A 412,263-nucleotide genomic window follows, 5' to 3' on the forward strand; every position below is an offset into this window, starting at 1 on the left:
TGGAATCCAGATCAAGGATGAGCGAGTCAGGTAGCGCCGGCGCAATGATATCTACATTCAAGTTTCGGAGTGCTGGGGCCAGTTGATCGTGTGCCGCACCAAGCCGAAGCAACTCTTTGTTTAACAACGAGTGATGAGGCAACCGGCCGCCTAGGGCATGCTTCACTAAAGCATCGCCTTGAAGTGATCGAAAGTGAAAGATACGTTCGCAGCCCAGGAGCCAGCCGATGATAAGGTACTGGATGATGTGGTGAGTGGGGAAAACTGCGTTTGCGGCTTTGGCTAAGCCAAGCGGCTGTAATGCTTGATTCAAACGGATCGTTTCAAGGAATGCGAGAATGACCTTGGCACCTGCAAAATTTGTGGCATTTCTCATAGAAAATTCCGTTTTCAAATTNATTAACGCTGCTGTTTACTTTAGCATTAGTTGTAATTGCTGTAAAACAGTATTACATAACAGTAGAGCAAACTGAAATTGCAAATAAACAAACTAAAATTGCAGATAAACAGTCTGAAATTGCATCAGATGCGAATAAATTGGCACAATATGAGTACAGGTTTAAGTTTTATAATGAATTAGAAACTCTGTTAGAACAGAATTCTATCATTGAGAAAGAACCTCAATTAGAGGATGATGAATATATTGAAATGAATTTAGAAATTTTGTCTCTCATAAGAGAATCAAGGCTTCTATTCGACGGTCAAATGTCTCAAATGCTTAATGATGTTTTAGAAAAACACCTGTTCTTCTTAATTGAGATGCACGAAGATGGGATGTTATATGATGAGTACAAAGAAAGAAAAAGATCACTTTTACAACAGTATGCTGAAGTTCTTTCTAGTACTGAGTTGGCTGAATACTTAGATATTAATAAAATCAATTAAAATGTTTGATATTTCGATGGGATATTGAATTGTTTTTCAAGTGCGTTAAATCCTTGCTACGTCTGCAAAAGGATTTTCAGAGGCGCTCATATGATACTGACAATCGTAAGCTGGACGGGTTGTTTTATATGCTCTTTGACGAAGTAAGTCAACTAGTCTGGGCCATCACATCGTCATGGCATACCTGTCGAAATTAAGCCGCGTAAGTTGAGTATATAATAAAGCAAAGCCGATACCGTCGCTCATAAAAAGCGGCAAGTATCGGCTTATTGAAGTTGTTAGGAAGCGTTCACTACAGGGTCAGTCGGTTCTACGTCCGTAGGCTTATCCTTGTCTTCTACAGCTTCCGGCAGAACCGGCGTATACTCGGAACCAATGTATGTCGTTACGCTAACCTCTGTAATGACTTGCGGATACATCCCATCAGGATCAGGAAGGATCGGCGCGAGTTCGATATGCGCTTCATCGCCTTGGAACGAGATGGATGCTACGCGAAGCCCATAGCCGGGATGCGGCATTTCTGCCGTAATCGTAACCTGATTAACGTTATCATTGACCGGGGTTACGTCCATGTCCAATTTGTATGCGGGCCACTCGGATACAGGCTTGGAATCGATCGGAGTCATTGTTTCTACGAACTCGATACCGTCATACAGCCATGCTGCAGCTGTTCCGCGGGTAATAGGCTGTTGTGGATGGAAGTTGTTCTCATCGTCCAAGACGGCAATTTTGCTGATCAGCAGCTTCTGTATGCTGTTCATGTATGCCGGGTTGACGTCGGCTTCATCGTTGATCATCATGAAGATTTCGATGAAGGCGAAGTCGCCTTTCGTCATCATGGCATTGAACAGATGATGCGCGAATTGTTCCTTCGTCATTTTGTCGCTGGCCTCTACGTCCTTCGGAATATCCAATCCGTTATGGAAGGCGATGATGAAGTCATCCGCATACCATGCGTTGTCGTTCAGCTCAGGAAAGTAATCCGTCGCTTTCGGTTCTTTCATGAAACGCAAGTTGTCAATATTGAGGTCAAGACCTTTGACAATCATGGATACACCTGCCGCATAGCTCATCTTGCCATTGGGTTTGAACGTGTTGTCCGAATACCCGCTAATAATGCCTTTTTCCTTCAGCGCGATAATCTTCTTCTCTTCGGCCGATCCTGCCGTATCAGAGAATGCGGATACGGATTGTGACAGGATGAAAATCAGCATGGCCGTCAATGTGACAATCAATAACGGTTTCTTCTTCATTTTCTTTCACCTCGTCTACTCAATATGTGCAGCTGCTATTGTCATTGACGGAAACAATATCCAAGATGTTGCACGTTGGGTTTAACCTGTACGATTGAATTTCAATGTTGGCTGCTGCGCAGGCTTTCCCTGCGATAGCGATTCGGTGACAGCAAGAAGTGACTCTTGAATGCCCGCGAAAAGTTATAGGCGCTGTCATAGCCCACCTTTTCGGCGATTTCATGAATACGTATAGTGGGATCGCCAAGCAGTTTTTTCGCTTCGTTCATCCGAATTTTCATCAAATAGGAGGTGAAGGTCATGCCAGTCTCTTTTTTAAATAAAGTGCTAAAGTAAGAATAATTCATAGAGAATTCATTGGCCACTTTAGACAGTGTAAGTGGGCGTTGGAAATGTTGCTGAATATAGGTTTTGGAAAGATCTATGATCGAGCCCCTTTCAGTTTCGTCATCCGCCGCTTCGCTTCTTCTCAAGTCCACAAACTTAAAGGCGGCTTGCAATTGCTTCTGAAGATCGGTAAAGCTGACCGGCTTTAGCAGATAGTCGGCGGCGCCGTATTTGAAGGCTTCTCTTACATAGTTGTAATCGCCGTAGCCGCTTAAGAAAATAAAAGTCACTGTTCGATACTTCGCGGAGGTCGTTTTCATTAGAGAGATGCCGTCCATATCGGGCATTTTAATATCGCATAATATAAGATCCGGCACTTTGGAAGCGATCTGTTCCTGGGCATGCATTCCGTTGTATGCCATTCTTATACTGCTAATATCAATGAGGTCCATGCGCAGAAGCTTGGATTTAATCCCTTCGCAGATGAGCGGCTCATCATCAACAATCAATACTGAGTACATCGGCTTTACCACTCCTTTTCCCGCCAGGGGATCTTGATCGAAGTTACTGTACCTGTGCCAAGCTTGCTTTCCATCGTCAAATGGTAGTGATCCCCATAAAATAACTTTAGTCGCTCGTTAATATTGCGCAACCCGATGCCGACGGATTGTTCCGGCGCCTTCTGTCTATTCGACGGACCTATAAATAAGGTGTTGAGCGCATCCACTTGTTCGTGACGCATGCCATTGCCGTTATCCGATATGGTGATTTGAATGTTGCGACGTTCGATCAACTTCGCTTCAATTACTACCTCCAGCTTGTCTCTATCCCCGAATCCGTGCTTGATGCTATTCTCGACAAGTGGTTGAAGAATAAATGTGATCATGCAAGCGCTCAGCAACTCATCGGGTATATCTACGAGTACGCGAAGACGATCGCCGTATTTCATCTTTTGCAAGTTGGCATACCGAGATAAATGATCGATTTCGCACTCGAGCGTCGTATACATGGTGGGGTCGTCGATGGTATAGCGTAAAATTTTCCCAAAATCCGAAAAGGCTTCTGAAACGTCATATTGCCCTGCAAGCTCCATTTTTGCGCTGAAAATATCGATAGTATTATAAATAAAATGCGGATTGATTTGATATTGCAGTGCCTTTAGCTGCGTATCCTTGTGGAGAAGTTCCTTTTGCACCATTTCCCTCATTAAATGTTGTATTTTGAGCAGGAGAGTGTTGAATTTATCGGCAATGACCCCGAATTCGTCCTTGCGATCTAACGGCAGTTGAAGCGGCAATCCTGTGTCGATCGCATGGTCCATAGCGGAAATACTTTTTTTGAACAATGTGAATAGCATCTTGATCACTTTGTAAAAAAGAAGAATGGAGATGATGCACACTCCGATAATGGCAAGTGTAGCCGCGAACAGCTTGAAACTGGCGCCATATGCGCTCTCTACCATTATACCGAGCAACACATCCAACGCCGGCAAATCACTATATACGACGATACTATCCTCATAACGGAAGCTGCCCTGCAAAGACTGTGTCATCTCGGCTTGTCTCTTATCGGAATGCCAACGGAAGATGTCGCTGCGCTGCTGCATGAATGCGCCACGGGAAGGGTCCAGGACGAAGGTGTACGCCTCTTCTGAAGCACCGGTCAGGAAAGAGAATAAATCCTTCTGCAATATATCGACAGCCACGATTCCGAGAAATTCCCCATCCATGGAGTGAATTTTATGCGCGTACGTATAAATCGCTCCCACGATGCCGGAATGATCGATTGGAACGCCTTCATGACTCCACCATTGCGTCGTCATATCGGATTGCATGAACTTCTGATACCATTCTTGACTCCTTAACGCCGAGATATGCCAGACGACGCCATAGCCTTCCGGTATAGTGACGTTCGAAACATATAAGGCAATGTTATGAATATTGAATTGATTGAAGTAAGTACCATATTTGAGCAGCGGCACGATCTTCTCCCGATACATATCCATGGAGTCGCCGTTCACAATGAATTCTTCGCTCAGGAAGTTGCGAAGCGTATCGTTGAATGCGATATGATCGCTGGCACTCGTCACGATATTCATTTTGTTGACGACGTTGGCTTTCGCTTGCGAGAGGGCGATGCTGGAATTGCTTACAATTTGCGATTGGATATACTGGTTTGTCTGGTAGTAAAAATAACTGCATAGCACGGTGATCGGCAGCAGGACCAGCGCGGCAAAAGCGATCATGATTTTTCTTTTAATGCTTCCATTCATCAGTTGTGCTTTCATCGACGCATTTCCCTTCGTTGATTTTCTTTATTATACAAGCAAATGAAAGCGTTTTAAATAAGCTCCAAAATAATGACAACAGAAACAAAATGACGATATGTTTTTCAGCGAGGAGGATCATTACAATAAAGAAAACGCTCACATCAGGAGGTTGTACATGCAAAAAAAATGGAGAAGTCAGCTCGATATTCAAAGCATGGTTTGGCCGGGGCTGATCTTTTTATTCGTCTTTTCTTACATCCCGATGTACGGAATTGTTATTGCGTTCCAAGATTACGATTTGTTTGCCGGTGTACTGGATTCCCCATGGGTCGGACTCAAGCATTTTCAAGAGTTCTTCAATGATCCCAACTTCGGACAAGTGATTCAGAATACGCTGGCAATCAATGTATTGGGATTGTTAATCGGATTTCCGGCGCCAATTCTGTTCGCTCTCTTATTGAACGAGATTGCGAGTATGCGGTTCAAGCGTTTCATACAGACCGTATCCTATTTGCCGCATTTTGTCTCGTGGGTCGTATTCGGCGGTCTCATCATCAATGTGCTGTCACCCGCCAACGGAATTATTAATGCCATACTGGTTCAAACGGGAGTTCTGGCGGAACCCGTCAACTTTATGGGAAATGCGGACTACTTCTGGTATATTCTCGTGCTCGGTGAAATGCTGAAAGGATTGGGCTGGGGAGCGATTATTTACATTGCCGCAATCGCAGGAGTCGATCCCGAAATGTACGAAGCGGCCACGATCGACGGAGCGAACCGATTTCAGAAAATCTGGCATATTACGCTGCCAAGTATTATGGGAACAATCGTCATTATGTTGATTTTTGCCATTAGCGCTTTGTTGAATACGGGCTTCGAGCAAATTCTGGTGCTGCAAAATCCGCTTAATTTGGAAACGAGCGAAACGATTGACACTTACGTCTACAAGCTTGGCTTGCGCAACATGAGGTATTCTTATTCCACTGCAGTAGGGCTGACCAAATCTGTTATTGCCTTGTTCCTTCTGCTGTCAGCGAACTATGTATCCAAAAAAATATCCGGCAAAGGCTTGTTCTAAGGGGGGATCGCATTGAAAGCAATAAGCAAAGGCTCGCTTCTGTTCAATATTTGCAACGGCCTAATTATGCTTGGCATTATAGTCGTTACATTTGCGCCGTTCTGGTTCACAATCGTCGGTTCGCTGAACGATGGCATCGATTATATGCGCGGAGGTGTCAATTTGTGGCCACGGGAGTTGACGTTCGCGAATTACAAGGCCGTCTTCTCTGATGATACGATCTATGAAGCCTATTTTGTTACAGCGGCACGGGCCATTATCGGCACGATAGTGCATGTGCTGTTCACCGCATTGGTTGCGTACGGTCTGTCAAAGACGCATCTTATCGGCAGAAATGTGTATTTGATCTATATTATGATCACGATGTTTTTCAGCGGTGGCTTAATTCCGACTTATCTGTTGTACAGGGATATCGGCTTGCTGGACAATTTCCTGGTTTACATTATTCCGAATATGTTCAACGTATGGGACTTAATTATCATTATGTCGTTCATGCGCACGATACCGGAAAGTATTTTGGAATCGGCGAGGATGGATGGAGCCGGCGAATACAAGCTGTTTGCCCGCTTTATTCTCCCCCTGTCCAAACCGGTACTGGCGGCAATTACACTATTTAATGGTGTGTTTCATTGGAATTCCTATTTCGATTCTATGATGTTCACAATGTCGAGCTCTCTTCAGACCGTTCAACTGTTCTTAATGAAGATGGTTACTGATGCTTCATTCGCTCAAGGCGTCGGATCGGTTGCAGCCGCGAATGTTCCGCGGGAGGCGATGAGTATAAGTCCTGAAACGTTGAAGCTGGCAATGATGATCGCCATTACGCTTCCGATTGTTGCAATTTATCCTTTCTTGCAGAAGTATTTTGTAAAAGGGATCATGATCGGTTCGGTGAAAGGTTAACTCATTTGCGCCTCCCGGTACAATTGAGTTCATCATATAATAATAAAATGAGGGGGAAAGATGCATGAAGAAGAAATCATGGTTGATGTTGCTGTTCATCTTTGTACTGGCAGTAGGGACGGTATTGGCCGGATGCGCGAAGGATGATCCGAAGTCGGCTGGCTCGGATACCGAAAGTGGTAAGGAAGCGACAGGTGAGAGTGAAGGCAATGCAGAAGATATTCAAACGCCTGTCATTACCCTTGATTGGTTCGTAGCAGAGGAATGGTTCCAGAGAAATTGGGATCCCGACAATAATCTGATGGACAAGAAAATGTTGGAGGACATCGGAGTTGAATTGAATTTCACGTCCGGGAGTTTGGAGAAGCTGTCCGCCATGATCGCTTCGGGAGATATTCCTGATCTCGTCACCTTGAACAATCAAGCGGCTCAGCGGGGCGTGCTGGAGCGGTCTGGCTACGTCATTCCATTGGACGAGTTGCTGCCAGAGCATGCGCCGGAGATGGTCGTTCCGCAATCCATACAGGACTGGTTCAGAGCAGAGGACGGACATTACTACGGACTGCCTAATTACTTCTACGCACCAGAGGATATGACGGACAAACACTTCTATCCAACACACAATACGATGCGTGTGCGGCAGGATCTTATGAACCAGCTCGGCATTGAGGCGAGCGCATTCGATACGAAGGAAGGCACGATAGAAGCGCTTCGCAAGGTGAAGGATGCGAAGCTGGAGTATGACGGGTTTGAAATCGTGCCGGCATATTTCTTTTACGATAATCTGATCCAGTTTTTCGGAGCCGACCGGGAGGACGAACAGGGGAATTACGTCGATATGTTCCGGGAGCCTGAATCGTTGGAGGTTTATAAGTTTCTGAATCAGCTATACACGGAAAGACTGCTACCGGAAGATAGTCTGACCTTAACGGAAGCACAGGTGCAAGAGAAGGTTAATGCGGGAAGCGTATTCGCCTACACGAACTGGCGCATCAAGTGGAATGGCCTGTTCAAGTCGGATGAAGAAGCGGTATTCGTGCCTGCAGGTCCAATTAAAGGAGATGAAGGCAATCCGTTTCACTTCAAACCAAGCTCGCTGGGGGGCTGGACGATTACGATGGTCGGCAAAAAAACGGAGCATGAAGCTCGTGTGGCAAAGCTGCTGGAATACTTGTCCCAGGATCAAATGTCACTGGAATCGCTGTTCGGTCCTAAAGGAATCGGATGGGATTATGATGATGGACATGTCAAGTTTACGGAGCAATATTTGCAGGATTATGCGAAGGACCCTACCGCTGCCGACATGAAGTATAAGGGTGTGGAATGGCTGGTCAATTGGCTAGACGTACAGCCGGCGTTCCCACTGCCGACGAATGAGAATGAAAGATTGGAATCCGTTACGGAAGCTCACTTCTCGCAGTATAGCTTCAATACGCTGCCGTTCGAAGCTGTAACGCCGACGGGCGGTATGGAGGAGGCGGCGATCAACACCAAGATCGAAGAATATCGGGAAAGCATGGGGGCCAAGATGGTGTTGGCCAAATCGGAAGAAGAGGTGGAGCAGTTGTTCAACAGTATGCCGTCGCAAGAAGAGAAGCTTGGTTACGACAAGCTGTATGAACACTGGAACACCCAATTCAAGATAACGAAACAGAAGCTCGGAATGGATTTCGCTTGGCCGGAAAATCAATAACATATAAGATCTTGCAATGGGGATAAGGATCGTTATATCAGAACGGCAGCGGAAGATGAAAACCTTGACTTAATCTTGTTATTCCAAGGGAGCCTAATGGGCTCTCTTTTTGTTACGAAGTGATTTATATGAGCGATAGCGAACAATTCCCACTTCTTTTTCGAGTCTATGTGATTATTTTGAGCAAATGTCCTTACTTACTTTAGTATCTAACTTGACTTGTCTCCTGGTTTCGAGGAATGGACAGGACTTCAAGACTCATTTTGTGAGATTCTTGTGAGGTCATTTCGATATGATATGTTTTATACATATTTAGAGGGGAGTAGAAGTTCCATGATGTACACCGGTTTGTTAAAAAAAGGATGTGCTTCAATTCTAATCGTTTGTTTGTTATTAACATTATGGCCAGCACCATGGGGATCTAAAGTGGAGGCCTCAAATAGCGATTTGGAGGTGTTTTTAGGTGGTGCGCGATTGGGGAATGCGTCATACAGTGCTCAAAATGCAGTCGTTAATTTCCAGATGGACACGTCTGGATTCACTTCCAGTAAAGACGGCGATGTAACGGCTGATTTCGGCAACGGGGACGTTTATTTGTTTGCTGGTGACAGCATGACATTGACGATTCGTGTGAACGACAACCCGTTATTGAAGGAGCTGGCGAGCAGCGGTCACGCTAGAGTGGACTTTGGCTGGAGCAAGCTGGTTACCGTTGAGGAGGGCGGAAGCTGGGGCGGAATTGAAAAAAATCATCAGAAAACGCGAGCCGACCTTAAAATTAATGGAAATACGCGGATCTCAGATTCCTCTACGACGAGCAGTGCCGGAAGTAAGAGTGGCTCTTCCTCTCTTCAAGTTGGGGATGTAATTACGATTTCCATTGAGGGATTTGCTGAATCGACGGATGGCCCAAGTGGCGTCCGAGGATTGTATGTGCGCTTTAGCGACGCGACCAGACCTGTATTGAGCGGCTATTCCTTCACAGGAGATGGCGCCGAGCGCATGAACGCCAATACTGGTCAAATGGAGTTATATGTGAAAGAAAATGAATACATAGACTTAACCTATAAATTTAGCGAACCTATTAGGCCGAGCACGCTTGTTCCGACTTTCAGCGATCATTTTCTTCGTCATCCCTTGTTTGTAAATCCTGACGGGACGGGGCTGCCGGCAGCGGGACAACAGCAATACATGATGAATATGACTTACACGTCATCGACATTGAAAGATATGAAAAATAAAATTTCTTATCGTTATTCCGGTGTGAAATATCATAATAGCGGCAATTTGCCGCTTGCCCCTAAAATGATGGGAACATCTGGCGCGATTAATCCCATCGATCTGACGTTGGAGGAAAAGCTGAAGCAAGCCCAACTGGCTGATGCAGCGGGAAATGTCGCATTCATCGATCTCACCCATACGGCAGATAACACTAGTAACGCATATTTGCGTGGAAATGCAGTAAATCCATTCGATTACGATAACAGCGGCTACCGTATCATCGTGGACGCAGTAGCGCCGAAATATACGAAAACGGGAAATGGCATTCAGCCTGAAATTTTGACGGGCGTCGTATTGAATAAGAATGACAGCATTACATTTACACTGCAATTTACAGAAGAAGTCGTCGTGAAGCGAGGCTGGAACCTGGCACAAACTTACTTGCTTTTTAGCAATGGCATGAAGGCTTATTACGAGCAAGGAGAGGGCACAAAAACCTGGACGTTTACGATCGGGCTGAATGAGGCGAAAAGCTTGGAGACGCCATTGCTCAAGGCGATTGCCCTCACACATGACAATAAAGGAACTGATACGAACGTACTGCAGGATTATGCCGGCAACATGTTGATTCAACCGGCAAACCATGATGGCGTTCATCAAGACGGAGATGAATCGCTGCTCAATTCAAAGATAGACTGGGCAGATCTGTCTATTGATCAAACCCCGCCTGATATTGCTTTTCGCTTCGAGCAAGGAGGAGCGACTGCGTCACAATACGAGAAGAACGGGCGTGTTACGATTGATGCGACGGATCCCAATCTGCTAGTACCGCCGCTTGACCCGGTAAATACCGGCATGCTTCGACCAAGTAAAGGGGTATATCGTCCTTCCAACATGACGGGAGATCAATCTCCTGCTGTAGGACTTGTATACTACTATTGGAGTCAAGATGGTAATGAACCATTTGCCGGTAAGGTAGGGGATCGCTTCGCGGCGATTAAGCGGTATGCATTGGCAGCCAAGCAGCCAAGGGAGGAGCTTTATCCCGGTGAGTTCAATCTTTTGAATTTGTCTGTTGTCAATAACAAAACGAATTTGTTGTCGCCGCCTGATGAGGCGCGACTGCCTGAAAATAGCGGTCCCTGGTATTTGCATGCCTGGACAGCAGATATGTCTTGGGACTCGGCGCGAGAGCTGATGCAATACGAAAAGATGAAGTCATTTGTCCAAGAAAATCCTGCCCAATATGCGGCTTGGAAGGCTGAGCTGCCTAATGAGGCTTCCGAGCAGGATCGGGAGTTCCATGCAGAAACAAAAGCGCTCGCTGCAGTCGGTCAATATGGCGATTTGTCGCTGTGGGGATTGAATGACTTTAAACAGGATGACTCTAACTGGTCGTATAACGTTACACCATTCTTGCTTGATAATGAGAAGCCCAATGTTGTGTTCGTAGGGGCGCAAAACGACGGGACAAAAGAGGTGCTGGTTTCCGTTGCGTTAACGGACGCACACGCCGGCGTGGATACAGCCTACTATCAGTTTGCAGCGCAAGGAGAAGAGTTATATGAGGAAGATTGGAAGGCGATAAACCTAACAAACGGCAGAGCTGTCGTATCTACATTAGGAAATGTATTTGAAGACGGAGTCTATACCCTTCATGTGAAGGCATCTGATTATGCTGGCAACAACGTAATAACAGAGATGGCAGGAAAGGTGACAGTGGATTCCACCTCCCTGGTTACGACCAGCTTCTATCCGGATGCAGATGCGGGTTATGCAAAAGGTCATGATATAACATTCCAAATTAACGGAACGACATTGAAAAACAATGAAATGGCTTATGCGATAACCGCAAGTAGCGTAAGACCTGCGAATGAGGAAGCTTATACGAAGCTGACCGGGACGACGGTTGCGGGCGGCGGTATGCAATTCGTTATTCCTAAGGATACGTCCAAGAATGGGATCCAGTATGTTCATATCGTCGCGGAACCGCAGGATGAAAGTCGTCTGTATACGTATGTAAAAGCGTACTACTTCGACAACGCAGCACCTGAAATTACGTTTAATCGAAATGGCTCCTCATATCCAGGCGAGTCTCAGGAAGTGACGGCATCGATTAACGAGCCGTATAGCGCCAATGGATTGATGAGCAAGTATCAATGGGTACGCGATGGTGAGGCGGTGCCTGAGGCAAGCTCCGGCAGCTGGCTGCCATGGCCGCAGGACGGAAAAGTATCGATCACGAACGAATGGCTTGCAGATGGAGAAACAGCGGACTATCGCTTGTATGTGTATGCAGTAGATGGCGCGGGCAACGAAACGATGGCTGCGACGGATACTTTCCGTGTATCGAAATCGGATACGCCAGGGCCTCCATCATCAGGCGAGTCCAACTTGCTTTATGTTTATAACAGTGGGGGAGGCAGCTTCACAGCGATTATCAAGCTGGACTTGGATACGGTTGATAAACGAGGGTACGATTATTCCTTATCGCCAGATGGCGGGACAAGCTGGTCACGGTGGCGTTCCTATGCGAATTTTGTCTCACTTGAGGTGCCAAGTGATGATCCTCAATTGCTGAATATGATGGTGAAGTTCCGCAAGTCTGGAGGAGTAGCGAGCGCTCCGATTGCGCTACAAACCGATGAGGTGTCAAGCAGCGAGCCGGTATACGCACTGTCTTCATTTCACACAACAAAAGATGTGCAGTCGGCAACAGGGGTTGACTTGCAAATTACGCCTGGTCTGGCAGTACGAGTGATACCGGGGGATGAGAATCCTGTCATTCCGGAGCGCATAGGAAATTCCAATACGTTCAAAATTCGTGAAAATGGGTACTACTCATTTCTATTAACGGATATGACAGATGAAACGAGAACGGACACGCTTTATGTCGTAGTGAGCAACATTGATGATACGCCTCCGACAGGGGAAGCTGTTCTGCTTCATACACAACCGACGAACCAAAGCGTATCAGCGAAGTTGATAAATACTAGCGAACCTGTACGAATTCTAAATAATGAAGGTCGCAATACGTATACATTCGAGGAGAATGGACAATTCACCTTTGAATTTGCTGATGAAGCCGGCAATATTGGAACGGCGACAGCAACTGTGTCGACCATTGACAAGGAAGCGCCAGATGTGCGTATCGTCAGGTCTTACCAGTATGGCGAAGACGCTGATGCTGTATTCGGCACGATTCGCAATCATTCAGGCGAAGTTGTTGCTGCTTCCGGCGTGGTCTTGCGGGTAGAGAAGGCTTCTCCGGATGCGAAGGATTTCTTTACTATAACAGGCGAGGAATCAGCTGTGCTGCGTGAGAATGGTGAAGTCTCTTTCGTCGTTAGCGATGCCTTTGGCAATACGACGAAGGTATCGGAAGTCGTTTCGCATATTTCCAGTGCGCCGCCGCAACCAGAAATGATAACTTATACATTTGTCGATGATGAAGGCAATCCGATATCGGAAATTGAACGGGTGACGATTAATGGACAGACGTATGCGAAAGGAAAGCTGCAAGTCACGTTAAGCGGTCAAACGACCCCTGGAAATGCGGTGTTCCAAGGTATGATGCCTGTGGAGCAGCAGGGAGGCGGTTACGAGAATCAAATTAGCGACAACGACGGGAACTATCAGCTTACGCGCACATTTGATCGCAACGGTTCGTTCAGAATCGCTTTGACAGATTTATTGGGCAATCGTACGAGGCTGCCAATCAAGGTGGAAGGACTAGACAATACAGCACCGGAACTGTACTTGAATCGAAGCGTAACGGCTATCCCGAAAGGGAAAGCAGATTTTGACTTCCGAAGAGACCTTGGCGGTTATCGCGTGCTTGATAACGTATCAAGCCCGGAAAACATTGAGGTGGAAATCGCTGGATTGAATTTGAACGTGACGGGCAGACAACAGGTAACTTATATCATGACTGATGAAGTTGGCAATCAGGCATCTGTTACTCAAGAAGTGCTTGTCTTAGATCATGACGGGATGCTCGTGTTTGCCAATGGTCAGTTCATCTCTTCTGCGTTAGGAGAATCGGGCTTATTTAATACGAATCACCTTACATTTGAAATTGATGGCTATAACAGCATGGTGATTGATGGTGTGCAGCGAACGAACGAAGCTGGCACTTACGATATTCTCTATTATTCAGGCTTATTCCGTGAAGGTCAGATGAAGTATATTGCACATGAGCTTACGTACGAGGAGCTAGTAAACGGGAACTTTACGGTGATCTTCCCACAAGCGGGATGGTATACGATTATCGTGCGCAATCAAGAGCGGGAACGTGAATACTCTACTCTGTTTATTACGAAGACGGAGTAGCTTGGAGCGAGCTTATAGACATTTGGAGGTGCCAGAGTGAGAGTGGTTAAAAGAACGATGATAGCTTGCCTTGCGTTTTTCGTCTTTTTTATGGGGCAGGGGGGTATCATTTCATATGCTGCTGAGGAACTGACAGGACCGGAAGTAACGGTTCTGAAAAATGATTTAATTAAAATAACAGTGGATAATGCGACGGGGCGTTTTGGTATTCGTACCATTAGCGGACAACCTATTCGCAAAAACGATCAGCATGTTAACATGCTGTTTCAAGGAGATAATCCCGAAACGTCGTTCACGACGTTTCGGATCAACGGCAATGATTATATTTTCGGAAATCCTTACAAATTTGCAGTCGACTTTTTCTCCGAAATTACAAAGCCTAGAATTGTAGAAAATACAAATGGCACGAAGCAAATTGAGACGATATGGAGCATAGAAGGTGTAGATATTAAGCAAGTCTTGATGCTCTATATGGATGTAAATGATCGGAAAAATGCGGGGAATGTGAATGTACGTTATGAAGTAAAGAACAAAAGCGGTGCAGAGGTGCAAATCGGCTCACGTATTCTGCTGGATACGATGGTTGCCGGTAAGGATGGTCCCGAATTCCAAATCGGGACCACTTATCGATCGCCATTGACGGTTGAACGGAAGCTTGTGCATGATCCCGAGGCGATTGGTATACCTGCAGAGGATGTGGCTTATTATAAGCTTCCTCCTTATTGGGTCATGCGTGACAACCTTGATCTGACGAATCCGCTTGCTACGAATGTAATGGCTTATGGATTCAATAATATTGCGGAGAATGGCATCAATATCGTTGATGAAATGATTGTTGGACATTGGAATGGTTTGGCGAATACGAAGTGGGATTACGAAGTGAATCCTAACCTTGACTTTACAAGGGACACGAATGATTACGGGACGGCTGACTCGGCTGTAGCGTTATATTGGTGGCCGAACAGTGTAGGCGCCAATCAATCCATTTCATTTGAAACGGTGTACGGTCTAGGCGAGGTGATCGATCCGAACAAAGTGTTCTCGATCCGCTATCTTGATCCTGTTCAGCAGTTGGCGGCATTGCCGGACAATAGCGGTTATGAGGATGAAGGCATCTTCGATATCCATGCGGAGATCGAGAATTTGCCCGCTTTTAAGATGGAGCATTCTCAAATTCAATTGGATATGACGTTGGAAGGCGGATTGTCTTTTGTCAAGCTGGACGAAATGGGAGAAATCGTGCGCGATGGGGATGGCAATGCGCTGACTGAGCCGTTCCGATCGAAGGAACTGATCTTTAAGAAGCCTGCTACACCGGAACAAGCGGAGCAGGGGATTATTCCTAAGTATGAGCCGGGAGATACGATTACAGCGAGCTTTAAAGTCATGGGCGATGGTCGTGCCTGGCCATCGACAAGACAATATCTATTGACAGCTCGCAGCCCGCAAACCGTGGAAAAACTGGCTGCCTTGCCGGATTCAATAGATGAAGGGGTGCGAGCTGAATTCGAATCATCTAAGGCAGGCTTTATCCTGCTGCCCGCCATTGGCGATGCCGCGGCAACGTACGCGTATGAAGTATCGCCGAACGAATTGTATAGCAGTGATGTGAAGTATGTAACCGTCAATCTAACCAATATCGAGGCGTACAATACAGGGGACGAAAATACCGAGCCAAACTTTGATTTATATTTCAGAGAAACGGTGACAGGCAAAAGATATAAAGTGCCTGTGGAGGAGTCTGTGCTGCTCCAGCCGACAGACAGTGGGTTAACGGGTGATATGCGTATCACTTATCGCAATGGCGCATTAGTCAATGATGCCGGTGAGGTATTGGCGTCGGATCTTGGACCGAAGCTGCCGCTAGGTGAATATCAAGTTGAGATAGATTATAAGGGCGATGCAGGTGGAGATCCCGAATTGGCGGCTCTATTCGATATAACAACATCTCAATCGTTTGTCGTAACTGACAATAATATCGCACGTATCAGGGAAGCAGGTCTACTTGCTGTTTATAAGCAGACGTTTGATTTTGATTTAGTGCCTTTAAATGCAGATAAGGAAGATTTGAAGGAAATTAATGAAATTTTTTATCACAAGCCATTCCAGCCTGGAACAGCGCTAGCAGGGGCCAAGCAGAATCTGGTTGAGGCAAGAACGCTGCTTGCGATAGAAAGTCGTCTAATCGACCCGAACTTGGAAGTAGATAGCTTGTTCGATGCTGAAGCACTTAAAGAATTACCTATGTATAACTATAAGACGTTTGAAAGTGAAGAAGATCTAGAGGCCTTTTTTGAAGACCGCGATGATCGGGCGCAACTTGTCACGATAGAGGGCATGATTAGAGAAGTAGGCACTGGCAAGGATGCGACTGCTGTTATCGATACGACAACTGAACCGGCGATCATTAATGGCGCGGTTGCATATTCAGGTAAAGATTTAGTATTTGTACGAGGGCAACTTGAAGTGTTTGGACAATCCTTCGATGAGACCCCTCTTTTAGACACGTTATTTGTGAAAGGAGATGGCGTACTCAGTGTAGCGGGCAGCGGATTTGTTTTTCATCGCGGCGAGTGGACAATTGACTTCTTCAACAGCTTCGATAAAGACCTGGAGGCTGAAGTGGAGCGTCCAGGTGGGGATGATGGAAGCGAAGAGGACGAAGAAGGGAACGATAATCCTGAAGACGACTCCTTGAATGGAGGTCTAGCGTGGGCAATGGGGGAACTGGGCAGTCGATTAAACCCCGTTCGTCAGATTATGATCCCACAAGTTTACTTCAATGCGCAGACGATTTTTAGCATTCCGGGTCTTGTCGTTGGCGGTTTCGGATTTCAGTTTAATGAAACAACACTTCGACCGGGCGGTGTTTCGTTTGGTGGCTTTATCTCCTTTAAAGTCGTTGCAGGTGAAATTAAAAATGTCGTATTTAACGACAAAGGCTTTGTCGGTGTCGATGCGGCGCTCATGTTCGAGCTGGAGGAAGATCTGGGCCTGTTCAAAGGGAAAGCGGGAGATACAAGCGGGGAGCTTTCGGTTGTACACTACGAGCAAGCAGTCGAGGGCGTTTCTAACTCGTATGGTCTTCAGTTCGAAACGGAGCTTGCGAACATTGGCGTAATCGGAGTGGAGCTGGCATTTAAGCAGGTTGATGATGGACGTATTTTGCCGGATGTTGTTGGTTTTAAAAAGGGTTTTCCACAGCCGGGTATTTTGATTACAGGGGCAACTTATCTGACTGAAATTCGCGGCGCTCTGCGTGAACTTGCGGATACGATTGCCGGTGGAACGTCAGAGGAGCCGTTTCCATTGACGCTTGAAGCAGGAGCTTCGCTTCGTTTTGGCGTAGCGCCCGCCTATCATTTTGGCGATATTGACATGACGCTGAAACGAACTGGTATAAAAATAGAAGGCGCGTTAGCATTTTCGACAGAACAGGATCCGTCTGATGACGATCTAATTCCATTACTTACAGAGGCTTTGCTTGAAGCACAGTGGGTGACACCTTGGTTTGTACGTCTAGGTGCCGAGGTGGATGTGATGGGATGGAATATTATTGTTGGGAACGCGAGTATTTTTGTAGGGCAAAATTTGGAGAAAAATCGCGTTGATTTTGAAGGGTTTATCGGTGCAAAGGTTATCGTGCCAGAAGATGTTCCAATCGTTGGTGGGATACCTTTAAACAGTGTGTTCCTCGGTGTGAATAATGAGAAGGTGTGGGGTAAGATTGGTGTTCTGCTAATTAGCCTTGGCATTACGTATTATTGGGGGGGCGGAATCGAATTCTCCACTTCCGATGAACAGCTGCCAGAGGGTCTGATTCATATGGTAATCGAGGATCCGGAGGATGGTCCTAAACTATTCGTTATCGGTCACGGCATCGAGACGGTAGCAACATCATGGCACAATCCGGAAGCAGAGACGCAAGGTATCGTATATCGCGAGGTGGCTGAAGGCGTCAAAGTCATTGAGCAAGGTTCAATGAATGTCGGCATGGGAGGCATCGTTGTGTCCAACGGCGGACGCTTGCATAAAATTCCGATGAATCAAGTGCCTGGCAACGCATTAATTGAGGTCACTTATGACAGCGAAGAGCTGCCAGAGCTTACATTAAAAAAAGCTTCCGGCGAAGTATATCCGATCGTCATGGACAATACAAACAGCAACCCTGAGGCTAACGCATTTACACAGTTCATTCCGGCAGCCAGCTCATCAGATGGCACGGATTCACGCAAAGCCTATATTATCGTTCCACAAGATGAGCTTGAGGGCGGCGGTGAATGGTCACTTGTTTCCACTGCGGCTGTAGAGACAAAGCTGTTGAGCGTACCCGTAAATCCGACGTTGTCTGATGTCGCGCTTACCAATAACATGCAAAACAGCAATCAGTTTACTGCATCGTGGAAAGTGAATCATGCTCAGCCTAATGATACCGTCAGCTTATATTTGGCTGAAGACCCGGTAGCTGTACATTCTACAATGAGCATAGATGGCGAAGATGTTCTGAAAGCCGGGGATGCAGGCTTGTTGCTTGCAAAGGATTTGCCTGTTGATATTGGCGGCGGTACCGCTAACGATGTGACAAGCGGCAGCTTTCCTATTGATGTGACACAGATTCAACTGCTCGGTGAGCATGAGGATATTCGAGGGCTGCTGCGTCAAGGGAATTATTATTTGCGGGCAGAATTGAAGTCAGCAATTGGCTATGAGACACAGACTTCAAAGGAGAAATTTGAACTGATAGATCCGCTAGCACCGGGTGATGTGCAAAATGTTGAAATTGATCCAGCCGGCAATGGCATGTTTGCACTCTCCTTTAAACCTGCTGACATAAAGCCTGGACATGAGCAATTCCAGCATAGCTATGTTGTTGAAGCGCTAGTACAATCTGAAGGAGAGTACGTTTCGTATCGAAATTTCTCAGAGCTGATGTTCACACATGAGGAGCTGGAGCGTTACTGGAATCCGGTTAGTGGGGAATATGAAGACATTCCAATTGGCGGTTGGACGAAAGTGGCGTTGCCTGATGGCGACAATGATGTAAGTGCAAGCCCCGAAGAGCGATATATAGGGTTGGAGACGGGACGTCAGTACGTCATTGGTGTGTCAGCAGTGACTCAACCAACGGAAGCAGCGGACAAAAATGAAAACTTCCATTTCGCCAACAGAGTAGATAGTTCATCCACTCTGCTGCCAATCCCTTCCTATCCGCAGCTGCGGGCTGCTGGTGACGCGAGCTTCGGTGCCAAGATCGAGATGCTGACCAATAAGACAGCGCAATCGCTGTCCATTGTGTCCGATCAAGCCAATATAGAGGTAGAAGCGTTTTATAACGGTGAGTCGCTAGGTGTGACGCAGCTTCAAAATGAGGGCGGCTATAGTAAGGGTGAAATCACTTTTGATGCATTTGTTACAGATGGAACGTATGGCATTGAATTAATGGCACGCAATACGAATACGAAGGATCGTAAAATAACGATGCTTTATCTTAAAGTAGATACGCTGGCCCCTATTCTTTATCTGGACAAGCCTGTAACAGGTGACCGGACACAAAACGGGAAGATAAGGGTGCAAGGCCAGACGACGAATGACGCCAACTTGACGGTGAACGGCACAAAAATAGCAATTGATCGCACCGGCAATGGCGAATTCTCAGCCGACATCCCGGTGGCATCAAGTGAACCGAAGATATTGCTGAATATCGTTGCACGCGACGATGCCGGTAACGAGAATCGTGCATTAGTAGAAATAACGAATGATGCTTATCAGGCTCCCGTAGGACTGGTGCTTCGTCCTGTGAAGCTGACGACGGATGAGTCGCATAAGCTGGAGGCTTCACTTAAGCTGCCGGATGGACGGGATTCGGAAGGTGAAGCGCAATATAAGCTCGTTCCGATTCCGGACAGCGACTACGAACAATTACTTACCTTCAATGTGTATACGGGTGATGCTGTAAGTGTGAAGGCTGATGGGGTATTAACGGCCGAGGAGGTCGGCGCCAGCCTGGTTCATGTGGAATATCGTGTTTCTGAAGAGGTGAAGCTGCAAGCTGATCTGCCAGTTGTCGTTGCCTTGCCAGAGCCAGATGGTCTTGCAGATTTGAATGCTTATACAACAGCTGTGCCTAATAAGCAAGATCAGACACATGTTTCCGTGACTAACGCAGGCGATTTAATTGGCCATCAACTGGTTTATCGTGTGATTGCGGCGAATGAAGCGGGTGAAAAACCGCAGTTCAAAGAAGATCTGAGTGAATGGACACTGCTCCCGGCTAACGGAGTGGTGAATGTTGCGGCAGGAAGCAAACTGATCGTAGCAAAACGGACAGCTCTGACGAAAGAAGCCGTTGCAGCAACGGGCATTATCGTACCCAACCGGTATGTGCCTGGCAGCGGAAGTGGCGGCGGCGGTGGTATTATGATTCCTCCAACTACTGGCGGAAATCAATCACAAGAGCTGTACTTGAATGGAACACCGATTAAGAGTGAGTGGGAAGGAAATGTCCTTGTCGCGAAGGTGGATGAGAAGGATATAACAGCGCTTGAAGACGATGGAGAACGGCAATTCGTCATCTCTTCTACAGACGCTTCAACAAAAAATATCTTGATTTCATTTAGTAAAAATGCTATTGAAAAGCTGGCGGCATCTGGAAAGCAAGTAGTTATTGATTTGCCAAACGCAAAGCTAACGTTACATCCAGAGAAGTTGCAGGCATTGGACGGTGAGCTTGAGATCCGTATACAGCCCAATCATGACGCTGCTCAGCAATCGGCCGAGCAAGTGGCGAGATCGTTGGGGGCTTCCCTGCTAGGGAAGGGAGAAGGTGTTACGGTGTCTGTTAATGTTCCGATATCTGTTGAGAATGGCGGGATTCATGCTGTGAAGGTAGCCATCCCTGATAATATTCGTGTTCAGGACATTACAGCGGTTGTGCTCCAAGGACCTGACGGAGCGTGGACGCCAGTGCCTTGGCAGCTTGAAATGCAGGACAACCGTGCGTATGCGAGCCTCATGTTGACTGGAGAGGGCAGCGTAGTCTTCCTTCAAAACAAGAAGGCGTTTGTCGATGTTAACGCCGATTTCTGGGGTAAATCCGCAATCGACGAAGCTGCTTCCAAGCTATTGATGCTCGGTAAAGGTGGAAATGCATTCGACCCGCATAGCGGTGTTACGCGAGCCGAGTTCCCAACGTTGCTGCTTAGAGCTTCTGGTCTGATGAATCAGGAAGCGGTTGGCCGCTTCACTGATGTAAGCGAAGGGGATTGGTTCAAGCAGAGTGTTAACATTGCGGCGAAGCTTGGCATCGTTACAGGTACTGAGAATGGACGCTATGAACCGGGGAAAAGCATTAACCGAATGGAAGGTATGACGATGGCCGGTCGTCTGCTTCAAGCAGTTGGTGCGGGCAGTGAGCTTACGCATTCGGAAATTGAAAATATTCTGGCCGCGTTCGAAGACGGGGCTAGCATTCCGGATTGGGCAAGAAAACCTGTTGCACTTGCGATCCATCATGGCATCATTCAAGGATCCAATCTTCGCATTGACCCCGAAGGAAGATTGTCTCGGGCACAGGCGGCAATCATTGTTGTACGTATTGCTCAATTATTGAGTGATCTAGTGTAAAGTTTCATCAGCAGTGTACCCGCACACATCTCTAAAGATGGGTGCGGGTTTCGTTGAGTAATAGGAAGAGGAATGAGAGGGGAGAACATCATGGCTAAATTGAATACGACTTCAGCAAGGATCATTATCGTGTTACTTGGTGTTATCGTTATTGCTGGATTTGGAGTAAGTGTTCTTAACGCCGGCACGAACGATTGGACGAATTATGCGGAGATGGACTGGTATCGAGATCAGCCCGTTGATCCTGGATTTACCATTCGTACTGCAGAAGAGCTTGCTGGTATTGCAGTGCTCGTCAATAGTGGGGAAGCGAACGGATTTAAAGACAAAACCATTATGATTGATAATGACATCAATCTATCGGCACATAACTGGGTGCCGATTGGAACAGAAGAGCATCCCTTCCGCGGCACTCTATTCGCCAATGGGGGCAATATTCGGCTTGATGGATTGAATTTGTACGGACAATACCGCCATGCGGGATTCGTCGGCAAGGCGGTGGATGCCTCGATCGGCGGACTGACCATCGGAAATACGGGTGGATATCATATTAGTGGAACGGTGGACGTATATGCCGGATCGATAGTAGGCGAGATGGAAGGTACGACCGAAGTTTACAATGTGACGAATGAAATGAATATGAAAGTAGAAACAGGAAGTAGCCGAGCGTTCGTCGGCGGTATTGCCGGACTTGGCGAATATAAACTAAGCAATTCCGTCAACAAAGGGAACGTTGAAGTCAATGGGCTTGCTTATGCAGGCGGTATCATCGGTATTAGCAGCGTCGAAGGTCTTCGATTAAAAAAAGTGGAAAATGATGGTGTCATTCAAGCTGATGGGCAAAATGGCTCCAACGCACATGCTGGTGGAATTATCGGTGCTGTGCAAGGAACGCTTGACATGCAAGAAGAGCATACGTCAATTGTGAATCGGGGAGATGTTATTGTAAAAGATGGACAGTCCAGTTTTGCTGGCGGTGTACTGGGGATACTGGAGAGCAGCAATATTGCATATTCCGTCAACACGTCGAATGAAGGAGCGGTTCAAATTAATGCGAGCTATGGCATAGCATCAAGCGCAGGCGGCCTGGTGGGAGCCATTACAGTTCCGCAAATAAATACGGTGGATATTAGCTTTGTGAATAAAGGCAACATAACGAATCGTGGCGGACATCAAGTTCATACAGGCGGTATTGCAGGCTTGGTGCAAAGCGAATGGACTTGGAGTAATAGCATGTCTAACGATGCTAACATAAGTGCAATCGGAATAGAAGGTATCTATACGGGTGGATTAATTGGCAAGACGATTGAGGATATGATCTTCAACGGAACAGCTCAAAACACTGTGAATGGCTCAATATCCGTTGCTCCAGTCGCAGAAGCATATACGGGTGGACTCATCGGTTATACAAATAAGCGAGTTATGTTAGAGGATACAACGCCAAATGCTTATAGGAATGAAGCGAGCATTACGGTGACGGGAGGAGGAACCAGACTTTATACGGGAGGTATTATTGCCAATCGCACTTATTCCAGTACGACAGGTGTGCCTGCAAATGTAAATAGTGTTGGCGCCATTTCAGTGTCGGGTCATGCTCAGCTTTATACGGGCGGCTATGTGGGTATGTTATCGAGCGAAGCTGTAGATCAAGCGATGGAGGGTGTGACATTCCCGAGTGCGATTACTGTAACGGCAGCTTATTCTGATCCACATGCCATGGTAGCTACAGGAGGTATTATTGGCTACTATGAAAGCAATAACGTCCCGTCCAGCCTGGATCGTCTTGCGTTTGCAGGCATACTGGATGTGTCTGGCGGTGAGCATGTCTATACGGGCGGCATAGTGGGTTATGCAACTGATGTGAAGATGACTGAAGCGAAAGTCGGCAATACATCGGCTGCGTATGCTTCCATTGCATCTGACGGTCATGCCGGTGGAATTGCGGGTTATGTATCTGGCACTATAGCTGACTCAGTCGTGTCACATCTGGAGCTGAACGTGACTACACAGAATGGGTACGCGGGCGGGATTGCCGCTAAGGCACAGGGCGTTATTACAAGCTCAACGGTAGGTGACGCCTCAGGCAATGTGATGGACAGTGTCCGGTTCGCAGGCGATGTGACCCATGCGCCGCAAGGAGAGAATAGCGTTGTTATCGGTGGTATTGTCGGTGAGAATGATGGGGCGCTGCACATTCAGCATCCCTCCCGTGTGAACAATATTGTACTGCTGTCAGAAGCGGCGCGATCGAAGTATACATTTGGCGGTGTAGCCGGTGTGCTTACAGCGGACGCAAAGGTCGGCGCAGATCAAGCGCCGGTAAATGTGAGCAATATTCAATTTCCAGTAAATGCGAACAGCAGTGCAATTGGCGGGGCAATCGGAAGCAATGATTCCACTGAGCTTTATGTGACATCGGATACCATTGAAATGGAAGCAATCGGTAATGATCTGCAGGTCGGCGGTATCATCGGTTTGAATAAGGCTAGTTTGCATATGAATTCGTCGAAGCTGGAGGCTGTGCGAACAACTTTGACCGCTAGTGGAGATGCCGCTCGGATTGGCGCAATCGCTGGCGAAAACAAGGGGACTATTCTCAATAGCACAGTAGAGGATGGAACGATTACAGCAGCAGGTACAAGTAATGCTGCAGGTGGAGTAGTTGGGATAAACAGGGGTACGCTGCAGCGTATTGATGCCATTAATATGACAATTCAAGCACAAGCGGCAGGAGCGTCAACAGGCGGCATAGCAGGTCGCTCGGAGCCGGAGGAAGGCACGAGTACCAAGCCGTTAATCGAAGATGTTCAAGTGGAGCAGCGTGACAGACTATTGATGACGGTGTCTCAAGAGAATGTTCATGCCGGAGGCATCGTAGGTTATGCCCTGGATACGACAATCGCACAACCGGTCGTCAGCGCTTCTACCCCGCAATATGTCATCATGAATACAGCCGCAGCTTCAACTCGCATCGGCGGCATTGCAGGGACGATGGAGAATGGAGTCATTCGTGGAGATGGTGTGAACACGAATGTAGCCAACCTGCTGGTGACGACGCAAGCCGCAGCCGCAGGCGCTTATGCTGGTGGTGTTGTCGGCTACAGCAATGAGACGGCTCTGGACAAGCTTGCTTTGAAAACGGCGATTCTCACACTATCTGGAACCAATAACATAGCTGGCGGCGCCGCAGGCTATCATCTAGGCTCAGAGGATGCCGTCATTTCGAATGTATATCTGGATACCGTTAGTATGAGAGTAATGCCGAATGCGGAGGGAGCAACGGTCGGCGGCGTTGTGGGACTCAATGCACAACGTACAGGAATAGATCCGGTGACGAATCTGAAGACAGCAAAGAGTACGCTGCATAACAATCGAATTATCGGAAATCTAGCCAATCCGGACTCTCCTGTTATTGACATTAAAGCGCCTGCAGCGACAGCGGGCGGACTTGTTGGCCAAAACAACGCATTCATCGCAAACAATAGTGTTAGTGATCGGATTGCCATAGCTGTTACTAGCAACAATAGCGTCATTGGCGGACATACAGGTGTCAATGGAGCAACGGGAACGTTATATTACACGTATGCCAATGCGAATATGACGATCGGTGGAGAAGGTACAGTGGCGGGCGGATTGGTTGGAAGCAATGCAGGCCGCATATACGATTCTTACGTTGACACGGATCTGACGGGAGCAGCGTATGGTACAGTTAACGCTTTGACGCCTCTAGGCGGATTGGCAGGCATAAATGATGGTGTTATTCATGCGTCATACAGCGCTTCAAAGGTAACTTCCAACGGTGCATATACGATCGTTGGCGGATTAGTAGGTGCACATCGTGCAGGTAGCATTACCAATTCTTATGCCGGCAAAGATGTTAAAGCGAATGCGACAAATTCCTATGCGGGCGGCTTTGCGGGAAGGATTGTCAACGGTACGATCGCAACGAGTTATTCTGCTGCGAATGTGACGGCTATAGAGGGATCATATGGGGGCGGATTCGCTGGCCGATACGATAATGAGAGCAAAGCTCTCTTGACCAAGAACTATTACTTGAAAGATGAAGCAGTGGGTCTTAATAAGGATTTGCCAGATTTTGCAGAGGGCAACCATAGATGGCTTAACGTGCCGGCGCGATTAAGTACGTTGCTTGCCAGCACGTTGCGTGACCGAGATGCATTCCCCACTTTGTCTGGATGGGATTTTGCCAATGTGTGGCGTTACGGCTCTTTGCAAGCAGCATACTTATATCCGGAGCTGATTCGTACGCCCAATAGCGGCGGAGATGATGGTGGCGGATCAGTGAATGCGGATGTGGCATGGTATACGCATGATCCGTTGAAAATGATCTATGAAATCAGTACCGAGGCGGAGTTGTCCGGATTAGCGGAAATTGTGAACGGAACTGTGCTCGGTGTGGAGCGTTTTGATTTTGCCGGACGTGAAATCCGTGTAACAAACCCTATTCATATTCAATCTGCGGAGTGGACGCCAATCGGTATTCGTGAGACTGCAGCTTTTAAAGGGACATTTAACGGAAATGGACATCTCATTGATGGGTACTCCATCAGCGCACAGGCTACTCAGGTATTTGCCGGGTTGTTCGGTGTCATTGCTGCGGAGGGACATGTGAAAAATGTCAAGGCAGAGCCTTTGTCCATTGTCGGAACGGATACGGCTGGTGCACTGGCGGCCGTTAATCGCGGAAAAGTGACGGGCAGTGAGGTCCATCTTGCAGATGACACTACAATTAGCGGTAAAAAGGTTGGCGGCGTGCTCGGTGTTAACAGGGGTGCGCTTACAGGAATTAAGCTGACATCGGGGTCTGAGGCTGCTATAGAGGTAACTGTTGATGAAGGCGTTGCTGGCGGTATCGTCGGTGACAATGAAAGGGATATAACCGCACAAAGCATGATTGATTTTAGTTATCAAGGAAAAGTGACCAGTCTCGTACCAAACGCGACGTTAGGCGGATTCATTGGCAAGCAGGTCGGTAACGTAACGGGTATAAATCTGGTCGCGCAAATGAAGGTTGTATCAGATGGTGAGCATGTCATTGCTGGCGGTGTCATCGGCCAATATACAAGCGGTGATATGGAGAATGTACAAATTATGCTGCCAGGTGCTGTTGTATTGCGAGGACAGTCCTCTATAGCAGGTGGCGTAATCGGTGTATCTTCCACTAATCATATAATGAAAAGTGTCTCCCTCGCTTCGACTATATCCCAGGCTGCTGTAACAGGCAATGGCACAGTGGGTGGGATGATTGGGGTGAAGATCGGAGCGGGACAGAATAAATTCGATCTTGATAACGTAGAGGCGACAAATATAGCAATCGGTTCGTTTGCCGAAAGCACACATACGATTGTTGGCGGGATTGCAGGCACATTTACGAACGGCGTTTTGCATGACGCTCATTTCAAGGGGAAGCTGAGCCCGCAAGGAGAGCGAGTGACAATAGGCGGAATTGCCGGTGTCGTTAGTGATAGTCTGTTGTATGGGGCAGAAGCAGAACCTGAGATGGTATTTACTGCACGAGCGGGTGAGTCCGTGCTGGGTGGTATCGTCGGTACAATGTCAGCGGCAGATACCAATCAGGCCTTTACCTTTGGAAGCATGATTCCACTGTATGTCGGCATGTACAATGCCAAGGCGCATACAGCAACGATAGATGCATCTTATGCAGGAACAGAAGCTGATGTTGTAGTTGGCGGCTTAGCCGGTAAAAACGATGGCGCATCGCTTTATTTTTCAGAGTCTTCGATAGGATTGCGAGCAAGTGGATTCCGTTCTGCGACGGTAGGCGGCTTAGTTGGAGAGAGCTCAGGCATGATCATACAATCGAAGGCAAGTGGGTCCATTGCTACTGGGCAAAACACCTCAAGTGCAGTTGGAGGTGCGGTAGGCAAGGCTGAAGGCGGTGAGATCCATTATACGCATGTTACTTCTGCATCAGGAGAACCAATTGCAGTGCATGGCACTGTAACCAGATTGCCTGTGCTGCCGGAGGTGTTTGCGGGCGGTTTTGCCGGAGTGTTAAATGGCGTGAAGATAACACATGCAACTTCTGATGTTCATGTTAAAGTGATAAGTGATAATCAAGAGGATTCCTTGTATGCGGGCGGTTTTGCCGGTGTTATGGGGGATAACGCGATTGTACCACATGGTGCAGTTGATTGGGCTTACGCAAAGGGTACTGTTCAAATAGATGGTGTGACTAGCGCATTTGCTGGCGGTTTTGCAGGATCTATTGACCGTTATAGCATTACGAATGCTTATGCGGAAGGGGATGTTGCAAATGTGGGCTTCGATACGCGAAGCGGTGGCTTTGCAGCAGAACTGGAGCGAGGAGCAATGATTCAACATGCATACGCCCTCCAAGCTCGTATTTCTGCTAAAGGTGTAAATGGCGCGACGCGGGCTTATGCTTCGGGATTTACTGCATACAGTGAAGGTCGCATGGAGAACGTGTACGCAGGCGAAAGTCAGATCGATCTGGATGTGACGGGTGCAAGTGCATATCGTGGCGCCCTCGTCGCTTACTTGTTCCGTGACGGTGTCGTCAAAGATTCAGCTTATGCAGCCAATATAAAGGCAATAGGTCATGAACTTGGAACGACGACGGGGGTTGTACAAGAGAATCGAAGAGACAAGCTTGGTGTGGAGACTTGGTATCTCATGGACGATGCATCGTTCTTGATGCGAGCAGGTACGGACATAGTTGTCACCAATGCGGGGCAATTATTTGCAAGCGTGCAGCTCACGAATGAAAGCACAGGGCTTGCTTATCTCCAATTGTTTAAACGTTCAGCTGTGGATAAGCTTGATACGCCAACGCTATTAGGCGGAAATATCGATTTGTCGGGACTTCATTGGAGACCTTATGAGACATTTGCCAACGTTTTTGATGGACAGAATCATGTCATAACCGGATTGATGTTGAAGGATACGCAGGCTGCAAATGTAGGTTTTATGAAGGAACTGAACGGTACGATTAAAAATGTAATATTCACACAAGCGGATATATTGGCCGTTGAAGGTGCTTACGCAGGTATCATCGCAGGCAAAAATAAAGGAGTTATAGCGGGAATTAAAGCAGACGGAAAGGTAAGTGGAGGTGTGAACACAGGCGGCATCGCGGGCCTGAATGGGACAGGAGCAACCATTGACAACAGTGAAGCAAGCGCTGAAGTAACGGGAGCGGAAGCTGTTGGCGGTATTGCCGGTACGAATGATGGTGTAATCACACAGACGAAGGCAGAAGGCAAGGCAAGTGGAGGTGTGAACACAGGCGGCATCGCGGGCCTGAATGGGACAGGAGCAACCATTGACAACAGTGAAGCAAGCGCTGAAGTAACGGGAGCGGAAGCTGTTGGCGGTATTGCCGGTACGAATGATGGTGTAATCACACAGACGAAGGCAGAAGGCAAGGCAAGTGGAGGTGTGAACACAGGCGGCATCGCGGGCCTGAATGGGACAGGAGCAACCATTGACAACAGTATAGCAGGCGCCGAAGTGACGGGAGCAGAAGCTGTTGGCGGTATTGCAGGCACCAATGAGGGTGACATTCGCAGATCGTATGCATCAAGCATCGTTAAAGGCATGAATGCCGGTGGTATTGCAGGTGATCATAAAGCAACGGCTGCGATTGAAACCGTCTTTGCTTATGGCAATGTTACAGCAACTGGTACAGAAGCGAATGCAGGAGGGATCGCTGGCGTCACAAGTGGTCGCATTGAAAACAGCTACGCGTCCGGCACAATAAAAGCGCGTGGTGATCAGCTTGCTCGCGCAGGCGGTATTGCCGGCTATGCTGAAGCAGGCGCGATTATGCTTGTTATGGGCTACGGCGAAGCGCATGCCACAATTGATGGGAAGGTATCAAAGGGCAAATCGTTCTTCGGTGGTATTGCTGGCCAAAAGCTAGAAGCCGTTACGTTGACAGCAGGTATCTTTAATCAGCAAATGCTGCGCGGAAATGTAGCGTATTATGATCATGCGGGCAGCCAAAAGGCCGGGAACGCTGCCAACGCTTTAGGTCAGACGGCTGAAGTGCTAACGGCAGGTGTGCTTCCTGACGAATTTGACAATCAAATATGGAGCCAGGAGCAAGGATTTTTACCGCAGTTGCAATATTTTAACGGAAACCCTGCTGCAAAGCTTAGCACAGCAACTATATGGCTTGCGGCAGATGAGCGTATTTATGAGATGAGCGAGACATTCCAGGCCACCCTTCATAATGCGGTTCAGTGGAATGCTGAAGCTGCGGCATTTACGATTGGAGCTCATGCTGTTCAAGGGGTAATTACGGGTGAAAGTGCAGTCGATCTCACGGTGAGTTCAGGAGGTTTATCTCGTACCTTTACGATTAATCATCCACGTCCTCCATATGAAAGGAAAGCGCAGGTTCCATCTTTTGTACAAGAGCCAAAAACATTTACCGAAAAGGTTGAAATTGAGCTTGTAACAGAAGAACCGGATGGCGTAATTTACTATACGCTGGATGGTACGGCGCCCGGGGTGAATGCTTCCATCTACACCGGACCAATAGAAGTGAGCAAGACAACGACTGTAAAAGCAATTACTATAGCTGTAGATTTGGAGAAAAGTGAAGTGGTAACGGGAACATGGAGCAAGTATACTTCAGGCCCCAATATTGGTTTCCCGGTCATGCCTACGCCACCAACAAACAAGCCTGTCGCTGTATACGTCGGTGATAAAGAGTTGCCGCTTGAAAGTAATGAGCCAGTTGAAATTGTGCGAAATAGCAAGCTGACACTAACAGTGCCGGAGGGTGTAACGGTATATTATACGACAGATGGCAGCACACCGACGAAGGAGAGCAAGGTGTACAAGGGTGACTTGCTTATTCGAGAAGATATGACGCTTCAATTCATGACGGATAAGGATGACACGGTTATATCACTCGACTATAAAGTGAAGCCAATTTCTTTCGATATGAAGGATGGAGCGGCTCAAATGCAGTATATGTCCAGTTATGAGGACGGCAGCTTTGCGCCGGATCAGGCTATTACACGATATGAGTTTATTGCGAGTATGTCGCGCTTGCTAGATATTGAAGATGTACCGTTAGGCACACTTCTCCATGACGTGCCCCTTCATCAAGAAGAGCTTGTCGCCAGATTTGAATCAGCGGGGCTTGTTACGGGGTACCCTGACGGGACGTTTGGCGGAACCAAAGGGCTTAAGCGTTCGGAGATGATTGTTATTCTTACTAAAATGTTAAAGCTTCGTGCAGGTGAAGCAAACGAAGCCGCATTCGTAGATTTGGAAGGTCATTGGTCTAATCAATACGTTAGCGCCTTTAAAGAAGCAGGTTACATTCAAGGTTATCTTGACGGCACATTCCGACCCGAACGAGAAATTTCACGTGCAGAGACGGCTGTGTTAATAAACAAATTACTAGGGAAGAAAGTGTCTAAAAATGATGATAAAGTATCAGCTTTCCCTGACCTCTCGCCAGATCATTGGGCATATGATGACATTATGGCCGCCGTGCAATAATACAAAAAAGGAGATTGGAAGCACATGAATAAAAAGCTCACAGCATCAATTCTCCTTGTCGTTATAGTAGCCAGCTTCTTTGCAATGATTGAAACGGAAGCAGAGCAACCAAAACGGTACGAAGCGGATAACATTTTTCATAAGTCAAATGCGTCTCTATTTTATCTGCGAAACATTGGGGAGTATGAGACGGTTCGCTCGGTAGGGACAGGTGTGATAATTTCTGATGAAGGATTGGCATTGACGGCCTATCACGTCGTAAAACATGCGGTCGAGCTTGAAGCTGTATTACAGGATGGACGCAACGTATCGGGTGTTAAAGTTGAAGCGTATGATGAGGGAAATGACGTAGCTTTGTTACGGTTTCCCAAAGTCGAAGAGGTTGAGGCATTCTCTGCCTTGCCTCTACGTCCGGGTGGGGTCAGTCATGGTGAGACAGTATTTGCAATAGGGTTTCCATTAAAGGAAACCCCAATTATTACTCAAGGTATTGTGAATTCTCCTGAAGCGAAAATTAATGGACGTTCGAGAGTATTAACCTCTGCTGGGATTGTTAGCGGTATGTCGGGAGGGCCTTTGCTGGATCAAGAAGGTCATGTGGTGGGCATTATATCGGGATCACTGCGTACAATGCCAGGAATCCATTTGGTTGTTAGTATAGAAGAGGTAGCAGAACTAGTGGAGGATTTTCAATAGACTGGGCTAATGTAATCATGAAGGTACCCTGTTGTTTGTGTGGGGTACCTTTTTGTGGTTCTTTCACTACCGGTGCAATGAGCTTAGAATAAGCCGGCGAAATCGGACAAGGGAATTGGTTCGAGTGCAAGCGATGCATTGTTCTTCCCGAAGTCACTGTCCGAAAAAAGAAAAACCGCAAACCCATTAATAGCAAGGGCTTGCGGATTTCCATAAGTATGATCTGTAGTGGGCTCGAACCACTGACCCCCACCCTGTCAAGATGGTGCTCTCCCAGCTGAGCTAACAGATCCAATCAATTAATGACAAAATATAATTTATCATATTTCTCTGGTACCGTCAATAGATTTATTCTACATTATTTTTATTATTCAGTACAATGGAGTGACTGAAGGCGTCCCGTGATTTCTCACCTGGATGAAAACCCGCCAATGGCGGGTTTTTTTGTAGGATAGAGAACTTAAACGCGAATGTCGAGGTTTTTTCCGACATCGGGATTAAGACTGGCATTCATCATTTGAACAAGATTCTGGCCTTGCTGTTCCGCTTGGCCTTTCGCCATATGCATGACCTTCAGGCTGGCAGCTTGCGACAGGGCAGCCTGATTCATAGCGACGGATAGTGCAGCGATATCCACCATAACACCTCCCTACTTTCCATATCGGCAACCTATACAATAATTATAAATCAATCTGTTGTACGTGATACACTAGGGGACTTAGCACGGGTCATGTAATGGTTCTACTTAGATAGATCAGTCATATTTTGGTATACTGGGGTAGTGGTTCGGTGTATTTGCCCAAGAGAACGTGGATCAATCTTTTATCGGGAGGTGATCTGAATGGCCGTGAAAATATGCGGCAACTGCGGCGAGGCGAATAGGGAAAACGCCCTTCTATGCACGGTGTGCAATGATTCGCTCAAGGATGCCAAGCTGGAGGGAATTAGCAACGAAGACAAAGGAAGACTGTTCGGAACAGGGAAGCCTCGTAACACAATCTGCTCGCATTGTAGTGAAAAGATAGACGCGCAATCGTTGAAATGCAAATATTGCGGCAATGTGAATGTAAAGCCGACTAATTATGCTTATTATCCAGTTGAAAGCAATACGGGCTGTGGCTGTTCTGTGGTTTTGCTCTTTATTGCGACTTTTTTGATACCGCTAGTAGGACTAATCGTAGGAGGGATATTTGCATTTAGCGACGACCCGGATAAGCAGGATTTAGGTAAAATGCTGCTTATATTTGGTATCGCAATGATCGTGATTGGCATTATTGTGGGCATTATTGTTATTTAGCTATTCTCTGGAGTAAAATGTGGATGCGTGTGAATAACCTTGAAAGGGTGTGAAGCGATGTATAAGACGATTATTTTCGATGTCGACGGGACGTTGATCGATACGGAAAGGGCTGTGCTGGGATCATTGCGACGGATGCTGAAGCAGGAATACGGTCTGTCTTACGAACAGGACGATCTCGCCTTCGTGTTAGGCGTGCCGGGTGCGAGCGTCCTGCAGAGACTTGGCGCGCCTGATGTGGCAGCGGCTAACGAGCGCTGGAATGAACATATGAAGGACTTCAAGCACACCATGTCAATATTCGAGGGCGTTACGGAGTTGCTAGGCGAGCTGTACCGGCGTAATGTGCGGATGGGCATCGTAACGTCCAAGACGAAGTCGGAGCTGAGAGACGACTTTATTCCGTTCGGATTGATGGAATACTTGTCCGTTGCCGTATGCGCCAGCGATACATCACTTCACAAGCCTCATCCGGAGCCCTTACAGAAGTTTCTGGAGCTGTCTGGAGCCGATCCTTGTACATCCATTTATATAGGCGATACAATCTATGATTACGAGTGCGCACGAAGCGCGGGGATTGCCTTCGGGCTTGCGTTATGGGGCGCTAAGAGCAGAGAGGGCATTCATGAACAACATGCTCTGGTAAGTCCTTCAGATGTGTTGACGCTTATTGACGATTCATTGTGATTTTTATCATTTACTTTTAACTATTTTTGTTTTAGAATGATTACTATAAAGTTGCCTCGACGCAAGAGTTAGGACAATTGAATAGGGCGAGTCCAGTCTCGCATGACATGCTGCTTCCGGAGACGGAAGCAGCATGTGTTATTTTCGGGGCAATAAAAGTGTGAATCATTATCAATGGATGAGGAGTGGGACATCGTGACAGCAGCGCGTATCAGCAAGCTGATGAAGAGGAATATGGAAGGTGTCGCTGCATTGGCGAGCGGAGTACTCATTGTACTTGCATGGGGAATGGAAGTAAGTATGCAGAAGTTATCGGTTGTACTGTATCTGCTGGCGTTCTTAATCGGAGGCTTCTATAAGGCCAGGGAAGGGATGCGCACCTTGTTGCAGGAGCGGGATCTTGATGTGAATATGCTTATGCTCGTAGCCGCTGTGGGAGCGGCAAGCATCGGTTATTGGATGGAAGGGGCCATATTGATCTTTATATTCTCATTGAGTGGAGCGCTGGAAAGTTACACGTTGGACCGGAGTCGTCGCGATATATCTCGTCTGATGGCACTGAAGCCAGAATCTGCCGTGCGCTATTCGGAAGGCCAAGAACAGATTGTGCCGATTGAACAGCTTGTGGAAGGGGATATTATCGTTATCAAACCCGGCGAGCGTATAGCTGCAGACGGCACCATCATGCAAGGAAGCTCCTCAGTCAATGAAGCGACCATTACAGGCGAGTCGATACCAGTGGACAAAGAGGTCGGAGACGGTGTGTTCGCGGGCACGATGAACGGACAAGGCGCTCTGTTCGTAAAAGTATCGCGGTCAAGCGAGTCAACGCTGTTCGCCAAGATCATAGCGCTCGTACAAGAGGCACAGAGCGAGAAGCCTGCCTCTCAGCGGTTCATGGAACGATTCGAGCGAATTTATGCCAGAAGCATTATGATGGTTACTGCTCTTATTATTGTCGTTCCTCCCGGGCTGCTGGACTGGACATGGCAGGACTCGTTGTATAAAGGCATGGTATTTCTCGTCGTCGCTTCGCCTTGCGCCCTCGTGGCATCCATCATGCCGGCGATGTTGTCTGCCATTGCAAGAAGCGCGAGGCAAGGGGTACTATTCAAGGGAGGAGCCCATCTGGAGCATCTCGCAGATGTCAAGCTGGTCGCCTTCGACAAGACAGGAACATTGACGCAAGGCAGACCAGCCGTTACAGATATTATTGGCTATGGCGGCTACGGAGAGATGGAAGTTCTGCATGCCGCCGCATCCATCGAGAGTCTGTCAGAGCATCCATTGGCGAAGGCGATCGTGCGCGGCGCGTACGATCGAGGTATCCAGCCTGACCGCGCACAGTCTCTTCAAGCAGTAACGGGATGGGGTGTACAGGCGCAATGGCAAGGCTGCCTCTGGCGAATTGGCAAGCCAAGCCTTGTTGACAGGAACAGCCTGACAGAGGAGCAGGTAGCGGTCATTCATCGATTGGGGCAAGAAGGAAAGACGGTTATCGTCATCGCTCGAGAAGAAACGATCATCGGGATCATTGCGCTCCAGGATACAATTCGCGCCGAAGCGAAAGGTACGATAGCCGCCCTTCGGGAACTGGGCATAAAGGCGGTCATGCTGACCGGTGACCAGCAACGGACTGCAGATGCGATTGCAAGTGAAGCTGGTATTGATATGGTCTTCGCGGAACTGTTGCCAGAACACAAGCTACAGCAGATCAAACAGTTGGAGGAGCGTTATGGGCCTGTTGCGATGGTCGGTGACGGAGTGAATGATACGCCCGCGCTTGCGACAGCAACAGTGGGGATTGCGATGGGCGGTGCGGGAAGCGATGCCGCACTCGAGACGGCCGATTTGGTGCTCATGAACGACGGCATTGACAAAATCGCGTATGCGATCCAACTAAGCAAGCGAGCGCGCCGTATTATTAGGCAGAATATGATTTTCTCAGCGGCCGTAATAGCGCTATTAATCATAACCAACTTCACATCTGGCATCTCACTTCCACTTGGTGTGATCGGACATGAAGGCAGTACCTTATTAGTTATATTGAACGGACTGCGCTTGTTGAAACGGTAGTCGCAGTTGAATCCTATACAAAAAAAGGGAGGCTGACAACGATGAAAGCACTAATTGTCATCGATTACACCAATGATTTCGTAACGGGCAAGCTACCTTGCGGAGATCCGGCGATTGCCATAGAGAAGCCCATTATACGACTTGTAGAACAATTCCTGTCAAGTGGGGATGAAGTCGTGATGGCTGTTGATCTACACCGAGAGAATGATCTCTGTCACCCTGAGACGAAGCTGTTCCCTCCTCATAACATCGAGGGGACGGACGGGAGAAAGTTGTACGGGGCGTTACAGTACCTTTATGAGAAAAGTGAACAATTCATGTATTGGATGGACAAAACGAGATACAGCGCATTTTGCGGTACGGATCTTGATATTCGGCTCAGAGCAAGAGGGATAACGGAGCTTCATCTTGTCGGCGTATGCACCGATATTTGCGTACTGCATACTGCGGTTGACGGTTATAACAAAGGGTACTCGCTTCATATTCATGAAGATGCGGTGGCAAGCTTTAATCAAGCGGGGCATGAATGGGCGCTTGGACATTTTCAGCATACGCTGGGAGCTGCTTTATGGCACGATGGATGCATGCGGCGAACAGAATAGAGGACAGACTTCAAGGAGTGAACACAATGACCTATGACAATCTGACGCTACATACTGATAAGTACCAGATTAATATGATGTATGCGCACTGGAAGCAAGGGACCGGCGACCATCGTTCCGTATTCGATGTCTACTTCCGCAAGCTGCCATTCGGCAACGGATTCGCGGTATGCGCAGGCCTGGAGAGGGTCGTCCGTTATATACAAGGCTTGTCCTTCGGCGAGGAGGAACTGGTTTTCTTGGCCGAACAAGAGGAAGCTTACGATCCTGCTTTTCTGGAGGAGCTGAGAGCTTTCCGGTTCAGCGGCGACTTGTACGCGATGCCGGAAGGAACGCTTGTCTTTCCGGGTGAACCTATTATGCGAATTGAAGCGCGCGTGTTCGAAGCGCATCTGATCGAGACGGCTATACTTAACTTTGTGAATTATCAGACGTTGATCGCTACGAAAGCAGCTCGCATAAGAGGTGTGGCGGGGGAAGACTCGTTGTTGGAATTCGGAACGAGACGGGCGCAAGAGGGGGATGCGGCGATATGGGGAGCTCGCGCTGCATATGTGGCCGGATTCGACGCTACATCCAATGTTAGAGCGGGCATGCTGTTCGGTATTCCGGTCAAGGGCACACATGCGCACGCCTGGGTACAATTCCACGACGACGAACAGGAGGCGTTCGATCGTTATGCCGACAGTCTGCCAGACGGCGTCACCTTACTGGTGGACACCTACGACACATTAAGGAAGGGCATACCGCATGCCATAGCCACCGGGTTGGCGCTTCGGGGTCGCGGCAAGGCCATGAAGGGCATTCGGCTCGATAGCGGGGATCTTGCCTACCTGTCCAAGCAGGCACGCAGAATGTTGGATGAAGCGGGGCTGCATGATGTGAAGATCGTGGCGTCCAATGACTTGGACGAGCATATCATTTTCAATCTGAAGGCGCAAGGCGCGGCCATCGATATTTGGGGTGTGGGAACTCAGCTTATTACGGCTGCGGATCATCCGGCTCTTGGCGGCGTGTATAAGCTGGTCGCAAGGGAGAGGAATGGAACGTATGATCCCGTCATCAAGATTTCTTCCAATCCGGAGAAGGTGACGACCCCGGGCATTAAAGATGTATATCGCATTATGAATGCAAGCACAGGAAAAGCGGAAGCTGATTATATTATGTTGAAGGATGAGGGGGCGATTGATGGAACTCCCCTTAGACTATTCGATCCCGTACATCCTTATTTGCGGAAAATTGTGGACAATTATATCGCTTTCCCATTGCTGCAGCCCGTCTTCCACGACGGTGAGCTTACGTACAGGCTCCCATCACTGGCTGAGATCCGCACATACCATCGCGAGCAGTTAGAGCAGTTCTGGCCGGAATATTTGCGTAAGCTGAATCCAGAGAGATATCCCGTGGACTTAAGCGAGGAAGTGTGGCAGTTGAAGCAGAGCCTGCTGCAGAAGCATCGGGCATGAGCGGAAAGCAGAGGTCATTTCGCCCATACCATATCCGCGGATGCGCATAGACTATTATCATATCTAATGGATGGGCAGGTTGCATGGGAGATGTCCAAAAATAATACTGACAAGGAAGGATTGACGGCGGATGATTTGGCGCTGATCGCAGCGATCTTGGTTGTCATAGGCGACATTGTCGCACTTTGGGCCGTCATCGCTGCCAGGAATGAAAATGTAGATGTGGCGCCGGTAGCAGCCTCCATCAGCCGTCATAAGAAGAAGCCGCGAAAAAGGGCGTAATCTGCCCCAGTCCGCGGCTTTTGCAATAGCGTTGCTTATGACTCCTTAGGGATGTCACATTTGTTCTGAATGAAGCGGATCTGGTTGTTCAGATGATTGATTTCGTCTTGTGTATTCTGATGATGCTCGCCGCTTGCCTGCAGCAGTTCCAGCCGAGCCATTAATTGCGGTAAATCCGTCGAGGCGTTGGCACAATCATAGCTGCTGTCCAATGATTGGTTCATCTTTCCTTCCTCCTTATCGAAATATGGATATTGGGAACTGTCCTATTTTTGTTTAATCACAACGATTATATGCCTGTTGAGCCATACTAATTTTACACCTTTGCGCATACGTTGGTACAAAGCGTAGAGGAGGCGTTGCTTATGGGAGCCTATTATGCCGAGCTGGCCATCTGGTTAACCGGTCTATTCGGATTGACCGGTCTATTGATCGTATCGATATACGCATTCATTAAGAGTGATTCCTGGAATTACGACGAGCAGAATGTGTGGCTGCATAAAGGAAGGAATAACAGATCGTAAACAGTGGGCATGCTATTCAAGATGATTCACATCTTATTCATGAGGAGGAAGCTGAATAATGGATACGACGAATGGCATGCAGGATATGAGAGAGCAGTTCGTAGCGGTGCAAAAAAACGGCGATGGCGACTTGACAGCATTCAAGACTTCGTCCGGCAGGGTATTGGATTACCAGTCCGCTCTACAAGAGGTGCAAGCCGGACAAATTGCGGGAGTGAACGCTTTTAAAGGTAGAGACGGCGAAACGTATATACGCGGTGACGCTGATGGCGACCCCACGAACAACTTGGATCAGCTGCCGTTTTTTTAATTATCTAGTTGTCACAATGTACAAGCACACGAAAAATAAGGCCGCCGCGAACTCCTGTAATGGAGCTTGAAGGCGGCCTTATCCTATTCAAGTAATTCCAAGTAGTGAGTGGCTTATACGGAATAAGCCACTCCCTGCTCCACTATGCGCATGAGTCCGGTACGTCCGCGATAATCGTCCATCGCATCGCCGTAATGCATGAGCCACACTTTCTTCTGAACATCTTCGGGGAGAGTTAGAAGCTCATCAAGCGTAGCATGCACCATACCTGGCTGCTCCAATTGACAATCATGGTAGACGGTTGTCACGCCATTCTCGATAAGCTGCATCACCAGCTCACCGTCGAACTTCATATCGGCAGAATAGAAGAAACTGTCGTTGAACAGGAAGGAATAGCTGTCTTTGTTCGGAATGTGCTTGGTCTGTATGAGCTTCACCTTCAAGTCTGGAGCAAGCGTATAATACTGTCCAGGCACAAGAGGCTTGACCACGAAGAAATCTTCAAGTGAGGTAAGATCGCCTTGTGTCAGCCCACCTCTCAGCGTCTGCTCCCACAGCGGCTCAACTAACGTATCGGCAATATAGAGAAGGGGCTTGCGGCCGTACTTGAATAGCATCTGAAAAGCATATTCCTCCAAACCGCCAACATGATCACCGTGCATATGGCTGATAAGCACCCCGTCCAAGGCATCGAATTGCAAACCCTTCTTGTGCAGGGCTGTGGGCAGTGTGATACCGCAATCGACAAGCAGTCGGCAGCCGTCCGTCTCGACCAATGCATTGTTGTTATAATACTTTTTGGCGAATGCGCTGCCTGTTCCTAACATCGTTATTTGCATAATAAGTGTTCCCCCTAATGCTTAGTTTCTCCCTTCACTTTATCAAATTACACGGCGCTTTACCAAGGCCTGAGGAAAATTTACAATACTCTAATTTCCCGGGCAAGCGCAAAAAGCTACAGAGTTTGACAAGCTTGGCGCAATCCGAGCCAATCATTCATTCCATGAATAAATTATCGCAACTTTCGGCTTGAAAGGGAGTATAACCATACATCTGATCAATAGCGGAAGGGGGGGCTCAAGGGGATGAAATTACGCAAGGTTGCCATCTGGCTCGTGATTCTCACTCTTTGGGGAGGAACGATGCTTGCGGCTGAGGCTGCCTCGCAGAAGGTAACGGTATTCATGAATGGCATCAAGCAAGGCGAAGGCGGAGTTCTGATGGATGGCAAGACGTATTTGCCTCTACGGCAGCTTGCGACGGCAATGAACGCAATCGTCGAATGGGACGGCGGCAGGAGTGAAGCTTCACTGCACAAACCTAATGTGCATATGTTTGTTTACCATATTAACAAAGAAGGCGACAAGCCGTTCGGAGCAGTTAACAAAGGATTTCCCGGCAATATTAAAGTATTCGCTCAGGTTGATAACTTGCAGACGGAGATTAATGCCATTAAAGTGGCGATCAAAGATCCGGCAGGTCAGGAGAAGCTGCTACAAATCCAGGATGACAAGTCGTTCAATGACAACTTCTGGTTTGTAACAGAGGAGAGCGAATACAAGTTCGATCAGGCCGGCAACTATACGATTCAATTCCAGATGAGAACGGCAAGCGACGACAAGTGGCATGTCGTCTCGGAGAAGAGAATACATTCGAAGTAACACCACTTGCCAGCTCCGTTTGACCGCCCGCATGACGACATGGTAACATGTGTGAGTGTGATTAAAACAGCGAAATGGGGTAAGATTTCATGAGCGAGCATCAGCATGGAGCGGATTGCGGCTGCGGGCATGACCATGAACATGAACAAGAGGAGCATGTGTTCATCGTAACCAACGACGAAGGCGAAGAACGTGAGATGGTTATGGTGTATACATTTGAATCGGAAGGTAACGTATACGCAGTGCTATTGGATCGTCAAGATCCGGAGCAAGACGGCGTTATTTTCCGTATTGAAGAAGAGAACGACGAAGCATTCCTTGTTGGCATCGACGATGATGCGGAATGGGATCGTGTAACGGCGATCTACGAGGAGATTGCGCGTACGGAGAACGAACAATAAGTAAGATTAAAAAGGCTGCATGCCGTCAAGGGAATTTTGGCGGGGCAGCCTTTTCATTTTTTTATGCTATTCCATCACTATTTCCTGGGGTAGTAATAGACGGTTCTGCCGTTGAACATCGTTAGCTCCGCCTTCCACGATTTGGCCAAATACTTGCTTAGTTCATTGCCCTTAGCCTTGTCCCCGTGCGTTGCTCCGTCAGGCAGAACGATCTGAATGCATGGCACGATATCTCCCGCTACTCTTGCGCTTTCGCCAAGACCAATGATGATATGTCTGTAATGTGAGTTGATGCCTTGAAGGTAAAACCAGCGTTCATCGCCAGAAGACTTCACTTCGTAGGGAAATGCCGCTTCTGAATAACTCCAGCCTAGCTGCTTCCCCGTTAGTGCCGTCTGCTGCCGGTATTGCTCCAACTGTTTCTCTACTTCATCCAGTGTCAGTTGTTCGGCTGTCGAATCCGGTACGAGCTTGATATAAGCGCTTTGACCCATCTCCCATCACCTCATCCTCATCTTAGCATGAGTTTCCAGGTGAGACAATAAAGGGTTCTCTCTCGGTTCTCCTCTCCTTCTAGAAGATCGCCGTCTCCTCCACAATGACTTTCACGAATGCAATGCTGCGATCCTCAGGTCCCTTCACCGGCAGTCCAACCTCGACATGGTCGACGATATAATCGATATTCGTTTGCGAGATCACCTCGCCGGGCAGCAGAATCGGGATGCCAGGCGGGTAGACGTAGATGAATTCAGCAATGATACGTCCTGCAGACTCCTTGAAAGGAATCACTTCCGTCTCTGCGTAGAAGGCATCTCGCGGCGTTAATGACAGTTGGGGAATGTCCGGAATTTTCACAACCAGTTCCTTCGATTCCGCACCCGTATAATACCGTTCCGATAGAGCTTTGAGCGCTTCGACCAATTTTTCCGTTGTATCCGATGTATCTCCCGGGGTTACTAAGCAAAGAATGTTATACATGTCACTTAGTTCGATTTCCAGATTATAGTTATCACGCAGCCAATTCTCGGTCTCATAGCCTGTTATGCCAAGATGACGGACATGTACCGTAATTTTGGTTGGATCGTAGTCGAACGTGGCTTCTCCACCTAGAATATCTTCACCAAAGCAATATAACCCGGGAATGCAATTGACTTGCTCGCGCACTTGCTGCGCCAGCCTGATCGTCTCTTCCGCAAGTGCATATCCGTTCATGGCCAGATTGCGTCTGGACGTGTCTAGCGATGCCAGCAGGATGTATGAGGTGGAAGTCGTCGTCAGCATGCTAATAATCGTCTGTACGCGCTGAGGATTGATTCTGCCCTTGCGAATGTTCAGCACGGAGCTTTGTGTCATGGAGCCGCCCAGCTTGTGTACACTCGTCGCCGCCATATCGGCCCCGGCTTGCATAGCCGACATCGGAAGCTTGTCGTGGAAGTGGATGAGCACGCCGTGCGCCTCATCGACCAGCACGGGAATATCGTAGCTGTGAACGAGATCCACAATTTCCTTCAAGTTCGCGCAGATGCCGTAATAAGTCGGATTAATGACGAGAACGGCTTTGGCGTCGGGGTGCCGCTCCAATGCTGTTCGTACGGAGCGGGTCGTAATGCCGTGGTCGATCCCCAGGTTGCTGTCTCGCGCTGGCGAGATGAATACAGGCCGAGCTCCTGCGAATATGATGGCGGACATGACAGATTTATGCACGTTGCGAGGCACGATGATCTTCTCGCCCGGGGAGCAGACCGACATGACCATCGTCATGATCGCCCCGCTTGTCCCTTGGACGGAGAAGTAAGTGAAGTCGGCGCCGAACGCATCGGCGGCGAGCTTCTGGGCCTCTTCGATGACGCCAGTAGGTTGATGGAGGTCGTCCAGCGGCGCTATATTAATGAGATCGATGGACAGCGCATTGTCTCCAATGAATTCGCGGAATTCGGAGTCGCTGCCCTTGCCTTTTTTATGTCCAGGAATATGGAATTGTAAGGGATTTTGTTCCGCGTGCTCGCGAAGTGCCGTGAACAGCGGAGTATTGTTATGGTCCATCTTCTGTCATCCCTGCCCTTCTTCAGATATGCAAACAAAATAGAGTATAACAAAAACGTGAGGGAATGCAAGAAACTTTTTGACGCATGGAAGGAAGCGCGTCACAGGCTTTATTTTGGTAACTAATTTGTTCTATAATTGTTCATACATCGCATGTCCGTCAATATGATACGATAGGTTGCGTGGAGGGGTTGCAGCATGAAAGATAACCGTATGGCAATTGTAATGGCCATATTAATGATTACGTTTATAGGCTTCGGAATTATCATCCCGGTCATGCCGGAAATTATCCATGCATTGGACCCAGATGGGGCGGAAATACATACAGGCTTAATGCTGGCTATCTATTCGGCAGTCGGCTTTATTCTGTCTCCCGTATGGGGGAGATGGTCCGACCGCATCGGTCGCAGACCGATCTTGCTTGTCGGGCTGGTAGGCTTCTCCATCAGCTTCCTTCTCTTCGGATTGGCGGGGGAGAGCCTGCTGCTCATGTACTTGTCCAGAGCGCTGGGCGGACTGTTCTCGGGAGCTGTCACCTCGGTCATCGTCGCGTATGTAGCGGATATAACGCCTCCGGAGAAGCGGACGAAGGGCATGGGGCTTGTCGGGATGTCGATCGGGCTTGGCTTCACATTCGGTCCGGGCTTCGGCGGCTTGCTCAGTGATGTGTCCAATGAGATGCCGTTCTTTACGGCCGCAGCGCTGTCGTTCATTACGTTCCTGTTCGCTGCGGGCAAGTTGAAGGAATCACTTGAGCCTCACCAGCGCAAGAAGGCGACGGGGAAGAAGGTATCCCGATGGACGGCTTTCCAGGGACCGCTCAAGTATTTGTACGTATTGGCATTTTTTGTGACATTTACGCTTGCAGGCATGGAAGCGACTTTGCAATTTTTCGGCATGAATCGCTTTGACGTAACGCCCAAGGAAGTGGGCTTGCTGTTCTTCATTGTAGGCATTGTAGGCGCGCTTGTACAAGGGGGCTTCGTGCGACGCAACATTAAGAAGGGAGAAGAGCCTCGCTACATTGCGCTAGGCTTGCTCTTGTCCGCTGGCGGATTCTTCTTGCTGTTGTTCGCTCATTCTCTCTCGTGGACCATTTTGTCGCTCGTCGTATTCGGAATTGGCAATGCGCTCATTCGCCCTTGTGTCACTTCGCTTATCACGCAGAAGACGCAAGTTGGACAAGGCACCGCATCCGGATTGAGCTCCGCTATGGACAGCTTGGGAAGAGTTGCCGGTCCGCTGCTTGGTTCCATGCTGTTCACGGTTGAGATGGGCTTGCCTTACTTGCTTGGCGGCATTCTATGTATGCTCGCGCTGCTATTGGTCATGCGATTCCGCCAACTGGACAGACTTCATTCGAATGAGCAGGAGTTGGCTGCAAGACAATAGTTATGAGATGAGTCGGAACCGGCGCTGCACTTGCAGCGCCGGTCTTTTTTTTAATACGCAAATCAGCCTTCTCCGTCCTTAGACCCCCTCTCTGCTCGGCCTAATGAAGGGGGTAAATAACCGACCTCAGCCGATTATAGACTTCCTGCATCTCCCTTAAGATGAATAGTGTTGAGTGAAACCAATAGATGGATATCAGGGAGAGAGAACGAATGAGAAAAATTACGGAATGGTCATTTCGAAACAAGGCCGCGCTAAGTCTGATGATCGTCATGGCTCTGGCCATGGGAATGATGAGCTACTTAAGAATGCCGATGGAATTCATGCCGCCGGCCGACAATCCGCAGGTCATGATTACGACAATTGGCCCCGGCAGCAGCGCGAAGATGATGGAGCAGCAAGTGACACAGCGGGTGGAACAGGCTGTCATGTATATGCCGGGTAAAACGTCGATGCTGTCCGCGTCAGGTGACGGCTATTCGCAAGTTACCGTCAACTTCGGTTCCGGAACGAATATGAAGGAAGCGACACATGAAATTGAACAGTCGATATCTGGCATCGTGCTGCCCCAGCAAGTCATGGAGCCATTCGTCTTGCAGTTGAATACGACCATGATTCCAATCTCATGGATTACGCTGGCGTTCGACTCGGACTTGAACGAAGGTGAGCGGTCATCATGGACGGAACGGGTTGTCGATGAGTTGAAGAAGGTGGATGGAGCAGGAGAGATTCAGGTAACCGGCGCTGTCAAACCTATCGTCTCCATCATTCCGGATACGTCCATGCTCGCCGAGAAGGGGGTTCCTCTCCAGTTGCTACTCGGCGTATTGCAAGGAAGAGGCGTGTCGGCCTCGTTGGGTGAGAGGGATATCAATGGACAGACGGTTCACTTCAAGCTCACGGATCAATTGTCAAGTCTGGAGACGATACAGAATCTGCCTCTTGCCATGGGGGTGAAGCTGTCAGATGTGGCCGCGGTGGAGTGGTCTAACGGGCAGGAAGGCATCAGCAGAATGAACGGGAAGGATGCAGTACTGCTGACTGTCGCCAAGACAGCAGAAGCGAATGCCGTCGCGGTAGGAGACCAGATTGAGAAGGTCGTTCGACAGCTTCAGAGCGAACGGTCTGATGTGGACGTCGTTGAACTGATCAGCACAGCTGAGTCCATAACAGGGTCGGTTAACAGCATGTTGCGCGAGGTGCTGCTGGGTGCGTTGTTCGCGACTGTAGTCATCTTAGTTTTTATGCGCAATTTGAAGGCTACATTCATTACGATCCTCTCTATTCCGTTGTCGCTTGGCATCACATTATATCTGCTGCAGCTATCCGGCATCTCTTTGAACGTGATAACGCTTGGCGGTGTTGCCGTTGCGGTCGGACGGCTCGTCGACGATAGCATCGTCGTAATTGAGAATATATACCGAAGGCTGCAGCGGGAAGCGTTCTCAATCAGGCTCGTGACAGATGCGACGAAGGAAGTGGCATCCGCGATTACTTCTTCCACAATTGTAACAGTGGCCGTATTTTTGCCGATGGGTCTGCTAAGAGGCTCGCTGCAGAATTTCCTGCTGCCGTTCGCGCTGACAGTGTCTTATTCTCTGCTAGCTTCGCTCATCGTAGCTTTGACTGTCGTGCCGGTGCTCAGTGCATGGTTGCTTAAGGGAACGAAGGAACGTGAACATGCGGGGCCTGCCGTATTCGCGTCGTTCGTCAGATGGAATCTGGAGCGGAAGTGGCTGCCACTGACGTTGTCCATTGTTCTGCTAGCCGCTTCCGTAGGGGCTTATATCGCCATGCCAAAAGGCGCAATGGATGCCAGCAGCGCGCATCATGTCAACGTCACCTTGCAATACCCGAGTGACATGCCGCTGGAGCGCGTAAGGGAGGGCGGCGAAGATCTGGAGCGCTATATGCTTGGCGACGATAGAGTAGAGTGGGCTCTGCTGACTATGGGCAACAGCTCCGATATGGCGCGATACGGCTCAGTTACTTCTCCGACGCTTGTCACCATATTGGTTGATCTGAAGGAGGACGTGGATGCGGAGACGTTCATGAGGGATTTGAAGGCGAATCGGGAGGAGTACGACAGAGCGGAATTGCAAGCAAGCGCGATTGACATTATGATGGGCGGCAGCGGAACGAGTGTGATGGTAGATGTAACCGGGGACGATCCGGCGCTACTGGCGAATACAGCCTCTACGCTGACCGTGCAGATTGGTAAGCTGAATGCCATCCGAACCGTCGAAAGCAATCAGCAATCGATGAAGCCGGTCTATGCCTTCAAGCTCAATCCCGAAAAGACAAGGGGGGATGAAGCGGTAATGCAGTTGAATAGCTTATTGAACCCTATTCCGATAGGATCAGTAACGCTGGACGGTGCAGACGTACCGGTTATCATACAGCCAAGCGCGAACCCGATATCCGAGCAGGAGTTGAAAGGATTGTCTATTATGACCGCAGAAGGTCCAACTACACTGTCCCGACTGGGCGAGTTCGTCCGCACAGAGGAACCAAGTCTGTTCTACCACAAGGAGGGCAAGCCCTATATTCGGATTACGGCAACGGCCGATCCGGAGCAATTGTCCGTGGCAGGAGAGGAAATAGGGAAGCTGGTTGATGAGCTGACACTGCCTGAAGGGGTTCATGTGATAGTAGGCGGCGCTTCAGCTGAGTTGAGTGAAGATTTCGCAGATTTGGGATTGACCGCTTTGATTTCTATCGCGCTTGTCTATCTGATTATGGTGCTCACTTTCAAGACGCTGCGCGCGCCACTAGCCATCATGGTGACCTTGCCGCTGGCGGCGATCGGGGCAGTCACAGGCTTGCTTGCTACAGGTGTGACGCCCGACTTCACGGCGATGTTCGGCGCGTTGATGCTGATCGGCATCGTCGTGACGAATGCGATCGTGCTCATCGACCGGGTGAAGCAGAACGAAGAGTACATGCCGATACGCGAAGCGCTGGTGGAAGCGGCCACAACGCGCATGCGTCCTATCATGATGACCGCATTGGCGACAATATGCGCGATGCTACCGCTTGTATTCGGCGAGCATGCCTCCACCAATATCGTATCCCAAAGTCTAGCGATTGTCGTCATCGGTGGCTTGGCCGTAGCGACGCTGCTTACGCTGGTCATTGTGCCCTGCACGTATGAGCTGCTCTTCTTCTGCAAAGCGCGTAGACAGCGCAGAACTGCCGGGTAGTCATACGATACAGAGTCTGGAGTCTCCTCTCCCTTCAATAGCGGGAAAGGAGACTCTTGCCGTTATTGCGCATCTGTTGCGATATGATACAGAGGCAGGAGCGTCTCGTAGGTCGAGAGCGCGAACGCTGCCAATTCATCTTCGTCTCGCAGCAATTCGTCATCGGCTGCCAGATGTCTTCCTATAAGAAGCTCCGCTTTCCCGACATCCCTGAAGCGGATAAGCGCTGTCCGCCAGTCCGCTTCGCTCATCACTGCCGCCGCGACGGCTTCCTTCTTCATGTGATCCTGAGAGACGACAAAGCTGTCAGGCACGGCCTCGATGACATCCTCCAGCCTGTTCAAGTAAGCGGATGCGATGTTCTGCTTGTTCGGTACTTCATAGATCAGCGCCAGCCACAGGAACAGATGGTCGTCGAACAAGCCGAGCTGGAAGTGAGGATGCGCTTTGTAACCGCGTTTGTTGCTGCATATGGACAGCCATGTGTCTTTGGGCGGATTGACCTTTCGCCGGGCATGTCTGGCAATATGCAAGTGCATCTCCCGTCCGCTCAGTATGAAAAGTTCCTCTGTTAGCCTCTTGCCAATGCTGCGGAATTTCGGTTGAATCTGATTCTGAATCGCTGCCATTCGTTCCTCCAGTCCAGGCAGCTGGAAGACGGCGAAATCATCGGAAGTGAATCCGGTATAGGAAGTAATTGTGGAAGTGGACATGTTAACAATCTCCTTTGCGTGTATAAGCATGTATGATTGAAGATTATAGCACAGTAAAAATAGTCAATAAACCAAGTTGCCAGAACATAAGATGAAGTATAAGATAATAGTACGATTAAATTATCAGAACATTTCGTCAATAACCAGAAGTAAGGAGGGATTGCCGTGAACAGAAGCTATGAGGTGGAATACTGCAATCTGGAGCTGCGATTCGAACGCCGGCAAATCCAAAATCTCATCCGTGATCTTATTCAGGAAGGGTACTCCTTGTATTGGAGCGAGACAGAGGGCCAGTTTGTCGTATCCATCCGAACAGGCCGCAAACTTGTCAAGCTGCAATTTCAACGCATGCACCACCGATACAAGATCGTCGGCGATTACGTGATCAAAGATGAAAAGCTGTCGGAACTGCTGGAAAAGCTGATTAACGATACCCGTGGTCATGCTGTGGTAAAGCGAATCAAGGACCGTCAAATCGTCATTGAGAGCATTATGTTCGGTGAGATTATACGACTTGTGGAGGTGTCTGGCATGGAACATCGCATTATTTATCAGAAGAAGCCATTCGTCACAATAGAGGAAATGATGAAAGCTTTTCAATCGAAGCGGGCGGAAGAAAGAGCTGTTGTGCTTCGCTATGAGTTGGACTATGAGTTATCCGTTTTGCATGAAGCGTTAGAGGCGAAAGATAAGGAAGCGATTACAAATTCAAAAGAAAAGCTTGGCTTGCTTCGAGCGGAAATGTTGCAACTGGAGCTTTAGCATGAATAATTATGTCACGTTCAGCCATTAAACGATCAAATATTCAGTGGGAGCACTGTTTATTTGATTGTTTTTGATTTTGTCGGAAACGAGGTTTTTGTACACAAACGGTTTTCATCTTCGCACAAAAAGAGTAGAATATAGCTATTGTGATTCAAAATAGAGGGAAAAGGGTGGAGACACGGGATGTCAAAACAACAAATTGGCGTTATCGGAATGGCAGTAATGGGCAGAAATCTGGCCCTTAATATTGAAAGCAAAGGATTCACTGTGTCGGTGTACAATCGTTCACGCGAAAAGACGGACGACCTGATGAAAGAGGCGGAGGGGAAAAATCTGATGCCGACTTATTCGGTAGAGGAGTTCGTGCAATCCCTTGAAGTGCCGCGGAGAATTCTCATTATGGTGCAGGCTGGCGCAGGAACGGATGCTACAATCGAGTCTCTGCTGCCCCACCTGGATCAAGGCGACATCATTATCGACGGAGGCAATGCATACTTCCCTGATACACAGCGCCGCAGCAAGGAACTGGAGGCGAAGGGCTTCCGCTTCATCGGCACAGGCGTATCCGGCGGCGAGGAAGGCGCATTGAAGGGCCCGTCCATTATGCCAGGAGGACAGAAATCAGCTTATGAGTTGGTCGAACCGATTTTAACAGCTATCTCTGCGAAGGTAGGAGACGACGCTTGCTGTACCTATATCGGTCCTGACGGCGCAGGCCATTATGTGAAGATGGTGCATAACGGCATCGAATACGGCGACATGCAGCTGATCTGCGAAGCTTACGATCTATTGAAGAACGTTCTAGGTGTAACAACTGAGGAACTACACGAGATTTTCGCGGAATGGAACAAAGGCGAGCTGGACAGTTATCTGATCGAAATCACACGCGATATCTTCTCCAAATACGATCCGGAGACAGGCAAGCCAATGGTGGATGTTATTCTGGATTCCGCCGGTCAGAAAGGTACGGGCAAGTGGACAAGCCAAAGCTCCCTGGATCTTGGCGTACCGCTGTCCATCATTACGGAATCCGTCTTCACTCGCTTCTTGTCGGCCATGAAGGAAGAGCGCGTAGCGGCGAGCAAAGTGCTTAGCGGACCGCAAGCAGCTCCGTTCCAGGGAGACAAGGCGGCGTTTATCGAATCCGTCCGCAAGGCACTGTTCGCCAGCAAAATTTGCTCCTATGCCCAAGGATTTGTCCAAATGCGCGCGGCGTCTGAAGAATACAATTGGGATCTGCGTTACGGCGATATTGCGATGATCTTCCGCGGTGGCTGCATCATTCGAGCACGCTTCCTGCAGAACATTAAAGATGCGTACGATCGTGATCCTGCGCTCCGCAATCTTCTGCTTGACGAGTACTTCAAAGGTATCGTGGAGTCTTACCAAGGCGCTTGGCGCGAAGTGGTCTCCACAGCAGTGGCTTATGGCGTGCCTGTACCGGCATTCTCCAGCGCACTTGCATACTTTGACAGCTATCGTACAGAGCGACTGCCGGCCAATCTGCTGCAAGCGCAGCGCGATTACTTCGGTGCGCATACGTTCAAGCGGCTGGACAAGGAAGGCACGTTCCACTTCAACTGGCTGCAATCATAAAGGTGAAGAAGCTTTTCCGATAAGGCCGAATGCCGCTTCACTTAGCCAGTGACGAATACGATCCGTTTCCTGATCGCAATAATGACTGCGTTGCAGAAGCGCCATCGCCGCTTCGGCGAACGATAGGAAATTATGCATTAGACGTGGCTGCGAGAGATCTGCTAGTAGCGGATCTCCGTCAGCCACCTTTTTTTTAATATAACCGAGCATCCAGATGACATCATCACGGCAGAGAGGATGGGCGGGATCTAAAATTTTTTGAATTCGCATTTCCGAGGAATGCGCAACCGGTAAATGGAGATGGCACATCATTGCGGTTCACTCCTTTATAGGTATTTCGGCATTATTATCAACTCTACGGCATATACCGCTTTTTTATACCCCTGTCCAATAAAAAAATGATATGATAGGTTGGATAACATAAGGCAAAGGATGGAACAAGTCATGCAGCTTCGGCATCAGAACAAATTAATTCTTGTCGGCTTCATGGGAACGGGCAAATCCAGTGTCGGCAGCAGGCTGGCAGAGTGGCTGGGCTGGCCTCTTATCGATTCCGATGCGGCGATTGTAAGGGACCAAAATCGGGATATATCCTCGATATTCGCAACAGACGGGGAAACCGCATTCAGAGAAATTGAATCACGTGTACTGGCTTCCCTGCTTCAGACGCCGGATCGTGCCGTCGTCTCAACGGGCGGCGGAGCTGTCCTAAAGGAAGAGAACCGCAAGCTAATGCGGAAGACGGGGATCGTTGTTGCATTGAAGGCAAGTCCCGACAGGATTGTCTCTCGCGTCCTTCAAGACGAGACCCGGCCATTGCTTGATGGCGATGTGCAAGGAAGAGTATACCGGTTGTTGGAGGAGCGGAAGCATGCTTACGATTTCGCTCATTTTACGCTGGATACGACTGAGATGAGCGTGGACGACGTAGCGGCAGCAATAATATCAATGACTAATCATGTGGCGAAGGAGAATACTTAGAATGGATGTACTCGTAACACCAACAGCTACACTGCAGGGCGAGCTTGGCGCACTTTCCTCCAAAAACTATACAACGCGTTATTTGCTGGTAGCGGCGCTTGCCGAAGGCACCAGCACGATCTATTATCCCGCCCATAGCGAGGACAGCGACGCGATGAGGCGTTGCATCCGCGATCTGGGAGCGATCGTAGAGGAAGACGAGGAGAAGATCGTCATTACCGGATTCGGTCGTCATCCGAAGCCGGTCGATAAACTGGACGTTGGGAACGCAGGTGCGGTGCTTCGCTTCCTGATGGCGATTGCTTCGCTCTGTCCTGATGTGACATTCATTAATCGATACCCGGATTCCCTGGGCAAGCGTCCGCATCTGGATCTCATCCATTCCTTGACTTCCATGGGAGTGGACATCTCTCATCAGGAAGGGAAGTTGCCAATTACAATTAAGGGTGGCCAGCCAAAGGGCGGTCATATTCAGGTGTCGGGCAACATCAGCTCCCAGTTTCTAAGCGCACTTCTCTTCCTCACACCGCTTCTGGAAGAAGATAGCGAGATTGAAGTATTGCACGACCTCAAATCGAAAGTCGTCGTCGGCCAGACGCTGGAAGTGCTGCAGCAAGCCGGTATCGTCATTCATGCGGATGAAGATTACATGCGCTTCCGAGTCCCAGGACGTCAGCAATACCAATCAAAAACGTACACTGTTCAAGGCGACTATCCGGGATCAGCAGCCGTTCTGGCGGCCGCAGCGGTCACCCAATCAAATGTGAAGCTACACCGGCTGCCGGTGCACAGCAAGCAAGGCGAGCGGGCTGTCGTCGATGTGCTGCGCATGATGGAATGTCCGCTGACTCATGACAACGATATTGTGCATGTGCAAGGCAATGGAAAGCTGAAGGCGGTAGAATTCGATGGTGATCATGCCACGGATGCCGTGCTGGCTATGGTAGCCGCCGCCGTGTTCGCGGAAGGAACTTCCCGCTTTTATAACGTAGAGAATTTACGATACAAGGAATGCGATCGGATTACCGATTATTTGAACGAGCTTCGCAAGGCGGGCGCCAAGGTGGAAGAGCGTCAAAGCGAAATTATCGTTCACGGACGTCCAGAAGGCGTTGAAGGTGGAGTAGAGATCAATGCCCATTATGACCACCGCGTCATTATGGCGCTCACCATTGTCGGTCTTCGTGCTGCTAAGCCTCTCGTCATCAAGGACGCTCATCATGTAGCCAAGTCGTACCCCACCTATTTCGACCATTTAAAGGCGCTCGGCGCCAAGGTAGAATGGATAGAAGGCGTGTAAAACTAGCTGGAGTGAGGTGATTAGGATGGCATATATTCATCCATCCCGAGACGAGATCAAGAGCATCCTGCAGAAGAGCATGACGGTTGCGGTAGTTGGCTTGTCCGACAATAAAGACCGTGTCTCGTATATGGTGTCGGAGGCTATGCAGGCCAAAGGTTACAAGATTATTCCCGTCAATCCCAACAGCGAGTCGATCCTGGGCGAGAAGTGTTATGCCAGCCTCGCAGATATTCCCGTTCCTGTCGATATTGTCAATGTGTTCCGCCGAAGTGAGTTCACTCCGCCGATTGCGCAAGAAGCCGTCGCCATAGGAGCAGGAGCGCTGTGGCTGCAGCTGGGGATTACCAACGAAGAGACAGCTCGGATCGCCATAGCAGGCGGATTAACTTACATCGAGGACCGTTGCATCAAGGTGGAGGATTCCATCCTGCTACCGGAAGGGAAGTCGTCCGCTCCCAAAACATGACGGTTATAATTCAAAGCGTTACACTCCACAATAAGAAAGGCTTCCGCGAGCAAACACAGCTTGCATGAAGACTTAAGCTTACATTCCAAGGAGGGCGTAACGTGAATTATATGTCTCAGCAACCATCAGGTTATGGAGCTCAAAGCTATCAAAGCAGCAATCAAGGACAACAATATAAGCCGAGCGGCTTCGTCCAATCCCATTATCAAGGACAACTGAGTCAGCCTACTTTCGGACGATCACAAGGACAGGTCGGCATGTCATCGTTCCAAGCAGGGAACATGAACAATCAGAGTGCGAATTATGGAGCAATGGGCCAGCAGCAGCATGCAGCGTCGTATCAATCCCATGCTCCCGTTCCAAGCTATGCCAGTTCGCCAGCAACTGCATTCGGCAACGTAGGACCAGTCATCGCACACACCGGTTATCAAGCTGGCGGACAACAGCAAGCTCAACAACCACAGCAATCGCAATCGTTATATCAACCCCAATATCAATCCATGCAGCATCAAGCGGCCTCGCATGCGCAAGGCATGCAAGCTCAAGGCATGCAAGCTCAAGGCTCGCAGGGCATGCAAGCAGGTTCGCAAGCAGCTTCCCAGTACGGGATGAGCTTTACCCAGTCGCAAACGGGTCAAAACCCCGTATATCAAGCGACGAACGCCTACCAGCAGGCTGGTCCGGTCATCTCGAAGCTTGGCTGGCAAGCCGGTCAGCAGACTCAGCACGGCACAAATATGCATTAAGCTGCCGACTGGCAATAGGAAGGGAAAGGAATCATCAACAGGGCGGGCCTTTAATAGGTCCGCTTATTCATTTTGACAAATTGGCTTCTTGGGCGTAACATCGTATAAGATGATGACAGTCAGGTTGTATTAGGAGGAGAAATATGACATTTATAGGAAGCTTGCAGCAGCTGGGACGAGCTTTAATGCTGCCTATGATTGCGCTTCCGGGAGCTGCCGTATTTTTAAGCTTGAGCCAGTTGCCATGGTCATATATCGGATTACCAGCGATGCCTGAGCATTTGCGCGCAGCCAGCGAGATTATATTTCATTATTTGCCTCATTTGTTTGCGATTGGCGTAGCATTGGGGCTGACAGGCAATGCGTTGGCGGCAGGAGTCGCTTCGCTCGCCGGTATTTTCATCTATTCTGGCATTACGGAGTCCGCCAATCCCGCCATCCATCCGACGATTTTTATCGGCGTTTTGATCGGACTGACCGCAGGGAAGAGCTATGAACGGTTTAAAGATCTTCGACTTCCGGAATACATACAGTTTTTTGGAGGACCCCGTTTTGTTCCATTGTTCGTGAGTTTCTTGGCGCTCTTATTTTCAATCGGAATGGTCAATATTGCTCCCTTCCTGCAGGATCAACTTGTTCAGCTAGGCGATATCGTTGCGTCAGCTGGCGGCTTCGGTGTTTTCTTATACGGTTTTGTACACCGCATACTCGTCGTATTCGGTCTGCATCATCTCGTTAGTCACGTGTTCTGGTTCCAGATTGGCGGATATGAGAATGAATACGGCAATATGGTATATGGCGATTTGCCTCGCTTCTTTGCAGGCGATCCTACTGCCGGGGCATTTATGGCGGGGCTGTATCCCACGATGATGTTCGCGTTACCGGCGATCGCATTTGCAATTATCCATGAAGCGCGCGAGGATCTGAAGCCCAAAATTCGCAAAACGTTTCTATCTGCCGCACTTGCCTCGTTTTTGACGGGTGTGACAGAACCTGTAGAATTTGCTTTTCTCTTTGTCGCTCCTTACCTGTATGTTGTGCATGCGGTATTGTCGGGCATTATTATGTGGATCACATACGAGCTCGGTGTAAGGCATGGATTCTCGTTCTCCGCAGGCGCGATCGACTTTGCAATCAACGAGCATCTGGCAACGAAAGGCTGGCTGATCATACCGATCGGTATTGTCGTCGGAATCGTGTATTACTTTCTGTTCCGCTGGGCAATTAGGAGGTTCCGTATTCCAACTCCCGGACGTGAAGAGGGCTCGCCTCTGGATGAATGGGCCGGCGACATTCCATACCGCGCTCCTCTCATTCTGCAGGCGATCGGCGGCAAAGAGAATATCGTACAGATGGAGTCCTGCATTACGCGGCTTCGACTAAAGCTGGCCAGCGAGAAGGAACTGGATATCAATGCGCTTCGCAGCTTAGGGGCTGCAGGCGTTATCAGGCTTGGCGGAGGGCATGTACAGGTCGTATTCGGCACATATTCCGAGTTGATACGGGAAGAAATGCTCAAGGCGATTCAGCGCGATCAGGATCAGGTGCTATTTCATTCGCCGATGCAAGGTAAGATGATTTCGCTGGACGAAGTGCCGGACCCTATTTTCGCTGGCAGGCTGGTAGGCGACGGCGTCGCATTCTTGCCGGATCGGGGAGAGCTGGTGTCGCCGGTGAAGGGGACTGTGATTCATATTTATCCGACGATGCATGCGATAGGAATACGCACTGCCGAAGATTTGGAAGTGCTTATGCATATCGGCATCGATACGTCGGGCCTGGCCGGGAAATCGTACTTTCAAGCGGTTGTGAAGGAAGGGGACGAGGTGCTGCCGGGCGATCTGCTAATCCGTTTCAATCTGCAGCGTGTGCGCAAGGAGAGTAAATCGCTGGCTACGCCGATGGTCATAACCAACGTGGAAGCGGTACGTTCCTGGCGATTTGCGCCATTCAAACAAGTGAAGAAGGGGCAATCCTCAGTGATGTCAGTCGTACTCAATGAGAGCAATGGTGGAGGGGAAACACAATGATTCATGGGATAGGTGCTTCAGCGGGCATTGCCATAGGAAAGGCTTTTGTGCTGCCTAATTGGGAGTGGGAAGTTCCCGATCAAAAAATAGATGTGGCTGATTTCGCCAGGGAGTTCGAAAGGGTCTATGAGGGCATACGCACTTCCAAGTATGAGATCGAACAAATAAAAGTTGAGCTTCAGGAAGTCGTAGGTACGGAGCAGACGCAAATATTTGATGCCCATCTGGCCATCCTGGATGACCCTGTATTTATGAACGAGATCCAGGGCATTATTCAGCGTCAATATACTGCGGCAGAAGTGGCGGTGAAAGAAGCTATCGACCACTTCGTGACGATGTTCGACTTGCTGGATGACGATTATATGAAGGAACGCGCGCTTGATATCAAGGATGTAGGCAATCGGCTGCTCAAGCATCTACTCGGCGCTCCGGAGATTACGCTGCCTTCCGATACGCAGCCTTTCATTCTCGTTGCGAAGGAACTCTCACCATCCCAGTTGGCGAATTTGAACCCCGACCATGTGCTTGGCATTGTTACGCTGGCGGGAAGTACGACTTCGCACTCCGCCATTATGGCGCGTGCGCTCGGCATCCCTCTGGTTGTCGGCATTGAGCAGAAGCTGGGCGAGCCGATTATTACGGGACAATTCATCATCATCGACGGTAGTGAAGGCACCGTCTATATCGATCCCTCGCATGAGGAGGTCGAAATTTATCGGCAGATGCAGCATCGGATGGACGAGGAGAAGGAGAAGCTCCATCGCATTGCTTCCCATCAATCCATCACGCCCGACGGGAAGTCAGTCCAGCTCGCAGCCAATATCAGCTCCTTCAAGGAGCTGGAGATTGCGCTGACCAGCGGGGCAACGGGCGTAGGGTTGTTCCGAACGGAATTTTTATACATGGACAGGAATCGTTTCCCGAAGGAAGAAGAGCAATACGAGGTATATGCGAGCGTCGCGGAGCGTCTAGGAAGTGAGTCGCTCGTCATTCGCACGTTGGATATCGGCGGGGACAAGCAACTTGATTATTTCGAGCTGCCGGAAGAAGACAATCCATTCTTGGGATACAGAGCGATTCGTATATCGCTGGTGCAGAAGGAGCTGTTCAAGACGCAGCTGAGAGCGATATTGCGTGCCGGCATGCATGGAAACATCAAGCTGCTGTATCCACTTATTACGTCCGTTGAAGAAGTGCGAGCGGCAAATGCAATATTGGAGGAGGCGAAGCAGGAGCTTCGCTCTGAAGGCGTACCGTTCGCGTCCAACATGCCAATTGGAGTGATGATCGAAGTGCCCGCAGCCGTCATGATTGCGGATTTGTTAGCACAAGAGGTGGATTTCTTCAGTATAGGAACGAATGACTTGTTGCAATTCACGCTTGCGGTCGATCGGATGAACGAGGAGATATCTCATCTGTACGAACCCTTCCATCCCGCTCTGCTTCGTATGCTGCAATCTACAGTGGATGCGGCCAAGCGGCATGGCATTAAAGTCGGGGTGTGCGGGGAGATGGCTGGGGACTTGCGGGCATTGCCTATCTGGCTTAGCCTGGGCGTAGAAGAACTCAGCATGTCGGCTCATTCCATACTGCCGCTGAAGGAGCGTCTGCTTAAGACGCGACAGCAAGAGAGTCTGGCGATCTTCAGGCAGCTGCAATATTGCCGGACGAGCAAGGAAATTATCGCGCATCTGGAATCGTTCCTGGAGAAGCAAGAAGAGAAAGCAGCGAATGGTTAACCCATTCGCTGCTCAAGCGCGTCTACGAAGGCTTTGGCGTACGGCGGCAAATCAGGAGGTCTTCTGGCGGAGATCAAATTACTATCAACGACGACGGCTTCATCGAACCATTGAGCGCCTGCGTTTTCCATGTCGTCTCTTATGCCTGGTGTAGACGTTACTTTGCGTCCCTCCAATATTTTGGCGGAAATGAGCACCCAACCTGCGTGGCAGATCTGGCCGATAGGTTTATCCTGTTCATTCAGCTCTTGCACGAGGCGCAGCACTTCAGGATAACGTCTTAGCTTGTCCGGCGCCCATCCTCCCGGGACAAGCATACCAATAATATCATGGCTGCTGACTTCCTGGAACGATACGTCGGCAACGGCGGGAACACCATACTTTCCGATATGCGTCCTACCCTTCTCCGGTCCGGCGAATAATACCGTTGCTCCGGCCTCACGGGCACGATATACGGGATACCATAACTCCAAATCCTCGAACTCATCGTCAAGCAAGCAGATCACAGTTCTGTTCTGCAAGGACATGCCAATACCCTCCAATACGTACAAGTATGATTTCATTCCTATTGTATCGAAGGAGTAAGGATGAAGCAAATGAAGAACCAATCACAAGCTATTTACAAAAAAATAATAAGATTTGTACCGGCGTTTTGCTGGATGGCCGTCATCTTTATCCTGTCTTCGCGCACGGGTGACGAGATGAACAAAGTATTGCCGTTTTTCCAGAAGTGGTTTCCCTTCATGAACGATTTCAACTGGGGACACTTCGTCGCTTACTTTCTGTTGGCGGCCGCGTTTGATTACGGTCTCGGTAGACATTCGGAGCGTCTCTCTATGAAGCTGCTGATTGTTACGCTATGTGTACTTTACGGCGTGACGGATGAATATCATCAATCATTCGTTGGCGGCCGGATGATGGATACGATGGATCTTCGGAATGATGGGATCGGTGCAACACTCTGGGTATTGCTCGTATCCATTCCCGCCGTTCGCAAAATTTGGCGAAGAATAGCCGGGACGAACAAGGTAGAGCCACCTGCTTAATATAGCAGAATTGGTTGATGTAGTTAAAAATTGCATGGTGGGCGGAAGCAGGATTTTTGGCAAAAAAGGTCGAATGGGTAAGCAACTGATCTTATGTGCGAAATGACTGGATTCAAAGTCGCGCTTAGAGGGGAGCTGACCATCTTGCAGAAGCCATGCCAATGCGGCGATATGATGACAATGAAGTTAAGAACGGTTATATACTCGGGCAAAGTTGAAATCGACAACGTACCTATTTTCAGCTGTAATAGCTGTAGTAAAAGCGAAGTAATCCCAGAAGTGAAATCGGACTTGACGGGACTGATTTCTCAGCTTGGCTCCCAGCCCAATAAACAGACGTTCCTGTTTAACGAGTGCAATGAATGGGCAGATTTACTAGTAGAGGCTAATGGGACGAAGCAGCTTCCTAGCGATGTCGCAATGGAGGAGCTTATGAAAGGGAGAATCAATGCGCTGCTTGACATGTATTTGCTTGCCCAGTCCTTGGACGACAAGGATTGGCTTGAAGATGTGAAGAAACGGTTGGAGCAATTGAGCAGACGGCCACTGCTTACATAGTTGGGTCAACATTGCGAAAAGTAATATTTTGTCGTATCATTACGTTAATATGCGGAGTACGTATGAATGAAGTATGATAGAATCAAAAATTTGAACAAATGGAGAGAGAATCCGTGACGGTAACCATTTATGATGTAGCAAGAGAAGCAGGCGTATCCATGGCTACAGTATCGCGAGTTGTCAATAACAACCCGAATGTAAAGCCAGCTACGCGAAAGAAAGTATATGAAGCGATTGAGAGATTAGGCTATCGGCCGAACGCTGTTGCAAGAGGATTGGCAAGCAAGCGGACGACGACTGTTGGCGTCGTCATTCCCGACATCTCCAATTCCATCTTTGCAGAAGTAGCACGCGGGATCGAGGATATTGCGAACATGTACCACTACAATATTATTCTGTGTAATGCCGACAAGAAGAAGGACAAGGAAATTCGTGTCGTCAATACGCTGCTGGAGAAGCAAGTAGACGGGCTTCTCTTCATGGGCGGAGCGGTGACGGAAGATCACTTGCAAGCGTTCAAGACTACGAATGTTCCGGTCGTACTGTGCGCGACATCCGATGAGAACGAACAGATCCCTTCCGTTGACATCAATCACGAAGAAGCGGCTTATGACGCTGTCATGAAGCTTATTCAGAACGGACATAAGCGGATTGCAATGATTAGCGGCACACTTCAAGACCCTGCCAACGGCTATGCCAGATTCCAAGGGTACAAGCGAGCGCTACAAGAGAACGGCTTATCCTATGACGAGTCTTTGGTTCGTATCGGTAATTATCGTTATGAATCCGGGGTCGAGGCGATGAAGTACTTCATCGCGCTGGATGAACGGCCTACAGCCGTATTCTCCGCTACCGACGAGATGGCAATCGGAGCTATTCACTGCATTCAGGATTCCGATCTGCAAGTGCCGGGCGATATATCGGTCATCAGCGTAGACAACAGTCGCATGGCATCTATGGTAAGGCCGCAGCTGACAGCGGTAGCACAGCCCATGTACGATATTGGGGCGGTATCGATGAGGCTTCTGACGAAGCTAATGAAGAAGGAGCATGTGGAGCAGTACAAAGTGACGCTTCCTCATGAGATCGTTATGCGTCAATCGGTGGGGGGAGCATAACGTTCATGTCCTGGAATACAATCGGAATTATCGGCGCCATGGATGAAGAGATTAAGCAGCTTCATGAACACGTAGAAGTGGCGTCACAATATACTCAAGCAGGCATTACTTATTACAAGGGAACGCTCCATGGGCGATCCGTCATTTATTGCAAGTCGGGTGTGGGTAAAGTGAACGCCGCGGTGTGTACGCAACTGCTCATCGGGGCAGGTGTAGATTGTATTCTCTTCACCGGGGTTGCGGGGGCGCTTGATCCGAGGCTCCAGATCGGGGATATCGTCGTCTCCACAACCTGTATCCAGCATGATATGGATTGTACACCGCTTGGCTTCCCGCAGGGCGTTATCCCTTATCAGGAAGTATCCGAGTTCGTCGCCGATCCGGAATTGGTGAAGCTGGCCACCGGAGTGAGCGAGCTTCTCTTCCCAGGGCGAAGCGTGGCTGGCAAAGTGCTCTCCGGGGATCAGTTCATCGCGAGCCGCGATAAAGTGAACGAGTTGTATGAAGGGCTGCGTGGCGCTTGTGCCGAGATGGAAGGCGCCGCTGTAGCGCAGGTATGTCAGATGAATGGAACTCCGTTCGTCATTATTCGCTCTATGTCAGACAAGGCCGACGGCTCGGCTCATGTTAACTTTGAAGAATTCACTGTGAAGGCTTCCGACCATTCCATGCGCATGATCGATGAGATGCTAAAGCGCATGCCATAATTGACTTTATTGCTCATGGCAGTCGTTCCACTAAGTTGGAACGACTGCTTTTCACTTTTGGGTCGACTTGTCAGTTACAAGTCTTGAATCACGATATCCTGCACATGCCGGTTCTGTGTCTGAATGTGATCTCGGCGAGGCATAGCGGGAAAGGCGGACGCGTCGTCTAACCAGCGGCGTGGCAGTAGGAACGGACTACTGTCTTGCCACCGGTGTATCCACGTCTCCGGCAACGCAGTTCCGTCCAATGACTGCAGTAAGGGATGATCGGTCATCTCCAGCCATACAAGCGACCATGCGCGAGGAACGACACGCCACAAGTCGTATCCTCCCCCGCCAAGCGCGATCCATCTGCCCTCTGTAAAGCTGTGCGCCAGTTCATGGATGATCGCAGGCATCTCCTTATAAATACGCATCGAGCAGTGAATATGAGAAAGGGGGTCGTAAGCGTGCGCATCACAGCCGTGCTGGCTCACAATGACATCCGGCTTGAAGTGCTGGATAACCTTCCTTATCGTTGTATTAAAGCACTCCAACCAGGAATCATCCTCGGTATAAGGCTCCATCGGCACGTTGAAGCAGGCGCCAAAGCCCTTGTCTAGTCCTTTCTCATAAGCAAACCCCGTCCCGGGAAACAGGAACTTGCCCGTCTCATGAATGGAGTATGTGCAGATATCCGGGTTTTCGTAGAAGCTCCATTGGACTCCGTCGCCATGATGCACGTCCGTATCGATGTATAGAACGCGAGCGCCATACATATCGCGAATCCGCTGAATGGCGATCGCAGCGTCATTGTATACACAGAAGCCCGCAGCGCGGTCTGGAAAGGCATGGTGCAGACCGCCTGCCATATGATAGGCATGAAGAGTCCGCCCGCTCATAACAGCATCTGCTGCTGCGACAGATCCGGATACGATCGCGGCTGCGGCTTCATGAATGCCTTCGAAGTAGGGGGTGTCTTCGGTGTGCATGCCATATTGATTGGCTAGCGCTTCATCGCTGGTCCAATTGGCAGCGTTGCTTAACTGTTTAACCGCTTTCACATAATCGGGGCGATGGACGAGTTGCAGTAACTGATCCGTCACCTCAATCACAGGCGTCTCGATATCTTCGTCCTTCAGCGCGCTGGCATCCTTGAGCAGATCAAGCGTCAACTGATAACGGATGGGGTCGAAGGGATGATCATCGTAAAATTTATATCGGGCTGCTTGCGGGTGATGAAAGAACAATGCATTAGACGACATGTTCGGGCTCATATCCTTTCTGCCGAGATCGGCATATTAATACATGAATCTTCCTCGGAACCTTACGCGGTCGAATTGCTCCACGGAACTGAGCGGCACTTCCTTGCCGATCCGTACCATCAAGCAGTTCGCCGGATGCGAGCAGATCTCAGGATCGTCCGTCGCATACCAAACCATATCAACAGATTTCATCAAATTCTCCATCATATTGCGATAGTCACATACGTTGAGCTTGGTGCTCTCCAAATCCCAGTGCCAATAATACTCCGTCGTATATACGATTGCATTCTCCAGCTGCTCCTCGGCAAAAGAAAGTTGGATCAATTTCTTCCCTAGGCCGTAGCCTCGATAATCGTTGGCTACTTCAATGGCGCCAAGTTCGATCAAGTCGGACATGCCGCCTTCGGACCAACGTTCCAATTCGTCGGGATAGTGGAAGGTGACATAGCCGACGATTACCCCATCATCTACTGCCGCAATAATTCGTCCTTCCTCCAGTCCGGCAATGTCCACCAGCGCCTCATGTTGCTCTAGCGGGCGGCGGAAGGCATCTAATTGAGGGTGCATGGTATAATCGGTAAGCCGATGGGGGGGAAGCGGACCTTCGAGGATGAGCTCTCGTTCGTTATCAACAGTTATCTTCTCGGTTTGGAACCGTTTTCGATGCTCCATGGACTCAAGCTCCCTTGTATGTAGTCAATAAGATGTTTTACATGATGCCTCTATATGGTTATAACAAACAATCAATCAAATGAAAAGCATAGTCGGAAATAAACTTTGTGTGCTATAATAACAGAGTATGTTTGAAAGCGCCTTCTCATTATGGAGGTATATAGATCTGATGGGAGAGTGATAGGATGGTCAACTTGCATCAAGAGCGCGTACCGGCAACAGCGAGTAATCCGAATCTGAGAAACTACGAAGAAGCGGCAGCTTCTTTCAACTGGGAAGAAGTAGAGAAACAATTCAGCTGGCATACGACTGGTAAGGTCAACATGGCTTATGAAGCGATTGATCGCCATCTGGAGCGCGGTCTGGGAGATAAGACTGCCCTTTATTATAGCGACAGCGTTCGCGATGAATCCTATACGTACCGCCAACTTAGTGAGCAATCCAACCGGTTCGCCAACGTGCTTCGCGGTCTCGGCATAGGCAGAGGCGAGCGCGTATTCATCTTCATGCCTCGCACGCCTGAGCTTTACTTCAGCGTTCTTGGCGCCGTGAAGATCGGCGCGGTCGTTGGGCCGTTATTCGAAGCATTCATGGAGACAGCGGTGAAAGACCGGCTGCAGGACAGCGAAGCGATTGCAATCGTGACGACGCCTTCATTGTTGCCTCGCATTAAGCGCGACGAACTGCCGAATCTCAAGCATATTATTGTATATGGCGATGACATTCCGCAAGAGGAAGGCATTATTGATTATCAGGCTGAGATGGACAAGGCCTCCGATCAGGCTGAGATCGAATGGTTGGGACGCGAAGACGGACTGATTCTCCATTATACTTCCGGTTCCACAGGCAGGCCTAAGGGCATACTCCATGTGCAGAATGCAATGATTCAGCATATGTATACTGGTAGAGTGGTGCTGGACCTGAAGGAAGACGATATTTACTGGTGTACAGCAGACCCTGGCTGGGTTACGGGCACTTCTTACGGCATCTTCGCGCCTTGGCTGAATGGCGCATCGAATGTTGTGCGAGGCGGACGCTTTAGTCCCAGCGATTGGTACAGTGTCATTCAGAAATACGGCGTAACGGTATGGTACAGCGCGCCTACTGCATTTCGAATGCTAATGGGAGCGGGTGACGACCTCTCGAAGCAATTCGACTTGTCTAGCCTTCGCCATGTGTTGAGCGTCGGTGAACCGCTTAACCCGGAAGTTGTCCGCTGGGGGATGAAAGTGTACGGCCAACGCATTCATGATACATGGTGGATGACGGAGACCGGGGGCCAGCTCATATGCAACTATCCAAGCATGGACATCAAGCCGGGTTCTATGGGCAAACCGCTGCCAGGCGTTCAAGCAGCCATTATCGACGACAACGGCAATGAAGTTCCTCCGTATCGGATGGGTAATCTGGCCATACGTACACCATGGCCGTCGATGATGAGGAAAGTATGGAACAATCCGGCCAAGTACGAGGAGTATTTCCGTCTGGAAGGCTGGTATGTCTCAGGTGACTCTGCCTATATGGATGAAGACGGTTACTTCTGGTTCCAGGGCAGAATTGACGATGTGATTAACACGGCGGGCGAGCGTGTAGGCCCGTTCGAAGTGGAAAGCAAGCTGGTCGAGCATCCTGCGGTTGCAGAGGCCGGTGTAATCGGAAAGCCAGATCCGATGCGCGGGGAGATCATTAAAGCATTTATCGCTCTACGCGAGGGCTATGAGCCGTCGGAGGAGCTGAAGAAGGATATTTCCCAATTCGTGAAGGTGGGGCTGTCCGCGCATGCGGCGCCGAGAGAGATCGAGTTCAAGGATAAGCTGCCGAAGACGCGCAGTGGCAAAATTATGAGGCGTGTGCTGAAAGCTTGGGAACTCAATTTGCCGACGGGCGATTTGTCAACCATTGAAGACTGACCTGTGGATTGGAAGCCTGACTATTCATCATCCCTAGGTGAGTAGTCAGACTTTCATTGCTTCATCAGGACATGCAACAATGCTTACCACGCTAGCTGCATACATAACAAAGGACACCCGTTCTGGGTGTCCTTTGTGCTTCCCGCTATTCGGTTAGCCAGTCATTCGTATAGATTTTATTGGATGCTGACTGTAGCGGAACGTTCGGAGACACCTTCATCATTTTCTGCAGTGATGTAATAGGTACCTGCGGTTAAAGGTGCTACATGCTCAAAGCTGGTTTGAGAGGTGAAAGCGATTCGGGAATATTTACTCCCACCTTCTTCTTTGAAGTAGACGTTATACTGTACCACCTGATCCGATACGGAATTGGCCGACCAGCTGATGGTGACGCTCAGGTCCGATCGGACAGCTGTAACGCCTGTGGGGGCTGAAGGGACAGGAGTACTTCCAGACTGGTTATTATCCCCGCCATTACTGCTGTCGCCGTTGCTGTTGCCCCCACCGTTATTGCCGTTGTCGTTACCCGTTTCCCCGCCGTTGCCGTTGCCGTTGTCCCCGCCATTATTGCCGCTGTCGTTACCATTGTCTTCGCCGCTTCCATCAGGACTTTCCGGAATGACAGGCAATGAGCCGAATTGCAGTATGACGCTTGGCTCGGATTCCTTGCCTACGACATCGACAGCAGTTACATAATATTTGGTTAGTGCATCCAGCTTCGCCATTGTCGGCATGTTATAATTGTCGCCGAGATGGAAGGATTCGCCCAATTTTTTGAACTCCTCGTCATTGAAGGCGCGGTACACACGATATCCCACGACATCCTTAGAAGGACTGTCAGTGAACGTGATTTTGACCTCGCCGTTATCAGCTGCATCCATCTTGACATTTTGAGGCGGAGTAGGCGGTGCCCCATCGTCTTCGCGAGGGTCCGTCTTCGACGGCGCGTTGTTCTCCGCATCAGCAGGCAAGTATCGCTCCAGCGGCAGCCTTTTACTTCCGGGGAGCTTCGCTTGCGCCGCTTTGATCTCATCCATTAATTCATCCAGCGGCTTCTTCCGTTTAATGACAACTTTTTGCTTCAAGAACTCTGAAGGTGTCTTCTCATTCGGTACATAGTTGATGCCTTCGTAAGTGATATACTTCATCTCTACAAGAGATTCGTCCTTTTTCTTCGGAATATGCTTCTTGTCGAACCAATCCGTTACCAGCATACCAGCGGATCTGGTTAATGCGGTTGGCAGTAGCCCGCTTGCGCTGGATACCGTTGCTTTTGTCACGCCATCCGGTCTGTCGAATTGTTCCGTTTTGAACATCTCCGGCTTCGCGTCCGATACTTCGTTTAATATTTTGGCCCAGATTTTCCGTGCGCGCCATCTGCCCTCATACGTAAGCGAGTTGGCTTGCTTCTCATAGCCTGCCCATACGCCCAGCGTCACATCCGGCGAGAAGCCCATGAACCATACGTCGCCGTACCCTTGCGTTGATCCAGTCTTTCCGGCTATCGGAATTTTACCGTACTTGTCGAATTCTCTTGTGAGATTGTAGCCGCTGCCTGAAGGGCTGGATATAACGGTTCTAAGCATATCTGTCATTAGAAAAGCCGTTTGTTCCGAGAATAGTGTTTTCGGCTTGGCTTCGTGGTCATACACGGTTTTGCCATTGGAATCCGTTATCTTTTCTATCAGATAAGCGTCGTTGAATACGCCGTTGTTCGCAATTGAACCGTAGGCATTCGTCAATTCCTCTACTGTCGTGCCGTATTGCAGCCCACCGATGACACCCGTCTGGGAATACTCGTCAGCAGGGTCCAGCGTGGTAATACCTAGCTCCCGCACGAACTCCAACGCAACCGGAATCGTAACCTGTTCGTTGTAAATTTTGAGCGCGGGCAAATTCAGAGAGCGGTTGAGCGCGTCTCTGGCAGTGACCAGTCCCCGGAACTTCCGCGTCACATTCATCGGTATATGGAAGCCTTTCTGGCCGTCCTTCATGACCATAGGAGCATCGTCGATGATGCTGGCGGGCTGTACAATTCCAAGGTGAATGCCGGGAAGATAGGCTGCGATTGTCTTCATGGTCGAACCCGGCTGACGGACCATTTGCGTCGCAAAGTTCATTTGCTCCTCATAGAAGTCCCGTCCTTCCAGCATACCGAGAATCGCGCCGGTGCGATGATCGATCATCATGCCCGCAATCTGCTCCAGACCTTTCGTTTCGCTGTAGGGGGTGAAGTTGTTCTCATCGCTGCCGATATCTCTCATAATTTGATAAATTTCTTTGTCAATTGTCGTATGGATATGATAACCTGCCCGCAGCAGATGCTGCCGGGCTTCTTCGATGCGATCCGCATTCTCCGGCTTGCGCAGTTCTTCTGTCGTCAAGCTGGGATCTTCCTTCATCAGCAGAACTTCTGCGGCTTTACGCTCTGCTTCCAGCATTAAGTAAGGATAAGTCGTATAGCCTTTCTCGCTTGTCGGTGCGATAGTTGCGCGAATGTCGAATTTGACAGCATCATCGTACACTTCCTGCGTAATTCTGCCCGTCTCCAGCATGCGCTTCAGTACGAATTGCTGGCGCTTCATCGCCCTCTCGAAGCCGGTTTCATTGAACTTGCCGGCGCCGGTGAATGCAGAGTAGCGTGAAGGCAATTGTGGTAAGCCTGCCAGATAAGCGGCCTGTGCGATATGGAGATCATTCAGATCCTTTACGCCGAAGATGCCTTTAGCGGCGGCTTTAATGCCGTGTACCTGGTAACCGTTGGAGCCGTTGCCGAACGGCATCTTGTTCAAGTAAGCAGTCAGAATTTCTTTCTTGGTCAGATAGCGCTCCATGCGCATGGACAGGAAGATTTCTTTCGCTTTACGGCCGTCTGTTTGATCCAGACTGAGGAAGACGTGACGGGCAAGCTGCTGGGTAATGGTGCTTCCGCCTGTTTGAACGTCTTCGTTGAACAGCCTTTCCTTTACGGCGCGGCCGAGTCCGGTAATATCGATGCCGATGTGCTCCATGAAATTGTTGTCTTCCGTTGCTAGCAAAGCATCCTTGACGCTTTCTGGAATCTCTTCATAGCTGACCACAATGCGGTCTTCGTCTGTACGCAACTGGCCGACCAATGTCCCGTCATTGAAGTACACGTAACCCGTCATGGCATATTCATCCACTTTGTTCTCGATAACGGTCCTTGGACGTACTTCATCTTCCTTTACAAGTGCGGCCACGTAGCCGGTCACAGCACCTCCGGCAAGCAGACCAATGAATATACCGAAGTAAACAAGCCATTTTACCGTCATAAAGCTTACTAATCCGAACAAACGCCATTTGCTATATCTTGGTTTGCCACGCGATTGCTGTTGTTCTTCCTGCATGAGTTACCTTCCTCCTCCAAAATAACATTACTATTATAGCAAATAATCTTCACCAGGTACACGACTGACTAAGTCAGCAAAGGAACAATTCTATGTCATACCAATAAATGAGAAACGTATGTCGGTTTTCGGCGTATTAAAAGACGGCAATGATTACAGGTTATGGATGAAGAAAGAGGGTGATGAACTTGGAAACCTTGTATATGGCTTGCCTGATTGGCGGAATTCTGTTCGCGCTCGTTAGCCTTGTATTCGGAGATTGGCTCGGTCAGGCGCTGGATGGCATGTTAGACTTTCTGTCTGCGGACGGATTGCCCTTCCTGCAGCCGATGACGCTAATTGGAGGCATCACCGTATTCGCAGGCGCAGGCATATTGCTGGAACGCTACAGCTCGCTTGGCGCATTCGTGATCGCACTTCTTGCCGTGCTGATTGCCATTGTAGCAGGAGCGCTCGTTTTCTTCCTCTATGTGCGGCCAATGGAGAACAGTGAGAATTCCATTGCATTTTCTGTGAACGCATTAAGCGGAGCGTTGGCTGAAGTGATCACGCCGGTACCGGCGAAGGGGTACGGCGAGGTGCTGGTGAAGGTTGGAGCCGGCATAACCAACCAGATTGCCGCCAGCTTTGAAGGGAAACCGATTGCATCGGGCACGACGGTCGTAGTCGTCGAGGTGAAGGATGACACCCTCTATGTCTCTGAAGTAGACCTGCATCTTAATTCCTGAGAGGAGATGTTCAAGTGCAAGAAGCCATGCTTATTCCAATTATCGTTGTAGGTGTGTTGGTTGTTCTCGGTCTGGCATTCTGGGCGCGTTACAAGACGGTCAGCCCTGACGAGGCGATGCTTGTAACCGGTTCATTCCTCGGCAATCGCAATACGCTTGTCGACGAATCCGGCCGGAAGGTGAAGATAATACGAGGCGGGGGAGCGTTCATTCTTCCTATCTTCCAGAACGCCGAATTCCTCTCGCTTCTCTCGCACAAGCTGGATGTATCCACCCCTGAGGTGTATACGGAGCAAGGGGTGCCCGTACTGGCGGAAGGAGTGGCGATTATTAAAATCGGCGGATCGGTGGAAGATGTCGCTACAGCGGCAGAGCAATTCCTGGGCAAACCTACAGAAGCGTTGAAAGGCGAGGCACAAGAGGTGCTGGAAGGTCATCTAAGAGCGATATTGGGCACGATGACCGTGGAAGAGGTGTATCGCAACAGAGACAAATTCGCCCAGGAAGTACAAGGTGTGGCGGCGAAGGACTTGAAGAAGATGGGCTTGCAGATCGTCTCCTTCACAATTAAGGATGTGCGCGATAAACATGGCTATCTGGATGCGCTCGGCAAGCCACGTATTGCGGCAGTGAAGCGCGACGCGGAGATTGCCGAAGCGGAAGCGGTAAGGGATGCGCGCGTACAGAAAGCGCTTGCGGAGGAGACTGGACAGAAGGCAGAATTGCTTCGTGATACGAATGTTGCGGAGGCGGAGCGCGATAAAGAGATGAAGGTCGCTTCCTTCAAGCGCGATCAGGATACGGCGAAGGCGGAAGCCGACCAGGCTTACTCCATTCAGGAAGCGCGCGCCAAGCAAAGCGTGGTGGAGGAGCAGATGAAAGTCGAGCTCGTGCGCAAAGAACGTGAGATCGATCTGGAAGCGAAGGAAATTCTGCGCCGCGAGAAGCAGTATGACGCGGAAGTGAAGAAGAAAGCGGACGCCGATCGTTATGCCGTAGAGCAGTCGGCAGAAGCGGATAAGGCGAAACGTATGCGTGAAGCCGATGCGCATCAATACCGGATAGAAGCGGAAGCCAAGGCGGAAGCGAACAAGAAGCGGCTTGACGGGCTTGCCGTGGCGGAAGCGGAGAAAGCGAAAGGGACTGCGGAAGCAGACGTGATCCGGTTGCGGGGTCTTGCGGAAGCCGAGGCGAAGGAGAAGCTGGCGGAGGCGTTCGAGAAGTTCGGAGAAGCGGCCGTATTGGATATCATTGTAAAAATGCTACCTGAGCTGGCAGGCAAGGTTGCTCAGCCGATTAGTTCCATCGATAAGCTGACAGTTGTCGATACGGGCAAGGGGGAGGGCGCTGCTCGCGTTAGTAACTATGTGACAGAGCTGATGTCCACAGCACCGGAAATGCTCAAGAGCGTGTCAGGAATAGATGTGAACCAATTGATTCGCGGCTTTACTTCCAAAGCGGTCGGCGGAACGGTCGAGAAGCGCGATGGATTGGGCGAAGCGCTGCAGACATTAACGAAGAATGCAGATACGAAGCGTTCCGAAGTTGAAAGGCCGGAAATCATTGATATGAAAAATCCGGAGTAGGACGCATATAGGACGTTTGAACCAAAAAAAGGGCTTTCCCGCCTGCAGTCTCTGGCTGCTGTGGGAAAGCCCTGTTCCTGTTATTAACGGCTGTAGAATTCGACGATTTGCTTCTCGTCGATTTCTTGTGACAGCTCAGAGCGGTCAGGCAGACGAACATACTTGCCTTCCAGTGCTTGCTCGTTGAATTCGAGGTAGTTTGGCAGGTGATGACGTCCTTCCAAAGCCTCTTTAATGGATTTCATGCTGCGGCTACGCTCGCGAATGCTGATAACGTCGCCGATCGATACTGTGTAGGAAGCAATGTCTACCTTCTTACCGTTCACAGTAATATGACCGTGAGCAACCAGCTGACGAGCGCCTGCACGGGAATTAGCGAAAGCCAGACGGTAAACCAGGTTGTCCAGACGGCTCTCTAGAAGAGCCATGAAGTTTTCACCGGCAATACCTTTCATTTTTGTCGCTTTGGTGTACAGGTTGTGGAATTGTTTCTCGTTCAAGCCGTACATATGGCGCAGCTTCTGCTTCTCCATCAATTGTAGGCCGTAACCGCTGATTTTTCTACGTTGGTTAGGTCCATGCTGGCCTGGAGGGAATGGTCTTTTCAGATCTTTGCCTGTTCCGCTCAAGGAAATGCCGAGGCGACGGCTTAGTTTAAATTTAGGTCCTGTATAACGTGCCATGTGTCAAATTAACTCCTTCATCAAATAAAATTTTGTGAATGGGGTTGTGTTTCGCGGACATATCCCGATTGTTGCTGGCAAGATGCGCCAGCTCTGCCCGACAGTTCAGCCGCTGGTCCGGCAGTCGGTACATATCCTGAGGGTGACACAAAACCCTACGCCCATATTTTCATTACTATATTCTATACGAGATGTGATCTCAAAGTCAAGAACTAGCTTGATCAAAATGAAGAAAGACTAACGTGTGAAAAAGAGGCGAAAGTCCTATAAAAATTAGCAAGGATAGTGCAAAATCCTTAAAAATAAAGTATGATTGAGAGATGATAGCTCATTTACCTGCAAGATGGGAAAGGGATTAGTGATAGATTATGGAAAGAGAAAACCATATAGAGGAATGCGATCTCTGGTTCTCCACTGCGGATATCACTGATGCGGATGAGCCCTATCTTGCTTCTCTACTGGTGGAAAGTTTAAAGGTGTGGTCGGATGAGGCGGAAATGCGCCCTTTCTTGCAATCGGCCCAAGTTCGCATATACGGCAGGGGAAGAGGTCTGCTATGTCAGGCTGGCTCGGTTCCGTCTGCAGATACGGACAGTGAAGCAGAGCAAGCCGCAGAGCGGACTGTTCAAGTCGGATTCCAGACTGTGGATCCGGTCAGCAGCGAAGCGGGTACACTCTTGGCAATTGGCGTCCCGATGAAGAGGAGAAGCGATGGAGCTGTATTTGTTCATATGGTTTATATAATGGAAATGACCGAAGCGCGCAGCGAAGCTGAGCTTCAGGCGCGCACGTTGCATTTTAGAAGTTGCTTTTACCGGTTGTTCGAAGGAATGTTTGTGAAAGATATGGTGCGGCAGCAGAGAATGAGAAGGAAAGAGGCGGAACATCGGGACAAGCTTTTTTTGGCAGTCAAGCGGTTGTACAACGGGATAGAAGCCACCTCCGTATTGACGGAGATGCTTGCCAGCCTGGAGGAGGTGTATCCGGGGGCGGAGGTTCATTTGTATCTTTCCCAGGACTATGTGGATGGCGACGATCGCGTACGTCCCCTCCTGTTCAAGAATACGACTCATGATATTGTCGCTCAGGCGTTCCTGGAGGGTAAGTTGACGAAGGAGACCGAACGAGACGGAAAGATTCGGCTAGCGGTCCCTCTGGCGGGCAAGCAAGCGGCGTACGGCGTGCTGTGTATGAGCGTGATTAGCGAGGAGTGGGACGAGTCGGAGTTGCCGATTTTTCTGTTGCTGGCTGACACGGCGGGGAGCGCCTTCGAGAACGCCAAGCTATACGAGCAGTCCAATCTGCTTATCAACGAGTTACGGCTCATTAACGAGATGACGAAGAGGCTTAACCAGTCTCTGCAGCTGTCAGAGATATTCAAGTTCGCCACGCGTGAACTGCTCAACATTTTCGAAGCCGATTATTGTTGTATACTGGAACTGAACGACAACAAGGAATTCATCGTGAAGTCCAGTAATATTCCTATCCTGACAAGCGAGAAGTTTACGCCTGATTATGGCTTCTGCGGTATTGTCAATCGAACAAGAGAGCCACTCATCATATCGGATTACTGGAATTCCCGTGTCGTTACCTCCAAGCTGATGGACAATACTGGTTCACGCTCGCTCATCGCAGCGCCGATTATCGTTAAGACTGAAGTTGTCGGTGTCATACTGGTGACACATAAGCTTCCTAATTTCTTCTCTTACGACAATTACAAGCTGCTTCAGGTCATGAGTACGCACATCGGGCTTGCGGTCTCGAACGCGTCGCTACATGCCGAGATGCGCAGACTGGTCATAACCGATAACCTGACGGGCTTACATGCCAGACACTACTTGAACGAACAGATACAACGCAGGCAGCGCAAGGACGAATTCGGTTCCCTCATTCTTGTCGATATTGACTATTTCAAGCAGGTCAACGACACGTACGGTCATCAGACAGGAGACCGCATACTCGTGCAAGTAAGCAATGTCATTCATTCCTCCATTCGGGCGGGCGACATCGCAGCCAGATGGGGAGGAGAGGAGCTTGCCGTCTATTTGCCGAACGTGCGGGCGGAGCAAGCCGTTCGGATTGCAGAGCGTATCCGGACTCATGTGGCGCTGGAGACGGATCCGCAAGTGACCGTGTCATGCGGCATATCGGAGTGGTCGCTGGATAACGACAAGATAAGCGTGGAATCTTTGTTCTATTGTGCGGATATGGCGCTTTACGAAGCGAAGAATAAGGGAAGGAATTGTATTATTGTAGGTGGAACGGCATAATCCACATTGTTCGTTTTTGTCTGCGAGACGCCTTGTGGCGTCTTTTTTTCTTTTTTTGCATTCCGCATGGAAGAGCGGGCAAGACTATCCATGATAAGCGCGAGAATGAATAATGGAGGCGTCCAGTTGAGATATAGGCGATTAATTAGAATAACGACGGCCGCAGTAAGTCTGGCATTTCTCTTCTTCGCAAGCGGATGTTCAGCGTTTGGCGGAAAGCGTACGGCTGATCAGTGGCTATCTCTTGCTTATTCGGGCCTGGCTGCTACCGATCAATATCATTTTACCGGCTCCTTGAGTATGGAAGTGGCAAGCGGCGTTATGCTAGAGCCCCATACATTCCATGGGAAAGTGGAAAATCATCGAAATATGACTATTCAATCAGACCAAGCGGCGGGAATGACTTATGATTGGGAGCCGCTTCAGATAATGAAGCGGTTGAACGAGTCTAATCCGTCCGTGCAATTCGCACCAGAGCGGGAAGGGCATACACAAGATAACGCTACGGTTACTCTGTTGGTGGAAGAAGTGCCGTCTGATACGAAAGCGAGATGGGAGCAGCACTTGAAAGGGGAGATGGAGCAGTTAGCGGAGAAAGGGGGCAGCGCTGCAGGGACAATGGGAGAGCAGCAGCGGCTATGGGAGGAGGAATGGGAACGATCCTGGGACGAGCTGGAAGGGATGCTGTCGTCATTGCAAGCAAAGGCTGAATACCTGCTTGTCATTGACAAGAGGAGCATGCTTCCCTTAAAAATGGAGGAGGTTACGACGTTCTCTTACGAACATCATGGCAAGCCCACTGTGGAATCACGGCATACCTCGGTTCGCTTGGATGCATTCGACGGAACGTATCGGCAGACGGTGCAATAAACCCCATTTCGTGGTAGGATGGGTAGTGAATGAAGTTGAGGGAGTGAATGGCAAGTGAGAGATCCGAGATTGCAGAAGCTAGCGCAAAATCTTGTGCAATATTCTATTGATGTGCAGCCAGGGGAAAATGTATTAATCGATATGATTGGGTCAGAGCGGGAACTGGCCAACTGTCTGATTGAGGAAGTGGCGAAGCGTGGTGGAAGGCCTTTCGTCGAAACGAGCGACCGTTCAGTGCTGCGCACCTTGCTGCAAAACACGACAAAGGAAGGTATACAAATCTGGTCCGAGCTAGACCTGGAACGAATGAAGCGGATGCAGGGATATATTGCGATCCGCTCCGGAGATAACGTCAATGAATTATCCGATGTACCGGAGGCGAATATGCGGCTCTATGAGCAGTTGTATCGTAATCCCGTACATACCGAACAGCGTGTGAAGGGGACAAAGTGGGTTGTGCTTCGCTATCCGAATGCATCCATGGCGCAACTGGCCAACATGAGTACGGAAGCGTTCGAGAACTTTTATTTCGATGTATGCAACTTGGATTATGCCAAGATGGAACGGGCGATGCAGCCATTGGAAGATCTGATGAACCGAACAGACAAGGTCCGCATCGTATCGCCAGGCACGGATCTGACCTTTTCCATTAAGGGAATCGGCGCCAAAAAATGCGCCGGTCATCGCAATATTCCAGATGGGGAAGTGTTCACGGCTCCTGTAAAGCATTCTGTCAACGGGATAATTACATACAATGCACCAAGCGTGTACGCAGGTGTTACATTCCAGGATATTTCGTTCACGTTCCAAGATGGGAAAATCGTGCATGCAGATAGCAACAACCCCTCAAGACTGAATGAAATATTGGATATGGATGAAGGTTCACGATTTATAGGGGAATTTGCGATCGGCTTCAACCCGCATATTTTGCATCCTATGAACGATATATTATTCGATGAGAAAATTGCGGGCAGCTTGCATTTCACTCCTGGGCAAGCATATGAAGAGACGGATAACGGCAATCGCTCCTCCGTGCATTGGGATTTGGTGCTGATTCAACGACCAGATTACGGAGGCGGACAAATCTATTTTGACGATATATTGATCCGGAAGGATGGTCTGTTCGTGATCCCCGAGCTGGAAGCGTTGAATCCGGATAACTTGAAGTGAGAGTAACCACCTTTAACGTGTCATAGTAGCCGAATATACTGCGGCATAAGCCATTTTTCTTAATTCTACTTGATGGATGCCGCTTTTCGGGGTATTATGGTGACTAAGGTAAGCTTTACTATATTAAATGGAGGGATCTCCCATGTCCAATAATGCAGCGATTGTAGAAATTTCTCAAACAGCCAGCAAATTCACTTCATCCATCGTGTTACAGGCTGACAGCAAATACATCGACGTGAAGAGTATACTTGGTTTGTTCACAACGTTGGTGGGAGGTCATCAATACGAGCTGCATGTACATGGCCCGGACGCAGAGGAAGCGAAGAAAAAGATGGCTGAAGTGTTTGCCAAGCACAACTTGAACGTTAATGTGATTTCCGACTAACTAACTTTACACAGGCCCCATAGGTGTGCGCTCGTTTAACCGAGTGCGCACTTTTTCGTTTTGTCCTTGTGTATTGGAACTATTTCGTCTAATATTAAAGATAGAGCAGTCGGCTGATAGATGTACAGGGGGGGAAACTTTTGTCTGCACCGGAAATGACTGAATTTATGCATGAGAGAGCGATTCGTCTGTTGCAAGATGACGCTGGTAAAATAGAAAAGCTAATTGAAGTTCAAATGGAAAATTTGACAACCCGCCAATGCCCGTTGTATGAAGAAGTTTTGGACACACAAATGTACGGCTTCTCTCGCGAAGTGGATTTTGCGGTACGTGCTGGACTGATCTCGGAAGCGGTCGGCAAAGACATACTTAGCCGTCTGGAACGTAATCTGGCTACATTGTATGAGGCGTTGGACCGCAAAAGGTAAGCTCACCGCAGCTTGCCTTTTTTCATAGGTTCATACCGCTGTCATGTCTTGCTTCGTCTTGCTTCGTGTCGTGCGATCAATTACAATAATACATATGGTAAAGTGAGGAGTGGATAATATGACCGAAGATAACCAAACAGGCATTATTCGCATTTCAGATGACGTCGTAGCTACAATTGCAGGACTTGCGGCACTTGAGACGCCAGGGATTGCGGCGATGTCAGGAGGCATATCAGAAGGCTTGGCCAAGCGTCTGAGCGGGAAGAACGTACAGAAGGGTGTCTCTGTTGAAGTCGGTCAGCTGGAAGCTGCAATAGATTTACGTATTATCGTACATTACGGTATTCCGATTCAGGAGGTATCCCATCAGCTTCAACGGAATGTTCGAGAAGCGGTTGGAAATATGACCGGCTTGCAAGTCGTTGAGGTTAATGTGAAAGTAGAAGGCGTAGCCTTCAAAGAAGAGGAGCCTGAGGAGCCGCAGCAAAGATTAAAGTAAACATAATGACAATACGGCGCATTTGCTATCAAAGCAAATGCGCCGTATTTATATGTGCTGGTATGTTCATTCAATTCGATTTGCCGCGGATACTGCGATCATACTCGCGAGATATGCTAAGCAGGATGCCGATGCACATCAGAGTGACGATTAGAGAAGAGCCGCCGTAGCTTATGAATGGGAGCGTCACTCCTGTAACGGGAATCGCTCCGGTTACGCCGCCGATATTGATGAAGGTCTGTATCGCAAGTAAGCCTATGATGCCTGCCCCTACGACCGTCCCGTATTGATCTGGACAACGAAGGGCAATGATCAGTCCTCGCCATAAAAACATCAGGTAAAATAAGATAAACAAAGCGCTCCCGATAAATCCGAACTCTTCAGCAATAACTGAAAAGATAAAGTCATTGTACGGATATTGCAAATAGTGCAGCTTCTGCACGCCTTCGCCAAAACCTGCGCCGGTCAAGCCCCCATGGCCGAGAGCCTGCAGGGAGGACACGAGCTGGAAGGCGCTGTCTTGCTTGTTGGCAATAGGGTCCATAAACGCCCGGAAACGGTCGAGTCGATATTCCCAGGCTTCTGGCTTAATCGCCATGGAGATGCTGAAGAGTGATGTAATGATCAGCAGACACGCCATGCCGGCAACAAATACCTGCTTTAAATTAGCTCCTCCTGCCAGTATCATAATGCCTGCGCTTGCGGCAAGCACCAGACTTGAGCCCAAATCGGGCTGGAGCATGATTAATCCGCATACGAATCCAACGACGATCATAACCGGCAGCAAGCCCCGCTTGAAGTCACGGAACTTCTCGCCCTTCTTGGTGATTAAGGCGCCCATGTACAAGATAAGCGCCAGCTTGGCGAATTCCGTCGGCTGAATGCCGAAGGAGCCTATTCCGATCCAGCTTCTGGCGCCATTGATCTCTTCTGCCGTGAAAGGCACGATTAATAGCATCAGGATAACAGGAATGAACAGTAGAATGAAACCACGTTTGAACACTTGGTAGGGCAGGTTCATCAGAAATAACATGGAAAACAAACCAAGCGCAGCAAATACGAGCTGGCGCTTGGTGAAATAGAGCGAATCTTCATTGAAATTCGGATTGACGACAGCTACGCCGGAGCTGGCGCTGAAAACCATGACGATACCAAAACCGACAAGCAATAGCGTCATCATGAGAAGTAGAAAATCCGGTCTGCCGCGACTGCCTTTCTGAGCAGTTTTCATAGGCAGCCTCTACGCAAGTAGAGATTTCAGTTGCTGCAATTTCTGCTCAGCTGCTTCCAGAATATGTTTTGGTATCGGTGACTCGTAATCAAGGCCATGGGGGAACGTCGCTCTACCAATGTAAACGGACTCGATTTTCAGTACCGCATGTGCTGACTCCAGCTTCCCTTCCACTGCGCGAGTGTTGAATCTCAGAAAATAATCCGAGCTGCTTGTGCGGTCAATCAGCTTCAGATCGTATGTAGCGCGATAATACTCCCATTGCCAGCGGGTAAAGCCGACTTTGTCCGCGACATCGTCCAAGTGATGAAGTTCGCTTTGAAGGCCGATTAGGCCACTGTTCTCAATAATCATTCTATTTCCTCCCAATAACAATAGACATAGTTGTACATTCTTTACCCATGATAGTATGTTTCCCCAGTCAGCGCAAGCCTTACTCTCCTCTGAACGGGATGAGGAACAGAAAGTTCGTGAAATGTACACAGCACGTAGCTGTGAGGCAGGTAGATTTGATACACTATGAATAGACCGATGTCATTATTCTCGGAATAAGGAGGCTGTGCCCTATGCAGAACGGGCAGATTGAACATTCGCTGCAGCAGTTATATCCTAAAATGGTTCAGTGGCGAAGGTATCTGCATCAATACCCGGAGCTGTCCTTCAAGGAAACGGCGACAGCCGTGTGGATTGCGGAGCAGTTGGTTGCAATGGGATGCGAAGTGGAGCGCGGCGTAGGGGGGAACGGTGTCGTCGGGGTAATCCGGGGAATGGAACGGGGTCCGGTCGTGGCGCTTCGAGCCGATATAGACGCGCTGCCCATCCAGGATGAGAAGTCATGCGAATATGCCTCCAAGGTAGCGGGGGTGATGCATGCGTGCGGGCATGATGCCCATACCGCGACACTGCTTGCGGCAGCGGAATATTATTCGCGACATAGACAGACTTTCCGAGGTGAACGCAGATTGCTGTTCCAGCCGGCCGAAGAAGTCACGCCCGGGGGAGCCGTCGGCATGATCCAGGATGGTGCGTTGGGAGAAGCAGAGGCAATCTACGGCGTGCACCTGTGGACGCCGCTATCCTATGGCCTAGCGGCGTCCAGAGCGGGGGCGTTCATGAGCTCCGCGGATGAATTCACAATCGAAATAGAGGGCAAGGGGGGGCATGGTGGCTTACCTCATCAAGCTGTTGACGCTCTCTTCATTGGCTCCGCTTTCGTGCAAGCCGTGCAGTCCATCGTCAGTCGCAATGTAAACCCCGTGCAGCCCGCCGTCGTCACGGTAGGCTCCTTCCACGCCGGGACAACCCATAATGTCATCGCGGAGTCCTGTCAGTTGAAGGGGACAATCCGCTCCTTCGACGAAGAGGAGAGAAGGCGGATACATGTGCGTCTGGAGGCGCTGCTGAAGCATACATGCGAAATGTACGGAGCGTCCTATCAAATGGATCTTCGATTGGGATACCCGCCTGTGATTAATGAAGAAGTGGAAGCGGAGCGATTTTTCAAGGTTGCTGCGAAGTTGTTCGGAGGCGATCAGGCGATCATATCGGAGCCGGTGACGGTGGCAGAAGATTTCGCTTATTACTTGCAGCATCTCCCGGGATGCTTTATGTTCGTAGGCGCCGGGAACCCGGATACGGGAGCGGATTACGCACACCATCATCCCCGATTCGATATCGATGAACGCGCCATGGTTCACTCCGCCCGCCTACTGATCGCCATGGCGGAGGATTACGCAGCATTCGGCCGATAATGAGAAGAGCTTGCAGCGAGGAGGCGCCTATTTATCCTCCCATATCGCTGCAAGCTCATTTTTGTCGTTATACAGCTCTGCAGGATCTTCCTCGTAATTGTTCCATACGTTGTCGACTTCCCATATGAGCATTTGTGTTCCTTCATCTGGCATCGCTTCGTTGCCAGTTGCCTTGTTCTTGCCGGACTTGACCGTAACTTTGCCTCCTGGAGGAAGCTCAATTGCATCGAAGGTATAGGTCTGGTTGCCCCTGACGCTAACCAGCTTCCAGTCTTCCAGATCGATCGGCGACGACGTCGTATTGGCAATCGTCACAAGCTCTGCCGGTTTGTCCACTTCCATCAGCAATCCTGTATCGGTTGCTTTCTTCACATGAACTTCAGGAATACTGGCTTCCTTTCCTGAATTCCACAGCCCCGCTTTGTTCCCTTTCGCTTCCTGCTCCAGTTGCTTGTAGATGTTCTCCATCTTTACATTGGGCTCAATAATGAGCACTTTCGCAAGTCCTTGTCTGAGCAACTGCTCATTCAGGATTTGGCCGTCCTTCAGCTCCACTATAGCAAGTGTCCGTTCATAGCGATCCTTCAGTTCCTTGTCGAACGCTAGTCGGACTTCCCCAGATTCCTGGAGCAACTTCCGCGTATAGGCGGCCGCTTCCGGTCCATACGGCTCTGCAGGCGTGTTTGATTTGTTAATTTCAGGCGTATCGATATAGAGTAGACGAATGGTTTCCATTTCGTCACCGACTTTGACTTTGAATGTATCTCCGTCTACATAATCCGCGACCTCGTACCATGTATTCGATTTTGCTACCTGGCTCGTCTGTCCGCTTGTGAGCGAGCAGCCCATCATAGCTGCAGAGGCAAGCACAAGAAGAAGAGCAATACGCAAATATTTGATCATCGTTAGTTATGCCCCCGGATGCATGATTAAAATGAATGCCTGTTTTCTTAACTACTATAACACAGTTTGCCGGAAATCGCCCGTTGCTTGTATACAAGGGTTTGCCTACTGGTTCACGGGCGGCAAGTATTCAAGTCGATAATGGGGAAATCTAGTCTATGGAAGCATAAATGAGTCACATTATTTTCATACTGATTGACAGGATGGTGTGGAAAGGTGGGACATGAAATGAAAAGTGGGGGCGCGCTAATTGTGCAATCCGATCTGACGGTGCTGTTGGATCAGAGTCACGGTGAAGGGGAAGCGGCGCGAGAGCTTCTGCATCGCTTCTCGGACGTTGTCAAAAAGGCTGGGCAGCTGCAAACGTATCGGATATCGGCACTGACGGTCTGGAATGCGATAAGCTCCGGCATGGGGTATGACGACATAATGGAAGGGCTGAGGGCGCATGCCCGCTTCGGAATACCCGCCGCAGCGGAGGCGTCTATCAAGCAGTGGTCGATCAGGTTCGGCAGATTAATGCTTTCCAGTCGGGACGGTCGTCTTGTTCTGAGCGGCGACGAAGAGATCATGGGACAGCTGAGATCGTATGCCTCGCTTACGGATTGGGTCGTGCAGCGAAGTGATGAGAACTGGCATATCGATCCGGCCTGCCGAGGGGTGTTGAAGCAGGAGCTTACAAAACTAGGCTACCCCGTTCTGGATTCGGCTGGCTATAAGAGGGGCGAAGCGCTAGCGGTACAATGCCGGGAATTGACGCCCGGCGGCGTCCCTTTCCGTCTCCGCGACTATCAGCGCGAGGCGGTGGAACGATTCGCAGCAACCGACGGCTTCGGCGGAGGAAGCGGTGTCGTCGTAATGCCATGCGGCACAGGAAAGACGATCGTGGGGATTGCGGCGCTTGTTGCTACTAGCGCGGCTACGCTTATATTGACCGCTAGCGTTACCTCGGCAAGTCAATGGAAGAACGAGCTGCTGGAGCGGACAACGCTCGGAGAAGATGAAGTAGGCTTGTATGGCGGAACACATCGACAGGTTCGCCCCGTCACGATTGCCACTTATAATATATTGACCCATCGCAAGTCGAAAGTGGACGCGTTCAGCCATATGAAGCTGTTCTCTGACCGAAATTGGGGGCTTATTATATATGACGAGGTGCAGCTGCTGCCGGCTCCCGTGTTCCGTATGACCGCGACTATTCAGGCTACGAGACGGCTTGGGTTGACGGCTACGCTTGTCAGGGAGGACGGCTGCGCGGAGGATGTGTACTCCTTAATTGGTCCCAAGCTATATGAAATGCAATGGAAGGCGGCTGAAGGTGAAGGACATATCTCAACCGTTCATTGTACAGAGATAAGACTGCCTCTCCAGAAGGGGCGAGCTTCGGTCTATCATGCAGCGAATGGCCGAGAACGACTGCGAATTGCCGGCGAGAATCCGGACAAGCTTGATGTCGCAGAACAGCTGGCGAGGCAGCATGAAGGGATGCCAACGCTCGTTATCGGCCAGTACTTAAGCCAACTGCACGAAGCGGCGGACAAACTGAACGCCCCTTTGTTGACGGGAGAAGTTACGCACAAGGAGCGTGCGGACATCTATGAACGATTTTGCAATGGAGAGATCAAGCTTCTCGTCGTATCCAAGATCGCCAACCTCGCCGTCGACTTGCCTGACGCCGCCGTCGCTATTCAATTGTCGGGCAGCTTCGGTTCAAGGCAGGAAGAGGCCCAGCGAATTGGTCGCTTGCTGCGGCCCAAGCTGACCAACAAGGCATGGTTCTATTCCCTTGTCACGGAGGAGACGAAGGAGACCGAGTTCGCATTGAAACGCCAGCTCTTCATGCTGGAGCAAGGTTATGATTACAGGCAGTGGCGAGCTTCGGAGGGAAGCGGCGAGCAGTGGACATTTCAGGAGGTGGTCAGGACATGAGGTTAGCGGAGATATTGAATCGGCTTGACGATGACCGCAAACGGGAATATGCATCATCCCCGATTTGGGAAGCTATTCTGACTCAAACGGAGGGGCGCCGATGGGAAGAAGCCTTGGTTGATCCGGTGATCATGGGAAGAGTGAGAGATGCTCTCCCCCCGCTGGCCGGACAAGTGCTGCGCATCATGCTGCAACGGTTCGGCGCACAGTCGGTATCGGAAGAGAAGTTGGTGAAGGAGATTGGCTTGGCAGCCGCTATGACAGGCTTGGAGTGCGAGGAAGGGCTGAATAGTCTTCAGCGGGCCGGGCTGCTCTACACGGTTAGCAAAGTTTGGGGGGAACGTATCTGGTTCATGCCTCCCGAGCTGTTCCTGATGTGGTCGACACTGTTGTTCCAGCGCTCGTCACGTCCTGTTCATAAGAATAGCCCGCATGTCTGTCATGCCGAAGAGCGAACGACCGGATTAGGAAGGAAGCTGCTCTACGCGTTGTCGATAGTAGACAAGAGCGATACGCAGTTGGTGGCGGACGGCGTCTTGCCTAAGAGAGTCGTTGATAAGCTCAAGACGGTGGCGATGTTGGAAGAGAAGCTGCTGCAGCCTTTTCAATTGGAACGCGTTGCCGGAGATCGTTATCCGCTTGGCGTGGCGCTGTTGCTGGAAGCCGGGAGTCAGTTAGGGCTGATCGGCAGGCGCGGTCAGTCCCTGGAGGTGAATCGTGAAGCGTTAGAGCGCTGGTTCGAGCTGCCAATGGGCGATCGTGAAGGAGGGCTGAGAGTATGGCTGTGCGCATTGCTGCTTGGCGCCGCGGGATCAGCGGGGCATATTGCCGCCGCACTGATGGCATCGCCGCGAGAGAAATGGCATGTCTGCAGTAGCGCTCGGCCGGTCTTGCGTGAGAAGGCGGTCATGTCTGAAGGAGCATCTGAAGCCGGGCTATATGCAGAGGAGACCTGGTGCCGATTATTTCATGCGATGGGCTGGATGGAGCTTGCGCTCGTGACACATCATGAATTGGAGGAGAAGGAATTGTGGTTCAGGTGGTTAGATGACCTGGATGAACAGGGGCAAGTCATCATTCAGCCCAATGGCGAGGTGATCGCTTATCCCGATTGCAGCTTCAAGGCCAGATGGGAGCTTGAACGGCTAGCCGAGCGTATAAGCGACGGGGATGTTGTCGTCTATCAACTGACTGCAGCTTCCATTGCGGGAGCAATCGAGCGGGGGATGACTTGCAATCTCATCATAACCACGCTTATGAAGGTGAATGGCGGAGTAAGGCTTCCTGACTCGGTCCATGTGATGGTGAAGGAGTGGAGCGACCGAGCATGCCAGTATTCGTTCGCTGAGGAGATGTTGCTTCGTTGCCATTCTGCAGACAGAGCGGAGCTTGCAGCTGCGCATCCCGATATTGCTCCGCTGCTGCTACAACGAATCGGTCCCTGCGAATTTATCATCCGGGCAGCCGATATCGCCGTGATCCGGCAAAATCTAAAAAAGCTAGGTTATCCTGCACGACGCGGGATAGTCTCCTCTGCTTCAGAGTCAGAGGAACGTACTCATGCAGAAGGTGCCGCAATGGTGTTTCTTCACGAGCGCCATTCCCTCCGCCACTTCCAATTGGCAGCGCCGTCGCTCGATGAATTTGCGCCACGTCTGCTGCCGGGTACAGAGCAATTACCGGTGATGTGGTGGCAACAATTCCGTACCTATCATACGTCTACGCGCAAGGAAATGTTGGAGCATGCCATCCAACTGAAGACAGCGGTGGAGCTTCAGGTGGACGAGCAAATAAGAAGCTTTATTCCGCATCGTCTGGAGACGAAGCCAGAAGGGTGGCATGTCGTAGGCGTTCTGCGCGATAGCGTAAGTCCGGAGCCAGTGTCGCTGCAGCCGGAGCAATGGTCCGGCATGAAGCTGGTCTTGCCCGGGGGTTGCAAGCGCATATAAACGCTATCGCTTTAACGACCCACTATGGTATGATAGATAGGAATCTAGAATGGGAAAGTGGGTGGATGCATGTCGGTTGCCAGTTCTTATGCGGCAGTTCCAGTCCATCGAGCAGAGGAAGGCGTGTCTTCGCTTGACATGGCCTCCCTGATGCTTTGTGCTTATGAACTGGGTGATTGGATTAACGCTTCGGCAGAAGTTGCCGATTATTTATATTGGAAGCAGCAGGTATGGGAAGATCAGGAGGCTGCAGAACGCCAGAAGCACTTCTTGAAAGTGAGAGAGACCTTCGAGGAGTGCCAGCGATTCGGGCGCTTCCATCCTGATTACCACGCTGCGAAGGATGCAATGAAGGAAGCTCAGGATAGGTTGAACGAGTTGGAAAGCGTACGGCGCTATAAGGAAGCGGAGCAGATAATCGACGAGATGCTGCACGAGGTGTCGGAGATGATTGCCAGATCAGTATCCGACACGATCAAAGTGCCAGGCAATGAGAAGTCGGCAGGTGGCTGCGGAAGCGGTGGGGCTTGTGGCTGCGGAAGCGGTGGCTGCGGCTAGGCTCGGCCCCGGGAGTCAACGGACTGCAGGGAGGGGGATTAAAGAGGATGTTACCGGAGAGAACGGGCTACATTATATGGGTGAAAGATATGAAAGCGGCTAAAAATTTGGAAAGGTTCGGCACGGTGCATTATATGTCGAGAAAGCTGCATTATGTCGTTCTCTACACGAACAGCGATCGTGCGGAAGAGGCGCTGAAGCAACTGAGCAAGCTCTCTTATGTCCGTAAAGTGGAGCGGTCTTTCCGTAATGAGATCAGAACCGAGTATAGCAAGGATATTGAAGATAAAACAAGATATTACTCGCTATAGCGCGATATTCATCATACAGCTTCTGCTGCCATTGTGGCGGCGGAAGCTTTTTTTAGGCATTTTAAATGGCTAGGAACAGGTTTTATTCATAAAAATTAACATTTATTAACATATATGGCCTGACTTTTTTTTATTGTTGAAAAATCGGATAATCATGGTAGAATGAAACTAACGCATAGGATAAAAGCCCTGGTTCCTTGGGAGGAGTGGGTTGGGAAATGAAGGATAGAATGACGAGAAGATGGAGTACATACGAGTCGTTTTATGTGGAATTAGGTGACAAGAAGGTCGTAGATGTAATCATTACCAACCACGCCAAAAGCCGCTGGCTGGACCGAATTGAATCCGAGAAAACCGGCTACGAGGATATTGCGGAGTACATATGGGACTGCTTGAAACGAGGTCGAATTGAGCCTTACTACCGCAATGAACAGGATGTATATTTGATTGACGAGGACTTGGTGTTTGTAGCCGAGTTTGCCGACTCCTTGACAGAGACAGATCTCGTCGGCAACCCGCTTCACAAGATGATCGTTGTTACTTTTTTGGGAAGAATGTCCGAGACAATCGAGCTTAGAGACTTGAAGTCCTACTACTCCTGGCTCAGGCATTCTAGGCGTATGACGCTGGTGAAGAACAGTCGGAAACGGAAATAGCTTCATTATTCAACCTTTGTTAAGCAGGACCTCATTCCTAATGCCGAATATGGCTGGCGATGAGGTCTCTTTCCATTTCAATGAGGCTGAAGCGGCTGTTAGGGCCAATCATTCTTTTGGCTCATTCGGTGATATAGTATAATGTAATGAAAAAGAAGGGGTGATTGCTCATATGGCACTTAATTTCCATCAATTGCATATCTTCTATACTGTGTCTGAACGGGGAAGCTTCTCCGCTGCGGCTCAGGCGCTCCATATGACGCAACCGGCCGTCACGATGCAGGTGCAGTCACTGGAAGACTACTTCGGCACAAAGCTGCTGCAGCGTTCGACGAAAAGAATCGAGCTGACTGAAGCGGGTAGGGCATTGTTGCCTTACGCCAGGCGAAGTATAGACCTTATTCGGGATACCGATAGGGCGATGTCGGCATTCACGAAGCAGTTGAAAGGTAAGCTTCAGCTCGGCGCCAGTCTGACGATTGCAGAGTACATATTGCCGCGGCTTCTGGGCCCTTTCGGAGCAGAGTATCCCCATGTCTCTATCAGCTTGAAAGTGATTAATACGACGCAGATTGTGGAAGAAATATGTAATCACCAGCTCAACTTCGGATTAATAGAAGCGCCTGTCAACCATCCCGACATGCATATGGAGCCAGTTATGAGCGACGAGCTAACGTTGATCGTCCCGTGCGGCCATCCGTTGTCGGAGAAGGAGACGGTGACGATGGATGAAGTGCTAAAGTATCCGTTCATCCTGCGAGAGCAAGGGTCGGGGACACGTCAGGTGATGGAGCAGCAGCTGCTGGAGAGGGGCTTTGAATCGACTGCCTTGAATATCGTCATGGAATTGGGGAGCACGGGCGCGGTGAAGTCTGCCGTCGAAGCGGGACTTGGCGTATCCTTTTTGTCGGCTTCTTCCATTAAGCATGAAGCTGCACTTGGTCTGATCAAGAAAGTGAAGGTGGCGGACGTGACCTTCACGCGCCAATTTTACTCCATTTATTTGAAGTCTGCTTTGCTGCCGATTTCGGCCGTAACGTTTTTAACATTTTTGAGAGAGAAGGATCTTCAACAATGGTTATGATGAGAAGGGATAGAGCAGATCTTCATACGCATTCGACGGCCTCAGACGGCAGTTACTCGCCGACGTAAGTCGTTCGGCTGGCTCATGAAGCGGGATTGCATGCTGTGGCAATAACAGACCATGATACGATTGCAGGAATTGAAGAAGCGTCGGCGGAAGGGCGGCGCCTCGGTATTGAGGTCGTTCCTGGCGCGGAGCTGAGCACGGAACTGCATGGCATCGATGTACATATTTTGGCTTATTATACGCGTAACGAAGACGCCTTATGGCTGAATAGGCTGTCGGAGCTGCAGGGGGTTAGAGATAGGCGGAACGAGACAATGATAAGCAAGCTGAACGAGCTCGGCATATCGATCACGATGAAGGAAGTGCAAATTGCGGCTGGAGTGTTCGATTGTTATTCGGATAACAACGGCACTGACGGCAACGGAGGGAGTATCGGGAAGTGGTCGGAGCGAAGCATCGGACGTCCGCATATTGCGAAGGCGCTTGTCGCAGCAGGTGAGGCGGACTCGATCAGGGATGCCTTCGATCGTTATCTAGCCGCCGGTGCTCCCGCCTATGTGAAGCTCGCCCGTATCTCGCCACAGACGGCTGTCAGGTGGATTTCCGATGCAGGAGGGACAAGCGTACTCGCCCACCCCGGCTTGTACCGGAATGATGGGCTTGTGCGTGAGGTACTCGCTTGCGGAGTTCATGGCGTAGAGGTGTATCATACCGATCACAGCCCGGAGGAGGAGAGCAAGTATATGGCGATGGCAAGCGAGCTCGACTTAATTGCGACGGGAGGCTCCGACTTCCACGGCGCGGGGCTTGACTCGACTTACCGTGGAGCGCTAGGGGCGAGATCGGTGCCTATATCCGTACTTGAGGAGCTGAAGGCGAAGGCTAGTCTGAGGGACAAGGAGGAGTAAGCATGTATTCCATTTTATTGGCCGAGGATGAAAGCTTGATCCGATCTAACATCATTCATCAAATTAATAATTATATGGACGGTTACTCCGTTATGATGTCAGCGTCTGCTGGAGATGAGGCGATCAGAATAATGAGCAATACCGAGCCGGATATCATATTGACGGATATTCGGATGCCTGGAGCTGACGGGCTGCAGGTTATTCGGTATGCAAAAGAACGTTATGGGGATATTCCCTGCATCGTGCTGACAGGATTTCAAGATTTCGATATCGTGAAAGAAGCTTTGCAGCTCGGTGCAATCGGTTACCTTTTAAAGCCAGTTCAAACGGGAGAATTAATAGAGTCGTTGCAGAGAGCTGCCCAAATGATAAAGAAAAAGAACATGTATGATTCGTTATACCCAGTTGTGGAGCTTGAACCTTATTTTATTCAAGCTATGAATGGCGATGTGTCTGATGTAGACGCTTTTGTAGATAAAGCGAAAAAATGTATGCCGATCATGCCTGACGGCGATCCGAAGGTTGTTTTGGCCATCGATGATTATGTGATGCGGAACGAACTGATAGACCTTTTAAATATGAAAAAAGGCGTTGTCTTTTCCAGTCGTTATCTTGTATACGCTGTCATCATTCATATTCCAAAGCAATGGTCGCAGCAGCGCATACAAGAGGAAATTCGCATTTTGTCAAAGCAATTGAAGCATCCCAAGCCGCCCGCGATTGGCATCAGTCGGCCTTTTCATGGATGGGAAGAAGCGCTTGACCGCTTTGAAGAGGCTTTTCAGTATTATAGCTATCGTTTTTATATTGGAAGCCCCTGGGTTGCGGGGCCTTTGGAAGCAAAAGCTGCAAGTCCTCACATGCGTCATGCCGAGGCTGCCGCCGCCGCGCGGAAGGCTGCTGACCGGTTGGAATTGTCGAATCAATTGGACCGCTGGCATGCAATAGAAGAGGAACTTCAAACATGGTTTGGCATCTTGAGGGTGGAGCAGTGGCCGGTCCGGGTCGTCCATCAAGAATGTAGCCGAATCATACGCAAGTTTTTGGGTACGTTTACAGACGATCAATTAGATTTACTGGGGCTAAAGTACTGGAGCGCGACACAGTGGGTCGTCAAAAAAAAGGACGTTGAAAGAGCTGCAATCAGATATGATTCATTTCTTGCGGGATATTAAGTCAAAGACAGAACATTATTCTGGTCACGCGCAATCCATTGTCGCTCGAGTGCAAGCCATTATTGAAAGGGATTACAGTAATTCCGCTCTATCTATTGTTCAAATTGCGGAACAGCTATATATTAGTTCCTCCCATCTATCCACTGTATTCAAGAAAAAAACAGGTAAGCCATTTAGTCAATACTTAAAAGAGATCCGATTGAAAAAAGCTTCTGAGCTCATGAAAGAGGATCGATTGAAAATATATGAGATAGCTGCTTCAGTTGGCTATCTAAACGAAAAATCGTTCTCCAGAGCGTTCCGTCGCGAGTTAGGCGTCTCTCCACAAAATTACAAGCGTGAAAGCGGATTGCTATAATGCATGCGAATACGTATATGTTGCCCATCAGACTGAAATTGACGGTTGTGTTTATCGTCCTGATTTCTATTACAGGCGGATTAATTGGAATAACCACCTTTATTAACTGGGGGCGGTCAACCGAAGAAGCGGGAATTCTTTTATCCCGTCAGGTGCTTTTCAGTAAAAAGAACTATATGGAAACTTATCTGGAAGAGCGAATTAATGCCACATTGCCGATTTGGTTTCAGAAGGATGTCCAGACATTTATTAAAATGCAGGATCAATCGGACCCCTTATTATTTAATCGCATTTCTGACATCTTGAAAAATGAAATGCATCTGAAAAACGATCTGTCCGCTCTCTTTCTGTATAAAAAGGATGGAGAGATTATCTATCAATCGAACGGGAAAGCGATTAAGGAGCTAACGAACAGCAATAACATGATGCCGGTAACCGGCAGTGTTAATCCAAAAGTCCTTCCGCCGCATGAACAGACCTACATAAATGATGGGGACCAGGTTATTTCCATTATTCGGGGTATCACGGTAGATGGTAAGATGGAACCCGATCATTATTTGCTAATTGATATTGCCGCGGATGTATTTCATAAGCTGACGGATACGGCGTTATGGAACAAAGGATATGTGTTTGTCGTGGACACAAACGGGCGCTTCATTTATCATCCCGAGAAGGAAATGCTAGGACAAACATTCCAATACCACGATAAATCTCACCGTGACCAAGGATACTTTATCGAAACATTTGAAGGACGCAAGATGCTTTTTACAACGCTCGAGGGAGAAGTTTCAGGTTGGACTTATTATAGTGCTTTGCCGAAAGAAGATTTGAGCAGTCATATGATTCAGAACAGAAACGTAACCGTTGTATTAATCGTTATGCTTATTGTAGCTGCGGTCATTATAGCTTATTTGTTTGCGTCCAAACTAACCCGCCCAATCATTTCATTGAAACAGATGATGTTAAGTGTGGAAAAGGGCAATTTTGATGTTGCGTTGCCCGTACGCACCCATGATGAGATCGGTTATCTTACGAGCAGCTTTAATCGAATGGCATGTCGACTCAAGGAGTTGACGGAAGAAATCTACATATCTCGAATCAATGAAACGGAAGCGGCGTTGAAAAGGCTGCAAGCTCAAATAAATCCCCATTTTCTGTATAATACGCTGGATGCAATTCATGCATTAGCGGCTATTGAAGGCATCAGGCCGATTCAAAAAATCGTTAGTTCATTAGCTTCTTTATTCCGCTATAACATCGGCGATGACAATCGACTTGTTCCGTTAAACGAAGAAATCAAATATTTAAAAGTGTACTTGGATATCCAAAAGGTAAGATTTCAGGATCGCTTTGATATGAATATACTAGTCGATCGTTCGGTAGAGTCGGTGCCTATATTGAAGTTTATATTGCAGCCACTTGTAGAAAATGCGTTCAAGCATGGTGTTGAAAAGTTATCCGGATCAGGAAAGGTATGGATTTCTGCTTTGAAAGAAGATTCATATCTGGTTATCCGAATTGTCGATAACGGCATCGGTATGAGCGAAGATTGTCTGAATCAAGTTCGTCAAGAATTGAAAAAATCGGAAACCCAAATGAGCCGTCCTGCGGGGAGAAGTATCGGACTTGTCAATGTGCATCAACGCTTGAGGTTGCATTATGGCAATCTATATTCGATGGAGGTAGAGTCTAAACTTCATGCCGGGACAACCATTGAATTGAAAATACCAGTGGATAGCTATTCGATATCTTCTCGTCAATGATTGTGCATGTAATGCAACCATTTCAAATATCCGGTATCTATTTAAAGCGCTTACAAAAAAGTAGGATAAAGATGTAGATATGATCATGAAATGGAGGGGCATGCATGAAAGGAAAAGGCTTATTGAAGTTAATGCTGGTTGTATTGTTTGTCGTTCAATTGGTGTTGGCAGGTTGTTCTAGCGAGAATGAGAGGAGTGACGGGAAAGGGGCGAACACTGAAAAGGATAAGGGCGCTTCGGGTGATTCAACGGAACAAGTAACGCTCAATTTATTTTCGGCACACGGCCAGTTTAATAAAGGCAATTTTGGTTATGAAGAAGTTCAGGCCTTTATGAAGGAAAACCCGGACATTAAAGTGGAGGTAACAGCTGCCAATGGACAACATTGGGTCGATACTTTCCAGGCGCTGGCCGCAACAGGCGATTTGCCGGACGTATTCATGCCTACCATCTTCACCTTCTCGGAGCTGCTGCAGAACAATTGGGTGCAGCCGCTTGATGGCTTGGTAAGCGCTGATTTCGTTGACCGCTTCCCGGAAGGCACTTTCCTGCAAGGAACCAATATGCATGAAGGAAAGATATACTCCTTTCCGCGTATTGTAGCTAAGAAAGGACGGGTGCTCGTATACAACAAGGATATAATGAAAGACGCCGGTTTGGACCCCGAGAAGCCGCCGACAACATGGGATGAGCTGTATGAAATGTCCAAGCAGATCAAAGAGAAAACGGGATTGGCCGGAATGGTTATTCCATTAAAGGACAGTGTAGGGTATGAGGACATGGCCGTAATGGGCACGCCTTACCATCCCACGCTTCACAGCGATCGAGGTTTTGATTTGAAAGAGGGGCGTTATGCTTTCGATTCGCCTGCCATTACAAAGCCGTTTGAATTTGTCGCTAAGATGAACAGTGAAGGGTTGCTTCATGCCAATTCCTTTACTTTAGGTTTGATTGACGCGCAAGGAATTTTTGCCAATAAACAAGCCGCTTTTATGCTGAATCAACATTGGATTGTTCGTGTTCTTGAGCTGGAGCTTGGTCAAGTGCAGGATTTTGGAGTTGCTCAACTGCCCGCTCCGGAAGCAGGCATGAATTTCACGCAACTTGGAAGCAGCGCTGATCATAACGCTTACATTTCCACATCCACCAAACACCCTGAAGCGGCTGCAAAACTGATTGAATGGCTGACATCCAAGGAATACTACACTCGGCAAATGCAGCAAGATTACTTATTGGCGCCTATGATGGATTTGTATGAGGATGCGTCGAATTTCCCGAAACCTGAATTAAAGCAAATGGCGGATGCATTCATGGCGACAGTTGTTGAAAGACCTGTCCCGGAAAGCAGAGATGGCGTAACTGAGGTGCGTAAATTGGAAGCAGCAATTGCGAAGCCAAATCCGCAATGGTGGGAAACACTGCAAAAAGCGTTATTGCAAAACACAGATCCGGGTCCGGAGCTTGCCGCCTACACCAAAGCAATGAATGAACGTTTGGATCAAGCTATTCAAGAAGCGAAAGATCAAGGTATTGCCGTTGAAATGAAAGACTTCGCATTCCCTGCATTTGACGGAAAATCAGATTTCATCAACAACTAGTTCAAAACTGATGTTGCACATGACTTCTGAGCGAGAGGGGCGGAGGTCATGTGCAAGGAAAGGGATGCGCGATGAACATAAATCGTCCGGCTAAGTCAAAGCTGTTAGAACCGAAAAAGTCTCGTACAAAACAGCAGAAGGTATTGCTTCTTTGGATATATCTTTTTTTGCTGCCACAAACGATCATGTATCTCGTTTTTACTTTGTGGCCTATACTGGCCTCGTATTACTTTTCGTTTTTCAATTGGGACGGTATCGGCTGGCCGTCAAGGTTTAACGGTATTGCCAATTATTTAGAGGTGGTGAAGGATCCCTATTTTTGGAATGCGTTTAAAAACTCGTTCATTTACACTTTCTTCGTAGTGATTATTGTCGTTCCGTGCTCACTTGTGCTTGCACTCATCTTAAACAGTAAAATGCTTCGCATGAAGGTATTGTTTCGCACCTTGTTTTTTGTGCCGGTCGTTTTGACGATGGCTATTATAGGCATCGTGATGAATGTCATGTTTGCGAACGAAGGATTCATCAATAAACTATTGTTATCGATGGGCATGATCGATTCGGCTGTGCCATGGCTAACCGACAGTACGCTAGCTATGATGACTTTGATACTTGTAGGCGTATGGAAGGGGTTCGGTATTAAGGTTATCTATTGGCTCGCAGGTCTTCAAACGCTGCCGGCAGATTTATTCGAGGCAGCCAAAATTGACGGCGCCAACAAGTGGCAAGAATTTCGTTATATTACGGTTCCGCTTCTTATTCCTTTTTTGGTTATCATCACATTTTTTCAAACAGTTTGGTCACTTAATGTGTTTGACTTGGTTAAAACATTCACGAATGGAGGCCCAATGTTTGCGACCGATGTCGTTCCATTATATATTTACCGGTACGCTTTCGAAGGCGGCACTCTTCCACGCATGGGCTTCGCGTCGGCTGCGGGCATTTTCTATGGCTTTGCCACAATGTTCCTCTCCATTATGCTAGGTTTGCTCGTGAAGAAATTCGGCGTTCGGAAATCGCATGCATAAGGGGGATAATATGGATAATCGATTAAAATCTTTAAAAAGCAACGTTTTACACGCCTTATTTTTAGTCGTATCCCTCATTTGGGTCTATCCCGTCATTTGGGCGATTACTTCATCGGTCAAAACAACGAAGGAGATGTATTCCGGGAGTATCAAACCATGGCCGGACAAACTTGAATGGAGCTTCTTTTTGCCTGGCAATTGGGGGCAGCTGAAGGGTGTATTTCAATTTTCCAACTTTTCAAAGGCATGGTACATCGCTGATTTTCAAAAGTATTTTGTGAATACAGTCATTTTCACAGCGTTAGTTGTCGTTATCATATTGGTGCTATGCATCTTAACCGGTTATGTGCTCGGTAGGTATTCATTCCCGGGAAAAATCGTATTCGTCAGTTTAATCTCTGCTACGATGTTTATCCCTTCAGGTTATACGATTATCCCGATCTGGCAACTCATTAACGCGCTTGGTCTCGGGAAGTCCATATGGGGACTGGTTTTGGCGGAATCAGGAGGCACGCATGTGCTGTATATTCTGCTGTTCATGGCTTATTTCGCAGGTATTCCGAAGGATTTGGAAGAGTCGTCGCGCATTGACGGGGCCGGCTTTTTCCGCACCTTTATGTTCGTTATGCTTCCGCTAGCCAAGCCCGTAATGGCAACAACGGTTATCTTGCAACTGATTCATACCTGGAACAGTTTTTTTATTCCCCTTATCTTCACGGTGCATCGGCCGGATTTACGGACATTGGGCGTTGGCCTCTACACGTTCGTAAAGGATTACAGCAGTGATTTATCCGGCATGGCAGCAGGCATTACGATTTCCTTTATTCCAATCATTATTGTATTTATCCTTTTCCAGCGATACTTTGTAGAAGGCATAGCCGGTGCTGTGAAGGGATAAGTAACGAAGGATAAAACCTCTGCTACCCTGATAGGAGCAGAGGTTTTATCCTTGATTGGTTCCCTTACTTCACCTCGGACAGGAGCGCCTTCAGCCGTTGCTCGTCAGGGGTGATAAACAGCGTCTTCTGGTTGTCGTAGATGACAAATCCGGGCTTCGCGCCGCTTGGCTTGCGCACATGGCGAATGAGGGTATAGTCGACCGGAACCATGCTGGAAGCGCGGGCCTGGCTGTAATGCGCTGCCAGCATGGCGGCTTCCTCCAGTGTAGCGTCGCCGTATTGCGCGCTCTTGATCAGAACATGCGAGCCTGGAATATCCTTCGTGTGCAGCCACGTATCGGAAGAAGCGCCCAGCCGGTTGGTCACGTATTCGTTCTGCTTATTGTTCTTGCCGACATAGATCGGAATACCTTCCGAAGAGGTATAGACCAGGACGGAAGGCTTCTGCGGCTTCTTCTTGCGTGGTCCCTTGCGGCTGCGCTCCCTCATATAGCCTTGCTCCACCAGCTCATCACGTATTTCTTCAATATCCGCCAGAGATGCGCTATCCAACTGCTGCAGCAGCGTATCGAAGTAGCGAATCTCATCCTCTGCCAGTTCCATCTGCTCCGCGACGATGCTTAGGCTGTTGCGATGCTTCGTATAGCGGCGGAAATAGCTCTGCGCATTCTCCGACGGCGTTAGTCTCGCGTCCAGACGTATCGTCAGCTCCGGCTGATCCTCCTCATAGAAGTTCAGAAGCGTAACCGACTCGTCTCCCCGTTTCATCTGATGCATGTACGCCGTCAACAGCTCGCCCATGATCCGGTATTTCTCTGCGTCGCGTGCTTCGTGCAGCGTTTCTTGCAATTTCTTAATCTTGGACACGTTCTTCACTTTCTCGTTGCCGACGAACCGAATCAGGTCGGCCGCCCGCTGCTTAACCGCATCGCGCTCGGCCTTGTCGCCGTAGAAGGCTTCCAGACATTCGCTTATCGTATCGTAATTGGCGCGCGCTCCTTGGATATGTGTGAGCGGCGTAATCGAGAAGCTGGCTTTGCCGCTGGCCGCATCCGTTACGATGACAGGCTCATAGCTCCCTTGCTCCGCTTCCTTCATTACTTGACGGAAGCTGGACCATAGCGAATCCGTTCCAATCATCGCCCCTTCATACCCAGCTTCAGCGGTCAATCCCTCTGGCTGCAGGTATGGCTGCTCTATTCCGCCGCCGCTGGACCGGTATGCGAGCTCCTTCGCGAGCAGCGGGCTGATGCCGCTGAAAGTGTGGACGATAGCGCGGGACGCCAGGACGGGAGCCTCTTCAGCGGAGATGCGTGAAGCGATCAGCTTGACGAACGCTTCCTCGCTGCCGACGGACAGCGGGTCGATCTTGTCCTGCTCCGGCGGAGGTGTATAGGCGCTGCCCGGAAGCACTATTCTGTGGCTGCTGATCGCCGGCGTGACATGATGGATGCCGTCGTGAATCAGACCGGTGGCGGGGTCTGACAATATGACGTTGCTGTGACGCCCCATAATTTCTACAATAATGACCTTGTTCGTCTGATCTCCCAGCTCATCGCGATGCTTGACCTCGATATGGATGATCCGCTCGCGTTCGATCTGCCGGATGGATTCGATGACCCCGCCTTCGCAATGCTTGCGGAGCAGCATGCAGAACATGGGCGGTTCAAGCGGATTGACGTAGCTCCCCGTCGTCCAGTGAACACGCGGATAGGTCGGGTTGGCGGACAGGAGCAGTCTGCCGTTCATGCCTGCTCCCCTGATGCCGAGAACGAGATCGTGTTCTGCGGGCTGGTGTATCTTATGAATGCGCGCGCCGACCGCCCGCTGCAAATCGCGGACGATGGCGCCGGTGACGATGCCGTCTAGTGCCATATGATATAAGTACCTCTCTTCCAGCAGTATGATTCTATCATGCCATAATCGGGACAAAAACTTAAGTGCTTCCGGGATATTTTATAGGCTGTCCGAATAGAGTGAAGTATCGGGGCTGTCCGAAGTCTGGATGGGTATATTACGGGAGGGAGTCAGTATGGAACAAAAGAAATGGCACCAGATGGGACTAAGCGAGCTGCAGGAGGCGCTGGATTGTTCTCCGGATGGAGGACTGCATGCAACCGAGGCCGAGAAGCGGCTGGAGACGCAGGGCTATAATGAATTGACCGAAGGCGCTCGCTTGTCTCCGATCGTCCTGTTTCTGAATCAGTTCAAGGATTTCATGGTGCTCATCCTGATGGGCGCCACGCTCATATCGGGGCTGCTTGGCGAATATTTGGATGCCATTACGATCGTCGCAATCATCGTTATCAATGCTGTACTTGGATTCATTCAGGAATTCCGGGCGGAACGTTCACTAAGAGCGCTGAAAGCCTTGTCCGCACCGTCGGCGAAAGTGATGCGCGGCGGCCAACTGCTAACTGTGGCGGCGAAGGAATTGGTCGCTGGCGACATGGTCGTGCTGGAGAGCGGAGACCGCGTGCCTGCCGATATTCGGCTCATGGAGGCCAGCAGCCTGTACACGGAGGAGTCTGCGCTCACCGGCGAGTCCGTACCCGTCGGCAAGCATGCAGGGACGATTCAGGAGGAGGAGCTGCCTCTCGGCGATCAGCGCAATCTGGCCTTCATGGGAACGATGGTTACTCGCGGCACAGCCAAAGGCGTCGTCGTTCGCACGGGAATGCGGACGGAGATGGGGAAGATCGCGGGACTGATCCAGGAGACGGAAGCGATGGAGACGCCGCTGCAGCATCGTCTGGAGCAGCTCGGCAAATTGCTCATATTGGTCGCGATCGGCTTGACAATTATGGTGGTGGTCGCGGGAATTCTTCATGGCCAGCCTACATACGGCATGTTCCTGGCCGGTGTAAGCTTAGCCGTGGCTGCCATACCGGAAGGACTGCCCGCGATCGTGACGATCGCGCTGGCGCTTGGGGTGCAGCGCATGATTAAGCGCAAGGCTATCGTGCGCAAGCTGCCCTCCGTCGAGACGTTGGGTTGCGCATCCGTCATCTGTTCGGATAAGACGGGCACGCTGACGCAGAACAAGATGACCGTTACCGATATCTGGCTTAGCGGCAGAGCGTTGAAAGTAAGCGGAGAGGGCTATGCGCCAGAAGGCGACATTACCGAGAATGGACGTCCGGTCGACAGCAAGCATGATCTGCCGTTGAAGCGGCTGCTGCAAATTAGTGCGTTGTGCAACAACGCCCAATTAGTGAGGAACGAGGCCGAAGGGGCGAAGCGACGCAAGCGGGGGGAGACTGTTCCGGAGGAATGGTCGCTCAAGGGCGATCCTACGGAAGGAGCACTGGCCGTACTGGCGGCCAAGCTGGGCTCATCGGCCAAGTCGCTGGAAATGCTGTATTCCCGTGTGAAGGAGTTCCCGTTCGATTCCGAGCGGAAGCGGATGTCGGTCGTTGTGTCCCATCAGGGCGGCAGGCTGCTCTGTACGAAGGGCGCGCCTGACATTCTGTTAGAGCATTGTTCCTATGTGTTGTGGGATGGCAAGGTGCTTCCCTTCACCGCCTCCATGAAGCGAAAGTGCAGGGAAGCTGCGGAGAGTATGGCGCATTCGGCGCTGCGTGTGCTGGGCTTCGCTTATCGCGACTTGCGAAGCGCAGACTCCTGCGAATCCGAGCAGGAGGCAGAGAGGGCGCTTGTGTTCGTCGGACTGGCGGGTATGATCGATCCTCCGCGCCGTGAAGTGAAGGACGCGATCGTCAAGTGCCGCCGCGCCGGCATCAAGACGGTGATGATTACCGGCGACCACGGGTTGACGGCAGAAGCCATCGCCGCCAATCTGGGGATCATTCCACGAGGCGGACGTTCAATCAGCGGCCAACAGCTGGAGCAGATGAGCGATGAACAGCTGGAACGCGAGGCAGACGATATCTATGTATACTCCCGGGTATCTCCTCAGCATAAGCTGCGTATTGTAAAGGCGCTGCAGCGGAGAGGGCACGTAGTCGCTATGACTGGAGACGGCGTGAACGACGCTCCGGCGATTAAAGCGTCGGATATCGGCATCGCGATGGGCATAACCGGAACGGATGTGTCCAAGGAGGCATCTGCTCTCGTGCTGAGCGACGATAACTTCTCTACGATCGTCGCTGCGATTGAAGAGGGAAGAGGCATCTATGAGAACATTCGCAAGTTCATTCGCTACTTGCTGGCGTCCAATGTGGGCGAGATACTCGTCATGTTCTTGGCGATGATGGCGGGGCTGCCCCTGCCGCTTGTGCCGATACAGATTCTGTGGGTCAATCTGGTGACCGACGGCCTCCCTGCCATGGCGCTTGGCGTCGATCAGTCGGAGAAGGATCTGATGCAGCAGCAGCCGAGACCGGCGAAGGAGAATATATTTGCAAGGCGGTTGGGCTGGAAAATTGTTAGCCGAGGCATTCTAATCGGCATATGCACGCTTGGAGCATTCTGGATTACGCTGAAGGAAGGCGCTGGAGACGCTGAAAGCTTGACGCGGGCGCAGACGGTCGCTTTTACCACACTCGTCATGGCCCAGCTCATTCATGTGTTCGACTGCCGCAGCTCCCGCTCGATCTTCCATCGCAACCCGCTGCAGAACAAGTATTTGGTACTGGCCGTTCTCTCGTCGCTGCTGCTTATGCTGGGCGTGATCTATGTAGAAGCGATGCAGCCGATATTCAAGACCGTGCCAATCGGCTTCCGAGAGTGGTGTCTCGTGTTCGTGGCTGCTGGAATACCAACATTCCTGATGGGAATAGGCAGCGTTCTTGGTAAACCAAGTGGCAAGAACAGGAAAACGAAGTGGCCAATCGGTCCTCAAACCGTCTCCAAGTGACGGAATAATGCAAATAATCGTGTGAAATAGGAATAGCGTTTCTCTCTCTCTTGCGGTATGCTATATAGACATGACAAGTTGAGGATTGGGGCTTTACAAGGGGAGAGGACCAGGATGGAATTTACAAAAATGCACGGACTAGGCAATGATTTTATTGTGGTGGCAGGAGAGCGCAAGCTTCCGGACAACGCATCGGAGCTGGCGCTTTCCTTATGCAATCGTTATTTCGGCATCGGTGCCGACGGAATGGTCTACATTCTGCCTTCTGAGAAGGCAGATTTTGGCATGCGTATTATTAATTCGGACGGCACGGAAGCGGAGCAATGCGGGAACGCTATCCGGTGCGTCGCCAAATACGTATATGATAACGGCTTGATCGCTCAAGAGGATATTACGATCGAGACGATGGGAGCCGGTGTGCAGAAGGTGCAATTGACGATATACGAGAGAAAAGTGGACAAGGTTCGCGTCGATATGGGACCGCCGATCTTGAGTGGACTAGCCATCCCGACTACGATTGATGCGAAGCAAGTGGTGCAACAGCCCATTGAAGTAGACGGCCGCACCTTTGCCTTCACCGCTCTGTCGATGGGCAACCCACACTGTGTTATTGCGGTAGAGGATGCCGTATCGTTCGATCTGGAGACGTGGGGGCCGAGATTAGAGAGCCATCCGTTGTTCCCGCGTAAGGTGAACGTAGAATTCATAACGGTCAACAGCCGCAGCCAAATCGATATGCGAGTATGGGAACGCGGAGCGGGACCTACGCTGGCATGCGGCACAGGCGCGTGCGCAACACTAGTCGCTTCCGTACTGAAGGGAGAGACGGACCGAATCGCCACCATCTCTCTGAAGGGCGGCGATCTGCTGATTGAATGGAGCGAAAGCGACAATCACGTCTATATGACGGGACCTGCAGAGGAAGTATTCCGCGGTTCGATGAAAGGGGTATAGAGATGGGCGGAGAGTACAAAGCAAGTTTACAATTCAGACAAGCTCTGCAAAATCGTATTTTGGTCGGAGACGGAGCGATGGGAACTTATCTATACGGAATGGGCTTCCCAGTCGGTATTTCATATGAGGAATTCAACGTTACCCGGCCAGACGTGATCGGGAATGTGCATCGCCAGTACTATGAGGCGGGCGCCAGAGTGATCGAGACCAATACATTCTCCGCCAACCTGGAGAAGCTATCCAAGTATGGACTGGAAGGTGAGATGGAGGCCATTAACCGGGCAGGCGTCGCATTGGCGCGCGAGGCGGTCGGGAACGACGCATATGTGGTGGGAGCGGTCGGCTCCATTCGCGCCGGCAAGCTGAAAAATGTGAGAACGACTGCCGTAACAGAAGCGTACAGGAGACAAATGCATGCGCTGCTGCACGCGGGAGCTGACGGCTTGCTGCTGGAGACGTTCTATGATCTGACAGAGATGGTCATCGCACTTCGCGTCGCACGTGAACTGACGGACGTCCCTGTCATCTGTCAATTCGCGGCGGAGGATGTAGGGCGTACGCACGACGGCGTTGCGCTTGTCGACGCATTCCTGCAGCTGCAGGAGGCGGGTGCGGATGTGGTAGGCTTCAACTGTCGAAGCGGCCCAAGCGGCATTATGCGCGCGATGGATTCCGTGAGTGGACTCACCTCTCTGCCAATGTCCGTGTATCCCAATGCCGGCATACCGGATTATGTGGACGGCAAGTACGTGTACTCTGCGGGTCCAGAATACTTCGCGGAATCCGCCATGCGCTTCGCCGATCGCGGCGCCCGCATTATCGGCGGCTGCTGCGGCACGACGCCGCAGCACGTGGCGGCGATGGCAGCGGCTCTGGCGAATTATGTGCCTCAGCTCGGGGAGAACGCGGGACGACGGGAAGCGATCGTATTGGAGCCGCCTGCGAAGGCCGAACCTTCAACGGCAGAAGCAATCGTTCAACAAGACGAGGCTGCGCCGACGATCGTCGATCTGGTGAAGCAGCGTCATACGGTAATTGTCGAGCTCGATCCGCCCCGCGATCTGGATATCAGCAAGTTCATGACCGGTGCGGAGGCGCTCAAGACTGTGGGGGCCGATGCGGTGACGATGGCGGACAATTCGCTTGCGGTCACGCGAATGAGCAATTTGGCGCTTGCAGCATTGCTGCGCGAGCGCGTTGGCATTCGCCCGTTGATCCATATCGCTTGCCGAGACCGCAACCTGATCGGCACGCAGTCGCACATGATGGGGCTTGACGCGCTAGGCATCGACCATGTGCTGGCAGTGACTGGAGATCCCGCCCGGTTCGGCGACTTGCCGGATTCCAGCTCGGTGTACGACTTGACCTCGTTCGAGATGATCCGAATGATCAAGCAATTGAATGATGGAACGGCATTCAGCGGCAAGCCGCTCAAGCAGAAGGCGAATTTCGTCGTCGGAGCCGCATTCAATCCCAATGTGAAGCATCTGGACAAGGCGGTGCAGCGACTGGAGCGGAAGATTGCGTCCGGCGCCGACTACATTATGACGCAACCGGTATACGACGCGGCGCTTATGGAACGGATTGCAGAGTCAACCAAGCATCTGAATGTTCCTCTATTTATCGGCATTATGCCGCTTGCGAACGGACGCAATGCGGAATACTTGCACAATGAGGTGCCGGGCATTCAGCTGTCGGATGAAGTGCGCCAGCGAATGTCGGGGCTGGAAGGAGAAGCTGGCCGCGCAGAGGGCGTGCGGATCGCCCGAGAGCTGCTGGACAGCGCCATTCCGCATTTCAACGGCATCTACTTGATTACACCTTTCATGCACTATGATATGGCTGTACAATTAACGTCATATGTATGGGAAAAAACGAAAAAATAATGAGCTTGCGGCATGAATTCATCTTTTCTTCTTGTTTTTGCTTGTTCAGAGCTTTAAAATCAATTAGAATAAGGCGTAGGCTGAAGGGCGTAGAGAAATGTATGCTCTTTCCTTTTTTTGTCAACAATAGTGCGATAATGCGCAGAGATAGACCGTAGGTGAGGGGGATCTGGCTTGGCAATTAAGCTTATTAATATTGGATTTGGCAATATTGTTTCCGCCAATCGCATTATATCTATCGTTAGTCCGGAATCGGCTCCAATCAAACGCATTATTCAGGAAGCTCGCGACAGGCATATGCTCATTGACGCAACCTATGGACGCCGTACGCGTGCGGTCATTATTACAGACAGCGATCATGTTATTTTATCAGCGGTACAACCGGAGACGGTTGCGCATCGTCTATCCACGAAGGATGACGATAACGACGAATAGTACGGTACAGGGAGCAGGGAACAAATGGGATTGTTAATCGTTTTGTCCGGTCCGGCCGGAGTAGGAAAGGGTACGGTGTGCACGGCGCTTCGCGAGCGGATGCCGGAGCTTGTGTATTCCGTGTCGGCCACAACCAGGCAGCCGAGACAAGGTGAGGTTGATGGCATCAATTATTTTTTTAAGACTAGAGCACAATTTCAGGAGATGATCGCTCATGACGCTCTTCTGGAATATGCGGAATATGTCGGCAACTACTACGGGACTCCCCGCGACTTCGTGAAGGAGACGCTGGCGAGCGGCAAGGACGTCATTCTGGAGATCGAAGTGCAGGGTGCGTTGAAGGTGAAGGAGAAATTCCCGGAGGCGATATTCGTCTTCCTGCTCCCGCCTTCCCTGGAGGAGTTGAAGCAGCGGATTACGGGCAGAGGCACAGAGACGATGGAGACGATCAATACGCGTATGAACGTGGCTGTGGAGGAGATGAGCCTTCTTCAGCATTATGATTATGCGGTTATGAACGATGAGATCGATGCCGCTTGCGACCGGATACGGAGCATCGTCATCGCCGAGCATTGCCGCAGAGAGAGATTCGTCCCTTATGTAACAGGGATGAAGGATGCGATTGAGAAAGCCTGAGTGAGGAGAATGTTCAATGTTATATCCTTCAATAGATGAAATGGTGAAAAAGGTAGATAGTAAGTATACACTCGTCGTAGCCGCTTCCAGAAGGGCGCGGATGCTTCGCGACGGCAACAAATCCGATCTGGCGGAGACGCGATCCCACAAATTCGTAGGCGTGGCGCTCGAAGAGATTTACGGCGACTTCATTCAATTGGAATCGCGAGACTCCAAGGAAGAATAACACCAACTTAAGGTGAAGCGGAGCGTGGCTGGCAACAGTGCATGCTCCGCTTATTTGCATGGATACGCTCTATTTTTTCTCAGCGGTTATGGTAAAATAAAAGAGAATTTTCTGATGTCCACGGACGGAATGTATAAGTACAAGTAGTGCACTACAAGCGACGTCAGCCTTGGACGATACGAATGGGAGGGATAGGGATGGAACAGAAGCGTTATCCGATCGGCAGATTTTTATTCGAAGGCATGACGGCTGCTCAGCAGGAGCAGTGGATTGCAGAGGTGGAACAGTTCCCGCATCTTATTAGGGAGGCGGCAGTCGACCTGAACGATGAACAGCTGAATACTCCATATCGCCATGGAGGCTGGACGGTGAGGCAGACCATTCATCATATGGCAGATGCTTCCATGCACTGTTACTCGCGCTTCAAGTGGACGTTGACGGAATCCAATCCTACCATCAAGCCGTTCCATGAAGACGGCTGGGCCGGGCTGAGGGACAGTGTCACCGCGCCTGTCGAGCATAGCTTGGCGATCGTAGATGGCGTTCATCCAAGGTGGGCAATTCTGTTGCGATCCATGAGCAGAGTCGACTTCGAGCGGCAGTTCTATCATCCTGAGCAGGGCATCCAGATCAAGCTGTCCGCCTTCCTCAGCTTCGTCGCATGGCACGGCAAGCATCATGTCGCACATATTCGCAATCTCCGGGAAGAGCGGGGATGGTAATGGATGCTGCGCCCCTCCTGGGCGCAGCATCGTTGTCTGCATGCACGGATTGACATCATCATGAGCGCGAGTTACAGACAGGCAGGCATTAGGCAAGATATTATACAGGACAGGAGTTGGCGGCAAGTTGCAAGCATTGCATGGAAAGAGAATATTGCTGGGAGTAACAGGCGGCATCGCCGCATATAAGGCGGCGGCGTTGACCAGCAAGATGGTCCAGGCGGGAGCCCATGTGGACGTTATGATGACGGAATCCGCTGCCAAGTTCATTACTCCGCTAACATTGCAGACGCTCTCGCGCAACCGGGTACATATGGATACGTTCGACGAGCAAGATCCTTCTGTCGTCTCTCATATCCATCTGGCTGATCATGCCGATCTGATCATCATCGCGCCGGCCACGGCCAACACGATTGCGAAGCTCGCAGGCGGCTTCGCGGACGATATGCTCAGTACGACGTTGCTGGCGGCTTCCTGCCCGGTATTGATCGCTCCGGCGATGAATGTGCATATGTACGAGCATCCCGCGGTTGTCGACAATATGAAGCGGCTGGCGGAACGCGGAGTCATGTTCATCGAGCCCGGCACAGGTCAGCTGGCATGCGGCTATGTAGCGAAGGGACGGCTGGCGGAGCCGGAGGATATTATGGAGGCTGCGTCGCGGTGGTTCAGCAGGAAGGAACTGCTGGCGGGTAAGCGAGTTCTCGTCACGGCCGGAGGCACGATGGAAAGGCTTGATCCCGTCCGTTATCTAACGAACGACTCCTCCGGCAAGATGGGCTTCGCCATTGCGGAGGCGGCCAGGATGATGGGAGCTGAAGTGACAGTCATCAAGGGAAGAACCTCCGTTGCTGCGCCGGCAGGCGTGCGTGTCATCCAGGTGGAGTCCGCGGAGCAGATGCTGGAACAGGCGACAGCCTTGTATTCGAACTGCGACATTGTGGTGAAAGCGGCTGCGGTTGCTGATTACCGACCAGTCGTCGTGGCGGATCAGAAGATTAAGAAGAAGGGCGATCGGCTGCTGCTGGAACTGGAGCGAACGACGGATATTTTGGAGACGCTGGGCGAGCGGAAGGAGCATCAGTTCCTGATCGGATTCGCCGCTGAGACGGATCAGGTGGAGCGCTACGCCATGGACAAGCTGAGACGCAAAAACTGCGATTGGATTGTGGCTAACGATGTCAGTGCGGAAGGCGCCGGCTTCGACGGAGATACGAATATCTTGTCCGTATATGGTCCGGACGGGCTGATCGAAGCGTTGCCGCTAATGTCCAAGCGCAGTGCCGCGGCACGTCTGATGGAGCTTGCCGCCGTCGCTTCCCGTGGAGGGGAGCCGGAATGATTGCCAAAGTAATTGTCGATGTGCCGAGCCGCCAGACGGATCGGCCTTTTGATTATAAGGTGCCGGAAGCGATCGAGGATTGGATTGAAGTCGGCAGTCGTGTCGGCGTCCCCTTCGGCGGAAGGGTGCTGCAGGGATTCGTGGTCGGGCTGTCGGAGACGGCGACTGTGGACAGCTCGAAGCTGAAGGCTGTAGCGGAGCTGCTTGATCCCGTCCCCCCTCTGCTGCCGGATATGGTGGAGCTGTCAGAGTGGCTCTGCGCCAAATATTGCTGCTCCCGCACCCAAGCGCTTGGTGTGATGATCCCCGCTGCCTTGAAGGGGAAGGAAGAGCGCTATATCGGCATCGAGGAAGATGTGGAGACGGTTCTTCTGCCGGAGGCGCTGAAGGAGGAGATCAGGGAGAACGGCGGCTGGATCAAGCTGGAGAGACTGCTGCGAAGCTTCCCTGAGCATGCCGGTTCGGTTAAGGAAGGGCTGCGCAGCGGCATGCTGGCTGTTCGTTCGTCAATCAAGGACCGGCTGGCGGTCCGCACGGTGCTTACGGTGTTCCCTCTGGAGGATACGGTGGCTATGGCCGCCGCCAAACAGGCGATGCCGCGTAGCGCCGCTAAGCAGATAACCGTGCTGGAACACTTGCTGGAGCATCCCTATCCCGTTGCCATGGCGCAGCTGGCCAAGGAGCTGAGCGTGGCGGTATCCACGATTCGCGCGCTGGAGAAGAAAGAGCTTCTGTCGATTCGAGAGGTGGAGAAAGAGCGTGATCCGTACGGAGACCGTTCTTATGAACGCACTGTGCCGCTCGCCTTGACGAAGGAGCAAGAAGCTGTATACAGCCGTATTGCCGATGTCATTCGCTCCGAGCATCACTTCACAATGCTGCTGCATGGCGTGACCGGCAGCGGCAAGACGGAAGTGTATCTACAATCGATTCAATACTGTCTGGAACAAGGGAAACAAGCGATCGTGCTTGTGCCGGAAATTTCGCTTACCCCGCAGATGGTGGAGCGATTCAAAGGGAGATTCGGGACGGCTGTAGCTGTGCTGCACAGCAGGCTTTCGGATGGGGAGCGTTATGACGAGTGGCGGAAAATACGGAGCGGGCGCGCCGTTGTCGCGATCGGTGCCCGTTCCGCCATATTCGCACCCTTCCGGCATATCGGACTAATTATTATCGACGAGGAGCACGAATCCTCGTACAAGCAAGAGGAAAGTCCGAAGTACCATGCCAGGGATGTCGCTGTGCGCCGCGCCAAGCAGCATGGGGCGGCGGTCGTGCTGGGTTCCGCGACGCCGTCGCTGGAATCGTTCGCCGCAGCCAGCCGGGATATGCCGCCTGGAGCGCCATCTCCGCTGCTGCCCATGCCGAGCCGTGTTAGCGGAAGGCCTCTTCCGGAGGTGGAAGTGGTCGATATGCGCTCGGAGCTGCGTGACGGCAACCGCTCTATGTTCAGCCGCAAGCTGCATGGGGAGCTGCTGCGTCGTCTGGAGCGCGGGGAGCAGTCGGTATTGCTGCTGAACCGGCGCGGCTACTCTACGTTCGTCATGTGCCGCTCATGCGGTTATACGGCGGCTTGTCCGCATTGCGACATCTCGCTTACCTATCACCAGAAGACGAGGCTTGTGCGATGTCATTATTGCGGTCACGCGGAAGCTGCGCCGGGGCAATGTCCTTCCTGCGAGAGTGAGCATATCCGCTACTTCGGCACCGGCACGCAGAAGGTGGAGGAAGAGCTGGCGAAGCTGTTCCCCGGTATTCGAGTTATTCGAATGGATGTGGACACAACATCCGGCAAGCATGCCCATGAACGGCTGCTGTCGCAATTCGGTGAGCGCAAGGCGGATGTGCTGCTCGGAACGCAGATGGTTGCCAAGGGACTGGATTTCCCCTACGTCACCCTCGTAGGGGTCATTGCTGCAGATACGTCGCTCAACTTGCCGGACTTCCGTGCCGCCGAGCGCACCTTCCAGCTGCTCACGCAAGTAGCGGGTCGGGCCGGGCGGCATCACCTTGAAGGGGAGGTTATCATTCAGACGTACAGCCCTGAGCATTATGCCATTGCAAAGTCGCAGCAGCATGATTATGCCGGATTCGTCCGGGAGGAGCTCCGGCATCGAAGTGTGATGGCCTACCCGCCGTATTGCCGCTTGGCGCTCGTGCTGATGTCGCACGAGCAACTGCCGGCGGTAATCGCCGCCAGCGACAGGTTCGCGGCGGAGATAAGGGAGCTGGCGCAGCATGAAGGGGTGCTCGTCCCGCTATCGAGCGGCCGGCCGAGAGCGGTGGAGGTGCTGGGGCCGGTCGCTTCCTCGATCGCGAGAATGAAAGATCGCTACCGCTTCCAATGTGTGATAAAATATCGGGGGAGTGTCGACGTATCCGGCATGGTGCAGCGGGTTCTGCAATCGCTGCTGAAGGAAACCGCGCACCGGGGCGTTCAGTTCAGCGTCGACGTGGACCCGCAAGTGATTATATAACTGTAATTATGTATAAAAGGATGGGAACAAGCATGAGCATTCGATTGATTGTCAAGGAACCGGACCCGGTTCTTCACGAAGTGGCCAAGGAAGTGACTAAGTTCAACGCCAATCTGCAGAAGCTGCTGAAGGATATGGCGGAAACGATGTACGATGCGAACGGCGTTGGGCTAGCCGCGCCGCAAATCGGCATTCTCAAGCGCGTCATCGTGGTAGATGTGGGTGATGAGAGTGGGCTGGTGGAGATGGTCAATCCCGTCATTCTGGAGCGGGAGGGCGAGCAGATCGGTCCTGAGGGATGTCTGAGCATTCCCGGCATCAACGGGGACGTGAGAAGAGCGGAGCGGATCGTAGTGGAAGGTCAAGACGCTGCCGGCGAACGCTTTACGATTGAAGCGAAAGGCTATTTCGCACGCGCGTTCCAGCATGAGATCGATCACCTGAACGGCATATTGTTCACCGAAATTGCGGATAGCGTCTATGAAGTAACAGACAGGCCGGAAAGGGGAGACGAATAGAAGGATGCGTATTGTATTCATGGGGACGCCGACATTCGCCGTCCCTTCTCTTGCTATGTTGATGGAACAAGGCTATGAGATCGCTGCGGTCGTGACGCAGCCGGATCGTCCGCAAGGCCGGAAAAAAGTGCTTACGCCGCCGCCTCTCAAGGAAGCGGCGTTGTCGTATGGGTTACCTGTCCTGCAGCCCGAGCGGATGAGACGGCCGGAATCGGTAGAAGCCATCGCTGAGCTGAAGCCGGACTTGATCGTAACGGCAGCATACGGGCAGATCTTGCCGAAAGCGGTGCTGGATATCCCGCGATACGGCTGTATTAACGTACACGGCTCCCTGCTGCCGAAGTACCGCGGCGGTGCCCCAATTCAGCGCTCTATTATGGAAGGGGAAGCTGTTACGGGTGTCACCATTATGTATATGGCAGAGGGACTCGATACCGGCGACATGATCAGCAAAGTGGAAGTGCCGATTGAGGATGACGACACTTCAGGCACTCTATTCCAGAAGCTGAGTCTTGCAGGAGCGGAGCTGCTCAAGGATACGCTGCCGGCAATTATCTCCGGAGAGGCGAAGGGCATTCCGCAGGTCGAGGAAGAGGCCACCTACGCCCCCAATCTGACGCGCGAGGACGAAAGAATAGATTGGGGACGCTCCGCCCATGCCATTCGCAATCAAGTGAGAGGACTCTCCCCGATGGCAGGCGCATTCACTTATTTGAATGACGAAGTGTTCAAGGTTCGGGCGTGCTCATGTCCGGACGAGGAACGAGCATCCGGCGATTATGCTCCGGGCACGATTATCGCTGCGGACAAGAACGGCATAGCGGTGCAGACAGGGGACGGAACGCTGCTGCTGACAGAGATCCAGCCGGCGGGCAAGAAGGCGATGCAAGCCGCCGACTGGCTGAAAGGGGCTCGTCTGGAGCCTGGCGCGAGCTTCCGCTCCGGGAGCCCGCAATGAAGCGGCGGCAAGCGGCGCGCTCGCCCAGGGAGCTGGCGCTTGATGCGCTGGTTAAAGTGGAGCAGAGCGGCGCGTATAGCAACATTCAGTTGAACCGGATGCTGCAAGAGGCGGAGCTGTCGCGCACGGATGCCGCGCTGGCGACGGAGTTGGTGTACGGCACGATCGCCCGTAAGAAGACGCTGGATTACTGGATCGCGGGCTTCCGGGCGAAGGGGTTGCACGGCATAGAGCCTTGGGTGCTGCAATTGCTTCGTATGAGTGCCTATCAGTTGCTCTATCTGGAGCGGGTGCCCTCCCATGCTGCGGTCAACGAAGCGGTCGATATCGCGAAGCGGCGCAGCCATCGCGGCATCGCGGGCATGGTGAACGGCGTCCTGCGCAATATGGTTCGCCGTCTGAGCGACTTGACGGAAGCCTGCATCGATGCGGGTGAACCGATTGCAACTGTTGCCGTCCGGCATTCCTATCCGGAATGGCTGGTGCGGCGCTGGACGGACGCCTACGGCATGGAGACGGCGGAAGCGATATGCGCTGCGGGCAATGAGCCGCCGCATGGCAGCATTCGGACGAACGTCATGCTGCAACATCCATCGGATCTGCTGCAGGAGCTACAGCAGGAGGGGCTTGACGCAGAGGCTTCCCCGATTGCCTCGTCTGGCATTATCGTCAGGAAGGGCGGCAATCTGGCGGATTCCGACGGCTACCGGGCAGGCAAGTGGTCCATACAGGACGAGAGCTCGATGCTCGTCGCAGAAGTGCTGGCTCCGAAAGAAGGCATGACGGTGCTGGACTGCTGCGCCGCTCCGGGCGGCAAGGCGCTTCATATCGCGGAGCTGATGAACGGAACGGGCAAAGTATGGGCCAACGATCTGCACGAGCATAAACGGAAGCTGATTCAGCAAGGAGCGGAGCGGCTCCGGCTTGGCAATGTGGAAGCGATCACTGGCGACGCGGGAGCGTTGGCGGAACGATTCCCGGCAGGTTCCATGGATGCAGTGCTGCTGGATGCCCCGTGCTCCGGCTTCGGCGTCATTCGCCGCAAGCCGGAGATACGGTGGACGAAGGAGGAGTCGGACATCGCCTCCATCGCTGCGCTGCAACGCAGACTGCTTCACGCCGCAAGCGGGCTCGTGCGTCCCGGCGGCGTACTCCTGTACAGCACATGCACGGTGGAGAAGGAAGAGAATGAGCGTCAGATCGCAGCTTTCCTGAAGGAGCATCCGGAATACGCGCTGGATGCCGGCTGGCCGCAGCTGCTGCTGCGCAGGCTGGAGGAGAAGGGGATTATCGACGCGCAGTTCGACGGTCAGCTCCAGCTGCTGCCGCAGCACTTCGACAGCGACGGGTTCTATATCGCCCGCTTAATCAGGCGCTCGTAAGGCTTGTTCGCTCCTGATGGACGTTTGTGGTAAAATAAATCGACAATGCTACTTTGAAATATAGGTGTGATGAGATGAAACCGTTTATTTATGACTATACGTACGAGCAGTTGAAAGAATGGATGAAGGACAACGGCGAGCCGGCCTTCCGCGCGGAACAGTTGTTCCAATGGATCTACGTGAAGCGAGTGAAGGACTTCGACCAGATGACGAATCTGTCCAAGGAGCTGAGGCAGAAGCTGGAGGACAGCTTCCAGTTCGTCACGCTGGAGGAGATTACGAAGCTGGAGTCCAAGGACGGAACGGTCAAGTTCCTGTTCGGCCTGCACGACGCCCATGCGATCGAGACGGTCATTATGCGTCACAGCTACGGCAACAGCATATGTGTGACGACGCAGGTCGGATGCCGAATCGGCTGCACGTTCTGCGCATCGACGCTGGGCGGACTGAAGCGGAATCTGACGGCGGGCGAGATTGTAGCACAGGTGGTGACGGCCCAGCAGATGCTCGACGCGACGGAAGAACGCGTGTCCAGCATCGTTATTATGGGATCCGGCGAGCCGTTCGAGAACTACGATGCGACGTTGGCTTTCCTGCGCATCATGATTCACGAGAAGGGACTTCATATCGGCCAGCGTCATATTACGGTATCTACAAGCGGCATCGTGCCGAGCATGTACAAATTCGCTGATGAGAATACGCAGATTAATCTGGCGTTGTCGATCCATGCGCCGAACGACAAGCTGCGCTCCAAGCTGATGCCGGTCAATCGGCGCTTCCCGTTCGAGGACGTTATGGAAGCGTGCCGGTATTATCTGGCGAAGACAGGAAGAAGAATTACGTTCGAGTACGCTTTGATCGGCGGGGTGAACGACCGCCCCGAGCATGCCGAAGAGCTCGCAGAAGTGTTGAAGGATCTGTTGTGCCATGTGAACCTGATTCCTGTCAATCATGTGCCCGAACGCAACTATGTGCGAACGCCGCGCAACGATATTTTTGAATTCGCGCGCATTTTGGAGAACAAGGGGATTAACGTGACGATTCGCAGGGAGCAAGGTCATGACATTGCGGCCGCTTGCGGCCAATTAAGGGCGAAGCATATGGAGTCCACGGCGAGGTGAGGACGTGATGTTAACAGCTTATCGAACACATGTCGGGCGAGTTCGTCATGTGAATGAAGATCATGCATGGATCGGTCGCTTGGGCAGCAGCATCGCGCTGGCGATCGTGGCCGATGGCATGGGCGGTCATCTGGCCGGCGATGTGGCGAGCGGAATGGCTGTGGAGGCGTTCCGCAGCGCGCTGGAGCAATATTCAGAGAAGACTGCATTCTCCGAGGAAGAAGCGAAGATGCTGATGCGTCAGGCAATCAGCGCTGCGAATGAATCCATTCACGCAATGGCCAGCAAAGAGGAGAAGTATCATAATATGGGTACGACGATTGTGGCTGCTCTGCTGCAGAGGGGCAGGGCGGTCGTCGGTCATGTCGGCGACAGTCGGGCATATAGACTGGGGAAGGACTCCATCTCACTGTTGACGGAGGACCACTCCCTCGTCAACGAGCTGCTTCGGTCCGGCCAGCTGAATCCGGAGGAGGCGGCCCATCATCCGCGTCGCAACGTACTCACAAGAGCGGTGGGGACGGATGCGCGCGTCGATATCGACGTCAATTCCTTGCCATGGGCACCGGACGATGTATTGCTGCTCTGCAGCGACGGTCTTAGCAATCTGGTGAATGAAGGGCGGATGCTGGAGACGATGACAGCCTCCGGCTGGGACCTGGAAGCCGGTGCGGAACAACTGATCCAGCTTGCGCTGGAGGCGGGAGGAGACGACAATGTCACTGTCGTGCTCTTGCGGCTTGACGCAGGGGAACGGGAGGAGAATGAGCTATGATAGGACATAACCTGGGCGGACGGTACGAGATACTGTCTCGAATAGGCGGAGGCGGCATGGCCTTGGTCTACAAGGCGCACGATGCGCTGCTGAACCGCCATGTAGCGGTGAAGGTGCTGCGTCAGCAGTTCGTCAATGACGATGAATTCATTCGCCGCTTCAACCGTGAGGCGCAATCCGCAGCATCATTGTCTCATCCTAACGTAGTCAGCATATATGATGTCGGCCAAGAGGACGACACGCATTATATCGTTATGGAATATGTGGAAGGCCACAATCTTAATGAAATTATCACTGATCGCGCTCCTCTGCAAGCAGATGAAGCTGTGCGCATCGCCCAGCAAATATGCGACGCATTGGATCATGCGCATTATAATCACATCATCCATCGCGACATCAAGCCTCATAATATTCTGATCGGCAACAACGGCCGCGTGAAAGTGACGGACTTCGGAATCGCGCGCGCGGTGACCGCCTCTACAATTACGCATACAGGGTCAGTTGTGGGCTCTGTGCACTACTTCTCGCCGGAGCATGCCAAGGGCATTAACGCCGGTGAGAAGTCAGATCTATATTCGCTGGGCATCGTGCTCTACCAGATGCTGACCGGCAAGCTGCCGTTCTTGGGCGAGAGTCCCATCAGCGTCGCGCTGAAGCATCTGCAGGAGACGTTCGACGAGCCGCGCGCTGTCAATCCGCATATACCTCAAAGCGTGGAGAACGTTATTCTGAAGGCGATGCGCAAAAACCCGTCCGAGCGTTATGAATCGGCGAAGCAGATGCAGCAAGATCTGGAGAACTGCTTGGCGCCGGGACGTCTGAACGAACCGAAAATTGCATTTCAATCATCCGGCGATCTGGATGAGACGAAAATCATGCCCGCCATACGCGGCGACGCGGTTATGTCTACGGCCACGACGGCGCACCCATCCGACGCGACGGGCAAGCATGCGACCGTGTCCCACACCGGCACTCACTGGGAGGATACTGGCGTGACGAGCAAGAAGAAGGGCTGGAAGAAGCCGGTTGCCGTCGTAGGCACAACGCTGCTGCTTCTCGCGCTCATAATCTGGGGTTTCTTCATTCTGCTGGATAAGCTGAATCCGGAAGAAGTGGATGTGCCTTACGTCGTCGATTTGAGCTTGACTGAGGCGCGCAAGGAGATTGAAGCGGCCGGCCTGAAGGTGAAGGAGCCGGTGACGCGGGAATTCCAGAAGGATATCCCGCTTGATCAGGTATACGACCAGACGAAGAAGAATATGAAGGTGAAGGAAGGCTCTTTCATTGAGCTGTACGTCAGCGATGGCCCGGAGATGGAAGAGATGGGGCAATATGTTGGCATGGACAAGCGGGATGTGCTGGATGAGCTGTTCGCCATGGGAATCGACGAGAAGGAGATTCGCATTAAGGAAGTGTACAACGAGGATGAGGAAGCGGGCACTATACTGGAACAGGAACCCGCTGCAGGCACACGGATCGACCCCGAGACTGCGATCGTCTCCTTCGTCGTCAGTCTGGGGCCGGAGCCGACGACGATACCGGACATTATCGATGTGGAGCTGAAGGTGGCGCGGCAGCTTCTGAAGTCGCACTTCCTTGTGCTGAACGAAGAGGATATCCAGTACGTGCCGAGCTATGTGATCAAGAAGGGCAATGTCATTGAAATTGAGACGAATGAGGCGAACGATGAGGTTCCGAAGGGATCTGAGGTCAAGATTAGCGTCAGCACTGGGCCGCCGGAGGACGCGATCACTCATCAGCGGAATATTACGATCTATCCCGCCAATTTCAATAAAGCAAGTGTAGTGAGAATTGAATATTCAGATGCTTCCGGCGAGAATATGGACGGTGGCACCTACAACATTACGGATCGTATTACGATTCCGGTGACGGTCATACTGGCACCTGATACGACAGCGCGCATTATGATCTACCGCGACAAGGAGCTCATGGAAGTGCTGTCGATCTCGTATGAGGATGCGAAGTCGGGTAACGACTCCAGTATCTCTATTCCCGGCGAGGAGACTCCGCCGCCTTCGCAGGAGCCTACGGAAGCTCCGGTGCAAGCGGAAGCCGTCGATGATGAATCAGGGACCGACAGCCAGCCGGATATCGAAGAACAAGGAGAAGGAGAAGCGAATGAGCAAGAACAGCCATAAGCAACAGGGATTGATCGTCAAAGCGTTAAGCGGATTCTACTATGTCAAGCCGGATGATGCGAACTGTGGCGAGACGCTGCAGTGTCGGGCTCGCGGCATCTTCAAGAAGCGGGGACTGACGCCGCTCGTAGGCGATCGCGTCGTCTACAGCGTGACGGAGAACGGCGAAGGCACCGTCGAAGAGCTGCTGCCCCGTACTTCCGAGCTGGTAAGACCGCCCGTCGCCAATGTCGATCTGGCTGTTCTTGTCTTCTCCGTCTCGGAGCCGGTGCTCAACTTACAACTGCTGGATAAGTTCCTGCTCCATATTGAATATGCCGACATTCCGGCTGTGCTATGCTTGAGCAAGCAGGATTTGCAGGATGGTGGTGATACCGAAGAGATCGCGGAAGCGATCTCCTCCGTACACCGCATCTACGGCGATCTGGGTTATGACGTCTACGGAACAAGCTCCAGTCAGGGAGAAGGTATTCAACAACTTCAGGAGCGGCTGAGAGGACATGTCGCCGTGTTCGCGGGCCAATCCGGGGTAGGCAAGTCCTCCTTGCTCAATGCTATCGTGCCGGGGTTGTCGCTAGCTACGAATGCGATCAGCAACAAGCTGGGACGGGGCAAGCATACGACGCGACATGTCGAGCTGATCGATATCGGCGGAGGATATGTAGCGGATACGCCGGGCTTCAGTCAGCTGGACTTCGAGGAGCTTGGCATTGAAGATCTGGGCTACGGATTCGTGGAAATACGGGAGTTGTCGAGCGATTGCAAGTTCCGCGGCTGCACTCATTCCCATGAGCCGGGCTGCGCGATCATAGCCGCGCTGGAGCGCGGCGAGATAGAACAGAGCCGCTATGAGCATTACCGGCTGTTCCTTGCGGAATTGAACGAAAAAAAACGGAGGTACTGAATGAACATGACCATTATTGCGCCATCCATTCTTTCTGCGGACTTCTCCCGTCTGGGGGAAGAGATAACGGCCGTCGAGGCCGCCGGAGCGGATTGGATTCACATCGATGTCATGGACGGAGTGTTCGTTCCCAATCTGACGTTCGGACCGCCTGTCATCTCTGCAGTGCGTCCCGCGACGAAGCTCCCATTCGATGTCCATCTGATGATCGAGCGGCCTGAGTTGTCTCTCGACGATTATATCGCTGCCGGAGCGGATCGGATTACAGTGCACTATGAAGCGTGTACGCACCTGCACAGGACGATTCATTATATAAAGGACAAGGGCCTGCCGGCAGGCGTGGCCCTCAATCCTGCAACGCCCGTCTCCGTGCTGGAACCGATACTGCATGACGTGGATCTCGTCCTGATCATGACGGTCAATCCCGGCTTCGGCGGCCAGTCCTTCATCCCGTATTCGCTGAACAAGCTGCGCGCTCTGCAAGCGATGCTGCAGGAGCGTGGATTGTCCGGCGTACATGTGCAAGTGGACGGCGGCATTAACGGGGAGACGGCGCGTCAGGTCAGAGAGACCGGAGCAGATGTGCTCGTCGCGGGCAGTGCCGTGTTTACGGAGGCGGACCGTCAGCAAGCTATTTTATCTCTGCGCTAAGGAGGATCACTTTTGAACAGTTCGTTGAAGACGGCGTTCTGGGTTGTTTTATACGCATTTCTGGCGGGCCTCGCGCTCGCCTTGTTTGCCCAGATTACGCCGATAATCCGCTATGTTTTTTCTCTGCTTGCGCTTGTTATCGGAATACGTTTTTTTCGCTTGTACGACACGATCGGGCTTAGGGTGGCCTTTATCGTTACCGCTATTATTTTTTACTTTCTTGTTGCAATTGCTTTCGCCATCTACCAGTATATGAAAGAGAATCCGGAGCTGATGACAGGCATGTTGTAATCCTTCAGAAAGGGCGCATGGCATGGAATAGGACAATGTGGCTCCGCATACTATGGTTACATGAGCGCGGGATAGGCTACGGAAATATTTCATGAGCGTGTCTGAGGAGGGATGGGACATGAAATTTTATACAATTAAGCTGCCTAAGTTTTTGGGAGGGTTCGTGAAGGCGATACTGAATACGTTTCAAAAAAACTGATCGCAATAGCAACTAAAAAAAGCACCTGATATCAGGTGCTTTTGTCAGGTGGCAGCGCCACACTATACGCGGCTAACCTTGCCGGATTTCAGAGCGCGAGCGCTCACGTATACGCGCTTTGGCTTACCGTCGACGAGAATGCGAACTTTCTGAACGTTTACGCCCCAATTGCGGCGTGTTTTGTTGTTGGCATGGGATACATGGTTGCCTTTCTTAGGCGACTTGCCTGTCAGATAACATTTGCGAGACATGACTACACCTCCTTAACGTATTGCTAGTGCCGATCTGAATTCATGAGCTCACGCTGGTCTTATGGCCTGCGGCGTGTGCTGTCTCATTCTGTATTAGAGAGAGAATATCATTAAACACACTCGAATATCTTACCATAAACTACAGTTCTGTTCAACTCATTTCGGTGAGGCGATTTTGTTGCGCGGACTTCAATAACGATATCTTTTATAGTACAATGGTACATAGTCCATAATATAGATGACAGGAGCGTGCTAACCATGGTACTTCAAATCGATTCAGAGAGTGGCTCCGTATTTATAACGGATCATTGCCTTGCCGTCATTGCGGGTTCGGCCGCTATGGAATGTTATGGACTGGTCGGGATGGCTTCGCGCAAGCAGTTGAAGGACGGAATCGCCGAGCTGCTTGGGAGAGAGAATTGGACGCGGGGCGTCGTGATTCGAAGGGAGAACGAACGACTTCATATCGACTTGCACATTATCGTGAGTTACGGCATCAGAATTTCAGAGGTCGCTCATAATATTCAGACCAAGGTAGAATATGTGATGCGTGAGATTGCGGGCTTGCAAGTGGAAGAGGTTAATATATTTGTACAGGATGTTAGGGTATCCAGCTAGCAGGAAGGGGAATTTTCATTGGGTAAGCGCTCTATTAACGGAACGGATTTTGCCGCGATGGCGATGATCGGCGCTGAATTGCTGCAGCGCAACGCTGAGAAGGTAAATGCATTAAACGTATTTCCGGTTCCGGATGGGGATACCGGTACGAATATGAGCTTGACGATGAGCTCAGGCGTTCGCGAGCTTAGAAGCCGTGCTTCCGAGCACATGGGCAAAACCGCGGAAGCGTTGTCGAAAGGATTGCTAATGGGGGCGAGAGGCAACTCCGGCGTTATCTTGTCTCAATTGTTCAGAGGCTTCTCGAAGTCGCTGTCAGCTTTGAACGAAGCGACGGCAATGGAGCTTGCGGCTGCCTTGCAGCACGGAGTGGATCTAGCTTACAAGGCGGTAGTGAAGCCCGTTGAAGGCACGATTCTTACCGTTGCCAAAGAAGCGGCCAAGCATGCCGTGCAGTATGCTCGACGTTCCACGAACGTGGAGGAACTGATGGAGGAAGTGCACCGCAAGGCGAACGAAGCGTTGGCGCGCACACCGGATCTTCTTCCCGTGTTGAAGCAAGTGGGCGTTGTCGATTCCGGCGGACAAGGCCTTGTCTATATTTATGAAGGGTTCCTTCGCTACTTGAAGGAAGGGGAAGCCGGTGAATACGGGGACATGGTGTTCATGCCTTCTGAAGCCGCTCCTCCCGAGCAGGTGACCGTGCCGACTACCGCTTTAGAGCGGACAGCTTCTCATCATAGCGCACAGGCACGGCTCTCCACGGATGCAATTGATTTTCCGTATGATATGGAATTTTTTATAAATCGGAGGTTGGGTGGAGGTTCAGCGGTGTTTTTTGATGAATCCGCTTTCAAGCATTCGCTTGAGAAGGATGGGGACTCTATACTGGTCATCGTAGACGACGATGTCATTAAAGTCCATGTGCATTCGCGCAGACCGGGTGATGTGCTCAATCTTGCTCTGTCTTACGGGGAGCTTACGGACATTCATATACTGAATATGCGCGAGCAGCACCGGGAGTTGCTGCAAGGGGATCTTAACACCGGCGGCGCGGATCTCTCCTCGGCCGAGCTGCTGACGGGTCAAGCCGTTAACGGCATGCCCCCGGGGCAGGTGTACGAGCGTGCGCCCTATGGCATCATTGCCGTTGCGCTTGGAGAAGGAACGAAGGAGCTGTTCCGCTCCAGTGATGTCGACACCGTATTGTCCGGCGGACAGACAATGAATCCCAGCACGGAGGATTTCCTGACGGCAATTGACGCCTTGTCCGCGAATCATATCTTCTTGCTCCCCAATAACAGCAATATTATATTGGCTGCGGAGCAAGCCGCCGAGCTAAGCGAGCGAAGCGTCACCGTCATCTCGACGCGCACGATTCCTCAAGGCTTGGCCGCCATGCTGGCATTCAAGGAGGAAGAGACGCCGGAACGCAATGCGGAATGGATGACAGCGGCTGCAGGCAGCGTTATATCCGGACAAGTTACGAAGGCTGTACGTCATACGACGATGGATGGCATTGACATTCAAGAGGGCGATTATATCGGTATTAAGGAGAAGACAATCGTGGCATCCGACAGTCAATTGCTGGCCGTATGCCAGACATTGCTAAGCAGTATGCTGGAGGACGACGGAGATGTACTGACGGTGCTTGCGGGCGAGGAGGCGCAGCCTGAGGTTACAAGCGCGTTACTGAAGTGGATGGAAGCGGAATACCCGGATTTGGAGCTGGATATGCAGATAGGCGGGCAGCCGATGTATCCTTACCTGTTCGCTGTGGAATAAGGGATGATTACAAGTGATATGTTAGGAAAGGATGATACAAGGTGGGGAAAGTACGTATCGTGACGGACAGTACATCTGATATTCCGCAGCAGGTGCGCGAACGGCTTGGTATTACGATGGTGCCGCTCAAGGTACACTTTGGAGAAGAGACCTATCAAGACGCGGTGACGATTGACCCGGAGCTATTTTATAATAAATTGAAAGCTTCATCCGCTCTGCCAACAACGTCGCAGCCGTCGCCGATAGAATTCTCCGAAGTATATGAGCGTCTTCTTAAGGAAGACTCCGATGGTCCAATCATTTCCATTCATCTTGCGGCCAACTTGAGCGGAACTTATCAATCGGCTACGATCGCGCAGTCCATGCTGGAGGAGGATGGCGCCGATATTACCGTGGTAGATTCGAAGTCGGCATCCTACGGCATCGGCCTGCAGGTTATCAAGGCGGCGAAGCTTGCGGCTGCCGGAGAGTCGAAGGAGGTCATTCTGGCGGAGTTGGAGCGGCTGCGCGTCGATTTGCAATTGTATTTCTTAGTAGATACGCTGGAATACTTGCAGAAGGGCGGGCGTATCGGACGAGCCTCAGCCTTGCTGGGATCGCTTCTCAATATTAAGCCTATCCTCTCCTTGGACGAGAATGGTGGCGTCTATTCCGTGGACAAGGTAAGAGGCAGCAAGAAGGCTGTCTCCCGCATCGTCGCTATGCTGAAGGATAAGTTCGGCGACGATCCCGTTGGCATGGTCATGGCTTGGACAGACGCTCCCGGGTCGGCTGTAGAGCTGGAAGAGCGACTGAAGGCGGAATTGAACGTGCAAGAGACGGGCTATACGACGGTGGGTGCGGTCATCGGCACGCATACAGGGCCCGGCACGTCGGCCGTATTCATGTACAGGGTGTGAAGCGATGTCAAGCATTGATGAGATACCCGTGAGGCAATTGAAAGGCGTGAGCGCTCTGAAGGAAGGAGAGCTTCACGCCTTTGGCATTCATACGATTGGCGACTTGCTGAATTATTTCCCATTCCGCTACGAGGACTACCGCATACGCGAGCTGACGGATGTGAAGAACGGGGATAAGGCGACCGTGCTTGGCCGTATATGCAGTATGCCTGTCCTTCAGCGCTATGGGCGGGGAAAGTCGCGATTAAGCTGCAAGGTAGAAGTGGACGGCCTGCTTGTGACAGCCGTCTGGTTCAACCGTCACTTCTTGCGTGAGCAGTTGACGCTTGACCGTGAAGTGATGCTGACGGGCAAGTGGGATCAGCAGCGCAGGCAAATTACGGTGTCGGAGTCAGAGTTCCCTGGCGAACGGGACTCCGCCAAGCGAGATACGCTGCAGCCGGTCTATTCGATCGGGGGCAACATCACGCAGAGCTGGATGCGCAAGACGATGCTGGCGGCTCTGACGCAGTACGGCGGCATGATCGCAGAGAATCTGCCTTACGATCTGGTGGACAAGCACCGGCTCATGACAAGAGGCGAGGCGGTACGGCGTCTTCATCTTCCCGGCGATACGCGAGAGGGAGGAGAAGCGCGCAGGAGGATGGTCTACGAGGAGCTGTTCCTGTTCCAACTGAAGCTGCAGGCTTACCGCGCAATGAACCGAAGACGGCAAGACGGAGTGGCAATTCGGGTGGACAGCGACGTTATTCGGAGCTTCGCAGAGGCGCTTCCATTCCAATTAACGGATGGGCAGAAGCGTACGGTGAACGAGATTCTGGTAGATATGCGTCGTCCCAGCAGCATGAACCGACTGCTGCAGGGCGATGTCGGCTCCGGCAAGACGGTCGTTGCTGCTATCGCGCTCTACGGAGCGGTCAAGGCAGGCTATCAAGGAGCGTTAATGGTTCCAACGGAAATATTGGCGGAACAACATGCGAGAAGTCTGCAGCGATTGTTCGAGAGCTTCGGTCTGCAGGTCGGATTATTGACAGGCAGCTTGACGGAGAAGAGGCGGCGCGATCTGTTAGCAGGTCTTCAGATGGGCATCATCGATGTCGTCGTAGGCACGCATGCGCTGATTCAGGATGATGTGTACTTTCACAACTTGGGCCTTGTGGTGACGGACGAGCAGCATCGGTTCGGCGTGAATCAGCGCAGCATTCTGCGGCATAAGGGCGGCAACCCAGATGTGCTGACGATGACGGCGACGCCGATTCCGCGCACACTTGCCATTACAGCCTTCGGCGATATGGACGTGTCGACGATTAAGGAGATGCCTCATGGGCGCAAGCCGATCAGAACGTACTGGGTCAAGCATGATGCACTGGATCGCGCGCTTGGCTTCATCCGCAAGCAAGTGGCGTCTGAACGGCAAGCGTACGTCATCTGTCCGCTGATCGAGGAGTCGGAGAAGCTGGAGGTGCAGAATGCGATTGATCTGCATATGGCCATTTCCGGAGCATTCCCCGACCTGCAGGTCGGTTTGCTCCATGGTCGGATGCCAGCTTCCGAGAAGGACGAGGTGATGGGCAGCTTCGCTGCCAACGAGACGCAAGTGCTTGTGGCGACTACCGTCGTCGAGGTTGGAGTTGACGTGCCTAACGCTACCGTGATGATCATTATGGATGCGGAACGGTTCGGACTGTCTCAGCTTCATCAGCTGCGGGGGCGAGTTGGACGGGGAGAGCACCAGTCTTATTGCATACTCGTGGCCGATCCCAAGTCGGAGACGGGGCGGGAACGGATGAAGGTCATGACGGAGACGAACGACGGCTTCGAAGTGGCGCGGCGCGATCTGGAGCTTCGCGGTCCCGGCGATTTCTTCGGCACGAAGCAGAGCGGCTTGCCGGAATTTCGGGTGGCGGATATGGTCAGCGACTACGAAGTGCTGGAGCTTGCGCGTGACGATGCCGCCGAACTGGCGAATAGGGAGGCGTTTTGGCTGGAAGGCGCTGACAATTGTTACACGAAGCTATGGAACGTGCTGCGCCGCGACCCGATATTTCAAGGAGAACAACTGGACTAGGCAATAATTGGCCTCCGCCGGCATATAGATTCTATAGACCCTATAGCCGGATGGAGGTGCTTTTTTACAATGAATTATCAAAGTTATGGCATTCGGCCGCAGCTGGTGGAGCGGGTCAAGCTGAAGCTGAAAAACCCTGTGGTGAAGGATCGAATGCGCCAACTGCTTGCCCATGTGACGAAATATGATTTGCAAGAACGCGTGAAAGTACGCAAGCTGGTGAAATCAGCCGCTGTTATTTTGCATGAGAAGCTGACGGACGTGCAGGAAGAACAGATCGTATCTTTTGTGCTTGCTCAGAAGATTGACCCCAACAATACGTTTCATTTGCTTAAATTATGGGGGATGTTTCGCTGACCGCGGTTGCGGTCAGTTTTTTTTGTCCAGTAATATAGCGGCCGCTCACCACAACTCCATCTGCTCGTCCTCGTGCCGCGGCTCGATGAGCGTGGCGTCGTCGTGGCGTACGCTGCCTACCGCCTGTCCGACGGGATAAGCCGTCATCTCTTCTGCGGGATAGGGCTTCATCAGCAAGGACAGCTGCTCCAGACCGGTTCCTCGATCGAGCCAGAGCGCTTCGTCCTGCGCTTGCAGAATGACAGGCATGCGGTCGTGGATCGGCGCAACGAGATGGTTGGGCTCGGTTGTCAATATCGTGCATGTAGCCAGCTTGCTGCCGTCCGGCGCTCTCCACGTCTCATACAATCCAGCCATACTGAAGAGAGGACGCTCTTTGGCAATGATGCGCATCGGCTGCTTGCCGTGTTTTGTCTTCTTCCACTCGTAGAAGCCGTCAGCCGGTATGATGCATCGTTTACGGCGGAACGCTTCGCGGAACGCCGGCTTGCCGGCGGCCGTCTCCGCTCGTGCATTAATCATTTTGAAGCCAATCTTCGCATCGGGAGCCCACGGCGGCACAAGCCCCCACTTCAGCTGCCCCAGTCGATTCTTCTCCCCGTCATGGATGATTGCCGGAACAAGCTGCCCCGGCGCTACATTGTATCTGGGCCGATGCCAAGGCACGTTCGTATCGATAACCCCGTATCGCGTCATTAGCTCCTCCAGCGTAATCGTAATGGTATACCGGCCGCACATGCTCGCTTCCTCCTTTTCAACTGTATCCGCCTCCTGGCTTATACGTGTCGCCTGCTGCCTCCAGTATACACTTTCTCTGCTGGTTCAGCATCGTGCTACCCTTCCGCATACAGTATCCATAAGTATGCGAGTAATGGCAGTTGTGGATAATAATTGTAGAGAGGATGAAGGGGAGGCTGTCATGGTGAGAAAAAATCGTTACCTTGATGCGATAGGCAATTTCATAGCACATCTGGCGGCGCTGCCGGGCGCAGCGCTATCATACGCGGTCGGCAAGTGGAAGTCCATGCAAGACGCCAAGGAACTGATTGCCGAAGCGCAGCCGCTGGAGCTGTCTTCTTCCGCCGTGGCCAAGCTGATGGATGCCTGCGCCAGACTGGAGCTGTCGGAAGCCGGCTTGGCTGATAAGGAAGAAGCAGTGGACGTAGCAGGGCCTTTCGATAGTTTGCACGGGCAATGGAAAGCGGATGAACTCATGCTTATTGAGCGTATTCGGTCGGAGACGACTGTGCTGAACCGCAATAATCTGACACGTACGGAAGCATATCGCAGCATGTATTTTCAGATGCCGGAGCTGCATTGGGCGTTGCTTGCCCATCTCGTCTCCCGCAACGGGGGATGGAATATGACGGATCTGCAGGGAGAATGGCTGCCCCGGCTATTGACGTCAAAGCAAAGACAGGACATCTTTCTGTTCCTGGAGCGAGCCAACGCACTTATATTCGGTGATGCTTACCCGCAGTTGCTGTTGTATCAATGGAGCGTTCGCGAGGGACGCAGCCTGTTCCATTTGCTTCCGGCTTTAGGCGTATCGCGCTTCATGCTTCCGGTGTGGAAGCAGTTCTGGCGCGAACGCGATTCCGCGCTGCTGTCGACCGCTCTCATCGTGAACGAGCAGCAATATATTCAAGAGCGTGTCGTGGAGGACGACTACTTCCAGAAGCATGTGCTGGGAACGCTGTTCTTCGGCATGCAATCTCTGCTTCAGCTGAATGCCGTGCTGTTCCCCTATGGAAGCGGCAAGGCGGAGGCTGAGGAGGAGCTGGAGCTCGCGGGACTAATTCTGGAGCGGTTCGGTGATCCCGTTGAACGGATTCAGTTCGGCAAGCGACTATATGCCCTCCTGTTCGGCATTGCCCCTGTATATGAGGGAGCCCGAAGCTTCGCCGCGGCGGTGAAACATACCGGCTCCCGTGCCGATTATGCGCCTATGCTGTTCGCTTCCGTCCGCAGGGAGCCGCCCGACCGCTATTACAAGGAGAAGCTGATCGGAGGCCGCTTGAAGCCGGGGGCGTCTCCCATATACAGCCCTTCGCTGGAATCGTCGTGGCATGATCAATCGTTGCAGCAGCCGAAGAGAGGGGACTGGTTCCGAAGCGTAGAGCAAGTAAAGCCGTACTTCTCGGATCTGCCATTCCCGCGGCAATTCCAGATGACGAATGAATATCGGCTAATGCTGAACAAGCTGGAGCTGGCCGTATTGGCAGCTCATCGGGAGAAGAGCAAGAGGCGATGATTGCTGCATGTAATCGTTTTTGCAATCTGTGCAATTTCGCCCTAATGGCATTACGCTTCTTCTTTGTTCAGCAGCGCCGCGTTAAGAGCGTTCAGGAACGCGAGCGCGCTGGCTTTCAAAATATCCGTCTCCATGGCGCGGCCGATATACGCTTTGCCCTTGTAGCTGAGTTCGATGACAGTACGGCCGATGGCCTCTTTCCCACGGGATATGCTGTTCACCTTATAGTGTTGCAGCGCCACGTCTACGCCAGTCACTGTCTTGATCGCGCTGTACAAAGCGTCGATCGGTCCGTCGCCGCAAGCTTCTCCTCTGAGCGCTTCACCGCCTCGCTTCAGCTCGACGACGGCTTGCGGCCGCTCTCCGTCCGTGACGACCCGGAACGCGGTCAGCTCATACAGTGGCACAGTATTCCTCGCTTGCTCGCGGTACCTATTCACTAGGTAGAACACATCGTGATCGTACACTTCCTTCTTGAGATCCGCCAGTTCCAGGAATTCCTGGAACAGCCTCGCGAACTCGGCGTCGTTGCCGGTATCAAAGCCCAGCTTGGCTACGGCGTGCTTGAAGGCATGCCGTCCGGAGCGGGCGGTCAGCACAAGCTCCATGCTCTCCGCTCCCACTTCCTCGGGAGACATAATTTCATACACATTTTTATCTTTGAGCAATCCATCCTGATGAATGCCGGAAGAGTGGGCGAAGGCGTTTGCTCCGGTAATGGCCTTGTTCACCTGCACGTCCAGGCCCGTCAGATGAGTTAACAGTCTGGAGGAGGCAAGCAGCTCTTTGGTCTGGATGTTGGTCGTACAGCCGTAACGGTTTTGTCTGACTTTAAGCGCCATAACGACTTCCTCCAGCGAGGTGTTGCCCGCTCTTTCGCCGAGCCCGTTAATCGTCACTTCGATTTTGTCTGCGCCGTTCTTGATTGCGCTGAGCGTGTTGGCCGTCGCAAGGCCCAGATCGTTGTGGCAATGCACACTGAGAACGACCTCATCATTGACATTCTTCAATCGTTCGTTAATGCGCCTGATCAGGTCGCCGAATTCCTCCGGCTCGGCGTAACCGACGGTGTCGGGTACGTTGATGATGGTCGCTCCGGCTCTCACCACTGCTTCGATCGTCTTCCACAAGTATTCGAATTCCGATCTGGACGCGTCTTCCGTGGAATATTGCACCTGGGGCAGCAGTGTCCTGGCGTATTTCACCGCTTCGACGCCCATCTCCATTACGGCGTCCTTGGAGCGGTTGAACTTTTTCTCTACATGGACGTTGGAAGTGCCTAGTACGATATGGATGAAGGGATCGTGCGCCGCCTTGATGCTCTCATATACGGCGTCGATATCGTTCTTGACGGCTCTGGCCAGCGCGGTAACGGACATGCTGTCGCCTACGGCTTTGGCAATCTCTTGCACGGCGAGAAAGTCGCCCTGCGAGGAAGCGGGGAAGCCGGCTTCGACGATGTCCACCCGAAGCCGCTGCAGCTGTCGAGCAAATTCCACTTTCTGATAGACGTTCAATTTCGCGCCCGGCACCTGTTCGCCGTCACGTAATGTGGTGTCCAGTACGATAATGTTCCGATTGTTATTCAATGGCAGGTTCCTCCTTTGGTTGATTCGTGATGGCCACTATGAAATGAGCTTGTCGCTTAACGGTGAACAAACCTCGATGCTCTCATGTCTATGGGGCTGTCAACTAACTTTGAGAACCAGAATTTGTACGATAAATCGTACAAAAGGTGAACGTTCACCTCGTATGCGGATGGATTTGTGTGAAAATTCGTACAAAAGTGAAGCATTGACCTCAATGAGAGCGAGCTTTGTACGATAAATCGTACAAAAAGGTGAATGTTCGCCTCGTATGCGGATGGATTTGTGTGAAAATTCGTACAAAAGGTGGAGGTTGTCCCGTATGCGGGTGAATTTTGTGTGAAAATTCATATAAGAATGTGCCTTTCCACCTCGTATGTGAATGTTGAAGCATTTAGCGATTTATGTGAAGCGGGGTGGATTAAACCCGGACTTTAATCAACACAAAAACCCCGTCTCTGTTATAGAGACAGGGTTTAACCCGCGGTACCACTCTAATTCATTCGACGCATGCATGCGGAATGATCTCCTTCGATGGCCATCACCATCTATCCTTGTAACGGCGGAATCCCGGCTCGCCCTACATTGTCAGGCGGCTGTTCATAGACGAGTTCGAAGTGTTCAACGCTGCCGCTTCGCACCAACCAGCGGCTCTCTGAAAGGTATTCCACTTCTACTATTTCTAATCGACACAGTTGGCTTTTGAAATTTATTGGTTATTATAGGCAGTGTTTATGCGCTTTGTCAACACCCCGGCGCAAAAAAAATACAAACCGTGTCGCGCAATCAATCATAGAAGTCCGTCGTCTCCGCGGCGGAGACGCCGATTATCCGGCGCATGTCCAGCCACGCTTCTTCGTCCATTCCCAGCCGAAGACGTATTCTGCGGAGCTGCTGATCGATAGCCGTCACGATGCCGGATTGTTCATATTCGCGGCCTTCTTGGAAGGTGACGAGCGTGATGGCCTGTTGAAATTGCAGTGAATGCGCGATCATTCGCGCCATCCGCTCCACCTCTTGCTCATCCAGCAGAGGCTGCGTTTTATTGGACAAATCTCCTTGATGGACGACATAAGCGGCCTTGTGCTCTGGCAGCATCATCCGGCTGGATTCCCATAATCCGTTTCCTTCCAGCTTCTTCCTCACCTGTAATGGCCTCCGATCTTCTTGGAGCGGTCGACCGCTTGCCCCGCTGCAGTGACGGAGACCGCTCTTAATATGCTTGCTGCGCCATACTTCGCTTTGATGGCATCCGTAGCTTTCTCCAGCGCCATCCACTTCTCCCGGTTGCCGTCGAATAAGGATAACTGGTACTCGTTACCCGGGAGCAGGGTGGACAGGCTGATGCCGACCTTGCGGACGGGCAGGCCGTCCCAATGCTGCTGAAGCAACTGGACTGCGCAGCGGTAGACGTCATTGGTCACATTGGTGGGATCGTCCATCTTCATCTGGCGGTTGAATCCGCTCGGCCTGTCGAAGTCGGCGCCCATGCAGCCGACGGAGACGACATGTCCCATGTAGCCCTTGCTGCGGCAGCGCTGGCATACGAGCTCCGTCAATTCCAGCAAAATAATTTTCAGCTCCTGCAGCGTGCCGTAATCGCGGGGGAGGGTCATCATGTGGCCGATCGTCGTCGGCGCCGCTTCATGCGTGCCGGGAAAGACGGGGCTGTCGTCGATGCCGTTGGCGATGCGCCAGTACAGCTCCGCCTGAATATCGGAGTTGCGTCCGAACTTGCGCCGCATCATCAGCTTCAGCTTCTCCAGCGGCGTCGTGGCCAGCTGTCCGATTGTTTCCAGTCCCATGGCGTTGAAATGGCGGGTCATCCGGTTGCCGACCATGAACATTTTGGCAATGGGCAGCTTCCAGAGTGTGTCCGGCAGTTGCTCCCTGGTCAGCGTGAACAAGCCGGAATCGTTTTTCTTCGCGTAATTGTCGCAGGCCGTCTTGGCCAGTATCTTGGTGTTGCCGATGCCGAACCGGGTATAGATGCCGGTCTCTTCCAGTATGCGAGCTTGTATCCGCTTCGCAAGCTGCTGGGGTGTACCGTAACGTTGTAGACTCCCCGTCACATCAAGAAATTGTTCATCGATGGAATACGGCTCTACAAGGTCTGTGTAGCGTTGATAGATGGCCGTAATCATAAGCGAGACGTCGATATACAGCCCCATGCGCGGCTTGACGATGACGAGCTCGGGGCATTTCGCCAGCGCGTCGCCCAGCCGCTCGGCCGTGGTGACGCCATGGTCCTTGGCAATGGGGCAAGCGGCGAGAATGATGCCAGACCTGCGTTCCGGATCTCCGGCGACGGCAAGCGGTATATCGCGATACTGCGGCTGATCCGCTTTCTCCACGGATGCGTAGAAGGATTGGCAATCGGCTAACATGATGGCTCTGTCGGAAGTGCTGGTCATCATGCGATCCCTCCCGAATAAGAATGTATGTTCTCTATATTATATACAGAACATACGATCGTATTCCATCTTTTTTTAGATGGGGATTACTGACATAGATGGATTGTCCCCATAAAAGTAACGTTCGTTGTAAAGAATGCTGGGATGCTTGGAATTGAAGCTCTTGGCCCGTTCGTGATGCTCCAGCGCCTTGGCGCGGTTGCCGATCCGGTCGTAGCAGACGGTCAGTTGAAGATGCGGCAGCCAGGTGGAGGTGGCCAGATCGGAGAAGCCCATCATGTCGTGAGGCCGCTCCGCCTGCACCGCTTGTAAAAACCAGTAGATGGCCTGCTCGAATCGTTCCTGCTCTACAAAACAGCAGCCCATCTCATAGCAGAATTCCGCCCGCGGCTTATCATAAGTCAGTGTACGAAGCAGCGCGGCCATCTGCTTATCTCGCTTATTCAGCCGCTCATAGCAATTCGCCAGCTTCAAGCATGCGTTAATCTCGTCTTCGACCCAGCCGCGACCGCCTTCCAGGAACAGCTCGTACGCGGCAATCGCTTCCTCCAGCCGGGAATTGTCGCGCAGTTCATTAGCGAAGTAATACTGATCGCGGGGGGAGAACTTCTCTCCCTTCTCCAGCCGCTTCAAGTAAATATTCAAATTGCGGTCGGTATGCCGCCGCTCCTTCCGGTGAGTAACAGCGACATCGCTATGATAGACGCGTCCTGAGACGGCGAGATATTCGTGCACGGGACCGTGCCAGCGAAAGCCGCAGCTGCGGCGAACAAGGCGGTTGCGGCGCAGACTGAACAGCGGATTGCCTTCTTCATCGAAGGTCAGATGATACTTCATCGTCACACTGTCATAAGGGAAGTCTTCCTTCTGCTTCAGCTCCTTCAGCCTGTGCCTGTCGCCAGCTTCGATGACGTCGTCGGCGTCCAGCCATAGAATGAAGGAGCAGGTGGCCTGCTGGAAGCAGTAATTGCGTGCAGCGCCAAAGTCGTCGATCCATTGGAAGTCGTAGATGACGGCACCGAAGGAGGAGGCAATTTCTTTCGTTCGATCTGTTGAACCGGTGTCCACGACGACAATTTCATCTACGATGTCCTTCACCGAGTCCAGGCAGCGCCCAAGGCTATCTTCCTCGTTCCGGACAATCATGCATAAGCTGATGCTCATCATAGGCCACAGTCCCCTCTGCAAAATCATTCGTACCATTCTATTAGCGTCAGCCAGGGAATGTGTCATACATAATCCATCCATAAACCGGAAGAATAAAGGCAACATGAAAATGGAGAGTAGCGTATGAAACAACACAAAAAAGCGCAATTAACGCCGCTAAGTCCTTCATTGGCAGCGAATATCGATCGCATTCATAAACGGTTCGGAGGAAGCAGCGATCTGGTTATTCGACCGTTCAGAGGAGACGCCGCTCCCGATCGGCAGCTGGCGATCGTCTATCTGGACGGTCTGGTGGATGCGGAGAGTGTGCAGGAAAGTGTGCTGGAGCCGATAATGGCCATGCGCCTACCGGAGAGAATGAATGCGAAGGGGGCTAGGCTGGCGGAAGCGCTGCGCAATTGTATCATTGCCGTAGGCTCTGTGAAGGACGTAGGCACGCTGGAGGAAGCGATACAGCATGTGACGGATGGACTGTGCCTCATCCTCGCCGACAGCAGCGGCGTCGCGCTGACGGCGAATGTCATCGGGGGAGAGCAAAGAGCGATTACAACTCTGCAGACACAGACGGCTATAAGAGGGCCTCAACAAGGGTTCGTGGAGAATATCGCCACCAATGTGAGCTTGGTTCGGCGCATTATCCGATCGCCGAATCTCCATGTCCGCATGCGCAAGATCGGGCGACAATCCAACACGAACGTAGCTGTGCTCTACATGGACGGGATAGCGGATGATGGTGTAGTGAAGGAGGTGTTCAAGCGTCTGGCGGCCATCGATATCGACGTTGTGTTAGAGAGCGGCCATATCGAGGAACTTATTCAAGGCGAGACGTTTACGCTATTCCCCACAATGCTCAATTCCGAGCGGCCGGATGTGGTAGCGGCTTCGCTGGCGGAAGGCCGAGTGGCCATTATCGTCGACGGCACGCCGATTGTCCTTGTGGCGCCCGCTACTTTCTTCTCCTTTTTCCAGTCTGCCGAGGATGACTATCAGCGCTTCGACATTGCCGCATTCGTCCGTGTGATTCGCTATTTCGCTTATGCGTTCTCTATGCTGCTGCCTTCCATCTATATCGCCGTCACGACTTACCATCAGGAGCTGCTGCCGACGACGCTGCTAATCAGTCTGGCCGCTCAGCGAAGAGGGGTTCCATTTCCCGGTCTGGTGGAGGGGCTGCTCATGGAGCTGACCTTCGAGGTGCTGCGGGAAGCCGGACTGCGCATGCCGCGCGCAATCGGACCGGTCATCTCCATCGTTGGCGCGCTCGTGCTAGGTCAAGCGGCTGTGCAAGCTGGCATCGTATCCGCTGGTATGGTCATCGTCGTCTCTTTTGCGGGAATTTCCTACTTTGTGTTGCCAGACTACAATCTGGCGGCCACTTCACGTCTGACCCGGTTCGCATTCATGATTATGGCGGGATTGCTGGGATTATTCGGCATCTTCGTGCTAGTGCTGGTGCTGCTTGTCCATATGGTATCGCTGCGATCATTCGGTGTCCCTTACATGTCGCCTATTGCGCCGGGCTCCAAAGGCAAACGGCTGTGGCGGGACATATTCATTCGCGAGTCGTGGTGGGCTGTGCTGATGAGACCGCTTGATCTGAAGCTGCGCAATCCGATCAGGCGGCGGAATCACAGGAAGCCGCCTGCGCAGCGGTGGGCCGGCGGGTCGCAAGGAGGGGAAGGAATGCCATGAACCGTGCGGCAACGCGACTGCTTCTGCTGTTAGCCTCTTTGCTTCTTCTCCCAGGCTGCTGGAATCGGGTGGAGCTGAATGAGATAGCCATAGTGTCGGCAACGGGAGTAGATTGGCATGACGGTATATGGGAGGTATCCTTCCAGACGATTGTTCCGCAAGCGATGGCGAGTCGGACTGGAGGAAGCCAGAGGGCTGAAGTCAATGTGTTCTCGACGAAGGGAGATCTTTATTCTGCAGCAGTCAGCCGCGCCAGTCAGGAGATGAGCAGAGGGCTGTTCTTCGCCCATAACCAGATCATTGTCGTCGGTGAAGAAGCGGCGCGCAGAGGGCTGGGACCGGTCATGGAAGTCTACCTGCGCAATCCGGACAATCGGATGACGGCGAATATCTTCCTGGCGAAGGGCAAGGCGAGACGCATGCTGGAGCAGCTTGTGCTGCCAGAGCAGATACCGGGAGCCGCCATACAGCGTATGGCAAATAATGAGGAGCAGGAAAGCTTCTCGTTCCGTCCGATGAGCATGCATGCGACGATGCTGGAGCTGCTCGAGGGCACGCAGGCTGTCGGAATACCGGGCCTGACGCTTGCCGGTACGGGACAAAGCGCGGATTCGATTAAGCAGTTGGGAAGAACGCGGTTGCCGTCCCAAGTGAGGCTTGAACAACTGGGGCTGATTGTAGGCGATCAACTGGTCGGCTGGGCAAGTACGGAACAAAGCCGGGGTATCATGTGGTTATCCAATCACATCGGCAAAACAACGATAAGTATTCCTTGCGAGCCGGATAAGGCGACGCCAAAGCAGACGTCTGTATCGATCATGAAGTCAACGACAGCCCGAAAACCGGAGTGGCATAACGGGAAATGGCGCATGCATGTGGATATTAAGGTAGAAGCGGTGCCAGGGGAATACAATTGCAGCAAGAAGCTGGAGCTGCGAGGGCAAATGAATGCGATCGAACAATTAATCGAACAGGAAGTTCACAAGATCGCGATGAACGGATGGAAGGCTGTGCGCAAGCATCGGGCGGATGTTATCGGGTTCGGCGATCTCATCCGTAAGAAGTATCCCCGTCAGTGGAAGGACATTCGCGGCGAATGGAGAGAGATGTTCCCACAGACAGATGTGATCGTAACTGTGAAGGCCAACATGATGTCTGGAGGCAAGGATGCCAGCAATTTCAAGAAAATGCAAGAAGACGCCAGAAGCAAGTAACGGGTATGAGAGGTGAAGAGCTTGCAGCGAATCGGCAAAGATCAATTAGGAGTTCTGGTCGTATTGTTCCTGATCGGCAGTACGCCGCTGTTCCAACTGGGCAACAGCGCGCTGCAGGATGCCTGGATGGCGATGACGATAGCCGCAGCTGCGGGACTGTTGATGACGGCCATGTACTTGAAGCTGCAGCGTCGGGCACCGGACGCTGGGCTGGCGGATCTGTACAAGTATCATCTGGGACGATGGCTCGGCGGGGCGCTTGCATTCATTCATGCGATATGGCTCGCCTGCCAATCTATGCGCAACGTTCGCGATGTCGGCGAGATGACCTACATGGTGTTATTGGATCAGACGCCCAGATCGGTGACAATGCTACTAATTCTGCTCGTCGCGGGTTATACGGCGAGCAAGGGCATCGAGGTGTTCGTCCGCGTGGCCCAACTGCTTATGCCGATCGTATTCATCAGCTACGGCATCGTCATCTCCTTGCTGTTCGCCAGCGGGCTTGTCCGCCTGGACAGACTGCAGCCAGTGCTGGAGAACGGCTTCGGCCCCGTCTTAACTGCCGTTCCCGATCTGGTTGCTTTCCCTTTTGGCCAGATGGTTGTCCTGCTTGTGATATGGCGGTACGTGAAGGAGCGGGAACAGATCGCGAAGAAGACCTACCGCTCGCAGACGTTTGTCTCGCTGTTTCTGATCTTTATGAACGTACTGGTCATCTGTGTACTTGGGCCGCAGCTGTCCGCCGTGACGGTGTGGCCGCTGCTTCATGCCGTTCAACTGGTCGGAATGGCGAATTTTCTGAATCGATTGGATATCGTCGCGATTATTCTGCTATATATCGGCTTGTATGTGAAAATGACGCTGCTTCTATTCGCATCGGCTACGATGATCAGCGAAACAACCGGCTGGTCTTACCGTTATTTGTTGTTGCCAGTCACGCTGTTCATTTACGGCCTCTCCTTCCTGGAGCTGAACTATGCGTTTCATATGTGGATGGGCTTGCAGGTGACGCTGAAGTTTATGCCCGTATTTCAGATCATCTTGCCGCTGTTGATGCTCTGCGTCGGCATTCGCAGCAAGTACAAGCGGATGTCGGATAAAGGGGCGGACGGCTGAAAAACGTATAGGCAGGAAAAATAAGTCTGGCATTCTCGCATGTATTGATATATTATATAAACGATTGATGAAAACTGAACACTCCTGGGGGAGCTGGTGTGGCCGGCTGAGAGGGAATAGCAGTACAATTCCGACCCTTATAACCTGATCCGGGTAATGCCGGCGTAGGAATGCGAAGATCCGCTCTGCATAGCGAGCACGCAATGGTTTTTTTGCCATGCTGCTGCGCTGCGAGTGATCATGAGGCCATCTTCAAGGCGCTCTTCCTATTCAGGAGGGGCGCTTTTTTTTTCGACACGAGAGGGATGCTGCGTCGCCAAGAGGCCGCGTCAGTCGTTAGCGCTTGTGCCAAGGGAAACCTGTCCTGAGCTTCCGGGATGCCAGTCATCATCAAAGAAACAGATACCAGTAGGAGAGGGGAAGGAAGAGGATGATAGGTATGAAAAAGAAGGGAAAGAAGCATTCATGGGGGATTGCGGCAGTCTTGCTCGCCGTCATGCTGACGGTTGCAGGCTGCGGAGCGGATGGAAACAGCGGCAATGGAGGAAAGTCAGGCAATGTGAGCAATAACGGCAATGCTGCGGGCAGCAATGCCAATGAGGGGGAGAAAGCGGAGGACAAGCCGCTTCAGGAAGTGCAGCTCGTGCTGGACTGGTCGCCCAATACGAATCATACAGGCTTGTATGTAGCGCGAGACAAGGGATATTTCGAGGAGCAAGGATTGAAGGTGGACATTATTCAGCCCGGTCAAGAGGGCTCTGACGCGATGGTTGCTTCCGGCAAGTCGGAGTTCGGGGTGAGCGTTCAAGAGACGGTGACAATGGCTCGTATCGCTGGAGTGCCTATCGTGTCCATTGCCGCTGTTCTTCAGCACAATACATCGGGCTTTGCTTCGCCTGTAGACAAGGGCATCGACTCGCCGAAGAAGTTCGAGGGAATGCGATACGGCGGCTGGGGAGCGCCAATTGAAGAAGCCGTTATCGATGCGATAATGCGCACAGTAGACGGAGACGTAAGCAAGGTGGATTTGCTGTCGATCGGAGATGCTGACTACTTCGCGGCAGTGAAGCGGGACATCGATTTTGCATGGATATTCTACGGTTGGACCGGTATTGAAGCGGAGCTGCGCAAGGAAGAGCTGAATATGCTGTACTTGACCGATTACAGCGACAAGCTGGATTATTACACGCCGGTTCTGATCACAAGCGAGGACATGATTGCGAATTCGCCTGAGGTTGTCAAAGCATTCAGCGCTGCGGTATCGAAGGGCTACCAGTACGCGATCGACAATCCGGAGGACGCGGCCGAGATGTTGATTGCCGCGGAGCCTGATCTGAATCCGGAGCTTGTGCGCGCAAGCCAGCAGTGGCTAAGCCCGCGCTATCAGGACGATGCGCCGCGCTGGGGCGAACAGAAGCTCAGCGTATGGAGCAATTTCTCGGAATGGCTGTTCGAGAATCAATTGCTTGAAGCCGAGCTGGAAGCGGAGAAAGCGTTCACGAACGAATTCCTGCCGCAATAACGCCGGACGCCAGTCCGGATAGAGGCAGAGCACGCAATTAACAAGGAGAGATGGTGAATGAATATGGCTAATGCACTGGTAAGCATTCAAATATTGCCCCGCACGCCAGGCGGAGCGAACGCGATTCCTTACGTGGATCGCGCTATTGAAGTCATCAAGCAATCTGGTGTTCCTTATCGGGTAGCCCCGCTGGAGACGACGATGGAAGGCGATCTGGATCAACTGCTCGGCATCGTGCAAGAGATGAACAAGGCGATGACGGAGATGGGCTGCGAATCCGTCATTTCCCAGGTGAAAATCTCATATAATCCGAAGCACGGCGCTTCCATGGACCGGCTGCTGGAGAAGTATCCCGATGGGCAATAAGCGCAGCCTGTGGGTGAGATTCGTGCTGCCAGTGGCTGTCATGCTTGCGTTAGTGGTATGCTGGCAGGCAGCGGTCTCCTTCGGACTTGTGTTCGACTGGATGATTCCCTCTCCGCTAGCCGTTGTGCAGGAAGCGATCAGGCCGGATGTGTGGTCGCGCCTAATGGAGCATACAAGGGCGACGCTTGGATTGGCCTTGCTAGGCTATGGGGGAGGATCGGCGGCGGGCTTTGTGCTCGCCGCTTTGCTGCATCTGCTGCCGGGGGTCAGACTTAGCGTGTCTCCGCTCCTGATCCTGTCGCAGAATGTGCCGATAATCGTGCTGGCGCCGATTATGACGATGCTATTCGGCTACGGGCTGCTGCCCAAGGTGTTGTTGCTTATGATGGTCTGCTTCTTCCCCGTGTGTATGACGATGCTGTACGCCTTGTCGCACGGTCATGAAGCGGAACGCAATTACTTGCATATGATCGGCTGCAGCAAGTGGCAGCTGTTCTGGCGGCTGGAGCTGCCGGGAGCGGTCACGGGGCTGTTCAGCGGCTTGAAGATCGGAGCGACTTACAGTGTTATGAGCGCTGTCGTAGCGGAATGGCTGTCTCCGAGAACGGGACTTGGCGGCTTTATGGTGTTATCTTCCAGAGGATATATGCCAGAGCGGGTCTTCGCGTCGGTTATTCTAATCATTACGATCAGCATTGCTTTATTCGGTCTAGTGACGCTCATTGAACGTTACTTTACGCGCTGGCGGCCAAGGGGCAAGGGAGGTGCGGCGGATGCTTAGCGTACAGGAGATCAGCAAGAGCTTCCCGCAAGGGAAGAAGGAGCGCAAGCGCGTGCTGCAGCAGCTGTCGTTGCACGTTCATGAAGGGGAATTCGTCTCCATCGTCGGTCCTTCCGGCAGCGGCAAGTCGACGCTGTTCGGCGTTATCGGCGGCCTGGAGGAGTCTGATGGCGGCGACATATGGATCAACGGTCAGCGAACGACAGGCGAGCGGGGACATGTTGCCTACATGCCGCAGCAGGCGTCGCTGCTGCCCTGGCGGACGGTGGAGGCCAATATCGAGCTGTCGCTGACAATTGCGGGCATGGAGAAACGCGAGGCGCTGTCGCTGGCGCGCCAATGGCTGGCGCGGATCGGGCTGGCCGATTATGCTGGGGCGTATCCCCATATGCTGTCCGGCGGCATGAGCCAGCGCGTGTCCTTCCTGCGGGCGCTCTTGTCGCCGCAGCGGCTGATGCTGCTGGACGAGCCGTTCGGGGCGCTGGATGCGCTGACGAGAATGCAGATGCAGCAATGGCTGCTGTCGATATGGGAAGAGAATCGCAGGTCGGTGCTGCTGGTAACGCACAGCATCGAGGAGGCGCTCTATCTGTCTGATCGGATTATCGTGCTGTCGTCCGCTCCTGCCGTCGTGCTGGACGAGATGACTGTGCCGTTCCCGCGTCCCCGCAGCGAGACGCTATGGAAGGAGCCGCAGTTCAATGAGCTGAAGGGACGCATCTACGATCAGCTTCAAGGCGTGAAGGGTGGTGATGGCGATGGATAACGGGCGGAGTCTGAATGAACGGAGCTCCCTCAGCCGCCTGACGTGTATGGATGCTCATATTCATCTGGATTTGTACCCGGAGGAGGAGCGGGAAGTAATGCTGAAGGAAGCCTCGAGGAATGGCGTAGTGGCTGTAGTCGCCGTATCTATGCATATGGAGTCGGCGCTAGTCAACTATAGGCTGTCGCAGCGTTATCCGCAGGGCGTGCATCCCGCATACGGCTTCCATCCGGAGCAGAAGCTTCCTTCCCCCGATGAGCTTGATCGGCTGGTCGCGTGGATTCGGGAGCGCCATGCTGCCGGAGAGCCGTTCGCTATCGGCGAAGTCGGGCTCCCGTATTACATGCGGACGGAGGCGGAAGCGGCGGGACAGTCCTTCGACGAGGCGCCTTATATCGAGCTGCTGGATCGATTCGTCGCGCTGGCAGCGGAGCTTGACCGGCCGATCGTCTTGCATGCGGTATATGAGGACGCCGACAAGGCGTGCGGCTTGCTGGAGCGCTATGGGGTGCGCAAGGCGCATTTCCACTGGTTCAAGGGAAGCGAAGAGTGCATACGCCGCATGGCGGCATCCGGCTATTATGTGTCCGTCACGCCGGATGTCGCCTATGAGGAAGAGATCAAGTCGCTCGTTCGGCAATATCCGCTGACGCAGTTAATGGCAGAGACGGACGGACCATGGCCGTTCGAAGGGCCTTATTCAGGTAAGCGGACGGTTCCGTCGATGACGAAGGAGGTCGTCGCGGATATCGCCGTCCTGAAGGGGTTGCAAGCGCAAGAAGCAGCGGAGCAGTTGCTCCGCAATACGAAGCAATTTTATATGCTGTGAATGCGGCGGCCTCTTGTCCTACGGGACAAGGGGCCGTTTCCTTTTGCCAAGCTGTCGCATATATAGGATTACGAATGAAAGATTAGCAAGCGGTTGTAGTTGTGCAAGCGGCGTTGTACAAGCATGAAAGGGAGTGATCCGATGGCAAAGCTGACGAGGGAACAATTCATCAAAGCGATCGCGCCGACAGTCGTGCAGGTACGGGTGGAAGGCTCGCCGATGTATGCCTCTCTGCGCATTGCACAGAGCATTCTGGAGACGGGCGGCGTCCTCCATGCATGGAACAATCTGGGCGGTATTAAGGTGGGGAGCGGCAAGCCGAATGCCTATTGGCATGGAGAGGCGATTGTAAAGGGAACATGGGAGGTAGTGGACGGCTGCTCTATCACGACCAAGTCGGCGTTCCGGACATACAAGAGCTTGTATCACTTCTACAAGGATCTTGACCGGCTGCTGGAATATCCTCGCTATGAGCCGGTGCGCCGCGCGCCTTCACCGGAGGAGCAGGCGGTTATGCTGCAGTCGTGCGGATACGCGACCGACCCGGCATATGCATCCAAGCTGATCAGCCTGATCCATCGTTACCGTCTGAAGGCATACGATGCAGCAGCATTGAACGTTCCTGCGCGGCCTCCTCAAGGCTTCGAAGGCTCATCCGTCATTCCCATCCTTTATCTGGGGGGAGTCATAGGGACGGGTTATTTGAAGGAGGGTACCACATGGGTGCCGGCGCAGGAAATCGGCGGAAGTCTGGGAGCGACTGTGAACAACTGCGGGGTTAGCGCCGTGACGGTGAACGGTAAGGGATTGTATTCGGTCCAAGCGGGCGTCCTGCGCCTGGTGAAAATACGAGAGCTGGCAGACGCGGTCGGCATAGAGCTGGAATGGGACGACAAGGCAAGGGTGGTCATGTTGGGGTAGTGAGCTGAGCCCGCCCTAACTGACGAGGAAAAGCCGGAATAAAATGTAGATGGAAAGGGGGGGAGTGATGTATACGTACAAAATCGATCATATTCCTCGGTCTACGACGTACAACAGGCGGCCCGGCTATCCCATGGATGCGACCACCATCACCATTCATAATACAGCCAATCCTTCCAGCACAGCGAGCAATGAACGGGACTGGCTGACTAATTCACTGAATACGAGAACAGCATCTTATCATATTGTTATCGACCAAAAGGAAGCGATTGAGTGCATTCCGCTAGACGAGAACGCTTGGCATGCGGGGGACGGAAGCGGAGAGAATAGCGGGAACCGCACCTCTATCGGCATCGAGATATGCGAGAGCGGCAACTACGAGGCTACACTGGACAATGCAGCAGATCTGGTCGCCAATATGCTGCTGGACAGAAATTGGGGGGCGGACCGATTGCGCAGGCATTATGATTGGAGCGGCAAAAACTGCCCGCGCCTTATGAATGAAGACGGGGAATGGGACGGCTGGGATGATTTTGTGAGGATGGTGAAGGAGAAGATGGACGGAATGAAGCCTCAGGAGCCAATGCTGGAGCCTGATGACGCCAATAATATTATCCGATTTCTAAGCGCGGCGTATATGGCCACAACGGTGGAAGAAGCGCGCAAGGAGTTCAACCGTCTGGCGAACGAGCTGCGGAGAGTAAGTGGTCAGCCGCCGCAGCCGTAATCAAGCAGCATAAGCCCGTTGCCCCGCAGTTGGTGGCAGCGGGCTTATTTGGCGTCGGTGGATTCAACCGCAATCTGCGCATTGGCATTCGCGGCATCCCGATGCGAAGCTGTCTCCGGGACACAGCAGTTATATGAAAGCCTTTGCGACGGTAGTGTTATAGTCCGCAGGAACAAGATCGAAAAATGCACCCTCCAAGGTATGGATATCATGATACAATGAAGACAAATAAAGGAGGGGGTTGACGATGGCAGAGACCGTGGTATGTCCTTGGTGCGAGAACGAGGTTGTTCTGGACAAAGATATTTGTCCGGAGTGCATGCACGAAGTATTGCCTTCCCATCTGGAATCCGGCGATAACGATCAGTGGGATGGCTCCCAGCATGTGCCTGGCGCAGAAGAAGAAGAGGCGGCGGATGCACTGACGCAGCTGGAGAGCGAGTATTTTTGCTCGAACTGCGACCATAAGGAGTGCAGGGTGCAGGAGGTGGCGATGACCGGGCCGGGCATCAGCAAGCTCCTGGACATTCAGCATCACCACTACTGGTTCGCATCATGTCTGAATTGCGGCGTGGTGAAAATCTACGATCCTAATGTGCTTCGGAGCCGTAAGCAAGGCGAACTCAGCAGCGGGCTGGATTTGTTATTGGGTTGAATGAGGAGAGAGCAGAAAAATGCAAGTCATAAGATCGGCTAAAAATGTAACGGGTCTTCCGTTGCCCAATGAAATGCAATTGATATTGTCAGAGTTACTTCCTCAGCAGGAACTTATAACGTGTTCATTCGTGCTTGCATTTCAAGAAGATACGTTATTATTGACGAACTTGAATGAAAGAGGCTGGGATATCCCGGGAGGGCACATTGAACCTGGAGAAAACCCGGAAGAGGCTATGAGAAGAGAGCTTTATGAAGAAACGGGCGCTTTGATTGCATCGCCTCAGCTTCTGGGTTATGAATTAATCCGATTGTTTCATAAACCGGAGAAGTATAAATACCCCTATCCGGACAGCTATATGGTCTTTTATTGCGCCAAGATTGAGAGACTTGATGATTTCCATGGCACAAGCGAAGCAAAAGGAAGAGGCCTCTTCAAACGGGAAGATGCCTGTAAAGTTCGGTGGGTTCAAAATAACTGTGTTCTTTATGAACAGGCGTTGAAGAGAATGACTACACTCTGCGTATCGGTTGAGTGATAACGTTATACCATATATGTTCGATTTCCTGAATGGCGCATACGTGCAAACGGCCCCCTCGCAAGAGGGGGCTCTACTGCGTTAGAAGAACGTCCGCTGATCCCGTTGCTCCTTCAATATTTCTACTGCCTCGCGGAAGCGCAGGGAGTGCACGATCTCGCGCTCGCGCAGAAACTTGAGGCTGTCCTGCAGATCTACATCGTCCGTCATGTCGATGAGCCATTGATAGGTTGCCCGCGCCTTCTCCTCGGCGGCAATATCCTCATAGAGGTCGGCGATGGGATCGCCCTTGGCCTGTATGTAGGATGCCGTCCAGGGAACGCCGGATGCGTTCGCGTAGAACAGGGCGCTGTCATGGGATGCGAAGTGAGCGCCTAGTCCAGCCGCTTTCATCTGCTCAGGCGTTGCATCCTTCGTCAGCTTGTATACCATCGTGGCGATCATCTCGAGATGAGCGAATTCCTCCGTCCCGATATCGGTAAGCAAGCCGATGACCTTATCCGGAATCGTGTACCGCTGATTCAGATAGCGCAGCGCCGCGGCCAGCTCGCCGTCGGCGCCGCCGTATTGCTCCAGCAGAAACTTCGCCATCATAGGATCGCACTTACTGACGCGCACCGGATATTGCAGTTTCTTCTCATATACCCACATGTGCTGCCTCCCAACCTCCTTATATCCCGCTATGCAGGCCCTACTTCATGAAGGGCGCTGCATGTTCGCGATGCGGGTGGATGCTTTTCATGCAGTTACACCTGCCACGGCCACGGAACCTCGTTCCACTGCCATGGCAGCTTCGACATGCTGTGGCCATAATTCATCAGGGGACCGTATTGCGATTCATACTGATAAGCAATTCGCTTACGCAGCTCCGCATACTGGTTGAACTGCTGCAGCGCATTGGCGTCATGCGGGTGGGTGTCCAGGTACAGATTGAGCTCCAGAAGGACGAAATCCACCGCCTGGAGGTCATGCAGCAGCTTATAGTACGCTTCGTTCAATTGTGTCATCCTCCATCACCGCCCGTTCCTCCGGCGCTACCTGACTGCTGGGGATAGGGGTCGCACAGAGAAGGCCATAGCGTCCCTCTCCTCAGTGCTTCATGCGGGGGATACTGCGGTAAATCCGGAGGCTGAAAGGTGATGAATAATTGCGGCGGAACGTTGTAGCTTTTTACCCGGATAGGGGGGCACGGGTCGAATGGGCCGATGAAAGGCTCGTAATAGCGGAATCCGCTATTCATCCGCGCACTCTCCTTTCTTCATTGTACTGAAGCAAACGACAGCATCTGAATATGAGGCTGGTCATTTCCTCCCATCAGTATATGTGCCGCGGCTTGGCCGTTATGCGGGTCCTGTTCCGGTCCGGAACGGCGATTTTCCTGATAGACTTGCCTAATTGCACAATTGAAGGGAGAATGGTGTAGGAAGGACGAACCGGGATTGGATTTAAGGCATGATTACTAATGAATATGGAGGTTGATAGCAATGAACGAATATATGGCGTCAAATCGACGATACGAGACGATGACTTACCATCGATGCGGGAGAAGCGGCTTAAAGCTACCGGCGATTTCGCTTGGATTATGGCATAATTTCGGAGGGATCGACGTGCAGGACAATGGCAGAAGGATGCTGCGCAGGGCATTCGATCTCGGTATTACGCATTTCGATCTCGCGAACAATTACGGCCCGCCGCCTGGCTCGGCGGAGGAAACGTTCGGTCAATTGTGGCGGAAGGACTTCGGCGCTTATCGCGATGAGATGATCGTCTCCACGAAAGCCGGTTACCGAATGTGGCCGGGACCTTACGGCGAATGGGGCTCGCGTAAAAGCATGCTGGCGAGCCTTGATCAAAGTCTGAAAAGATTGAACATGGAGTACGTTGATATCTATTACTCTCACAGATTCGACAAGGAGACGCCTCTCGAAGAAACGATGTCCGCGCTCGATCAGGCGGTGAGACAAGGCAAAGCGCTCTATGTCGGCATTTCTAATTACGGTCCCGAAGAGACGAGGGAAGCGGTATCCATCTTGCGCCAGCTTGGAACGCCTTGTCTGATTCATCAATGTCAATATTCCATGTATGAACGAATGCTGGAGGGGGAACTGCAGGACACGCTGCTTGAGGAAGGAGTCGGAACGATCGCATACAGTCCGCTTGCTGGAGGCTTGCTGACCGATCGCTATCTGAACGGCGTACCTGAGGATTCGCGCGCAGCGGGCGCGAGCATATTCCTGAAGCGCGAAGATGTTACAACTGAGAAGTTGGCGAAGTCTCGCAAGCTTCAGGAACTGGCCGCACAGCGGGGGCAGAGTCTTGCTCAGATGGCGATCGCCTGGGTGCTCAGACATGGCCGCGTCACTTCAGCGCTGATCGGCGTCAGCAAGGAAGAGCAGATCGACGACATTGCCAAGTTATTGGATAATCCTTCGTTTTCGTCCACGGAACTTGATCATATTGAGCGGATTCTGGGCGAATAACTGGATAGAAGCCATTGGAACGATGGACCAAGGACAAGGACTATCAGTGAATCGCAGTGAGGTGGCTCGCATGACTTGGCGCTTACCGCGTTCCAATACATAATGTTGGCGAATGGAACATATTTGATTTTCAATCGAACCATACTATCCTTATAACCACCAGCAGGGAAAGAGGATAGCCGATGAAAAATTGGAAGAGATGGACTTGCTTGCTCTGTGTTATTGGTGCGGGCAGTAGCTTCATCACAGGATTTACAGATCGTCCGACGGTACATAACCGTTCGTATTATGAAACCCGCGGAGAAATCGTCTGGGAAGTGCCGATGGAGGAGAAGCTGATCGCACTGACTTTTGATGACGGGCCACATGAGAAGGAAACGCAGCTAATATTAGATTTGCTTAAACAGTACGATGCGAAATCCACTTTCTTTGTCGTTGGCAACCGGCTTGACCGGTATGCGGATATTGTCAGGCGCGAAGTGGAAGAAGGGCATGAAGTGGCGAATCATACTTACAACCATCTTTTATTCAACCGTAATGTCAGTTCAGCTAGGATTCTAAAGGAGATTGCCGATTCGGAAGCGAAGATCAAATGGGTAACGGGCCAGGAATGCAAATGGTTCAGACCGCCGGGCGGCAATTATAGCGAACGCGTCGTACAAATAGCCAAGCAGGCTGGTTATACTATCGTGTTATGGTCCTGGCATCAGGATACGAAAGATTGGACGAGTCCCGGTGTTCAGGCCATTGCCAATAAAGTGCTGAAAAATGCAAGGAACGGCGATATTGTTTTGCTTCACGACAATATTCAAGGTTCAATGCAAACCGTCAAGGCATTGCAAATCATATTGCCGGAATTGAAGAAGCGGGGATATCGCATGGTCACGATATCCGAATTGATCCAGCATAAGCCTGCGCAGCCGTTGCAGTCCGCTCCTCATTCCGAATTTTGAACCCATTATCATCTCTGCTTCGCCATTGCCAGCTATTATGAGACATTGCCACTGGCTTTTTTAGTCGTTTTACGCTTGGCCCCTTTCTTCGCTGGCGTACCGGGATCAGTAGGAATCTTCGCCGCTTCCAGGCTCGCTTGAAGCGCGGACATCAAGTCAATCACATTGGCTCGATTCTCTTGCGGTGCGGCAACGACATCGATGCCTTCCCCGGCGATTTTCTGCTCGATCGCTTGGAGCATTGCTATCCGGTAATCGTCGGTATACTTCTCCGGATTGAATGTCTCCGTCAACTGATCGATTAGCAGCTTGGCCACTTGCAGCTCTTTATCGTTTACGCTTACGGCTTGAGGCAGGTTGGGAACCTCCGTCAGTGAGCGGACTTCGTCGGGGTAATGCATCGTCTCCAGACAGAGGCAATTGTCGATCACTCTGATAGCCGCCAGACTGCTTTTGCTGCGAATCGAGATTTTGGCGATGCCGATTTTGCCGGTTTGGCGGATCGCTTCCATCAGCAGGCCGTAAGCGCCTCCGCCAGCCAGATCGGGGGATAGGAAGTAAGTCTTCTCATAATAGATGGGATCGATTTCCTCCAGATTGACGAAGTCGAGAATTTGAATGACTCTGGCGGATTCCGGCTTCAGCGCTTCGATTTCCTCCTCACTGAACAGAACGAACTTGCCCTTCTCGTACTCGAAGCCTTTAGCGATCTCATCAATCGCCACCTCCTGATCGCAATGGGGACAGGTGCGCTTGTGAGAGATTGGCGTGCCGCAAGCTTTATGAATGCTCCGGAAGCGTATGTCCTTGTCTTCGGTAGCGGTGAACATTTTCACCGGCACATGAACGAGACCGAAGCTGATTGCGCCTTTCCAGACTGTATGCATGTGTGATTCCTCCTTGGCAATTTTGCGGAACAACTGCGCTGCGATTACCCGATAGTTTTTCCATGCTCCAGTCCATTTATTTGCGGCTATGCGAATAGGTGCATTGCGGCTAGGCTAATTCAAATTGCTTGAAATTACATTGCTAGAGCCAACGGTTGAGAGAGAGCCGATCAAATTACCCCTCAGAATGTTGGAAGTGATCAAAAGGTCATGGCTGGTATCGATCGCATGAATGCCGTAACGCTGTGTTTTGACGGACTGGTCATCGAAGCAGCGGTTGCCGGTAATGGTGACCAGATGACTATTGCCGAGTATGCTGATACCGTCGTCTTGGCCGGTAGCAGGCGCTTTCCCGTTATTCTTGCAAACATTTCCAATAATTTGAGAATTGGTTACGCTGGCGTACATAATGCCCGCCGAATTGTTGTTGACGCACCAGTTGCCTTCGGAAATAATTTCTGTTGCATCGATTATGTCGATGCCATTGCCATCGTTGCCCTCGATTAAATTGTTGCTGATAACGATTCCGTATTTGTTGTTGATATATACGCCACCTGCTGTGTTGTTCGGGACAAGTCCATTGTTGCGGATAATATTGCCGGAGATGACCCCTCGGTTCGTATTGTAGATGATGCCGTCCAGATAACCGTCTTCAATCAGGTTGTCCATTACCCAGTTGTTTCCCTCTGCATACTGTGGATCATCAAGACTGAAAGAAATGACGGTATTGCCGATCGTGCCTTTCAGATGACTTCGGGTGATTCTGGAAGCCATGACATTCGACATATTCAGAGCAATAACATGCGAGTTGATAACTTTGATGTGATCAATCGTAATCCGTTTGCACTTCCAGAATATGACGGTGCTGCCCGTTGTCTGCTGGGAAGCGTTGCCGTCAAGCGTCATATCTGAGATCGTCACATTTTCGGTTAACGTTCCTACCAATAGTGCATCGTTCGTTCCGGGCTTCAGCTTCAATGAGGTCACATCCTGACCGACTCCTCTCAGCTTCATATGTCCCCCGACCTGAATGGTGCCGCTTAAGTATGTTCCAGCTGGAAAGCATACGACGCCTCCTCCCGCCGCCGAACAAGCTGCGATAGCGGCTTGGATTGCACCCGTGTCGTCTGTCGTTCCATCCCCAATCGCTCCGTAATCCATAACATTGTATTCGCATAGCGATGCTTGCGAAGCAGCATTGCCTTTTTGCTTGTCTTTCCCTGTTTGTTTTTCTTTTTCGCCGCTCATTGCCTCTGCCAGAAGCGATGAACCCAGCATCCCCTCCATAGCAAGCGCTGCGCCGCCTCCGCCAATTGCGGCAAGCAGCTTCCTCCTGCTTACTAACGGATTGACTGTCCGTTTTTTCTGATCGAGATTGTTTTCCATTATGCATCCTCCTCATATACGGTTAGTAAAAACGCTTACAAAAAGAGTATAATAAAATTTCTATATTCTGTTATCCGTCATTTTTTGCGAATGCTTATACTTTCTTTTGATTATGAGTAACGCTTTCAAAGGCGTAAAGAAAGTATAAGGTTTCAAAATTTATTACTGTTATTTGAAAGATTGGTGTCGAGTTATAATTTCGTTGAAATGAAAACAACAAGGGGAAAGGAAAGTGAGTTATGGCGAAGAGGAGATTAGTTATACTATTGCTGCTTATGATGCTCGTTGCAGCGTGCAGCGGCAATCAATCACCAGGCAAGACTGAGGAAGAAGGGGCGATTAAGTCCGAGCAAGGGAATAGTGCGGACGCCAACAAAGAAGGAGCGCCGCAAGACATTGATCCGTTAGGCAAGTATGATCCGCCGATTGAAGTGACAACAGTGAGAGCAACCAATGATACGTTCAAATTTATTGAAGGAGAATCTCTGGAAGACAACATTGTATATGAACTGTACGAAGAGGATATTGGCATCAAGTGGAAAAACATATGGTCGGTCGGCGGTGATAATAACAAATATACCGAAAAGCTGAACTTGTCCATCGCTTCCAAAAATTTGCCGGATATTTTTCAAGTCGATATCGGTCAATTGAAAGAGCTGGTTGACGGCGGATTAGTGGAGGATATGACGCCTTACTTCGAGCAATATGCGTCCCAGCAGGTGAAGGAAGCATTCGGTTACGCAGACGGCCTTGGTCTTAGAATGGGAACGTTCGACGGCAACCTGTATGGATTGCCTAACACTCGCGACGCCGCGGGTAATCTGAACTTGCTTTGGGTGAGACAGGACTGGCTGGACAATCTCGATCTCGAGCTTCCGAAGACAGCGGATGAAGTGATTGCGGTAGCCGAAGCGTTCGCCAATAATGATCCCGACGGCGATCAGAAGAACAATACGTATGGCATAATGGCCTCATTTATGATGTTCGACGGTTATGGACTAGGCTCATTGGATGCGCTTGCAGCGGCATACGGGGCTTACCCGGGGAAATGGATTAAGGGCGAGGAAGGACTCGTGTATGGAAGCGTGCAGCCCGAAATGAAGAAGGTGCTGGAGATTGGACGGGAACTGTATGCGATGGGAGCGCTAGATAAGGAGTTCGCCATTAAAGGAGGCGGTGAGACGACAGCAGATGTCGTTGCCGGAAAAATTGGGATGTATTATGCGCCTTTCTGGTCTCCGGCATGGCCGCTTAATCAAATGATAGAGAAGGAACCCGATGCGAAGTGGACGCCGCTGCTCGCACCTCCTGGCCCATCTGGCGAGATGAAAGTGCCTGCTGGACATTTCACCACCAATTGGATGGTCGTTCGTAAAGGCTTTGAGCATCCGGAGGCGCTCGTAAAGGCGATCAATTACTGGTACGACCTTAGCATGACCGGAGGCTCCCGCAACGAAAAGTATTCTGAGCTTCGTCAGAACGAATACAAGGATGTCGATATCAATAACTATACGCCTGTCTATTCCGAGATGCCGAATAAGAACGACTTGTTTGTTGATGAAATATTAAAGGCGCTTAAGGATGGCGACACGTCGGGTCTGTCTATAAGCGGTCTGAAAACCTATGAAAAAATCAAAGCCGGCGGAGTTGATGGCTGGGTGGAGCAAAAAATTTGGACGGAATCAGCTCCGCTTATTCGCGAGTATAAAGAAATTGTGACAGATGAGTTTTACGGTGCGCCGACGGAAACGATGGGACTGACGAAGACAGCGCTGGATAAACTGACGAACGATACGTTCACGAAGATGATCATGGGGGACAAATCCGTTGAAGAATTTGATGACTTCGTTGCGCAGTGGCACAAGATTGGCGGAGACAAGATGACGCTGGAAGTGAATGAGTGGGCTTCTTCCAGATAGTGTCCGGATTATTCGGAGAAAGGTGAACTGGAATATGCTGCGTAATCTCAGAATGAATAAATCGCTTCACTTGATGGTATGGCTAGGCATGGTTTTTGTCCTTGTATTTAGCTACGTTCCCATGTTTGGTGTAGCGATTGCTTTTCAACAGTTTCGACCGGTTATGGGATTTATGAAGTCCGAATGGGTCGGATGGAGCAACTTCACTCTTATGTTTCAGATTCCGGACTTTTATCAGGTCGTCATGAACACGCTTATTATAGCGGGACTTAAGCTGTCAATCGGCTTTTTTGTCCCGATCGTATTCGCTTTGCTGCTGAACGAGGTTCGGCTTCTCTGGTTCAAAAAAACGATTCAAACGATGGTGTATCTCCCCCATTTTATGTCCTGGGTAATCCTTGGCGGCATCCTGACGAATATATTGTCCATTGAAGGTGGCATCGTCAATGTGTTGCTGGAGGCATTCGGCATTGAGCCCATTATGTTCCTGGGCAGCAACGACTGGTTTCGCCCCGTATTGATTATTAGCGACATATGGAAGGAATTCGGCTTCTCCATGATTGTTTACTTGGCTGCGCTTGCTGGCATTAATCCCGCGCTCTACGAAGCGGCCGTCATTGATGGAGCTAACCGATGGAGGCAGACGTTGCATATTACGATTCCCGGGCTGTATCCCATGATGGCTCTGGTCGCAACGTTAAGCCTTGGCGGAATTGTGAATGCGGGATTTGATCAAGTGTTTAATTTATACAACCCGATTGTCTATGAGACCGGTGATATTATCGATACCTACGTATACCGCGTAGGGCTTCAACAGACACAATACAGCTTCGCGACTGCTGTGGGCTTGAGCAAATCCGTCGTAAGTCTGGTTCTAATGGCAACGGCTTACCGACTAGCTTACAAATACGCGAACTATAGAATTTTTTAGGAGGCTTACTCCGTGAACGATAACGCACCTTACGGTAAGCTGTTTCACTTGTTCAACCATTCTTTTTTGTTGCTGTCGGGCTTGCTGTGCTTGCTCCCGTTCGTGCATGTTCTGGCTCAATCGCTCAGCTCCGCCGTCAGCATAGCAGCTAACGAAGTCACCTTTTGGCCCGTCGACTTTACGGCTGCTTCTTACGAGTTGATCTTCAAGGAGTCCAAGCTGCTTACTGCGATGGGGATTTCTGTACAGCGAGTTGTATTAGGCGTTGCCGTCAACATGCTGCTTACTGTGCTCATCGCATTCCCGCTGTCGAAGGAGGATCGCATTTTCAAGGGAAGAACCGTGTACGCTTGGATGCTTGTGTTCGCCATGATATTCAGTGGCGGATTGATTCCGCTTTATTTGACAGTCAATGAGCTGGGGCTTATGGATAGTATATGGTCGCTTATTTTGCCGGGGGCTGTCCCCATATACAACGTTGTGCTGATGCTGAATTTTTTCCGGTCATTACCGAAGGAGCTTGCTGAATCTTCCTATATAGACGGGGCCGGTCATTGGGGAACGCTGTTTCGCATTTATGTTCCGTTAAGCCTTCCCGCGATGGCTACATTGACGTTGTTCTCCATTGTCGGGCATTGGAACTCTTGGTTCGACGGCATTATATTCATGAACAATCCGATCCACTATCCCTTATCCAGTTATTTGCAGACAGTTATTATACCCATTGACGTCACTGCAATCAATAGTCTCGAAGATTTGCATCTGGTATCTGACCGCAGTCTCAAGGATGCGCAGATCATCGTCGGCGCTTTGCCGGTGCTCGTCATCTATCCGTTCCTGCAGCGTTTCTTCGTGAAAGGCATTGTGCTTGGAGCGGTAAAGGAATAGAGAGGCCAACCGAATGTGAAAGGAGGAAAAGCAGATGAAGGCAATTAGAGGCTCGCTATATTACATGAACCTGAACGGTGGCAAAACAAGCATCGATCGGGAGATCACGGCGCAGGCGAAGGCAGGCTTCGATCTGTTATGGGTGAACGGGCCGGCATTCTCGCTTGAAAGCCTGCAGATGCTGGGGGAACAGGGACAATTCGATCCCATCGCTTACATGCTGGATGAAGCGCATGCAATGGGGATGAAGGTTATAATTGAGGTTATGGCGGATAGCAATTGGTATATGCGCTGGGACCTCGAGGCGGATTTGGAACGAAGCGATCGCATCGTATCTATCCTTGCACAGAGGTACGGGATTCATCCCGCATTCGAAGGTTACTATTTGGGCAATGAATTGTACATTGTGCACGGCAAGGATAAGGAATATATCCGAACCTTGTGGGCATCCATCGCAGCGCAATGCCGATCATCGACGCCGGGCTGTAAGATCGTCGCCTCTCCATTCTTCGTATCGGATTCGCATGAGGTACTGGGCTATCCATACGAATGTCCGGAAGCATACGAGCAGTTCTGGGATGAGATGCTGACAGGCTGCGATCTGGACATCGTCATGCTTCAAGATTCCGGGGCAGAGCATGGCGCATTCTACTCCGTAGAGGAGCGAGAGCCTTACTTTGCGGCAGTGGCCAGCGCATGCAATCGCCATGGTGTCGAGCTTTGGGGCAATATCGAGCTTGCCGAGATCGACGTGAAGGATTACATCGAGCTCAAGCAATTCCGAGGTGAGCATGGCGCGAATGGCGAGGGTTTTCACGATCGCCGTTGGAAGAGAGTGCCGCTGCCGAAGCTGAACAAGAAGTCTGAACTAGCATCGAAGTATTGCAGGCATCTCGTCAGCTGGGGGTTCCAGCAGTTTATCAGTCCTGAATCCGGTATGCCGGGCTGCCAGTCTTATTACGAGGCGTTCTGCCGCTGGAATCTTGACAGAAGGGAGAAAGCCGTCCAACATGAATCATAAAGACATGATGATCGCTTGCTGAACAAGATAACAATATTTGTACAATATCACGGCAAAGCGTGCTGATAGGGAGGAGAGGCGATGATACGGAAATTAGCGATAAAGGGGAATTTGCGCGGTGTATTAATGAAGCTGCTGCTTGCATTTTTCCTGCTGACAATTCCTGTGTATCTCGTCTCGCTTTCCCTGCTTGGATCTGCGATTACGTCGGTCAAGCATCGGATTACGGATTCCGTACATACGGACTTGGACCGATTCCTGAGCAGGTTGACAATCGATCTGGAACGTGTGAAGCAATTTCAGCTCATGCTGAAAAATGATGAAAACGTTCAATATTTTTATGCGGCCCAAAATATAATGAGTGACTATGAGAAAATCGCTTTATTCAAAGAGCTGAAATCCAAATTTGAACTGATTGTTTCGAATAGCAGCTTCATCGACGACTTGATAATCGACTTTCCTGAGTCGGACTTGCGATTATCCTACGTCTCTGGGCGCACCGATATTCCTTCTGACGATCGGAGTTCGTATGCCGAAGAGGATTACAGCGACGGTTGGCTGAAGACTTCATACGGCTGGGCTGAGCTGGAACGGACAAGGAGCGACGTATTAAGCTATACGCTCTTCACCCGAACGTTGCGTGGCGGCACACAGAAGCTGCATTATGTGCTTCGTATGAACATTGCGCTGGACCAATTTCGATCATTGCTGGGACAACTGAAAGTAGGAAAGTCTGGAAGCGCTTTAATAGTCGATCGCTCAGCCGGATTTGTGATTCGAGGAAATGACAGCATGGTGTCCGACGTCATCGGGGAACGTTTGTCGGAACAGCTGCTTGCAGGCGAATCCGACGGCATTCTCCATACGAAGGTCGACAAGCTGAAGTATACCGTGCTCTACCGGCATTCTCCCGAGCTTAATTGGACCGCTGCAGTCTATGTTCCGGAACGGGAGTTCCTGGGAGAAGTAAGAAGCACAAAGCAGAAGCTGTATGTATTGATTGCTGTATCCGTGCTAAGCGTTATCGGATTCTCCTATATTATTTACAGGCACATTCACAAACCGATACGGGTACTGTACAATGCCATGCAGCAAGTAGGGAGAGAGCGTTACGATACAAGGATTGCGAGCAGCCGCAATGACGAATTCGACTATATCTATACGCGATTCAACGACATGATTCAACGAATCGAGCACGCTATTCAAAGGGACTATTTGCAACAGATCCGAATCAAGCAGTCGGAATTGAATCAGCTTCAGGCACAGATTAATCCTCATTTCTTATACAACTGCTTCTATAGCGTGTACCGGATGTCGAAAGAAAGGGATTACGAAGCTATAGCCAGAATGACGGACTACCTGGGCCGCTATTATCAGTTTATTACATATAAAAGCAGGAGCGACGAGGTGACGCTTCAGGAGGAAGTGTCGCATTCCGTCGTCTACCTTGACATCCAATCCATCCGGTTCGAAGATCAACTGTCCTATGAGCTTCATGTTGCTCCTCAACTATCCCACGTTCTGGTGCCGAGACTCATTCTTCAGCCGTTGATTGAGAACGCAATTGTTCACGCACTGGAGGAGAGTGCAGAGCATGTGAGAATCGAAATCTCTGCCGCGGCCGATGGAGGCGTATTGAAATTGACGGTGGCGGATAACGGGCCGGGTATAGAAGAAGAGCGGCTCTGTGAAGTGGTCGCAGGTCTGGAAAGGGAGCACATTCATCCGGACAATAGCTTTGCGTTGTGGAATATTCATTGGCGCTTGAAGTATAAGTTCGGGCCGGGCTTCGGCATTGCGATCGGCAAGCGTAAGGAAGGCGGCTTTGTTATTACACTTAAGCTGCCTCTGCATGAGGGAGGGGAACGGTCATATACACGTTAATGATTGTTGATGACGAGAGGAGAATTCTGCGCGGATTGACGCAAGCCGTTCTGGAGAGCGGCCTTCCGTTCACAAGCGTTCAAGGTTTCCATAATGCCGAAGAGGCTCTGCGCGCGATGGAATCGAGTCCATGCGATATTCTGCTGTCCGATATCCGGATGCCTGGGCGTGACGGATTGGAGCTTGCGGGAGCAGTAAGAGCTTGTTGCCCCTCTTGCAAGGTCATATTCCTGACTGGCTTTGGTCAATTTGAATATGCCCAACAAGCTGTGAAGCTTGGCGCTTTCGATTTCCTGGTCAAGCCGGTTCGAGACGAACAATTGCTTCAATGCCTGGAACGTGCGCTTCTGAACCTGAAGGAGGAGAAGAAGGAAGCCGAATCTATACATAAGTTGCGAACCCGATATGAAGAGACTGTGCCGGTCGTGAGAGAGAGTTTTTTGAGACAGTGTGCGGGAAGTGAACGCACAAGTCGGAATGTAAATGAGATAATCGCGGAAGGAAAATTGTTGCAACTGGACATTGCGTTGGATTCTCCTGTCAGATTTGTCGTCATGCGTGTGAACAATCGAAAGAAATGGATTGATTCCCCAAAAAAGAGCGAGACATTGGACAGCCTGCTATTTGAAGCTGTAGGAACGGTTAAGGGGGAATCAGGTCTTTGCATGGAGTGCTGGCGAGATGCCGATTTTTTTGCATGCGCATGGCAATCGAAAAGTGCAATAGGGTCAGTCGTTATGGAGAAGCAACTCCGAAGAGCTTTAATCGATATGCAAAAAATATTGTTCGAACGACACGGTATGGACACGTCCATTATGCTGTCCAAGCAGGCGGACAACTTGGAGCAATGGGGAATCAGCTATCAGGAGGCTTTGCAGGCTCTGAAGCAGCATATCAGTCAGGGCCGGGGTTCGATTGCGGAAGTGCCCCAGGGAGAAGGCGTGTTAATGGGCCGGCTGCCGGGCCTGGATTTGCTGCAATCGCTCGGACTATTGCTGGAGGCCGGTGATGAGGAACAATACTATAACCGGCTTAACCAAGTATTTAGCGATGCACGGACGACCCCAGGCCTCCCATACCGGATCTACGCAGAGATCGTCCATTTGCTTTCGCTAGCGTTGCTGACCTCTGTGAATAAGCTTACCTTGACTTCGGAGGAACGGGATAGGCTGCGTATTGAGGAATGGACGGACATGTCCTGCTTCTATTCTGTGGAACAGATGAGCGAAGTGTTCCACACGGTTTCCGCCGAGGTATTCAAGCTGACAAGCCGTCAACGCGATATGAACAGGGATGTCATGAGTCGATTGAAATGGTATATTTCCCAGCACCTGAGCGGGGACCTGTCCCTTTCCGAATTGTCCAAGATCGCCCATATGAGCACAGCTTATTTATCACGTATATTCAAAGAAACAACAGGCGAGGGCATTAATCACTATGTGACACGGGCAAGAATTGAGAAAGCTATGGAGCTGTTAAGATTGCCTTCCGCCAAAGTAAGCGATGTCGCCGTACAAGTCGGTTATGACAATACACCTTATTTCACCAAAGTATTCAAAAAGGTTGTCGGCGTCACTCCTCAGGAGTTTAAGAACGAATAGAAATGGAAGGGAGTTGCTTTCTGATGGAAGAGTTGCCGCAGAATTCCCCATTATCAGGAGCGGTCTGGATCAGTTATCCTTCCTCCTTGAAGCACACTGCAAGCGGAAAGGCTTATTTTTGTTTCATCAAGTCTTTTTCATGGAAGAAAGGGACGCAGCAGGCTTTCCTTCATATTACAGCGGATTACCGCTACACCGCATGGCTCAACGGGCAGTGGATAGGTCAAGGCCCCGTGCGTGGCTGGCCGGATAGCTACGCGATCGATTCTTATGATGTATCCGATGCGCTGCTGGAGGGCGATAATCGACTGGCTGTGCTGCTGCATGTTTTGGATGTGTCCACCTTTCAATACATCTTTACCGGCCAATCCGGGTTTGCGGCGAAGCTCCACGCGGCGGATGACGAGGGAGAGTATGCCGTTATGACGGATGAGTCCTGGTTATGCCGCTTACACCCTTCGTTCGGGGACAATACCCCTCGCATATCGACCCAGCAAGCTTTCGTGGAGCATTATGACGCCAGGGTGGAGCCTGCGGATTGGCTGATGGACTGTCCGGAGGGATGTCATCGCGCCGACGAATCTGCATGGCTGCAAGCGGCTAATTCGGGAAGAGAGCCGGATCTGCGGCCGCGAGACATCCCGCTTCTGGCTGAAGAGACGGTGTATCCCGCCAAGGTAAGGGAGAAGGCGACGGTGAAGCTTCCAAGAGCGCCCTGGAGCATGGATTTGCGCCATATGCTTATTCCTGGCAACAAGGATGCCAATCCGCACACGGTGCAGGGGATGGTGGTCACCACAGTGAAGCTGGAGCGGAGCGCCATGCTGCGGTTTTACTTTCAAGACCGGACTTCCGGCTTGCATACCAGGCTGGCGGTGAATGGGGTAAAGATCGAGCCTATTGATGATTCCGGCCAGCACTGGAGCGGATTGTTCCATTATGATGTCCTGCTCCATGCGGGGGAGAACTTCCTCCTTTTTTGGTTTGATGGCGTTACGCACGAATTTACATTTCAGACCGTGGCCGAGTTGACGGATGACGTGGCCGTGTCACCCTGCCTACCTGGCATTGAGGAAAGCCGCTTTGGTTTCTTTGTTCCCGGAAGGGATGAGGATGGCCGTGCCCTGTTCGAGCAATTGAAGCATTCATCTGACTGGCAGCAGTGGCAGGCAGCAGCCAAGGACAGCTGGACGGCGATTACCCGCGATATGGAGCATTCGGACAATGTTTTTTTGCGAATCCGGCATTCCTTGCCTATCGAAGCATTCGAGCAAGCCGATTGCTATGCCCACAGCTGCTGCAGCGGCAACAGGGACAGTACGATTATAGCTGCGCCGAATGTAGGGCAGGCCGTTCGGCTTGTGCTAGAATTCGATCGCATGACGGCGGGATTTCTGGAGTTTGAGCTCTATGCGCCTGCCGGGACGGTGATGGATATTTACGGGTTTGAGGCATATAGCGGTGACACGATTGTTCATATGGACTCCATGCATAATACGATGCGTTATATTTGCAAGCAGGGATGGCAGCGATACCGGTCCCTCCAGCACCGGAGCTTCAGATATCTAGTCATTCAGCTCTCCGAATTCACAGGTGCAATCCGTCTTCGCTCGGTGCAATGCCTGCTCAGGACGTATCCTTCTCCGAGGATCGGTCATTTTCGCTGCAGCGAAGAAAAGTTGAATCGCATTTTCCAGATGAGCCGCTGGACGGCGGCGCTGTGCAGCGATGATGTATTTGTCGATTGCCCCACGTATGAACAAGCATACTGGGTGGGAGACGCTTATATTATGTCAGGCGTTCAATCGGCCATGGCAGGGATGGAGCCGCTGATTGCACGCAGCCTGCTGCTTGCCGGCGAATCCATGAAGCGCTCTCCCATCGTAGAATCCCAGGTGCCGAGCGGTTGGGAGAACGTGTTGTCGACGTGGAGCTTGCTTTGGGCGCTGGCTTGCACAGCGCATGTAAGGCGAACGGGAGACATGGCATTTGCCAAGCGAATTTACCCTATGCTGAAGCGGCAAACACTATACATCAGCGAGAATTTAATGGACGAGCGTACGGGGCTGATCGCATCCCCTTATTGGAATCTGCTGGATTGGGCTTCTATTGACGCTCCTTCCGGGGCTATCGTCACACATGTCAACGCTTGGTATCTTCAGTGTTGCAGAGAAGCTGGGGAGCTTGCAGAGCGAATAGGAGAATGGAAAGATGCCGAGCAATATCGCTTAATTGCGGAAGCGATTATGGATGGGATGAACGAATACCTATGGGACGACAGGATCGGGGCATTCGCGGATTGCATCGGAGCTGACGGCCGGTTGAGCGACGTTGCCAGCGAGCAGACGCAAATCATCTGTTACATTAACGATGCCTTCCGGCAAGATCGGCGTGCTGCTCTTTTGCGTTATGTCCGTGGGGAAGTGAAGGATACTGTCGCATGCGCAACGCCCTTTATGCGTTTTTTCAAGTTGCAAGGATTGAAGAAGGCAGGATTGGCAAGTGAGCTGTTAAGTGAAATTCGTTCCGTATGGGGACAAATGGCGGATGCGGACAGCACGACTTGCTGGGAAGATATGCCGGGAAGGTGGTCGCAGGGATATCCCACACGCAGTTATTGTCATGGCTGGAGCGTGGCGCCGGCTTATTTCCTACCACATACCATCGCAGGCATTCCCCCGAGCGACGCATGGACATCACCCATCGTCATCTCGCCGCAGCCCGCTACTCTTGACTGGGCGGAAGGCAGCATCATGTCGCCTAAGGGAGAACTCCACGTATCTTGGGAGCGTACGGAGCGGCTGTTCCGCGCCTCGGTTCGTTTGCCCGCAGAGCTTGACGGTATGCTGCGCATTCCTGCGCCGGCTTATGCTGTGAGAAGTATTTCCATGAACGGCATGATGGCATCTATTTCCTCCGTCGTCGAGAACGGCTGCTGGCAAGTGCCAATAGAGGGAGGGAGTCGGGTAGTTGTCGAGGCGGCGATAGGCTGAAAAAGTCAGATAGAATCAAAAAAATCGACCCCCGCCTTTCGGCGGGGGTCTTTCATGGGAGAGGAGAAACCGGACGAAGAGCTTATGGGGAAACGTAAGTCTTCTCCGCGGTTGTCTACGGCATCTCTCGACGCCGATGATTTTATCTTCTCCCGATTCGCAAGGAATATACCTGCCCCCGATTATTTACCCCGAACAATTTTTATAATCTTGATTTGGCGAATGATGCTTTCAATTGCAGTTGAAAAGGATGAGATGCGTTGCAATGAGTTGCAGACGTTATCTTTTCACTTGAATAGATTGTGTGGTACGATAGGCGGGAAGTTGTGTGAAAGGGGCAAATTTGACGTGAGAGTCGTAGCGGGCCAGGCCAAGGGCCGTGTTCTGAAAGCTGTGCCGGGCATGAATACGAGACCGACGACGGATAAAGTGAAAGAAGCCATATTCAGCATGATTGGACCTTACTTCGAAGGCGGAGCCGCTCTTGATCTGTTCGCCGGTACGGGCGGACTTGGCATTGAAGCTTGGAGCAGAGGCATTCAGCGCATTATCCTCGTCGACCGTGAGAAGCTAAGCATTGACACCATCCGCCATAACTTGAAGACGGCGGGCGCGGAGCAGTCGGCAGAAATATATCGGAATGATGCGGAGAGAGCGCTGAAAGCGTTGGACAAGCGAGGACTTTCCTTCCGCCTTGTCTTCCTCGATCCGCCTTATCGAATGACGAATATGGACGAAATGATGAATGGCATGGCACAAGCAGGCATGCTAGAGCCGGATGCATTTGTCGTAATCGAGCATGACACGGCGGTTGTATATCCCGATGAAATAGCCGAATTCCAATGCTTGAAGAAGGCGAAATACGGGGATACAAGTGTAACCATTTATCAATACATAGGAACTGACAGCAAGGATAGGAGAGAAGCCGATGACAACGAATGAGAACAAAAAAGTGAGAATCGCCGTCTACCCCGGCAGCTTTGATCCTGTCACTTATGGTCATCTGGATATAATTCAGCGTTCTGCGAAGCAATTCGACCGGCTCATCGTGGCCGTACTGAACAATACAAGCAAAAACCCGCTGTTCACGGTTGACGAGCGGAAGGAACTGTTGGCGGAAGTGACTAAGGACTTACCAAATGTGGAAATCGACAGCTTCAGAGATTTGCTCGTCCGATATATGCGTTCCCGGCAAGCTGATGTTATTATTCGCGGCATCCGTTCCGTGACGGATTTCGAGTATGAGCTGACATTGGCTTCGACGAACCATCTGCTGGATGGAGAGATTGACACGATGTTCATGATGACGAATCCCAAATACTCTTATCTCAGCTCAAGCATTGTGAAAGAGATCGCCCAGTTCAACGGTAAAGTAGAGGACTTGGTGCCTTCAGTGGTGGAGAATCGATTGCGGGAGAAATACGCGAATCGCTAGCCGGTCATAGATTAATGCCAGAGCATCAACGTGCCCATCGTCTCTGCTTAAGAATGACAACAGCGATTAAACACGCGGCGAGGCATACTCCTGCTGTAATGAGCGACTTATCCCATATCGGGGGTAAGTCGCTTGTGCTGTAAGGGAAGGGCGACAATACGACATTTAATCCAGGTTGATGGGCACTGGTTGTCTGTGCGATACTGCCGCTCAAATAGTGAGCCAGTATGGTGATTGGCTTCCATAGAAGGAATACGAACAGAGCCGCATGCAACGCATGCGCGATGCGGTGCGCGATGAAGGGAAGCAGGCGCATATCCGTACCAGAGGCGGAGTGGACAGCTTGTAATATGCCGCCAAGACCGCTCCATGCCAAAGTCGCCGCGATAGCCGAAGCAACCGCTGTGGAGCTCGCATGCTGCTGCCATTCTGCTGCTGCATATGCACCCAGGTGGCTTTCGAACAGGGCTGGGCCCAGGAAAGGAGCAGTAGTCAAAAAAGGGGAGAGTAGCGGCTCGCACATTCTGGCAAAAACAGCTGCGCACAGGATAAATCCGCCGATCATCAGCAGCTTCTGCACGCCGGAAGAGACAGCTTCCCCGAGCGCAGTGCCGAAGCTTCGTCCATCCTTCTCCCTTGCTGCTTGCATGGCTGCTGCTGCTGACCCTATTAGTCTTCCCGACGCGCGGTCGTTGGACTGTAGCATAATTCTGCCGGCCTTCCCCGACAACAGGGACGTCGCAAGCAACAGCCATAATGCGGACAACCAGACGGCAGCGGCGATAATCACGCCGGTCAATGGGCGATGAAGAAAGCCGGCCCCAACGATCACAAGCATGAACAATGGATTGGGCATATGGGAATAAGCCTGCAGACGCTCTGCTTGCGAGCTGCTTATCAATTGCCTTTTGCGCAAGTCGGCGGCAGCAGCCGTTCCGGCTGTGTATCCTCCAAGAAGGCCTATCATCAAGACTAGTCCCGCTTCACCGGGAAGTCTGAACAATCGTGTCATAAGAGGGGCTAGCAACGCGCCAAGCGCGTGGACGAGGCCGAAGGCGAGCATGATTTCATAAAGCACAAGAAACGGAAGCAGACCTGGGAAGATGATATTCCACCAGACGGCCAGACCCTGCAGAGAGGCTTGGAACGATGCGTCAGGCTGAAGGATGATGGAACAGACGAGCGCGACGGACAGAACCGCGACCAGTATCGTTTTGGGCAATAGGGTCAACTCCTCTTGCTAGGTTGGACAATCCTACCCTAATATGTACGCCGCTGATTGACAAGATAGACCATATACAGATTGCTACGGGAGTGTGAGGAGATGAAGGGGAGAAGCTCTGTCCTGCGCCGTACGCTTATATCCGCTGCGTGTGCGGCAGTGATCATGTGGGGATTATTGTATGCTCCCACTCCATATGTCGTATACGAGCCCGGAATTGCAATTCCGGTCGCGAGTTTGATGGAGAGGGGCGGCATCTCGGCTGAAGTCGGCGGAGGGGAAGAGGGGCTGCTGCTCACGGCGGTGAAGCTGAGTGCCCCGAATATGTGGGAAGTAGCGAAGGCAGTTATCCATCGCGATAAGGAAGTGGCATGGAAGCGCGATGTGTTCAGCGGTGGATCCCAGCGTCAATTCGCAGAGCGGCTGACTGTGATTATGCAGGGCTCCCAGAACGATGCGCTGGAAGCGGCATACCGTAATCTCGGCGTGGGCTACCGCAAGGAGCCGCAATCGCTCGTCGTGTCCGACGTTCAGAGGATTGCCGGTCAGCCGGCCAGCGGCTTTCGCGCTGGAGACGTTATCATTGGTGTGCATGACGGCGAAGGGATCAGTGGAGCGGATGAGGCCGTGACGGTGTTGCGGCAGCATCAGGGCAAGGAATCGCTGACGCTGGATGTGAGGGGAACCGACGGTAAGAAACGTGTTGTGCGTATCCCATTGCCTGAGTCTGGCACTTCGTCTCTGACCTTGGAACAACTGCCGATTATACTTGGTGTAACGGGGTTCATCGAGCTTAGAGCCATTGTTGCCGAAGAGGCTTCGCAACAGCTGGCGATTACGGCCAATGGGATTGGCGGTCCTTCAGCGGGTCTCGTATTCGCGTTGCAGGGGATCAATCTGTTGACGGAAGAGAAGCTCGCAGACGATATACGAATCGCTGCGACCGGCACCATTGCGCCGGATGGCAAGGTGGGTGCAATCGGCGGGGTGAGGCAGAAGGTTGTATCCACCAGTCTTCAAGGCGCGGAGCTCTTCCTGGTGCCCAAGGACAATGAACGGGAAGCTAGAAGGAAGAGCAAGGCAATCGGAAGCGAGATGAAGATCGTCGGCATATCTACACTGGAAGAAGCATTGGCAGCTATAGCGGACTATCGCCGGACGGCTGCCCGATGATCGGCTGCCCGCGGAAATCCCGATACATGGAAGCCGAAGTCGATCCTGTCACGCCCAGCATATAAATCGCTGTAGCTGTAGTATCCAGCTCCAGATAGCGGTATGGAGCTGGCGGTCGGGCGGCGCTAAGCAGTATGGGGAGTGAAGCGGTCTTGCGCATGCGCCGCAAGAGCAGCTTGCCCCTCTCGGTGAAGCCCAGTACCCGTATGTATTGTACGCCCGCCGCCAGCTTGTCTCTTGTAAAGTCTGATTTACGATGTCCCAGCAAAATGGCGAGTAGCGCCCGCTGCAGCTTGGTATGCGTATAACGCTTCGTCTTCAAGGCGGATAGCAGCTGCTCAATGGTAGCTTCCGTAAGTTGGGGCATGCTATTGCGTATGCGATGCTCCAGTCCTTCCGTGATCTCATGAATAGACGCCAATTGCTCAGGCGTCCGCGTCAATACGGCGTTGAACAGCGCGATGCGGAAGTTCTCCCAGTTGACAGGGCACTGTTCCTTGGCCCAGCGGTCTGCGAGCACGGCGTGTGTGGACGGAGGCACAAATGCTGCAGCTTCCTGCAGGTTGCGGCTGTTCAGCAGCAGCTTGCGAATCGCTGTAGCGCTCGCGATGCTGGCGTCCGATGCTCGCTCGTCGCGATACTGCGCCTTCTCCCGGGCGATCGTTAGCGGCTCCATGGTGCCGTGAATCCGCTTCAGGGCAAGCAGATAATGCAAGGCAAGCGTATGATTGGGCTGGTCGAACGAGAATCCGCTGATATCCAGGTGACCTTGCTGATGCAAATAGGAGCTTACGGCTTCGCTATAGGCTCCGGGGTAACTGGAGCCTTGCTCCAAGTTGTGCTTCAGCAAGTCTTTGAACGCTGCGGGCTCATTCGCCAGCAGATCTGCGGCGAGCTTGAGTGGAGCGAGATTGCCGCTCTCCGTACCGAAGCAGAAGGCGTCTACGACGCCGGTCGCTTCAAGCAGCGATACTGCACCGTAGGCGAACCACTCCGCAGCTTGTGTGGCATAGGCGACGGGAAGCTCAATGACGAGATCGCAGCCTCCAGCAAGAGCCATCTCCGTGCGGGCCCACTTGTCCGTAAGAGCAGGTTCGCCTCGCTGCAGGAAATGTCCGCTCATGACGGCGACGACGGCATCAGCATCGGCCAGGGCGCGCGATTGCCGAAGATGATAAGCATGTCCGTTATGGAACGGGTTATATTCTACAATCAAACCTACAGTTCGCAAAGTGTCCAATCCTTTCTCTCATCTATAGAGGGGATGTTGGTACCCATCATAGCATAACGGAAGCGGCTGAGCATGAATTCTTCGCCTAATGCCAAAGTTCGTCAGATTGGCGAGGTGAAAATGTTGACAAATCAACTCTGAAATAGATATAATAAACTTTGTTTGTTTGAGGTGATCTTATGCAGATTCATATGAAAGATTTGATAGCGAAAGGCGGCAATAAGGTTCTCAAGGAAGAACTGAATGTCGACGAGCTGTTGAACAATCAGCGCGATGTCCTCTCGGCCGGACCACTACATGTATCGCTGGAGGCTGCAGGCGAACATGGAGTTGTGAAGGTAGAGGGTGAGCTGTCGATCGATCTGAAGATGGCTTGCTCGCGTTGCCTGGAACCCGTGAGTAAACATACCGTCATCCCGGTGTCGGAGCTGTTCAAGCCCGTTGCCAAGCTTACGCCTGAAGAGGATGTCGATGGTGATGAAGGCGATGAGAACGAGATCATTGAAGTCGAAGGGGATAAGCTGGATTTAAGTCCATATGTAGAGGAAGCATTGCTTCTCTATTTGCCTTTTGCCCCTTTGTGCAGCGCACAATGCAAGGGATTATGCCCGTCATGCGGCACGGATTTGAATACTGGTGCGTGCGGCTGCAGCAATGAAGTCATTGATCCCAGATTTGCCGCGCTCAAGGATTTGTTCAAGGATTAGCGTTTGTTGATTTTGTGAAGGAGGTGGGAAAGATGGCAGTACCTCAACGTAGAACGTCCAAGACTCGCCGCGACAAGCGTCGTACGCATTTCAAGCTTGCGATACCTGGAATGGTGAAGTGCGAGCAATGCGGAGAGCTGAAGAAGGCTCACCACGTATGTAAAGTGTGTGGATATTACAAAACGAAAGAGATCATTTCCCAATAAAAAATGATTTCAGCAATAGCACTTCATCTTGCGGTGGAGTGCTATTTTTTATATACTGTTTTAGTACCAGGTGATAATAAGGGTGTTAAAATACATAGCATAGATATGATAACTATGGATAAAGGCGGTGCCGGACTTGGAACGAATGCCCAAAAGACAGCGGCATCAACAGCTAACCCAATTTATTGAGGATAACCCGTTCATTACGGATCGTGAGCTTACCCGATTGCTGAAGGTCAGCATTCAGACGATTAGGCTTGACCGGATGGAGTTAGGCATTCCCGAGGTTAGGGAGAGAATGAAGCTGATGGCGGAGAGATCCTATGACTCCGTTCGTTCCTTGCCGCTTCATGAGGTGATCGGCGATATTGTGGATCTGGAGCTGGACAAGAGCGGCATATCCTTGTTTGAAATCAGGCAAGAACACGTATTCTCCAGAACCTCTATCGCCAGGGGTCATCATTTGTTTGCACAGGCCAATTCATTGGCTGTAGCCGTTATAGACGACGCGATTGCATTGACGGTGACTGCGGATATCCGCTTTTTGCGCCCTGTCCGATTAGGGGAGAAATGCATAGCGAAGGCTTACGTGAAGTCGATCTCTGGGGAGCGGAGCAAGTCGAAAATCGAATGTTTCACTTATGTTGGTGAAGAGATGGTCTTTCAGGGCAATTTCGTCATATACAGGTCCGCTGGAGAAGGGGAATACGAGGGAGGAGAAGTCATTGCGGATCGCAATTGATGCTATGGGGGGAGACCATGCTCCTGGATTAATCGTGGCCGGTGCGCTGGAGGCTGCCCGTGAATGGCCAGATACGGAGCTGTTGCTGGTCGGAGATCCCGCTGCAATCGAGCCGTTGCTTGGCGAAGGAAAGCCGGCCAATGTGAAGGTTGTGGAGGCGGCGGAAGTGATAAGACCAGAGGATGAACCGGTCCGGGCAGTCAGACGCAAGAAGGGAGCATCTATGGTCGTGGCCGGTCGGCTGGTGAAAGAGAAGGAAGCGGATGCGATGTTGTCGGCCGGCAATACCGGCGCTCTGATGGCAACCGGACTCCTTGTTGTGGGCAGACTGGAAGGGATAGAGCGCCCCGCGCTTGCGCCAATGATGCCCACGATGGACGACATTGGCGTCCTGGCGCTGGATCTGGGGGCCAATATGGACGCCAAGCCGGAGCATCTGCTCCAATATGCGATTATGGGCAGCCTGTATCGCGCCAAGGTTCATGGGATGGATCAGCCGCGCGTTGGACTGCTCAATGTAGGCACAGAAGCGAAGAAGGGCAATGAAACGATGAAAGCGGCGTATGACCTTTTGTCGGAAGCGCCTATTCATTTTATCGGGAATGTAGAGTCAAGGGATGTCCTGAACAGGAATTGTGATGTGCTCATATGCGACGGCTTCGCAGGCAACATTATGCTGAAGGCGATGGAAGGAGCGGCCGGCACGATCTTCACCGCACTTAAGGACGCGTTCGGGCAGTCTATCATGACAAAGCTGGCTGCCGCGATTATGCTACCGAGGCTGAAAGCTCTGAAGAAGAAGATGGATTATAAAGAGCATGGCGGGGCGCCGCTGCTGGGGCTCAATGGGCTGGTCGTGAAATGTCACGGCTCCTCGGATATCGTGGCGGTCAAGAATGCGGTTCGCCAAGCCAGAATTGCCATACAAAACAAGCTGGTTGAATCTATTGCAGCAGAAATTAACGGGAAGTGAGTGTTTAAAATGGATTTGCGACCTGTCGGTATAATCGGCACAGGCAAATATGTGCCGCAGCGCGTACTGGGCAATCAAGAGCTTGAACAAATGGTGGAAACGAATGACGAATGGATCGTCACACGTACCGGAATCAAAGAGCGGCGAATAGCGGCGGAGGCGGAAGCCACGTCCGATCTGGCGTTGGAGGCTTCGAAAAAAGCGATTGAAGCTGCCGGCTTGAAGGCGGAGGATATCGATCTGATTATTGTTGCCACGATTACGCCGGACATGTTCTTCCCGTCCACGGCATGCTTGCTGCAGGATAAGCTGGGGGCGAAGAAGGCCGCCGCGTTCGATCTGTCGGCAGCGTGCTCCGGATTCATATACGGATTGGCGACGGCTTCCAGCATGATCGCATCTGGCATGTACAAGCATGTTCTGGTCGTCGGTGCGGAGACGTTGTCGCGCATTACGGATTACAGTGACCGCAATACCTGCATTCTGTTCGGCGACGGCGCCGGTGCAGTGGTGCTTGGCGAAGTTGATCAAGGAAGGGGCTTCCGCTCCTTCGAGCTCGGCGCGGACGGAAGCGGCGGTGAACTGCTGAAAGTAAGTGGCGGCGGCTCGCGCATTCCGGCTTCGGAGGAATCTGTAGGCGGCAGGAAGCATTATATCCACATGGCGGGTAACGATGTGTTCAAATTCGCCGTTCGTATCATGGGTAGCGCGGCGGAAGATGCACTGAAGAAGGCCGGGATGACTAAGGAAGACGTAGATCTGCTCGTTCCGCATCAGGCCAACATCCGGATTATCCAGTCCGCCATGCAACGCTTGAACCTGTCGGAGGATAAGGCGATGATCAATCTGGATAAATACGGCAACATGTCCGCCGCTTCCATACCGGTTGCACTGGCGGAGGCCGTGGAGCAGGATCGCGTGAAAGAAGGCGACTGTCTTGTATTTGTTGGCTTTGGCGGCGGTCTGACATGGGGCTCATCCGTACTCATTTGGTAATGATAATTATGGGATATCAGGATTAGACAGCGTATATTTTGACTAGATTAAAGGAGGAGCAGGCCTAATGAGCAAAACGGCATTTGTATTTCCGGGTCAGGGAGCCCAGGTCGTAGGCATGGGCAAGGATGCCTACGACGCCTCTGAGCAAGCAAGGGCAATTTTTCATGAAGCGGACGAGGCACTTGGCTTCAAGCTCTCTTCCATTATTTTCGACGGGCCTGAAGCTGCGCTGAAGCAGACTGTTAACACGCAGCCGGCCCTGTTGACGGTGAGCGCGGCTTATTTGGCGCTGCTGGAGGAGAGTGGCCTGAAGCCGGACTACGTGGCCGGTCACAGCCTAGGCGAGTATAGCGCGCTGCTAGCCGCGAGCGTCGTCTCCTTCCGGGATGCAGTGAAGATCGTGCGCGCGCGCGGCCAATATATGGAGGAGGCTGTGCCGGACGGTCAAGGCGCGATGGCGGCAGTTCTGGGAGCGGAACGCGAAGCGTTGGCTACACTGTGCGCCTCCATCAGCGGTGAAGGCACTTCCGTCGAGCTGGCGAACGTGAACTGTCCGGGACAAATTGTCGTATCCGGATCTGCGGAAGGGGTAGAGGCGATCGTGCAGCGCGGCAAGGAAGCCGGTGCGAAGCGCGTCATTCCGCTGGAAGTAAGCGGCCCGTTCCATTCCTCTCTGATGAAGCCTGCAGCTGAGCAGTTGTCCGAGGCGTTGTCCGGCATAACAATAGGAGACGCTTCCGTGCCAGTGGTAGCTAATGTGACGGCGCTGCCTGTTACCGGCAGCGAAGATATTCGCCGCTTACTGGTAGAGCAGGTGTATTCCCCGGTTCTATGGGAAGATACCGTTCGTTATCTGATTGCCGAAGGCGTAGATACGTTCATCGAGATCGGCTCTGGCTCTGTACTCGCCGGGCTGATCAAGAAAGTGGACAGAAGCGTAAAGGTTGTGTCCATCAATAGCATGGCAGCGTTGGATGCGCTGCAAGTGAAGTAATAACGGGAGAACGGAGGGGATATCATGTTTGCTGGATTGGAAGGGAAGAAGGCTCTGGTGACAGGCGCGTCCCGAGGCATTGGGAGGGCGATTGCTGTAGCGCTGGCCGAAGCCGGCGCGGATGTCGCTATTAACTACTCCGGCAGCGAAGCCGCTGCGGGAGAGACGGCTGCGGCAGTAGAGGCGTTGGGTCGCCAAGCGATCCTTGTGAAGGCGAATGTCGGCAAGTCAGATGAATGCGAAGCCATGGTCAAGGAAGTGCTTGGCAAGTTCGGGGCTATCGATATTCTGGTCAACAACGCCGGTATTACCCGCGACAACCTTATTATGCGCATGAAGGAAGAGGAATTCGATCAGGTCATCGAGACGAATCTGAAGGGCGTATTCAACGGCATTAAGGCGGTCACGCGTCCCATGATGAAGCAGCGCTCGGGCCGTATTATTAATATTTCATCCGTGGTGGGCGTGTTGGGCAATGCGGGACAAGCTAACTACGTTGCCGCCAAGGCGGGTGTCATCGGCTTGACGAAGTCCAGCGCTCTAGAGCTGGCCTCTCGCGGCATCACTGTCAATTGCGTCGCACCTGGCTTTATTGAGACGGACATGACGGACAAGCTGCCGCAGGAGATGCGCGAGTCGCTGTCGGCCCGTATTCCGCTTGCCAGACTTGGCGCAGCCGGAGATATTGCTGCAGCCGTACGATTCCTGGCCTCAGACGCCGCGTCTTATATGACGGGACAGACGATTCATGTAGACGGCGGCATGTACATGTAGAGTAACGAGATTATCGCCTCTTCTCTTTCACAAGAAAAGGCGATGGTATTTTATAAATAATTCTCGTATAATACGATGGAGGAGGTGAATCGGATGTCCGATGTAGTAGATCGCGTAAAACGTATTGTCATCGATCGCTTAGGCGTAGACGAAGCAGAAGTGACACTTGAAGCTTCCTTTAAAGATGACCTCGGAGCAGACTCTCTTGACGTCGTAGAATTGGTCATGGAGCTGGAAGACGAGTTCGATATGGAAATCTCTGATGAAGATGCAGAGAAAATCACTACGGTGGGAGAAGTTGTGAATTACATACAATCTCATACCTAAGATTGGACAAGTCCCGTTATTGCAACGGGACTTCTCTCCATATCAAGCGATCTGGCCTAATACTTGCTATTAAATTGACGATGAGCATTCATGCTATTGATATAAATGGAAAACGGTAGCCAAAGAGGCTATGTCTGCAGAGGTGATTGCAATGAAACAAAGAGTAGTCGTAACGGGGATGGGAATAATGACGTCTCTGGGATCTGATCTGGAGTCGTTCTGGAACAATCTAATGGAAGGGAAGTCTGGCGTATCGGTTGTGGAAGCATATGACTTCTCGGAGTACCCTACACGCATCGCAGCAGAAATTAAAAACTTCGATCCTGAAGCTTACGGTCTGGACAAGAAGGAAGCCCGGAGGATGGACCGATTCGTCCAATTCGCGGCCGTCGCCAGCAAGAAAGCTGTCGAAGACTCCGGACTTGAAATCGGCGTAAATTGCGATGCGGAACGTGTAGGTGTCATGGTAGGATCTGGAATCGGCGGATTGGGTACCTGGGAGGATCAGCATAACATTTTGTTGCAGAAGGGACCAAAGCGCGTCAGCCCGTTCTTCATTCCCATGATGATCGCCAATATGGCTTCCGGTCAGGTATCCATGCTGACTGGCGCGAAGGGTCCCAACAGCACAGCGGTCACTGCGTGTGCGACAGGGACGCATTCCATTGGCGATTCCTTCAAGATGATTCAGCGCGGCGATGCCGACGTTATGATCGCGGGGGGAGCCGAGGCGACGATTCGGCCAACGGGCATGGCTGGATTTTGCTCCATGCGAGCGATGTCGGTGCGCAACGACGAGCCCGAGAAAGCCAGCCGACCGTTCGACATCGATCGAGACGGCTTCGTTATGGGCGAAGGAGCCGGCATTCTTGTTCTGGAATCTTTGGAGCACGCATTGAAGCGCGGGGCGAAAATATACGGCGAAGTGATCGGATACGGCATGAGCGGCGATGCGTTCCATATGACGGAGCCCGATCCCGATGGCGCGGCCCGTTGTATGAGCAAAGCGATCAAGGATGCGGGAATCGAGCCGACAGAAATCCAATACATTAATGCGCACGGAACATCTACTCCAGTCGGCGACCGTTCCGAGACGATCGCGATTAAAAAAACATTCGGGGATCACGCTTATCACTTGGCCGTCAGCTCAACGAAGTCGATGACAGGGCATTTGCTTGGTGCGGCAGGCGGAGTGGAGGCTGTTATTCTGGCGCTGACGCTGAACAATGGCGTCATTGCCCCTACGATTAATCTGGACAATCAAGATCCTGAGCTCGACCTCGATTATGTTCCGAACAAGCCGCGTCAGGCGAACGTAACGACAGCTCTTTCCAACTCCTTCGGTTTTGGTGGACATAACGCCACGATTGTGATGAAAGCATATGAGGCATGAATCCTTTGATGAGCTGCAGCAGAAGCTGCAGCTTGCTTTCAGGCAAGGGAAGCTGCTGCGGCAGGCATTTACCCATACGTCCTATGTGAATGAACATAAGCGAGGGTCGGTTCAGGACAATGAGCGGTTGGAGTTTCTGGGCGATGCGGTGTTGCAACTGCTTGTATCGGATTATTTGTTCAAGACATACCCGAAGCGTCCGGAAGGCGAGTTGACGCGTATGCGAGCCTCGGTCGTATGCGAGCCGTCGCTGGCTTACTTCGCGGAACGACTTGAGCTTGGCAAGTATGTGCTGCTGGGCAGGGGAGAGGAGCAGCTTGGAGGACGGCATCGGCAGGCTCTGCTTGCAGATCTGTTCGAGTCGTTCATTGGCGCCCTGTTCCTGGATGCAGGCATTGAGAAGACCAAAACCTTTCTAGAGAAGCACATGTTCCCATACATAGAATCCAACGACTTCGGATTGTTGATGAAGGATGCGAAGTCGAAGCTGCAGGAGCGCTCGCAACACCTGGGCCTCGGTGCCATCGACTATCGAATTGTGGAGGAGCGCGGTCCGGCCCATGACCGGGAGTTCGTCGTAGAAGTATCTATCGGGGACGAAGGGTTCGGAGTGGGCAAAGGGAGAACGAAAAAAGAAGCGGAGCAGAGAGCAGCCGCAGAAGCGTGGGGCAAGCTCTCCAGATAATATTCCAGCCCGGGACATTTTTGTGCGTATAGCATTTATAAGCTCCGGGGCCCCCGCAAAGTACTTAGTTAGCTTTAAAGCAAAGCCCCACATTGTGGGGTTATTTTACGTTTTGTGGTACAATGTTGGGGAGGTGAAAGCCATACTATGTTTTTGAAACGAATTGAACTCGCGGGATTCAAATCCTTCGCGGATAAGACGGAGCTGGAATTTGTAAACGGTATAACGGCGGTAGTAGGACCGAACGGCTCCGGCAAGAGCAATATTTCCGACGGCATCCGTTGGGTACTTGGCGAGCAAAGTGCGAAGAGCTTGCGTGGCGGTAAGATGGAAGACATCATTTTCGCAGGAAGCGATGCGCGCAAGGCGGTCAATTACGGTGAAGTGTCGCTGACGCTTGACAATGCCGACGGCGCCCTGCCGCTTGAATATAATGAAGTAACAGTAACGCGCCGCGTACATCGCAGCGGCGACAGTGAATACTTAATTAACAAACAATCATGCAGACTGAAGGATATTACAGAGCTGTTCATGGATACGGGAATCGGCAAGGAAGCTTATTCCATCATCGGCCAAGGTCGAATCGAGGAGATATTGAGTACGCGTTCGGAAGACCGCAGAGGCATATTCGAGGAAGCTTCCGGCATTGTAAAGTACAAGTCCCGCAAGCGTGAAGCGGTGAAGAAACTCGACGATACGGAGCAGAATATGCTTCGTATTCATGACCTTGTGTCGGAGCTGGAGGATCAGGTGGAGCCTCTCCGCAAGCAGTCTGAGAAAGCGATACACTTCAAGGAATTGCGGGAAGTGCTGAAGACGAAGGAAATATCGATGTATGTGCTGCAGATCGAGAATGTCCATCGTGCCTGGTCGGAGGCGACTGACAAGCTGAAGGCATTGCAGCAGCAGCAGTTGGAGTTGTCCACCGTCGTGAGCAAGCACGATGCCCATCTGGAGCAGGATAGACAGAAGCTGAGAGAGCTGGAGATTCAGCTGGACGAGCTTCACGACGCGATGTTGCAGATCGCAGAGGATGCGGAGAAGTGTGAAGGCTACGGTGAAGTGTTGAAGGAGCGGAAGCGTAATCTGGAGCAGAACAAGCGTCAGCTGGAGGAATCCATTGCTGCCCAAGATGCGCGCATACTCTCATTGACCAAGGAAGAGGCGGACTATCGCAGCAAGGCTGCCGCATTGGAAGGCGAGCTGGAGAAACTTCGGCGCCAGCTGGGTGAAGAGGAATCCCGACTTCTGGGTGTATCCGGCGAAGCCGTCCTAGATGAAGAAGAAGGACTTAAGGGCGAGATGCTGGAAGTGTTAAGCGCGATGGCTCAGCTTCGCAACGAAATCCGCTACGCCATGCAGCAGCAAGAAGCGCTGCAGCGGCGCATGGAACGGATCGGCGACGACGAAGCGAAGTGGCTGGAGCAGAGCAAGGCGCTCGAGAAGCGAAGAGGAGAGCTGGAGCAGTCCTTGCAGACTGCCGAAGCTCATCTGGAAGTATTGAAGCAACGCATGCTGCAAGAGCAGAGCGGGCTTCGTGAAGTGACAAGCTTGACCGAAGAAGTAACGGCAGCGATTCGCAAGTGTGAGCAGAAGCTCGACAGCCATACTTCCCGGCGCGATACGATGAAGGAGATGCAGGATGCTCTGGACGGCTTCATGCACGGTGTCAAAGAAGTGCTCAAAGCTGCGAGAAGAGGCTCGGGAGGCATTGTGGGCGTGCACGGCGCAGTCGCTGAGCTTATTCGTGTGCCGCAACGTATCGAGCTGGCGGTCGAGACCGCGCTTGGAGGTGCGCTGCAGCATATCGTCATGGAAGATGAGCGAACAGCACGGGCGGCAATCGGCTACTTGAAGCAGCGGCAGCTGGGGCGCGCGACGTTCTTGCCGCTGGATGTGATAAGAGGCCGCGCCGTATCCGATCAGGAGAGAAGATCCGCGGAGGCGGTAGAGGGCTTCGTCGGGGTTGCGGCTGACCTGGTGCAATGCGACGATCGCTACGAAGCTATCGTGCGCAATCTGCTTGGCAACGTCTTGTTGGCCGAGACGCTGGAGCAGGCCAACAAGATCGCATCGCGCTGCAATTACCGCTATCGCGTCGTCACGCTGGAAGGCGATGTCGTTAATGCTGGCGGTTCCATGACGGGCGGAAGCCTGCAGAAGAAGGGGGCAAGCTTGCTCGGCAGACAGCGCCAGATCGAGGCGCTGGATGAAGAGATCGCCGATGCGACTGCGAAGGCGGGCCAACTGCGTGCGAAGCTAAGTGACCTGCGAAAGGAGTACTCCATTCGCTCCGCGAACATTGAAGAGCTGCGGGACGAGCTGGAGAAGACCAGATTCCATGAGCAGGAGCTACGGAATGGGCTTGCACAGCTGGTCGCAGAAGACAAGCGACTGCTGGAGCAGAGAGAGACTTCAGGCATGGAACGATTGGATCATGAAACCGAGAAGAAGAAGGCTGCGGAGACGATCGCTAATTCCGAGCGGAAGCTGGAGGAACTGACGGCTGCCGAAGCTAGATTGCAAGAGGAGATTAGGCTTGCAGAGGAGCGACGGAAAGCCAGCGAGACGGCGAAGGAGGAGCTGCAAGGTCAGCTGACCGACTTGAAGATCGCCGTAGCGAAGCTGGATCAAGAGCGTCTAAGCTTCGAAGATGGAGCTGTTCGTGTCCGAGGCGATATCGTCAAGGCGAAGGGCGAGATGTCCAGTCTGCGCGCGCTTCATGCTAGTCAGGAGGAAGAGATGAGCCAGCATGGGGAGGAGAGTGTCTCCCAGCTGGAGCAGCTCAATGCCTTAAAGCTGAAGAAGGCCCGCTGCGCAGAGGAGACGGACTTGAAGCGCGCAGAGCGAGCAAGGCGTATTCAGGAGCTGGATCAAGGTGAAAGCGAGACGAAAGAGCAGCGCGCTCAGCTGCGTACAGTCGAGGAATCCTTGCGACAGACGGAGATTCTGGTTAACCGCCAGGACGTCGAGCTGGACAATCTGTTGCGTAAGCTGAGCGAGGAATATAGTCTCAGCTACGAGCTGGCTAAGGAGAAATATCCCCTTCCGGAGGATGCGGCTGCGACAGGGGCGGAAGTGCGGGAGCTGAAGCGCAAAATATCCGCACTGGGAGAAGTGAACCTGGGCGCAATCGAGGAATACGAGCGGGTGAAGGAACGCTACGACTTCCTGTCGGAGCAGAAGGACGACCTGATGGAAGCGAAGGCAACGTTGTATCAGGTTATCAAAGAGATGGACGACGAGATGTCGCACCGATTCCGCACCACATTCGAGGCGATACGAGGCCACTTCGTTGTTGTATTCAGCAAGTTGTTCGGAGGCGGACGAGCGGATCTCGTGTTAGTAGAGCCAGACCGCATATTGGATACCGGCATCGATATCGTCGCTCAGCCGCCGGGCAAGAAGCTACAGAATCTGCAGTTGCTGTCAGGGGGAGAACGGGCTCTGACGGCTATCGCCCTGCTATTCGCCATTCTTCAAGTGAAGCCGGTGCCGTTCTGCGTGCTGGACGAAGTGGAAGCGGCACTGGATGAAGCGAACGTATCACGGTTTGCTCAATACTTGCGCGAGTTTTCGGAGCTGACACAATTTATCGTCGTTACGCACCGCAAGGGTACGATGGAGGAAGCGGATGTGCTATACGGAGTGACGATGGAGGAAGGCGGCGTCTCCAAGCTCGTTTCTGTCCGTCTGGAAGAAGAGGACCCGGTATCCGCATAGCGATTGTATCGAAGTATAGTTAGGATGGGGGATTGGCAACGATGAGTTTTTTTAAGAAGCTGAAGGAAAGCATCGCTTCCAAGACGGAAGCGGTAACGAGTGTATTCAAGGAAGGCTTGTCCAAGACGAGAACGGCATTCGTCGAGAAAGTGGAGGAGCTGATTACGAGACGGAAGAAAATCGATGAGGAGTTCTACGAGGAGCTGGAGGAAATATTAATCGGTGCCGACGTAGGCGTGACTACGGTCATGGAGCTGATCGATGAGCTACGTGTGGAAGTGAAGAAACGTAAAATTGAAGATGCTGCTGACCTTCAACCGGTACTGTCCGAAAAACTGATCGGCCTTCTGAAAGGCGATGATCATGCGGAGCTGATGGAAGCGCCTCGGGGCGACATTACGGTGTACTTGTTCGTAGGCGTCAATGGGGTGGGCAAGACGACTTCGATTGGGAAGCTGGCGCACAAGCTGAAGAGCGAGGGCAAATCGGTGTTGATGGCGGCTGGCGATACATTCCGTGCGGGGGCGATTGAGCAGCTTGAGGTATGGGGTCAGCGCGTGGGCGTGGACGTCATCAAGCAGTCTTCGGGCGCTGATCCCGCAGCGGTGATCTACGATGCGGTACAGGCGGCCAAGCAGCGCAATGTAGATGTATTGCTCTGCGATACGGCGGGACGCCTGCAGAACAAGACGAATTTGATGGAAGAGCTGAACAAGATATTCCGAGTTATCCAACGCGAGCTGCCGAACGCGCCCCATGAAGTACTGCTCGTGCTGGATGCGACGACGGGACAGAACGCGCTGAGTCAGGCTAAGCTATTCGGTGAGAAGAGTGGTGTGACGGGGCTCGTGCTGACGAAGCTGGATGGTACGGCTAAAGGTGGCATTGTCGTTGCCATTCGCAATGAACTGAACCTTCCAGTGAAACTTGTGGGACTTGGAGAAGGCATGGGCGACTTACAGCAGTTCGATTCCGAGCAGTTCGTGCACGCTTTGTTCGCCGGCTTGATTGAAAGCTCGGAACAGCAGGAGGAAGAGCAGCCTCAAGCTTGATTGAACGGCTATGTGATGGAGTGGACACCTCTTGCAGGTTGGCGTATGCGACCTGCAAGGGTTTTTTTTGTTGGATGCTGTTTGGGAAGGGCAGATGAAATAGGTAAAGAAAACGATTTTGCTAAACAGCGGTAAGACGATGAAAATCATCTTTTTCGCTACGTTAATTTTCATCTAACGTGAAAAGAGGCTGTGAGGTCTGCCTATCGAGCGAATTATGGGTTGCTGAATTTGGAAAAAGACAAGCTTGTGGAAAATGATTAATTTACGATGGGAACAAATTGAATGACAATGGGCATGGAATTATCAATGGAGATATTGTCCAAAATTAGGGAGTGATGCGGTCGCAGTAATGGTAATGGAATAATGTTGGCGGACGTAGCTATGGTTTAGTCCAACCTGTTTAGGAGGGAATTTATACCACATGAGAAGAAGGCCTATATTGCTTGCAGTATTATCTGTTGGAGTTCTCTCGCTGATTGCAGGCGTCGGTCCTGTTCAGGCGATGTTCGCAGAGCAGCCGACAACGAGGCTCGAGCTTACTGCAACAGACAGAACACTAAGGCCAGGAGAAGAAGGGCAGGTGTGTGTGAAAGCGGAGCTGTCAGAAGGATTATACGGCTTACAGTTAACAATGGCCTACGATTCGGAAAATTTGCGACTGCTCGGGTTAGAAGGGCAAGACTACAACATTTTTGAAAGCGATTCCACAAACGAGGCTGAAGGCGAGATCGTTCTGTCCGCTATCGCCAAGGATGACAGCAGTAAGTTAAGTACAAGAACAATAGCTTGCTTTCGATTTCAAGCAATGGCGCCGGTTGCCGCAACTGAATTGCTGCTATATAACATAAAGGGTGTAACCAATATTAGAACAACAAGGCAAGTGCAAGGCGTCGTTTATCCCGATCTCGTTGAGAAGCCGGTTCAAGTCGCCGAACAGCTTGTATTGAAAATCACCCACGACAACGGTTCATTCCTACGCGAATATTCATCCCTGAAAAAAACCTTGGATGCAATTCGTAATGGAGATGATGTGCTGGGGGCGGCGGCCTCATTAACGGCATTGCTGGAACAAAACGAAACTGGATTGTTCAAGGAGGAAACAAGCGAGCTTATTGCGGATTTATCGGACAAACTGGTCGTCATGCATCCATTGATCGAAGAAGAAGCTTACGGAAGATCGAAGGCTTCAGTTTCCGCTGATGCGATCAAGCAGCATTGGAGCCGTATGCGCGCCCTTCAATCCGCCGCGGTCAAAGCCGGTTATGATGGTTATGAGCTTGTTAATCAGTTCCGCATACCCTTACCTTCAGCAGTTCAGAGTTTGACGATTCTACTGTCTGCGGAAGCGCTAACCGTGTTGCGCGACAGTAGCTTAAGCTTGATTTTGGAGCATGGTGAGCTCGCAATTGTATGGATGGAAGCGGAGGGGCTGCGCGACAGCGTTGAACATTTGGAATTGACGATCGAGAAGTTGCCTGTCCATAAATCGAATTGGGGAGGAGCCGGCGTCACGCCGCTGACGGCATATGAAATGGTGGTGAGAAGCCCCTCCTACCATGAGGAAGCGGCATCGGTTCATTGGCTTCACAGAGGGGGAGTTGATGCGGATGCGGGTTATATATTGAGCTCAAATGGGCATGTGAAAGCGCGTATGGCTGTTCTTAATCAAGAACATCATGCAGAACAACTAGCTGCAGCCATTGCTCCGCTTTCATCAGGTCGGTTCGCACTCGTACGCTATGACAGCCCATTCATGGATTTAAACTCCACTTATCGGGAAGCGGCAGAGGCTATTCATATTTTGAACGCGATGGGAATTGTGAGAGGCACAGCGAATGCGGCATTCACGCCTGATCGATCTGTCACAAGGGCGGAGTGGGCGGTCATGCTTGCGCGCTTGCTACAGCTGGACTTCACGCTCCCGCAAGAGATGCCGTTCCCTGATGTGAAGGAGGACGATTGGTATGCGTCTGCTGTTGCAGCATTGCATGCTAAAGGAGTGGTACAGGGCCGAGGCGACGGCAGGTTCCATCCTGATGCCCCCGTTAGCCGATCCCAGTTGGCTGTCCTATTAGATCGCATTCTTCAGGACGAGTACGTTGCATGGACGAATGCCGACTCGATCTATATGGATCAGGAGGCGATTCCTGACTGGGCGCTTGCTTCGGTTGCGAGAATGACTGAAGGTCAATGGTTGAAGGGCGATGATCGGAATCAATTTCAACCGCTTGAAGAAGTAGACAGGGCGGATGCGGCTGTCGTGCTCTATCGCATATGGATATCCATATATGGAGAGCCGGCTGAATGGTTAACCAAGTTGAACGGAGGTAGGGAAGGATGAAGCGAGAAAAGGAAGGATTCATGAAGGTATGTATTAAGTTGACAAAGGGCAAAGCGGCATTGCTTGCTGCTGCGATAGCGTTAATCGTGGGCATACTGGCAGGCGGAATGTCCGTGAGCGCATCTATGACAGACGATAATCTCCGGAATGGGGGATTCGAGGAAGGCGGAGAAGGGACAGTCGTACCGGGATGGTCGCTTATGTATAACCTTCAGGATCCGGCGGTGTCTTACAGTGTAACGACTGAGAAGGCGCGTACGGGGAGCAACAGTCTCAAGCTGTCGGATACAACTAGCGCTCACGGAGTGGCGCTGTGGACAGATCCCATCGCGATTATACCGGGCGAGACGTATTCCGCATCGGCCTGGATGTATATAGACGGGGACAGCTTTGTCAAGGATGGAACATCGGTTCCCAATCGCGGAAGCTTTATGATGCGATTCTTCGATGATGAGGGGGTAAAGGTTGGCAATGACTTCATGATCACCCATTATGGCCAGTCGCAATGGACGAGCGTGTCGACGGGAGATGGAGTAGCTCCAGAAGGGGCAGTAACAGCTCGCCTGTTCGCTTATATTTCCAATCATTATCAGACGAACGGCGCTTATTATGACGACATTGCCATTGAAGGCATTTTCCCGGGAGATGTTACTCCTGCGGCGCAATCCTTGTCGATCGACGGGATGGGGCTGACAAGCGTGAACGGTACTTACACAGCAACATTGTCCGCATCCGGTGCTTCATCCTTATATGCGGTGGATGCGCTCATTCATTATGATCCATCCCAATTCCAATATGCCTCGGCAGACGCAGCGGATGAATTCCGCAACGGGAATGAGGTGTATATCGCCGTGCAATCGACAGAACCGGGCAAGCTCAGGATTGTTGCCACTCAGCTGGGCGAGCATTCCGTCAACGGTGACACTGCTATTGCGAATATCCGCTTCACAGCGCTTGCGACAGCCGATGAAGCAATGATCACAGTTGACAAGCAGTCATCAGTAGCGAAAGAGAATGCCGATGCTACAGGCGTTATTACAACATTTCCTAGCGACTTCATTCATACTGTTCAGATTCACATCAGCTTGTCGGATGTTAACGACAACGGCGTCGTTGATTTGGCGGATTTGATCATGGTGGCAAGAGCAGTGGGCACTCCTGTCGCCGACGGGAGCAGACGACTCGATGTGAATGGCGACAGCGTCATTGATATCGCCGATTTGTCCATCATCTCGTTAGAAATATTAGAAGGGGAGGGCGAATAAATGAGACGGCAACTCGATAAGTGGTTAGGCGCAATGCTGCTGGCTATGCTCGTCATGCTGCCCGCTTCTCTCGCGCATGCCGGCGTCTCCAAGTCGTTCGGTACACCGGAATCGCTGGGCAATCCCATTCAGCAAGTGGCTCTATTCGACAGCACCTATGGTGTGGAGAATGGGCAGGATATGATGTACACGACTTCTTCGGGCAATCCTGCAATATTCAATGTAATCAATCTGGACGAGAACAGGGTAGAGCGATCCATGCCGTTGCCCGCAGGCGGCAATTCCTGGACGCATACGACCGCTCCAGACGGCTCCGTATACATCGGGGTGTCAAGCGGTGGTGCGTGGCTTATGAAGTATACGCCGGGAAGCGATACGCTCCAGCATCTTGGCGCGGTGGCGTCCGACGCGAAATCAGTATGGTCATTGACGACTGATGAGCAAGGCAATGTGTATGGAGGGACCTTCGACAAAGGAAAGGTGTTCAAATATGACCCTGTATCTGGCGCCTTTACCGATTACGGGGTCATGATAGCGGGAAGGGATTACGTGCACGGCATTGCATATCGCGACGGTTATGTGTATGCAGGCATCGGGCTTATAGGCGATCTCGTCAAGCTGAATGTGACGACGGGGGAGAAGACGGTCATTCCCATCAAGCCGATTACAGGCTTGAGCGTATCTCCTTTCGTGCAGGAGATCGATATTCGGGGAGATTACTTGTTCGCTTATATGACTAGTGATGCCGGCAATCTGTACGCCGTCTATGATCTCGTTAACGAGATCTGGCTGGAGCATGAGTTCTGGGGTGTGAGAGGACTCAAGCTTTCTCCGGAGCTGGATAACAAGGTGTATATAATTCAGAACAATATGTTGACTAGCATAGACCTGACCACATTCGAAGCGCAATCCGTCGGCATAGAGTATCCTTCCTTCCTAAGAGGCTCGGAGTGGGTGCAGCTGGACAACGATCCCGAGCTGACAGGCACCGTACTGGTGACGGCGAATTACTTCGGTTCGATTCGTTACTTCGACGTTGCTGCAGGTACGATAACGGTTAGAGATCCCGGCACGCAAGGAGGAGCGCTTAACATACATGCCCTGGAGAAGGGGCCGAATGATGAATTGTACATGAGCGGTTATATTGGTGCGCAAGCAGCCGTATATTCGCATGCCGACGGCAGTCTTAGAACTTTTCAGATGGGACAGGCGGAGAGCATCGGTCATAGCGGCAATTATGTCTACTTCGGTGTGTACCCTGGCGCTGAGATATTCCGCTATGACACCACGAAGCCGGTTCAGACCGATCCAGCAGAGCCTGACGTTAACCCGCAGCTGCTGTTCAAGGTGGAGCATGAGCAGGATCGGCCGTACGTTCAGACTAGTGGAGACGGCAAGATGTTTTTCGGCACGATACCGGATTACGGCAAGACAGGCGGTGCGCTAACGATCTTCGACGAATCTGATCCCGCGGGCACGAAGCAAGTCCATCGCCATGTCGTACAGGATCAAAGTATTGTCGGTCTGGCATATCGAGATGGGCTAATATACGGTTCCACGTCTTTGGCGGGTGGACTTGACAGCAATCCTCCGGCGGCTAATGCGAAAATGTTCATATGGGATGTGGCGAGCGGACAGAAGCTGGCGGAGTGGGAACCGCAAATACCGGGAGCGACAGTGGCGCCCAAGATGATCAGCGGGCTTGCATTCGATAGCAACGGCTTGCTATGGGCTGCGGCCGACGGCGCGTTGTTCGCTGTCGATCCCGCAACGAGGGAGGTCGTAAAAAGCAAGCAGATCTATCCCGGGGCACAAAACTATGGTATGTGGAGACCCGTTCATATCCGATTCGCTGCCGACGGCATGCTGTATACCGATGTGTACGGAAAGATTATCGCAGTAGATCCTGAGACGATGGAACATACCCCCTCCGGTGTAGACGCCAGCTTATTCACACTTGTTGGCGACAACACGATTTATTATGGGAAGGCAGGTACGCTGTATCGAATGTCGGTAGAGAATGAACTCTATCCTTCCCCTGGCGAACTGCACTTGGAAGCACCTGCAAGATTGGCCGTGGATGGCACATTCAGTGTGAAGGTCAAGATGAATAACGCCGAGCAGTTGTATGGCGCGAACATAAGCCTTCAGTATGATCACCAGAAGTTGCAGTTAGCGGATGTAACTGTAGGAGCGGACTTCTCCGAAGGGGCGTTCCTGGAGCATACCGATTCACTAGGTGTGTTCGAAGCGGTCATCACACAGACGGGGGATACCGGGCTGAACGGGAATGTCGAAGTGCTGACGTTGACCTTTCAGACGAGAGAAATGTCGGGACTTGCAGACATCGTTCTGAAGCAGCAATCGACTGTCGGAGCGCTTCATACGGCTGAGAGCGGCATCATCTATCCCATGAGCGCCGATCAGTCGGCTTCCGTTCAAATCCTGATAAAGCTGGAGGATCTGAACGGAGACGATGTGGTGAATATTCTGGATTTGGTCGCGATTGCCAAACGCGCCGGCGATCCTGCTGCACCGGCTATGTATGATCTGAACGGTGACGGCGTGGTCGACGGGACGGATGTATCGCTTGTAGCGATGGCGATCTTCCAGCAGTAGAACGATTATTTTGGAAAAAAAAGAAAATAAAGCAGGAATTCAATGGTGTCTCCGAGAACTGGTACACAGATAGTGCACCGACGGTAATGGCCATGTATATGTGGCGGAGTAGATTCACGATATACGGGTGACTAAGCTTGTGCGCACAACCGAATAGCGTATGAAGAAAGACATAATGACGCAGAAGCAGTGCCCAGTGCACTGTTCTCTGCGTCATTCGTCATATTGCAGTCCATTTACATATAAAAAGTTGAGGGAGCGGAGAGAAATCATGTTGCGAATAGGGAAAAAGGCAAGGACAACAGTATGGATGACCACTGTATTGCTTGTATTGTGCCTGGTAGGCTCAGTTATACCGGGTGTGCTGGCGAAGGGGGAGGATGCAGGAGTATTCGACGTGCTCCATGCGGAATCAGGCTATCAATTGACGGTTCCCGCATATTCGGGAATAACTGCTGTAGTGACGGAGGCCTCTAATCGCAAGCCCCTTCAGGTAGAAGCTGTGGAGCTGCGCGCTCCGGAGTGGGACGAACAAGGCAAGTCAGTCTTGTTCCGGCTGCAAGCGCAGAACCCGGAAGCCTATGCCGTCGAGCTCTATGTCAGCATGTTCAGCTATGGAAGGATCGACTTCGTCGAAGATGTGCTTCATGATGGAGTAATGGATTACAAACTGGACAAAGCGACACTGGCTATGATTGGAAACCGCTTGATAACCTTGAAGTTCTCGGTTTTAGACAAGCAGGGGGAAGTGATGTTCGAAGCTCATGACATCCACTTTCGGTTCTCCGACAGCGCCGTTGGTGCGATCGGAGAAGCGCCGGTTAAGGCGAAGCCGGCATCGTCCAGAGTGTTGGTTGACGGCAAGCCAGTTATGTTCGAAGCCTATTCCATTGGAGGGAACAATTACTTCAAGCTGCGCGATGTCGCAATGGCCCTGAACGGGAGCCCCAAGGGGTTCGCAGTCGCATGGGATGCGGATTCCTCTTCGATCGATCTGCTGCCGGGCGTCGCCTACCATCCTGTCGGGAATGAGTTGAAGACAATCGTCGGCGAGGATATGAAGAGGGGGACACCAACCTCGGCATCCTTGTATCTGGACGGCGTGCAAGTGCTGGCGGCTGCTTACAACATTGACGGAAGCAACTATTATAAGCTGAGAGATATCGCCAGAACGATTGATTTCCAAGTGGGGTGGGATGCGGCGTCAAGAACCGTTAGCCTCGTCACGAACGAAGGTTATTCAGAGGGGTAATGTCTGACAAGGTTATATACTTGACAGCCGTATTAACCTTCGTGTATGATAAGTAGCGTTGCATCACTGTCAAGGGAATGATCTTGACGCTCTAATTATAGCGATGGAATAGGGGGCAGTGAAGGATGGCCATGCAGGAACCGGATGCCCTGGCGAAGACGACAAGAATGAACTTGCTGCTGGACTTCTACGAGGGCTTGTTAACGGAGAAGCAGCGTACAATACTTACTTATTACTACCGCGACGACTTCTCGCTAGGCGAGATTGCGCTGGAATTCGATATTAGCCGTCAGGCAGTGTATGATAATATAAAGCGCGCGCAAGGCGCGCTGGAAGGTTACGAGAGCAAGCTGGGCCTGTTGATCAGGCATGAGCGGCTGCTTCGGCTGACGGAGCGGCTGGAGGAACGGCTTGATGCGATGGCGATGGAAGAATCGGATAAGCAATCCCTGAAGGTAGCTATCGCACAATTTCGCAACGATGAGGAATCGGCAATGGGAGGTGGCGACAGATCATGGCAGCATTTGAAAGCTTGAGCAGCCGTCTGCAGAGCGTATTCAGCAAGCTGAAAGGGAAGGGCAAAGTAACGGAAAGCGATGTTAATGATGCAATGCGCGAGGTGCGTCTGGCACTTCTTGAAGCGGACGTCAACTTCAAGGTCGTGAAGGACTTCATAACCAAAGTGAAGGAACAAGCCATTGGATTGGAAGTGTCGAAGAGCTTCACTCCCGGCATGGTCGTCGTTGATATCGTCAATAAGGAATTGACGGAGCTGATGGGCGGTACGCAAGCCAAGCTTGCGAAGGCGAACAAGCCGCCTACCGTCATTATGATGGCGGGCCTGCAAGGTGCGGGCAAGACGACAACGACAGGCAAGCTCGCGAAGCTGCTGCAGAAGGACAATCACAAGCCGCTTCTAGTCGCATGTGACATCTATCGTCCCGCTGCGATCAAGCAGCTGCAGGTGCTGGGGGACAGCATTGCTGCTCCCGTCTTCTCCATGGGGGATCAGGTCTCTCCGGTGCAGATCGCTGAAGAGGGCTTGCGCCATGCCAAGGAGAACGGCAACGACTATGTCATCATCGATACAGCGGGACGTCTTCATATTGATGAAGCGCTTATGGAGGAGCTGAAGCAGATCCATGCTGTGGTGAAGCCTGACGAGGTGCTGCTGGTAGTCGATGCGATGACAGGCCAAGACGCCGTGAACGTAGCCAAGAGCTTCCACGAATTATTAGAGTTGACCGGCGTCGTACTGACGAAGCTGGACGGTGATACAAGAGGGGGCGCGGCATTGTCCGTCAAGTCCGTTACGGGCTGCCCCATTAAATTCGCCGCGATGGGCGAGAAGATCGACTCTCTGGAGCCGTTCCATCCAGAGCGGATGGCGTCGCGAATACTCGGTATGGGGGACATGCTCTCCCTGATCGAGAAAGCGCAGGCCGGCATCGATGCCGATAAGGCGGCGGAGATGGAACGGAAGATGCGCACGGCGGAATTCACATTCGACGACTTCCTGGATCAGATGGAACAAGTCCGCAAGCTTGGTCCGCTGGATCAGATTATGGATATGCTTCCCGGTATGGGCAAGATGAAGGGCGGCATGAAGGATTTGAAAGTGGACGAGAAGCAACTGGGAAGGGTGGAAGCGATCGTCCGCTCCATGACGAAGGAAGAGAAGAGCAGACCCGAGCTTCTTAATCACAGCAGGCGCAAGCGGGTTGCCGCGGGCAGCGGGGCTACGATCGTGGAAGTGAATCGCTTGATCAAGCAATTCGACGATATGCGCCGCATGATGAAGCAGTTCTCCTCTATGATGGGACCGAAAGGGCCGAAGGGCTTGAAGGGCGGCCGCAAAGGACTGAAAGGTCTAATGGGCAAAAACATGAAATTCCCGTTTTAATAGTAGCCAAACAACCGATTAATTGAAGGAGGTGAATGATAATGGCAGTACGTATTCGCTTGAAACGTATAGGTGCGCACAAAGCGCCGTTCTACCGCGTTGTAGTATCGGATTCCCGTTCCCCGCGCGATGGACGTTTTATTGAAGAGATCGGTACTTATAACCCTGTAGCTCAACCAGCTCAAGTTTCTATTAACGAAGAGAAGGCTCTGAAGTGGCTTCAAACAGGAGCGCAAGCTTCCGATACCGTTCGCGATCTTCTTTCCAAAGCTGGTGTTCTGAAGAAGTTCCATGAGCTTAAGCAACAGAAATAACTGTTGAGTAGCGGAGGGCTTTGTTATGAAAGAATTAATTCTTGTCATTGCGAAGGCTTTGGTGGATCATCCTGATGAAGTGTGCGTGGAGGTTAGGGACGATGAACGCAGCACGGTTTACGAACTGACAGTTCACCCTCGCGATGTCGGCAAGATTATCGGCAAGGGAGGACGCATTGCCAAGGCGATGCGCACTGTTGTCACCTCGGCATCAGTGAAATCCGGCAAGCGGGTAATTGTAGACATTAATTCATAAGCGCATATGCCATGAGGGTTGGGATGTATATGTCCCGGCCCTCTTTTGCATGTTATAATGAAGAGACATTACATAATTAGAGGGATGAATGGCATGAACGAAAACTGGTACACGGTCGGTATCATTGTCAATACACATGGCATTAGAGGCGAACTGAAGGTCGTCTCCAAGACGGATTTCCCCCAGCAGCGATTCGCGCCGGGGAGTGTGCTTATGATGGTAGCGGAAGACAATAATAAGTCCATGCCCGTTACGATCGCTTCTTCTCGCGCCCAGAAGAGTATGTATATCGTTAAGTTGAAAGGTTTCGACAGTATAAATGAGGTCGAGCAATATAAAGGCTGGACGCTCAAGGTGTCGGAGGAGCAGCAAGGGGAACTGGAGGAAGGTCAGTACTACTATCATGAGATTATCGGCTGTAGCGTCGTAACAGAAGACGGAGAAGAACTCGGTACAATATCCGAAATATTGAGTCCGGGTGCCAACGACGTGTGGGTGGTGGAGCGTCCTAAAGGTTCCGGCAAGCCGATACTGATACCAGTCATTGATCAGGTTGTTCGCTCTGTGGACGTGAAGGGGAAGATTGTGTCGGTTTCCCTAATGGAAGGGCTGATTTAAAATATGAGAATCGACGTTCTCACTTTGTTCCCGGAGATGTTCGAAGGTGTGTTCGACGCCAGCATATTGGGCAAAGCTCGGCAGAAGGGCATTGTGACGCTGGAGGCGATCAACTTCAGGGAGTACTCCGAGAGCAAGCATAAGACGGTGGACGATTATCCCTATGGAGGCGGCGGGGGCATGGTGCTGAAGCCGGAGCCTGTATTCTCTGCGGTAGAAGATCTGCATGCACAGTCGAAGACTACGCCGAGGGTTGTGTTGATGTGTCCACAAGGTGAGACCTTCACACAGCGAAAGGCGGAGGAACTGGCCGAAGAAGAACATCTGGTGCTCATATGCGGTCACTATGAGGGCTACGACGAACGCATTCGAGAACATCTCGTAACAGATGAACTCTCCATCGGTGATTACGTGCTCACAGGAGGGGAGATTCCAGCGATGGCGGTTATCGACAGCATTGTCCGCTTATTGCCCGGCGTGCTGGGGAATGAATCGTCGGCAGTTACGGATTCTTACAGCACCGGGCTGCTGGAGCACCCTCACTATACGCGTCCTCCCGAATTCAGGGGCTGGAGCGTACCGGAGACACTGCTGTCAGGCCATCACGAGAACATAAAGCGGTGGAGACGGGAACAGTCGTTACTGCGTACGCTGTCGCGACGTCCTGACCTGCTGGCGGATGCGGAACTGACGGACAAGGAACGAAAGTGGCTTGCGGAGCAGAGTGTCACAACAAATAGATATTGATTTCACAATCCACTTATGGTAGAATTTCTAATGTTGTATGTATAGTCGGACGGTCCGCTATAAGCGATGATGGAATCGATGAGGATTGCTGGAGCTTATAAGAACGTCTATGGTGGAAGGAGTGAACCCGAATGAGCATTGTACAAGAAATTACGAAAGAACAGCTTCGTCAAGACCTTCCCGCGTTTCGCCCTGGCGACACGTTGAAAGTGCACGTAAAGGTTATCGAGGGTACGCGTGAGCGTATTCAGTTGTTCGAAGGCGTTGTAATCAAGCGTCGCGGCGGCGGTATTAGCGAGACTTTTACTGTTCGCAAAATTTCTTACGGTGTTGGCGTGGAGAGAACATTCCCGCTTCACTCGCCGAAGATCGACAAGATCGAAGTGGCTCGCCGTGGTAAAGTGCGTCGTGCTAAGCTGTACTATCTGCGCAGCCTGCGCGGCAAGGCGGCAAGAATTAAAGAGATTCGTTAAGATGAAACGTCAAGAGGGGCTTGCAAAGACAAGCTCCTTTTCGTTTTTTATGTAAAATATGCACAAGAAGAGAGGGCATGCACATGGATTCGCAGCATCGAAACGATGAACAGGAAGCGACACGTGATCAATCTATGACCGAACCGTTAAACCAGCAGCATGCTGAAGACGCATCGCCTGTAGCGAAGGATTCGCGCAAAAATAATTCCGCCTCCAAAGAAATTGTGGAGTGGATTAAAGCGCTGGCCATAGCAGTCGTACTGGTATTTATCATTCGCCAATTCCTATTCTCTCCTTTTATTGTAGATGGACCATCGATGCAGCCTAATTTCGAAACGGGCGAGCGCTTGATTGTCAATAAAATATTGTACCAATTCAGAGAGCCGAAGTTCGGCGAAGTCGTCGTGTTCGACGTTCCGGAGCAGAATAGAAAATTCATTAAACGGGTCATTGGCGTACCGGGCGACCGGATTCGTGTTGAAGGCGACGATCTGTTCATTAACGATCAGAGAATTGAAGAACTATACATTGAAGAAGCGATTGAAAAAAGCCAGGCGAATGGGGAACTATATAACGGAATTGGTAGTCGTTACAACTTCCCGAATGACACCGTGAAGGAAACAACTGTGCCGGAGGGCATGATATTCGCGCTTGGGGATAACCGTAGCAATAGCACTGACAGTCGGGCAATCGGCTTCGTATCTGAGGATGAAATTGTAGGTCGCGCCGACGTTATCTTCTGGCCGCTGAGCAAAATGGAATTCATTAAGCATAACTATTAGTTAGGGTGAAGCAAGTCATGACGATACAATGGTTCCCTGGGCATATGACCCGGGCAAGAAGACAAATACAAGACAAGTTGAAGCTGATCGATATCGTAATCGAGCTGCTTGACGCTCGTGTTCCGCTATCCAGCCGTAATCCCATGATAGATGAAGTGCTTCAAGGAAAGCCAAGACTTATCGTCTTGAACAAAAGTGATCTTGCCGACGCTTCGGCCACGGAACAATGGAAGGCATACTTTCAGCATGAGGGACACGTCTGTCTGGCGGTAGATTCCTCAACGGGCAGCCATATTGATGAAATTCCGCAAAAAGCCAAAGAAATTCTGCAAGTGATGATTGCGAAGCAACAGGCTAAAGGGATGAATCCCAGGGCGGTTAGAGGACTCATTGTCGGCATCCCTAATGTCGGAAAATCTACGCTGATCAACCGGCTAGCGGGACGAAATATTGCGGCGACAGGGGATAAGCCAGGTGTGACGAAAGGGCAGCAGTGGATTAAAGTCGGAAGCGAAATGGAGCTGCTGGATACGCCGGGCATATTATGGCCGAAATTCGAAGATCAGCAGGTCGGATATCGACTTGCGATGACCGGAGCCATTAAGGAGCAAGTGCTGCATATTGATGACATTGCCTTCTATACCATACGAGAATTGCTGGATCGCTACTGGGCGGTGCTGAAAGAAAGATACGGCCTGGATATGGATAAACCTGACGATCCTGAAAATAATGAAGTGATCGTATCCGTGATGGAAGAGATAGGGCGCAAGCGGGGTTGTCTCGTCAGTGGCGGTCATGTCGATCTGGAGAAAGCGTCCGGTATTATTCTGCGCGATCTTCGGGCGGGTAAGCTGGGACGAATTACACTGGAGATGCCTTATGACGATATGCCTGTGCGGGAGCAATAGTGTATATTCCTCATGGGAGCGAGGGAGTAAGGGAGTAGAGGTCAAGTGCTGCAATACGAGGAAGTATTATGGGATGAAGGGCATGGCGCCGTCGCAGGGGTCGATGAGGTAGGCCGAGGTTGTCTGTTCGGCGATGTCGTCGCAGGTGCGGTTATTTTGCCACCGCGACTCGTAATCGACGGCATCAACGATTCCAAGAAGCTTAGTGAGAAGAAGCGGAACGAGTTGTATGCCATTATAACGGAGCAATGCATAGCTTGGTCTGTCGCACGCGTCGATGCTGGAACGATCGACGAGATTAACATTAAACAGGCCGCCCGGCTCGCTATGAAGCTAGCGGTGCAATCGCTCACCGTTCCGGCGGAATATTTACTGGTGGATGCGGAGCATGTTGATCTGGATGTGCCGCAGCAAGGCATTGTGAAGGGCGACGCGAACAGCCAATCCATTGCCGCGGCGTCTATCGTGGCGAAGGTGACTAGAGACAGACTGTGCCTGCAGGAATGGGATGAGCAGTTCCCGCAATATGGCATTGCCGTACATAAAGGCTACGCTACGAAGCAGCACCGTGAGATGCTGTTGCAGCATGGCCCCAGCTCGCTGCATCGCCGCACTTTTTTGAAGAAGTTGTTTGGAGATGTGTGAATACGTTCATACCAATCGCCCCTTTGAGGCAGCGCGGGTTTCTGACGTTTGCCTTGAACGGGCGATTTTTCGGTTTCCCTACAGGCGAAGGGTGCAAAAACCGATATACTGAGTATGAAGAAAGCGTGTTAAAGGTTCGGAGGAGATTGTGCCAATGAATATCAGTCAGATGATGAGGGGATTGCTGGGTGATGCAGTGAGCGGCGAGACACGGGCTATGGAACTGAAGGTAGGCCAGGTCGTACGAGGCGTCGTCATGAAGCTGCTGGATAATAATGAGGCGATCGTACAGATTAACGGGGTCACAATACGCGCGAAGCTGGAGATGCCGCTGCAAGCGGGACAGTCAGCTTATTTGCAGGTGCAACCGGAATCCAGAGGTTCCATGGTCGTGCTGAGAGGAATCGATCCCGCTGCGCTTGGGCTAGCGGACGATACGCTGCGAGATCTAGTGAAGCTGTTAGGTCTGCCTGAAGCCAAATGGGCGGAGGAGTTGGTAAGGAGTCTGCGAAGCGAAGGCATCCCATTCGACAGGGAGACAGGCCGCGCCTTCCGTCAAGCCGTTGCTGTCATGCCGGAAGGCATGCGGCAAGAGCCATGGATCGAGGCTGCCGCCGCCGCATTCAAGAGGGGGTTGCCGATGACGGCGGGCTCGATATCCGCCATGCATCAGCTTATGTTCGGACAGCAGCTTCATACGCTGCTGGATACGATGCGAGGGCAGTTGTTCGAATTATCCCATCAGCAAGCGCCGCAAGTTGCTTCACAAGCTGGAGAAGCGGTGACGGGACAGGCTGCGGTTACACGCCTGTTATCTATACTGGAGGGAGGAGAGCAGCTTCTGAGGACTCTAGGGGGTCCTGCCGCGTACGGGGAGGGCGCTGCTGTCGGGAAGGGGCAAGCATATCCATCGTTATTGCCACCGGAAGTGGGCGGCTTGCGGGAGTCGACTGTGCAAGCCGGCCCAGCTACAAGCGCAATGCCATTCAACGATGAGGGGAGCTTGCCGTCAAGTCGGCCGAATGCTTCGGCCAACTGGCTTGGCAACTTGATGAAATGGCTCGGGGTTGATCATGAACACATCCTTGCCAGAGCAGTTGCGACAGAGCCAACTGCTTCTGCTTCCTCGAGAACGGCAGATGGCTTCGCTGCAGAAGCGACATTACCTGCTCGCGCAGCGGGAGCAGACGGGCGGTCGATAGGCGGGAATAGCCTTGCTGCGGGTCATGCCGGAGCTAATGGAGAGACGGCGGTGTCGGCCGCAGCAAGAGCGCAAGCTGGTCTTGCTTCTACCGGTTCTTCTTCGCCTGCAGGAGCGATGGCATCCCAGTCGACGAATACGGATGACGCGGTTCAGCCCCAGGACGGATCGAACAAGCTTCAGATGCCAGGGGGCACGGTGACTCAGCCTGCTGTCGGCTCAGAGAGGTCGCTGCCAGAAGCCCTCCCGCAGCCTGCTGCCGGAGGAACTGCAACACCGGGCATGGGGATGCAGAGTTCACATATGCAAGACTCCTTGAAGAGTGCGCTGCTCCAGCTTGTGCATGCGGCGGAAATCCCTGCTGCTGTGAAGGAGACGGCTCAACAACTTCTTAATCAGATTACTGGTCAGCAACTGCTTATGACACCGGAGCGGAACAGCTCGGTGCTGTCGCATGTGACGATGTTCATTCCCATCCATAATGAAGATGGCGGGGAGACTGCCTCTGTTCATATCCAGACGAGACGGGGGAGGCGAGGCGAGCTTGATGCCGACAATTGCCGACTACTGTTCGATCTATCCATGCGCACGTTGGGCAATATGCTGGTGGATGTGCACGTCATGGACAAAATCGTCAGCTTGAACATCTGGAACGACCACCCTTGCATGCAAGGGATGTTGGAGGAATTCAGAGTCGATATAGGAGAGCGTATTGGAGCGGCGGGCTATCAGCTGCTGTCGCTTCGGACGACGCCGTTACCTAAGGAAGGAGATATAACTGGCGAACCTCAGGCGAGTAATAAGCATCAGCAGCCGCCGGACTTGGCACGGTTCACATCGACCCCATATCGAGGAGTTGATTTCAAAGTATGACGAACGAGCAAGAGGGAAAGGGACAACCGTCTCGCACATCTATACGCAAGGCGGTTGCGTTAAAGTACGAGCCTGGAGAGAAAACTGCACCTGTACTCGTTGCGAAGGGGAGCGGTGATCTAGCGGAACGAATCGTTGAGCAAGCAAGGGAAAGCGGTGTTCCACTGCAAGAGGATGCATCTCTTGTAGAGGTGTTGTCGAAGCTGGATGTCGATCAGGAAATTCCTCATGAACTGTATACGTTGGTAGCGGAAATATTAAGCTTTGTGTATCGGTCGGACCGGAAAGCGAGGGAGATGCGGCATGAGCTTTGATCGAGGGGCTGTCGGAAGGATAGGAGAGGACACGGCATGTCGACTTCTGGAAACGGCGGGTTACGCCATTGTGGATCGCAATTGGCGCTGTAAGCTGGGTGAATTGGATATTGTCGCTCGTCAAGGCGAGGTGCTTGTTTTCGTGGAAGTGAGAACGAGACGGACCGCAACGCTGGGGCAATACGGGACAGCGGAGGAGTCTGTCGATTTCCGCAAGCAGACGAAGCTGAGAACGCTTGCTCAGGCCTATGTGAAGACGCTGAAGCAGCCGACTCAGCGCCTTCGGTTCGACGTCGTCGCCATCTATATCGATGATGACGGGAAAATGGATAGGTATAAGCATTACGAATACGCATTCTAGAATCAAATTTCAATTCGACGATAGGATATTGCTTCGGCAACATGCTCAGAAGAAACGGAGTCGCAATTTCCCAAATCAGCAATCGTCCTTGCCAGCTTCAATATCCGATCATAGGCGCGCATGCTGATGCCGAGCGCTTCGAATGCGTTGTCGAGCAGCATGCGAGCGTCGGCATGCAATGCGGCAGCGCGCAGCAGTCCGCTGCCCGTGAGCTCGCTGTTGAACCGAACGCCGAATGCCTGGTTGCGCTCCAGTTGCCTTGCTCGTGCGGTAACGACCTGCTGCTGCAGCTCCGCTGTCGTCAGCCCTCGCTCGCCTGCGCGATTCTGGTCGAAGCGTGGTCGGGGAACCTCCAGTTGCAGATCGATTCGATCCAGCAGAGGTCCCGACAGCTTAGAACGATATCGGGCGATCGAAGCTGGGCTGCAAGTGCATATTTTCTCGCCTTGCTCATGGCCGAAGTAACCGCAAGGACAGGGATTGTACGATACGGCCAGCATCAGATTGGCCGGGAATTGAACAGTCGCTCGAGAGCGAGATATGGTGACGACTCGGTCCTCCAGCGGCTGTCGGAGCAGTTCAAGCACGGTGCGAGGGAATTCAGGCAGTTCATCTAGGAACAGTATGCCGCGATGCGCTAACGTCACTTCTCCGGGCTTGGGGATGGAGCCCCCGCCGATCATGCCTCCCGTCGATATGGAATGATGAGGAGCGCGGAAGGGAGGGCTTGCCATCAGCCCTCTCGCCCCATCCGACAGTTTGCCTGCGACGCTGTAGATCTTCGTCACCTCCAATGCTTCTTCTTCCGCGAGAGGCGGCAGAATGCCGGGCAGTCTGCGTATCATCATCGTTTTGCCAGTTCCAGGCGGGCCGCACAGCAAAATATTATGCTTGCCGCTAGCGGCAATGAGCATAGCCCTCTTCGCTTGCTGTTGACCGATCACATCGTGAAAATCCAGACCGTCTTGCGGTGGATTGTCCTGAAAATGGCGCACGCGGCTGTCCATTGAAGAATGGCGAAGCCGTTCCCAGTTCCGTTCATCGTCTCCCGTCGCAAGTTCATGCAGATGAGTCAAGCCGTACAGCTCCATTCCGGATATCCAGGCCGCCTCTTGCACATTATCTGCTGGCAGGAGCACTCGGCTAATGCCGCTTCGCTTGGCCTGCTCCAGCATGGCAAGCACGCCCGGCACCGGTCCGATGGCTCCACTCAGCGATAACTCTCCGATAAGTAATGTGTTCTTGAAGGATTCGCTGCTCAGTTGACCACTCGCGGTCAGAATGCCTGTGGCTATCGCCAGATCGAAGGCGGTTCCTTCCTTGCGCAGATCCGCTGGGGCGAGATTGACGGTTATCCTTTCCATTGGAAAGATGAAGCCACTGTTCTTTAGCGCAGCGCGTACCCGCTCAACTGATTCCCGGACAGCGGGGTCAGGCAAACCAACGATGTGCACTTGGGGCAGTCCGTTGCTAATGTCCACTTCTACACAAATGTTTTTTCCTTCAACTCCGAATACACTTGCGCTGTGTATGGCATTGTACACAAATAAAGCACCTCCATTGATGTATGAAGGTGCTTCCTCACATTTTTATCCTTTACCGACAGAATAACGCAAAGCAAGCGCAATTGTCAATCAAAATAAGTAATTAATTAACAAGTTTCAGGTCATACTAGTTGTCGTAGATCGATATCATCTCATATTGAGATGATATCGATATCAAAAAAGCTCATGAATTCTGTCAGAAATATAAGGTACAAGTCGTCGAAAGATGATACAATAAGAAGAGTTTGTGTTTACATATGACTGATAAGAGTCTGTGAAATGGAGGATTTCAACATGAACATCCATGAGTATCAAGGCAAAGCGGTACTGAAGCAGTATGGGGTAGTCGTGCCGGAGGGCAAGGTGGCATTCACCGTTGACGAAGCGGTAGAAGCAGCCAAGGAGCTGGGCACTTCCGTTGTGGTCGTAAAAGCGCAAATCCACGCGGGCGGCCGTGGCAAAGCAGGCGGTGTCAAGGTTGCAAAAAATCTGGACGAGGTTCGTGCATACGCAAGCGAGATACTAGGCAAGACGCTTGTTACACATCAAACAGGTCCTGAAGGCAAGCAAGTTAAGCGCCTTCTTATTGAGCAAGGATGCGATATAAAGAAAGAATACTACATCGGAGTCGTACTTGATCGCGCAACCGGCCGCGTCACGATGATGGCCTCCGAAGAGGGCGGCACGGAAATCGAGGAAGTGGCGGAAGCGACTCCGGAGAAGATTTTCAAAGAAGTGATCGACCCTGCTGTCGGCATGCAAGCGTTCCAGGCTCGCAAGCTGGCGTATGCCATCAACATTCCGAAGGAGCTTGTGAACAAGGCTGTAAAGTTCATGATTGCTCTGTACACGGCTTTCGTCGAGAAGGACTGCTCCATTGCGGAGATTAATCCGCTTGTTGTAACTGGCGACGGCAACGTGATGGCGCTTGACGCCAAGTTGAACTTCGACTCCAACGCGCTATACCGTCATAAGGACATTCAGGAACTGCGCGATCTGGACGAAGAGGATCCGAAGGAAATAGAGGCGTCCAAGTACGACCTTAGCTATATAGCACTGGATGGCAACATCGGCTGCATGGTTAACGGCGCTGGCCTAGCAATGGCTACAATGGACATTATCAAATACTACGGCGGCGACCCTGCGAACTTCCTGGACGTTGGCGGCGGCGCAACGAAAGAGAAAGTAACAGAAGCTTTCAAAATTATACTGTCCGACGAAAAAGTAAAAGGCATATTCGTTAACATCTTCGGCGGCATTATGAAATGTGATATAATTGCCGATGGCGTGGTGGCAGCAGCAAAAGAACTTGGTCTTGAACGTCCGCTCGTCGTGCGCCTTGAAGGCACGAATGTGGAACTGGGCAAGAAAATTCTGAACGAATCCGGCTTGAATATCGTAGCGGCTGACTCCATGTCCGACGGTGCGCAGAAGATCGTTGCCCTCGTGAAATAAGCTTGCTTGCGGCTCTAATATAAAGACTACCTCTATCGTGCATAGAATTCATTCAGGGGATGTGAGTTAAGTTGAGTATACTGGTAAATAAAGATACAAAGGTGATCACACAAGGGATCACAGGCGAGACTGGCAAATTTCACGCGAAAGGTGCGCTGGACTACGGTACTCAAATGGTGGGCGGCGTAACTCCGGGTAAAGGCGGAACTAATGTGGACATTACGCTGGAGAGCGGCTCTACCGTATCTCTTCCGGTGTTCAATACGGTCAAGGAAGCCGTTGCGGCCACCGGCGCTAACGCTTCCGTTATATACGTGCCGCCGGCATTCGCTGCGGATGCTATTATGGAGGCAGTTGATGCGGAGCTTGATCTGGCGATCTGCATTACAGAAGGCATCCCGGTGCTGGATATGGTGAAAGTGAAGCGTTATATGGAAGGCAGCAAGACCATTCTGATCGGACCTAACTGCCCCGGCGTGATTACCCCCGGCGAATGCAAGATCGGCATCATGCCCGGCTATATTCATGCGAAGGGCCATGTAGGGGTCGTATCCAGATCTGGAACGCTTACTTATGAAGCCGTTCATCAGCTCACAACTCGCGGCATTGGACAATCGTCCGCTGTCGGTATTGGCGGCGACCCGGTGAAAGGCTCCGAGTTTATCGACATTTTGAGCCGCTTTAATGACGATCCCGATACGTATGCCGTGATCATGATTGGTGAAATCGGCGGTACAGCGGAGGAAGAAGCAGCCGAGTGGATTAAAGCGAATATGAAGAAGCCGGTTGTCGGCTTTATCGGAGGCGCTACAGCTCCTCCAGGGAAGCGCATGGGCCATGCAGGCGCCATCATCTCCGGCGGTAAAGGAACAGCTGCGGAGAAAATTGCGACATTGGAAGCGTGCGGCATCAAAGTGGCTCCGACACCTTCTGATATGGGCTCCACGCTCGTAAGCGTTTTGGAGGAACAGGGCCTTCTGGAGAAGTGTAAGACAATCAAAACTTCTTAAGCGATTAACAAATAATAACATTTAAGAGGCAAGCAGCCTTTCGGCGTCAATGACGTCCGGAAGGCTGCTTTTTTCATTTTGACATTCATGAACTAGAAAAAATGTTGAAATTGCATGAAAGAATTGAAAAGGTTGACTTGCATTCTGCAGCCGTGTAAGACACAATAGAAAAGTATGCAAGCCAACCCGAATGAACCTATTCAGGAGAGAGGGTTGGTGGACATGGATACATGGCAGCAGCAAGAGAAAGAAATGGTGCTTGCCTTTCATGAGATTCCCGGAATTGGCTGGCACGCCATAAAGAAGGCGGTCAAGCATCAGTTATGGCGCAAGGAGAGCTGGACGCGAGACGATCTGCTGAATATCGGCCTTCGTCCCAGTCAAGCTCAGAAGGCTGTAGATTACTTCCGAGAGCATGCATGGCGCTGCACAACTTCTGGATCAGTAAAGATGAAGCATTGCGGCGCTTCTATTCTGACACCTTATGATGCTCAGTATCCGGCGCTGCTTAAGGAATGCCCGCAGCCTCCATGGGTGCTGTATGCGATGGGAAGATTGGAGCTGCTGACCAGACCTGCAGTTGCAATTGTCGGCACAAGGGTGCCGACAGCTTATGGCAGTCATGTAGCTACAAGAATGGCAAGAGAGTTGTCTGCAGCAGGGGTGACCATCGTTAGCGGTCTGGCCAGAGGCGTCGATAGCCGGGCGCATGAAGCGGCTCTGGAGGAGAGAGGCGGTACGATTGCCGTATTGCCTACTCCGATCGACGATTGCTATCCCCCTCAGAACCAATCGCTATACCGGCGAATCGCGGAGCGTGGATTGCTTCTATCGGAGAACCCGCTAGGCTCCGGGCTGCATCCCGGGCAATTCCATCAGCGCAATCGAGTTATTGCGGGACTTTCCAGGGCGACGATCGTCGTAGAAGGAGCCAGTCGAAGCGGCTCACTTATTACGGCTTCTCATGCACGCGACATGGATCGGGAGCTGTTCGCGGTTCCGGGGCCGATCAACTCGCCCAAGAGCGAAGGCCCTAATGAACTGATTGCGAATGGGATGGCCATACTTATGCATTCTGCAGAGCAAGTGTTCCAGGAATTATTGTGGCTACGCGGAATGGTGGAGGCTTGTGACAGGGTGGATGAACAGCATGACAGCGTAGCATCCGTAGCGAAGGAAGCAGAGCCGACGACTTCGGAAGAACGGAAGGTATTGGCGCTTCTGTGCGAGCGCCCTATGAGCCTCGATGAGCTTCAGGAGCTAACGGCGTTTCCATTTGGACATTTAAGCTCCATTCTGCTAAATTTATGTATAAAAAGAAGGATCGAGCAGCAAACGGGATCCTTATACATGGTATTGTAACTTGTCGTAGAGAGAGGAGGCACCTCACATGGCAGATTCATTGGTTATCGTGGAATCACCTGCTAAAGCCAAAACGATCGGTAAATATTTGGGAAGCAAATATATCGTGAAAGCGTCTATGGGTCATATTCGGGATTTGCCTAAGAGCCAGATCGGCGTTGAGGTCGAGAACGAATTCAAGCCTAAATATATTACAATAAGAGGCAAGGGCAACGTATTGAAAGAGCTTAAGGATGCACGGAAGAAAGTGAAGCATGTGTATCTGGCGGCTGACCCCGATCGCGAAGGCGAGGCGATCGCGTGGCATCTTGCCCATTATCTGGAGCTTAACGAAACGGATACCTGTCGAGTAGTGTTCAATGAAATAACAAAGCAAGCCGTTAAGGAAGCGTTCAAGACGCCTCGCAAAATTAATATGGATCTCGTGAACGCGCAGCAAGCGAGACGGATACTGGATCGGCTGGTCGGCTACAAGATTAGTCCGCTGCTATGGAAGAAAGTAAAGAAAGGCTTGTCCGCAGGCCGCGTGCAATCTGTTGCCGTCAAGCTGATTATTGACCGGGAGAACGAGATCGACGCGTTCATTCCTGAAGAATACTGGTCGATTACAGCGAAACTGCAGCATGGAGGAAAATTGTTCGAAGCGAAGTTCCATAGCTTGAATGGGTCGAAGAAGGAGCTTGGCAACGAAGCCGAAGTGCAGGAGATTCTGAATGGAATCAAGGGCAAGGACTTCGTTGTAGCTAATGTGAAGGAGAAGGAGCGTCTGCGCAATCCGGCGCCGCCGTTCATTACCAGCTCCTTGCAGCAGGAAGCTGCGCGCAAGATCGGCTTCCGCGCATCCAAGACGATGTCGGTCGCACAGCAGCTCTATGAAGGTGTGGAACTGGGCAAGGAAGGAACGGTCGGTCTTATTACGTATATGAGAACCGACTCTACCCGGATATCGCCAGTGGCTCAAGATGAGGCCAAGGGTTATATTTCCGAGAAATACGGCGCGGATTATGTGCCGGAGCAGCCACGCGTCTATACGAAGAAAAACAGCAACGCGCAGGATGCGCACGAAGCGATTCGTCCGACATCCATCATGCGCGATCCCGATACGATGAAGCCGTACTTATCCCGCGACCAAATGCGACTCTACAAGCTCATCTGGGAACGATTTGCTTCAAGTCAGATGGCTTCAGCCGTGCTAGACACGATGACGGTTGATTTACAGTGCGGCGATGCGATATTCCGCGCTACCGGCTCCAAGATCAAGTTCGCTGGCTTTATGAAGGTGTATGTGGAGGGCAATGATGACGGTACGGTGGAGGAGCATAAGTTGCTACCGCCGCTCGCGCAAGATGATGTAGTAAAGGCCGAGGGAATTGAACCGAAGCAGCACTTTACGCAGCCGCCTCCGCGATACTCCGAAGCGAGACTCGTTCGCACGCTGGAGGAGCTCAGCATTGGAAGGCCGAGCACCTATGCTCCGACACTGGAGACGATTCAGAAGCGCGGATACATCGCCATGGAAGAGAAGAAGTTTTTCCCGACTGAGTTGGGCGAGTTGGTGATTCAACTGATGGAGGAGTTCTTCCCGGAGATTCTGGATGTCGAGTTCACGGCCAATATGGAAGGGGATCTCGACCATGTGGAAGAAGGCACAGAAGACTGGGTGAAGGTGCTTGCGAATTTTTATGAGTCCTTCGAGCAACGGCTGGAAGTAGCCGAGGAGGAAATGAAGGAAATCGAAATTCAGGATGAAGTGTCCGACGAAATATGCGAGAAGTGCGGCAAGCCGCTTGTATACAAGATGGGCAGATTCGGCAAGTTCCTGGCTTGTTCCGGCTTCCCGGATTGTCGCAATACGAAGCCGATCGTGAAGGATGTCGGCGTAGAATGTCCGAAATGCCGGGAGGGCAAAATCATCGAGCGGCGCAGCAAGAAAGGTAGAATCTTCTACGGCTGCGATCAGTATCCAGGCTGCGATTTCGTCTCCTGGGATAAGCCGACGGATAAAACTTGTCCGAGTTGCGACAGCATGCTGGTCGAGAAACGCAATCGCTCTGGCGCAAGGCTGCAATGCGTCTCCTGCGACTATACGGAAGAATTGATTGAGGAAGAAGAGCAAGCTTAAAGCTGTGGATTCTCCGATTGACTATACACACAACTCCGTCCTCCCTTTCCAGGGAGGATGATGTTGTTCTATCGCATAGAAACGAGAGGACTGAACAATCATGACAAGCCCAAAGGTAACAGTGGTAGGAGCAGGACTCGCTGGAAGTGAAGCAGCTTGGCAGATCGCTTCGCAAGGCGTCCCGGTCATCCTGTACGAGATGCGTCCGGTCAGACAGACCCCTGCGCATCATACAGACTCGTTCGCTGAGCTGGTATGCAGCAATAGCTTGCGCGCCAACGGGCTGAGCAATGCAGTGGGTGTGTTGAAGGAAGAGATGCGCCGTCTGGATTCGCTTATATTGAGCTGTGCGGACAAGCATGCCGTACCAGCCGGCGGAGCGCTCGCAGTGGATAGAGAGGGCTTCTCCGGTGAAGTGACGAGCAGACTGCGCGAACATCCGCTTATTGAAGTCCGCAATGAAGAAGTGGCAGGCATTCCAGCCGATGGCATTGTCGTCATTGCGACAGGTCCGCTTACCGCCCCTTCGCTGTCGAAGGAAATCGCGGAGCTGCTTGGAGAGGAATACTTCTATTTCTATGATGCGGCTGCACCTATTGTCGAGAAGGATTCCATTGATATGGACAAGGTTTATTTGGCTTCGCGTTACGATAAAGGTGAAGCCGCTTATTTGAACTGTCCGATGAACGAAGAGGAGTTCCAACGCTTCTACGAAGCGTTGATAACTGCTGAGACTGCACAATTGAAGGATTTCGAGAAGGAGGTCTACTTTGAAGGCTGCATGCCGATTGAGGTGCTGGCCCGTAGAGGCGCCAAGACGCTTTTATTCGGGCCGATGAAGCCGGTAGGGCTAGTTAACCCTCATACGGGGAAACTGCCGCACGCGGTCATTCAATTGCGTCAGGACAACGCTGCAGGCACCCTCTACAATATTGTCGGTTTTCAGACTCATTTGAAGTGGGGGGAGCAGAAGCGCGTCTTTAATCTCATCCCCGGTCTTGAGAACGCGGATTTCGTTCGGTACGGCGTCATGCACCGGAATACTTTTATTAACTCGCCGAAGCTTCTGAAGCCGACCTATCAAGCTCACAATCGGGATACGTTATTCTTCGCGGGACAGATGACAGGAGTGGAAGGGTACGTGGAATCCGCTGCTTCGGGTCTTATTGCGGGAATGAACGCAGCCAGAGCGGCGAAAGGGGAACAACCGCTAGTAATGCCGTCTAAAACGACGCTTGGCAGTATGGCCAACTATATTACAACAGCTGATTTTAAGCATTTTCAACCGATGAATGCGAACTTTGGCTTGTTTCCTCCGTTGGAGGAGCGGATAAAGGGCAAGAAGGAGAAAAATGAGGCAATCGCGCATCGCGCCTTGGACGAGCTTGAGAAATTTAAGCAGCAACATTTACCCCATTTTGCCGTAAAGTAAACTATAAGTGCGTGTTCAAAAAGCCCGGTTTTCAACATGTGAACAAAAGCGGGCTATTTGAACGACCTCTATAAGCCAGCTTCAAACTACGATTTGTTGGGGAGGCATAGTAATGGAAATGAAGTTTCATGCCACGACGATCTGTGCGGTTCGTCACGAAGGCAAAGGAGCCATTGCCGGTGACGGTCAAGTAACGTTCGGCAACAGTATGGTGATGAAGCAACATGCTAAGAAAGTGAGAAGATTATATCGGAATCAGGTAGTGGCGGGCTTCGCAGGCTCGGTTGCCGATGCGATAACGTTATTCGAGAAGTTCGAGGCGAAGCTGGAGGAGCATCACGGCAACTTGCAGCGCGCCGCTGTCGAGATGGCTAAGGACTGGCGCTCCGACCGGGTGCTGCGCAAGCTGGAAGCGATGATGATCGTGATGGACAAGAGCGGGCTGCTGCTCATATCCGGCAACGGAGAAATTATTGAGCCGGACGATGGCATTCTGTCGATCGGCTCCGGGGGATCATTCGCGTTGTCGGCAGCAAGAGCGCTGAAGCGACACGCACCCGCTATGAGCGCCAAGGAGATGGCACATGCCGCTCTTGGCATTGCGGCGGAAATATGTGTATACACGAATCATAATATTATTGTAGAAGAGATCGTATAGATAGCGGAGGCGATAATAGGATGGGTAATGACACATTGACGCCGCGGCAAATTGTGGCGGAGCTGGATAAGTACATCGTTGGCCAGAAGGATGCGAAGCGATCAGTCGCAGTGGCGCTGCGCAATCGGTATCGCAGAAGCAAGCTGGACGAGGCGCTGCGGGATGAGATCATGCCGAAGAATATACTCATGATCGGTCCAACCGGTGTCGGCAAGACTGAAATTGCAAGACGGCTGGCGAGGCTGGTGAGAGCGCCGTTCGTAAAGGTCGAAGCGACCAAATTCACAGAAGTCGGCTATGTGGGAAGAGACGTAGAATCCATGGTGCGCGACCTGTTAGAGACTGCGATTCGGATGGTAAAGTCTGAGAAGACTGAGGAAGTGAAAGACCATGCGGAAAAGTTGGCCAACGAACGTATCGTTACACTGCTTGCTCCTTCCGCAGCGAAAGCGAAATCGGCTAAAAATCCGTTCGAAATGTTATTCGGAGGCGGTTCGGACGAGAAAGAAGAGCAGAAAAACACAGAGGTAGATCAGGCGTTAGAACAAAAACGCGCCTCCATTCGCGAGCAGCTTGCTGAAGGCAGACTTGAGAATGAAGTTATTGAAATTGAAGTGGAAGATACGACGCCAAGCATGATGGATATGCTGTCGTCCGGCCAGGGGCCGGAAGGCATGGGTATGAACATGAGCGAGCTGTTCGGCCAACTGATGCCGAAGAAACCAAAGCGCCGCAAGCTTCCCGTCAAGGAAGCCCGTAAAGTTCTTACGCAAGAGGAAGCGAACGGTCTGATTGAAATGGACGATGTTATTGCGGAATCCATTGCTCGCGCAGAGCAGGGCGGAATTATCTTTATCGATGAAATCGACAAGGTTGCTAGTCCGTCAAGAGGCTCAGGTCCTGATGTTTCCAGAGAAGGGGTGCAGAGGGATATTCTTCCTATCGTGGAGGGGTCTACGGTCATGACCAAATACGGTTCCGTCAAGACGGATTATATCCTGTTTATCGCTGCTGGAGCCTTTCATATCGCCAAGCCTTCCGACCTAATTCCCGAGCTTCAGGGACGGTTCCCGATTCGTGTTGAGCTGACCAGCCTAAGTTTAGAGGATTTCATCAGTATTTTAACGGAGCCGAAGAACGCGCTGACGAAGCAATATACCGCACTGCTTGAGACGGAAGGCATTGAGATCGAATTCTCTGACGACGCTATAGCGGAGTTGGCTTCTATCGCGGCGGATGTGAATCGGAATATGGAGAATATTGGCGCGAGAAGGTTGCATACTATTCTAGAGAAGCTGCTTGAAGATTTGAGCTTCGAAGCACCGGAGCTCTCCTTGGAGAAGATGGTTATCACTCCGCAATATGTAAGGGAGAAGCTGGGCGGCATTGCGAAAGATCGAGATTTAAGTCAATATATACTGTAATGGCGATGAGTTTTTTGGGAGGCAATTAGAATGAGTTTATTGAATAAAACAAGAACGCTGAACCGGCTGCTGCAAAAAGCAGCCGGTAAGGCGGTTAACTTCAGGGAAATGGCTGAAGTGCTTTGCACCACGATTCAAAGCAATGTATTCGTCGTAAGCAGAAGAGGCAAAATATTGGGATGTGCAGCGGTAGATGTGTACGATCACGAGTTTATTCGTTCGCAATCCGGTACTGAAATGCGTTTTCCTGCAGATAGCAATGCCCGATTTATGGACATGCAGGAGTCAGTGACGAATGTAGAACCGGACCGCGGCATCTATGAGACGTTTCCCAGATTGGGCGGAGGAGACGTCATGACGGTGGTGCCGATCATTGGCGGGGGAGACCGCTTGGGCACCCTGGTGTTGACTCGAACAACGGGCGAATTCAACGATGACGATCTCATATTGGCGGAATACGGCTCCACTATTGTAGGTATGGAGATATTGCGTGAGCGCGCCGATGAAATTGAACAGGAAGTGCGCAGCCGTGCGGTCGTTTCCGTTGCGATCGGCTCGCTTTCATTCAGCGAACTGGAGGCAGTTGAGCATATTTTCGAAGAGCTGGAAGGGAAGGAAGGGTTGCTTGTCGCTTCCAAGATTGCAGATCGCGTCGGTATTACGAGATCGGTCATCGTCAATGCCCTGCGGAAGCTTGAAAGCGCCGGAGTCATTGAGACCAGATCGCTTGGCATGAAGGGAACCTATATCAAAATATTGAACCAACAGCTGCTTTTGGAGCTGGAGAAAATAAAGGGCTAAAACTAGTCCCTTTTTACCAGGAAAGTCCTGTCTGAAAAATAAAGATAGGGCTTTTTTCTCATTGTAATATTATGGAGAATTGTTGAAGATGTTTTTGTGGCAAATCTCGACAGGCTAGTCTCATTTTTTTAATAATTTTATGTCGAATAAAGAAGGAATGCGGCTCAATCTGTTGAATTAGTGTAGTGATGATTTTCAAATTGAAAGTGGTGAGAACGACATGAACGTGTTGAACAGTGCAGCGTTTGCTCGATTGGAGAACGCGGCTTATGCTTCCGAATTGCGGCAAAGAGTAATTGCAGATAATATTGCCAACGCTGAAACGCCACAATTCAAGCGTCAGGAAGTATTATTCGAGCAGCTTCTGGAGCAGAGCATAGGGAACAAGCCGATTGGCGTGTCGGGCTACAGGACAGACGCGAGACATATCGCTATCGGTTCTCAGAAATCCAACATGCCTGCTCCCAAGGTCGTAACCGACGATTCAACGACGATGAACATCAATGAGAACAATGTCGATCTGGACCGCGAAATGGCGTTATTGGCCAAAAATCAATTGAATTATAACCTGTACACGAAGCAAATCAGCCATGAGATCAAAATGATGAGAACAGCAATTGACGGGAGGGTTTAACGGGTGAAGATGACGGCGGGATTCGACATAAGCGCTTCGGCACTTACAGCGCACCGCATGCGAATGGATGTTATCTCCTCTAACATTGCGAATGCGGAGACAACAAGAGGGAGTTTCGTCAATGGAAAATTCGAGCCATACAAACGTAAAATGGTTGTAATGGAGCCGATGCAACAGTCCTTCTCCAGCATGTTGGCCAGTGAAATGGGAGATAAGGGAGTTGCGCGAGGCGTCAAGGTTACTAAAATTCAGGAAGATCATACACCAAGCAAGTTAGTCTATAATCCAACGCATCCCGACGCGGACGGCAACGGGTACGTACATATGCCGAATGTGGACATGGCCAAGGAAATGGTTGATATGATCTCGGCCATGCGATCTTATGAATCCAATGTAACCGCGTTAAACGCGACGAAAGCGATGTTCGTTAAAGCTCTTGAGATAGGACGAGGGTAATACATAAGCGTTGGGAGGGATATTAGTGATCGAAGCGATGTCGTTAGGCGGCAGCTTGCCTGTCAAGCCAAGCGAGAATAAAACCATTCAACAAGCGACACCAGCAGAATTGACGGAAACGTTCGGTCAATATTTGCAGAAGGCACTGGATGGTGTAAATGCTCAAGAAGTAAATGTTCACAAAATGAACGATTTGTATTTGACGGGTCAAGTTGATGTGACACAGGTAATGATCGCCGCTGAGAAAGCACAACTTAGTTTGCAGCTAACCTCACAAGTCCGCAACAAAGTCGTAGAGGCTTATCAAGAAATGATGCGGATGCAAATCTAAATCTAAATCTAAATCTACTTCTTTATCCAGCACAGAATTTGGGTGAGGTGACAACGTGAACGAAAAAATCGCCCAATATGGTGAAAGGCTCAAGCAATTTTGGGGTCAGATGGGCAATAAACAAAAAATTTGGCTGGGGGCTTCAGTAGGCGGAATTTTAATAGCGATTATTTTATTGACGATCGTATTTACTCGAACGGAATATGAAATCGCATTTCAAAACCTGGATGCTACTGATTCGGCCGCGGTAATGAGCTACTTGGAAGCAAGCGGCATTCCCTATGAGCTAAGCGCAGCAGGGACAAGCATATCTGTTCCTAGTAAGGATGCTGCCCGTGTGAAGGTGGAAGCCGGTTCACAGGGATTGGTGCAAAATGGCTCCATCGGATTCGACATCTTCAACGCCAAGACTTCACAGCTTGGGACAACGGAGAATGAATTCAATGTCATCTATCAAAATGCTATGAACGGAGAAGTGCAGAAGCTTCTGAACAGCCTGGAAGGAGTAGAGAGTTCAAAGGTGCTCATCAACTCCCCGGAAGAGAGCGTGTTCCTCGCGCCAGAGGATGCGAAGAGCGCATCGGCGGCCATTGTGATGCAGTTCAAGCCGGGCTATCGTCCATCTCAGATGGAAATTGACGGTTACTATAATCTGGTTAGTGCGACAGTAACGGATCTGTCAATTGAAGATATCACCATCTCCAGCAGGCAGAATGTGCTCGTTCCTTCTCACGAAGGCAATACAATCAAGGGCAGTTCGGAAATTGTGGAGATGCAGTTCCAAATTCAACGCAAATTCGAGTCTGATCTAAAGAGCAATATTATGCAATTCCTTGGTCCGCTCGTCGGACCGGACAATCTTGTCGTCAGCGTCTCCAGCAGCATGAACTTCGACAAGAAGCGCAGCGAGGAAAGTCTGGTGAAGCCGCTTGATAATAACAACAATAATGGCATTATCATTAGCGAAGAGGTTCAATCCTCGGCTTCGACAGGATCAAACGGAGCGGCAGGTGGGATAACCGGTACTGGAGAGACAGATATTCCCAGTTATCAAGCAGGTGGGCAGGATCAATCTTCATCCGAGACGAATTCACAGATTCGAAATTATGAAATCAACCGCATCAACAATAGCATTGAATCGTCACCATACTTGCTGAAGGATTTGTCCATCAGCGTGGGCATACAAGTCGAGCAGCTTGCAGACGAACAAAGCAGAGAGTCGATTATGAACTACTTGACGACGCTGGTTCGATCCCAACTCGCGGATTCTGGTCAAGACGTTAACGATGACTTGCTTATCAACAAGAAGGTATCCCTTATTGCCAGGGACTTCGCAGACAGCAGCGAATCGTCTTCTGTCGGGGGCATCTCCCTTCCATTGGCAATTGGACTCGGCGCCGCTGCGCTTGCTCTGATCGGCGGACTCGGATTCTTGCTTGTACGCAGACGGAAGAAGGCAGTACTGGAAGAGTATGAGACAGAGGAGACTAGCCAAGTCGAATATCCGACGCTTGATCTGGAAAGTGTCAACAACGACAGTCAAGCTCGCAAAAATCTTGAGACACTTGCCAAACGCAAACCTGACGAATTCGTCAACCTTCTACGCACCTGGCTTGTGGATGAATAGAGGTGCTGAAATTGTCAAAAGCTGCACAAGGCTTAACGGGCCGTCAAAAGGCCGCTATTCTGCTAATTACACTTGGCCCCGAAGTGTCAGCGCAAATATTCAAGCATTTGCGCGACGAGGAGATTGAACAGCTGACGCTGGAAATCGCCAATGTACGCAAGGTTGACAGTGAAGCGCGAGAAAACATTTTAAGCGAATTCCATCAAATTTGCTTGGCGCAAGAATACATTTCGCAAGGAGGCATCTCCTATGCGAAAGAAATACTGGATAAGGCGCTTGGCGAATCGAAAGCGCTGGAAGTCATCAACAGGCTTACGGCTACGCTGCAAGTTCGGCCGTTCGATTTTGCCCGAAAGGCTGATCCTGCTCAAATATTGAACTTTATTCAGAATGAAAATTCGCAGACAATTGCGCTTGTCTTATCTTACTTGCAATCGGAACAAGCGTCGCAAATACTGTCATCGCTGCCTCAGGACAAGCAAGCCGATGTGGCGAGAAGAATTGCTCTAATGGACAGCACTTCGCCAGAAGTTATCTCTCAGGTGGAGAGAGTGCTTGAACAGAAGCTATCCGCTACCGTAACGCAAGACTATACGAACGCAGGCGGTATCGATTCGATCGTCCAAGTGCTTAACGGAGTTGACCGCGGCACGGAGCGAACGATACTAGACGCATTGGAAATTCAGGATCCGGAGCTGGCCGAAGAGATTAAGAAACGTATGTTCGTCTTCGAAGACATCGTGAATATCGATAATCGTTCCATCCAGCGTATCATTCGTGACGTAGAAAACGCAGACCTTCAGTTAGCGCTCAAGGTGGCAAGCGATGAAGTGCGCGAGGCAATATTCCGCAACATGTCCAAGCGCATGGCCGAGACGTTCCAGGAAGAGATGGAATTCATGGGCCCTGTCAGACTGCGTGACGTCGAAGAAGCGCAGACGCGCATTGTCGCCACGATACGCAGACTGGAGGAATCTGGCGAGATCATCATAGCTCGCGGCGGAGGAGATGATATCATTGTCTAGATTGATAAAGTCTTCAAGCATTATTCCGATCGATGAATTCAAAAAATTACAATGGATAAACCGTTATCCTGCAGCTGATCAGGAAGAAGAAGTGCAGGAGCCCCCGCCGGAGTCGGGACCAGATGAAGAGACGCTCTCACTTCGCGACCAGATTCTGGAGGATGCGCAGGCATTCGCCGAGAACAGGCTTAAGGAAGCCGCTCAGGAATGCGAAGCGATGCTAGTATCCGCGCGGGACGAAATCGACGGCTGGTGGCAACAAAAACGGGCCGAAGACGCAGTTGAAGCAGAAACAGCCAGACAGACAGGTTATGAACAAGGATTCGCACAAGGTGAATCGGAAGTGAGATCACAGCTTCAGCAGCAATGGATGGATAGACTGACGGAGTCGGAGAATGTGCTGAAGCAGGCCTATGCCATGCGCGAACAAATCATTCAGGAAGCGGAGCCGTTCCTCGTTGAGCTCAGCTGTGCGATTGCAGAAAAAATTATCGGCCAACAGCTCAGCTTATCGCATGATATTGCGCTTGAGCTAATACGCAAGTCGCTGTCCCGAAGGCGAGAAACAGGCGTCATCACATTATGTGTCGCACCTTCTGAGCTTGCCTTCATTCAAGCTGCAAGGGAAGAACTGCACGCTGCGATCGACTCGCAGGCAGAACTGCATATTCTCCCAGATGCGTCGGTGACCGACAAAGGCTGTGTCATCCGCACTGTATTCGGCAGCATCGATGCCCGCATCGATACACAGCTGTCAGAGATCAAGCGCGAACTGGTCGGCATTGCCCATCATAGCCTTGAAGAGCGAGGGACAAGCGATGAGCAGCGTTAACCTTGATATTGGCAAGTACATCGAACATATCCGAACTATCGATCCTGTGCGAGTCAATGGCAAAGTAACACAAGTCATCGGATTGACGGTCGAATCGGAAGGACCTGATGCCAGCATCGGCGACGTTTGTCTAATTTATCCTGTCAAGAGTGCTAAGCCGCTGAAGGCGGAAGTGGTTGGCTTCCGCGATAACCGGGTTATTCTGATGCCACTTGGCGATCTGCATGCAATCAGTCCCGGGTGCGATGTTGTCGGCACCGGTAAGCCGCTAACCGTCCAAGTTGGTTCCGAACTGCTTGGCAAGGTGATCGACGGTCTTGGCAATCCGCTTGACGGCTCGCGGCTGCCTGGTCGAATGCCCCACTACTCGACGCATAACGAGCCGGCCAATCCGCTCGAACGGCCCAGAGTAGTAGATCCGCTCAGCATTGGCGTCAGATCGATCGACGGATTACTTACGGTGGGCGAAGGTCAACGCGTCGGCATATTCGCCGGTTCCGGCGTCGGCAAGAGTACGCTGCTGGGCATGATTGCCCGCAACACTTCTGCGGACGTCAATGTCATCGCCCTGATCGGCGAGCGCGGCAGAGAGGTGCTAGAGTTCATCGAGAAGGATCTCGGTCCGGATGGCTTGGCCAGATCCGTCGTCATCGTGGCGACTTCGGACCAGCCTGCGCTTATTCGGATGAAGGGCGCTCTTATCGCGACGACAATCGCCGAGTATTTCCGTGACCGCGGCTTGAATGTCATGCTTATGATGGATTCCGTGACCCGTTATGCAATGGCGCTTCGCGAAGTTGGTCTGGCCATTGGCGAACCGCCCGCTACTCGCGGATACACGCCCTCCGTCTTCGCAGCCCTTCCCAAGCTATTAGAGCGAGCGGGTACCGGCAAGAACGGTTCCATAACAGCCTTCTACACCGTGCTGGTGGACGGAGACGATATGAATGAGCCGATCGCGGATGCTGTAAGAGGCATACTGGACGGACATATTGTACTCAGCAGGCATTTGGCCAACAAAGGGCATTTCCCAGCGATAGATGTGATGTCTTCCGTCAGCCGCGTCATGAAGGAAATTGTGTCGGAACAGCAGCTGGATGCCGCTAATGAGTTAAAGCGACTTCTCTCTATTTATAGAGATTCGGAAGACCTCATCAATATTGGGGCGTATCAACAAGGTTCTAACAAAGATATTGATGCAGCCTTGCAATATGTTGATGCGATACAAGCATTTACAAAGCAAAAAACGTCTGAAAAGACCACGCTTCATGAAACTCAAGAACGTTTGATCAACGAATTCTATAGGAGTTGAGTGTACCGGTGGCTACCTTTCAATATTCGTTTCAAAAAATTGTTGATCTGAAGAACAGTGAAAAAATGCAGGCGGAGTGGTTATTGTCAAGTGCATTAAACACATTGACCGAAGAAGAGCAGTCCCTTCAGCAATTGCATATAGTTAAGCGGGAATGGGAGGAACGTCTTCATCGTGCGTCTCAGAATGCCATTCCGTTGTCAGAGTTGCAGTTGATCGGTCAATATCTGGACTATCTTGATTCTTGCATCGCTAACAAGCAGAAGGACGTGCAGCAGGCGGAGCGGCATGTTTCCCAGCAACGTGACTTTCTTACGGACCGGATGAAGGATGAGAAAATTTGGATGAAAGCCAAAGACCATGCTTTATCCCGTTTCCGACAAGCGATGCAATTGAAGGAACAGAATGAGTTGGATGAACTGGCAACGGCCCGTTTCATGGTATCGACCCCATAAGAGAAGTTGAACGCCTGCAAGAGGGAGTGTTGAAATTGGCGGATTCAGGTGTTGAAAAAGGAACCAGCGGATTTGAACGATTGATGTTTTTCACAATTCCGTTGTTGTTCGTCGCTATGCTACTTCTTGTGTTGTTGACCATTTTCGATGTCGACTTCCGCAATCGGGCGCTGCAGTTCGGCCAATCGATTCCCGTCCTTAATAGCGTGCTGCCTGAACCGAAGGTTGCAGGCAATGCCATGGATGACGATAGCATACGTACGATTAAGATGACTGAACGGATTGATGAGCTTGAGACAGAGCAGGCCAGTCTGACAGCGGAGCTGGACAAAGCCAACGAAGACAAAAAAACGCAGGAAGACATCGTGGCTCAGCTACAAGGAGAAAATGCGCAATTAAAGCGAATGGTGGAAAAAGAGCAACTGGAGGATGAACAATACGGCGCAAAGATTGGCGAACTTGCGAGCATGTTTACCAAGATGACGCCAAGCAAGGCGGCTCCAATCATTCAAAATATGCAGTTGGAAGAGATGGTTCTCATGTTCTCGTATATGCGCGCGGACGACCGCGTTAGGATAATGGAGAAGATGAATCCTAAAGTAGCTGCTGATGCGACAGTGATGCTGAAGGACGATGTGCCGGTAAAGGATCTGCAAATTGCAGCCCTGCAGGCAAGGTTGGACAAGAATGAAGAAAGCGAAAATGGAGCCTCCGCCTCCAAGCTTGACGAAGAACAGCTTGGCGCAACTTTCGCGGGGATGGATCCGGAGAGCGCAGGGGAAATGCTGCTTAAGCTGCGTGAGATTAATCCATCGAAAGTACTGCGTGTGCTTCGTTCTGTTAATGATGGAGCGCGGTCTGCGATATTGGCGGCCATGTCGGAACAAGATGAGCAAGTGACCGCTCAAATTCTGTCCTCTTTAATGACAGATGCATAGCGATCCAGGTTCAAGACAGCCCTCATGGAGAGGAGGTGAAAAAATGGAAATGATGTTTCCAAGTGTGGCTCCCGTTCAGCCTCATGGCCAGAACGGCGGAGCTGTGGGCGTGAGAGAATTGACCCCGGCATTCCAGCATGTGCTCGTGCAGCAAATAAGCGGTACGGGGAATGCCATAGGCCAAGGCGAGACGATGAATACTGCTCCCACGCAACAAGTTGCAGCTTTGCTCGCGGGAGTGACGGTAAAGGCGACGGAGGGAGACGCTTCCATGGTTGAGCAATTAATGGCCATGATCGAGTTGTTGACCGATCAGCTGGAGGAGCTTGGAGAAGGTGACAAGCCGTTAACCGAAGAGCAGCTGGAAGAGCTGCGGGAGATGCTGCAGCAGTTGGAAGACCTGATGGCTTGGATGGGGGCGCCTATGCTGACGAATCCTGCGCATTCTACCGGAGTTCAAGCGGAAGGGACTGAAGGTGGACAGCAACAGCAAGAAGCTGCGCCGGAGCAGGTGAAGAACATGCTTCAGGACGCGCTGCTGCGTATGCAGATGGTGCTCCAGCAAGGCAATCGACCGATGACTGTGCAAGGCGCTCAGCCTCTTATGTTAATTGCCCATCAATTGCAAGCCTTGCAAGCCGTATTGGATGATCAGGCACAGCCGCAGATTCAGCCAAGCAAGAATGAGCAGCCGATGCTCCCGAATTGGCTGAAGACTGAGGCAGCGATGACGCAGACGAAGGATACAGCGACGCTGCTCCAGCGTCTTAATCAGCAGTCGCTTCATCCTTCCGCTATGCAATCAGTGGTGCTGGACAGCGCTGAAAGCACTGCCAGCATGATGGATGTGTTGCGCAGTTCGCCAGAAGGCGAGGCTTCCATGCCGATACCGTTCATACGGCCAGACAATACGCGAGAGATGATGTCACTTCTGGTTAAAGCATCCTCGCCGACCGCCTATGTGCTAGCAGACGAGTTCGCGGAGACGATGTCAAATCTTCTTGTATCCAAGCTGCAATTGTCTGCTCATGGCGGAGTATCCGAAGCCAAATTGATGTTGTTCCCTGAACAGCTTGGTCAAGTGGATGTAAAGATCACCGTTCAGAATGGACTGTTGACGGCTTTATTCCAAGCGGATAATGTGATAGCGAAAGAAATGTTGGAAAATCAACTTACTCAGCTGAGGCACGCTTTGCAGTCCCAAGGATTAAATGTCGACAAGCTTGAGGTTACACAAGGCGATACTGCAGATTTGTTCTCCGGCGATGATGGCAGAGAGCAAGGGGAAGGATCTCCGTCCCGTCAACACAGCTTTCATAATACCGACGGCGGTGACAATGAATCTACCTTTCAATCGGAATTGTCCCAGCAGGAAGCGATCCAAGGACTTGGCTATGGACGTGCCATTAATGAAACAGTCTAGCGTGTGGATATTTCCGCTTCATGAGAATGGAGGTGAACAGAATTGGCAGATAGCGTAGCAGGACCTCGCGTCGTGTGGCCGCATTACAGCAAGAACAATATTATGCAAGCAGATAAGCGCAATCCATCTGACGCATTGGGCAAAGACCAGTTTCTCTCGATACTCGTCGCTCAGCTGCGCAATCAAGATCCGATGCAACCGATGCAGGACCGGGACTTCATTGCCCAGATGGCGCAATTCACCGCTGTCGAGCAACAGATGAACATGGCTAATGAGCTTGCGCTGCTGCGTCAAAGCATTGGGTCGGCGTCCAGTATCATCGGTAAGTCGATACAGTGGCAGGAGTTCGATGAAGAAGGAGATGTAGTTACGTTAGGCGGTACGGTAGATGCTGTTCTATCGAAGGATGGACTATTGTACGCCAAGGTTGGGGATAAGGAAGTTGCCATGGATTACGTCATATCCATCTCGGACAATCCGCTGAATCCCGAAGAGCCTGGCGAGCCTGATCCGGATGAGCCGGACACAGGAGATCCTGGAGAGGTTGATCCTGAGAATCCCGGCGATAGTAGCGGTACTGGCAATTCGGGAGAAGATGGCGGAACCCCTGGAGAGGGGGAAGGGGGATGAACGATAGTCTGAAAGTTGGACATTTCTTCCCGATGAAGGGTAAGCCCCTATCGCTTGACAAAAGAACAGTACCAGGAAAAGAACAAGCTGTCTCATCTAACGAATTCAGGAACATGCTCCAGTCGGAGTTGTTAAAGTTCAGCCATCACGCCGAGCTTCGGATGGAACAGCGGGGAATTAGACTGAAGCCCGAATCGTTGACACAAATCATGAAGGCTGTAGACGAAGCGGCGTTAAAGGGAGCTAAAGATTCCTTGATTGTCTATCGCGACATTGCCATGATCGTGAATGTGCCGACAAGAACCGTCGTGACCGCCATGGATGGCCAAGCGATGAAGCGCAATGTGTTCACGCAGATTGATAGTGCGATTATTTTAAGTTGATGGCCGGACCTTATTGGGGGCCTAGAGCTGCGGACCGACTGAAGCAGCTCAAGCATAGCACGACTAAAGTATAGGAGGCATATTATCCATGTTGAGATCCATGTACTCAGGTGTTTCCGGTATGAGAGGCTTTCAGACGAAATTGGACGTCATCGGCAACAATATCGCCAACGTCAATACGATTGGCTTCAAGGCTGGTCGCGTCATGTTCCAAGACATTCTCAGCCAGACCGTTGCCGGCGTAACCGCGCCGGAAGAAGGGGAACGCGGCGGCGTCAACGCTAAGCAGATCGGCCTCGGCGTTGCTATTAGCTCGATTGATACGGTACATACGCCTGGCAGTTCCATGACTACGAATCAAGCGACAGATCTGCGAATTGACGGGGACGGATTCTTCGTCGTATCCGCCGGAGATGACGCCGAGATGATGCTTACACGTGCCGGCAACTTCACGCTGGACGCGAACCGGCAGCTTGTGAACGGCGATGGCCTGTTCGTGCTTAGTGTGGATGGCGAGCCGATTGTATTGGACGAAGAGGTGACGGCATTCTCTATCAGTCAAGATGGTATGATTCTTGGGGTGACGGCAGACGGCCAAGCTGAGGTTGCGCAGATTGGAATGGCGAGAGTCGTCAATCCGGGAGGTCTGGAGAAGATGGGCGGCAATCTGTATCGGATGACCGTCAATGCCAACCCGGATGGTGAATTCGAGCTGGTTGCTCCGGATGATCCCGAAGTGGGTACAGGCAAGATTATTGCCGGACAGCTAGAGATGTCCAATGTAGACTTGACAGGTGAGTTCACGGAGATGATCGTCGCTCAGCGCGGCTTCCAGGCCAACTCCAGAATTATTACGACCTCTGACGAAATTTTGCAAGAAGTAGTAAATTTGAAGCGTTAATGATTTAGCGGTCTGATATTGGGGGGCGATTCTCGCCCCCCTCAATTGGAGGGGGTAGCTGATGATTACCGTAACGCGTCTGAACGGAAAGAAACTGGTCATCAACGCGCTTCTGATCGAGATGATCGAAGAGGCGGCTGATACGGTCATTACGCTGTCGACCGGCAACAAGCTTGTAGTTAAGGAGAGAGCTTCGGAGCTGATCCAGCTCAATCAACAGTTTCTTCAATCCATCGGGCTCGTTGCCGCGGTTGACAAGAGTGTACAAACGGAGGATCCTGCATAATGAAAAAAATGCTGCCATGGTTAATTACGATATTGCTATCCATTACGCTTATTGCAATAGTAGGCATAATTCTGTTCAAGTCTATGTTCACGGAGACTGCGGACGCCGATAAGCCAGAAACAGTCAAGGTTCAGCAGCTTTCAGCAGACGATCGTGTGGAAGTGACCTCGGAATTGAAAGATTTCCGCAGAAACCTAAAAGACCAGGATTTTCTGGTCATGCTGGACTTCGCATTCCAGCTAGACAGCAAGAAGACGAAGGAAGAATTCGATAAACTGCTAGAAATCGAGATTAGGCCTGTCATCAGCAGGACGGTAGCAGATCTATCAGTCGATGAGCTTAACGGATCAGCCGGTGAAGACGCGCTGGAGACCAAGCTGCTCAATTTGATCAATCCTATGCTGCCGAAGGGAAAGTTAATCAAAGTGGAAATTACGAATTTTCTGCTTTCTGAAATTTAACTGCCATAAACTTTATGCGAATTTCCTCACTAGGAGGTGAGAGATGTGGTTGATGTATTATCGCAGAATGAAATAGACGCTCTGCTCGCTGCGTTGTCTTCCGGTGAGATGGACGCCGAGGATTTGAAGAAGGAAGAGATCTCGCGGAAAGTTAGTGTATATGACTTCAAACGCGCAGTTCGTTTCTCGAAAGATCATATCCGAAGTCTTACTCGTATTCACGAGAACTTCGCGCGATTTTTGACAACCTATTTCTCGGCCCAGCTCCGCACATTCGTTCAAATCAATGTTGTCGATGTCGAGCAACTGCCTTACGACGAGTTTATTCGCTCGATTCCGAAGATGACAATTCTTAACATATTCGAAGCCGAGCCGTTGGAAGGACGGATGGTGCTGGAAGTGCATCCTAACATCGCTTACGCGATGCTGGACCGGATGCTGGGAGGTCCAGGCTCTGCGCCTTCAAAAATTAATAACTTGACGGAAATCGAGACAATTGTCATGGAACGGATCTTCGCTCGAACATTCGACAGTCTGCAAGAAGCGTGGAAGACGATCATAGATATTTCGCCTCGGCTAGAGGCGCTAGAGACGAATCCGCAGTTCATGCAAGTCGTATCGCCGAATGAAACGATTGCATTAATTTCCTTCAGCACCAAGATCGGCGATACGACGGGAATGATTAATTTGTGTATCCCGCATGTTGTGCTGGAGCCGATTATGCCAAAACTATCCGTTCATCATTGGTTTGTATCGCAGAAGAAAGATCGCATTCCGGAAGAAGTCGAAATGCTGGAGCAGCGTGTTCATAAAGCGAAGCTTCCTATTATTGCGGAGCTTGGAGAGACTTCCATTACCATTAATGAGTTTCTTGGTCTAACGGTTGGCGATGTTCTCATATTGGACAAACCTGTTGAAGAAGGATTGAAAATAAAGGTTGGAGATAAGCTGAAATTTATCGGCAGCCCTGGATCAGTTAAAGATAAGCTGGCCATACAAGTTGACCAGATCGTAAGCGAAGGAGCGGAAGAAGACTATGACGAGTAAAGACTATTTGTCGCAAGAGGAAATTGACGCCTTGCTTCGTCAATCCTCCAATGAGCCCGATGAAGTGCCGGCTCCTGCCAATGAAGTACAACTTTCGGATTATTTGTCGTCTATCGAACAAGATGCGTTAGGTGAGATCGGCAACATTACCTTCGGGAGCGCTGCGACCGCATTGTCCACCTTGCTGGGCAAGAAGGTCGACATTACCACACCTCAGGTTTCACTGATCCGGAGGGAGGAGCTTGGGGACGTCTTTCCCAAGCCCCACGTCGCTGTAACTGTACAGTATGTGGACGGATTTGAAGGCATTAATTCTCTGGTCATTCGCACGAAGGATGCCCAAGTTATTGCGGACTTGATGCTGGGCGGAGAAGGAAATATTACCGTCGAAGAATTGAACGAGATACATATTAGCGCTGTTCAGGAAGCGATGAACCAAATGATGGGCTCGTCGGCTACTTCCATGTCGACGATCTTCAACCGTTTTGTCAACATTTCTCCGCCGGGCATCAACATATTGGATGTTAGCAGCGGTGATGGCGTGAGTGATTTGCCGCCAGTGGATGTTTTCATTAAAGTGTCATTCCATCTCACAATCGGTGATCTGATCGATTCTACGATTATGCAGTTGCTGCCTGTATCGTTCGCCAAGCAGATGGTTGCAACGCTGATGGGCGAGGATGCATCTGATGCATTGCCGTCCCAAGAGGCTGTGCAGGAGCAGGAGCCTGCCCCTCAGCTTACGTCACAGCAGGCTTCACCAGCGACCCAGCCAGCAGCTGAACAGCAATCGTATATGCAGCAAGCCGCTGCCGAACAGGCGGCTGCCGCGTCAATGAACGTGCCGCCATCGATGCCGATGGGACAAATGCCCCCTCAGCATTACGATATGGCCTCGTTCAATTCCACTGCAGGGGTTCCGCAAGGGATGAATCGGAATGTGAATGTGCAGCCTGTACAATTCGCGAATTTCAATTCTTCGCCTTATATGCAAGGAGACGGAACAAATCTGAATTTATTGCTCGACATCCCGCTCAAAGTCACTGTAGAATTAGGAAGGACCCAGAAGCAGATTAAAGATATTCTGGAGCTCTCGCAAGGCTCAATCATCGAATTGGACAAGCTGGCTGGCGAACCGGTAGATATTCTGGTCAACAGCAAGCTGATTGCAAAAGGCGAAGTCGTCGTAATCGATGAGAACTTTGGCGTACGTGTGACAGATATCGTCAGCCAATGGGATCGAATTCAAAAATTACAATAACACCCTGGGAGGAAATGAAGATGGCAAACCGCATACTTATCGTAGACGACGCAGCTTTTATGCGTATGATGATTCGCGATATTTTAACTAAAAACGGCTATGAGGTCGTTGGAGAAGCGCAAGACGGTTCGCAAGCGGTTGAAAAATTCAAGGAGCTTAAGCCAGATCTGGTGACGATGGACATTACGATGCCGGAGATGGACGGTATTACAGCTTTGAAAGAAATCAAACAACTGGATGCCAGCGCGAAAGTAATTATGTGCTCCGCGATGGGGCAGCAGGCTATGGTAATCGATGCTATCCAAGCAGGCGCAAAGGATTTTATCGTGAAGCCGTTCCAATCCGATCGCGTTATTGAAGCGATCAAGAAGACGTTGGGCTAATGATACATCGCTTTAAATATTTCTCCCGTGTCGCAGCCGCATCATTGGCTTTGCTGCCGTTCCTGCCTGTCCGTCTATGGGCAACAGGATTCGGCGGCGGCGCGACCGAAGACGAGCAATTGAAGCCGATTAGCGAACCGGGGGATTTGCTGGGAAGCTTGGTATGGGTTATGGTCAGTTTGGCCATTGTTATTGTTCTAGTCGTTTTTGCCATGAAGTGGCTCTCCAGACGCAACAGAATTTGGGGGGCGAACCGCTCCCTTCGCTCGCTGGGCGGAATATCACTTGGTCAGAGCCACTCTCTACAAGTAGTAGAGCTGTCAGGGCGCATCTATATCGTTGGAGTCGGTGAAGACGTCACTTTGCTGGACAAATTGGACGATCCTGATCAAGTTGCTGAGATTGTCGCTGCAATGGAACAGCAACATGATGGCGGCTGGCTGCCCACCGATTGGGGAGATAAATTGAGGAAGTTGCGTACAGGTGGTCGTGGGAATGACTCACAGGGCTCAGACCTGGACCAAGACGGACGGAGTGAAGCCGATTCCTTCCAGCAGATGTTGCAGAAGAAGTTAATGAAGCAAGCCGATCGCAAGCAGCAGCTCGAGAGCATGCTACAAGACAAAACAAGAGATGAACGGTTGATGGAAGATGAGAAATAAGTTGCTGTCATTTATCATAGTCGCTCTATTAAGTTTAATGCTGCCGAGTGGAGCATTCGCTACTTCTCTGCCTGACGTTCAAATTAATATCGGCGATGGCGGCGGCGAATCGCCGGGGACGAGCGCACTGTCCATATTATTGCTAATTACGGTATTAAGCATTGCGCCTGCCATTCTGGTTTTGATGACCAGTTTCACGCGCATCGTCATCGTGCTGGGATTTGTCAGGACATCTCTCGGAACGCAGCAGATGCCTCCGAATCAGGTGTTGATTGGACTGGCTATGTTTCTGACCTTTTTCATTATGGCCCCTACGTTCGGCCAAGTGAACGAAGTAGCTTTGCAGCCTTATTTGAAGGGAGAGATTTCACAGACAGAAGCATTTGAGCAAGCAGCCGTACCAATGAAGAAGTTCATGTTCTCCCATACAAGGGAGAAGGATTTGCTGCTATTTATGAACTACACAAAGACGGAGAAGCCGGCATCCTATGAGGACATTCCATTGACCGTTCTTATACCGGCATATGCAATCAGCGAGTTGAAGACGGCTTTCCAGATGGGCTTTATGATATTCATACCTTTCCTCGTGATCGATATGATCGTATCCAGCACGCTCATGGCGATGGGAATGATGATGCTTCCGCCCATTATGATCTCGTTGCCGTTCAAGCTGCTGCTGTTCATACTCGTCGATGGGTGGTATCTAATTGTCAAATCCCTGCTGCTTAGCTTCAACATATGAGGAACCTAAAGAGGAGGAAGAGGAATGAGTGCCGACTTCATCATCGGCCTGGCCGGTGAGGCTGTATATACGGTACTGAAAGCCAGTGCTCCCATGCTTGTGCTTGCTCTGGTTGTTGGTCTGCTCGTCAGCGTGTTTCAAGCGACAACCCAAATCCAGGAGCAGACGCTCGCGTTCGTTCCGAAGATTGTGGCTGTCTTTATTTCCATCATCATATTCGGTCCATGGATACTGAATACGGTTGTCGATTTCACCTACCAATTGCTGAACAATCTTCATAATTACATCGGTTAGGTTGTGGATGAATGAATGCAATCGTACAAGGCTTTCCTATTTTTTTGCTAATCTTTTGTCGAATTACGGCTTTTTTCGTCGTTGTACCCGTGTTTTCTTCCAGAGGAGTCCCTAACGTATTCAAGATTGGCTTGAGCTTCTTTATCACATTAATTGTCTTCTTGACTTATGGCTTCGAGCAGACGATGGTTCCGAACGCAGAATATGTACTTGTTCTCCTACGCGAAATACTAATCGGCCTGTTGCTGGGATTTATCGTTTACTTATTTTTTGCGGTAGTACAGACCGCCGGGGCATTCATGGATCTACAGATTGGTTTCGCAATGGCGAATGTCGTAGATCCCCATACCGGAGCCTCTGCTCCGCTTTTGGGTTATTTCAAATATATGTTGATGATGCTCGTTTTTCTGATGATGAACGGTCACCACTACTTGCTTGGGGGCTTGATGTACAGCTATGAATGGATGCCCTTGTCCAACGAACTGTTCCAACGGATGATGAGCGGCAGCGTTACCGATTATTTGGTGCGTGTGTTCAGCAATACGTTTCTGCTGGCTGTACAGGTCGCGGCTCCCCTTGTCGTTGCTATGTTCCTGACGGACGTGGGGCTTGGCTTCTTGACTAAGACAGCACCGCAATTCAATGTATTTGTCATTGGCATACCGCTCAAGATCATTGTAGGCTTGTTTCTGCTCTTCCTACTTATGCCCGGCATGGCAATATTGTTCGAGAAGTTGTTTTCGATCCTGTTTCAGTCACTAGAGCAACTCATGGGAATTGTTCAAGGATCGCCTGGCGCTTGATAGGAGGGTGGTACATGCAAGCATACAGATTTAGGCTGGATCTGCAGTTGTTCAACCAGGAAAAGACGGAGAAGGCTACCCCGAAGAAGAGACAGGAATCAAGGAAGAAAGGGCAAGTTGCTAAATCTGCCGATTTGCCGGGCGCATTTATCCTTCTGTTCGTGTTTGCTTCATTCTTTATGCTTGGCGGATACTATCGTCAGCATATATTCGGATTATTTCATAGCCTGTTTGAAGATTGGCTGCTGTTGCAAGTTACGCCTCAGAATATGATGAACTTGTTAATGAATGTATTAATGAAGTGTTTGATTATGCTCATTCCCATTTTCGCCATTGTTATGGTTATAGGAGTAGTAGGCAATGTTGTGCAATTTGGTTTTCTGTTCACGGGAGAGCCGCTGAAGATGCAATTGAAGAAGTTGAATCCAATAGAGGGCTTTAAGCGGATTTTTTCCATGCGAAGCCTTGTCGAATTTTTAAAGAGTATTTTGAAAGTTGCAATAATTGCTATTTTAGTTTATGTCACGGTTATAAATGAGTGGGATAACTTGCTAGTGCTTTCCATGCAGCCGATCGAGCGGATATTCTCCTTTGCCGCAGGGTTGACCGTGAAGCTGGGAATATTGATCGGAGCCGTGCTTGCAGTGCTTGCCTACTTCGATTATATGTACCAGCGTTACGAGCATGAGAAGAGCATCAAGATGTCCAAGCAGGATATTAAGGACGAGTACAAAAAAACGGAAGGCGATCCGCTGATCAAAAGTCGCATTCGCGAGCGGCAGCGGAAGATGGCGCTTCAACGCATGATGCAGGAGGTACCCAAAGCTGATGTCGTTATTACGAACCCGACTCACTTCGCTATAGCACTTAAGTATGATGTGGAGAAGATGGATGCGCCAACAATTGTGGCAAAGGGTATGGATCACGTCGCCTTAAGAATTAAGGAAATTGCCAAGGAGCATGGCGTCATAACGATGGAAAATAAGCCGCTGGCCAGAGCGTTGTACGAACGGGCCGAAATCGGTGATACAATACCGGGCGATCTGTTCCAAGCTGTGGCTGAAGTGCTGGCATATGTATATAAAATGAAGGGTCGAGTATAAGTTTACATAAACGTGCGGGAGGAGGCACTCTCATGAAAGCAAGGGATTTAATTGTAATCATCGGAATCATTGGCATCGTACTTATGATGATTATTCCCATCCCGATCTTTCTCATCGATATTCTTCTTATCCTTAATATCTCGCTCGCACTGACGATCTTGTTAGTGGCTATGAATACGAGGGAAGCGCTGGACTTCTCCATATTTCCCGCCATATTGCTTATCACAACGCTATTCCGGCTGGCGTTAAGCGTCTCAACGACCAGGAGCATTCTGAAAAATGCAGAGGCTGGCGAAGTTATAGACACTTTTGGGAAATGGGTAGGCGGCGGTGAAGTCATTATCGGATTCATCGTCTTCCTCATCCTTGTGCTCGTGCAGTTCATCGTCATTACGAAAGGCTCGGAACGAGTAGCGGAGGTTGCAGCCAGATTCACGCTGGATGCGATGCCGGGCAAACAGATGAGTATCGATGCTGATCTGAATTCGGGTCTAATCAACGAAGCACAGGCAAAGGAGCGCCGTTCCAAAATTGAAAGGGAGGCGGACTTCTATGGCGCGATGGACGGCGCTAGTAAATTCGTCAAAGGCGATGCCATTGCGACGATTATTATTCTAATCATAAACCTGATCGGTGGATTTGTCGTCGGTATGGCCATTCACGGCATGGGCTTCCAGGAAGCTATGGAGAGATTCTCGATTCTGACGATTGGTGACGGTCTTGTCGCGCAAATTCCCGCATTGTTAATCTCCACCTCTGCAGGTCTGATCGTGACGCGCTCGGCGTCCAAGGGCAATCTGGCGGAGGATTTGAGCGGACAGCTGCTCAAGTTCCCGAAGATGCTCTATGTTGCTGCTGGCGCGATTGCTATGCTTGGATTGACGCCGATTGGTATTCTGCGCACATGGCCGTTCGCGATTTTATTCGCCATCGGTGCATGGTTCATGCAACGTACATTCGAGAAGCAGCAGGAGCAAGAAGAATTGCTTGTGGAAGAGCAGCAGATTGAAGAAGTTCGTAGTCCGGAAAGCGTCGTTAGCCTGCTACAGGTCGATCCCATCGAGTTCGAATTCGGCTACGGCTTGATTCCGCTAGCAGACACTTCTCAAGGAGGCGACTTGCTGGATCGAATCATTATGATTCGTCGACAATGTGCGCTGGAGCTCGGGCTTGTCGTGCCGGTCATTCGGATCAGGGACAATATTCAATTGAAGCCGAATGAGTATGTGATTAAGATCAAGGGCAATACGGTAGCGCGCGGCGATCTGCTGCTGAATCATTACTTAGCCATGAGTCCAGGCTTCGAGGACGATTCAATCGTAGGCATTGAGACGATGGAACCCGCATTCGGGCTACCGGCGATCTGGATTGATGAACAGATGAAGGAGAGAGCGGAGCTGTCGGGTTATACGGTAGTCGATCCGCCGTCGGTGGTCGCTACACACTTGACGGAGATCGTCAAGCGTCATGCGCATGAACTAATCGGTCGTCAGGAAGCGAAGATGCTTGTCGAGAATGTGAAGGAATCTTATCCTGCGCTAGTTGAAGAATTAATTCCATCCATCTTGACAGTTGGCGATGTGCAGAAGGTGCTGGCGAAGCTGCTGAAGGAGAAAATATCCATACGCGATCTGGTCACGATATTCGAAGCGCTGGCTGATCACGGCAGCTACACGAAGGATCACGATATATTGACGGAGTATGTGCGTCAAGCACTCTCACGCCAAATAACCCAGCAGTATTCCGTAGAGGGGGATACGCTCAGGGTCATCACGATCGGGCCCGCTCTGGAGAAGAAAATTGCAGAGTCGGTGCAGCAGTCGGAGCAAGGCAGCTACATCGCATTAGACCCAGTCTCAACCCAGCAAGTATATCAACGGCTAAGCGACCAGGTGAACCGCCAAATACAATCGGGTGGTCAGCCTATCGTGCTGACTTCGCCGACGATACGGATGTACTTGAGACAAATCATTGAGAGAACGATGCAGGATGTGCCTGTATTGTCTTACAGCGAGCTGGAACCGAGCATTGAAGTACAAAGCGTCGGGGTGGTCAATCTATGAGAATGAAGCGATATATCGTGAATGCACTTCCTGAAGCAGTGGCCATGATTCGTACCGATCTTGGCCATGACGCTGTCATATTGGAAACGAAGGCCATACATGTGGGCGGGTTCATGGGCATGTTCCGCAAGAAAAAGATGGAAGTGATTGCAGCAGTCGAAGGAGGCTCCGGGAAAGCGCCTGCCAAGTCGAAGCAGGTGCCCGCGCAGGATGTAGGAGCGGCTCTGCAACAATTGCTACAGCAATCCTCCAAAGGCGCCACTGTTGCCTCTTCCCCTCCGAACACTTCCGAGACAACGATAGCGCCGGCTGCTCATACCGGCTCACAGTCGTCCGAGTCGTTCCCTGCGAGGAAGGCATCGCTCAAAGAAGAGAAAGAGCAATTCATTATTGACGAAATCAGGGAGCTTCGCGAGTATATGAAGAAGCTCTCCAAAGGCGGAGCGTTCGCAAACACACACACCGAGTCTATAGTTGCTCTGCAAGAACGTCTGTTGGATCAGGAAGTAGAGCAGCGCTGGATCGACGAATTGACAGAATCGTTGCTGCAAGAAGAGCAGTTACGCGGAGAGAGCTTGTCTCATAGGGAGGTGTGGGCGCTCGCTTACGATTGGTTCTCTTCGAGGCTGAAGCCATATTCGGACGAAGGTATACGGAAGGATACGCGTGTCATTCAATTCGTAGGACCTACCGGTGTCGGCAAGACGACTACGATCGCCAAGCTTGCGGCAGAACAGTCCATCAAGCACGGACGCAAGATCGGATTCATTACTTCCGATACATATCGGATTGCCGCAGTGGATCAGCTGCGCACTTACGCGAACATATTGGATGCACCGATGGAAGTGGCATTCTCTCCAGCTGATCTGACCAAGGCTTACAAAGCTTTGGCGGACCGAGATTTAATATTAATGGATACCGCAGGACGCAATTATCGCAGTGAGCTCCATGTCTCTGAAGTGAATAGTCTGCTGTATAACAGTGAACAAAGCGAGACCGTACTGGTGCTTAGCATGACTGGAAAATCCAAAGATATGGCGCTTCTGGCTGACCGATTCAAAAAATACGGTATACGAAAAGTCATTTTTACGAAGTGTGATGAGACGGTTGTATATGGTGCGATATTCAATCTTGTGATGGAATATCAATTGTTGCCGACACATATTGCAAGCGGACAGACCGTTCCGGACGACATCGCGCCGTTCCGTAGCCAGAATTACATTGAAATGCTGCTGGGAGCGGCTGACCATGAATGACCAGGCTGATGCGCTGCGCCATCTCATTCGACAACAAGAGAATTTACGGAATCAAAAAATGACGCGTGTGGTCACTGTTACTAGCGGCAAGGGAGGGGTGGGAAAATCCAATTTCAGTTTGAACTTTGCTTTATCTTTGCAGAAGCTCGGCTGCAAGGTGTTAGTGTTCGATGCGGATATTGGCATGGCCAATATCGATGTGTTGATGGGAGTTACCTCCAGCTACAACCTGTATCACTTGATGAAGCAAGATAAAACGATATGGGATATCATCCAGCTTGGCCCGCAAGGCATCCACTATATAGCTGGAGGTTCGGGCGTAGCGGAATTGCTGTATCTGTCTGATCGCGAGCTGGAACGGTTCGAGGAGGAAATCGGTAAGCTGCATGGTGAATACGATGTTATCTTGTTCGATACGGGGGCTGGTCTCTCGAAGGAGACGGTCAAGTTCATTACGGCGGCCGAGCAGACGATCGTCGTAACTACGCCGGAACCGACGTCCATTACGGATGCATACGCACTAATCAAGATGGTTAAAGGAATGGAGCCTCAGGTTTCTTTTCGATTAATTGTTAACCGGGCTTCCAACAGGAGAGAAGGAACGGAGACGGCAGAGAAGATCGCACTTGTAGCGAGACGCTTCCTGCAATGTGATTTGCCTTCTCTTGGTATTATTCCTGATGATGCGTCGGTCTCGAAAGCGGTCAAGCGGCAAAAGCCGTTCACGCTGCTTTTTCCAGATTGCGCAGCCTCAGCGTCGGTTATGAGCATTGCCAGAGCATTTCTAGAAGTTCCGCAGGCCGCGGCTTCCGCAGGCGGCGTCAAAGGATTCCTTCATAAATTATTCAGTCGTTCAAGATAATCCTTTGAAAGGAAGGGGGCAGGCAAATGGGGCTCCATCGTGTATTAGTTGTAGATGATTCCGCGTTCATGCGGAAAATTATTAGCGACCTCATCACGCAAGATAGCGCATTTACCATTGTGGCGACTGCAGTTAACGGCGCGGAAGCTGTATCAGCTGCAGCGAAGTACAAGCCGGATGTCATTACGATGGATCTGGAAATGCCGATAATGAACGGTATTGAGGCGTTGGGATTAATTATGAGGCGGACGCCGACTCCGATCATTATGCTATCTGGTATTAGCGAGGCCAACACCAGGGAGACAATCAAGGCGCTTCAATACGGTGCGTTCGATTTCATCCGCAAACCTACGAGTGCAACATCGGGAGATATTGGGAAAGTGGGAGAACTGCTGCTCGACAAGCTTCGGGCCGCCGTATCAGCGAAGAAGGAGACGCAGATATCAACTTCCGAGACGGGGCAACCTGCTCAACCTGAGAAGTCGCTCGCACCGCGAATACCGGCAGATACGCCTTCGCGTCAAGAACGCAACGCTGCGTCACAGAGCTCGTCCGCAGGAAGCAAGGAGCGAATACCGCCAGCGGCGGCAGCACCTGCGAAGAAGCTCGAACCGGCAAGGAAAGCCGCGGCGCCAACACGGGAAAAGGCGGAACGGCTGGAAAGCGGCAAAGCTGCAGCTGGGACGAGTGCACCACAATTGAAGGGAAAGGCGTTCCATCATATTGTTGCCATTGGGACATCGACAGGGGGGCCGCGAGCGCTGCACGAAGTGATCAGCACCTTGCCTGCAGATTTGCCTTCGCCTGTTCTCGTGGTGCAGCACATGCCTCCCAAGTTCACAAGATCGCTGGCGCAGCGGCTGGACAGCTTCAGTGCGCTGCGCGTCATCGAAGCAGAGGATGGGATGAAGCTTTGCCGCGGCACGGTATACATTGCTCCTGGGGGACACCACCTGAAGCTGGGCAGACATGGGAGCGATTATGTCGTTCAGCTGTCGGACGAGCCGGCGCGCAACGGTCATCGGCCTTCCGTCGATGTGATGTTCGAGTCGTTGGCGCCTTGCAATGAGCTGGCAAGGCATGCGGTTATCATGACGGGGATGGGGAGTGACGGAGCGAAGGGGATGAAGCTACTGGCAGACGAAGGAGCCGTCACGACAATCGCCGAATCGGAACAGACTTGCGTCGTATACGGTATGCCGAGGTCGGCGGTCGAGAATGGATCGGTTCAGAGGATCGTTCCCCTGCACGAGATTGCCTCGGAGATCGTTCAAGCGGTCATGAAACCTTAAGCAGGAGATGCTATTATTCCAACAGGAGGTGCAAGCGAATGGATATGAATGCTTACTTGTCTATGTTTATCGACGAATCAAACGATCATCTGCAAGCGCTGAATGAGAATATGCTTAAGCTGGAGAGCGATCCGGAGGATCTCTCACTCGTACAATCCATCTTCCGATCCGCCCACACGCTTAAAGGGATGTCGGCTACTATGGGCTTTGAGGATCTGGCTTCTCTCACGCATGAAATGGAGAATGTACTGGATCTGGTTCGCAACAGTAAGCTCAGTATGGATGGCTTTATCTTTGATACGTTGTTCAAAGGGCTGGATGCGCTGGAAGCAATGGTGCAAGACATTATTAACGGCGGTACAGGGAAGTCCGATGTGACGACAATCGTACAGTCTCTTCAATCTATCCTGAAGGGAGATTACAAGGTCGACGGAGGGAGCGCAACATTATCCGCTGATCAGAGCACTGCCGGCGAATCGGCCTTGCTGGATCAATTCCAGGCCTCTGTCTTGCAGCAATCCATGGAAAGCGGGCATAAAGCTTATTACATAAAAGTGACGGTTACCGAAAATTGCGTACTAAAAGCCGCAAGAGCTTATATGGTGTTCGACGTGCTTGAGCGTAGCGGTGAAGTCATCAAGTCGGAACCTTCCGTTCAAGATTTGGAGCAGGAGAAGTTCGACCAGTCATTCACGGTGTTCATCGTTACGACAGCTTCCGAAGAAGAGCTGACAAGTAAAATTATGAGCATCTCGGAAATCGAATCGGCGCAGCTCACGCTTCTGGATATGGAATCGTTGTCTTCATTGTCGGCGGCGCCAGCGGCCGCGGCAGTAGAGACGGCGCCAAAGGTGCAAACGGCAACGCAGTCTGAGAACGGACGCGGAGCGAACAGCGATAAGAAGAGCTCTACTGCAGTAGCCTCCCGAACGATACGTGTAGATATTGAACGATTAGATACGCTAATGAATCTGTTCAGCGAGATGCTAATCGATAGAGTGCGTCTGGAGCAGCTGGCAAGTGAAATCAAGCGTGCGGAATTGACGGAGACGGTTGAACATATGTCCAGAGTAAGCTCCGACTTGCAAAACATTGTGCTTAAACTTCGCATGGTGCCTGTTGATTCCGTATTCAATCGCTTCCCTCGCATGGTCCGGGATTTGGCGAAATCGTTAGATAAGAAGATCGAGCTCGTCATTACTGGCGCGGATACGGAGCTGGACAGAACGGTTATCGATGAAATCGGCGATCCACTCGTGCACTTGCTTCGGAATTCAGTCGACCACGGGATTGAGACCGTACAGGAACGTATTGCTGCCGGCAAGTCGGAGACGGGCACGGTTCACCTGCGGGCGTTCCATAGCGGCAATCATGTGTTCATCGAAGTGGAAGAAGACGGTAGAGGCATTAACGGCGAGAAGGTGCTTGGCATTGCCGTCAAAAATGGCGTGCTGACTAAGGAGGAAGGGAAGAAGCTGACGCAAGACGAGATGAATATGCTCATCTTCGCTCCTGGATTCAGTACGGCGGATAAAGTGTCGGATATTTCTGGACGTGGCGTAGGCCTGGACGTCGTTCGAACGAAGATTACATCGCTGGGCGGGAATGTGACGGTGACCTCTGCGATGGGGAAGGGAACGAAGTTCTCGGTGCAGTTGCCGTTGACTCTGTCCATCATCTCTGCGATGTTAATCAAGCTTGGCTCCGAGAAATATGCAGTCCCTCTCTCTTCGATCGTGGAGACGGGAATTATTAAACGCTCTTCTATTCTTGTCGTGCACGGCAACCGAATGATCCGTTTCCGGGACGCCATAATACCGCTTGTGTCCTTGAGTCAAGTTCTGGAGTCGCCCGACTACGATGACAGTGAAGAAGAGGAGACGGAGATCATCGTCATTCAGAAAGGCGATAAGTGGGCTGCCGTTACGGTCGACGACTTCATCGGACAAAGCGAGATCGTTTTGAAGTCGCTTGGCAAGTATTTGACCAATACGCATGCGATATCCGGCGCAACCATATTGGGCGATGGACAAGTGGCGTTAATTGTTGATCCTAATGCGTTAATTAAATAGGGGGGTTGCAACATGGGAGAAGAATTGAAGGTTATCGTATTCGGTCTGGGCAATGAGGAGTACGGCATTGAAGTGGACAAGGTGCGTACGATCGAGAGGATGTGTCCGATTACGCGTGTGCCGAAGACGCCGTCCTTTATCAAAGGGGTTATCAATCTTAGAGGGGTTGTCGTGCCAGTCATTGATCTTCGTGGAAGATTCAATCTGGCCGAGACGGAGTTGACCGACAATTCCCGCATAATCGTCGTAGCCGTCGCCGATATGGAGGTAGGGTTTATCGTTGATTCTGCGAACGATGTGACAGATATCGATACCGACGAGATCGATTCCCCTCCGGAAATCATAGGAGGCATTAAGGCGAAGTACTTGCGTGGCATTGCCAAACTGAACGAGGATAAGTTACTTATCATGTTGAATCTATCCGAAGTGCTGAATAAGGATGAGATTATCCAGCTAGAGGGTCTGGAGGTATAGAATGTGACTGATTTACATCGACTTCAGGCGTTTGAACTGGATGTATTGAAGGAAGTGGGGAACATCGGCGCAGGCAATGCCGCCACGGCATTGTCCAAGCTGCTCGATAAGCCGGTCGATATGGCTGTTCCGAAGGTCAGCCTATTGCCATTCGAGGAAGTGGCTGAACTGGTCGGCGGCTCTGAGCAGATTGTTATTGCCATCTTCCTGCGGGTTGAAGGCGATGCGCCTGGCAATATGTTTTATATTATACAAGAGCAATCCGTCAACCGAATGCTGAAACAGCTGTTGTCCATCGACCATCAGGAGGGGGATACCTATTCCGAAATGGAGCTATCCGCGCTGTGTGAGATCGGCAATATTCTTGCAGGCTCATACTTGTCGTCACTGGCGGATTTCACCCGGCTTCTTATGTTCCCTTCCGTGCCGGCAGTCGCTCATGATATGGCGGGCGCTATTCTCAGCTATGGCTTGATGCAATATGGGGAGATGGGAGATTCGGCGCTTTTGATAGAAACACAGTTTCAAGAAGAGTGTCATTCCTTGAAGGGTCATTTCTTCCTCATACCGGATCCTGATTCATTCCGGAAAATATTCAAAGCTCTGGGAGTCGGTTCCGATGATTGATCAACTGCTTGTTAAGGTAGGAATGGCTGATCTGAATATTGCTTGCGACGGCGCACAGCTGAAGACGACGGGACTGGGCTCTTGTGTGGGGCTTACGTTGTTCGATCCGCTAGAGCGAATCGGCGGGATGGCGCATGTGATGCTTCCTTCTTCGGAGATCGCCCGGGAGGCAAAGGTGAACCTTGCCAAGTATGCCGATACCGCCATACCGGAATTGTTAGAACGTATGATTGCCGCGGGAGCGAAGAGAGAACGGCTCAAGGCGAAGATGGCCGGCGGCGCGCAAATGTTCGCAATGTCGAGTCAATCGGACACGCTGAGAATCGGACCTCGCAATGTAGAATCCTGTACATCAATTCTGAGCGCCTATCATATTCCGATCTTGTCGAGAGATACGGGCGGAAGTTTTGGAAGAACGATAGAATTGGACAGCAGTAACGGTATACTGCGGATTAAGAGCATGCAATATGGAGTAAAGGAGATTTAAAAATGCTGGGATCGTGGCGATGGAATGTCGGTTTTGGGCTGTTGGGAACGCTGCTTATCATCATATTCTCGATGAACAGCAATCCGATGTCCGTTGTGCTGCTTCGTAGCTTATATGCTTTCGTTTCTTTTTTTGTCTTGGCGTTCGCCGCTCGCGCTGCGCTCGCAGCTATATTAAAGCCTCCTGCTATGATAGTCAACGCGGAGGAGCGTCAAGCAGACAACGGTTCGCAGCTTGATCTAACAACTCCTGACGAATCCGAAGATTTGAACGATATGCTTAAGGCTCAGCTTCAAGGCGATGCGAACCATTCTGGCAAGGATAACGCGCTTGCTGTTCAATCGTCTCAGTTCAAGCCGCTTAATCCGCCGCAATTCGTATCCGCCGATGATAATCAGCCAGAACATTTGGCGAAAGCACTACGTCATCTAACAGGAGAGTGAGTCGATGGCAGAGCTAAAAACGCCTCATTTGACAAACATCCAGATGTGGCAAGCATGGAAGGAACACGGTGAGATCGAAGCAAAGAAAGGGCTTATTGAGCATTACTTGCCTCTGGTTGATTATGTAACAAACCGTATGGCGATAGGTCTGCCCAAAAACGTACTGAGGGACGATCTGGCCAGTAACGGCGTAATGGGTCTGATCGATGCGATCGAGAAATTCGATTATTTGCGAGGTCTGCAGTTCGAGACTTATGCTTCTTGGCGGATCCGAGGCGCTATTATTGACGGCTTGCGTCAAGGAGACTGGGTCCCCCGATCGGTGAGGGAGAAGGCCAAGCGAGTGGAGGATGCCTACCAACTGTTGGAGCAGCAATATATGCGGACGGTAACGGATACGGAAATAAGTCAGTATCTAGGCGTTAGCGAGCGTGAATTTGCTACGATGCTTCAAGATATATCCGTTGCGACGATATGCTCGCTGGAGGATCCCATCCGTGAAGAAGAGACGGAGACGCGTCTGTCTCTGCTTATTGATGACAAGGCCAAAAATCCAGACTACAAGGTGCATGAGTATTATTTAAAGGAATCGCTTGCGAAGGGTATTGAACGATTGACTGAGAAGGAACGAATTGTCGTATCGCTCTTTTATTATGAAGAGCTTTCTCTTAGCGAGATCGCTGAAGTCATGTCACTTTCACCGTCGAGAATTTCCCAATTGCACTCTAAGGCGATTCTAAGGCTAAGGGGTGTATTGGCTAAACATAAAGAACAATTACTGCAGCACTAGAAAGGAGGAGAAGGATGGACAATTTCCAATTGGACTCATACCTGCGTGTACAGACATCACCGGATAAGCTGTCTGCCTTTATAACATTTGCCCGAATGACTGAAGATTTTGCCTGCACACCGGAAGAACTGGGGCGTTTCCTGCGCAGCAAAGGGATTGTCCATGGTCTTCATACCGAGGTTCTAGAACAAATATGCCTTAACCCGCTCGCCTATTGCAAAGAACAGACATTGATAGCTCAAGGACAAAGCCCCAAGCCGGGAAGAAACGGTTCAATATCCTTCGTATATGATAAGAATGCCGACACTGGCGCTCTTGCCCAGGATGAACATGGTAAAGTGGACTTAAAACAGGTTACCAAACTAAACAACGTCAATCGGGGACAGTTGCTCGCCGAGCTGCTGACACCTACTGCAGGCCCAGTAGGTCACACGGTGACCGGCGAGGAGCTTGAGCCGGTCATGGGCAAGCCGGCACACTTTAAAATTGGCAAAAATGTTGTCATGAATGGGGAAGGCACGGCGTTGTATGCGGCGATCGATGGTCTTGTTGCGATTACGGAAAAAGGGAAAATTAATGTATTCCCGGTGTATGAGGTGAACGGCGACGTCGATTATAGTGTCGGGAACATTGATTTCGTAGGGACTGTCGTCATTCGCGGCAACGTATTAAGCGGCTTCAAGATTCATGCAACGGGAGACATTCGTGTCGTAGGTGGAGTGGAGGGAGCCGAGCTGGCGTCTAATGGCTCCATCGAAATTACCGGAGGCATTATGGCGGGCGGTAAGGGCAGCGTCAAGGCTGCAGGTGACGTACGTTGCTCATTCATCCAGGAAGGCAATGTGATTGCAAGTGGAAATATTGTCGTGAGTCAAAGTATTATGCACGCTAACGTGAAAGCAGGTGGAAGCGTTATCTGCTCCGGAGCCAAAGGATTGATTGTTGGCGGCGTCATCCAAGCCGGAACAAGCGTACAGGCCCGTATGATCGGCAATTCCATGTCCACCGCTACCTTCGTGGAGGTTGGAGTCAATCCGGAGTTGCGGGACGAACTGCAGGAGCTGCGTCAATCTATTAAAAACACTTACGACAGCTTGGACAAAACCGAAAAAGCGCTCATTATTTTAAATACGATGGCGGCTTCGGGCCAACTGACGCCGGACCGGTTGGCCATGCGAGTGAAGCTGAATGCTACGAAGCGACAAGCGAATGTCGAGCTTGGCGAGGCGAAGGAGCGGATGTTGGACATTGAGAAAATGCTGGAGGACACAGGCCGTTCGAAAGTGGACGTCAGCGGGACGGTATATGGAGGCACCAAAATAGTTATTGGACGATACACAAAGTTCGTGAAGGATGCGACGCAAAGGGTTTCCTTTCAATATATGGAAGGCGATATTGCGATTGTTCCTTACTCGCCATAACGAACAAAGGGGTGATTATGCCGTATGACATTCAAATCACTGGATCTGCAAATGTCTATCCCGCGAACGCAGGAGATGGGCAACATGCAGCAGCAGGCAATGCAGCGCCCGGTTACGGAGCAGACTCTGCTTGAAAATCAGTCTGCCAAGAAAACAGAAGAGCAGCGTGCCCAGAATGCGGCGGTGGAGGGAGCCTCCAAAGCGATGGTTCATACGAACGGCGAAGGTGCTGACCAGCATCATTCTAACAAGGACAGCAAGCGTCAACACGAAAACGAGGAAGTCGATAGCGACACGCCGGCTCATCCTTACAAAGGTCATCATCTTGATATTACTTTATAACGAAAGAAAGGCGGCTGGACTATGGGGCCATGGCAAATGATTGTACTTCTCGGGGCGGTTATCCTGGTTGCCGCATTTCTGATCCCAGGCAAAAAGGGGCGGTCTGCTGAACAAGGGGGTTCACTCCAAAACATGGAAATCGCCTTGGAGCAATTCATGGAAAACATGGAGAAGGATAATAGCGAGTTCATGCAGCTTCTCGCCGATTCCGGAAAGGCCGCTGCCGAAAGGGAAAAGCTCTATGAAACGCGTATTGTTCAATTAGAGCGAACTTGCTCGCAGCTGGAACTGCAGCTTCAATCGCTACGCACCGTTAATCCGATTGCGGCGCAAGTACCCGCTGCAGCAAGCTTACAGGTACAGGCGGAACCAAAGGCTGGCAGCATATCTCCCAATAATGCCGAGATTGCTGTCGGGGATTCCGATGCTTCCGATGCCGCCGCATCTACAACGATCAATGCGCGATACGCACCGCTATTGGAGCTTCATCGCAACGGCAAGTCGCTTGAAGCGATAGCAAGACGCATGGAGATGAATAAAGGTGAAGTTCAGCTCATCTTGCAGCTGGCCAAGCAGGAGGAGGCTATACGTGCTTGACAAACGTTCCTTGCTCATCGGGCTTGGCGTTGGCATTATTCTCGGCGCATCCCTCTATCAATTGTTCTCAATCGGCGAGATCAATCAAGAGAAGCTTGGCAGAGTCGGCATAGATCAGTCTGCGGAAGCGAGTCCCTCAACAGCAGAGGAGGCAGGCAATGAGAGGGATCAGCCATCTGGCGAAGAGGGACCGAAGCAAGAAGAAGCCGTACAAGACGATCCCAAAGACGAGAAGTTGCCGCCCGCTGAGCAATCCTTAATCGACAATTCAGATGGCGATAACGCAATTAGACACGATGAAGCAGAGGGAGTGACAGACGATAACGAATCGACGTTGACCGCCAACGAGCGTGTGATCCGCATCGAGCCCGGATTCAATTTGACGGAAACAGCGAATTTGCTCGCTTCATCGGGGGCTATTGATAATGCTGCCGCTTTTATTAACGAGATGAAAAAACAAAATAAAATGGTTCGAGCAGGTTATTTTTTATTTTCCGAGGCAACCAGCATTAAGGAGGCCGTCAAAATCGTTACGAGCGAACCGCTTCCTCCCAAGACGGCGCAACAGCTCTTGCAAGATTTCAAACCTTAAACATACCCTCAGATTTACGATGTAACAGTTGCTTCAATGAGACAGATATGATATATTAGTTGACGGTGTTAAAAACGCACGCTGGTCAATTTTCTCAAGGGTGCTTTCGCCAGGCGAAAGTTTTGAGAAAAGATGCGACGGGCGGAGGAGCACACAAAAACCAATCAGGAGGTGTTGAAGAATGGCGGTTATTTCCATGAAACAGCTATTGGAAGCTGGGGTGCACTTCGGTCATCAGACTCGTCGTTGGAACCCGAAGATGGATCGTTATATCTTCACAGAAAGAAACGGAATTTACATTATCGATTTACAAAAAACAGTGAAAAAGGTTGACGAGGCTTATAACTTCGTGAAATCCATCGCTGAAGAAGGCGGCACTGTCCTGTTCGTAGGAACCAAGAAGCAAGCTCAAGATTCTGTAAAAGAAGAAGCGGAGCGTTGTGGCAATTTCTACATCAACCAGCGTTGGCTGGGTGGCACACTGACCAACTTCCAAACAATCCAAAAGCGTATTGATCGTCTGAAAACACTGGAGAAGTGGGAAGAAGACGGTACTTTCGAGGTTCTGCCTAAGAAAGAGGTTATCATTCTCCGCAAGGAGAAAGACCGTCTGGAGAAATTCCTGGGCGGCATCAAAGGCATGAACGGCCTGCCAAGCGCGCTGTTCATTATTGATCCTCGCAAAGAGCGCATTGCGGTTGCAGAAGCTCGCAAGCTGGGCATCCCTATCGTAGGCATCGTTGACACGAACTGCGATCCGGACGAAATCGACTACGTTATTCCTGGCAATGACGATGCGATCCGTGCGGTTAAGCTGCTCACTTCCAAAATGGCCGATGCAATTGTGGAAGCGAACCAAGGAGAGCAAACAACTGCTTAATTCCAACTTGCATATTTGTTTATGAAAACAAAGGGTGGTCAGATGGTGAAAACCTCTCGCTGCCCTTTTTTTGACCAAAGGTATTCCGGATAAAACATAGCTAAGACTTAATAATTAGGAGGGTTTATTATGGCGGTTAATGCGAGCGCGGTAAAGGAACTACGTGAGAAAACAGGTGCAGGCATGCTGGATTGCAAAAAAGCGCTAGAGGAGACAAACGGCGATATTGAGAAAGCGGTTGATGTCCTTCGCGAGAAAGGGCTTGCAGCTGCAGCGAAGAAAGCTGGCCGTATCGCTACTGAAGGCGTTGTTGAATCTTACATTCATGCTGGCGGCCGCATCGGCGTCATCGTGGAGATCAACTGCGAGACAGACTTCGTTGCAAAAACAGAGCAATTCCGTGCATTCACGAAAGATATTGCTATGCAGATTGCAGCAGCAAATCCGAAATACGTTCGTCGTGAAGAAGTTCCTGCAGATGAGCTGGAGAGAGAACGCGAAATTCTGAAGGCGCAAGCTCTGAACGAAGGTAAACCTGAAAAAATCATTGAAAAAATGGTTGAAGGACGCGTGTCTAAATACTATGAAGAGTTCTGTCTGATGGAGCAATCCTTTATTAAAGATCCGGACAAAACAATCTCCGAAATGCTGAACGAAAAAATCAGTAAAATCGGCGAGAACATCTCCATCCGCCGCTTCGTTCGCTACGAACTTGGCGAAGGTCTGGAGAAAAAAGAAGATAATTTCGTTGAAGAGGTTATGGCTCAAGCGAAACTTTAATCCGAACGCTAGCGGCGGGGCGGGGCGTTCGCCCCGCCCCGTCTGTGTGCGGCAACATAATTGATTGACCTCGTGCGCGAGGTGAAAGATGGAGGTATAAACGTTGGAACAGCCTGTATTTAAACGCATCATATTGAAGGTCAGCGGCGAGTCATTGTCCGGTCAAGAAGGTTATGGAATTGAAGCTTCAGTGATTTCCTCCATTGCGGAGCAAGTAAAGGAAGTCGTTCAACTGGGAGTAGAGGTCGCAATCGTCGTAGGCGGGGGCAATATATGGCGAGGCATCGCCGGAACGGCCAAGGGCATCGATCGAGCGACCGCGGACTATATGGGCATGCTTGCAACCGTGATGAACTCGCTCGCGCTTCAAGACGCGCTTGAGCAAATTGATGTGCCAACACGCGTACAAACATCAATTGCCATGCAGCAAATCGCTGAGCCGTATATTCGGCGCCGCGCGATTCGACATCTAGAGAAAGGCCGTGTTGTCATCTTCGCAGCAGGCACAGGCAATCCATACTTCTCGACGGACACGACTGCCGCTCTAAGGGCAGCCGAGATCGAAGCCGAAGTTATCCTGATGGCGAAGAACAAGGTGGACGGCGTATATTCTGCAGATCCATTCAAGGACAGTGCAGCTGAGAAGTATGAGGAATTGACGTATCTGGATGTGTTGAACCGTAATCTGGGTGTGATGGATTCCACTGCATCTTCATTGTGCATGGACAATAATATTCCGTTAATCGTATTCGCCATTACGGAGCAAGGCAATATTAAACGGGTTGTACAAGGTGAAAAAATCGGAACGATAGTGAGAGGAAGTGCTAAGTAATGCCACAAGCGATCAAGAAGAACGCCGAAGAGCGGATGGAAAAAGCAATATCGGCACTGAAGCGCGATCTGGCCACATTGAGAGCGGGTAAAGCAAGTCCCTCCTTGCTGGATCGGATTCAAGTGGAATATTATGGAGCGATGACCCCGCTTAATCAGCTTGCCAACATTAATACGCCGGATGCGCGTACGTTGTTCATCCAGCCTTGGGACAAGTCGTCGTTAGGCGCTATCGAGAAAGCGATTCTGAAGTCGGATATTGGGCTTTCGCCTTCCAATGATGGGGACGTCATTCGTATCTCTGTGCCGCCACTGACGGAAGAGCGTCGCAGCGAGCTGGTGAAGTCTTCCAAGAAGTATGGCGAGGATGCCAAGGTGGCGATTCGCAATATACGTCGCGACGCCAACGATGATGTGAAGAAGCTTGAGAAAACGGATATTTCCGAAGATGAATCTCGTCGTCATCAGGAAGATATTCAGAAATCGACCGATAAGTTTATTGCCGAGGTAGAGAAAGTTATCTCTGCCAAGGAGAAAGAAATTATGGAAGTTTAATTGCGGTAATCGCAATGAAAACGACAGGCGACCCCTCCGATAGGTGGGGTTCCTTTATACCACATAGCGTTAACCGTTTAAACTTGTTTGGTTGGGAGGAAGTTAGATGATCAAGCGACTTTGGGCCAAACTGGGAAAGGCGACCTTGCCCTCTGCTGACTCGGAAGCGTTCGATAACGTGCCCCGGCACGTTGCCATCATTATGGACGGGAACGGGCGATGGGCGAAAAATCGCGGATTGCCTCGAATGGCTGGTCATCACTCCGGCATGAAGACGGTAAAGCGCATCACGATGGCAGCGGAACGAATAGGAGTTAAGTATTTAACGTTGTATGCCTTTTCGACCGAAAACTGGAAGCGGCCTAGAGCGGAAGTCGATTTTCTGATGAAGCTGCCTGAGCAATTTCTAGAAGTTGAGTTGAAGGACTTAATGGCCAACAATGTCCAGGTTCGCATGATGGGCTACAGGGAAGATCTTCCACCCCATACCTTGAAGGCTGTAGAAGAAGCGATTGAACGAACGGCGAAGAACACTGGACTCGTACTTAATTTTGCCCTTAATTATGGTAGCAGGAAAGAAATGCTTGAAGCCATTAAAGAGATAGCTATCGATGTCAAGCGAGGAGAGCTTGCGCCTGAGGCGATTGACGATAGGCTCATGCATTCACGATTGCTGACAAGCGATATCCCGGATCCGGATCTACTGATTCGTACGAGCGGGGAATTGCGATTAAGCAATTTCATGTTATGGCAGCTGGCATACAGCGAGCTGTGGTTTACGGATGTGTACTGGCCGGAATTTACGGAAGAGCATTTTCATGAAGCCATTCAAGAGTACCGGAGAAGAGCGCGCAGGTACGGTGGTTTGTAGCTTCAATACACGGAGTGTGACGAATAAGTGAAACAAAGACTAATTACCGGCATTGTAGCAGGAGCCTTTTTCTTGGCCATTATGGTTGCAGGGGGCTCGTATTATGATACTTTGCTAATTGTATTGGCTATGATTGGATTCAGGGAGTACGTGAAGATGAACGGCGTCCCTCTGCTGCATCCCGCTTCGTTGCTTGGCTTTGCCGGCATTCTTTATATTGTGCCTCCGTGGGCCGGCTGGGGAGTGGAGCTGCCGTCGTTGCTAACGATGATCTGGCTGCTTGCGTTCTTCTTGCTGGCTATTACTGTTGTGACGAAGAATGCCATGACAATTGACGGCGCCGCTCTTATGCTGCTTGGCGCAATCTATGTTGGCGTGGGCTTCTCCGCGATGATAGAGGTGAGGGGAATGTCACCGGACGGATTGTTCTGGACGTTCCTGTCCTTCAGCTGCATATGGGCTTCTGATATAGGCGCTTATTTCGTAGGACGAGCTATAGGCAGACGTAAACTATGGCCGTCCATTAGCCCCAACAAGACGGTAGAAGGAGCGCTGGGCGGGGTGCTTCTGTCGTTGCTCGTCGCAGTGTGCTTCGCCCTGTCTGCCCCTGAGACGCTCTCGCTCGGTCATGCGGTTCTTATCGGATTGTTAGCGGCTGTGGCGGGCCAATTCGGAGATCTGATCCAATCGGCTTACAAGCGGGTTCGGGGTATTAAGGATACCGGCGCTATATTGCCGGGGCACGGCGGCGTGTTGGATCGTTGCGATAGCTGGATCATCGTATTTCCTCTGCTGCTGTTATGTTCGCTTATACCGTCATAAGATCAGGGGCTTCCTAAGCAGGTTATTAATGGAGGTACGAATACGTTGAAAAAAATCGCTTTGTTAGGTTCAACGGGGTCGATTGGCACGCAAACACTGGATATTGTGGATCATCACCCCGAACAATATAAAGTTGTGGCATTGTCTGCAGGCTCGAGAGTGGATGAATTAGTGGTACAGGCGAATAAATACAAACCTGTGCTGGTTAGCCTGGCGACGAAGGACTTGGCAGATCGGGCTGCACCTCATCTACCGTCTGGTACCCGGGTGGCATACGGTGAGCAAGGTCTGATCGATGTTGCTGCAAGTACGGACGCCGACATCGTAGTGACCGCCATTATGGGGAGCAGAGGGCTTCCCGCGACGATGGCTGCGATCGAGGCGGGCAAGACGATTGCACTGGCCAATAAAGAGACGCTAGTTACGGCAGGGCATCTCGTCATGAAGCGAGCCAAGGAGCGCGGCGTATCCATCCTGCCGGTCGACAGCGAGCATTCTGCAATATTCCAATGTCTGAATGGCGAGAGGGCTCAGACGGTGAAGACTGTTACGCTTACAGCTTCGGGCGGATCATTCCGCGATCGGACGAGAGACGAGCTGGCCGGAGTGACGGTGGAACAAGCATTGAATCATCCGAACTGGTCGATGGGCGCCAAAATTACGATAGATTCCGCCACAATGGTCAATAAAGGACTGGAAGTTATGGAGGCCAAGTGGCTGTATGATGTCGATTACGACCAAATCAAAGTACTTATTCACCCCGAAAGTATTATCCATTCCTATGTCGAATTCGTGGACAACAGCATCGTTGCGCAATTGGGCTTGCCCGACATGCGAGTTCCCATCCAATACGCGCTCACCTATCCCGATCGGCAACCAACACCTACGGAACCACTGGATCTGGCCGCGATCGGCAAGCTGCATTTTCGAGAGATGGACTATGAACGCTATCCAGCTCTTCGGTTAGCCTTCCAATGCGGCCGGCTTGGACAATCCGCTCCGACGGTATATAACGCAGCCAACGAGATTGCGGTAGCCCGCTTCCTGAACGGGGAGATTGCATTTCTGGATATTGAGCGTATATTGCAGCAAGTCGTAGACCGTCATCAGGTATGCGCCGTCGATCATATTGACGCAATAGAAGAGATCGATCAATGGGCCAGAAGCGTTGCGGCAAAAGTGTAGAACCGGAAATAGTGGTTCTCTTGTATCGGACGGGAGAATAATGATAATCTATGTACAGGCCGTAACGAACAGGAGGCTACAGGACAATGGGAACGTTGGGGGTCATATTTTTTACAGTGCTCGTCTTTTTTGTGATCGTCACTATACATGAGTGGGGTCATTTCTATTTCGCGAAACGGGCAGGCATATTGGTCAGGGAGTTCGCTATTGGCTTCGGTCCTAAGTTATTCTCCGTCAAGAAGGGCGAAACCCGGTATACGCTCCGTCTCATTCCAGCAGGCGGATTCGTCAGAATGGCAGGAGAGGACCCGGAACTTGTCGAGGTTCAGCCCGGTCAGACAATTGCGGTTCGAATGAAGGATGGAGCAGTTACGAGAATGTATCTTGATCGCCTGGACGACAGAAGCGGAACCGTTCGCGGTGAAGTCGTCTCACTGGATTTGGAGCACAAGCTTGGTATCAAGCTTGACATCGAAGGAGAGGTCGAGGAATTCTCCGTTCATCCGCAAGCGTTGATTATCGCTCGCGGTCAAGAGACGCAAATTGCGCCGTATGACAGGCAATTCGGAAGCAAGCCGGTACGCAAGCGGGCAATGGCGATATTCGCCGGTCCTATGATGAACTTTATATTAGCGTTCGTCTTGTTCGGGGTTTATGTGCAATTGGCGGGCGTACCAGAGAAACTTCTGATCGGAGAAGCGACGAAAGGCAAGCCTGCGCACGCAGCCAATCTGCAGCAGGGAGATGTCATTCATGCCATTAACGGCGAACCGATCGGCACTGATTTCGAGCATATGGTGGAACTAATCGGTGAATCCGTCGGCAATCCCATTAAGCTTGACGTTGTTCGGAACGGCGAGCTTATGTCGGTTACGGTTACCCCAGTAGCAGATGAACATGGCGTGGGCAAGATTGGTATTGTGCCTATGTATGAGACTCGCAATGCTACCATTGGCGAGACGGTTACAAAGTCGGCAACGCTGATGAAAGATATGACGATACTTATATTTGACGGTTTTAAAATGCTTGTAACAGGTCAGTTCAAGCTAGATGATTTAGGCGGACCGGTACGGACAGCGGAGATGACAAGCGAGATCGCAAGACAAGGAATTGACAAATTGACAAGTTGGACGGCGTTGCTGAGCTTGTACTTGGGTATATTCAATTTGCTGCCGATACCAGCGCTTGACGGAAGCCGGCTGATTTTTCTTGGGCTGGAGGCTCTTCGCAGAAAGCCGATTGATCCTAATAAGGAAAGTATGGTTCATTTCATCGGCTTTGCTATGCTTATGCTGCTGATGGTCGTCGTCACCTACAATGATATTTTACGATTAATGAGAGGGGAGTAGTCTGTCGAACATGTCCAAGGATAAAGGGTTTGTAACGGAAATCACGTCGCAAAGCGAAGATTTCTCGAGATGGTATATCGATGTCATCAAAAAAGCGGAGCTGATGGATTATTCACCAGTTCGCGGCTGCATCGTATTTCGTCCTGATGGATTCGAGCTATGGGAAAATATACAACGAGAGCTGGATCAGCGCTTTAAGGATACGGGACATCGCAACGCTTATTTCCCGCTATTCATTCCGGAGAGCTTCTTCCAGAAGGAGAAGGAGCATGTAGAAGGGTTCAACCCTGAACTGCCTTGGGTAACGGAAGCGGCTGGAGAGAAGCTGGAGGAAAGGTTGGCCATCCGACCTACCTCAGAGACGATGATCGGCCATATGTATGCGAAGTGGATTCAATCGTACCGAGATTTGCCGGTTCTAATCAATCAGTGGGCTAACGTTGTCCGCTGGGAGAAGCGGACGTTGCCTTTCTTGCGTACGAGTGAATTCCTTTGGCAGGAAGGACATACGGCGCATGAGGATGAAGCGGATGCTCGCAAGGAAACACTTACAATGCTGGATGTCTACACGGACTTTGCAGAGAAATTTCTCGCCATCCCTGTTATTAAAGGTGAGAAAACGCCGTCTGAGCGTTTCGCAGGTGCAGTAGACACATATTCCATTGAAGCGATGATGAAAGATGGCCGCGCCGTGCAAGCCGGCACATCTCACTATATGGGCACCAAATTCGCAGAAGCGTTCGACATTAAGTTCCTCGATCGTCAGAATGAGCTTCAATTCGCGCATACGACTTCCTGGGGAGTAAGCACCCGCCTGATTGGAGCGCTTATTATGGTGCATGGGGATGATCGAGGTCTGGCGCTTCCGCCTAAGGTAGCTCCGACTCAGGTTATTATGATTCCGATCGGACCTGCTAAGATGCGCGAAGCCGTCGTTGGCCGAGTGGACGAGCTATTCGCCGAGCTGAAAGCGGCCGGTATCCGCGTCCGCGTAGATGACCGGGCCGATGTCAGTCCGGGCTGGAAGTTCAACGAATACGAGATGCGCGGCGTACCGTTGCGCCTCGAGCTTGGTCCCCGCGATATGGACAACGGCGTCGTCGTGCTTGTGTCGCGTATTACAGGCGAGAAGCGCATCGTGAAGCAAGATGAGCTGACAGGCGAAGTAAGCAAAATGTTGGAAGAGACACAAGACGCCATGTACGAACGGGCTAAACAGTTTAGGCAGGACAATTTTGCGGCTGTGGACACGTTGGACGAGATGAAGAGCTTCATGGAAGAGAAGCGCGGCTTCGTGGAATCCGGCTGGTGCGGCTCTGCTGCATGCGAGAAGCAGGTGAAGGAAGAGACAGGGGCTACTAGCCGTAATATTCCGTTCGAGCCCGCTACGAAGAAGGAAGTTTGCCTTGTTTGCGGCGATGCCTCCAAGCATACCGTTGTGTTTGCCCGCGCTTATTAGGAACCTCTCTACTAGTTCGGGATGAGGAGTGAAAGCAATGATGAACCAAGCCAGTGACAAGCGGCATCGCTTCGAGCTGTTGCTGCAGCAAGCGGAGCTGCCGCGCGATTTGGTCGATACCCATTTCCGGGATGGGTCTATCGATAAAGTGATCGTGAACAGAAATAATAGAGAATGGACGTTTTGCATACGCAAGACGTCCATGGTTCCTTTAGGGGCCTACATCGCATTGTTGCAAGCTGTGAAGATGAAATTCTCACATATCGCCGATACATCGTTCAAGCTTATCTATGATGACATCGTAGAGAACGAGAATATCATCCTTCAGTATTGGCCGCTCTTCCTGGAGTGGGCCAAGACCAATATCGCTTCCGTCAACGGCTGGCTGCAGAAGGCGGGCATGGAAGCGCATGGGGATCAGATCACGTTGTCACTGCTGGATTCCACCGGCCTTGAGCTGGCTCGAAAGAAACGAATCGACGAGCTTGTTTCCGCTTTCTACAACGATAACTTCGAGCGAAAGGTGTCTGTGAAATTAACGCTCGGACAGCCTAGCCAGGAAGTGTACGATGAATTTATGATGAGGCTCGAGCAAGAGGAGCGTCAAGCGGTAGAACAGATTATGGCGGAATCCGAAGTGGAAGATGATGCGGCAGAAGGCAATGAGGACGCTGTTCGTCTGGCAGTCGGTTACGACATTAAGGAAGAACCGGTACCGATCATGAACGTGCAAGACGAAGAGAAGCGGATTGTCGTGCAAGGTACTGTGTTCGGACTGGATGTGAAGGAGTTGCGTAACGGCAGCACTCTATTCATATTTAATCTGACCGACTTCACCGATTCCATCGCGATGAAGATGTTCGCCAAGACGAAGGAGGATGTGAAGGTCCTCTCTCAACTGTCTAACGGCAAATGGGTAAAGGCGCGCGGGCGCGTGGAATACGACCGCTTCATGCAGGAGCCGGAGCTCGTCATGATGCCGAACGATCTTCATGAAGTAAGCGCCCCGCCGAGCCGGAAGGACGAAGCGGAAGAGAAGCGGGTAGAGTTCCATCTGCACACGACGATGAGTACGATGGACGCCGTCACCTCTATCGGCGATTACGTAAAAACTGCGGCGAAGTGGGGGCACAAGGCGATTGCCGTGACGGATCACAGCAATGTGCAGTGTTATCCCGACGCTGTGAAGGCTGCCAAGAAGAACGATATGAAAGTGCTGTTCGGGGTGGAGGCGAATGTCGTCAACGATGCCGTCCCGATGGTTATCCATTCTCGGGAAGAGGAGATGGCGACGGCGCAATATACCGTATTCGATATCGAGACGACGGGCTTGTCCGTGGTGAACAATAAAATTATTGAATTGGCCGGCGTCAAGATGCGGGACGGCAAGGAAATTGCGCGCTTCTCCACTTTCATCGATCCACACGAGCCGATCCCTTATCATATTCAGCAATTGACTAATATTACGGATGATATGGTGCGAGGAGCGCCGGAGCTTGCGCCCAAGTTGAAGGAATTTATCGCGTTTATAGAAGATGATATTCTGGTCGCTCATAATGCCCGCTTCGATATTGGATTCATACAAGCGAATTGCAAGGAATTGGGCTTACCTGAAGTGCAAAATCCTGTACTGGATACGCTTGAGCTTGCCCGCTTCCTTCACCCGACGATGAAGAATCATCGTCTGAACACGCTCGCTGCTAAATATAAGATTAGTCTGGATAATCACCATAGAGCGATTGACGATTCCATTGCGCTGGGCGGCATTTTGTTCGGTCTTATCGCTGACGCAGCGGAGCGCAATGTGACAGGGCTGCATCAACTGAACGATTACGTGGGACTGGAACTTAGCAACGCCCGTCCATTTCACTGCAATATTTACGCGCTCAATGCAACCGGCAAGAAAAATCTGTTCAAGCTCATCTCATTGTCCCATACGGAGTATTTCAAGAAGGTAGCCACCATACCGAAGAGTAAGCTTGTAGAGATGCGGGATGGCTTGCTCGTTATTTCCGGCTGCGAGAAGGGAGAGTTTTTCGAAACGGTGCTGAACAAGTCGCTAGAGGAAGCGATAGAGGTCGCTCGCTTCTATGATGTGCTTGAAATCCAGCCGTTGGACTTCTATATGCATCTGGTGGAGAAAGGTCTGGTTGGCAGCAGAGCGGAGATTGAAGATGCGATGCGGCGTGTATGCGCCATCGGCGACGAGTTGGGTAAGCCCGTTATAGCGACCGGTAACGTTCACTATTTGAATCCCAATGACAAGCTCTACCGCGATATAACGATTCATGGCATTACCGGGTTCAGTCCGTTGAAAGGCATGCGCAAGCCGGACGCTCACTTCCGAACGACAGAAGAAATGCTGGAAGAATTCCGCTTCCTGGGCGATGCAAGAGCGAAGCAGGTCGTCGTCACGAACACTTCCAATCTGGCAGATCGTTTCGAGCATTATGACATGTTCCCTAAGGAGCTGTTCACACCGGACATTGAAGGGGCAGACGAGGAGATTCGCAATACGTGCTACGCTACAGCCAAATCCTTGTATGGCGAAGAGCTGCCCCAAGTCGTGATTGACCGTCTGGAGAAGGAGCTTGTGCCAATAATCAAGTACAAATTCTCCGCGAACTATCTCATATCCGCCAAGCTGGTGAAGAAATCGAATGAAGACGGTTATCTCGTCGGGTCCAGGGGATCGGTAGGGTCTTCCGTCGTCGCTACGTTCCTTGGTATATCAGAGGTTAACCCACTGCCGGCGCATTATCTGTGCCGCAATTCCGAATGCAGGAACAGCGATTGGATATTAGACGGCAGCGTGCCGAGCGGCTTCGACCTGCCATCGAAGGACTGTCCCAAGTGCGGACAACCGATGAAAGGTGAAGGACAAGATATACCGTTCGAGACGTTCCTTGGATTTAAAGGAGACAAGGTTCCCGATATCGACTTGAACTTCTCCGGGGAATATCAACCGATCGCGCACAATTACACCAAAGTGATGTTCGGGGAAAAATGTGTCTTCCGCGCTGGTACGATCGGTACGGTGGCTGAGAAGACTGCCTATGGCTTCGCCAAAAAATATGAGGAAGAGCATCACAAAAAGTGGCGCGGAGCGGAGCTGTCCAGACTGGCCGGAGGTTGTACTGGCGTGAAGCGAAGCACGGGACAGCACCCTGGCGGCATCGTCGTCGTGCCCGATTATATGGAAGTGGAAGATGTTACACCTGTCCAATATCCTGCTGACGATGTGAAGGCGGAATGGAAAACGACGCACTTCGACTACCATGCGTTCGACGAGAATTTATTGAAGCTGGATATTCTGGGGCACGATGATCCTACTATGATGCGGATGCTGCAGGATTTGACAGGAATTGATCCCACAACAATTCCAATGAATGATCCAAAGGTGATGAGCCTGTTCAATTCCACGGAGGCATTGGGTGTAACCGCGGAGCAAGTCCGTTCCCCGGTTGCGACTTACGGCATCCCTGAGATGGGAACGAAGTTCGTTCGTCAGATGCTGCAGGAGACCCAGCCGTCGAGCTTCGCTGATCTACTGCAAATATCGGGCTTGTCACACGGCACGGGTGTATGGCTGGGCAACGCTCAGGAACTGATCAAGAATGGAACATGTACGATTAAGACGGTGATTGGTTGTCGCGACGATATTATGCTTTACTTGATCTACAAGGCCGGCATGGACGCTTCGCTCGCCTTCAAAATTACAGAGAGCGTGCGGAAGGGAAGAGGCTTGACGCCAGAGTGGATTCAGGAAATGAAGGATTGCAAAGTGCCAAAGTGGTACATCGACTCCTGTCTGCGCATCGAGTATATGTTTCCGAAGGCCCATGCCGCGGCATATGTCATTTCAGCTGTCCGGACTGCCTACTTCAAGCTGTATTATCCGATCGAGTTCTATGCGACATATTTTACCGTACGTGCTGATGACTTCGACTTGGAGCTGCTGTGCCAAGGCTATGACGCCATCCTTCGCAAGTTGGTGGAGATTGAGGCGAAAGGCTTCAATGCGACGCCAAAGGAGAAAAACATGGTGTCGCAGCTGGAGATGTCGCTTGAAATGACCTCGCGTGGTTTTTCATTCAAGCCGATTGACCTGTACCGGTCCGATGCAGTCAAATTTTTGGTAGAGGACAAGTCCCTTATACCTCCTTTCGCAGCGGTAGCTGGAATCGGAGCGAACGCCGCGCGCAATATTGCGGCATCGCGGGAAGCCGGCGAATATTTGTCCATCGAGGATTTCCAGATGAGGTCCAAAGCGTCGAAAACAATCGTGGAGCTGTTAAATACGCTGGGCTGCTTCCGCGGTCTACCGGAATCCAACCAGTTGTCTCTCTTCTAGCACTTATAGAATCTACTGCCCGCGCGGGATGGGACCCTGCAGACTAGAAATCATTTCTTGTCACTAATAGGGGATTATGATATAATTTTTGTGGCAATGATGTTGATAAGACTGGGATGATTAAAGAGTGGGGAAACCCACTCTTTACGTTTTGTATTCCGGAAATTTACATTGCGCGAAACAATCAGGAGGTTTACACACTGTGAGCACATCCAAAATCAAAGCCGCCGTTGAGGCTATGGTGTTACCTTATCTCAATGAGCACGGATTCGAACTTGTCGATATTGAATATATAAAAGAAGGCAGCAGCTGGTTTTTACGTATTTTTGTCGACAAGGAAGGCGGCATAGACATTGATGAATGCGGGCGCATAAGCGAATATGTCAGCGAGCAGTTAGATAAGGACGATCCCATTACGGACGCATACTTCCTTGAGGTGTCTTCTCCCGGAGCGGAGCGCCCGCTCAAGAAGCCGGAAGATGTCCGCAAGGCCGTTGGCAAGCATGTATTTATAACGACATATGAGCCAATTGACGGACTGAAGGAATTTGAAGGGGAGCTGATCGATTTTGACGGCGATACCGCTACTGTTCGCATCGGCAAGAAGGAGCACAGCCTCCCGTACAGCAAGGTCGCAAGCGCCAGACTCGCGATCGTTTTCTAATATGCATGGATAAGTTGAAAGGGGGAACTCCGTTCCAATGAGTATGGATTTTATTGAGGCCTTGCACGAAATTGAGAGAGATAAAGGCATTTCCAAGGATGTGCTCCTTGAAGCGATTGAAGCTGCACTTATCTCAAGCTACAAGCGGAATTTCAATACGGCGCAAAACGTAAGAGTGGATATGAACCGCCATAACGGTGTCATTAAAGTATACGCAAGAAAAACCGTCGTCGACGAGGTGCTTGACCCGCGTCTGGAGATCACCGTGGAAGCGGCGCGGGAGATTAACCCGCATTATCAACTGGATGATGTGGCAGAGATTGAGGTGACGCCGAGAGATTTCGGCCGGATCGCCGCTCAGACGGCGAAGCAGGTCGTCACCCAGAGAATTCGGGAAGCGGAGCGAGGACTGATCTATCATGCTTTCATTGACAAAGAAGAGGATATCGTCAATGGTATCGTTCAGCGTCAGGATACTCGCAACCTGTTCGTCGATCTCGGCAAGGTTGAAGCGGTGATGCCGCTGACGGAATTAATGCCCACTGACAAATTCAAGCACATGGATCGCGTTAAATCCTATATTACCAAAGTAGAGAACACGACGAAAGGCCCTCAAATCATCCTCTCGCGTACTCATCCCGGTCTTCTAAAACGCTTGTTCGAGCTGGAAGTTCCTGAAATTTACGATGGTGTAGTAGAAATACGCTCGGTTGCGCGGGAAGCCGGCTTCCGTTCCAAAATCGCCGTCCATTCCCGCAACGAAGAGGTCGATCCGGTAGGCTCTTGCGTCGGACAGAAGGGCATTCGTGTGCAGACGATCGTCAATGAGCTGAAAGGCGAGAAGATTGACATCGTTCGCTGGTCTGAGAATGTAGAGGAGTATGTAGCCAATGCGCTCAGTCCTTCCAAGGTGCTAGAGGTTATCGTGTTCGAGCAGGAGAAGATGGCCCGCGTCATCGTGCCGGACTATCAGCTATCGCTTGCGATTGGCATTAAAGGACAGAATGCGCGGCTAGCTGCCAAGCTGACAGGCTGGAAGATCGATATTAAGAGCGAGACGCAAGCTGAGCAGGAATACGGCCGACCGAAATCGACGAGCGCAACGATGATGCATCAGGATTCTGTCTCTTTCGACTAAGACCCGGTCACGCGAAAGGAGGGGGTGTGCAATGCGAACGAGAAAAATACCGCTTCGCAAATGCGTCGCATGTCAGGATATGATGTCCAAGAAGGAGCTTATCCGCGTAGTAAGGACACCTTCTGAAGAGATCAGTATCGATCTGACGGGCAAGAAGGCCGGTCGCGGCGCGTATCTGTGCGGTAAGGTGGCATGCTTCCGTCTGGCCAAGCGTTCGAAGGCGCTGGATCGCGCTTTGAAGCAACCCGTAAGCGAGTCGATCTACGATGAGTTGGAGAGGGAATTTGTCGCAGTGGAACAACAATTCGTGGAAAGCAAGGAGATGGCGGAGGAATGAAGCCGGACAAGTTATTGTCGCAGCTCGGCATGGCCATGCGCGCAGGTAAGCTGGTAACCGGGGACGAGACGGTGCTGAAGGCGGTTCGGACCGGGAAAGCGCATCTGGTCGTTCTTGCCGCCGATGCCTCTGACAATACCAAAAAAAAGTTTCGGGATAAATGCAATTCCTACGGTATTTCACTCACCGAAGCAAGCGACCGTGTACAACTGGGGAGAGCCATCGGGAAACCGGAACGCGTCGTTCTGGCGGTGACGGATATGCAATTCGGAAAAATGATTGCCAATCATCTGAGCCCAAATACGGAGGTGGATCCTACTTGAGCAAACAGGAGAACAAAGATAATAAAGATAAACTGCGCGTCTATGAATACGCAAAATCACTTAATATGAGTAGCAAGGAAATTATTACGATCCTCAAACGCTTAAACTTGCCCGTTAACAACCATATGAGCGTCATGGAAAACGAAATGGTAAGCAAAGTGGAGGGCTTCTTCCGCGATATAAAAGCAAATGCCGCGGCGAAGCGCGCTCAAGAGAACGGCGGCGCAACGATGTCTACCACAACAGCTCCCGCCAATCGCCAGCAGCAAAACAACCATACATTACACGATAGACAGGGGACTACGAACTCTATTAATACGACAACGAAAAACCAAAATGGCAACCAACAACGTGATCAAAGAAGTCAGCAGCAAAGCAGTCGTCCCGCTGGCACAGGCAACAAGCGGCCAGCAGGCAGCGGAACTGGACGTCCAGGCGGCAATGCGGGCGCTCGTCCGAGCGGCAGCGGAACCGCACAAGGCCAATCCAGGCAAAATGCAGGCGGTGGAGGAAACCGTCCGCCAAGCGGAAACGCTGGCGGTCAAGGTGCCAACCGTCCCGCAGGTAGCGGACAAGGGGGACAACCACGCGCTTTCGAATCCAGATTCGAGCAATCGCGCGGCAACACACCCTCTACTGATAAAGGCTCCAAAAACAACAAGTCGCGAAACGGCAGCAACGGCAAGCGATTCGATGACGGCAGACCGAATTACAAGTCCAATCAGCGGGGCGGAAGAGGCCGGGGCGGAAGAGGCCAGTCGCAGCAGCCGCCGCGCGAGAAGATCGACAATACACCGAAGAAGATTATAGTACGCGGTACGATGACAGTCGGCGATCTGGCAAAGCTACTGCATAAGGATGCTTCCGAAGTTATTAAGAAGCTGATGTTCCTGGGTGTAATGGCGACGATCAATCAAGAAATCGATATGGATACGATTCTGCTCATCGTCGCTGAATACGGCGTTGAAGTGGAAGTGAAGATTCCAGTTGTGGAAGACGACTTCGAAACAATCGAAGAAACGGACGATGAAGCGAATCTGAAAGAGCGCCCACCGGTCGTGACGATTATGGGACACGTCGATCACGGTAAGACAACGTTGCTTGACGCCATCCGCAAAACAAATGTAAGCGGCGGCGAGGCCGGAGGTATTACGCAGCATATCGGCGCTTATCAAGTGGAGATCAACAATAAGAAAATCACATTCCTGGACACGCCTGGCCATGAAGCGTTCACCTTAATGCGTGCGCGCGGCGCGGAAGTGACGGACATAACGATTATCGTCGTAGCCGCGGATGACGGGATCATGCCTCAGACTGTGGAGGCGATTAATCACGCGAAGGCAGCGGGTGTACCGATTATCGTCGCGGTGAATAAGATAGACAAGCCGGAAGCGAACAGCGATAAAATCAAGCAGGAAATGACGGAATACGAGTTGGTTCCTGAAGAGTGGGGCGGAGATACGATCTTCGTGGAAGTGTCCGCGAAGAAGCGCATCGGTCTGGAAAACCTGTTCGAAATGATCTTGCTGGTAGCGGAAGTGAACGACTATAAAGCCAATCCGAACAAACGCGCAAGAGCCACTGTGATCGAGGCTGAGCTGGACAAGGGCAAAGGCCCTGTGGCGCGTATTCTCGTACAGCACGGCACGTTGAAGATCGGTGATGCATTCGTGGCGGGCAATTGCTTCGGACGCGTAAGAGCGATGGTGAACGATCGCGGACGTCGTCTGAAGGAAGCAGGTCCATCTACTCCTGTAGAAATTACAGGATTAACGGAAGTTCCGCTTGCGGGCGATCCTTTCATGGCATTCGAGGACGAGCGCAAAGCTCGCGCAATTGCCGACCGCCGGGCGGTCAAGCATCGCCAGTCGGAGATGGGAGCCAATACTCGCGTCACGCTGGATGATCTGTATAATCAGATCAAAGAAGGCGAGATGAAGGATCTGAATGTCATTATTAAAGCTGACGTTCAAGGCTCCGCAGAGGCTCTCAAAGGGTCATTGTCCAAAATTGACGTAGAAGGCGTTCGAGTGAAAATTATTCATAAAGGCGTAGGCGCCATTACGGAATCCGACGTCATACTCGCCTCCGCCTCCAATGCTATTGTCATCGGCTTTAACGTGCGTCCTGATCCGCAAGCTGAGCGTACGATCGACCAGGAGAAAGTCGACGTCAGGATGCATCAGGTCATCTATAAAGCGATTGATGAGATCGAGCAAGCGATGAAAGGTATGCTTGATCCGGTCTACCGCGAACGGGTGATTGGACATGCGGAGGTCAGAAACGTATTTAAAGTCTCCAAAATCGGTTCCATCGCAGGTTGTATGGTACTCGATGGGAAAATAACCCGATCTGCCGAAGCCCGTATTATCCGTAACGGCATTATCGTGTACAACGGCAAAGTGGATTCTCTGAAACGATTCAAGGATGACGCGAAGGAAGTAACGCAAGGCTTCGAATGTGGTATAACGCTAGAAAGATTTAGCGATATTATAGTAGGAGACGTTATTGAAGCGTTCGTCATGGAATCGGTAGAGAGGTGAGTAAGTCATGGCAAAAGTCCGTGTAGGACGCGTTAGCGAACAAATCAAAAAAGAACTCAGCATGATTATCCAAAAGGAGCTTAAGGACCCGCGTATCGGCTTTATAACAGTCACCGGCGTAGAAACGACGAATGACTTGTCTCAAGCCAGAGTGTACCTGAGCGTGCTGGGCAGCGACGAGCAGAAGGAAGCGACGCTTCAAGCGCTTGCGAAAGCGACAGGCTTCCTTCGTTCAGAGCTGGGCAAGCGAATAAAATTACGGCATACGCCCGAACTGCTGTTCAAATTCGACAGCAGCATTGAGTACGGCAGTAGAATTGAATCGCTGCTGGATGAAATCAATTCCGGGAATGAGCCTGAATGAGCGGGGCATTGAGCTATAGCAAACAATTGGATGAGGCATTGGACTTTATTAAGGACAATGCTTCATTCCTCGTTGTGTCGCATGTTCAGCCGGATGGCGATGCCATCAGCTCCACGTCGGTCATGAGCTGGTTGCTTGGTCGAATGGGTAAGAGCGCGGTGCTGGTGAATGAAAGTGCGCTGCCTGGCCGTCTAAGCTATCTGTACCATTATGACCAAATCCGTATCTATCATGTCGAACAGACGGAATGGCCTGAATTCGATGCCGTCATTGCGCTGGACTGCGCTGATTACCGGCGTATCGGGCTACCTTCCCGGCTCATTCCGGAAGGATGTCCACTTCTCAATATCGATCATCATCCTACGAACAACGATTATGGGTCGGTCAATGTCGTCAAGCCGGATGCCGCTGCAACGGTAGAGATTCTGTACGACTTGCTCCTTCATGCCGGCTATTCTCCTGACTTGGACTGCGCCAATGCGATCTATACGGGATTGCTGACGGATACAGGAGGATTCCGGTACTCCAACACAAGTCCCAAGGTATTGGAGATAGCTTCCAAGCTGCTTGATGTCGGCGTCTCTGGAAGCGTGCTTGCCGATCTCTTGCTAGAGAAGATGACGATGGCGGGCCTCAAGATGCTTCAGCTGTCGCTCTCCCGCCTGACCTTCAGCGACAATGGGGAAATTGCATGGTTATACATTCTCAAGGACGATCTAAAGACATGCGGCGCCGTGGCGGAGGATATGGAAGGTATTGTGAACTATGCGCTTAATGTGGACGGAGTGGAGATTGGCATTTTGTTCAAAGAAACGGAAGACGGGGCTGTGAAGGCCAGCTTACGTTCCGCGGGCAAGGCGGATGTAGCAGCTATTGCCAAGCAATTCGGCGGCGGAGGACATGTGCGCGCTTCGGGCTGCAGAATGGAACAGCCGCTGGATGAAGCGATGGCGGGCTTGGTAGAAGCGGCAAGAAAGGCGTTGATGTAGAGATGGACGGTGTACTGGCGGTATGGAAGCCTGAAGGCTGGACGTCTCATGATGTGGTCGCCAAGGTCCGCAGAATTCTAAAGATGAAGCGTATCGGGCATACCGGTACGCTCGATCCAATGGTGACCGGCGTACTCCCTCTTTGTCTGGGACGTGCTACTCGAATGGTGGAATATATACAGGAGAGATCCAAAACGTATGAAGCGATATTGAGGTTAGGCGTCGCTACGGATACGGAGGATATGACGGGCAATGTGCTGGAAGAGAAGCAGGTGTCCGGTCTAACGGAAGTTAAAGTCCGGGAAGTCCTGCAGCAATTCCTTGGCGAGGTGGAGCAAATTCCGCCTATGTATTCCGCCGTTAAGGTGGACGGAAAGCGGTTATACGAGCTTGCCCGAATGGGCCAGACGGTTGAACGCAAGGCAAGAGTCGTACATATTCATGACATTAGCCTGTTGAAGACGGACCTGGACAAAATGCATCCCGAGATTGCCTTCACGGTCACTTGTTCCAAGGGAACCTATATCCGAACATTATGTGTAGACATTGGCAAGGCACTGAACGTTCCTGCCGTCATGGTAAAGTTAGTACGGACGATGTCTGGCGGACTCCAGCAGTCGGATTCCTTGACGATCGAACAGATAGAAGCTTTCAGCAATGGAGGGGAGCTGAACAAGTATATAATCGCTCCTGATCAAGCTGTATCCCATCTGCCCGAACTAACGCTGCCTCCTCAATTGGCGGAGAGAGCGACTCGAGGAATGAAGATAACCGCAAGAGAAATCGTCATACCAGAGCATCTGCAAGATGGGGATATCATTCGCGTCTACGATCAGGAACGGCGATTTGTCGGTCTGTTCCAGAATGATCAGGTCAACGAACGAATCAGTCCGGCGAAGATATTCTCATAAAGAATGTAAACAGGAAGTGTGTCAGCGATGGAAATCATTCATCTAAGCTATCCAATAAATAAAGCGGCGGAGCTGGGACTGAACGCAGGCGTTTCAATTGCGATCGGACATTTTGACGGCGTGCATAGAGGGCATCAGAATGTGATCTCGGAAGCCGTGAAGCAAGCAAGAATACACGGTTTGCAATCGGCTGTGATGACCTTCCACCCTCATCCTCGAGAAGTGTTGGGACGTGGGAAGCATTATTATCAATGTCTTACGCCACTGGAGAGAAAAACGGAGCTGTTTCGAATGCTGGGCGTAGATATCGTATTCGTGATGGATTTCGATCAGAGCCTTTCTGCTGTGCCTCCTGACAGGTTCGTGAACGATATTTTGAGAGGGCTTGGCGTCAGCCATGCATCAGTTGGCTTCGATTTCACATTCGGCCACAGGGGAGCAGGTACAGCAGAGCTTCTTGCCGAGCTAGGGGCACCTGACATAGATGTTCATATTGTGGAGCCGCTGCTTGTTAAGCAGGGATTCAAGGTCAGCAGCACGTATACGAGGGAAGCGCTGGAGAACGGAGATATCGCAACCGCGACCGACTTGCTTGGAAGACCTTACGAGGTGACCGGAACTGTTGTACACGGAGACGGAAGAGGCCGTACGATCGGATTCCCTACAGCTAATCTGCAGTTGCATCATGCTTATGTAGCTCCACGGCTTGGCGTATACGCTGTGAAAGTTTGGATGGATGGCGCTTCTTACAACGGTGTTCTGAATCATGGCATGAAGCCTACGTTCAATAAAGGTGAGATTGTACCCGTCATGGAGGCGCATGTCTTCCAATTTGACAAAGACATTTACGGCAAGTCAATAACAGTCCAATTTATGGCGTTTATCCGTCCTGAGCAAAAATTCGGCTCAATTGACGAGCTGATTGGCCAGATACGTTCTGATTCTAAAGTGGCGGAAGAGATTCTTGCAACTTCGTGATTGCATTTTCTCGACAAACGATAGTTGTTTATGTTATAATTTGAATGTTGTGGTTGTGGTCACTCTTTTAGAGGGAATCACACGCACATACTAAACCTGGGCTTGGCTTTCCGATCTCACCGACGGCAGCGAGGCTCAAGGCGATTACAAGAAGGAGGTGGACAAGGATGGCAATTACACAAGAGCGTAAGCAAGAATTGATTGACACTCACAAAACCCATGCAAGCGATACAGGGTCCCCAGAGGTTCAAGTCGCTATCCTGACGGAGAACATCGTGAACTTGACGGAGCATCTTCGGGAACACAAGAAGGATCATCATTCCCGTCGCGGCTTGCTCAAGATGGTAGGTCAGCGCCGTAAGCTGCTTGCTTACCTGAAGAACAAGGATGTCAGACGTTACAGCGCATTGATTGAAAAACTCGGCCTACGCCGTTAAAACCTGCTAGAAGAAAAGCAACCTGCTGTCCTGCCATCCGGTATACGGGTTTTGGGGGATTCGGGTTGCTTTTTGTAATAGATGTTGGAATATGACAAGGAGGGTTAATGATGCATCGAGTAGAAATGATGCTGGGCGGCAGGCCGCTCATACTGGAAACAGGCCGACTTGCCAAGCAGGCAAACGCGGCGGTTACTGTCAAATACGGAGACACCGTCGTACTCTGTACGGTAACGGCTTCCTCGGAGCCGAAAGATCTGGATTTCTTTCCGTTGACTGTTAACTACGAAGAACGTCTCTACGCCGTAGGCAAAATACCGGGAGGATTCATCAAGCGTGAAGGTAGACCGAGCGAGAAAGCGATTCTGTCCAGCCGCTTGACGGATAGACCCATTCGTCCGCTATTCCCGGAAGGATTCCGCAACGATGTGCAAATTGCCAATATCGTAATGAGCGTGGATCAGAATTGTTCGCCGGAGATCGCGGCTATGATTGGAACATCTGCTTCATTAACGATATCGGATGTGCCGTTCAATGGACCGATTGGTGGCGTTGTCGTAGGCCGAATCAACGGGGAGTTCGTTATTAACCCATCGGTTGAGCAGGAACAGGAGACAGATATCTTCGTCGTCGTTGCCGGTACGAAAGACGCGATTATGATGGTTGAAGCGGAAGCCAACGAAGTGCCGGAGGACGTGATGCTGGAAGCGATCATGTTCGGACATGAGGAGATCAAGTCCATCGTGGCTAAGATCGAGGAACTGCAATCTATCGCAGGAAAACCGAAGATGGCAGTCGCATTACATACTGTGAACGCTCAAGTGAACAGCGAAGTACGCGCATATGCTTCCGAGAAGCTTGTAGAAGCGATAAGAATTCCTGAGAAGCATGCTCGTCAGGAAGCAATCGATGCTGTCAACAGCCAGACCGTAGAACATTTCGAAGCGTTATACGCGGATACGCCGGATCTGCTGGCCGATGTCAAAGAAGTGCTGTACGACATCGTTAAGGAGGAAGTACGTAGGCTCATCACTCATGATAAGGTTCGTCCAGACGGACGGGCTCTGAATGAAATTCGTGCGATTGAGTGTGATGTCGCGCTGTTGCCGCGCACGCACGGTTCTGGCCTGTTCACACGCGGTCAGACGCAAGCGCTCAGCGTATGTACGCTCGGGGCGATGGGCGATGTGCAGATTCTGGACGGCATTTCTCCTGAAGAAGAGAAGCGGTTCATGCATCACTACAACTTCCCGCCGTTCAGCGTAGGCGAAGCACGCCCATTGCGACCGCCGGGACGGAGAGAGATCGGCCATGGCGCATTGGGTGAACGGGCATTGTCTAAGGTGCTTCCTTCGGAAGAGGAATTCCCGTATACAATTCGTCTGGTGTCCGAGGTGTTAGAATCCAACGGTTCCACCTCGCAAGCGAGCATCTGCGCAAGCACACTGGCGATGATGGATGCAGGTGTACCGATTAAAGCGCCGGTTGCCGGCATCGCGATGGGGCTGATCAAAAATGATGAGCACGTCTCCATTCTGTCTGATATTCAAGGCATGGAGGATCATCTCGGCGATATGGACTTTAAGGTGGCAGGAACAAGCAGTGGCGTGACGGCTATTCAAATGGATATCAAAATAGACGGCATCGACCGCAGTATTCTCAAGGAGGCGTTGGAGCAGGCCAGAGAAGGACGGATGCACATTCTTGGCAAAATGCTTGAGGTTATCTCTGGGTCCCGTACAAACCTGTCGCAATATGCACCGAAAATCGTCACTATGCGCATCAACCCGGATAAGATTCGTGATGTAATCGGCGCCGGAGGTAAAATCATTAACAAGATCATTGAAGAAACCGGTGTGAAAATCGATATCGAGCAGGATGGCATGGTCTTCATCGCATCTGCGAACGAAGAGATGAATCAGAAGGCAAGATCCATCATTGAAGGCATCGTCAAGGAAGTCGTAGTTGGTGAAATATACATCGGAACTGTCAAACGAATTGAGAAGTTCGGCGTATTCGCTGAAATCTTGCCTGGTAAGGATGGTCTCGTACACATCTCGCAGCTGTCATCGGAACGTGTTGCAAAATGTGAGGATGTCGTCAAAATCGGAGATCAGATTACAGTGAAAGTGACGGAGATCGATGGGCAAGGCAGGATCAATTTATCGCGTAAAGCGGTATTAGTGACCCAAGAGGCTCCAAAATCGTAGACTTTGTGCCACAATAGTAAACACCGAAGAGTCAGATTTCATCTGTCTCTTTTTTATTTTACCGTTACCCGAATAACCTTGTCCCAGTCCACATACAAATGACAATAAGAGTGTTCATGCTGATCATGTGCACCGCACTTGTTTACAGGCTTTGAACCGGGAGTGAGTTGGAGATGTGGATTAGGAAAGCGGCAACGGTAGCGGCAGTGATACTAATGCTAATCGTATTCGTCCAGATGAACGGAAGCGTGCGACACTATATTAATGCAGTGAAGAGCGGGGACGCCACATTTGTATTCGGAACGTTCCGCGGCTTGAGCGAAGAGGATAGGAAGGAGCTGTACAACAGGATCGTTGTAGAAGCGGAGTCCTACTACAAGCCTCCGATTAATGCGAAGATTGACCGGGTATGGAAAGCGATACCTGGTTACAATGGTCTTGCCGTTGATATCGATCGCACGTACGAAGCAGCTTTGAAAATGCCCCTAGGCAGCGCGATTCCTTATCACTATAAGGAAATCGAGCCCAGAATCGGCCTGGAGCAGCTTGGTTCCGTTCCCATCTATCGCGGCAATAGTGAGAAGAAGATGGTATCATTCATGATTAACGTAGCATGGGGCAACGAATATTTGGAACCTATTCTGAATACGCTCCGCCAGGAAGGCGTGAAAGCGACTTTCTTTCTGGATGGCAGCTGGTTAAAGAACAATGTGGCGCTTGCCAAGCAGATACAAGAAGATGGCCATGAGCTGTCCAATCATGCATATTCCCATCCCGACATGTCAGCACTCGGCAGGGAAGCACAGAGAGGGCAGATTGTGAAAACGGAATCATTGCTTAAAGAACTGCTGGGCGTAAAAAACAAATGGTTCGCGCCACCTTCCGGAGCCTACAATGACGCAACTGTACAAATAGCAAAAGAGCAGGGGCTTATGACGGTATTATGGACAATCGATACGGTTGACTGGAGAATGCCGCCCGCAGAAACTGTTCTCCGAAAAGTAAGGAGCAAGCTGGAGCCTGGAGCACTTATTCTTATGCATCCTACTGCGACTACGAGAGATTCTCTGGCGGGGATGATTAACATCGCGCGTGAGAGGGGTCTTGCAGTCGGAACGGTAAGCGAAACGTTATCATCCAAGCGAAAGCAACCCGCAGTTGAGCCGCTGAACGTTATCTGATATAGTGAAAGCATTCATCTACTATAGGTGTTTTAAATTGAACTCGCATTCTAGGAGGACGCAGGTGAACAAATATACGCTTAGCAATGGGTTGCGCATAATGGTGGAACATATCCCGTCTGTCCGTTCCGTATCTTTCGGGATATGGGTGAAGACAGGCTCGCGCAATGAATCTTTGAACAATAACGGGATATCGCATTTTATTGAACATATGATGTTCAAAGGAACAAGTTCGCGCACAGCGAAGGATATAGCCGATCAGTTCGATGGGATCGGCGGCAACGTCAATGCGTTCACCTCGAAGGAATACACTTGTTATTTCGCCAAGGTGCTTGATGAGCATCTGCCGATCGCAATAGACACTCTGTCGGACATGTTCTTCCATTCTCAGTTGGATGCGGAAGAGCTGGCTAAGGAGAAGAACGTTATTCTGGAAGAAATTGCGATGTATGAGGATACGCCGGACGACAAGGTTCACGATGAGGCTGCCCGGGCCGCATTCGGCGATCATCCGCTTGCCTATTCCATATTGGGGCTGGAGGATCGGTTGACTGCTATGGGCCCCGATGAATTACGTCAATATATGACGGAGCGTTATACGATTGAGAACACAGTAGTAAGCGTGGCAGGCAATGTAGATGAGAAAACGTTGCTGGAGCTGCTGGAGCAGCATTTCGGCGGCTTCTCACTCCATTCCTCTCCGGAAGTGAATGAGAAAGCACCATCGTTCAAGGGAGATTACATCTTCTTCAAGAAGCAGACGGAACAAAATCACATCTGCCTATCGTTCCAAGGGCGTCCTATCGGCGATTCGCAGCTATATGCCATGGTGCTGCTGAACAATGCGCTAGGCGGAGGGATGAGCTCGAGGCTGTTCCAGGAAATAAGGGAGAAGCGCGGGCTCGCTTATTCGGTCTACTCTTATCACACTTCTTACGCGGATTCAGGATTGTTCACCATCTATGCGGGTACGGCTCCGAAGCAGACGAAAGATGTGCTGGATCTGACGATGGAACAACTTCACGATCTGTCCGTGAATGGCCTGCACGCCGAAGAACTGAGTCGCGGTAAGGAGCAACTGAAGGGATCACTTATTCTGGGCCTCGAGAGCACCAGCAGCAGAATGAACCGAATTGGGAAGAATGAGCTTATGCTGGGCCGTCATATGACGATGGATCAGCTGCTGAAGCGGATAGACGGGATTACCGAGGAAGATATTCGAGAAGTAATGAAATGGATCCTGTCTGCTCCGTTCGCGGTCGCGATGGTTGGTAGCGACGACAAGGATGCTGTAAACATCAGGAGGGATCAACTTGTATCGGGTACTGTTTAAGCGATTGGAAGGGAACAGCGACATTGCCATCCCTAAGAAAATGTCGGATTGGGCAGCGGGCTTCGATCTGCAGGCAGCTATACAGGAGCCGTTGACATTGCAGCCTTTGGAGCGGAAGCTCATTCCTACCGGATTCGCTATGGCTATGCCGATGGAGTTGGAAGCACAGATCAGGCCGCGTAGCGGATTAGCATACAAGCACGGCATTACTTGCTTGAATACACCAGGCACGATCGATGCGGATTACCGAGGAGAGGTGAAGGTGCTGCTTGTCAATTTGGGACAAGAACCATTCACCATCACAAGAGGGGAAAGAATTGCTCAGATGGTGTTCCAGGTCGTACCCGCGGTCTTGATAGAGGAAGCTGAAGAATTGCCAGATACGGTTCGCGGCGACGGCGGTTTCGGACATACCGGGGTTTAACGGTAAATCCATAGCTACTTTATTTTGCTAATATTCATGCAGGCGTGCAAGGTGAGCGATCATCGTGCACGCTTCTTGCTATTTCCGTCGTTATTCACCTCAAGCTGGGCGCAAGCATAGGATGGTCTATACCTAATTGCCGGAAAGGAGTGAAGCCAGTGCTTACAGGCGTTCGCGTATTGCTGCTCGGCGGCGATGCCAGACAACTGGAAGTGATTCGGAAGCTATGCGAGCTGGATGCAACGGTGATCGTTTGCGGGTTCGACGGTCTGACGACATCACTTCACGGGGCTCTTCAGGCTGACTATGACGAAGCGTTGTTCGAGGAGGTTGACGCCCTGCTGCTACCGGCAGTGGGAACGGATGATACAGGCAGCATCCATGCTGTTTTTAGCGATTGTGAGATGATATTGACTGAAGATCATTTATCCAGATTGCCTAAGCATTGCACGGTATATACAGGTATGGCAAAGCCTTATTTGCGACAGTTATGCGATAAAAGGCAGCTTACAATTGTCGAATTATTCGATCGTGACGACGTAGCTATCTACAACGCAATACCTACCGCGGAAGGAGCACTAATGATGGCGATCGAGCATACCGATATCACCATACATGGCTCCTCGTCCATGGTGCTGGGTTTTGGTCGAACCGGATTTACCATGGCGCGCGCTTTGCATGGATTGGGAGCGAAGGTGAAGGTCGGCGTTCGTAGGTCTGAGATGTATGCAAGAGCAGAGGAGATGGGTTTTGAGCCGATATATATCCGTGATTTACTGAGGCATGTCAGCAATATTGACTTGCTTTTTAATACAATTCCGACTATGATAGTCACAGCGCAAATTATAGCGAATTTACCATCCAGAGCGGTCATTATCGACCTCGCTTCGAAGCCGGGCGGAACGGATTTCCGCTTTGCCGAGAAACGCGGCATAAAGGCATTGCTTGCCCCCGGTCTTCCGGGTATCGTAGCTCCCAAAACAGCTGGACGAATTATGGCGGAATGCTTAAGTCAGTTGATTATGGACGATACCATTAAGCGGGGGAATGGACAATGAACTGGGATGGATTGACTGTAGGTTATGCGTTGTCTGGTTCGCACTGTACATTCGCAGAAGTGATGCCGGAGATTAAGCGGTTCGTCGATGCTGGCGCGAACGTTGTGCCCATCGTATCCCAAACGCTTGTTACAACGGATACCCGATTCGGCACTGCCAAGCAATGGCAGGAGCAGTTGAAAGGAATTACGGGCAATGAGATTATATCAACAATCGTTCAAGCAGAGCCTCTTGGGCCTTCCAAGCTGATCGATGTACTAGTAATCGCGCCATGCACGGGCAATACGACAAGTCGATTAGCCAATGCGATTACCGACAGCGCGGTATTGATGGCGGCCAAAGCGCAGATGCGCAATGGCAGACCAATCGTGCTAGCGATATCTACGAATGATGGACTTGGTTTAAATGCTGCCAACATCGCTAAGTTGCTGGTAGCTAAACATATTTACTTTGTGCCGTTCGGCCAAGACAATCCGCTGGAGAAGCCTAATTCCCTCGTTGCCCGAATGGAACTGGTGATGGAAGCCTGCGAAGCGGCGCTACAAGGCAAGCAGCTACAGCCTCTGCTCGTCGAAAGGCGTCATGGCACATGACGTCTAATCGGAGTTGTCCCACTATTCTGATCGATGATGGAGGCTTCTGACATGCGCATCCTGATTCAGAAATTCGGTGGAACCTCGCTCTCCACAGCGCAGGCAAGAGAGTGCGTCATCCAACATATCGCTAGGGAAAAGGCAGCTGGTTACGCGACAGTTGTAGTGGTGTCCGCGATGGGCAGGAGGGGCTTGCCTTATGCGACGGATACATTCATTCAGTATATCCGCGACAATGGCGACTCCTTGCCGCCGAGAGAGATGGATCTGCTGCTTGGTTGCGGGGAGACTATATCTGCTACTGTATTATGCAGCACGCTTAGGAGCCGTAGCATATCTGCATCTGTGCTAACAGGTGCAGGCGCGGGCATCTATACGGACGACCAGCATGGCTTCGCTCGAATCAAGCGGATACAGCCCGATCGCATTCTGAAGCTGCTTCAGGAGGAGGAGGTCGTTATCGTGACCGGATTCCAAGGCGTAAGCCCGCTCGGAGATCTTACGACGCTTGGACGTGGCGGCAGCGATACGACCGCAACTGCACTAGGTGCAGCGCTTGGGGCTGAGATCGTGGATATCTATACGGATGTAGACGGCATATTGACAGCTGATCCCAGATACGTTGAAGAAGCTAAGCCGCTTACATCCGTCAGTTATGCAGAGATTTGCAATATGGCTCGGCAAGGTGCGAAGGTGATTCATCCCCGTGCTGTGGAGATTGCACAGCAATCGCGTATTCCTATTCGAGTCCGTTCCACCTTTGCAAGCGGAACCGGCACACTGGTATCCGATCAGTCTGGCAATCATGTCCCATTCGTGACGGATCGCCACGTTACCGGCATAGCGCAAGTGAGCGGCGTTACCCAGATTGCAGTGGAAGCTTTGGACAATCGCAAAGACATGCAGCTACAGGTTTTTCGAACGATGGCTAAGCACGGCATCAGCGTAGATTTTATTAATGTCACCCCGAGCGGAGCGCTTTATACTGTATTTGATGAGCAGGCTGCTAAAGCGTTAGAATTGTTGACCGAAGCGGGTTTTCATCCGAAGAGTATACCGTCTTGCGCCAAAATATCTGTCATCGGCGGCGGGATGAATGGACAGCCAGGTGTGATGGCTCAAATTGTCGAAGCTTTGACAGAGCAAGGCATTACCATCATGCAATCGGCTGACTCCAATACGACGATTTGGGTACTGGTGCGTGAATCGGATATGACGAAAGCGCTTCGGGCTCTGCACACCAAATTCGGTCTTCACCGGTAAGTTCTCATAAGCAAGATGGATGGATTGACCATTATAATAGGAGGAGTCGAGATGGATTTCGGTAGATTAATTACAGCAATGGTGACCCCTTTCGATGCATCAGGTGCAATTGATTGGACAACGACAGGCAACCTGATTGATTACTTGATTGAGGAGCAGAAGAGCGACAGCCTAGTCGTTGCCGGGACAACGGGGGAGTCTCCGACTCTATCCGAAGAGGAGAAGCTGGAATTATTCCAGTTCGTCGTCAAGCACGCGGCGGGCCGCTGCAAAGTCATCGCGGGGACGGGCAGCAACAATACAGCACATTCCATCCACTTGACGAAAGCTGCAGAAGCTTGCGGCGTCGACGGTATATTGCTCGTTGCTCCTTATTACAACAGGCCGTCACAGGAAGGACTATACCAGCATTTCAAAGCCGTGGCTGAAAGTACTTCCTTACCGATGATGTTGTACAATGTCGAAGGACGCACAGGGGTTAACATATCCGTTGATACCACGCTAAGACTAGCCTTGATTGAGAATGTGGTGGCTACGAAAGATTGCGCATCCCTTGATCAGCTGACCCAGATTGTCAGCGCTGCGCCTAGCGGCTTCAAAGTATACAGCGGTGAAGACAGCGCTACATTGCCTGTATTGTCTGTCGGAGGATACGGGATTGTCAGTGTAGCTAGCCATATCGTAGGTGCGGAGATGAAGCGCTTGATCGAGGCGTACTTGCAGGGGCATGTGCAAGAAGCGGCGAGATTGAACGGTAGGCTGTTCCCTGTATTCAAAGGTCTATTCCAATGCCCGCACCCGGTCCCAAATCCAGTGGCGGTAAAGTATGCGCTGGGATTAAAGGGAGTGCCTGTAGGGGACGTAAGGCTTCCTCTTGTTACAGTTAATGAGATGGAAGCGGAATTTATAAGAGCTCTTATTCATTAACTGAATTTGCAGTGGGTAGGTTGATCACGGAAAGGAAATGGCGACGTCGGGAATGTTAGCCCGGCGTCGTCATTTTCGCTTATGGTCCCAGCTTTAATTGCATTGTGTAAGACATTTGTGCTTGGGGCAACGTAAATTCAAAAGAGAATATTGGCTTCGACTTGTATTCCAGCTTTTTCATCATGTATAATAAAAACAAGTGTATGGGTGCGGCAAATGAAATATCCATTAAACGTAACCGTTAGAGCGGCATCTGACGGTTAGGTCGACTATGGCTTTTTGGATAGGAAATATTTATAACAGTAACGATTAGGAGGGACAGATACACTTGTCAAAGAAGAACAACCAGGATAAATTGCTTATATTCGCACTAGGTGGAGCAGGAGAAATCGGAAAGAACATGTATGTCATCCAGTACAACAACGATATCGTTGTTGTGGATGCCGGATTGAAATTCCCGGAGGAGGACATGCTTGGCATTGATATCGTCATCCCGGATATTACGTACTTGACGGATAATCGCGACAAGGTTCGGGGCATTCTCATCACACATGGTCACGAAGACCACATAGGCGGACTTCCTTATGTGTTAAGGCATCTCAATGTGCCGGTGTATGGTACGAAGCTGACGTTAGGGCTGATCGAAGGCAAATTAAAGGAAGCAGGCCTACTTGGAGAAACGAAGCGCATTCTAATTAACGAAACTTCTGAAATCAAGATGGGCGCCATTACGGCAAGCTTCTTCAAGACCAACCACAGTATACCGGATTCCGTAGGCGTATGCCTGGAAACTCCGGAAGGCAACGTCGTTCATACCGGCGACTTCAAATTCGACCACACTCCGGTGAATGATCAGTTCGCTGATCTGCAGCGCATCGCTGAGATCGGGAGCAGAGGCGTCTTGGCCTTGCTGTCAGACAGCACCAATGCAGAGCGTCCAGGCTATACGCCTTCGGAAAGCAATGTAGGTAATGAGCTTGAGGATATATTCCGGAAGGCTACGCAGCGCGTGGTGGTCGCGACATTCGCTTCCAATGTGCATCGTATTCAACAAATTATTAACGCCGCGATAACGACAAAACGCAAAATTGCAGTCGTCGGCCGCAGCATGGTCAATGTTGTCGGAATCGCTTCCGAGTTAGGTTATCTGGACATACCGGAAGGCATGATTATCGAACCGGAAGAAGTGAACAAAATGGCTGCGGACCGAGTGGTCATTTTGTGCACGGGCAGTCAGGGCGAGCCGATGTCCGCACTTACACGAATGGCGCGATCCACTCATCGCAAAGTTGATATATTGCCTGGGGATACGGTTATTATTGCCGCGACGCCGATCCCTGGCAATGAACGTTATGTGGGTCGCACCGTTGATGAATTATTCAGACTTGGCGCCCACGTAATCTACGGCCCAGGGTCCGTGTCAGGCGTACACGTCTCCGGCCACGGCAGTCAGGAAGAGCTGAAGCTCATGCTGAATCTGATCAAGCCGCAGTATTTCATTCCCATTCATGGCGAATACCGCATGCTCCGCCATCACGGCAAGCTGGGCGAAGCTATTGGCATCGATCCCGACAATATATTCATTGTAGATAATGGCGATACTGTGGAATTCCAAGGTGGTATTGCGCGTAAAGGTTCCAAGGTACAAGCCGGCAACGTGCTGATTGACGGTCTGGGCGTTGGCGACGTAGGCAATATTGTATTGCGCGATCGCAAGTTGTTGTCACAAGACGGCATACTTGTCGTCGTGGTTACATTAAGCAAGCAGGACGGAACGATCTTGTCCGGTCCGGACATTATTTCACGCGGCTTTGTGTACGTCCGTGAATCGGAAGGCCTGTTAGATGAGGCCAATCGTATCGTCACATCAACGTTGAACAAGCTCATGAATGACAAGGTGAACGAGTGGGCTTCACTTAAAACAAATGTCAAAGACGCGCTTGGCCGCTTCTTGTATGAGCAAACTAGACGCCGTCCGATGATTCTGCCGATCATCATGGAAGTTTAATCAACCCAACCCATCACTCATAAGAACCGCTTTCCCTTGAAGAGGGAGAGCGGTTCTTTTTAACTTCGGGCATATAAATCTCGGAATGTTCTTATACTATGCTTTGTCAAGTTGTCATTATGAAGCAAAGGGGACAAAGAATCGTCATGACTAATTACGACATGCCGTATCGCTCAGAACAGCCGGGGCCAACACCATCAACAGTAACGACAGGAGAAGATAGAGGCAAGGGGACAATTGCTGACAATATTCAACAGCTTGGAACTGCCGCTCCTCCAAGCCCTATGGAATCCAACCTGTTCTGCATGACGATTATCGGACAGATAGAAGGGCATCTTATATTGCCTCCGCAGAACAAGACCACAAAATATGAGCATATTATTCCTCAATTAGTTGCCGCTGAGCAAAATCCGAAAATTGAAGGAGTGTTAATCGTTTTGAATACTGTAGGAGGGGATGTGGAAGCGGGACTTGCCATTGCAGAGATGATTACCTCGCTATCCAAGCCTACCGTTACGCTGGTGCTAGGCGGAGGCCATTCAATCGGAGTGCCGATCGCAGTGGCGGGAGACAAATCGTTCATTGCGGAAACCGCAACAATGACGATTCATCCCATCAGACTGACAGGACTTGTCATCGGTGTGCCACAAACCTTCGAGTATTTGGACAAGATGCAGGAGCGTGTAGTCAGATTCGTAACATCGCATTCCAATGTCACCGAAGGAACGTTCAAGGAGCTGTTATTTAAAACAGGTGAGCTAACAAGGGATATTGGCACCACTGTAATCGGGATCGATGCTGTCAAGCATGGGCTGATCGACGCAGTCGGCGGCTTGGGAGACGCACTGAAAACGTTGAACGAAATGATTGAACAACGAAGAGGCGTGACGGGAGGAATTGTACAATGACGATGCTTCATACGACGATGCCGCTTGAATTGGTGCTGCAAGGACTAGAAGATGCGCAAGAGCAACTTCAGGAGGTGACGGTTCGTGGCGTCCGAATGCAGATCACACCTGTCGCGCCGGGAATTGGAAAAATAGTCAGACTTCTGGACTGTTCTCTGAACGATTATTTAAAACCGGATCTGACTCCGGGAAGTTATATTATCTACAATTAGCAGTAAGCCCTGGGAAAATCGATTGGTCCGAACTCACTTGGTTCAATAGCCGCCACTTCTTACCTATGCTATAATTGGAATCCAGAGGTGAAGGCAGTGGCGAAAAAAAAGAGACGTAGCAAATCTATTGGCGCAGCTCTAAAATACGAAGTTTACGGTATATTGCTCATTACGATTTCCATCATTGCATTGTCGGGGGAAGCGACGGTTGGCCGTGCGTTATCGAAGCTGTTTGGACTTTTGCTAGGCAAATTTTATTTTGTACTAGCGCTGGTCGGCGTTATTGTCGGTCTTGCCGTTATGGTCAAGCGTGCTTGGCCGAAGGGCTGGACGCAACGAAGAACAGGATTGCTTATCTTCGTGCTCGCGCTTACCCTCAGCAGCTCGATCTCCGAGATCAACGCAAGATATGAAGGGCTGGACCGCGAAGCGCTGAGCGGTAAGGCGATACTCGTCACGCTTGACCGTAGTTTGAAAGAACAGTTGATTTACACATTACCCCAGGATGAAGTATCCATTCGGGATAAATCGATAAGCGGCGGGTATACCGGAGCGCTGCAATATTCCATCCTGTTCACTTTGTTCGGTTATTATGCTTCGCTTATTGTTAACTTTGTTATGTATGCTATTGCGCTAATGCTAATAACCGGAAAATCTTATGTAGAGCTATTGAAAACAGTCAAGAAGCACGCAGTGACGCTGTTCAAGCTGCTTAAGGCTAAGCGTGATCAGCTGGCATCGCGAAGAAAGGCGGCTTTAACGGCTGCAAAAGCTATCGATGCTCATGAAGAGAAGATCGATGACGAAGAAGATGAGCATCGATATGTTCAGTCTAATGCCAAGAAGCAAAAATCGTTATTCTTCTCATGGCACAACGAAGAGTTGAAGGAGAACAAAGCAGCGGAAGAGCATGCGGACGAGTGGCTGCACCCCAATGAAGCGGATCAAGACACTATGCCGTCTTGGCAGACGGAACAAGACTCCAAGTGGGAAAAGACGAGCGACAATTACAGCCCACCTGCATCCACTTCGTCTGATGAGAACCCGCCATGGGTGGAAGATGAACCTTCATTGAAGTTGGCGGAGCAGGATCCAACATCGAATCTCCCCAACGATGCGCTGTCAGAAGAACAGAAGGAGAGCGAACAGCGTTCTGGCAGCGTAAGCGATGCTGACTCCAACGAGACGGCGGTACCAGCAATAGAGGAGCAAGAGGAAATATTCGGCGGAGAAGCGTTCCCAACTTACGATGAGGGCGGAACAGCAGAAAGCAGCGAGGCGCTGCTGTCGGGTGAAGAAGGGGAAGCAGCGCAAGATGCGATGTCGGGCTTGCCGGAGAACTTAGCAAAGCCTTATCAACTGCCCCCATATACGCTTCTGCACAAGCCTAGTGGGTTAGGTAAGGGCGGCAATGCCACCGATACATACGAATCAAGAAGGAAGCTGGAAGCGACGCTTGAAAGCTTCGGAGTGCGAGCGAAAGTGTTGGATGTGGTCAGTGGGCCTGCCGTAACCCGTTACGAGGTTCAGCCGGCAACGGGAGTAAAGGTGAGCCGAATCGTCGGTCTGACCGATGATATTGCGCTGGCGCTGGCGGCAAAGGATATTCGAATGGAAGCGCCAATACCGGGCAAATCGGCCATAGGAATCGAAGTGCCCAATACAGAAGTCTCCGTCGTCACGATGCGTGAAGTGATGGAGACGCCAGCCTTCCAGAACTCGACGGCGAAGCTGTCGATTGTATTCGGCAGAGACATCTCCGGTCAGTCGATCGTAGGCAATCTAGCGCGAATGCCCCATCTGCTCGTTGCGGGGGCAACGGGCTCTGGCAAATCCGTCTGTATTAACGGCATTATAACGAGCATTCTGTATAAAGCCAAGCCTGATGAAGTTAAATTTCTTATGATTGATCCCAAGATGGTGGAATTGAATGTATATAACGGCATTCCTCATCTGCTCGCACCTGTCGTCACCAATCCGAAGCGGGCTTCCCTTGCCTTGAAGAAGATCGTCGTGGAGATGGAGAAGCGCTATGAGTTATTCTCCAAGTCGTCAACGCGCAACATTGAAGGATATAATACGCTAATGGCCGACAATCCCTCAGCCCTGCTGCCTTATATTGTCGTAATCGTGGACGAGTTAGCTGATCTGATGATGGTCGCTGCCAACGATGTGGAAGATGCTATTGCCAGACTGGCTCAGATGGCCCGCGCAGCCGGCATTCATCTGATCATTGCAACCCAGAGGCCGTCTGTCGATGTCATAACAGGCGTTATCAAAGCCAATATTCCCTCTCGCATCGCTTTCGGCGTTTCTTCGCAGGTCGACTCCAGAACGATATTGGATATGGCCGGAGCGGAGAAACTGCTTGGTCGAGGGGACATGTTATTCTTGCCCGTAGGAATGTCCAAGCCAATCCGGGTGCAAGGCGCCTTCCTCTCTGATCAGGAGGTGGAATCGCTCGTCTCCTTCGTCAGAGATCAAGGGGAAGAGGCGGAGTACAAGGAAGATCTCGTTCCCGAGATCGACGAGGAATCGACGGAAGAAGATATTGTGCAAGATGAGCTGTTCGAGCAAGCTGCGACCATCGTAATGGAAGCCAAGCAAGCCTCTGTATCGTTGCTTCAACGCAGGCTTCGTGTCGGCTATACAAGAGCTGCCCGGTTAATTGATCAATTGGAGGCCAAGTCGATTATTGGACCGTATGAAGGAAGCAAACCTCGTGAGGTGCTTATGACAGCGGAACAATATCATGCATCACGAGTGAGCTCATAACAGGAGGAAGACGAATAGAAGATGGATTACTTTCTCATACTAGTGACATGCAACGCTTCCCAAGGCGGACTAACTAGCTAGAGAAAGGCAGATCCCAATGAAAACATATAGAATTGTCGCAATCCTCTTCGTTGCTCTGCTCGTGATAGGCTCTTACCCTGTTCTCAAGGGGAACAGCAACACGACAGAAACGTTCAGCAATGCGGTACTTAAGGTTGGTTCGACGGGTCAGGATGTGTACGAACTGCAAGGCCGTCTCACCTTCTTGGGTTATTACGACGGCAAGATCGACGGTGTGTTCGGTTCCAAGACGAGAGGGGCCGTTACATGGTTCCAATGGAAGTTCGGACTGAAATCGGACGGACTTGTTGGAGCGAAGACGAAGCAGAAGCTCGTCAATGCTACAAAAAACTGGAAGCCTGGCGCGACGAACAAACCAAGTACGGGCGGTACTGGCGGCGGTACAACGTCCGGAAGCAACCTTGCCCCTTCCAATCGGCTCGGATTGACGAATAACGACATTCAAATTATGGCTAACGCCGTGTACGGCGAAGCGAGAGGCGAACCATATGAAGGTCAGGTAGCGGTTGCCGCAGTCATCCTGAATCGGCTTAGATCACAGAGCTTCCCCAATACGGTGTACGGAGTTATCTTTCAGCCGCGTGCATTTACAGCTGTCGCTGACGGGCAGATCTATCTGACACCTAATGAGAAAGCGCGAGATGCGGTCATGGATGCGATTAACGGATGGGACCCTTCAGGCGGGTGTCTCTATTATTTCAATCCGGTTACGGCCACTTCGAAGTGGATTTGGACTAGACCACAGGTGAAAACAATCGGTAAACATATCTTTTGCATGTAATTGCGGCGATACAGAGGAGGGAAGCAGCTGCTTTCGCGATAAGCGGATGTGGTTGCTTCTTCCATTTCCAATGGGGTAAAATGATGAAAACGGTAATGTTGAAAGGAGCAAACAGAGTGACCTCATTTCAAAGAGGGCAGCAGCATGCGATTCGTATTCATGTGCTGCCGACGAAGAGATTCAAGACGTTTGCCATATCCTTGTTCGCGGGGGTACCGCTGAAAGAAGATACGGTGACGCCAGTAGCTCTCATTCCGTTCGTGCTGCGCAGAGGGACGGCGAATACGCCAGAGACAATACAGTTCCGCGAGAAGCTTGATGAACTGTATGGCGCGGGATTCGGGTTTGACGTATTTAAGCGTGGCGAGTCTCAGATCGTACAATTTCGAATGGATGTTATTAACGATCGTTTCGTAACTACGGATACGTCTTTGCTTGCTTCTTCCATTGCTTTCCTGGGAGATGTAGTCAGCAATCCGCTGTTGGAGGGGAACGCATTCCGATCCAGCTATGTAGAAGCGGAGAAGAAGACGCTTCGCAAGCGGCTTGAAGCTATCGTTAACGATAAAATCCGCTACGCAGCCGAACGATGTATGGAAGAAATGTGTGCCGGCGAACCGTATCGCCTTCATCCATTGGGACAAAGAGGGGAAATTGAGGCGATTACGCCTTCTTCCCTGTATAATCAGTATCGGAATTGGACGGAGCAAGCCGCATTGGACTTGTATGTTGTAGGTGACACCACTTTTGAAGAGGTTCAGTCGCTAGTTGCCCAGCACTTCAAGCTGCCTGACCGCCACCCGACCGCTTACGGGACTCCGCAGGTGATGCATCATGTGCAGCAAGTAAAGCAAGTCGTTGACAAGATGGATGTTAGTCAGGGTAAGCTGAATATGGGCTTGCGGACGAATATCGGTTACTCCGATCCGTTATATCCGGCCGCTCTCATGTATAACGGCATACTGGGAAGCTTTCCTCATTCCAAGCTGTTCATCAATGTCCGCGAGAAGGCGAGTCTTGCCTATTATGCCTCATCCCGTCTTGACGGACACAAGGGATTATGCACGATTCAGTCGGGCATTGAATTCGCCAACTTCGAGCGGGCTGTCGAGATCATCAAGGAGCAACTTCAGAGCATGCGGGACGGCAACCTGTCCCAACTGGAGATGAGCCAGACGAAGGCAATGATCTCCAATCATCTTCGTGAAATGCAGGATTCCGCCTATGAGATGCTCGCCTATGATTTCAACGGCGTTCTGACGGGCAACTTCAGAAGCGCCGATGAGCTTCTGCAGGGCATTGAAGCGGTGACACCGAAGGATATTATGGAAGTAGCAAGTCGCGTCCAACTGGATACGATCTACTTCCTTCGCGATCGGAAGGAGGGGTAATCGATGGAGACTTTATCCTATAAGCATGTAGAGGAAACGTTGTACCGTGAAGTGCTCGATAATGGATTGGAAGTAATCGTCCTGCCAAAAGAAGGCTTTCACAAAACCTATGCCACCTTCTCGACGAAATACGGTTCAATCGACAATGAGTTTGCGGTGGAGGGGCAGCAGGCTGAACGAGTGCCAGACGGGATTGCTCATTTTCTAGAGCATAAGATGTTTGAAGAGCCGGAAGGAGATGTTTTTGCTGTATTTGCTTCCCAAGGCGCTTCCGCCAATGCATATACCACATTTGACCGAACGGTATACTTGTTCTCGGCAACTGAGAAAATATACGAAAACCTGGAGACACTAATCAATTTTGTGCAAAATCCATATTTCACAGACGAAAATGTAAACAAAGAGAAGGGCATTATCGAGCAAGAAATTAACATGTATCGAGATAATGCGGACTGGCGTGTATACTTCGGATTAATTGACGCCCTTTACCATCATCATCCCGTTCACATCGACATAGCGGGTACGGTAGATTCCATCTACCAGATCGACAAGGAGACGTTGTACCACTGCTATGAGACCTTCTATCATCCCTCCAACATGTTGCTCTTCGTTGTCGGCGGCGTTGAGGCGGAAGAAGTATTCCGACTAGTGAAGAGGAATCAAGCAGCGAAATCCTTCAAGCCGCAAGGAGAAATACATCGCTACTTCCAGGATGAGCCGACTAGCGTGAAAATTCCGCGTAAAGTGTCGCAGCTTCCGGTCTCATTGCCCAAATGCATGATCGGATTCAAGGAAAAGCATGCAGCTGCGGGGAGCGGTAAGGAGCAGCTTCGCCGGGAAATTGCAACGAAGCTCATGCTAGAGACGTTAATCGGACCAAGCTCTGCGCTATATCAACATCTGTACGAACAGAGTCTGATCTCTGATTCCTTCGGACACGAATATAACGCTGGCAAGGGCTATGCCTTCTCTGTCATGGGCGGTGATACACAAGATCCTGATGTGCTGATTGACGCGATTAAAACGGCTATACAGGAAGCGAAGTCCTCCGGTGTTCCTGAGGCGGTGTTTCAACGAGCGAAGAAGAAAAAAATCGGTAGTTATTTGCGTATGCTCAATTCCCCTGAGTCTATAGCAGGCGAGTTCACCAGATACCGCTTCAGGGACAACGATATGTTCGATGTGCTGGCCTGTTACGAGAATTGCACGTTAGACGAAGTGAATGAACGACTGAGAGAGTTGTTCGACTTCGAACAGATGGCCGTATCCATTGTAGAGCAGTCTGCGAATTGAAGACATTAAAGGAAACAACAGTATTGATTACCGGGGGAAGCCGCGGCATCGGAGCTGCCATAGCGAAACGATTCGCCGCGGAAGGGGTCAATATCGTCATTCATTATTTGAATTCACATGAGAAAGCGAATGAAACGGCACGCAAATGCATGGCGCTGGGCGCCAATGTCATGACAATCTCTGCGGATTTGCGTTCATACGATCAACTGCTTCGCATGCGCGACAAACTGGCTTCGCATGGCGTGAGACCGGATGTGCTGGTCAACAATGGAGGGATCTCCCACTATGGCCTGTTGGCGGATGTAACAGAGCAGGAATGGGATAACGTCATGGCTGTCAATTTGAAAGGCATGTTTTTGGCTTCCCAGCTATTCATGCCGCATATGATCAGCCAGAGATATGGCCGAATTATTAACGTCTCTTCCGTATGGGGGCTGTCCGGAGCATCTTGCGAGGTATTGTACTCCACGACGAAAGGCGGCATGAACGCATTCACCAAAGCGCTTGCCAAGGAATTGGCACCTTCAGGCGTAACAGTGAATGCGGTCGCTCCCGGAGCGGTGGATACTGAGATGTTGGAGAATTTCGATGCGACAGAACGTGCTGCGCTGGAACAGGAAATTCCAGTAGGGAGATTTGCTTCCACTGAAGAAATCGCCTCGCTTGTTTATTTTTTGTCGCTACCGGAATCCTCGTACATTACCGGACAGATTATAAGTCCTAACGGAGGGTGGCTTACCTAGTGACACTGCTCCGCTAATAACCCGCATATTCGCTTCGCAATCCGTACATACTAACACTGTTGATGATTCTTTTCCAACACCACAATAGGAGGCGAAGAGACATGTCAACTGTCCTTTCCAAGTTCGAGACATGGAAGCATTTTTTGAAGGATCGAGTTGCGCAAGGTAAAAAAATCGGCTTAACTGATGAGACGATTGCTAACCTGGCGTTCGAAATTGGCTCATTCCTTGATGAGAAGGTTGATCCCCAAAACGATGAAGAACGTGTCTTGAAACAGCTTTGGGATGTAGGCGATGAAGCGGAACGTAAAACGATAGCGGGGCTGATGGTCAAGCTCGTGGACAAATCGTAGCTCTAATACGACCATGCATATTGGATGCACGCTCGTATGCAATTTATTGGTGAAAAATGAGAAAAGCCTCCCTGATGGAGGCTTTTCTGCCATGATTGAGGTCATTTGCAGGAACGTGACGAAAATTGTAGAATAGACAAGTAAGCAGTATGTAAATGAATGCTGCACAATGCACTTCTTTTCCTTTATAATAAATGATGACAAAGCGATAGGCGGTGAAATCAATTGGAACAAAAAATGTGGTACATGGAATACAAAATACATAAAAACCGCCCAGGCCTGCTTGGAGACATCGCCTCATTGCTTGGGATGCTTGAGGTCAACATTATGACCATCAATGGCGTCGAAGACCGGACAAGAGGCATGCTATTACAAACAAATGATGACGAGAAAATTGAGCTGCTCGGGAAGATGTTGAAGAAAGTAGACAATATTACAGTTAATAAGCTTAGAACTCCTACGATAGTTGACATTCTGGCCGTTCGTCATGGTCGCTACATTGAACGCGATTCCGATGACCGCAAAACATTTCGGTTCACAAGGGACGAACTTGGCTTGCTTGTCGACTTCCTTGGCGAGGTGTTCAAGCGCGAAGGCAACCACGTAATCGGTCTACGCGGAATGCCACGCGTCGGGAAGACAGAGTCGATTATTGCGGGAAGCGTGTGCTCGAACAAGCGCTGGACGTTCGTGTCATCCACTCTGCTTCGCCAGACGGTTAGAAGCCAATTGTCAGAAGAAGAGATGGACCACAATAACATCTTCATTATCGATGGTATTGTGAGCACGATTCGCTCCAACGAGAGGCATCACGGCTTGCTGCAGGAAATTATGACCATGCCATCAACCAAGGTTATCGAACATCCCGACATATTTGTGAAGGAATCTCATTACGATTACAGTCATTTCGACATCATCGTCGAGCTTAGGAACACGCCAGATGAAGAGATTACGTATGAAACCTTTACATCCCACTACTCAGACGAATTTTAACACCCATCTCATCGGAAGGAGGCCTATCCATGTCAGAACTCGGCGCGATGCTTCGTAAAGCAAGAGAAGAGCGGAACTTATCTCTTGATGATATACAAGAATTGACCAAGATTAGAAAACGCTACCTAGAAGCGATCGAATCCGGAGATTATCGAGTGCTGCCCGGCAATTTTTATGTGCGTGCGTTTGTTAAGAATTATTCGGAGGCAGTAGGGTTAGATGCGGACGAAGTGCTTCGTTATTATCAGCATGAGGTTCCCGCAGTCGCGCAAGCCGAACAGTCCAATGAGCCCCTTCCTGCAAGAAAACCCCAGCGCATCAAATCGCCCGCTTCCGAAAAACTTGGAAAAGTCGGGTTTAATTTGTTAATGTGGTCCTTTCTCATTTTAATCGTCGCTGTCGTGTGGTATTATGCTCTAAACAACAATACAGATTCTCCGGAGAAAGTAGGCAATACGCCATTCACCGACGAGACGAATTCACCTCAGTCGGGGGGAGGGGATAATGACGTTACTTCCGGAGAGCAGACACCAACAGCAACGGTTAATCCGACACCAGTACCGACACCAGTACCGGCTACCGTCACGTTGAGCGGAAATTCTGACTCCGTCGATACATACGATATCGGTCCTGCTGGCATCCTGCGTAAAGTGGAGTTGAGACTGGCCGGCCGTACTTGGCTGGAAGTGTATGAAGGCAGCAATAAAAGCGGGAAAAGGCTTTATTATGCAAATGCGAGCAAAGACGATGTGCTCACATACGATTTGTCCGGGAACATTTACATTCGAACCGGTCGAGCCGATTATACCGAGATTACGGTAGACGGCGTGCTTGTTCCCGATGGTGATCGGGGAGGCTCTAAGTCACTGTTGTTGCGTCCCCTGACAGATGCAAGCGGGGAAGAATAGGAACTCAGAAGGGATTGGAACAAAGGGAATGACAGAACGAGTTAAGGTAGTCACTTTAGGATGCGAGAAAAATCTGGTCGACTCTGAGATCATGTCCGGTCTTATTCATGGACGAGGCTTCAAGCTTGTTGAGGAGCCCGAGGAGGCCACGGTTATTATTGTGAATACTTGCGGCTTCATCGATGCGGCCAAGGAAGAGTCCGTCAACACGATATTGAATATGGCTGACTTGAAGGAAACGGCACGGTTGAAAGCATTGATCGTATCTGGTTGTCTGACACAGCGGTATAAGCAGCAGTTGATGGAGGAGATGCCGGAAATTGACGGTATTGTAGGCACTGGAGATTTCCATCATATCAATGAAATCGTCGACGAAGCGCTGCGCGGCAAGAAGCCGATACGGGTGGGCAATCCCGTATTTAACTATGAGGAAAGCCTGCCGCGAGTCGTAACGACGCCTCGCTATACTGCTTACGTGAAAATTGCGGAGGGCTGCGATAACGCCTGCACCTTCTGCAGCATTCCGATCATGAGGGGCAAATTCCGTAGCAGATCTATGGAGTCCATTGTGTCGGAGGCGCGTCAGCTGGCGTCGCAAGGGGTAAAGGAGATTAGTCTGATCGCTCAGGACTCCACGAATTACGGAACGGATTTGTACGATACGTTCATGCTTCCGGAGCTTCTGCAGCGCGTAAGCGAGGTGGAAGGAGTCCAGTGGGTACGTCTTCATTACGCCTATCCCGGATTTTTCACCGACGAATTGATAGAGACGATCGCATCCAATCCGAAAATATGCAAATACATTGATATTCCGCTTCAACACAGCGTGGATCGTATACTGAAGCGCATGCGTAGACCGGGAAGGGAAAAAGATGCGCGAGAACTTATTTCCAAAATACGTCGATCCATACCCGACGTAGCCGTTCGGACAAGTCTCATTGTAGGGTTTCCTGGTGAGACGGAGGAAGACTTCAATGCGTTATGCGAATTCGTGAAGGAAATGAAATTCGACAGGCTTGGCGTCTTCGCTTATTCCAGCGAAGAAGATACGCCTGCTGTCAGACTGCCGGATCATGTGCCGGATGACGTGAAGGAATGGCGTGTCAATACGCTAATGGAGCTTCAGCGCATCGTCTCCAGAGACAACAGCAGTCGCTTCGTCGGCAAAGAATTAGATGTCCTTGTCGAGCGATACGATGGCCGAAGCGATGTGTATATCGGTCGATCCATGTACGATGCGCCGGAAATCGACGGAGAAGTTTTTATTTCAAACTGCCGAACTGAGATCGGATCTATTGGCAAGGTTCGGATCACACATGCCTACGAGTTTGACCTCTCTGGGGAGGGAATTGCGTGAATTTGCCGAATCGAATAACGCTGGCCAGAATTTTTCTCGTTCCGGTCATTATGTTCTTCCTGCTCGTGCAATTTGATTTGGGCACACTGCGTATTTCCGATTTTGCGATTACTTACAATCAGATTGTAGCAGCCCTTATTTTTATAATTGCAGCCAGTACTGACGGACTGGACGGATATATTGCGCGTAAGAACAAGCTGGTCACTAATCTGGGCAAGCTGCTTGATCCGCTAGCGGACAAGCTGCTTGTCGCGGCGGTGCTGATCTCGCTTGTGGAGATGGATAAGCTGAATTCGCTGATCGCCATCGTTATCATCAGCCGTGAGTTCGCTGTAACAGGATTGCGCCAGATCGCTTTACTGGAGGGGTCCGTGATGGCAGCCAGCAAATGGGGGAAATGGAAGACTGCCATTCAGATTACAATGATTGTCGCCTTGCTGCTCAACAACTTCCCGTTCGCGCTGATTCACTTCCCGTTCGATGTCATTGCAAGCTGGATCGCCGCAATTATTACGGTCTACTCGGGCATTGATTACTTCATCAAGAACAAGCATCTCATTCCTGTAGAGTAATCATCGGAAGCACTTCTGCTAATCTAAGTGACAGAAGTGCTTCTTGCCTGTCTTGTTGGGATTGCCATAGATATAACGCTAATTTGGATGGAGGCTGACGATGAGGGCGGAAATGATAGCAGTAGGCACGGAATTATTGCTGGGACAAATTGTGAATACAAATGCTAGAGATATATCTCGCAAGCTTGCTGAGCTGGGCATTGATGTATACTTCCAAACGGTAGTGGGCGACAACAGGCAGCGGCTTCGTCAAGCGATCGAAATTGCGAGAAGCAGGGCGGATCTGTTGTTGTTCACAGGGGGGCTGGGACCGACCCAGGACGATCTGACCAAGGATGTGCTGGGAGAATACTTGAATCGCAAGCTTATCATTCACGAGCCTTCCATGGCCGTCATCGAGGAGATGTTCGCTTCCCGCGGAATCGAGATGGTCGAAAGCAACCGCCGTCAGGCGCTGATGCTGGAGGACAGTCATCCCCTTGAGAATACGGTAGGCCTTGCCGTCGGCAATGCGCTGGAAGCGGACGGTACCATGTATATCTTGCTGCCCGGTCCGCCAAGAGAGATGAAGGCGATGCTGGAAGGCGCCGCATCGGAATGGCTAACGGCCATGCTAGGGGAGTCCCGGCCGCTCTACTCCCGCTTGCTTAAGTTCGCCGGCATCGGCGAATCCAGCCTGGAGGAGCGATTGATTGATCTGATTCAAGGGCAGAGCGATCCTACTCTTGCGCCTTATGCCAAGGAAGGCGAGGTGGCGATTCGGGTATCCACGAAGTCGACCGATCCTGCAGAAGCTGACGGAAGGCTTGATGAGGCTATCGGGGAGATTCGCAGAAGGCTGGGCGACCATCTGTATGCCGAAGAAGATGTGCCGATTGAGGAAGTGATCGTTCGCCTCCTAAGAGCCTCCAGACGCCGTCTGGCAAGCGCAGAAAGCTGCAGCGGCGGATTGTTCGCCGAGCTTGTTACAAGCGTTCCTGGAAGCAGCGGCGAGTTCGTAGGCGGCGTTGTCACGTATACGAATGAGATGAAGCACAAGCTGCTTGGCATCCCGATGGAGCAACTGGAGGGCGAAGGAGCCCCTGGAGCGGTAAGCGAGTCTACGGCAGCGATGATGGCCGAGCGCGTGATGGACATAGCCGGCGCGGATTACGGTATCTCGCTGACGGGTGTTGCGGGTCCGGCTCCGTCGGAAGGAAAGCCTGTGGGACTAGTCTACTTCGGCATCGCGGAGCGGGGGAAGGATACGGTCGTTCACACGACTCATCTCAGCGGAGACCGCAGCTCTATTCGGCTGCGAGCTGTCAAGGCTGTGCTATATCGGCTCTGGCAGTCGCTTAGGAACAGCAGTGATAACGGTGTCGGGGAACCGTCCGAATCATAGAACGAGCGCACCCTATACGATAAATTTTCCATTTTCGGGTTGTCGTGAGGGCTAAATGCCGCTATACTTATAGGTAATTATCGGAAGAACCGTGGCGAGGATTACTTTGCTGCGGTTTTTTTTATTCTCTTGTTGGAGGAGGACGGTGATAATTTTACGAATGTTTGTTCGAAAAACTATTGGCAACAGCTTCGAAAAGAGGTATCATACTAATATAAATCATGAAGGATGTGAATGGATTGAGTGATCGTCGCGCTGCGTTAGACAACGCTCTTCGTCAAATTGAAAAGCAATTCGGCAAAGGCTCTATCATGAAATTAGGTGAATCGGGACATATGCAAGTGGAAACCGTGCCTAGCGGCTCGCTTGCTTTAGATATTGCCCTCGGCATAGGGGGATTTCCGCGGGGAAGAGTTATTGAGGTATACGGACCGGAGTCTTCCGGTAAGACGACAGTTGCGCTTCACGCAATTGCAGAGGTGCAGCGCGCAGGCGGACAAGCTGCCTTCATAGACGCAGAGCATGCGCTTGATCCGTTATACGCCAGCAAGCTGGGCGTCAACATTGACGAGCTGCTGTTGTCCCAGCCGGACACGGGCGAGCAAGCGTTAGAGATAGCGGAGGCTCTCGTGCGCAGCGGCGCTGTGGACATCGTTGTTGTGGACTCTGTTGCGGCGCTTGTGCCGAAGGCGGAGATAGAGGGAGATATGGGAGATTCTCATGTGGGTTTGCAGGCTCGGCTCATGTCCCAGGCGTTGCGCAAGCTATCCGGCGCAATTGCGAAGTCCAAGACGATCGCCATCTTCATTAACCAGCTGCGGGAGAAGGTTGGCGTCATGTTCGGCAATCCGGAGACGACGCCTGGCGGACGGGCTCTGAAATTCTATTCCAGCGTCAGGCTGGATGTTCGGAGAATTGAGACCTTGAAGCAGGGCAACGATATGGTGGGCAACCGTACGCGCATCAAAGTCGTGAAGAACAAGGTGGCCCCTCCTTTCAAGCAAGCGGAAATCGATATAATGTACGGCGAAGGAATCTCCAAGGAAGGCAGCATCATCGACATTGGCGTGGAGATGGACCTCGTGCAGAAGAGCGGTGCATGGTTTTCTTACGAAGGAGAGAGATTAGGGCAAGGACGGGAGAATGCGAAGCAATACTTGAAGGATCATCCCGAAGTGACTTCTCAGATTGAGACGAAGATTCGGGAAGCCAGCAATTTGGGCGTAATCGCTCCGGGAGCGAAGCTCTCTGAAGATCAAGACGAAGAAGACGTACTCGGAGATTTGCTGTAATAGATCGCCGCTCCCGCTGCTTGGGAGCGGTTTTCATTTTGTAGGAGAAGGAGCTGGTGAGCATTGAGGGAAGGCGGAAGGCTGGAGGACTGGATCATTGTCAGTGTACGCCCCCAGAAGAAGGACAGGAAGCGGTACGACATTTATATTGGAGAGGAAGAACCGGTATTAACTGTTCACGAGGATATTCTTATCCGCTATCGTTTGATGAAAGGCGGGGTATTGCAGGATGAACTGTTATCGGAGATTAAGCGGGAGGATGAACGATTCGAAGCCTATCGCAAGGCCGTCGCCTACTTGGGGGCCAAGCCGCGCACTAGAAAGCAGCTTCATCAGTATTTGGAGCGCAAAGAGCTGGCAAACGAGCACATAGAATATGCACTGGACCGTTTGGAACGGGAAGGGCTTGTCGATGATGTACAATATGCGCAGCTATTCGCTGAAAGCAGAATGAGAAGCAGTCTGAAGGGAAGGCTGATGATTCGGCAGGAGCTGAGCATGCGTGGAGTATCCAAATCAGCTGCATTGGAAGCAGTATCCGCGATTTCGGAAGAAGAGGAAATAGCGGCGGCGAATAAGCTGGCAGAGAAGAAGTGGAGAAGCTTGAAGGGCGCTGAAGCGGAGCGACGTCGTAAGCTGATGGGCTTTTTACTGCGTCGCGGTTTTCCGGGCCATATTGTTAAAGAGGCGATAAAGTCTGTCAATCAGGGAGATGATGAGCAATGGGAAGACGACATTTAAGACCAATTCCGCTTGTTCCTCATCCTCCTTCGATAACCCGACAGCCGTTTATGCTTGACAATTGAATTTATGAAAAGATAAAATGATGATGTATTCCTTCTATATTTGAATCGATTTTTCTTCCAAAAGTTGATTCAAATCGGATTATTTCGTCAAATGGCGTAAGATGAAACGGTATGGAACCGGTTAAAACCTAATATCATCCCAAGCAATGCCTTGGTGTATGCAGCAAGGAGGTGAACAAGATGGATGACTTTTGGATCTTACTCTTGGTTTCAATCCTTGTTGGCGCAATTTTCTTTGGGATTGGTTATTTTATTCGAAAGTCCATTGCCGAGGCGAAAATTTCAAGTGCCGAACAAGCCGCAGTTCAAATTGTTGAGAATGCAAAGAAGGAAGCGGAGGCACAGAAAAAAGAAACCGTACTTGAGGCGAAAGACGAAGTCCACAGACTACGATCTGAAGCTGAAAAGGACATTCGTGAGCGACGCAATGAAGTGCAGCGTCTAGAAAGACGTCTGCTTCAGAAGGAAGAGTCGCTGGATAAGAAATTAGATGCGCTAGAACGCAAAGAAGAAACTGTAGCCAGCAAGGAGAAAAGAATCGAAGAAACACAAGAGCAGATTGATTCCATCTATAAGCAGCAGCTTAGCGAGCTAGAGCGGATTTCCAACTTGACAATGGAAGAAGCGAAGAACATCATTCTTACCAATGTTGAGCAGGAAGTTCGTCATGAAACGGCTCAGATGATCAAAGAAATTGAACAGAATGCGAAGGAAGAAGCGGACAAGAAGGCACGTGATATTATCTCGCTTGCCATTCAACGTTGCGCCGCGGATCATGTGGCTGAGACGACCGTATCGGTAGTCACTTTGCCGAATGAAGAGATGAAGGGGCGCATTATTGGACGCGAGGGCCGGAATATTCGTGCGCTGGAAACATTGACCGGTATCGATCTGATTATCGACGATACGCCGGAAGCGGTCATATTGTCCGGATTCGATCCTATTAGACGCGAAATTGCCCGTACGTCTCTGGAGAAGCTGGTCGCTGACGGACGTATTCATCCCGCCCGAATTGAAGAGATGGTAGAGAAGTCGCGCAAGGAGATCGATGAACGTATCCGCGAGTATGGTGAACAAGCGACGTTCGAGGTCGGCGTGCACGGCTTGCATCCTGATCTGATCAAAATATTGGGCCGCTTGAAGTACCGGACAAGCTACGGTCAGAATGTGCTGAAGCATTCCATGGAGGTTGCCTATTTAACGGGTCTGATGGCTGCCGAGCTTGGCGAGGATGTAACGCTGGCCAAGCGTGCAGGCTTGATGCACGATATAGGCAAGGCGCTTGACCATGAGGTGGAAGGCTCTCATGTGGAGATCGGCGTTGAACTGGCGAAGAAGTACAAGGAGCATCCCGTTGTCATCAATAGTATCGCTTCTCATCACGGCGATACGGAGGCTACTTCAGTTATCGCTATGTTGGTCGGCGCAGCAGACGCACTGTCAGCCGCAAGACCAGGCGCTCGTCGCGAGACGCTGGAAACTTATATTAAGCGTCTGGAGAAGCTTGAGGGTATTACGGAATCGTTCGAAGGTGTGGAGAAATCTTATGCCATTCAAGCCGGACGCGAGGTTCGCGTCATGGTTCAACCGGAGAAGATTGACGACACGGAAGCGTTCCGTCTTGCTCGCGACATTACGAAGAAGATCGAGAGTGAACTGGATTATCCGGGACATATTAAGGTCACCGTTATTCGTGAGACGCGTGCTGTTGAATATGCGAAGTAATTGCCGAGAGAAGTGGCTGGTATCAGCCACTTCTTTCGTATTAATAATGATGTAAGGAAGTGTAAGGAATGAAGGTGCTGTTTATTGGCGATATTGTCGGAAATGCGGGACGGGATGCGGTCAAGCGTGTGCTGCCGTCATTGCGTGAAAAGTACAATCCCCACATTATTATTGCCAACGGGGAGAATGCAGCGGCAGGCAGAGGTATTACACGGAAAATTGCCAGCGAGTTTTTTGAATGGGGAATTCATGGCATAACGATGGGCAATCACACATGGGACAACAGGGACTTGTTCGAATGGATTGACGATGAGCCCCGTCTCGTCCGCCCGGCCAACTTCGCACCGGAAGCTCCGGGGCAAGGCATGGCGATGATAAAGGCGGGCGGCAAGCAGTTGGCGATCATCAATTTGCAAGGGAGAGCGTTCTTGCCGCCCAACGATTGTCCGTTCCGCAAGGCGGATGAACTGGTTGAGCAAGCGCGGGAGAAGACGAAAGCGATACTCGTCGACTTCCATGCGGAAGCGACATCGGAGAAAATTGCGATGGGCTGGTATCTGGACGGGCGCGCTTCATTCGTCGTCGGTACGCATACGCATGTGCAGACGAATGACGATACGATCCTTCCAGGCGGCACAGCCTATTTGACGGATTCCGGGATGGTGGGTTCTAAGGAAGGTGTGCTGGGTATGCAGCGTGATTCCGTTTTGTATAAATTTAAAACCGGATTGCCAGCGCGTTTTGTCGTAGACGAGGGTAAGTGGCACTTGCATGGCGCTTTTGTGCAAATTGACGAAGCGACCGGGAAGGCCGAACGTCTGGAGAAAATCCGTATGACGGAGGAAGATTGGTTGTTGCTATAGCAAGAAAGAAGGAATTTTTCTACCTCTCTCGAATAGTATTTTAAAAGTGGAGTCCATCCAACATTCCAGGGGAGGTACTTTTCATGGATGTATTAAAGGTATCAGCAAAGTCCAATCCCAACTCCGTAGCAGGGGCATTGGCCGGAGTTCTTCGCGAACGCGGCGGCGCCGAATTGCAGGCAATTGGGGCAGGCGCCCTTAATCAGGCGATAAAAGCCGTTGCGATTGCGAGAGGATTTGTCGCTCCAAGCGGTGTGGATCTGATTTGCATACCGGCCTTCACCGATATTGTCATTGACGGTGAAGACAGAACGGCAATCAAGCTAATTGTCGAGCCGCGATAGCAACATGAAGAGAGACCGATCGCGAGAATGTTTCCTAGAGAGCGGAAGCCTTCACCTGTTTACAATGTAGACAGGTTTTTTTGCTATGCGAATAATGAGGAGGGGTTGGAAGTGCGGAGCATCGATTTTCATTGTGATGTATTGAGCAAGCTGTTGAAGCATCCGGATAAGGAATTTCAAGGAGAGGGCAGTGCCGGGCTTGACGTCACTTGCGAGCGCCTGAAACAGTCCGATGCCTTGCTGCAGACGTTCGCCGTCTTTATCTCGCCCAAGCTTGGCGGACGTATTGAGCCGATATTGGAATCCATATCGTTGTTCCGAACGAAGGTGCTGGCTGCTGAAGGATTCCATGAGGTTAGGAGCGCGGCGGATCTTAAGCACTGTCTGGACACGGGGAAGATTGGCGCCTTGTTGTCATTGGAAGGTGTTGACGGTCTTCAGGGTCATATATGGCTGCTGCCGTTGCTGTATGAACTAGGAGTGCGGGCGGCAGGCATAACCTGGAACAATGCCAATTGGGCAGCGGACGGCATTATGGAGAGAAGAGGCGGCGGGCTGACGGAAGCGGGAAGGCAATTCGTTCAGACGTGCAACGAGCTTGAGATTATCGTTGACGTCTCCCATCTGTCTGAACGTGCATTCTGGGATGTGCTCGCAGTATCCGATCGCCCGATCATAGCTTCCCATTCCAATGCTCGCACGATATGCGATCATCCCCGCAACTTGACAGACTCGCAGATTCGAGCCCTCATCGAATCCGGCGGCATGATTGGCGTCACTTATGTTCCATGGTTTACAGCGGAAGGTGACGGGGTAACGATTCAGCAACTTCTGCTTCATATTGAGCATATATGCGAGCTTGGCGGAGAGCGGCATATTATGCTGGGCTCGGACTTTGACGGCATCGACAGCTACATAGATGGACTAGCCCATCCGGGCGATCTTCCGGCGCTGCGGGAGGCGATGCTGAATAACTACTCTTCTGCCCATACGGAAGCCTTCCTGTCAGGCAATGCTCTGCGATATCTGCATCAGCAATTGCCACAGAAGTAGCAGGCTCATCCCATCTCATTAGGGTATAGGAATGATCGAAACAAACTATGCTTTAAAACGTCGCAGACATCTTGCATTATGCCCCATGGAAACATAAAATTGTTGTGACTATTCTCGCTTCTATTATATAATGGTTTGAAATGTCGGTTTATTGAGATTTCATGAAAAAAAGAGGAGATGGGCAATTTGATTAGTCAATTGTCATGGAAAATCGGCGGTCAGCAAGGTGAAGGCGTTGAGAGCACCGACCGGATTTTTTCCACGGCGTTAAACCGTTTAGGTTACTATTTATATGGATATCGTCATTTTTCGTCTCGTATTAAGGGCGGACATACGAACAATAAAATTCGAATTAGTACGGAGCCGATCAGGGCCATCTCAGACGATCTTGATATTCTGGTAGCGTTCGATCAGGAAAGCATTGATCTCAATGCCGGTGAGCTTCGGATGGGTGGCGTCATTGTAGCGGATGCGAAATTCAATCCTGTCGTGCCGGAAGGCATCGATGCCAGACTGTTCCCGGTTCCTATTACGAAGCTAGCTGAAGAGCTCGGTACTTCTCTAATGAAGAATATGGTAGCTTCCGGCGCTTCCTGGGCACTGCTCGGCTTGCCGCTTGATGTATTCAACGGAGCGGTGGAAGAGGAGTTCGGCAGGAAGGGCAGAGCGATAGTCGATAAAAATATTGAAGCGGTGAAGCTTGGATCCGACTATGTGTTGGACCTAGCGGGTGGACCGCTGGACGACTTCAAGCTTCAACAAGCAGACGGCAAGCAGAAATTGTTCATGATCGGCAATGAAGCGATAGGTCTAGGCGCCATTGTGGCGGGATGCCGTCTCATGTCGGCTTATCCCATTACGCCAGCTTCGGAAATTATGGAGTATCTCATTAAAAAGCTGCCCAAATTCGGCGGTACTGTCGTGCAGACGGAAGATGAAATCGCGGCAGTCACGATGGCGATCGGCGCTAATTACGCCGGCGTACGCACGATGACGGCTTCAGCCGGCCCCGGCTTGTCCTTGATGATGGAGGCAATCGGGCTGGCGGGCATGACGGAGACTCCACTTGTCATCGTAGATACGCAGCGCGGCGGCCCTTCCACGGGATTGCCCACGAAGCAGGAGCAATCCGATCTGCTTGCTATGGTATATGGAACACATGGCGAGATTCCGAAAGTGGTCATCGCCCCCGCTTCGATCGAGGATTGCTTCTACGATACAATTGAGGCGTTCAACTTGGCTGACCAATATCAAGTGCCGGTCATAGTGATGACGGATCTCCAGCTGTCACTAGGCAAACAGTCCTGTGAGCCGCTGGATTACAATCGTATTCAGATTAATCGCGGCAAGCTTGTGCAGGACGTTCCGGAGTTGGAGGACAAGGAGCTGTTCAAGCGCTATGCGGTTACCGAAGACGGTGTCTCGCCGCGCGTATTGCCGGGCGAGAAGGGCGGTCTTCACCATGTAACCGGCGTCGAGCATGACGAGACGGGACGTCCGTCCGAGAATGCGAATAACCGCCGACGTATGATGGATAAGCGACTTAGTAAGCTAAATGGACTGTATATAAGAGAAGGGTTGCGCACGGATGCGCCGCATGTCTCTCCCGACTTGCTTATTATTGGAATGGGCTCTACGGGAGGAACGATCGACGCCGCCAGAGAACGACTGAACAATGATGGAGTAACTAGCAATCATATAACGGTTCGTCAAATTCATCCATTCCCGAGCGAACAATTAAAGCCATATATTAATGCAGCGAAGCAAGTGGTCGTCATGGAAAATAATGCAACCGGTCAGCTCGCAGGTCAGATTAAGATGCACGTCGGTTACGGGGACAAAATCAAAAGCTTGTTGAAATACGATGGCAATCCGTTCTTGCCGCAGGAAGTATACCAAGCATGCAAGGAGCTGATCTAAGATGGCTACATTCAAGGAATTCCGGAACAATGTGAAACCGAACTGGTGTCCGGGCTGCGGTGATTTCTCCATACAAGCCGCCATACAACGTGCAGCAGCCAATGTCGGTCTGGAGCCGGAGGATGTAGCGGTCATCTCTGGCATCGGCTGTTCGGGTCGGATATCCGGATATATTCATGCCTACGGCTTCCATGGCATTCACGGCAGGGCGCTGCCTATCGCACAAGGCGTGAAACTTGCCAACCGCGAGCTGACCGTTATCGCTTCAGGAGGCGACGGCGACGGATTCGCGATCGGCATGGGCCATACCGTACATGCGATCCGACGTAATCTCAACATCACTTATATTGTCATGGACAATCAAATATACGGTCTGACGAAGGGACAGACATCGCCGCGCAGCGGTGAAGGCTTCAAGACCAAGTCGACGCCGCAGGGCTCAATTGAGTCTACGCTGTCTCCGCTTGAAATTGCTATGTCGGCAGGAGCCACCTTCGTGGCACAATCATTTTCAAGCGACTTGAAAGGCTTGACTAGCTTGATCGAGCAGGGCATTCAGCATGACGGGTTCTCCCTTATCAATGTGTTCAGCCCCTGTGTAACGTTCAACAAAGTCAATACGTATGATTGGTTCAAAGAAAACATTGTGAAGCTGGAAGACTTCCCGGATTACGATCCAGCCAACCGAATGATGGCCATGAACAAAATCATGGAGACGGAAGGCATGCTGACAGGACTCATCTATCAGGATAAATCGCGCAGATCGTATGAGAATCATATTCCGGGCTTCAAGGATCAGGCGCTTGCCAAGCAGAATCTTGACATGACAAAAGAAGAATTCAATCAGCTTGTTGCTGAATTCAAATAAATGATATGATAGGCATATGGTTCAGCATGAGGCCGTATGCCTTTTTTGCGATATAATTGGAAATATGAAATCATCAGAACAGGAAATGGAGCGTGCAGCATCATGGAAAAAAAAGTGCCGGTAGGCGTATCAGCAAGACACATTCATCTGTCTGAGGAGCATGTCGCGATATTGTTCGGCGAGGATTATAAGCTTACGGAGATGAAGCCGTTGTCTCAACCTGGCCAATACGCAGCAAATGAAACTGTAGCGGTTGTCGGTCCGAAGGGATCGTTCAATAAAGTGAGAATACTGGGTCCAACCCGCAAGGCGACACAGCTGGAGGTATCCCGTACAGATGCATTCGCGCTTGGCGTCAAGCCGCCAGTGCGAGAATCGGGCGATATCGCGGGATCGGCGGGTATAACGATACAAGGACCTGCGGGAGAAGTGACCATCGAAGAGGGGGTCATAGTAGCTGCGCGTCATATCCACTTTCATACCGAAGATGCAGCGCGCATGGGCGTACAAGACAAGCAAAGGCTTCGTGTGCGTGTAGGTGGCGACCGTGGCGTCATATTCGAGAATGTGGTCGCCCGCGTATCGGAGCAGTACGCGCTGGATATGCATATCGATACGGATGAGGCGAACGCTGCAGGTGTGAATAACGGCGATCTGGCCGATATTGTTGATTAATAAGGAAGGGATCGGGGCTGCGGCAACATGTCGCAGCCTTCTTGTATACATAAAGCGCAAGTTAAAGTTCCGGGGAAGCCAGCAATGTGCCGAATGAAGATGCGGCTTTTTCATAGCCATGCATGGATTACAAGCGACCATAATGGTATAATCAATATTGTCTGTTTACAAGTTGGAAATTTCGGCTACAAAAAGAGGGGCGTGAAACTGGTGAACAAGAAAGCGACTGCATTAGCGGGTACGGAATCTTCAAAGTCCGGCAAGGACTACTCCAAGTATTTCGACTTCTCCAGTGCGAAGGTCGTTCGTGAAGAGGAAGGAAAGACGACATACCGGATTAGCGGACGCGAGATTACAGTCAACTCCGCTCCTTCCTATAGAGAAGAGAAGAAGAGGGGCAAGGAAGAAGTACAGGTGCATTACGACTTCTCGATTCCTGAAGGGCTTCGACGTTTCGGAGAAGGCCGCTATTACTTGATCTATACGTACGGATGTCAGATGAACGAGCACGATACCGAAGTGATGAAGGGCATGTTCGAGGAGATGGGCTATAAGGCGACGGAAGATCGTCATCAGGCGGATGTCATTTTGTTGAACACCTGTGCGATTCGCGAGAATGCGGAAGACAAGGTGTTCGGCGAGCTGGGACATTTGAAGGGGCTTAAGACGGAGAAGCCAGATTTGCTATTAGGCGTATGCGGTTGCATGTCGCAGGAGGAATCCGTCGTTGGTCGCATTCTGCAGAAGCATGCTTTCGTAGACATCATATTCGGCACGCATAATATCCACCGTCTGCCTGCTCTGCTTCAGGAAGCTTACTTCGGCAAGGAAATGGTCGTCGAGGTATGGTCGAAGGAAGGCGACATCATCGAGAATATGCCGAAGAAGCGGGAAGGAATGCGCGCATGGGTCAACATCATGTACGGCTGCGACAAGTTCTGTACGTATTGCATCGTGCCGTATACGCGCGGCAAGGAGCGCAGCAGGCGTCCCGAGGACGTAATTGCCGAAGTGCGCGAGCTTGCGCGGCAAGGCTATAAGGAGATTACGCTTCTGGGCCAGAACGTCAACGCTTACGGCAAGGATTTCGAAGATATCCAGTACCGGTTCGGGGATCTGATGAAGGATATGTCCCGGATCAACATTCCACGCATTCGGTTCATGACGAGTCATCCGCGCGACTTCGATGACCACTTGATCGAAGTGTTGTCTACCGGAGGCAATCTGGTAGAGCATATTCATCTGCCGGTGCAATCCGGCAACTCGGATATACTGAAGCGAATGAGTCGGAAATATTCCCGTGAGCTGTTCTTGGAGCTGGTAGGCAAAATTAAAGCGGCCATTCCCAATGCAGTGCTGACAACGGATATTATCGTCGGATTCCCGGGAGAGACCGAGGAGCAATTCAAGGATACGTTATCGCTTGTGGAGGAAGTCGGCTTCGACTCCGCCTACACCTTTATCTACTCGCCTCGAGAAGGCACGCCTGCGGCAGGTATGGAAGACAATGTTCCCGAGGAAGAGAAGAAGCAGCGTCTTCACAGGCTGAACAGCCTGCTGGCGGCCATCGCGCGCGAGAAGAATGAAGAGCTGTGCGGACAGATCGTGGAAGTGCTGATTGAAGGCGAGAGCAAGAACAATTCCGAGATGTTGTCCGGTCGTACCCGTAGCAACAAGCTGGTGCATCTGCCGGGACCGAAGGAATGGATTGGCCAGTTCATTCAGGCCCGTGTAACGGATGCGCAGACTTGGTATATTAAAGCAGAACCAACGCAATTAGCTCAAGATGAAGCCGTAAGTTAACGGTATATATAGGAGAGATGACAGATGGCAGAGCAACAATTGAAGGCAGAACACGAGCATGACGCAGTATGCAGTCATGGCGGCGGCAAGTCCGATATGCCCTCTATTCATTCCCGCGATGTGATCGTGAAGGAAGATATTATGACGAAGGCCAAAGAACTGTCGGAAGCGATATTCCGTTCGGAGGAAGTGCAGCAGTACAGGCTGGCGGAAGCTCAGATTAACGGCAATACGCGCATACAGGGATTAATCGCGCAAATAAAGAAGAAGCAAAAAGAAGCTGTCGCCTTCGAGAAAACGTTCAAAAATCCGGATATGGTCAAGAAAATAGAAGGTGAGATGGAGGCTTTGCAAGACGAGCTGGACGGAATTCCAATCGTTACGCAATTCCAGCAAAGCCAGGCAGATATCAACTATTTGCTCCAATTGGTCGTATCCATCATTCGTGATACGGTATCGGAAAAAATAAATGTTGAAAATGCTGTCGCTCCCGATCCGGAAACTTGCAGCGATTAGGCTTGAATGCGCGCAACTATAAAGAAGCCGCTTGCTCGTATCGGGGTATCCCGATACGGCAAGCGGCTTTTGTTTACCTGGGCCGCCTATCTTTGGAAGGTCTTCGGTAGCGGACTTCTCAATTTGATGGTTTTGCCGAGGAGCGGATTTTCACGATCTGCGGTGTTAAAGTTAACGCGACGATGACCCCGACAACGGATTTGATCGCATCTCCGGGCAGAAACGGATAGAAGCCTGCGGCAAGTCCTTTCGAAAGCGAAAAATCCAACACGTGCATCATCCAAGGCACACCTGGAACGTAAGTGAGCAGGGAGCCGAACACCTCGAGCAAGAGGAACAATGCGAGAAATGATAGCAATTTGTTAGCGCGCAGCTTGTCATTGTCCAGCCACTTGCCGACACCGATGCTGATTAACATTGCACAGATTGGGAATGCGGCAATAAAACCACCAGTATAACCCAATAAATGCGAGATTCCACCCTTGCCGCCAAAAACGTTAAGTCCCATAGCACATAGAATGATGACGATAAATATGCTGGCGAATGCATCGCGAGGACGTAGAAATAAGCCGGCTAAAATGACGGCAAGTGTCTGCAATGTAATTGGAATTTGGGTAAAGTTGAGTTTCATCTGCTGCATGCTGAACAATATAAACAAGGCAGCGAATAATGCGGTGTAGACCAGTGAACGGATATTGATGCTCTTCATTTCTAATTTCGTCTCCTTTATGTATTGCATAATAATTGTTAACCAATTAATATATAATTTAAGTTAACAAATTGGATTGTAGCATAGACTTGCGATTATGGGAAGAGTTAAGGAGAAAATAATAGTGATGGATGTTGTGCGTTTAAAAAACGTAAGTTATGTACCGGAAACCTACACGAATGAAGCGGGACCGGAATTGTTAAGGGATATTAATCTTACGATTAGAGCTGGAGAATGGGTCACGTTGCTCGGCTTGAATGGTAGCGGGAAGAGTACGCTTGCCGGAGTAATCGCAGGGCGATTGAAGAAGGGGATTACAGGAGAGAGGGAGATAGGCTGGTTACAGAACGGATTCCTTCCGATTGTGATGCAGCAGCCCGATGCCGGCATCATCGGAGGCACTGCCTGGGAGGATGTCGTACTGTTGCTGGAGCAATTCGGCGCTCCCCAGGAAGAGATCATTCCACGAGCAGAGCGCGCGCTGACGCAGCTTGGTCTTGGAACGGTGATGAAAGAGTCGATACATACGTTGTCGGGAGGGCAGAAGCAGCTTGCGGCTATTGCCGGATGTCTGGCGGTGGAAGCTTCTCTGCTCCTATTGGATGAGGTGACTTCCATGCTTGATGCGGAAGCTTCCGAATACGTATTGCGGCGTGTGAGAAAACTGCATGCAACAGGCACAACTGTGATATGGGTGACGCAGAAGACGGAGGAATTGCTCTCCGACGATCGTGTACTTGTAGTGGCTGATGGCGGTATCCGATATGACGGTAAGGCAGGAACGCTGTTCCGCGAATCTGGCTCGAGCGGTTATGAGCGGTTGGTGAGACAGCTGGGAATGCCTGCGCCGTTCGCAGCCCAAGCGGCATGGGAGCTTCAGAAGCGAGGAATCGAGCTGGAGCCGTTCCCATTCACCCCTCAGCAGCTGTTGGAGGCGGTGAACCAATATGGGTGATTGGTCGCTGCGGCAAGTATCGGTAGCGGGAGAAGATAATCAGGATGTCATTCTACGTCGCATCAATCTAACAATAAAGGCCGGAGAAATCAAGCTCATTGTGGGACATAACGGTGCCGGGAAATCGACGCTTCTGGAGACGCTGGCGGGGCTTCGCCCGTTAGCTGAAGGATCAATTATGTTGAACGGCAAAATGTTATGGCGGGAAGGAAAGTGGAGGAAGCAGCTGGACCGCGATGTGATCTTGTCGCTCGGTATCGCACTCCAGCATTCCGAAGCGCAATGGTTCGCTACTACTGTTAAGGAGGAGTTGCTATACTCGCTTCGTCCTTACAAGCTGGAACGGGCCGAAGAAGAGCAGAGAATTGTAGACGCAATGATGCAGTTAGGGCTGTCCATGAAGCTACTATCGCGCGATCCGTGGTCGCTTAGCGGCGGACAGCAGCGAAGGCTGTCATTGGCCTGCCTGCTGGCGTGCAGGCCGGACTGGCTGCTTCTAGATGAGCCGACGGCGGGACTTGACGCTGAAGGCGTAGGTCGTCTGCGCGGCATACTGGCGGCACATAAGGCGGCGGGGAGAGGCGCAGTCATCGTGACGCACGATCTGGAAGCACTGCTTCCGCTTGCGGATTCCGTCGTTATTGTCACTGACGGTAAGATTCGTCAAGCGGCTTCTGTCGACATCGCCGGGCAATTGGCATCGGCTTGGGTTCCACAAGCATGGCGAACGGAAGCGCTGCTTCGCGAGGCGGAATTATTGCCGCCGACGAGGGATGAATCATGGAGCGGCAGCTCCGCTGTACAGCCCATATCGTCAGCGGAATTGGCGGAGGCGCTTGCTCCGATGCTGATAGATCGCAAGACGAGGGCTGACACGGCAGACGATGGCAGAGATGCGGGAACAAAGAAAGGAGAGAAGGATAAAGTCCTGGAGAATGAGGGCGTGAGTTGCGCGACGAAGCATGATGATGATACGATGCGGATCACTGAAGATACCCCGGATCGCAAGCCGATGTGGCTGCGGCCCGATACGTTTGACCCTCGCGCACTGCTTATCGCGAACATGCTGTTGGTTGCTGGAGTGTTGATGGCCAATGGATTGCCGGATTTATTTTTTGCTGCCGGCGTCGTTATATTGTTCATAATGCCTCTATGGCGGCTTATTGCTGCTTGGAACGGCATCATTCGTGGATTTTGTTTGTTCATTGTTACGCTCACTTTTATTGCTGGTTTATCGCTGCAGCCCCTTGGGTTCAGCTGGAAGGATGCAGAGCCAGCCTTTATTCGACTTGGTGGCATGCTCCTTATGATGGTGCTCGGCATGCCATTATTGAAGCTAATGACGCCCCTCCGTTTGCAGCGTGCCATTGAGCAAACATTCGGTTGGATGAGCAGATTTCATGTTCCTGTTCATACGTTTGCACTACTCATTACGTTGATTTTCCGCTTTATCCCGATCTTAATCGGGGAATGGGGCAGGTTCGCCAAGCTGGCACATGCCAGAGGGAAAGCGACAACGACAGTCGGCTCGATCCCGCTGCGGATGCTAAGATCTGTTATGCTGCCGTTTCTGCGGTCGATACTGCGTCTAGCGGAGGAAATGGCTGACGCTTTGGAAGCTCGCGGGTATGGACATGTGAAGACCGCTCCTGTATACGGCTTCCGTCTTCAGCTTGGTTATTGGGATGCGCTGATTGTTGCAATCGCCTTGCTGGGATTGTCGGTCATGTACATTGTGTGCAAATGGCTGTAGCAGTGATAGGTTAAGACATGAACGTGAATGCGGCACACATTGGAGTGCGGAAAAGGTGGATATGAGGCGAGATAAAGTATGTGGCATACATTGGAGTGCCGAAAAGGTAGATATGAGGCGAGATAAAGTATGTGGCATACATTGGAGTGCCGAAACGGCGGATATGAGGCGAGATAAAGTATGTGGCATACATTGGAGTGCCGAAAAGGTGAATATGAGATGAGGTAGCGTTTGCGACATACACTGGTGCGGGAGGGCAAGCACAATGGCTTGCCCTCATCGTCAAGCCTGGCCGCCGGAAGCCAATCGCTTATCCATTAGCGACAGCCAGACGCCTTCGGGATCAGCCAGCATACTCTGCCAGCCGACAGAGCGGGCAATCTCCAGATTGCCCGGCTTGTCGTCGACGAACAATATCGGCGATCCGGAAGGCAGCAGTGCCGCCATATGATGGAAGATGGCGGCATCCGGCTTTTTCATCGCTACTTGACTGGAGATGACGGTATGTCCGATAGAGGGGCGAATCCGATTGAGCAACGGTTGAAGCCATATCTCGATATGATTGCTAAGAATATGTATATCCGCCGACCTGCTCCATGTCTCCAGCTTGCCCATGGCCGGCAGCGGCTGCAAGCACCTATAGAGGAAGGATTCGCATAGCTCCTTGACGAGCGACGGCGATTGCGCTTCAAGCCACTCCCAGAATTGCTGTTCCGTTATTTCTCCAATCCAAAGCTTCTCGCTAACTTCCTTTCGGTACAGTTTATATATCTCATTCTGACCAGAGGGAATGCCCGCAGCCTCCGATACCAACTCCCAAAATACGGGCGACAAGTTACTGGCAAGTACGCCTCCGACATCCAAAACGAGTTGCAAACGGGGATGCTTCACCGTTATTGCTTCTTCCATAACCATCACCTTCCTTCTTCCATCATCGCATCACTGCGATTGTCGGCAGTACGTCTTGACTTGCGCGGCGATGCCCAGCGCCATACGAGCAGTAATGCCGCTCCTGCCAGAATGGCACCGAACAAAAATCCGCCTGACAGCCCCCAGTTCTCATTCAAGTAGCCCGCCATGAACGGTCCCGAGAACATGCCGATGGCATAGATGGCTTGATATAAGCCCATGGCGGTTGCCCGCTGGTGCGGCTGGACGTCACGTATGGCAAGCCCGAGCAGAAGCGGCAAATACAACCCTTGGGCAAAACCGTTCATCGCCTGCGTGGCATAGAGCCATTCCAGTGACTGGACAATAGCCAGCGAAGCGGTACAAAGACCTCCGATCGCGAAACCTAAGCCGATCGTTCCCCAATTGCCCAACCGGGGAACGAACCATGTCGCGGTTAGATAAGATGCTGCAGCATGCGGCAGCATAAAGGCGAACACTAGCCAGGTGAGCTGAAAGCCGCTTGCTCCGAGCTGATCCGCTTTCAGCGGTGTAAAGCCGAACATGGTGATGAACAATACGCCATGACCAAGGATGGAAAGCGTAGAGACGCGCAGCAGCAAAGGGGTGCGTACCACATCGCCCGCTTCTGCCAACGACATACCGGAGCGCTGCAGCGCTGTCTCCTCGGATTCTTTCAATGAAAGTGCAAGCAGCAAGCCCATCCCCGCTACGAAGGCGCCTGCCCAAAATGGTGCGGCAGGAGCAAGCTGCTCGCTTAGCCAGCCGCTAAACAGCATGCCAATCATTTGGCCGGATACCGTCATGACGCTTATATTACCCATTGCTCTAGAAGTGTCATGCGGTTCGAAGTATCCGGCATACATCACTGTAAAGGCCACCCAAGTGGAAGCGCAGAGCCCGGCCATGAGCCTTCCCGCAAGCGGCCAGATCCACAATCCGGGCAGCAGGAACAATAAACAGCTTAAGCAGGCCGCCATCATGCCGAGCAGAATGAACAGTTTGCGCTTGCGAAGCGCATCCGACCAGATTCCGAGCGGGAAGCGGACAGCAAGCTGCATAAAGCCATAACTGCCGAGCACAATGCCAATAAATGCGATGGAATATCCACGGTCGCTTAAATAGGGAGTTAAGATCGGCACATAAATGTACATGGATATCCAATATAACAGCGTGACGCCGGTAAACAGCAATCTTTGCCCTCGCGACACTTTCATTTTCATAGACAGCTCCTCTCCATCATCACTGTATCGCAATCGCACCCAATTTGTCATCCCATGTTCACAAGATGATAGGAAACTTCCGCCAGTCGTTAACGTAGTAGAGTGCAATTGGCCGTCCAAGGTCGTTATAATGAAAGAGATAATATTTGGCCTGTGCATGATTTTGGTCCTTTGGATAAAAAATGAATTTGTAATAATTTTGTTAGAATTGATTTCTATATCGTTTAGAATTGCACGTTATTCTTAACGAGGGAAGGAAAGGGGTCAATTGATGTCAGATGTGATGCAATGTCCATAAAAGTAAGACTATATCTCTCCTATTTGGCTATGGCGTTCGTACCTGTCATTCTTATGAGCAGCTTTTTTATTCTGCTTTATCACTTGAGCGGAAAGGAAGATTTGCGCAAAATCTCGAAAGAAAGACGGGAAGAATACTTTAACCAGGCGATAATCTATGGCGAGTTAAAGTATGTGATCGACGACGATACGGGCAGACTGGAAGATAAGGCATTTCTCCATGAACTGCAGACGAGGCTGAGAGAACAATGGGCGGGACTACTGGTCGGGCAAGACGGTGTGCTTACGAATGTATCGCCATTTTTGATGGAATTGTCGCCGGAGGAAGATTGGGCCGCATTCTATCGGGAGCCGCCGGAGAAAACGAGCTTTCATCTATACCGGTTCAGCACGCATCAAATTGAATTTCAATACCCCGACGGCAGCGCAGGACGTATCGTGTTATTGAATCGGCTGGAGACGATTCCAATCTTCTGGGATCCGTTGGTTATGATTATTATGTTGTTGTTCGTTGGTCTAACTAGTCTGATCTTGACCTACCTCGTATCGCGCAGCATCATCAAGCCGCTGCGGTCATTAAGAACGGCTGCTATTCGCATGAAGGACGGAGATCTATCAGAGAAGGTTGCGTTGGAGCGCAAGCGGCCGTGCAAGGGCGGCCGAGACGAGATTGTTCAGCTCGGCACAGCATTCGAGGAGATGCGGGATCGGTTGAAGCAGTCTATCGATCAGAGCTTGCAGTACGAAGAGAGCAGGAAGCAGTTGCTGTCGCATATTTCTCATGATCTGAAGACGCCGATCGCAGCTATTAAAGGGTATGTTGAAGGTATTCGCGATGGAATCGCCAATACGGACGAGAAGCGAGAACGATATATGCTAACGATTTATCGGAAAGCGACTGAGATGGATCGATTGATCGATGAGTTGTTCCTCTTTTCGAAGCTGGATCTGCAGAAGGTTCCTTACGATTTTAAGAATGTGGATATTGGTCTTTATTTGGAGGATTTTATGGAAGAACAGCGATTCCATTTGGAGAAATCGGGCGTGGAGCTGCAATTCCAGAGATTGGAAAGCGGAGAGCTGCCGATCACAGCCGATCCGGACAAGTTGAATCGCGTATTGGCGAACATTTTGAACAATAGTGTCAAATATATGGCGCAGCAGGAAGAGAAATACGCACGTACAATTACGGTCAACGTATGGAGAACGGGACAGTATGCAATGATTACGATTCAAGACACGGGGCCAGGCATAGAAGCGGATGACTTGCCGTATATATTTGACCGGTTCTATCGCGCCGAGCAGTCGCGCAATTCAGAGACAGGCGGCAGCGGTCTTGGGCTTGCCATTGTCAAGCAGATTGTAGATGGTCATAAAGGCAAAGTATGGGCCGAAAACGGGGAGGAAGGCGGCGCTCGCTTCTGCTTGCAGCTTCCGCTTGCCCAATCTCTCCGAGGTGGTGAATGGGAATGAAAAACATCTTGATTATTGAAGACGAGCAGGCGATCGCCGAGTTGCAGCGAGACTACCTGGAAAGCCACGGATATAGCGTCCATATAGAAGGCAGAGGGGATAAGGGACTGGAGCTGGCGTTGACAGGAGAGTACGATCTGCTCATCCTGGACGTGATGCTGCCTAAGCTGGACGGCTTCGAAATTTGTCGGGAAGTGCGGAACGCCTTGGAGATGCCTGTTTTAATGGTGACCTCGAAGAAAGAGGACATTGATAAAATCAGAGGCCTCGGGCTTGGCGCTGATGACTATATAACCAAGCCTTTCAGCCCCAGTGAGTTGGTTGCAAGAGTAAAGGCCCATCTATCCAGATACGATAGACTCACTTCTGGACAGTCGGAGCGGGGACAATTTATTCAGATTAGAGGCCTTGTCATCGACAAACTATCGCGAAGAGTGACAATCCATGAGCAAGAGGTAATGCTGACTTCGAAGGAATACGAACTTCTATTGCTGCTTTCCTCGCATCCCAACCGCGTCTTCCGGAAGGAAGAGCTGTTCGAGCGAATATGGGGACTGGATTCCAACGGCGATGTCGCAACGGTAACGGTTCATATCAGAAGGCTGCGCGAGAAGATCGAGCACGATCCTTCCAATCCTCAATTTATTGAGACGATATGGGGCGTCGGTTACCGGTTGAAAGTCTAAATTTGTAAGAGGAGTGAATCCAGTTGAAAAGTGTTATTAATTTCTCATTAAACAACAAATTTGCATTATGGATTATGACGGCCATTGTAATGTTCGCAGGTCTGACAGCCGGTACGAGCATGAAGATGGAGACGATTCCGGACATTACCATTCCCATCGTGAGCGTGACGACCATCTATCCAGGTGCGGCGCCCGATGAAGTGATGGAAAAGGTGACCAAGCCGATTGAGCAGCGCACACGCAACTTGAAGGGCGTCAATATGGTGATGTCCACCTCTTATGAGAATGCCTCCAATGTCATTCTGGAGTACGATTACGATACGGATATGGAGAAAGCGGCAACGGAAGTGAAGGAGATTCTTGGCGATATTCCGCTTCCGGAAGGCGTGCAGTCTCCCGATATATCACGGATCAGCTTCAACGCGTTCCCGATTTTATCCATCAGCTTGTCTAATGACAGCTTGGACCTGGCGGCCTTGACGAAGGAAGCCTCAGAGAGTATTCTTCCTAGATTGCAGGGCATTGACGGAGTTGCTGATGTGCAGGTATCCGGTCAGAACGTGATGGAAGGCGTATTGACCTTCAAGCCCGGTGTGCTGGAGGAAATCGGGTTAACCGAGGATATGGTCAAAGGCATCATTAGCGCCTCGACATTGAAGGTGCCGATGGGCATCTTCGAATTCGGCGAAAGCGAACGCGCAGTTGTTGTGGACGGCAACATCGCCACGGAAGAGGATCTGAACAATCTTGCCCTTGTTCCCGGAGTCAAGCTTAGCGATGTCGCAGAGCTTACAATCGAAGGCAAGGCGGAGTCTGTCTCTCGCACGAACGGTAAGGATGCGATCGGCATTAATATCGTGAAATCGGCAGAAGCGAACACTGTCGATGTGGTCAACCAGGTGAAAGAAGAAATTGCGGATATGGAAGCTTCAAATAAAGATATGCTCTTCACGATTTCACTTGACCAAGGGGAACCAATTGAAGAGTCTGTTCACACGATGCTGAGCAAAGCGATCATTGGCGCAATTGCGGCCATTATCATCATCATGCTGTTCTTAAGAAACATTCGGTCTACGATTATATCCGTCGTATCCATTCCGTTGTCAATTGTTATCGCGCTTTACCTGCTCAAGCAGATGGATATTACGCTCAACATTATGACGCTAGGCGCCATTACGGTAGCCATTGGTCGTGTCATCGACGATTCCATTGTCGTCATCGAGAATATCTATCGACGGATGTCATTATCTGGGGAGAAACTGAAGGGCAAGGAGCTGATTCTGGACGCTACCAGAGAAATGTTCGTTCCGATTATGGCGTCCACGATTGTCACTGTCGCTGTATTCCTGCCGATGGGACTCGTATCCGGCATGGTCGGTGAAATATTCCTGCCATTCGCGCTGACGATCGTATTCGCACTGGCAGCTTCGCTGCTCGTGGCGATTACCGTCGTGCCGATGATGGCGCATATGATGTTCCGCAATGGTCTGAAAGGCGCGAAGTCACATGACGATAAGCCGGGCAAGATGGCCATGTCGTACAAGCGCATATTGGAATGGTCGCTGAACCACAAGTTGGTCACATTCGGTATCGCTACGCTTATGCTCATCGGAAGCATCATGCTGTTCCCGCTGGTAGGTGCCAGCTTCTTACCGGAAGACGAGCAGAAGCAGCTGCTCGTCACGTACAATCCGGCGCCCGGCGAGACAAGAGAGCAAGTAGAAGAGATGGCGCTACAAGCAGAGAAGGTTCTTATGGAGCGCGAAAGCATTCGTATTGTGCAATACTCTGTAGGCGGACAAAATCCGTTCAGCCCGGGAGCTTCCAAGCAAGCGTTGTTCAACGTGAGCTATGACAAGGCATTCAAAGGGTTCACGGAGGAGAAGGATGCCGTCGTTCCTGTTCTGCAGGAGCTCGGAGGCAAAGGCGAATGGAAGCAACAGGACTTCTCTGGCGGCGCTATGGGCGGCTCGGGCCTTTCGTTGCTCGTCTTCGGACCAGATATGGAGTCGCTTCAGCCGGTCGTGAAAGATGTCATAGCGGAGCTGGAAGACGTGGAGGACTTGGAGAAAGTGGATTCCAGCTTGAACGAAACGTACGAGCAATATCGCATAGTTGCCAATCGGGATAAACTGAGCCAGTATGGATTAACAGCGGGTAACATCGCGATGACGCTTAGTCCGGTGCGCGATCGTCCTGTACTTGCAACAGTGGAGAAGGACGGCGAAGAAGTTAACATTTATATGAAAGTGGAAGAAAAAACATACAGCAGCCGCGCAGATTTGGAAAATGTCATGATTCCTTCACCTATGGGTACGGCGGTAGCATTGAAGGAAGTAGCGTCAATTGAGGAAGGCGAGACGCCCAACACGATCACGCGACGCGATGATCGCATCTATGCCGAAATTACGGCTGATGTGACCTCAGCCAACGTCGCCGCCGTATCAAAAACCGTTCAAGATCGCATTGATGCGATGGATCTGCCGAGCAATATTGAAATTGAGCAAGGCGGCGTAGCGGAGCAAATGCAGGAAACTTTCACTCAGCTAGGTCTCGCGATGCTGGCGGCTGTCGCCATCGTCTATCTGGTTCTCGTATTAACCTTCGGCGGCGCAGTAACGCCACTCACCATCTTGTTCTCGCTGCCGTTCACGGTTATTGGAGCTATGCTCGGCTTGCTTATCGCGGGTGAGACGGTTAGCGCCACAGCGATGATTGGGGGTCTCATGCTGATCGGTATTGTGGTGACGAACGCGATCGTGCTGATCGACCGCGTTATTAACAAGGAGAACGAGGGCTTGACAGTAAGGGAAGCACTGCTGGAAGCCGGCGTAACAAGACTTCGTCCGATACTGATGACGGCGATTGCCACTGTCGGAGCTTTACTGCCGCTAGCGCTTGGCTTTGAATCTGGCGGTCTCATCTCCAAGGGAATGGCGGTAACGGTAATTGGCGGTCTGACTAGCTCAACGCTGCTGACTCTCATTATTGTTCCAATCGTGTATGAGTTCCTGAATCGGAAGAAGGATAAAAAGAGAGCATTGGCATAAGAAATAAGCTAGCTGGAAGATAAAGCAAGCCTCGCGGGTGAACATCTGCGGGGCTTACTTTCGTATCGAGAGTTGAAAAATTAAATTTGCCCGAAAAGACGATTTTGAAGCGATATAGCTGCTATACTGTTGGAAAAGCTGGGAAAAGATTAACGACTGGAAAAGGAAGTGGATCATGATGTTCAGTCCGGAACAAACAACAATCGGTTTCGTAGGTGTCGGTGTCATGGGGGCCAGTATGGCTACCCATCTTCATCATGCGGGTTATGAAGTGCATCTCTATACGCGTACAAAAGCAAAAGCGAAGCCCCTGCTGGAGAAAGGGATGCACTGGGCTGATTCCCCAAGCGAATTAGCGAAGCAATGTCAATGCATCGTGACGATCGTCGGTTATCCTCGGGATGTCGAAGAGATCTACCTGGGAGAGAACGGCTTGCTGCATCATGCATCGCCTGGCTGTGTTCTTATTGATATGACAACGTCCAGCCCGCTGCTCGCCAAGCGGATCTACAAGGCAGCAGCAGAGAGGGGCATGCATGCACTGGATGCGCCGGTATCCGGCGGAGATGTAGGTGCAAGAAACGCTGCGCTGTCTATCATGGTAGGGGGCGACGCCGAGGTGTTCCAGCGTGCGGAGCCGATTCTGCGGCTAATGGGCAGCAATATTATACGGCAAGGTGAAGCCGGCGCCGGGCAGCATACGAAGATGGTGAACCAGATTGCGATTGCATCCAATATGATTGGCGTGTGCGAGGCGTTGGTCTATGCCAAGTCGGCTGGTCTCGATCCGGCATCGGTGCTGAACAGCATAGAGACGGGGGCGGCGGGAAGCTGGTCGCTGCAGCATCTTGCTCCGCGTATAATTGCGGGCAGGTTCGAACCGGGCTTCTTCGTCAAGCATTTCATCAAGGATATGGGAATCGCCTTGCAGTCTGCTGAAGATATGGCTATTCGTCTCCCGGGGCTCGAGCTTGCCAGAAAGCTGTATGGTGAGCTAGCGGATGCGGGGTTCGAGGATGAAGGCACACATGCGTTGTATAAACTATGGGAGATGAACAAATAGCAATCGGGAATGGGGGAACGACAGTGCGGAACACGTCCAGGCATCGTCCGATCCGACGTTCAAGGCTGCGATTATGGGCGGGAAAGTTCTATTGGATGACGCTCCACACTCCGCTTACCGTTACGGAGAGGCACAGGCACAGCTATGATGTGTTTCCCGATGCGGGCAGAACCCAACCGTTCGGCAGCGGAGCGACTTGCGCTTACAACTATCTCGATCTGCAAATTCGCAACGATACGCCCCATGTCTATCAGCTCTGCTTAACCGCGGCGGAACATACGCTTAAGGGAGAGTGGCGTTCTGTTCAACCACCGTCTTATCGTTATGAAATCTATGAAAGGGAGCATCGCATCCAGTCGCAGCCATGGGGAGGTTATATGCGCTGCAATGTGATCGCTCGGAGAATATGGAATTCGGACAATGAGTTGATCGGGGACGAATATGTCACGAGGAACGAGGCGTTGATGATGTATTCGCCTATGCTAGGAGAGAATGACGTACGGAGGCAAGCGGAATAAGAGACGGATGAGAGAGGCAAACTAGGGGACGATCAGCAATGCTGATACACAGGAGGTCGTTCCATATGATCAAGCAAGTCATCTTGAAAGCGATCATGCTATGCATCAGCTTGTCCGTGCAAGGCGGTCATCCCGACGATACAGCTGCTCTGCTAGCCCAGCCGGCCTATGCCCAGTGGGGGAGAGTAGCGATGGAGGAAACGGCAAAAGCTTATCAAGGCGCCTCTATTGTCGACTACAAGTATGAAGGAAGGCAGCCGGGAGCGACTGGCGAAGCCAAGGAAGTGTTCCGATTGTGGCTGCGCCAAGACGGACGGGAGTTTCCTGTACGGGTAACGATAACGGTAGAGACATCTACGGAACGTTTGGTAAATGTCAAGCTTGAGGAACTTCCGTCCAGGGGAAAGTGAATCCGAAAGAATATCCATATGCCAGCACTCCGAATGTTCGCCTGACTGCGCAGCGGGTGCTGGCTGCTTTCGTATGGCAGTAGAAACCATTCCTTACTGAATGACGTTAATAGTATACAGAAAGAGATGAGAGGAGAAGGGGAAAGAAAGATGCGGACTAAAAGCCAGAGTCGAATCAGAGCTCTACTCATCGCACTCGTGGGAGCTATGGGCTGCCTCATCCTGCTGCAAGGTACAACGTATGCGGATAAGAGCAGTATCGGAATAGAATCGAAGGTTGCGGCAGGCTATCAAGGGATGTATGAGCCCGGTCAGTGGTATCCCGTTCGTATTAGCTTGACGAACAGGTCTGATCGGCACTTGCAAGGCGAGCTTGTATTCTCTACGTATTCGACGGAATACGGCGCATCGGATTATGTGGTGGAGACGGAACTGCCGATGGAATCGGAGGTCGAAGTCGTCATCGGCGTTCCTGGCATGAATCTGGACAAAGAGAATAATACCATTCGCTTCTTCGAGCAATCCTACAAGGAAGGTAAGTCAATTCCGATCAACGGGGATACTTATGCGACTGGTCGTTCCGTAACCGGCAATGATGTGATTGGCGTTATATCGCGCGATCCTGATACATTCAACTTCATGCCTACGCTCAATCAGCGCGGTTATTCCATCGCCGTCATCCCTATGCAGACGGAGGAGCTGCCTGACGAAGCGACGATGCTGGACATGTTCGATACGATTGTACTTAACGACGTCGCTACCGGCAATTGGGACTCATCGCGTATAGCCGCTGTCAAGGAATGGGTGGCGAAGGGAGGGACATTAGTGTTGTCAGGCGGTTCGGGATATGCGAAGACGGCAGAGGCATTCCAGGAGATGGCTCCTGTTACGGGAAGCGGTACCACTGTCGTCAAGAACCCGAAGGCTATTGCTGCTGCAGGGGGGACGGAATCGAAGCTATCTGGTCCTATAACCGTGTCCATCGGCGAACAGACGCGCGGCTCCATTAAACTGACAGAAGGTGATATTCCGATCGCTGTTCTTCAGGAGTACGGCTTCGGTAGCGTCATCTATGCCGCATTCGATTCCTCCCTTGAGCCGATGGCTTCCTGGCCGGGCAGCGCGATGCTATGGGCGAAGCTGCTGCAAGGCTCGACATCGGCCTTGCAGTTGAACGCTTCTCCGAAAGGAGGAGACAATATGCTCTATTCCATGAACCAGTGGATAGACACGTTCCCTACGATTAAGCCTCCTAGCTTCTCTCTGCTGTTGGTGCTGTTCTGCACCTATATTCTCATCGCCGCTCCGCTGTTATATGCGCTACTTTCAAGACTTGACAGGCGGGAGTGGGCTTGGTGGATTGTTCCTTCTCTGGCTGTTGTCATGGGAGCAGCTGTATTGTTTGCCGGTGCGGGAGACAAACGCGTGCCGTCCGCTCATTCCATTGAGGTCATCCAGCTGTCGAGCGACGGTCATGCCGTCAGCTATGGCGGTGCCGGCGTATTCTCGCCAACGGGAGGAACCGTTACGATGCAATTCGCAGATGAGCGGATGCTTCGCTTATACGGCAACGATAACTCCTTCCGCGGCGGTCTGTCCGAGAGCGTCAATCATCAAGTACTGCAGGGAAGGCATGCAATCAGTGCCAGATGGCATAACGTACCTTACTGGTCAACGAGGAAGGTATGGATGGAGCGTAAGCTTATGTCTCCGGAGCAATCAGGAAGCTTGCAGGCGGATTTCGTCTCAGGCAACAGAGATATGAAGCTGAAGGTAACGAATCGTACAACCGACGACTTGCATGATGTGGCGCTGCTGATGAACGGTTCCGTTCTGCCGATCGGTAATTTGCCGCGTGGTAATAGCGGGGAAGTCACTCTATCCGGATTGACTGCTTCGGCGGGCAATAATCATTACTTTCACTACGGTGATACCATGTTCCCTTATCCCAATGGTGACCTAATTGACGAAAGTTATAGACAGCGGGATATGGTCAATTATTTCATGAACGATTATACCGGCGGACTGATGCAGAACAAACCGACGATTGTCGCGTTCAGCGAAGTTGGAGCAAGCCCGTTCACGATGAATGGCAAATCGGTCAAGTCTGACAATTTGCGCTTATGGCTGTACGAGCTAGACGATATGGAGACGTCCGCCATCGGCCTGAACCGCGAAGAGACATTGGAGCCGGTTATTGTATCCAGCTCACTGGAAAGCATGGAACAAATGCGGTACGGCGCACTCCTTGTAGGAGAGGGTGAGTTGATCATGGAATACTTGGTGCCTGATCATACGGCGGAATTAGATAACGTTCATATCAAGTATCCAATGACTTTCAAGCAGCCCGGCGTTCACTATACGATCTGGCATGAAGCAGGCTCGGAGTGGGTGGAGCTTCAGGAAGGGGAGCTGCCTGAGCCAGATGACTATATTATTGAGGGCCATACTATCCGAGTAAAGTTGGAGTCGACGGTTCATCAGGAGACGACGCTTCCTCAGATTACAATTAAGGGGGCGAATGACGATGAATGAAGGATCTGAGCGTGCTGCAGAGTGTCCGATGATCGATATAGCCGGTTTGAAGAAGAGCTTCGGTGCTTTTCAGGCATTGAAAGGAATCGATCTGAAGATCGATAGAGGCACCGTATTCGGCTTCGTCGGTCCCAACGGGGCGGGCAAATCGACAACGATGTCGATCTTGGCTACGCTGCTTGCACCTGACGAGGGGTTTGCACGGGTCGATGGACTGGATGTGACGAAGCATCCGCACGAGGTGCGCAAAAAAATCGGTTATATGCCGGATTTTTTCGGCGTATACGACCAGTTCAAAACCGTGGAATATTTGCATTTCTACGGGGCCAGCTACGGCATTCCGAAGGCGGACCGCGAACAGCTGATTCCGCAGCTGCTGGAGCTTGTCAATTTGAGCGACAAGCGTGAAGCCTACGTGGACTCTCTGTCTCGAGGCATGAAGCAGAGACTGTGCCTGGCTCGCTGTCTCGTGCATGATCCTGCGCTGCTCATCCTCGACGAGCCGGCATCCGGACTTGATCCCAGGGCACGAATTGAGATGAGGGAGATATTGAAGGAATTGAAGGCAATGGGCAAAACGATTCTCATCTCCTCGCATATTTTGCCCGAGCTCGCGGAAATGGTAGATGAGATCGGCGTAATTGAGCACGGACAGCTGGTCGCAGTCGGTCATGTGGGAGACATCCAAAACCGGCTGCGCACAAAGCGTTTTCTTCATATCCGTCTACTGGAACGGCTGGAGGAAGCGGAAAAGCTGCTGTTGGCATGTCAGCATGTGAATCGGGTATTGCGCGACGAACATGGTATCCGCATTTATTTCGGCGGCGGTGACGAAGAACAGGCTAGGCTGCTGAATCAACTGATGGCCGAAGGGTTTCGAGTTGTGTCGTTCAGTGAGGCGCAGACGAACCTGGAAGACGTATTTTTGGAGATTACGAGAGGAGGGGATGAGGAGCATGCATGATTACCAGCATGGATGGAAGAGAAGCGGTGCGAACTGGCGCCACTTGCTGATCAACCCCGTACTGAACAAGGAATTCCGGCTTCGTATGCGCTCGAAGCGGGCGATGTGGACGCTGTTTTTCTATTTGTTCGCTATCGGTCTTCTTACGTTTACCGCCGTGTATTTGACACAGGTCATATCTGGCAGGTCCAACTCGTTCAATCCGGATAGCGGAAGAATGTTGTTCATCTTCCTGAGCATGGCCCAGATGGGGCTAATCGCGTTCATGGCACCAGGGCTGACGGCGGGCATCATCAGCGGCGAGCGGGAGAAGCAGACACTCAATCTGCTGCTTACGACGCCGCAGAGCTCGGCGACGATTATTATGAGCAAGCTGGCGGCTTCATTAAGCTTCATGGTGCTGGTCGTTCTAAGTACAATTCCGATGTACAGTATAGTGTTCCTGTACGGCGGGGTGTCTCCGAAGCAGCTTATATTTGTGTTTCTGTATTACCTCTTTCTCATGCTGGTGCTCGGCTCGCTCGGCATCATGTTCTCCACGCTGTTCAAGCGGACGATGCTGTCGGTCATTGTGACCTACGGGGTAACGTTGTTCTTGTTCGCGGGAACGGTAGTCATTTATTTTCTTCTTCAGGCGTTCCTGCAGCAATCGTCTGTACAGTATGGAGCCGTCAGCTACTGGATGGGTCATGTGATGGCCTTGAATCCCGCCGCCGCCCTGTACAGTCTGTTCGAACCAACCTTCTCAGACAGTGTCTATCGTTCCATCAGCTGGAGCGGTCCTAGCAGCGTACAGTCTGCACCGCTTCAGCTGTGGCAACTGTTCCTGATCGTCTACACTGTTCTCATCGCGCTGGCATTATGGATTGCCATTCGCAAGCTGCGACCTAGCCTGAAGAGAAGAAGGTAATCTCCAATTATTGAAGACGAAGGTGGTATGTCGATGGAAGAGGATCGATTGGCCTTGCAGAAGCTGATTCGTCCCGTGCGCAGTAGACTGTTGTTCTTCCGCTGGCTGCAATGGTGTCTTACCGGGTTAATTCTCGGCAGCGGAGCGGCGTCGGTCGTGCTGGCGGCGAGCCGGCTATGGCCTCTTCCTTATGCGAAGCTTATCGCTTGCGCGCTGCTGGTAACGGGACTGCTGGCGGCCTTCATCGCAGCCGTGCGAAGGGGAGTGTCTCTGCGGGAGGCGGCGAAGGTGATCGACAAAGGGGAGGCGGAAGACGCCGTATTGACGGCAATGGACAATATGGGAAAGGAGGGGGCCTGTAGCGAAGGAGAAGCGCGGCTGCTGCTATGGCAACGGCAGGATGCTATTCGGGCGGTAGAGCGATTCGTCGCCAATCTGCCGCAGCGGGTGCCATGGCCGCCATGGAGCACGTGGCGACTGGGCGTATACAGCGTCTCAGTGCTGTATACGCTCCTATTGGTGCTGTTCCTCCTGCCGAATCCGATGGATGAGCGGGCGTCGGCGATGCTTGCCCTTCGGGAAAGAGCTGCACAACTGGAGGAAGAGCTTGATGAGCTGATCGCTGAAGTAGATGAAGAGACGCTGTCGGACGAGATGGAGGCGGAGCTGCTGCAGCCGCTGGAAGAGCTGAGAAGTCAGTTGCAGGATATGAGCGCAGACGGCGAGCTGGAAGAAGAGCTTCGGAACGCGATAGAGCGTCTGGAACAGCTCCGTAGCGAAGCGGAAACCGCAGTGAAGCGGCTGGAAGCGACAGCGGAGGCGATAAGCGATGAGGCGCAGCTCTCTGATCTCGGTCAGGCTCTGCAAGACCGAGACATGAAAGGCATGCAGCGGGCGATCGAAGCGCTTCGATCGGAGCTGCAGGCTCTCGCGCCAGCGGAGCGCGAAGCGCTGGCGCGAGCATTGGAGCGGCTCGCTGCCGAGCAGCCGCTCCAGGAAGGCGCCGACGATGCACTGTCGTCGGCGCTGATGGCGGCGGCGCAGCAGGCGCGCGCCGCCGGAAGCGGCGGGGCGGCGACGGGCGAAGCCGCCCCGGGGAGCGGCGCGGATGACGGCCTCGCCGCGCTGGAGCAAGCGCTCGCCCATGGCATAAGCCAGGGCGAGCTGGAGAGGCTGGCCCGTGATGTGTCGGGCCAGCTTAGCCGCAGCAGCGGGCAGGTGCCCGCTGCGGGTGAATCGCCGCCGCCGGGACGGCCTGGCGGCGGCGATGGCGGCGCGCCCGGCAACGGCGGCAGCGACATGCAGCCGGGATCCGGCTCCGGGAACGGGGATGAAGTAGGCGCTGAAGGCGTGAACGGAACTGACAATGGAGAAGGAACTGGTACCGGCGCTGGATCTGGCACTGATGCAGGAACTGGTACTGGTGCAGAATCTGGTACCGGCGCTGGATCTGGTAATGGAACAGGTTCTGGAGGTGCATCAACCGGCGGTGGTGCGGGCACATCCAGCGGAAGCAGAACGACGGTAACGACGCCCCGTACAATGGAAGGGGTAGGCGAAGGTCATTGGGATGGCGGACCTTCTACGGGCGGCGATATCAGTAAGGGTGGACCATCCATAGGGAAGGAGGGCGTAACGAGGCCGTATGAAGAAGTGTTTGGCGAGTACTCTCGTCAGGCAAGAGAGTCGCTTAGCCGCGGCAGCTTGCCATCCAGTATGCAGGAGAAGGTAAAGCGATACTTTGAGGCGATTCAGCCGGAGTGAAGAGCTGGATATATGACTGTAATTCAGGAACGTTTGTGTGTCTTGTATGAAATTTCGTACAAAATCGTCACGAAAGTTGGATTAGAGGGGCAATTTGTATGAAATTTCGTACAAAATCGTCACGATAATGGAAACAGCTTGTACTATCTGAACGTCAAATGGATGACGAATATGATCGGGGGGGGAGTTGTCATGCTGGAATCGCGAGAGCAGGTACATGAAGCGTCGGTGCGAATGACGCGGTTGAAAGAGGAGATCAGCCGGGTCATTGTGGGGCAGGTGGAAGTGATCGAACAGTTGCTTTGGTGTCTGTTCGCCGGAGGACATGCGCTGCTGGAAGGCGTTCCGGGGTTGGGCAAGACGATGCTCGTCCGAACAGTAGCCGATGCAGTCAGCTTGCAATTTTCACGTATTCAATTTACACCCGACTTAATGCCATCGGATATTACGGGGACGACGGTCATTGATTTCGGCAGCGGGGGACGGCAAGAGAGAATGTTCCAACAAGGTCCGGTGTTCGCCAATATAGTATTGGCCGATGAGATTAACCGGGCAACGCCCAAGACGCAGAGCGCGCTGCTGGAGGCGATGGGAGAAGGCTCGGTGACGGCAGGAGGCTCGACTCATCAGCTGCAGAAGCCATTCTTCGTCCTGGCCACCCAGAATCCGATTGAACAGGAAGGCACCTATCCGCTTCCGGAAGCCCAGCTCGATCGGTTCCTGATCAAGATCGGCATCCAATACCCCACGCGCGAAGAGCTGAAGGAAATTGTTCGGCGCACGACGGCAACGGCCATTCCGAGAGCGGAAGAGGTAATGGACGGCCATGATGTGGCCGCCATTCAAGCGATAGCAAGAGGAATTCTGATCGGGGAAGAAGTGTTGGATCTGGCAGCGAGGCTGGTCATGATGACGCATCCGGCACAGTCTGACACGCCGGAGACGGTAAAGCGCTATGTCCAATATGGGGCAGGGCCGAGAGCCGTTCAGGCGTTAGTAGCGCTAGGGAAGGTCAGGGCGCTGCAGGCGGGCAGGCTGCAGGTGTCGTGGCAGGATATAAAAGAAGTGGCGAAGCCCGTCCTAAGACATCGTGTCATACTGACCTACGAGGCGGAAGCGACGGGACATTCAGCCGACGAGATAACGGATGCAATCGTTGCTTCCTTAGAGGCTTCCAGATGAGCGATCTTCGTGCCAATGCGGCAAGGTATACGCCTGACGAGGCATTGCAGCTGCTATTCCCCCGGCAGGAGCTGCTGCTTCAGCTTCGTCGGCTGCGTGTGGCAGCTTCAGTTCGGACGAGAGGCATGCTGGCGGGCAGGCGACGCTCGGCTACGCTTGGCAGCTCGATGGAATTCGCCGATTATCGCGCATATGTACCGGGAGACGACATACGATGTCTGGACTGGAATGTATATGGGCGCACAGGAAAGGCATATATCAGGCAGTATTGGGATGAACAGGAGCTATCGCTTCAGCTTGTGCTGGACGCCTCCCGTTCGATGACCCACTTCGGAGACGGCGACAGCAACAAGTGGCATTACGCTCTTCGTCTCGCGGCAAGCGTCGGATATACGGCACTCGGTTCTGACGACCGGGTAGCCGTTAACATGCTGCAGCCAGGCCAAAGCGGTGCAAGCTTGCCGTTCCTTCACGGCCGGGCGAGCGCTGTGAAGCTGATGTCGTTCTTGTCTGACTTCTGGCGTTCCGACTGGGAGCGTGACCGATCGGAAGGAATGGTCGGCGGGAAGCGGACAAGGCGGCAAGGCGAGCCTGCCGAGCCTGCCCATTACAAGGGGCGGCAAGCGGCAGGGAACGAACCCCATACGCAGGTCGAACTGGATATGTTCAGCATGTTCCAAGCCCAGTGCGGCTATATGCGTCCCGGAGCGACATGGCTGTTCACGGACGCTTGGTTCGAAAGCGGGATAAAGGAAACGCTGCTGATGCTCGCCGGGAAGCGGCAGCATACGGTGCTGGTCCATCTGCTCAGTCCAAAGGAGCAGCATCCCCGATTAGACGGCGAATTGCTGCTGATCGACAGCGAGCTGCGGAGCGGCAAGGAAGCGGCTGTCTCCAGACGGCTGCTTCACGATTATGATGCAGCGCTGGCGAGCTACAAGCAAGAGCTTGCCGCGCTTTGCTCGGAGCTTGGAGCCGTGTACTTGTTCGCGGATACAGGAAAGCCTGTGGAGAACGCGATTGCGGAATGGATTCGCATACCGGGAGCGTTAAGCCGGCAATAGGCGAAGATGAGTTGCGGAAGGAGGAGTGCGATGCAGTTTTTATCTGCGGCGTCTGCATGGTTTGCTGCGGCTTTGCCGGCAATCATTCTCATGTACTTGCTCAAGCGAAAATATGAAAGGACCGAGATTGCAAGCCACTTGCTATGGAAGCGGGTATTGAAGGAGCAGGAGGCGAACGCTCCGTGGCAGAAGCTGCAGAGCCGCTGGCTGCTGCTTCTGCAATTGATTATAGCCTCACTCGTCGTAATGGCGCTTATGGAGCCATATTGGGAGCGGCCGTCCCGGTCGACCCATCATGCCGTGCTGCTTATCGATCGCTCCGGCAGCATGACGAAGGAGGCTTCCGCAGCGCCGTACGACGGAACGAATGGCCATTCGACGATACTGAATAAGGCCATAGTCGAAGCGAAGAACTGGCTGGACAGTCAGCCGGAGAAGCTGCTCGTATCAATCGTCGTTACCGGCAAGCAGCCGACGCTCATCGCTGCGGGGTTGCGAGATCGTGACAGAGCAAATGAACTGCTGTCGGCTATCACCCCATACTATGGAACAACCGATTATATGGCGGCGCTGTCTTTGGCCGATTCCTTGCATGAGGATCAGCCAGGCGGTCTGACCGTCTTGTTCTCGGACGGGCAATGGGGGAGTATCGAAGAGTTGTCATCTATTCAGCTTCGAGCGCCTTTGCGTTTTATGGAAACCAATGAGAGCTCGACGGGCAATCATGTTGCGCTGGTCTCATTCGATATTGCGGGCAAGTCCGGCGAAGAGCCGGGTTACTACGGCATGGCGGCAATCCGGAACAACGGCGACGAGGCCGTGAACAGCGTCGTCGCGCTGTATGCCCATTACGCCGACCGGGCGCCCGAGATGGTGGGAGAGCTGACGTTGCATGCGGCCCCCGACTCTTGGCAGAGCGCCGAGATTCGGCATCTACCTCCCGCCGATTATTACCGGGCTCAGCTGCAGAGCGATGCAGTGACGATCGATAATGTCCTCTATCAATTTCCCGGCGATACCGCTGCCGGCAAAGTGCTGCTCGTGACAGAGGGAAATCTGTTCCTGGAGAAAGCGCTGCAGCTGTCAGGATTGACCGTCATGAAGGCTACTCCCGATGGCGCTGCCCCGGCAGGAGAGACGGCGGCATCAGTAGATTGGGCGGTGCTGGATACGAATGCCGATGCTCTGCTTGAGGAAGCGGAATGGTCGGCGCTCCTTGCTACGTTGCCTTTATGGGTGATCGACCATCCCGAGGCTTCAGATGGTCTGCTTAGACCGTCTTCCAGCCATATCGTTATCGGAGAGCATCCCGTAACCAAGCATCTCCAACTGGCAGATATGCATATTGGAGCGCTGGGCAGCTACGAGCGAGAAGAGATGGCATGGGGTGAAGCGATTATCACATATGGAGGAACTCCGGCCTTGTATGCCGGTACTGTGGGCGGACTGCCGCGCCTGTGGCAGTCATTCCGTCTTCAGGATACGGACTGGCCTCTCAGACCAGAATTCCCTGTGTTCGTCCTGCAAGCCGCAAGCTGGATGAACGGCGGACTTCATCCGCATCTGGGAACGGTCGTCGCAGGCGATACGATGGAGTTCGCCACGACAGCAGGAACGCTTCAGGCGAAGTGGGAGCTAGTGGCTTCCGCGGATGAGTATACGAAGCAGGAGCTGGAAGCCGTACGCGGAGAAGCAGCCTATATGCGGCTGGACCGGACGACCCATGTCGCTCCGCAGCTTCCCGGATTGTACCGGCTGATCGAGCTTGGAGAGCAAGGACGGGTGCTGGCACAGCGATATTTGCATGTGAAGGCGGATGAGAAAGAGTTCATGAATCGGACGAATCCAGCCGACTGGATATTGCTTGAAGAGACATCTGGCAGTTCGGGAACGGATCAGGCTTATTCCTCCAGAAAAGGTGATTCTATATGGACGCAACAAGACGGAATGCTTGCGAATTCACCAATATACGCATGGATCGCCCTGCTCCTTCTACTGCTTCTTGCGGCGGAATGGGAGGTGTATCGTCGTGGGTATTGAACTGTCATCACCGCTGGCAATGTTGCTGCTACTGCCGTCTCTATTGCTGCTATGGTGGATGCTGAAGGGAACGCTTCGATTGCGTGGCAGCCGCAAGTTCGCGGTCATCGCGACGAGAGCGATCATACTTGGCCTGCTTGTAGCGTTGGCTGCAGGCATCCATCCTTACAAGCTGCTGCAACACCGCCAAGTCGTCATCGTCGCGGACCGTTCAGCAAGCATGGAGGACGAGGCTGGGCTGGAACAATGGATTGCGGGGGCATGGAGCAGCAAGCAGGACGATGACGGCGTAGCGGTTGTCGCATTCGGTGCCAATGCGGTTATCGATTCCATCCCGTCTGCGCAAGCCGAGGCGGATCAAGGGCGGTACGCATTCATCGCCAAGCCCAACTCTTCCTTTACGAATATGGCAGCAGGTATGCGCCATGCCGCCGCTCTTCTGCAGGGTTATGATGGAGGTCGAATCGTGCTGGTGACCGATGGGAAAGAGAATAGCGGCGATGCGCGGCGGGAAGCCAGATTGTTGAGAGATGCCGGGATTCCTGTGGATGTCTATCATTGGCCGTCCGGGGGAGGGAGCGATGCGGCGATTGAAGCGTTGAAGCTACCCGCCGTCATGAAGGAAGGCGAGTCGTTCTCATTCCAGATCTCTGTTCGCAGCACCTTCAGCGGCATGGCGGAGTTGAGGTTGTACGAGGGAAACAAGGAGGTCGGAATATCCGGGGTACAGCTGGAGAGAGGGGATAACCTGTTCTCCCTGCGAGGCGTCGCTTCGGAAGCGGGATTTCATACCTACAGAGCTGAACTGTATGCGGAAGCAGACGGGCAAGCCGCCAACAATACGGCACATGCGTTCAGCCGCATTACAGGACCCGGGACCGTCCTTATTGTAGAGGGAGAGCCCGGCTCGTCGGGCAATATGGAAGCAGCGATTGCCGCTTCTTTCATCCGAACGGAGACTGTCTCGCCAGAGCAGCTTCCTCTAGAGCTGACCGATTATGCCGCATATGACAGCGTTGTGCTGAATAACGTACCCGCCACGCGTATTTCGGAGAAGCCGATGAGATGGCTGGACAGCGCTGTTGCCGACTTCGGAATTGGACTAGTTATGCTGGGCGGAGACAGCAGCTTCGGATTGGGCGGCTACTTCGACACGCCGATTGAGCGCGCATTGCCCGTATATATGGATCTGCAGGGGAGGAAGCAGATGCCGACTCTTGGTCTGACGCTCATTATCGACCGCTCCGGCAGCATGTCCGGCCATAGCCTGGAGCTGGCGAAGGAAGCGGCGATGCGGACGGTGGAGCTGATGCGCGAGGAGGATACGGTCGGAGTTATCGCCTTCGATTCCTCTCCATGGTGGGTGGTGGAGCCGACTCGTCTGCAAGACAAGGAATCCGTCCTATCGGCGATACAAGCAATTGGTGCAGATGGCGGAACTGATATATACAAGGCGCTTCAGAGCGGATTCGAGGGGCTGCTTAAGGTCGACGCGCAGCGCAGACATATGATTCTGCTAACCGATGGACAGTCTGCGACGTCGACGCCCTATTCCACGATCACGAACGGCATGAAGGAGAATGGGATAACATTGTCCACTGTCGCTGTCGGTCAGGGTGCTGACAAGCGTCTGCTGGAGGAGCTGGCGTCTGCCGGAGCCGGCCGGTATTACTATACGGAGGATCAGAGTACAATCCCTGCCATATTCAGCCGAGAGACCGTACTCATCTCCCGTACCTATGTCGTGGAAGGAGCGATTGCGCCGATTGTCGGTTCGGCCGGCGACTGGGAAAGGCTGTGGCAAGATGGCGTTCCACAGCTGCAAGCCTATATTGCCACAACGCCGAAGGAGCTTGCCGAGGTTGCCCTCTGGTCCTCAGAGGAAGACCCTCTGCTGGCAAGGTGGTCGTATGGCGCAGGCAAGACGGTAGCCTGGACGAGTGATTCGGCCGGCAAGTGGTCGCGGGATTGGGTATTGTGGCCATCTTATCCCAATGTGCTAACGGAATGGGTGAAGTGGACGTTCCCGCAATTCCAGCATGAGCAGTACCAGATCGAGACGAGACTAAGAGGCGAAGCGGCGGAATTGACAGTCACCAGCACCACCGATCATTCCCCTTCCGTGAACGGTACGTTAGCCGTCCGTATCCGGGAGCATTCCGGGAATGAGCGTACAATCGGATTGTCTCCGGCGGGACTCGGTCAATTCCGGGGCGAGCTGCCGTCCGCTGAGCCGGGTGCATACTTGGCCGGCATCGGCAGCCTGAATGACGAAGCGTTCACTGGCGGAACGACTGCTGGATTCATTATTCCGTATTCCCCGGAATACCGGATTGGGGGAGACGAGGGAGAACAACTTCTGCACGCTGTCGCTTCATTGACGGGCGGCAGAGTCTTACAGTCGGAGGAAGAAGTGTTCCGGTTCCAGCCTCCCGCGATAAGGAAGCCGTATGACTGGACAAGAGAGATGCTGATTGCCATATTGCTGTTATGGCTGCTGGATATCGCACTGCGCCGATTATCCCTGCCTTGGGCCGGCTGGGCCGGATTGCTGCGCCGAGCAATGTTCCGCAAGAAGAGCGGAGTGCCAGAACGGCTAACCACTGGCGATTCGCAGCATGTGCTGGTAAGAATGAAGGAGAGGAAAGCCAAGCGGAGCTCATTTTCATCCAGTAGCCATGCAGGCGATGAAGGTCATGTGCGGCTGCGAGAAGAGGCGAAGGACGCACCGCTTTCATCAGAGAGGCTGACAGGCGAACAATCTGACAATAGAGATGATAGAATGAGTGTCGAGCAAGAGAATGCGCAAACCGCTACGGTCAGTCGGCTGCTCGCTGCCAAAAAGAAAAACAGACAATAGTGTCTTTCATCCTGAATAGAGCATGATGAAAACCGTTGTCCATATCGCTATGGACTTTGCGCGCATGACACGTTACAATGCTAACAGCAATGCAATATGAGCTGGAAAGGAGTTGCCGTAACAACATGATACGTGATATTACAGCTGCCGACCTGCACAGCAAGCTGGAGCAAGGCGCTGCAATTAATCTCATCGATGTCCGCGAGCCCGACGAATGGGAAGAAGGACATATTTCGCAAGCGCGAAGCATTCCTCTATCGGAATTTCAGGCGAGAGAAGATGAAGTGCATCAGGAGGAAGGCGATGTCGTCATTATTTGCCGTAGCGGAGGACGCAGTGGCAAAGTGTGCGAATATATGCGCTTGAAAGGGTTCGATGTTGTCAATGTATGCGATGGAATGCTGGCATGGCCAGGAACCGTCGTTACAGGTCAATAATGCATTATGAACGGGACTTATGCAGAGAAGCTGCTGTCCCGTTCATTTTAGTTCCGAGAGGGATAGAAGTTAACTGTAAGGAATATGAGCGGAAGAGATCAGGAGGCCTGCTATCATGAGTGAACTGAATGAATCCAGACTTCTGGCTATGCCAAAGGTGGATTTGCACGTTCATCTGGACGGAAGCGTAAAGCCGGAGACCGTTATCGATCTTGCTAAGCGGGAAGGAATGGCATTGCCTGCATGGGATGCGGCCGGATTGACCCGCTATATGAAGGTGGAGAGAGATTGCGCCAGTCTCAAGCAGTATTTGGAGAAATTTCATTTCGTCGGGGCATTCCTCCATACGCCTTACGCGCTTGAGAGGGTTGCGTATGAACTTGTAGAGCAATCGGCAGCGCATCGCTGCCGTTATATCGAGGTGCGTTTCGCACCGCAACTTCATCGGGAACGCGGCTTATCGGTCAGAGATGCCATTCGTCATGTCGTAGAAGGGCTGCAGCGTGGAGAACAGGCGTTCAAGGTGAAAGCGCGCTGCATTGCTATTTGCCTTCGGGGCCACGATAAAGTTCAGAATGTAGAAGTGATTAGGGCGGCTGCTGAGTTTTTGGGGAAAGGAATTGTAGCGGTGGACCTGGCAGGCGCAGAGGCGGCTTATCCGCCAGGACTGTACGAGGAGGAGTTCAGACTTGCTCGGAAGTTAAACTTGCCTGTAACGATCCATGCTGGAGAGGCGGGCGGCGCGGATAATGTGGAGATTGCGATTACTGTCCTTGGGGCTAGCCGAATTGGTCATGGTGTAAGGCTTAAGGAGGATATGAACGTTTTTGGGATCGTTCGGGACAGGAGAATCCCGCTGGAATTTTGCCCGAACAGCAATATTCAGACAAAAGCTGTGAGCAGCTGGGAAAACTATCCTATTCGGGACTATTTCCAACAGGGCATCACGATTACAATCAATACCGATAATCTAACAGTGTCGGATACGACGATTACGAAGGAGTTTGCTGCGATCGTCGCCCATTTCTCGTTTACAGAAGATGAATTATGTCAACTTGTTCGCAACGGGGCGCAAGCTGCCTTCTTGCCACCTGCAGAGAAACAAAAATTAATTTCTGAGATTGATGATGCCTTAAAGGCGTGGGTAAGTGACGAATAATCAGCATCGTTGCTTGACAAAAAGCACTCTTCATGAGAGTGCTTTTTTTGTGTTTTCGTTTTTTGCACGGCTTGTCATGAGCGGCAGACAACTTGTCATATAGTAGGAAGAAAGGAGGCGCGTGGCTAATGACAGTAGATTCAAACATAATAATGGGCGAGATTGCGGAGCTGGAATTTCAGCTACAAGGCATGCATTGCACCGCATGCGCGTCCAGGGTCGAGAAGTCGCTGTCTCGTATGGACGGCGTAAGCGAGGTCGCGGTCAGTTTCCCACTCCGAACGGCTTGGGCTCAGGTGGAGACCGACAAAGTGAGCCTTCAGGCAATGAAGGACGCCATCGCCAGGCTGGGCTTCACTGCGACGATGAATCAGTCGCCCTATACTAGCCTGCAGCGAGAGCGGAAGCTGATGCTTATGCGCTTGCTTCCCGCCATTCTCCTCTCTCTCCCCCTGCTTGCGGGTATGGTTCATCATATGGCGGGGCTATCCCGATTAGCCGCCATGCTGCCATCCTGGATAGCGGACCCGTACGTACAATTGACGCTTGCTACCGTTATCCAATTGGGAATCGGCCTACCTTTCTATATCGGGGCGTACCATGCAATCAAGCAGCGAAGTGCCAATATGGACGTGCTTGTCGTCATCGGAACGTCTGCAGCTTATCTATATAGCCATTATGCCGTGTTGCACTCTCTGGGAGGTCCTTATTACTTCGAAACTTCAGCAGTAGTCATTACCGCTGTTCTGCTGGGCAAATATCTGGAGACGACCGCATCGCTTCGTTCGCAAGTACAATCGGACGGCTTCGGCAGCTTGCAATCATCTTATGCAACAGTAGAGCGGGCAGGCGAGAAGAATCGCATTCGTACGGAATATGTGAGGACGGGCGATACGGTATGGGTCGGCGATAAGGAAATGATTCCTGTCGACGGCACAGTCCTGCAAGGAGACGCACTGGTGAACGAATCTATGCTTACTGGCGAGAGTCGCGCGGTGCACAAAAGCCCCGGCGATTGTCTATGGGCAGGTACGACACTGGACAGCGGCCGATTGAAAATAAGAACGACATCTGCCGGACACGCCACGTTACTCAACAGAATTAGGGAGCAAGTTATGGAAGGACAGCGCTCCAAGTCAACGCTGCAGGGTCAAGTCGATGCAGTGGCTGGCTGGTTCGTTCCCATGATGCTAGGCTTCTCCGCCATCACTTTCCTGCTGTGGGGGCTGTTGCTTCAACCTGGAGAATGGAGCCATGCGATGATGTGCGCAATTGCTGTCATGCTCGCCGCGTGTCCTTGCGCGCTCGGTCTGGCCGCTCCGATCTCGCTAGTCATCGCTTCGGGACGACTGGCGAAGAGCGGAATCATTGTCAAGGATGCGGTAGCGATTGAGCGGCTTGCGGGAATCGATACGATCGTATTCGACAAGACCGGCACATTAACCGAAGGCCGGCCGTCTGTCAGCGCGTTGGATGCATGCGAAGAAGGCTCCATGTCGGTGCTGCGAATTGCTGCAGCGGTTGAAGCGAAGTCAGAGCATCCGCTGGCCGTCGCCATTCGCGAAGCTGCGATGAAGAAGGGAATCGTGATCCCGGAAGCGGAATCGTTAACATACAGGCCAGGTTATGGCGCAGAGGGGATGCTGCAAGGGGAACGTATCGCATTGGGCAACATGAGACTGCTGAAGGAGAAGGGCAGCAAGCTCGGGAAGGAAGCCCAGCTGTCTGCTCAGCTATTGGAGTCATCGGGTGCTACTGTTCTGTATTCCATAAGAGGGGAAGAATGCATCGGTATTATCGGCTTCTCGGACAGCATCCGAGCGGAGGCTCCGCGAGTCGTTGAAGCGCTTAAGAAGCTGTCAGTAAGGCCTGTCATGGCGACAGGCGATAATATCGCTCCTGCGGAAGCTATCGCTGCGAATGCGGGCATAGTCGAGGTGCGGGCCAGCATGCTGCCCGAGCATAAGCAGCGACTAATCGAGCAATTGCGACGAGAAGGCGCTAAGATTGCTATGGTAGGAGACGGGTGGAATGACGCGCCGGCATTGGCTGCTGCCGATGTCGGCATCGCGATGGGCAGCGGTACGGAAGGGGCGCTTGGAGCAGGACATGTCACACTGATGTTCTCGCGATTGCAGAGTATTCCTGAAGCAATTGCGATAAGCAGAAGGACACTTGGGAACATTCGCCAGAACTTGCTATTCGCCTTTACCTATAATGTTCTTATTATTCCCTTCGCAGCCATTGGCTGGCTGGCGCCTTGGATGGCGGGGACGGCGATGGCGCTTAGCTCGGTATCCGTCGTTGCCAATGCGCTGCTGCTGGGACGCCGGCTCCATGTCGACAGCTATGAAGCGGCGGGTTGTCGATGAGCGGGCTTCATAGCGTAGGCCTCATCCTGCTGACGGGCTTGTTAAGCGCCCCTCACTGCATCGGCATGTGCGGAGGGATCGTCGCGAGTGTCACGCTTCAATCGCCGGTATCTGCGACGGAATCGTCTCTTCTGTATAATAGCGGTCGCCTGCTCTCTTACAGTATGTTCGGCGCGGTGCTCGGAGCCGCCGGCTCCTTCGTCAATGTCGCCGGCGGATTCGCGGGAGTGAAAGGGATTGCCTCTATACTGGGGGGGTGCTTCGTACTGTTATGGCTATGGCGCAGATTCCAATTACCCTTCATGCACCGCTTGTCATCGCTGCTCCACAACAGACTGGTTAATAGGGCTCAGCAAGTATCGACATCCAGAGGCAGCCGCCGAGCACAGGTGCTCGCTGCGGGGGTCGCCTTCGGCTTCCTGCCATGCGGATTGACATATGCAATGGGCATGAATGCTGCAGCTTCGGGAAGTGTGCTGGGTGGAGCGCTCATCATGCTTCTCTTCGGCGCAGCTACTTTTCCCGCTTTGGCTTTCGCCGCAGCGGTAGCCGCTCTGACAGACAAGCGCTGGCGCAGATGGGTGAGAAGGGTGGGGACGATATGCGCTTGTATCGTAGGCGTACAATCGATTCTTCGCGGACTGGCCGTCAACGGGCTGATCCCGTCACTGACGCCATGGCTGTGGTAAGCCGGCTTAGTCGTAGACGGCATGGAAGACATTGTTCAGTTCAATCGTTTCAAATGCGGGATGCGCAATGGTCAGGCTTGCTTGCCACCTTCCGGCCATAAGGGGCATCCCTTCACCTTCATAGACGCCGGGGGACGATTCCGTTAAGACAAAGCTGTAATCACCGCATACCATACCGATCATATTCAACTGCATCTGTAAGCTCATATCCGTAATAGGTTTTCCGGCCATATTATGCAAGGAAATCCTGAACGTATTCAGTTCCAGCGCTCTGGCAGGGAAGTTGTCAATCTCCCAGTTGACTTCGCCTTGCGGAATAGCTTGTTTGGGCATGAACGAGTAGGCTGTGGAATGATCGGATTTCAGCTGCAGGACGATGAGAGCGGCGCCGACCGCCAACATCATGGCTGAGGCAACGAAGAAGCGTGTTCTGAGCAAGGCATGGCCACCTCCAATCTCCTTATGGATTTTCAACTGTGTGCGCTATTAATTACGTATGCGCAATGCTGTGAATTTACTACGATAGAAGTAGAATGCTTGTGTTGTGACGATGCTTTGCCAGCTATTGGGTCGCTCATGATTGAAATGCCTTAAAAGCGGGCTTATTTGTCGTTGGACAGCATGGATGATTGTGGCTATAATGTCCTAGATAAGCCAGTGGCGCCGAAAAGCAGCTTCGAGGCAAACGATAATCTTGGGTTTATTCACCGTGAGGGTAAGGTACAGACAGGTGTCCAATGGAGAGGGGAAAAAGCGGAGCATGAACGCAATTGAGCGAAGGATTAGGGATTTGAACAACTTGCGGCCGGATCTTACGGCACGAGAAGATCTTCAGCAATACTGGGAAGAAACGCTTCAAACCTTCAACGACAAACCGCTGAACAGCAGCAGAACGCAAGTGGAGAGTCATATGGAGGGCGTGGAAGCGTATGAGGTGCACTTTGAAGGCTTTGATGGAACACCGATAAGAGGGATGTATGTGCACCCAGCTGGCGGGAAAGAACGAAAATGGCCGTGTATTGTAACCTATCCGGGGTATCAGGGCACTTATTACGAACCGGAAAGTCTGGCCATGTGGGCGTGTGCGGGTTACGCTGTTCTTGCGATTGACCTTCGCGGCCAGAAGGGGGGAACCGGGAGTCAGCTGACATTCGATAGCGGTGTTATTAAAGGCTTCGTCTCGCAAAATATAACGGACAAGTATCGCTGCTACTACCGAGCAATCGTCGTGGACTGCTTGAAAGGGTTGGAATGGGCGGCGCAACAACCGGAGGTGGACAAGAGGAGAGTGGCGACAGTCGGAAGCAGTCAAGGCGGCGGCATAGCGCTGCTTACGGCTGCGCTTAGCGACATTCCGTCCGTTGCAGTCGCCCATGTGCCCAATATGTGCCGTATCGATTATGCGATGCTTTCTTCTACTGGATCGACTACGGAATTGTCCCAATATTGCGAGGTTTACCCGGATCGATTGGAGCAGGTGTTGGAGACGGTCAGTTATTTCGATATGTTCAATTTGGCGGACCGTATATCAATTCCCGTATTCGTAAGCGTATGCTTGAAGGACTTGGTATGTATGCCCGAGACGATATTTCCGATGTACGATCGTATTGTATCCGAGAAGGAGATGGAAATATATCCGTTCTCCGGACATACGGTAGGGTCGCATCAATTGAAAGCAGGCATGGCCTTCATGAAAAAGCATCTGGCGCGAGTTGAATAGATAATGATTGTTATCATAGACAAATCCGAGGATCAGGAGTATAGTTACTATGTGAAAATTGAATAGATGACTACAGGTGTCAATTTCAATCGAATGATGGCATGCTGCGCATCCCAAGGGACGTGCGGCAAGCTCTCGCTTGAATGAGACTTAATAGGGAAGCCGGTGCAATTCCGGCACGGACCCGCCACTGTGAGGATCAGAGGAACGATTGAATCATCGCTCTTCATATGCCCGGCATGAAGTCACTGAGCGCAAGCTTGGGAAGACGCCGCGATAGCATGATCCGAGTCAGGAGACCTGCCTATATGTCGTAACGCAGTCCTACGTGGATTTAGGAGGTGTTGGGTAGAGTGGTTGCAGCTATTGCTGCGGCTTAGTAGGCGTATCCGGCACATCGTCCGGGCACGCTTATTTGGCGTTGGAGCAGGAGAATAGGGACAAGAGAGAAAAACCTACAACAGGGAGCGAATGATCATGATGAAAGTGTTATGGAACAAGAATGCGATCGCAGGTATGCTGCTTGTCATGCTCATGCTGATGCTTGCAGCATGCGGCGCTAACGGGGAGACGGAAGGGAACGGCGCGAAAGCAGAGGGAGCGACGGCAACACCTGCGGTGCAATCGCCGTCACCGGCACCGTCGGAAGAAGCAGCATCAAGCGGCGAGACGACATATCCCTATTCGGTAACCGATGGAACCGGAACAGAGGTCACCTTCCAGCAGGAGCCATCCGCGATCGTAACACTCGTGCCGAGTGAGACGGAGACGGTATTCGCGATCGGTGCTGGTGATCGAGTGGTCGGGGTGGACGAGTGGAGCAATTATCCTCCGGAGGCAGCTGACATCGCCAAGATCGGCGATATGACGACTAATATCGAAGCAGTGCTGGCGTTGAACCCGGATCTGGTGCTGGCATCGGCCTCTATGAATGGGGATGCGATTGCCAAGCTGCGTGAGTTGAATGTTAACGTGTATGCTTCCGAGCCCAAAACATACGATGAGGTTATTGCGAAGATCGAGGAAATCGGCCGAATCGTGAATGAGAACGAAGAAGCTGCCGAAGTGGCAGGGCATATGCGCGAAGTGAGAGAAGAGATAGAAACGGCGGTTCAAGATGCCGATAAAAAACGGGTATACCTGGAGTTCTCTCCGGGCTATACGGTCGGTTCGGGAGAGTTCCTGGACGAGTTGCTGACCATGGCGGGTGGCAGCAACATTGCCGGGGGACAGGCAGGCTGGTATCAGGTGAACGCCGAGGAAGTTATTGTGCAAAATCCGGAAGTGATCATCTATCCGGACTTCGGTGAAGAGAAAAGCTCCATATTAACAGCGATCGAAGAGCGTCCTGGCTGGGAAGCGATCGACGCCGTGAAGAACGGGAAAATGGTCATGGTGACGAATGATCCGCTTGTCCGAGTTGGTCCAAGACTGGCAGAGGGATTGCAAGAGCTTGCGGAAGCCATTCATCCCGAGTTGATGAAATAGAAGATGAAGGGATATGTATACGGGGGAGCAGCTATGCTCCTTCTTGTTGTTTCTATGATTGCCTGCATGTCGATCGGCTCCGCGGGGCTTTCATTCCTCGACGTGTGGGGCATCCTGTGGCATCAGCTTCCCTGGGCGAAGGGAGAGGGAGGCTGGAGCGACGGGGAGATCGCCATCGTCACACAGGTGCGTCTTAGCCGGGTTTGTCTCGCGGTACTGGTCGGCGCATGTCTTGCGCTATCCGGCACGGGCTTTCAAGGGGTGCTGCGCAATCCGCTCGCCGATCCCTATACGCTCGGAGTAGCTTCCGGCAGCTCTGTAGGTGCGGCTTTTATTATTTTATTCGGTATGCAATATGCAATCGGATTGTGGACGATACCGCTAGTCGCGTTCGGTACTGGTATTGTTACACTGCTTGCCGTGATCTGGCTGTCGCGCTATGACGGAAGGATGGGTATTGAGACGCTCATCTTGTCCGGTGTCGTCATCCAAGCGTTCCTTGGAGCCTTCGTCTCCTTAATGGTCTCTCTCTCGGAAGGCGTAGTGAATCAAATTCTGTTCTGGATTATGGGTTCGCTTGCGATGCGCAGCTGGGATCATCTCTATATGGTCATTCCATTCCTTGCCGCAGGCTTGCCGGTGCTTCTCTACTATGGCGGAGCGCTAAACCTGTTCGCGCTTGGTGAGCGGCATGCCGCCCATCTGGGTGTGCGGACGGAACGTACGAAGCTGATCGTACTCATTACTTCGACGCTGCTTACCGCAGCGGCGGTATCCGTCTCCGGCGTAATCGGCTTCGTCGGACTGGTCGTACCTCACCTGATCCGGCTGGCCGTCGGGCCTGACTACCGTCTTATTACGCCCCTGGCTGCCATTGGCGGCGGCATCTTTATGTTATGGGCGGATACGCTGGCCAGAACGCTGCTTAGCCCGAGGGAACTTCCGCTTGGCGTCGTGACAGCCTTGATCGGAGCGCCATTCTTCGCTTATTTGCTATACAGACGCAAGAAGAGGGAAGGAGGCGGCGAGTTGTGAAGCTGCAGACGAAAGGCATTAAAAAACAGATTGGCGGAATTTCCTTGCTTGAGGATATTGCGCTGGACTTTCGATCCGGAGAAATATACGGCATTATTGGCCCGAATGGGGTAGGCAAGTCCACACTGCTTGGCATTATGGCGGGCACGATCAAGCCGGACGAGGGAACGGTGCATCTGGACGGGCAGGCCATTGCACGAATGGAGCGCAAGCAGCTCGCGCGTCGGATGGCCGTCCTGCAGCAAGGCGGCATACCGCCGGTCGGATTTACGGTACATGAAGTAGTCGCGATGGGCAGATACCCGCATCAGAACTGGCTTGGCGGGGAAGCAGACGATCCGGAACCGATCATTGAAGACGCATTGCATGTAATGGGACTGGAGAAGCTGAAGCGTCGCAGCATGCATCAGCTGAGCGGGGGGGAGCGGCAGCGGGTGGCGCTTGCAAAGCTGATGGTGCAAAAGCCGAAGGTGCTGCTACTCGACGAGCCGACGACCTATCTGGACATCGGGTACCAGTCCGGCTTGATGGACACGGTGAAGGAGTGGCAGCGGAAGGAAGGCTTGCTTGTTGTCGCCGTACTCCATGATCTGAACCTGGCATCGCTGTATTGTGACAAGCTGGCAGCCTTGCACGGCGGAACGATCGCGGCGTACGGAACGCCTGCGGAAGTCATAACGGAGGAACTGATCCGGTTCATGTACGGCACCGGTGCAACCATCGTTCCTCATCCGTCATGCGGTGTGCCGCAGATGATGCTGCAGCCAGGCAAGTAGGGGAGGCGCGGAGTGACGGAAGAGAGGGACATATGGATGAAAGGCAACTTGAGCGGGAGGATGAATCGCAATGACAACGGAGAATCGATATGAAGAACAACTGCAGGCAGCGATAGACGGCATACGTCCGTTCAATGAGGCCTATGCGAGGCGGGCCAGACAGCATTCCGACGGCTTGACCAAGCCCCCGGGAAGTCTGGGCAGACTGGAGGATCTGGCTGCACAGCTGGCTGGCATTACCGGCGAATTGTGGCCGGAGCTGTCGCGCAAGGCGGTCATCGTCATGGCCGCGGATCATGGTGTGTGCGAGGAGGGGGTAAGCGCCTTCCCATCAAGCGTAACGCCTCTGATGGTGCATAATTTCCTGGCGGGAGGAGCCGCTGTCAATGTGCTTGCCCGTCAAGCGGGTGCAGAGGTCGTCTGCGTCGACGTAGGAGTCGCAGCAGAGCTTGAGCATCCCATGCTGCTGAGCCGCAAAGTCATGATGGGCACGCACAATATGGCAAAAGGTGCGGCGATGAACCGCGAGCAAGCGCTGCAAGCGATACTGACAGGAATCGAAGTCGTCAGCTCACAAGCAGAGCAAGGGGTGAGACTGTTCGCGACAGGCGAGATGGGGATCGGCAATACGACGGCAAGCGCCGCTATCGCCTCCGTGCTTGCTGAGCTGTCGCCGGAGCAGGCTGTCGGCAGAGGCACCGGCATCTCCGACGAAGCGCTGGCGCACAAGGTGAAAGTGGTACAGCGCGCCATTGCCGTTAATGATCCGGATAGGAATGACCCTGTCGATGTGGTGGCGAAGGTGGGAGGACTGGAAATCGCAGGTCTCGCCGGCGTCTATATCGGTGCGGCGATGAGGGGCTGTCCTGTCGTGGTAGACGGCTTCATCTCCTCTGCGGCGGCGCTTGTCGCTCTGAAGCTGGCGGAAGGCGTGAGACCGTATCTGATCGCCTCGCACTTGTCGCATGAGCAAGGTCATCGCCTGCTGCTGGAGAAGCTGGGACTGCAGCCGATGGTGCAGCTTGGCATGCGGCTCGGCGAAGGCACCGGCGCGGTGCTGGCTTTTCATTATGTGGAAGCGGCGCTTCGCCTGATGCAGGAAATGGCCACATTTCAGGATATCGGACTTGAGAACAGTTAGCGGGAGGGGATGGCATTGGCAATATTGATCACGGGCGGAGCCAGAAGCGGCAAGAGCGGCTTCGCGGAGCAATATGCGCAGCGGATTGCAAGCAGCGGCGTCTACATCGCCACCTGCCAGCCTTACGACGATGAGATGAGAGAGCGCGTCCGCAGACATCGGCAGGATCGGGAGATTGCGGGCTTCCGTTGGGTGACGAGAGAAGAGCCGCTTCGGGTCGCGGAGCTGCTGGAGGAGCTTCGCCGGCAAGGCGACTCGCTCGCCGCCGGGGGTGGGAAGGCTCCGGTCGTGCTTCTGGACTGCCTCACGTTATGGCTCACCAATGTGCTGCTGCAGGAGGAAGCTTCGGAGAGCCTTCGCTGTGACGAAGAGACGGATCGTCTGGTGGAAGCGATCGTCCGTTACCCGTATCCCCTTCTGATCGTTACGAATGAAGTAGGAGACGGCATCGTGCCGGAATATCCGCTTGGCAGGCAATTCCGTGACGAGGCGGGCAGGCTGAATCAAAGGATAGCCGCCGTCTGCGAACGGGTATTCCTGGTGACAGCGGGCATTCCGATCGATCTGCGGGCAGCGGCCTTCCGCTGGGAGGATATGTAATGCTATACAGTCTGAAGGAGCTGCTGCTGCTGGCGATGGCTGCGATTGCAATCGATTGGCTTATCGGCGATCCCAGATGGCCTACTCATCCCGTCATATGGATCGGCCGGCTGATCGGCCGGTTGGAGCGGGCATGGCTGCGTCAGGACGGCTGTCAACGCAGCGGGGAGAAGCGAATGTACGGGATTCTGTTGACTGTCATTGTACTGGCCGCAAGCTGGGGAATGATGTGGGGGATGGTATGGCTTGCCGATATGGTTCACACATGGCTGGGCTACGCGGTGACCGCCTGGTTCATCTCCACGACGATTGCTGTGAAGGGCTTGAAGGAAGCGGCGATGTCGGTCTATCGGCCGCTGATCGAGGGCAATCTTAATGAAGCGAGGAAATATGTCGGTTATATCGTGGGGCGAGACACGGACAGTCTCGATGAGTCTGAAGCTGTCCGCGCTACGGTGGAGACTGTAGCGGAGAATACCGTAGACGCTTTCGTCTCGCCGATACTGTTCGCCTTGCTTGGCGGAGCGCCGCTGGCCATGCTGTACAGGGCCGCGAATACACTGGATTCCATGGTCGGCTACCGCAACGACAAGTACGTCGACTTCGGCTGGTGCTCGGCCCGCACCGATGATGTTTTGAATTACATACCCGCCAGATTGACAGGCCTTATGATGGTTGTCGCGGCTTATCTGCTGCCCGGGCTGGACGGAAGACGCAGCTGGAGTGCTATGCGGACATTCGCCGGCAGTCACCCGAGCCCGAACAGCGGCATACCGGAATCCGCCGCCGCGGGTGCCCTTGGCGTACAGCTTGGCGGCAGCAATCGGTACTTTGGCCTCGTGAGCGAACGGGCGCGCATGGGCTGGCCGCTGCAATCACTGCAGCGTTGCCATATCAGACAGAGCGTGAGGCTGCTGTACGCGGTCAGCATAATCATATGGATAGGAGTGTTGCTCACATGGCTCATATGCGCTTGAGAGAGCATGGTTATGCGCTAGCGGCTGCCGTCCAATTCCTGACGCGGATTCCGGTTCCGTTGAATGTGCCATTCACGCCTCCTGTTCTGACCAGAAGCATTGCTTATTTCCCGGTTGCCGGATTGGCCATAGGGACGCTGCTTGCGGCTGCTTCGTGGCTGCTGTCTCACTTGCTTCCGCCATGGCCTACCGCTGTGCTGCTCGTGGCGTTATGGGCGGCGCTGACAGGCGGTCTGCATCTGGACGGATGGATGGACACGGCCGACGGCGTGCTCAGCCACCGCTCACGCGAGCGGATGCTTGACATCATGAAGGACAGCCGTGTCGGAGCGATGGGCGTACTTGCCGCTGTACTGTTGCTTATGCTGAAAGCTTCCCTCATTGCAGAGCTGTTGACGGCTGGTGACGCCGGCAGTGAAGCTGGGGGAATACCATTGGCTGCCGTATGGATATTGACTTGCTGCTGGAGCCGCTCCTGGATGGGAGCGGCGATTGCCTGGTGGAAGCCTGCACGGCAAGGTGAAGGGATGGCCAACTTATTTAATGGCGTTAACAATAAAAACGTTGGTTTTTCAGCGATTCTGTCGCTCTTGATTTCATTTGCAGCATTAATGATTAATGATGTTAATTGTATGAACGCGTTGATGCTTGCCGCTGCGGCTCTCATCTTGACAGCTTTGGCCGGGACGGCATCGGCCGCTTCATTGAACCGAAAGCTTGGCGGTCTGACCGGCGATACATACGGTGCAATGAATGAAGCGCTGGAGACGTTGCTGTTGCTCGCCGTCGTCATATGGCGGCATATAGGATAAGAAGAAGGTAGAAAGGACGATGTCGATATGCTGGAACGATTTGGACATGGGGGAGACTTGACGACTGCAGCGGAAGCGTTCGGTAGAGAATCCGCTCAATTCCTGGACTTCAGCTCTAATATGAATCCGCTTGGCCCGCCGGAGTATGTCGGGGATATTGTGCAGCAATACATACAGCGGATACAGGTTTATCCCGATCCTGCATCCCGCAAGCTTAAGGAACTATTGTCGAATTTGCACGGCATTGACGAGAAGTGTCTGCTGATCGGCAACGGTGCGGCGGAATTGATCGATCTGGCGGTGAGAGCCATCGCTCCGGAAGCGGCAGCCGTCGTATCGCCTTGCTTCTCGGAATATGCTGATGCGGTGGGCAAGCTGGGAAGCCGACTTCACCGCATTCCGTTGTCGGCGCAATCCGGCTTCGTGCTTGGGCAAGATCAGCTCTGGCAGGCGATGCAGTCGGGTGCGGGACTGTATATACTGGGAAGCCCGAACAATCCCACTGGGCGATTAATCGATCGGAAGTTAATCGAACAGCTGCTGGACAGCGGAGCATATGTGATGCTGGATGAAGCTTTTCTTGATTTCGTACCGGGCTCCGAGACGCTGACTATGGTAGCGGAAGCTGCGCGCCACTCCCGTCTGATCGTCATTCGTTCCATGACGAAGTTCTACGCCGTTCCCGGCATTCGGCTCGGTTACGCAGCAGCTGCTCCTGAGTTAATCGATAGCATGAGAAGCTTGCAAGTGCCATGGAGCGTCAATTCACTGGCCCAATCGATTGGCGAAGCTGTGATCGAAGACATGCCGTTCGTTAGCCGTACGCTGGCATGGCTTGATGAGGAGCGGACTTGGCTTGCGAAGAAATTGAACAAGCTCGGGTTTATCGTAACGCCAAGCGATGCGAACTATTTGCTGCTGCGGCTGCCTGAGCGGATGAAGCTGAATGCTTCCAGCTTGCAGGAGGCAATGGGGAGAACGGGTGTGCTTATCCGCGACGCTTCCTTATTCCCTGGCTTGGACGAACGATATATTCGAGTAGCTGTGAAGCTGCGCGAGCAGAATGCGAGTCTGCTGGAGAGATTGGCGGAGATGATGGCGGAAGGCAAGGATGGGGAACTCGCGTGAAGGCAAAGGAATGGAACGCGGAGAGCGGCATGACGGCAGGACGTACGCTGATGATTCAGGGTACGGCATCCGATGTCGGCAAGAGCGTGGTCACTGCCGCGCTGTGCCGCATATTCAAGCAGGATGGGTATCGTCCCGCCCCGTTCAAGTCGCAAAATATGTCGCTTAACTCCTATGTGACGGCGGACGGCAAGGAGATTGGACGGGCTCAAGCCATGCAGGCGGACGCTTGCGGCATAAATGCTACTACCGACATGAATCCGATTCTGCTGAAGCCATCAGGCGACATGCGCTCGCAGGTCGTCGTGCATGGCAAGCCGCTTCGGGATTACGAGGCGGCGGAATACCGGAGCCAGTACTTGCCCATAGCAGGTGGTATTGTTCGAGAAGCGCTGCAGCGGCTTCGTTCCCGCCACGATATTGTCGTGCTGGAGGGGGCGGGCAGTCCGGCTGAGATCAATCTGAAGGATAGAGATATCGTCAATATGCAGATGGCCGAATGGGCGGAGGCGCCAGTCCTATTGGTGGCGGATATTGACCGGGGCGGCGTGTTCGCCGCTATCGTCGGTACCTTGGAGCTATTGGAGAAGACGGAGCGCGACCGGGTATGCGGCTTCATTATCAACAAGTTCAGGGGCGATCTGTCGCTGTTGCAGCCCGGACTTGCCTGGCTGGAGGAGCGGACGGGCAAGCCGGTGCTGGGGGTGCTGTCCCATCTGCCGGACCTGGCTCTGGAGGACGAGGACTCCTTGGCGATCGGAGGCCAATTGCCTTCTTATTCCATGCAATCCGAAGGAACGCAACGAGAGCGTCTGGACATTGTCGTGCTGAGGCTGCCCCGCATCTCCAACTTCACCGATATGGACCCGCTGCGCTTCGAGGCGGATGTGTCGTTGCGCTATGTCAGTTCTCCAGGACAGTGGGGGAATCCGGACGCCGTCATCGTACCGGGCAGCAAAAATACGCTGGAGGATCTCGCTTGGCTTCGTGAGCAAGGTCTGGAATCGCTGCTGCTGAACCACAAGGAACGGGGAGGATGGACTGTCGGCCTATGCGGCGGATATGAAATGATGGGATTGGAGCTATCCGACCCACAAGGGGTAGAGTCTTCCAAAGGCTCCATGACAGGAATGGGGCTGTTCCCGTTCCGCATCCAGTTCGGAGAAGAGAAGACGACACTTCAAGTGCGGGGACGCGCCCGCATAACTTCCTTACATGAAGAGACTGATATCGAAGGATACGAAATTCATATGGGAACCATGGAATGGATGAAGCCTCCGGATCATCAGCCGTTTCGCATAATGTGCGACAAGCGGAACGAACGTTCGGAAGGAGCCGCCTCGCCGGATGGTCGCACATGGGGCACGTTTCTGCACGGTATTTTTCAGAACGATGCCTTCAGACGGCAATGGCTGAACGAAATTCGAACAAGCAAAGGGTGGGCCGCTCTGGAGGGGGAGGCCGTCGGCATTCCGTTCCGGCAGCGCAGGGAAGCGGCATTCGACCGGCTGGCTGAACATGTCAGGACGTGTCTGAACGTGCCGCTCATATACGAAATAGCCGGATTGAGGAAGGAGTCGAGCGATTAATGCAACCATTTCGCAGCGGCAACGAATATGTGTCCCGGCTATGCCCGGGCGTTCAGCTGTTATTGAAGGAAGATCGAATCGAGCTTCGGAGCCAGGAGCCGTTATATGCGCTTAGCAGCGCCGTATGGCCGGGAGGATTCTCAGAGACGGATACGATCGTGAACTGGAAGGTACCGCTGACGTATCAATGTGACGATCCCGTACAGGATATACGCGAACAATGCGTGCAATGGGGATATGATGCCGAGCGGACGGTCGGCTTCATTACGGCGGCGAAGCTGACGCATGCTGCCGTGCAGGAATCTGAAGGGGACGGCTTCAAGCTGCTCTGCTGTACGACATCTGGAACGAAGAATGCAGCAAGGGCGGGTATGCCGAGAAAGACATTCCCATCCTATATGCCCGGTACCATCAATACGATGATTATGATTGATGGAGAGCTGTCTCAGTCTGCGATGGTGAACGCGGTTATTACCGCGACGGAAGCGAAGACGGCCGCCCTCCAGAAGCTGGGAATTGTCGAGCGGGCGAACGGAGAATCGGCGACAGGAACGACGACGGACGCCATTGCGATTGCGATTACACGGAATAAGAACTGGGGGGTCAAGCACGTGTATGCCGGCTCAGCCACCTCGCTGGGCTGCACGCTTGCCGAGGCTGTTTACAGATCTGTGTACGTGGCCTGCAAGACCCAGGATGAGGATTAAGCAACTGGTCGACTAGCAGGCATGTTGGGAATCGTTGCAACTTTTCGGAATGTGTGACGTTTATAGGTTGACCGGTTTCTTATTGTCTTTTTGAGCATAATGATGATGCCGGATTGCTATTGTAAACGATGAAAAGGGGCCAGATGAATGATTTCCACGAATCGCCGCAATAAGACGAAAGCGGCAGCAGTCATGCTGTCGCTCATGCTGTTGACCGCACCTCTCCAGGCGGCAGCCGAGCAGGAACAGGCCATTACTTCAGGAACTTCATACGTTGTATTTTATGTCGATCAACCGGAAGCTTTTTTGAACGGAGCGCAAGTGATGCTGGATTCCCCGGCCGTGATCAAGAAAGGTCGCACGTACGTTCCTGCCAAATTTCTGGGCGACACCTTCGGCATGAAGGTGGAATGGGACGAAGAGACACGCACCATTCTCATGGAGACGCCCAGCCACATCATTACGCTGGACACCGAGAATAAGGAAGTATGGGTGAACGGGCTGCTGCATAATTTCGATGATGTCGCGATGCTGTCGAAGGGCAGGCTGCTGATCCAGTTGAGATGGCTGTCCGACTATATGGGCGCAACTTATACATACAACAACGAGCTTAGAAGGGTTGATGTTGTCTATGCGAAGAAGCCGGACGGCCTGTACGATCCCGACAAGAACAATTCCAAGCCTGTCGCCAAGTTCACCTTCGGCAAGAGCAGCTACCGGATCGGCGAGCCGATCAAGTATATTAACCTGAGCTACGATCCCGATGCGGAAGGACATCAGCAGGAATGGGAAGGGAAGGAAGAGGTGTTTTTCAAAGCCGGCACTTACCCTATTACGCTGAAGGTGAAGGACAAGCATGGTCATGAGAGTGCGCCGTATACGAGGAATCTAGTCATCGAAGATGACGTGTATATGACAGAAGAGGAATACCCCATCTATACGAAGCCGGTAGGCGGTTATCTGCCGATGGATTGGAGCACACTGTATAGCCACTACTTCAACCTGCCGAGTCTGGAGAAGCAGATCGAGCTGGACAGATCCCGTACGATGCTTATGAGCGACAGTCCGGAGACATTCACGGAGACGGGCATTCTGTACCAGGATGTCATTAATGGCAAGGGAAGGCTCTACGCCGATCATCTGAACGGAACGAAGGAGAAGGTCGGATTCGCCATACTGGCCACGAATCAATCGGACAAACCGGTTAAAGTTCGCACGACCAATAAAGGTGAAGTGTATCCATCCATCTACGCCCATCTGATCGGCAGTGAAGCGACTGTCGACTTCCTGATGGAGGACAAGGCGGACGAGACGATGACCATACCCGCAGGCCAGACGTTCATCTACAAGCAGTTCCCCGACTTCTATCCCGGTCAAGGGGTCAATCTGCTGTACGATGTGGAGACGGATGGCGAGGTGCAATTCACGTTCGCCGCGGCGGATGCCGTATCGACGAAGATGTTGGATATGCGCAAGCTTCCCTTCAACGGTCATGTGCGCGGCACCTTCCAGATCGCCGGCTTTAACTGGGAGATGGATCTTACAGAGGCCGGACTGAAGAAGCCCCATAAGCTCGTCATAGGGGACGGCAAGGAAGATCCGTTCCAGATGGGGTACGATCCCATTCGCGGCACCGAGGCCGTCTTGTCCGGCAATTACGGAACGGTCTATCGCATTCATGCCGACAATCCGCGCAAGATGGCGATTATGGTACTGGCCAAGGGCGGCGCGTTCAAAGGTCCGTTCAAGGTGAATGGGGAGATGGTCAAGGTGCCAACCTCCGGCGTGCTGACGGCGTTCGACGGCATGATTATGCTGGCGAAAACGACGGGCCGCGAGGAGAGTCTGGATATCTCGTTCAGTCCGCCGGCAGGTTCCGCATTCCCGATCAACCTGATCTTCTATCCGCTGGATGATCGTGTCGAGTAGATATGATTACTGCCGAAGGCATCGCTCCTGCTGCTGCTGCTGCACTGGAGAAGATGCCTTCTTGCGTATGGATGGAGAGAGTGGTCAGTTCCGGCAGATCGATAAATAATCAACCCGATTGTGGTAAAATAGAGCTTACTGTGCACTAGGAAAGGACTGGACTGACGATGAAGAAGCAGCTGCCTATCGATCAAGTGCTGCCGGAGCTGTTAGCGGCGCTATCGTGCAGCAACAACGCCGTGCTGCTGGCAGAGCCCGGGGCCGGCAAGACGACTCGCGTGCCGCTTGCACTTCTGCAAGCGCCTTGGCTGAGAGGACAACGTATTGTGATGCTGGAGCCGAGACGGCTTGCGGCGAGGGCGGCAGCGCAATATATGGCAAGAGAGCTGGGGGAAGCGGTAGGTGAACGGGTCGGATACCGGGTTAGAATGGATACGAAGGTAGGGCCTCGCACCGTCATTGAAGTGGTAACCGAAGGTGTGTTGACCAGAATGCTACAAGAGGATCAAGCGCTGGACGGTGTAGGGGTCATCTTGTTCGATGAATTCCATGAGCGGCATCTTCACGGCGATCTGGGTCTGGCCTTGGCCTTGCAGTCCCAGCAGCTGCTGCGCGAGGATCTGCGCCTGATCGTGATGTCGGCGACACTGGAGGCCGAGCCCATCGCAGCATTATTGCAGCAAGCGCCAGTTATTCGATGCGAAGGACGATTGTTCCCGGTGAAGACGAATTATGTTGACGGGGACAAAAAAACGCCTTTGTCCACCCGGATGGGCCGCTGCATTCAAGACGCATTAAACAATCACGAAGGCGATGTATTGGCCTTTCTGCCCGGAGTGAGAGAAATCCGCCAAACCTCGCGCTGGCTGGCATCTGCCGGACTGCCGGCAAATGTTCAAATCAGGGAGCTGTATGGCAGCATGCCGCTTCAGCAACAGGCCGAGACGGTAGCCGGATGCATGGACAGTCGCCGAAAGGTGGTGCTAGCTACATCTATTGCGGAGTCCAGCATCACGGTTGACGGAGTAACTGTGGTCATCGACAGCGGTCTGATGCGGGTATCCCGCTTCTCGCCGAAGTCCGGCATGAGCGGACTGGAGACGGTGCCCGTCTCCAAAGCGTCAGCCGATCAGCGCCGGGGAAGAGCCGGCAGGCTCATGCCGGGTACGTGCTACAGGTTATGGCGTGAAGAAGAACATCGCTATCTGGCGGATCAGAATGCTCCCGAGATGTTGTCCGCTGACCTGTCTTCTCTTGCGCTGGAGCTGAGCATATGGGGAATTGCCATTCCGGCGGAGCTGGATTGGGTGACCCCGCCTCCCATGGCGGCGTACGAGCAAGCGTCAGATCTCCTGCAGCGGCTAGGGGCGATGAAGCCATCCGGCCAGCCGACGGCTGAAGGGAGGCTTATCGCGCGGCTGGGGGTCCATCCGCGGCTAGGGGCGATGCTGCTGTCGGCGAAGTCGATTGACGAGCTTCGCATCGCTTGCGAGCTCGCAGCGTTGTTAAGCGAGAGAGACATCTTGCCGCAGGAGCGAAATGTCGATATAGAGCTCAGGCTGGACAAGCTTCGTCGCGACGGTAATCGCGATCCCGCCTTACAGCGGATAGCGGCTGCTGCCGGACAACTGGAACGAATTGTAGTGGGAGCATGGCAAAATAACAAGTGGCAGAATTCACGGCGTTCGGCAGGGGTGCTGCTGGCTGCGGCGTATCCCGATCGCATCGCGCAGCGGCGAAGCGATGGGCGGCTGCTGCTGGCTGTCGGACGCGGCGCGGTGATGCCGGCCGAACAGCTCTTGTCCGCGTCGTCGTATGTGGTCGCATGCGAATTGGATGATGCGGGAGCGGAAGGGCGTGTACTACTGGCCGCCGCATTGTCGCAAGAGGAGATCGATACGGAACTGGCCGCTTATATTCATGATTCGGAAGAGCTGTATTGGGACGAGCAAGCTTCGGCCGTTCGCGCCAGCAGGAAGCGGATGCTTGGCGCAATCGTTCTGTCCGAGCATCCGCTGAATCAGCCCGACCGGGATCAGATCTCAGATGTGCTGCTTCATGTCGTTCAGCAGAGAGGCTGGGACCTCCTGCCGATGAAGGGGAAAGCGCAATCGCTGCTGGAGCGCATGCAGCTCATGGCTCGCGGCGGACGAACGGAATGGTCGCGCATGACGGGCGAGGCGCTGCTGGCTTCGGCAGACGAATGGTTAAAGCCTCATCTATATGGTCTGAAGAGCAGGGCGGATCTGCAGAGGCTCAGAATGGCGGATCTGCTGAGCGGATTGCTGACATGGGAACAGCGCAAAATGCTGGATGAACAAGCTCCCACTCATCTGATAGTGCCTAGCGGCTCGCGTATCCCGATCGATTACAGCAATCCTGATCAGCCGGTTGTCGCTGTTCGGCTGCAGGAAATGTTCGGGATGACGGAGACTCCGAGGCTGGCGGATGGAATAATTCCTCTGACAATCCATCTGTTGTCGCCTGCTCAGCGGCCTGTGCAGGTGACGAGTGATTTGAAGAGCTTCTGGTCGGAGGCATATTTCGAAGTTAAGAAGGATTTGAAGGGACGTTATCCGAAGCATTATTGGCCGGACAATCCTTTAACGGCAACAGCAACCAATCGCGCCAAGCCCCGGAAGTGACGGCGAACTGATTAAAGTAACATATCAGGTTCGTTTGTATGAAAAATCGTACAAAGTGCTGGATTGGCGAGGCGGATATGCGGCGTTTGTATGAAAAATCGTATAAACTGTCACTACATGCGATGATAGGAACGGAGGTGACCACTTGATCTATTATATTATTATAGGCGCAATAGTGGCATTGAACTTATATACCTTTCTGCTAATGGGTTGGGATAAGAAGAGCGCAAAGCTCAAGCGAAGGCGCACGCCGGAGAAGCGGCTGTTTCTTCTTAGCGCATTCGGTGGTGCGGCAGGGACGCTGTGGGGGATGAAGGTGTGGCGACATAAGACGCAGCATCGCTCATTTACAGTGGGTATTCCGTTCCTGCTTGCGCTGCATTTGATCGTGGTTATTCTGGTTACAGGCTATTGGGTGATGAGCTCGGGAGGATTGAAGCAATAGACAAGACGAATACTGTGGATATTGACGATGCTATGGCGGAGTTGATTGATAATTCGAAAGTGTGGGAGCTGAAAACTCGAAGCTTCGGAGAAGTTGAAAACATTGGGAGATGTATGGTCGGAAGCTGAAAGCATCGAAAGTCGGAAGCATCGCAAGGAAACTCGAAGCCCGCAGTTGGAAGCGAAGTGGGATACTACGAATTTGAAGTACGAAGTTGTGAAGTTGGATACTACGATGTTCACATTTGGAAATATCTTGCGAAAGTTATCGTGTTGTGATATGGTAGTTTTCCGTTTTTTTATCATGATTGGAATTATAAGCTGAGTCTCGGTTCGGAGACTCAGCCCTTTTTCGCTTGGAGGGATGAGAGTGGATTCGAAGGTTGCAAGTACGAGTGTACAACAGGATGAGGAGCTTCACCTGAAGAGTGCGCTGGAGTCAATCAACAACCAGCTGCAAGAGATCGGTCCCCGCTATACGGGCGACGACTTCACGGAGCAGATGCTGGACCTGCAGCGCGAAGAACGCAAGCGAAGGTTGGAGATCGCCCGGCGCGAGCCTTACTTCGGACGCATGGACTTCCGGGAGTGCGGCATCGGAAGCGCCGGAGAGCATCCCGTCGTTCCGCTATACATCGGAAAGGCGGGCGTGGCCCGGGATAAGGCCGGTGGAGATCCGCTTGTCATCGATTGGCGGGCTCCTGTGGCAAGCATGTTCTATTCCTTCACGGGCGGGACGGAACCCGCTTCCTACGTATCGCCCGACGGAGAGATCAGCGGCGATATGCACTTGAAGAGGAATTTCGTTATCCGGCAAGGCGAGCTGATCCGTTATGTGGACAGCTATGTGCGAGGGCAGGAGGAAGGCGAATCGGTAAGAGATGAATTCCTGCTGTACCGACTTGGGGAGAACAAAGATAATAAGCTGCGGGATATCGTATCGACGATTCAGAGCGAGCAGGACCGTATTATTCGCGGAGACAAGAACGGCGCACTGTTCATCCAGGGCGTGGCGGGAAGCGGCAAGACGACAGTCGCGCTGCATCGTCTGGCATTCCTGCTCTATCAATATGCGGAGCGGATCAAAGCGGAACGCATGATCATCTTCGCTCCGAGCCGGATGTTCCTGGACTATATCTCCGGCGTGCTCCCGGAGCTCGGTGTAGGGGACATCGGGCAGACGACCTACCACGAATGGGCAATACAGCTATTGGAGCATGATGTGAAGTTGACCGATCCGTCCGAATCGCTGGCTTACTGGTTCGAACAGAAGCGCGGAGCGGAGGATTGGCTTCAAGCAACAGGGAGATGGAAAGGCAGCCTTACATTCAAGGGAAAGCTGGATGAGGCAATCGGCAAGCTGGAACAATATGTCGTGCCGGAGACGCCCTTCTTCCCAGTAGATGGCATGGAACTGCCGCCATCCCAGATCCAACAGTGGTATGAGAACGATTACGGCGACGAGCCGCTAATGGTGAAGCGAGACCGGCTGGAGGGCCGGATTCGGCGTTGGTTCCAGTCGGAGCTGAAGTATAGGCGCGTGCAGGACAAGAAGGTGCTGGCGAAAGCCAAAACAAGGCTGAACGCTTATCTTAAGAAGCTTCCCTCCTACTCGGCGAAGCAGCTCTATCTGTCCCTGTTCAGAGGTAAGGAAGCGCTGAAAGGCGTTCCTCAAGCTGTCGCGAAGGAAACGGCGGCAAGGCTGAGGGACGGCTATGCCGCGGCAGAGGACATGGCGGCGCTCGTCTATATCCACTTAAGGCTGTACGGACTGAAAACTCCGCCGCTTGACCACATCGTTATCGACGAAGCGCAGGATTACTCGCCGTTGCAGCTGGAGACGCTTCGCATGTGCCAGAGGACGACGTCCATGACGATATTGGGCGATTTACAGCAGGGGATTCACGGGCATTCCGGCATTCATAGCTGGAAGGAGCTGACTGGCTTATTCCCGGACGATGCGGCAAGCTTCTTCGAACTGAATCAAAGCTATCGCTCCACGATGGAGATTATCGGCTTCGCCAACTACATTCTGGGCGAGATGGAAGGAGAAGTGAAGCCGGCTGTTCCCGTCTTCCGCAGCGGCGATCCCGTCGAGCTGAAGCCGGTAAGCGAAGCGGAATGGCTGGGAGAGCTTGCTGCGACGGCAAGCCGGTGGCAAGAGCGAAGAGATTATGATACGATTGCCGTCATCGGTCGCACTGCTGCTGAGTGCGATGCGATTCATCGATACTTCGTGCAGGCGGGACTGTCCGCATCGCTCGTGGAGAGCAAGCAGCCGAGCTACGGCGGGGGACTGACCGTTGTACCCGTCTATCTGTCGAAAGGACTGGAATTCGACGCCGTTCTGATTGCGGACGCGGGTGACGGGGCATACAGTCAGCAGAACGCCAAGCTGCTTTATGTCGGCTGTACCCGGGCGCTGCATAAGCTGAAGCTGTTGTATCGCGGCGAGCTATCGCCGCTGCTGCGTGAGGCTGATCGGGATGAAGCGGCTCTGCAGGAGTAAGGCGGAATGCGGCAGGATGGTTCGAAGCGCGGTATCCTGCCGCGCCGAACCTATGATATGATGCTGGGGAGACTTAAAGGGAAGGTTGGAGATGGTTCTGGCTTTGGAATTTACGATGGAGTACTTATCTTTTTTTGTCATACAGACTGACGGCGCCGAGGATTCCCCTTCCGCGGTCAAGCGATTCAAACACTTCGCGACGCTGGATGGGGACGAATACGAAGATAGCGAGCTGAAGTCCTTCCTCGACGGTGAGTTCTCGCGTATTGTGAAGCGCAAGGCGGAGCGGAATCCTAATACCGCCAATCCGCCGACGAAGGTAGGGCGCTTCATGGTTGAGCCGGGGTACGAGCTGGGCAGCAACGGTAACTTCAGCTTGTTCCAGAGGTTGAGAGAGGCCGACAGTAAGGAGCGTTACCTGGGCATTGCGGACGAACTGGTGCGCATCTATCTGGATACGAGCGCCGTTCGAGGCGGCGCGTTCATCATCGCGAGATCGAAGCTGAATACATTCTTCGACGAGCCGTTCCTGTTCCTGCTGAAATGCGACTTCGAGCCGAAAATAGCCCGTATAGCGGATGAGAGGAGCCTTATCTCGCATGTGGAGATGGCGATCAGCGCCAGGGGAATGAAGTCGATCCAATATCCGCATATGCCCGAGGAAGGCGTGCTGGAGCCATGGGAGTTGAAAATTCATCAGGCATCTCACGCCCGCTACTTCGAGGACTTTTTGAAGTTCGTATCTTATGAAAAGCCGCTGCCCGAGGTGATGGGCGAGCAGGTTGTGGAGATGGCCCATCAATTCATAGCTGACAGGTGGCAAGAAGAAGCGAGCACCGAGCGCAGCGAGGCGGAGAATGCCGTGGAAGTATGGGCGGCAAGCGAGAAGCGGGAGCTACAGGAGTGGTGGCCGCAAGAGCAGGTGCAGATGGCCGCGTCCGCGCTGGTAGAGCAGAAGCCGGATCTTCCGTTCACGTTCAAGCTGGACGAGGTGACGGTGAGGGGATTGCTCTCCCACTTCGGCTCTTCGATTCACATCGCCCGTCATAACGGCCGCTACGTCGTTGTGATTGAAGGGGGAGCGTTCCAATTCGAGAAGGGCATGTCGCCAGTAGAACTGCTGCAGCCGCAGGAGCTGGCGGATATTCTACCCGTGATCGGCACTTCGACGCCGGATCAGGAACCAGCTTCATACGCAACAGATGCTCCAACTGCCAATTCGGACGATGTGCCTTGGTAATCGGTTGCAGATTGGCGAGTATGACATGAGGGCAAGAGGGATAGGCTGAACTAAGGGGACAGGAGAAGATATGATCCGTCTCTGAAGGGAGCTATTCGTGCATATGGCGATCAAGTTATTGTTGTTCATTGTTTTGCTTGCTCTTACAGCATTTTTCGTAGCGACCGAATTCGCAATTATCCGTATGCGGGCAAGCCGCGTCCAACAGCTGGTCGCGGAAGACGCCCGCAATGCCCGAGCCGTCCAGAAGGTGACAAGCCATCTCGACGGCTATTTGTCTGCTTGCCAGCTGGGGATCACGATTACGGCGCTGGGATTAGGCTGGTTGGGCGAGCCAACAGTGGAGCAACTGCTGCATCCGCTGCTGCTGCATCTTCAGTTGGGAGGGGAGACGGAGAAGATAGTGACCTTCCTTGTCTCTTTCCTGCTCGTTACTTACTTGCATGTTGTGCTAGGAGAGCTGGCGCCGAAGACGATAGCGATCATTCGTCCGGAGTGGGTGTCCAAGCTGACGGCCAAGCCGATCATTTTATTTTATCGCGTGATGTATCCATTCATCTGGCTGTTGAACGGCTCTGCGAATCGACTTGTCCGGCTAGCGGGCTTCCAGCGGGTATCCGAGCATGAAGCGCATACCGAGGAGGAAATTCGGACGATCTTGTCCGAGAGCTATGAGAGTGGTCAAATCAACCGCAGCGAATACGGATACGTCAATCGCATCTTCGCATTCGATGAGCGGCTGGCAAGGGAAGTGATGGTACCCCGAACGGATATGGTCTGCCTCTATGTGGAGCATACGCGGGAGCAGAATATCGCGATTATGAGGGAGGAGCAATATACGCGATTCCCGGTTGCCAGAGGCGACAAGGACAACATCGTCGGAATATTGAATACGAAGCGATTCTTTTTGTATGACGGAGAACTGGACCACGATGTACGCGAGCTGCTGCAGCCGGCCTTGTCGATGCCGGAAGTAATGCCCATCAACAAGCTTCTGAAGCATATGCAACAGGAAGGCGTGCATATGGTTATTCTGCTGGACGAATACGGGGGTACGTCAGGCTTGTTGACGCTGGAGGATATTATGGAAGAAATTGTAGGGGAAATACGAGACGAATTCGACGAAGACGAGGAGCGGGAATTTCAGCGTATTCAACAGCAGCAATATGTTGTGAACGGGAAAGCGCTGATCACCGACGTGAATGAGGTGTCCGGCCTGCATCTGCCCAATGACGAAGCGGATACGATCGGCGGCTGGCTGTACCATCAACAGCCCGAGCTGCCGGAAGGCGGCACATGGCGCTATGATGGAGCCCAGTTTACCATATTGGATCGTGACGAGCACCGCATTCGACGCATCGAAATTTTCACCGATTCCGCAGAAAATGAAATGAGTGAATACGGACATGCATAAGCTTGTATAGAGACTTGGCTGTACGGGCGAAGGAGTGTATGCCGATGCAAGATTTGATTCATGCCATTGTGATGGGAATTGTAGAAGGACTGACGGAATTTTTGCCGGTATCGTCTACTGGACATCTTATTCTGACGGGAGAGCTGCTTGGGTTCAAGGGGGAACGCGCGAAGACATTCGAGGTCGTCATTCAGTTCGGAGCGGTGCTGGCCGTTCTCGTCTTGTACTGGAAAAGATTTCTGAAGTTACTTAACTTCAGAATGGGGAAGGACAGCGGGCTCAATGCGCTTCATGTGGCGCTGGCAATGGTGCCGGCATGCACGGTAGCTGTCTTGATGCATGGCTTCATTAAAGCGTATCTGTTCGGACCGCAGACGGTATTAATTGGTCTTGTAGCCGGCGGGTTGCTTATGATTGCTGCGGATCGCAGCAGACGGAAGATTGTCTCGGAAGAACTGGACGATATCACGTATACGCAGGCATTCGTTATCGGATGCTTCCAAGTGCTGGCGCTGTGGCCTGGATTCTCGCGTTCCGGCTCTACCATATCAGGAGGTATGCTGGCAGGAGCAAGCCAGAAGGCAGCCGCAGAGTTTACGTTTATTGTATCTGTTCCGATTATGGCAGGAGCCAGCATAGTTGATTTGCTGGGCAGCAAGGAATACTTGGTGAAGGAAGATGTGTTGCTCTTTCTCGTAGGATTGCTTGCCGCATTCATCGTCGCCATGATTGCCGTCATCACATTCATCAACCTGATGAAGCGGCTTCGCTTGTCGTATTTCGCCTATTATCGCTTCGGCCTTGCGCTCCTGTTCTTCTTGCTGATGCTGTAACGCTATTGGCGCGGAGCAAGTCCGCGCCATAATAGTTGAATCACCTCTTCTGCCGCTTGATCCACTGATTTCTGCTCGTTAATCACTTCCTTGCGGTTGCGCACAGTCAGCATGGCCGTAAAGACATGCGACAGCAGCATAGGGTCGCATTCTGCTATCTCGCCTTCATCAATTGCCCGCTGGAATATATCCTTCAGCAGAATGTGGAGCGCCTGTTCAGCAGTACGGATGCTGCCGACTTGCTCCTCTGTCAATTCCGTTGACGCCTCTCTCATCATGGATTCGAATTCTATATGCGCGTTGGACATGAATCGTTGCGCAACCGTAAGAAGCCGATGTTGCAGTGAACCGGAACCGCTCATAATCGAGGCTGTCTGGTCATGGGCAATCTTCAATACGAGCAGCAAGCATTCCGTGAACAATACAGCTTTGTTATTGAAGTAATAATAGACGCTCGCTTTCGTCAAGCCGCAAGATTGGGCGACTGTGACAAGCGAGACCTTCTCATATCCGTGCTCCATGAACAGAAAGGATGCAGTACGCAATATTTGGGTCATCGTTTGCGATGAACGCGAAGCTTTGGGACGTCCCGGCTTCCGCTTATGATGCTCTCGTTGCATGTAACGAACCTCCATTCATCAAAAGGACACAAATCTACAGTTGATTAATTAACCTTCCGGTATATATAATTATAAAATCCCATGTATTTATTGTATAGGAAAATGCTAATGATGTGAAATGGAGGATGATTGTGATGTTGGAACGCATTGGCGGATCAATAACTGGACCTAAGGGACGCTGGATTACCATTCTTGTATGGATTGCCGCAGCTGTTCTATTAACGCTTACTCTACCCGCGGTGGGGGATGAAGAGAAAAACAACGCGCCCAACCTATTGCCTGACAGTCCTTCCGTCGTGGCGGATGAGATGATGAATCGCTATTTCCCGAATGCTTCAGGGGTACCTGCACTGCTCGTCTGGCATCGTGCCGACGGCTTGACGGAACAGGATTACAGTTACACACAGCAATTGACAACGAAGCTGATGAATGAACCGTTAGAGTCGCAAGGCGAGTTAATTCCGCTTGACCGAATGCCTTTGCCAGCGCTCATCTCTCTTGCTTCGGAAGACGGAACCACCTTCGTTCAACCGATTTCCTTCCAGGAAGGGACGGAGACGGAGCTGCTGAAGCATAATCTAGAGAAGCTTCAGACAATGGTACAGGAGATAACAGGGGCCGATCCTTTCGCGGCGGATATTGGCGACGGAAGTCAATTAAGCGCCAGAATTAGCGGGCCAGTCGGTATCTTCGTTGACGCGACCGCTTTGTTCCAAAATGCTGATTTCGTGCTTCTGCTCGCTACCGTCATTCTAGTTCTTGTGCTGCTGCTCGTCATCTACCGATCTCCAATTCTCGCGGTCATTCCGCTGATTGGCGTTGGATTCGCTTATCTGGTAACCAGCCCGCTGCTGGGTGTCTTGGCAAGCGAAGGATGGATTACCGTTGATTCGCAAGCAATAGCGATTATGACAGTGCTGTTATTTGGCGCCGGCACCGACTACTGCCTATTCTTTATTACCAGATTTAGACAAGAGTTGACGCTAGTGGAAAGTCGTAGAGAAGCCATGCGTCGCTCCTTCAAGGGCGCCTCAGGAGCGATAGCAATGAGTGGCTTCACGGTCGTGATAGCCTTGCTTGCCTTGCTTGCCGCTCACTTCGGCGCATATGATCGGTTCGCTGTCCCGTTTAGCTTGTCCATTCTTATAATGGGCATAGCCAGTTTGACACTTGTGCCTGCATTGCTTGCGGTTTTCGGTCGGGCTTCTTTCTTTCCTTTCATCCCGCGTACGGAAGAGCAAGCTGAACGACGTGCTGCGCAGCGCGGCCAAGCCTATCGTCGGCCTAATCCGGAGAAGAAGCTGGGCATGAAGATAGGCAAGCTTGTCATAACTAGGCCATGGACTGTCATCGTTACGACTGTCTTGCTGCTGGGTGTCTTGGCAGGCTTCGCGCCGAGCATCAACTATTCATATGACTTGTTGTCCGGCTTCCCGGAGGATATGCCCTCTCGAGAAGGTTTCGCTACGATAGGGGAAGCTTTCCCGCAAGGCGAGTTAGCTCCTGTGACAGTAATGGTGAAAGCGGAAGAAGGAAGAGAGAATGTGGCGGAAGCACTGCGAGGCGTGTCGCTAGTAGCAGAAGCTGATGATGCAGTTCAGAGTACTGTGGATGAAGCTTACGCATCCTATCGCGTTATTCTAGACACCAATCCTTATTCACTGGAAGCGATGGAGACGATTCCGAAGCTTAGAGCAGCAGCTTCCGAAGCGCTGGGACAAGGCGGAGAGGAAGGAACTGCTGATCTAGTGTGGATCGCAGGCGCCACCGCACAGCAATACGACGACAAGACGCTACAGGACCGGGATAACAGGGTCATTATTCCACTTGTTATTGGACTCATTATGCTGTTGCTGCTTCTGTATCTGCGCTCGGTGACGGCTACGCTGTACTTGGTAGCGACTGTGCTGTTGTCTTATGCGGCCGCATTAGGGCTTGGCTGGATTATTCTTCACCATCTAATGGGATACGACAGTATTCAAGGATCGATTCCATTATATGCCTTCGTATTTCTCATAGCCCTGGGTGAGGATTACAACATCTTCATGATTTCAAGTATATGGCAGAAGAGAAAGCGGATGCCGTTGCTGCAAGCCATAAAGGAAGGGGTTAGCGATACGGGGGGCGTTATCACTTCAGCTGGACTGATCCTAGCCGGAACCTTCGCTGTGCTTGCTTCGCTTCCGCTTCAGGTATTGGTGCAATTCGGACTTATTACTGCGATTGGTGTTCTGATGGATACGTTCATTGTACGACCATTTCTAGTTCCTGCCATTACCGCTGTTTTGGGCAGGTGGGCTTTCTGGCCGGCGAAAGAGAAGAATATGGAGTCTGGGGCAAGAACTGAGACGGCGAAGCGATAAACTGCAACATTATCCCATTATGCATCGTTAATAAGATGCAGTGTGACAAATTGTAACAAAGCGTAATGGGGGATGCAGGGGATATGAAAAAATTGCGTTGGTTGTCGGTGCTGCTGGCTATCGTGGTGTTGATGGGGAGCTTCGCCTTCCGTTCGGATCGCGCGTACGCATGCAGCTGCGCGATGCCAGAAAGCGTGGAGAAAGCTAAAAACAATAGCCATGCGGTGTTCGAAGGGACCGTAACGGAAAGGAAGGAACGGGGCGGACTGTTCACCAAGTCTTCTGCCGATCCTGTGGAATATACGTTCCGGGTCCATCGGGTATGGAAGGGAAAGGTAGCTTCTACGATTGAGGTTGTATCCAGTGCTGACGAGGCTTCTTGTGGCTTCGAATTCAAAGATGGCCTCAAATATGTGGTGTTCGCGTATACAACTGGCGATCAGTTGGAAGTCAGCTTGTGCAGTAGAACGGCGGAAGCGAGTACCGCTTCCGCCGTAATAGGCGAGCTGGAGCAGTTGGGTCATAGCTCCGTTCCGCCAGTGCCACAGGCCGGAGAAGCTTCCAGCAAGGTGAGTCTATGGTGGATCGCCGCCATTACGCTTCTGGCAGGAGCAATCCTCTTCTTGCTTGTGATGATGATTCGCAGAAGGAAGATCAGATGAGGAAGATGGCGACAATCGTCGTAACTGCAAGACCGATTATGACCGGCTTCAGATTGCGTCTGGCCAGTTCGAAGGGACTAACCCCGCATATGGCGGCTGCCGGTATGAGCGCCCATGGGATGATCGTGCCGCCGCCTACCCATATGGCGGCTACTTGGCCCAGCGCTGTGAGTGTGTCGATGCCAGAGCCGATCGCATGGCCGAACAGCTGAGCGATAGAGCCGGCCAGCGAGATGCCGGAGAAGCCAGAACCGTCGAGCCCCGTAATGGCGCCTACCACAGTCAACGTAATAGCGCTGACAACATCATTGACGGGAACGGCATGAGCAAGGCCGACACCCAGGTCGTTCACGATGCCGCCTGAAGATGGAGGAAGCTGCTCTCCGAAGAGAGAGAAGAAGCCGGCATCGCCCAGATAGAAGAAGGCGGCGATCGGAATGACAGGACCGAATACTCGGAATCCGAACAGGAAGCCTTCGATCAGATAAGCGGTTGCTCGCTCTAATCCGCGACCGCGGTGGGTCAGCATTGTGACTAACAGCATGATAATAATCGCTGTCCCCCCGATAAGAGCGGTAGCCTCTCCCCCTTGCAGATTCAGCCTGAACATGAGCGCGACATCTGCAGCGAACAGGATGGGAATGAGGAGGGCGAACAGACGCTTCGTAGCCAGAGGTAGATGATCGGCAGCATTGTCATCGTCACTGGCACTAGACGCTGCGTCTGTCAGCGGACGGGTATCTTCTACGAGTCCGTCCCGCCATCGTCCCAGCCGTTGATCCCGTTTCATCATCCAGTAAGCTGCGATAGTCGTGACGCCTCCCATGACGATAACTAGTGGTATGCTGGCCGTCATGACTTCGCTAACTGCGATGCCGGCCGCGTCCGCAGTTAGCTTCGGCGCCCCTTGAATAATGAAATCGCTGGAAAGCGCTATGCCATGACCGAACAGGTTCATGGCTACTGCCGCTCCCAGAGCCGGCAGTCCGACCCTTGCCGCAACCGGAAGAAGCACCGCGCCAATAAGCGCGACAGCAGGAGAAGGCCAGAAAAACCAGGAAACGATCATCATGATGATGCCGATTCCCCAAAAAGCCAATGAAGGCGTTCTCAAAAATCGGGTGAAGGGGCTGATCATAATCTCGTTAATGCCCGTACGGATCAAGATCCGGCTCAATGCAACAATGATAGAGATGATCAGAATCGTGCTGATCAATTCCTTAATCGCATAGATAAAGCTGTCGAATATGCCGCTGACGGACCCTTCTATGGATGTGGTGGCGAGCAGGCCGATGCCCAATATCCCTGCGATACAGATGAGCGTCGTATCGCGGCGCATAATCATAAATCCGATAATGAATAAAATAAAGGATAAGTAGACCCAGTGCAAAGCTGTCAATTCCAGTGTCATAGAAATACCCCTCTCACAGCATAGACGGCTGTCATGCAACGTAGCCGTAGTGCAGTCTATGCAGCTTTGCCGACACGGGTTCGCCTGGTGCGGAAACGTGCTGGGACGAAGAATACTTAGCGGCAGCATTGCTTGTATTGCACGTAGGCTCCCGTTATACTTAAGTACAGAAGATGGAGCAAGAAGGAGTGACGTACGTGAAAATCGAAATCGTAGAAGCATCATTGCGCCATAGCGAAGATGACGGATATATAGGCAAGTTGATTCTTGCCGTAGAGGGACACAGTCAAGAGTACGAGATGACGTTACATAGCAAGAAGGGACGGGACTGGGGTTACGGCTTGTTCTTCCGGGAAGGCTCCGGCGATGAAGAGCAGCTGCTGACTTTAGAGGATGAGATCGAAGAGAACGATGAATTGTTTTATCGCCTCATTGGCGCGGTCAAGGAGATGAGTCCGATATAGATGAGGACATGAATAAGCACATTCCATCATGATGACGGAATGTGCTTCGACTTGCGAGCTAGAGCTTTTCTTCAATCGCTTCGACTTTCTTCCGATGTTGCGAGATGCGATATGCACCGTAACCGGCCGCTACCATGGATAGCCCGATTACAATCCACAGCCCATATCGATAGATCATATCGGCAATCTTCTCGACGGAATCTCCGACGAACGTGCCGATTATGAAATAAAGGAGCGTCCATACAAATGCAGTTGGATAGGCGAATAGAATGAATCGTCCGAACTTCATCCGGTTCATTCCCATCACATATGGCGTCGCATGTCGTAAGAAAGGCAGCCAGATGCTCATGCATATGGCATAGCTGCCGTATCGTTCGCCCAATTCCTCCGACTTGACGACAACCTTGCCAATGTTATTCTTGCTACGAAACCAATCTGATAACTTGCTTCCGGCAAATCTTCCTATACTGTAACTGAAGGTCATGGCCGAGCAAATTCCAAGGCAAGTCATGATAAACGCAGGAATTGGCGCCAGGATACCGGATGCCGCAAGAGCGCCTCCTGTCATCACAACGGCTTCATTGGGAATCGGCAGACCGATCAGACCAAGACAAAGGACCAAGAAAAGCGCAACATAACCGACTCGCTCGATGATTTCCATCAGGAGGTCATAAGCCATTATAAATTCCATCCCATTCTAATAGGTAATTTGAAGGCGTTGCGAACCATGAAGGTACTACGAATCGATTGAGGAAAGGTTTCATATTTTTAACCAATTCGTAACTTTTTCCATAATCCGTTCCGATATAATGAATGCTGCTCAAGGAATATCGGAGGGGTGTGCGAGATGGCAGTATTCCAAGATAAAGTTCAACGATTGCGAGATATAGAATCCATCACTTATACGTGCTGTTTAAGACTGCTGGCGGAGGAGCCGACAGCTGCTATTGCTGCTCAGAAAGTATTATATCAATTGTTTCAGGACTATGAGTTCTGGCGAATGAATGACGGAGAGCGCCAACGCTATATTTTGAAGAAGTGCTTTCACTTGATTTCACAGCAGATGTGCAAGGAACCGCAGCTTGTTTAGCCGATTCCCTATCGTTTGCCGATGTCTAAAGGAGATAGCTATGCAAAACGTTCATTCCAGAAGAAACATTACGATTGCGCTGTTCGTCGTAACCTTTCTCGCCGCAATCGAAGGTACTATCGTTGGTACGGCTATGCCAAGCATTACGAAGGAGCTGTATGGCGTTCAACAGTACAGCTGGATTATTTCCATTTATTTGCTGGCGGTTGTCATTACGACGCCGATTTACGGCAAGCTAGCTGATTTGTATGGTCGTAAGAAGATTTTAATCGCCGGCGCTGGCATATTTTTATTGGGCTCGATGCTGTCCGGCATTGCCGGCTCTATGGACCAGCTCATTTGGTTCCGGGCAGTGCAGGGACTGGGAGCCGGCGCATTGACGACGCTGCCCTATACGATAATCGGGGATATGTATGACTTCGAGCGACGAGCCAAGGTGCAGGGTTGGTTGGCCAGCATATGGGGGATTGCCGGTATTACAGGTCCGTTATTTGGCGGTTTGCTCGTCGATTTTGTATCCTGGCGTGCTATTTTTTATATGAACTTACCGTTCGGCATCGTTGCGCTGTATTTGCTGTCTGTATCGATGAAGAGCGTAACGGAGAGAAAGAAGCGATATATCGATTATCCCGGCATTATTGCGTTTACCATCGGGATGTATGCCTTTTTGTACGCCATGTCTCTTCTGAGGGGCGACGAAGGGGGAACGACTTCCGTGGTCGAGATCGGGTTGTGGTTTGCCGGCTCTGCTTTGTTTCTCCTATTATTTGCGTGGATTGAACGACGTTCGCCAGAGCCGATTATACCAATTCAGCTATTCCGTCACTCCATCATCAATATGGCGAACGCCAGCGGATTCGTGCTCTGTGTCATCATGGTCGTTATCGTATTTTACGTTCCGCTGTGGATACAAGGTGTAGGGGAGAAGAGTGCGACCTATTCCGGCATGGCCATGATACCGTTGTCAATTACATGGCCGCTAGGGTCGATATTGGCGGGCAATTACATATCCCGGATCGGACTGAAGCGAATTTGTCTGGCTGCCGCATGTCTGCTCCTTCTGGGTACGATCGGTTTCACCTTTATACACGCTAGTTCCCCGATCCTGGTGATCGTACTGTGCACTGCCGTCGTAGGATTGTCCTTCGGGCTTATCTTCACCTCGTTGACCGTTGCCGTAACCTCCGCAGTCGGATGGGAGATGCGCGGAGCGGCGACTGCCGGACATAACTTCGTTCGTACGCTGGGTCAGACAATCGGCATTACTTTGTTCGGTCTGCTGTTGCATACTGGCGAGGCCAATCTTATCGAGCCTCAAGTGCTGGAGGAGAGTCTGCACGGCATTTTCCTCTGGGTAGCGGGATTATCAGTGGCGATCATGCTGCTTGCGACGCTGATGCCGAACATCCGGCGCGACGAGGATAATAACACCTCTAAGCACGATCGTCCAATCGGCGAGAATGCTGCAGGGACGGGCAAGGCACACTAACGCAATGAACAATATACAAGCAATCAGACACACTCTCTGGAGAGAGTGGGGGATAACCAGTGTTATGGTGATGAAAGCCAATGCATGGGTGGAAGAATGGCATGCTGAAGAAGAAGAGGCGCTGCATCCCATCTATTCCTGCACGAAGAGCGTATTGTCCGCGCTTATCGGTATCGCAATCGATGAAGGATTAATCGGCAACATAACTCAGCCGCTCAGTGATTTCAGTGTGGCGCACAAGGTGAACGCTCCCTGGAGTGACAAAGTCACCATTGAGCATCTGCTAACAATGACACCCGGATTGCAATGGCCGGATTTCGACAAGCCTTATCGAGCGCTAAGAGAAGCGGCTGATCCCATCCGCTTCGTGCTGGAGCAGCCGCTTGCTCATGTTCCCGGTGAAGTATTCACTTACAATTCGGGTGCTTCACATCTGTTGTCCGCCGTGCTCAGCGAGGTGACGGGAAGTACCGCGATGTTGTACGGGAAGGCAAGGTTGTTCGAACCGTTAGGATTCAGATCATTAGTATGGAGTGAGAAGAACGGAATCAGTGAAGGTGGAACCGGAATGTCGCTGAGCAGCCGAGATATGGCTTTGTTCGGGGCTTTATATATGAACAAGGGGCTTTGGGGCGGGAGGCGTCTTCTGTCCCAAGAGTGGATTGCAGCTTCCACTACCATAAAGCATAAGGGATTGCTGCAGTACAAGCCCCCCATATACGGCGGATATGGCTACCATTGGTGGTGCTCGCCGATTGCGAGCAATGGAATCGCCGATGCATACTTTGCATTCGGTCATGGGGGCCAGTATATTATGGTTATACCCGATCAGGAGCTGGTCGTCGTCGTGAGGAAGAAGGTAACGAGGCGGAATGATGCCGTCTACTCTCGCAAGGTCATCTTCGAGCATATCGTGCCTGCATTCATATAGAAGCATTTCAACTATACTACGAGTAATATAATTTATCGAATCGAACTGGAGGAAGTGCAGATGCAGCATATTTTGGCAGATCGTATGGAAGGCATGAAAGCGTCAGAAATCAGGGAACTGCTCAAGCTTACCGAGCAGCCAGGCATGATCTCCTTCGCTGGAGGTCTGCCGGACAGCGCGTTATTCCCGCTTGCGGATATCGCCAAGGCAAGAGATGCCGTATTAAGCCGACAAGCGAAGGAAGCGTTGCAGTATTCCGTAACGGAAGGCTATGCGCCGCTGAGAGACTGGATCGCAGATCGAATGAACTCGAAGCATGGCACTGCAATGGACAGGGAGCATGTGCTCATCACGAACGGATCGCAGCAGGGCCTGGATCTCTCCGGCAAGCTGTTCCTGAACAGGGGAGACGTCGTATTATGCGAAAGTCCCACTTATCTGGGTGCGTTGAATGCGCTTCGGGCTTATGAACCGCGCTTCGTTGAGGTAGATTGCGACGAAGAAGGCATGATAATCGAGCAGCTGCGCAAGCAACTGGAGACACATCCCGTCAAGATGATATATGTGATTCCCAACTTCCAGAATCCAACGGGACGCAGCTGGTCTGCGGAGCGTAGGAAGCAGTTCATGGCATGCGCAGCGGAGTACGACGCGGTTATCCTCGAAGACGATCCTTACGGTGAGCTGTGGTTCCAAGCCGCGGAGCGTCCTTCGCTTCTGAGCATGGATACAAGAGGACAGGTCATCCACTTGGGCAGCTTCTCCAAGGTATACTGTCCAGGGTATCGTATCGGATGGCTGACCGCTTCAACGCTCTGGATGGAGAAGTATGTGCTTGCCAAGCAATCAAGCGATCTGCACTCCTCTTCGATCAGCCAGAGGGAGATTCACGCTTATCTGACAAATAACGATCTGGATCGTCATATTAAGACGTTGAGAGACGTATACCGCAAGCGTAGGGATGCCATGCTCCAGGCTATGCGTGAGCACTTGTCGGAAGAAGCAAGTTATTATGAACCTTCTGGGGGCCTGTTCCTCTGGGTCGAGTTGCCTGAAGGCGTGAACGCGAGAGCTTTGCTGAGGGAATGCCTGGATAGTGGCGTAGCGTTCGTCCCCGGCGAGGCCTTCTATCCTGGAGGCGGACATGCGAATACCCTTCGGCTGAATTATTCGGTATCCAGCGAGAGCGATATTTGGACGGGGATTGAAAGGCTGGCTACAGCGCTTCGACAATATAAATCGTTCGGTAGGTAAGACGACCTAATCGAGCTTTCATAGAATAGGTCTTTTATGTTTCCTGTAACAGATGTATAATCATGGAAGGTTAATGAAGTCCAGTATCGTTGTATATGGAAGATTGGAGATCAGGTAGCGATGCAAATTGCCGGCATTAATCATTTATGTTTCTCTGTTACGAATTTGGAATCGTCAATCACCTTCTATGAAAGCGTTTTTGAAGCGAAGCTATTAGTGAAAGGAAGAAAGCTGGCCTATTTCGACCTCAATGGCTTGTGGATTGCACTGAACCAGGAAAACATAGATCGAAGCCATGCCGTTCCGACATATACGCACATTGCATTCACGATTTCGGAAGAAGATTATGAAGCGTTATGGAGGAGACTGGAAGAATTGAAGGTTGAGCTGTTCGCGGGACGGCCAAGGGACGAGCGAGATAAGAGATCGATATACTTCCTCGACCCTGACGGCCACATGTTTGAATTCCATACTGGCTCCTTGCAGGATCGGCTTGATTATTACAAAGCGGATACACGGCATATGACATTTTTCGAGGAGTGAATGAAAGTATCCTTTGCCCGAGCTGTAGAGGATACTTTCTTCGTATGTTATAGTTACTGGTAAGTAAATGCGGTCCATCTACTATGATAAGAATCGGGGAATACAATTGAAATTCAGACCATGTATTGATTTGCATGACGGCAAGGTGAAACAGATCGTCGGAGAAACGCTGAATGCGTCTTTAATTGAAAATTTCGTCTCAAAGCACGATTCCACTTATTATGCAGAGCTATTCCGCAAGGACGGGCTGACAGGCGGTCACGTTATCATGCTCGGTCCGGGTAATGAAGAAGCTGCGCTTCGCGCACTGCGCGCTTATCCGAACGGGTTGCAAATCGGGGGAGGCATACGAGACGACAATGCCGGGCGTTATTTGGATGAAGGCGCTACGCATGTGATCGTTACATCTTACATTTTTCAGAACGGAGAGCTGAATGAACGCAACTTGCAAAGAATGGTCGAAGTAGCGGGCAAGGAACGCCTCGTGATCGACTTAAGCTGCAAGATCAGGGACGGGAAGTGGTTCGTCGTGACGGATCAGTGGAAGCAGTATAGCGACTTCGAAGTCAATGCTGACAATATCCGTTATTTGGAGCAGTATTGCGACGAATTTCTGGTCCATGCGGTAGATGTGGAAGGAAAGCAAAGCGGCGTGCAGGAAAGTCTTGTCACGGCACTTGCGGATTGGGTGAGCATTCCCACAACATATGCCGGCGGCGCCAGATCGTTAGAAGATATGGAGCGATTCCGGGAACTGTCCCAAGGGAAGCTGGACTTGACAATCGGCAGCGCACTCGATATTTTCGGCGGCATACTGTCTTATCATGACGTTGTTCGATACAGCAACGAGATGAATTAGTGAGACTCATCCTAGAACCACGCTCTACTGTCTCTTCCAATCGAAGAGGCAGTTTTTATTTCAGGCAGGAATTGAAGCCCTGACGTCGAATGGAAAACAAGAAGTTTTTGTGGGGAAGGGATCAAGCAGCATGAAGTTATTGAAGGAGATTTATGAACGCGAATTGCAGTTAAGTCAGAAGGATATCAGCTATCGTCGACATGGAAGCCGATATTGGCTATACCGCGACAGCCGGGCAGTGATTCGCAATCATGAAGGGAAAGCCGCCCTTATTCATAGAATGAATGCTGATTGCTATACGTTGCCGGGGGGCGGCATTCGAGAAGGTGAAGATGCCTTAAGCGCTTTGAAGAGGGGAATTATGGAGGAAATCGGCTCGAAAATTCAACTGGACGGTGAGCTTGGGCTCATTATCGAATACCGTGATGAACAAGAGTTGATGCACTTTTGCTATGGTTATGCGGTTCATGCAGAGAAAACAGAAGAGACGCAACTTGTTGAACTTTTGCCGAATGAAGACGTTACACAGCATGATCGCCTGCTTTGGCTGAATCTCGAGGAAGCAATTACGACGATGGCGGAGCATCAGCCGAACAATTACACTGGAAAGTTTGTCCAGATGCGCGATTCTATATTTTTGCAGTACTGTGCTCGCGTATAGCTTGTGTAACCTTGGCTTCTGTTCGGACGTATAGATTTTAACACGATTATGATGACGAGATAGAGGAGCTGGAATCATTGTTTTTACACTTTTTGGAACAACAAGCACATCAGCAGGCATTTCTGGAGATTGCCCATCTTGCAGCGAAAGCAGATGGCAATGTGAATTGGAAGGAGAGGGGGAAGCTTCGCTCTTATATTGAAGAGATGGGGCTGCTCGATGAGGATATTAACTTGTCGAATACGAGAAGTCTTGTAGAAGTTTTATCAGTTGTACAGGACAAAAGGGTTCAAAAAATAATGTTAATCGAAATTTTGATGCTTCTTTATACAGACGGTGACTATAATGACGAAGAGAAGGAAATCGTGACGGAAATGAAGGAGCTATTCGGATTTTCCGATGAAACCTTCGAGTCGATGCGAGCGTGGGTTATTGCAATGGACAAGTTGAAGGTCGAAGGAATAAAGCTCATTCTTAACGCATAATTTCAGAGTGATAAATCCATCCTTTAATTGTAGTATACAAGATAGGGGATGGTGGAATGCGTGTATTATACACGGCTACAGTGACAGTTACCGGAGGAAGGGAAGGGCAAGTTAAATCTTCTGACCAAGCCATTGATTTGAAGCTGGCGTTGCCGCAGGAGCTCGGTGGTCGAGGGGGACAAGGGACGAATCCGGAACAATTGTTCGCCGCTGGCTATGCCTCTTGCTTCGATAGCGCGCTTCAGTTGGTTATTGACAGGAATCACTTGAAGCGAGTAACTTCTACTAAGGTAACAGCCCATGTGTCACTGCTTAATGACGATGGTGACGATGGTTACAAACTGGGCGTCAAGCTGCAAGTGAACATAGAAGGTGTTGAAGAAGAACAAGCGAGCAAGCTTGTGCAAGCCGCTCATGACATATGCCCGTATTCTAAAGCAATACAGGGAAATATTGATGTGGAGACAACGCAAAGTTAGTAAAAGGGAGCCGCGATCTCGCGGCTCTTGTTATCTGTTCTGCTGAAACGTCTGGCCCTATTATTCGTAAGTGAAGAAGAAGTTAAGAGGAGGGATAGAATGAATTGGAGAAAAAAAACATTGACGCTAATACTTGCTGTGACGTTGTTCGCTACTTCCGGATGCGGCGTCTTCGAACAAGTGAACAATACCGTGAACTTCGCTACAGAGACGACTGCCTATATGAATGAGCTGACCGAATTCGGCCAGAGTATGAATGAGAAGGCACAGCAGGCAATGACGGACTTGGATGCCAGGACCGATCTGAAACAACAGATTATGAACTTGAAAGAGCAAATAGTCAATTATGAAGGGATTCAAGTCCCTGAGTACGCTCAGGAATTGTATCGGTTAATCATACAACAGAGCGAGACGTTAAAGCAGGGCTTGGATTCTGCATTGGCCAATATCGAACAGGGGCAGGACATATTCGCTTCAACAGGTATACCAGATATAATGAATCAGGTTAATGAACTGCTTAGTCAAATCCATACTCTCGCTCCGCAATAATCCATATCGGGCAGGGCACTCGGTTCAATTCAAACTCCGATGAGAGAGTTAACAATCATATATTAGCTAATTTGCAAGCTAGGAGTGTACACCAATTGACTTCTCAGGCATCGACATCAGCGTCATTCAGGCAACATTTTATTTTACTAGTGCTGGTTATCATTGTCGCAGGCATGAGTCAGGGGTTGCTTCTGCCACTGCTGTCGATCTTGCTTGAGCAGGCAGGTGTGCCGCCAGAGCAAAACGGACTGAACTCGGCGGCCATGTACATCGGTATCTTCGGCACCATGTTGTTCATTGAGAAGCCGGTTCGCCGGTTCGGCTATAAGCCGGTTATTCTGGCAGGCATAGCGTTGATAACAATGGCTTGCTTGCTATTTCCTGCGACAAACTCGCTCTCTATGTGGTTTTTACTGCGATTGCTAGTCGGAGTTGGAGACAGTGCGCTGCACTATTCCACGCAGCTGTGGATTGTAAGCTCCAGTCCCGCCGATCGCAGAGGCAGATATATTTCATTGTACGGCATGTCCTATGGGTTGGGCTTCAGCCTGGGGCCACTGGGCATTAATTTGCTGAGATTTGGGGATAATATCCCATTTTATGTTTCCAGCGCATTCTACATAAGTGTGCTGCTGCTTATGCTTCGGGTGAGCAATGAGCAACCGCCTGTACATAAGAGGGAGGAGGGTGAGAGGAACCGGTTCAGGACCGCTTATCGGTTAGCGTGGTATGCGCTCATTCCCAGCTTCCTCTACGGCCTTATGGAAGCGTCGATGAACAGCAGTTTTCCATTGTACGGAATGCGAATTCAACTGCAAGAGCATATTATTTCCCTGATGCTATTATCCTTTGGCCTTGGCGGTCTTCTCTTGCAGCTTCCGCTCGGCATATGGAGCGACCGCATCGGCCGCAAGCCGATCTTAATCGGTTGTGGTATCGTTGGAGCGTCGGCCTTCTTTGCGGTTCCGCTCGCGGGAGACCATGTTCTGTACCTCATGATGCTGTTTATGGTCGCCGGTGGAGTTGTTGGCTCGTTTTATTCGCTGGGGCTTGCTTATGCGGCTGATATTATGCCTGCACCGATTCTGCCCGTTGTCAATGTCATCGCCTCGATTCATTTCAGCATCGGCAGTTTGATGGGACCGATGCTTGGGGGATACGGCATTCGCTATGTCAGTGAGTACAGCATTTTCCTCTTTTTAGGGGGCGCTTTTCTCTTGTTCGGACTGCTTGGGTTTCTATTTCAGCCGAGGAAGCTTCCATTCTAGCGAGTGGAGGCTTTTCTGCTTGGAAAAGAGCATTGCTCGGTCGTGAATGGTGATATACAATAGGAACTAATGCATTTTTTGTCGACGCTCCTCGATAATTGTCGGGCGTTGCTAGGAGGAGACCCCACTGAAGAAATATAAAGACCTATTCTTTCATAATATACGTAATCAGCTTGATATCTGGTTTAATGGGCTTACTGAAATCTCGCATGAAGAGGTCGCATTTTTCTTGCATTCCTTGAAGGGAACTTCCGGTACAATCGGCTTGCACGAGCTTCATGCTAAAGTAACCGCGTTGCACGATGCGTTTCTTGCTATGGGGCGAAAGCAATGGTCATCGAAGCAATTAAAGCTATTTTTGGCTGAATTAATATCGGATATCAATCAGCCTTCGGAGATCACTCCCGATGCGCAATATACGACCGTAGCCATTGACTATAGAATCGATAAGCCGCTAGCACTTATTCTGGACGACGACGTCGCTCTATTAACCTATTTGAAAGACGAGCTGGAGGCGGCGGGGTGGTCGGTAGTGGCAACAGCTTCTCCATATAAGGCTATTGAGTATTTCCACGCCATGGCGCCTGACAGTCTCATTCTGGATCTGCACTTCTCGGACTCCGACGGCTTCCAAGTAATCGAGACGTTAAGTGAGAAGCTGAAACGACAATATGTTCCGACGATGATGATCAGCCACGATACTTCCAGGCAAGCGAAGTTGAAGGCGTATCGTATGGGTATTGACGACATGATGGTGAAGCCGATTGATATGGAAGAGATGCTCGCAAGACTTGATCGGCAGTTACGAAATAAGCGGCGACTGGAGCAACTGTTGTTCATTGATGAATTGACCGGAGCGTATAACCGGAAATATATGCATGATCTGTTCAACAAGCTGTTCACTGAAATGAAACGTAGCGGAGAAGTATTCTCTCTGGCTGTGCTTGATCTGGACCACTTCAAGTCGGTGAACGATACATACGGACATTTGATCGGAGACGAAGTGCTAAGAGGCTTCGTGGCGTTCCTGAAGGCCAATCTTAGAAGCACGGACAGCATCATCAGGTACGGAGGGGAAGAATTCGTCATCGTTATGCCGCGATTGGAAGTCGGGTATGCAAAGCAATTGCTTACGGAATTGATTGAAGGCTTCTCCCAAATGAGCTTCCATTCTGGAGATGCGGTCTTCCACTGCAGCTTCTCGGGCGGCGTTACGCTTGTAGATGAACCGACAAGCAGCTCGCATGTCTGGATCGAAGCAGCGGATACTGCTTTGTATCAGGCTAAGACAGCAGGTAGAAGACAAATTGTAGCTACAACCGACAGCAACCATTTCGAGCCAATGAAACGCAAACTTCATATTGCCATTGTCGACGACGATCCTATGATTCGAAAGCTGTTGACGGATGAGCTTGAAGAGGATATTCACGATCGATTGGAAATGGTTCTGCATGCGTTCAGCAGCGGAGAACAGTTTTTCCAAGAGATGGACTTGAACGATTCAGCGCCTTATCTCATTATTCTGGACGTAATGATGCCTCAGATGGACGGCTTCTCTGTATTGCGACGAATTAGAGATATGCCGAATGAGGAGAAATTCACCGTTGTTATGCTGACAGGACGGAAATCAGAGCAGGATACCGTTCAGGCGCTGCAATTGGGTGCAGACGATTACGTAACGAAGCCGTTCAACATCGAAGAACTCAAGGCAAGATTGAAGAGATTGGTGAACAGAGTGTATTAACAGACGGATATAGGAGGGACGGAGCAATGAGCAGAATATTGGTAGCCGAAGACGAGGCAGTGCTGCGCATGCTGATTATGGATTCGTTAGAAGACGAAGGTTATGAAATCGATAGCGCCGTAGACGGCAAGGAAGCGTTCGATATGATACAAGCCGGACAATACGATCTTCTCATCATAGATCATATGATGCCACGGATGACGGGCTTGGAACTCATTAATGCCATTAAGGATCTGCCCGGTCGGGAGCAGCTGCATATTATGATGCTGTCGGCCAAAAGCCAGGTTACGGACCGGGAAAAAGCGATAGAAGCGGGAGCTGATATGTTCCTGTCGAAGCCGTTCAGTCCGATTGAACTTGTGCGCATCGTGGGCGAGATACTGCAATGAATAAACTAATGGGTTATCTGCAAAAAAGTATTACACGCCGATTCGTTGCCATGATGCTGCTTGGGCTGTTGCTCATTCTCGCGGGGGCGGGGACGGTATTATGGCGCGCGTATGATACGCTGACATCCTATCAGGACACTCAGCAGGAACTGAACGAGAAAGAAACAATCATCTCCGACATCGCTGAGCATACTTCACAGGTGTTCTTCCGGGCAAGAGGCTATTATGCCTTCTTGAACCAGATGGAATACGAAAAAGTGTACGAGGAATACGAATTGTTGAAGGACGATTTGGAATCGTTCAGGAATATGCCGCACAATGAAACGGAAAACAAGCTGATTGAAGATATCGACAAGTTCATGGACGACTTCATCCAGGATGTATTCCCGAAAGCATCGAGCTTCGTCCAGAATGATCGTTATGCCGAGCTTCGCGCATTATCGTCCAGTGGCATTAATGATGCGGTCAATGCGCTTGTCCGATATGCGGATCAATTCGCTCAGGATAACGAAGCTTATCTGAACCGAAAAAATGAAGCGATGGTTGACGATATATTCAAGGAAGGACTAATCTTCGCTGCATATGTGTTCGGCATATTGCTTCTCTCGATATGGATAGCGACCCGGACGGCGATGGATATCGGGAAGCCGCTAGGGGAATTAACGAAGGAAGCCGAGAACTTCGCATTGGGCAAGCCGGTTCATCTGGTCTATTTGGATCGAGTGGATGAGATCGGGAAGTTGACCCAGACACTGGATCTCATGATGGTGCAGATTACCGCGAAGGAATCGGAGCTATTGGCTCAAAACGAAGAGTTAATTGCACAGCAGGATGAATTGCAGATGCAGCAAGAAACGCTTCAGGAAGCCCTGGGAAAGATGGCGGCGAACGAAGTGTATTTGGAGAAGCGCAATCAGCTTATTCAATCCTTGTCTAATACGAGGGATATAAAAACTTTGCTTGAGAGTGCTATCCGCCATACTGTGGAGATGTCGGATATGGACAAAGGTATGATTCTGCTCATGAATGAGGAATGCGAGCATGCGTCGTTCGGTGTATCCATTAAAGGGATAAATCAATTCCTGGAATCAATGCACGGCGGACTCATCTTACGAATACAGGAGACGAAAGAGCCTTATATTGTAAAGAGAGAGGCGGCTACGGAGGAGAAGGGGTTCAGTACAGACCAGTTGTATACCTATGATGTATACGTGCCAATCCTTAACGCTTCTAATAAGGTGACGGCTTGTCTAGTCTTGTCCAGAATTGGACGACAAGTGTCTCCGCAGGAGCTGGCGGAGCTGAAAGGGATGGCCACACAGTTGTCTCTGTCACTCGACAGACTTATTATGTTCGAAGAGAAAGAGCGTCAGCGGCAGATGACGCGGGATATGCTGAATACGATACACGAAGGCGTACAGCTGCTTGATCTTGAAGGTCGAACGCTGCAGGTCAACACGATGATGTTAGACATGATGGGCGATGCAAGCTACGAGGAATTGACCGGATTGTCGCTAGATCAGTTTGTCGCCAGGTTGAAAGGAAAGGTGGAAGCGGGGGAGCAGTTGGAACGATTCGTCCGCAATACCGTTAACAGTGCCGTAATGGATTCCAATAGTTTTATATACAGCATGACTGAGCCGTACACCAGGCATATTCTTGTCTACTGTGAGCCACTATTCCGCCATCAGGCGCGAATCGGTACGCTGCTTGTCTATCGGGATATTACGAGAGAGCGAGAGGTTGATCAGATCAAGTCGGAATTCGTCAGTACCGTAAGCCATGAATTACGAACACCGCTTGCCAGCGTGCTGGGCTTCACCGAACTGCTGATCAGCAAGGAGCTGAAGCCGGAGCGGCAACGAAAATATTTGTCGACGATCCATCAGGAAGCAAAACGGTTGACGACGTTGATCAACGATTTCCTGGATCTGCAGAGAATGGAGTCCGGCAAGCAATCCTATCACTTCGTAACAATCGATGCTGTAAGCCTGCTGCAAGAAACGCTGGATGTGTGTCGGACAGAGTGTAATCAGCATGAAATTGTCGTGAACGGGAGCGAGGAGCGATTATCCATAATCGGCGATCATGACAAGCTGAAGCAAGTGCTCATCAACCTACTTAGCAATGCAGTGAAGTATTCGCCGTCCGGCGGAAAAATTGAGATTACCCTTAAAAGGGAGCAGCAGTCGCTGCTTCTGTCCATCGCAGATGAAGGTCTCGGTATTCCAGAGGATGCATTGTCAAAGCTGTTCACCAAATTCTACCGAGTGGATAATTCCGATCGCAGAGAAATTGGCGGGACCGGTCTTGGCCTTGCGATCGTGAAAGAAATCATCACTGTTCATAACGGTGAAGTGTTCGCAAATTCGACTTATGGACAAGGCAGCACGTTCACGATTCAACTCCCATTGTCCGAAGCGCCAATTCCTGACATGAGGGAGCATGAGCGTTCCGGTGTCCATGACTTTCATCAAGGGATCAAGATGAGCGGCAACATATACATTATCGAAGATGACACGAATATATCCGCGTTAATGAGAGATGAGCTGCAGGAGAGAGGATTCAACGTGTATCTATACAGCAATAGCGATGAAGCGATGCGTGCTATGCGGGCATTCCGTCCGGACCTGGTTATCGTAGATCTTATTCTTAACAATGGCGATGATGGCTGGGGTGTCATTAGCAGCATGCGTGAGGAGCATGCATTACATGACGTTCCGATTGTTATATCTAGCGCATACGAGGAGACGAAGCGGGCTTCAGAGCTTGGTGTGAATGGTTATCTGATCAAGCCATTCCATCCCAATACGTTGTCCAGAATGGTGATGGATGTGTTGACTGCGGGGTCGGGCAATGAAGATGACACAATAGAATAGTATATCGCGCATTCTGTGCATAGGATGAATCAAGAGGACAATACTCTTCAACCTATCCTATCCGGAATGGAGTGATCGAAGCGTGGCCAAGGCAAAGAGAGGAAGGGCGCTGTGGAGGCTGCCCGCAAGAGGCAGAGGTACATGTCCGATTTGTCAGGCGACAAGGATCAAGCTGCTGTACCCGCTCGTCAAGTCGGACGGAACGAAGCTGACCGTCTGCAAAAGATGTTCGAAGAAAGCAGTGTAACAGTGTAGCCATACGTTGACAAAGGACGAATAATCGTGTACATTAGTTCAAAATTCCACAAATAATGGCTTGGACCAAGGAATGAAATGGGCGCTAACCGATATCAGAGAGGAAATCCACGGCTGAAAGGTTTCCTGGCGTTGCCCTATTTCTCCCGCCTTGCGAGCTGCAGCGGGGTTACAACCGCTGACGGAACTGACCGTTATAACAAGGAAGGATCTCAGCATATTCGCTATGCCGCGTTCAAATTAGGGTGGTACCACGACACATTCGTCCCTGCAGACGAGTGTGTTTTTTGTTGTATGCGAAAAAAAGGAGGGAAAGAAAATGGCAATACAAAACGCTTGGTTATTGCGAACGTTAAGGGATGTGCCCGCAGATGCGGAAACAGCAGGTCACCAGCTCATGCTGAGAGCTGGCTTAATCCGGCAGACCGCAGCCGGAATGTACGCGTATATGCCGCTTGGTCTACGTGTGCTGCGCAAGCTGGAAGCGATTGTGAGGGAAGAGATGGAACGGGCGGGTGCTCAAGAGCTGCTTCTGCCGGCTTTGCAGCCAGCAGAGCTGTGGCGGCAGTCGGGACGGTACGACGTATACGGTCCTGAGCTGATGACGATGACGGATCGCCATAACCGTTCCTTCGTATTGGGGCCAACTCATGAGGAGGCGATCACCTCTGTTATGAATGGTGTAATCAACTCTTATCGCCAGTTGCCCCTCACTTTCTTTCAGATTCAGGTCAAATTCAGGGATGAGATGCGGCCACGCTCTGGCCTGTTGCGAGGAAGAGAATTTCTCATGAAGGATGCTTATTCCTTTCACAGTGACTGGGACGGACTCAAGCGTACCTATGCCGTGATGTACAAGGCATATTGCCGGATTTTCAATCGTTGCGGGCTGAACTATCGGGCAGTAATGGCGGATGCCGGTGCGATGGGAGGGGACGGCGACAACCATGAATTTATTGCCCTGGCCGATATAGGGGAGGATACAATCGCGGTATGTAACAGCTGCCAGTTCGCCGCCAATGTGGAGAAGCTTCAGGAGAGCCTGGATGAAGGAACCGCTGATCAGTCTGAGACTTGTCCTTCTTGCGAACAGGGAAAGCTGGAATATTGCAAGGGGATTGAAGTGGGGCATACGTTCCAACTGGGCGACAAATATTCTCACAGCTTGGGAGCCACGGTTCCCGGTGCACATGGCCGCGAGAGTGAGCTGATTATGGGCTGCTACGGCATCGGCCTCTCCCGCCTTCTGGCCACAATCGTCGAGCAGCATCACGATCAACGGGGGATTATCTGGCCGTCAGCCGTGGCGCCTTATCAAGTCCATATGACGATAATCGCAGTGAAGAACGAAGTGCAGATGAAGTTGGCGCATCAGCTCTATGATCGGCTTGCGGAAGTGGGAATAGAGACGCTGCTGGATGACCGGGATGAGCGGGCGGGAGTGAAGCTGCACGATGCCGAATTAATCGGTATTCCGATTCGTATCGTGGTAGGCAAGAACGCGGATGAACACCGTGTAGAGTATTCGGAGCGCAGCAGCGAGACGAAGGAAGTTGTTCATGTTGAGAAAGCATTGGAACTTCTGCTGCAACGGATACAGTTGCATAGGACTCATGAAATCTAGTACGATTCAATATAGGAATACGATGAGAAGAAAGGAAGAACGACGATGAATGAGCAAGAAGGAATTAAGCTAACGAGTTTATCCAGCAAAGGCGGCTGCGGGTGTAAAATCGGTCCAGCCGATCTGAAAGGCGTGTTGAGCCATCTCGCTGCAAAAGGCGAGAATCCGAATCTGCTGGTCGGCATTGATACAAGCGACGATGCTGGCGTATATCGAATTAATGAAGAGACGGCATTGGTACAGACGGTCGACTTCTTTACGCCGATCGTGGACGATCCCTATTCCTTCGGCCAAATAGCGGCTGCCAATGCAATCAGCGATGTGTATGCGATGGGCGGGAAGCCGCTCACGGTGCTGAATATTGTGGCATTCCCCATCTCCACATTGGATAAATCGATTTTGGCCGACATTCTTCGTGGCGCTGCTGATAAAGTAAGCGAAGCCGGAGCGACGCTTGTCGGCGGTCACTCCATTGACGACAAGGAACCGAAATTCGGACTGGCCGTAACGGGGTTAGTACATCCAGACCGCGTCAGGACGAATGCAGGAGCGAGACCGGGAGACAAGCTGATTCTGACGAAGCCGATTGGCGTCGGCGTGCTGACGACCTCCATCAAGAAGGATCAGCTCAGCAGCGAGGAGATCAAGCGGGTGGTCACTGTCATGGCCACACTCAATAAGACGGCGGCGGAAGTGATGGAGAAGTATGAAGTGCACGGTTGTACGGATGTGACGGGCTTCGGCTTAATGGGACATGCGCTGGAGATGGCGAAGGGCAGCGGTGTCGGCATCACGATCGCAGGCACTTCCGTACCGATGCTGCCGCGTGTGAGAGAACTGGCCGAGCAAGGCTTTGTGCCCGGAGGAACTAAGAATAACTTCCTTCATGTCAAGGATTCCGTTGTCTTCCCGGAGAATATGGATCAGATCGATCAGTGGCTGCTCTGCGATGCGGTTACTTCAGGCGGATTGTTGATCGCCGTTCATCCCGATCAGGCCAAGGCACTGCATCAGGAGTTGGTACAATCGGGCGTCGAGGCCAGCATCATAGGGGAAGTGACCGATCAGCAAGCAGGAAAGATTGTAATCGTATAAAGCATACCACTTTCAAGTGAGAGGATTGTACGCAAGATGCTGCAAAATTTGACGATAGATGAGTGGAGAGAACTGCAAGGCAGAAAGCAAGTGACGATGATCGATGTTCGATCACCGTCCGAATTCAGTAACGCCACCATTCCGGGCGCCATTAACATTCCCCTATTCGACGATCGGGAGCGTGCGGAAATTGGAACGATATATAAGCAGGTGAGCATTCAGGCTGCGAAAGAGAGAGGACTGGAAATCGTCTCGGCCAAGCTGCCATCCTTCGTGAAGCAGTTCCAAGAGCTGTCCGATCCAAAGGCTGTATTCTGCTGGCGCGGCGGGATGAGAAGCAAAACCTCAGCCACATTGTTGTCGCTGATGGATGTCCACGCCTACCGACTTCAGGGAGGATACCGTGCATATCGCCAATGGGTTATTGAGGAATTGCAGAATGCCGATATTCAGGCGGAAGTAATCGTCGTGAATGGTCTGACCGGAACCGGAAAGACTGCCCTATTGCGTAAGCTAAAGCAGGAGGGCTATCCTGTGCTTGACCTGGAAGGTATGGCTGGCCATCGCGGTTCCATCTTCGGTGGCATCGGCCTTGCGTCGAACAATCAGAAAACATTCGATGCGTGTCTGGTTGAGGAGCTGAAGACTCTCCAGCATTCACCGTATATTCTAATAGAAGCCGAGAACAGAAGAATCGGAAAAGTAGCACTGCCCGATGTGCTGATGAGGAAGAGGGAGACGGGGCGACAGATCATTATCGAGCTACCGCTTCAAGAGCGGGTTCGACAAATTATGGAGGATTATCGCCCGCAGGAGTATGCGACTGAATGCTTGGAAGCGTTCAGACGAATCCGTTCCAGAATCCATACGCCGATCGCGTCGGAAATCGAGCAGTTGCTGCAGTCAGAGCAGTATGAAGCTGGCATTGAGCTGTTGCTCGTTCACTATTATGATCCTCGTTATACACATTCTACGAATCAATACGGGAACGAATTGCTGTACACCGTAGATGTGGATACGTTGGAAGATGCCTTCTTGGAGGTCAAGAGCAAAATAGATGATTTGCACAAAGGAATGTGAGCAGATGATTGCAAGGTGCGAAACGAGACAAATGGATGACATTTATGTCATGATAAATGATGCCGCAGCAGCGTACGACGGCATCATTCCAGCCGATATGTATCAAGATCCGTTTATGCCGTTGAAAGAACTGGAGCAGGAGTGAGCAAAACTCATGATTTGCTCATACTCATATACATGATTGCCCTGAGGAGCATATTGACCGATTCCGATCATGGCGAGTGCGACGTCCTGGGCTTGAATCGGTGTATATTTGCTCCACTTGCCTCTGGTGAATAGCTTCAGTAGGGGACTGAGGACGATAGCGACCTTTTCGGCTGGTCGCTGTTCCTGCCGGGCACCCAGCAATTGCGAGGGATGAAGGAAATGAACCGACGGCAGCCCGACCCGAAGGATTGCAGCTTCGACCTCTCCTTTCACCCGAGTGTAGAAAAAAGCGGACTGGGCATTCGCGCCGATGGACGTTACCATGATCAGTTTATTCGCGCCTTTGCTATGCGCCAGCTTGGCGATCTGGAGCGGGTACTCGTAATCCACCTTGCGAAATGCCGCTTGTGAACCTGCTTTCTTGATCGTTGTGCCCAAGCAACAGTACATATCGTCGACTTCAAAATACTCGCGGTATTGATCAAGCTGATCAAAATCGACTACGACTTGGCGCAGCTTGGGGTGCTGAAGCTCCAATGGCTTCCTGATCAGTATCGTCACTTGTTCGTAGTCACCCATGTCCAACAAGTGATGCAACAAGTGTCCTCCGACTAATCCGGTCGCTCCCGCAAGCAAAGCGGTTTTCATGTTCATGCCGTTACTTCCTCCTATATGCTTCCGTTTAATTTATTGAACACTTCATTCAACTCCGTTCCTCTCATCCTACCACAATTGGCAATTCATCATAACTGAACTGGCGAACATATGTGTAATTTGGATTTTGCGATGAGGTGAAACGGGGCGGGGCAGGAGCGTTCAATCATCCATGCAACTGTTAACGCATCAGTCGTTTGAAAAACGGACGTGTGTTATGGTTTGGTTCCGTAACGGAAAACGGATGGCGTCTACGACATGCTCTTCCACGTGTCAACCATCATCTTTGCAATAGCGTCGGCTATCGGTTTGCTCTTATAGTATCCGTTATGACAGAAGGGATTCCAGCTAGTCAGCCAATTGCCGACGGATACCTGAACATCCTTCTTTACAGCGCGGGCATACATAGGGTCGATGTCTCTTAACGGATAAGCAAGTATATCGTCCTTGTCGTAATAGTTGATCCAGCCGCCCTGTACTCCGGGGTGATGGTGATGGAGCAGAGGGGAAGGGACAACGATCGGCTGATTGAAATCCCGGTAGCGCAAGCTCCATAAGGGCAGCGTCGTGCCGAAGCTAAGGAATCGCGTCAGTGTCTCTCCTCGTTCCAGTGCTGATTCGCGATCGATTATCACTGCATCTCTTCTCGTTGTCCGCTGCAGATCGTAGAAGTAATTGCTGGCGATAACCGCCCCCAGGCTGTGAGCGATAACATACAGGGGCGTCGTCGTACCTGCTCGTTGCGATAACCGATTCAGCGCCTCGCCGATCGTCCGGTGGACCGCCTCATAGTTTTGTTCCTTCGTATCAACAGGCTGATAAGCAACGGCATCGGCCAAGTAGTGGATAACGAAGCGGCGAAGATCCCTGTAGCGCAGTTTATTGCCCGTGACAAGCCGCTCATAGAGACGCTGCTCGCGTTCCTCGAATATATCCGCCCAATAGACGGGCTCAATGACTAGATCGGACGGCTTCCGCCCGGAAGCCTTCCTGTACTTCTCTTGCAGCAAAGCCACGAACGATGAAGCATAATCCTCCTTCTGTCTGCCTAAACCATGAAGTATGACGATCCCTATCTTCCGGTTCATGATCACACCGTCCCTTCAAGCGATTTCCAGTACCTTCATTTAATGTATTGAAGCAGAAGTGAGCTTGCTTAGACATGATATACAGATATATATATGCAACTTTTTTCATGTATTTGTGGTCAAATGTTGTAAGGAATGTGCACGATTAAAGCAGGCGGTCACACTATGAATCAAGGTTGTAAGGGAGCTGGAAATAATGAATCGAGAATGCAATGTTAATGACATCCTGATGCTCATGATCGTCCTACTAGGAGCTTGCTCCATGACTACCAGCGGTTCTTCCGACATGGATCATCCTGAAGAAAAGGTTCAAACTGTAGTTGGATCCGAATCCGTAGAGGACTCCTCTTTAGCTAAGGGGAACGAAGAAACAGCGGGGAACGGAAACTGGTCGTTTGCAAGTGAAGAGCATCTCCAAATGCATTGGCCTTATATGGCAATACCGCTGCTAGTTAATGAACCGCAAGATCGGGATTATGCAGCAGCACTGGAAGCAGTGGTAGACGATGCGGCTGCGCCGATGTCGAAGGAAGAAATCGAGAAGATCAAAGCTGATCCAAACGCCAGTATGGTGGACAATGTACTGCCGGATGGACGCTATCTGCAAGACAATTGGGTAGAGCTGCAAAATGAAATGGTGGAGGCTTCTATCGCAATCCGAACGACGGAAGGAACGTCAATCGGCAATTCCCTGCCAGGTCGCCGGTTCGAAAGAACAATTGCGATGGGGAACAGAGACGCGCTCATCAAGCTGCAAGAGGTGGAGGTTGAAGGGAGATTAATCATTGCTCCTCAAAATCCGAATCAATTCCCTGGCGAATTCATCATTTCCCCTGACGGGATGCAATCCTATTTGGCTGTGGACAATGCGCTATATGCCATTCATTCCGACGATAAACAGCTTAGGCGACTATCATCCGATACTTATAATGGAAAAACATACGAGCAATTGAATGAGCTGGCCTTGAAGCAATCTCCTCATAGCGGCTTAGTCTGGAATGCCGGGGTGATATGGAACCGGGATTACACTAAGCTGATTTATCATTCGAACAAGCATAATCCTAACGACACCACTGGAATGGCGCTGTTCGCGTACGATATCAAATCGGGCGCGGAAGAGCTGATCACGTATACGCCAGGGGCAGATTACATGATCAATGGGTGGACGGCAGCGGGCAGTATGATCTGTACGAAAGTGATGCACGGTTCCCACCTAACTACGGTAGTGGTGACGATGGATGGAGAAGAGTTCGAAGTGAAGCTGGAAGGCGATGCCAAGCAATTGTATGATGCCCGTGACGGAGTCATCGCTTATGCAACGCATGAGGGCAAAGGGGTCACGTTCCATATTGCCAAGTTAAGCGAAAGTGGCCATATGCAAAAGATAACGTCTATAACATTGGAAGGCGGTTATAGACAGCAAGGTTCGGAAGGGTTCAGCCAAGGTCTTAAGTATTTTTCCATTCTGTATGCTCCGGACGACAAGAGCTTCAAGCGTGAAGTGAAGGTAGTCGATCTGGACACGAATGAGATAATCGACATTCATACCTTCCCGGAAAACGTCCATTCTTCAGCAAATATAATATCTGTATCATGGCTGCGTAATGATGCGTTGTTGATCATTCTGAGTGAGGACGATGCTAGCGGCGCTAAGCAGCTAAGCTCGTGGATTTATCGTTTAAGCAAAGATTGACGTCCTCCTCGACTGCTGTTTTCGATAGAATCAAGATCCTTGACCCCAATACACCTGGGGGGTATGATGAAGGTGTCAAGGAAGGGTGAAGCCGATGAGCAAGCTATTGGTAGTAGAAGACGAAGACAAGATTAGAGAAGTTATCTGCGCCTATTTGAACAAAGCGGGTTATACGACCGATGAAGCCGGTGACGCCGCTGCAGCCATGCATAAGCTGACATCGGAATCCTATGATTTGATCCTGCTGGACTTGATGCTACCTGATGAGCCCGGCGAGAGCTTGTGCGGACGAATCAGGGCCCTATATCCCGCCCCTGTCATCATGTTGACCGCGAAGGCTTCGATCGACAGTCGGATACGAGGGCTGTCAGCAGGTGCGGACGATTATATCGTAAAGCCGTTCGATCCGCATGAGCTGCTTGCCAGAGTACGATCGGTGCTGCGCAGAACGGATGCGAGCGAGCTTCTCGCTGATCGGTTGTCCTACGATTATGGGAGATTAACGATCGACAGCCGATCCAAGAAAGTAAATGTGCATGGGCAAGAGATAGGATTGACGCCGTATGAATACAAGCTTCTTGTCGTCATGGCGCGCAATCCCGGCCGTTCCTTTTCGCGGGAGGAGCTGATCGATTTGGTCATGGGGCTGGACTTTGAAGGCGATCTGCGAACGATCGACCAGCATGTGAAGAATCTGCGTCACAAGATTGAAGAAGATCCCAGAAATCCGAAGCTCATTATGACCGTATTCGGCACAGGCTACCGATTCCGGAGCAGAAGCTGATGAACAGATCGTTAACTTTTCGAATCAGCGCTCTGTTAATTGCTTTTATTGGCGCGGTGCTTGTTATAGCATCAATTGCTATCATTCAATTGACGCACTATCACTTTCAAATGTATAGGCGCGAAACCGGCGGTCATCATGCCTCAGAGCTATTATATGCTCACTTAGAGCAAGCCATCATGCAATCCATCGGTTTGACGATTGGCGGAGCGTTGCTCGTATCTATTATTCTAAGCATCTATATCGCAAGGAAAATATCCAGTCCGCTTGTCCGCATGAAGAATATAGCGCTTGTGATGGCTCGCGGCAAGCATCATGTGCGAATGCCTCTGAAAGGCACGCCCAAGGATGAAATTGACGAGCTGGCGGCATCCATCAATCATCTTGCTGAGCAGCTTCAGCAGCAGGAGCGGCTTAGAGTGAGCATGTCGGAGAATATCGCTCATGAGCTTCGCACACCGTTAACGACGCTGAACAGTCAGCTGGCGGCGATTCAGGACGGCATCTGGGAACCAACAGCCGAGCGACTTGCTTCCAGCAGAGAAGAGATTGATCGACTGATCGGATTGGTGCAGCAGCTGGAAGAGCTGCATCGCCATTCATTCAGCGAGACCGTGCTGATGCGGAAAGAGTTATCATTGCCCGAATCCATAGGCCCAATCGTTCATTTCCTGCAACCCTCATTCGAAGAAAAGGGGATCACGCTGGAGGAGGGGGATATACCGGCCATTGCGATAGTCGCCGATGATAATCGGCTAGCGCAAGTATGGACGAACTTGCTTCATAATGCGTTGAAATTTACGCCCGCAGGCGGCAATGTGACAATTAAAGGAAGTATGCAAGGCGAATATGTACAGATTACGGTCTCTGACAACGGAATTGGCATTCCAAGTGAAGAGTTGCCGCACATCTTCGAGCGATTCTATCGTGTGGACAAATCACGAAACAGGAAGAAGGGGGGAGACGGACTAGGTCTGGCTATCACGAAATCCATTGTAGAGAGTCATGGCGGTCAAGTGTGGGCGGAGGGCGGGGAAGTTACTCAATTCCATGTGCTGCTGCCTGTTAAAGAGAGAAGGCGCTCCTGAGCAGGGGCGCCTCTTCTTGCTTATTCCGGTTTGTTGCCGGCAGCAGGGTCATTCACGAAGCTGCTTTTATAATCCGAATACAGCACCTTCGTGACCATGCCGGCCGATGCGTGATGAAGATCGTGGCAGTGGAACATCCAGTTGCCGGGATTGTCGGCTTCGAAGGCGACGACAAGCTCCTCTCCCGGCTTCAGGTTAATTGTGTCCTTAATGATAGGAGAGCCTTCTATCGCTTCACCGTTTTTGCTTAACACTTGAAAGAAATGACCGTGCAGGTGCATAGGATGATCATCCTTGGCAGAAGTGTTCCGAAGGGTCACCAGCACCTGATCTCCTTCCTTTACCGAGATAGGCGAAGTTTCCGGAAATACTTTGTCATTTATCGTATAGGTTGTGCCGCCTTCCTGCATCATCGTACCAAGATCCATCGTATAGGCTACGTCATAGGATTGATCCAGACTGAAGCGCATGTCGGAGGCTTCGCCATACTTGGTCAGGTCAAGTACGGGAAGCTGCTCATTCCAGTTGGACTTATCTTGAGTTGAGGAGTCATTCTCGTATACGAGCTTCAATCGCATATTTGCGATTCGTTCCTCTGGGCCGTGCTCCTCCAGGTACCATTGCCCAGGGTTATCCGCTTCGAATACGATATCGTAACGCTCTCCGGGAGCTATCTGAATGAGCTGGTCGCTTATGCTCGCCGGATTGTTCAGCGGCTGGCCGTCTGTCGTGATCAGCTTGAAGTCGTGGCCATGCAAGTGAAGGCTGTGGGAGATATATCCTGCATTGACCAGACGGAGTCGAACGGTATCCCCTTCCTTCACTCGCAGAGGGGTGATGGCGTCTCCAGACTTCCCGTTCATCGTATACAGATCATACATGCTCATGTCATGCTCTTGCATATTGTGCTGGCCCTGCATGTCATGCTCTTCCATATTGTGCTGGCTTTGCATGTTGCTATCCTTCATATTGTTATGTCCATTGCCATGATTCATTCCCGGCATGGTGTGTTGCATGCCCGATACATCGGCCATGGCCATACTCATCAGATCACTCGTCCCTGAGCTCATCCATTCATCCAGCACAATGGTGTAATCCTTATCGTATTGTTCTGCTGGATCTATGACGACGAATGTGCCGTACAGACCCAGATCAAGCTGATTGACGCTATCCTGATGGGAGTGGTACCAATAAGTGCCGGGAGTATCCGCGACGAATTCATAGGTGAATGACTCCCCCGGCTTAACGGCATTCTGGGTAACGCCGGGTATACCGTCCATCTCGTTCGGAACGGGAACGCCGTGCCAATGAACGGACGTAGGCACCTGAAGCTGATTATGCAGAGTAATGTTGACGGTCTCTCCCTTCAACACTTCGATGGGAGGGCCGGGAACCGTGCCATTATAGCTCCATACGTCTTGGACTTCGCTATAACCAGTATCCAGACGAGATGGACCAGCTGTCAATGTGAACTTGCGTATGTTGGCATCTTGCTCTTCTGATTCAATGGCAGAACTTGCGCCGTGTGTGCTCTCAGCATCTGAGTGCACGGGCACATCTTCTATGCCGTTATTCGTGCAAGCTGACAGCACAATTGAAAATGCGGTTATGGCAGCGGCGAGATTCAGTGGTTTCTTCTTAATCATCGGTTTCCCTCCAATATCTTTTGTATATGGCTATCGTATCTCTCATTTGTGAAGATTCGGTGTAGGCTCGAATCTACATATGATCTACATAAGCATGGAGTAATATGGATCGATATATACCTAATGAGGGGAAAGAGGGAAGCTAGCGATGAAAAAGAAGAGAAGATTGACCGGGGCATTATGGTGGGGAGGAACTCTGGTTATCGGATTAACGATCGGAATCTATGCCTTTATAATCAACGAATCTGAAGAGAAACAGGAGCAGATATTGATCACGCATATACACGGTATGGGATATAAAAACGATGGATCTGAGCTGATGCTTGCGGCGCATGACGGCATTAAGGTATATGCAGATGGGAAATGGCGATCAGGGGAAGGGGACAGCCATGATTATATGGGCTTCAACGTCGTCGATAACGGCTTCTACAGCAGCGGTCATCCTTCCTTAACATCTGCATTGTCCAATCCATTGGGAATTGTAAGAAGCACGGACGATGGGAAATCGTTGGGCATTCTGGATTTGCACGGCGTAGAAGACTTTCATGGTCTGGCTGTCGGATACGAATCTTATGCTATTTATGCATATAACCCGAAGCCCAACGATCGAATGAAGAGTGCGGGGCTGTATGTGTCCACCGATGATGCCAGAACGTGGAGGTTAAGTCGAATGGAAGGCATTGCAGGGAATATGCTGGCAATCGCCGCTCATCCTTCGCTGGAAGAAGAAGTCGCGATCAGCACAGATACGGGGATATATGTCTCTTCAGACTATGGCGATTCATTCACTCGACTGGATGATAGGTCAGATGCAACCGCTCTTGCCTATGGGATTGATGGAGAGCTTTGGACGGGAGGCGATTGGCTGTACATGCTGCATCAAGGGGAGATCGTGTCTGTTAAAACCCCGCCCCTTGCATCCGACGAATCGATCCTCTATATCGCCCGGAACCCGCAGAATCGGAGTGATATTGCGATATCGACCGAACGCAATAATATATTTCTTACCGGGAACGGTGGAGAAGATTGGGAACTGATTGCTGAAGAAGGAGAGAGTGTGGGCAAGATTGAATAAAAGAAAACCATCTGTTCCATTCTAGTTCATTTCTATACACAATGAGAAGGATAGCATTTTTAGTCGCAACCATTTATCATATTATGTCGTCGTATTTATAAAGAGGGAGGTCAGATTCATGAATAGACGATATCTAATGTATGTGTTGCTCATAATCGTCTTTATTACCGGATGTGGTGCTTCAGGAAGTTCAGTGCCAAAATCAAGCCCAGATTGGGCATATAGTTTTGTGATCTGGAATGAGAACATATATGAAATTCTAGAAGATGAAGTGAGTTCCGAGGTTATCGGCGAGGAAATCGGAGAAATTAAACAATATTCAGATTTTGAGGGGACATATTCAAATGGGTTTTCTAATAAATATCCTGTGGGAACAAAGCTTTATACAATCAACGGCATCGAAATATCAGATTTTATCGCTATAAAATTAGGAGAAAATAAATATATAAAGGCTAAAAGTAACGGAAAGTATGGAGCAAAAACTAGCTAAGACATGACGCCAATGGGGAATGATAATGATAGACATGCCAAAATACTTGACATCCATCATCCCATCGAATAAGATTTAACTAACGAACGGTAGGTAGAGGAAGGGGTTGCTTGGATGACAGCTAATCGTATTAAGGAAATCGCGCTGTCCCACTTTGCAAGATTCGGATATGAAGGTGCTTCTTTGGGCAATATTGCCTCGGAAGTGGGGATTAAGAAACCTTCGATATACGCACACTTTAAAGGTAAGGAAGAACTATTTTTTATATGCTTGGAAGAGTCGCTGGCTAAGGATATCGATTATTTTCGGAATCATGCGCTTGCAAGCGAATCAACACCATTCAAGGCTATGCTGCACCAATTGCTGACGGGATATGCGAATCGGTTCCAGGAAAATGAAGAAGCCATGTTTTGGCTGCGATCCGCCTATTTTCCGCCGGCCGCATTCCGGGACCAGATTGTCCTTAAAGCCAATCAGCACATAGAGAATATAGGAGCCATCCTTCGTCCGTTGTTCCAGGAAGTGAAGGATCACGGCATTTTGCGGGAAATGGAAACAAACGATGCGTTAGAAGCTTACATGTGTCTATTTGACGGGTTAATGGTAGAACTTTTGTTTGAAGGCTTCGACCGCTTCGAACGACGGCTAGCCGCTTCGTGGAAGGTGTACTGGCATGGTGTTTCTAAGCAGAGCAGGTAATCATATATTGTCTACGGACTGCTCTATGGCAGGACGTTTTTTTATACAACTTGACTAACGACTGATAGGAAGGGTGCAGGATGATGGCTTGGGTTTATGTCATATTAGCAGGTGTTATCGAGATATTTTGGGTAATCGGATTGAAGAAAGCGTCCAATGCCTTGGAGTGGGTAGCCGTTATCGCTGCGATAGCGATTAGTTTTTTACTTCTGTTTAAAGCGTTTAAATCATTACCCGTAGGTACTGTTTACGCCGTCTTTACCGGGCTGGGGGCAGGCGGGATCGTACTGTCGGAAATATTCCTGTTCGGAGAACCATTCTCGATTGTCAAAATTGCTTTTATCGGACTGATCTTTGTCGGTGTAATTGGACTTAAGCGGATATCAGGCGAGCAGACAGAGAAGGAGGCCGCATAACATGGCTTGGGCATTTCTAATTATTGCAGGCATTTGCGAAGTAGCTGGCGTCATCTTTATGAAACTGGCAACGGAACGCAAAGGATGGAGCACAAAGCTGCTTTTGATCGCCAATTTTACAGTTAGCTTCTACTTCCTGTCATTGGCGATGAAAGATCTGCCCATGGGAACCGCCTATGCGATCTGGACCGGGATTGGTACAGCAGGTAGCGCCTTGATCGGCATCTTCTTGTTCAAGGAATCCGCAGATTGGCGCAGGCTGCTGTTTCTGAGCTGCATTCTATGCGGAGCCGTCGGGCTGAAGATAGTCAGCTAGCAGAGCTAGCAGGTTAATAAAATGATAATTTATGATTGAATCGGTTATCTATTCCCAGTATGCTTGAGGAAGAGTTTTACATTTCATTAAGCGGGGGTATAGGAATGGGAAGAGGCAAGGCAGTCAATTCACCATGGATGTACGCTTTCGGGATGCTGGCAATGATGATCCCGGTGCAGGCATTCAGCACCTTCTACACGTTTTTCTACACAGAGAAGTTAGGGTTGTCATTAGTGCTCTTCACAGCAGCGAGAACTGTGTATCTGATCTGGGATGCGGTCAACCAGCCGTTAGCGGGCTACTATTCAGATCGCACCAATACGAGATTCGGCAGAAGAAAGCCGTGGCTTTATGTATCCATTCCGTTATTCGTGCTTACTTTCTTTATGTTGTTCGCTGTACCTTCCGGATTGCCGGACATGATGCTTTTTCTATGGTTTCTAGTCACGCTTATTCTGCTTGAAGCAGTTATGACCATTATCTGGGTAAATTACGGAGCGTTGTTCCCAGAACTGTATCGTCAAGATAAAGTGCGGAAGAAGGCGTCCGCCATCCAGCAAGGCTATCAAATTGTAGCGATTCTGATTGCTTCGGTGGCAGCTCCAATGCTATACACGAATCTGGGCTTTGGAGCGATGGCGCTCGTGCTTGGCGCGGTATTCGTCGTCTTCATGTTGCTGTTTCTACGTTTTACAGAGGAATCGGAAGAAGCGCGCCAAACGCCGAGAATCGGGTTGAAGGAAGCATTCTCCGCTACATTGACGAACAAGCCGTTTTGGCTATTCAATATTTCCAATTCATTTGCCCAGACGGTCAACGGCTTGCTCAGCTCCATGATTCCCTTCTATGCCAAATATGTGCTGAAGGTGGATGAAGGAATGGTAACGGTGCTGCTGGCTTCCATCTTCGTCTCGGTTATTCCGCTAGTTGGCGTATGGTACTGGATAATAAAACGGATGCATCCGGTGAAAGCGTGGCAGCTGTCGTTATTGGCTTATGCGCTGTCCGTCATCCCACTCTGGTTCGGAAGCAGTTTGGCGGGGGGGATAATCGCTGGAGTCATCGTCGGCTTCGGACTGGCTGGCTTCCTCGTGACGCCTCCGGTCGTGAACAGCCTCATTATCGATCTGGACTTTGCCGCGACTGGCCGCAGACGGGAAGGCGTCTATACGGCGGTCAGCGGATTCATTACACGCTCCAGCGGGCTGATCGCCGCGCTGGCTTTCCTCATTATCGGCGCCATCTTCGGCTATAAGAGCGGCGACGAGCCCGGCGACAATCCGGAGCTGACGTTCCGAGTCCTCATCTCTGTCGTGCCGTTCGTCCTGCTCGCTCTCTCTTATGGGCTCACGTTCTTCGTGAAGCTGAAGGGGGAGACGAGATGACAGCAAGAGCCCGGAGTATTCTCCGGGCATTTGTATGCAGCGCTGTTGCTAGGCGGACATGGCCATTGCGGCGGCATGGCATTCTTTGGCGCAATTCATGCAGACTTGCGCGCAGTGACGGGAGGCAGGATCGTTGAACTTCATACACTCCGCCCCGCATGCTTCGCATACATGCGCGCACATCATGAGCATGGCTTTGGAGAACGGGCTGGATCGCGCGACGAAGCGAGCGGTTTTGGCACACATATCCGCACAGTCGCGAAGCAGCTTAAGCTGATTCGCTCTGCCTTGCAGATTGCCCGACATCAGAATATGGGTGATCATATGCTCGCAGGTAGCTGCGCAATGTTGGATAGTGCCGACAACTCGGGGCATACCCATCTGCTGTGGATCACGGTGTGGCATGTGAATCATCCTCCTGTTGATGGTAGTGGAATGGGAATATATCCATTGCACCAGTCTATGTGTATCCGCACAAGCAGAACACGGTGCATGCCTAGTCATGCGAAACTCGCATATAACAGTAAGATTGGTAATATGGAAGCTGCCAAGACCGGAACTCTCCATGTATAATAGGGACAGCCATACCGCAGAGGGAGAGAGGGGACAAGGCAATGACTTTGCAGCAGCTCAAGTATGTCATCGAAGTGGCCAATCGGGGGTCAATTAACGAAGCCGCCAAGCGGCTGTTCATCTCACAACCCAGCTTGTCCGGCGCTATCAAGGATCTGGAAGTGGCGATGGGCGTCACAATATTTGAACGGACGAACAAAGGGATTTCGCTGACGAAGGAAGGCGTTGAATTTCTAAGCTATGCCAGACAAGTAGTTGAGCAAGCAGAGCTGATGGAGGGACGGTACTTGAATGCGAAGCCGTCCCCGCAGCATTTCTCTGTGTCGACCCAACATTATGCGTTCGCGGTCAATGCGTTCGTCAGTCTGGTGCAGGAGCACGGCCACGAGGAATATGAGATGAGTCTGCGCGAGACGAAAACGTATGAAATCATTGAGGATGTCAAGGCAATGAGGAGCGAGATCGGCATCCTGTATTTGAATGAGTTCAACGGCAAGGTGATCAATAAGCTGCTTAAGTCTGCTCATTTGCAGTTTACGAGCTTGTTTACGGCGGAGCCTCATGTTTTTATCAGTATCAAAAACCCGCTGGCCAAGAAAAATGTGGTCACGATAGAGGAGCTTCAGGATTATCCCTACCTGTCTTTCGATCAAGGGGAATACAATTCTTTTCACTTCTCGGAGGAAATACTGAGTACGCTGTCTCGCAAAAAGAGCATTCTCGTCAACGATCGTGCGACGCTCTTCAATTTGCTGATTGGATTAAACGGCTATACAATCTCGACAGGGGTACTCAGCTCCGATCTGAACGGCAATGAGATAATACCGGTTCCGCTAGCCATAGAAGAGACGATCAATGTCGGTTGGATCGCCCAGCGTAATGCTTCTTTATCCATGCTGGGGGCGGCTTACGTGGAGGCGTTAAAACGCGCTGTAGGACAGTAGAATTCTTGGTATAGCTTCCGGCTATAACTAGATATAGATTAATGCACTTACCCTATATCTGCCGTTACATGCTATCTTTCTTGTAACGAATTGTATAGGAGTGTGGCATGGATGGCAAAGAGCAGTGTGTTGGGGTATCCGCGTATTGGTGAGAATCGGGAATGGAAGAAGGCGCTTGAAGCGTTCTGGGGAGGCAAGCTGGAGGAAGAGGCGTTCGAATCGGCTTTGCGTGAACTGCGTCTGAAGCATCTGCGTAAGCAGCAGGAGCAAGGTGTGGATTATATACCGGTTAACGACTTCAGTTATTATGATCAGGTGCTGGATACGGCCGCCATGTTCGGCATAGTGCCGAAGCGCTTCGCTTATTCGGGAGGTCCGGTTCCGCTGTCGCTCTATTACGGAATGGCGCGCGGGACGGAGGATGCAACAGCTTGCGAGATGACGAAATGGTTCAATACGAACTATCATTATATCGTGCCTGAATGGGATGGCGCATCGCCGGCGCTGACGGAAAACAAGCCTCTGATCGCCTATCGGGAAGCGAAAGAGAAGCTGGGAATTGAAGGAAGGCCGGTTATTATCGGACCGCTTACTTTCTTGAAGCTCTCCAAAGGATACAAGGAAGAAGAGTTCGATCATTGGCTTGCGAAGCTGCTGCCGTTGTACGTACAGGTGCTTCAGGAGCTGGAGCAGGAAGGTGTGGCATGGGTACAGATAGATGAGCCGGTGCTGGTCACGAGCGTAAGCCGCTCAGATATAGAAAGATTGAAAAAAATCTATAACGTCTTCGGAACGGAAGCGCCGGGACTGAAAATTATGCTGCAAACCTACTTCGAATCGGTCGAAGCTTATAGCGATATCGTACAGCTGCCTGTGCAGGGCATCGGACTGGACTTTGTCCATGGCTTCGAAGGCAATGTGGCGTCGCTGAAGCAATACGGTTTCCCGATCGACAAGGTGTTAGGCGCAGGTGTCGTGGACGGCCGTGGCATATGGAAGGCATCGCTGCGCACGAAGCTGAATCTGCTTGAGATGTTGTCGGAGATTGTTCCTGCGGGCAGACTAGTCGTACAGACTTCCTGCAGTCTGCTTCATGTGCCGGTAACGGTGAGCCAGGAAGAGAAGCTGGGGTCGGAATTGCGCGGTGCGCTTGCCTTCGCGGACGAGAAGCTGGACGAGCTGGTGGTGTTGACAAAAGCGCTGCAAGCTGGCGAGACGGCCGTTGCGGAGCAGCTTCATAGCAATGAGCTTGATCTTGCGGCGCTTCAGCAATCCGAAGCGCGCAACCGGAGGGATATCCAGCAGGCTGTGGCCGCTGTCAGCGCTGCAGAGCCAAGGCGTGGCAAGTCGTTCGCAGAGCGGCATGTTGCGCAGCAGAACAAGTGGCAGCTGCCGATACTCCCAACGACGACGATCGGCAGCTTCCCACAATCGGCTGAAGTGCGGAAGGCCCGCCAGCTATGGCGTAAGGGAGATTGGAGCCATGAGCAGTACGAAGCGTTCATACGCGAGCAGATCGATATCTGGATCGGACTGCAGGAAGAAATCGGTCTCGATGTACTTGTGCATGGGGAATTCGAACGGACAGATATGGTCGAATTCTTCGGAGAGAAGCTGGATGGATTCGCATTCACGCAATTCGGGTGGGTGCAATCATACGGTTCGCGCTGTGTGAAGCCGCCGATCATCTATGGGGATGTCGCTTTCGCTGAAGCAATGACGGTCGAGGAGACGAAGTATGCCCAATCCAAGACGAAGCGTCCTGTGAAAGGCATGTTGACGGGACCGATTACAATTATGAACTGGTCATTCGTTAGAGACGACATCCCCCGGGAGGGGATCGCTTATCAGCTGGCGTATGCGCTGCGGCAAGAGGTTGAGGCGTTGCAGACGGCGGGTATTGGTATGATTCAGGTGGATGAGCCGGCTGTGCGCGAAGGCTTGCCGCTGAAGAAGAGGGATCAAGCGGAGTATTTGGCATGGTCGGTGAAGGCCTTCCGGATGACGACTTGCACGGTGCAGGATGAGACGCAAATTCATACGCATATGTGCTATTGCGAGTTCCACGACATGATCGATTCCATCGAAGCGATGGATGCGGATGTTATCTCCATCGAGACTTCACGCAGCCACGGCGAATTGATTCATAGCTTCGAAGAAAATACGTACAAGCTGGGCATCGGCCTGGGCGTCTATGATATCCACAGTCCGCGTGTCCCGCGTGTAGAAGAAATGACGAGCATGATCGATCGCGCGCTAGAAGTATTGGACCCCGGGTTGTTCTGGATTAATCCGGACTGCGGCTTGAAGACGAGAGGAAGAGAAGAGACGGTGGCGGCGCTTCACAATATGGTGGAAGCTACGCAATTGGCAAGAGAGAAGCTTGCGGTAGAGGTATAGTTGAAGGTTGCATAGAAAAGAGGCCGTTCCAGTATGGATCATACCGGAATGGCCTCTTTCTTTTTTCTTAGATGACAACAGCTGTTCCGCTGACAGCGACCATGAGCATGCCTTCCCGTATCACTTCGTAATCGATGTCGACGCCAATGATTGCATTAGCTCCCATATGAGCAGCTTTTTGTTGCATTTCATACATAGCTGCGTCTCTTGCTTCTTGAAGCTTGCCCTCGTACGCCCCGGAACGTCCGCCCACAATATCGGTAATGGAGGCAAGAAAGTCTTTGACGACATTCGCTCCCATTATGACCTCGCCTGTTGCAATGCCAACGTATTGCTTGACGGGATGCCCTTCAATCGTCGGGGTTGTAGTTATAATCATGCTGATTCCTCCTGTATGGTTAGTTCCTCTTTTTTCTACGTGTAGTTTTAGCTGAAGTTTCCATTTATACGCCTTGCCTGGTCGTGAATTTACTGCGGCAACCTGCTATAATAAATTGCATGAAATCTATATTTCACGCAATTTTATTTCTAAAGCGTTTATAATGAAGTTAATGATAGGATGGGCGAACGAATTGAACTTATATGAACATGAATTGGATACCTTTTTGATCTATATGGAAGATAGAGAATATGCAAAAGATACACAAACGGCATACTTGCACAATGTACAGGCTTTTTTAACAGAGTTGGATCATAAATCGATAGATGAAATCTCGGAAGTGGATGTGATGAGGCATCTGACGCATATTCGCAAAAATGGAGCAGGCGCAAAGTACCGAAACCGATGTCAGTCAGCGATTTCTTTATTTTTTAAAGTTATGATCCGTTTTCAATTGGCTAGGCATAATCCTACAGTGGACATTGAAAAAGCAAAAGTGGAGAAAAATCGCCGGCCGCTATTTTTGGAGAAGCGATGGCTGGATCAATGCTTGCATGCTGTGAGCGGAAAGCATCAGTTGAGAGATGTTGTCATTGTGGCATTGATGGCTTATGCAGGCTTGCGCGTCAGTGAAATTGTGCGACTGAACACGAATGATTATGAATCAGACAGGGATACGCTCGCGGTAAAAGGGAAGGGGGAGAAGTGGAGATACATTCCGTTGCCCAGTGAGCTCGGGTTGTTAATGCGGCAGTATATGACGGTGCGGTTGCCAGCCCGCAACAAAAAAGATGAAGGTGCGATATTTGTATCCCAGTTCGGAAGAAGAATTAGCAAGCGGATGGTGCAAACAATTGCAGAAAAAATGTTTCAAGCGCTGCAGACGGAACATGAAGAATTGAAAGGCATGAAGCTGTCCGCCCACAAGCTACGGCATTCCTTTGCAACGGATCTACTGCGCAATGGGGCGGATTTGCGGGTCGTGCAAGAGCTGCTCGGTCATGAGGATATTTCGACGACACAAATCTATACGCATGTGTTGGATGAATCCAAGCAATATGCGATGAATAAGCTGCGCCCCAATATTCCTGTCCTAAAGTAAATGCGGAGGTTATGCGCCCAGCAGGGGAAGATGCTTACGTTTATGATAGGTAAGCGTTAAAAATACACTGTTTCAATTCATCGACAATCTCCTTGAATGTATCGACGAGTTTCGTTTGACAATGAAAGTACATCGCATAGTGGTGTGGATTGTTCTTTTGCCAGCCTATTCGGAGTGTACTGCCAAATTTTGCGATATAACTTGGTTCACACCATTTTTGAGTTTCTTCGACAATATCGATTTCATCTGTTTCTGAAGCAGTTTGGATTACCAACTGGCGAAGAAACAGCAGTTTTGTGCGAATATGTACGGGATAGCTCTCAAAAATATGGGCGACTTTGGCGTTTTTAGATTGTATTCATGCAGATTTTTCTTCTTTCTCAGTTATGACCAAATGGAAATCTTGCCTTTTATATCATTATTTGCACATGACATAAAAGAAGCTCATACTAGATCTCCGGAAATTAGTTTACATAATAAATTTTATGTATGATCAATGACGTTAATGATTTTAATTATTATATTACCATAATAAGAGTTATGTAAAGTATTATCCTGAACGGATAGAAATAGATCCAAACAAAAACCGAAAGGAGCATCTTACGATGACCCTTCCGGCTCTTGCTTCAAATACCGCTTGTCCTTCAGGAACAAGCGCCAAAACCAGTAAAAGACGGGAGCAAGCACGATGGAACTGACTGTGTAGCCGATTAATAGAGATCGGAACATCGTATGATTCGTGAAGCCTTGCTCTATGGTCAATATCGGATTGATCAAGTAAGGCATATGGGATACGCCATACGCATAGCTGGCGAGCGCGTATTGCACGATAACAGCTGCGACCGTCCAGCGGGGGAAGCCGATAAGGCCGTTCTTCCGCTTCCAGAATAGTGCGCTGTAGCCGAAGAGGAAAGCGATGACGGAATAGCCGAACCATAATGCCTGCTCTTGAAAGCCTTCAATGATCCAAGCCGCCTCTGGCGCCATCGTGATTGTCGTCAAGATGGCCATGATCAGTGTGAGAGGGCCAAGCAAGATGCCCAGCTTGCGATATATCCGGTAAGCTTCTTCATCTTCCGCTTCACGCGAGTAGTCGGCGAGGAAGATGGCGGACAAGAACAGCTCGGTCGACAATCCAAAGCCCAGATGCGCATACTCTGTCGATGAGCTGAACAGCTTCGCCAGCTCCAGATGCGGCACACCGTCGCCGATCGTTACAAAACCGCCAAGAGTAACTGGCAAAACACTAATGAGCAAGCCCGGGATTAGCAGGCCTGTCACGCCAGAGACGACAATAAGAAGCCGGCTCCACTTGCGAAAGGCAAATGCGAATACCATAAACGTGCTTCGAATGGTAAGCAGAAGCAACGCAAGACCGACCGGCAGCACGAGCACGGCAGCCAGTGTGTACATGGAGCGCGGAAAGAAGCCGACGAGTGCCACAACGAGCAGCACGAGAAATACGTTCGTTACCTTCCACGTCGGCGACAGGAATCGGTTGGCGATGGCTCCTGCATTCGTCTTGGAGCCTCTGCGGTCGAACAGCATCGCCCAGAAGCCGGTGCCGAAGTCGATCGAACCCAGAATCGAGTAGATGAAAATAAACATCCACAGTATAAAAATTGCTAATGTGACATCGTTCATGTGGATGAAGCCTCCCTTCCTGCAAGCTCAGGCAGTACGGGATGGCGCTTGAAGTAAAACTGCATGGCAAAAATGGTGACAATAAGCAGAAAGACATAAATCCCGATGAACAGGACAAACAGCAAGCCAAGGCTTTCCGATTGTGTCGCGGCTTCACTGGTGCGTTGCACATGGTAAATCGTCCACGGCTGCCTGCCCGTACAGCTGAATATCCATCCCGTCTCTATGCCGATCATCGCAAGGGGCCCGGTTGCGACCAGGGCCAATAGCGTCCAGCGCGGGTAAGCGCGCTTCAGCAGCAGCCGATAGGCAATAGGAGCGAATGCCATCAAGATGAGCAGCGTTCCTATGCCCACCATCAGATTGAATAACGAATGTACTTGTAGAGGCGGCCAGTTCTCCTTCGGGAAGTCGTTCAGTCCTCGTACGACGCCATCAAAGGAGTTGGTTGCCAGAAAGCTTAGCAACCACGGAATCTCGATAGAACCCTTCAGCGTTCGAGACTCGGCGTCAGCGGTTCCGCCAATTGCCAGCGGGGCGCGGCTTTGCGTCTCGAATAAGCCCTCTGCGGCAGCCAATTTCTCCGGCTGATAATGATGCAGCATCTGTGCTGTGGAATGTCCGTTCACCGCTGTGCCGACCGACATTATGCCCCCGATGAGAAGCGCGATAAATAAGGCTTTTCCGTGATAAGCATACTCCACAGCGGAGCGTTTTCTTCTTAACAGCTTGTATGCAGCGACTGAGGCGACTGCGAAAGCGCCTGTCATATACGCGGACAGCAGCACATGACCAGCCGTCGTCCAGATGCTGGGATTAAGAACGGCTGCCCACGGATCGACATTCACAATTTCCCCATTCACGATCTCGAAGCCCGTCGGTGTATTCATCCAGGCATGGGCATCCGTGATGAGCACAGCTGACGCGCTTGCGCCGATTGCGACGAAGATGACGCTTACGATTCGGGCAAGCGGAGGAAGCCTGTCTGCGGCATACACATAGATGGACATAAACAAGGCTTCCAGGAAGAACGCCCATATCTCCACCTGAAAAGGCAGTGCAATGACTTGACCGACATATTCCATGAAGCCTGGCCATAGCAACGCCAACATCGCGCCGACGATCGTCCCGGAAGGTATGGCGACGCCGAGAATAATCGCGAAGCCTCTCGTCCAACGCTTGGCCATCGTGGAATAGTCAGGGTCCTTCCTGACATGATATAAAATTTCAGCAACCACAATCATAAGAGGTATGCCTACGCCAAGCGTCGCGAAAATAATATGAAAAGCCATAGAAGAGCCGAACAACGCTCTTGCAAGTGTTACCGTATCCATCTTAATTCTCCATTCCTTTCCACCACTGATATCTCTGTTAGCATTGGTAAATGCTTCTAGAAACATGCATACGGGAAAAAGAATGAAATATGGACCAAAGGATGCGAGCAATTAGTCGGCTCTGAATCCTTCGCATAAGAGTGTAATGGCAGTAACACTTTCCTCCAGCGCTTGCTGTCGTTCCGACGATTCGGCTATCCAAAGCACGGCTTCGTTCATGGCGCCGGATAGCAGATGGGTTAGCGCATCTACGCTTGCACGCTTCAAAATACCTTCAGTCTGCATAATCTGGAGCTGATCCCTTAGTGTCATCATGGCATACTGCTCGTCCGTTCGCCGCCACAGATTCCAGCCCAAGACGGAGGGACCGTCAATGAGTAGTATGCGCCGATTATTGTCCTCCACCGCAGCAGCCATGAATGCCCGGCATCCCAGGATGAGTTGATCCCAAGGATTATCGCTGCCGGAAGCTTCCGACTCGATGCGAGCTGCAATCTCCTGTTGAACGGATTGCAGTACAGCCAGGAACAAGCCTTCTTTATTGCCGAAATGATGGTACAACGCTCCACGGGTCATTCCGACATCGCCGACCAGTTTTTCAAGCGGCGTTGCCGCATACCCCATTTCGGAGAACTGCGCTCTTGCCGTTTGTATCAGCGTTTGTATCGTTTCTTGCTTTTGCTCCGCTTTCGATCTTCTCATATGTGATGGCTCCTCGCTTATACTTGCTCAGGTGCTGCTCTTATCGTATACAGCTTCGCATCAGATGTAAGTAAGCCATCAGCGTCTTCAGCTTTTAACAATGTCCTGAGGGAATGACGCAACATCCAGCAGGTATGTTCATCATTATGCTTCAGACGATCCAATAACCAATGCAATGCGACTTCCTTCTTTATCTTCGTCAGGTCGTTCACATGATACGCTACGGACTTACGGACATAGTGGGAAGGATCGCTCCACTACTCTTCCGAATAAGGCTCGCCAACCGTCCGGCCAATTCGGCGCCAAAATAGGTTTTGAGCGGAACGTAGTTACTCATTGTTCTACTTCGTGCCTTGTTCGCCGTCCCATACGTTTTCCAAGTATTGCTCGCTGTATGCGCCGACAGGAGGGATGACCGTTATGACATCGATAAGCACACCAGCGGGATCGGCTGTAATGAAATGACGTTGACCGAACTCTTCGCTACGGATGTCCAGGTGAAGCGGCAGCTTGGCCACGGCTATCAGACGCTCGTAGACGGCGTCGACATCGTCAACTTCGAAATTAAGGATCATCCCTTTCACAGAATGGCGGAATGACTCCGGAACAGTAGGATGAACAGCATGCAGTATCGCCAGTTCGTAAGTTTGTTCTTGCTGCTCCCGCTTCAGACTAACATACCAATCGGCTTCAAAGACGATGTGGAAGCCGAAGTAGTCGCAATAAAACTTGGCGGTCTCGGCAACTTTCTCGGTCATAATGACAGGGTAGAAACTGGATAGCTTCATGGAATCAGCTCCTTATTGATATAAGATAGCTCCAGTTTAACATACATACTGTATGTATGTAAACCGAAGATATCGCTTGTACCAGACCGATTGGCTAGATAAGGAGTGAGGTATTCCGTTGTAGAAGCCCGGTGTATCTTATTCAAGAAGGAGCAATCATGATATAATAGGTTCCAACTTCCAAATGAAGCTATATCTATCCACATATTAGAAGAAAGGTTGGATAAAATGTCGATGCAACTGACATACCACGGACATTCATGCTTTGAAGTGCGCTCTGGCGATTATGCCATTCTGATCGACCCCTATCTATCCGGCAACAAGATGGCGACATTAAGCCCGGATGATGTTCAAGTGGATGCCATTCTCGTCACGCACGGACATCAAGACCATGTTGGTGATACGGTGGCCATTGCCAGGCGTCTGAAATGTCCCGTTATCGCGAACTATGAAATTTCCATGTATTTCGCTTACAAAAAGCAACTTAAAGTGAAACCTATGCATATAGGCGGAGCTATCCAACTGCCATGGGGAAAGGTGAAAATGACGCCTGCACTGCACGGTTCGGCATTGGAAATCGGGGAAGGAGAGTTTGTCGACGGCGGACTTCCGGGCGGATATCTGGTTACGATGGGGGACCGCACCTTCTATCATGCGGGAGATACGGCTTTATTCAGCGATATAAAGCTAATCGGAGAATTAAATGATATCCACGCAGCTGCGCTTCCCATCGGCGATCGCTTCACGATGGGCATCGATGATGCAATCATCGCGGCGAAGTGGCTGGGGGCGACGTTGCATGTTCCGATGCACTACAATACGTTCTCTCAGATTGAGCAGGACCCGCAGGTCTGGCTGAAGAAAGCTCGTGATCAAGGACTGCAAGCGGAAGTAATGGAGATCGGACAGACGCTGACAATCCAGTAGCTAGCGCAATAACCCTATCAACCGGAGAGATGAACCGGAGCGCATAGCATGAAATATAAAGTAACGAGAGGCAGTATGGGAGCGGAAGGTTCCGAAGGGTCTGACCCGCCTTATCGCCGTTAGCGTACAGGATGCATTTTGGATAAAACGGAGGACTCGTATGACAGCTAATGTTCAGCATCAACTTTTGACCATGAGTATGATCCGGGACGGCAATCGCATATTGCTCATCAATCGACCGAATGAAAAGGGGTTCCCCGGTTATATCGCACCTGGAGGGAAAGTGGATTTCCCCGAAAGTGTTGTGGATGGCGCGATTCGGGAAGTGAAGGAAGAGACCGGACTTGAAGTGACGGCTATTACGTATAAGGGTCTTCATGAGTTTTGCAATATACATACGGGACTTCGTTATATGGTGTTCAACTATCTGGTCACTTCATTCCGGGGGGAACTGCTCCAGCATCCGCCGGAAGGCGAATTATTGTGGGCAGACCTGGACAGTCTGGAAGAGCTGCCTATGCAGGACTGGTTCCGTGAACGCATACCGTTATTTTTCAGGCCTGGTGTATTCGAATACAGCACGATGTGGGACCAAGAGAACGATAAGGTGCTGAACGCTACGGAAATGTGGTATAGGGAATCGGATTAATTAATGGGGTTAAACGATATGCTTGGAGTTGTGAAAGGAGTCAATGATGACAGGCGTAAAAATCGAATTATTATCAAGCTTCTCTATTGACGATTTACATCAGTTGGGAGAGATGAGTTATACAGCGAATGAAAAATATCGAGTGGTAAAACATGAGTCGGATCGAAAACTATCTATTGTCTTCTTATTCATGAAAAGAAAGTTGGTTGTGAAATGATGAATACATTTCCTGTTATATATACTGAACGGCTTACGCTAAGGCAATTAAGACCAGAGGACAGCATGCATCTGTTCCATTATTTCTCAAGAGATGAAGTAACAGAATTCTACGATTTGGAGAGTTTTACATCGATTAAGCAAGCTACTGACCTGATTGATAGCTGGAATAAACGTTATGAGACTGAGCAAGGCATACGCTGGGCTATATCGCTGAAGAACGAGGAACGGGTCATCGGCACTTGTGGCTACCATAATTGGGCGAAGGAGCACAGCAAGGCTGAGATCGGATACGAGTTAACACCGGAATATTGGCGGCAGGGGATCATGACGGAGGCTATTGCAGCGATCCTTCAGTATGGATTCCAATCGCTCCAGCTTAATCGTATTGAGGCATTCATAGATCCCGCCAACATTAGCTCCAGGAAGCTGCTTTTGAAGGCAGGTTTGGCAGAGGAAGGGCTCTTAAGAGATTGCTTCTTCGAGAAGGGGCAATTTGTCGATGCAGTCATTTTCTCCATTTTGAGAAGAGAAGCGGTTAACCGCCGTCATTAAAGAGACGGGAAGCTAATGTTTTCGGAAGTGCAGCAACTTTCAATGGGTTATATCGTCTATATGGAAGATGGCATTAAATTGAAATTGCTGGAGGCGGATGAGTTGAAGAAGTTTATTGGCGGTTTATTCTGCGGAATGGCTATTATGGTGTTAACGGCGGCTGCCGTGTCGGAAGAAGTGCGGGCGCGTCTGACGCCAGTCTATGTCAACTTCCATCTAGGCGGCGAGAGCCATGCGATCAGCTCCGATGAGTCTAAAATTCTGAATCACAAAGGATCACTATATGTCCCGCTGCGTTCCTTCGCGAATGAGATGGGCGGCTCCGTCTATTATACGCCCCCGACTTCCGGAGATAGAGCGAAGGTAGATATATATTATGAGGATGATCGGGATCTGACGCTTCAAGATGAGGACGGATATGTTAAGCTCGGCAATCTGGACGTCCAGTTCGCATTGGATGATGAGATGCCGGTCATAAGCGGAACGATCAAGGTTGAGAAAACCATCCCGAAAAATAAAGATGTCGTCATCGCCATACTAGATGGCAGCGGCGAAACGTTGGGCGTGAGCAGTGCCCTAAAGCCTAATAAGCCTTTGCATGTGCCGCTCTCACAGCTGCAGCCAGGAGAGATGATTCAATTCAGAAACTACTTCCCATACATGGCAACACCCGAAGATTATAAGCTGCAGGTAAAGCTAGCGGACAATGAGGATTGGTACTATGATCAAGGGTATGTGGGCAGCGTCACAGGTGCGGGCGGGTTCAACGGGTTCCCGCTGAATGCGGCTCTCGGCTTCTCGCCGTTCAAGCCCGGAGAGCCGATCCCGTTCATTGTCACCTTGCTTAACCGTAGTGAGGAAGATACAGTTGTGACGACCAAGCCGCTTCAGCTGCTTGTCGAGATTACGGATAGCGAAGGAAAGGTTATTCGAACGCTTGCCACTAAGCCGTTCAAGGGCGAAGTGCAGTGGAGACATGGCATGATGCAGACCGAGCTAATATGGGATTTGAAGGATGAGTTCGGCAACAAGGTGCCTAAGGGAGATTACTACTTCTCCATATTGGAGAACGAGACGGAAGGTTATATGAAGGGCAATCCGGATAAGAGTATGACATTCAAGCTGGAATGGTCGATGCAGGGAACGGGCATGTTCACGGTTGAATAAGCCGGATCATTCGCATATGTAGTCTGAACAGACTAAAATGCCGTGTACGACGAGCAAGATGAGTTGCAGTCGTATGCGGTTTTTTGTCTTCAAGGGCAATTAATATGGTATACTCATGGCAAATTTCAATTGGTGGAAAAGGGAGGAGTGAGAGAGTGGCCAAGGCGAAAGGTGAGCGGATGAACTGCCCAGCAAGATTGAAGTATACGTATTGGGGGAACCCGTGAACGATTATCGAGTGATCGGAACAATAGAAAGCGAGAGGGCAAATTGAGCATGCAAGATAAGCTGAAAGAGAAAAAAGTGCTAATCGTTATAGCACTGTTGATTGCAGGAAGCTGGATAGGAAATTTGATGTACTATAAGAGCATGCAATTGAAAGAACCGTTATTCCTCAAGCATTATATAACGGTTGGCAACGTTGGCGGAGAAATGATAGGGATACGTTATCTGGAGAACAGCCATGCCAAAGATAAAATCGAAGGCATTCAATTGGCGGAATTGCCGCATCTCAACTTTCAAATGTGGGAGAAAACAAGCTATTCGCATCAGAAGCTGATGGAAGCAAGCGCTACTATTCAGCCGGAATTGATACCTGACGATCTGCCACTGCCGCTTGTCATTCGCAACGCAACGGTGTTCTTCGATAGCGGGAGATCTATGGAGATGCCGATAGGCGAGATTCAAATCGTAGCTCGTGAGGATAGTGGCATATTAGACTTCAGATCTGCCAGCTCCAACGGCGAATATAAGGTGACTCTTAACAAGTCCGCGACGCTTGAAGGAATAGACTACTCGTATCGCGAGCAGTTGGAGCCTTGGTACGAGCTGATGGAATCGGGCGTACCGATTGATAAGCTGGATTATCCTGTGCAGATGTCGAAGGGACAGGGATTGTCCTTCTCGCATAACTGGTCTCCTCCCGACGATGCTGAAGCTGCCTACGCCCAATTCCAAGCGAGGATTATATTTCACTTTGCGCTTGAGGACGGGAGCAGGATCGTGGAGTATTTGCCGATGAATTTGAACCAGCATTTGAGCGACAAGCAGGTGGGGCGTCTGGTACGGTCTGGAGGCAACATACAATGACAGAAGCAATAAGGAAGGGGCTAAGAAGTCTCGGCTACGGGGGGCTTCTCGTATTACTCGATTTTCGGATTGGCGGCTTCGATCTGCTGCCCGATACGATCGGCTATCTGCTAATGGCTTCCGGGATGTTCGGGCTGAATCATCATCAGCGGCAATTTCGAACAGTGAAGTGGTTAGCGCTGCTGCTGGCGGTAACGCCGTTCATACATTTCTTGATCACCTTCGGTCGTCATTCTTCTCTATTGTATACGTTATCGGTAGATGAATTGATAGTTGCCCAGTCCATACAAATCGTACATGTCGTGATGGTCTATATGATCTTCCAAGGACTGACCACTATCACAGTAGGAACCGGACAATCGAGCTTGCTTACTGTTGTGATCGGACGTAGGAACGGCTATGTGGCTGCTCATGCTCTTCTATTATTTGTTACGCCATTTCTGCTGAACATCAATGACAGTATTGTATTGCCGCTTATCGTACTCAACATTATCGGCTTAATCGCAGAGCTGCTCTTCGTTATGCTGTGCTTTCGGGTGGAGAAGGCGGTTCAGAAGGGGATTCGCGATGGAGGGAAGAAGGCGTTCATCTTCTCGCAGGAGGAGAAGAAGCGAATAGTGGAAACGTTCGGCGACGCCTTCTATCAGAAGGCAATACGAAATATAGAGCGGTATGCGAATAGATGGGGACTAACTTCGTTGCGGCTCATTCCGTCTTATTCTGCCAATCTGGTATTGACTTGCCGCTCGTCTCTCTATGGCAAGACGGTATTGAAGATCGGACGGGCCGCTTCCAAGGAGTTTTACTCGGAGTATTACGCCCTGCAGGAATATGAGGGCAGCCGCTATTGCAAAGCGTTGGAAGGCGATTTTGAGCACGGCGTCATCTTGCTGCAGTATGTGTCGCCCGGCACTCCATTACGCGGCGAGCCTTCATTGGAACGACGGCTGGAAGTATTCTGCTCCCTGTATCGGGACATGCACCGGGAACCGGCGAGGGTCGATATGTACCCGACGTATTCCGGGTGGGTGAGCAAAATTACGGGGTATATGAGTACTCGGCAGGATTGCCCGGACTTGTATGCCCATATTAAGCGGGCCAATGACATCTGTAAGTCCTTGAACGAGACGTATAATCGCACCATGCTGCTGCATGGCGATTTGCATCACGATAATATTTTGCTCGGGGAAGGCGACGAATATCGGATAATCGATCCCAAAGGCGTAGTAGGCGATCCCTTGTTCGAAGTTCCGCGTTTCATATTGAATGAATTCGAGAATGATATCACCCCAGAGCTTGAGGAGAAAATCAATGCGATTATTGAGAAGCTGGCCAGCGAGCTGCAGCTCCCTGACGAAGCGATTCGAAAGTGTATCTACATCGAGACATCAATGGCCGTCTGCTGGAACATCGAAAGCGGTGCGCCTCCCGAAGAGTGGGAGGGACTGCTAGCGCAAGCGGTCTTCGCTGAGTCGTTAATGAATCGAGGTTAGATGACGCTCAGGCGTATGAATTGACTACCTGGCGCGATTGACGTGTCTCTTCAAGCGCCATTGGCACAATGGAGCGAAACCTGATACTCTAATAAGCAGGATGGAGGGATTACTGCAATGAGTAAAAATGCTACACGAGTATATAACGGCGACTGCCCGGTGCTGCATCGCTTCGAGGAGCTGTCAACTATACCACGAGCTTCCGGAAACGAGAAGGGAATAAGCGATTACGTCGCGCAGTTCGCAAAACAAAGAGGCTGCATGGTTGAACAGGACGAGCGGTTCAACCTGATTATCCGCAAGCCTGCTGCCACAGGCTACGAGCAAGCCGAGCCGGTCATCTTCCAAGGCCACCTGGACATGGTATGCGAGAAGAATAAAGAGACGGCGCATGACTTCGAAAGTGATCCGATCCGCTTCCGGATCGACGGTGATATGCTCTATGCGCAAGGCACAACGCTGGGAGCGGACAACGGAATTGCAGTGGCGACGGCAATGGCGATCATCGACAGCGAGCATATGGCACATCCCGAGCTGGAGATCATCCTGACGACGGAGGAAGAGACGACGATGGGCGGAGCATTGCATCTGAACACTGCCTCCTTGAAGGGGCGCAGAATGATCAACTTCGACTCCGATCGCGAAGGCATATTGTTCGTCAGCAGCGCCGGTGGCGTCAACATCTATCATACGGTGCCCGTTGAATGGGTGGAGCAACAGACGGGATGGGGACGGCCATACATACTAGCGGTGAACGGCTTGAAAGGCGGGCATTCCGGCGACGACATTATTCATGAGCGTGGCAACGCCAACAAGCTGCTGGGCAGAATGCTGGATAACTTGCGGCGGCATGTCGCCTTTCATGTGGGAGGTCTTCAGGGCGGCATGAAGGTGAATGCCATTCCTCGTGAAGCGGAAGCACTCTTATACTTGCAGGAATCGGATGTATATTATGCAGAAGCACGTGTGCAGGAGATGAACCGGATTCTGAACGAGGAATACCGGAGCACTGACGAAGGCGTTGTGATTACGCTGAAAGCCATTACAGCATCAGGACGCGACGGAGAAAAGACGGCATCCAGGAAGGTATTCTCCGATGAGACGAAGACGGCCGTCATCCGACTGCTCACGCTTATGCCAAGCGGCGTGCTCAGCATGGATAAGGAGATTGACAATCTTGTACGCACTTCCACTAATCCCGGGGTTATCACGACCGGGAGCGAGGAGATTGTCGTGCAGAGCCTCGCAAGAAGCTCCCATCGCTCGCAACTGGACGACGTATTGCGCATGCTGGAGACGCTAGCGGAGACCATCGGTTGCGGCATACGTCATGACAGCTTCTTCCCGGGCTGGCCGTATCGTGCCGATTCCAAGCTTCGCCCGCACTTCGAGGAAGTGTATGAGCGCCGCTTCGGCAAGCCGCTTGAAGTGAAGGCGATTCATGCCGGATTGGAATGCGGTGTGCTGATCGAGAAGCTTCCTGAGCTAGATGCCGTATCGTGCGGACCGAATCTCTACGAGATCCATACCCCCAACGAGCATCTGTCCATCTCATCAGTTGAACGGACTTGGGCTTTTCTTCAAGGTGTATTGCGGGAGATGAAAGAATAGGGGGACGAGCCAGATGTTTCATACCGAGTCTTACAAGGGCACGCGCGATCAGAACTATGCACTCTTATTGTCACAGCTTCGGGCATTGCTGCAAGGCGACGGGATCGCATTGCGAATTTGTCCAATGCTTCAGCACTGTTGAATCAGTTTCTGGACGATACGAACTGGGTCGGCTTCTACTTGAACCAAGGCGATGAGCTGGTGTTAGGCCCCTTCCAGGGGCTTCCTGCTTGCGTGCGCATTCCGCACGGCAAGGGCGTATGCGGCAAGGCAGCGAAGGAGAAATCGACGGTACGGGTAGCGGATGTGCATGCGTTCCCCGGTCATATCGCTTGCGACGCGGCCTCCCGATCGGAGATCGTCGTTCCGATATTGCTGCATGGTGAGTTGTTCGGCGTGTTGGATATTGACAGTCCAAGTCATAACCGGTTTGATGAGACCGATCAGCATTATTTAGAGAAATTCGTAGAGGAGCTTTGCTTGCATCTGTAACAGATGAGACTTTCTCGCTTGGAGACCGGCTATTGCAGCCGGTTTTTTTAATTTTCTTTAACGAAATCGGGGTATGAAGTAGAAAGTTCACCTTTTCCTGCTTCTTGGATGGAGAGCTTCTGCTAAAGCATGACTACCTGCTAACTGGATATTGTGTCATTACTGTAGGCCAATTGTGTTTTTTAAAAGCCGCAAATGGAATAAGTACAGTTGCATCAGACTAAATAGGACAATATCGCAACAATGAGCCGAATGAGCAGCATGAAATCCAGTTCTACGTGAAGATGAGTAGCATTCCATTGAAAATAATGATAAGAAATGCAGTTAACTAAGTGGTAGGAAACTAGGAATATTCGTCATTTAACGGCTTATAAGTTATCACATTTTTTTGCTGTTCCATGCAGCGGATTGGCCATATATGCCGTCTAATAGGGTGGAGGTGGTGCTCAAGTGTTGCCGGCCGGCATGAATATGAAGAAGAAGGAAGCATTCCCGAAGCAGCCAGCAGATGCACTGGAGCTGCTAATGGAGGCATATGGCGCAATGGTTATGCGTATCGCTTATTTCTATACGGGCGACCGACATCTCGCCGAGGATATTAGCCAGGAGGTGTTCCTGCGCGCTTACCGGGGCTGGTCGTCGTTCCGCGGAGACAGCAGCGTGAAGACTTGGCTGACGACGATTGCAGTCAATGTCTGCCGCGACAAGATCTGCGCATGATAGGGAGGTAACTGCCGAACTGTAAGAGGCATTGACAGGCCCGATGCATAATCATTATGATTGACACCTGAAGTCTTAATTAGGGAGGCAATCGTATGCCTGATCATAAATGGACGATGACGTTGAAGCCGGAGAATGATGTCTTCGCTTGGCTGAAGCCGCAGCCGGGGGAACGAATTCTGGATTTGGGATGTGGACAAGGCGGCTTCATGGCGCGTATGGCTGCGGCAGGTGCGACACCGGTGGGCATAGACATATCCGAGGAAATGGTGAGCAGGGCCAGAAGGGAATATGAAGAATTGGAAATCGAAGTGGCGGACGCTCGCCAATACCGGTCAAAGCTGCCCTTCGACGCGGTATTCTCCCATGCTTCCTTGCACTGGATCAAGGATGCGGAGGCTGTTGTTCATACGGTGCGGCTTGCGCTGCGCGACGGCGGCCGGTTCGTGGCGGAATTCGCTGGGAGCGGGAATACGGCAATTATGATTCATGCTATACGTCAAGCGTTGGAAGAGCATGGCTATGAATGGGAAGGGCGAAACCCGTGGTACCATCCCACACTCGGGGAGTATGCCGGATTGCTGGAGCAGAACGGATTTCGCGTATTGGCGGCGCACCACTTCGACAGTCCTGCTCCGCTTAAAGGAGAAAATGGGCTTCGAAACTGGCTGGTGTCGTTCGAACGCATGCTGTTCCATGACGTTACTGAAGCAGATAAGAAGCAAATCTACAGCATGATAGAGACGAAGGTTAAACCGTATCTGGAGAATGACGGAGTATGGACGGCAGATACGAGGAGATTAAGAATTGCCGCCATTAAAATTGCGGAAGGAATGCAGCCGGTATGAAAGTCATTGTTATTGGAGCGGGTATATTGGGCGCGTCGACGGCATATCAGCTGGCCAAGCGAGGCGCGGAGGTTCTACTCATTGATCGCAAGGATAAAGGGCAAGCGACGGATGCTGCTGCGGGCATCATCTGTCCTTGGCTGACACAGCGGCGCAATCAGGCATGGTATCGACTAGCTAAGGCTGGGGCGCGCTTCTATCCTGAGCTGATTGACGAGCTTCGCAATGAAGGGGAGACGGAGACCGGTTACAGCAAGGTCGGTTCCCTGCAGCTGCATCATGATCCCGATAAAGTGGACAAAATGATGGAGAGGGCGTATATGCGAAGAGAAGATGCGCCTGAGATCGGGGGCATACAGAAGTGCGGAGAAGAAGATGTTCGCATGCGCTTCCCATTGCTTGCTGACGGTTATCATGCCGTTCATGTCAGCGGAGCGGCCCGTGTCGACGGGCGGTCGCTGCGAGATGCATTACTCCGGTCCGCCTTGCGGCACGGTGCAACGTTCATGGAAGGAGAGGCGGCGCTGGTTGGCCGATCCAACCGTGTTACCGGCGTTGCTGTGAACGGAGATCGCCATGAAGCAGACAAGGTGATTGTCTGCGCCGGCGCATGGGCGCGTCAGCTGCTGGAGCCGCTCGGCATATCCTTTCAAGTGAGCTATCAGAAAGCGCAAATCATGCATGTACAAGTGAACGGGAAAGGCGACACAGGTAGCTGGCCTGTTGTGATGCCGCCTTCCGATCAATACTTGCTTGCATTCGATGAAGGCAAGGTGGTCATTGGCGCTACCCATGAAGATCATATAGAGGGCTATGATACAAGAGTCACGGCTGGCGGCATGCAAGAAATCTTGCAGAAAGCGCTAACAGTAGCTCCAGACCTGGCGGAGAGCACATTTCAGGAGATGCGCGTTGGTTTTCGTCCGTTTACCCCCGGCTTTCTCCCGGTCATCGGGGCCATACCAGGGTGGGAAGGACTGTTGACAGCCAACGGTCTGGGAGCTTCTGGACTAACAGTCGGGCCGTTGCTGGGTGAACAACTAGCGAAGCTTGCGCTGAGTCTGGAGCTTGACATCGAACTGAACGATTATGACATTAGAAAAGCTATACACTAGTCTTTCGAATGTTGTTCACCCTTGAATCGGTATCCAAGCCAGATAGCAGTCGCAGTGAACAGAATCAATGCGGCCGCGTAAAGCCAGTAAGGGGAATCTTCCGAATCCCAATTCGGCGAATGCCTATCTGGCGTCTGTACTTGCATCCCACGACCAGCCGAATAATCACTTAGCAGCTGTTGTACTTGAGCTTTGTGGCCATGCATATTTACACTCACACTGCCTTCTTCAACAGAAAGAGCGGTGATCCAATCGGGATGCAGCAAGGAAGGAGACGGGCCGTTATTGCCGAGAAACACAATGTATGCTCTTCCTTACAGGAATTTCGTTGAAAAGTCTGGACAAGAGTCTTCCGCCGTTCTTCTGCTAGACTTCGTTGAAGGCAGATTAACTATTTTGGGAGCGGGACTCGCACCTACATAGTTGAATACTTTTATAATAGCCTCTCTGCCGTTCTCGTTTGTATTCGTAACTTGGCCATACAGAATCGCTTCAGATTGTGCGCTTAGCAGTTCGAAGGACCATGCGGCGGGACTACCTGCACGGACTAAGGCTGGAGAGGTGGAAGCGAGAACAAACGCACAAGCCAACAGACAGGTTACTAATCGATATTGGATGACATTCACTGCCTTCCTAATATATGTTAGTTATGACGAGCATTAGGTAGAAAACGTTGCAGAAAAGACTTTGGGAGAGCTGAGAAAAGCGAAGCAAAATCAGTGTTCAATGAATAGATCAACAAGGGAATGGGGGACAATGATAAAGTTGCCGATAGGATGAGAACATGAAGATTGTGTGAAATGCATTCTCAGTTAGGAATAAATATAAATTTTGTCTTGACACTTTATATCCTATCGTAAATAATAATGATTATAAAGTTTGTCCAAGGAAATCAGATTGATCCGCCTTGAACAGACTTATCAATACAATCCACTGTTAAAGGAGATATACACACATGTCATTAATCGGAACTGAAGTACAACCGTTCAAAGCACAGGCTTTCCACAAGGGTCAATTCGTCGAGGTCTCGGAGCAAAGCTTCAAAGGCCAATGGAGTGTTGTATGCTTCTATCCTGCAGACTTCACATTCGTATGCCCGACTGAGCTGGAAGATCTGCAAAACCAATACGCTACATTGAAGCAGCTTGGCTGCGAAGTATACTCCGTATCGACAGACACTCACTTCACGCATAAAGCATGGCATGAAACTTCGCCTGCAATCGGTAAAGTAGAATACATCATGATCGGCGATCCTTCCCACATCGTGTCCCGTAACTTCGATGTTCTGATTGAAGAGGCAGGTCTTGCTGACCGCGGTACATTCATCGTTGACCCTGACGGCGTCATCCAAACGGTAGAAATTACAGCTGGCGGCATCGGCCGCGATGCAAGCGCGCTGGTGAACAAGCTGAAAGCCGCTCAATATGTCCGCAACAATCCAGGTGAAGTATGCCCTGCGAAATGGCAAGAAGGCGGCGAAACGCTTAAGCCTAGCCTGGATCTTGTAGGCAAAATCTAAGGAGCTGTTCCTTATGAAACTAGATCAGGAAATCAAAGCTCAGCTCTCGCAATACCTTCAATTGCTGGAAGGCGATCTTGTACTGAAGGTAAGCGCGGGCGAAGGCACTTCATCAGAAGAGATGCTGGCATTGGTTAATGAATTGGCCACGATGTCACCACGTATCTCTGTAGAGCGAACAACGCTGGACAGAACGCCTAGCTTCAGCGTCAATCGCGTGGGAGAGGATACCGGCATTACTTTCGCCGGTACGCCTCTCGGTCACGAGTTCACCTCCTTGGTGCTGGCGTTGCTTCAAGTAAGCGGACGCGCACCGAAGGTAGAACAGAGCGTCATCGATCAGATTAAAGGCATTCAAGGCGAGTATCGCTTCGAATCCTATATTAGCTTGAGCTGTCATAACTGTCCCGACGTCGTACAGGCGCTGAACCTGATGAGCGTGCTCAATCCGGGCATTACGCATACAATGATTGACGGAGCTGTATTCAAGGATGAAGTCGAGAGCAAGGACATTATGTCCGTGCCGACAGTCTTCTTGAATGGGGAGATGTTCGGAGGCGGCCGGATGACCATCGAGGATATTCTCGCCAAGATGGGCAGCGGTCCCGATTCAGAGGAGCTGGCAGGCAAGGAGCCATTCGATGTGCTGGTTGTCGGAGGCGGACCTGCGGGTGCAAGCGCGGCTATCTATGCGGCTCGCAAAGGAATTCGCACAGGCATAGTAGCCGAGCGATTTGGCGGTCAGGTGAATGATACACTGGGCATCGAGAACTTCATCAGCGTGAAGTACATTGAAGGTCCGCAGCTTGTAGCGAGTGTGGAGCAACAGGTGAAGGACTACAATATCGACGTCATGAAGACACAGCGTGCGAAGCGCCTCGAGAAGAAAGAGCTGATCGAGCTTGAGCTCGAGAACGGAGCCGTCCTGAAGAGCAAGACGATGATCATCTCCACAGGTGCCCGCTGGCGTAATCTGGGCGTGCCGGGAGAAGCGGAGTTCAAGAACAAAGGGGTAGCCTACTGCCCGCATTGTGACGGTCCGCTCTTCACAGGCAAGGATGTCGCGGTGATCGGCGGGGGCAACTCCGGCGTGGAAGCGGCTATTGACCTTGCGGGTCTCGTTAATCATGTCACAGTATTGGAATTCGCTGCGGAGCTCAAGGCGGATGCGGTGCTGCAAGAACGCCTGCACAGCTTGCAGAATGTTACGGTCATCACGAATGCGCAAACGAAGGAGATTACAGGCGAGGACAAAGTGAACGGCATCTCCTATATCGATCGCGAGACGGAAGAAACCAAGCATATCGAATTGCATGGCGTATTCGTTCAGATCGGTCTGGTGCCGAATACAGACTGGCTGGACGATACTGTGGAACGTACGCGCATCGGTGAGATCGTGGTGGACAGCCGCGGCGCAACAAGTATGCCGGGCGTATTCGCTGCAGGCGACTGCACGAACAGTCCCTACAAGCAGATCATTATTTCCATGGGTTCAGGCGCGACAGCCGCGCTTGGCGCCTTCGATTACCTCATTCGCAATTAATAGAGAAGCTGGCATTGGTATACGACCGATGCCAGCTTCTTATTTTCTAAAAATTTTAGTACAGGTCAGCTTAGACGCATTCCGGCGGGCAGCCCGTTAATGATCCTGAATTGAACATCTCTAACGTCATGGCAAGCGCGGCGGCGACGAGCGGCTGATCCGCAACAGCGCTGCCGGACAAGAAGGCGTCTCCTGCTGCAATAGCATCTACTGCTCCTTGACAAGTGGCGCCATTGAGAACATTAAGCTTGGCAGCCAAGAGTTGAGCATACAATTGATTGTATTGTGGCACAGGACTTGGTCCAGTTGCTGGCTGAAGAATGAGTAATGCTTCCGCTAACGTATCTACGTTTATGCTCAAGCCTCCTCCATTGCCTAATAGAATGGGAAGATTATCCTCAACGAATTGCGTTCCTTGATTTCTCCAGTACCCAATCGTATGCGTACACGCACCAGGTTCCGGACAAGGGCCTATTACCGGTTCTTCACATACGGCAGAAGTATTCTCTACCATTGCGATAGCGGAGAAGTTAATCATAAATTCGGCACAGACCACTTGGCTAACGGAGAATCTGCACGGCTGAGGTTCTTGAGAGCCATTGCACCTGCCAATAAAGGGACTGCCAACGCAAGTGACATTAATTGTCTCCGTCTCAATAGACGGAATGACCTCCAGATCCGCCTGAAGACAGACTTGATTAGAGACGGTTACGGGACAATTTGCTTCAGGGGCCTGTTGTACGACTACCGTTTGTTGATTGGTTTCGGGTGTTGTTCCTCCACAGCCACAATTCGAATTTGCCAATTTTATCTCTCCTTCTCTTGGATTTACTATATTAGCAGATTCAAAGCTTTGCCGTTTTGTTAAAGGTATTCGACTAGATTTTAAAAATGGTGATTTGCAGGAAGCCTATAGGTTTCTGCTTGTTTTTGCGTTTCTACTAACAGAATAGATGATCGCCATAATATATATAGACTATAGGAAGTATGAAAAGAGGAGGAAGAAAGATGATAGAACATGAGCATGATGAAGCTTGTCAGGATATTCCTGATGACGAAACAGAAACGGAAATGCGCGGCAACCATGAAGATGGAGGGTGTCGAGCAACAATCATAAAAGAAATTCCGATTGAAGCTGAAATCGTTATCTGTCCTTCAGTTCTCGCAGGGAAAATCAAGGTGAGATGCAAGCGAAAAAAAAGAAGAAGAGGGTGCTCGCATAAAAGAAAGCATAAATCCAAATGTAGAAAAGGCTCGAGAGTATGCCGTAAAAAAATAAGGTTCAAAGTAAAACAGCATATTCTTGTGGAAATTCCTTTAACCTTCGACGCAGATGTTAAAGTAGAGAACGTGAAGGCGTGTTGTTCAATCGAGAAAGACGGCTAATGAAACGATAGGGTGATACAAGGAGGGAGGTGATTGTTTCCTTCAATATGAATTGCGGTTATACTAGAAGCAAGGATGAAGTAGGAGCGATACAGTCATGAATCAGACCATTCCATATCGTGTGGAGGATGTGACCGAGATCTGCTTGCTGGCTGGAAAGATTATGCTGCAGAGCGGCGGCGAAACCTATCGGGTGGAAGATACGATGATGCGTATCGCTGAAGCGTTCGGTATTCCAGAGTCGCAAAGCTTTGTGATGCCGACAGGCATCATATTCGGTATTCAGGGAGCATACCCCGCCACCAGACTTGTACGAATAACAGATCGGACAACTGATCTGCAGAAGGTCACGCAAGTAAATGATCTATCACGGCAGATTGCGAGCGGGAACATTAGTCTGGATGAAGCGCTCGAAGCCTTGAAGGGCATCGATGAGGCAAAGAGCGCATACCCCGCATGGGTGCAAATTGCAGCGGCCGCAGTAGCCAGCGGATGCTTTATGATTATGTTTCAAGGCGTCTGGGCAGATTTTATTCCAGTGTCGATAGCTGGCGGAATCGGGCTTGCTTTGCTGATTTGGCTTCATCTGATTATACCCATTCGATTCTTTGCTGAATTTCTGGCTTCTATGGCGATAGGGACGGTATCGGTGTTAATGGTGAAATTAGGGTTCGGTCATCATCTTGATCTGATGATTATCGGCTCGGTTATGCCGTTAGTTCCGGGCCTGCTGCTCACCAATGCCGTTCGCGATCTTATGGCGGGACATCTGCTGTCGGGCTTGTCGAAGGGAGCTGACGCTTTCCTGACAGCGGCTGCCATAGGTGCAGGCATTGCGGTCGTGCTGTCTGTCTTTCAACTATAGACTCATGAAGCTGTATCGGCAATGGAGGTACATATGATGATTGAACAGATGGCAACGAGCTTCGTTGCTTCTACCGCATTCGGCATGATATTCAATGTGCCCAAGCGAGCGCTGCTGCTGTGCGGGCTTGTCGGCTTGCTGGGCTGGATGCTATATTATCTGCTAACGATTCAGGATATGAACGCGATCATAGCGACACTAATCGCTGCGGTTGGCGTGGCGATGTTAAGTCATGCGTTAGCCAGGTGGAAACGCATTCCGATTACGGTCTTCGGTGTATCGGGCATTATTCCGCTCGTGCCGGGAGGACTTGCTTATGATGCGATGAGACACTTGGTTGAGAGCGAGTATACGATTGCTGTGCAACAAGGAGTCAAAGCGCTTATGGTGTCGGGTTCGATCGCCATGGGGCTTGTCCTGTCCGAGGTGTTTCATCAGTTGATTCGGAAGACTTGGGCGAATAGGAGAAGGAACGCGTGAATTTGCACGGGATACAGCCTGCTGCGAAGCGAGAGGATTCCTTATTGGAATTCTCTTTTTTCATCATTCACTATATAATTACTTGATTATATGTTTGAATGCTTATATAGTGAAAAGTGTCATTGTTGACGAAAGGGGACAAATCGAATGGAACAAATTTATACTGTAGCAGACCAATTAAAGCTGCTTGGCGATAAAACGAGACTCACCATGATGGTCATGTTAAAGGAGCGTGCCTTATGTGTATGCGACTTAGCAGATTTGCTCGAGACTTCTCAGCCGAATGCCAGCCAGCACTTGCGCAAGCTGAAAGCTGCAGGGCTGGTGAATGAAGCCCGAAGAGGGCAATGGATTTATTATTCGCTTCATGTGGATGATAAGCCTTATATCCGTGTCATACTGGACGGTCTTCCATCATTAAAAGAGAAAGTGGAATTGATTAAAGAGGATTGCAATTCCTTGTTTGGAGGATGACATGGCTATTATTGCAGTTTTACTATTTTTGCTTACTTTAACCTTTGTCTTTTGGCAGCCAAAAGGCCTCAGCATCGGGTGGTCTGAAGTGCTCCCTGTCAAGTAGACAGTGAAAAAAACAAAAAAACGGTTAGGCCTATCCCTCAGTTCAAGACAGAGAACTGGGGGATTATTTCATTACGCAGCTCGAC

At 51.3% G+C, this 412,263-nt stretch carries 368 protein-coding genes, 1 tRNA gene, 4 pseudogenes, 2 riboswitches and 1 other annotated feature; of the genes and pseudogenes, 320 read left to right on the forward strand and 53 right to left on the reverse strand.

Annotation, left to right across the window (positions count from 1 at the left end; genetic code table 11):
* Positions 1-394 (reverse strand): annotated as a pseudogene (locus ACFQ2I_RS07840) (IS1380 family transposase); the annotation flags it as partial.
* A gap of 143 nt (positions 395-537) precedes the next feature.
* Between ACFQ2I_RS07840 and ACFQ2I_RS07845 the strand changes: the two are divergent.
* Both ACFQ2I_RS07845 and ACFQ2I_RS23860 read left to right on the forward strand, forming a co-directional pair.
* A complete protein-coding gene (locus tag ACFQ2I_RS07845) occupies positions 538-885 on the forward strand; it encodes a hypothetical protein (RefSeq protein WP_377563389.1) in 348 nt (115 codons plus the stop codon).
* A gap of 14 nt (positions 886-899) precedes the next feature.
* Positions 900-1,052: pseudogene (locus tag ACFQ2I_RS23860) on the forward strand (IS4 family transposase); the annotation flags it as partial.
* 111 nt (positions 1,053-1,163) lie between these two features.
* Here the strand turns inward: ACFQ2I_RS23860 and ACFQ2I_RS07850 are convergent.
* The 3 genes from ACFQ2I_RS07850 to ACFQ2I_RS07860 form a co-directional block, all read right to left on the reverse strand.
* Positions 1,164-2,138 carry an S-layer homology domain-containing protein gene (locus ACFQ2I_RS07850; RefSeq protein ID WP_377563390.1) on the reverse strand — a complete coding sequence of 325 codons (975 nt, stop codon included), beginning with the start codon at positions 2,136-2,138 and terminating at the stop codon, positions 1,164-1,166.
* 101 nt (positions 2,139-2,239) lie between these two features.
* Positions 2,240-2,986 carry a response regulator transcription factor gene (locus ACFQ2I_RS07855; protein WP_377563391.1) on the reverse strand — a complete coding sequence of 249 codons (747 nt, stop codon included), beginning with the start codon at positions 2,984-2,986 and terminating at the stop codon, positions 2,240-2,242.
* A gap of 5 nt (positions 2,987-2,991) precedes the next feature.
* Positions 2,992-4,752 (reverse strand): sensor histidine kinase, encoded by a 1,761-nt coding sequence (locus tag ACFQ2I_RS07860; RefSeq protein WP_377563392.1) that lies wholly within the window; start codon positions 4,750-4,752, stop codon positions 2,992-2,994.
* A gap of 157 nt (positions 4,753-4,909) precedes the next feature.
* On the opposite strand from ACFQ2I_RS07860, the gene ACFQ2I_RS07865 reads away from it, so the two are divergent.
* The 7 genes from ACFQ2I_RS07865 to ACFQ2I_RS07895 all read left to right on the forward strand — a co-directional run bounded on the left by ACFQ2I_RS07865 (position 4,910) and on the right by ACFQ2I_RS07895 (position 31,805).
* Positions 4,910-5,812, forward strand: coding sequence for an ABC transporter permease (locus ACFQ2I_RS07865; protein WP_377563393.1), 903 nt, complete (start codon positions 4,910-4,912; stop codon positions 5,810-5,812).
* Positions 5,813-5,824: 12 nt separating this feature from the next.
* Positions 5,825-6,715 carry a carbohydrate ABC transporter permease gene (locus ACFQ2I_RS07870; protein WP_377563395.1) on the forward strand — a complete coding sequence of 297 codons (891 nt, stop codon included), beginning with the start codon at positions 5,825-5,827 and terminating at the stop codon, positions 6,713-6,715.
* Between the two features lie 64 nt (positions 6,716-6,779).
* Positions 6,780-8,408, forward strand: coding sequence for a hypothetical protein (locus tag ACFQ2I_RS07875; RefSeq protein ID WP_377563397.1), 1,629 nt, complete (start codon positions 6,780-6,782; stop codon positions 8,406-8,408).
* A gap of 474 nt (positions 8,409-8,882) precedes the next feature.
* Positions 8,883-13,961 carry an Ig-like domain repeat protein gene (locus ACFQ2I_RS07880; RefSeq protein ID WP_377563398.1) on the forward strand — a complete coding sequence of 1,693 codons (5,079 nt, stop codon included), beginning with the start codon at positions 8,883-8,885 and terminating at the stop codon, positions 13,959-13,961.
* A 36-nt stretch (positions 13,962-13,997) separates the two neighbouring features.
* The gene (locus ACFQ2I_RS07885) at positions 13,998-21,584 is read left to right on the forward strand and encodes an S-layer homology domain-containing protein (protein ID WP_377563399.1); all 7,587 of its coding nucleotides are present in this window, start codon (positions 13,998-14,000) and stop codon (positions 21,582-21,584) included.
* Positions 21,585-21,674: 90 nt separating this feature from the next.
* The gene (locus ACFQ2I_RS07890; RefSeq protein ID WP_377563400.1) at positions 21,675-31,109 is read left to right on the forward strand and encodes a chitobiase/beta-hexosaminidase C-terminal domain-containing protein; all 9,435 of its coding nucleotides are present in this window, start codon (positions 21,675-21,677) and stop codon (positions 31,107-31,109) included.
* 24 nt (positions 31,110-31,133) lie between these two features.
* A complete protein-coding gene (locus ACFQ2I_RS07895; RefSeq protein ID WP_377563401.1) occupies positions 31,134-31,805 on the forward strand; it encodes a S1C family serine protease in 672 nt (223 codons plus the stop codon).
* A 219-nt stretch (positions 31,806-32,024) separates the two neighbouring features.
* Here ACFQ2I_RS07895 and ACFQ2I_RS07900 read toward each other — a convergent pair.
* Positions 32,025-32,097: transfer RNA gene (locus ACFQ2I_RS07900), tRNA-Val, on the reverse strand.
* Between the two features lie 168 nt (positions 32,098-32,265).
* A complete protein-coding gene (locus ACFQ2I_RS07905; protein ID WP_377563402.1) occupies positions 32,266-32,442 on the reverse strand; it encodes a YjfB family protein in 177 nt (58 codons plus the stop codon).
* Positions 32,443-32,646: 204 nt separating this feature from the next.
* On the opposite strand from ACFQ2I_RS07905, the gene ACFQ2I_RS07910 reads away from it, so the two are divergent.
* The 6 genes from ACFQ2I_RS07910 (at position 32,647) to ACFQ2I_RS07935 (ending at position 38,215) form a co-directional block, all read left to right on the forward strand.
* Positions 32,647-33,102 (forward strand): double zinc ribbon domain-containing protein, encoded by a 456-nt coding sequence (locus ACFQ2I_RS07910; RefSeq protein WP_377563403.1) that lies wholly within the window; start codon positions 32,647-32,649, stop codon positions 33,100-33,102.
* 57 nt (positions 33,103-33,159) lie between these two features.
* Complete coding sequence (locus ACFQ2I_RS07915) at positions 33,160-33,789, forward strand: HAD family hydrolase (RefSeq protein ID WP_377563405.1); 630 nt, start codon at positions 33,160-33,162, stop codon at positions 33,787-33,789.
* A 174-nt stretch (positions 33,790-33,963) separates the two neighbouring features.
* On the forward strand, positions 33,964-35,865 hold the full coding sequence (locus ACFQ2I_RS07920; RefSeq protein WP_377563406.1) for a heavy metal translocating P-type ATPase: 1,902 nt from the start codon (positions 33,964-33,966) through the stop codon (positions 35,863-35,865).
* A gap of 41 nt (positions 35,866-35,906) precedes the next feature.
* Positions 35,907-36,467, forward strand: coding sequence for a cysteine hydrolase family protein (locus tag ACFQ2I_RS07925; protein ID WP_377563408.1), 561 nt, complete (start codon positions 35,907-35,909; stop codon positions 36,465-36,467).
* Positions 36,468-36,493: 26 nt separating this feature from the next.
* Positions 36,494-37,933 (forward strand): nicotinate phosphoribosyltransferase, encoded by a 1,440-nt coding sequence (locus ACFQ2I_RS07930; RefSeq protein ID WP_377563866.1) that lies wholly within the window; start codon positions 36,494-36,496, stop codon positions 37,931-37,933.
* A gap of 90 nt (positions 37,934-38,023) precedes the next feature.
* Positions 38,024-38,215, forward strand: a complete 192-nt coding sequence (locus ACFQ2I_RS07935) for a hypothetical protein (protein WP_377563409.1) — start codon at positions 38,024-38,026, stop codon at positions 38,213-38,215.
* Between the two features lie 35 nt (positions 38,216-38,250).
* On the opposite strand, the gene ACFQ2I_RS07940 is transcribed toward ACFQ2I_RS07935, so the two are convergent.
* Positions 38,251-38,439 (reverse strand): DUF2524 domain-containing protein, encoded by a 189-nt coding sequence (locus ACFQ2I_RS07940; RefSeq protein ID WP_377563410.1) that lies wholly within the window; start codon positions 38,437-38,439, stop codon positions 38,251-38,253.
* A 141-nt stretch (positions 38,440-38,580) separates the two neighbouring features.
* Between ACFQ2I_RS07940 and ACFQ2I_RS07945 the strand changes: the two genes are divergently transcribed.
* Positions 38,581-38,739 (forward strand): hypothetical protein, encoded by a 159-nt coding sequence (locus tag ACFQ2I_RS07945; RefSeq protein WP_377563411.1) that lies wholly within the window; start codon positions 38,581-38,583, stop codon positions 38,737-38,739.
* A 58-nt stretch (positions 38,740-38,797) separates the two neighbouring features.
* On the forward strand, positions 38,798-39,049 hold the full coding sequence (locus ACFQ2I_RS07950; protein WP_377563412.1) for a DUF3892 domain-containing protein: 252 nt from the start codon (positions 38,798-38,800) through the stop codon (positions 39,047-39,049).
* A gap of 113 nt (positions 39,050-39,162) precedes the next feature.
* Here the strand turns inward: ACFQ2I_RS07950 and ACFQ2I_RS07955 are convergent, their stop codons facing one another.
* The gene (locus tag ACFQ2I_RS07955) at positions 39,163-39,888 is read right to left on the reverse strand and encodes an MBL fold metallo-hydrolase (protein WP_377563413.1); all 726 of its coding nucleotides are present in this window, start codon (positions 39,886-39,888) and stop codon (positions 39,163-39,165) included.
* A gap of 246 nt (positions 39,889-40,134) precedes the next feature.
* Between ACFQ2I_RS07955 and ACFQ2I_RS07960 the strand changes: the two genes are divergently transcribed.
* Positions 40,135-40,710 (forward strand): copper amine oxidase, encoded by a 576-nt coding sequence (locus ACFQ2I_RS07960; RefSeq protein WP_377563414.1) that lies wholly within the window; start codon positions 40,135-40,137, stop codon positions 40,708-40,710.
* 89 nt (positions 40,711-40,799) lie between these two features.
* Positions 40,800-41,111, forward strand: a complete 312-nt coding sequence (locus ACFQ2I_RS07965) for a DUF1292 domain-containing protein (protein ID WP_377563415.1) — start codon at positions 40,800-40,802, stop codon at positions 41,109-41,111.
* A gap of 77 nt (positions 41,112-41,188) precedes the next feature.
* Here ACFQ2I_RS07965 and ACFQ2I_RS07970 read toward each other — a convergent pair whose 3' ends face one another.
* Together ACFQ2I_RS07970 and ACFQ2I_RS07975 are read right to left on the reverse strand one after the other, a co-directional pair.
* On the reverse strand, positions 41,189-41,605 hold the full coding sequence (locus tag ACFQ2I_RS07970) for a DUF1885 family protein (protein ID WP_377563416.1): 417 nt from the start codon (positions 41,603-41,605) through the stop codon (positions 41,189-41,191).
* Positions 41,606-41,684: 79 nt separating this feature from the next.
* Entirely contained in the window at positions 41,685-43,154 is a 1,470-nt protein-coding gene (locus ACFQ2I_RS07975) for an aminotransferase class I/II-fold pyridoxal phosphate-dependent enzyme (protein WP_377563417.1), read from the reverse strand.
* A gap of 198 nt (positions 43,155-43,352) precedes the next feature.
* On the opposite strand from ACFQ2I_RS07975, the gene ACFQ2I_RS07980 reads away from it, so the two are divergent.
* Positions 43,353-44,546, forward strand: coding sequence for an MFS transporter (locus ACFQ2I_RS07980; RefSeq protein WP_377563419.1), 1,194 nt, complete (start codon positions 43,353-43,355; stop codon positions 44,544-44,546).
* Positions 44,547-44,758: 212 nt separating this feature from the next.
* A complete protein-coding gene (locus ACFQ2I_RS07985; RefSeq protein ID WP_377563420.1) occupies positions 44,759-47,749 on the forward strand; it encodes an efflux RND transporter permease subunit in 2,991 nt (996 codons plus the stop codon).
* Between the two features lie 62 nt (positions 47,750-47,811).
* Here the strand turns inward: ACFQ2I_RS07985 and ACFQ2I_RS07990 are convergent, their stop codons facing one another.
* A complete protein-coding gene (locus ACFQ2I_RS07990; RefSeq protein WP_377563421.1) occupies positions 47,812-48,462 on the reverse strand; it encodes a YktB family protein in 651 nt (216 codons plus the stop codon).
* Positions 48,463-48,627: 165 nt separating this feature from the next.
* Between ACFQ2I_RS07990 and ACFQ2I_RS07995 the strand changes: the two genes are divergently transcribed.
* Entirely contained in the window at positions 48,628-49,224 is a 597-nt protein-coding gene (locus ACFQ2I_RS07995) for a hypothetical protein (RefSeq protein ID WP_377563422.1), read from the forward strand.
* A 186-nt stretch (positions 49,225-49,410) separates the two neighbouring features.
* On the forward strand, positions 49,411-50,823 hold the full coding sequence (gene gndA, locus ACFQ2I_RS08000; protein WP_377563423.1) for an NADP-dependent phosphogluconate dehydrogenase: 1,413 nt from the start codon (positions 49,411-49,413) through the stop codon (positions 50,821-50,823).
* Here gndA and ACFQ2I_RS08005 read toward each other — a convergent pair.
* A complete protein-coding gene (locus tag ACFQ2I_RS08005) occupies positions 50,818-51,135 on the reverse strand; it encodes a hypothetical protein (protein ID WP_377563425.1) in 318 nt (105 codons plus the stop codon). The genes gndA and ACFQ2I_RS08005 overlap by 6 nt on opposite strands.
* Positions 51,136-51,267: 132 nt before the next feature.
* Between ACFQ2I_RS08005 and ACFQ2I_RS08010 the strand changes: the two genes are divergently transcribed.
* The 6 genes from ACFQ2I_RS08010 (at position 51,268) to ptsP (ending at position 58,088) form a co-directional block, all read left to right on the forward strand.
* Complete coding sequence (locus ACFQ2I_RS08010; protein ID WP_377563427.1) at positions 51,268-51,804, forward strand: shikimate kinase; 537 nt, start codon at positions 51,268-51,270, stop codon at positions 51,802-51,804.
* 1 nt (position 51,805) lies between these two features.
* Positions 51,806-53,104 carry a 3-phosphoshikimate 1-carboxyvinyltransferase gene (gene aroA, locus ACFQ2I_RS08015; RefSeq protein WP_377563429.1) on the forward strand — a complete coding sequence of 433 codons (1,299 nt, stop codon included), beginning with the start codon at positions 51,806-51,808 and terminating at the stop codon, positions 53,102-53,104.
* Positions 53,105-53,129: 25 nt separating this feature from the next.
* Positions 53,130-53,573, forward strand: a complete 444-nt coding sequence (locus ACFQ2I_RS08020; protein WP_377563431.1) for a CoA-binding protein — start codon at positions 53,130-53,132, stop codon at positions 53,571-53,573.
* Positions 53,574-53,674: 101 nt separating this feature from the next.
* Positions 53,675-54,319, forward strand: coding sequence for a hypothetical protein (locus tag ACFQ2I_RS08025; protein WP_377563433.1), 645 nt, complete (start codon positions 53,675-53,677; stop codon positions 54,317-54,319).
* A gap of 143 nt (positions 54,320-54,462) precedes the next feature.
* Positions 54,463-56,349 carry a glucose PTS transporter subunit IIA gene (locus ACFQ2I_RS08030; RefSeq protein WP_377563435.1) on the forward strand — a complete coding sequence of 629 codons (1,887 nt, stop codon included), beginning with the start codon at positions 54,463-54,465 and terminating at the stop codon, positions 56,347-56,349.
* Entirely contained in the window at positions 56,346-58,088 is a 1,743-nt protein-coding gene (gene ptsP, locus ACFQ2I_RS08035) for a phosphoenolpyruvate--protein phosphotransferase (protein WP_377563437.1), read from the forward strand. Before ACFQ2I_RS08030 ends, ptsP begins: the two co-directional genes overlap by 4 nt.
* Here ptsP and ACFQ2I_RS08040 read toward each other — a convergent pair.
* On the reverse strand, positions 58,085-58,615 hold the full coding sequence (locus ACFQ2I_RS08040; RefSeq protein ID WP_377563439.1) for a type 1 glutamine amidotransferase domain-containing protein: 531 nt from the start codon (positions 58,613-58,615) through the stop codon (positions 58,085-58,087). The two genes, ptsP and ACFQ2I_RS08040, sit on opposite strands and share 4 nt — an antisense overlap.
* Positions 58,616-58,684: 69 nt before the next feature.
* Between ACFQ2I_RS08040 and ACFQ2I_RS08045 the strand changes: the two genes are divergently transcribed.
* From ACFQ2I_RS08045 to ACFQ2I_RS08060, 4 genes are all read left to right on the forward strand, one after another.
* On the forward strand, positions 58,685-59,134 hold the full coding sequence (locus ACFQ2I_RS08045) for a VanZ family protein (RefSeq protein ID WP_377563440.1): 450 nt from the start codon (positions 58,685-58,687) through the stop codon (positions 59,132-59,134).
* Between the two features lie 144 nt (positions 59,135-59,278).
* Entirely contained in the window at positions 59,279-59,692 is a 414-nt protein-coding gene (locus ACFQ2I_RS08050; protein WP_377563441.1) for a hypothetical protein, read from the forward strand.
* 113 nt (positions 59,693-59,805) lie between these two features.
* A complete protein-coding gene (gene ccpA, locus ACFQ2I_RS08055; protein ID WP_377563443.1) occupies positions 59,806-60,810 on the forward strand; it encodes a catabolite control protein A in 1,005 nt (334 codons plus the stop codon).
* Positions 60,811-60,815: 5 nt separating this feature from the next.
* On the forward strand, positions 60,816-61,517 hold the full coding sequence (locus tag ACFQ2I_RS08060; protein ID WP_377563445.1) for a 5'-methylthioadenosine/adenosylhomocysteine nucleosidase: 702 nt from the start codon (positions 60,816-60,818) through the stop codon (positions 61,515-61,517).
* A 74-nt stretch (positions 61,518-61,591) separates the two neighbouring features.
* Here the strand turns inward: ACFQ2I_RS08060 and ACFQ2I_RS08065 are convergent, their stop codons facing one another.
* Together ACFQ2I_RS08065 and ACFQ2I_RS08070 are read right to left on the reverse strand one after the other, a co-directional pair.
* Positions 61,592-62,761, reverse strand: coding sequence for an acetoin utilization protein AcuC (locus ACFQ2I_RS08065; protein WP_377563446.1), 1,170 nt, complete (start codon positions 62,759-62,761; stop codon positions 61,592-61,594).
* Positions 62,762-62,797: 36 nt separating this feature from the next.
* Positions 62,798-63,433, reverse strand: a complete 636-nt coding sequence (locus ACFQ2I_RS08070) for a GNAT family N-acetyltransferase (RefSeq protein WP_377563447.1) — start codon at positions 63,431-63,433, stop codon at positions 62,798-62,800.
* Between the two features lie 185 nt (positions 63,434-63,618).
* On the opposite strand from ACFQ2I_RS08070, the gene acsA reads away from it, so the two are divergent.
* Positions 63,619-65,343 carry an acetate--CoA ligase gene (gene acsA, locus ACFQ2I_RS08075; protein WP_377563448.1) on the forward strand — a complete coding sequence of 575 codons (1,725 nt, stop codon included), beginning with the start codon at positions 63,619-63,621 and terminating at the stop codon, positions 65,341-65,343.
* A gap of 176 nt (positions 65,344-65,519) precedes the next feature.
* Here acsA and ACFQ2I_RS08080 read toward each other — a convergent pair whose 3' ends face one another.
* Positions 65,520-68,711, reverse strand: coding sequence for a transglycosylase domain-containing protein (locus tag ACFQ2I_RS08080; protein WP_377563450.1), 3,192 nt, complete (start codon positions 68,709-68,711; stop codon positions 65,520-65,522).
* 188 nt (positions 68,712-68,899) lie between these two features.
* Between ACFQ2I_RS08080 and ACFQ2I_RS08085 the strand changes: the two genes are divergently transcribed.
* Both ACFQ2I_RS08085 and ACFQ2I_RS08090 read left to right on the forward strand, forming a co-directional pair.
* The gene (locus tag ACFQ2I_RS08085; RefSeq protein WP_377563452.1) at positions 68,900-69,439 is read left to right on the forward strand and encodes a protease; all 540 of its coding nucleotides are present in this window, start codon (positions 68,900-68,902) and stop codon (positions 69,437-69,439) included.
* A 26-nt stretch (positions 69,440-69,465) separates the two neighbouring features.
* Complete coding sequence (locus ACFQ2I_RS08090; protein WP_377563867.1) at positions 69,466-71,025, forward strand: flotillin family protein; 1,560 nt, start codon at positions 69,466-69,468, stop codon at positions 71,023-71,025.
* A gap of 83 nt (positions 71,026-71,108) precedes the next feature.
* On the opposite strand, the gene rpsD is transcribed toward ACFQ2I_RS08090, so the two are convergent.
* Positions 71,109-71,708, reverse strand: coding sequence for a 30S ribosomal protein S4 (gene rpsD, locus ACFQ2I_RS08095; RefSeq protein WP_377563453.1), 600 nt, complete (start codon positions 71,706-71,708; stop codon positions 71,109-71,111).
* Between the two features lie 368 nt (positions 71,709-72,076).
* Here rpsD and ACFQ2I_RS08100 point away from each other — a divergent pair, with 368 nt between their 5' ends.
* From ACFQ2I_RS08100 to ACFQ2I_RS08125, 6 genes are all read left to right on the forward strand, one after another.
* Entirely contained in the window at positions 72,077-73,978 is a 1,902-nt protein-coding gene (locus tag ACFQ2I_RS08100; RefSeq protein ID WP_377563455.1) for a sensor domain-containing diguanylate cyclase, read from the forward strand.
* 126 nt (positions 73,979-74,104) lie between these two features.
* Positions 74,105-74,848 carry a hypothetical protein gene (locus ACFQ2I_RS08105; protein WP_377563457.1) on the forward strand — a complete coding sequence of 248 codons (744 nt, stop codon included), beginning with the start codon at positions 74,105-74,107 and terminating at the stop codon, positions 74,846-74,848.
* A gap of 54 nt (positions 74,849-74,902) precedes the next feature.
* The gene (locus ACFQ2I_RS08110) at positions 74,903-76,018 is read left to right on the forward strand and encodes an aminopeptidase (RefSeq protein WP_377563458.1); all 1,116 of its coding nucleotides are present in this window, start codon (positions 74,903-74,905) and stop codon (positions 76,016-76,018) included.
* A 142-nt stretch (positions 76,019-76,160) separates the two neighbouring features.
* A complete protein-coding gene (locus ACFQ2I_RS08115; protein WP_377563460.1) occupies positions 76,161-76,403 on the forward strand; it encodes an HPr family phosphocarrier protein in 243 nt (80 codons plus the stop codon).
* A gap of 155 nt (positions 76,404-76,558) precedes the next feature.
* A complete protein-coding gene (locus tag ACFQ2I_RS08120; protein ID WP_377563869.1) occupies positions 76,559-76,831 on the forward strand; it encodes a DUF1507 family protein in 273 nt (90 codons plus the stop codon).
* Positions 76,832-76,949: 118 nt separating this feature from the next.
* Complete coding sequence (locus ACFQ2I_RS08125; protein ID WP_377563461.1) at positions 76,950-77,330, forward strand: Asp23/Gls24 family envelope stress response protein; 381 nt, start codon at positions 76,950-76,952, stop codon at positions 77,328-77,330.
* A gap of 70 nt (positions 77,331-77,400) precedes the next feature.
* Here the strand turns inward: ACFQ2I_RS08125 and ftsW are convergent, their stop codons facing one another.
* Positions 77,401-78,561, reverse strand: coding sequence for a putative lipid II flippase FtsW (gene ftsW / locus ACFQ2I_RS08130; protein ID WP_377563462.1), 1,161 nt, complete (start codon positions 78,559-78,561; stop codon positions 77,401-77,403).
* A gap of 9 nt (positions 78,562-78,570) precedes the next feature.
* Entirely contained in the window at positions 78,571-78,915 is a 345-nt protein-coding gene (locus ACFQ2I_RS08135) for a YugN family protein (protein ID WP_377563463.1), read from the reverse strand.
* Positions 78,916-79,127: 212 nt separating this feature from the next.
* Between ACFQ2I_RS08135 and ACFQ2I_RS08140 the strand changes: the two genes are divergently transcribed.
* Positions 79,128-80,312, forward strand: coding sequence for an amidohydrolase (locus ACFQ2I_RS08140; RefSeq protein ID WP_377563464.1), 1,185 nt, complete (start codon positions 79,128-79,130; stop codon positions 80,310-80,312).
* 27 nt (positions 80,313-80,339) lie between these two features.
* Here ACFQ2I_RS08140 and ACFQ2I_RS08145 read toward each other — a convergent pair whose 3' ends face one another.
* A complete protein-coding gene (locus ACFQ2I_RS08145; protein WP_377563465.1) occupies positions 80,340-81,215 on the reverse strand; it encodes a thermonuclease family protein in 876 nt (291 codons plus the stop codon).
* A gap of 228 nt (positions 81,216-81,443) precedes the next feature.
* On the opposite strand from ACFQ2I_RS08145, the gene ACFQ2I_RS08150 reads away from it, so the two are divergent.
* From ACFQ2I_RS08150 to ACFQ2I_RS08210, 13 genes are all read left to right on the forward strand, one after another.
* Positions 81,444-83,144, forward strand: a complete 1,701-nt coding sequence (locus ACFQ2I_RS08150; protein ID WP_377563467.1) for a DNA repair helicase XPB — start codon at positions 81,444-81,446, stop codon at positions 83,142-83,144.
* Positions 83,141-85,093 carry a helicase-associated domain-containing protein gene (locus tag ACFQ2I_RS08155; RefSeq protein WP_377563468.1) on the forward strand — a complete coding sequence of 651 codons (1,953 nt, stop codon included), beginning with the start codon at positions 83,141-83,143 and terminating at the stop codon, positions 85,091-85,093. The genes ACFQ2I_RS08150 and ACFQ2I_RS08155 overlap by 4 nt, the downstream gene beginning before the upstream one ends.
* Before the next feature lie 69 nt (positions 85,094-85,162).
* Positions 85,163-85,651 (forward strand): YlbF family regulator, encoded by a 489-nt coding sequence (locus tag ACFQ2I_RS08160; protein WP_377563469.1) that lies wholly within the window; start codon positions 85,163-85,165, stop codon positions 85,649-85,651.
* 47 nt (positions 85,652-85,698) lie between these two features.
* Positions 85,699-85,962 (forward strand): YlbG family protein, encoded by a 264-nt coding sequence (locus ACFQ2I_RS08165; RefSeq protein WP_377563470.1) that lies wholly within the window; start codon positions 85,699-85,701, stop codon positions 85,960-85,962.
* Positions 85,963-86,180: 218 nt separating this feature from the next.
* Positions 86,181-86,618, forward strand: a complete 438-nt coding sequence (locus tag ACFQ2I_RS08170) for a hypothetical protein (RefSeq protein WP_377563472.1) — start codon at positions 86,181-86,183, stop codon at positions 86,616-86,618.
* Between the two features lie 172 nt (positions 86,619-86,790).
* Positions 86,791-87,702, forward strand: a complete 912-nt coding sequence (locus ACFQ2I_RS08175) for a selenium metabolism-associated LysR family transcriptional regulator (protein ID WP_377563473.1) — start codon at positions 86,791-86,793, stop codon at positions 87,700-87,702.
* A 77-nt stretch (positions 87,703-87,779) separates the two neighbouring features.
* Positions 87,780-88,616 carry a PHP domain-containing protein gene (locus ACFQ2I_RS08180; RefSeq protein ID WP_377563871.1) on the forward strand — a complete coding sequence of 279 codons (837 nt, stop codon included), beginning with the start codon at positions 87,780-87,782 and terminating at the stop codon, positions 88,614-88,616.
* A gap of 2 nt (positions 88,617-88,618) precedes the next feature.
* Complete coding sequence (locus tag ACFQ2I_RS08185) at positions 88,619-89,791, forward strand: response regulator (protein WP_377563475.1); 1,173 nt, start codon at positions 88,619-88,621, stop codon at positions 89,789-89,791.
* Positions 89,766-90,149, forward strand: a complete 384-nt coding sequence (locus ACFQ2I_RS08190; RefSeq protein WP_377563476.1) for a helix-turn-helix domain-containing protein — start codon at positions 89,766-89,768, stop codon at positions 90,147-90,149. Before ACFQ2I_RS08185 ends, ACFQ2I_RS08190 begins: the two co-directional genes overlap by 26 nt.
* Entirely contained in the window at positions 90,149-91,912 is a 1,764-nt protein-coding gene (locus ACFQ2I_RS08195) for a cache domain-containing sensor histidine kinase (protein WP_377563477.1), read from the forward strand. Before ACFQ2I_RS08190 ends, ACFQ2I_RS08195 begins: the two co-directional genes overlap by 1 nt.
* A gap of 104 nt (positions 91,913-92,016) precedes the next feature.
* A complete protein-coding gene (locus ACFQ2I_RS08200; RefSeq protein ID WP_377563478.1) occupies positions 92,017-93,510 on the forward strand; it encodes an ABC transporter substrate-binding protein in 1,494 nt (497 codons plus the stop codon).
* Between the two features lie 167 nt (positions 93,511-93,677).
* The gene (locus ACFQ2I_RS08205) at positions 93,678-94,538 is read left to right on the forward strand and encodes a carbohydrate ABC transporter permease (protein ID WP_377563479.1); all 861 of its coding nucleotides are present in this window, start codon (positions 93,678-93,680) and stop codon (positions 94,536-94,538) included.
* Between the two features lie 10 nt (positions 94,539-94,548).
* Entirely contained in the window at positions 94,549-95,436 is an 888-nt protein-coding gene (locus tag ACFQ2I_RS08210; RefSeq protein ID WP_377563480.1) for a carbohydrate ABC transporter permease, read from the forward strand.
* A 64-nt stretch (positions 95,437-95,500) separates the two neighbouring features.
* On the opposite strand, the gene ACFQ2I_RS08215 is transcribed toward ACFQ2I_RS08210, so the two are convergent.
* Positions 95,501-97,312 (reverse strand): Rqc2 family fibronectin-binding protein, encoded by a 1,812-nt coding sequence (locus ACFQ2I_RS08215; RefSeq protein ID WP_377563873.1) that lies wholly within the window; start codon positions 97,310-97,312, stop codon positions 95,501-95,503.
* A 157-nt stretch (positions 97,313-97,469) separates the two neighbouring features.
* Here ACFQ2I_RS08215 and ACFQ2I_RS08220 point away from each other — a divergent pair, with 157 nt between their 5' ends.
* From ACFQ2I_RS08220 to spoVM, 19 genes are all read left to right on the forward strand, one after another.
* A complete protein-coding gene (locus ACFQ2I_RS08220; RefSeq protein ID WP_377563481.1) occupies positions 97,470-100,256 on the forward strand; it encodes a calcium-translocating P-type ATPase, SERCA-type in 2,787 nt (928 codons plus the stop codon).
* Between the two features lie 114 nt (positions 100,257-100,370).
* A complete protein-coding gene (gene dapF / locus ACFQ2I_RS08225; protein ID WP_377563482.1) occupies positions 100,371-101,210 on the forward strand; it encodes a diaminopimelate epimerase in 840 nt (279 codons plus the stop codon).
* 2 nt (positions 101,211-101,212) lie between these two features.
* Complete coding sequence (locus ACFQ2I_RS08230) at positions 101,213-103,096, forward strand: bifunctional homocysteine S-methyltransferase/methylenetetrahydrofolate reductase (RefSeq protein ID WP_377563483.1); 1,884 nt, start codon at positions 101,213-101,215, stop codon at positions 103,094-103,096.
* A gap of 174 nt (positions 103,097-103,270) precedes the next feature.
* On the forward strand, positions 103,271-103,531 hold the full coding sequence (gene remA / locus ACFQ2I_RS08235; protein ID WP_005548256.1) for an extracellular matrix/biofilm regulator RemA: 261 nt from the start codon (positions 103,271-103,273) through the stop codon (positions 103,529-103,531).
* Between the two features lie 24 nt (positions 103,532-103,555).
* Positions 103,556-104,167, forward strand: coding sequence for a guanylate kinase (gene gmk, locus ACFQ2I_RS08240; protein ID WP_377563485.1), 612 nt, complete (start codon positions 103,556-103,558; stop codon positions 104,165-104,167).
* 16 nt (positions 104,168-104,183) lie between these two features.
* A complete protein-coding gene (rpoZ, locus tag ACFQ2I_RS08245) occupies positions 104,184-104,393 on the forward strand; it encodes a DNA-directed RNA polymerase subunit omega (RefSeq protein ID WP_377563487.1) in 210 nt (69 codons plus the stop codon).
* A gap of 197 nt (positions 104,394-104,590) precedes the next feature.
* A complete protein-coding gene (locus tag ACFQ2I_RS08250; protein ID WP_377563488.1) occupies positions 104,591-105,115 on the forward strand; it encodes a YfiT family bacillithiol transferase in 525 nt (174 codons plus the stop codon).
* A 136-nt stretch (positions 105,116-105,251) separates the two neighbouring features.
* Positions 105,252-106,457, forward strand: coding sequence for a bifunctional phosphopantothenoylcysteine decarboxylase/phosphopantothenate--cysteine ligase CoaBC (coaBC, locus tag ACFQ2I_RS08255; RefSeq protein WP_377563874.1), 1,206 nt, complete (start codon positions 105,252-105,254; stop codon positions 106,455-106,457).
* Entirely contained in the window at positions 106,454-108,934 is a 2,481-nt protein-coding gene (gene priA / locus ACFQ2I_RS08260) for a primosomal protein N' (protein WP_377563489.1), read from the forward strand. The genes coaBC and priA overlap by 4 nt, the downstream gene beginning before the upstream one ends.
* A gap of 32 nt (positions 108,935-108,966) precedes the next feature.
* Positions 108,967-109,452 carry a peptide deformylase gene (gene def / locus ACFQ2I_RS08265; protein WP_377563491.1) on the forward strand — a complete coding sequence of 162 codons (486 nt, stop codon included), beginning with the start codon at positions 108,967-108,969 and terminating at the stop codon, positions 109,450-109,452.
* A gap of 4 nt (positions 109,453-109,456) precedes the next feature.
* Positions 109,457-110,410 carry a methionyl-tRNA formyltransferase gene (gene fmt, locus ACFQ2I_RS08270; RefSeq protein ID WP_377563492.1) on the forward strand — a complete coding sequence of 318 codons (954 nt, stop codon included), beginning with the start codon at positions 109,457-109,459 and terminating at the stop codon, positions 110,408-110,410.
* Entirely contained in the window at positions 110,407-111,792 is a 1,386-nt protein-coding gene (gene rsmB / locus ACFQ2I_RS08275; RefSeq protein ID WP_377563494.1) for a 16S rRNA (cytosine(967)-C(5))-methyltransferase RsmB, read from the forward strand. Before fmt ends, rsmB begins: the two co-directional genes overlap by 4 nt.
* Before the next feature lie 74 nt (positions 111,793-111,866).
* Positions 111,867-112,913, forward strand: a complete 1,047-nt coding sequence (gene rlmN / locus ACFQ2I_RS08280; protein ID WP_377563496.1) for a 23S rRNA (adenine(2503)-C(2))-methyltransferase RlmN — start codon at positions 111,867-111,869, stop codon at positions 112,911-112,913.
* A gap of 7 nt (positions 112,914-112,920) precedes the next feature.
* Positions 112,921-113,688: a Stp1/IreP family PP2C-type Ser/Thr phosphatase gene (locus ACFQ2I_RS08285; RefSeq protein WP_377563497.1), complete on the forward strand. Its 768-nt coding sequence runs from the start codon at positions 112,921-112,923 to the stop codon at positions 113,686-113,688.
* On the forward strand, positions 113,685-115,847 hold the full coding sequence (gene pknB, locus ACFQ2I_RS08290; protein WP_377563499.1) for a Stk1 family PASTA domain-containing Ser/Thr kinase: 2,163 nt from the start codon (positions 113,685-113,687) through the stop codon (positions 115,845-115,847). The genes ACFQ2I_RS08285 and pknB overlap by 4 nt, the downstream gene beginning before the upstream one ends.
* Positions 115,828-116,751: a ribosome small subunit-dependent GTPase A gene (gene rsgA, locus ACFQ2I_RS08295; protein ID WP_377563500.1), complete on the forward strand. Its 924-nt coding sequence runs from the start codon at positions 115,828-115,830 to the stop codon at positions 116,749-116,751. Before pknB ends, rsgA begins: the two co-directional genes overlap by 20 nt.
* A 6-nt stretch (positions 116,752-116,757) precedes the next feature.
* Entirely contained in the window at positions 116,758-117,402 is a 645-nt protein-coding gene (gene rpe, locus ACFQ2I_RS08300; RefSeq protein ID WP_377563875.1) for a ribulose-phosphate 3-epimerase, read from the forward strand.
* A 12-nt stretch (positions 117,403-117,414) separates the two neighbouring features.
* Complete coding sequence (locus ACFQ2I_RS08305; protein WP_377563501.1) at positions 117,415-117,693, forward strand: hypothetical protein; 279 nt, start codon at positions 117,415-117,417, stop codon at positions 117,691-117,693.
* A gap of 118 nt (positions 117,694-117,811) precedes the next feature.
* Complete coding sequence (spoVM, locus tag ACFQ2I_RS08310; protein WP_010345573.1) at positions 117,812-117,892, forward strand: stage V sporulation protein SpoVM; 81 nt, start codon at positions 117,812-117,814, stop codon at positions 117,890-117,892.
* Between the two features lie 62 nt (positions 117,893-117,954).
* Here the strand turns inward: spoVM and rpmB are convergent, their stop codons facing one another.
* Positions 117,955-118,143 (reverse strand): 50S ribosomal protein L28, encoded by a 189-nt coding sequence (rpmB, locus tag ACFQ2I_RS08315; RefSeq protein WP_377563502.1) that lies wholly within the window; start codon positions 118,141-118,143, stop codon positions 117,955-117,957.
* Positions 118,144-118,401: 258 nt separating this feature from the next.
* Here rpmB and ACFQ2I_RS08320 point away from each other — a divergent pair, with 258 nt between their 5' ends.
* The 5 genes from ACFQ2I_RS08320 to ACFQ2I_RS08340 all read left to right on the forward strand — a co-directional run bounded on the left by ACFQ2I_RS08320 (position 118,402) and on the right by ACFQ2I_RS08340 (position 123,870).
* On the forward strand, positions 118,402-118,761 hold the full coding sequence (locus ACFQ2I_RS08320) for an Asp23/Gls24 family envelope stress response protein (protein WP_377563503.1): 360 nt from the start codon (positions 118,402-118,404) through the stop codon (positions 118,759-118,761).
* Between the two features lie 57 nt (positions 118,762-118,818).
* Positions 118,819-120,546: a DAK2 domain-containing protein gene (locus tag ACFQ2I_RS08325; RefSeq protein WP_377563876.1), complete on the forward strand. Its 1,728-nt coding sequence runs from the start codon at positions 118,819-118,821 to the stop codon at positions 120,544-120,546.
* A 41-nt stretch (positions 120,547-120,587) separates the two neighbouring features.
* Positions 120,588-121,445, forward strand: a complete 858-nt coding sequence (locus ACFQ2I_RS08330; protein ID WP_377563504.1) for a DegV family protein — start codon at positions 120,588-120,590, stop codon at positions 121,443-121,445.
* Positions 121,446-121,449: 4 nt separating this feature from the next.
* Positions 121,450-123,513, forward strand: coding sequence for an ATP-dependent DNA helicase RecG (gene recG / locus ACFQ2I_RS08335; RefSeq protein WP_377563505.1), 2,064 nt, complete (start codon positions 121,450-121,452; stop codon positions 123,511-123,513).
* A gap of 69 nt (positions 123,514-123,582) precedes the next feature.
* Positions 123,583-123,870 (forward strand): stage VI sporulation protein F, encoded by a 288-nt coding sequence (locus ACFQ2I_RS08340; protein ID WP_377563507.1) that lies wholly within the window; start codon positions 123,583-123,585, stop codon positions 123,868-123,870.
* Positions 123,871-123,915: 45 nt separating this feature from the next.
* Here the strand turns inward: ACFQ2I_RS08340 and ACFQ2I_RS08345 are convergent, their stop codons facing one another.
* Positions 123,916-124,608, reverse strand: coding sequence for an SOS response-associated peptidase (locus ACFQ2I_RS08345; RefSeq protein WP_377563508.1), 693 nt, complete (start codon positions 124,606-124,608; stop codon positions 123,916-123,918).
* A gap of 184 nt (positions 124,609-124,792) precedes the next feature.
* On the opposite strand from ACFQ2I_RS08345, the gene ACFQ2I_RS08350 reads away from it, so the two are divergent.
* Positions 124,793-126,124 (forward strand): DUF2515 domain-containing protein, encoded by a 1,332-nt coding sequence (locus ACFQ2I_RS08350; protein ID WP_377563509.1) that lies wholly within the window; start codon positions 124,793-124,795, stop codon positions 126,122-126,124.
* 50 nt (positions 126,125-126,174) lie between these two features.
* On the opposite strand, the gene ACFQ2I_RS08355 is transcribed toward ACFQ2I_RS08350, so the two are convergent.
* From ACFQ2I_RS08355 to ACFQ2I_RS08370, 4 genes are all read right to left on the reverse strand, one after another.
* The gene (locus ACFQ2I_RS08355) at positions 126,175-127,713 is read right to left on the reverse strand and encodes a 2-isopropylmalate synthase (protein ID WP_377563512.1); all 1,539 of its coding nucleotides are present in this window, start codon (positions 127,711-127,713) and stop codon (positions 126,175-126,177) included.
* 459 nt (positions 127,714-128,172) lie between these two features.
* Positions 128,173-128,409, reverse strand: a binding site (T-box leader).
* An 87-nt stretch (positions 128,410-128,496) separates the two neighbouring features.
* Entirely contained in the window at positions 128,497-128,856 is a 360-nt protein-coding gene (locus tag ACFQ2I_RS08360) for a YolD-like family protein (RefSeq protein WP_377563514.1), read from the reverse strand.
* The gene (locus ACFQ2I_RS08365; protein WP_377563878.1) at positions 128,853-130,124 is read right to left on the reverse strand and encodes a DNA polymerase IV; all 1,272 of its coding nucleotides are present in this window, start codon (positions 130,122-130,124) and stop codon (positions 128,853-128,855) included. The genes ACFQ2I_RS08360 and ACFQ2I_RS08365 overlap by 4 nt, the downstream gene beginning before the upstream one ends.
* A gap of 75 nt (positions 130,125-130,199) precedes the next feature.
* Entirely contained in the window at positions 130,200-131,291 is a 1,092-nt protein-coding gene (locus tag ACFQ2I_RS08370; protein WP_377563516.1) for a glycosyltransferase, read from the reverse strand.
* A 123-nt stretch (positions 131,292-131,414) separates the two neighbouring features.
* Between ACFQ2I_RS08370 and ACFQ2I_RS08375 the strand changes: the two genes are divergently transcribed.
* From ACFQ2I_RS08375 to ACFQ2I_RS08430, 12 genes are all read left to right on the forward strand, one after another.
* Entirely contained in the window at positions 131,415-132,983 is a 1,569-nt protein-coding gene (locus tag ACFQ2I_RS08375) for a spore germination protein (protein ID WP_377563517.1), read from the forward strand.
* A complete protein-coding gene (locus ACFQ2I_RS08380; protein ID WP_377563519.1) occupies positions 132,980-134,197 on the forward strand; it encodes a Ger(x)C family spore germination protein in 1,218 nt (405 codons plus the stop codon). The genes ACFQ2I_RS08375 and ACFQ2I_RS08380 overlap by 4 nt, the downstream gene beginning before the upstream one ends.
* 21 nt (positions 134,198-134,218) lie before the next feature.
* A complete protein-coding gene (locus ACFQ2I_RS08385; protein ID WP_377563521.1) occupies positions 134,219-135,316 on the forward strand; it encodes a GerAB/ArcD/ProY family transporter in 1,098 nt (365 codons plus the stop codon).
* A 76-nt stretch (positions 135,317-135,392) separates the two neighbouring features.
* Positions 135,393-135,504, forward strand: a riboswitch (TPP riboswitch).
* Positions 135,505-135,755: 251 nt separating this feature from the next.
* Entirely contained in the window at positions 135,756-136,838 is a 1,083-nt protein-coding gene (locus ACFQ2I_RS08390; RefSeq protein ID WP_377563523.1) for an ABC transporter substrate-binding protein, read from the forward strand.
* Positions 136,839-136,901: 63 nt separating this feature from the next.
* Positions 136,902-137,204 (forward strand): thiamine-binding protein, encoded by a 303-nt coding sequence (locus tag ACFQ2I_RS08395; protein ID WP_377563879.1) that lies wholly within the window; start codon positions 136,902-136,904, stop codon positions 137,202-137,204.
* On the forward strand, positions 137,194-137,985 hold the full coding sequence (locus ACFQ2I_RS08400; protein WP_377563525.1) for an ABC transporter permease: 792 nt from the start codon (positions 137,194-137,196) through the stop codon (positions 137,983-137,985). The genes ACFQ2I_RS08395 and ACFQ2I_RS08400 overlap by 11 nt, the downstream gene beginning before the upstream one ends.
* Positions 137,978-138,751, forward strand: a complete 774-nt coding sequence (locus tag ACFQ2I_RS08405) for an ABC transporter ATP-binding protein (RefSeq protein WP_377563526.1) — start codon at positions 137,978-137,980, stop codon at positions 138,749-138,751. The genes ACFQ2I_RS08400 and ACFQ2I_RS08405 overlap by 8 nt, the downstream gene beginning before the upstream one ends.
* Complete coding sequence (locus tag ACFQ2I_RS08410; RefSeq protein WP_377563527.1) at positions 138,744-139,580, forward strand: TatD family hydrolase; 837 nt, start codon at positions 138,744-138,746, stop codon at positions 139,578-139,580. Before ACFQ2I_RS08405 ends, ACFQ2I_RS08410 begins: the two co-directional genes overlap by 8 nt.
* 141 nt (positions 139,581-139,721) lie before the next feature.
* Entirely contained in the window at positions 139,722-140,501 is a 780-nt protein-coding gene (locus tag ACFQ2I_RS08415; protein ID WP_377563528.1) for a glycoside hydrolase family 73 protein, read from the forward strand.
* A 67-nt stretch (positions 140,502-140,568) separates the two neighbouring features.
* Entirely contained in the window at positions 140,569-141,228 is a 660-nt protein-coding gene (locus tag ACFQ2I_RS08420; RefSeq protein ID WP_377563530.1) for a peptidoglycan recognition protein family protein, read from the forward strand.
* Between the two features lie 247 nt (positions 141,229-141,475).
* Positions 141,476-141,883 carry a zinc ribbon domain-containing protein gene (locus tag ACFQ2I_RS08425; protein WP_377563531.1) on the forward strand — a complete coding sequence of 136 codons (408 nt, stop codon included), beginning with the start codon at positions 141,476-141,478 and terminating at the stop codon, positions 141,881-141,883.
* 19 nt (positions 141,884-141,902) lie between these two features.
* Positions 141,903-142,421 carry an NUDIX domain-containing protein gene (locus ACFQ2I_RS08430; protein ID WP_377563533.1) on the forward strand — a complete coding sequence of 173 codons (519 nt, stop codon included), beginning with the start codon at positions 141,903-141,905 and terminating at the stop codon, positions 142,419-142,421.
* Between the two features lie 81 nt (positions 142,422-142,502).
* On the opposite strand, the gene ACFQ2I_RS08435 is transcribed toward ACFQ2I_RS08430, so the two are convergent.
* The 3 genes from ACFQ2I_RS08435 to ACFQ2I_RS08445 all read right to left on the reverse strand — a co-directional run bounded on the left by ACFQ2I_RS08435 (position 142,503) and on the right by ACFQ2I_RS08445 (position 143,661).
* Positions 142,503-143,072 (reverse strand): manganese catalase family protein, encoded by a 570-nt coding sequence (locus ACFQ2I_RS08435; RefSeq protein WP_377563535.1) that lies wholly within the window; start codon positions 143,070-143,072, stop codon positions 142,503-142,505.
* 95 nt (positions 143,073-143,167) lie between these two features.
* On the reverse strand, positions 143,168-143,428 hold the full coding sequence (locus tag ACFQ2I_RS08440) for a spore coat protein CotJB (RefSeq protein WP_377563536.1): 261 nt from the start codon (positions 143,426-143,428) through the stop codon (positions 143,168-143,170).
* Positions 143,425-143,661, reverse strand: coding sequence for a spore coat associated protein CotJA (locus ACFQ2I_RS08445; protein WP_377563537.1), 237 nt, complete (start codon positions 143,659-143,661; stop codon positions 143,425-143,427). The genes ACFQ2I_RS08440 and ACFQ2I_RS08445 overlap by 4 nt, the downstream gene beginning before the upstream one ends.
* Positions 143,662-143,905: 244 nt before the next feature.
* On the opposite strand from ACFQ2I_RS08445, the gene ACFQ2I_RS08450 reads away from it, so the two are divergent.
* Positions 143,906-144,901 carry an aldo/keto reductase gene (locus ACFQ2I_RS08450; protein WP_377563538.1) on the forward strand — a complete coding sequence of 332 codons (996 nt, stop codon included), beginning with the start codon at positions 143,906-143,908 and terminating at the stop codon, positions 144,899-144,901.
* Positions 144,902-145,083: 182 nt separating this feature from the next.
* A complete protein-coding gene (locus ACFQ2I_RS08455; protein WP_377563539.1) occupies positions 145,084-145,854 on the forward strand; it encodes a polysaccharide deacetylase family protein in 771 nt (256 codons plus the stop codon).
* A gap of 35 nt (positions 145,855-145,889) precedes the next feature.
* On the opposite strand, the gene ku is transcribed toward ACFQ2I_RS08455, so the two are convergent.
* A complete protein-coding gene (gene ku, locus ACFQ2I_RS08460; protein WP_377563540.1) occupies positions 145,890-146,741 on the reverse strand; it encodes a non-homologous end joining protein Ku in 852 nt (283 codons plus the stop codon).
* A gap of 114 nt (positions 146,742-146,855) precedes the next feature.
* Positions 146,856-148,127, reverse strand: a complete 1,272-nt coding sequence (locus tag ACFQ2I_RS08465) for a glycosyl hydrolase family 28-related protein (protein WP_377563541.1) — start codon at positions 148,125-148,127, stop codon at positions 146,856-146,858.
* A 239-nt stretch (positions 148,128-148,366) separates the two neighbouring features.
* Between ACFQ2I_RS08465 and ACFQ2I_RS08470 the strand changes: the two genes are divergently transcribed.
* From ACFQ2I_RS08470 to coaD, 9 genes are all read left to right on the forward strand, one after another.
* On the forward strand, positions 148,367-150,046 hold the full coding sequence (locus ACFQ2I_RS08470; protein WP_377563542.1) for an extracellular solute-binding protein: 1,680 nt from the start codon (positions 148,367-148,369) through the stop codon (positions 150,044-150,046).
* Positions 150,047-150,080: 34 nt separating this feature from the next.
* On the forward strand, positions 150,081-150,977 hold the full coding sequence (locus ACFQ2I_RS08475) for an ABC transporter permease (protein ID WP_377563544.1): 897 nt from the start codon (positions 150,081-150,083) through the stop codon (positions 150,975-150,977).
* Between the two features lie 12 nt (positions 150,978-150,989).
* Positions 150,990-151,865 carry a carbohydrate ABC transporter permease gene (locus tag ACFQ2I_RS08480; protein WP_377563546.1) on the forward strand — a complete coding sequence of 292 codons (876 nt, stop codon included), beginning with the start codon at positions 150,990-150,992 and terminating at the stop codon, positions 151,863-151,865.
* A 34-nt stretch (positions 151,866-151,899) separates the two neighbouring features.
* Positions 151,900-152,886, forward strand: coding sequence for a DUF4434 domain-containing protein (locus tag ACFQ2I_RS08485; RefSeq protein ID WP_377563547.1), 987 nt, complete (start codon positions 151,900-151,902; stop codon positions 152,884-152,886).
* Positions 152,887-152,967: 81 nt separating this feature from the next.
* On the forward strand, positions 152,968-154,770 hold the full coding sequence (locus tag ACFQ2I_RS08490; RefSeq protein WP_377563549.1) for a cache domain-containing sensor histidine kinase: 1,803 nt from the start codon (positions 152,968-152,970) through the stop codon (positions 154,768-154,770).
* Complete coding sequence (locus ACFQ2I_RS08495) at positions 154,770-156,371, forward strand: response regulator (protein ID WP_377563550.1); 1,602 nt, start codon at positions 154,770-154,772, stop codon at positions 156,369-156,371. The genes ACFQ2I_RS08490 and ACFQ2I_RS08495 overlap by 1 nt, the downstream gene beginning before the upstream one ends.
* A gap of 23 nt (positions 156,372-156,394) precedes the next feature.
* Positions 156,395-159,364 (forward strand): family 78 glycoside hydrolase catalytic domain, encoded by a 2,970-nt coding sequence (locus tag ACFQ2I_RS08500; RefSeq protein ID WP_377563551.1) that lies wholly within the window; start codon positions 156,395-156,397, stop codon positions 159,362-159,364.
* Between the two features lie 255 nt (positions 159,365-159,619).
* Positions 159,620-160,306, forward strand: a complete 687-nt coding sequence (gene rsmD / locus ACFQ2I_RS08505) for a 16S rRNA (guanine(966)-N(2))-methyltransferase RsmD (RefSeq protein WP_377563880.1) — start codon at positions 159,620-159,622, stop codon at positions 160,304-160,306.
* A complete protein-coding gene (coaD, locus tag ACFQ2I_RS08510; RefSeq protein WP_377563552.1) occupies positions 160,293-160,799 on the forward strand; it encodes a pantetheine-phosphate adenylyltransferase in 507 nt (168 codons plus the stop codon). The genes rsmD and coaD overlap by 14 nt, the downstream gene beginning before the upstream one ends.
* 25 nt (positions 160,800-160,824) lie before the next feature.
* On the opposite strand, the gene ACFQ2I_RS08515 is transcribed toward coaD, so the two are convergent.
* Positions 160,825-162,021: a nucleoside recognition domain-containing protein gene (locus ACFQ2I_RS08515; protein WP_377563553.1), complete on the reverse strand. Its 1,197-nt coding sequence runs from the start codon at positions 162,019-162,021 to the stop codon at positions 160,825-160,827.
* A gap of 102 nt (positions 162,022-162,123) precedes the next feature.
* Here ACFQ2I_RS08515 and ACFQ2I_RS08520 point away from each other — a divergent pair, with 102 nt between their 5' ends.
* Positions 162,124-163,194, forward strand: a complete 1,071-nt coding sequence (locus ACFQ2I_RS08520; RefSeq protein ID WP_377563556.1) for a S16 family serine protease — start codon at positions 162,124-162,126, stop codon at positions 163,192-163,194.
* Here ACFQ2I_RS08520 and ACFQ2I_RS08525 read toward each other — a convergent pair.
* Positions 163,160-164,425, reverse strand: a complete 1,266-nt coding sequence (locus ACFQ2I_RS08525) for a nucleotidyltransferase (RefSeq protein WP_377563557.1) — start codon at positions 164,423-164,425, stop codon at positions 163,160-163,162. The genes ACFQ2I_RS08520 and ACFQ2I_RS08525 overlap by 35 nt on opposite strands.
* Before the next feature lie 179 nt (positions 164,426-164,604).
* Here ACFQ2I_RS08525 and ACFQ2I_RS08530 point away from each other — a divergent pair, with 179 nt between their 5' ends.
* The 29 genes from ACFQ2I_RS08530 (at position 164,605) to ACFQ2I_RS08670 (ending at position 193,875) form a co-directional block, all read left to right on the forward strand.
* Positions 164,605-165,132 carry a YceD family protein gene (locus tag ACFQ2I_RS08530; RefSeq protein ID WP_377563558.1) on the forward strand — a complete coding sequence of 176 codons (528 nt, stop codon included), beginning with the start codon at positions 164,605-164,607 and terminating at the stop codon, positions 165,130-165,132.
* 32 nt (positions 165,133-165,164) lie between these two features.
* Complete coding sequence (gene rpmF, locus ACFQ2I_RS08535; RefSeq protein WP_262680209.1) at positions 165,165-165,338, forward strand: 50S ribosomal protein L32; 174 nt, start codon at positions 165,165-165,167, stop codon at positions 165,336-165,338.
* Positions 165,339-165,483: 145 nt separating this feature from the next.
* Positions 165,484-166,080, forward strand: coding sequence for a transcription factor FapR (gene fapR, locus ACFQ2I_RS08540; RefSeq protein ID WP_377563881.1), 597 nt, complete (start codon positions 165,484-165,486; stop codon positions 166,078-166,080).
* Positions 166,064-167,053: a phosphate acyltransferase PlsX gene (plsX, locus tag ACFQ2I_RS08545; RefSeq protein WP_377563560.1), complete on the forward strand. Its 990-nt coding sequence runs from the start codon at positions 166,064-166,066 to the stop codon at positions 167,051-167,053. Before fapR ends, plsX begins: the two co-directional genes overlap by 17 nt.
* 9 nt (positions 167,054-167,062) lie before the next feature.
* Positions 167,063-168,049: a beta-ketoacyl-ACP synthase III gene (locus ACFQ2I_RS08550; RefSeq protein ID WP_377563561.1), complete on the forward strand. Its 987-nt coding sequence runs from the start codon at positions 167,063-167,065 to the stop codon at positions 168,047-168,049.
* 67 nt (positions 168,050-168,116) lie between these two features.
* Positions 168,117-169,046: an ACP S-malonyltransferase gene (fabD, locus tag ACFQ2I_RS08555; protein WP_377563562.1), complete on the forward strand. Its 930-nt coding sequence runs from the start codon at positions 168,117-168,119 to the stop codon at positions 169,044-169,046.
* Between the two features lie 24 nt (positions 169,047-169,070).
* Positions 169,071-169,820 (forward strand): 3-oxoacyl-[acyl-carrier-protein] reductase, encoded by a 750-nt coding sequence (gene fabG / locus ACFQ2I_RS08560; protein ID WP_377563563.1) that lies wholly within the window; start codon positions 169,071-169,073, stop codon positions 169,818-169,820.
* 93 nt (positions 169,821-169,913) lie between these two features.
* Entirely contained in the window at positions 169,914-170,147 is a 234-nt protein-coding gene (gene acpP / locus ACFQ2I_RS08565; RefSeq protein ID WP_262680214.1) for an acyl carrier protein, read from the forward strand.
* 151 nt (positions 170,148-170,298) lie between these two features.
* A complete protein-coding gene (gene fabF, locus ACFQ2I_RS08570; RefSeq protein ID WP_377563564.1) occupies positions 170,299-171,540 on the forward strand; it encodes a beta-ketoacyl-ACP synthase II in 1,242 nt (413 codons plus the stop codon).
* Positions 171,530-172,225 (forward strand): ribonuclease III, encoded by a 696-nt coding sequence (gene rnc / locus ACFQ2I_RS08575; protein ID WP_377563565.1) that lies wholly within the window; start codon positions 171,530-171,532, stop codon positions 172,223-172,225. Before fabF ends, rnc begins: the two co-directional genes overlap by 11 nt.
* A gap of 147 nt (positions 172,226-172,372) precedes the next feature.
* Positions 172,373-175,948: a chromosome segregation protein SMC gene (smc, locus tag ACFQ2I_RS08580; RefSeq protein WP_377563566.1), complete on the forward strand. Its 3,576-nt coding sequence runs from the start codon at positions 172,373-172,375 to the stop codon at positions 175,946-175,948.
* 41 nt (positions 175,949-175,989) lie between these two features.
* The gene (gene ftsY / locus ACFQ2I_RS08585) at positions 175,990-177,000 is read left to right on the forward strand and encodes a signal recognition particle-docking protein FtsY (protein ID WP_377563567.1); all 1,011 of its coding nucleotides are present in this window, start codon (positions 175,990-175,992) and stop codon (positions 176,998-177,000) included.
* Positions 177,001-177,424: 424 nt separating this feature from the next.
* Entirely contained in the window at positions 177,425-179,344 is a 1,920-nt protein-coding gene (locus ACFQ2I_RS08590; RefSeq protein WP_377563568.1) for an S-layer homology domain-containing protein, read from the forward strand.
* Positions 179,341-180,609 carry a cohesin domain-containing protein gene (locus ACFQ2I_RS08595; RefSeq protein ID WP_377563570.1) on the forward strand — a complete coding sequence of 423 codons (1,269 nt, stop codon included), beginning with the start codon at positions 179,341-179,343 and terminating at the stop codon, positions 180,607-180,609. The genes ACFQ2I_RS08590 and ACFQ2I_RS08595 overlap by 4 nt, the downstream gene beginning before the upstream one ends.
* Entirely contained in the window at positions 180,610-183,228 is a 2,619-nt protein-coding gene (locus ACFQ2I_RS08600; protein ID WP_377563571.1) for a dockerin type I domain-containing protein, read from the forward strand. It begins immediately after the preceding gene.
* 271 nt (positions 183,229-183,499) lie between these two features.
* Complete coding sequence (locus tag ACFQ2I_RS08605) at positions 183,500-184,480, forward strand: hypothetical protein (RefSeq protein ID WP_377563572.1); 981 nt, start codon at positions 183,500-183,502, stop codon at positions 184,478-184,480.
* A gap of 131 nt (positions 184,481-184,611) precedes the next feature.
* Positions 184,612-185,016 (forward strand): YlxM family DNA-binding protein, encoded by a 405-nt coding sequence (gene ylxM / locus ACFQ2I_RS08610; RefSeq protein ID WP_377563882.1) that lies wholly within the window; start codon positions 184,612-184,614, stop codon positions 185,014-185,016.
* Positions 184,995-186,383 carry a signal recognition particle protein gene (gene ffh / locus ACFQ2I_RS08615; RefSeq protein ID WP_377563573.1) on the forward strand — a complete coding sequence of 463 codons (1,389 nt, stop codon included), beginning with the start codon at positions 184,995-184,997 and terminating at the stop codon, positions 186,381-186,383. The genes ylxM and ffh overlap by 22 nt, the downstream gene beginning before the upstream one ends.
* A gap of 41 nt (positions 186,384-186,424) precedes the next feature.
* Entirely contained in the window at positions 186,425-186,697 is a 273-nt protein-coding gene (rpsP, locus tag ACFQ2I_RS08620) for a 30S ribosomal protein S16 (protein ID WP_377563574.1), read from the forward strand.
* 25 nt (positions 186,698-186,722) lie between these two features.
* A complete protein-coding gene (locus ACFQ2I_RS08625) occupies positions 186,723-186,953 on the forward strand; it encodes a KH domain-containing protein (protein ID WP_377563575.1) in 231 nt (76 codons plus the stop codon).
* Positions 186,954-187,046: 93 nt separating this feature from the next.
* Positions 187,047-187,571, forward strand: a complete 525-nt coding sequence (gene rimM, locus ACFQ2I_RS08630; protein ID WP_377563576.1) for a ribosome maturation factor RimM — start codon at positions 187,047-187,049, stop codon at positions 187,569-187,571.
* Positions 187,572-187,574: 3 nt separating this feature from the next.
* Positions 187,575-188,318, forward strand: a complete 744-nt coding sequence (gene trmD, locus ACFQ2I_RS08635) for a tRNA (guanosine(37)-N1)-methyltransferase TrmD (protein ID WP_377563577.1) — start codon at positions 187,575-187,577, stop codon at positions 188,316-188,318.
* 131 nt (positions 188,319-188,449) lie between these two features.
* Positions 188,450-188,791: a 50S ribosomal protein L19 gene (gene rplS / locus ACFQ2I_RS08640; protein ID WP_377563579.1), complete on the forward strand. Its 342-nt coding sequence runs from the start codon at positions 188,450-188,452 to the stop codon at positions 188,789-188,791.
* Between the two features lie 83 nt (positions 188,792-188,874).
* On the forward strand, positions 188,875-189,573 hold the full coding sequence (lepB, locus tag ACFQ2I_RS08645; RefSeq protein WP_377563580.1) for a signal peptidase I: 699 nt from the start codon (positions 188,875-188,877) through the stop codon (positions 189,571-189,573).
* A gap of 17 nt (positions 189,574-189,590) precedes the next feature.
* On the forward strand, positions 189,591-190,481 hold the full coding sequence (gene ylqF / locus ACFQ2I_RS08650) for a ribosome biogenesis GTPase YlqF (protein WP_377563582.1): 891 nt from the start codon (positions 189,591-189,593) through the stop codon (positions 190,479-190,481).
* A gap of 45 nt (positions 190,482-190,526) precedes the next feature.
* A complete protein-coding gene (locus ACFQ2I_RS08655) occupies positions 190,527-191,126 on the forward strand; it encodes a ribonuclease HII (RefSeq protein ID WP_377563584.1) in 600 nt (199 codons plus the stop codon).
* 154 nt (positions 191,127-191,280) lie between these two features.
* Complete coding sequence (locus ACFQ2I_RS08660; protein ID WP_377563586.1) at positions 191,281-193,200, forward strand: hypothetical protein; 1,920 nt, start codon at positions 191,281-191,283, stop codon at positions 193,198-193,200.
* Entirely contained in the window at positions 193,197-193,514 is a 318-nt protein-coding gene (locus ACFQ2I_RS08665; protein WP_377563587.1) for an EscU/YscU/HrcU family type III secretion system export apparatus switch protein, read from the forward strand. Before ACFQ2I_RS08660 ends, ACFQ2I_RS08665 begins: the two co-directional genes overlap by 4 nt.
* Positions 193,504-193,875 (forward strand): YraN family protein, encoded by a 372-nt coding sequence (locus tag ACFQ2I_RS08670; protein ID WP_377563589.1) that lies wholly within the window; start codon positions 193,504-193,506, stop codon positions 193,873-193,875. The genes ACFQ2I_RS08665 and ACFQ2I_RS08670 overlap by 11 nt, the downstream gene beginning before the upstream one ends.
* 2 nt (positions 193,876-193,877) lie before the next feature.
* Here the strand turns inward: ACFQ2I_RS08670 and ACFQ2I_RS08675 are convergent, their stop codons facing one another.
* Positions 193,878-195,419, reverse strand: a complete 1,542-nt coding sequence (locus ACFQ2I_RS08675; RefSeq protein ID WP_377563591.1) for a YifB family Mg chelatase-like AAA ATPase — start codon at positions 195,417-195,419, stop codon at positions 193,878-193,880.
* Between the two features lie 294 nt (positions 195,420-195,713).
* On the opposite strand from ACFQ2I_RS08675, the gene sucC reads away from it, so the two are divergent.
* The 98 genes from sucC (at position 195,714) to ACFQ2I_RS09165 (ending at position 295,373) form a co-directional block, all read left to right on the forward strand.
* On the forward strand, positions 195,714-196,874 hold the full coding sequence (gene sucC / locus ACFQ2I_RS08680) for an ADP-forming succinate--CoA ligase subunit beta (protein WP_377563593.1): 1,161 nt from the start codon (positions 195,714-195,716) through the stop codon (positions 196,872-196,874).
* A gap of 71 nt (positions 196,875-196,945) precedes the next feature.
* Positions 196,946-197,884: a succinate--CoA ligase subunit alpha gene (gene sucD / locus ACFQ2I_RS08685; RefSeq protein ID WP_377563594.1), complete on the forward strand. Its 939-nt coding sequence runs from the start codon at positions 196,946-196,948 to the stop codon at positions 197,882-197,884.
* A 222-nt stretch (positions 197,885-198,106) separates the two neighbouring features.
* The gene (gene dprA / locus ACFQ2I_RS08690; RefSeq protein ID WP_377563883.1) at positions 198,107-199,246 is read left to right on the forward strand and encodes a DNA-processing protein DprA; all 1,140 of its coding nucleotides are present in this window, start codon (positions 198,107-198,109) and stop codon (positions 199,244-199,246) included.
* Positions 199,247-199,274: 28 nt separating this feature from the next.
* Positions 199,275-201,368 carry a type I DNA topoisomerase gene (topA, locus tag ACFQ2I_RS08695; protein ID WP_377563596.1) on the forward strand — a complete coding sequence of 698 codons (2,094 nt, stop codon included), beginning with the start codon at positions 199,275-199,277 and terminating at the stop codon, positions 201,366-201,368.
* A gap of 100 nt (positions 201,369-201,468) precedes the next feature.
* Positions 201,469-202,800, forward strand: coding sequence for an FADH(2)-oxidizing methylenetetrahydrofolate--tRNA-(uracil(54)-C(5))-methyltransferase TrmFO (gene trmFO / locus ACFQ2I_RS08700; protein ID WP_377563598.1), 1,332 nt, complete (start codon positions 201,469-201,471; stop codon positions 202,798-202,800).
* A gap of 112 nt (positions 202,801-202,912) precedes the next feature.
* Positions 202,913-203,458, forward strand: a complete 546-nt coding sequence (hslV, locus tag ACFQ2I_RS08705; RefSeq protein ID WP_377563599.1) for an ATP-dependent protease subunit HslV — start codon at positions 202,913-202,915, stop codon at positions 203,456-203,458.
* 20 nt (positions 203,459-203,478) lie between these two features.
* Positions 203,479-204,882, forward strand: a complete 1,404-nt coding sequence (gene hslU / locus ACFQ2I_RS08710) for an ATP-dependent protease ATPase subunit HslU (protein WP_377563601.1) — start codon at positions 203,479-203,481, stop codon at positions 204,880-204,882.
* A gap of 30 nt (positions 204,883-204,912) precedes the next feature.
* Positions 204,913-205,683 carry a GTP-sensing pleiotropic transcriptional regulator CodY gene (codY, locus tag ACFQ2I_RS08715; protein WP_377563602.1) on the forward strand — a complete coding sequence of 257 codons (771 nt, stop codon included), beginning with the start codon at positions 204,913-204,915 and terminating at the stop codon, positions 205,681-205,683.
* Between the two features lie 220 nt (positions 205,684-205,903).
* Positions 205,904-206,317 carry a flagellar basal body rod protein FlgB gene (flgB, locus tag ACFQ2I_RS08720; RefSeq protein WP_377563603.1) on the forward strand — a complete coding sequence of 138 codons (414 nt, stop codon included), beginning with the start codon at positions 205,904-205,906 and terminating at the stop codon, positions 206,315-206,317.
* A 9-nt stretch (positions 206,318-206,326) separates the two neighbouring features.
* Positions 206,327-206,773 carry a flagellar basal body rod protein FlgC gene (flgC, locus tag ACFQ2I_RS08725; RefSeq protein WP_377563885.1) on the forward strand — a complete coding sequence of 149 codons (447 nt, stop codon included), beginning with the start codon at positions 206,327-206,329 and terminating at the stop codon, positions 206,771-206,773.
* 25 nt (positions 206,774-206,798) lie between these two features.
* Positions 206,799-207,104: a flagellar hook-basal body complex protein FliE gene (gene fliE / locus ACFQ2I_RS08730; RefSeq protein WP_377563604.1), complete on the forward strand. Its 306-nt coding sequence runs from the start codon at positions 206,799-206,801 to the stop codon at positions 207,102-207,104.
* 55 nt (positions 207,105-207,159) lie between these two features.
* Positions 207,160-208,731, forward strand: a complete 1,572-nt coding sequence (fliF, locus tag ACFQ2I_RS08735; RefSeq protein WP_377563606.1) for a flagellar basal-body MS-ring/collar protein FliF — start codon at positions 207,160-207,162, stop codon at positions 208,729-208,731.
* A gap of 2 nt (positions 208,732-208,733) precedes the next feature.
* Complete coding sequence (fliG, locus tag ACFQ2I_RS08740; protein ID WP_377563607.1) at positions 208,734-209,756, forward strand: flagellar motor switch protein FliG; 1,023 nt, start codon at positions 208,734-208,736, stop codon at positions 209,754-209,756.
* Entirely contained in the window at positions 209,749-210,588 is an 840-nt protein-coding gene (locus ACFQ2I_RS08745; protein ID WP_377563609.1) for a FliH/SctL family protein, read from the forward strand. The genes fliG and ACFQ2I_RS08745 overlap by 8 nt, the downstream gene beginning before the upstream one ends.
* Positions 210,575-211,900, forward strand: coding sequence for a flagellar protein export ATPase FliI (fliI, locus tag ACFQ2I_RS08750; RefSeq protein WP_377563611.1), 1,326 nt, complete (start codon positions 210,575-210,577; stop codon positions 211,898-211,900). The genes ACFQ2I_RS08745 and fliI overlap by 14 nt, the downstream gene beginning before the upstream one ends.
* Before the next feature lie 8 nt (positions 211,901-211,908).
* Positions 211,909-212,355, forward strand: a complete 447-nt coding sequence (gene fliJ / locus ACFQ2I_RS08755; protein ID WP_377563612.1) for a flagellar export protein FliJ — start codon at positions 211,909-211,911, stop codon at positions 212,353-212,355.
* A 35-nt stretch (positions 212,356-212,390) separates the two neighbouring features.
* Positions 212,391-213,293, forward strand: coding sequence for a MotE family protein (locus ACFQ2I_RS08760; RefSeq protein WP_377563613.1), 903 nt, complete (start codon positions 212,391-212,393; stop codon positions 213,291-213,293).
* A 43-nt stretch (positions 213,294-213,336) separates the two neighbouring features.
* Positions 213,337-214,716, forward strand: coding sequence for a flagellar hook-length control protein FliK (locus ACFQ2I_RS08765; RefSeq protein WP_377563615.1), 1,380 nt, complete (start codon positions 213,337-213,339; stop codon positions 214,714-214,716).
* Positions 214,717-214,758: 42 nt separating this feature from the next.
* A complete protein-coding gene (locus tag ACFQ2I_RS08770; RefSeq protein WP_377563616.1) occupies positions 214,759-215,346 on the forward strand; it encodes a flagellar hook capping FlgD N-terminal domain-containing protein in 588 nt (195 codons plus the stop codon).
* The gene (locus tag ACFQ2I_RS08775) at positions 215,343-215,729 is read left to right on the forward strand and encodes a TIGR02530 family flagellar biosynthesis protein (protein ID WP_377563617.1); all 387 of its coding nucleotides are present in this window, start codon (positions 215,343-215,345) and stop codon (positions 215,727-215,729) included. The genes ACFQ2I_RS08770 and ACFQ2I_RS08775 overlap by 4 nt, the downstream gene beginning before the upstream one ends.
* Positions 215,730-215,817: 88 nt before the next feature.
* Entirely contained in the window at positions 215,818-216,630 is an 813-nt protein-coding gene (gene flgG, locus ACFQ2I_RS08780) for a flagellar basal body rod protein FlgG (protein WP_377563619.1), read from the forward strand.
* 61 nt (positions 216,631-216,691) lie between these two features.
* The gene (locus ACFQ2I_RS08785; protein ID WP_377563621.1) at positions 216,692-216,916 is read left to right on the forward strand and encodes a flagellar FlbD family protein; all 225 of its coding nucleotides are present in this window, start codon (positions 216,692-216,694) and stop codon (positions 216,914-216,916) included.
* Complete coding sequence (locus ACFQ2I_RS08790; RefSeq protein ID WP_377563623.1) at positions 216,916-217,377, forward strand: flagellar basal body-associated FliL family protein; 462 nt, start codon at positions 216,916-216,918, stop codon at positions 217,375-217,377. Before ACFQ2I_RS08785 ends, ACFQ2I_RS08790 begins: the two co-directional genes overlap by 1 nt.
* 45 nt (positions 217,378-217,422) lie before the next feature.
* Complete coding sequence (gene fliM / locus ACFQ2I_RS08795) at positions 217,423-218,424, forward strand: flagellar motor switch protein FliM (protein WP_377563624.1); 1,002 nt, start codon at positions 217,423-217,425, stop codon at positions 218,422-218,424.
* On the forward strand, positions 218,414-219,685 hold the full coding sequence (gene fliY, locus ACFQ2I_RS08800) for a flagellar motor switch phosphatase FliY (RefSeq protein ID WP_377563625.1): 1,272 nt from the start codon (positions 218,414-218,416) through the stop codon (positions 219,683-219,685). The genes fliM and fliY overlap by 11 nt, the downstream gene beginning before the upstream one ends.
* 20 nt (positions 219,686-219,705) lie before the next feature.
* On the forward strand, positions 219,706-220,068 hold the full coding sequence (locus tag ACFQ2I_RS08805; protein ID WP_377563626.1) for a response regulator: 363 nt from the start codon (positions 219,706-219,708) through the stop codon (positions 220,066-220,068).
* Positions 220,068-220,730, forward strand: a complete 663-nt coding sequence (locus ACFQ2I_RS08810; protein WP_377563627.1) for a flagellar biosynthetic protein FliO — start codon at positions 220,068-220,070, stop codon at positions 220,728-220,730. The genes ACFQ2I_RS08805 and ACFQ2I_RS08810 overlap by 1 nt, the downstream gene beginning before the upstream one ends.
* The gene (gene fliP, locus ACFQ2I_RS08815) at positions 220,720-221,472 is read left to right on the forward strand and encodes a flagellar type III secretion system pore protein FliP (RefSeq protein ID WP_377563629.1); all 753 of its coding nucleotides are present in this window, start codon (positions 220,720-220,722) and stop codon (positions 221,470-221,472) included. Before ACFQ2I_RS08810 ends, fliP begins: the two co-directional genes overlap by 11 nt.
* A gap of 24 nt (positions 221,473-221,496) precedes the next feature.
* Positions 221,497-221,766 carry a flagellar biosynthesis protein FliQ gene (fliQ, locus tag ACFQ2I_RS08820; RefSeq protein ID WP_377563631.1) on the forward strand — a complete coding sequence of 90 codons (270 nt, stop codon included), beginning with the start codon at positions 221,497-221,499 and terminating at the stop codon, positions 221,764-221,766.
* An 11-nt stretch (positions 221,767-221,777) separates the two neighbouring features.
* Positions 221,778-222,569 carry a flagellar biosynthetic protein FliR gene (gene fliR / locus ACFQ2I_RS08825; RefSeq protein WP_377563632.1) on the forward strand — a complete coding sequence of 264 codons (792 nt, stop codon included), beginning with the start codon at positions 221,778-221,780 and terminating at the stop codon, positions 222,567-222,569.
* A gap of 14 nt (positions 222,570-222,583) precedes the next feature.
* Positions 222,584-223,672: a flagellar biosynthesis protein FlhB gene (flhB, locus tag ACFQ2I_RS08830; RefSeq protein WP_377563633.1), complete on the forward strand. Its 1,089-nt coding sequence runs from the start codon at positions 222,584-222,586 to the stop codon at positions 223,670-223,672.
* Between the two features lie 32 nt (positions 223,673-223,704).
* Positions 223,705-225,735 carry a flagellar biosynthesis protein FlhA gene (gene flhA, locus ACFQ2I_RS08835; RefSeq protein WP_377563635.1) on the forward strand — a complete coding sequence of 677 codons (2,031 nt, stop codon included), beginning with the start codon at positions 223,705-223,707 and terminating at the stop codon, positions 225,733-225,735.
* The gene (gene flhF / locus ACFQ2I_RS08840; protein ID WP_377563636.1) at positions 225,732-226,991 is read left to right on the forward strand and encodes a flagellar biosynthesis protein FlhF; all 1,260 of its coding nucleotides are present in this window, start codon (positions 225,732-225,734) and stop codon (positions 226,989-226,991) included. The genes flhA and flhF overlap by 4 nt, the downstream gene beginning before the upstream one ends.
* Positions 226,984-227,853, forward strand: a complete 870-nt coding sequence (locus tag ACFQ2I_RS08845; RefSeq protein WP_377563638.1) for a MinD/ParA family protein — start codon at positions 226,984-226,986, stop codon at positions 227,851-227,853. The genes flhF and ACFQ2I_RS08845 overlap by 8 nt, the downstream gene beginning before the upstream one ends.
* A gap of 26 nt (positions 227,854-227,879) precedes the next feature.
* Entirely contained in the window at positions 227,880-229,145 is a 1,266-nt protein-coding gene (locus ACFQ2I_RS08850; RefSeq protein ID WP_377563639.1) for a protein-glutamate methylesterase/protein-glutamine glutaminase, read from the forward strand.
* 38 nt (positions 229,146-229,183) lie between these two features.
* Positions 229,184-231,217: a chemotaxis protein CheW gene (locus ACFQ2I_RS08855; protein ID WP_377563641.1), complete on the forward strand. Its 2,034-nt coding sequence runs from the start codon at positions 229,184-229,186 to the stop codon at positions 231,215-231,217.
* A 12-nt stretch (positions 231,218-231,229) separates the two neighbouring features.
* Positions 231,230-231,691 (forward strand): chemotaxis protein CheW, encoded by a 462-nt coding sequence (locus tag ACFQ2I_RS08860; RefSeq protein ID WP_377563643.1) that lies wholly within the window; start codon positions 231,230-231,232, stop codon positions 231,689-231,691.
* Between the two features lie 3 nt (positions 231,692-231,694).
* Entirely contained in the window at positions 231,695-232,318 is a 624-nt protein-coding gene (locus tag ACFQ2I_RS08865; RefSeq protein ID WP_377563645.1) for a chemotaxis protein CheC, read from the forward strand.
* On the forward strand, positions 232,311-232,805 hold the full coding sequence (locus ACFQ2I_RS08870; RefSeq protein ID WP_377563647.1) for a chemotaxis protein CheD: 495 nt from the start codon (positions 232,311-232,313) through the stop codon (positions 232,803-232,805). Before ACFQ2I_RS08865 ends, ACFQ2I_RS08870 begins: the two co-directional genes overlap by 8 nt.
* Before the next feature lie 2 nt (positions 232,806-232,807).
* Positions 232,808-233,248: a hypothetical protein gene (locus tag ACFQ2I_RS08875; protein ID WP_377563649.1), complete on the forward strand. Its 441-nt coding sequence runs from the start codon at positions 232,808-232,810 to the stop codon at positions 233,246-233,248.
* A 4-nt stretch (positions 233,249-233,252) separates the two neighbouring features.
* Positions 233,253-234,038 carry a FliA/WhiG family RNA polymerase sigma factor gene (locus ACFQ2I_RS08880; protein WP_377563651.1) on the forward strand — a complete coding sequence of 262 codons (786 nt, stop codon included), beginning with the start codon at positions 233,253-233,255 and terminating at the stop codon, positions 234,036-234,038.
* A gap of 14 nt (positions 234,039-234,052) precedes the next feature.
* Positions 234,053-235,459 (forward strand): DUF342 domain-containing protein, encoded by a 1,407-nt coding sequence (locus tag ACFQ2I_RS08885; RefSeq protein WP_377563653.1) that lies wholly within the window; start codon positions 234,053-234,055, stop codon positions 235,457-235,459.
* A 24-nt stretch (positions 235,460-235,483) separates the two neighbouring features.
* Positions 235,484-235,801: a hypothetical protein gene (locus ACFQ2I_RS08890; RefSeq protein WP_377563654.1), complete on the forward strand. Its 318-nt coding sequence runs from the start codon at positions 235,484-235,486 to the stop codon at positions 235,799-235,801.
* 21 nt (positions 235,802-235,822) lie between these two features.
* Entirely contained in the window at positions 235,823-236,398 is a 576-nt protein-coding gene (locus ACFQ2I_RS08895) for a DUF6115 domain-containing protein (RefSeq protein ID WP_377563656.1), read from the forward strand.
* Positions 236,391-236,990 (forward strand): hypothetical protein, encoded by a 600-nt coding sequence (locus ACFQ2I_RS08900; RefSeq protein ID WP_377563658.1) that lies wholly within the window; start codon positions 236,391-236,393, stop codon positions 236,988-236,990. The genes ACFQ2I_RS08895 and ACFQ2I_RS08900 overlap by 8 nt, the downstream gene beginning before the upstream one ends.
* Before the next feature lie 181 nt (positions 236,991-237,171).
* Positions 237,172-237,870, forward strand: coding sequence for a 30S ribosomal protein S2 (rpsB, locus tag ACFQ2I_RS08905; protein WP_377563660.1), 699 nt, complete (start codon positions 237,172-237,174; stop codon positions 237,868-237,870).
* A gap of 129 nt (positions 237,871-237,999) precedes the next feature.
* Positions 238,000-238,650 (forward strand): translation elongation factor Ts, encoded by a 651-nt coding sequence (tsf, locus tag ACFQ2I_RS08910; protein ID WP_377563662.1) that lies wholly within the window; start codon positions 238,000-238,002, stop codon positions 238,648-238,650.
* Between the two features lie 103 nt (positions 238,651-238,753).
* Positions 238,754-239,482, forward strand: a complete 729-nt coding sequence (gene pyrH, locus ACFQ2I_RS08915) for a UMP kinase (protein ID WP_377563664.1) — start codon at positions 238,754-238,756, stop codon at positions 239,480-239,482.
* Positions 239,482-240,036, forward strand: a complete 555-nt coding sequence (frr, locus tag ACFQ2I_RS08920; protein ID WP_377563666.1) for a ribosome recycling factor — start codon at positions 239,482-239,484, stop codon at positions 240,034-240,036. Before pyrH ends, frr begins: the two co-directional genes overlap by 1 nt.
* 106 nt (positions 240,037-240,142) lie before the next feature.
* The gene (locus tag ACFQ2I_RS08925; protein WP_377563668.1) at positions 240,143-240,907 is read left to right on the forward strand and encodes an isoprenyl transferase; all 765 of its coding nucleotides are present in this window, start codon (positions 240,143-240,145) and stop codon (positions 240,905-240,907) included.
* Positions 240,908-240,934: 27 nt separating this feature from the next.
* Complete coding sequence (locus ACFQ2I_RS08930) at positions 240,935-241,729, forward strand: phosphatidate cytidylyltransferase (protein WP_377563670.1); 795 nt, start codon at positions 240,935-240,937, stop codon at positions 241,727-241,729.
* 45 nt (positions 241,730-241,774) lie between these two features.
* Positions 241,775-242,914, forward strand: a complete 1,140-nt coding sequence (locus ACFQ2I_RS08935) for a 1-deoxy-D-xylulose-5-phosphate reductoisomerase (RefSeq protein ID WP_377563672.1) — start codon at positions 241,775-241,777, stop codon at positions 242,912-242,914.
* Positions 242,915-243,000: 86 nt separating this feature from the next.
* Positions 243,001-244,263 (forward strand): RIP metalloprotease RseP, encoded by a 1,263-nt coding sequence (gene rseP, locus ACFQ2I_RS08940; protein WP_377563673.1) that lies wholly within the window; start codon positions 243,001-243,003, stop codon positions 244,261-244,263.
* A gap of 10 nt (positions 244,264-244,273) precedes the next feature.
* Positions 244,274-245,722 carry a proline--tRNA ligase gene (gene proS, locus ACFQ2I_RS08945; RefSeq protein WP_377563675.1) on the forward strand — a complete coding sequence of 483 codons (1,449 nt, stop codon included), beginning with the start codon at positions 244,274-244,276 and terminating at the stop codon, positions 245,720-245,722.
* Between the two features lie 40 nt (positions 245,723-245,762).
* On the forward strand, positions 245,763-250,076 hold the full coding sequence (locus tag ACFQ2I_RS08950; protein WP_377563886.1) for a PolC-type DNA polymerase III: 4,314 nt from the start codon (positions 245,763-245,765) through the stop codon (positions 250,074-250,076).
* A gap of 202 nt (positions 250,077-250,278) precedes the next feature.
* Complete coding sequence (gene rimP, locus ACFQ2I_RS08955; protein ID WP_377563676.1) at positions 250,279-250,740, forward strand: ribosome maturation factor RimP; 462 nt, start codon at positions 250,279-250,281, stop codon at positions 250,738-250,740.
* Between the two features lie 37 nt (positions 250,741-250,777).
* Positions 250,778-251,878, forward strand: a complete 1,101-nt coding sequence (gene nusA, locus ACFQ2I_RS08960; protein WP_377563677.1) for a transcription termination factor NusA — start codon at positions 250,778-250,780, stop codon at positions 251,876-251,878.
* Positions 251,879-251,909: 31 nt separating this feature from the next.
* On the forward strand, positions 251,910-252,215 hold the full coding sequence (gene rnpM, locus ACFQ2I_RS08965) for an RNase P modulator RnpM (protein ID WP_377563678.1): 306 nt from the start codon (positions 251,910-251,912) through the stop codon (positions 252,213-252,215).
* Positions 252,212-252,538, forward strand: a complete 327-nt coding sequence (locus tag ACFQ2I_RS08970) for a L7Ae/L30e/S12e/Gadd45 family ribosomal protein (RefSeq protein WP_377563679.1) — start codon at positions 252,212-252,214, stop codon at positions 252,536-252,538. Before rnpM ends, ACFQ2I_RS08970 begins: the two co-directional genes overlap by 4 nt.
* Complete coding sequence (gene infB / locus ACFQ2I_RS08975; RefSeq protein WP_377563681.1) at positions 252,535-255,081, forward strand: translation initiation factor IF-2; 2,547 nt, start codon at positions 252,535-252,537, stop codon at positions 255,079-255,081. Before ACFQ2I_RS08970 ends, infB begins: the two co-directional genes overlap by 4 nt.
* Before the next feature lie 7 nt (positions 255,082-255,088).
* A complete protein-coding gene (gene rbfA / locus ACFQ2I_RS08980) occupies positions 255,089-255,445 on the forward strand; it encodes a 30S ribosome-binding factor RbfA (protein WP_377563682.1) in 357 nt (118 codons plus the stop codon).
* The gene (locus tag ACFQ2I_RS08985; RefSeq protein WP_377563683.1) at positions 255,442-256,434 is read left to right on the forward strand and encodes a DHH family phosphoesterase; all 993 of its coding nucleotides are present in this window, start codon (positions 255,442-255,444) and stop codon (positions 256,432-256,434) included. Before rbfA ends, ACFQ2I_RS08985 begins: the two co-directional genes overlap by 4 nt.
* A 2-nt stretch (positions 256,435-256,436) precedes the next feature.
* Positions 256,437-257,345 (forward strand): tRNA pseudouridine(55) synthase TruB, encoded by a 909-nt coding sequence (truB, locus tag ACFQ2I_RS08990; protein WP_377563684.1) that lies wholly within the window; start codon positions 256,437-256,439, stop codon positions 257,343-257,345.
* 27 nt (positions 257,346-257,372) lie between these two features.
* Positions 257,373-258,323, forward strand: coding sequence for a bifunctional riboflavin kinase/FAD synthetase (locus ACFQ2I_RS08995; RefSeq protein WP_377563685.1), 951 nt, complete (start codon positions 257,373-257,375; stop codon positions 258,321-258,323).
* Between the two features lie 167 nt (positions 258,324-258,490).
* Positions 258,491-258,760 carry a 30S ribosomal protein S15 gene (rpsO, locus tag ACFQ2I_RS09000; protein ID WP_377563686.1) on the forward strand — a complete coding sequence of 90 codons (270 nt, stop codon included), beginning with the start codon at positions 258,491-258,493 and terminating at the stop codon, positions 258,758-258,760.
* A 107-nt stretch (positions 258,761-258,867) separates the two neighbouring features.
* Positions 258,868-260,970 carry a polyribonucleotide nucleotidyltransferase gene (gene pnp / locus ACFQ2I_RS09005; RefSeq protein WP_377563687.1) on the forward strand — a complete coding sequence of 701 codons (2,103 nt, stop codon included), beginning with the start codon at positions 258,868-258,870 and terminating at the stop codon, positions 260,968-260,970.
* A 173-nt stretch (positions 260,971-261,143) separates the two neighbouring features.
* Complete coding sequence (locus ACFQ2I_RS09010) at positions 261,144-262,151, forward strand: polysaccharide deacetylase family protein (protein ID WP_377563689.1); 1,008 nt, start codon at positions 261,144-261,146, stop codon at positions 262,149-262,151.
* A 64-nt stretch (positions 262,152-262,215) separates the two neighbouring features.
* Entirely contained in the window at positions 262,216-263,484 is a 1,269-nt protein-coding gene (locus tag ACFQ2I_RS09015; protein ID WP_377563690.1) for a M16 family metallopeptidase, read from the forward strand.
* A complete protein-coding gene (dut, locus tag ACFQ2I_RS09020; protein ID WP_377563691.1) occupies positions 263,465-263,908 on the forward strand; it encodes a dUTP diphosphatase in 444 nt (147 codons plus the stop codon). The genes ACFQ2I_RS09015 and dut overlap by 20 nt, the downstream gene beginning before the upstream one ends.
* A 158-nt stretch (positions 263,909-264,066) precedes the next feature.
* Complete coding sequence (gene dpsA, locus ACFQ2I_RS09025) at positions 264,067-264,966, forward strand: dipicolinate synthase subunit DpsA (RefSeq protein WP_377563692.1); 900 nt, start codon at positions 264,067-264,069, stop codon at positions 264,964-264,966.
* Positions 264,963-265,559 carry a dipicolinate synthase subunit B gene (locus ACFQ2I_RS09030; RefSeq protein WP_377563693.1) on the forward strand — a complete coding sequence of 199 codons (597 nt, stop codon included), beginning with the start codon at positions 264,963-264,965 and terminating at the stop codon, positions 265,557-265,559. The genes dpsA and ACFQ2I_RS09030 overlap by 4 nt, the downstream gene beginning before the upstream one ends.
* A 51-nt stretch (positions 265,560-265,610) precedes the next feature.
* Positions 265,611-266,822: an aspartate kinase gene (gene dapG, locus ACFQ2I_RS09035; RefSeq protein WP_377563694.1), complete on the forward strand. Its 1,212-nt coding sequence runs from the start codon at positions 265,611-265,613 to the stop codon at positions 266,820-266,822.
* Positions 266,823-266,873: 51 nt separating this feature from the next.
* Entirely contained in the window at positions 266,874-267,749 is an 876-nt protein-coding gene (gene dapA / locus ACFQ2I_RS09040; protein ID WP_377563695.1) for a 4-hydroxy-tetrahydrodipicolinate synthase, read from the forward strand.
* Positions 267,750-268,077: 328 nt separating this feature from the next.
* A complete protein-coding gene (locus ACFQ2I_RS09045) occupies positions 268,078-269,757 on the forward strand; it encodes a ribonuclease J (RefSeq protein ID WP_377563696.1) in 1,680 nt (559 codons plus the stop codon).
* A 161-nt stretch (positions 269,758-269,918) separates the two neighbouring features.
* Complete coding sequence (locus ACFQ2I_RS09050) at positions 269,919-270,665, forward strand: ClpP family protease (RefSeq protein WP_377563887.1); 747 nt, start codon at positions 269,919-269,921, stop codon at positions 270,663-270,665.
* A complete protein-coding gene (locus ACFQ2I_RS09055; RefSeq protein ID WP_377563697.1) occupies positions 270,662-270,877 on the forward strand; it encodes a YlzJ-like family protein in 216 nt (71 codons plus the stop codon). The genes ACFQ2I_RS09050 and ACFQ2I_RS09055 overlap by 4 nt, the downstream gene beginning before the upstream one ends.
* A 96-nt stretch (positions 270,878-270,973) precedes the next feature.
* Positions 270,974-273,652, forward strand: a complete 2,679-nt coding sequence (locus ACFQ2I_RS09060; protein WP_377563698.1) for a DNA translocase FtsK — start codon at positions 270,974-270,976, stop codon at positions 273,650-273,652.
* 97 nt (positions 273,653-273,749) lie between these two features.
* Complete coding sequence (sleB, locus tag ACFQ2I_RS09065) at positions 273,750-274,514, forward strand: spore cortex-lytic enzyme (protein ID WP_377563700.1); 765 nt, start codon at positions 273,750-273,752, stop codon at positions 274,512-274,514.
* Positions 274,515-274,597: 83 nt separating this feature from the next.
* Entirely contained in the window at positions 274,598-275,905 is a 1,308-nt protein-coding gene (gene yfmF / locus ACFQ2I_RS09070; protein WP_377563701.1) for an EF-P 5-aminopentanol modification-associated protein YfmF, read from the forward strand.
* A 3-nt stretch (positions 275,906-275,908) separates the two neighbouring features.
* Positions 275,909-277,198: an EF-P 5-aminopentanol modification-associated protein YfmH gene (gene yfmH, locus ACFQ2I_RS09075; protein WP_377563702.1), complete on the forward strand. Its 1,290-nt coding sequence runs from the start codon at positions 275,909-275,911 to the stop codon at positions 277,196-277,198.
* Positions 277,195-277,941: an elongation factor P 5-aminopentanone reductase gene (ymfI, locus tag ACFQ2I_RS09080; protein WP_377563703.1), complete on the forward strand. Its 747-nt coding sequence runs from the start codon at positions 277,195-277,197 to the stop codon at positions 277,939-277,941. Before yfmH ends, ymfI begins: the two co-directional genes overlap by 4 nt.
* A gap of 101 nt (positions 277,942-278,042) precedes the next feature.
* On the forward strand, positions 278,043-278,294 hold the full coding sequence (locus ACFQ2I_RS09085; RefSeq protein WP_377563704.1) for a DUF3243 domain-containing protein: 252 nt from the start codon (positions 278,043-278,045) through the stop codon (positions 278,292-278,294).
* A 225-nt stretch (positions 278,295-278,519) separates the two neighbouring features.
* Positions 278,520-279,287, forward strand: coding sequence for a DUF3388 domain-containing protein (locus ACFQ2I_RS09090; protein ID WP_377563705.1), 768 nt, complete (start codon positions 278,520-278,522; stop codon positions 279,285-279,287).
* 29 nt (positions 279,288-279,316) lie between these two features.
* Positions 279,317-280,195, forward strand: a complete 879-nt coding sequence (locus ACFQ2I_RS09095; protein ID WP_377563706.1) for a helix-turn-helix domain-containing protein — start codon at positions 279,317-279,319, stop codon at positions 280,193-280,195.
* 28 nt (positions 280,196-280,223) lie between these two features.
* Complete coding sequence (gene rimO, locus ACFQ2I_RS09100; RefSeq protein ID WP_377563707.1) at positions 280,224-281,552, forward strand: 30S ribosomal protein S12 methylthiotransferase RimO; 1,329 nt, start codon at positions 280,224-280,226, stop codon at positions 281,550-281,552.
* Entirely contained in the window at positions 281,549-282,124 is a 576-nt protein-coding gene (gene pgsA / locus ACFQ2I_RS09105; protein WP_377563708.1) for a CDP-diacylglycerol--glycerol-3-phosphate 3-phosphatidyltransferase, read from the forward strand. The genes rimO and pgsA overlap by 4 nt, the downstream gene beginning before the upstream one ends.
* Positions 282,125-282,224: 100 nt before the next feature.
* Positions 282,225-283,508 carry a competence/damage-inducible protein A gene (locus ACFQ2I_RS09110; protein ID WP_377563709.1) on the forward strand — a complete coding sequence of 428 codons (1,284 nt, stop codon included), beginning with the start codon at positions 282,225-282,227 and terminating at the stop codon, positions 283,506-283,508.
* A 239-nt stretch (positions 283,509-283,747) separates the two neighbouring features.
* Positions 283,748-284,800 (forward strand): recombinase RecA, encoded by a 1,053-nt coding sequence (gene recA / locus ACFQ2I_RS09115; protein WP_377563710.1) that lies wholly within the window; start codon positions 283,748-283,750, stop codon positions 284,798-284,800.
* A 63-nt stretch (positions 284,801-284,863) separates the two neighbouring features.
* On the forward strand, positions 284,864-285,541 hold the full coding sequence (locus ACFQ2I_RS09120) for a RecX family transcriptional regulator (protein WP_377563712.1): 678 nt from the start codon (positions 284,864-284,866) through the stop codon (positions 285,539-285,541).
* Positions 285,542-285,786: 245 nt separating this feature from the next.
* A complete protein-coding gene (gene rny, locus ACFQ2I_RS09125; protein ID WP_377563714.1) occupies positions 285,787-287,331 on the forward strand; it encodes a ribonuclease Y in 1,545 nt (514 codons plus the stop codon).
* A gap of 68 nt (positions 287,332-287,399) precedes the next feature.
* The gene (locus ACFQ2I_RS09130) at positions 287,400-288,194 is read left to right on the forward strand and encodes a TIGR00282 family metallophosphoesterase (RefSeq protein ID WP_377563715.1); all 795 of its coding nucleotides are present in this window, start codon (positions 287,400-287,402) and stop codon (positions 288,192-288,194) included.
* A gap of 83 nt (positions 288,195-288,277) precedes the next feature.
* Positions 288,278-288,538: a stage V sporulation protein S gene (locus tag ACFQ2I_RS09135; protein WP_006036664.1), complete on the forward strand. Its 261-nt coding sequence runs from the start codon at positions 288,278-288,280 to the stop codon at positions 288,536-288,538.
* A 111-nt stretch (positions 288,539-288,649) separates the two neighbouring features.
* Complete coding sequence (locus ACFQ2I_RS09140) at positions 288,650-289,591, forward strand: dipeptidase (protein ID WP_377563717.1); 942 nt, start codon at positions 288,650-288,652, stop codon at positions 289,589-289,591.
* A 186-nt stretch (positions 289,592-289,777) separates the two neighbouring features.
* Positions 289,778-291,511 (forward strand): 2-oxoacid:acceptor oxidoreductase subunit alpha, encoded by a 1,734-nt coding sequence (locus ACFQ2I_RS09145; protein ID WP_377563718.1) that lies wholly within the window; start codon positions 289,778-289,780, stop codon positions 291,509-291,511.
* Position 291,512: 1 nt separating this feature from the next.
* A complete protein-coding gene (locus tag ACFQ2I_RS09150; protein ID WP_377563719.1) occupies positions 291,513-292,379 on the forward strand; it encodes a 2-oxoacid:ferredoxin oxidoreductase subunit beta in 867 nt (288 codons plus the stop codon).
* A 102-nt stretch (positions 292,380-292,481) separates the two neighbouring features.
* The gene (gene pduL, locus ACFQ2I_RS09155; protein WP_377563720.1) at positions 292,482-293,054 is read left to right on the forward strand and encodes a phosphate propanoyltransferase; all 573 of its coding nucleotides are present in this window, start codon (positions 292,482-292,484) and stop codon (positions 293,052-293,054) included.
* Positions 293,055-293,264: 210 nt separating this feature from the next.
* Complete coding sequence (gene miaB / locus ACFQ2I_RS09160) at positions 293,265-294,857, forward strand: tRNA (N6-isopentenyl adenosine(37)-C2)-methylthiotransferase MiaB (protein ID WP_377563721.1); 1,593 nt, start codon at positions 293,265-293,267, stop codon at positions 294,855-294,857.
* 24 nt (positions 294,858-294,881) lie between these two features.
* The gene (locus ACFQ2I_RS09165) at positions 294,882-295,373 is read left to right on the forward strand and encodes a RicAFT regulatory complex protein RicA family protein (protein ID WP_377563722.1); all 492 of its coding nucleotides are present in this window, start codon (positions 294,882-294,884) and stop codon (positions 295,371-295,373) included.
* A 118-nt stretch (positions 295,374-295,491) separates the two neighbouring features.
* On the opposite strand, the gene ACFQ2I_RS09170 is transcribed toward ACFQ2I_RS09165, so the two are convergent.
* Entirely contained in the window at positions 295,492-296,082 is a 591-nt protein-coding gene (locus ACFQ2I_RS09170) for a biotin transporter BioY (protein ID WP_377563723.1), read from the reverse strand.
* 127 nt (positions 296,083-296,209) lie between these two features.
* Here ACFQ2I_RS09170 and ACFQ2I_RS09175 point away from each other — a divergent pair, with 127 nt between their 5' ends.
* Positions 296,210-297,037, forward strand: coding sequence for an ATP-binding cassette domain-containing protein (locus ACFQ2I_RS09175; protein WP_377563889.1), 828 nt, complete (start codon positions 296,210-296,212; stop codon positions 297,035-297,037).
* Positions 297,030-298,790 (forward strand): ATP-binding cassette domain-containing protein, encoded by a 1,761-nt coding sequence (locus ACFQ2I_RS09180; protein WP_377563724.1) that lies wholly within the window; start codon positions 297,030-297,032, stop codon positions 298,788-298,790. The genes ACFQ2I_RS09175 and ACFQ2I_RS09180 overlap by 8 nt, the downstream gene beginning before the upstream one ends.
* A 282-nt stretch (positions 298,791-299,072) precedes the next feature.
* Here ACFQ2I_RS09180 and ACFQ2I_RS09185 read toward each other — a convergent pair whose 3' ends face one another.
* Positions 299,073-299,699 (reverse strand): HAD-IA family hydrolase, encoded by a 627-nt coding sequence (locus ACFQ2I_RS09185; RefSeq protein ID WP_377563725.1) that lies wholly within the window; start codon positions 299,697-299,699, stop codon positions 299,073-299,075.
* Between the two features lie 5 nt (positions 299,700-299,704).
* Positions 299,705-300,922 carry an MFS transporter gene (locus ACFQ2I_RS09190; RefSeq protein WP_377563726.1) on the reverse strand — a complete coding sequence of 406 codons (1,218 nt, stop codon included), beginning with the start codon at positions 300,920-300,922 and terminating at the stop codon, positions 299,705-299,707.
* A 288-nt stretch (positions 300,923-301,210) separates the two neighbouring features.
* Here ACFQ2I_RS09190 and ACFQ2I_RS09195 point away from each other — a divergent pair, with 288 nt between their 5' ends.
* From ACFQ2I_RS09195 to ACFQ2I_RS09280, 18 genes and pseudogenes are all read left to right on the forward strand, one after another.
* Complete coding sequence (locus ACFQ2I_RS09195) at positions 301,211-302,692, forward strand: sensor histidine kinase (protein WP_377563727.1); 1,482 nt, start codon at positions 301,211-301,213, stop codon at positions 302,690-302,692.
* A complete protein-coding gene (locus ACFQ2I_RS09200) occupies positions 302,689-303,378 on the forward strand; it encodes a response regulator transcription factor (protein ID WP_377563728.1) in 690 nt (229 codons plus the stop codon). The genes ACFQ2I_RS09195 and ACFQ2I_RS09200 overlap by 4 nt, the downstream gene beginning before the upstream one ends.
* Positions 303,379-303,401: 23 nt before the next feature.
* Positions 303,402-306,428, forward strand: a complete 3,027-nt coding sequence (locus ACFQ2I_RS09205; RefSeq protein WP_377563729.1) for an efflux RND transporter permease subunit — start codon at positions 303,402-303,404, stop codon at positions 306,426-306,428.
* A gap of 148 nt (positions 306,429-306,576) precedes the next feature.
* Positions 306,577-307,491 (forward strand): NAD(P)-dependent oxidoreductase, encoded by a 915-nt coding sequence (locus ACFQ2I_RS09210; protein ID WP_377563890.1) that lies wholly within the window; start codon positions 306,577-306,579, stop codon positions 307,489-307,491.
* An 89-nt stretch (positions 307,492-307,580) separates the two neighbouring features.
* Positions 307,581-308,009 (forward strand): annotated as a pseudogene (locus ACFQ2I_RS09215) (VanW family protein); the annotation flags it as partial.
* 65 nt (positions 308,010-308,074) lie between these two features.
* On the forward strand, positions 308,075-308,419 hold the full coding sequence (locus ACFQ2I_RS09220) for a DUF3889 domain-containing protein (RefSeq protein ID WP_377563730.1): 345 nt from the start codon (positions 308,075-308,077) through the stop codon (positions 308,417-308,419).
* Positions 308,420-308,569: 150 nt separating this feature from the next.
* Entirely contained in the window at positions 308,570-310,954 is a 2,385-nt protein-coding gene (locus tag ACFQ2I_RS09225; RefSeq protein ID WP_377563731.1) for a DUF7408 domain-containing protein, read from the forward strand.
* A 28-nt stretch (positions 310,955-310,982) separates the two neighbouring features.
* Positions 310,983-311,918, forward strand: coding sequence for an ABC transporter ATP-binding protein (locus ACFQ2I_RS09230; protein WP_377563892.1), 936 nt, complete (start codon positions 310,983-310,985; stop codon positions 311,916-311,918).
* Positions 311,911-312,828: an ABC transporter permease gene (locus ACFQ2I_RS09235; protein WP_377563733.1), complete on the forward strand. Its 918-nt coding sequence runs from the start codon at positions 311,911-311,913 to the stop codon at positions 312,826-312,828. Before ACFQ2I_RS09230 ends, ACFQ2I_RS09235 begins: the two co-directional genes overlap by 8 nt.
* 33 nt (positions 312,829-312,861) lie before the next feature.
* Positions 312,862-314,592 (forward strand): hypothetical protein, encoded by a 1,731-nt coding sequence (locus ACFQ2I_RS09240; RefSeq protein WP_377563734.1) that lies wholly within the window; start codon positions 312,862-312,864, stop codon positions 314,590-314,592.
* Positions 314,593-314,784: 192 nt separating this feature from the next.
* Positions 314,785-315,774: an AAA family ATPase gene (locus ACFQ2I_RS09245; RefSeq protein WP_377563736.1), complete on the forward strand. Its 990-nt coding sequence runs from the start codon at positions 314,785-314,787 to the stop codon at positions 315,772-315,774.
* Positions 315,771-316,838 (forward strand): DUF58 domain-containing protein, encoded by a 1,068-nt coding sequence (locus tag ACFQ2I_RS09250; protein ID WP_377563737.1) that lies wholly within the window; start codon positions 315,771-315,773, stop codon positions 316,836-316,838. The genes ACFQ2I_RS09245 and ACFQ2I_RS09250 overlap by 4 nt, the downstream gene beginning before the upstream one ends.
* A 30-nt stretch (positions 316,839-316,868) precedes the next feature.
* On the forward strand, positions 316,869-318,878 hold the full coding sequence (locus ACFQ2I_RS09255) for a vWA domain-containing protein (protein ID WP_377563738.1): 2,010 nt from the start codon (positions 316,869-316,871) through the stop codon (positions 318,876-318,878).
* Positions 318,868-321,738, forward strand: a complete 2,871-nt coding sequence (locus ACFQ2I_RS09260; RefSeq protein ID WP_377563739.1) for a VWA domain-containing protein — start codon at positions 318,868-318,870, stop codon at positions 321,736-321,738. Before ACFQ2I_RS09255 ends, ACFQ2I_RS09260 begins: the two co-directional genes overlap by 11 nt.
* Before the next feature lie 125 nt (positions 321,739-321,863).
* Positions 321,864-322,175 carry a rhodanese-like domain-containing protein gene (locus tag ACFQ2I_RS09265; RefSeq protein WP_377563741.1) on the forward strand — a complete coding sequence of 104 codons (312 nt, stop codon included), beginning with the start codon at positions 321,864-321,866 and terminating at the stop codon, positions 322,173-322,175.
* A 115-nt stretch (positions 322,176-322,290) separates the two neighbouring features.
* On the forward strand, positions 322,291-323,334 hold the full coding sequence (gene add, locus ACFQ2I_RS09270; protein WP_377563744.1) for an adenosine deaminase: 1,044 nt from the start codon (positions 322,291-322,293) through the stop codon (positions 323,332-323,334).
* A gap of 128 nt (positions 323,335-323,462) precedes the next feature.
* Positions 323,463-325,706: a heavy metal translocating P-type ATPase gene (locus tag ACFQ2I_RS09275; protein ID WP_377563745.1), complete on the forward strand. Its 2,244-nt coding sequence runs from the start codon at positions 323,463-323,465 to the stop codon at positions 325,704-325,706.
* Positions 325,703-326,395: a sulfite exporter TauE/SafE family protein gene (locus ACFQ2I_RS09280; protein WP_377563747.1), complete on the forward strand. Its 693-nt coding sequence runs from the start codon at positions 325,703-325,705 to the stop codon at positions 326,393-326,395. The genes ACFQ2I_RS09275 and ACFQ2I_RS09280 overlap by 4 nt, the downstream gene beginning before the upstream one ends.
* A gap of 6 nt (positions 326,396-326,401) precedes the next feature.
* On the opposite strand, the gene ACFQ2I_RS09285 is transcribed toward ACFQ2I_RS09280, so the two are convergent.
* Positions 326,402-326,833: a FixH family protein gene (locus tag ACFQ2I_RS09285; protein ID WP_377563748.1), complete on the reverse strand. Its 432-nt coding sequence runs from the start codon at positions 326,831-326,833 to the stop codon at positions 326,402-326,404.
* Positions 326,834-327,155: 322 nt separating this feature from the next.
* Here ACFQ2I_RS09285 and ACFQ2I_RS09290 point away from each other — a divergent pair, with 322 nt between their 5' ends.
* From ACFQ2I_RS09290 to ACFQ2I_RS09375, 18 genes are all read left to right on the forward strand, one after another.
* Complete coding sequence (locus ACFQ2I_RS09290) at positions 327,156-328,115, forward strand: acetylxylan esterase (protein WP_377563750.1); 960 nt, start codon at positions 327,156-327,158, stop codon at positions 328,113-328,115.
* 112 nt (positions 328,116-328,227) lie between these two features.
* A riboswitch (cobalamin riboswitch) is annotated at positions 328,228-328,437 on the forward strand.
* Between the two features lie 155 nt (positions 328,438-328,592).
* Positions 328,593-329,603 carry an ABC transporter substrate-binding protein gene (locus tag ACFQ2I_RS09295; RefSeq protein WP_377563752.1) on the forward strand — a complete coding sequence of 337 codons (1,011 nt, stop codon included), beginning with the start codon at positions 328,593-328,595 and terminating at the stop codon, positions 329,601-329,603.
* Positions 329,604-329,606: 3 nt separating this feature from the next.
* A complete protein-coding gene (locus ACFQ2I_RS09300; RefSeq protein ID WP_377563753.1) occupies positions 329,607-330,638 on the forward strand; it encodes a FecCD family ABC transporter permease in 1,032 nt (343 codons plus the stop codon).
* Positions 330,635-331,414: an ABC transporter ATP-binding protein gene (locus ACFQ2I_RS09305; protein WP_377563754.1), complete on the forward strand. Its 780-nt coding sequence runs from the start codon at positions 330,635-330,637 to the stop codon at positions 331,412-331,414. Before ACFQ2I_RS09300 ends, ACFQ2I_RS09305 begins: the two co-directional genes overlap by 4 nt.
* A 70-nt stretch (positions 331,415-331,484) precedes the next feature.
* On the forward strand, positions 331,485-332,555 hold the full coding sequence (gene cobT, locus ACFQ2I_RS09310) for a nicotinate-nucleotide--dimethylbenzimidazole phosphoribosyltransferase (protein ID WP_377563756.1): 1,071 nt from the start codon (positions 331,485-331,487) through the stop codon (positions 332,553-332,555).
* 15 nt (positions 332,556-332,570) lie between these two features.
* Positions 332,571-333,155 (forward strand): bifunctional adenosylcobinamide kinase/adenosylcobinamide-phosphate guanylyltransferase, encoded by a 585-nt coding sequence (gene cobU, locus ACFQ2I_RS09315; RefSeq protein WP_377563758.1) that lies wholly within the window; start codon positions 332,571-332,573, stop codon positions 333,153-333,155.
* Positions 333,155-334,132: an adenosylcobinamide-phosphate synthase CbiB gene (gene cbiB, locus ACFQ2I_RS09320; protein ID WP_377563760.1), complete on the forward strand. Its 978-nt coding sequence runs from the start codon at positions 333,155-333,157 to the stop codon at positions 334,130-334,132. Before cobU ends, cbiB begins: the two co-directional genes overlap by 1 nt.
* Positions 334,114-334,944, forward strand: a complete 831-nt coding sequence (gene cobS / locus ACFQ2I_RS09325; RefSeq protein WP_377563761.1) for an adenosylcobinamide-GDP ribazoletransferase — start codon at positions 334,114-334,116, stop codon at positions 334,942-334,944. The genes cbiB and cobS overlap by 19 nt, the downstream gene beginning before the upstream one ends.
* A 27-nt stretch (positions 334,945-334,971) precedes the next feature.
* Positions 334,972-336,072 (forward strand): threonine-phosphate decarboxylase CobD, encoded by a 1,101-nt coding sequence (gene cobD / locus ACFQ2I_RS09330; protein WP_377563762.1) that lies wholly within the window; start codon positions 334,972-334,974, stop codon positions 336,070-336,072.
* Positions 336,069-337,661 carry a cobyric acid synthase gene (locus ACFQ2I_RS09335; protein ID WP_377563763.1) on the forward strand — a complete coding sequence of 531 codons (1,593 nt, stop codon included), beginning with the start codon at positions 336,069-336,071 and terminating at the stop codon, positions 337,659-337,661. The genes cobD and ACFQ2I_RS09335 overlap by 4 nt, the downstream gene beginning before the upstream one ends.
* The gene (locus ACFQ2I_RS09340) at positions 337,661-338,368 is read left to right on the forward strand and encodes an adenosylcobinamide amidohydrolase (RefSeq protein WP_377563764.1); all 708 of its coding nucleotides are present in this window, start codon (positions 337,661-337,663) and stop codon (positions 338,366-338,368) included. Before ACFQ2I_RS09335 ends, ACFQ2I_RS09340 begins: the two co-directional genes overlap by 1 nt.
* Before the next feature lie 147 nt (positions 338,369-338,515).
* The gene (locus ACFQ2I_RS09345; RefSeq protein ID WP_377563765.1) at positions 338,516-340,297 is read left to right on the forward strand and encodes a copper amine oxidase N-terminal domain-containing protein; all 1,782 of its coding nucleotides are present in this window, start codon (positions 338,516-338,518) and stop codon (positions 340,295-340,297) included.
* Between the two features lie 167 nt (positions 340,298-340,464).
* The gene (gene hrpB, locus ACFQ2I_RS09350; protein ID WP_377563766.1) at positions 340,465-342,942 is read left to right on the forward strand and encodes an ATP-dependent helicase HrpB; all 2,478 of its coding nucleotides are present in this window, start codon (positions 340,465-340,467) and stop codon (positions 342,940-342,942) included.
* A 145-nt stretch (positions 342,943-343,087) separates the two neighbouring features.
* Entirely contained in the window at positions 343,088-343,387 is a 300-nt protein-coding gene (locus ACFQ2I_RS09355; protein ID WP_377563768.1) for a DUF1294 domain-containing protein, read from the forward strand.
* Positions 343,388-343,756: 369 nt separating this feature from the next.
* Complete coding sequence (locus ACFQ2I_RS09360) at positions 343,757-345,895, forward strand: HelD family protein (RefSeq protein ID WP_377563769.1); 2,139 nt, start codon at positions 343,757-343,759, stop codon at positions 345,893-345,895.
* A 103-nt stretch (positions 345,896-345,998) separates the two neighbouring features.
* Positions 345,999-347,135: a DUF3900 domain-containing protein gene (locus ACFQ2I_RS09365; protein WP_377563893.1), complete on the forward strand. Its 1,137-nt coding sequence runs from the start codon at positions 345,999-346,001 to the stop codon at positions 347,133-347,135.
* Positions 347,136-347,238: 103 nt separating this feature from the next.
* Entirely contained in the window at positions 347,239-348,549 is a 1,311-nt protein-coding gene (locus tag ACFQ2I_RS09370; RefSeq protein ID WP_377563770.1) for a hemolysin family protein, read from the forward strand.
* Between the two features lie 44 nt (positions 348,550-348,593).
* Positions 348,594-349,382: an undecaprenyl-diphosphate phosphatase gene (locus ACFQ2I_RS09375; RefSeq protein WP_377563771.1), complete on the forward strand. Its 789-nt coding sequence runs from the start codon at positions 348,594-348,596 to the stop codon at positions 349,380-349,382.
* A 2-nt stretch (positions 349,383-349,384) separates the two neighbouring features.
* On the opposite strand, the gene ACFQ2I_RS09380 is transcribed toward ACFQ2I_RS09375, so the two are convergent.
* Positions 349,385-350,002 carry a TetR/AcrR family transcriptional regulator gene (locus ACFQ2I_RS09380; protein WP_377563772.1) on the reverse strand — a complete coding sequence of 206 codons (618 nt, stop codon included), beginning with the start codon at positions 350,000-350,002 and terminating at the stop codon, positions 349,385-349,387.
* A gap of 134 nt (positions 350,003-350,136) precedes the next feature.
* On the opposite strand from ACFQ2I_RS09380, the gene ACFQ2I_RS09385 reads away from it, so the two are divergent.
* Together ACFQ2I_RS09385 and ACFQ2I_RS09390 are read left to right on the forward strand one after the other, a co-directional pair.
* On the forward strand, positions 350,137-352,365 hold the full coding sequence (locus ACFQ2I_RS09385) for an MMPL family transporter (protein ID WP_377563774.1): 2,229 nt from the start codon (positions 350,137-350,139) through the stop codon (positions 352,363-352,365).
* 83 nt (positions 352,366-352,448) lie between these two features.
* Complete coding sequence (locus ACFQ2I_RS09390; RefSeq protein ID WP_377563775.1) at positions 352,449-353,027, forward strand: hypothetical protein; 579 nt, start codon at positions 352,449-352,451, stop codon at positions 353,025-353,027.
* On the opposite strand, the gene ACFQ2I_RS09395 is transcribed toward ACFQ2I_RS09390, so the two are convergent.
* A complete protein-coding gene (locus tag ACFQ2I_RS09395) occupies positions 353,020-354,438 on the reverse strand; it encodes a hypothetical protein (RefSeq protein WP_377563776.1) in 1,419 nt (472 codons plus the stop codon). The two genes, ACFQ2I_RS09390 and ACFQ2I_RS09395, sit on opposite strands and share 8 nt — an antisense overlap.
* A gap of 197 nt (positions 354,439-354,635) precedes the next feature.
* On the opposite strand from ACFQ2I_RS09395, the gene ACFQ2I_RS09400 reads away from it, so the two are divergent.
* Positions 354,636-354,902, forward strand: coding sequence for a hypothetical protein (locus tag ACFQ2I_RS09400; protein ID WP_377563778.1), 267 nt, complete (start codon positions 354,636-354,638; stop codon positions 354,900-354,902).
* 58 nt (positions 354,903-354,960) lie between these two features.
* On the opposite strand, the gene ACFQ2I_RS09405 is transcribed toward ACFQ2I_RS09400, so the two are convergent.
* Positions 354,961-355,581, reverse strand: coding sequence for a DedA family protein (locus ACFQ2I_RS09405; RefSeq protein WP_377563779.1), 621 nt, complete (start codon positions 355,579-355,581; stop codon positions 354,961-354,963).
* Positions 355,582-355,749: 168 nt separating this feature from the next.
* Between ACFQ2I_RS09405 and ACFQ2I_RS09410 the strand changes: the two genes are divergently transcribed.
* The 17 genes from ACFQ2I_RS09410 (at position 355,750) to mnmH (ending at position 373,576) form a co-directional block, all read left to right on the forward strand.
* Positions 355,750-355,992 carry a hypothetical protein gene (locus tag ACFQ2I_RS09410; RefSeq protein WP_377563781.1) on the forward strand — a complete coding sequence of 81 codons (243 nt, stop codon included), beginning with the start codon at positions 355,750-355,752 and terminating at the stop codon, positions 355,990-355,992.
* A gap of 40 nt (positions 355,993-356,032) precedes the next feature.
* On the forward strand, positions 356,033-357,481 hold the full coding sequence (locus ACFQ2I_RS09415; protein WP_377563783.1) for an MDR family MFS transporter: 1,449 nt from the start codon (positions 356,033-356,035) through the stop codon (positions 357,479-357,481).
* 64 nt (positions 357,482-357,545) lie between these two features.
* A complete protein-coding gene (locus ACFQ2I_RS09420; RefSeq protein ID WP_377563785.1) occupies positions 357,546-358,412 on the forward strand; it encodes a serine hydrolase domain-containing protein in 867 nt (288 codons plus the stop codon).
* Positions 358,413-358,472: 60 nt separating this feature from the next.
* Positions 358,473-359,666, forward strand: a complete 1,194-nt coding sequence (locus tag ACFQ2I_RS09425) for an aminotransferase-like domain-containing protein (protein ID WP_377563786.1) — start codon at positions 358,473-358,475, stop codon at positions 359,664-359,666.
* Positions 359,667-359,786: 120 nt separating this feature from the next.
* Positions 359,787-360,209 carry a metallothiol transferase FosB gene (gene fosB / locus ACFQ2I_RS09430; protein ID WP_377563788.1) on the forward strand — a complete coding sequence of 141 codons (423 nt, stop codon included), beginning with the start codon at positions 359,787-359,789 and terminating at the stop codon, positions 360,207-360,209.
* 106 nt (positions 360,210-360,315) lie between these two features.
* Positions 360,316-361,068 (forward strand): phosphoribosylformimino-5-aminoimidazole carboxamide ribotide isomerase, encoded by a 753-nt coding sequence (gene hisA, locus ACFQ2I_RS09435; RefSeq protein ID WP_377563790.1) that lies wholly within the window; start codon positions 360,316-360,318, stop codon positions 361,066-361,068.
* A 130-nt stretch (positions 361,069-361,198) separates the two neighbouring features.
* On the forward strand, positions 361,199-361,729 hold the full coding sequence (locus tag ACFQ2I_RS09440) for an NUDIX hydrolase (RefSeq protein WP_377563792.1): 531 nt from the start codon (positions 361,199-361,201) through the stop codon (positions 361,727-361,729).
* Between the two features lie 77 nt (positions 361,730-361,806).
* The gene (locus tag ACFQ2I_RS09445; protein ID WP_377563794.1) at positions 361,807-362,214 is read left to right on the forward strand and encodes a TerB family tellurite resistance protein; all 408 of its coding nucleotides are present in this window, start codon (positions 361,807-361,809) and stop codon (positions 362,212-362,214) included.
* Positions 362,215-362,270: 56 nt separating this feature from the next.
* Positions 362,271-362,693, forward strand: coding sequence for an organic hydroperoxide resistance protein (locus ACFQ2I_RS09450; protein WP_377563796.1), 423 nt, complete (start codon positions 362,271-362,273; stop codon positions 362,691-362,693).
* 99 nt (positions 362,694-362,792) lie between these two features.
* Positions 362,793-363,242 (forward strand): DUF6376 family protein, encoded by a 450-nt coding sequence (locus ACFQ2I_RS09455; protein WP_377563798.1) that lies wholly within the window; start codon positions 362,793-362,795, stop codon positions 363,240-363,242.
* Between the two features lie 95 nt (positions 363,243-363,337).
* Positions 363,338-364,510 carry an MFS transporter gene (locus ACFQ2I_RS09460; RefSeq protein WP_377563800.1) on the forward strand — a complete coding sequence of 391 codons (1,173 nt, stop codon included), beginning with the start codon at positions 363,338-363,340 and terminating at the stop codon, positions 364,508-364,510.
* A 229-nt stretch (positions 364,511-364,739) separates the two neighbouring features.
* Complete coding sequence (locus ACFQ2I_RS09465; RefSeq protein ID WP_377563801.1) at positions 364,740-366,254, forward strand: response regulator; 1,515 nt, start codon at positions 364,740-364,742, stop codon at positions 366,252-366,254.
* A gap of 26 nt (positions 366,255-366,280) precedes the next feature.
* Entirely contained in the window at positions 366,281-366,643 is a 363-nt protein-coding gene (locus ACFQ2I_RS09470; RefSeq protein WP_377563803.1) for a response regulator, read from the forward strand.
* Positions 366,640-369,522, forward strand: a complete 2,883-nt coding sequence (locus ACFQ2I_RS09475; protein ID WP_377563805.1) for a hybrid sensor histidine kinase/response regulator — start codon at positions 366,640-366,642, stop codon at positions 369,520-369,522. Before ACFQ2I_RS09470 ends, ACFQ2I_RS09475 begins: the two co-directional genes overlap by 4 nt.
* A 574-nt stretch (positions 369,523-370,096) precedes the next feature.
* Positions 370,097-371,401, forward strand: a complete 1,305-nt coding sequence (proS, locus tag ACFQ2I_RS09480) for a proline--tRNA ligase (protein WP_377563807.1) — start codon at positions 370,097-370,099, stop codon at positions 371,399-371,401.
* Between the two features lie 45 nt (positions 371,402-371,446).
* Positions 371,447-372,496 (forward strand): selenide, water dikinase SelD, encoded by a 1,050-nt coding sequence (selD, locus tag ACFQ2I_RS09485; RefSeq protein WP_377563809.1) that lies wholly within the window; start codon positions 371,447-371,449, stop codon positions 372,494-372,496.
* Between the two features lie 36 nt (positions 372,497-372,532).
* Positions 372,533-373,576: a tRNA 2-selenouridine(34) synthase MnmH gene (gene mnmH / locus ACFQ2I_RS09490; protein WP_377563812.1), complete on the forward strand. Its 1,044-nt coding sequence runs from the start codon at positions 372,533-372,535 to the stop codon at positions 373,574-373,576.
* A gap of 102 nt (positions 373,577-373,678) precedes the next feature.
* Here the strand turns inward: mnmH and ACFQ2I_RS09495 are convergent, their stop codons facing one another.
* Both ACFQ2I_RS09495 and ACFQ2I_RS09500 read right to left on the reverse strand, forming a co-directional pair.
* Positions 373,679-374,377 carry an oxidoreductase gene (locus ACFQ2I_RS09495; protein WP_377563814.1) on the reverse strand — a complete coding sequence of 233 codons (699 nt, stop codon included), beginning with the start codon at positions 374,375-374,377 and terminating at the stop codon, positions 373,679-373,681.
* 251 nt (positions 374,378-374,628) lie between these two features.
* Positions 374,629-375,465 (reverse strand): chemotaxis protein, encoded by an 837-nt coding sequence (locus tag ACFQ2I_RS09500; protein ID WP_377563816.1) that lies wholly within the window; start codon positions 375,463-375,465, stop codon positions 374,629-374,631.
* Positions 375,466-375,727: 262 nt separating this feature from the next.
* On the opposite strand from ACFQ2I_RS09500, the gene ACFQ2I_RS09505 reads away from it, so the two are divergent.
* From ACFQ2I_RS09505 to ACFQ2I_RS09515, 3 genes are all read left to right on the forward strand, one after another.
* Positions 375,728-377,158 (forward strand): hypothetical protein, encoded by a 1,431-nt coding sequence (locus ACFQ2I_RS09505; RefSeq protein ID WP_377563818.1) that lies wholly within the window; start codon positions 375,728-375,730, stop codon positions 377,156-377,158.
* Between the two features lie 94 nt (positions 377,159-377,252).
* Positions 377,253-377,942, forward strand: a complete 690-nt coding sequence (locus ACFQ2I_RS09510) for a response regulator transcription factor (RefSeq protein WP_377563819.1) — start codon at positions 377,253-377,255, stop codon at positions 377,940-377,942.
* On the forward strand, positions 377,942-379,030 hold the full coding sequence (locus ACFQ2I_RS09515) for a sensor histidine kinase (protein WP_377563820.1): 1,089 nt from the start codon (positions 377,942-377,944) through the stop codon (positions 379,028-379,030). Before ACFQ2I_RS09510 ends, ACFQ2I_RS09515 begins: the two co-directional genes overlap by 1 nt.
* Before the next feature lie 20 nt (positions 379,031-379,050).
* Here the strand turns inward: ACFQ2I_RS09515 and ACFQ2I_RS09520 are convergent, their stop codons facing one another.
* Positions 379,051-380,676 (reverse strand): multicopper oxidase family protein, encoded by a 1,626-nt coding sequence (locus ACFQ2I_RS09520; RefSeq protein WP_377563821.1) that lies wholly within the window; start codon positions 380,674-380,676, stop codon positions 379,051-379,053.
* 148 nt (positions 380,677-380,824) lie between these two features.
* Here ACFQ2I_RS09520 and ACFQ2I_RS09525 point away from each other — a divergent pair, with 148 nt between their 5' ends.
* From ACFQ2I_RS09525 to ACFQ2I_RS09550, 6 genes are all read left to right on the forward strand, one after another.
* Entirely contained in the window at positions 380,825-381,751 is a 927-nt protein-coding gene (locus ACFQ2I_RS09525; protein ID WP_377563822.1) for a F510_1955 family glycosylhydrolase, read from the forward strand.
* A 118-nt stretch (positions 381,752-381,869) separates the two neighbouring features.
* Positions 381,870-382,241 (forward strand): hypothetical protein, encoded by a 372-nt coding sequence (locus ACFQ2I_RS09530; protein ID WP_377563823.1) that lies wholly within the window; start codon positions 381,870-381,872, stop codon positions 382,239-382,241.
* Positions 382,242-382,355: 114 nt separating this feature from the next.
* The gene (locus tag ACFQ2I_RS09535; RefSeq protein WP_377563825.1) at positions 382,356-382,940 is read left to right on the forward strand and encodes a TetR/AcrR family transcriptional regulator; all 585 of its coding nucleotides are present in this window, start codon (positions 382,356-382,358) and stop codon (positions 382,938-382,940) included.
* An 83-nt stretch (positions 382,941-383,023) separates the two neighbouring features.
* A complete protein-coding gene (locus ACFQ2I_RS09540; RefSeq protein WP_377563894.1) occupies positions 383,024-383,356 on the forward strand; it encodes a DMT family transporter in 333 nt (110 codons plus the stop codon).
* Between the two features lies 1 nt (position 383,357).
* On the forward strand, positions 383,358-383,672 hold the full coding sequence (locus ACFQ2I_RS09545; RefSeq protein ID WP_377563826.1) for a DMT family transporter: 315 nt from the start codon (positions 383,358-383,360) through the stop codon (positions 383,670-383,672).
* A 104-nt stretch (positions 383,673-383,776) separates the two neighbouring features.
* Positions 383,777-385,057 carry an MFS transporter gene (locus ACFQ2I_RS09550; RefSeq protein WP_377563827.1) on the forward strand — a complete coding sequence of 427 codons (1,281 nt, stop codon included), beginning with the start codon at positions 383,777-383,779 and terminating at the stop codon, positions 385,055-385,057.
* A 48-nt stretch (positions 385,058-385,105) separates the two neighbouring features.
* Here ACFQ2I_RS09550 and ACFQ2I_RS09555 read toward each other — a convergent pair whose 3' ends face one another.
* Entirely contained in the window at positions 385,106-385,462 is a 357-nt protein-coding gene (locus tag ACFQ2I_RS09555; protein WP_377563828.1) for a four-helix bundle copper-binding protein, read from the reverse strand.
* Positions 385,463-385,671: 209 nt separating this feature from the next.
* Here ACFQ2I_RS09555 and ACFQ2I_RS09560 point away from each other — a divergent pair, with 209 nt between their 5' ends.
* Both ACFQ2I_RS09560 and metE read left to right on the forward strand, forming a co-directional pair.
* A complete protein-coding gene (locus ACFQ2I_RS09560) occupies positions 385,672-386,574 on the forward strand; it encodes a LysR family transcriptional regulator (protein ID WP_377563829.1) in 903 nt (300 codons plus the stop codon).
* Positions 386,575-386,685: 111 nt separating this feature from the next.
* The gene (gene metE / locus ACFQ2I_RS09565; protein WP_377563830.1) at positions 386,686-388,974 is read left to right on the forward strand and encodes a 5-methyltetrahydropteroyltriglutamate--homocysteine S-methyltransferase; all 2,289 of its coding nucleotides are present in this window, start codon (positions 386,686-386,688) and stop codon (positions 388,972-388,974) included.
* A 67-nt stretch (positions 388,975-389,041) separates the two neighbouring features.
* Here the strand turns inward: metE and ACFQ2I_RS09570 are convergent, their stop codons facing one another.
* Positions 389,042-389,353 carry a YbjQ family protein gene (locus ACFQ2I_RS09570; RefSeq protein WP_377563832.1) on the reverse strand — a complete coding sequence of 104 codons (312 nt, stop codon included), beginning with the start codon at positions 389,351-389,353 and terminating at the stop codon, positions 389,042-389,044.
* Between the two features lie 193 nt (positions 389,354-389,546).
* Between ACFQ2I_RS09570 and ACFQ2I_RS09575 the strand changes: the two genes are divergently transcribed.
* Positions 389,547-390,455 (forward strand): tyrosine-type recombinase/integrase, encoded by a 909-nt coding sequence (locus ACFQ2I_RS09575; RefSeq protein WP_377563833.1) that lies wholly within the window; start codon positions 389,547-389,549, stop codon positions 390,453-390,455.
* A 600-nt stretch (positions 390,456-391,055) separates the two neighbouring features.
* Here the strand turns inward: ACFQ2I_RS09575 and ACFQ2I_RS09580 are convergent.
* The 4 genes from ACFQ2I_RS09580 to ACFQ2I_RS09595 all read right to left on the reverse strand — a co-directional run bounded on the left by ACFQ2I_RS09580 (position 391,056) and on the right by ACFQ2I_RS09595 (position 394,923).
* The gene (locus tag ACFQ2I_RS09580) at positions 391,056-392,099 is read right to left on the reverse strand and encodes a cytochrome d ubiquinol oxidase subunit II (protein ID WP_377563835.1); all 1,044 of its coding nucleotides are present in this window, start codon (positions 392,097-392,099) and stop codon (positions 391,056-391,058) included.
* Positions 392,096-393,433, reverse strand: a complete 1,338-nt coding sequence (locus tag ACFQ2I_RS09585) for a cytochrome ubiquinol oxidase subunit I (RefSeq protein WP_377563836.1) — start codon at positions 393,431-393,433, stop codon at positions 392,096-392,098. Before ACFQ2I_RS09585 ends, ACFQ2I_RS09580 begins: the two co-directional genes overlap by 4 nt.
* 111 nt (positions 393,434-393,544) lie before the next feature.
* Positions 393,545-394,135, reverse strand: a complete 591-nt coding sequence (locus ACFQ2I_RS09590) for a TetR/AcrR family transcriptional regulator (protein ID WP_377563837.1) — start codon at positions 394,133-394,135, stop codon at positions 393,545-393,547.
* 341 nt (positions 394,136-394,476) lie between these two features.
* On the reverse strand, positions 394,477-394,923 hold the full coding sequence (locus ACFQ2I_RS09595) for a VOC family protein (RefSeq protein ID WP_377563838.1): 447 nt from the start codon (positions 394,921-394,923) through the stop codon (positions 394,477-394,479).
* Between the two features lie 228 nt (positions 394,924-395,151).
* Between ACFQ2I_RS09595 and ACFQ2I_RS09600 the strand changes: the two genes are divergently transcribed.
* The 11 genes and pseudogenes from ACFQ2I_RS09600 to ACFQ2I_RS09650 all read left to right on the forward strand — a co-directional run bounded on the left by ACFQ2I_RS09600 (position 395,152) and on the right by ACFQ2I_RS09650 (position 405,805).
* Positions 395,152-395,850, forward strand: coding sequence for a metal-dependent hydrolase (locus ACFQ2I_RS09600; protein WP_377563839.1), 699 nt, complete (start codon positions 395,152-395,154; stop codon positions 395,848-395,850).
* Between the two features lie 160 nt (positions 395,851-396,010).
* Complete coding sequence (locus ACFQ2I_RS09605; protein ID WP_377563841.1) at positions 396,011-396,499, forward strand: 8-oxo-dGTP diphosphatase; 489 nt, start codon at positions 396,011-396,013, stop codon at positions 396,497-396,499.
* A gap of 216 nt (positions 396,500-396,715) precedes the next feature.
* The gene (locus ACFQ2I_RS09610; RefSeq protein ID WP_377563895.1) at positions 396,716-397,270 is read left to right on the forward strand and encodes a GNAT family N-acetyltransferase; all 555 of its coding nucleotides are present in this window, start codon (positions 396,716-396,718) and stop codon (positions 397,268-397,270) included.
* A gap of 15 nt (positions 397,271-397,285) precedes the next feature.
* The gene (locus tag ACFQ2I_RS09615) at positions 397,286-398,437 is read left to right on the forward strand and encodes a hypothetical protein (RefSeq protein WP_377563844.1); all 1,152 of its coding nucleotides are present in this window, start codon (positions 397,286-397,288) and stop codon (positions 398,435-398,437) included.
* Positions 398,438-398,713: 276 nt separating this feature from the next.
* Positions 398,714-399,526 (forward strand): hypothetical protein, encoded by an 813-nt coding sequence (locus ACFQ2I_RS09620; protein WP_377563846.1) that lies wholly within the window; start codon positions 398,714-398,716, stop codon positions 399,524-399,526.
* Positions 399,523-401,019, forward strand: a complete 1,497-nt coding sequence (locus ACFQ2I_RS09625; RefSeq protein WP_377563847.1) for an aminoglycoside phosphotransferase family protein — start codon at positions 399,523-399,525, stop codon at positions 401,017-401,019. The genes ACFQ2I_RS09620 and ACFQ2I_RS09625 overlap by 4 nt, the downstream gene beginning before the upstream one ends.
* 117 nt (positions 401,020-401,136) lie before the next feature.
* Positions 401,137-402,630, forward strand: a complete 1,494-nt coding sequence (locus ACFQ2I_RS09630) for an aminoacyl-histidine dipeptidase (RefSeq protein ID WP_377563849.1) — start codon at positions 401,137-401,139, stop codon at positions 402,628-402,630.
* A 13-nt stretch (positions 402,631-402,643) separates the two neighbouring features.
* Positions 402,644-403,122 (forward strand): annotated as a pseudogene (locus ACFQ2I_RS09635) (GAF domain-containing protein).
* A gap of 450 nt (positions 403,123-403,572) precedes the next feature.
* Positions 403,573-403,842 carry an RNA polymerase sigma factor gene (locus ACFQ2I_RS09640; protein ID WP_377563850.1) on the forward strand — a complete coding sequence of 90 codons (270 nt, stop codon included), beginning with the start codon at positions 403,573-403,575 and terminating at the stop codon, positions 403,840-403,842.
* 95 nt (positions 403,843-403,937) lie between these two features.
* The gene (locus ACFQ2I_RS09645) at positions 403,938-404,690 is read left to right on the forward strand and encodes a class I SAM-dependent methyltransferase (protein WP_377563852.1); all 753 of its coding nucleotides are present in this window, start codon (positions 403,938-403,940) and stop codon (positions 404,688-404,690) included.
* Positions 404,687-405,805, forward strand: a complete 1,119-nt coding sequence (locus tag ACFQ2I_RS09650) for an NAD(P)/FAD-dependent oxidoreductase (protein WP_377563853.1) — start codon at positions 404,687-404,689, stop codon at positions 405,803-405,805. Before ACFQ2I_RS09645 ends, ACFQ2I_RS09650 begins: the two co-directional genes overlap by 4 nt.
* On the opposite strand, the gene ACFQ2I_RS09655 is transcribed toward ACFQ2I_RS09650, so the two are convergent.
* Entirely contained in the window at positions 405,802-406,104 is a 303-nt protein-coding gene (locus ACFQ2I_RS09655) for a hypothetical protein (protein ID WP_377563855.1), read from the reverse strand. The genes ACFQ2I_RS09650 and ACFQ2I_RS09655 overlap by 4 nt on opposite strands.
* A 656-nt stretch (positions 406,105-406,760) precedes the next feature.
* Between ACFQ2I_RS09655 and ahpC the strand changes: the two genes are divergently transcribed.
* Complete coding sequence (gene ahpC, locus ACFQ2I_RS09660) at positions 406,761-407,324, forward strand: alkyl hydroperoxide reductase subunit C (protein WP_377563856.1); 564 nt, start codon at positions 406,761-406,763, stop codon at positions 407,322-407,324.
* A 13-nt stretch (positions 407,325-407,337) separates the two neighbouring features.
* The gene (ahpF, locus tag ACFQ2I_RS09665; protein WP_377563857.1) at positions 407,338-408,867 is read left to right on the forward strand and encodes an alkyl hydroperoxide reductase subunit F; all 1,530 of its coding nucleotides are present in this window, start codon (positions 407,338-407,340) and stop codon (positions 408,865-408,867) included.
* 70 nt (positions 408,868-408,937) lie between these two features.
* Here the strand turns inward: ahpF and ACFQ2I_RS09670 are convergent, their stop codons facing one another.
* On the reverse strand, positions 408,938-409,672 hold the full coding sequence (locus ACFQ2I_RS09670; RefSeq protein WP_377563858.1) for a hypothetical protein: 735 nt from the start codon (positions 409,670-409,672) through the stop codon (positions 408,938-408,940).
* A gap of 203 nt (positions 409,673-409,875) precedes the next feature.
* Between ACFQ2I_RS09670 and ACFQ2I_RS09675 the strand changes: the two genes are divergently transcribed.
* The 5 genes from ACFQ2I_RS09675 to ACFQ2I_RS09695 all read left to right on the forward strand — a co-directional run bounded on the left by ACFQ2I_RS09675 (position 409,876) and on the right by ACFQ2I_RS09695 (position 412,178).
* On the forward strand, positions 409,876-410,253 hold the full coding sequence (locus tag ACFQ2I_RS09675) for a hypothetical protein (protein WP_377563859.1): 378 nt from the start codon (positions 409,876-409,878) through the stop codon (positions 410,251-410,253).
* Between the two features lie 97 nt (positions 410,254-410,350).
* Complete coding sequence (locus tag ACFQ2I_RS09680) at positions 410,351-411,118, forward strand: threonine/serine exporter family protein (protein WP_377563860.1); 768 nt, start codon at positions 410,351-410,353, stop codon at positions 411,116-411,118.
* Between the two features lie 33 nt (positions 411,119-411,151).
* Entirely contained in the window at positions 411,152-411,598 is a 447-nt protein-coding gene (locus ACFQ2I_RS09685; RefSeq protein ID WP_377563861.1) for a threonine/serine exporter family protein, read from the forward strand.
* 147 nt (positions 411,599-411,745) lie between these two features.
* Positions 411,746-412,072 carry an ArsR/SmtB family transcription factor gene (locus tag ACFQ2I_RS09690; RefSeq protein ID WP_377563863.1) on the forward strand — a complete coding sequence of 109 codons (327 nt, stop codon included), beginning with the start codon at positions 411,746-411,748 and terminating at the stop codon, positions 412,070-412,072.
* 1 nt (position 412,073) lies between these two features.
* Positions 412,074-412,178 carry an ArsB/NhaD family transporter gene (locus ACFQ2I_RS09695; protein WP_377563864.1) on the forward strand — a complete coding sequence of 35 codons (105 nt, stop codon included), beginning with the start codon at positions 412,074-412,076 and terminating at the stop codon, positions 412,176-412,178.
* The last annotated feature ends 85 nt before the right edge of the window (positions 412,179-412,263 follow it).

This window comes from Paenibacillus chungangensis, from assembly GCF_042675905.1.
Classification (GTDB): Bacteria; Bacillota; Bacilli; order Paenibacillales; family Paenibacillaceae; genus Pristimantibacillus; species Pristimantibacillus chungangensis.

Bases quoted from the DNA above. Each gene is read 5' to 3' on its own strand.
- ACFQ2I_RS07850 (WP_377563390.1), bottom strand. From the start codon at position 2,138: ATGAAGAAGAAACCGTTATTGATTGTCACATTGACGGCCATGCTGATT.
- ACFQ2I_RS07855 (WP_377563391.1), bottom strand. From the start codon at position 2,986: ATGTACTCAGTATTGATTGTTGATGATGAGCCGCTCATCTGCGAAGGG.
- ACFQ2I_RS07860 (WP_377563392.1), bottom strand. From the start codon at position 4,752: ATGAAAGCACAACTGATGAATGGAAGCATTAAAAGAAAAATCATGATC.
- ACFQ2I_RS07865 (WP_377563393.1), top strand. From the start codon at position 4,910: ATGCAAAAAAAATGGAGAAGTCAGCTCGATATTCAAAGCATGGTTTGG.
- ACFQ2I_RS07875 (WP_377563397.1), top strand. From the start codon at position 6,780: ATGAAGAAGAAATCATGGTTGATGTTGCTGTTCATCTTTGTACTGGCA.
- ACFQ2I_RS07890 (WP_377563400.1), top strand. From the start codon at position 21,675: ATGGCTAAATTGAATACGACTTCAGCAAGGATCATTATCGTGTTACTT.
- ACFQ2I_RS07895 (WP_377563401.1), top strand. From the start codon at position 31,134: ATGAATAAAAAGCTCACAGCATCAATTCTCCTTGTCGTTATAGTAGCC.
- ACFQ2I_RS07910 (WP_377563403.1), top strand. From the start codon at position 32,647: ATGGCCGTGAAAATATGCGGCAACTGCGGCGAGGCGAATAGGGAAAAC.
- ACFQ2I_RS07915 (WP_377563405.1), top strand. From the start codon at position 33,160: ATGTATAAGACGATTATTTTCGATGTCGACGGGACGTTGATCGATACG.
- ACFQ2I_RS07920 (WP_377563406.1), top strand. From the start codon at position 33,964: ATGGATGAGGAGTGGGACATCGTGACAGCAGCGCGTATCAGCAAGCTG.
- ACFQ2I_RS07925 (WP_377563408.1), top strand. From the start codon at position 35,907: ATGAAAGCACTAATTGTCATCGATTACACCAATGATTTCGTAACGGGC.
- ACFQ2I_RS07930 (WP_377563866.1), top strand. From the start codon at position 36,494: ATGACCTATGACAATCTGACGCTACATACTGATAAGTACCAGATTAAT.
- ACFQ2I_RS07935 (WP_377563409.1), top strand. From the start codon at position 38,024: ATGTCCAAAAATAATACTGACAAGGAAGGATTGACGGCGGATGATTTG.
- ACFQ2I_RS07940 (WP_377563410.1), bottom strand. From the start codon at position 38,439: ATGAACCAATCATTGGACAGCAGCTATGATTGTGCCAACGCCTCGACG.
- ACFQ2I_RS07945 (WP_377563411.1), top strand. From the start codon at position 38,581: ATGGGAGCCTATTATGCCGAGCTGGCCATCTGGTTAACCGGTCTATTC.
- ACFQ2I_RS07950 (WP_377563412.1), top strand. From the start codon at position 38,798: ATGGATACGACGAATGGCATGCAGGATATGAGAGAGCAGTTCGTAGCG.
- ACFQ2I_RS07955 (WP_377563413.1), bottom strand. From the start codon at position 39,888: ATGCAAATAACGATGTTAGGAACAGGCAGCGCATTCGCCAAAAAGTAT.
- ACFQ2I_RS07960 (WP_377563414.1), top strand. From the start codon at position 40,135: ATGAAATTACGCAAGGTTGCCATCTGGCTCGTGATTCTCACTCTTTGG.
- ACFQ2I_RS07965 (WP_377563415.1), top strand. From the start codon at position 40,800: ATGAGCGAGCATCAGCATGGAGCGGATTGCGGCTGCGGGCATGACCAT.
- ACFQ2I_RS07970 (WP_377563416.1), bottom strand. From the start codon at position 41,605: ATGGGTCAAAGCGCTTATATCAAGCTCGTACCGGATTCGACAGCCGAA.
- ACFQ2I_RS07975 (WP_377563417.1), bottom strand. From the start codon at position 43,154: ATGGACCATAACAATACTCCGCTGTTCACGGCACTTCGCGAGCACGCG.
- ACFQ2I_RS07980 (WP_377563419.1), top strand. From the start codon at position 43,353: ATGAAAGATAACCGTATGGCAATTGTAATGGCCATATTAATGATTACG.
- ACFQ2I_RS07985 (WP_377563420.1), top strand. From the start codon at position 44,759: ATGAGAAAAATTACGGAATGGTCATTTCGAAACAAGGCCGCGCTAAGT.
- ACFQ2I_RS07990 (WP_377563421.1), bottom strand. From the start codon at position 48,462: ATGTCCACTTCCACAATTACTTCCTATACCGGATTCACTTCCGATGAT.
- gndA (WP_377563423.1), top strand. From the start codon at position 49,411: ATGTCAAAACAACAAATTGGCGTTATCGGAATGGCAGTAATGGGCAGA.
- ACFQ2I_RS08005 (WP_377563425.1), bottom strand. From the start codon at position 51,135: ATGATGTGCCATCTCCATTTACCGGTTGCGCATTCCTCGGAAATGCGA.
- ACFQ2I_RS08010 (WP_377563427.1), top strand. From the start codon at position 51,268: ATGCAGCTTCGGCATCAGAACAAATTAATTCTTGTCGGCTTCATGGGA.
- aroA (WP_377563429.1), top strand. From the start codon at position 51,806: ATGGATGTACTCGTAACACCAACAGCTACACTGCAGGGCGAGCTTGGC.
- ACFQ2I_RS08020 (WP_377563431.1), top strand. From the start codon at position 53,130: ATGGCATATATTCATCCATCCCGAGACGAGATCAAGAGCATCCTGCAG.
- ACFQ2I_RS08030 (WP_377563435.1), top strand. From the start codon at position 54,463: ATGACATTTATAGGAAGCTTGCAGCAGCTGGGACGAGCTTTAATGCTG.
- ptsP (WP_377563437.1), top strand. From the start codon at position 56,346: ATGATTCATGGGATAGGTGCTTCAGCGGGCATTGCCATAGGAAAGGCT.
- ACFQ2I_RS08040 (WP_377563439.1), bottom strand. From the start codon at position 58,615: ATGTCCTTGCAGAACAGAACTGTGATCTGCTTGCTTGACGATGAGTTC.
- ACFQ2I_RS08045 (WP_377563440.1), top strand. From the start codon at position 58,685: ATGAAGAACCAATCACAAGCTATTTACAAAAAAATAATAAGATTTGTA.
- ACFQ2I_RS08060 (WP_377563445.1), top strand. From the start codon at position 60,816: ATGTCCTGGAATACAATCGGAATTATCGGCGCCATGGATGAAGAGATT.
- ACFQ2I_RS08065 (WP_377563446.1), bottom strand. From the start codon at position 62,761: ATGTCGTCTAATGCATTGTTCTTTCATCACCCGCAAGCAGCCCGATAT.
- ACFQ2I_RS08070 (WP_377563447.1), bottom strand. From the start codon at position 63,433: ATGGAGCATCGAAAACGGTTCCAAACCGAGAAGATAACTGTTGATAAC.
- acsA (WP_377563448.1), top strand. From the start codon at position 63,619: ATGGTCAACTTGCATCAAGAGCGCGTACCGGCAACAGCGAGTAATCCG.
- ACFQ2I_RS08080 (WP_377563450.1), bottom strand. From the start codon at position 68,711: ATGCAGGAAGAACAACAGCAATCGCGTGGCAAACCAAGATATAGCAAA.
- ACFQ2I_RS08090 (WP_377563867.1), top strand. From the start codon at position 69,466: ATGCTTATTCCAATTATCGTTGTAGGTGTGTTGGTTGTTCTCGGTCTG.
- rpsD (WP_377563453.1), bottom strand. From the start codon at position 71,708: ATGGCACGTTATACAGGACCTAAATTTAAACTAAGCCGTCGCCTCGGC.
- ACFQ2I_RS08100 (WP_377563455.1), top strand. From the start codon at position 72,077: ATGGAAAGAGAAAACCATATAGAGGAATGCGATCTCTGGTTCTCCACT.
- ACFQ2I_RS08115 (WP_377563460.1), top strand. From the start codon at position 76,161: ATGTCCAATAATGCAGCGATTGTAGAAATTTCTCAAACAGCCAGCAAA.
- ACFQ2I_RS08120 (WP_377563869.1), top strand. From the start codon at position 76,559: ATGACTGAATTTATGCATGAGAGAGCGATTCGTCTGTTGCAAGATGAC.
- ACFQ2I_RS08125 (WP_377563461.1), top strand. From the start codon at position 76,950: ATGACCGAAGATAACCAAACAGGCATTATTCGCATTTCAGATGACGTC.
- ftsW (WP_377563462.1), bottom strand. From the start codon at position 78,561: ATGAAAACTGCTCAGAAAGGCAGTCGCGGCAGACCGGATTTTCTACTT.
- ACFQ2I_RS08135 (WP_377563463.1), bottom strand. From the start codon at position 78,915: ATGATTATTGAGAACAGTGGCCTAATCGGCCTTCAAAGCGAACTTCAT.
- ACFQ2I_RS08140 (WP_377563464.1), top strand. From the start codon at position 79,128: ATGCAGAACGGGCAGATTGAACATTCGCTGCAGCAGTTATATCCTAAA.
- ACFQ2I_RS08145 (WP_377563465.1), bottom strand. From the start codon at position 81,215: ATGATCAAATATTTGCGTATTGCTCTTCTTCTTGTGCTTGCCTCTGCA.
- ACFQ2I_RS08150 (WP_377563467.1), top strand. From the start codon at position 81,444: ATGAAAAGTGGGGGCGCGCTAATTGTGCAATCCGATCTGACGGTGCTG.
- ACFQ2I_RS08155 (WP_377563468.1), top strand. From the start codon at position 83,141: ATGAGGTTAGCGGAGATATTGAATCGGCTTGACGATGACCGCAAACGG.
- ACFQ2I_RS08160 (WP_377563469.1), top strand. From the start codon at position 85,163: ATGTCGGTTGCCAGTTCTTATGCGGCAGTTCCAGTCCATCGAGCAGAG.
- ACFQ2I_RS08165 (WP_377563470.1), top strand. From the start codon at position 85,699: ATGTTACCGGAGAGAACGGGCTACATTATATGGGTGAAAGATATGAAA.
- ACFQ2I_RS08170 (WP_377563472.1), top strand. From the start codon at position 86,181: ATGAAGGATAGAATGACGAGAAGATGGAGTACATACGAGTCGTTTTAT.
- ACFQ2I_RS08175 (WP_377563473.1), top strand. From the start codon at position 86,791: ATGGCACTTAATTTCCATCAATTGCATATCTTCTATACTGTGTCTGAA.
- ACFQ2I_RS08185 (WP_377563475.1), top strand. From the start codon at position 88,619: ATGTATTCCATTTTATTGGCCGAGGATGAAAGCTTGATCCGATCTAAC.
- ACFQ2I_RS08190 (WP_377563476.1), top strand. From the start codon at position 89,766: ATGATTCATTTCTTGCGGGATATTAAGTCAAAGACAGAACATTATTCT.
- ACFQ2I_RS08195 (WP_377563477.1), top strand. From the start codon at position 90,149: ATGCATGCGAATACGTATATGTTGCCCATCAGACTGAAATTGACGGTT.
- ACFQ2I_RS08200 (WP_377563478.1), top strand. From the start codon at position 92,017: ATGAAAGGAAAAGGCTTATTGAAGTTAATGCTGGTTGTATTGTTTGTC.
- ACFQ2I_RS08210 (WP_377563480.1), top strand. From the start codon at position 94,549: ATGGATAATCGATTAAAATCTTTAAAAAGCAACGTTTTACACGCCTTA.
- ACFQ2I_RS08215 (WP_377563873.1), bottom strand. From the start codon at position 97,312: ATGGCACTAGACGGCATCGTCACCGGCGCCATCGTCCGCGATTTGCAG.
- ACFQ2I_RS08220 (WP_377563481.1), top strand. From the start codon at position 97,470: ATGGAACAAAAGAAATGGCACCAGATGGGACTAAGCGAGCTGCAGGAG.
- dapF (WP_377563482.1), top strand. From the start codon at position 100,371: ATGGAATTTACAAAAATGCACGGACTAGGCAATGATTTTATTGTGGTG.
- ACFQ2I_RS08230 (WP_377563483.1), top strand. From the start codon at position 101,213: ATGGGCGGAGAGTACAAAGCAAGTTTACAATTCAGACAAGCTCTGCAA.
- gmk (WP_377563485.1), top strand. From the start codon at position 103,556: ATGGGATTGTTAATCGTTTTGTCCGGTCCGGCCGGAGTAGGAAAGGGT.
- rpoZ (WP_377563487.1), top strand. From the start codon at position 104,184: ATGTTATATCCTTCAATAGATGAAATGGTGAAAAAGGTAGATAGTAAG.
- ACFQ2I_RS08250 (WP_377563488.1), top strand. From the start codon at position 104,591: ATGGAACAGAAGCGTTATCCGATCGGCAGATTTTTATTCGAAGGCATG.
- priA (WP_377563489.1), top strand. From the start codon at position 106,454: ATGATTGCCAAAGTAATTGTCGATGTGCCGAGCCGCCAGACGGATCGG.
- def (WP_377563491.1), top strand. From the start codon at position 108,967: ATGAGCATTCGATTGATTGTCAAGGAACCGGACCCGGTTCTTCACGAA.
- fmt (WP_377563492.1), top strand. From the start codon at position 109,457: ATGCGTATTGTATTCATGGGGACGCCGACATTCGCCGTCCCTTCTCTT.
- rsmB (WP_377563494.1), top strand. From the start codon at position 110,407: ATGAAGCGGCGGCAAGCGGCGCGCTCGCCCAGGGAGCTGGCGCTTGAT.
- rlmN (WP_377563496.1), top strand. From the start codon at position 111,867: ATGAAACCGTTTATTTATGACTATACGTACGAGCAGTTGAAAGAATGG.
- ACFQ2I_RS08285 (WP_377563497.1), top strand. From the start codon at position 112,921: ATGTTAACAGCTTATCGAACACATGTCGGGCGAGTTCGTCATGTGAAT.
- pknB (WP_377563499.1), top strand. From the start codon at position 113,685: ATGATAGGACATAACCTGGGCGGACGGTACGAGATACTGTCTCGAATA.
- rsgA (WP_377563500.1), top strand. From the start codon at position 115,828: ATGAGCAAGAACAGCCATAAGCAACAGGGATTGATCGTCAAAGCGTTA.
- rpe (WP_377563875.1), top strand. From the start codon at position 116,758: ATGACCATTATTGCGCCATCCATTCTTTCTGCGGACTTCTCCCGTCTG.
- spoVM (WP_010345573.1), top strand. From the start codon at position 117,812: ATGAAATTTTATACAATTAAGCTGCCTAAGTTTTTGGGAGGGTTCGTG.
- rpmB (WP_377563502.1), bottom strand. From the start codon at position 118,143: ATGTCTCGCAAATGTTATCTGACAGGCAAGTCGCCTAAGAAAGGCAAC.
- ACFQ2I_RS08320 (WP_377563503.1), top strand. From the start codon at position 118,402: ATGGTACTTCAAATCGATTCAGAGAGTGGCTCCGTATTTATAACGGAT.
- ACFQ2I_RS08325 (WP_377563876.1), top strand. From the start codon at position 118,819: ATGGCGATGATCGGCGCTGAATTGCTGCAGCGCAACGCTGAGAAGGTA.
- recG (WP_377563505.1), top strand. From the start codon at position 121,450: ATGTCAAGCATTGATGAGATACCCGTGAGGCAATTGAAAGGCGTGAGC.
- ACFQ2I_RS08340 (WP_377563507.1), top strand. From the start codon at position 123,583: ATGAATTATCAAAGTTATGGCATTCGGCCGCAGCTGGTGGAGCGGGTC.
- ACFQ2I_RS08345 (WP_377563508.1), bottom strand. From the start codon at position 124,608: ATGTGCGGCCGGTATACCATTACGATTACGCTGGAGGAGCTAATGACG.
- ACFQ2I_RS08365 (WP_377563878.1), bottom strand. From the start codon at position 130,124: ATGACCAGCACTTCCGACAGAGCCATCATGTTAGCCGATTGCCAATCC.
- ACFQ2I_RS08370 (WP_377563516.1), bottom strand. From the start codon at position 131,291: ATGATGAGCATCAGCTTATGCATGATTGTCCGGAACGAGGAAGATAGC.
- ACFQ2I_RS08375 (WP_377563517.1), top strand. From the start codon at position 131,415: ATGAAACAACACAAAAAAGCGCAATTAACGCCGCTAAGTCCTTCATTG.
- ACFQ2I_RS08380 (WP_377563519.1), top strand. From the start codon at position 132,980: ATGAACCGTGCGGCAACGCGACTGCTTCTGCTGTTAGCCTCTTTGCTT.
- ACFQ2I_RS08390 (WP_377563523.1), top strand. From the start codon at position 135,756: ATGAAAAAGAAGGGAAAGAAGCATTCATGGGGGATTGCGGCAGTCTTG.
- ACFQ2I_RS08395 (WP_377563879.1), top strand. From the start codon at position 136,902: ATGGCTAATGCACTGGTAAGCATTCAAATATTGCCCCGCACGCCAGGC.
- ACFQ2I_RS08400 (WP_377563525.1), top strand. From the start codon at position 137,194: ATGGGCAATAAGCGCAGCCTGTGGGTGAGATTCGTGCTGCCAGTGGCT.
- ACFQ2I_RS08405 (WP_377563526.1), top strand. From the start codon at position 137,978: ATGCTTAGCGTACAGGAGATCAGCAAGAGCTTCCCGCAAGGGAAGAAG.
- ACFQ2I_RS08410 (WP_377563527.1), top strand. From the start codon at position 138,744: ATGGATAACGGGCGGAGTCTGAATGAACGGAGCTCCCTCAGCCGCCTG.
- ACFQ2I_RS08415 (WP_377563528.1), top strand. From the start codon at position 139,722: ATGGCAAAGCTGACGAGGGAACAATTCATCAAAGCGATCGCGCCGACA.
- ACFQ2I_RS08420 (WP_377563530.1), top strand. From the start codon at position 140,569: ATGTATACGTACAAAATCGATCATATTCCTCGGTCTACGACGTACAAC.
- ACFQ2I_RS08425 (WP_377563531.1), top strand. From the start codon at position 141,476: ATGGCAGAGACCGTGGTATGTCCTTGGTGCGAGAACGAGGTTGTTCTG.
- ACFQ2I_RS08430 (WP_377563533.1), top strand. From the start codon at position 141,903: ATGCAAGTCATAAGATCGGCTAAAAATGTAACGGGTCTTCCGTTGCCC.
- ACFQ2I_RS08435 (WP_377563535.1), bottom strand. From the start codon at position 143,072: ATGTGGGTATATGAGAAGAAACTGCAATATCCGGTGCGCGTCAGTAAG.
- ACFQ2I_RS08440 (WP_377563536.1), bottom strand. From the start codon at position 143,428: ATGACACAATTGAACGAAGCGTACTATAAGCTGCTGCATGACCTCCAG.
- ACFQ2I_RS08445 (WP_377563537.1), bottom strand. From the start codon at position 143,661: ATGAATAGCGGATTCCGCTATTACGAGCCTTTCATCGGCCCATTCGAC.
- ACFQ2I_RS08450 (WP_377563538.1), top strand. From the start codon at position 143,906: ATGAACGAATATATGGCGTCAAATCGACGATACGAGACGATGACTTAC.
- ACFQ2I_RS08455 (WP_377563539.1), top strand. From the start codon at position 145,084: ATGAAAAATTGGAAGAGATGGACTTGCTTGCTCTGTGTTATTGGTGCG.
- ku (WP_377563540.1), bottom strand. From the start codon at position 146,741: ATGCATACAGTCTGGAAAGGCGCAATCAGCTTCGGTCTCGTTCATGTG.
- ACFQ2I_RS08465 (WP_377563541.1), bottom strand. From the start codon at position 148,127: ATGGAAAACAATCTCGATCAGAAAAAACGGACAGTCAATCCGTTAGTA.
- ACFQ2I_RS08470 (WP_377563542.1), top strand. From the start codon at position 148,367: ATGGCGAAGAGGAGATTAGTTATACTATTGCTGCTTATGATGCTCGTT.
- ACFQ2I_RS08475 (WP_377563544.1), top strand. From the start codon at position 150,081: ATGCTGCGTAATCTCAGAATGAATAAATCGCTTCACTTGATGGTATGG.
- ACFQ2I_RS08485 (WP_377563547.1), top strand. From the start codon at position 151,900: ATGAAGGCAATTAGAGGCTCGCTATATTACATGAACCTGAACGGTGGC.
- ACFQ2I_RS08490 (WP_377563549.1), top strand. From the start codon at position 152,968: ATGATACGGAAATTAGCGATAAAGGGGAATTTGCGCGGTGTATTAATG.
- ACFQ2I_RS08495 (WP_377563550.1), top strand. From the start codon at position 154,770: ATGATTGTTGATGACGAGAGGAGAATTCTGCGCGGATTGACGCAAGCC.
- ACFQ2I_RS08500 (WP_377563551.1), top strand. From the start codon at position 156,395: ATGGAAGAGTTGCCGCAGAATTCCCCATTATCAGGAGCGGTCTGGATC.
- rsmD (WP_377563880.1), top strand. From the start codon at position 159,620: ATGCGTTGCAATGAGTTGCAGACGTTATCTTTTCACTTGAATAGATTG.
- coaD (WP_377563552.1), top strand. From the start codon at position 160,293: ATGACAACGAATGAGAACAAAAAAGTGAGAATCGCCGTCTACCCCGGC.
- ACFQ2I_RS08520 (WP_377563556.1), top strand. From the start codon at position 162,124: ATGAAGGGGAGAAGCTCTGTCCTGCGCCGTACGCTTATATCCGCTGCG.
- ACFQ2I_RS08530 (WP_377563558.1), top strand. From the start codon at position 164,605: ATGCAGATTCATATGAAAGATTTGATAGCGAAAGGCGGCAATAAGGTT.
- rpmF (WP_262680209.1), top strand. From the start codon at position 165,165: ATGGCAGTACCTCAACGTAGAACGTCCAAGACTCGCCGCGACAAGCGT.
- fapR (WP_377563881.1), top strand. From the start codon at position 165,484: ATGCCCAAAAGACAGCGGCATCAACAGCTAACCCAATTTATTGAGGAT.
- ACFQ2I_RS08550 (WP_377563561.1), top strand. From the start codon at position 167,063: ATGGATTTGCGACCTGTCGGTATAATCGGCACAGGCAAATATGTGCCG.
- fabD (WP_377563562.1), top strand. From the start codon at position 168,117: ATGAGCAAAACGGCATTTGTATTTCCGGGTCAGGGAGCCCAGGTCGTA.
- fabG (WP_377563563.1), top strand. From the start codon at position 169,071: ATGTTTGCTGGATTGGAAGGGAAGAAGGCTCTGGTGACAGGCGCGTCC.
- acpP (WP_262680214.1), top strand. From the start codon at position 169,914: ATGTCCGATGTAGTAGATCGCGTAAAACGTATTGTCATCGATCGCTTA.
- fabF (WP_377563564.1), top strand. From the start codon at position 170,299: ATGAAACAAAGAGTAGTCGTAACGGGGATGGGAATAATGACGTCTCTG.
- rnc (WP_377563565.1), top strand. From the start codon at position 171,530: ATGAGGCATGAATCCTTTGATGAGCTGCAGCAGAAGCTGCAGCTTGCT.
- smc (WP_377563566.1), top strand. From the start codon at position 172,373: ATGTTTTTGAAACGAATTGAACTCGCGGGATTCAAATCCTTCGCGGAT.
- ftsY (WP_377563567.1), top strand. From the start codon at position 175,990: ATGAGTTTTTTTAAGAAGCTGAAGGAAAGCATCGCTTCCAAGACGGAA.
- ACFQ2I_RS08590 (WP_377563568.1), top strand. From the start codon at position 177,425: ATGAGAAGAAGGCCTATATTGCTTGCAGTATTATCTGTTGGAGTTCTC.
- ACFQ2I_RS08595 (WP_377563570.1), top strand. From the start codon at position 179,341: ATGAAGCGAGAAAAGGAAGGATTCATGAAGGTATGTATTAAGTTGACA.
- ACFQ2I_RS08600 (WP_377563571.1), top strand. From the start codon at position 180,610: ATGAGACGGCAACTCGATAAGTGGTTAGGCGCAATGCTGCTGGCTATG.
- ACFQ2I_RS08605 (WP_377563572.1), top strand. From the start codon at position 183,500: ATGTTGCGAATAGGGAAAAAGGCAAGGACAACAGTATGGATGACCACT.
- ylxM (WP_377563882.1), top strand. From the start codon at position 184,612: ATGCAGGAACCGGATGCCCTGGCGAAGACGACAAGAATGAACTTGCTG.
- ffh (WP_377563573.1), top strand. From the start codon at position 184,995: ATGGCAGCATTTGAAAGCTTGAGCAGCCGTCTGCAGAGCGTATTCAGC.
- rpsP (WP_377563574.1), top strand. From the start codon at position 186,425: ATGGCAGTACGTATTCGCTTGAAACGTATAGGTGCGCACAAAGCGCCG.
- ACFQ2I_RS08625 (WP_377563575.1), top strand. From the start codon at position 186,723: ATGAAAGAATTAATTCTTGTCATTGCGAAGGCTTTGGTGGATCATCCT.
- rimM (WP_377563576.1), top strand. From the start codon at position 187,047: ATGAACGAAAACTGGTACACGGTCGGTATCATTGTCAATACACATGGC.
- trmD (WP_377563577.1), top strand. From the start codon at position 187,575: ATGAGAATCGACGTTCTCACTTTGTTCCCGGAGATGTTCGAAGGTGTG.
- rplS (WP_377563579.1), top strand. From the start codon at position 188,450: ATGAGCATTGTACAAGAAATTACGAAAGAACAGCTTCGTCAAGACCTT.
- lepB (WP_377563580.1), top strand. From the start codon at position 188,875: ATGGATTCGCAGCATCGAAACGATGAACAGGAAGCGACACGTGATCAA.
- ylqF (WP_377563582.1), top strand. From the start codon at position 189,591: ATGACGATACAATGGTTCCCTGGGCATATGACCCGGGCAAGAAGACAA.
- ACFQ2I_RS08660 (WP_377563586.1), top strand. From the start codon at position 191,281: ATGAATATCAGTCAGATGATGAGGGGATTGCTGGGTGATGCAGTGAGC.
- ACFQ2I_RS08665 (WP_377563587.1), top strand. From the start codon at position 193,197: ATGACGAACGAGCAAGAGGGAAAGGGACAACCGTCTCGCACATCTATA.
- ACFQ2I_RS08670 (WP_377563589.1), top strand. From the start codon at position 193,504: ATGAGCTTTGATCGAGGGGCTGTCGGAAGGATAGGAGAGGACACGGCA.
- sucC (WP_377563593.1), top strand. From the start codon at position 195,714: ATGAACATCCATGAGTATCAAGGCAAAGCGGTACTGAAGCAGTATGGG.
- dprA (WP_377563883.1), top strand. From the start codon at position 198,107: ATGGATACATGGCAGCAGCAAGAGAAAGAAATGGTGCTTGCCTTTCAT.
- topA (WP_377563596.1), top strand. From the start codon at position 199,275: ATGGCAGATTCATTGGTTATCGTGGAATCACCTGCTAAAGCCAAAACG.
- trmFO (WP_377563598.1), top strand. From the start codon at position 201,469: ATGACAAGCCCAAAGGTAACAGTGGTAGGAGCAGGACTCGCTGGAAGT.
- hslV (WP_377563599.1), top strand. From the start codon at position 202,913: ATGGAAATGAAGTTTCATGCCACGACGATCTGTGCGGTTCGTCACGAA.
- hslU (WP_377563601.1), top strand. From the start codon at position 203,479: ATGGGTAATGACACATTGACGCCGCGGCAAATTGTGGCGGAGCTGGAT.
- codY (WP_377563602.1), top strand. From the start codon at position 204,913: ATGAGTTTATTGAATAAAACAAGAACGCTGAACCGGCTGCTGCAAAAA.
- flgB (WP_377563603.1), top strand. From the start codon at position 205,904: ATGAACGTGTTGAACAGTGCAGCGTTTGCTCGATTGGAGAACGCGGCT.
- flgC (WP_377563885.1), top strand. From the start codon at position 206,327: ATGACGGCGGGATTCGACATAAGCGCTTCGGCACTTACAGCGCACCGC.
- fliI (WP_377563611.1), top strand. From the start codon at position 210,575: ATGAGCAGCGTTAACCTTGATATTGGCAAGTACATCGAACATATCCGA.
- ACFQ2I_RS08765 (WP_377563615.1), top strand. From the start codon at position 213,337: ATGGAAATGATGTTTCCAAGTGTGGCTCCCGTTCAGCCTCATGGCCAG.
- ACFQ2I_RS08775 (WP_377563617.1), top strand. From the start codon at position 215,343: ATGAACGATAGTCTGAAAGTTGGACATTTCTTCCCGATGAAGGGTAAG.
- flgG (WP_377563619.1), top strand. From the start codon at position 215,818: ATGTTGAGATCCATGTACTCAGGTGTTTCCGGTATGAGAGGCTTTCAG.
- ACFQ2I_RS08785 (WP_377563621.1), top strand. From the start codon at position 216,692: ATGATTACCGTAACGCGTCTGAACGGAAAGAAACTGGTCATCAACGCG.
- ACFQ2I_RS08790 (WP_377563623.1), top strand. From the start codon at position 216,916: ATGAAAAAAATGCTGCCATGGTTAATTACGATATTGCTATCCATTACG.
- fliY (WP_377563625.1), top strand. From the start codon at position 218,414: ATGACGAGTAAAGACTATTTGTCGCAAGAGGAAATTGACGCCTTGCTT.
- ACFQ2I_RS08805 (WP_377563626.1), top strand. From the start codon at position 219,706: ATGGCAAACCGCATACTTATCGTAGACGACGCAGCTTTTATGCGTATG.
- ACFQ2I_RS08810 (WP_377563627.1), top strand. From the start codon at position 220,068: ATGATACATCGCTTTAAATATTTCTCCCGTGTCGCAGCCGCATCATTG.
- fliP (WP_377563629.1), top strand. From the start codon at position 220,720: ATGAGAAATAAGTTGCTGTCATTTATCATAGTCGCTCTATTAAGTTTA.
- fliQ (WP_377563631.1), top strand. From the start codon at position 221,497: ATGAGTGCCGACTTCATCATCGGCCTGGCCGGTGAGGCTGTATATACG.
- fliR (WP_377563632.1), top strand. From the start codon at position 221,778: ATGAATGCAATCGTACAAGGCTTTCCTATTTTTTTGCTAATCTTTTGT.
- flhB (WP_377563633.1), top strand. From the start codon at position 222,584: ATGCAAGCATACAGATTTAGGCTGGATCTGCAGTTGTTCAACCAGGAA.
- flhA (WP_377563635.1), top strand. From the start codon at position 223,705: ATGAAAGCAAGGGATTTAATTGTAATCATCGGAATCATTGGCATCGTA.
- flhF (WP_377563636.1), top strand. From the start codon at position 225,732: ATGAGAATGAAGCGATATATCGTGAATGCACTTCCTGAAGCAGTGGCC.
- ACFQ2I_RS08845 (WP_377563638.1), top strand. From the start codon at position 226,984: ATGAATGACCAGGCTGATGCGCTGCGCCATCTCATTCGACAACAAGAG.
- ACFQ2I_RS08850 (WP_377563639.1), top strand. From the start codon at position 227,880: ATGGGGCTCCATCGTGTATTAGTTGTAGATGATTCCGCGTTCATGCGG.
- ACFQ2I_RS08855 (WP_377563641.1), top strand. From the start codon at position 229,184: ATGGATATGAATGCTTACTTGTCTATGTTTATCGACGAATCAAACGAT.
- ACFQ2I_RS08860 (WP_377563643.1), top strand. From the start codon at position 231,230: ATGGGAGAAGAATTGAAGGTTATCGTATTCGGTCTGGGCAATGAGGAG.
- ACFQ2I_RS08870 (WP_377563647.1), top strand. From the start codon at position 232,311: ATGATTGATCAACTGCTTGTTAAGGTAGGAATGGCTGATCTGAATATT.
- ACFQ2I_RS08875 (WP_377563649.1), top strand. From the start codon at position 232,808: ATGCTGGGATCGTGGCGATGGAATGTCGGTTTTGGGCTGTTGGGAACG.
- ACFQ2I_RS08880 (WP_377563651.1), top strand. From the start codon at position 233,253: ATGGCAGAGCTAAAAACGCCTCATTTGACAAACATCCAGATGTGGCAA.
- ACFQ2I_RS08885 (WP_377563653.1), top strand. From the start codon at position 234,053: ATGGACAATTTCCAATTGGACTCATACCTGCGTGTACAGACATCACCG.
- ACFQ2I_RS08890 (WP_377563654.1), top strand. From the start codon at position 235,484: ATGACATTCAAATCACTGGATCTGCAAATGTCTATCCCGCGAACGCAG.
- ACFQ2I_RS08895 (WP_377563656.1), top strand. From the start codon at position 235,823: ATGGGGCCATGGCAAATGATTGTACTTCTCGGGGCGGTTATCCTGGTT.
- rpsB (WP_377563660.1), top strand. From the start codon at position 237,172: ATGGCGGTTATTTCCATGAAACAGCTATTGGAAGCTGGGGTGCACTTC.
- tsf (WP_377563662.1), top strand. From the start codon at position 238,000: ATGGCGGTTAATGCGAGCGCGGTAAAGGAACTACGTGAGAAAACAGGT.
- frr (WP_377563666.1), top strand. From the start codon at position 239,482: ATGCCACAAGCGATCAAGAAGAACGCCGAAGAGCGGATGGAAAAAGCA.
- ACFQ2I_RS08925 (WP_377563668.1), top strand. From the start codon at position 240,143: ATGATCAAGCGACTTTGGGCCAAACTGGGAAAGGCGACCTTGCCCTCT.
- rseP (WP_377563673.1), top strand. From the start codon at position 243,001: ATGGGAACGTTGGGGGTCATATTTTTTACAGTGCTCGTCTTTTTTGTG.
- proS (WP_377563675.1), top strand. From the start codon at position 244,274: ATGTCCAAGGATAAAGGGTTTGTAACGGAAATCACGTCGCAAAGCGAA.
- ACFQ2I_RS08950 (WP_377563886.1), top strand. From the start codon at position 245,763: ATGAACCAAGCCAGTGACAAGCGGCATCGCTTCGAGCTGTTGCTGCAG.
- nusA (WP_377563677.1), top strand. From the start codon at position 250,778: ATGAGTATGGATTTTATTGAGGCCTTGCACGAAATTGAGAGAGATAAA.
- rnpM (WP_377563678.1), top strand. From the start codon at position 251,910: ATGCGAACGAGAAAAATACCGCTTCGCAAATGCGTCGCATGTCAGGAT.
- ACFQ2I_RS08970 (WP_377563679.1), top strand. From the start codon at position 252,212: ATGAAGCCGGACAAGTTATTGTCGCAGCTCGGCATGGCCATGCGCGCA.
- rbfA (WP_377563682.1), top strand. From the start codon at position 255,089: ATGGCAAAAGTCCGTGTAGGACGCGTTAGCGAACAAATCAAAAAAGAA.
- ACFQ2I_RS08985 (WP_377563683.1), top strand. From the start codon at position 255,442: ATGAGCGGGGCATTGAGCTATAGCAAACAATTGGATGAGGCATTGGAC.
- truB (WP_377563684.1), top strand. From the start codon at position 256,437: ATGGACGGTGTACTGGCGGTATGGAAGCCTGAAGGCTGGACGTCTCAT.
- ACFQ2I_RS08995 (WP_377563685.1), top strand. From the start codon at position 257,373: ATGGAAATCATTCATCTAAGCTATCCAATAAATAAAGCGGCGGAGCTG.
- rpsO (WP_377563686.1), top strand. From the start codon at position 258,491: ATGGCAATTACACAAGAGCGTAAGCAAGAATTGATTGACACTCACAAA.
- pnp (WP_377563687.1), top strand. From the start codon at position 258,868: ATGATGCATCGAGTAGAAATGATGCTGGGCGGCAGGCCGCTCATACTG.
- ACFQ2I_RS09010 (WP_377563689.1), top strand. From the start codon at position 261,144: ATGTGGATTAGGAAAGCGGCAACGGTAGCGGCAGTGATACTAATGCTA.
- ACFQ2I_RS09030 (WP_377563693.1), top strand. From the start codon at position 264,963: ATGAACTGGGATGGATTGACTGTAGGTTATGCGTTGTCTGGTTCGCAC.
- dapG (WP_377563694.1), top strand. From the start codon at position 265,611: ATGCGCATCCTGATTCAGAAATTCGGTGGAACCTCGCTCTCCACAGCG.
- dapA (WP_377563695.1), top strand. From the start codon at position 266,874: ATGGATTTCGGTAGATTAATTACAGCAATGGTGACCCCTTTCGATGCA.
- ACFQ2I_RS09050 (WP_377563887.1), top strand. From the start codon at position 269,919: ATGCCGTATCGCTCAGAACAGCCGGGGCCAACACCATCAACAGTAACG.
- ACFQ2I_RS09055 (WP_377563697.1), top strand. From the start codon at position 270,662: ATGACGATGCTTCATACGACGATGCCGCTTGAATTGGTGCTGCAAGGA.
- sleB (WP_377563700.1), top strand. From the start codon at position 273,750: ATGAAAACATATAGAATTGTCGCAATCCTCTTCGTTGCTCTGCTCGTG.
- yfmF (WP_377563701.1), top strand. From the start codon at position 274,598: ATGAAAACGGTAATGTTGAAAGGAGCAAACAGAGTGACCTCATTTCAA.
- yfmH (WP_377563702.1), top strand. From the start codon at position 275,909: ATGGAGACTTTATCCTATAAGCATGTAGAGGAAACGTTGTACCGTGAA.
- ACFQ2I_RS09085 (WP_377563704.1), top strand. From the start codon at position 278,043: ATGTCAACTGTCCTTTCCAAGTTCGAGACATGGAAGCATTTTTTGAAG.
- ACFQ2I_RS09095 (WP_377563706.1), top strand. From the start codon at position 279,317: ATGTCAGAACTCGGCGCGATGCTTCGTAAAGCAAGAGAAGAGCGGAAC.
- rimO (WP_377563707.1), top strand. From the start codon at position 280,224: ATGACAGAACGAGTTAAGGTAGTCACTTTAGGATGCGAGAAAAATCTG.
- ACFQ2I_RS09110 (WP_377563709.1), top strand. From the start codon at position 282,225: ATGAGGGCGGAAATGATAGCAGTAGGCACGGAATTATTGCTGGGACAA.
- rny (WP_377563714.1), top strand. From the start codon at position 285,787: ATGGATGACTTTTGGATCTTACTCTTGGTTTCAATCCTTGTTGGCGCA.
- ACFQ2I_RS09130 (WP_377563715.1), top strand. From the start codon at position 287,400: ATGAAGGTGCTGTTTATTGGCGATATTGTCGGAAATGCGGGACGGGAT.
- ACFQ2I_RS09135 (WP_006036664.1), top strand. From the start codon at position 288,278: ATGGATGTATTAAAGGTATCAGCAAAGTCCAATCCCAACTCCGTAGCA.
- ACFQ2I_RS09150 (WP_377563719.1), top strand. From the start codon at position 291,513: ATGGCTACATTCAAGGAATTCCGGAACAATGTGAAACCGAACTGGTGT.
- pduL (WP_377563720.1), top strand. From the start codon at position 292,482: ATGGAAAAAAAAGTGCCGGTAGGCGTATCAGCAAGACACATTCATCTG.
- ACFQ2I_RS09165 (WP_377563722.1), top strand. From the start codon at position 294,882: ATGGCAGAGCAACAATTGAAGGCAGAACACGAGCATGACGCAGTATGC.
- ACFQ2I_RS09170 (WP_377563723.1), bottom strand. From the start codon at position 296,082: ATGAAGAGCATCAATATCCGTTCACTGGTCTACACCGCATTATTCGCT.
- ACFQ2I_RS09175 (WP_377563889.1), top strand. From the start codon at position 296,210: ATGGATGTTGTGCGTTTAAAAAACGTAAGTTATGTACCGGAAACCTAC.
- ACFQ2I_RS09180 (WP_377563724.1), top strand. From the start codon at position 297,030: ATGGGTGATTGGTCGCTGCGGCAAGTATCGGTAGCGGGAGAAGATAAT.
- ACFQ2I_RS09185 (WP_377563725.1), bottom strand. From the start codon at position 299,699: ATGGAAGAAGCAATAACGGTGAAGCATCCCCGTTTGCAACTCGTTTTG.
- ACFQ2I_RS09190 (WP_377563726.1), bottom strand. From the start codon at position 300,922: ATGAAAATGAAAGTGTCGCGAGGGCAAAGATTGCTGTTTACCGGCGTC.
- ACFQ2I_RS09195 (WP_377563727.1), top strand. From the start codon at position 301,211: ATGTCCATAAAAGTAAGACTATATCTCTCCTATTTGGCTATGGCGTTC.
- ACFQ2I_RS09200 (WP_377563728.1), top strand. From the start codon at position 302,689: ATGAAAAACATCTTGATTATTGAAGACGAGCAGGCGATCGCCGAGTTG.
- ACFQ2I_RS09220 (WP_377563730.1), top strand. From the start codon at position 308,075: ATGATCAAGCAAGTCATCTTGAAAGCGATCATGCTATGCATCAGCTTG.
- ACFQ2I_RS09225 (WP_377563731.1), top strand. From the start codon at position 308,570: ATGCGGACTAAAAGCCAGAGTCGAATCAGAGCTCTACTCATCGCACTC.
- ACFQ2I_RS09230 (WP_377563892.1), top strand. From the start codon at position 310,983: ATGATCGATATAGCCGGTTTGAAGAAGAGCTTCGGTGCTTTTCAGGCA.
- ACFQ2I_RS09235 (WP_377563733.1), top strand. From the start codon at position 311,911: ATGCATGATTACCAGCATGGATGGAAGAGAAGCGGTGCGAACTGGCGC.
- ACFQ2I_RS09240 (WP_377563734.1), top strand. From the start codon at position 312,862: ATGGAAGAGGATCGATTGGCCTTGCAGAAGCTGATTCGTCCCGTGCGC.
- ACFQ2I_RS09245 (WP_377563736.1), top strand. From the start codon at position 314,785: ATGCTGGAATCGCGAGAGCAGGTACATGAAGCGTCGGTGCGAATGACG.
- ACFQ2I_RS09250 (WP_377563737.1), top strand. From the start codon at position 315,771: ATGAGCGATCTTCGTGCCAATGCGGCAAGGTATACGCCTGACGAGGCA.
- ACFQ2I_RS09255 (WP_377563738.1), top strand. From the start codon at position 316,869: ATGCAGTTTTTATCTGCGGCGTCTGCATGGTTTGCTGCGGCTTTGCCG.
- ACFQ2I_RS09265 (WP_377563741.1), top strand. From the start codon at position 321,864: ATGATACGTGATATTACAGCTGCCGACCTGCACAGCAAGCTGGAGCAA.
- add (WP_377563744.1), top strand. From the start codon at position 322,291: ATGAGTGAACTGAATGAATCCAGACTTCTGGCTATGCCAAAGGTGGAT.
- ACFQ2I_RS09275 (WP_377563745.1), top strand. From the start codon at position 323,463: ATGACAGTAGATTCAAACATAATAATGGGCGAGATTGCGGAGCTGGAA.
- ACFQ2I_RS09280 (WP_377563747.1), top strand. From the start codon at position 325,703: ATGAGCGGGCTTCATAGCGTAGGCCTCATCCTGCTGACGGGCTTGTTA.
- ACFQ2I_RS09290 (WP_377563750.1), top strand. From the start codon at position 327,156: ATGAACGCAATTGAGCGAAGGATTAGGGATTTGAACAACTTGCGGCCG.
- ACFQ2I_RS09295 (WP_377563752.1), top strand. From the start codon at position 328,593: ATGATGAAAGTGTTATGGAACAAGAATGCGATCGCAGGTATGCTGCTT.
- ACFQ2I_RS09300 (WP_377563753.1), top strand. From the start codon at position 329,607: ATGAAGGGATATGTATACGGGGGAGCAGCTATGCTCCTTCTTGTTGTT.
- cobT (WP_377563756.1), top strand. From the start codon at position 331,485: ATGACAACGGAGAATCGATATGAAGAACAACTGCAGGCAGCGATAGAC.
- cbiB (WP_377563760.1), top strand. From the start codon at position 333,155: ATGCTATACAGTCTGAAGGAGCTGCTGCTGCTGGCGATGGCTGCGATT.
- cobS (WP_377563761.1), top strand. From the start codon at position 334,114: ATGGCTCATATGCGCTTGAGAGAGCATGGTTATGCGCTAGCGGCTGCC.
- cobD (WP_377563762.1), top strand. From the start codon at position 334,972: ATGCTGGAACGATTTGGACATGGGGGAGACTTGACGACTGCAGCGGAA.
- ACFQ2I_RS09340 (WP_377563764.1), top strand. From the start codon at position 337,661: ATGCAACCATTTCGCAGCGGCAACGAATATGTGTCCCGGCTATGCCCG.
- ACFQ2I_RS09345 (WP_377563765.1), top strand. From the start codon at position 338,516: ATGATTTCCACGAATCGCCGCAATAAGACGAAAGCGGCAGCAGTCATG.
- hrpB (WP_377563766.1), top strand. From the start codon at position 340,465: ATGAAGAAGCAGCTGCCTATCGATCAAGTGCTGCCGGAGCTGTTAGCG.
- ACFQ2I_RS09370 (WP_377563770.1), top strand. From the start codon at position 347,239: ATGGCGATCAAGTTATTGTTGTTCATTGTTTTGCTTGCTCTTACAGCA.
- ACFQ2I_RS09375 (WP_377563771.1), top strand. From the start codon at position 348,594: ATGCAAGATTTGATTCATGCCATTGTGATGGGAATTGTAGAAGGACTG.
- ACFQ2I_RS09380 (WP_377563772.1), bottom strand. From the start codon at position 350,002: ATGCAACGAGAGCATCATAAGCGGAAGCCGGGACGTCCCAAAGCTTCG.
- ACFQ2I_RS09385 (WP_377563774.1), top strand. From the start codon at position 350,137: ATGTTGGAACGCATTGGCGGATCAATAACTGGACCTAAGGGACGCTGG.
- ACFQ2I_RS09390 (WP_377563775.1), top strand. From the start codon at position 352,449: ATGAAAAAATTGCGTTGGTTGTCGGTGCTGCTGGCTATCGTGGTGTTG.
- ACFQ2I_RS09395 (WP_377563776.1), bottom strand. From the start codon at position 354,438: ATGACACTGGAATTGACAGCTTTGCACTGGGTCTACTTATCCTTTATT.
- ACFQ2I_RS09405 (WP_377563779.1), bottom strand. From the start codon at position 355,581: ATGGCTTATGACCTCCTGATGGAAATCATCGAGCGAGTCGGTTATGTT.
- ACFQ2I_RS09410 (WP_377563781.1), top strand. From the start codon at position 355,750: ATGGCAGTATTCCAAGATAAAGTTCAACGATTGCGAGATATAGAATCC.
- ACFQ2I_RS09415 (WP_377563783.1), top strand. From the start codon at position 356,033: ATGCAAAACGTTCATTCCAGAAGAAACATTACGATTGCGCTGTTCGTC.
- ACFQ2I_RS09420 (WP_377563785.1), top strand. From the start codon at position 357,546: ATGGTGATGAAAGCCAATGCATGGGTGGAAGAATGGCATGCTGAAGAA.
- ACFQ2I_RS09425 (WP_377563786.1), top strand. From the start codon at position 358,473: ATGCAGCATATTTTGGCAGATCGTATGGAAGGCATGAAAGCGTCAGAA.
- fosB (WP_377563788.1), top strand. From the start codon at position 359,787: ATGCAAATTGCCGGCATTAATCATTTATGTTTCTCTGTTACGAATTTG.
- ACFQ2I_RS09440 (WP_377563792.1), top strand. From the start codon at position 361,199: ATGAAGTTATTGAAGGAGATTTATGAACGCGAATTGCAGTTAAGTCAG.
- ACFQ2I_RS09450 (WP_377563796.1), top strand. From the start codon at position 362,271: ATGCGTGTATTATACACGGCTACAGTGACAGTTACCGGAGGAAGGGAA.
- ACFQ2I_RS09455 (WP_377563798.1), top strand. From the start codon at position 362,793: ATGAATTGGAGAAAAAAAACATTGACGCTAATACTTGCTGTGACGTTG.
- ACFQ2I_RS09470 (WP_377563803.1), top strand. From the start codon at position 366,281: ATGAGCAGAATATTGGTAGCCGAAGACGAGGCAGTGCTGCGCATGCTG.
- ACFQ2I_RS09475 (WP_377563805.1), top strand. From the start codon at position 366,640: ATGAATAAACTAATGGGTTATCTGCAAAAAAGTATTACACGCCGATTC.
- proS (WP_377563807.1), top strand. From the start codon at position 370,097: ATGGCAATACAAAACGCTTGGTTATTGCGAACGTTAAGGGATGTGCCC.
- selD (WP_377563809.1), top strand. From the start codon at position 371,447: ATGAATGAGCAAGAAGGAATTAAGCTAACGAGTTTATCCAGCAAAGGC.
- mnmH (WP_377563812.1), top strand. From the start codon at position 372,533: ATGCTGCAAAATTTGACGATAGATGAGTGGAGAGAACTGCAAGGCAGA.
- ACFQ2I_RS09495 (WP_377563814.1), bottom strand. From the start codon at position 374,377: ATGAACATGAAAACCGCTTTGCTTGCGGGAGCGACCGGATTAGTCGGA.
- ACFQ2I_RS09500 (WP_377563816.1), bottom strand. From the start codon at position 375,465: ATGAACCGGAAGATAGGGATCGTCATACTTCATGGTTTAGGCAGACAG.
- ACFQ2I_RS09505 (WP_377563818.1), top strand. From the start codon at position 375,728: ATGACTACCAGCGGTTCTTCCGACATGGATCATCCTGAAGAAAAGGTT.
- ACFQ2I_RS09510 (WP_377563819.1), top strand. From the start codon at position 377,253: ATGAGCAAGCTATTGGTAGTAGAAGACGAAGACAAGATTAGAGAAGTT.
- ACFQ2I_RS09515 (WP_377563820.1), top strand. From the start codon at position 377,942: ATGAACAGATCGTTAACTTTTCGAATCAGCGCTCTGTTAATTGCTTTT.
- ACFQ2I_RS09520 (WP_377563821.1), bottom strand. From the start codon at position 380,676: ATGATTAAGAAGAAACCACTGAATCTCGCCGCTGCCATAACCGCATTT.
- ACFQ2I_RS09525 (WP_377563822.1), top strand. From the start codon at position 380,825: ATGAAAAAGAAGAGAAGATTGACCGGGGCATTATGGTGGGGAGGAACT.
- ACFQ2I_RS09530 (WP_377563823.1), top strand. From the start codon at position 381,870: ATGAATAGACGATATCTAATGTATGTGTTGCTCATAATCGTCTTTATT.
- ACFQ2I_RS09535 (WP_377563825.1), top strand. From the start codon at position 382,356: ATGACAGCTAATCGTATTAAGGAAATCGCGCTGTCCCACTTTGCAAGA.
- ACFQ2I_RS09540 (WP_377563894.1), top strand. From the start codon at position 383,024: ATGGCTTGGGTTTATGTCATATTAGCAGGTGTTATCGAGATATTTTGG.
- ACFQ2I_RS09545 (WP_377563826.1), top strand. From the start codon at position 383,358: ATGGCTTGGGCATTTCTAATTATTGCAGGCATTTGCGAAGTAGCTGGC.
- ACFQ2I_RS09550 (WP_377563827.1), top strand. From the start codon at position 383,777: ATGGGAAGAGGCAAGGCAGTCAATTCACCATGGATGTACGCTTTCGGG.
- ACFQ2I_RS09555 (WP_377563828.1), bottom strand. From the start codon at position 385,462: ATGCCACACCGTGATCCACAGCAGATGGGTATGCCCCGAGTTGTCGGC.
- ACFQ2I_RS09560 (WP_377563829.1), top strand. From the start codon at position 385,672: ATGACTTTGCAGCAGCTCAAGTATGTCATCGAAGTGGCCAATCGGGGG.
- metE (WP_377563830.1), top strand. From the start codon at position 386,686: ATGGCAAAGAGCAGTGTGTTGGGGTATCCGCGTATTGGTGAGAATCGG.
- ACFQ2I_RS09570 (WP_377563832.1), bottom strand. From the start codon at position 389,353: ATGATTATAACTACAACCCCGACGATTGAAGGGCATCCCGTCAAGCAA.
- ACFQ2I_RS09580 (WP_377563835.1), bottom strand. From the start codon at position 392,099: ATGAACGATGTCACATTAGCAATTTTTATACTGTGGATGTTTATTTTC.
- ACFQ2I_RS09585 (WP_377563836.1), bottom strand. From the start codon at position 393,433: ATGGATACGGTAACACTTGCAAGAGCGTTGTTCGGCTCTTCTATGGCT.
- ACFQ2I_RS09590 (WP_377563837.1), bottom strand. From the start codon at position 394,135: ATGAGAAGATCGAAAGCGGAGCAAAAGCAAGAAACGATACAAACGCTG.
- ACFQ2I_RS09595 (WP_377563838.1), bottom strand. From the start codon at position 394,923: ATGAAGCTATCCAGTTTCTACCCTGTCATTATGACCGAGAAAGTTGCC.
- ACFQ2I_RS09600 (WP_377563839.1), top strand. From the start codon at position 395,152: ATGTCGATGCAACTGACATACCACGGACATTCATGCTTTGAAGTGCGC.
- ACFQ2I_RS09605 (WP_377563841.1), top strand. From the start codon at position 396,011: ATGACAGCTAATGTTCAGCATCAACTTTTGACCATGAGTATGATCCGG.
- ACFQ2I_RS09610 (WP_377563895.1), top strand. From the start codon at position 396,716: ATGAATACATTTCCTGTTATATATACTGAACGGCTTACGCTAAGGCAA.
- ACFQ2I_RS09615 (WP_377563844.1), top strand. From the start codon at position 397,286: ATGTTTTCGGAAGTGCAGCAACTTTCAATGGGTTATATCGTCTATATG.
- ACFQ2I_RS09620 (WP_377563846.1), top strand. From the start codon at position 398,714: ATGCAAGATAAGCTGAAAGAGAAAAAAGTGCTAATCGTTATAGCACTG.
- ACFQ2I_RS09625 (WP_377563847.1), top strand. From the start codon at position 399,523: ATGACAGAAGCAATAAGGAAGGGGCTAAGAAGTCTCGGCTACGGGGGG.
- ACFQ2I_RS09630 (WP_377563849.1), top strand. From the start codon at position 401,137: ATGAGTAAAAATGCTACACGAGTATATAACGGCGACTGCCCGGTGCTG.
- ACFQ2I_RS09645 (WP_377563852.1), top strand. From the start codon at position 403,938: ATGCCTGATCATAAATGGACGATGACGTTGAAGCCGGAGAATGATGTC.
- ACFQ2I_RS09650 (WP_377563853.1), top strand. From the start codon at position 404,687: ATGAAAGTCATTGTTATTGGAGCGGGTATATTGGGCGCGTCGACGGCA.
- ahpC (WP_377563856.1), top strand. From the start codon at position 406,761: ATGTCATTAATCGGAACTGAAGTACAACCGTTCAAAGCACAGGCTTTC.
- ahpF (WP_377563857.1), top strand. From the start codon at position 407,338: ATGAAACTAGATCAGGAAATCAAAGCTCAGCTCTCGCAATACCTTCAA.
- ACFQ2I_RS09675 (WP_377563859.1), top strand. From the start codon at position 409,876: ATGATAGAACATGAGCATGATGAAGCTTGTCAGGATATTCCTGATGAC.
- ACFQ2I_RS09680 (WP_377563860.1), top strand. From the start codon at position 410,351: ATGAATCAGACCATTCCATATCGTGTGGAGGATGTGACCGAGATCTGC.
- ACFQ2I_RS09685 (WP_377563861.1), top strand. From the start codon at position 411,152: ATGATGATTGAACAGATGGCAACGAGCTTCGTTGCTTCTACCGCATTC.
- ACFQ2I_RS09690 (WP_377563863.1), top strand. From the start codon at position 411,746: ATGGAACAAATTTATACTGTAGCAGACCAATTAAAGCTGCTTGGCGAT.
- ACFQ2I_RS09695 (WP_377563864.1), top strand. From the start codon at position 412,074: ATGGCTATTATTGCAGTTTTACTATTTTTGCTTACTTTAACCTTTGTC.